Here is a 461,373-nt window from a genome sequence, read left to right as displayed (position 1 = left end):
TTCACGCTCGGAGGAGAAGAACGTCAGGGCGTCGCCGATGCGTACGTCCTTGCCGGTGCGCACGTGGCGCATCTTCATGCCTTTTTCGTAGCGGCCGGAGCAGATACGCATGAAGGCGATACGGTCGCGGTGCTTGGGGTCCATGTTCGCCTGGATCTTGAACACGAAGCCGGTGAATTTCTCTTCCACCGGTTCCACGGTGCGCTCGTTGGCGACGCGGGCCAGCGGGCGCGGCGCCCAGTCCACGACGGCGTCCAGTACGTGGTCGACGCCGAAGTTGCCCAGGGCGGTACCGAAGAACACCGGGGTCAACTGACCGTCGAGGAACTCTTGCTGGTTGAACTCATGGCAGGCGCCCTGCACCAGTTCCAGCTGGTCGACGAAACGGTCGTACTCGTCACCCAAGTGGGCGCGGGCTTCGTCGGAGTCGAGCTTTTCAATGATCTTGGTTTCGGTGCGTTCATGACCGTGGCCAGCGGTGTAGACAATGATGTAGTCGTCGGCCAGGTGGTACACGCCCTTGAAGTCGCGGTAGCAACCAATCGGCCAAGTGATCGGCGCGGCCTTGATCTTCAGGACGGCTTCGATTTCATCCAGCAGCTCGATGGGGTCGCGGATATCGCGGTCGAGTTTGTTGATGAAACTGACAATCGGCGTGTCACGCAGACGGCACACGTCCATCAGCGCAATGGTACGTGGCTCGACGCCTTTACCGCCGTCGAGGACCATCAGCGCCGAGTCCACCGCGGTGAGGGTGCGGTAAGTATCTTCGGAGAAGTCTTCGTGCCCTGGGGTGTCGAGCAGGTTGATCATGTGCTCGCGATAGGGGAACTGCATGACCGACGTGGTAATGGAAATACCCCGTTGTTTTTCCATTTCCATCCAGTCGGAGGTGGCATGGCGGTCGGATTTGCGCGATTTCACCGTGCCGGCTACCGCGATCGCCTTGCCCATCAGCAACAGCTTTTCGGTGATGGTGGTTTTACCGGCATCGGGGTGGGAAATAATGGCGAAAGTGCGGCGTTTCGCGACTTCGGCGGCCTGGTGGGTCATGGGAAATCGCCTGGCAGGTGAGTCAAAAAAGGGCGGCGAGTATAGCGCAAACGCGAGGGTACGGACCACCGTTGAGCCCATTGGGGGTGGCTAAATGCGCCCAAGTGTGGAACCTTTTAAAAGGTCGAGACGTCCACTCCCCTGCTACCGCACTCGGAACAGGGGCTGAAATATCAGCAAGTTAGCCTGACGAGGCTGCGCTCATGGCTCGATCGCATACTGCATTGCCAGTATCGGCGAGTTGCTTTTCGCGAACTCATTCAGAGGCAGCCAGGAATGGCATTGCCGCCGGAAAATGTGTTCGCCGACAAAAGAAAAAAAGGAGTCCGCCTGTGGCTATTCGCTATGGCAAAGGGCTGATAGGAGGCGCGGTTGTCGTCGCGCTCCTGGCTCTGCTGGTCCACTGGATCGGCATCAACACGATCGAACTGTACCGCGACGATTTGTTGTTTTACCTGCAAGCTCATCTGATTCTGGTTTTAGTCTCCATGCTGGCGGCCCTGATTGTGGGCATCCCCGCCGGTATCCTGCTCAGCCGACCCAACATGGTCGGGCGTGCAGAACGTTTCATGCAGATCTTCAACATCGGCAACACCGTCCCTCCCCTGGCCGTACTGGCCATCGCCCTCGGCGTCCTCGGCATCGGCAGCGGCCCGGCCATCTTCGCGCTGTTCCTCGCCTCGCTCCTGCCCATCGTGCGTAACACCTACGAAGGCCTGAAAAACGTTCAGGGCTCCCTCAAGGAAGCCGCCACCGGCATCGGTATGACCCCGCGCCAGGTGCTGTTTCGCGTGGAGCTGCCCAACGCCGTGCCGATCATCATCGGCGGTGTGCGCGTGGCCCTGGCGATCAACGTCGGTACCGCACCGCTGGCGTTCCTGATTGGCGCCAACAGCCTGGGCAGCCTGATTTTCCCCGGCATCGCCCTGAACAACCAGCCGCAACTGTTGCTCGGCGCCGCGTGTACCGCGCTGCTGGCATTGCTGCTTGATGGCCTGGTGACCATGGCCAGCCGCCTCTGGCTGGAACGCGGGTTGCGCCCGTCTTAAGGCCCGGTAAAGGAGTTCACATGAAAAAACTGAGCTTGATATTAGGCTGCGTCCTGCTGTTTGCAGGTATTGCGCAAGCCGCTGAAAAACCCGTGATCCGCATTGGCGCCCGGGTGTTCACCGAGCAGACCCTGCTCGCCGAAATCACCTCCCAGTACCTGCGCACCAAGGGCTACGACGCTCGTGTGACCGGCGGCCTGGGCAGCAACCTGGCGCGTAGCGCCCAGGAAAGCGGGCAACTGGACCTGATCTGGGAATACACCGGCGTGTCGCTGGTGGCCTACAACCATATCGACGAGAAACTCGACAGCGAACAGTCCTACGCTCGGGTCAAAGAACTCGATGCGAAAAAAGGCTTGGTCTGGCTGTCGCCGTCGCGTTTCAGCAACACCTATGCGCTGGCGCTGCCGGAGAAAGTTGCTGAGGAACATCCCGAGATCAACAGCATCAGCGACCTGACCAAAGCCATGGCCGAAGACATCAAGGAACAGCGCCTGGTCGCCCTGGACACCGAGTTCGCCAACCGCTCCGACGGCCTGGCGGGCATGGTCAAGCTGTACGACATGAACCTGACGCGCAAAAACACCCGGCAAATGGACGCGGGCTTGGTCTACACCGCCCTGCGTAATGGCCAGGTGTTTGCCGGGCTGGTCTATACCACCGACGGCCGCCTGAACGCGTTCAAGTTGAAGCTGCTGGAAGACGACAAGCACTACTTCCCGGACTACACCGCAGCCCCGGTGATCCGTCAGGAATACCTCGACCAGCACCCGCAACTGGCCGCCGAGCTCAAGCCTTTGGCCAACCTGTTCGACGATGAAACCATGCGTCAGCTCAATGCACGGGTCGACGTCGACCATGAAAGCCCGTCCGCCGTTGCCGCCGATTTCCTGCGCCAACATCCAATCAACTAAAAAGGAGAAGACATGGAATTTTTGAACGCCTTTTCCCATCTTGATTGGGCCCAGGTCCTGCACCTGACCTGGCAGCACATCACCCTGGTCGGCATCGCCGTGATCCTCGCGATTTTTATCGGCGTGCCCCTGGGCATTCTGATGACGCGCTTCCCGACCCTGGCCGGCCCGTTGCAAGCCAGCGCCACAGTGTTGCTGACCGTGCCATCCATCGCGCTGTTCGGCCTGCTGCTGCCGTTCTACTCCAAGTTCGGCCAGGGCCTCGGGCCAATGCCGGCGATCACCGCCGTGTTCCTTTACTCCCTGCTGCCAATCATGCGTAACACCTACCTGGCCCTCACCGGCGTTGAGCCAGGCATTCGCGAAGCCGCACGCGGCATCGGCATGACCTTCGGCCAACGCCTGCGCATGGTCGAATTGCCGATTGCGGTGCCGGTGATTCTCGCTGGCGTACGTACCGCCGTGGTCATGAACATCGGTGTGATGACCATCGCCGCCACCATCGGTGCCGGTGGCCTGGGTGTACTTATTCTGGCTTCCATCAGCCGCAGCGATATGTCGATGCTGATCGTCGGCGCCGTGCTGGTCAGTCTCCTGGCCATCTTCGCCGACCTGCTTCTGCAATGGCTGCAACGCTCGCTGACTCCAAAAGGATTGCTCAAATGATCGAACTTCAAAATCTGTCCAAGACTTTTCAAAGCAACGGCAAGACGGTCACCGCCGTCAACGATGTGAGCCTGACCGTCAACGAAGGCGAAATTTGCGTATTCCTGGGGCCCTCGGGCTGCGGCAAGAGCACCACGCTGAAGATGATCAATCGCCTGATCAAGCCCAGCTCGGGCAAGATTTTGATCAACGGCGAAGACACCACCGACCTTGATGAGGTGACCCTGCGTCGCAACATCGGCTACGTGATCCAGCAGATCGGCCTGTTCCCCAACATGACCATCGAAGAGAACATCGTGGTGGTGCCCAAGCTGCTCGGCTGGGACAAGCAGAAATGCCACGACCGCGCCCGCGAGTTGATGAGCATGATCAAGCTGGAACCCAAGCAGTACCTGCATCGCTACCCGCGTGAGCTGTCGGGCGGGCAGCAACAGCGTATCGGTGTGATCCGCGCGCTGGCCGCGGACGCACCGCTGTTGCTGATGGATGAGCCGTTCGGCGCGGTCGACCCGATCAACCGCGAGATGATCCAGAACGAATTCTTCGAGATGCAGCGCGCGCTGAACAAGACCGTGATCATGGTCAGCCACGACATCGACGAGGCCATCAAGCTGGGTGACAAGATCGCCATCTTCCGCGCCGGCAAGCTGCTGCAGATCGACCACCCGGACACGCTGCTGGCGCACCCGGCCGACGAGTTCGTCAGCAATTTCGTGGGCCAGGACAGCACCCTCAAGCGCCTGCTGCTGGTAAAAGCCGAAGACGCGGCGGACAACGCCCCGTCGGTGAGCCCGGAAACACCCGTGGCCGATGCGCTGGAATTGATGGACGAGCACGACCGCCGCTATGTGGTGGTCACCTGTTCGGAGAACAAGGCGCTGGGCTACGTACGTCGTCGCGACCTGCACCGCCAGGCCGGTACCTGCGGCCAGTATCTGCGCGAGTTCAACGCCACGGCAGCGTATGACGAGCATTTGCGCATCCTGCTGTCGCGCATGTACGAGTTCAACCGTTCGTGGCTGCCGGTGATGGATGCGGAGCGGGTGTTCCTCGGGGAGGTGACCCAGGAGTCGATTGCCGAGTACCTGAGCTCTGGCAAATCGCGTGGGGGCAAGACCAGTATCGTGTCTCCAGCCGAGACCGCGCTGGTCTGATCCGCCGCTATCGCAGGCAAGCCAGCTCCCACATTTAAACTGCATTCTTATGTTGGAATGCATTCCCCTGTGGGAGCTGGCTTGCCTGCGATGAATACACCGCAAATCCATCTGATTGGCCCCATCCGGGGAACATCAATCCGTCACACCGGTCGGTTACATAAGTAGCTGCACGCGGCCGCGCGACGAACGCGTGCAAAAACGCGACATTTTTAGTTGATCCCACGCCCGCCAAGCCCTAAAGTTCGCGCCGAACGTCCATGCTGGAAACGATCCATCCGGCTCAAGTACTGACGACGAGACAGCAAGGCCAAGGGCAGCTTACCCCGTGGCCTTTTTGCTTTCGGCGACATGCCTTGGGAAGTAGGCGAACCAAAGTGGGGATACGGAGGACGTTCATTTGCACCCATTGATCAAATTAGTTTGCCCTTAGGAGTTCCCAGCATGTCGATCAACGTCGAAGATTATTTCGCGCGCGCCACTTTTGACAAAATGAAGGCGTTCGCCGACAAGCAAGAAACCCCGTTCGTGGTGATCGACACCGCGATGATCAGCCAGGCCTACGATGACCTGCGCGCCGGTTTCGAATTCGCCAAGGTGTATTACGCGGTCAAGGCCAACCCGGCCGTCGAGATCATCGACCTGTTGAAAGACAAGGGTTCGAGCTTCGACATCGCATCGATCTACGAGCTGGACAAGGTCATGGACCGCGGCGTCAGCGCCGACCGTATCAGTTACGGCAACACCATCAAGAAATCCAAGGACATCCGCTACTTCTATGAGAAGGGCGTGCGCCTGTTCTCTACCGACTCCGAAGCCGACCTGCGCAACATCGCCAAGGCCGCGCCGGGTTCGAAAGTGTATGTGCGTATCCTCACCGAAGGCTCGACCACTGCTGACTGGCCGTTGTCGCGCAAATTCGGCTGCCAGACCGACATGGCCATGGACCTGCTGATCCTCGCCCGCGACCTGGGCCTGGTGCCTTACGGCATCTCGTTCCACGTCGGCTCGCAACAGCGCGACATCAGCGTGTGGGACGCGGCCATCGCCAAGGTCAAGGTGATCTTCGAACGCCTGAAGGAAGAAGATGGCATCGAGCTGAAGCTGATCAACATGGGCGGCGGCTTCCCGGCCAACTACATCACCCGCACCAACAGCCTGGAAACCTACGCCGAAGAAATCATCCGCTTCCTCAAGGAAGACTTCGGTGACGACCTGCCGGAAATTATCCTGGAACCAGGCCGTTCGTTGATCGCCAACGCCGGTATCCTGGTCAGCGAAGTGGTGCTGGTGGCGCGCAAGTCCCGTACCGCCGTCGAGCGCTGGGTGTACACGGATGTGGGCAAGTTCTCCGGCCTGATCGAAACCATGGACGAAGCCATCAAGTTCCCGATCTGGACCGAGAAGAAAGGCGAGATGGAAGAAGTGGTCATCGCCGGCCCGACCTGCGACAGCGCCGACATCATGTACGAAAACTACAAGTACGGCCTGCCATTGAACCTGGCCATTGGTGATCGTCTGTACTGGTTGTCGACCGGTGCCTACACCACCAGCTACAGCGCGGTTGAGTTCAATGGGTTCCCGCCGCTGAAATCGTTTTACGTGTAAGAACAGCGGTAAGTTTTAAGCGACAAGCTGCAAGAAGAAGCCCATGACTTGTCATGGGTTTTTTTATGGCTCAGGAAAAGGCCGCGGCTCGTTGTTGGTAGGTCTCGGCCATGGCGCGAATCCGCGGGTCATCCGCCTGCGCCAGCGCCTTGTGCGCCGTTCGCAGAAACTTGAGATTCCCGCCTGCCAGCGCCTTGTGCAACCATTCCAGCGCCGCGTCGATCTGGCCGCTGTCGGCCAGCACCGCCGCATGGCTGAACTGCCCACGAAAATCCCCTGCCTCGGCTGAGCGGCGGTACCACTCAACGGCCACCTCAACATCCGTGGGGCAATGCTGCCCGTCTTCCAGATAACGCCCGAGCAGGTTCATCGACTTGGCATGGCCCTGTTCGGCAGCCTGGCGATACAGCGCCAGTGCTTGCGCCTGGTCTTCAACAACGCCACGGCCGGTAGCCAAGAGGTTGGCGTAGTTGTACTGCCCCCAATCCAGCCCGGCGTGTGCCGCCAGGCAATATTCCCGTGCTGCGGCGGCTTCATCGACAGCGCAGCCCCAGCCATGCTCGCGGCAGCGCCCGATCATATTGCGCGCCATCAGGTGCCCGCCCTGCGCGGCAATCTGGAACCAGCGCAGTGCCAGGGCCTCATCGCAGGCAATGCCGCGCCCTTCCAGCAAGATTTGCCCGAGCAGGGCCTGGGCCTCGACCACACCTGCCTTGGCGGCGATCAGAATGGCCTGGGCGGCGCGCACCGGGGAGTCATCGAGCATGCTCTGCAATTGTTCGACATTGAGCACTTCTTCGCGGCGCAATAAAAAACCCATGCTCAGACCTCGACCCAGCGGCGCAACAGGTTGTGGTAGGTGCCGGTGAGCTGGATCAGCGCAGGGTGGTCGGGCACGTCGCGGGTCAGTTGCTGGATCGCGCCGTCCATCTCGAACAGCAAGGTGCGCTGGCTGTCTTCGCGCACCAGGCTTTGGGTCCAGAAGAACGAGGCATAGCGCGCGCCACGGGTCACCGCGTTGACTTTGTGCAGGCTGGAGCCGGGGTACAGCACCATGTCGCCAGCGGGTAGCTTGACCCGCTGCAGGCCGAAGGTGTCCTGGATCTCCAGTTCGCCGCCGTCGTACTCGTCGGGATCGCTGAAGAACAGCGTGGACGACAGGTCGGTGCGCACGCGCTCGTGGCTGCCTTTGGGCTGGCGCACCGCATTGTCGATATGAAAGTCAAAACTGCCGCCAGCGGTATAGCAGTTGAGCAGTGGCGGGAAGACTTTATGCGGCAGCGCGGCCGACATGAACAGCGGGTTGCTCCACAACCGCTCCAGCATGGCTGCGCCAATTTCCTTGGCCAACGGGTGACCTTCAGGCAATTGCAGGTTGTGCTTGGCCTTGGCCGACTGGTGACCGGCGGTGATTTTGCCGTCAGCCCATTCGGTCTCTTCCAGGGCCTGGCGAATGCGCAGCACCTCCTCGCGAGAGAACAGGCCGGGAATGTGCAGCAACATGGGGCAATACCTGGGATCAGAGAGGCGTCAATGGTATTGATTCTTATCCTCTCTGTAAAACACGGGGACGAACGAGAGCGCAAAATCCGTAACAAAAAAGTGTAAAGAATGTAAATTTGATGCGAATAGCAATATCTCGCAATTGATACAAAGTCTTGTTGGCCCTATATTCCGCGGCCTCACATCCTTGGGGAAGGGACACGTCATGTCGCGCACTACTCTAAAAATACCGGCCCGTTCGCCACGCATGCTGGCCTCCGCCATTGGCGTTGCCCTGAGTGCCGGCTCCGCCGCCCACCTGGCGCAGGCGGCTGAAAATACCGAGCCAAAAGGCGAGCGCAATCCTATCTCCCTCGGCGCCACCAACATCACCGGCCAGGAGCAGGACAACACCTCCTACCAGGTGGAGAAAGCTTCGTCGCAGAAGTACACCGCGCCGCTGGTGGACACGCCGCGTTCGGTCACTGTGGTGCCGCAACAAGTACTCAAGGACACCGCCGCCACCTCGCTGCAGGACGCGTTGCGCACCGTACCGGGTATCACCTTCGGCGCCGGTGAAGGTGGCAACCCTCAGGGCGACCGCCCGTTCATCCGTGGTTTCGACGCCCAGGGCGATACCTACCTCGATGGCGTACGCGATACCGGTGGCCAGAGCCGCGAGATCTTCGACATCGAGTCCATCGAAGTCAGCAAAGGCCCGAACTCCTCGTTCGGTGGCCGAGGCTCGGCCGGTGGCAGCCTCAACCTGGTGAGCAAGACCCCACAAGCGCGGGACTTCACCAACGGCGGCTTTACCTACGGCTCCGACCAGACCCGCCGCTACGTGCTCGACGTGAACCGCCAGTTCCTGGACGACAGCGCGGCATTCCGCCTGAACCTGATGAGCCATGAACAAAACGTGGCCGGCCGCGACGCGGTGAATTACGACCGTTGGGGCGTGGCGCCGTCGCTGACTTTCGGCTTGGGCACGCCGACCCGTGTCAACCTCAGCTACTACCATATGGAAAGTGATGACCTGCCGGATTCGGGGATTCCGTATGGCTATGGCAGCACAGCCAAGAATGCCGTGCACGTTCATGACAAACCTACCGATGGCGGCGATAGCAGCAACTTTTACGGCTTAAAAAGCCGCGACTTCCGCAAAACACGCGCCGACATCAGCACGGTCTCCATCGAGCACGACCTGAACGACAACATGACGCTGAAAAACACCCTGCGTCATGGCAGCACCGGCCAGGATTACGTATTGACGCAGCCTGATGACAGCCAGCACAACGTCAACCAGTTCGGCACCGTATGGCGTCGGGCTAACAGTCGCGTGTCCACCACTACGACGACCACTAACCAGACCGATCTGTTTGGTAATTTCCAATTGGCGGGGATGAAGCATTCCTACTCCACTGGTTTGGAGTTCACGGGCGAAGAAACCCGCGTAAGTGGCTACACGGTCACTCCAAACAGTAACCCAATACCCAATGGCTGCACGCCTAGCGTAGTCGGCAGCAGCGGCGGCAATTGTACGTCTCTCGGCAACCCGAATCCGGATGATGCCTGGAACGGCAACGTTGCGCGCAACTACAACGGCACCAACACCAAAGCCACCAGTCGCGCTGCCTATGTATTCGACACCATCGAACTTGATCCTAAATGGCTGCTCAATGTCGGCCTGCGCTACGACACTTTCGACACTCAAGCCAATACCAATGCCGCTACAGGACGTACCAAGCTCAAGGACGACAGCCAATTTTTCAACTGGCAGGCCGGGCTTGTGTGGAAACCCACGGAAAACGGCAGCATCTATACCTCCTACGCTACCTCAGCTTCGCCAGTTGGCGGCTTAGTAGGTGAAGGTCAGGAACCCAATGGTTTCGTCACCGGCATCAACACCAGCGACCTGGAACCCGAAGAAACAGTCAACTACGAACTCGGCACCAAGTGGGATCTGTTTCATGATCGCCTGTCCCTAACTGCTGCCGTTTTCCGCACTGAGAAGAAAAACACACGAATTCTGGTGAGTTCCAACACCTTCGAAAACGGCGGTGAATCCCGAGTCGATGGCTTGGAGCTGTCTGCCAGCGGAAAAATCACTGATCAATGGCAAGTATTCGCTGGTTACAGCTATCTGAAAAGCGAGCTGGTAGATCCTGGCAGAATCGGCAACCGTCAAAACGTGGTGAGTGCCGGTTCCAACAAAGGCAACCAGATGCCCAACACGCCGAAGAACTCCTTCAGCCTGTGGACCACCTACGACATCACCCCCAAGCTGACCGTCGGCGGCGGCGCGTTCTACGTCGATGAGGTTTACGGCGATGCAGGCAACACCGTGTACGTGCCGTCCTACACCCGCTACGACGCCATGGCCAGCTACAAGCTGACCAAAAACGTCGACTTGCAATTGAACGTACAAAACCTCACCGACAAGACGTATTACGATAAGGCCTACTCGGCGCACTTCGCCAACCAGGCGGCTGGTCGTACCGCTCTGTTGACTACCAGCTTCCACTTCTAAACGCAGCCAATGCTCGACCCAAGGCCCCACGCATCGGATGCGTGGGGCTTTTGTGTGTAAAACAGAATTTTTCTCGATAACCCACGGCATAATGCGCGCCGTGACATCGATATCCAGATAAGCGAGGCGGCCCGACGTGTTGAAGAAAACCCTGTTCCAGTTGCATTGGTTCTTCGGCATCACGGCCGGGCTGGTGCTGGCCTTGATGGGGGTCACCGGGGCCGCGTACTCGTTCCAGGACGAGATCCTGCGGGCGCTCAACCCCACCGTGTTGAGCGTGCAGAAACGCGAGGCCGGTGTACTGCCGCCCGCCGAGCTGGTACGCAAATTGGAAGCGGCTGAAGGCAAGACCGTGGCCATGCTGTGGGTAGAAAGCGACAGCGGCAACGCCGGCCGCGTGTCCTTCACCCCGCCACCGGGCGAGCGTCGTGGCCAGATGCGCTACTTTGACCCGTACACCGGCGACTACATGGGCGACGCGGTCGGCCAGGACCTGTTCGGGTTTATCCTGCAACTGCACCGCTTCCTCGCCATCGGCGACACCGGGCGCAACATCACCGGCGCCTGCACCCTGATCCTGCTGTTCTTCTGCCTCTCCGGCCTGTACCTGCGCTGGCCGCGCCAGGTGAAAAGCTGGCGTGTCTGGCTGACCCTGGACTGGCGCAAAAAGGGTCGCAGCTTCAATTGGGACCTGCACTCGGTATTCGGCACCTGGTGCCTGCTGTTTTATCTGTTGGCAGCGCTGACCGGGCTGTATTGGTCGTACGACTGGTACAACCGTGGCGTGACCAAACTGCTGTCCGACGCGCCGCAGAACGAGCGCATGCGCAAGCGCGGCCCAGCCCCCGCCGGCCCGGCTCCGGTGGCCAACTATGACGCGATCTGGAGCAGCATCTACAGCAACGCCGGCCCCGACTTGAGCGCCTACAACATTCGGATGCCCGCGGTCGCCGGGCAACCGGCCACCGTGTATTACCTGCTCACTTCATCGCCTCATGACCGTGCGCTGAACCAGATCAACCTGGACCCGGCCACTGGCGAGGTCAAATCTCACGAGCGCTACGCCAGCAAAAGCCTCAAGGCGCAGTTGCTGACAAGCGTGTATGCGCTGCACACCGGCAGCTATTTCGGCCTGGTCGGGCGCATCGTCCTCACCGTCAGCTCACTGCTTATGCCGCTGTTTTTCATCACGGGCTGGCTGCTGTACCTGGACCGACGCCGCAAAAAGCGCCAGGTCCGCGATGCCCGCAAAGGCCTGACAGATAACCACAGCAATGCCCCGGCCTGGCTGATCGGCTTCGCCAGCCAGAGCGGCTTTGCCGAACAACTGGCCTGGCAAACGGCCGGGCAACTGCAGGCTGCGGGCCTGGCGGTGAAGGTGCAGCCCCTGGGCAGTGTCAGCCGCGACGACCTCAGCCAATCACAGAACGCGCTGTTTGTGGTCAGTACCTTTGGCGACGGCGAAGCCCCCGACAGCGCCCGCGGGTTCGAGCGTAGCGTGCTCGGCCAGGCGCTGCCCCTCAAAGGCTTGAACTACTCGGTGCTGGCCCTGGGTGACCGGCAGTACGAACATTTTTGCGGCTTTGCCCGACGCCTGCATTTCTGGCTGACCAACCAGGGCGGCACCCCGCTGTTTGCCCCGGTGGAAGTCGACAGCGGCGATACACTGGCGCTGCAGACCTGGCAACAGCAACTGGGCCAGCTCACCGGGCATGCGCCGGCAGCGGCCTGGCCGACGGCCCAGTACGAAAACTGGACCCTGAGCCAACGCACCCTGCTCAACCCCGACAGTGTCGGCTCGCCCGTCTACCTGCTGGGCCTCACATCCACGTCTGCGCACAGCTGGCTGGCCGGCGACCTGGTGGAAGTCCTGCCGCGCAACTGCCCCTGGGCCATCGAACACTTCCTGGCCGGCCTGGGCTTGGTCGGTAGCGACGGTGTGGTGATCGACGGCGTCGCCCACACCCTTGATCAGGCCCTGGCCACGCGCCAACTGCCGGAAAACCGCACGCACCTGGTCGGCCTGCACGCCCAGGCATTGGTGGATGCGCTGGTCCCCCTGGGCATGCGCGAATACTCCATCGCCTCGATTGCCAGCGACGGCGTGCTGGAGCTGATTGTGCGCCAGGAGCGCCACCCCGACGGCAGCCTGGGGCTTGGCTCCGGCTGGCTGACTGAACACGCCGCCCTCGGCTCGGCCATCAGCCTGCGTCTGCGGCGCAACAGCGGCTTCCATTTGCCCGACGCGCCTGTGCCGCTGATTCTGCTGGGCAACGGCACCGGGCTTGCGGGCCTGCGCAGCTTGCTCAAAGCACGCATTGCCGACGGCCAGCAGCGAAACTGGTTGCTGTTCGGCGAGCGCAATATCGCCCACGACTACCTGTGCCAGCACGAACTGCAAGGCTGGCTCGCCAGTGGAGACCTGGCCCTGCTGGACCTGGCATTTTCCCGCGATCAAGAGGAGAAGATCTACGTACAGGATCGCCTGCGCGAGTCAGCGGATGTGCTGCGCAAATGGCTCGCGGACGGCGCAGCGATTTATGTGTGTGGCAGCTTGCAGGGGATGGCGACGGGGGTGGATCAGGCACTGAAAGACATCTTGGGCAATGAGGCGCTGGAGCGCCTGATCGAACAGGGCCGCTATCGTCGGGATGTCTACTGACCCCCAGGAACAAAGAAAATCGAAGGTGGGAGCTGGCTTGCCTGCGATAGCTATCTATCAGTGACAGATGTTTCACTAACAGATAGCTATCGCAGGCAAGCCTGCTCCCACAGTTTTAACTGTATTCCAATCAGATGGGTTGCAGCTTTTGCTCGAACACCGAGACTCCATCGAGATCGCGCAGCATCACCGTCAACTCCGCCGTCTGCCCATCAATCTGCACTTCACCAAAAAACTGAAAGCCCGCAAACGGCGAGGTGTTCTGTGCCGGTGGCGCCTTTTGGAATACCACCTGCGGGCCAAAGGTTTTATCCAGTGGGTTGGGCCCGAAACTCCCGGCATTCAACGGCCCCGCCACAAACTCCCAGAACGGCTCGAAATCCTGGAACGCCGCGCGGTCAGGGTGATAGTGATGCGCCGCACAGTAATGCACATCGGCCGTCAGCCACAGGTGGTTGCGCACCTTGTGCTCATGCAGGAACCCCAGCAGTTCAGCGATCTCCAGCTCACGCCCTCGCGCCGGGCCAGGATCGCCATTGGCGATCGCTTCCCAACGCGCCACGCCGGGGCTGACCTCACCGTCGGGCACGCCCAGGCCGATAGGCATGTCGGCGGCGACCACCTTCCACTGCGCTTGTGACGCCTTGAGCCCGCTCTTGAGCCAGTCCAACTGTTCACGACCAAGGAAGGGTTTTTCAGCGCCCAGGTTGTCGTCATTGGGCCCGCGATAGCTGCGCATATCCAACACAAACACATCCAGCAGCGGCCCATAACTGAGCTTGCGATAAATACGCCCGCCACTGTCGGCGCTCTGTCGGCGCATGGGTGAGTATTCCAGCCAGGCCTGGCGGGCACGGCCCACCAGGGTGTTGATGTCGCGGGTCTGGTAACGCTCATCCAACTGCTTGCTCGATGACCAGTTGTTGATCACCTCGTGGTCGTCCCACTGCCAGATCTGCGGCACCTCGGCATTGAAGCGGCGTACGTTTTCATCCAGCAGGTTGTAACGGTAATTGCCGCGATATTCATCGAGGGTTTCCGCGACTTTGCTTTTGGCTTCAGTGGTGATGTTGCGCCAGATGCGCCCGCCTTCAGTGGTGAGCTGCGCGGGAACCGGGCCGTCGGCGTAGATGGTGTCGCCGCTGTGGATAAAAAAGTCCGGCAGGCGCAGGCGCATGGCTTCATAGATGCGCATGCCACCGATGTCCGGGTTGATGCCGAAGCCTTGGCCGACGGTGTCGCCGCTCCACACAAAACGGATATCACGCCGCTGTTGCGGCACGCTACGCAAGTGGCCGAACCAGGGTTCACTGGCAATGCCGGTCTGGGCGTCTTCGAAATGCACGCGGTAGAAAATCGCCTGGTCGACCGGCAGCCCGGTGAGCTCGACACGGGCGGTAAAGTCGGTGCGGCTGTCGGCCAGGGGCGAGACGAATCGACGCGGGTTGCTGAACACGCTGCGGGTATCCCACTCCACCACCATCTTCGCCGGGCGGTCACTGCGGCTCCAGATCATTGCGCGATCGCCCTGCAGGTCGCCCGATTGCACGCCGTCAGTGAGTTGCGGTCGGTCCTTCACCGAAGCGATCACCGCAGGCGCCAGGCCGGGCAACAGCAGGCCAGCGCCTACGGCTTGCATCACACGGCGGCGGCCCAGATCGAAGTGGCTCATGCAGGTGCCCTCTTGAGTATCAAAAGGGCCACTAAAGCATGACGGGATGAAGCGCAGATGACACTGATCAGGAGAACGGTCGAGCTCCCACATTTTCTGCCAGTGTCAGGCAGTCACGGCCAGCTCGGCCGCTTCCGGTCGCTTGAGCACGGCATATACCAAGCCGGTCAACACACTGCCCGCCACAATCGCCAACAAATACAACAACGCATGGTTCATCGCATTCGGAATCACCAACACAAACAACCCGCCATGGGGCGCGGCGAGTTTGCAGCCGAAATACATCGACAGCGCACCGGTCAACGCGCCACCGGCGATGCTGGCCGGAATGACGCGCAGCGGGTCTTTGGCGGCGAAGGGAATCGCGCCTTCGGAGATAAAGCACAGCCCCAGGATCATCGCCGCCTTGCCGGCCTCGCGCTCGGTCTGGGCGAACTTGCGCCGGGCCAGCAACGTGGCGATGCCCATGCCAATTGGCGGCACCATGCCGGCGGCCATGGTCGCGGCCATCGGCGCGCCGCTCGACGCGGCCAGCAGGCCAACCGAGAACGCATAGGCCGCCTTGTTGATCGGCCCGCCCAAATCCACGCACATCATGCCGCCGAGCAGAATGCCCAGCAGCACCGCGTTGGTGGTGCCCATGGTGCTGAGGAAATCCGTCAGGCCCGTGAGCAAGCGGGCGACCGGTGGGCCCACCAGGTAGATCATCACCAAGCCGGTAAACAGGCTCGCCAGTAACGGGATAATCAGGATCGGCTTGAGCGCTTCCAGGCTCTGGGGCAGTTGCACTGCCCGGCTGATCAGCTTGACGCAATACCCGGCGACGAAGCCGGCCAGGATGCCGCCGATAAACCCAGCCCCCAGCGTCCCCGCCAGCAGCCCGCCGATCATGCCGGGCGCAAGGCCAGGACGGTCGGCAATCGAGTAGGCGATGTAGCCCGCCAGCAATGGCACCATCAACAGGAACGCCTGGTCACCCACGGACTTGAGCGCCGCCGCCAAGGTGCCGGGCTGTTCGAAGGCATGGATGCCGAACACAAACGACAAAGCGATCAGCAAGCCCCCCGCCACCACCATCGGCAACATATACGACACGCCGGTGAGCAGGTGTTTGTAGACGCCGGTTTTCTCCGCCTTGGCCGGTGCACCGCCGGCAGCACTTTCCACCACGCCTTCGGCCAGGGCTTTGTTGAGGATGACTTCGGATTGCTTGAGGGCAATGCCGGTGCCACAGCGGTAAATCTTCTTGCCGGCGAAACGCTCGGTGGCCACTTCGATATCGGCCGCCAGCAACACCACATCGGCATCGGCAATCGCTTGCGGGCTCAACGGCGTGCGGGCGCCCACCGAACCTTGGGTCTCGACCTGCAGGTCATAACCCAGGCGCTGAGCAGTCTGCTGCAAGGCTTCGGCGGCCATGAACGTGTGGGCCACACCGGTGGGGCACGCGGTAATCGCGACGATACGCGGCGCAGCCTTGGCCGCCACCGGGGAGGCGTCGGCGACATACACCTGGGCTTCTTCGGCGCCCCGGCGCAGCACGCCTTCGACATCCGCCAACGCCTGGGCCGGTGTGCTCTGGAACACACGCTTGCCGACAAACCGCTGCATATCCACCGGGGTACTGCTGACCAGCAGCACCCACTCGGCATCATCAATCGTCGCCTGGGACAACTGGCGCTCCGGGCGCTGTACATCGACGACTTCAACACTGGTGTGCAAGCCCATGCGCTGGGCGGCGGCGTCCAACAAGCGGGCGCACAGCACACTGGTGACCATGCCGTTCGGGCAGGCGGTAACAATGGCTAACTTCATCACAAACCCTCTTATTGTTCTGTCAGCGTGCGCACATCAACGCCGCTTTCGAGATGCGCCAACTGGGCGTCATCGCTGATGCCAAAACCGATCTGTGTCACCGCCATCGCGGCAATCGCCGTGGCCCGGCGCAGGGTGTGCTCCGGCGTGTCGCCACTGAGCAAACCGTGGAGCATCCCGGCCAGCAGCGAGTCCCCGGCCCCCACGGTACTGGCCACTGCCACCTTGGGCGGCGTGGCGTGCAGCGCCGCACCCGGGCGGTACCAGGTCACGCCTGCGGCCCCGTCGGAGACCACCACATGTTCGACGCCTTGCTGATGCAGGCGGCTGATGGCATCGGTGGCGTTACCCAAGGCTTCGGCCAACTCTTCGGTATTGGGTTTGACCAGCCACGGGCCAACCTCCAACCCCAGGCGCAGCGCCTCGCCGCTGGTGTCCAGGGCGACTTTCAAACCGAGGTCCTTCAACGCCTCCAGCAAACCTTTAAACCACTGCGGGCTGACGCCGCGCGGCAAGCTACCGGCCACCACGACCGCATCGAACTCCGGGCCAATCATCGCGACCATCTTGAGCAGCGCTTTTAGCGCCTCTTCAGTCACCAGCGGCCCCGGTGCATTGATGTCGGTGACACGCCCATCCTGTTCGGCAATCTTGATGTTGCTACGGGTCTCGCCGGGAACCCGGATGAAGGCATCGCCAAACCCACGGCGCTTGATCAGCGCGTTGAAAGACTGGGGGTTGGCGCTGCCGAGGAACCCGCCCACGCTGACGTAATGGCCCAGGTCGGCCAGCACTTGCGCCACATTCACGCCCTTGCCGGCCGCGTGGGTGAGCATCGCTTCACTGCGATTGACCTCACCGGGTTGCAGGTGCGCCAGGCGTACCGTGAGGTCCAACGCCGGGTTCAGCGTCAGGGTCAGAATATTCGCCATCTACACGGCCTCCACTAGGGCACGCACTTCGGCGGGCGAACCCACCGCCAGTGCTTGTTGCGCCAGGCCCTGGGCCTCGCTCAGACTGAATTCACGCACCCGCGCCTTCACTTCAGGAATGCTGCGGGCCGACACGCTCAACTCATCCACACCCAGGCCGACCAGCACCGGCACCGCCAGCGGGTCCGCCGCCAACTCGCCGCACACACCTACCCATTTGCCGTGGGCATGGGCGGCGCGCACGGTGATGTCGATCAGTTGCAGGACTGCCGGGTGCAAGCCATCGGCCTGGGCCGACAGGGTCGGGTGGCCGCGGTCGATGGCCAGGGTGTATTGGGTCAGGTCGTTGGTGCCGACGCTGAAAAAGTCGACTTCCTTGGCGAGGACCGGCGCCAGCAGCGCGGCTGAGGGCACTTCGATCATGATCCCCAGTTGCAGGTCTGCCACTGGGATCTCCAGGCGCAGGCGCTCGGTCATGTCCCGGGCGGCGCGCCACTCATCCACGCTGCCGACCATGGGGAACATGATGCGCAGCGGGCGGTTGTCCGCTGCACGCAGCAATGCGCGCAGTTGCGCTTCCATGATCTGCGGGCGTTGCAACGTCAGGCGAATGCCGCGCACACCCAGGAAGGGGTTTTCCTCTTCGGCGATCGGCCAATAGGGCAAAGGTTTATCGCCGCCCACATCCAGGGTGCGCACCACCAACGGGCGACCATCGAGGCCGTCGAGTACGCGCCGGTATTCGGCCTCCTGGGTGGCCTCGTCTGGCGCCTGGGGGTGGGCCATGAAAATCAGTTCGGTGCGCAGCAGGCCAATGCCTTCGGCGCCCTGCTCCACTGCGCTGGCCACCCCGGCGCTTTCGCCAATGTTGGCGAACACTTCCACGGCGTGGCCGTCACGGGTCAGCGCCGCTTCATGGCGCTGGGCCGATGCGGCTTGCAAGCGCTGTTCGCGGCTGTCGCGCTCCACGGTGGCCCGTTGCAGGGCGGCGGCGTCGGGGTCCACATGCAGGCGACCACGCTGGCCATCGAGCAACAGTGGCGTGCCGGCGTTGAGCAATAACACCGCAGCGCCAGCGCCGACCAAGGCCGGAATGCCCAGGGCGCGGGCGACAATGGCGCTGTGAGCGGTGGCGCCGCCCCGGGCGGTGAGAATGCCGGCAACGCGGGCCGGGTCCAGGCGCGCCACGTCCGAAGGGCCGACCTCTTCCATCACCAGAATGTAGGGCTCGCTCGGTTCCTGCACGCTCTGGACGCCGCACAACTGGGCCAGCACGCGGCGGCCGATGTCACGCAAGTCGGCAGCACGCTCGGCCAGCAAGGCATCCTGCAAGGCTTCCTGTTGCTTGGCGGCGGCTTCGATCACACTCATCCAGGCGGCTTCGGCGCTTTCGCCCTGCTTGAGGCGGGTGTCGACTTCGTCGGTCAGTTCCGGGTCGTCGAGCATTTCCTGGTGAGTGATGAAAATCTCGCGGATGGCCTTGGCCTGGCTACGCTCGATCAAGCCCTGGATATCCGTGCGCACCTCGCTCAAGGCCGTGTGCAGACGCTGGCGTTCGGCGGCGGCGGATTCACCCCGTAGCGGGTAATCGAACACCTGCGGCACCTGGATATGGGCCGGGCCGATAGCGATACCCGGCGCGGCGGCAATGGCCTGGAGTTGGCTACCGCTCAGTGGCGCGCTGAGCACCGGTTCGATATCGACCTGTGCGGGCTTTACGCTCACCGTGGGCAAGGGCTCGACCTCTTCGCCAAGGCCCTCTTGCACGGCGGCCAAGAGGGCGGGCAGTGCATCGTCGGCCACCGTCGGCTCGGCCACAAACTCCAGCACCTGGCCACGACGTGCGCCGAGGCTGAGCAACTTGCTCAGACTTTTGACCGACACGGCGCCCACCGCGCCATCGACGATGCGTACGCGGATATCGCCGTCAAAACTTTTCGCCAATTGCGCCAGGATCTTGGCCGGGCGCGCGTGCAGGCCGTGGGCGTTGGCCAGGGTAATACGGGCGCTGGGCCAGTCCGGCGGCAGTTCACCGCCCAGCACTTCCAGCACCGCGCGGCTGCTGGTGGCGCGTCCCAACTCCTGGCCGCGCCCTTCAATCAGCAAGGCACACAGGCGTTCAAGCAGGGCCTGGTGCGCTTCACCGAGGCTCGCCAGGCAGAACAGGCCGTGCAAGGGCTGGCCGAGGTAACGCATAGGTTTGTCCGGCGTCACAAAGGCCAGGCCCGGACGCTTGACCGTCTGCTCGCTGTGCAACCACCACAGGCCATCGCCCAGGGGCAGCGCGTCGACTTGCTGCAATACGGCGGCAAAGCCATTGCTCACGCAGTCGGCCTGGCGCAGCAGGCGCGCACCGCGCCACACCAACTCTTCAAAATCATCGGCCGACACGCCCAGGCTGATCATCTGCGCATCCAGCGCCAGTTCCTGGGGCGCGCCTTGCAACAGTTTCAACAGCGCTTCGGCACTGCCGGCACGGCGCAACGCCTGGCCCAGGTCAGTTTCACCGAGGGCACGGGTGAGCAGTTGCAACAGGCGCAGGTGTTCATCGGACTTAGCCGCGATGCCAATCGCCAGGTAGACGATCTGGCCATCGCCCCAGTCCACTCCTTCGGGGAACTGCAGCAGGCGCACACCGGTGGAAAACACTTGGTCGCGGGTTTCTGGCGTGCCATGGGGGATAGCAATGCCTTGGCCGAGAAAGGTCGAACCTTGGGCTTCACGGGCTTGCAAGCCACTGAGATAACCTTCGGCAACCAGGCCATCGGCCACTAATTTGTCAGCGAGCAGGTGCAAGGCAGCAGATTTATCCACAGCCACCTGGCCCATGGATATCTGCTCTACAGTGAGCTCAAGCATGCCGTTCTCCTAGTTAGTGCGACGGGCGCACTAGGTATTGTTGTAGGTAAATATGTTCAAAATTAACTGACTGAGCGGTCAATTGGCAGTGGTCACTCAGTAGCGAACATCGTAAAAATACGCTTGCTGAAACGTTTAATCTAGAATTTATGGCAGATTACGCGTTAATTACGCAAGCTTGAAGGGCCACTCGGCGCTTGCTGTGGGACATTGGTCGAATGCTGGAATCGGTTACGATTGGACAAAATGTCGGGGCGAGCGCCAAAAAACAAGGAAATCCCGGTTTGAAACTCAGTGATATCGCACGTCTGGCCGGTGTGTCCGTTACCACCGCCAGCTATGTCATCAATGGCAAGGCCGAACAGCAGCGCATCAGCAACGCCACCGTTGAGCGTGTGCGTGCCGTGGTCCAAGCCCATGGCTTTACCCCCAACCCTCAAGCCGCGGGGCTGCGCAGCCGGCATACGCGGACCTTGGGGTTCATCCTGCCAGACCTGGAAAACCCCAGCTACGCACGCATCGCCAAACTGCTGGAACAAGGTGCACGGGCGCGGGGCTATCAGTTACTGATCGCCAGCTCCGATGACGAAGCGGACAGCGAGCGCCAACTGCTGCAACTGTTCCGGGCGCGGCGTTGCGATGCGTTGTTCGTCGCCAGTTGCCTGCCGGCCAGCGATGACAGCTATCGCGAGCTGCAGGCCAAGGGGCTGCCGGTGATTGCCATCGACCGGGAGATGGAGCCGAACCAGTTCTGCTCCGTGGTCAGCGACGACCACCAGGCCTGCCAGCAACTCACCAGCAGCCTGCTGCAACCGTTGCCCAAGCAGATCGCGCTGATCGGCGCACGGCCCGAGCTGAGCATCAGCCAGGCGCGTACCGCCGGCTTCCGCGATGCGCTGCAAGGCTTTACGGGCGAAGTGATCATCGAACAGGGCGAAGCCTTCAGTCGTGACTGCGGCCGAGAGCTGATGGAGCAACTGCTGCAACGCCTGGGGCATCTGCCGGACGCGCTGGTAACCACCTCCTACGTACTGCTGCAAGGCGTGTTTGATGCGCTGCATGACTTCCCTCTCAAGTCACGCCCCCTGCGCCTGGGCACCTTCGGCGATACCCAGTTGCTGGATTTCCTCCCGCTGCCGGTCAACGCCATGGCCCAGCAACATCAGTTGATTGCCGAGACCGCCCTGCGCCTGGCCCTGGCCGCCATTGAAGAAGAACAGTACCAACCCGGCGTGCATGCGATTGGCCGGACCTTCAAGCAGCGTATCCACGAGGCCTGAGCGTGGAGCTGATCGACACCCACACGCACCTGGACTTCGAGGACTTCGACCAGGATCGCTCGCACGTCCTCGCCCACAGCCGTGAACTCGGCGTGCGGCGCCTGGTGGTGCTGGGGGTGTACCAGAAAAATTGGCAGCGGCTGTGGGACTTGGTGCAACAGGACGAAGGCTTGTTCGCCGCCTTCGGCTTGCACCCGGTGTATCTCGATGAGCATCGCCCCGCCGACCTGCTGGAGCTGGGCGACTGGTTGACGCGCCTGCATGGCCACCGGCAACTGTGCGCCGTGGGCGAAATTGGCCTGGATTACTTTCTTGAACAGTTGGACCACGAGCGCCAGCAACCGCTATTTGAAGCCCAACTGAAACTCGCGGTGGATTTCCAGCTGCCGGCCTTGCTCCACGTTCGCCGCAGCCACGCCGCGGTAATTGCCACCCTAAAGCGTATCCGCCTGCCCAGAGGCGGCATCATCCATGCGTTCGCCGGCAGCGTTGAAGAGGCACGCGAGTACATCAAGCTCGGGTTCAAACTGGGCCTGGGTGGCGCTGCCACCTGGCCCCAGGCCCTGCGCATGCACCGGGTACTGGCCCAATTGCCCCTCGACGCCGTGGTGCTGGAAACCGACTCGCCGGATATGGCCCCGGCCATGTACCCCAACCAGCGCAATAGCCCGCAGCACCTGCCAGACATCTGCACGGCCCTGGCCGAGCGCATGGGTATCAGCCCTCTATTGCTGGCTGAGGCGAGCACACGCAATGCGTGCGAGCTGTTCAACTGGTAGCGCACTGATGGCCTGCAAGTTCAAGGTCATTGTCTGGCGATGACGGGCGTAGCGCACCACCAGCAGATGGATCAACACCGCGACCAGTGAAATGTTGAACTGCGCGATGACACTGAGCAGCCCCAGCCACTCGGCGACCAAGGCCACCAGCAAGGTCGCGCACGTCAGCATGATCATGCTCGGCCGCACCAGCGCCCATTGGTCCAGGGCCCTGAACTGGCGCAACTGCTTGACGCAGCCCAACTGCAACCCGCAGTGGCAATACATACAGTCAAAAGGCACATCGATGGCGATGGCGTTCAGTTGCCAAGGCTTGAGTTCAAACGTCATGTTGCACTGGGCGCAATGCCCCCTGATACCGATTGCGGCGGCCATCGTTTTGTCCCCTCGTGCCCGTGACGGATGAAATAAATTTTCACCTATTCACGCCCCGATAAAACACGCATCGGTAAATCAAGACATGGGCCACAGGGCCCGTGGCTCCGCCCTTCAGAACCTCCCTACACCCGAAACGCACCAATCAATTGCTTCAACTCAACCACCTGGGTTGCCAGTTGTCGACTGGCCGCTTCCGTGTGCTGGGCGCCTTGCGCTGCATGCTCGCCAGCACGGTTGATTTCGACAATGTTCTGGTCGATGTCGTGGGCGACCGCCGTTTGCTGCTCCACGGCGGCGGCGATTTGCTGGTTCTGATCGACGATCATCCCAACTGCCCCCAGGATATTTTCCAGGGCTTGCTGGACTTTTTCCGACTGCCCCACCGTGCCATTCGCCATTTCATGGCTGCTGCCCATGGCCTTCACCGCCGCGCCCACGCCGCTGTGCAAGCGGCTGATCATCTGCTCGATTTCCTCGGTGGAGTGCTGGGTGCGCCGAGCCAGGGTGCGCACCTCGTCGGCCACCACCGCAAAACCACGCCCTTGGTCACCGGCGCGCGCGGCTTCGATGGCCGCGTTGAGCGCCAGCAGGTTGGTCTGCTCGGCAATGCTCTTGATCACTTCCAGGACGCTGCTGATGGACTGGCTGTCGGCAGCCAGTTGGTTGATCACCCGCACCGATTCGTCGATCTCCGCCGCCAGGCGGGCGATGCCGCCTTGCTGGGATTGCACCAGCGCACGCCCGGTGACCGTTTCATCATTGACGCTCTGGGCACTACTGACCGCCGCCGCCGCGCTGCGCGCCACCTCTTGGGCAGTGGCGGACATCTGGTTCATGGCGGTCGCCACTTGTTCGATCTGGCTGCGCTGGCCGGACACCGCCTGGTTACTCTGTGCCGACACCGCCTGCACCTGGCCAGCCTGCAACTCCACCTGGCTGACCGTATGCCCAACACGTTCGATCAGGTCATGAATCTTGGCCACGGTGCCATTGAACACCTGGCCCAAGTCGCCCAGCTCGTCGCGGCTTTGAGCAACGAAGGTGACCGTCATGTCACCTGCCGCCACTTTGTCCATCATCGCCCCCAGGCGACGCAAGGTGGTGCGGGTGGAGACAAAGAAACCGGCATAGAGATAGAAAATCAGCGCAAACACCGCCGCCAGGGCCGTGACCAGCAACACCATATGCAGGCGGTTTTGCGCCAGGCGTTGCTGCAACTGCTGCCCGAGGAACGCCAGGGTGGCGTCATCCAACTGATAGGTCTTGGCCATCAACTGGCTGACGCCGTCATAAAAACCCTGCCAAGACGTATCGAGGGTCTCGGCCATCACCACCTGCTCTTCAAAAAACTCACTGCCTTGCTTGAGGCTGGCCCGGCTGGCTTGCGCCGAAACGTCGAGGGCTGCATGCGCGGCCTGGCTGGCGCCCAACGCGTCCTGCAGCTTCAAGCCATATTCCCCGTGGAGTTTTTCCAGCTGCTGCAGCAGTTCGTCAAAACGGGTGCTGGAGGATGAATTGATAAAGCCCTGCCCCAGGGAGTACGCGCCCATCGCACGGCCTTCGCCCAAGGCCTGGGTGACTTGAGGGGTGACTGTGGTGACCAGGTCGCTGAGCTGGCGCAGGTCACTTTGCGGATCACGGCTCAAGCCGGCTTGGCTGGCAATAATCTGGCTGAACATCTGGGCCTGGTTGAGTAACTTGCCGATCAACGCCGTTTTGTTGAGCAACGAGGTTTCCTGCTGCTGGGCCTTGAACGCGGCGATCAACTCGTCGCGCTTACTGTCGAAGACGGCAACTTGCTCGGGCTGGGTCGCAATGGCGCGCAGGTCCTGCAAGCGCTCCACCACACTGGCTTCCAAGGCGCTGATCCTGGTCTCCAGGTCTGCTGCTTTGCCGGACTGGCCAAGGGTGGCATTGATCTGGACCTGGTTGTTGAGGGTTTCAAGGTCGCGGCGCAACGCCAGGCTGCTGCCGAGCAGGTCGAGACTCTGCAGTTCGACCCGGGTGCCCTGGTATTCACGCCAGGAGTCGCGCACCAGGTAATAGTTGGTCGCCAGCATCGGCAGCAGGAACAGCACGCTGATCAGGCTGAACTTCATGCCGAAGCTCAGGCGGTTCATCAGCGCGACGGCGGGATAGAGCAAGCTCTTCACAGGTGACCTCCCCTTCTTTTATTTTTATTGAGGCGCAGGGCGGCGGCAGATAGCCACTATTTGGCGCTCTATCTGTATAGCTCAATTCGAAAGGGAGTTTTGTAACGTAAGGTTAACGGCGGGAGCGATGGATACCCCCGCCGCTATCACTCAGGGCAACACCGTCCAGATGGCAAACCCGGCATACCACAGCACCGCCGCACGCAGCAGCAGTTCCCACAGGCGATCCAGGCTGTTGATGCCATCGGCCCCCACCACTGGCGCAGGAATTTCCGCGGCGGCCAGGCCGACTTTTTCCACCAACTGTGCCGCGCTGATGTCCCAGCTCAACAGTTCGTGGAGCATCACACGGCTGACCCCGACGAAATTACCCACCAAGGCAAAGCTGGCCGCCAGCAGGCGTACCGGCAACCAGTCAAACGCGTGGCGCAATTGCGTGGCGCGCTCGGCCACCAACGGGTTCTGGCTGTTTTCGCTGGCCAGCGCCAACAGGCGGTAGGCCAGGGCGGCCACCGGGCCCAGCAGGAAATACCAGAAAATCACCGCGAAAAAGCTTTGATACGCCTGCCACAGCAGGTAGCCCTGGACGCGCTCCAGCAATTGCTCGCCACTGTCGGCGCCAAGTTTGAGGTCACGTTCGGCCACATGCTCGGCCGCTTGCAGGTCACCGCGCCGCCAGGCGTCGCGAAACGGCCCCAGCCCCGCCAATAGATCGCCACGGCCCAGGCTGTAGATCACCACCAGCAAGTGCACCGGCAATGCCAACAGGCCATAGGCCACCGGCTCCAGGACCAGCAACAACAACGCCAGCAATGCCACCGGCAGCAGCACCAATACCAGCAGGATCAACCAGGGGCGCTTGCCCATGCGCGGGCTCGATTCCAGCTTGGCCAGCTCACGCAGCCATCCACCGTCGCGCTGCAACCGCAGGCGCAAGGCCGAGAACTTCTCGATCCACACGGCCAGCACCAACACCAGGAAACTCATCGTTCGTGTCCTCCATCCTGCAGGGCGCTGCGAAAGCGCGCCCAATCAAAAGCGGGGCCCGGGTCGGTCTTGCGCCCCGGAGCGATGTCGCTGTGACCACAAATACGTTGGCGGGTGATATCTGGGTATGCGGCCAGCAGTTGGCGTGTCAGGTCGATCAGCGCCGCATACTGGGCATTGGTAAACGGTAGGTCATCCGTGCCTTCCAGCTCGATTCCCAGAGAAAAGTCGTTGCAGACCTCGCGCCCTTCAAAGACGGAAATACCGGCATGCCAGGCACGGTCGCGGCACGAAACAAATTGCGTCACAGTGCCGTCACGTTCAATCAGAAAATGCGCAGACACTCGTAGGCTCGCGATCCCTTCAAAATAGGGATGCTCTGAGATATCCAGGCGGTTCTGGAAAAATTCCTGCACCTTGCCGGTGTTGAACTGCGCCGGGGGCAAACTGATGTTATGCACCACCAACAGCGAGATTTCGCCTTCAGGGCGCTCGTTGAAGTTGGGCGAAGGGCAATGACGAATGCCCTGGCACCAACCGCTGGCGGGGTCCAACTGCATACAGGCTCCTTGAATGAGAAGAGGTGTGACCAGTATGCCGCGTTCCACCCTACGGTTGCGATCACTTGCCGCGATTGAGTTACCGCAGGTTGCCCACCACCGCTGCCAGCGCACGCTCGAACAGCGGGCCATCATCCAAGGCGTGCAGGACGCCCTGCTTGAACGCCAGCGCTAACTGGCCCGCGCTTTTCTCCAGCACCTTGAGGCCGGCGCGGCTGACAAAAACATAGGTATCGGCGGGCGGCATGATGGCGATCAATTTGCAGCGCAGGGTACCGGCTTCATTTTGCTGCAGCGCTACCCAGGCACCGGCTCGCAACTGCTGGGCCTTGAGCAGGCCGGGGTCATCATGGGGCAGTATTTCGTCGGCACCTGGCGGGCCAGCCCCCAGGATAAAAGGCTCACGGACTTCAACCCGCACCTCGCCGTCGAGCGGCTGAACATGCATGGCCTGCAACCGCAGGAAGAACTCACGGGTACTGAAAGGATCGAAGGCCGCACCGGCCAACCCGCCACGCAAGGCCTTGAGCAGCCCGGGTAATTGCTCGAGCAAACGCCGGCCCGCTTCGGTGTCTTCACGCAGGCCGACGCTCCAGATCAATTCGTCCAGGGTGCGCAGTGCCGCCTGCCACTGCAGCGATTGTTCACCGTGCTTGAGAACGGCCACTAACAGCACCTGGCTCCAGGCCTGCTGCACAAATTGCAGCACCGATTGCGGCAAGGTTTTGCCCATGAGCCGCCGATTGAGCACGTGCGCCACAGACTGGCGCGCCACCTCGACCTGCAGGCGCTCTTGCTCGGCGTCACGGGTATGTCGCTCAAGTCGCTCGCTGCGCTTGCGCTCTTGGGCTATGAATGCGCTGAACGTGGTGAGCAACTGGGAGAAAATCGCCGGGTCTTCGACGAACTCATTCAGCACACGCTGTACGAGTTGCTCGATACACAGATAGAGGTTGTCCCGTGGGGGGTCATGGGGCGGGCTCCAGCCGATGACGGCACTCGCGATGTCATTGAGCAAGCGCCGCGCCGGATGCTCCGCGCAACTGAACAGGCTCTTGTCCAGCACCGCCACTTTCAGCAGCGGGATCTGCAAGCGAGCGATCAGCGCTTTGAAAACGTCCGGCACACTGCTGTCATCGAACATGAACTCGAACAGCATGGCGACCAGATTGATCACATCTTCGTCTGCCTCTTCTAATACCCTCGACTTGCCGCTTTTGACGCTGCCCCGGGTCAGCAACTGTTCCAGCTGGTTGCGCAGGTCGAAATCGTCCTCGCCACCGGGCTCCGGGACATATTGCTGCAAATGCGACAACAGCCGTAGCAGATCGCGGGTGGCAATCGGCTGCGGCTCGGCACTGGCTTCAAGGGTCGGGGCCACGCTGCCACGCACGGCTACCAGTAACTTTTGCAAGGCACTGAACGCTTGCTGGCCGCTTTTATCCAGCGGCGGGTCGGCCACCGCTTGGCGGGTGTAATGCTGGTGCTCCCGGGCCTCGCGCCCGCCAGCTCGACGGGACGGGACCGTCTTGAGTTGCGGCAATACGCCGGTGGCGATCAGCAATTGGTTGGCCTCGCCATACAACAGGTCGGCATCACTGAGCACGTATTTCTCAAACAGCTTGAGCATGACCAGCTTCACGCGAATCTCCACCCCCAGGCTGCGCCCTGCTTGCAGGAAAAACTCACAAAGCCGCGCAGGGCCCAAGGGGTTTTCAGGGTCCTCCAGGCGCCTGCCGAGCAGTTCACTCAAGCGTGCGTTCAACTGCCCCAGGGCCAAGCCATCACGATGCCGCACCCGACCGAGCATCGCCTCCAGAGCCACGGCTTTTTCCACATCATCCGCGCTGGTGCCGGGTGCCGCCTCATAAGACACCACCGGCACCAGGTGTGCACCGCTGCACCGGGCCTGGCCCAGGTTGGCGAACGCCACAAACAGCTGCTCCATGAACACGCGCTCGAAGTTCTTGCGCTTGAGGCGCAGGTCGCGCATGGCCTCGAAAAAAATATGATGGTCAACGGTGCTACGGGCCTTTTCGGCCATTTCGAACAGGGTGTCGTCGGCGTTATCGAACAGTTCCTGCAAGCCTTGCTGCAGCTGTTGCGCAACCTTGTCACGCACCTGCAGCAACACCACCGGCAGGCGCGCGAGCGGCGATGGCGTGGCCTGTGCCCTGTTGATAGGCACCACCTTCCCGTCATTGTGCATCCTGGCCTCCTGAAACGGCGGTTTTGAGCGGTGGAGAGACGGAGCGCAGGCCCGGCAGGCACTGCAAACACCCGATCACCACCAGGACGTCAAAGCTATGACGCCAATTGCAAGGCGCGAGATTATCTTGCAAACGAGGGCAGTTGCGCCAGCACACTCTGACTTTGTGCGGTAAATGAGTGGCGAGCCTGGGTTAGAACGCACGCTGGCCCTATAATCGAGGCACTTTGTTTGTGGAGCCTGTTATGCCGAACCTCCGTCTTGCCGACCTCACCGCCGAAATCGAAGCCAACGTGCGCCGCGCACTGCTGGAAGACATCGGCAGTGGCGACATCACCGCGCAGTTGATCCCGGCCGAACGGCTGGCCAAGGCCACGATCATTACCCGTGAGGCGGCTGTTATCGCCGGCACGGCGTGGGTGGATGCGGTGTTTCGTCAACTGGACCCACGGGTTGCTGTGCATTGGCAGGTGGCTGATGGTGAACGAGTGAGCCCCAACCAGGCGTTGTTCCACCTTGAGGGCCCGGCCCGCTCGCTGCTCAGTGGTGAACGTAGCGCGTTGAATTTTCTGCAATTGCTGTCAGGGGTTGCCACCCGTGCGCAATTTTTGGCGGACTTTGTCGCCAGCACCCAGGTCAAGCTGCTGGACACCCGCAAGACATTGCCCGGCCTGCGTTTAGCGCAGAAATATGCGGTGACCTGCGGCGGTTGCCACAACCACCGTATCGGGCTGTATGACGCGTTCCTGATCAAGGAAAACCACATCGCCGCCTGCGGTGGTATTGCCCAAGCGATCACCGCCGCCCACAAGATTGCCCCGGGCAAGCCGGTGGAAATCGAAGTGGAAAGCCTGGAGGAATTACGCGAGGCCCTGGCGGCGGGTGCCGACATCATCATGCTGGATGAACTGAGCCTGGAAGACATGCGCGAAGCCGTGCGCCTGAACGCAGGCAAGGCCAAGCTGGAAGCCAGCGGCGGGATCAATGAAACCACCTTGCTGCCTATCGCTGAAACTGGCGTGGACTACATCTCCATCGGCGCGATGACCAAGGATGTGAAGGCGGTGGATCTGTCGATGCGCCTGAGCATCTAGGAAACCATGCAGGCCGGGCGATTGTGGCGAGGGAGCTTGCTCCCGCTGGAGTGCGCAGCGCTCCCAAACCGTTCATCGACGTACACCTGATGTATTTCGATCACCCAATTTGGGGCTGCTTCGCAGCCCAGCGGGAGCAAGCTCCCTCGCCACAACAAGCCCGCCGTGCTTAGACCACCAGATTATTCATCTCGCAGTACTCGTCCCAATCGACACCCAGCACCTCGGCCGCCTCTTTGTGCAAGGCCAACCGCGCGGCTTCGAACTCTTCGGGCGTCGAGGTGTACTTGAGGGTCAGCTCCCAAGGCTGGTAGCCCTGACTCTCGGCCTCATCTTCGAATGCCCACTGAATCTGGTCGCGCTGATCGTCGGCACTCAGGTCCTTGATCTCTTCTTTAAGCTGCGGCGTCGCTTCAAGGTAGTGCTTGAGCGCTTGTTCGTGCCGTGCTTCCTGGGTCATCTCAGTCGTGGTCATGTTGTTCTCTTAGATCGAGGAATGGGAATGCATCTGGGTCTTCAAGGTTGCGCAGATACAAAAGAGCGGGGGCAAATGCCCGGCTCACCTGGCCTTCAGAACCATTCTGGGATCATCTGAAAACATTGCCGTTGAAACAGTGGTGCCTGTGGTGCCCGAGACAGGAATCGCATTTCACGGGTTTTAACCAGCATTTGCTGACCATCTGTGGCAACCACCTCAGCCGATGTACTAATCAGTGTACTTTTACGGCTGCGCTGGACCCTTTCGCGTCCAAGTCGCCAAACGATAATAGGCACTATGTCCAAAGAGTTCCACCCGGCGTTACGCCGACCGTTCGACATCCCTGTCGAGCCGGATTTACAAATTACCCAAACACCTTGAAGTCAATGTTAACCATGTCCTGGTTGGCACCGCCCGGCAACGAGACCTTGATGTCGAAGTAGTTCAGCGTCTTCGACACCTGGCCAATGGTCAGCACCTCGCTCGACAACATCATGTGCACTTGGTAATTGGTGTTGGTCCGCGCCCCGGTGAACGTAACTCGATACAGGCCGGCCGCACTCCGCACAATGCTACCGATGTTGTAAGCGGCGCTGGCCACGGCCGTGGTTCCGTTAAACGAAGCGCTCGCAGTAACACTGTGGTTCGAATTCACGTAGGACGTGTAGACGGTGTTGGTCGCTCCGGACAGCTGCGGCCCGATAATGCTGACGCGCTTGTTGTTGAAGTCGTACGACGCGCCATTGGCCGGATCTGTGTAGCAGTTGATCAGCGTCGTATCCTGGGCGCCCTCGATGTAGATGTCGCGCTTCCCCGCCGCCATGGCGTCGCCGTTTCGCTTCACCAGCTCAACGACGTTATTGACAGACTCCAACCCGCTGTTGACGCCGAAGTGCACCAGGTGGTCATTGTACGAGCCGCCATGATCCCAAAACGAAAGCGTACTGATCTTCCAGCCTTTTGCGTTGGTGACAAATACCCCGCCGCCGCTGCAAATTTCAAAGTTGATGCCATCAATCGTGTTGCCTTCAAGATATGAGCCCGTATCAACGTTGGAGAACCTGGCAAACTGCCGGACGTTGCCGTTATTCCAGCGCATGCGGCGGAAGTTGTTTTCATTGAAGGTGGTGCCGTTCGTTACAAAGTCGATGCCGAACGCGGTGTGGGCGTTCGTGATGTACAGGTCGCCACCTTCCCACGTCGTGTCGAACACACCCTGGGGCTGGCCCAGGCCGATACCCGACCAGATACCGGTGTATGTGGATTTGGTCGGGTTAAGAACGGTGACGTTCACGTCGATGAAGCGGTTAAGTGCGCACCCCAGCTTGATGTTTACCCCGTGGCCAGCGTTGGCCATGCAGTAAATACCCAAGTTCCTGATCGTGCTGTTGCGCAGGTATTGGGTTGTGGACCACCAAAACGCATCCTTGTTGTTGCCGATCTGCCGGATCTGATCAATTAGCGCACTGCCGCCCTCAATGAGGATGCCTTTAAAGTAGCTGGCAAAGTCCACCACCAGCGTGTCGGTGATGACGTACTTGCCGTAAACACAAACACGACTGATGCCCTTGGCGCCCGCATAAGTGATGCACTTTTGGATTGCGAGGTAAGAGTCGGTCGTATCATCGGGAACGGCGCCAGCCCAGCGCACATCAATGTAACCAGCAAACGCCAACTTCCATCGGGCACCGTCCAAGCCAACGATGGTAGCGAACCCATCATCGGCGGTGGTGATGTCCAGAGGATCGACAGAATAGTGAACCGGCGTGTAATCACCGCGAGCGTAATAGCCCAGGACAATAACGCGCTGGTTTCTGCTGGCGCTGAGTAGGCGCAGGGCTGCGATGTTGTCCACTGTCCTGCTATTACCGAACCTCAGATAATCAAACAGTGTTCCGCTATCGTAAAAAATCCCGGTGGTGGTGTTAATGATGCCGGTTACTTGGTCAATGAGATCAGCAAAGAAACGGGCGGTCCAGCCTCTGGTGGCTGCATCCTGAATGTCTTCTGGATCTTTAACGCTGGTAATTCGGCGATTTTCAGCGAAGAAATAATCTCGCCCAAACGGCCTGGTCAAAGCGCGCTTAAAGATTGAGAAACCCTGCTGAATCAGCATCGTCAGCCGATCAAAAACATCCTCATGGGTCTCGGCCAGGAACTTGCCATGGTTGCGCAGGCTGGTTTGCTGGAAAGGGTCCATTTCACGCGACACGACCAATTGGCCAGGGCCAGCCAATGCCGTGTTCGTAACGATGCTCCCCCCGTCATCATCACCGGCACCATTCACCGTGTAATGCGTTCCAAGGATCAGCAGCGCACTGACACCGTCCGGATTAATGTACGTAACAGCCAAGTCCTCATTGGCCAGGAACTTGAAATAGAACGGGTAATTGGTCGTAACCCCGTTGGTAACAAACTCCGCAACGCTTGAAATTGTGCTGACAGTCACGGCTGTGACTCCTTTTCTATGGACGAAAAAAATCCCGCTCAGTGGCGGGATTCGATGGGGGTGGTAAGAGTTATTTGCCGGCGGCGGCTCCGAGGTCTGGTGGCCTGGACGGGGACATCTCCCCAGGCTCCCACCAGAAGCTTTGCCCGAAATCTTTCTGGGCGCGCCGCTCCATCCTGCTCAGGTAGCCAGGCGAGAAGTACTCCTGCATCTGGTGGAAAATCATGTGATCGGTGGCTGCCTTGGTGTACCAAAGGTTAGCGCCAGGAATATGCCCTTTGCCCAGCTGTAGCAGGCGCGCCCCAATGCTTGAGGGGTCCTTATCATCAAGCACGGCGTTGGCGGTCATCCCGCGCAGGTTGAGCAGCGTTTCCACGTCACCAGCGAACGGCCCGCCGAAAGCCGCCAGCGCGGACGTGCCGCCCTGCGTGGTGTTGGAGAACAGAAAGTCACCGTATAGCGACAACGCGCCACCTTTGAGCATGGCTGCCATGCCAAAACGAAGCCCCGGTATCCCGCCCAATTCGTCGTCCGCCATGTTCTTGGGGTCTCGTCCGCTCGCAATCTCGTTAAGTTGCAGCGCCATGGCGCCCAGGACGGTGGTGGTGGCGAACAGTGCGGCGGTGTATCCGGCCTTCCCCCACCCTGTTTCCTGTGCCAGTGCGCGCTTGAAGTGCTTGGAAATCATTGATACGGAGAAGGACTTGAACTGCCAGAAATTGCGCATCAGCTCCCCACTCCACTCCCCGCGCTTGTTGTTGCCGTGCATAAAGGCGCGCTCGCGGGCTCCCGGCGCGGGTATTGCCATGCTCGTCTCATCGAGGACGACGCCTAGCAGCTTGGTGGCTGCCTGCTCCCTAAGTCTGCTGGCAGACACGCCAAGCTTGCCAACCAGCGGCGCCAGGTCGGCGTCAGCAATGCGGTAGATGCTGCCGGCGGTAAGCACTTGGTCGCCGGCGCCGCGCCAATCTTCCGGTTGGGCCAGTCGCCATACCGACCAATCCTGATCGGTGATGCCACGCGACTGCATGATCCTTCGGTCACCGACCTCAAGGGCGGCCAGCGAATCAAAGCGACGGGTAAGATCGCCAGTCACATCCATCATCACGGCGCCGAATGCGCGGCGGTTGCCGCCGTCAATCGCGTTCATGCCGGACAACTGCAGGACTTTGGTCGCCGCCGTCTGCGAATACTTCGCGGCCCGGCCGGCGACCTCGCCCTCAACGCCAAGACCTTCGGTGCCCCATCGGCTCAGACTGCCAATCAGCTGATCGACACCCAAGCCTGCGCGCATGGCTATACGGCGATGACTGGCATCGGCCGGGTTCAGCATCCGCGCTTCGTTGGCGAACACCTTCATCACCGGCATGCCGTTGATCTTGGAAGTAATGGCAATGGTGCCTTGGTCGCTCAGGCCGGTGATCACGGCGGAGCCCAGCTTTCCGGCAACGTTGGTCGCTCGGTAGGTGTCGAAGGTGTTGGCCAGGCGCGCCGATGCTGGCGGTTCGCGAGTGCCGGCCACCTCGGTATACAAGTTCTCCAGGCGGCGAATCTGCTTGCCCAGGGATTTCATTTTTTCGGGTTTGGCTGAAACCGCCTGTTTATAGGCAGTTTCAGTATGGAAGCGCATGGCGTTGTTCGGGTTGGGCCCCAGCGTTTCGACCAAGGCAATATCTCGAGCTGCACGGTCGATGTGTCCGAACATGAGATCCATCAACCCACGATCACCATACTTTTCTTGGGCGGCCATGTAAGCATCAGAGTCGCGGTAGTGGATCTGGCGTGATTCGCTGCCACGGTTTGCGCGCGCTCCGCCACCGGTTATCGTCCCTGGTGTGATCTTGTTGACGCCGCCGGTAGATACTGTCTCCCAGGCATGACCGAAGAACTCGTTCAATTCAACGTCGGTCATGCGGCTGCCGTCTTCGTTGAGATACTTGGAACGATTGGCCCAGGCCACGTGATCGTTAATCCAGGCGTCCTTATTGCGGGCTACCTTCAACTGGCTATGGCTGCGCGGGATCGCCCAGTCATCGAGCCGGCCAACATCACCACCAGCACGGTTAAACCGCTGACGAAGTCGTTCAACCACATCATGGAACTGCTTGGCGGCCACCTTCGCCTCTGGAACTCCGCTGTTCTCCCCGTGTAATTCCTGCACAAGTGAACGGGCCTTTTCCGCGTCGGCGAATAGACCCAGCATCTTGCCCCTGGTGAAGTCGATAGCATCAAGCATGCTTCCCATGGCTTCGGCGCGAATTCCGTTCGTTGCCGATTCAATCGAGAATATGCCGGGGCCATCTGAAGAAAACGCCAGCATGCGATCAAGCGCCAGCAACGGGTCATCGGGGAATTGCTTCATGTAGTTGGCTACGCGGTCATGCGCCAGGATGGTCAGCCCCACGCGCTGCTTGCTCTTTGCCGCCTCGGCGCGCAGTTCCTTGGCCGCACTTTGCGCCGCCTGGGTCAGACGATCAGCCGCAGTTAACGACTGCCACGCGGGATCGGTCTGGGCAAGCTGGCGCATGTTCCGTGATATGCGGGCCTGGATATCTTTTATTTCTGGCTGGTTGAGCGTGCGGCCGATGGCCTGTTGAACCGCCTGGATACATTGCTGTTTCATCAGTTACCAAACCTCAGCGCGCACAAGGCGGCAGCAAGAAACCCTTTCGAGTCGTTTTCGGCGCGGGCGATGTTGCCATCTGCCTCAGCCAGCATTTCACGGGCGGACACGGTGACCGCTGAACCGTCTTCATTGAATGCTCCGGTCGGTACCTGTACGTCACGCTCGCCAGAAACAATGGAGTCAATGAGCGCCGGCAAGGCGGTATCGATATCGGCAAGGGGATCAGCGGCAGCCGATGAAGGCTCCCGAATCTGCTCTGGACTTGGTGCTGGCGCTTCTTGTGTTGGCTGGCCTTGTTGCTCGGTATCTACGCGCGCGCCCTCTGGTTGAACGGAAAGATCCGGTGGCGCAGTTGAATCAGGATCCCTTGGAGCTTCGCTATCGGATCGGGCAGTCGCAGAAGGTGCACCTGCATCAATGTTGCGGGATGGGTTTACCTTGATGTCGTCAACGATGTGCCCACCTTCCCGTAACAGTCGCTCCATTTCTTTGCCGGCAGCGCGCATCAGTGTCGCGCCATGGTCGGGGGAAACACTGCTGGCCAGGGCTGTACGCTTAAATGCGCTGCCGATCTGCTCGGCGCGCTCGTTGACCTTGCTCGCGAAACGGTCCGGCACCTGGCCACGATCCATAGCAGCAAGGTCAGCACCGGCCCGGGCGGCTGCGCGGTTGCCATCAAGCGCTTGGTTTATCTCGCCGATGCGGCCTTGTGCGGCTTGTCGCTGTACTGCAATGCCGTCCCGTGCTGCGCGTTCTGCCTGCTTGCGGCTCATGCCCTGGCGCTGGAAAGACTTAGCCGATTCGCGATAAGTGCCATCTAGACCATCAACAGTTTTTTGCAGGGTGCCCAGTTCGGTGCGCAGATCCCGCACATTCGGCAGGCCGGTCGCAGCGACGGGCTCAAGTTCGGCGCGGGCGGCTGCGAACACCTCTTGCTCGGCCTGCTGGCGTATCACCTCTCGACGCGGTCCGATCTGGTCGGTTTTGATAAACATCGCATCATCCGCAATGCCGCCAAGGTTGACGGGCTCACCGCGACCAAGCTGGGCGATGGCTTGGTCCAGCGCAGCCTGGTGCGCGATGCTTGATCGTGCATCGACCGGCGCACCGGGGGCGGTGCCGTGCTGATGGTGGAGCCCGTTGTTCGCGGTCAAGGCTGCGTCAGCCTCTCCCGCCGAGACGCCGCGGGTCATCGCCCGGCCAGCGCCCCAAAATAGACCACCCAGTAAACCGTCAACGGCCAGTCCGGTCGCATCCAACGCTTTGTATTGCTGGGCCTGCTGCGTATACCCATTCTTCTCCAGCACTGCCCCAACACCGCCACGGGCAGCAATACCCAGGCCCACGTTGGCGCCGGCAGTTGCGGCAAGATCGACCGTTGGAGCGCTGAACAGGCGGGCGGCGGGCAGGAAGGCACCGACGCCGATCACGCCGCCCTCTATCGCACCAGCAATCGCGGCCGTTTTGGTATCAACACCCTGGCCTTTCAGCTCGGTAAATCGCTGTTCGCCCATCGATGAGCCAGCAGTCAGTGCGCCAACGGGCATACCGCCCGAGGCAAGGCCAAAGGCAAATCGGGAACCGGCATCGCCAAGGCCAAACAGAACCTGGGCCGCCGTGCCGCTGGTAGCCGCATCGGGCCGCATCCGCTCTGTCAGCTCGTTTCGCATATCGCCAATGTGTTCTCGGCGGGCAAGGTTGTCCTCGTCGCTTTCAATGTTGAGCGAAATCATCTGCGTAGGGTCGTTGCCGTACTGGGCCGCCTGCAACGTCAACTGAGCAAGGCCCTGGCCGATACCGCTGAACAGCGCAGTTCCTGATCCATCCCAAAATCCGGGTTCCGGAAGAGTGGTAGCAGGGTTGGCCAGCGAATCCTGCTCAAGCGTGCGCTGGTCGCTGAATGCCAGATCGCCGATAAGGCTCATTGTGCGTCCTCATTGACGTTGACCATTAACGGCTTACCGTCTGTGCCGTACTTGAACTGCTGACCCTGCATGACGTAGTAGATGCCGTCCTTGTACTGACGCAGTGTCAGGGCATCAGCGGTGGCAATATCCGCCTCGCTCATACCCTGCGCTTTCATAGTACCTACCAACCGCTCGGCGGCCATGTCGCGGAAGGTGTGACCGGGCATTCCCCACGGCGCCAGGGTTTCACCGCCATTGAAGTCGACAACCTCCCCCACTGATGCCTTGATCGCCTGACGCAGCAGGCTGCGGTCAACTTCTCCGGAGACGTTCCCTTTTTCAGCAGCTGCACCGGTGTAGTAGGACTTCACAGCCTGGGCCGCAAGCTGATAAGACTGTGGCTGACCGGCGAAAACGTTGCCCAGTTGCTTGTTAAGTTCCAGCTGAAAATCCGCCTGTTTTGGCAGTGGAAAAGATGCGCCTTTTCCGTCCGCCCCTTTTTCCGTCTTTGATTTGTTTAGGATGGACTCACCCAGGGCCATGGTCTTGGCCACATCCCCGCTTGTGACAACGTCGTCGGGCCTGAACCAATTGGTGTTTGTGATCATGGAGCGCTGCTTGCCAGCCAGTAGGCCGGTAAGTGCGCGTATCGGTGAGTCAGGGGCGATCTGCTGCATTGCGCCGGAGTAGGCTTTGTCATCGCCCATGGCGCTGTGCAGCGTTGCAAACAGTTGGCTCTGCTGTTCCGGCGTCATCTCCGCGAGCTGGGCGCTGATCTGCTTGGCCTCTTGCGGCAGGAGAGGCTTCATTGCCACGGTCGATCCGAACTTCTGCTGCATTCCCTGAATGGCCGATACTCGATCAGTTAGCACTGCCCCAAGATCAGGCGAATTCAGGTCTATCGGGGTGATATCACCGCCCAGGCGCTGTTGGAAATAATCGACTGGTGACTCGCTCATCATCTTCGCCGAGGCATCGACAGCGCGGGACAGCCGGTTCAGGTTCGCGGCATCCGCAATGGTGCCACCGTCATTTTGGAGTTTGGCGGTTTTGGAGTTGATCGCAGCTATTTGCTGGTCAATGGGGAGTCGGAGGATTTTTTGCGTGTCCACCTCCTGCTTGATCAATTCATTGAACTCGGTCTGGGCAGGCGTGCCACGGACCTGGCTCCCCCACTGCTTCCACATTTCGTCGGTGGCCGGAATACCGCTGGATATCTGGGCGTTGATCTTCCCCAGCGTCCGTTCGGCCTTGGCCTCATTACGCAACTGGGCCATCTCGGCTTTTTGCTGCAACCGGTCAACCTTGCCCTCAATCATGCCGCCAACCCGCACCAGGTCATCGGCAGTCATGGACCCCTCGAACTGCTTTAGGCTCTTTTGCGCCTCATAAGGGTTGTCGGTTGCCTGGCGCTGCAGCACGTCGGAGACAAGCGAGCTGTTGTATTTCAGCTTCTCGGCCTGGGCCGCTTCAGGCGAAAGGCCCAGCCGTTCGGCGCGACTGGACAAAACCGCGTCCACCTTCTGCCGGTACTGCGCAACCTTGGTCGGATCCTGATATTCCAGCGCTGCGCCCTGCATGGATGTTTCGAGCTGAGCCTTTTCGACCTGCCCGTAATAGTTCTGGCGCTCGCCGTACTCGTAGCGGTTCAGGTCATTGGACAGGGAGTTGCGCCGGCTGTTCACGATCTGCGCATACCTGGCCTTCTGCTGATCGTTGGTCAGGGTTTTGGCAATCTCTGCCTGGGCCTTTTCGAACTGGTCCAGGGTCTGGTTGGTAACATCCAGCGCATTCTGGCCTTTGCGTGTGTAGGCGCCGTTCTCGCCGTACATGGTCTGCTGCTGCCACTTGGTGAGCTGATTATCAGCATCCATCAGCAGTGCGGTGTCGGCCTTCTCACGCTCTTTGTCCATGAGCATCTGCGCGCCGCGACCAACCGACTGCAATCCCTGGGCAATCGAGGTGGTATCAGGGGCCACGCCCTGCAACTGAATGGGCCGGGTTGGCTGCTGCTGGACCTGCGCCGTGTCGTATGTCGGTACCCGTGGCATTAGCGAGCCCCCGCGAATGAACCGAATGCACCACCGATGCCGCCGAGGATTGAGCCCATGGCGGCGGTCTTACCGTTTTGCACGGTCTGGTTGGCGTTGAGCAAGTCTTGCTTGGCCTGCACGCGGTAGCCGTATGCTTCGCGGGCGGCGTTGTTCTGGATCGTCAGGGCGTCCAGCTCGCCGAGCATGGCGGTGTCGTCCTGCATCTGTGCAGAACTGCCGCTGTTCACGTCGATCCCGTTGGCGGCCTGCACGCTTCGCTGGGTGCCGACTGCCTGGCCGGTGCGCACGCGCTGCCAATCCGCCGAGGTGTTGCCGGCGTTGATCGTTTCGTCAGCAGTTTGTCGCTTGAACGCGGCGTTCTGCTCCATCATTCCAGACTGGAACTGTGCGTTTTGCTTCTGGCCCTGGGCCTGCATCATGCTGCCGGCCAATCCAATGGCGACGGGTATCAATGCCATCCAGCACATGGTTATTCCTCTCGGTTCAGGGTGAAGGGATAGAACGGCAGGCGCTTAGGCCCATACGGGACGGCCTCGCCGAAGTCGAAGCCCAGCCATTTCAGCCAGCGAATGGCCGATGTGTTGCGGGCGTCGACGTAGTTGATGAGGTGGCGGTGGCGGGTCAGCATCCCTTGCACCTCGGGCTTGCAGACCTTGAGAAAGGCGCGGGCGTGGCGCTCGACGTGGCTGGTGCTGATCAGCCAGGGCACGCCGACCGATCCAAGAAGGCTGTGCACAGCATCCCCAAACACGGCGACGATGTGACCGTTGACCACGATCTTGCGGGCGTTGAGGCTGTCGTTGATGCCGGACAGCAACTCACGCTCCAGGGATACGCCGAGACCTTCGACAATCTCGTCGATATCGGCCTGGCGCACGTCGCGCATGATCGCCGGGATATCGTCGGGATCAATGGGCAAAACGTCAGCGACCGCCAATGGTCACCTCCGGGATCACCGCCAGCACGGATAGCGGTAAAGGATCGGCCTGCCGGATAAACACCCGGCCCTTGCCCTGCCAGTTGTTGGAGATAGAGATTTCCGCTTGGCCGGTTAGCAGCTCGATAGGCGACTCATAGTCATCCCGGTCAGTCTTATGTGGGTACAGGTGGTTTTTGTCATTACCAGCGAAGATGCCCCGTGACTCCTCGACAATTACGGTCAAGCTGGTGACGGCAATCTTCTTGTCCAGCGCTGTCTCGTTGGCGTTTTTCAGCTCAAGGTCGAGGGTTTCCATGTCAGATATGTATTGCAGCCCTACATGGGCAATGCCCGCGGCTTCCTGCAACGCAACGGAACCGCCCGTAACCACGCGCTGGGGGTGCACGCTGCCGTCTGCCAGGATTGAAACGGTCTTACCCTCTAGGTGGCCAAGGCCGGACAGCGTTTTGACCTGGCGAGCCCAGGCAGATACGGCCACACCGCGCAACGATACCGGGCAGATGATCAGCAGCTTGACCGTGACTACGCTGGCGCTGGTGTAGCCGACCACTTCAACCCGCACAATTTCTGTTGCCGGGTCGCCGTTCTCGTCGATCACCTGACGCTTCAACGAGTAGTCGACGCCGACACTACCGGCCGTGAATGGGGTGTGCCCCGCCGCCGTCATGGTGACGACCTCGGGAAACTGCCAGGTTGTGCCACCGGACAAGGTGAAGGTCTTGGCGGCGTCGGTGTTGCGCCCGTCGTAGGTCAGGCCGCAATCAACAAAGAAAGCATCCTCAATGCTGGTTATCTGGCGGCTTTCCATGCGCTCGATGTAGCGCTTCTGCACGCCGTTGATGTTGCGGCGCACCACCATGTACAGCACGTCTTCCTGGCCTTCCGGGATGCATGCGATGGACTCGACGAAGCCGTCAGTGTCGTGCCAGTGCCAGCCCACCAGCTGCTGTTCGGGAACGTAGGTCAACCCCAGCAGCATGCCGTCATCCCGCACATACCAGACAATCGAGTCGGGCACCTTCTGGTAAGCGACGTTCGTCAGCTCCTTGCCCTTGAACAGGTGTGCACTGAATAGCGTCAGGTCATCAGCGGCAAAGCCATCAGCATTCAGGGAGTAACCGAACGATGACACACGGTTACCACGCGCCTGGACGTACACGGCACTGTTACCCACCACTACGGGCGGAACGATGGCGGTACCGTCATAGCCCTCTGGAACGGCCTGCACGGTCTTTGCCGACAAACCTGTGTCACCGCCCGAAATAGTGAACTCTGCGCCCGTGGTGAGCGCCAGCAGCTTGCGCAGCCCCAGCAGATGGCGAACCCGGTTCACCTTGTTACTGCTCAAAGTGAAGGTGATCGCATCATCGTCCTTGTTCGGGACGGAATATCCGAAGTTCTTGAACAGGCCGGTCTTGCTCGTCCACACGGTCTGTGGCTGCAAATTGCTACCGGCGAATATCAGGCGTTGCTGGTAATACACCACGGCGCCCGGGTAGTTGCCGACGCCAACAAAAGGGTCATTTCCATTCGGTGGTGTGTCGGTTTTGACGGCCGTGATGTTCTGGTCCGTGAAGGTGGTGCCGGTGGCGCGCCCAATGAACCCGTATATTCCGGCGCCGGCGTTGTCCTTGTAGATGATGTAGTACGTAGCACCGGTGACGGCGGGCCAGGTGATGGTTGCCGAGGCAACATCTGTGTGGGTCGTGACGGAGTTGGACGTTGCGGGCAGGGACTCATCCAGGGTGTTGCCGTCATCCAGCACAGCCGTGACCTGGTAGCGCCAGGTTTGCGCCGTGCCAGTGCCGCCACCGCTTACCGCCGTGGCAGATGCCGGAGCGGCAATGCGCGGGGCCAGGTTGATTTCGGCGGTGGTCCAGTTGTCGTGGGCCAGGCGGTTCAGTTCACGCGGCTTGTACCCTGGCTGCGCGAACGTCATCACGTCGGCGGACTGGGTGTAATTCAGCGACGCCAAGTCATTCTGCGTGTATGGCATGGCCAGTTCGAAGGGCGTGCCGATGTTGGGGCCGGCGCTGTACAGCACCTGGCCACCGTCCTTGATAACCCGCATGTTCAAGTCGCCAAACGCCAGGACGTAGGTCTGCACGTCGTTGAACTGGAACGGAACCAGCCGGCAAAGCTTGGTCGAATCCTTGACCTCGGCCACCAGGCGCGTCCCAGCGCGGTTACGCACGCCACCGTAGGGCATGACCATGAAGTTGCGGCACAGCTTGAGGCCCGTGTAATAGCGGGCAATGTCGGTACGGGCGCTGGCAGACGGCGACAGTTCGCCCGCCGCGAAGGTCGGTTGGAGTATTCCGCTCATGCTCGCACCGTAATAAATTCGGATTCAGGCTCTGGATCGTCCTGGGATTCCTCCAAAGCGGAACCCTCAGCGATGGTCAGCGCCATTTGGTATTGCTGGGCAGCGAACTGCTGCAGGTCAGGCTTGGAACTGAGCGGCAAAGCCAGGTCCATCGCCAGGCGCCAGGCCAGCGCGTCGGCAAATTGAGGGTCGAAGAACGTGGAGTCCTCGACCTTGAAGGTGAAGCGGCACGCAGCCTCTGGCTGATCGGTGTGAATCACCCGGCCGCCTGCGTCGTAACCAATTCTGTAGGGGATCTGCATATCGCTGGTGAGCGAGCGGCGAAACCCTGGCTGTACGATGTCACGCACTTGCAGGCAGTCGGCCGGGTACCGATAACGGTAGGCCCAGCCAGGAGCAGGGTTGCCCAGGCTTGCCAGTGCAACTACAGATTCCGCGAATGGCCAGGGAAACGCCTGCAACACCAGCTCACGCAGCGGGGCATAGAACACACGGCATAGTTCGGCCGCCTTGCTCTTTTCCGTGAACGAAACGATGGGCTGCGTGTGTGCAACACGCGACAGCGCGATGTTGCAAATCTCTACGTCGCTGGACATTCGGGAACCTCAGAAAAAGAAAAGGGCCCTGAAGGGCCCAGAGGGTTTGTTGCTGGTGATCAGGCGTCTGGCAGTCCGTTGCCGTTGGTGTTGTCCTGATCTTCGTCATCAGCGCCCTGCTGGATGGTTGGCTGTGCGACTGAGCCACCAGCATTCAGGCGGGCGGCTTCCGCTTCCGCTTCCGCCTTGCTGCCGATGAACTCGCCAACCCGCTGGTCCTTGTCATCCTTGATCACGAACTTGCCAGCAGCGCCACGGGCAGCAACGTAGCCCAGACCCAAATCATCAGCGCCCTGCTGGATGGTTGGAGCCTTTGCTGCACCCGCAATCTTCAGGTTTCCGCCGGGGCTGTCGATTTCCAGCACCAGTGTTTCGCCCGGCTCATAGAGACGACCGTTGATAAACGACCGCTCAAGCACTTCATAGCGCTTAGGCATTGGTCTGCACTCCAGCAACGATGCCGGCGGTTACCTTGCCCAGTGTTGGGGCGGTGCCAGTCACGGTGTAATTGAGGCGCAGGAAGCGTTCGGTTTTCTGCGGCAGGGTAATAACCGGGGTCTGGTAACCCAGTTTCAGGTCGGCCAGCGGGACCACCACCGAATACAGTGAGCGGGCCGAGGAAAAGGCCGAGTTGTCATCAGTCTGTAGCTCGATGGTGAGGCTGGTCAGGGTGTTGAACGCTTCAACAACCTGAATGACCAAGGGAATATCACCGGCGCGGCCTACGTCCTTGTTGTCGCCACGGTCGATAACGTCGGTCGAAGCTGCGGAGGCGGTGATTGCCTGGGCGCTCGACATGAGCAGCTTTGCGTCGAAAAGCATGATGGTTTCTCCAATATGGGGGAGGAAACCACGCAGTCGTTAGACTACGCGGGCTTCAGTGTTCAGCAGCGCGTCGACGCGCTTGATTGGGATACCCAGGAATTCGGGGATCTTCTTACCGGCGTATTCACCGATGGTCAGGTTCACGTTCTTGGAGTTCATGGCCTGCAGGTGCAGGAAGGTTTGCAGGGTGCGGTTGGCATAAATGACCGTGCGGCCTTCGCCCTGCATTGGGTTTTCCAGCAGGTAATAGGCCTTGATCATCAGCTCGATGAGCTTGGAGCCAGTGGCGCCGTCTGCGGTCAATGTGCTGACGTCGATGTTCGCTACGCGGGCATTGGCGCGCCAGTCACGCACCGACATACCAATGTCCCACTTGAAGTGGTCGCGATAGGCCTGGTACTCGCCGCCAACCGCATCCTTTACGGTGTCCTCACCCAAGTTGCGGTGCTGGAAGCCGGCCACGCTGCCTTTCGGATACAGCAGGTGAGTGGTCATCTCGCCCCAGGTAACGAACCAGAGCGATGCGTTGGTGGAGCCAGTGCCGCCAGCATCAATGATGTTTGCGCCAGACTCGGCCGACTTGTCGTTGTAGCGCGGCGAGAGACCCAGGAACGCTTCAGGCTCGGAGCTGGTGTTGCCGTAGAACATGTAGCGCGCGGCCTTGTTGTTGAAGCCTTGCAGCTTGGCAACGTTCTCGGACACGCGGAAACCATCAGCATTGCCGGACAGATCGGCCAGGGCCTTATCGACCAAGCCATAGTCTTCCATCATGCCGGTGGTATCGAGAACCGGAACAGTGGTGGACTTGCTTGGCTGAATGCCCTTGTTGAAGAGGCGCCATGTTGGCTCAGGGATACCCGAACGCATGGTGGTCTTGTGCTTGGAGCCGTCGTTGCACTCCTGGTACTCGGCATCCATGAGGATATCGTTCTGCTTGGCCATCAGCTCGACGATCTTCATGATCTTTTTCTGGCTGTCTTCCCGGCTGAACTTATCCAGCAAGGTCGGCATGGTGGAGGTCAAAATGCCCATCTGTGTATCTCCTACGGTTGGTCAGGGCCTTACTTGAAGGCGTCGATGATGCTCATTTCTTTTGGTGCATTGGTCTGGCTGCCGGGCATGACGAACTTGTCTTCCGAGATAGCCGCGCTGATGCGGTGGCAGAACTTGAACAGCGCCGGGTGGTTGCCCAGCCCGGAGGTATTCAGCAACTCGGTCAATGCCGGGTCACCGAAGGACTGAATGACCTTGATCGCGCTGGCTACGCTCTTGTCATAGTTCTCACCGCCAATTTCAGGGTCGCTCTTGATTTCTGCGGCCCAGTCCTTGGCCTGCTTGGTGACAGCGGCTTGGTATGCCTCGGCCTGCTTGTTCGCCAGTTGCGATTGGAAGTCGATGAGTTGCTGGGCCTTGGCCTGCGGGATGTTCAGTTCCTTGGCCAGGTTCTTGAACTCGCCCAGGATTTCCACATCCATCTCCATGCCTTCTGGCAGGGTGAAGTCCTCATAGGCTTCCGGGGCGCCGTTTGGCTTGTCCTTGCCATCAGCATCCTTGCTTTCGTCCTTGGGCTTGTCCGCGTCTTCGGGCTTGGCGTCATCCGGCTTCGGTGCTTGAGCATCTGTAGGAGCGGGCGGGGTCAGTACCGAGCTGTCAGCCGCTGGGGCCGGGGCTTCCGCTGTGGGAGCGGGAGCCGATACATCACCACCACCGCCACCGCCCGCATCAACCTCGCTCATGTACACGCGGCCAAGCAGCTTCATCATCAAAGGGCTCATTCATCTGTCTCCTGGGGTTGTTCAGCAATCGGCTTTGGCGCGTTCTCGGCAGCCATGACCGCGTACAGCGATGGGGTCAGGTCGTTGACCTGGCTCAAAAGAAGAAGGCCAACATTGCGTTGGCCTTCGTTGAAGTTCGTGATTGCGTCGGTGGGGCCTATTGAGCCCTGGAAAATCCTGCAATGACCCAGGGTTCGCCACATGAAGCGGCGCCCGCGGCTGTCATCCATCAGCCACTTGAAGTCGGCGATGTCCTGCAGTTCCTGCTCGGTGGGCTCCTGTCGTTCGGTCATCACATCGCCCCTACAAGCGCGGTTAGGGCGTTATCCCCTCCCGTGTCGGTCTGGCTAAGCGCCTGGGCGCCCTGGATGACGCTGCCCAGCTCCTGTTGCATCTGTTGGCTTTGTTGCGCCTGGGCGCGCTGCTCGCGGATCTGAGCAACCATGTCATCAGCCCGTACCAGCGTTGGGGGCACGCCGATCAGTTCAAAGTATTGGCGCATGGCTTCATCGGAATCGAGCAGGTCCAGCGCTTCGGTGCTTTGGGTGACGGTTGCCACGGTGCCGGCGAACCCGATAGCTCGTTCAATGCTGGATACGCCGATGGCCTTCTGTGCCTGGGCCAGGATGCTGGTGAACTCAATGCGCAGATCCATGTTCGCCAGTTCTTTCGGCGGCGGCGGCAACAGTGGTGCACCCGGCAACATGCCGGTCCAGCGTGGGATCGACTGTTCCAGCATCTGGTTGAAATACATATCGACCAGAGGGTCTAACAGGTCATCTGTCTGGCGCTCCAGCACTGGGCCGAGCATCAGCAGCTTCTCTTCCTTGCGGGTGGCAATCTCGTAAGCGGTGCGCACGCTGTCCATTTGACTGATCATCAGGAACAGATCGACAAAGAACGCGGTGTCAATGATCGAGCTGTCAGCGGCAATCTCGCCACGCAATTGGCCGAGCCAGGCAGGCTGAACCTCATACAGCGGTGCGAACTTAGCGCCCACCTGCATATCGTTCAGGTAGGTGATGCTGCCCGGTAGGATCGAGGCGCGTTGATTCTTGAGGCTGGCCGGCGCACCCATTGGCGGGCGCACGCCCTTCTCCAGCAGTTCGGCCTTGCGGCGCTCCATCAACTGAATGGCCTTGGTGGTGCCGATGCACATCGATCCAGGACCGGTTCCATACACATCCTCGCCCAGCACGTCCCAGCGCGGTGCCATTACCGGGAACACCTTGAAACCGGACTCACGCAGCATCGAATCCTTGTCGCCGCTCTTTTCCCAGTACACCGACCGGAACGGCATGTTGGTGTTGTCCTTGCGCCCCTTCTCGCGGGTGTCATTGGGTTCGATACCGTGGCAGATATCAACCCAGGCGTCCGGCTTACTGGTCAGCAGGTTGCGCGCCGTGGTGCTCATCTTGTCTTTGCCGAACTGCTGTTCCATCTGGCGGGCAGTCATGCGGAAGTCGCGGTAGAGCGTGTCCACCTGGTTGCGGCTGTTGTTGGCGAGCATGTAACTGCCGATAGCCAGTGGGTAAGAGCGCAACAAATCGCTGTCGTCCGGCATCACCACCATAGGCGCGGTGCCGAAAATGCCTTCTTCGCTGTACCGGTTGGGCAGAACGCTGTACAGGTTCGACCTGGCCATGACTTCGCGCATCGACTTCTCGGCCGCGTACAGCCAATCCTTGACCGGGCCGTACTCCATCAGGCCAGGATCTGGCGTACCGAACTTCACCCAGGGCGATGCAGGGTTGGTCATGCCAGTGTGCATACCGGCGCCAAGCGTGCGAGACGCAAACGTCGCTTGCGGGTTAATAATCTTCTGATCTCGGCGCTTGCCGTCGTTGGTGTCCGTGTTGTACCAGCGGCCAGAGCGCGGGCTGATGAAGTCGCCCAGCTCTTTCCAGTCAGGCAGCCAGTTGCTGTCGCGCTCGCTCTTGAGAGCGGTGTAGCGCTTCTCGCAGCGTTCGCGCAGGGAGTCAGCCAACTTACACCCCCAACAGCGTTTTCTGGCCGGTGTTGGCACCGCCAAGCACGCCAGACGAACCGGTCAATATGGTGCCGTTCTGGCCGGATTGGGCCAGGCGGCGCTTGCGTTCAGCTTCTACAGCGGCCTGCACTGAGTCGCTGGAGGTGGTGGGCGCAGCACCTGGGGATGTTGAGCCCGCTGCTTCGGCCGCTGCCTTTGCCGCTGCCTTCTCCCGCTCGGCCTTGTTGAACATGCCGGTGTTCTCGCCAAACATGTTCGGCAAGCCCATCCCTTCAAGCAGGACGTCACCGCCCCGCAATGGGTCGAGCTTGACCACCTTGTTCACAAGTTTTTTGATTCCGCTTCCACACATGGTCAGTTACTCGCGTAAGGGTCGTATTCGGATTCAAGGCCGTTGTTGCTGGTCCCTGAACCGCCGTATTCGTTGTATTGGCTCTTCATCACTGGCATGGCGTAGGTCAGCGCCAGGGCGTCGCCGTCGTCCGTAGAGATACCCAGGCGCTTCTTGATGTCGTCCTTCTTCTCCAGGGCGATCTGGTCGCTGGAGTTGTGCGTGTACATCGGCGAGGTCAGCTCGGCCTCTAGCTCTTCGTTGCTATCAATGGCCAGGCCCGCACGTAATGCCTCGCGCATCTGCCACCACATATAGGTGCGCATGTTTGCGTAGTGCCGGTCTGGCGCCCTGCTGGCGAAGTTGACATCGATGATGACGATGCCCGGCAACAGGCGGCGCAGTTGGTCAGCGACTGGACCACCAACGCCGGTAGCGTCAACGAAAACCGCGTCCGGGCGATGCTCCATCACCACCGTGCACACCTTGGCGATGAACACCGTGGTGTTGCGGGTTTCGCTGCCCGGGATCTTGATTGGCTTGATGGACTTAGCGTCCAGGCCACGCCGGAACCTGATCACGTTGTTGTCAGCGCCGCCCCGGGCGATGTCGATACCGCAGACCAGGGCGTCATCCATGCCATAGACCGCCTCGCGCTTCATCGCGTCGGCAACCCAGTCAGTCGGGATCAGTTGCAATTCAGAAGCCCTCGGGAACATGCCGCGTACACGGATGCGGAAAAAGTCGCTGTCTTCGCCGTAGTCCTGCTGCCACTTGGCGATTTGCGTTTTGTTGGTGCCTTCAACCGTGCGGCTATCAACCTGGCGGTGCCCCCAGCGGTGTTTGTACCGTGTGAAGCAAGCCCGGAACCGGCCGGTGGTCTTAGTCGGGTTGCCGAAGGCCGCCCAAATGATTTCGGTGTTCTCGTCGGTAAGTGCACCTTCGGCCACCTCCCACACCAGGTCGGCGATGGCTGATGCCTCGTCGAACACCAGCAGAAGGCGCTTGCCCTCGTTGTGCAGGCCGGCGAATGCCTCGGTGTTGCTCTCCGACCAGGGCACCGCGTCCACACGCCAGTTCTTTTCATGCTCCGGGTCAGTGCTGATCAGCGCTGTGGCCGTGATGCGGAACCAATGAGACGTGATGGAAAGCCGGTTCCACTTCGCCACCTCGGGCCAGGTCTTGGTCCTGAGCTGGGTTTCAGTGTTGGCAGTGACAACGCCACGCGCATCTACGCAGGTATCCACGGTCCACTTGATCAGCCAGGACACCAGGGCAGACTTGCCGATGCCGTGGCCGCTGGCCGTGGCTTCGTGGATTACCTCGCCCAGATCCTTGGCGCCGGCGCGTAGCTTCTTGCCGATTGAGTCGAGGACTTCAATCTGCCAATCACGCGGGCCGGTCTTGTTCGCTAGCTCGGTGCCAGGCTCGCCCCATGGGAAGGCGTACCAAACGTATCCAAGCGGGTCTTGAGCAAATGACAGGATGTCCTCGACTAACTGCTGCTCAAGGTCAACCGTTGCTGGCTCGCTCACGTGCTTTAGCCATCCGCTCAGAAAGGGTGTGGGTTACGTTTACTTCCACCTGTTCACGGAAGGCGCTGACCGCTACGTGCTTGCCGAGCAGTTCCAGGTTCTTGACCTTGTCCGGCCACTTGATCTTTTTCATCAGGCCGACCATCGATCGATCTTCGCCTGAACCTTCGAACATCTCGGCGATATCGAAGCCGACCAGATACTGGCGCCAACCCTTCGGCCATTCCGACAAAGGCTTGAAGCTCATGTCATCGCGCAGGATGTCCAGCACGTCGAGTTGATCAATCTCGACCAGGCGATTCAGTACGTAGTCAGCATTGATCTGCACACGCTTGCTGCGAGAATCCATCGCTTCCTTGATGGCCTGGGCAATTTGAGGTTTTTTCAGGTTCTCATCGCCTATCTGACCGGCCGTCCTTTTGCTGTACCCGGCCCTGATAGCGGCCTGGGTTGCGTTGAGGTCAATCAAGTACTCATCAACGAATAGGCGCTGTTTTTGTGTCAGTGCCATGGGAATCCTTACTCGCCAGCCAGTTCAGGCTTTTCAGTAGAGGGATCACCCTCCACGACCGGAGCAGTCACAACAGGGACAACCTTGAGCCATTCGAATGAACCGAAGATGGCTACAACTGCGCCGCCATCGCCAATAAGGCGAAGATCTTCACCCTGCACGAACGTTGCAGCCATTACTTCATGCACTTCGCCTGCGGACTTGACGCGGTACTTAATCATTGGGTGCCTCCCTTCTGGCAAATGTTGGCGATGTAGTCCTGCAAGCCAGTCAAGGCGATGATGGCTTCGTCACCATCGGCTGGGATGGCGACAATTCGTTCAGCAGTCGCTGGGTCAAGTTCGGCTCGCGCTTCTGCATCATCCAGGCTGGTGGCGGCGGTGGCGGTTCGCACTGCGGGACAGGTGGCCTTGACGGACAACCGGCGAGCGCCAGTAGCGACAGCAGCACGAAGCTGGTTGTTAGTGGTCTGCGCATCGGTCAGGGCCTTTGTGTGTTCGGTGTCGAGCTGGGCCAGCAGGCGCTGGGTGTTGCGCCGTGACTCAGCCGCCCGCTCAAGGGTGTCAATGCGATCCTTCGCAACGGCCATGTCCTTGGCCTGTCCTTGGATGTGGCTCCATCCGCCATAGATCAGCACCAGACATGCAGCGAGTGCGACAATGAGGTAGCGGATCATGGCGGGATTCCTCAGACGAACTTAGAGGTTCGGGTGTTGATGATGCCCAGGTACAGCACCATCGCATCAGCCTGCATCTTGAGCAGTTGCTGCTCGTCCTCAGGCAGGCCGGCGTACAGATCGGTGTGCAGGAACGCTTCCAGCTTCTGGATGCGGTCGGCCAGTTGCTCACGTTCGGCGATCACGCGTTGCTGGTGCGGTGGCATGTGCCCGACGTGACCGATAGCGACGTTGGATTCTTCGAACTGAGCTTTGGGGCACCAGCTGGTGTAACCGTCGCTGTATTTCACTGTGTAGCCTTCGCGGCCATCAGCGTGAGCCTGGGCCCAATCCATAACGATCTTGGTGCCGACGTAGTGCTCGGTCATTTCGATTGCTCCTGCGCAGCTTGGTGCAATTGCTGCTTGAGCGCGTAGCCCATCAGCGGCCAAACCTTGGCGACAGCGTTGTCACGGGCGATCTTGCGGCCCACTTCGGTGTCGAAGTTCTCCGGACTGGCGCAAGCGCTCTCACCGGTGACAGTGAAGCCGTTACGCAGCACTAGGACGCAGAAGGTGAGCAGGCCCAGGGATTCGATACTGCGCGGAACCTCCCAATCAGGGCTGATCACCTCGACGCGCACGTCGTCGTTGTTCTTGTAAGCGCCCAGTACGCCATCCACGGCAGTGAAGTAGTGCTCACTGGCAATGTTGGCCTGCAGGTCGGCAGGGGTGACACGCGGTGCGGTCAAGCCTTTGGCCTGGATTTCCTGTTCGATTGCTTGGTCGTTCACGGTGGTTGCCTCGGGGGTTGAGGGATTCATTGCGCAGCCATGCACTTCTCGTGACGCTCTAACTGGCGAGTCCAGACGCCGGCGCACCGCTTGTTACCTGGTGTGGAGCAGTCGAAGCCCGCGGCGAAGCGGTACTTGAGCAGATCATTGCAAGCCTGGGCGTAGTTGCCGGCCAGCAGGTCACGGCGCGGCGAACCCTTGAGCCAGGTGCCAATGCCGTACTGGCCCACGAAGTCCATGTAGATATCGAACTCGGCCTGGTGCAGCTTCACGCCTGGGAGGGATGCGGTGAATTGCTTCTCTGCGTGGCTGTTCAGGTTGCGGGCCAGGACTTCGGCGCGGGCCGGGGTGATGGTGTCGCCCATGCGGACTGGCGAACCGTCTTCATAGCGGGTTGAGCCGTGGCCGATGGTGGGAACGTCGCCCTTGGTGGGGATCACGGCGACAGGGGTAAACCCTTCGCTTGCCTGCCAGGTGGCAAAGCCGGCGGCGCTGATACTGAGCAAGCCCACAGCAATGCGCTGACGCAGTAGCGGGCTCACAACTTGCACTGCTCGCGCATCACACGGATGCGCTCTTGGCTTTCGATGGTCTCCCGGCGATCACGGCGGATCTGGAAGTAAGCGCTTATCACCAGGCCCAGCACCGCTACCAGCACGCCAGATAGGCCAATCCAGTTCACCTGGGAAAGCCAGCCCGCAACCCCTGTCACCGTTCCTACGACCAAACCTTTGTTGGCAACAGGAATAATCACAGCCTCTACGATGCTCTCGGGCGATGGGTTGGCCATGTTTCTACTCCTGTCCAGGGCTGCCATACGGGCCTCCAGATACGAAAAAGCCCAGCGCGATGGCTGGGCTATGAGGACGGCAAATACCTGCGCGTCAGATGGTTTGGCTAAAAACTTCAGGGGGGTCTTGCTGATATTCCAGCTTGAAACCCTGCTCAGGCCCGGTCAGGTGACTGGCGTAGATCGGCACGCCGGCGAACTCTTTGGGCCGTGTCAGGCCGTGATCAACAATCAGGTGGGCGATTTCGGTATCGGCATGCAGTGCAGCCCAGCTATCGCCATACAGCACGGCCTTGACGACTTTGCGGTCATGTCTCGCCGACATTTCCAGGGCGGCGAACAACAGAGTGGCGATTGATTCGCTCATCGCGACTACCTCAAACATTGAAAATGATGAATTGCGAACACAAAAAAGCCCGACTCAATGGCCAGGCTTGGTTCGAAGCGGTAAAACCGCAATCTGGCGCTAATGTGCCACTATCGTGTTAACACGTCAAGAATAAACGTCAATCGGCAACCTCTCCGAACACCACCGCGGTCAACTTCAGCTCTTCCAAGCGATAACTGGCGTGCTCCGCATCGAGCGCGTAAATGTAGGTGGAAAACTTCCCGTCGGGCGTTTGAAATTCGATTGAGAAAAGCTTCCACCACACGCCCGAAACTTTAACCCTGTTGGCAAGATTCATGCCGCCATCCTCATATCCAAACACGCCTGGACGTAGTTATTCCCCGCGATGATCATTTCGCGCACTTTCAAACGAGTCAGGTCGAGCATATTTCCTACGCCTTGCATCGTCATCCCAGTGCAGTAGTAAAGCCTCATGCAATCTGCGGTGGACGGGTAGCGCTTCCACAGCGTTGCAACCGCCCCATCAATCATCAGCGCCTCATCATCGCTTATCGCGGCCGGCAGATTCTTGGTGATTTGCTCTACGTTGTCGCGCATCAAGGCGTAGAGCGGGGAAATACCATAGCCAGGGACGCCGGCACCCTGCCACACCCACCGGCCCCACTGGGTTAGAAGCTCTTCGGCGTCATAGTTCATGCTGCGTCCCCTTTGAGCTGTTTCAATCGGGCTTTGTAATCGGCCCGTATGGCCTTCAAATCGTCGATGGTGTAGCGCTGTGGTTCGTGTGGGCCTTCCAGCCAGTCAACTTTGTCCTGGCCGATACGCAGCACCAGGCTGATGCGGTAATTCACGATGTCGCCCGACTTGTGCTGATTGCACGGGACGCACTGCTTGTGGCAATTGAGTGGTTCGAACCGGAGCGCGGGATTGCTGCCCACCGTGCGGTAATGTCCGGCGTCGTACTTGCCGTCATGGTGGCGACCACAACTGATGCATGGCTGGCTGGCGTCCCTGGCGCGCACCCAGGCGTTAAACGCGGCCTGGGCCTCACGCATGTACTGCCCTTTCGGTTTAATGCGCTCCTTGGATGCTCGCAGCTCCTTGCGGCCTAACTCGGCAAGAGCCTTTCGAGCGGTTGCCTGCCCCTTTTCAGTCTTGCTGTGAGCAATGGCGCACTCAATCTCCCCACACACGGCTTGCGTGTCGCGGGTGCGCACGAACATCACCCGACAGCACGGGCAGCGCTTGCGGCGGGGGCCGCCGGACGTTAGCGGGGTTTTGCGTTGGAGTGGCGTGCGCTTCATGCGTAGCTCCCGATCTGGTCGGCAGCGCTCAATGCCGCCGCTTCTGATTCAAAGTGGGCGGACAGGACCAGGCGCCAGCAGGCGTTGAACACGTCGCGGTAAAGTGGTTCGAAGGCCGTATCGTCCATGGATGCCCAACTGATCGACTTGGCTTCCTTGCGCACGCCATCGGGAGTGCGCACCAGGTGGAAGTGACCGGCCTCAATCGTCACCCACTCACGGAAAGCCTCGCGGGACTTGTCCACGGCCGGGAATCGCTCGGCGCGCTCGGCTTCCAACTGGGCGATGTACGCAGCAACGGCGTCCGATAGCTGGCCCGGCTTTCCGCTGGCGGCCTCAAAGAACTTGGCCAGCCCAAGAATGCCGCGCATTTCCTGGCGTGGCACCAGGCCACCCACCGGTTCCCAGTATTCCCACGCCAGATCCAGCATCGAGAAGAACTTGCCGTGGAACTTGGCATTGCGCATACGGGTAAATTTGCCGTGGACTACCTGGCCAAGCTTCCACTTTTGGGTTACTTCACGGTCGGCCTCGGTGGCCGGCACCAGGCCCTGGGCGGTACGGATCAATGCAAGCTCAGCCATGTGTCGCTCCCTGTGATTGCAGTTGTTCAACCTGGCGCATCAGCTCGGCTCGGCGTTCAGCAAACTGCTGCTCGGCCTCGTCGCGGATTTTCTGTTTGCGGTCTGCATTGGCCTTGCGCATTGCCAGCATCGATTTCTTTACGCCCTGGAGCCTTTCGCTAACGTCCGGCGATGGCCGTGTAACGGTGCCAGTGATCAGCCCAGCCAGGGCGCGACCGTCTTCGGTGACGGGGGGAATGCGCAGGTCTGCCAGGTACTTCTGGCCGTGTTCGTGGGGGATGCGCTGCATCTGCACCGCCTTCTCGATGGCGATTGCGCGGCGGTTGGCGTCGTAGCCAATGGAAACGTGCCAGTTGACTGGCTTGGCGGCCTCACGGGCGTGGAGAACGAACCGCTCGTAGGCGTTGATGAACGTCATCCGGGCGCCGATCTTGTCGCCAGACTCCAAAACAGGCCGGGCGGCGGTCAGGGCCAACTGGATTTCATCGGTCATCACCACGGTTTCGAATTCGTCGTTGGCCATGACAGCGATAGACCACGCTTCGTCCTTGCCTGGGCGTCCGTCTTCGGCCTGAATACGCTGCATCACGGCGCCCAGCGTGAACTTGCCGGTCAGTTCACGGCGGCAGGATTGCAGGGCCTTGCGGATGTCCTGGGGCGGGAAAGCGGCCAAGTCTTCGGCCATCAGCCGGGCTGCGGTTGCGCTGATGGTCTGGCCCAAAGTTTCGGCGGTGGCACAGATGCCGGCGGCAAGCTCGGCGAGTGCTTCAGAGGAAAGCATTGCGTTTCTCCCCATCGAGAATCAGCCGGGCAGCTTCCTGCGCGGCGTTCATGTTGGCTTGGGTGTCTTCGATTTGACGGGCGGTACGGGAATTCATCTGGCGGCCGGTGGCCCACTGGGTGTGGTACGCCTCGGCCTTGGCGATCAGGTTGTTCAGGCTGTGGCAGTCGTTGACGATGCGGGAGTCGTTGATCGTCAGGTAGTACGCGGCCACGCTGTGGGCAACGTCGACGCCCAGGCGGTCAACCAGCTTGCCGAGCATTCCGCCGGCGGCTGCGTTCCACACCGGCCAGCACTGGTAACGCTTGCGGTAAGCCATGGCGTAGTTCGCCCAGGCCTTGAAGGTTTTGCAGGTCTGGTCTTTCGGGCCTGGCATGTCGGCGGGAATCTCGAGCCGTGGCCGCTGGCTGGCGAGCACCACGACTTGACCGGTCGCGGCCTGGGCGAGAGCCTGGGGCGCAATTGGTTCAATGACTGGTTCAATGACTGGTTCAAAAGAGTTACTGATTCTGGGTGCAACTCCTGCACTACCCCCTAGTGCAGCTGCTGCACTAGGGGGTGAATCTCCTGCACCACCCTGGTGAATCTCCTGCACTACCCCTGGTGCATCTGCTGCACCACCATCAAGCGTTAAAAAATAAACGTTCGACGAGTTTCCCTTTGGGCCACCCTTTCGTGTTTCTTTACGGAGAAGCCCGGAGTCGCACAGAGCTGCTATGTGATTCATGACAGAGCGCTTGCTGATTTCACACTGATCAGCAATGTGCTGGTAGGAGGGCCAGCATTCCCCAATATCGCTGGCATTATCAGCGAGCTTGAGCAGCACGAGCTTGCGCAGCGGATTGCCAACTCGGAGCTTCATCGCGGCGACCATAAGTCCCATGCTCATGCAGCACCTCCGGCGATAACGCGGAAATCTATTGTCTGAACGCCCTTCCAGCTATTGCAGGACATGCAAAGCGTTTGAAGATTTGCCATGGATGCCACACCGCCCTTGCTCTCGGGTATTACGTGATCAGCCCTCAGGCGTGCAGGGGCCGAACATCCGCAACGCAGGCAAACGCCTCCATCACGGGCAAATACTCTGGCTCGCAAACTGGCTGGAATTGGTTTCTTCTTCGTGCGACGCCGAGGGCGGACCACTGGTGGCTGATAAGGCGTGCTGCATCCGGCTCGATTCGGGTTCCACTCGCGTCCCTTCTCGGTGAGCCGGAAGCCCAAAGCGCACAAATCGATCAGGCCCGCATCACGCAAAGCAATCAAAAGGCGATAGGCCGTATCTGGCTTGTCGGTCAGTAGCGGCAATTCCTCGACGATCTTGGCTTTGCTCAGGGCGAAGAAATCCCCGCCGTCAGTCTTGACCTTGTTGGCCCAGCTCGGGCACTCGTAGACAAACGCGAACAGCAGCGCCTGTTGAGCGTTCAACCCCCACTCCAGCGCCTTAGCCTGATTGATCGTCACGGTGTACTGCATGGTCAGTCCCACCCGAGCGGGCCAGGCCGCTTGCGTTCTGCCTTGAGCCCTATTCGCGCCAAGGTCTCGACGGAAGACAGGTATTCGCTGGTGACCACCACGGCAGTCTGTGGAACGACGCGCAGGCCTAGGAACGAAAGGGCCTTGGCCCACTTCTCGTACTCACCGTCATTCCAGCGGGAAACAGTCGTCTCACTGGAACCGACCGCAAGTGCGAGCTGTTTCTGACCGCATGACGCAACTCGCTGCAAGATCAGCGTTTCCGTCTCCCGGGCCATTTCATCGGGCTCTTGGCTTAATGGGCTCGTGGACATAGTCAGGCCGCCGACTGATCTGGCTCAGGAAACGCCTGAGCCAAGTCACATGAGGCGCCCAGATCGTTCAATGCAGAAACGATCAAACGAGCATCAGAAAGGGATGGGGTTCGTTCGCCGCTCTCGTAGTTAGCGATGCGTGACTGCCCCCATTTCAGCTTGCGGTACAGGTCCGACTGGCGAATTCCAGCGGCTTCCCTGATTTCACGGATACGATTCATGGGCATAGGCTCCTGTGGATCTATGCTCAGGATAAACACATAACGTGATTAATACAAACACGATAAGTGAGAACACGCCATTACGCAGCGTGATTAAAATCACTGCCATGAACACACTCGGCTCAAGAATCAAGCATTACAGGAACATCAAAGGCCTTTCGCAGAGAGAGCTGGCGCTCGCCTGCGGCTGGAAATCTCAATCCCGCGTTGGAAACTATGAGAAGGACGCCCGCGAACCGAATCTTGACGACATCAAGAAGATTGCCGAGGTGCTAAAGGTGAATCGCAGCGATTTGCTGGCAGACGATGAGGTTCCACAAAAGAACGGTTCACCTAGCGAAAAGGAATACGCATTGATTCCCCAGTTCAAAGCCCGCGGCTCCTGTGGCGATGGCTATCTGAATGACCATGTCGAAGTCAGCGAGGGGCTGGTATTCAAGCGCGATTGGCTGGCCAGGATGAAGGCGAAGCCGGAGAACCTCAGGATCATTTATGCCGAAGGTGACAGCATGGAGCCGTATATCTTCGACGGCGATGTAGTGTTGCTTGATAGCTCAAGGACTGAGCCCCATGATCGACAATCCTATGTTGTGCTGCGCCCAGATGGAGGCGTAAGCATCAAGCGCCTTATTCAAAAGGTTGCCGGTGGCTGGCTCATCAGAAGCGACAATGCCGACAAATCGAAATACCCAGACGAACAGGTATCGCCTGATGCACTTCATGAATTACCAATTATCGGGCGCGTGATTTGGCGCGGCGGCGAGATGTGATGCGTCTGAATAACGACTCGGAAGCCTACAAGGCGCATGAGAAACACGCTTGGACACTCGCCTTATTGGTATTCGCTGCATTTGGCCTGGCGGTGTACTGGCTCGATGGATGGCTGAGTACAAAGCGAGGTGGGTGGGCAGATTTTGCTTATTTTATCTTGTACATAGCTTCGTTTTTCGCGGTCTTTGGCCTGTCTACCGTGAAGGACTGGTTTCTTGATCGCCTAACTCGTTCCAGAGGTAATCAGCATTGATTGAGTCAGTGATTGTTATCGGGTTATTTTGCCTAATTGTGCTTGGCACATCTCAGAAAATTGGTCACTCCGGAGCTGTTGGGATTTTCTTTGGAGTGATTGCAGTTCCTGCATTTGTCTCTATTATTTGGCGATCTGCATATGTATTTGGCTGGTGGACTCCAGCCATTTTCATTGGCATCTCGTTCATTATTGGCGGATTTGTAAAGTCAGCCCAGGAGTCTGGAAGGGGCCTGGCGATGTTAGTGCTCACTCAGCCCATAACAGGTTTTGTGGGGACGGCCTGCGCCGTCGGTGGGTGGTTCGTAAAGTGATATAGAGATTTGCCCGGCCTGATGCTGGGCGGCAACCAAAAATCAAACCGCCCTGTGCGGTTTTTTTTCGCCTTCAGAAAAATAAATCACGTTTTGTGTTTGACAGGATAAACACGATACGTGATTATTAATCACAGGTAACACGCCATGAACACTCAACACGGCGAAAGCCACCGCTCTTTAGCCCCACCCCTGCCGGATAACCACCGGCCCAGATTCAAGGTAGCGAGCCGAACACCTCAAGTTCGGTACAGGGGATGCCTCACCCCGTGGCCAGCAGCGTAGATGGCCCTAGATCAAAGAGTGCTGACGGATGGGATGCCATTGCATGGACTACATCGCGGTCAGCTGTCGGGATTTGAATCCCCCGAGAAAGAGAATACCGGCCCGCCTAGCGTGGGCCGGATGCTCTCCAGAAGGTTCCGACGAGAACCTTGTGGAAAGCATGGCTATACGATTACCGACGCTTTCCCAGCCCTGGAGCTCCACCGCTCACGAAGTGAACTTTTGTGAAAGGGGTTGAGCGGTCATCGCTGGAAGGCACGTAGGTTTCATCAAGATCTTTGGCGCATGCCGCGCACAAGCTTGGCGGATTGTCCCACGTGGAAAGCACGAAGAACGTCGTATTGCAACGCCAACAGATCTTCTTAAGCCACTCCTTGACCTTCTTTTTGGGCGAAGGAGCAGGCTTGGGAATTTTTGGCGCTTTCAGAGAGTGGTTTTTCTTATTTGATTCCTTCGCCTGCTTAATTGCGGCCTTGGCTGCTTTCCGGTTCAGTTTCTTTTTACTGGTATCGCGACCAATTTTGCGCAACTCAAAAATCTTGTTGAGCAGCGCAAACTCGCGCCTCAGCTCAGCCGTAAGGGAGTCCTCTTCTGAGCTTGGCTTTGGATTCGTAGGATCTTCCAATTCCATGGCATGAACCTCTTATTGATCTCCGGGAGATTATCAGCAGCCACTGGTTAGCGCCATGCAGCCTCTGGTAGCTGCCGTACTCCCTCATGTGAGTACGCGAAACCACGCTTCCAAACCGGAACAGCATCGAACACGAAATGTGCGACGCCGGTGAGAGACGACTCGGAAGTGTTGCGTGGTGGAGACAACAGATTTCCTCGATGGCCTTGGCGACAGGGTCATCCGGAAAATCAACGGAGTAGACGAAATGATCATCATCAAAGACGAGTTCACCGGTGGTGTACGGGTAAGCATGGAGATGGATAAGGACGCGGGCGAGCTGTTCGTTTTTTATTGCCCTGCTGGTCAGGGGTGCAAAGTCAGCAAGTGGCCGCTGGATAGCTATCACATGCCAATTGCGATGGCGCATTACGCGGAATGCTGTGAGCTGGAGACTGCATGACGGACCTTTTCGCTGATGCCCATCCAGAGCGGTGGGCATTGGGAAAATCACCGAGGGCAAGACCATGCCAAACCTAAACAGCCCCAACGGCTGCTACCAGCGCCACGGCTATACGGTTGAGCGAACGCCACGTAAGGGCGGCGCAGGCCACCACAGAGCGATCTACGACCAGAGCGGTCAGCTGGTTTTGAATCGTGCCGGATACGACGCAGAAATCCAGTTCTGCATTGAGCGCGGGCTGATGCTTAAAGAAGATCAGGCCCCGCTGCAGTCCGCGTAGCTGCCATTGGCAGCGCTTGAAACGGAATGCATGGACCTGAGCCACGACAGCCTGTCGTTAACTGCCCGAGGCCCTGGTACTCCCCAGCACCAGGCTGCATCGGGGTGTGATCGGAGCGTGCCCAAGTGGGCTGCAGCGCTAGGATCGCAAAGACCCGTGAATGTCCTGAGCCGGTATGAGCGAGACGGCCAACACTATAAACGCGGCGGGAACCAAGCAGGGGTAGCGCCCTGGTGTTCCGATCACACCCCGATGCGGACGAAACTGCGGCCTATAACCGCCCACCTGCATCACCGGCGAATAGCTCAACCCGCATTGCGCAGGGTCAGCGCCGACCTGGTATTGGCGAGCTACCTTGATCTGGCACAAGCGCCGTGACAGCCGGGAAAGACCGGCACCTACCCTTCCGCACCTCTATTACGTCAGCACTCCTCCCCCGCGCCCATCGGCAACCAGCGGGAGGAATGAGTGTTGAGCGAATACAGGTGAACCACAGAGGAAACGATATGGCGCTTCAGGTTGATGAGGTCGCTGTAACAGGCGGCTTCCGCATCATTGATACGGACCGCATCCAAGCCTACCAGGGCATTGCGATTGTGGTTCAGCGAGACGCGCACCCGGTGATTGCTGATTGCGAGATAACCCACGCAGAAGCGCTTGCCACCGCAAAGGCAATGGCCGCTGCACGTGATCTGCTGGAAAGCCTGACCAACTTGGTCGGCCTGGCCAAGCTCGGTGCAGCTCACCTCAGTAAGTACCACGCCGCCCTGGCTCATGCAGAAGCAGTAATTGCCAAAGCAACCGCCTAACCGGGTGAACCAACGAATGGAGAGAGTCATGGAACGAGAAGAAACAGGCGGCGCTGCGTTCCCGCAGTCCGGCTTTGGGCAATGGGCGCCAGAGTGTGGCATGACACTGCGAGATTACTTCGCAGCAGGCTTCGCAGCGGCTCAGGCGACCACTACCAGCGCTGACACAGGATTCATCATCCCTGAATACATCTACCCCAACGGTGAAGAGTCGGTGGCGCAGAAGATTGCTCGCACCTCTTACGCGCTGGCCGACGCCATGCTCGCCGCCCGTACCGCCTAACCCCAAACACTGGAGGTCGCCATGAGCGATTTCGGATATTCCGAGGGCGACGTGTGCGCCCGTGATGGCTGCCAAGGTGTGATCGAGCTGGAGCCAGTCAAGGATTGTAGCTGCCACATATCTGCACCGTGCTGGCGCCATGAGAGCGCCGACATGCACTGTCATGACTGTGCGTGGCGCGCCGCTGATGACCCGCTGTGCGTTCGTGATATCTCGTCCATCAGCATGGGCGGCCCGGTGCCATACATCCAAACAAAGCCTCGCGTGCTAGACCCCACCAAGATCGACTGGGTGGACAAGCTTTACACCAGCAGCTCGATGATTAAGGAGGGGGTTTTCCCTATTGGCACCGAGGTCAAGGAAGTCGAGGAAAAGGTGCGCGGAACGTTCGGCGGCAGGTTTGAGCACTTCAACAAAGACACCGGCCACTTCAAATACATCGCGTATACCGACTAACGCCACCCTGGAGGCGACCATGACTTACGAAGTAATAGTTGAAGGGTACGTCCTCCAGGTGGAGGTGACGTGGCTTGAGGAAGCTCTACCAACCGAGTACCGGAATGGCAGCCGGGAACTGACGTTCAACGTGCTGTCCGGGACCATGTACGACGCCGACGGCATTCCCATGGACGTGTGCCAACTGGAGCTTGCGGTGATTGCCGAGAGCAAGGAATACGTGCCAATGATCGAGAAGGCGCTGTGGCACGAGATTGACGCCCGTGCGCGCCGTAACCAGAGGTGGGCAGCATGAAAAGCTATCACAGTCGCGCTATTGAAATGATCCAGCACCAGATCACCCAAGTGTGCAAGTCGGTGTGCCCGGACGAAGATTTTTGCGAAGGCATGATCCAGGCGAACGTCGCCCAGGGCCATATCAGCACTGAGGAATCGGTTGAGCTGATGCAGCTCCTGGTCAATGCCGTATCGACCAGACGCCGCGAACTCCAACAGCACTGCGCTGCCCAGCGGCTTGCGGCCTACGAACTCCACTACGAGCGCGCATCATGACCATCATCGCCGGATCATTCAAAGGTATCGCCGAGGCCCTGAGAAATCAGGGTTTCTTGTTTCTGGTAGACGTGAAATGGATCGAGCAGCCTTGCAAGTGTGCGGGCCGCTGGACTTGCAAGGTGAGTTTATGAGCGATTACAGCGCATTAAAAACACAAGCAGAGGTTGCGCGCGATAACTGCGCGATCTGGTACGCGACAGATTCATTTTCGTTGCGCCATATGGATCTTGGCGACAGCGGGTTCGTTGCTGAGGCAGATCCTCGCACGGTACTTGCCCTGATCGCCGAGAACGAGGCGCTACGCGACGAAGTCGCCCGACTCAAAGAAGACAACCTTGCGCTTCTGGAAAACCCAGGTGACGCGCTATGACTAGTTACCAAAGAGCCGAGCGCTACTGCTCCTGGCGCGGGTCTGCCATAGCACTCGCATTCTTTACTTTCGTGATGTTGCTCGGCGCGCTCGCTGATCGAATTACTTCCTAAACACTTACGGCGCCCCTCTCCGGTGGCGCGGAGAGATAGTCATGTCCGATAAAAACAGTGCATGGAGCAAGAAAGACTTGTGGTCCCGCCGAAACAACAAATTCACCGTCGAGATCTCACGCCACACAGTTACGCCATCGACGATGGCCCCGTATGAGGGCGTCAACCGCTGGGCGGTGTATGCCTACATCTATCCAGAGCATCGCCTGTTCGAGAAATTCGACGGGGACAGCATGTTTCAAGACGCTGCGGCGTGCCTTCCATTACACAAAGGCCCTAGCTTTCTGCGAATTCACCGCAACGATAAGGGTGAAATCACCTGCTACCAAGTTGGCGCCGACTACAACCACGCATACGACGAACACTTCTCAGAATACGCAACCGAGCAGGACGCGTACCGGGTGTTTGCTGACGCCGACGAGCTTTACGCTCACCTGGAGGATTGATCATGTCCGATAAAAACATGCAGATCTGGAATAGCGTCGATAAGACCGACACTCGATTCACCAAAAAAGCCAAAGTCAACGGCCAGGACATCACCAGCCTGAGCGGCACTGCGATGGTAATGAAGGCTACCGAACTGTTCGGCCCGGTCGGCATCGGCTGGGGCTGGAAGATAATCGAGGAGCGCTTCGATGAAGGCCACGAAATCTACATTGGCGAAGGCGATAAGCGCTCCTGCATCGGTCGCGAGATCGGCCACACGCTGAAGATTGCTCTGTGGTTCACTCAGGACGGCCAGCGAGGCGAGATCGAGCAATACGGCTGCACACGGTACCAGTACAAGACCAGCTACGGCATGACCACCGATGGAGAGGCTCCGAAAAAGTCACTCACTGACGCAATCAAGAAGGCCTTGTCGATGCTCGGCTTCAGCGCTGACGTATTCCTTGGGCTGCACGATGACGCCGATTACATCAAGCAACTCAAGGAAGAAGAAGCGCTTTCGAGTGCGGACGACAAAGACGCTGAAATCAAGCGTCAGAAGGAAGAGCGTCTTGCCTGGCTAGAGTCGGCTATCGAGACAATTGGCAAGGCCGTCAAACAGCATGAGCTAAACCTGCTCAATGTGCAGTACATCCGCGAAGCGAATCGCCGAAACGAAACCGCGTTTATCAAGCGCATCACCAAGGCCTACGAAGATCGTAAGGCACAGCTTAATTCTCCCAAGGAGGCCGCAGCATGACTCAACTCTACGCACTGACCGGCAAGCTTGCCGAACTACAGGCCATGGCCGACACCGATGATGATGGCCTGAAAGAGGCTCTTCAGCATGCCATGGACGAAGTACAAGGCGACTTCAATGACAAGGCCGACAACATCGTCATGTTGCGCCGCAATATCGAAAGCGACGTGACAGCCATCGAAAACGAAATCGAGCGCTTGGCCGAGCTCAAGCGAATCAAGTCCAACAGCGTGTCGCAGATCAGCGACTACCTGCGCCGCAACATGGAAGCAGCCAACATCAAGTCGATCAAGCGCCCGCTCTTCACCATCACCCTGGCGATGGGAAGTGAACGGGTGGTCGTTGATAACGAAGACGCAGTTCCGGACGAATTGACCTCTGTGAAATCAAGCATCACGCCAGACAAAAAGGCCATCGCCGCCAAGTTCAAGGAAATCCGCGATCACAACGAGGCGGTGCGCAAGCGAATGGATGCCGGTGAGGACGCCGAACACGAACTGCTCGAAGAGCCCAAATGGGCGCACCTTGAGCGCGGTGATAGCTCGATACGGATCAAGTGAGGGCATCATGATCAGCAACCACCTCAGCCTGTTCGAGCAGCACCGCCAGGACGCATACTCGATATCGGAGCGCACGGCGGAGTTCTTGGCCGCTGGCGGGACAGTCGCGCAGTTGCCAAGCCCGCCACGCAAACCGCTGCCACCGCCCCGCTCCAACAAGATCGATCCCGAAACCATCCTCAAGCGCCGCAAGCCGCCCATTTCCCGGGCCGAGCGTCAGGCGCTGCGCAAACTTGCGGAGGCATTATGAGCAAACGCAAGGCGCACAACCTCAAAGCGCGCATTGACCGATCCTGCCGGTCGCTGCTGGCCGCCAACCACGTCGCAGTGGTGAACATCGACCCCAGCGGCCGCCAGGGCATGATCAATTACAAGTCGCTCAAGAACATCGCACCTGGGAAGATTGGCCAGGCTGTGTGCGGTATCCCCCACCGCTGGACGATCTACCTCAGCGCCCTCTGCATCGACGCCCGCGGCGACCGGTACAGCAAGTCGGTTGAGGTGGCACCCGACGGCGTCTATCTCTCCGACCACCTCGAGGACGTAATCGAGCATTGCTACAAGAAGCTGCGCGACGAGGCCAATCAAAGCCAGATGGTGGCTTCGGGCTGGATCGCCATCCCTGAAGCGATATCGCTGGACGAGGCGCACGCCGCGCGGATCTTCGAAGCGGTCGGCGCCTGGCACCAGGTGAAGGTCGATTCATGCGCCGCATAGCCCGCACCCAGCAACGCAAACGTCAAACCTGGCTCGCACTGCCGGCCAGCGGAATAGAAGAGGTAGGCCATGGCAGCCGAACAGAAGGAACGCACGGCCAAGCTTGCCGAAAAGCGGCAGGAACTGGGCGAGCAGGAATTGCGGCACACGGTGCCATACGGCGCCCGGAAGATGCTCGACGAGTTGATGCTTTGGCATGAGGTCGAAGAGGTCAGCGAGGCAGTGCAACTGCTTGTGCTGAATGGTCGGGCCGAGGATCTGCCGCCGGCACCGCCGAAAGTCAAAGGGCCGTCCGACATCATCCGCCACTACTTCCGCCAGGGCATGCGTGACCGGCTGGCAGCGCTCACCGCCGAACTGGGCGAGAGCAAGGACCGCACGACCATCTACCGTTTGATCGCTCACGCACACTCGCTGGGCCGTGAAGCATCTTCCCGAATGCTCGAAATTAAGCGCCACGGTTTAACCATATCTGAAAACGTGGCGCGCAAATTACGGCAAGCAGGCTTTGCCGAATCGCTACAGATGAGCGCCGAAGACGACGGCGACGAATAACCCACCCTACTCGCTGCATCCGGTAACCGGAGGGCGGCGCCTGATTAAGGAACACCCATGAAAGCCAAGAACATTTCCATTGAGGCTGACGGCCTCAAGCTCAAAGGCCCGGCAGATCGTATGATTCAGCTGATTGCTGCAAGCATGCTTTCACAAGCACTGCCACCGGCGGCGAACGTTCAACCGGCAGTGCACACCGCCGCCCCTGAAATCGGCCAACCATGGCCAGGCCAAGGCGGCCTGAATGGCGGCTTCGTTCATGCCCGCGACGACGTACCAGCGCACTACCTGATCATCGCTGAAAAGGACGTTGGCAGCCTTGAGTGGGGCGCCCGTGGGGTCGAGGTGAAGGGCCTCAGCAAGACTGATGGCCTCACCAACACCCAGGTGCTGATCGGCAACGATGAAGAGCGTCAGTATCCAGCCGCCAACGCATGCGCCGAATACCAGGCCGATGGTCATCACGACTTCTACCTGCCGGCCGCCGCCGAGCTGTACCACTGCTGGGTGAACTGCCCCGAGGTGTTCGCCCAGGACTGCTACTACTGGTCGAGTTCGCAGCGCTCAGCCTACAGCGCATTCTTCATGTACTTCGTTGATGGCTATCAGTTCAGCAGCGCCAAGAGCTTCGAGCTCCGTGTCCGCCCCGTCCGCAGATTCTTTATTTAATCCTTCATCCATTCGTTCTTGATCCGGCACACCAGGGCGCACAGCGCCTTTTTTGTTGCCTTCGAAAAGAGGAAGCACCATGTCCGCAGTTGAGAAAGCAGCACCAGCAGTAACCACACCGGCAATCGGCCAGGCCTACGGCGGCGGCTTCGTCACCGGCATTACCCGCGACCCAACCACCGGCAAGCGCTCCCTGCACATCAGCTCCGGCGCAGCGCATGAGCTGGTCGGCAAGTGGGGCGAGTACGGTGAAAAGATCGAGGGCGCCGACAGCTTCACCGACAGCCTGGCCAACACCCAGGACATGGCGGCGGCGAGCAGCGAGCTGGCAGCGAAGGTGCTTGCCCTGAGCATTGGCGGTTACAACGACTGGGCGATCCCGGCGCGCGATGTGCAGGAGCTGCAGTACCGCCACTTCAAGCCGAACACCGAAGAGAACTGGGCGAACTCGCGCAATGGCGACAACCCAAACAGCGAGCCTGTAGGCCTGCTGTACAGCGAAGAAGACCCGGTGCAGACAATCCACGCCGCATTCCAGGAAGACGGTCCTGAAGCGTTCCGAGACACCTGGTACTGGTCATCCTCGCAGCGCTCAGCCTACACCGCATTCTTCATGGTCTTCGGTGATGGCAGTCAGTTCAACAGCGCCAAGTGCTACGAGCTCCGTGTCCGCCCCGTCCGCAGCGAGCTTATTGATTAATTCGCTTATTTAATCCGGCCGCTTGCGGCCGGTTGCTCTTGGAGAGCGAGCCACATGGCAATGCATACGGAACTTGCGATCTACAAGGCTTCGATGGGGCTGCTGCATATGGCCACAACGATGACCCGGAACATCCCCCGCGACCTGAAGCAGTCACTCGGCAAGCGAGTGATCGACGAATGCATCGAAGTCCTGATGCTAATTGCTCGTGCCAATGCCACCCAGGACAAGCGGCCACACTTGACCCTGCTGGTCGAGAAGGTCCAGGTGGTCGAGTTCCTGATGCGACTCTTCAAAGACAACCGCTTCATCAGCATCCCGCAACACGCCCAGGCAATTGAGGTAACGGCCTCAATAGGCAAGCAAGCAAACGCCTGGAAACGCTCTACCCCAACCGCGCCCGCTACCTGAAGGTTACGGCTTTCTGGTCTGTGCGAATTGAATCTGGTCGTGCCGCTGACCTGAATGGTCACCGCCATGCGCACAAGGGATACCGACGGTCTAAAGCGTCCGTGCAGGTCTCGCGCAGTTTCCTTGCTGATCGGCTATGCCTTCGGCTCGGTGACGTAGATAGCACGATAGGTCGCAGCGCTCCGCCAACAACGCTTATATTCACTATTTCCACCGAGGGTCTGTACCGATGGCAAAGTTTGAACCGGGCGAAACATTCGGGCGACTCACCGTTACCCGCTGGGATAGCGCTTCATCCGTTCAGTGCATCTGCTCATGCGGTACAGCATTCGTAGGGGTTGCGGGAAATATGCGCTCCGGCGCAACGCAAAGCTGCGGCTGTATCCGGAAAGAGAAAAACAATCACGTCACCCACGGGCATACCGGAAGCCTGGCGCACAAGCGATGGCGATCAATGCGTGCCAGGTGCCTGAATAAGAACGCCAGCAACTACCCGCAGTATGGTGGATCCGGAATCGGCATATGCGAAGAGTGGGATGACTTTGAGCGCTTCCTTGCGGACATGGGTGAATGCCCAGGGGAAGGATTCACGCTGGACCGCGAGGATGGAAACAAAGGTTATTCGCCCGGCAACTGCCGCTGGGCAACAAGAGTTCAGCAGGCCCGCAATCAGTCCACCAATAAGTTGATCACCTTCCGCGGCGAAGCGCTTGGTTTGAGTGAGTGGGCCGAGAAGCTTGGAATCAAGTCTCAGACCATACAAAACCGGCTCCGCAAGGGCTGGACGATTGATGAGGCGCTTGGCACGACTGGTGATGCCAGAGCTTTCCGAAAGAGTCGCGCCGAATAATCCCGCCAACAGCTACTTCGGCCTGCTCAGTCAGGCCAGCCACAGCCACACGGACCGGGCAGCGCTCGCCCGCGTCGTGCTGAAGCGCGGCAACACCGTCAACGCGGCGCTGACCAAAACCTACCAACGCAGGAGTTCAAATGAATGAGCTGGCTCTTTTCGCAGGCTCTGGTGGCGGAATACTCGGCGGCCACCTGCTCGGGTGGCGCACCGTCTGCGCCGTTGAGCGTGATGCCTACTCCGCACAAGTTCTGGCGCAACGACAAAACGATGGAGCACTCGCAACTTTCCCGATTTGGTCTGACGTGTGCAGTTTTGACGGAAGGCCATGGCGTGGCCTTGTTGACGTGGTTTCTGGCGGATTCCCGTGTCAGGACATATCAGCTGCCGGGAATGGCGACGGCATCGATGGTGCCCGCTCAGGCCTCTGGCGTGAAATGGCGCGAGTCGTCGGCGAGGTACGACCTCGATTCGTCTACGTGGAAAACTCACCTCTGCTTGTGGGAAGAGGACTTGCACTGGTCCTCGGTGACCTTGCCGAAATGGGGTATGACGCGCAGTGGTGCATTGTTTCAGCATCCGACTGCGGAGCGCCCCATCAGCGTGACCGCATCTGGATTGTGGCAAACGATAGTCGCGGACGATGCAGTGAGCCGGCCGGGCGGAAAGTGGAACAGTCGGGGCGAGCCGAAGTTGTCAGCCGAGGTAATGCTCTGGCCGACGCCGACGGTGCACGGCAACCACAACCAGCCGGGCAGCAGCAAGAATGCCGGCTGGGGCCTGAGCAGTGCAGTGAAACAATGGCCAACGCCAACGGCAACACTGGCCACGAAGGGCGACAGGGTGACGCCGCGCAAGAGCCGGGAAGGCGGAACACTGATCGAAGCGGTATCCGCCCGGTCCTGGCCGACGCCGTGCGCGAGCGCGAGCGCGAGCGCGAGCGCGAGCAAAGGATCGTCACCGGCGAGTCTGATACGCAAGTCCGGAAAGAGCCGCGTAAACGACCGGATCGACCATGCAGTGATGGCTTCAGACGGTGGCCAGCTGAACCCGGAATGGGTCGAGTGGCTGATGGGGTGGCCCATCGGGTGGACAGAATTAAAGCCCTTGGCAATGGACAAGTTCCGCGAGTGGCAGCAACAGCATTCCCCCTGCTCTCGATCGACAACGACTGACGCCGCATAACTCCCCCACTCCACCGCCCGGGCATGGCCCGGCAAGGACTCCCCATGCCTACAGAAAACAAACTCACCCTAAAGCAACAGCGAGCCGAGCAGGTCAACCACGTGATCCGGATCATCGGCACCCACGGCCGTCGCTTCTTCTTCAACCAGGTCGCTGATCGATACGCCAGCATGGAAGTGGATCAGCGCGGCAAGGTCTGGTTCATCGACGACTACAGCGCCCGTCGAATCTTTACGCACAAAACAACTTGGGGCGGTCGGTGGCGTGGATTCAGCCATGGCGGCACGCTTCGGTCGCTCGTCGAAGGGTTCCGGGATTACATCCGCACCGGGGAGCCAATGCACCCTGGTTACCTCGGCCCTGAGCGGTTCGGCGACAGCAACATCTGGGGTTACGACGCGGAAGGCATGAAGGCGGTACGCGAACAGGCCGGCGCCCTACCAGTGTTTCGCCAGCCAATCGCGGAGGCAGCATGAAGCGCATCTACCTCAGCGGCCCCATGAGCGGCCTGCCCGGCCTCAACTTCCCCACCTTCCACAGCATGACCGCCAGCCTCCGCGCCAGCGGCCACACAGTCACCAACCCCGCCGAGATCAACCCAGAAGGCGGCACCTGGACCGACTGTATGCGCCGCGACATTGCCGCCCTGATGGACTGTGACACCGTGGCCACCCTGCCCGGCTGGGAGAATTCAAAGGGCGCAAAGCTGGAAGTGCTGATCGCCGAGAAGCTCGGCATGACCGTTGTGGATGCCCATGATCTGGTAACGAGGGAGGCTGTATGAGCCACAACCAAACGATTGACGGCGTGCCGGGCGAGCAAATGGCATGCATGCCGGTGGATCGCAGCTACGACGTACGGGCGAAAATGATCATTGCCTTCAACGAGGCCAGGAAGGCTGGCGGCGATTTGGATGACGCGCTCGACGCTGCATATAAATCAGCCTTGCGCTTCTCGCCCAACCCTCTGGCGGCCGAACAGCCCGATCGCTCACCAGAGGCCTATGCCATCGAGCATGCCGAGTACATGGCCAAGTCAGCCGATGATGTGCTGGCGAAGTTCCAGGCATACGGCCTGGCCCTTCTGGCCGTTGATGAGGGCGGCGACGATGGCGAAGGTGAGCTGTTCGAAGCGATCGACTCCGCTCGCGGTGACCTGCAGGAAGCTCTCGTAGATCTGCGCAGCATGGTTTACGAATTTCGCAAACGTGCCGCCAAATCCCGATAGGAGTACATCCGTACTCTTTTGACAAAAGCCGCATTCGCGGCCATGGAGATACCATGCCCGAAGAAATATGGAAGGTGGTGCCCGGCCATGAGCGCTATGAAGTGAGTGACGCCGGAAATGTTAGGTCGGCAGGTCGTTATGATCATTTGGGAAAGTGGCGAGAGCCAAGGCTGATGACCAAAAGGCGCGACAAGGACGGCTATCTATCTGTGATCCTGGCGGGTAAAGACATGCGAGTCCACCGGGCAGTTGCCCTGACATTCCTTGGTCCCTCCTTGCTTCCCCATGTCAATCACCGAAACGGAATAAAATCCGACAATAGCCTGGCCAACCTTGAGTGGTGCTCCATCAGCGACAACGTCAGGCACGCCATTGATACCGGCCTGATCGTGTACGGAAAAGACTTGAACGCCAGAAGATCAAAAGGCTGGATTCAGGCAGAGAAGTCGGGCTTCGGTCTGATGCTGCGAGGCAGGCAAGACCTGATCGCCGCTGGAATGAACCCTTCGACTGTCACCTCTTGCCTCAAGGGCAGGCGCAACACGCACCGCGGCTTCACGATCACCCGCGTCTCCCCGCAAAACCTGTAACCCCTCCCCCTTCAAAGTCAGCCGCTATAGCGGCAAGGAACCGGCATGCCTGAAAAAAACGAATCAAGCCTGCGCCAGCGCATCACCACATACATGAGCGGCGTTGGCGGCTCCCGGGATAACTGGTTCTGCACCTGGTGGTTCCGGTTCCACATCGAGCCGTTCACCACCAAGCAGGTCCGCCGCGAACTGGAGTTGATGAAGCGCGATGGCCTGGTCGAGTCGGATCACAGCCAGAGCAACAACACCAAGTGGCGTCTGACCAAATACAAACCTGACGGGGTGACGCCATGAAGACGCATTTTTTTGCAGGGCCTGGGGCGGACGACATCGAGCGGGCGCCTTGCGGAACCTGGCTAGGCGAGGGATCGGGGCTTTCTGGAATGTGGGAACGAGTGGATTGTCACCGCTGCCAGGCTCTCAAAGAAAAAATCATTGATACAGCCGCGACCGAAGAGCGCGCCATTGTCGAGCAGATGGGCGACATGGCGGCATTCATGCGGGCGGAAGACGGAAAGCAAGAGGTGACGCCATGATCGCCACCCCGCAAAAAGTTCCAGACGCCGGAACCGGCATGTTGCCTATTCGACTGCAGAAGCACGGCGCGCCGGGCGAGGTGTATCCATGCCCGACTCATTCCGGCGATAGCTGCTCCTACTGCGGTGGCACCGGCATGCGCGCCATCTGCAACAAGACGGATTGCCATGAGCATGGGTGTCAGGGTGGTGGTTGCTCGCGAACTGCCGAGGACTATCGAATCCAACAACTGCGCAAGTCCAGAGCGGAGACAAAGCGATGATCGCCACCCTCTGGTTCGCCTACGTCTTCATCTACAAGGGGCCAAGGCCATGACCGAAGGAGTCAGGCCAACTCAAGATCAAGCAGAAAACAGCATTACCGAGTTTCTGGATGAGAAATTTGCTGAATGCCCGCCGTTTCACATGTGCGAGGACGGAGATGATGGTTGGGCATTCTGGATCGTCGAGCAAGACGGCGAAAATGATGGAGACACTACGTCTTACGTCCATCACGACCTGAAGATCGAGTGGTACGGGACAAGCTACACCCCTGCAGACGATCAGCAATCCGCCTAACCCCAATCCCCCTACATGCCTGCCGGTGAGCGGCGGGCGAGGTATTCCCATGCACGCACCAATGCAACAATCCAGCAACACCGAACCCGTGGTAATCGAGTACATCAAGCTGCCGGAGGTAATCCGGTTGGTCGGGTACAAGACCACTAAAATTTACGAAATGTCCAAGACTGGCGAGTTCCCCAAACAGGTCAAGCTGGGTGGACGCTCCGTGGCCTGGATCAAGTCTGAGGTTCTGCAATGGAACCAAAAGCAGGCAGCAGCTCGCGATCAGTCTGCAGACTCCAGCGAATCCAAGTAATCCGCCCAGTGCTGCATCATTCCCCGTCTCTGCTCCACAAACTCAGCATGGTTGTACGAGTCGCCAATGTGCGACAGCTGAGCATCGATCCACCTTTCGTCATATCCCATCTCGTTCAAGGCGGTTGATATCGTGGCGCGCATCCCGTGCCCCGTGAGCCTGCTCTTGTATCCCATGCGTGAAATCGCTGAATTGACTGTGCCATTGCTTATCGACTTGCGCGGGTCATTGCGACCCGCAATAAGCACCCGATAGCTACCGGTCAGCTTGTGCACGCGCTTCGCTTCCTCCACAGCCTGCCGCGAAAGCGGGACCAGGTAAGGTGGAATCTCCCCGCTCTGCGTTCTAACCCTCTTTTGCAATTGCTTCACAATCCCCGGCGGTATAGTCCACAAAGCGTTGTCGAAATCGAATTGATCAATGGTCGCGCTACGCAGCTCGATGGTGCGCACCCCCGTCAATAGCAACAGGCGTATGGCGCTACGCACGTAACTGGCGCAGCTGTCATCACGCAACGTCCTTAGAAAAACTTTCAGTTCATGCTGCTTGAGGTAGGGGTTGTGCTGAACGGGCGGCTCCGGCACGGCGACGATGTCCAGGTCGGAGGCTGGATTGATATCTATCAAGTCCTCGGCCATCCCATACCTGAATATTTCGTTTAACCAGGATCGACACTTGCGTGCCGAGTTCAGCGCGCCACGCCTCTCCACACGACGCATCGCCCTAAGTACGTCGGCGCGATTGATCTGGTCGAGTGGGTATTTCCCCAGCTCCGGTATCAAGTCCTTTTCCAGATAGAACCTGGACTGCACGGCAGCACCCCTTATGGACTTGGACCAGCGGGGGAGCTTGAAGGCGTGCCAACGGTTTGCCACTGCCTCAAAGGTGTTTTCTTGCCTGTCGGCTGCTTTTGCCTTCGACTGCCGCCGCTCGATGCGAGGGTCAATGCCTTTGGCAACCAGTGCGCGGGCTTGGTCCCGAAGCTCTCGGGCTTCCTTGAGGGTGATTTCTGGATAGGTGCCGAGGGAGTAGCGCGGCTGTTTGCCGTGCCAAGAGAAGCGGAAGTGCCAGGACTTGGTACCGTTGGTGGCCACGAATAGGGATAGGCCGCTGGCATCCGTGAGGGAGAAATCTTTGTCGGCCGGCTTGGCCTGCCGCACGGCGGTATCAGTGAGGGGCATTTAGTACATCACCAGTCCATTAGAATTAAGGTGTGCTGGATAATGTACTAAAAGCTTGCGGAAGGCGACGAAAGAGCGCGAAAGACTGCGAAAGACGAATTACCGTGATTAGGGCGGCGGGGATGGGTGTTGCGTAAGGTGGCGAAAGCTAGCGAAAGTAGGTGTGGTGCCCGAGACAGGAATCGAACCTGCGACCTTCGCGTTACGAGTGCGCTGCTCTACCGGCTGAGCTACACGGGCGGTGGGCTAAAGCTAGCACTGCATTGGGCATGCAGCAACCAACTCGCTCACCGCCCGGCGACTGTCACGCGCCGTTGGCGCCGCAGCCCTTGGCAGCATACTGAGCCTCTACCGTGGTGGCACAGCTCCAGCCGGTGGTGGCGCTGCGGGTCAAGGTGATGGTCTTGCCCAGCACGGGCGCGGGTGCATCAAGGATTTCACAACGCAAGGTACCTGCGCCCGAGGCCACATCGCCTGTCACTTCGATGGTGCAGTTGGCGGTAGGGCTTGTGCCCCCGATGAGGGCCAGGGTTGGCACGGTGCCCTGGTTGATGGCGTCCTCGTAGCCGGCCTTTAGCGCGCTGATTTCAGCCAACCCCGCCGTAAACTTGGCCTTGGCCTGGTGCTTGGTGTACATGGGCAGACCGATGGTGGCCAAAATGCCGATGATTGCCACGACGATCAATAATTCGATCAAGGTAAAACCTTTTTGACGCATCTCTTTCACTCTCCAGAATAGAACCATGACAAGGCGCATCCTGCGCCCCGTAGTGTGCAACGGCGCCAGTGTACTCATCCCCACACAGTCCATCGCCTGCAAGACGCACAATCTGACATTTTATCGCCTAGCGCCAGCCTGCCCGAATTCGCCACCTGACTAAGCTATAAATTCTTCACGACCTGGGTGCGCCAACCTCACATGAACGACACGTCGACAATTTATGCCTGGGAAGGCATCAACCGCAAAGGGCGCCGGGTTTCCGGGCAAATCGCCGGCCATAACCTTGCGCTGATCAATCTACAACTGCGCCAGCAAGGGATCTGCCCTGAGCGTGTGCGCAAGAAATCTTATGGTTTACACATCTTCAAGACGCGAATAACGCCTGCAGATATCGCCCTGTTCACTCGCCAGTTGGCCACCTTGCTCAAAGCCGGCATCCCGCTGCTGCAAGCCTTCGACATCATCAGCGAAGGCGTCGAAAACCTACAGCTGCGCGAACTGGTGAAGGCGTTGAAACAGCACATTGCCAGCGGCCACCCCTTGGCCACTGCCCTGCGTCAATATCCCCGCCATTTCGATGAGCTGTACTGCAATCTGGTGGCGGCTGGCGAAATGGCCGGCGCCCTGGAAACCTTGCTCGAGCGCGTGGCGATTCATCTGGAAAAAAGCCAACGGCTCAAAACCAGGATCAAGAAAGCCATGACCTACCCTGTCGCGGTACTGGTAATTGCCACAGGGGTGACCACAGTGCTGTTGATTCACGTTGTGCCGCAGTTCCAGAACCTGTTCGCCGGGGTCGACGGCCAATTGCCGGGGTTTACCCTGGCGGTCATTGCACTGTCGGAACTGTTGCAACAAGCGTGGTGGATGCTGGCGCTGGGCGTGGGCGCCATAATGGTCGCTGGGCATCACGCCTATCGAACTTACCCGGGCTTTCGCCATTGGTTGGCGGCGGGTTTGTTGAAAGTGCCCGTGGCAGGCAAACTGCTGCACAAATCCGCGGTTGCTCGCTACGCTCGCACACTTTCCACCACCTTTGCGGCGGGCGTCCCTCTGGTACAGGCATTGGGTTCGGTGGCCGGCGCCGTCGGCAATGGCCCCTTCAAACAGGCAATCGAACGTATGCGCCACGATGTATCCACAGGCATGCAGTTGAATCATTCGATGCATAACAGCGGCCTGTTCCCAGGCATGGCGATCCAGATGACCGCAATCGGGGAGGAGTCCGGCACCCTGGACCGCATGCTGGAAAAAGTCGCGAACCACTACGAGTCAGACGTGGATACCTTGGTCGACAACCTCACCAGCCTGATGGAGCCGCTGATCATGGTCGTATTGGGGGGGATTGTCGGCGCGCTGGTAGTCGCCATGTACCTGCCGGTGTTTCAATTGGGGACGGCGTTTTGAGCCTGCTGCTGAGCGAACATCCCTGGGCGTTTGTTGGCCTGGCGCTGGTGTTGGGCCTGATCGTCGGCAGCTTCCTCAATGTGCTGGCGTGGCGCCTGCCCAAAATGCTCGAGCGGGAATGGCGTGCCCAGGCCCGTGAGATTCTCGACTTGCCAGCCGAGCCCGGTGGGCCGACCTATAACCTGATGCACCCGAACTCCTGCTGCCCGCACTGCAATCAACCGATTCGGCCTTGGGAAAATATCCCGGTGCTCAGCTACCTGCTGCTCCGGGGGCGTTGTGCCCACTGCCGCGACCCCATCGGCCTGCGTTACCCCCTCACCGAACTCGCGTGCGCGCTGATCTCAACCGCTGTCGCCTGGCACTTCGGCTTCGGCTGGCAAGCCGGCGCGGTGATGCTGTTGAGTTGGGGCTTGCTGGGCATGAGCCTGATTGATCTGGACCACCAACTGCTGCCGGATGTGCTGGTGCTGCCGCTGCTATGGCTGGGGCTGATCCTCAACAGTGCTGACCTGCTGACGCCACTGCCCGATGCAGTGTGGGGCGCGGTCATCGGCTACATGAGCTTGTGGTGCCTGTTCTGGCTGTTCAAGCTGGCCACCGGCAAAGACGGTATGGGCCATGGCGACTTCAAGTTATTGGCCTTGCTGGGAGCCTGGGGCGGCTGGCAGATTCTGCCGATGACCCTGCTGATGGCCTCGCTGCTGGGCGTGTTTGCCGGGCTGATCCTGCTGCGTTTGCGTAAGGCCCAAGTGTCAGCGCCAATGCCGTTTGGCCCCTGCCTGGCAATTGCCGGCTGGATTGCATTGCTCTGGGGTGGTCAAATAACCGACTTCTATTTGCAGTCTGTCGGTTTCAGATGACCACTTCTGTTGCAACACCCTGGATTCTTGGGCTCACGGGCGGCATTGGCAGCGGCAAAAGCGCTGCGGCCGAGCACTTTATCAACCTGGGCATCGACCTGGTGGATGCCGATCATGCCGCGCGCTGGGTGGTCGAGCCTGGCCGCCCTGCCCTGGCACGCATCGCCGAACACTTCGGCGCCAGCGTGCTGCAACCCGACGGCCGACTGGACCGTGCCGCGCTGCGAAAACTGATCTTTGAGATCCCACAAGAGCGCCTGTGGCTGGAAGCCTTGCTGCACCCGCTGATCGCCGAGGAAATTCGCAGCCACCTGGCACGCGCCCAATCGCCCTACGCGATCCTGGTGTCGCCGCTGCTGATCGAGTCCGGGCAGTACAGCATGACCCAGCGCATCCTGGTGATCGACGTGCCGCAATCGCTGCAGATTCAGCGTACCCTGCAGCGCGACGGCATCAGCGAACAACAGGTGCAGGCGATTCTCAAGGCCCAGTCCAGCCGCGAAGACCGCCTGAACCATGCCGATGACGTGCTGGTCAACGATAAGGACCTCGCCTGGCTGCACGGCGAGGTCGAGCGACTGCACCACTTTTACCTTACTTTGCGTGGAGGCCGATCATGAGCCAACCCTTGACCGTCGACTGCCCAACCTGCGGTGCACCCGTGGAATGGAAAGCGACCAACCTCAACCGACCGTTCTGCTCGGACCGTTGCAAGCTTATCGACCTGGGCGCCTGGGCCGCTGAAGAACACAAGATTCCCGTGGCCCCTGACGCCGAAGATGAACTGTTTTCCGAAGACCTGCCGCCGCGCCACTAAGGCCGCATAAAGGCATATTCCTGCTGGTCGTCGAGGTTTTCTGCAAGGTATTGCAACTCGTCGGCCAGGTCTTCAAAACTGCGTACCCCCTTGCTTTGCTGCACCACCGCACTGAGCATGGCGCGCAAGGTCAAGCCGGGGTCAAAACCGATTTCCTGCGCTGCATCCTGGCTTCTGCGCAACTCCTGCCGTGCCCACTCGTACACACTCATGATCCGTGCTCCTGAAAATTTTGCAGAGCATGGACCCGCGCCGCTGCCTGGCATTTGACCTGGATCAACGCCGCGAATCGTCGTCCTTCCACGGCGCCGAGAGGTAGCGGGTACGGTTGAACGTCTCCAGCCATTCCGGGCAAAACACCACCAGCGCGCTGATGACCATGCCGTTGATGAAGGCTTCGGGAAAGATGATCAGCCATAGGTAACCGACAAAATCTTCCAACCACTCAGGCATCGCAAAAAGACCGTCCAACCACAACAGGCCCAGGCCGGCCAACAGGCACAGCAATGCCGACAGTGCGGCAGCAAAAAAGCCCGAACAGAAGATATACACAAAGGGGTTTCTCGGCTGCGCCCGTTCTACCAGCAGCGCGCACCCTTCGGTGACCAGCACTGGCAGCACGATCAGCAGCAGGCCATTGATGCCAAGCGCGGCCAGGTCCTGGCGCCCCAGCAACATCAAGCCAAGCTGGGCGGCAAAGCCTCCGACGATTGCCAGCGGCCAATCCAGCAGCAAGGTCACGGCGGTCATGCCGATAAAGTGGTAGGACACGCCGGTATCGAAATCCCGTCGCACCAGCCACAGCATGAACAGCGCGAACACCGTACCGAACAGTAAATGCTGGCGCCGACGGTCGGCAAACAGCTCCACCCATGGCGAGCGCAGGATTGCCCACATCATCACTGGCGCATATACCAGCCAGCCGAAGCCGAGAGTCTGGGGTGCCAGAACCGCTGCACTGATCACGGATGCTCTGCCTTCACCAAAAACCTCATCACACACCTCGTCCCTGGGCCTGTTTCACGCAAGCATTCTACACCCGGGTTTTAAGGCAAGACTTCCTGTGGTCATCATTTGAACGCTAAGCTGCGACTATGGATGACTCAGATTATTTGCGCCTGCTCACCGTAGCAGCCGAACAAGCCAATGCGTTTCTGTCCAATGCCCGCAAGTGGGAGCGTGAGCGTTGGGTCTGCCAGCGCCTGTTACAAGGCTTGAATGTGCCCTACCGTGTCGAAGAATTCCACGCAGCGGGCCAGGAGCCGCCCGACGTGTTGTTTCGCGACGCCAGCTTCGAGGTCTTTTTTGTGTTGGATGAGGGCCGCCGCCTGAACGACGAGTGGCGCGATGAGTTGCTGCGCAGGCGCAGTGCTTTCTCCTTGAGCCAACTGGTACGGCGCGAAGCGAAGCCACGGCGAATCCCCGCCCATGAATTCCTCCTGCGCCTGGCCCCCACACTGCGTAAAAAAGCCCACAACTATAAAGAGCGCGGCATGGACCTGGGGGAGTTGGACCTCATTGCGTTTACCAGCCTCAAGCGCGAAGTATTGGACCTCAACAGCCATTTTCCGCCGCCGACCGAATACCTGCGCCAGGGCTGGCGCTCGCTGTCACTGGTGGGTCCAACCTTCGCCAGGGTGCTGTTTGCACATCCCGATGCGCCGGACTTCTTGCGCAACAATCTGGGCCGCAGCATAGTGTTTGATGTCGGCATCAGCCTTTGATGCCCCTGGCTGTAACGTGGCGCCCCTTTGCAACGTCTACCTGACGAGGCCTTTATGACCAGCCGCCTGAAACCCGATGACCAAGAGCGTGTCGAAGAGTACCTGCGACTTTCCCAGCACAGAGTCGAGCGCAAGCCTTTCCGGCCGTGGCTGCTCCTCTGCGTGGTGCTGGTCGTGGTAATCGGGCTCGGTGCGCTGAGCCGCCTATTGAGTTACCTGACGCTATGAGTCGCCTGGCGCTCGCGAGGGTAACTGCTCCGATTTCTTTTAGCCTTGCGAGATATCCCCATGACCCATCGTATTATTATCGTCGGCGGCGGTGCCGGCGGCCTGGAGTTGGCTACCCGCCTGGGTAAGACTCTGGGCAAGCGTGGCAAGGCCAGCATCACGCTGGTCGACACCAACCTGACCCACATCTGGAAGCCGTTACTGCACGAAGTCGCGGCCGGCTCACTAAACTCATCTGAAGACGAACTCAACTATGTTGCCCAGGCGAAATGGAACCACTTCGAGTTCCAGCTAGGGCGCATGAGCGGGCTTGACCGTGAGCAGAAGAAAATCCAGCTGGCCGCCACCCTCGACGAAGAAGGCCGCGAACTGGTGCCTGCCCGCGTGCTGGGCTATGACAGCCTGGTGATTGCCGTAGGCAGCACTACCAACGACTTCGGCACTGAGGGCGCAGCGCAACATTGCCTGTTCCTCGATACCCGCAAGCAGGCCGAGCGCTTCCATCAGCAACTGCTCAACCACTACCTGCGCGCCCATGCCGGGCAGACCGACGCCGTTGAACAGATCAGCGTCGCCATCGTGGGCGCCGGTGCCACCGGGGTCGAGCTCGCCGCCGAGCTGCATAACGCCGCCCATGAACTGGCCGCCTATGGCCTGGATCGTATCAAGCCGGAAAACATGCACATCACTCTGATCGAAGCCGGCCCGCGGGTATTGCCTGCACTGCCGGAGCGGATCGGTGGGCCAGTGCACAAGACCCTGGAAAAACTAGGGGTGACGGTACTGACCAACTCGGCGGTCAGTGAAGTAACTGCCGATGCCTTGATCACCAGCGCCGGCCAGGTGATTCCGGCCAGCCTCAAGGTCTGGGCGGCCGGTATCCGCGCACCCGGTTTCCTCAAGGACATCGACGGTCTGGAAACCAACCGCATCAACCAACTGCAAGTCCTGCAAACTCTGCAAACCACCCGCGACGAAAATATCTTCGCCTTTGGTGATTGCGCCGCGTGCCCGCAACCGGGCACCGACCGCAATGTGCCGCCACGGGCCCAAGCGGCTCACCAACAGGCGTCGTTGCTGGCCAAATCGCTCAAGCTGCGGATTGAAGGCAAGGAGCTGCCGACCTACACGTACACCGACTACGGCTCGCTGATCTCGCTGTCGCGCTTTTCCGCGGTGGGTAACCTGATGGGCAACTTGACGGGCAGTGTGATGCTGGAAGGCTGGCTGGCGCGGATGTTCTACGTGTCGCTGTACCGCATGCACCAGATGGCGCTGTATGGGTTCTTCCGCACGGCGATGCTGATGCTGGGCAGCAAGATCGGCCGCGGCACCGAGCCACGCCTTAAATTGCACTAACAACCCGGTCTCGAAGGAGGCCTGGCAAATGTGGGAGCGGGCTTGCTCGCGAATGCGCTGTGTCAGTCAGTACATCTGTGACTGAACCACGGCATTCGCGAGCAAGTCGAATCGTCGCACCGCCGCTCCCACTTTATTTTGCGGTGAATTCAGAATTTGCGAGCACAAAAAAAATCCCCGTATCTTTCGATACGAGGATTTTTAATATGGTCGGGGTAGGGGGATTCGAACTCCCGACATCCTGCTCCCAAAGCAGGCGCGCTACCGGACTGCGCTATACCCCGGTAATAAAAAGGCGACCTTTCAGTCGCCTTCTTCGATCAGCGCTTTTGGCCTCTGATCTTAAGATTCGATTCCAGCGTTAACTGGTCTCAAAAATGGTGGGTCGTGTGGGATTCGAACCTACGACCAATTGGTTAAAAGCCAACTGCTCTACCAACTGAGCTAACGACCCAAATATGGTCGGGGTAGGGGGATTCGAACTCCCGACATCCTGCTCCCAAAGCAGGCGCGCTACCGGACTGCGCTATACCCCGGTTTGAAATTGGCTCCGTGACCAGGACTCGAACCTGGGACCCAATGATTAACAGTCATTTGCTCTACCGACTGAGCTATCACGGAACTACATATTTCAAAGTTACTGCTGTGTTGCTTCCTCTTCGACCCTGTCCGTATCGCTACGTTAGCGTCTCTGAGGCGCGCTATTCTACAATCTTAAAAACCCCTGTCAACCCTTTAAATTGCTTTTAAGACAATGATTTGCGCTTCTTTCTGATTTCTTCTTGGGGAGAAGAAACCCGTGGGCTGACGTTGCTGCGGGGCGCACTTTACAAGCCTTTGCCTTACAGTTCAACGCCCTATCGAAAAAAAAGGCCCCGCAATGCGGGGCCTTCTATGGTTGCGCCAAGCGCAGGGCTTAATGGAAGACGATTTCGTCGTCTTTCACCGTCGCCGTGACGCGGGTGCCAGGCATAAAGCTGCCCGACAGAATCAGCTGCGCCAGTGGGTTCTCGATCCAGCGCTGGATCGCACGTTTGAGTGGCCGTGCGCCATACACTGGGTCGTAACCGACCGCGATCAGCTTGTCCAACGCTTCGCCGCTCAGCTCAAGGTCCAGCTCGCGCTCAGCCAAGCGGCTACGCAGGCGGCCCAACTGAATCTCGGTGATGCCCGCGATCTGATCCCGCGCCAGAGGCTCGAAGATCACCACTTCATCGACCCGGTTGATGAATTCCGGACGGAAGTGCGTGGTCAACGCGTCCATCACCGCCGCACGCTGAGCTTCACGATCACCCACCAATTCCTGGATCTGTGCCGACCCCAGGTTGGAAGTCATCACGATCACCGTATTGCGGAAGTCCACCGTACGCCCGTGGCTGTCCGTCAAGCGACCATCCTCCAGCACCTGCAGCAAGATGTTGAACACATCCGGGTGCGCCTTCTCGACCTCATCCAGCAGGATCACCGAGTAAGGCTTGCGCCGCACGGCTTCGGTCAGATAACCGCCCTCTTCATAGCCTACATAGCCTGGCGGTGCACCGATAAGGCGAGCCACCGAGTGTTTCTCCATGAATTCGGACATATCGATCCGCACCATGGCCTCTTCAGTATCAAAGAGGAACTCGGCCAGGGCCTTGCACAACTCGGTCTTACCCACACCGGTCGGGCCGAGGAACATGAACGAGCCGCTTGGACGGTTCGGGTCGGACAAACCTGCCCGGGAACGCCGTACCGCGTTGGACACCGCCACCACTGCCTCTTCCTGGCCGATGACGCGCTGATGCAACAGGCTTTCCATCTTAAGCAACTTGTCGCGCTCGCCTTCGAGCATCTTAGACACGGGAATACCGGTCCACTTGGAGACTACTTCGGCAATTTCTTCCTCGGTCACCTTGCTGCGCAGCAACTGGTTCTCAGGCTTGCCGTGCTGATCGACCATCTGCAGGCTGCGCTCCAGGTCCGGGATCACCCCGTACTGCAACTCGGCCATGCGGTTCAGGTCGCCTTTACGGCGCGCCGCTTCCAGTTCCTGACGGGACTGCTCGATCTTTTGCTGGATCTGCGCCGAACCCTGTACTTCGGCTTTTTCCGAGGTCCAGATTTCTTCGAGGTCCGAATACTCACGTTCCAGGCGGACAATTTCTTCCTGGAGTTTTTCCAGGCGCTTCTTGGCCGCTTCGTCTTCTTCTTTCTTCAACGCCTGGGATTCGACTTTCAGTTGAATCAGGCGCCGATCCAGGCGATCCAGCACTTCCGGCTTGGAATCGATCTCCATACGGATGCGGCTGGCCGCTTCGTCGATCAGGTCGATAGCCTTGTCCGGCAACTGGCGATCGGTGATATAGCGGTGGCTCAATTTGGCCGCCGCAATAATCGCACCGTCGGTGATCGCCACCTTATGGTGGACCTCATAGCGCTCTTTCAGGCCACGCAGGATCGCGATGGTGTCTTCTTCGCTCGGTTCTTCCACCAGTACTTTCTGGAAGCGACGCTCAAGGGCTGCGTCCTTTTCGATGTACTGACGGTATTCGTTGAGCGTAGTAGCACCGACGCAGTGCAACTCACCCCGCGCCAAGGCGGGCTTGAGCATGTTGCCGGCGTCCATGGAGCCTTCGCCCTTACCGGCGCCGACCATGGTGTGCAATTCGTCGATAAACAGAATGATCTGCCCTTCCTGCTTCGACAATTCGTTAAGCAGGGATTTGAGGCGCTCTTCGAACTCACCCCGGAACTTGGCACCGGCAATCAGCGAGCCCATATCCAGAGACAGCAGGCGCTTGCCTTTGAGGCCGTCTGGCACTTCACCATTAATGATGCGCTGGGCCAGGCCCTCGGCAATCGCGGTTTTACCCACGCCAGGTTCACCGATCAACACCGGGTTGTTCTTGGTGCGACGTTGCAACACCTGGATGGTGCGACGAATCTCGTCGTCACGGCCGATCACCGGGTCCAGCTTGCCTTCTTCGGCACGCTTGGTCAGGTCTACGGTGTATTTGTCCAGGGCCTGGCGCGACTCCTCATGGTTAGGGTCGTTCACCGCCTCGCCGCCACGCAGGTTGTTGATGGCGTTTTCCAGGGCTTTCTTGCTCACGCCCTGGCCCAGCAACAATTTGCCGAGCTTGCTGTTGTCGTCCATGGCAGCGAGCAGCACCAGTTCGCTGGAGATGAACTGGTCACCTTTCTGCTGGGCCAGGCGGTCGGCCTGGTTGAGCAGGCGCGCCAGATCCTGGGACATATTCACGTCACCGGTGGGATTCTGGATTTTCGGCAGTTGGTCGAGCTCTTTGCTCAACTCCTTGCGCAGACTGTTAACGTCAAAGCCCACCTGCATCAGCAAGGGTTTGATAGAACCACCTTGCTGTTCCAGGAGTGCCTGCATCAAGTGCGCAGGCTCAATGGCCGGGTGGTCGAGGCCCACCGCCAAGGATTGAGAGTCGGACAAGGCCAACTGTAATTTGCTGGTTAAACGATCAATACGCATTAGTCACCTTCCTTTTGAGCAGGCCGGAGCTATGAACAAACACATCCTGAATGAAGAAACCTGCCAGATACCCTTATAGATGGGGTGGATTCTGGGCGTTTCAAGCGGCGGACGGTTGATACAGATCAGGACAGTCTAGCGTTCAAGCCAGATAAGGGAGGCGAATCGGCCCGTACGCGGGCTGCGGCGATAAGAAAAGAAACGCGGGTCGGTCACAGTGCACAAACCGCCACCATACACAGCGGAAACACCGCGCACTCCCAGACGCAGACGCGCCAGTTGGTAGATGTCGGCCATGAACTTGCCAGCGTTGTGGCTGGGAACAAAGGCTTCAGCGGTGGCCGGCAGTTGCTGCATGAACACTTCACGCACTTCCGGGCCGACCTCGAAGGCTTGCGGGCCAATGGCAGGGCCGAGCCAGACCAGAACGTCTTCAGGGGCGGTATCCAGGCTTTCGAACGCGGCCTCCAGTACCCCAGCCGCCAAGCCACGCCAACCGGCATGGGCTGCGGCAACCCGGGTGCCCGCCCGATTACAGAACAGCGCAGGCAGGCAATCGGCGGTCATGGATGTGCAGGCGATGCCAGCGGTGCTGGTCCAACTGCCGTCTGCCTCGACAGTACGGCCCGGATCGGCCTCAACCACCTGAGTGCCATGGACTTGACGCAACCAGGCAGGCTGGATATCGAAGGCGTCACTCAGGCGACGACGATTTTCAAGGACGGCCTCAAGGCTGTCCTCGACATGATCGCCCAGGTTGAGGCTGTCGAACGGCGCCAGGCTGACGCCGCCCGCACGGGTGGTGACGCAGGCTTTTACCCGAGCCGGCGCGGGCCAGTCAGGTATCAGCCAGTCATTCATCCGACAAACGCCTCGCGATCCTGCTTGAGCAGCGAAAGCAGCCAGACCAGATCGTCTGGCAGTGGCGATTCCCAGCTCATGCGCTTACCGCTCGTCGGATGATCCAGTTCCAGGAAGCGTGCATGCAGTGCCTGGCGCGGGAACGTCTTGAGCGACTCAACCATGGTCTGGCTGGCCGCCGGCGGAATACGGAAGCGGCCACCGTAGGCTGGGTCGCCGACCAACGGGAAGTTGATGTGCGCCATGTGCACGCGAATCTGGTGGGTACGCCCGGTTTCCAGCTTGACCCGCACATGAGTGTGGGAGCGGAAACGCTCCAGCACACGGTAGTGGCTGACGGCCTGCTTGCCACCTTCCATCACCGCCATACGCTGGCGCTGCTGGCCGTGACGGCCAATGGGTGCGTTGATCTTGCCACCGGCCACAACGACGCCGATCACAATGCACTCATAGATGCGGCTGACGCTACGGCTCTGCAATTGCGTAACCAGTTGCGTCTGCGCCTGAATGGTCTTGGCTACCACCATAAGGCCGGTGGTGTCCTTGTCCAGACGGTGCACGATGCCGCAGCGCGGCACATTGATGATGTCCGGCACGTGGTGCAACAGGGCATTGAGCAAGGTGCCATCAGCGTGCCCGGCGGCCGGGTGAACCACCAGGCCCGCGGGTTTGTTGATGACCAGGATGTCGTCGTCTTCATAGACGATATCCAGCTCGATGTCCTGGGCAACCCATTCTCCCTGGGCTTCCTGCTCGGCAGTCAGCTCAAGAATCGCACCGCCATGGACTATGTCTCGCGGGCGGATAACCGCTCCATCCACAGTCAGGCGGCCGTCTTTGATCCAGGCGGAAAGGCGCGAGCGCGAGTGCTCAGCGAATAATTGTGCGGCGACTTGATCGAGGCGTTGGCCGCCCAATTCGGACGGCACCTCTGCGCGAAGTTCAATTTTATCGGACATGCTCAGACTAGGCGTGGCGTAGCCTTTGGTTTCGGCTGCGCGCTTGTGGTTAAATACGGCGTCTTTTGCCCCGAGGCTTTCAACGGGGCGCTCATCATAACAGGACGGCCCCGCCCAAGACAGCGGCCGTCATAGGGACGCAAGCCGCCATGCAAGTGAAACACCTGCTGCTGATCGCCATCCTCGCCATGACTGCTGCTTGCTCGTCAACAAAGGACGTCGTCGACGAAAACCTGAGCGAAGTCGAGCTGTACCAGCAAGCTCAGACAGACTTGGACAATAATAGCTTCACCAGCGCCACAGCGAAGCTGAAGGCATTGGAGTCGCGTTACCCGTTCGGCCGCTATGCCGACCAGGCCCAGCTTGAGCTGATCTACGCCAACTACAAGAACGCCGAGCCGGAAGCTGCCAAGTCCGCTGCCGAGCGTTTCATCCGCCTGCACCCGCAGCATCCGAACGTGGACTACGCCTACTACATGAAGGGCCTGACCTCGTTCGACCAGGATGTTGGCCTGCTGGCGCGCTTCCTGCCGCTGGACATGACCAAGCGCGACCCGGGTGCTGCCCGCGACTCCTATAACGAGTTCGCCCAGCTGACCAGCCGCTACCCCAACAGCCGCTATGCGCCGGACGCCAAGCAGCGCATGATCTACCTGCGCAACCTGCTGGCTTCGTACGAGATCCACGTGGCCCACTACTACCTGACCCGTCAGGCTTATGTGGCCGCAGCCAACCGTGGCCGCTACGTGGTGGAAAACTTCCAGGAAACCCCGTCCGTGGGTGACGGCCTGGCCGTGATGACCGAGGCTTACCAGCGTCTGCACCTGGACACCCTGGCGACTACCAGCCTGGAAACCCTGAAGCTCAACTACCCTGACCACCCTAGCCTGAAAGACGGCCAGTTCGTGCCTCAGGTTGACGAAGCGGACAACCGTTCGTGGCTGAGCAAGTACACCCTGGGCCTGATCGAGTCCCGTCCACCGCTGCCGCCAGGTGAAACCCGCGCCAACCAGGACGTGATCAAGCAGTACCAGGACGCCAAGGACGCCATTCCTTCGGAGCTCAAGCCGCACGACGAGAACGGCGATGTGATCGAAGAAGAAGAGCCGCAAGCCCTGGGCAACAACCAGGACCGTTCGTGGTTCAGCTACATGACCTTCGGTGTGTTCGACTGATTGTTCGACGCAACGCAAAAGGGAGCTCTGAAGGAGCTCCCTTTTTTATGAGCGAGTATTTATTGCGCTGTGCGCCCATGACTACCTTGGCTAAACTGGCGCATTCCTTGTCGAGAAACTACCCATCATGCTTCGTCTACTGTTCTGGATTGCCGTCATTGCTGCCGCGGTATGGTTCTGGCGCAAATTCAAAAACCCTGCCTCCCGTCAGCAACGGCCTGCCGAGCCGGATGCAGCCCTGATGGTGCGCTGCGCTCACTGTGGCGTGCACCTGCCGCAGGACCGCGCACTGAGTTCACGTCAGGAATGGTACTGCACCCAAGCGCACCTGGAACAAGGGCCAAAGTCTATCCAGCGTTGAGGCGACCTGCGGGGGCGTAAGGCACTGGATCGATGATCGGAGCCCGCGCCAGCAGCAAGTCGGTGAACAACTGGCAAGATGCTGGTGCGAGTACCAGACCATTGCGGTAATGCCCACAATTGAGCCACAGCCCCCTGAAGCCAGGGACCTCACCGATAAACGGTATACCTTCGGGTGAGCCAGGCCGCAAACCGGCCCAATGCCCGACCACCTCGGCGTCCGCCAAGGCGGGAATCAGTTCCTGCGCAGATGCCTTGAGGCTTTCAAGCGCGGTGTCGGTCGGCGTCTTGTCGAATCCTTCATGCTCCAACGTGCTGCCGATCAGGATGTGCCCATCCCGCCGCGGGATCGCATAACGCCCCTTGGCCAGGACCATGCTGGATAAAAAATCGGACGCGCATTTGTACAGGATCATCTGGCCTTTAACCGGCTCCACGGGTAGCCCCAAGCCCAGCGTACCCAGCAATTGCCCGCTCCAGGCGCCGGCCGCGAGCACCACCTGATCCCCCAAAACGTGGCCGGTAGCGGTATTCACACCCACCACCCTGCCGCCGCCGAGTACAAAGCCCGACACGTCGCATTGCTCGCTAATCGTCACGTTCGGCAACGCCAGCAGCGCCGCCTTCAATGATTTGACCAGGCGCGGGTTGCGAACATTGGCCACGTTGGCCATGTAGATCGCCTGGGAGTAGCCGCCCCCCAGCACCGGTACCGCGTCATGGGCTGCCGATACATCCACCTTGCTCAACGGTCGCCCTTCACGGACAGCCCAGGCCAGTGCTTGCGCTTCGTCATCCAGGTCGAGCCAATACAAACCCGTGGTATGTACCTCTGGATCGACGCCGGTAGCAGCAAATAGCCGTTGCGCCAGTTGCGGGTAAAAATCCTGGGACCAATGGGCCAAGGCAGTGACCGCCTGGCTATAGCGCCACGGGTACAACGGCGAGACAATCCCACCGCCCGCCCAGGAAGCCTCTTGCCCAAGCCCTCCGCGCTCCAGCAGCGTGACCGCCTGGCCCTCACTGGCGAGGTTGTACGCCGTCAACAGACCGATTACTCCGCCGCCGACAATCACCACTTGCTGTTGCTTAGCCATCATTTGATCCAGCCGATAAACAGGGAAAGGCGCGCCCGGCGCCCACGCTTCAAGTACGCTCATCCTTGCCCCCAGCAGACCTTGGGCGACATTTCAGGCCCTGCTCCCGGGTTGCCGCGCATACCGGTGCTGGTCAAGCTGAATGCTGCGCACGCGTCGTTCGCCATGACCGAGTCCGCAGCGGGTGTGGCGAGCAGGTCAAAATCCTGAGGGTTGAGGACGGCACTGATTCTATAATGATCATTGCCCGCGCTGACGTCGCCTGCATCAATAAAAGTGCCATTCCTCGTATAAGAACGCTCCAGGTGCTGGGCCTGTTCGCTCAACAACGCGACGATCTGCGCCCGATACACCTTCTTCACCTGGCTGAGGTACCCGGGATACGCAATCCCGGCCAGCAACGCGATGATCGCCACGACGATCAGTAACTCAATCAGGGTAAAACCCTGGCTCTCCTTGCCCATCCGATTGCTCCTTATTGAAGTTGCCGCCATAAGACCCGTCGAAACCTGACGCGGCCGCCCTCCTCTACACGGGCATAGACCGTCTCCAGCACCGTGCGAGATTGCCCCGCGAGACCGACCGAAGTGACCCGAAAAAGCGTGGCCAGGGAATGGGGTGGCAAATGAGCCAGCCCTTCACCCTCCCCAAGGGATTGAATGCCATAAAACCCATTTTTCAAGGCAAGCCAGGTGACCGCCGAGACAGGGTTAGTCCCGGCCGCCGTCAAGGAAGACGCTTCAGCAGGCGGCGCACAGCGGATGATCGAGTGGCAGACAGGCATCGCCTGGCCAACCTTTTGCACGGCCGACTCCCCCAACCTCAGGCCGCTTTCGGCAGATTGAAACGATTGATTGCGATGCCACAGGCTGCTCGCGACTTTTTGCTGGGAGACCGCAGCCTGTATCGAGGACAGCCCCACCTGCGACAGCACCAACAGGAACACCAGACTGATCAGCAGCACCGTCCCGGCCTGCCGCATGTGGATACCGCCCTGCATGGTCATTGCCCCTACCCCAGCCGATTTCGCAGTGCCGCAACGACACTATAGGTCTGGTCCTTCACCCGCCCAGCGGGGTCTTGAAGGGTCATGAGAATGCGCACGCTGCGTATCAGCGACTCATCGGCCGGATGGCTGTCATAGCGCACCACAACTGTCGATACCGAGGTGGCCGCCATGCCGAAGCTGACGTCGAATGCCCGCACGTTATCCATCAATACCGCCTTGGCCGGTGCTGCCGGGGTACTGATCTTCAACTGACCCGATTCGTAGGTGTAGGTAAGTTGGCGTATGCCAAAGCGAAGTTGGCCGGGTTCGGCTCCGGGTGGTGTGCCTGCATAAGCCCTGGCCGCCTCCTTGCAGTCGGACAACACTGTCCAGTCAGTCTTGCTGACGCCATCGCCGACATTCGCGGTCACCAGCGTCAGTGACTTCGCACTCCCCGCCGCCTCCCAGCTTATCGGCCGATCAAAGGCTGCCGGAGCATTGTCGATAGCGGCCACGGCCAAACACCCCAGCATGCCTGCCTGGCGAATATCCTGGGTGATCTTGCTCAGCACAAACCGCGCATCATCCTGCAGCAGCATGGCGGCCTGCTGGCTGGCATGGGTCAACCGCGAACTGATCAGTATCTGGCTCGCACCAAGTATCAAAACCAACCCGATGGCAAGCGCCAGCAACACTTCCACCAGACTGAAACCTCGCGCAAGACGCTTCATTACCTCTCTCCCTGTTCAGTGCCGATGCGGCTGGTCAGCGTGAAGGTTTCCCGCGCACCTGGACGGTTTGCTGCCCGGGCATCTGCCCAACTGATGCTGATGGTGACCTCTTGCCCGTTCACCACCACTGAGCCTTTGGCATCCTCACCGGCAAAACCCGTGATATTGGCCTCGAAATCGTGCAGGTCGAGATCACGCACGCTGGCGGTGGCAGTGTTGGGCGGCGCCAGCTGGGCCCTGCCCCATGTGTAATCGGCGCCAGCATTGGTGCGAATGCGGTCGAGCATGTCATAGGCAATAAAACTGGCTTGGCTGGTCATCCTGGCGCTGTTGGTGTACTTGAGCGCGTTGAGTTGCAGCACCGCAGCGCCCATCAGGCCGATCGCCAAAATCAACAGCGCTACCAGCACCTCGACCAGTGTCATGCCGGATTGGCGCGAGTGCGCAACGCGCAGGAATCGGTTCTGGCAGGCTGGCATTTCCGTCGTCATCCATGTCGAAGGCCGGTGAAAAAAAGCAGGCAAAACCTGCTGTGCGACCCAAGACTAGCGTCGGTTTTCGAGCGGCGCTGCTCCCGGAACAAAGGGAAATACTTTGGACATAAAGGCCATCATCCAGCGCCAAGGACCAAGCGCTATACCTAGAAAACCCACTCGCGCCCATGGAGGGAACGCACATGAAACAACAAGGATTCACCCTGATTGAGATGTTGCTGGGGCTGATCGTCACCAGTTTTCTCGCGCAACTGGCCGTACCCGGTTTCAAGGGTTTGCTTGAATCGCAGCAACGACAAAGCGCGGCCCAAGCACTCGCCTCCGGGCTGCGCTACGCACGCACCGAGGCCATCGCGCGCAACCGGGCGGTGGTCATTCATGCAAAGGACGAGGACTGGAGCCTGGGATGGCGCGTGATACTGGATGTGAGTGGGCGCGGCCACCTTGATGACGACAATCCGGTATTGCTGGAGCGCGAGAGCAATGGGCGCGTGCCGGTCGCCGGTAATGGCCCGGTTACGAGCCAGGTGCGCTTCAGCGGCCTGGGGGAGCCAGTGTTCGCCGGCGGGGGATTTCGTGCCGGCACCGTGCATGTGTGTGACAAGGACCATGCACAGAGCGTGTATCAGATCGTGCTGGCCCCCAGCGGGCGCGTCAGCCTGCGCAGTGACAAGACCGAACAGGCATTATGCCGAGGCTATTCCAGCCCCCTGGTCGTCAGAGCAGCGAGCGGACCCGCAGTTCCTTGGGCATCGAGAACGTGATGTTTTCTTCACGACCCGCCAGCTCATCGGCGCCGGTAGCACCCCAGGCTTGCAACTGTTGGATCACACCGCGCACCAGCACTTCCGGAGCGGAGGCACCCGCCGTGATGCCGATACGCTCAACACCATCGAACCAGCTGCGCTGCATGTCTTCGGCACCGTCGATCAGGTACGCCGGCGTGGCCATGCGTTCGGCCAGCTCACGCAAGCGGTTGGAGTTGGAACTGTTAGGGCTGCCGACCACCAGCACTACATCACACTCATTCGCCAGTTGCTTGACCGCATCCTGGCGGTTTTGCGTGGCGTAGCAGATGTCATCCTTGCGTGGGCCGCCAATGGCAGGGAATCGCGTGCGCAGGGCATCGATGACGCGGCTGGTATCGTCCATGGACAAGGTGGTCTGGGTAACGAAAGCCAGGCGGTCGGGATTGTGCACCTGCAAGTTGGCGACGTCTTTTTCGTCTTCAACCAGGTAGATGGCGCCGCCGTTGCTGGCATCGTACTGGCCCATGGTGCCTTCGACTTCCGGGTGACCGGCATGGCCGATCAGGATACATTCGCGACCGTCGCGGCTATAGCGCGCCACTTCGATGTGCACCTTGGTCACCAGCGGGCAGGTGGCATCGAATACTTTTAGGCCACGGCCGGCCGCTTCGGTACGTACGGCCTGGGACACGCCATGGGCACTGAAGATGACGATAACGTCGTCGGGTACCTGGTCGAGTTCTTCGACAAAGATCGCACCGCGTGCGCGCAGGTCTTCGACCACGAACTTGTTATGCACGACTTCGTGGCGCACATAAATCGGCGGCCCGAAGACTTCCAGGGCGCGGTTGACGATTTCGATCGCCCGGTCCACGCCAGCGCAGAAGCCACGGGGGTTGGCGAGTTTGATTTGCATGCTGTGCCTCGTGCCTTGCAGGCCAAGAAATTGGATCAACTCAGCTCTATAGAATAAGCGTCTGTGTGAGCGGGCTTGCCCGCGATGCAAACGTCTCGATGTATCAGGTACACCGAGGTGATGCTATCGCAGGCAAGCCAGCTCCCACACAAGCCAGCCCCACAGGAACCGGTTTCGTCAGTTAGAGCGCTTTAACGTCGATGATTTCAACATCAAACGTCAAGGTTTTACCGGCCAACGGATGGTTGAAGTCGATGGTCACTTGCGCATCATCGAAGGCTTTAACCACACCGGGCAATTCGGTATTCGCCGCATCATTGAAGATCACCAGCAAGCCTTCCGACAGGTCCATACCCTCGAACTGCGAACGCGGGATGATCTGCACGTTTTGCGGGTTGGGTTGGCCGAAGGCGTTTTCCGGCAGGATCTGCAGGTTGCGCTTGTCGCCCGCCTTGAACCCGAACAATGCCGCTTCAAAACCAGGCAGCAGGTTACCGTCGCCAACCTTGAAGGTCGCCGGGGCTTTGTCGAAGGTGCTGTCTACCGTATCGCCATTCTCCAGGCGCAATGCGAAATGCAAAGTGACTTCCGTGTTCTGGCCGATGCGTTGCTCAGCCAATACCTGATCAGTCATTGACGGTTTCTCCGGTTTTCTTGCTCTTGAACATATCCAGCGCCAGCATGATTGCACCAACGGTGATGGCGCTGTCGGCAAAGTTGAACGCCGGGAAGTAGTGGCGGTTTTGCCAGTGCACCAGGATGAAGTCGATCACATGGCCCAGGGCGATGCGGTCATACAGGTTACCCAGCGCGCCGCCCAACACCAGGGCCAGCGCGATAGCCAGCCAGGTGTCGTCGCGACCCAGGCGCTTTAGCCACACCACCAGCACGGCACTGACCACCACGGCGATCACCGCGAACAGCCAGCGCTGCCAGCCACCGCCGTCAGCGAGGAAGCTGAAGGCGGCGCCAGTGTTGTAGGCCAGGGTCCAGCTGAAGTAATCCGGGATCACCACAATCTGCTGGAACATTTCCAGGGAGCCCTCGAAGTGAGCCTTGCTGACCTGGTCAATGACCAGCACCAGCAGGCTCAGTACGAGCCAGCCCAGACGTCCGAAACGACTGGCTGCATTAGGCATAGTGGCGAACCTCGCCTTCACCGCTGATGTTATCGACACAACGACCGCAGATTTCCGGGTGCTCAGGGTTCACACCGACATCTTCACGGCAGTGCCAGCAACGGGCGCATTTAGGGAAGGCCGATTTCACCACCTTGAGCTTCAGGCCCGGCACCTCGGTGACCACGGCATCTGCCGGAGCCTGGGCGAAAGGTGCCAGGCTCGCGGTGGAGGTGATCAGTACGAAGCGCAGTTCGTTGCTCAGCTTGGCCAGGTCGGCAGTCAGGCCATCCTCGGCAAACAGGGTGACTTCGGCTTGCAGGTTGCCACCCACGGCCTTGGCCGCACGCTGGACTTCCAGTTCCTTGTTCACCGCAACCTTGACGGCCATGACGCCTGCCCAGTACTCGCGGCCCAGTTCGAAGTCGGCCGGCAGTTCGGTCAAGCCTTCGTACCAGGTGTTGAGCATGACGGACTCGTTACGCTCGCCCGGCAGGTATTCCCACAGCTCGTCGGCGGTGAACGCCAGGATCGGTGCGATCCAGCGCACCAGCGCTTCGCTGATGTGGTACAGCGCGGTCTGCGCCGAACGGCGAGCCTTGCTGTTGGCGCCGGTGGTGTACTGGCGGTCCTTGATGATGTCGAGGTAGAAACCGCCCAGCTCCTGCACGCAGAAGTTGTGGACCTTGGAGTAGACATTCCAGAAGCGGTATTCGCCGTAGTGCTCTTGCAGCTCACGCTGCAGCAACAGGGTACGGTCCACAGCCCAACGGTCCAGCGCGAGCATGTCTTCGGCCGGCAGCAGGTCGGTGGCCGGGTTGAAACCGGTCAGATTCGACAGCATGAAGCGCGCGGTATTGCGGATACGACGGTAGGCGTCGGCGCTGCGTTGCAGGATCTGCTCCGAAACAGCCATCTCACCCGAATAGTCAGTCGAGGCCACCCACAGACGCATGATGTCGGCGCCCAGGGTGTCATTGACCTTTTGCGGCGCAATCACGTTGCCCAGGGATTTGGACATCTTGCGGCCGTTCTCGTCGACGGTGAAACCGTGGGTCAGCAGTTCGCGGTACGGTGCGTGGTCGTCGATGGCGCAACCGGTCAGCAGCGACGAGTGGAACCAGCCACGGTGTTGGTCCGAACCTTCCAGGTACAGGTCGGCACGCGGGCCGGTCTCGTGGCCCATCGGGTGCGAGCCACGCAGCACGTGCCAGTGGGTGGTGCCCGAATCGAACCACACGTCGAGGGTGTCGCTGATCTTGTCGTACAGCGGCGCTTCATCGCCCAGCAGCTCGGCGGCGTCCAGCTTGAACCAGGCTTCGATACCTTCCTGCTCGACACGCTGGGCCACAAGCTCCATCAGTTCGACGGTGCGAGGGTGCAGCTCGCCGCTTTCCTTGTTCAGGAAGAACGGAATCGGCACGCCCCAGTTACGTTGGCGGGAGATGCACCAGTCCGGACGATTGGCGATCATCGAATGCAGGCGCGCCTGGCCCCAGGCCGGAACGAACGTGGTGTCTTCGATGGCCTTGATCGCGCGGTTACGCAGGGTATCGCCGCTGGTCGGCTCTTTGTCCATACCGATAAACCACTGCGCAGTGGCGCGGTAGATCAGCGGGGTCTTGTGGCGCCAGCAGTGCATGTAGCTGTGCTTGATGGTTTCGGTGTGCAACAGCGCACCGACTTCCGAGAGCTTGTCGATGATCGGCTGGTTGGCCTTGAAGATGAACTGGCCGCCGAAGAACTCCAGGGACGGCGCGTACACGCCATTGCTTTGCACTGGATTCAGAATGTCGTCGTTGACCATGCCATAGGCTTTGCAGGTCACGAAGTCGTCTACGCCATAGGCGGGCGCAGAGTGAACGATGCCAGTGCCGGCGCCCAGCTCCACGTAGTCAGCCAGGTACACCGGCGACAGACGGTCATAGAACGGGTGACGGAAGTTGATCAGCTCCAGCGCGGAACCCGTGGTGGTGGCGATCACCGAACCTTGCAGCTCGTAACGCGCCAGGCACGACTCGACCATTTCCTCGGCCAGCACCAGCAGGCGATCCCCAACGTCCACCAGGGCGTAGGTGAATTCCGGGTGCACGTTCAGCGCCTGGTTGGCCGGGATGGTCCATGGGGTGGTAGTCCAGATCACGATGGCGGCCGGCTTGGCCAGGCTTGCCAGGCCGAAAGCCTCGGCCAGCTTGGCGTCGTCGGCGATCGGGAAGGCCACGTCGATGGTCGAGGACTTCTTGTCTTCGTACTCCACTTCCGCTTCGGCCAGGGCCGAACCGCAGTCGAAGCACCAGTTCACGGGCTTGAGGCCCTTGAACACGAAACCGCCTTTGACGATTTCGGCCAAGGCGCGGATTTCACCGGCCTCGTTCTTGAAGTTCATGGTCTTGTAGGGGTTGTCCCACTCGCCCAGCACACCCAGGCGGATGAATTCGGACTTCTGCCCTTCGATCTGCTCGGCGGCGTAGGCACGGCACAGTTCGCGGGTCTTGTCCGCGCCCAGGTTCTTGCCGTAAGTCACTTCGACTTTGTGCTCGATCGGCAGGCCGTGGCAGTCCCAGCCCGGGACATACGGCGCGTCGAAGCCCGACAGGGTCTTGGAGCGCAGGATCATGTCCTTGAGAATCTTGTTCAGCGCGTGACCGATGTGAATCGTGCCGTTGGCATAAGGAGGGCCGTCGTGCAGGACGAATTTCGGACGATCCTTGCCAATTTCGCGCAACTTTCCGTACAGGCCAATACTGTCCCAGCGCTGCAGGATCTGCGGTTCGCGCTGTGGCAGGCCGGCCTTCATTGGGAAGGCGGTGTCCGGAAGGTTTAGCGTGGCTTTATAGTCGGTCATTTAAGGCTCTTCGGTTAGCGATGGGCGCTAGGTGCGGCTAGTGCACGGGCGGCGGCGACATCCGCATTGATCGCCGTTTTCAACGCCTCCAGGGAGGCGAAACGCTGCTCTTCACGCAGCTTCTGGTGGAAAACCACCGTCAAACGCCGGTCGTATAAATCACCGGCAAAATCCAAAAGGTGAACTTCCAGGTGGGCCTTGCCATCACCTGCAACCGTGGGTCTGACGCCTATATTGGCGACTCCCGGCCACGATTGGCCATCGATGTCGACGCTTACCAGGTAAACCCCGGTCAGCGGCACACGACGGCGCTTGAGTTGCACGTTGGCGGTTGGCGTGCCCAATTGGCGCGCCAGCTTCTGGCCGTGCAATACCCGTCCGGCAATGCGGAACGGGCGACCGAGCAAACGCTCGGCCAGGTCGAAGTCGGCGGCGGCCAGGGCGTTACGCACCTGGGTGCTGCTCACGCGCAGGCCGTCCAGTTCGACGGTTTGCGCGGCTTCGACAGTGAAACCCTGATTGACACCGGCATGTTGCAGGAAATCGAAATCCCCGACCCGGTCACAACCGAAATGGAAGTCGTCGCCGACCTCCAGGTGTTGCACCCCCAGCCCATCGACCAGGATGCGGTCGACGAACTCGGCGGCGCTGAGGCTGCGCAAACGCTGGTTGAAAGCCAGACAGAGGACACGGTCCACGCCCTCCTCCGCCAACAGCTGCAACTTGTCCCGCAAGCGCGCCAAGCGTGCCGGTGCCGTTTCCGGGGTAAAGAACTCCCGCGGTTGTGGCTCAAAAATCACCACGCAGCTGGGCACGCCCAACTCGACCGCACGCTCGCGCAGCCGAGCCAGGATAGCCTGGTGGCCACGGTGAACACCGTCAAAGTTGCCAATAGTGGCGACGCAGCCCCGATGCTCGGGGCGCAGGTTGTGGAGACCTCGAACCAGCTGCATAACGCGCTTCTTGCTCATAAAGTGGTCGATTATAACCACACCCAGCCCCGGACGACAGGCAACAGCGCAGGCCAAATGGGTCGAATCGATAAAACAACTGTTTTATCGCGGCAAACTCGCTATCCCAGCGACTTGCGATTGAAATCGCGCAGGCGGAAGCCCTGCAACAGCAACATCCCGAAGTACACCACCACGCCCGCCACTACCAACGCGCCCAGGCGCATGAAGCGCTCCAGCATATTGCCTTGGCCCCAGGCCGGCATGATGTGCATCAGGCCAAACAGCACAACCGACATCGCCGCTACCGCTACCAGCAGCTTGAGCGCAAACACACCCCAGCCTGGCTGCGGCTGGTACATCTGTTTTTTGCGCAATTGGTAAAACAGCAGGCCTGCGTTTATGCATGCCCCCGCGCTGATCGCCAAGGCCAGGCCGGCATGGGCCAGCGGGCCGATAAACACCAGGTTGAGCAGTTGCGTGACAACCAGGGTGAAAATCGCGATTTTCACCGGCGTGCGGATGTTTTGCTGGGCATAGAAGCCGGGCGCCAGCACCTTGATCACGATAATGCCGAGCAGGCCGACAGAGTAGGCGACCAACGCATGCTGGGTCATCAACGCGTCATGGGCGTCGAACTGCCCGTATTGAAACAGCGAGACCGTCAGCGGCTCGGCGAGGATGCCCAGGGCCAGGGCGCACGGCAACACCAGCAGAAAGCACAGGCGCAGACCCCAATCGAGTATGCGTGAGTATTCCTGGCGATCCTTGCTGGCGTAGGTGCGCGCCAGGGTCGGCAGCAGGATGGTGCCCAACGCCACGCCCAGCACACCGGATGGCAATTCCATCAGGCGGTCGGCGTAGTACATCCACGACACCGAGCCGGATACCAGCAACGAGGCGAACGCGGTGTTGATGATCAGGGAAATCTGACTGACCGACACCCCGAGGATCGCCGGCAGCATGTTGCGCATCACGCGCCAGACGCCGGAATCCTTGAGGTTCAAGCGCGGCAGTACAAGCATGCCGATTTTCTTCAGGTGTGGCAGCTGGTACAACAACTGTGCCAGGCCGCCGGCCAGCACCGCCCAGCCCAGCGCCATGACGGGTGGATCGAAATACGGCGTAAGGAACAGCGCAAAAATAATCATGCTGACGTTCAGCAAGGTCGGCACAAAGGCCGGTACCGAGAAACGATTCCAGGTATTGAGGATCGCCCCGGCGAGCGAAGACAGGGAAATCAGCAATATATAAGGAAAGGTCACCCGCAGCAGATCAGTGGTCAGCGCGAACTTTTCCGGCGTATTGGCAAAACCGGGCGCCGTGGCCCAGATCACCCACGGCGCGGCGAGCATCCCGACGATGGTTACCAGCATCAGCACCAGCGTCAGCAAACCCGAGACGTAGGCGATGAACGTACGAGTCGCCTCCTCGCCATGCTGGGTCTTGTATTCGGCCAGAATCGGCACGAACGCCTGGGAAAACGCGCCTTCGGCAAAGATCCGCCGCAACAGGTTGGGCAGCTTAAAGGCAATAAAGAACGCATCCGTGGCCATGCTGGCGCCAAAGATGCGGGCCAGCAGGGTGTCACGCACGAACCCCAATACCCGGGAAATCATCGTGATAGAGCTGACGGCAGCCAACGATTTGAGCAGATTCATTGAAAGAGTTTGCGCCTATAGATAAAGAGCAGGCGAACTACGCGCCCACTTATGCGATACTGCGCGCCTGCAACAGCACAGAGCCAAAGCTCGCGAGTTTACAGGTCAAGCGCCGGAAATAAATCACCCGCCTCTTCAGATCGACCACTCAGCAGTTCGCATCAGCCGCCCTTGACAACCCGTCAAGTCATCGGCATGATTCGCGGCCTATTTTGTTTGCTATTTCCTAAAAAGTCTTTCGAGGAGCTCGACGGTGGCCAACACACCTTCCGCCAAAAAACGTGCAAAACAGGCTGAGAAGCGTCGCAGCCACAACGCCAGCCTGCGTTCCATGGTTCGCACCTACATCAAGAATGTAGTCAAAGCCATCGACACCAAAGACGCTGAAAAAGCTCAAGCAGCTTACGTTCTGGCTGTGCCTGTTATCGACCGTATGGCCGATAAAGGCATCATCCACAAGAACAAGGCCGCTCGCCATAAGAGCCGCCTGAATGGCCACATCAAGGCTCTGAGCGTTCCTGCTGCAGCCTAAGTGGTAACAACTGCAACGCAGCTCAGGCTGTGTAACAGTTAAGAAATGCCCCGTACCGAAAGGTCCGGGGCATTTTTGTTTGTGCTTAATTCAGGACGGTACAGATCAAAATGTGGGAGCGGGCTTGCCCGCGATATAGACAACTCGGTACAGCAGGCATACCCAGTTGATGCCATCGCAGCGGTGCGACGATTCGACAAGCCAGCTCCCACATTTTGACTGCGGAGTATCAGGTGAATATTTCCAACCCCAAAAAAAACGCCCCGAACCAGTCGGGGCGTTCTTGCTACCACTTGATCAAAACATCAATCAATGGTGATGACCGCCTTCACCGTGGACGTGGCCGTGAGCCACTTCTTCCTGGGAAGCGTCGCGGATGGCAACGATCTTCACTTGGAAGTTCAGGCGCTGGCCAGCCAGAGGGTGGTTGCCGTCGACAGTCACATCATCGCCGTCCAGATCACGGATGGTGACGATCTGCATTTGGCCGTCCGGCGCGGAAGCGTGGAACTGCATGCCCACTTCCAGCTCATCAACACCTTCGAACATGCTGCGGCTCAAGGTGCTGACCAGTTCGGCGGAGTATTCGCCGTAGGCATCTTCAGGTTCTACGGCGACAGTCAGTTCGTCACCGACGCTCTTGCCTTCCAGAGCCTTTTCCAGGCCCGGGATGATGTTGCCTGCGCCTTGCAGGTAAACCAGCGGCGCGCCGCCGGCGGAGCTGTCGATGACCTCACCAGCGTCGTTGGTCAGGGTATAGTCGATGGAGACAGCCTTGTTAGCGGCGATCGTCATGGGGCGAGACCTTTTGCATAAGAATGAAGAACGGACAAGTCTAAACAAGGATTTGCCCGAAAGCGAACAGAACCCGGACAGACGGGGCCGACCAACGGTCTCTATCATCACCGGATTCCACCAGGACGACGACCTGCATTGGGTGGCCGAGCTGTCCTGCGGCCACACCCAGCACCTGCGCCACCAGCCGCCATGGCAGTCGCGAGCCTGGGTCATCGACCCTGCTCAACGCCTTGAAAAAATAGGCCAACCCTTTGCGTGCGGCTGGTGTGCGCAAGGGCACGAATAACGATAACCTTGGCGCCTGATTCGCGGTAGGCACTCACCCATAGAGCGCCACCCAAGCCATGCACCTCCAGAGAATTCGCATGCAGACTTTTTTTATCGCGCCCACCGATTTTGGTGTGGGTCTGACCTCCATCAGCCTTGGGCTGGTGCGCACACTGGAACGGGCCGGCCTGAAAGTCGGCTTTTTCAAACCCATTGCCCAGCCACACCCTGGCGATACCGGGCCGGAACGCTCTACCGAGCTGGTGGCGCGCACCCACGGCCTGAAACCGCCGCAGCCCCTGGGCCTGGCTCACGTAGAGCGCATGCTCGGCGACGGCCAGCTCGATGAGTTGCTCGAAGAGATCATCACCCTTTACCAACAGGCAGCCGTAGGCAAAGACGTGCTGATCGTCGAAGGGATGGTGCCGACCCGCAGCGCCAGCTACGCGGCACGGGTCAACCTGCACCTGGCCAAGAGCCTGGACGCGGAAGTGATCCTGGTCTCGGCGCCGGAAAATGAAGTGCTCACCGAGCTTTCCGGCCGTGTGGAATTGCAGGCCCAACTGTTTGGCGGCCCCAAAGACCCTAAAGTGCTGGGCGTGATCCTCAACAAGGTGCGCACCGACGAAAGCATGGAGGCGTTCTCGGCGCGCCTCAAAGAGCATTCGCCGCTGTTGCGCAGCGGTGATTTCCGGCTGCTCGGCTGCATCCCCTACCAACCCGAGCTGAATGCCCCGCGCACCCGCGACGTGGCCGACCTGATGGGCGCGCAGATCCTCAACGCCGGCGACTACGAAAGCCGGCGCATGACCAAGATCATCATTTGCGCGCGCACCATGCGTAACACTGTCGAGCTGCTCAAACCCGGCGTGTTGGTGGTGACCCCGGGAGATCGCGATGACATCATCCTCGCCGTCAGCCTGGCCGCCATCAATGGCGTGCCGCTGGCCGGGCTGCTGCTGACCAGCGACACCCTGCCCGACCCGCGCATCATGGATCTGTGCCGAGGCGCCTTCCAGGCCGGGTTGCCGGTGTTGTCGGTGAGCACCGGCTCCTATGACACTGCCAACCAGCTCAATAGCCTCAACAAGGAAATCCCTATCGATGACCGCGAGCGTGCGGAAATCATCACCGATTTCGTCGCCAGCCACCTCGATGCGCGCTGGCTGCACCAGCGCTGCGGCACGCCAAGGGAGATGCGCCTGTCGCCGGCAGTGTTCCGTTACCAGTTGATCCAACGCGCCCAGGCCGCCAACAAACGCATCGTGTTACCCGAAGGCAGCGAGCCACTGACCGTACAGGCCGCCGCAATCTGCCAGGCCCGGGGCATTGCCCGGTGCGTGCTGTTGGCCAAGCCTGCGGATGTGGAGGCAGTCGCCCGCGCCCAGGGTATCGACCTGCCCGAAGGCCTGGAGATTCTCGACCCCGACCTGATTCGCCAACGCTACGTGGAGCCAATGGTCGCCTTGCGCAAGAGCAAAAGCCTCAACGCGCCCATGGCCGAGCAACAACTGGAAGACACCGTGGTGATCGCCACCATGATGCTCGCCCTCGACGAAGTGGATGGCCTGGTCTCCGGCGTGATTCACTCCACCGCCAACACCATTCGCCCCGCGCTGCAGCTGATCAAGACCGCGCCGGGCTGCACCCTGGTGTCGTCGGTGTTTTTCATGCTGTTCCCCGAGCAGGTGCTGGTGTACGGCGACTGCGTGATGAACCCGCACCCAAGCGCTGCGGAACTGGCGGAAATCGCCCTGCAAAGCGCCGACTCGGCAGCCGCGTTCGGCATCACGCCACGGGTGGCGATGATCAGCTATTCCAGCGGCGACTCGGCCAGCGGCGAGGAGGTGGAAAAAGTCCGCGAAGCCACCCTGCTCGCCCACGAACAACAAAGTTCGTTGCTGATCGACGGCCCGTTGCAATACGACGCCGCCGCCAACGAAAACGTCGCCCGACAACTGGCGCCCAACAGCCAGGTGGCGGGCAAGGCCACCGTCTTTGTGTTCCCGGACCTGAACACCGGCAACACCACCCACAAAGCCGTACAACGCAGCGCCGATTGCGTGAGCCTGGGGCCGATGCTTCAGGGCCTGCGCAAACCGGTCAATGACCTGCCACGTGGCGCCCAGGTGGACGACATCGTGTACACCATCGCCCTGACGGCGATCCAAGCCGCCAACCGACCCATGGATATCTAAATGCTGGATTTTCTACCTGCCGCCGTGCGCGGGGTGATCGCTTCGCTGTTGCTGGCGCTGAACACGATCCTGCTGTGTTCGTTCCTGTTTATCGTGGCGCTGTTCAAGGCGCTGCCGTTCGCCAAGCGCCTGAGCGAATGGCTGATGAACCACACCCACGAAGCCTGGGTTACCAACAACAAGGGCTGGATGAACCTGGTGCGGCGTACGCGCTGGCACCTGACTGGCCTTGAGGGCCTGGACTACCAGCACTCGTACCTGGTGACCAGCAACCATCAGAGCTGGGTCGACATCATGGTGTTGCAGTACGTGCTCAATCGGCGCATTCGCCCGCTGAAGTTCTTCCTCAAGCAAGAGCTGATCTGGGTACCGGTGATTGGCCTGGCGTGGTGGGCGCTGGGCTTTCCCTTCATGAAGCGCTACAGCAAGGCTTATTTGGAGAAGCACCCGGAGAAGAAAGGCAAAGACCTGGAAACCACACGCAAGACCTGTGCGAAGTTTCGCGACAACCCCGTGGGAATTTTCAACTTTGCCGAAGGCACACGCTTTACGCCAGGCAAGCATGCGCAGCAGCAGTCACCGTTTCGCTACCTGCTTAAACCCAAGGCGGGCGGCATTGCGTTTGTGCTGGATGCCATGGGCGAGCAGCTCAAATCACTGATCAATGTGACCATCCACTACCCCGACGGGCGCCCAGGTTATTGGGACTTGCTGTGCGGCAACGTGAAGGACGTGGTGGTGCACTTTGAAGAGGTGCAGATCCCGGCCGAGTTCATCGGCAAGAATTATGAGCAGGATGGGGAATATCGGTTAGCGTTCCAGGGCTGGATCAACCAGTTGTGGCAAGACAAGGATGCATTGCTGGAGCAGCTTCACAAAGACTTTCCGGCCAGCCGCTGATCACATGTGGAAGCAAGCCAGCTCCCACATTAACCGAGTCCACATTTGAGAATATGTAAAAAGCCCGCCACCGATCACTCGGTGGCGGGCTTTTTTGTGCGGCTATAAAGCTTAGATCGCGCCGCGCTGACGCAACAGTTCCAGCACTTGCTTGACGCTGTCTTCCAGCGACAACGCTTGGGTGTCGATCACAAGGTCGGCATTCAGCGGCACGTCATACGGGAAGGATTCGCCAGGGATGTTATCCCCACCGGCCGCGTACAAACCTTGCGGGTCACGCTCGGCGCACACCAACGGCGATGCCTGCACGTAGACGGTCAGCAGTCGGTCCGCACCAATCAGCGCCTTGGCCTGTTCACGGCCTTCGGCATCCGGCGCAACGAAAGCCGCCAGGGTCAGCAGGCCGGCTTCGTTGAACTGACGCGCCACATGAGCGGCACGACGCCAGTTCTCGGTACGCCCGGCACGGTCCTGCGGCAACCCTTTGTTCAGGTCGTGACGCAGGTTCTGGCCGTCCAGTACGAACACCGCCCGGCCCATGTCGAACAGCTTGCGCTCGACCGCATAGGCCAGAGTGCTCTTGCCAGCGCCCGACAAGCCGCTGAACAACACCGTGGCCGGCTGCTGGCCGAAACGCAGGGCGCGCTCTTCGGTGGCCACATGCGCCAGGCTGCCGTGCTGCGCCGCGCCGCCATGACCCACCGGTGGCGCGATGATCATGCCCGCGGCCACCGTGCCGTTGGTCAAGCGGTCGATCACGATGAACGCGCCAGTGGTGCGGTTGCTGTCGTAACCGTCCAGGGCGATGGCGGCGTCCAGGCTGACCTTGACCCGGCCAATCTCGTTGAGCTGCAGCGAACTCGCCGGGCCTTCGGCCAGGGTGTTTACGTCCACGCGGTGCACGATGCTGGTGATGGAACCCGGCACGTAGCTGGTGGCGCGCTTGATGTCGTATTTCTTGCCCGGCAGCATCGGTTCTTCGGCCATCCACACCAGCATGGCGTCGAAGGCGTCGGTCACTTGCGGCACGTTGTCGGCATGCACCAACAGGTCGCCACGGGAGATGTCGATCTCGTCTTCCATGGTCAAGGTCACGGCCTGGCCTGGGCCTGCGTGTTCCAGCTCACCTTCAAAGGTGACGATGGATTTGACGCGGCTGCTCTTGCCCGACGGCAATACCACCACTTCGTCGCCCTTGTGCACGATGCCACTCGCCAGGGTGCCGGCAAACCCACGGAAGTTCAGGTTCGGGCGATTGACGTACTGCACCGGGAAACGCAGGTCGGTGTAGTTGCGATCATTGGCGATCTCGACAGTCTCCAAGATCTCCATCAGCGACTGGCCGGTATACCAGGGCGAACGCTCGCTCTTGTTCACCACGTTGTCGCCCTTGAGCGCCGACATCGGCACGAAGGCCAGGGTGCTCGGCTTGAACGCGATACCTTCGGCGAACTTCAGGTAATCGGCCTTGATCGACTCGAATACGTTTTGGTCAAAGCCGTTGATGTCCATCTTGTTGATGGCCACCACGATGTGTTTGATACCCAGCAACGAAGCGATAAAGCTGTGGCGACGGGTCTGGGTCTGCACGCCGTAGCGGGCGTCGATCAGGATGATCGCCAGGTCACAGGTGGACGCACCAGTGGCCATGTTGCGGGTGTACTGCTCATGGCCGGGGGTGTCGGCGATGATGAATTTGCGCTTGGCGGTGGAGAAATAGCGATAGGCAACATCAATAGTGATGCCCTGCTCACGCTCGGCCTGCAGGCCATCGACCAGCAACGCCAGGTCGATATCGTCACCGGTGGTGCCGGACTTTTTCGAGTCGCGGGTAATGGCTTCCAGGTGATCCTCGTAGATCATCTTGGAGTCGTGCAGCAGGCGCCCGATCAGGGTGCTCTTGCCGTCGTCGACGTTGCCACAGGTCAGGAAGCGCAACATTTCTTTGCGCTCGTGCTGGCCCAGGTAGGCGAGGATGTCCTCGCTGATCAAATCAGATACATGCGACATGACAGCCCCTTAGAAATAGCCTTGACGTTTTTTATCTTCCATCGAGCCTGCACCATCGTGGTCGATGACACGGCCCTGGCGTTCGGAAGTTCGCGTCAGGAGCATTTCCTGAATGATGTCCGTCAGCGTCTCGGCTTCGGACTCCACCGCGCCCGTCAACGGGTAGCAGCCAAGGGTGCGGAAACGTACTTTCTTTTTGACGATGCGGGCTTTGTCTTCGTCGGACAGGTGCTCAAGGATGCGGTCGTCGTCGATCATGATCAACGTGCCGTTCTTCTCGATCACGTCGCGCTCGGCGGCGAAATACAGCGGCACGATCGGGATGCCTTCCAGGTAGATGTACTGCCAGATGTCCAGCTCCGTCCAGTTGGACAGCGGGAACACGCGGATCGACTCGCCCTTGTTGACGTTGCCGTTGTAGACGTTCCACAGCTCCGGGCGTTGGTTCTTCGGGTCCCAACGGTGCTTGCTGTCGCGGAACGAGTACACGCGCTCTTTGGCACGGGATTTCTCTTCATCGCGACGGGCGCCGCCGAATGCTGCGTCGAAACCATGCTTGTCCAGCGCCTGCTTGAGGCCCTCGGTCTTCATGATATCGGTGTGCTTGGCACTGCCGTGGGTGAACGGGTTGATGTTCTGCGCCACGCCATCGGGGTTGATGTGGGTGATCAGGTCCAGGCCCAGCTCCTCGACCATCTTGTCGCGGAACTTGTACATCTCCTGGAATTTCCAGCGAGTGTCGACGTGCATCACCGGAAATGGCAGTTTGCCCGGGAAGAAGGCCTTGCGTGCCAGGTGCAGCATCACGGCGGAGTCTTTACCGATCGAGTAGAGCATCACCGGGTTATCGAACTCGGCGGCGACCTCGCGGATGATGTGGATGCTTTCCGCCTCCAGCTGTTTCAGATGCGTCAGTTTGTCGACCATGGTTACTCACGGAAAAACGATCTTATGGACGGCCAGCGGGCCGTGTTCGAGCGAGGCATGCTAGCACAGCAACTTCTTCTATTTAGGGCGCCAGCTAGACCGAAACGATATATGAATATGCCGCCGAGTTTGGCGCTCAACTCGGTCAATGGGGGAGCTGGCTTGCCTGCGATACAGGCGCCCCGCTCATTCAGGCTGACCGAGGTGATGCCATCGCAGGCAAGCCAGCTCCCACAGTGTTCAATGCTGTGCTTTAGATCGGATTGGGGCAGTCGATGAACAGATGCTCCAGGGCAAAGCGCCGCGCCAGGTAGTCGCCCAAGGCCTGCACGCCGTAGCGTTCGGTGGCGTGATGGCCGGCGGCGATGAAGCTGATGTCGTTTTCCCGGGCGCTGTGGAAGGTCTGTTCAGACGCTTCACCGCTCAGGTACAAATCGACACCCGCGGCAATCGCCTGGTCGATGTAACCCTGGCCGCCACCGGTACACCAGCCGACGCGGCGAATCATCTCGCTGCCTTCGATCAGCAGCGGTTCGCGACCCATCACGTCCTGCACGCGACGGGCGAAGTCACGAGGTGACAAGGGCTCGGCCAGGGAGCCGACCAGGCCGACGACTTTGGGGTTGCCGGGGTCCAGCGGGCCTTCGACGGTGATGTCCAGGTGGCGAGCCAGTTGCACGTTGTTGCCGACATCAGCGTGCAGGTCCAGGGGCAAGTGGTAGGCCAGCAGGCTGATGTCATGCTTGAGCAGGGTTTTGAGACGGCGCTGCTTCATGCCGGTGATGCACGGGTTTTCGCCCTTCCAGAAGTAACCGTGGTGCACCAGCACCAGGTCGGCCTTGGCTTCGACGGCGGCGTCCAGCAGGGCTTGGCTGGCGGTCACGCCGCTGACGATGCGCATCACTTGGGGCCGGCCCTCGACCTGCAGGCCATTGGGGCAGTAATCGGCAATTTTGGCGCTGCCGAGGTAGCGGTCGGCTTCCTCGACGAGGGTAGTAAGGGGCACGGCCATAAAAGACTCCTAAATATCCCGTTCGCAGGCGTCACAGCCTCGTATAATGCGCGACATTATGGGCGCTCTCCCGCCCCCTGCAACCTGTCAGGACTTACTTGATGCTCAAGGCACTGCGTTTTTTTGGATGGCCATTGTTGGCTGGCGTGCTGATCGCGATGCTGATTATCCAGCGTTATCCCCAGTGGGTGGGCCTGCCCACACTGGATGTGAACCTGCAACAGGCGCCGCAGACCAACACAGTGGTGCAAGGGCCGGTGACCTATGCCGATGCCGTGGTCATCGCCGCTCCGGCGGTGGTCAACCTGTACACCACCAAGGTCATCAACAAGCCCGCGCATCCGTTGTTTGAAGACCCGCAATTTCGCCGCTATTTCGGTGACAACGGCCCCAAGCAGCGCCGCATGGAATCCAGCCTCGGCTCCGGCGTGATCATGAGCCCCGAGGGCTACATCCTCACCAACAACCATGTGACCACGGGCGCCGACCAGATCGTGGTGGCCCTGCGTGACGGCCGCGAAACCCTGGCCCGCGTGGTGGGCAGCGACCCGGAAACTGATCTTGCGGTACTCAAAATTGATCTGAAGAACCTGCCGGCCATCACCCTCGGCCGCTCCGACGGTTTGCGCGTGGGCGATGTGGCGCTGGCCATCGGCAACCCTTTCGGGGTGGGGCAAACGGTGACCATGGGCATCATCAGCGCCACCGGGCGTAACCAGTTGGGCCTTAACAGCTACGAAGATTTCATCCAGACCGACGCGGCGATCAACCCCGGCAACTCGGGCGGTGCGCTGGTGGACGCCAATGGCAACCTGACTGGCATCAACACCGCGATTTTTTCCAAGTCCGGCGGCTCACAGGGCATTGGGTTTGCGATCCCGGTGAAGCTGGCGATGGAAGTGATGAAGTCGATCATCGAGCACGGCCAGGTGATTCGCGGCTGGCTGGGCATTGAAGTACAGCCCTTGACCAAGGAACTGGCCGAGTCATTTGGCCTGACCGGGCGTCCAGGCATCGTGGTAGCGGGGATCTTCCGCGACGGCCCGGCGCAGAAAGCCGGCCTGCAACTGGGCGATGTGATCCTCAGCATCGACGGCGCCCCGGCGGGTGATGGCCGCAAGTCGATGAACCAGGTGGCGCGGATCAAGCCGACCGACAAGGTGGCGATCCTGGTGATGCGCAACGGCAAGGAGATCAAACTGTCGGCGGAAATCGGCCTGCGCCCACCACCGGCGACCGCGCCAGTGAAAGAAGAGCAATAACTGTCGCGATCCTAGCGCCCGCTCGCGGGCGCTGGTAAGGCTACATTTCTTAGCGATTCATTCTCATTAGGCATGTTATATTGTTTCAATATCGCTATTGGAACGCTCTATCATGCCGTCTCGAAAGTTTGTGCCCTTGGCCGGCCTGGCCCTGGGTTTGCTGCTCGACCCTGCCTACGCCGAAGAAAACACCCTGGAACTGGACACCATCAGCGTCACTTCCGACGCCTATGAATCCGCCACCGGCCCGGTCGACGGCTACCGCGCCACCCGCTCTGCCAGTGCGACCAAGACCGACACGGCCTTGCGCGACATCCCGCAATCGATCAGCGTGATTCCGGCCACGGTACTCAAAGACCTGGGCAGTACCAGCGTGGAGCGCGCCCTGGAATTCGCCGGCGGCGTATCCAAGCAAAACAACTTCGGCGGCCTGACTCTCTACGAATACAGTGTGCGCGGCTTCACCACGTCCGAGTTCTACCAGGATGGTTTCAGCGCCAACCGTGGTTACCCCAGTACCCCGGACGCGGCGAATATCGAGCGCATTGAAGTGCTCAAGGGCCCCGCCGCCAGCCTGTATGGGCGTGGCGATCCCGGCGGCACGGTAAATATCGTCACCAAGAAACCCCAGCCCGAGGCCTTCACCACGCTGCAAACCAGCGCCGGCAGTTGGGACCGCTACCGCACGGCGCTGGATGTGAATACGCCGCTGGACAGCGAGGGGCGCGTGCTGACGCGAGTGAACCTGGCCGTTGAAGACAACCACAGCTTTCGCGATCACGTCGACGCCAAGCGTGTGTTTGTTGCGCCCTCCTTCAGCTGGCAACTGGACCCGGACACCACCCTGCTGGTGGAAAGTGAGTTCGTGCGCCACAGTTCCACCTTCGACCGAGGCATCGTCGCCAATACCGGCATGTCCCATTCCACCTTCCTCGGCGAGCCCAACGACGGCAATATCCGCAACCACAACAACCGCATTCAGGCGGCCTTGGAACACCACCTCAACGACGCCTGGAAACTGCGCCTGGCCAGCCATTACAAGCAAGGCAGCCTGTGGGGCGATGCTTCGGAAAGCCGAGCGTTGAACGCAGACGGCCACAGCGTCAATCGCCGCTACCGTGAACGCTCCACCGGTTGGCATGACAGCATCACCCAGCTGGAACTGCGCGGGGTGTTCGATATAGGCAGTTGGCAACATGAACTGTTGATCGGCACCGAATACGAGGATTACCGTAAGAAAGAGCGTGTGACGGCGATCGCTGGCGACTATCCCATCGACATCTACAAGCCGGTGTACGGCCAGCTCAAACCCAACGGCAAACGCTCCGGCACCGACTTCTTCGAACAGACCAAAAGCCACGCACTGAACCTGCAAGACCAGATCATCTTCACCGACCGCCTGCGCGGCATGATCGGTGCGCGCTTCGAACACTTCAAACAAAGCACCGACGACTTCACCCGCAACCACGCCAAGGGCCGCCAAACCCACGACGCCTTCACTCAACGCGCCGGCCTGCTCTACCAGCTCACGCCAGAAGTCGGCGTGTTTGCCAACGCCTCCACGTCGTTCAAGCCCAATAGCGGCCTGGATGCCGGTGGCAAGTCCTTCAAGCCCGAAGAAGGCGTGGGTTATGAGGTGGGAATCAAGAGCGAGCTGTTTGACGACCGCCTCAGCGCTACCCTGGCGGCCTTTCATATCGAAAAGGAAAACGTGCTGACCCTGGACCCGGCGACCAACCTCAACCGCGCCATGGGCAAGGCCCGCAGCCAGGGGTTCGACCTGCAAGTAACCGGGCAAGTGACCGACGCAGTCCGCGTGATCGGCGCCTTGGCCTACATCGACGCCGAAGTGACCAAGGGCGACAAAACCATTCCTACGGGCAGCCGCATTCTGGGCGTGGCCAAGCGCAGTGGCAGTGTGTTGGGCGTGTACGAATTCCAGGACGGCGCGTTGCGTGGCTCAGACCTGGGCGCAGCGTTCACCTACGTAGGTGAACGCTCAGGCGAAGCCGGCACGGGTTTCGAACTGCCCGCCTACCACACCGTGGATTTGCTGGCCCATTACAAGGCTACGCAGAACGTGACGGTGGGGCTGAACCTCAACAACCTGTTCAATGAAAAGTACTACGAGCGGTCCTACAGCAACTATTGGGTCAACCCGGGTGAGCCGCGAAACTTCACGGTTAGCCTGACCCTCAACCTCTGACAAACATAGGACTAAATGTGGGAGGGGGCTTGCCCCCTCCCACATTTTGATCTTAATCCGGCCCGGGTTACAGCGTCGTCGGCGCTCGTTCGCACAGGGTATTAAGGGCCGCCGCCCACTGCGGCTCGTCATTCAGGCAAGGCACCAACACCAACTCCTCGCCCCCCGCTTCACGAAATTGCTCGCGACCGCGATCGCCAATTTCCTCCAACGTTTCAATACAGTCGGCGACGAACGCCGGGCACATCACCAGCAACTTCTTCACGCCTTGCTGGGCCAATGCCTCAAGGCGTGCCTCGGTGTAGGGTTCGATCCACTTGGCCCGGCCCAGGCGGGACTGGAACGCCACCGACCATTTGCCCTCCGGCAAACCCAGCCGCTCGGCCACATCCCGCGCCACGCTGAAGCACTGCGCGCGGTAACAGGTGGCAAGCACTTCAGGGGATGCGTTCTTGCAGCAGTCCGCATCCTTGAAGCAGTGCTGGCCCGTGGGGTCGAGCTTGGTCAGATGACGCTCAGGCAAGCCATGGAAACTTAGCAGCAAGTGATCGTAATCCTGCTCCACATAAGCGCGCACACTCGCCGCCAGCGCATCGAGGTACTCAGGCTGATCGTAGAACGGTTGCAGGATCGAAAACTGCACATTCAGTTGCTTGTCGCGCACCACTCGCTTGGCTTCCTCTATCACCGTGGTGACGGTGCTGTCGGCAAACTGCGGGTACAACGGCGCCAGTGTGATTTTTTGAATACCCTGGGCGGCCAGGCGTGTCAGGACCGTTTCCAGGGACGGCTCGCCGTAACGCATCGCCAATTCCACCGGGCCCTGGGTCCACTGCGCGGTCATCTGCTGCTGCAGGCGGCGGCTCAGCACCACCAACGGCGAACCCTCATCCCACCAGATCGACGCATAGGCATGGGCCGATTGCTCGGGGCGCTTGATCAGGATCAGCGATACCAGCAAGCGCCGCACCGGCCACGGCAAGTCGATCACATAAGGGTCCATCAGGAACTGATTGAGGTAGCTGCGCACATCGGCCACCGAAGTGGACTTTGGCGAACCCAGGTTGACCAGTAACAACGCGTGATCGGTCATGCAACATCCTATCTTTAGAGGCGGCTGGACAAGTCGTCCAGAGCCGCACGCAACTCAGTGAACTGGAAAGTGAAACCTGCGGCCTGCAGCCGTTCAGGCAAAGCCTTTTGCCCGCCCAGCAACAAGCCGGACAACTCACCCAGGCCAACCTTCAACGCAAATGCCGGCATCGGCATGAACGCCGGGCGGTGCAGCACCTGGCCCAGGGTCTTGGCAAATTCGCGGTTGCGCACCGGGTGTGGCGCGCAGGCATTATAAGGACCGTTGGCGTCTTGCTTGTGCAGAAGAAAATCAATCAGGGCGATTTGATCCTTTATATGCACCCAGGGCATCCACTGCCGTCCATTGCCAATCGGCCCACCCAGCGCCAGTTTGAAAGGCAGCAGCAGGCGCGACAAAAAGCCGCCCTCGGCAGACAGCACCAACCCCGTACGCACCAGCACCACGCGAATGCCCAAGGCTTCGGCACGCTGGGCGGTTTCCTCCCAGGCGATACACAACTGGCTGGGGAAATCGTCCAGCACCGGGCCGCTGGCTTCGGTCAGTTCGCGCTCGCCGCCGTCGCCGTACCAACCCACCGCAGAACCGGAGATCAGCACCGCCGGTTTTTGCTCCAGGCTTTCCATCCAGGCCAGCAAGGTTTCGGTGAGGTGAATGCGACTGTTCCACAGCAATGCCTTGCGCTTGTGGGTCCAAGGCCGGTCGGCGATAGGCGCGCCTGCCAGGTTGACCACCGCGTCCACCGTGCCAATCACCTCTTGTAGGCAAGCCACTCCGAGCACCTGCGCACCGCACACCCGGGCGACCGTTTCCGGTTGCCGGCTCCACACCGTCAGGTGATGGCCTTGCGCGAGCCAGTGCTTGCAGAGTTGACGCCCGATCAAGCCGGTACCGCCGGTCAGCAAAATATGCATGGGACTCTCCTCATGTAACGTTCGCCGCCGCTCACTGGTCTATTTTATAAGCAGGGATCAATTTGATAATTGAGCGTGACGGGGGTTCAAGCCTTAGCTTAACCATAGGTCACGCCACACAATCAGGCACGCCAAAACTTATACCAAAAAACAATATTGTACAGCTATTGGTGTCGGCGTAGTCTGTACCCAACGGTAAAACGAGGCCTCCCATGACTGTTCCCATCGCGATCATTGGTACCGGCATCGCCGGTCTCTCCGCCGCCCGAGCGTTACAAGACGCTGGGCATGCAGTGCAACTCTTCGATAAAAGCCGCGGCAGCGGTGGCCGCATGTCCAGCAAGCGCAGCGACGCCGGCGCGCTGGATATGGGCGCGCAATACTTCACCGCTCGCGACCGACGCTTCGTCAACGAAGTGCAGCGTTGGCAAAGCAACGGCTGGGCCGAGCAGTGGAAGCCCCAGCTGTATAACTTCAAGTCCGGGCAACTGACGCCTTCCCCTGATGAGCAGATCCGCTGGGTGGGCACGCCGCGCATGAGCGCCATCACCCGCGCCCTGCTCGACGACTTGCCGGTGGAGTTTGGTTGCCGCATCACCGAGGTGTTCCAGGGCACACAGCACTGGAACCTGCTCGACGCGGACGGCGGCAATCACGGCCCTTTCAGTCACGTGATCATTGCCACGCCGGCGCCCCAAGCCACCGCCCTGCTGGCCGCCGCGCCCAAGCTGGCGAGCGCCGCCGCCGGGGTGAAAATGGACCCGACCTGGGCCATCGCCCTGGCGTTCGACAAGCCCCTGGATACGCCGATGGAGGGCTGCTTCGTGCAAGACAGCCCCCTCGACTGGCTGGCGCGCAACCGCAGCAAGCCCGGGCGCGATACCACCCTCGACACCTGGGTGCTGCACGCCACCAGCGCCTGGAGCAAGGCCCACCTGGACCTGCCCAAGGAAGCGGTGATCGAACACCTGCACGGCGCCTTTGCCGAATTGCTGCACAGCGCCATGCCTGCGCCGTCATTCAGCCTGGCGCATCGCTGGCTCTACGCACGTCCATCCAGCAGCCATGAGTTCGGGGTGCTGGCCGACGCCGACCTGGGCTTGTTCGTCTGCGGCGACTGGTGCCTCTCCGGCCGTGTGGAAGGTGCCTGGTTGAGTGGCCAGGAAGCGGCGCGACGCTTGATCGAGCACCTGCAATGAACCGCATCAACCCCGCCAAACTGCTGCTGTCAAAATGGACGGCAGCTCATCCCCGCCACAAGGAAAAACACTTCCTGGTCACCGAATTGTTCCGTGACGACGAGGGCACGGTGCTGGACATCGAACTGCAGGCCATCCTCACCCGGCGCGCTGAACGCCTGCCGTGGCAAACCCTGAAAAACGCTGAGGACTGGAAAATCGGCTGGAAATAACGCGGCGGCACAAACCTGTACAAATTATTTGACTTGTACAACATCGAGCCTATGATGAGATTTAGTTGTACAAGATTTGTAGCTTGTATAGGATTCTTGCAGAGGTTTGCTTATGTCCAGCCGTGTGAAACCGAAGATCGCCATCAGCGCCTGCCTTCTGGGTGAGAACGTGCGCTTCAATGGCGGTCATAAACAGTCCCTGCTATGCAGCCAGACCCTCAGTGACTATTTCGATTTCGTCCCGTTGTGCCCTGAAGTTGCCATTGGCCTGGGCATTCCTCGGCAAGCGATCCGCCTGGTCGGGGACCCCAACCAACCGCAGGCCGTGGGCAGCGTAAACCCTGCGCTCAATGTCACTCAGCCACTGGACGATTACGGCCAGCAAATGGCCCGGGAACATACCGACCTGTGCGGCTACATCTTCATGCAAAAGTCACCGTCCTGCGGCCTGGAGCGGGTCAAGGTGTACCGCGACAACGGCACGCCCGGCGACGGTGGTGGGCGCGGCATTTACGCCCAGGCGTTTTGTGCCCGCCACCCCAACCTGCCGGTGGAAGAAGACGGTCGCCTGAACGACCCGGTGCTGCGGGAAAACTTCCTCACCCGCGTATTCGTGTACGCCAGTTGGCAGCAACTGTTGGCCGACGGCCTTACCCGTCACCGCTTGCTGACGTTTCACTCGCGCTATAAGTACCTGCTGATGGCCCACAGCCCGGCGCATTACAAAAGCCTGGGCCACTTGCTCGGCAGCATGGGCAAGGGCATTGACCTGCAAGCTTTGGCCGACGGCTATTTCAGTGAACTGATGGCGGGCCTGAAAAAATGCGCGACTCGCGGTACCCATACCAATGTGCTGCAACACATCAGTGGCTATCTCAAGCAAGCCATCAGTGCCGATGACAAACAGGAAATGCAGACCGTCATCGGCCAATACCGCCACGGCATCGTGCCACTGGTGGTGCCGCTGACCCTGCTCAAGCACCACTTTCGCCAACACCCGGACCGCTACATCGCGCAGCAGGCTTACCTGCAACCGCACCCGGAAAACCTCAGCCTGCGTAATGCGATCTAACCCATGAAACCTGCCCTGCTCGACGAACCCGGCGAAGACCTCGCCCTGGCCCTGGAAAACGGCTGGCTGCCGATCCGCGAGGTGGCGCGCCAGACCGGCGTGAATGCGGTGACGCTGCGCGCGTGGGAGCGCCGCTACGGCCTCATCGTGCCCCAGCGCACGCCCAAAGGGCATCGGTTGTTCAGCGCCGAACATGTGCAACGCATCCAGGCCATCCTCACCTGGCTCAATCGCGGCGTGCCGGTCAGCCAGGTCAAAGGGCTGATCGACTCCGCACAAGGCAGCCCGGAGCCGATGGAAAACGAGTGGCAGAGCCTGCGCCAGCATTTGGTGAGTGCCATCAGTGAACTGGCCGAGCGTCGGGTCGATGACGCGTTCAACCAGGCCATGGCGCTCTACCCGCCACGCACGTTGTGCGAGCAATTGATGCTACCGCTGCTCAACGAGCTGGAACAACGCTGGCAGGGCCAGTTCGGCGCGCAGATGGAGCGGGTGTTCTTCCTGTCCTGGTTGCGCAGCAAGTTCGGCGCACGGATCTATCACAACAATCGTCAACTCCACGGCGCGCCGCTGTTGCTGGTCAATCATTCCGACCTGCCCCTGGAACCCCACCTGTGGCTCAGCGCCTGGCTGGCCAGCAGTGCCGATTGCCCGGTGGAAGTATTCGATTGGCCACTGCCGGTCGGCGAACTGGCCCTGGCGGTGGAACACCTGCAACCCCGTGCGGTGCTGCTGTATTCGAGCAAGGCGTTGCAAGTGCCGGCACTCAGCAAACTGCTGGGAGGCATCCATTGCCCAACCGTGATTGCCGGACCAACGGTGTGCATCCACCACGCCGAGTTGGGCGTATTAACCCAGGACATCCCTGAGTTGTCCGTGGCCGAGGACCTGTTGGCGGCCCATCAATTATTGATCCAGCGTGGAATTGTCTAAATGCATCTGATCTGGCTGCGCACCGACTTGCGCCTGCACGACAACACTGCCCTGGCGGCCGCGTGCCAGCGCGGCCCCGTCGCGGCTGTTTACCTGATCACGCCCGAGCAATGGCAGGCGCATGATGATGCGCCGTGCAAAGTCGATTTCTGGCTGCGCAACTTGCAGCACCTGAGCCAGGTACTGGGCAACCTCAACATCCCGCTGTTAATACGCCACGCCGCGACCTGGGACCAGGCGCCGACGGTACTGAGCCAACTATGCCGCGAGCTGTCGGTGGAGTCGGTACACGTCAACGAGGAATATGGCGCTCACGAGAGCCGCCGCGACCGCGCCGTGGCCCAGGCCCTGGAAGCTGACGGCGTGACCTTCCACAGCTACCTGGACCAACTGTTTTTCCAGCCGGGTAGTGTGCTGACCAAGACCGGCACCTACTTCCAGGTGTTCAGCCAGTTCCGCAAGGTCTGCTACAGCCGCCTGCACAGCGCCCTGCCCTGCGTGGTGCCGACGCCAAAGGCCCAGGCCGAGCTTGGGGTGCAGAGTGACCCTGTGCCGACCGCAGTCGAAGGGTTCCAGGCACCCAGCGAAACCTTGCGCGCCCTCTGGCCCGCTGGCGAAGACGAGGCGCGCCGTCGCCTCGATGCCTTCGCCGATCAGCAGATCAGCTATTACAAGGATGAACGCGACTTCCCGGCCAAGCCCGGCACCAGTCAGCTTTCTGCCTACCTGGCCGCCGGTGTGGTTTCGCCGCGCCAGTGCTTGCACGCCGCGCTGCAAACCAACCAGGGCGAGTTCGAAAGCGGCGACATCGGCGCCATCACCTGGATCAACGAGCTGCTGTGGCGCGAGTTCTACAAGCACATCCTGGTCGGCTACCCACGGGTTTCCCGCCACCGCGCGTTTCGCCCGGAAACCGAAGCGCTGGCTTGGCGCAAGGCGCCCGAAGACCTGGCCGCCTGGCAACAGGCGCGCACCGGCTTGCCGATCATCGACGCGGCCATGCGCCAATTGCTGGAAACCGGCTGGATGCACAATCGCCTGCGCATGGTGGTGGCGATGTTCCTGACCAAAAACCTGCTGATCGACTGGCGCGAAGGCGAGCGCTTCTTTATGCGCCACCTGATCGACGGTGATCTGGCGGCCAACAACGGCGGCTGGCAATGGAGTTCGTCCACCGGCACCGACTCGGCGCCGTATTTCCGGATATTCAGCCCACTGAGCCAATCGGAAAAATTCGACGGTGACGGCGTGTTCATCAAACGCTGGCTCCCGGAACTGGCCGCGCTGAATAAAAAACAAGTGCACAACCCCGAAGCGGCTGGGGGCCTGTTCGGCGTGGCGGATTACCCGCGTGCCATCGTCGATTTGAAACAGTCTCGCGAGCGCGCCTTGGCCGCATTTCGCCGGCTGCCTTCGCGTCAGGAGATGGCCGAACATGAGTGACTTCCTGCACCAGTTTGCCCACACCTTCGCCACGCTGGACAAGCACAACCTGCACCTGCTCGGCCGCCTGTACAGCGAGGACATCACCTTTGCCGACCCCCTGCATGAAGTACAGGGCCTGCCAGCGTTGCGGCGTTACTTTGCCGACTTGTACAGCAACGTCAGCGAGCTGCATTTTGACTTCCACGGTTTCGATACCGTGGCCGAAGGCGAGGGCTACCTGCGCTGGACTATGCGTTTTCGTCACCCACGCCTGGCCGGCGGCCAGGTGATCGAGGTGCCAGGCTGTTCTCATTTGATGTGGCACGACAAGGTTTACCGCCATCGCGACTATTTCGATGCCGGCGCCCTGCTCTATGAACATGTCCCCCTACTGGGTCGCGTTATTCGTTGGCTGAAAAGGAGAATGGGATGAGCCTTACACCGCCCCGTCGTTATTGGCTGACCGGCGCCAGCAGTGGTATCGGTGCGGCGCTGGCCGTGGAGTTGCTCGCCAGCGGCGCCCACGTGGCCCTGAGTTCCCGCACCCAAGGCCCGCTGGATGCCCTCGCCCTTCGATATCCAGGCCAGGTTCTGGTGGTGGCCGGCGACCTGACCAACAGCCAGACCGTGCGCGAGATCGGCGAGCGTATCAGCGAGGTCTGGGGTTCGCTGGACACGGTGATCCTCAACGCCGGCACCTGTGAATACGTCGACGCCCGGCAATTTGACGCCTCGATCATCGAGCACGTTGTGCGTACCAACCTGCTGGCCAGCAGTTATTGCATCGAGGCCGCGCTGCCACTGTTGCGCGCAGGGCGCACCCCGCACCTGGTGGGCGTGGCCAGTGCCGTGACCTACCTGCCCATGCCTCGCGCCGAAGCCTACGGGGCGTCCAAAGCCGGCCTGCGTTACTTGTTCGAATCCCTGCGTATCGGCCTGTCGCCGGAAAACATCGATGTCACTGTGATCAGCCCAGGCTTTGTCGACACGCCGCTGACCGAGCGCAATGATTTCCCGATGCCCCTGAGCTGGCCAGCCGACAAAGCCGCGAAGCACATCTTCGCCAAGCTGGAAAAACGCCCGCTGGAAATCGCCTTTCCGGCCCTGTTCATTGCCACCTTGTGGCCGCTTTCGAAGCTCCCCAACCGCGCGCAACTGATCATCGGCAAACGCATGCTGCGCAGCCCGCCACCGAAGAAGGACGACCTGTGAAGATCGCCATTATCGGCAGCGGTATCGCCGGGCTGACCAGCGCCTACCTGCTCAGCCGTCGCCACGACATTACGCTGTTCGAGGCCAATGACTGCATTGGCGGGCATACACACACGGCCAACGTGACGGTCGACGGCAAAAGCTATGCGGTGGACACGGGCTTCATTGTGTTCAACGACTGGACCTACCCCAACTTCATCCGTCTGCTGGAGCAGATCGGGGTCAGGTTCAAACCCACCGAGATGAGTTTTTCGGTGTACGACCAAAGCACAGGCTTTGAGTACAACGGCAACAACCTCAACAGCCTGTTTGCCCAGCGCCGCAATATTCTGTCGCCGGGGTTCTGGGGCATGTTGCGCGATATCCTGCGCTTCAATCGCCAGGCGCCCCTGGACTTGCAAGAGCAGCGCATCAGCGCCGACATGACCCTGGGCGATTACCTCATCGCCGGCGGTTATGGCCCCAGATTTATCCGGCATTACATCGTGCCGATGGGTGCGGCCATCTGGTCGATGTCCCTGGCCGATATGCTCAAGTTTCCGCTGCAGTTTTTTGTGCGCTTCTTCAAGAACCACGGCTTGCTCTCGGTGAGCAACCGCCCGCAATGGTGCGTGATCGAGGGCGGCTCCAGCTGTTATATCGAGCCGCTGACCCGCAGCTTTCGCGAACAGATACGGCTCAACAGCCCTGTGCATAAGGTGCAACGCAGCGACGAGGGTGTGGTTATCCACAGCCCGTCCGGCAGCGAAACCTTCGACCGCGTGGTGTTCGCCTGCCACAGCGATCAGGCCCTGGCCTTGCTCGATGACCCCAGCCAGGCCGAACAGCAGATCCTCGGTGCCCTGCCCTACGCCGACAACGACGTGGTGCTGCACACCGATACACGCCTGCTGCCCGACCGCAAACTGGCCTGGGCCAGCTGGAACTATCGGCTGACGGGCAACGTGCAACAACAGGCCGCCGTCACCTATGACATGAACATCCTGCAAGGCATCGACAGCGCCACTACCTTTTGCGTCAGCCTCAACCAGACGCCGATGATCAACCCGCTGAAGATACTGGCGCGCTACACCTACGCCCATCCGCAATACAGCCTGGGCGCAGTCGCCGCACAGGCACGCTGGGAAGAATTGAACGGCGTGCGCAATACCTTTTACTGCGGGGCCTACTGGGCCAACGGCTTTCACGAAGATGGCGTGGTCAGCGCTCTGCGCGTGGCCCAGGCGTTTGGGGAAACCCTGTGAACAGCGCCTTGTACAGCGGCTGGATCGCCCATCGCCGGTTTACGCCCAAGGCCCACGCCTTTCGTTACCGCATCGGCCTGTTGTACCTGGACCTCAGTGAAGAGGATGAAGTACTGGGGCTCTCGCCGCTGGCCGGCACGGGTCGCCTGGCGCCTTTCGGTTTCCGCCAGCAGGATTACCTGCGTGAATTCACGCGCCACGGCATGAGCCTGAGCGATGCCGTGCGCCAGGAAGTCGGCAAGGCCCTGGGGCAAACACCCCAGGGCGCTATCTGCCTGCTGACCCAGGCCCGCAGTTGGGGCCTGGCTTTTAACCCGGTGAGTTTCTTCTACTGCTTCGAGGCTGATGGGCAACTGGCCGCGATCCTGTGTGAAGTGACCAACACCCCATGGCGCGAGCGCTATCACTACGTGCTGCCCGCCCAGGCACTGGGCGCCGATGAGCACCAGCATTTCGCCGTGGCCAAGGCCTTCCATGTGTCGCCGTTTTTGCCTCGCGAGCTGGAATACCGCATGAGTTTCAGCCCGCCCGCCGCCAGGCTCGGCGTGCACATGGCCGATTGGCAGGGCACGCAAAAAGTCTTCGACGCCACCTTGAGCCTGGAAAAACAGGCACTGAGCCGCGCCAGCCTGCATCGCTATTTGTGGCGCTTTCCCTGGATGACCGCCAAGACCGGCCTTGCGATCTACTGGCAAGCCTTGCGCCTGCTGCTCAAACGCACTCCGATTTTTTCCCACCAGGCCGCCGATGGCGCCTCTCGCACCGCAGTCGGGTATACCAAGGATCGCCACCATGAAATCCCCTAGCTTATCGGTCAAGGCTAACCGCCTGAACGTCAACGGCATGACCGCTGCGCTATTGCGCAAAGGCGTGTTGCGCCAGCTCAGCCAATTGCGCCATGGCCAGTTGGTCATCATCGAGGATGGCGAGCGGCAAGTCTTCGGCGCACGGGAAGCACACCTGCTGGGCGAGATCCAGATTCTCGACGCGGCGGTATGGGGGCTGGTGGCGGCCAATGGCTCGATCGGCGCCGGCGAAGCGTTTATCCATGGTTATTGGACCAGCCCCGACCTCACCGCCGTGGTGCGGGTGATGGTCAGCAACCTGGAGGTGCTCGACGCCATGGAGGGCGGCTTGGCCCGCCTGACCCGGCCGTTCACTCAGGGCCTGCACTGGCTCAACCGCAACACACGCAAAGGCTCGCAAAAAAACATCGCCGCCCATTACGACCTGGGCAACGACCTGTTCGAAGAATTTCTCGACCCCACCATGATGTACTCGGCGGCGCAGTTCCTGACCCCCGATGACACCCTGGAACAGGCACAACTGAACAAATTAGCGCGCATCTGCCAGAAACTGGCGCTCAAGCCCAGCGACCATCTGCTGGAAATCGGTACAGGCTGGGGCAGCATGGCGCTGTATGCGGCGCAGCATTACGGCTGCCGGGTCACCACCACGACCCTGTCCAAGGAACAGTTCGCCTACACCGCGCAGCGTATTCAGGCGGCGGGCCTGCAAGATCGTGTGACCGTGCTGCTGAGCGATTACCGCGACCTCACCGGTGAGTACGACAAGCTGGTGTCGATCGAAATGATTGAAGCGGTGGGCCATCGTTTCCTGCCCACCTATTTCAAACAATGCGCCCAGTTGCTCAAGCCCGACGGCCTGATGCTGCTGCAAGCCATCACTATTCGAGAACAACGCTTTGAACAGGCCAAGCGCAGCGTCGACTTTATCCAGCGCTACATCTTCCCCGGCGGCGCGCTGCCCTGTGTGCAAAACATGCTGCAGATCGTCAGCCGCGACACCGACATGAACCTGCTGCACATGGAAGACTTCGGCCTGCACTACGCCCGCACCCTACGCCTGTGGCATGAAAACTTTCGCCGCGCCCATGGCCGTCTTGCGGAACTCGGTTATGACGAATACTTCCTGCGCCTGTGGGAGTTTTACCTGTGCTACTGCGAAGGCGGCTTTATGGAGCGCACCATCGGCACCGCGCAGTTGCTGCTGGCCAAACCGGCGGCCATCAATCCGCCGCTGCTCGGGCGTTTCAGTGCTTAAATCCCTGGCCAATGCCGTGCTGTTTCAGTGCGGCTGGTTTGCCTGCGTGCTCGGCGGCGATAGCCGTTGGCTGCTGATCGGCATCGCGGCGCTGGGCGCGCACCTGCTGTGGATAAGTTCCTGGGCCAGGGAGGGGCAAGTGATTCTGGCCGTGACGGTGCTGGGAACACTGGTCGATACGGCGCTGCGAGGGCTTGGCGTGTTTGAGTTCAATACGCCGGGGCCACTGATTCCGCTGTGGCTGATACTGTTGTGGGCGTTGCTGGCCACCACCTTGCGCCATTGCCTGGCCTGGAGCGCACGGCCCTGGTGGCTGGCCAGCCTGCTTGGCGCGGTGGGCGGGCCGTTGTCTTATTACGCCGGCAGTCAATTGGCAGGTGTGAGTTTTGCGTACGGCACCACCCCAACACTGATCGGCCTGGCGCTGTTATGGGCCATGCTCTTTCCGCTGTTACACGGGGTTGCGCAGAGGCTGGAACACTGACGCCCGTCAGAGCATTCATACGCATCTGACGCACTTGCCTTACACTGCGCGCCTATGACCAACATCCCTCACATTCAAATCACCGAACCCGTCACGTGCTCGACGTGCGCGGCTTGTTGCTGCCAGCTGGAAGTCATGCTGATCACCGACACCGGCGTGCCACAACGCTTTATCGATACCGACGATTGGGGGGGTGAGGTGATGCTGCGCCTGGACGACGGCTGGTGCGCAGCGCTGGACCGCGACACGATGATGTGCACGATCTATGAGCTTCGGCCGTTGATTTGCCGGGAGTTCGAGATGGGGGCGCCGGAATGCCTTGAAGAACGTGAAGGCATTACCACTGCTTACCGCTGATTCTGAGATGGGCAGAATTTCAACGGTGAGTACGGGCTTGTGTGGAAGCGGGCTTGCTCGCGAAGGCGGTGGGTCAGTCTAGGCATGTGCTAGCTGATACACCGCTTTCGCGAGCAAGCCCGCTCCCACAGGGGGCTCAAGCGTTCTTGAGTTTAGAGCGGCATGGTGTAGTGCAGCGAGTAGCTCTCTACCCCATCGTTATTGCTGCTGATGCCGGCATTGGAATAGTGCGTGGCACGAATGCCCACTTCATGCCCGCCGTTGAACCGCAGGCCGAAACCCAGGCGGTCTTCGAACTGGAAGGACTGGCCGATGTTGTTGTCTTCCAGCCGAGTGCGAGAGAACAACGCCACGCCGATACCGGCTTCGATGTAGGGCTTGACCGACTCGCCGGCAAACTCATACACAAACACCGGCGAGAACGACAGGCTGCTGGCGCCCGCACGGTCATCCCCTTCCCAATAGGTATAGGCGCCGCTCCAGTAGCCGGTCAGTCGGCCGACATTGCTCTGCATCCAGCTTTTGTCCCAATCAGAGGTCAGGCCCAGGCGGTAGGTCAGCGTCGAATCGCTGGTGCTACCCAAGCCGAACTCCAGGCCGGCGGCCTGGGCTGAAACAGAGTGTCCCAACATAGCGGCCGCAATCGCAGCCAAACAGAACAAGCGCTTCATGTGAAACGTCCTTTGCAAACGGAATAATTTGGGTTGTGTACAGGCTAACGGGCTATAGAAGCCGAAGCATAGCCAGAAGTTCAGCTTTTTTCAGGCTGATTTCACGAAATTTTCACGAGTCAAAGCTTCGCACAACTCCAGGATGTTTCCAAAGTGTCGGTAGGATATTTCCTAGGTGACACAGATCGCCGCTGGTCCAGAACTGTGCAGGTTCAGGTTCGCCAACGGCCAGCAGGTCGCGCTCACCCAGCAAGCGCTTGAGCTGGCGCGCCACGGCGGCGCCGGTATCAATGAGGATGATGCTGGGGGGCAGCATCTGCGCCAGGAGTGGCTTGAGGAAGGGATAATGAGTGCAACCCAGGATGATGGTGTCGCAACCGGCGCTAAGCAGCGGCTCAATATAGCCTTGCAGCAGGGTGTGCAGGGCGGGGCTGTTAAGGTCGCCGGCTTCAATCAGCTCCACCAGGCCCGGGCACGGCTGGGTAATCACCCGCACATCGGTGGCAAAACGGTCGAGCAAGGCGGCGAACTTGGCGCTTTGCAGTGTGCCCGTAGTGGCGAGCACACCCACCACACCACTGCGAGTGGCCGCGGCAGCAGGTTTGACCGCAGGCTCCATGCCTACCAGCGGCCAGTCGGGGTAGTCCTGGCGCAAATCGGCCACCGCGGCGACCGTCGCCGTGTTGCAGGCAATCACAAAGGCCTTGGCGCCCCGCTCGCGGAAAAACTCAGCGACCGAGCGAGAACGTTCAAGAATGAACGCCGGCGTTTTCTCGCCATAGGGAATGTGCCCGCAGTCCGCCACGTACAGCAGTGACTCGTGGGGCAACAACTGCTGGATTTCTTCCAGCACCGTCAGGCCGCCGATGCCGGAATCGAACACACCAATAGGCGCGCCCTTACCCATGCTGTGTCCCGCAGACGCTGCAGCCTGGGTCACGCTTGACGCGCAACTCGCGAAAACGCGTGGTCAGCGCATCGATCAACAACAGGCGCCCTACCAACGACTCACCAAAACCGGCCAGCAGCTTCAAGGCTTCCAGCGCTTGCAGGCTGCCAACCACACCGACCAACGGCCCGACAACGCCGGCTTCGCTGCAGGTCAGTTCAGTGTCGCTGCCGTGCCCATACAAACAGTGGTAGCAGGGACTGTCAGCGCGACGGGGGTCGAATACCGACAATTGCCCCTCAAGGCGAATGGCCGCGCCACTGACCAACGGTTTGCCGGCGGCGACGCAGGCTACGTTGACCGCCTCGCGGGTAGAGAAGTTGTCGCTGCAATCGAGCACCAGGTCCACTGCGTTGACCGCAGCGGCCAGCGAGTCGGCATCCAGCGCAGCACGATGGGCGACCAGGGCGACTTCAGGGTTGATCGCTCTCAGGCGCCCCATGGCCGAATCGACCTTGGTCTGCCCCACGCTGTCGGTGTCATGGATGATCTGGCGTTGCAGGTTGGTCAAATCGACCGTATCGAAATCCGCCAAGTGCAATTCGCCCACCCCAGCAGCGGCCAGGTAAAGCGCCACCGGAGCGCCCAGGCCACCCAGGCCGACGATCAACGCGCGGCTCTGTTTCAGGCGTAATTGGCCATCAATGTCGACATGCTGCAACAGAATCTGCCGGCTATAGCGCAACAGCTCCTGATCGGTCAGCACGGGCGGCGCCCCAAGGTGATGCGTTCGTGACCGCCGAGGTCGATGCGACTGTGTACGCCGTCAAAGCCTTGGTTGAGTAACAAATCGCGCACGACCTGGGCCTGGTCGTAACCGTGTTCAAGCAACAGCCAGCCTCCGTCGTTCAGGTGGCCGGGAGACTCTTGGATGATCAGGCGCAAGTCGTCCAGGCCATCATGCCCCGCCACCAGCGCACTGGCCGGTTCGAAGCGCACATCGCCGGCCACCAGGTGCGGGTCATTGTCGGCGATATAGGGCGGGTTGCTGATGATCAGGTCGAAGCGCTGGCCTTGCAGGGCGCTGAACCAATGGCTGTTGAGCACCGTAGCGTTAGTGAGGTGCAGGCGTTGACGATTGCGCTCGGCCAGGGCCACGGCCTCCAGCACACGGTCGACCGCCGTGACCTGCCAGGCTGGACGTTCGCTGGCCAAGGCCAAGGCGATGGCGCCGCTACCAGTGCCCAGGTCCAGGACCTGGGCGGGCGTGGCGGGCAGCAATTCCAGGGCAGCTTCCACCAGCAATTCAGTTTCCGGACGTGGGATCAAAGTGTGCGGTGCTACTTCCAGGTCGAGTTTCCAGAAGCCTTGCTGGCCGAGGATATAGGCCACCGGCTCGCCGCTGCGGCGGCGCTGCAGGTAGCCGGAAAAGGTCAGGGCGTCTTCGCTGCTGACGATCTTTTCCGGCCAGGTATGCAGATAGCTGCGCGATTTGCCCAGGGCAGCGGCCAGCAGCAACTCCACGTCCAGGCGCGCCGTCGGCGAGTCGGGCAGGTCAGCGGCGCGCAGCAGGCTGGCGATGATGGTCATTTAGTCACCTATCGCCGCCAGTTGGTCGGCCTGGTATTCGGCGAGCAAAGGCTCGATCACCGCATCCACGCCCCCGGCGAGAATTTCGTCGAGGGAGTACAGGGTGAGGTTGACCCGATGGTCCGTGACGCGGCCCTGGGCAAAGTTGTAGGTACGGATACGCTCGGAGCGGTCGCCGGAGCCCACCAGCAGCTTGCGTTCGCTGGCAATTGCGTTGGCCGCGGCGCTGGTCTGCTGGTCGTTCAACTTGGCCGACAACCAGGACATGGCCCGCGCACGGTTCTTGTGCTGGGAACGTTCTTCCTGGCACTCCACCACAATGCCCGACGGCAAGTGTGTGATACGGATCGCCGAGTCGGTCTTGTTAACGTGCTGGCCACCCGCGCCGGATGAGCGGTAAGTGTCGACACGCAAGTCCGCCGGGTTGATCTCGATGGCTTCCTGTTCGTCCGGCTCAGGCAACACCGCGACGGTGCACGCCGAGGTGTGGATACGGCCTTGGGATTCGGTCGCAGGCACCCGTTGCACGCGGTGCGCACCGGATTCGAACTTCAGCTTGCCGTAGACGTTGTCGCCTTCAACCCGGGCGATGACTTCTTTATAGCCACCGTGCTCGCCCTCGTTCTCGGAGAGGATCTCCACGCGCCAGCCGCGACGCTCGGCATAGCGCGAATACATGCGGAACAGGTCACCGGAAAAAATCGCCGCCTCGTCGCCACCGGTACCAGCGCGGATTTCGAGGAAAACGTTGCGTCCGTCGTTAGGGTCCTTGGGCAGCAGCATGCGTTGCAGGTCACCCTCAAGCTCAGCGAGTTTTTCCTTGGCTTCGCGGACTTCTTCCACGGCCATTTCGCGCATGTCCGGGTCGCTGTCCTTGAGCAGGGCCTGGGCGCCTTCGAGGTCGGCCTGGACTTTCAGCAGGTGTTTATAAGTGGCCACAATGGGCTCAACTTCGGCGTATTCCTTGGAATAAGCACGGAATTTGGTTTGATCGGAAATGACCTCGCCATCGCCGAGCAAGGCGGTCAGTTCTTCGAAACGGTCCTGGAGCACGTCCAGTTTATTGAGCAGTGACGCTTTCATTACGGTTTTTTATCCGAAGAGCTGTCTGACGCGCCCTCACCGAGGGCAAAGAGTTCCTGGGCCATGGCCAGCGCATCGAGGCGGCCTTCGGCGGTAAGCTTTTTCAACTGGACGCTAGGAGCGTGGAGCAGTTTGTTGGTCAGGCCACGGGCCAATTGCATCAGCACTTCTTCGGCGCCGCTGCCGTTGGCCAGCATGCGCTGGGCCTTGAGCAACTCTTCATCACGCAGGCGTTCACCCTGCTGACGATACGCCTTGAGCACATCCACTGCCGCCAGTTCACGCAGGCGCACCATGAAATCTTCGGCGCCGGTGCTGACCATTTCCTCGGCCGCCTGCGCGGCACCCTGACGGCTCTTGAGGTTTTCAGCGACCACTTCATGCAGATCATCGACGCTATAAAGGTAAACGTCGTCCAACTCGCCGACTTCGGGCTCGATATCCCGTGGAACGGCGATATCTACCATGAAGATCGGCTTGTGCTTGCGCAGCTTCAACGCGCTCTCGACCGCGCCCTTGCCCAGAATCGGCAATTGGCTGGCGGTGGAACTGATGACGATATCACTGCGCACCAGTTCAGCGGGAATGTCCGACAGCAGCACCGCATGGGCACCGAACTGCTCGGCCAGAATGCTGGCGCGCTCCAGGGTGCGGTTGGCGACCACGATGCGCTTCACGCCAAGATCGTGCAGGTGACGGGCCACCAGGGTGATGGTTTCACCAGCGCCGATCAGCAGGGCCTGGCTGCGCTGCAAGTCGCTGAAAATCTGCTTGGCCAGGCTCACAGCGGCAAAGGCCACGGACACCGGGTTTTCGCCGATGGCCGTATCGGTACGTACTTGCTTGGCGGAATTAAAGGTGGCTTGGAACAGGCGGCCCAGCAATGGGCCGACGGTGCCGGCCTCACGCGCCACGGCGTAGGCAGACTTCATCTGGCCGAGAATCTGCGGTTCACCCAACACCAGCGAGTCGAGACCGGCCGCCACGCGCATCATGTGACGAACTGCCGCATCCTCTTCATGCACATAAGCGCTGGCACGCAGGTCATCGAGGCTCAAATGGTGATAATCGGCCAGCCAGCGCAGCACCACATCCGCCGAGAGATGTTCCTGCTCTATATAGAGCTCGCTGCGATTGCAGGTCGAAAGGATCGCAGCTTCGCGGCTGTCGGTGAGCCGGCAGAGCTGCTGCAAGGCCTCAACCAACTGCTCTGGCGTAAACGCCACGCGCTCGCGCACGTCTACGGAGGCAGTCTTGTGGTTAATACCGAGTGCGAGGAAGGCCATTCAATATCGCTGATGATGTCGGGAAGCCGACAATTGTCCTACTTCGAAAGATTCAGAACAACCACCGTCGTCTATTGTCCTAATGCGTTATGCCTATAAAGGCCTCCATTGAGACTCGGTTATGTTTGGCCGAAGGCTTGTGTCATGATGATCCGACCGCAGGTTAGTCGTCCTCTTCCTATATGAATAGATCTTCCGCGTTGCTCCTCGCTTTTGTCTTCCTCAGCGGCTGCCAGGCCATGGCACCCGTGTCGCCGGACGCTACGTCGCCGGTGGAAGACAGCACTCCCGCCCCTGAAAAACCCAAGGTTTATTCCTCGTTCAGTGAAGAAACGATCTACAGCCTGCTGACCGCTGAACTGGCCGGCCAGCGCAATCGCTTTGATATTGCGCTGGATAATTACGTGACCCAGGCCATCAACACCCAGGACCCCGGGATTTCCGAGCGAGCGTTTCGCATCGCCGAATACCTGGGCGCCGACCAGGCTGCGCTGGACACCTCGCTGATCTGGGCCAAAAATGCCTCGGATGATCTGGAAGCCCAGCGCGCCGCAGCCGTGCAACTGGCGCGTGCCGGGCGCTATGACGACTCCATGGTTTATATGGAGAAGGTCCTGCAGGGCAAAGGCGACACACATTTTGACTTTCTTGCGCTGTCGGCCGCCGACACCGACCAGGACACGCGCAACGGCCTGATGAAGAGTTTCGATCGCCTGCTGCAAAAGCACCCGAAGAACAGCCAGTTGATTTTCGGCAAGGCCCTGCTGCTGCAACAGGACGATGAAGCCGACGCCGCGCTCAAGCTGCTGGAGCAGAACCCGCCGGAAGAAGGTGAAATCGCGCCCATCCTGTTGCGTGCACGCCTGCTGCAAAGCCTTAACCGCGGCAAGGAAGCGATTCCGCTGCTGGAAAAAAGCATCAAGAAATACCCCGGCGACAAGCGCCTGCTCCTGACCTATGCACGTATGCTGGTTGAGCAGGACCGTATGGAAGACGCCAAAGTGCAGTTCGCCAACCTGGTCCAGCAATACCCGGACGACGACGAACTGCGTTATTCCCTGGCATTGGTGTGCCTGGAAGCCAAAGCCTGGGACGAGGCCAAGGGCTACCTGCAAGAGCTGATCGAACGTGACAGCCACGTGGACTCGGCGCACCTGAACCTGGGCCGCATCGCTGAAGAGCGCAACGACCCGCAGGCGGCCCTGCTTGAATACGCCCAGGTCGGCCCTGGCAATGATTATCTGCCAGCGCAATTGCGCCAGGCCGATATCCTGATGAGCAACGGCCGCACCGACGAAGCGGAAAAACGCCTGGCCGCGGCCCGCGATGCCGAACCGGACTACGCCATCCAGCTGTACCTGATCCAGGCCGAGACCTTATCGGCCAACAAACAGGGCGAACGCGCCTGGAAACTATTGCAACAGGCGTTGCAGCAATACCCCGACGATTTGAACCTGCTGTACACCCGCGCCATGCAGGCGGAAAAACGCAATGACCTGGCGCAGCTGGAAAAAGACCTGCGCCTGATCATCAAGCGCGACCCGGACAACGCCATGGCACTTAACGCCCTGGGCTACACCTTGTCCGACCGCACCACGCGCTACGCCGAAGCCAAGGCGCTGATCGAACAAGCCCATGCGCTCAACCCGGAAGACCCTGCCGTGCTCGACAGTCTGGGCTGGGTGAATTACCGCCTGGGCAACCTCGACGAGGCCGAGCGCTTGCTGCGCCAGGCCCTGGAGCGTTTCCCGGACCAGGAAGTTGCCGCACACCTGGGCGAAGTGCTCTGGGCCAATGGCAAGCAGCGCGAAGCCCGACAAATCTGGGAAAAATTCCTCAAGGAACAACCCGACAGCCCCATCCTGCGCAGCACCATCAAGCGCCTGACCGGATCCGAGACCCTTTAAGCTTATGTTCTTGCGCCACGTTATCGTTTTCAGTTTCATCGCCCTGCTCGCCGGTTGCGCGGGTATCGGCAGCCGTGAATCCGTTGAAGGCCAGGGCAACCCGGCACAATGGAAACAACACAAGGACCAGCTCAGCAGCATTGATGGCTGGCAGATCGAGGGCAAGGTCGGGGTGCGTGCGCCGAAAGACTCTGGCAGCGGCACGCTGTTCTGGCTGCAGCGCCAGGACTATTACGACATTCGCCTCTCGGGCCCCCTGGGCCGTGGCGCGGCCCGCCTGACTGGCCGGCCAGGGCAAGTGAGCCTGGAAGTGGCCAATCAGGGCCGCTACGAGGCAACCTCCCCGGAAGAACTGCTGGAGCAGCAGATTGGCTGGAAGTTGCCCGTCTCGCATCTGGTCTGGTGGGTGCGCGGTCTGCCGGCACCTGACAGCAAGAGCCGTCTGAGCCTCAATGGCGACAGCCGCCTCGCCACCCTCGAGCAGGATGGCTGGCAGGTCGAATATTTGAGCTACGTGGAGCAAAGCGGCTATTGGCTACCCGAACGTATCAAGCTGCATGGCACCGACCTTGATGTCACGCTGGTGATCAAGGACTGGCAACCGCGCAAGCTGGGGCAATAACGTGTCCGTACAAAAATTGACCCTGCCCTCCCCGGCCAAGCTCAACCTGATGCTGCACATCCTTGGCCGCCGTGAAGATGGCTACCACGAGTTGCAGACGCTGTTTCAGTTTCTCGACTACGGCGATGAGCTCACCTTTGCCGTGCGTGACGATGGCGTGGTTCAGTTGCACACCGAATTCGACGGTGTGCCCCACGACAGCAATCTGATTGTGCGGGCGGCCAAAAAACTTCAGGAACAATCCGGCTGCCCACTTGGCATTGATATCTGGATCGACAAAGTCCTGCCCATGGGCGGTGGTATCGGTGGCGGCAGCTCAAATGCCGCGACCACTTTGTTGGGCCTCAATCACTTATGGCAACTGGGCTGGGACCACGATCGCCTTGCTGCGCTGGGCCTCACGCTGGGCGCCGACGTCCCGGTTTTCGTGCGGGGGCACGCCGCATTTGCTGAAGGCGTCGGGGAAAAACTCACCCCTGTAGAGCCCGAAGAACCTTGGTATGTCGTGCTGGTGCCGCAAGTATCTGTAAGTACAGCAGAAATTTTTTCAGATCCGTTGTTGACACGTAACTCTTCTCCCATTAAAGTGCGCCCCGTTCCCAAGGTAAACAGTCGAAATGACTGCTTACCGGTTGTAGCAAGGCGTTATCCAGAGGTACGTAACGCTTTGAATTTGTTAGGTAAATTTACCGAAGCAAAATTAACCGGAACTGGAAGTTGTGTGTTTGGGGGCTTCCCAAGCAAAGCTGAAGCTGATAAAGTCTCGGCCCTTCTTACAGAGACCCTTACAGGGTTTGTAGCAAAAGGAAGCAACGTTTCGATGTTGCATCGCAAGCTGCAAAGTCTGCTCTAAAAGGAACCGAGTGTTAGGCACTCGTTGCAACAGATACAGGGGCGTCGCCAAGCGGTAAGGCAGCAGGTTTTGATCCTGCCATGCGTTGGTTCGAATCCAGCCGCCCCTGCCATTTTCTAATACTCATCCAGGTTACCCTCAGCCTCTAGGTACTGCGCGTGTCCAAGATGATGGTCTTTACGGGGAATGCCAACCCCGATCTGGCTCGACGTGTCGTACGTCAGCTGCATATCCCTCTCGGTGACATCTCTGTCGGTAAATTCTCCGACGGCGAAATTACAGCCGAGATCAATGAAAATGTCCGCGGTAAAGACGTCTTCATTATTCAGCCGACCTGCGCTCCGACCAACGATAACCTGATGGAACTCGTCGTGATGGCTGATGCCTTCCGCCGCTCCTCAGCGACTCGAATCACAGCTGTAATCCCTTACTTTGGTTATGCCCGTCAGGATCGCCGTCCGCGCTCCGCACGTGTAGCTATCAGCGCGAAAGTCGTTGCTGACATGCTGACCGTGGTAGGTATCGACCGTGTGCTCACGGTTGACCTGCACGCTGACCAAATCCAGGGGTTCTTCGATATTCCGGTAGATAACATCTACGGCTCCCCCGTCCTGGTGGATGACATCGAAGACCAGCGCTTTGAAAACCTGATGATCGTGTCCCCGGACATTGGTGGCGTCGTGCGTGCACGGGCTGTTGCCAAATCCCTGGGCGTGGACCTCGGGATCATCGACAAACGCCGTGAGAAAGCCAATCACTCTGAAGTGATGCATATCATCGGTGATGTCGAAGGGCGCACCTGTATTCTGGTTGATGACATGGTCGACACCGCCGGCACCCTGTGCCACGCGGCGAAAGCCTTGAAAGAGCACGGTGCAGCAAAAGTCTTCGCCTACTGCACACACCCTGTGCTGTCGGGCCGAGCGATCGAGAACATCGAGAACTCCGTGCTGGACGAACTGGTGGTGACTAACACCATCCCGTTGTCCGCCGCAGCTCAAGCCTGTGCACGTATCCGCCAACTGGATATTGCACCGGTCGTTGCCGAAGCGGTTCGCCGCATCAGCAATGAAGAATCGATCAGCGCGATGTTCCGTTAAGGGTCAAACCAACGGATCACCTCACTGACGAAAAGCGCCCCGCCCCAGCATTCCGCTGGGGCGGGGCTTTTTTGCCCATATCGAGTTCGGCGCTGGTCGCAAACGCCCCTCGATGATGGCTATTTTGGAGATACAACATGAACGAATTTACTCTGAACGCCCAAGCGCGTACTGACCTGGGGAAAGGTGCGAGCCGCCGCCTGCGTCACGCCGCCAACATCCCAGCCGTTGTCTACGGTGGTAACAAGCCTGCTGAATCCGTGACCATCCTGGCCAAGGAAATCGCCAAGCTGTTCGAAAACGAAGCTGCCTACAGCCACGTTATCGAGCTGAACGTCGACGGCGCCAAGCAGAACGTCATCGTTAAAGCAATGCAGCGTCACCCTTCCAAGCAGTTCATCATGCACGCTGACTTCGTTCGCGTTGTAGCTGGCCAGAAACTGACCGCCATCGTGCCTGTGCACTTTGTGGGTGAAGAAGCTCCGGTCAAGAAAGGCGGCGAGATCTCTCACGTCCTGAACGAAATCGAAGTGACCTGCCTGCCGAAAGACCTGCCTGAGTTCATCGAAGTCGACCTGTCGGCTCTGGAAATCGGCGCCATCGTTCACCTGTCCGACCTCAAGGCCCCTAAAGGCGTTGAGTTTGTTGCACTGGCTCACGGTGATGACAAAGCTGTTGCCAACGTTCACGCTCCACGCGTTGCTCCAGAAGAAGCTGAAGAAGGCGCTGCAGAGTAATTCACTCTGTATTGCCGGAGCTTGAGGAAACATCGCGGACCGAAACGTAGCGAGAAAGCGGGCGATAACGCGGCGTTTACTCTTGAGTAAATGATGTAGTGTCGTCCACTTTCGCCGCACCTGGGTACGGCAATGTTATCCACAACTCCAAAGGAAGGGCCCCTGTCGTGACTGCCATTAAACTGATCGTTGGCCTGGGAAATCCAGGCGCCGAATACGAACAGACCCGGCATAACGCGGGGGCCCTTTTTGTTGAGCGTATCGCCCACGCCCAAGGCATCAATCTGGTGGCCGATCGCAAATATTTTGGCCTGACCGGGCGCTTCTCGCATCAGGGTCAGGATGTTCGTCTGTTGATTCCCACCACCTACATGAACCGCAGCGGCCAGGCTGTCGCGGCGCTTGCGGGCTTCTTCCGGATCAAACCCGAAGAAATCCTGGTGGCCCATGACGAACTGGACCTGCCACCCGGCGTAGCCAAGCTCAAGCTCGGCGGCGGGCATGGTGGGCACAATGGCCTGCGTGACATCATCGCGCAGTTGGGCAATCAGAATAATTTTTACCGTCTGCGGCTCGGCATTGGCCACCCAGGCGTTGCCAGTATGGTTTCAAATTTCGTCCTGGGTCGTGCGCCACGCGCCGAACAGGAAAAACTCGATGCCAGCATCGACTTTGCCCTCGGCGTGCTGCCGGATATCTTCGCCGGTGAATGGAACCGTGCGATGAAAAACCTGCACAGCCAGAAGGCTTGACTCTTATCCGAGGGGAAACACCATGGGATTCAATTGCGGCATCGTCGGCCTGCCCAACGTCGGCAAGTCCACCCTGTTCAACGCCCTGACCAAGTCCGGTATTGCGGCGGAGAACTTCCCCTTCTGCACCATCGAACCCAACAGCGGCATCGTACCGATGCCGGACCCGCGTCTTGACGCACTGGCGGCCATCGTCAATCCCAAGCGCATCCTGCCGACCACCATGGAGTTCGTCGACATCGCGGGCCTCGTCGCCGGCGCCTCGAAAGGTGAAGGCCTGGGCAACAAGTTCCTGGCCAACATCCGCGAAACCGATGCTATCGCCCACGTGGTCCGCTGCTTTGAAGACGAGAACGTGATTCACGTCTCCAACAGCGTAGACCCCAAGCGCGACATCGAGATCATCGACCTGGAACTGATCTTCGCCGACCTCGACAGCTGCGAAAAGCAACTGCAGAAAGTCGCGCGTAACGCCAAGGGCGGCGACAAGGATGCAGTGGTCCAGAAGGGCCTGCTGGAGCAGTTGATCGCGCACTTTACCGAAGGCAAACCGGCGCGCAGCCTGATGAAGAATATGGGAGCCGATGAGAAGGCCGTGATCAAGGGCTTCCACCTGCTGACCACCAAGCCTGTGATGTACATCGCCAACGTTGCCGAAGACGGCTTCGAGAACAACCCGCTCCTCGACGTGGTCAAGGCCATTGCCGACGAAGAAGGCGCCATCGTTGTTCCGGTGTGCAACAAGATCGAAGCGGAAATCGCCGAGCTCGATGACGGCGAAGAAAAGGACATGTTCCTCGAAGCCCTGGGCCTGGAAGAGCCTGGCCTGAACCGCGTGATCCGCGCCGGCTACGAAATGCTCAACCTGCAGACCTACTTCACCGCCGGTGTCGAAGAAGTCCGCGCCTGGACCGTCAAGGTCGGTGCTACCGCGCCACAGGCGGCTGGCGTGATCCACACCGACTTTGAGAAAGGCTTTATCCGCGCTGAGGTGATCGCTTACAACGACTTCATCCAGTTCAAGGGTGAAGCCGGTGCCAAGGAAGCCGGTAAGTGGCGCCTGGAAGGTAAGGATTACATTGTCAAAGATGGCGATGTGATGCACTTCCGTTTCAACGTGTAAGCGTTAGCTGAACCTCTGCCCGATACAAAAAAACCGACGCATTGCGTCGGTTTTTTATTGCCTCCTGTTTCTACCTGCCACCCAACTAAAAGCCCCACACATAGAAAACTTAATCACTCATAACCCTTGATCGATTTAAACGATGAATCCCTCCAGCCTTAAGTCTTCTCCTACACTAAACATTCAACAACCATCAAGAATGCACTTGAACAATACAGCGCCCTGACATAGTTAATATTTGACACGCTCTCGCGCAGTATTTTCATACTAATAAGCACGATGACATTTTTGATTATTTGCGCTCTACTGACCGCACGCCAACAGCGTTCTATCAACAGTGAAGTGATAGCGATAGTGGAGCACCCTGACTATGTCAGCCTCTTACAAGACAACAAATGAGACATACTTCCCTTCTGTTGAAACCTTGGATATCGAACGTACGCTCAAGAGTACTGCAGCGCTCGATATCGATATTTTGTTATTGGGGGAGACGGGTACTGGCAAGGATACCCTGGCCCAACGGATCCATCGTTTGTCGGGGCGACGAGGTCATTTTGTCGCAGTGAACTGCGCCGCCATCCCGGAAAGCCTCGCAGAGAGCCAACTGTTCGGCGTCAACAGCGGCGCCTATACAGGAGCAGTGCAATCACGTGCGGGTTTTATCGAAACCGCACACCTGGGCACCTTGTATCTGGATGAAATCGACAGCATGCCGCTTTCCATGCAGGCCAAACTGCTACGTGTGCTGGAGTCACGCGGCGTCGAACGCCTGGGCTCAACCCGGTTTATCCCGGTGGACATGCGAGTCATCGCCTCTGCGCAACAATCCCTGCATGAGATGGTCGAGCAGGGAAAGTTCAGGCGCGACCTGTATTTCCGCCTGAACGTCGTAAATATCAATCTGCCTGCGCTGCGCAATCGCCGTGACCGAATCGTCCCGTTGTTCCTGAATATGATTCAAGAGGAAGCCGAGCACTATAAGTGTCTCGCCCCAAACCCTTGCAGCGAGCTCGTCCAACAGTTGCTGTGCCATCCATGGCTGGGGAATGTGCGTGAACTGCGCTCGACTGCCAAACGTTTCGTGCTGGGTCTGGCGCCATTATCAAGCTCGCCCTCGAACGCTACAAACCAACCCACCAACCTGAAAGAACGCCTGCAACAAATCGAGAAAGCTCTGATTGAAGAGTCGCTGCGGCGTCATACCTACTGTGTGGACGAGGTGGCTGTAGAGTTGGGCATGGCAAAGAGAACGCTTTACTACCGAATGAAACAACTAGATATACAGTAGCCCGCTGCTCAGCCGACACCGAAGACACCTTCAGACACACCCTTTAAGTAAAAGCGGGAACCATATTCGAGCCTGAACCACACAAGGATGAGCCTGATATATTTAGTGCCTATCGGCAGCAACACTATTGCAACTACGCATCAAGGCTCAAATGTCATTTCTTAGATAGCGGAGCATCACTATGAGTATTTCTGGCATCAACCCGCAAAGCTACCACCCCCCGGTCACCGGTGGCGAAAACGCAGACCTTAAGGCAGAAAGGAAGCAACTGCTTCGCGAATCCATGAAAGAAAGCAATGAGGCGTTCAGGATCAGTGAGCAGAAAAAGAACAACGACGCGCTGCGTTAAATAGCTTCACCGCCCTTGGTCATCAAAGGGCGGGTTTCCCCTTAGAGGTCCATATGCAAATAGAAGAAGTCGACGTATTACGCGAATATCAAAACGGCCTTACAGCCCACAGGTCTCCTACCCAACCTACGCACCACAGCGAAGATGCGAGCTTTTTCAGCGCGTTATTGGCCCCCTCGATGCAACGGGTTACCGCCACGCCATCCTCGAACGCACTGACCGACGCTTTGCAGTATTTGGACAAGGCTAAAAGTGGTATGAGTCGAGGTCTCAAGGACTTCAACAATGAGTTCAAAGAAAAAAATCGGCTCAACTACACCCCCAATCTTTCAGACTCCATTCTACTGACCCAAACCCTGGTGAAGTGCGTCGGCAAGGGCGCGCAATGCCTAGAAAAAATCAGCAACCTGCAGTAGGAAAAAATGACTCGTTTTCTATCCGTCGGATTAGTTTTCTCGCTGGCGCTGATGCTGGGCGGCTGCGGCGAAAGTGTCGAACTGCATCGCCAACTCTCCGAGCAGGATGCCAATGAGGTCATCGCGGAACTGGCTGACAAACACATACGCGCACAAAAAGTGCCTGCCAAGGACGGCGTCGTGGTGCGTGTCAATGCAGCCGATATCAGCCGCGCCGTTCGCACACTGGAAGCGGTCGGATTGCCCAAGGTCGCCCGTGCCACGATGGGAGACACCTTCCGCAAGGAGGGCGTCATCTCCACGCCACTGGAAGAGCGTGCCCGGTATATCTATGCCCTGTCCCAGGAGTTGGAGGCGACCCTGTCAAACATCGATGGGGTCATCGTCGCTCGTGTGCACGTGGTGCTGCCCGAACGCGTGGCTCCCGGTGAGCCCGTCCAACCCGCCTCCGCCTCCGTGTTCATCAAACATGACCCACGACTGGAGCCCGACAGCATCCGCGCGCGCGTACGCAGGATGGTATCCAGTAGTATTCCTGGCATGACCACTGCACTGGACAACGCTCAGAAGCTCACGGTGGTTTTTGTACCGGCAACGGCTTACCAGGAACAACAACGCCTGAGCTACTTCGGTCCGTTCCTGATCCCCGAGGAAGACATCGGTTTTTGGCGTACCGCTATGAGCTCTCTGGTTATCGGCGCGATGCTGACACTCGTCTTGGCGCTGTTCTGGCGCATACGAAGCCAACGATCAAGGCAGGAACCTGTCGCCCCAACGCCTCTAGCGAATGAGTGATCATCTGGCCTGGGCCCAATGGTGGGCCAGTCCGTGGCAGTTTTCGCACCCGGACGCGATCAGCGCTCACGCCTACCACGCATTACCCGCCTTGTGCCGCAGCCAACCCGCGCTGGCGTGCGCAGCGTTGGGCATCGAGCCATGTCTGCCTCCCCCTCCCTGTGCAACGGTGCTTGGTTTGGCCCTGGCTTCCCGGGAGCAGTTCGATCTAGCGATAGCACTGCTGGAGCTTACGTGCCATCCCAACCTCGACAGCCCCTTGTGCGATGAACACCGCAAGTGGTGTGAGCGCCTTGCCAAGGCGCTGCACCCTGACGCCCTGTTGCAGCCGGAGGATGATCCAATGCAATTGCTGAGGGCCTGGGTCGAGCCTGCTGTCTGGCAACGTCTTCGTCTGCGCTTGCCCCCTGACCGGGTGCAGGCACTTGAAACCACACACCTGCCACTTGACGATGCGCATGGCCGGCTCAATACGCTGTGGCAGGCGATTGTCTGGCGTATCGACACAACGGGCAGTGAAACAACTCGTCGTTAACGGCAACACACCAGAGCATTGTCTATGTTGACCCAACGCAAAATCGAATTGCACGACGGCGCTTCCGGGCAGCCAAAAGTACTGATTACCCGGGAGATGCTCGCCGATTGCTTTCAGTCCGCGCAGTTGCTAGATAGCGCACGGGCACAAGCTGAAGAGCTGCTGCGCCAGGCGGTTGAGCATCGTGAAGAAATGCTTGAGCAGGCCCGCCTCGACTTCTGGTCACGCGCCCACGCGCAACTCAGTGCGTGGGAGCGCCAACGCAAGGCGATGTGTGACAACCTCGAACACTACGCAACATCCATCGCCAACCGAGCCTTCCACTGCCTGTTGGAGGAAGTGCCTCCCCCAAAGCGCCTTTCGGCATTGGTCAAACAGTTGGTAACGACGCAAATTCCACCTATGAAGGCCACCTTGGTTTGCAACCCGCTCGAACATGAGCAGATAGCCCAAGCCTTGGTCCAGCTGGGCTCTACACCTTGGAAGCTTCGCCCCGATGACCAGGTCAAACCTCAATCGCTGCTACTGGAAACAGATGAAGGCGATTTTCGGATCGACTGGGCCTCGATGCGAGAAATATTGTTTACAAACGTGTAGGGACATAGCGGTAGAGGCAGGCGATATCTTTAAAAAAATTTCTTCCGATGGAACTGGTGGCAAACAACCCGCCACACAGTTCAGACACATCTGGAGTAAAAATCATGGACTTTCACGGAAACCTGAAAAACCATCTATTGAGGCAAGTTCAGGCTGATATCAAGCGGGTGAATACGGCCTATAAAGATCCGGAAGCGCTCGATGCAGATATCGATTACTTCAGCAACCTCATGAAACAACAGAAGCTCTCTGTCATCGCGTTCAACGAACACACGCGCTCCAGACATACACTGCTCAAAACAGCGCTGGATGGCGTGCAATAAGTTGCAAGCACTCCTTGCCGGTTGGCTGAACGGCCACGAAGAGCAGCTCACCTTGTTTGAGAGCGACGACGAAATCATCTTTCAACGCGTTTCGAACAGATTGCTGGTAAAGGTCCAGTTGACCCAGGCGGGTGACCACAAAGCCCAGTTGCGCACCTGGATGCGCTTGGGAGGCCCTAGCCTGAGCTATTTTCAAGGTGCAGTTGCATTGGCGCCGACCACCGGTGCGCTTTGGCTTATTCAATGCGTGGAGAGGGGGCACGGCGAAGCGCTGGCGAAGTGCCTCGAGTCCCTCCTCAACCAACGCGACACCTGGCGCGCCGTCGTCGCGCGCCAGGCGCGGCCTGTACGCACATTCATATCCACGTCGCTGCGCTCGACACCGTACTAACCAGAGACTTTCCCATGCCTGATAAAAACGACAAGCACAAACGCTTGCGCCCTCACGTACCTGCTTTTACTCCCCGCGCCGCCTGGTGTTGGCTCATTATGCTGCCCGGGTGGCTGCTACCACTGGATAGCGCGCTGGCCGCAATACCTCCTGAGTGGAAGAACACGGCCTACGCTTATGAAGCCCAGCACAAGCCAGTGCGCGAAGTGCTGGAGGATTTTGCCCAGACATTTGGTACTCAGCTCCAGGTCGAGGGCCTGCTCGAAGGTAACGTCAACGGCAAGATACGCGCAAATACGCCGCAATCATTGCTCGACCGGTTGGGGGTCGAACACCGTTTCCAATGGTATATGTATAACAACACCCTCTATATCAGCACCCTGGACCAGCAAGAATCCGCGCGCCTGGAAGTCTCCTCCGAGACCATCGCGGACCTCAAACAAGCGCTGACCGATATAGGCTTGCTCGACAGTCGTTTCGGCTGGGGCGAGTTGCCGGAAGACGGTGTTGTGCTGGTCTCCGGCCCGAAGGTTTATATCGAACAGATCAAGCGCTTCAGCAGCCAGCGCCGTTCTATGGATGAAAAACAGAGCGTGCTGAGCTATCCACTGAAATTCGCCAGCGCGGCGGATCGCCAAATGGAATACCGCAACGAAAAAATCATCATCCCCGGTGTAGCCACCATGCTAAGAGGGCTCCTGGAACCGCGCTCACCCTCAACGTCTTCGGCGCAGTCTCAACGCTCCATCACCCAGCCGCCGTTCATCACTCCGGTGGTGCCACGCTTGAGCAACCCGTTGCTGGGGCAAATGCTCGGCTCCACGGCGACAACCGGGTTGAACGACTCGACCGATACGGGCATGTCAATCACCCGGCGGGGTCCCCTCAGCCCTGCCCGTATCCGCGTCGAAGCCGACTTGCGCAATAACGCCATCCTGATTTATGACGTGCCGGAACGGCAGGCAATGTATCGCGAACTGATCACCCAGCTCGACGTGGCACGCAAACTGGTGGAAATCGATGCCATCATCCTCGACATCGAGCGCACGCAACTGCGCGAATTCGGGGTGAGATGGGGCTTTCAGAACAGTCGCTTCAGTGGCGCAGCCAACATGATTTCCGGCAACGCTCAACTGACAATTGAAAACCGCGGTCGTTTCGACGCGGAGATACGCGCGCTGGAAGCCAAGGGCCTGGCAACCATGGTGTCCAATCCGTCAGTCCTGACACTGGAAAACCAGCCAGCGGTCATTGATTTCAACCGGACCCAATACCTGACTCGCGGTCGGCAGAACGCTACGATTTTACCGATCACCGTGGGTACCAGCTTCCAGGTCGTGCCCCGCGTCATCACGAGCCGTGGTGGCCATCAGATTCAGCTGTTGGTAGATATCGAGGACGGTAACTTCGAAGAGGCCAACCCTACTCCCGGCAGCTTCGATGTACGCCGAGGCAAAGTCAGCACCCAAGCCATCATGGCCGAAAAACGTTCGCTCGTGGTCGGTGGTTTTCACGTCACCGAAAGCACCGACAAGCACAGCAAAGTACCCCTGCTGGGGGATATTCCGCTGTTGGGCAAGGCGTTGTTTTCCTCGACTGAACGACAGAACAATCGGCGCGAACGTCTATTCATCCTCACGCCACGCGTTATCGGCGACCAGACCGACCCGTCACGCTACCTGCCCCAGGCAGACCAGGTCGAATTGCAAGCCGCTCTCACCCCCCTGGCCAGGCGCTATGACCCTCACCAGCCAGTGATCAAGCGCAGCGACATTATCAGTACCCTGGCGCACCTGGTCACCGGGCAAGTGCCCAAAGCCTTCAAGGTAGCGCCGATGCCCCTGGGGCTGAACACCTTGTGCAGTACCCGCAACTTGCTGGCGCTGAACACCGAGCGCAGCCAGTGGTACGCCGGCCCGCAGTACAACGTAGCCGTGGTGGTGCTGCGCAACCAGTTCAATCGCAATGTGCGCATCGACGAAAAGGAATGCAGTACTTCGCAAACCCTGGCCGTGAGTGTCTGGCCCCGCGCCTGGCTCAAGCCGGGCGAGGAAGCAGAAGTGTTTATCGCCATGCGCCCGGTGGTCAAGGATGAACACATCAGCGTGCCCCGTCCCTCCCTGATCACTCCAACTCAAAAGGCCAAGCCATGAAACATCGCTCGCTGTACGTCACCTTGATCGGCGCGGCGCTGCTCGTCGCCGGTTGTACGCCCACCTGCAAGGGCGACTCCTGCTCACGTCCGCAATCGTCCAAAGACAAGCTGGTGATTTGGTGGCCCTCACAAACGCGCGTAGAACCCGGCCCTGCCGGAGAACGTCCGGACTATCAGACGGTGTCGCTGGAACGATGAGCGCCCAGGGAACCCCGGCCGATGAACGCCAGGTCTTCCTCGACAGCCTGGTGGGCGGCTCTGCCGCCCACCTGACGCTTGGCCCGGGGGTAACAGCCAGCAACATGCAAGCCGGAACCCGTCAGGGTCTGGCCCTGCACGTGGCTCGCGAGGCGCTGCAAGCTTCACAATTGCAGAACGCGCTGGAGCGGCGCTTCGAGCAGGCCGTGGCATTCGATGGCTGCTTTATCTACATTGACGCACAGGACGCGCTGGTGATCTGGCATGCACTGCCCCCACAGCCCAACCTGCTCGACAGGCTCCTCAGCCGAATGTTGTCGTTGGCCAACCTTGAAACCCTGGATGCGCGTACCCGGCGCTGATCAACGCAGATCAAGCTCTGGCAATTCCAGGGTTTCACGCTTGGCCTCATCATCAAGCTCGCGCAGGGTGCGGTAGATCAATGCCACGGCCTGCAGGGTTTCACGAGGAATTGTCGCCCCCAGCTTGTTCGTATACAGCGTACGGGCCAGCCACACGCACTGGATCACCGGTACATCAGCCGCTTTGGCGCGAGCGATCAACGCACGGGCGTCATCATCAGTCCCTTTGCTCACCAGCAGGGGCAGCGGCGTTTTGCCGGGGCGGTAATACAAGGCCACGGCAAAGTGCGTCGGGTTGACCACCAGCATATCGGACTCCTCCAGCTTGGGCAGCTTGACCTTCGGCTCCTCCTGGGCCAATTGCTGCGCCAGGGCGCGGCGCTGCCCCTTCACGTGGGGATCGCCCTCCATGTCCTTGTACTCTTTCATGACCTCGACCTGGGTCATGCGCATGCGCTTGGCAAAGAAGTATTTCTGCATCGCCAGGTCGATAAGCGCCAACACCAGCAATAACCCGAGACAGGCATGCAGCAGATAGCGGAACAGGGCGATCAATCCCAGGAGGTAGCTTTGCAGATCGCTGGTGGCCATAGTGATCAAAGCCCCCAGGGAAGGCCAGATCACCACGTACAGGATCAGGCCCAGCAGTGTGGCCTTGACGATGCTCATCAACAGGTTCATTACCGACTGGGCAGAAAACATTTGCTTGAGTTGGCTGAGCGGGTTGAGACGATTGAAGTCGAGCTTCAAGGCGTCCGGCGCGAACAGAATCCCGAACTGCATCCAACTGCTGACCAGCTTCGTGATAATCGCCACCGCGGCCATCAACAGGGCGAAGGAGAAAAACAACATCAAACCTTCGACCATCACTTCTTCCAGCGCCTGCGGGAAAGGCAAGGACAGACGCGTGATCGGCAGCAGCATCAACTGCTGGAAACGTTGCAGGCTGCTCTCGGCGGTGAACAAGGCGATTTCGCTGATGGCTGTCAGCACCAGTAGCTTACCCACATCCTGGCTTTGGGCGACTTGGCCTTTCTTACGCTGATCACGCAGCTTCTTGGCTGATGCGGGGTGCTTCTTTTCCCCCGAATCACTCATGACAGCGAGACCTTGAAGAACACGCCCAGGGAGTGCTTGAGGTCTTTAAGCAAGCCCATGCGCCCGACGATCAGGTCCTGCAGCAACGCAAAATACAACAACAGCACACCGATACCTGCCAGGCTCTTGAGGGGCGGCGCCAGCGTACTCACTTGCAATTGCTGACTGTAGACCCCCAGCAGCGCGATGCCGAACTCCAGCAACAGCAGCACTGCAATAAAGGGGGCAGCGTAGAGCATCATGTGCGTGAAGGTATCGCCAAGCAGGCCGACAAATACATCGAACCCATCGGCAGCGGGCAGTGGAAACCACACCGTCGGTGGCCAGAGCAGATAGCTGTCCCAGATCACCTGCGTCAACGCCCCGAGGCCCATACTGGCCATCAGCAAAAAAATCGCCAATTGCTTGAACAGATGCCCGGCCGGCGTCGCGTCTGGCCCAAGCGAGGGGTTGAGCTGACCACCGGCCAAAGCGCCCCGCTGGTTATCCAGCAACGCCCCGACCGACTCGAACAGCCAGAACGGCATCGACAGCAACACGCCCAGCAATAACCCCAGGGCCAACTCTTTGAGGACCAGCCCTGCGAGCATCAGCGCCGAGTGTTCCTGGCCCTCCAGCAAGACATGAATGGCAGGTGCAGGCAGCAGTGCCATGACCACCACAATGGTGTGCCGCAGCATGCCGCGTATATGTTGAAAACAGAATGCCGCCACGAGGAAAGCGCAGGGGTAGATACGCGCCATGGCGACCAGCAGGGAGGGCAAATATTCAAGATATAACAGCACAGGCAGACCTCAGTGCAGGGCCGATCGAGCGATCATGTCAAAGGTCAAGTTCATCAACTGGATCAACTCCACACCGATCCAGCGACCGGTCATGATCAGGGTGATCCCCACTGCCACCAGCTTGATACCGAAGGGCAACGTCTGGTCCTGGACCTGCATCAGTGCCTGCACCAGGGAGGTCATGACCCCCACCACCACCGCCACGATCAGCGGCGGCGCCGTCAGCATGACTACCAGCAACATGCCCTGCTTGAACAGTACGATGGGTTCCATAGGTCACTCAGAGATAGGAAAAGAACAGGCTGTCGAGCAACCGCGACCACCCGGAGACCATCACGAACAAGAGCAATTTGAGCGGCAGGGAAATGGTCATGGGCGAGACCATTTGCATACCCAAAGCCAAGAGGAGATTGGAAACAATCAGGTCAATCACGATGAAAGGGATATAGATCAGAAAGCCGATTTCGAACCCCGCCTGCAACTGTGACAGCACAAAGGCCGGCGCCAGCAGGATCAGGTCCTCACGTTGGACCTCCTGCGCCATCTGCGCCGGCCACATGCGCATGGCATTTTCCAACAGGTGGGTAAGAATATCCGGGTCACTGTTGCGCAGCATGAAGGTGCGCAATGGTTTGATCGCCTCCATTCCCGTCTGTTGGAGTGCGCCTACGCTGGTCAGGTCCAGGGGCGACACCTTGACGATCTCCGCCATCTCATAGCCTACAGGCGCCATGATGAACAGGGTTGCCGCCAGGGCAATACCATTGATGGCCATGCCCGGAGGCACCTGCTGCACACCGATGGCATTGCGGGTAATCATCAGCACAATCACGATCTTCAGGAACGCCGTGCAGACGACCAGCAGCATGGGCATCAACGACAATGCCCCAAGAAATATTGCCAGGACGACCGGATCTATTCCCTGGAAACTGTTCATCGAGAAAAGATCACGCGAGACATCTGCAGCCCCAGCCGCCCGTCCACTTCAACCAACTGGCCCAGGCCGAGGGGGCGGTCGCCGTAGTAGAGACCGGCAGTGCCGGGAGCATAGCCGGCGACCCCCAACACCGCGCCGGGCGCAAGGTTGCGCAATTCGCCGAGGGTCAGGTTCAGCGTACCGCACCGTACATTGAGCGCCATACTCAGCTCGTCGAATGGTTCATGCCCGAACACATCCATCACCGCTGTTTCATCCTCATGCTCTGAGTAGGGCTGTGTTGCAAAATCCTCATCCACAAACATATCCTCGATAGAAGTAAGGGTCAGGCGCATCGGCCCGGATCCAGCGTCGATCCAGCCCACCAGGCGCTGTTTGCCAACCTGTACGTGGCCGGCTCCCGACGCACTGAAAAAGGCTCGCTCAAGCACCAACACGTCACCAGCCCGCAAGCCGCGCAGCTGGTGCATGGACAACCTCAGGTGCCCAAGCGTTACGTCAACCGCCAGCCGAAACTGCGCCGGCATCGGCTCAGCCCTGGATCGCCACGGCCCCGCCTTGCATAGCGCCAGAAAGCTCTCGACAGACAGCCACAGATAGCCCGCCACGCGAGAGGCCCCAAGCGTCACGCAGAGTCGACAACCAAAGTTCATGGGGCGAGCGCCTGGCAGCAAACGCAGGTACCCAAACAACGCCTGCACCTGAGGGCTCAGATGATGCTGGAACAACTCCCAGAACCAGGCGTCCGGATCATTCCCGGCCGGCTCGAGCGTCACGGGGCATTCACCCATCAAGCTGAACTGTGGTCCTGGCTCACTGAAGGCCAAGACGCCACAGGCGGTCTCGAAGCAGAGCGGCTGGATACCCACAGGAGCAGTACCCGGCTCCATTCTCAACTCGCCACTCGACCCAGCGACCTCGAACGGCATACACAACCCTTGCCCCAACCGCTGCCGGGCAACCGCAATATCGGTTTTGAATCTGGGAAGTATCAAAGGTGGCAGCATCATGCCTACGTCGATTTTGCCAGATACAAACTGACAGGCTGGCGCAGGCTCTGCGCCAACCGTTGCTCACATTGTTGGCGTACACCACTGAGCCAGTGCACCGTATTGTCTTGCTCTGCGTGCAGCTCGACATTCCAGCCCCCCTGCTCCCGGCGGATACTGGCGTTGATCCGCCCCAGGCGGCCCAGGTGAAAAACAGCCATCAACGGCCATTGCGAACCAACGAGCATTCGCGGCGCCAACTGCTCGGTCAGTGCCCCGATCATGGCGACATCGCCCGAGGCTTTGATTCCGTTCAGAGACGCTCCGTATCCCCCGCTGTCCTGGCCCCCATCGTCAAACAACCGGGCGAACAATCGCCCTTGCTCCCAAGGCACCAGGGCACCGAATTCAGGTGCACGATCATCGCGAGACTCGCGCGGACGCTGACGTTCAGGCGGATTAACTGAAACCTGTTTCATATCGGCTCCTGCCTCAGTAACTCAGATAACTCTTGTATTTTTTCTACCTGGCGCAAGCACAAGGTGACGTGTTTCTGCGCCTGGCCGACCCGCGCAGCCCGCTCTTGCTGCTGCTCTTGGAGTTGCAATAATTGGCCTTCTTCACGCCGGGTACCCGCCGATAATTGCCGCTCCTTGGCACTCCAGTTTTTCAGCGCCTTGAACGTCACCACCTGCCCCTGGTGCTGACTCAACAGCTGCGCGCATTGCCGGGCCTCTTCCAGGCGGGTTTGCTCGAGGATTTCCTGCGCCTCCCGGATATGCGCGACCAGCGCTTGCTGCGCCCGTTTTGCCTCACGCAGCGCACGCTCGGCGCGGTCTGCACGGTGTCGGCGCAAACGTTGCAGGGTATCGATTTCACCCGGTAACACTTCAGAAGGGGACATGGGCGGTCAGCTCAGCCAATTGATCCATGGTGGCGGCAAGCGGCGAAGGTTCGCGCAAGTCCTGGCGCAGAAAGCCATCTACCGCCTGCCGACTGTCAACTGCCAGGTCGGTGAGTGCATCGTTGCCGGGCTGATATTCCCCCAACTTGAGCATCAGCTCGATCTGCTGGTAAGCCGACAGCAAGCGTCGTAGCGCCGTGCCGGCACGGATATGCACGGGCTCGGCAACATTGCTTAGAATCCGCGAAAGGCTGGCCAGGACATCGACCGCCGGGTAATGGCCGCGCTCGGCCAGCTTGCGCGACAGGACGATATGACCGTCGAGCAGAGAGCGCACCTCATCCGCTACCGGATCGTTCATGGAGTCCTGTTCGATCAACACTGTATAGATGGCCGTGATCACGCCTTCACGGGTCAAGCCGGCACGCTCCACCAGACGTGGCAGCAAACTGTAGACCGACGGCGGCAGACCACCGCGCCCCAAGGGTTCACCGGCAGCCAGGCCGATTTCACGTTGGGCCCTGGCAAAACGGGTCAGAGAGTCAATCAGCAACAGCACCCGCTGGCCCTTGCGCCGGAAACCTTCGGCCAGCGCAGTTGCCGTGAACGCGGCACGCGCGCGCTCCATGCTTGAGCGGTCGGAGGTTGCACACACCAACACGGCCTTGGCACGCAACTGCTCATCCAGTTCATGATCGAGAAACTCGCGCAGTTCCCGGCCCCGCTCCCCGATGAGACCGAATACGATCACATCGCACTCCACGTTACGGGCGATTTCGGCCAACAAGGTGGTCTTGCCACAACCGGCTCCGGCAAACAGCCCGACACGCTGGCCCTCCCCCAGGGTCATCAGGCCATCAATCGAGCGCACCCCCGTAGCCAGTGCGCGGTTGATCCGCGGCCGTTCGGTAGGAAGAGGCGCCTCGCATAACACTGTGGTCGCCCCAGGGGTGTCCGCTTCCACGAACGCGCTCACACCATCGCCCGCAATCGGGCGGCCAAAACCATCCAGCACCTGCCCCAACAACTCATCACCGACCCGGACCTGATGCGGAACCCCCAACCGCTCGACGCTGGCGCCTACACGCACGCCTTCAAGGTTGCCCAGGGCACTGAGCACCGCATCGCGCTGATCGAACCCGATGATCTCGGCGAGCATGTAGTCGCCCGGCCCTTTTTCGACTTTGCATAGGTCACCAATACGGGCCTGCGGCAACCGGCACTGCAGCAGCATGCCGTTCACGCGCTGGATACGACCGAGCATCGTCACCGGTGCGAAACTGCTCAATGCCTGTGACTGGTTCAGTTGCCAGGCCTCCAGACGCTCCTGCAGCGACCCCTTCACCAGCCCACCTCATAACGTTGCTCGCCGTCAAAAACCACTTTGCTGTTATCGATCAAAACCAGGCGCAGGCCATCCACTTCATCACCCACGAATAAGCGGCTTCCTTCCTCCAGCACCACGTGGCCATTCGGGCCACCCACTATCTGCGAGATCTTGAACGGTAACTTGCCTTCGCGTACCCGTACGCGACTGATCACCGGCACCACAGTGTCGAATTGCTCGGCAAAACGGTCGAGCATGCGCGCAATCAGTTCCACTTCATCCTGGGAAACAACACCATTGAGGGCAATCTGACCATTGACGATCTGCAAGCTGACGCGCTGGAGCAATTCACGCTCGTTGAGCATCTTCATGAGTTGCTGACGCACCTCAGCGGGTGAGTCCAACCCGGGTTTCTGAATGACCGCCGGCATCAGCGATGCCTGGGCCTCACGCTCACCGCTGAAGATAATGCCGACCGCAGCGATGATCACGGCGCATAGCAGAACCAGGCTGACCAAGCGTTTTTGCTGCAACAAGGGAATGGAAGACAGCGTCAGCGGCAATGGCGCCTGGGGCAAGGGCTCCGTTGCCGGCCGGGGCGGCTTGAGCACCGATGCCTGCCGCCAAGGATGATCGGCAGGGCAGACACACAAACTGACGGGGCCAATCATAAACGGCGTGTTGAGTGCCAGATCGCCGATCTGCGCCAACATTTGCCCATCGCCGTTTTTCAGCAGCCCCGCTTCAGCCTGCACCGACCAGCGCCCTTCGAGCAATAGCAGGCGCGCGTGGTGCTCGGCGATACCGGGATCATCCAGCAAGAGATCAGCGTCCGCGTTGGCGCCAAGGCTCCACTGCTCACCAAACAGGGGCAGCGCAGCCCCTTGATGCAAACCATCCAAGACTCGGAGTTCGAACATCAGTACGTCCCCCCGTACTCTGCAAGTAGCGCTGTGTTCATGCCAATGTCCCGTGCATCAACTCATCCTGGCCAAGGTCAAAACGCCCCAGCACCTTGACCTTGGAAGTGCTCCCCAGCTCGGCGAAAGACAACACCGGCACATGGTTGAACTCTTCAAGCAACAAGGTTCGCAAGGGGCTGCGCAAATCCTGCGCCACCAACAACACACTTTTTATTTTTGCCCGTGCGCTGAAGGCCTGGTTGAGCAGGTTGACCAGCGCAGCGCTATTATCGCCGTCGAGTGCAAAGAACACCCCGGTCTGGGTCTGGCGCAGTGCCTCGCGCAGGATATTTTCGGTATGCGGTGACAACAGCCAGGCATGCAGCCCATCGGCCTCGCTGTACTGGTGGTAGATCTGCGACTTGAGGGCAATGCGCGCATAGTCAGCCAGTGCTTCCGGCTCGCGTTCGTGCTGGCCGTATTCGATCAGCGATTCGACAATCAACCTCACGGCGCGCAGCGGAACCCCTTCGCTGGCCAGGCGTTGCAGCACCGCCGAAAAGCGCGAAATTGGCATGATGCGTTGCAGTTCCTGCACCAGTTCGGGTTGATTGTTCTCAAGCCAACTGAGGATCGACTTGCTCTCCTGAATCCCCAGGAATTGCGGCCCGCTGAGCATCATCGCCTTCTTCATGCGGTCGACGATCAGGCTCGTCGCCGTGAAGCGCTCCAACTGCGCGTCATTGAGCAGTGGGTCGTCGGGTGGCAGCCAGAGCCAATCCTGTTCATTGCGCTCGGCCAATCCCGGTACGCCATGCTCAGGCTCAACCGTCAGGGCGCTGCGCTCCACGGCAACGTGCTGGACCACCGACGCCTTGACCATGGGTACCTCATGGACGCAGAAGCGCATTTCATCATCGTCCAGCGAGTCATCGATCTCGACTTCAAACGGCGGCAATGTCAGGCCAATATTGGCAACCAGGGAATTTCGTACCTGACGGATTCCGTGAATAAGATCGGTCACCTCAGGCGTGCCGCGCAAAGCCGAGGGAAACTGCAGCAGATAAGGCCGGGACGGATCAAACCCGCGCAGATCCTCTTTGCCATTTTCTTCAGGCCGCACGGCTTCGACGGCTTCGGCTTCTGGCTGCGCTTCACGTCGGCGCCGACGGTCGAGGTAATAACCCAAGGCGCCGGTCATCATCGCCAGCAGAATAAACACCAGGGTCGGCATACCAGGCACGATCGCAAACACCAGCATGGCCACCGAGGCGATCATCCAGCTCTTGGGCTCACTGGTCATCTGGCGTGCGATCTCGGCGCCCATGTTCGTGATGCCCTTGCGCCCTTCCGGTGCCACGCGGGTAATGATCATGCCGGCGGTGAGAGAGATCAACAGCGCCGGAATCTGCGCAATCAGACCATCGCCAATCGTCAGCACCGAATACAGCGCCATTGAATCGGCGGCGCTCAAGCCGTGCTGGAACATACCTGTGGAGAAGCCGCCCAACAGGTTGACCACAACGATGATCAACCCCGCGATGGCATCCCCCTTGACGAATTTCATGGCACCATCCATGGCCCCGAACAACTGACTCTCGCGGGACAACTGCTCACGCTTGTCCCGCGCTTGCACGCCGTCAATCAAGCCGGCACGCAAGTCACTGTCGATGGACATCTGCTTGCCCGGCATTGCGTCCAGGCTGAAGCGCGCCGCCACTTCGGCAACCCGTTCAGAGCCTTTGGTGATCACCAGAAAGTTGACCAGGGTCAGGATCAGAAAGATCACCATCCCAACAGCCAGGTTGCCGCCCACTACGAAATTGCCGAAGGCCTCAACGATATCGCCGGCGTCCTGTTCGAGCAGGATCAAGCGCGTCGTTGCGATCGACAACGCCAGGCGAAACATGGTGGTCAGCAACAAAATCGACGGGAAGGAAGAGAACGCCAAAGGCCCGGGCAAGTAAAGCGCCAGCATGATCAACAGGCAGGCAATACAGATATTCAGCGCAATCAGAATGTCCACCAGCCAGGTAGGCAGCGGCACGATGAAAATGAACACAATGGCCATGATCACCACCGCGCCCAAGACCTCGGCACGCTGCGCCACCTTGAGCAGTACACCGTTGAGGGTGGACAGCACGCTCACGCCAGGATAGTCGAATTAGGAAAACCAGGGCGTATGCCTTCGAGGCGGGCAAGCTCGTCCATCACCAGCAGAAAATTGTGCAGCGCCTCTTGGCGTGATTTGCTATCCGGCCACAAGGCCTCGGGCAACTTTTGAAACAGCTTATAAAGCGCATTGAGAGACACGAGTTTTGATGTGCTGGCCCCCATTTCTTCAGCCAGGCGCATGACTTCATTTGTCACGATGCCGGTGTCTGCATAACCCAGCATGCGTCGCAGCAGGCTTACCGCATGCATTTCGATTGCAAGGTTCTGAATCAGCTCACGACAGCTGCATAACACCCCGCTCAATGCGCCACATTTGCCCAGTCCTGTCAGCAAGGTGCGCAACATTGCCGTAGGGACGGAGGACACATGGGCGGCAATGTCGGCCGTCAGGGCGCTGGACATCATTTTCAACCCATGTGCAAAACGGTCGTCACTGTAGATGCCGAGCAGCGCGTGCATCATGGTCGCCAGGGATTGCCGTGTCACCACACTGGCGTAATAGAGCGCGCGCAGCGCCTGGAGCTCTTCTGGATCGCCACTCTTCTTATGCAAGGCCATGGCAATATTCAGGCCCGCCTGGATCTCCCCTTTGAAGCGGATCTCCAGCTTGGCAATTGCATCCCTCGCCAGGTCGGCTTCGGAGTTGCGCACGTCGGCCTCGGCCTGCCCGCACACCGCCTTGAGTACCACGAAGGTGCGTGCCGGATCACCGCCAGTGAGCCCCAGCAATGTATCGATGCTGGGTTGCGTGAGTAATTTCTGCCTGATTCGACGTACTACCGCGGCAAAGCTTTCCTGGGCCGGATGCCCCAACTGCTCATAGAGCTGCGCGAGCACCTGGACAGGAGGCACACGCACGTCAATTACACGCTTATCCAACGTACGACTGCTGGATTCCACCTCCTGACTGAAGTGCAGAGAAAGATCATCGACACCTTGGCCTGGCTCAGGTTTGGCGGCCGGGCTAGCGGTGGGGAGTTCCACCCGCGGGGTCATTGGCACTTCGTTGGTAGATTCGACTTTCATGGGCAGGCCAGTACAGGAAGAGAGTGTCCATATGTGGTCAGGCCCGCCCAGATGGTTCCACTGAAACTCACTCATCCAACAAGATGAAAAAACCCGCACAGGTCCCTGGTGCCTGGTGCCTTTTGCAAATTACTGCACAAAACCACCGCAACCATAACGTATTTATTTATATAAATCAGATAGTTACATGATAATTCTCCTTTGGCACAGGCAGTGCAAAAGAGGTAGCCGCCGAAACTATTTCGACTGCGTCTACCTTAAGGAAAAATCATGAATATCCCTATTGAAGCCCTCGTTCACCTTGGTGGCAGTTCGCCTCAATTCATGCTCCATCTGACAGACGATCAACAGAAAAAACTTCGCCGTTTCATTCACAAACGGGTCCTGAACCCGGAAGACGCGGATGATCTTTTGCAATTGACTTACCTGGAGGCCTGGCGCAATCGCGAACGTTTCAGTGGTACCGCGACACTCAGTACCTGGATGTGCGGCATCGCGCAGAACCTGATCCGCAATCACTTCCGACGCCTGTATGCCAAGCCTGCGCATTGCGAATTCGACGAGTCGCTGTGGCATGGCCATGAAGAAAACCACAGCCTGGACTGGGAGTTCGAAGTCAACCGGCGCTTGGAAAATACCCTGAGTGCGATTGACCACTTGCCGACCGAGATGCGCAGAACACTTTACGCCTCGCTGGAAACCGACGGCAGTTACCAGGACACCGCCGACGTACTGGACATTCCTATCGGCACCGTGCGCTCGCGCTTGTCACGGGCCCGCGAACAGCTCAAGCGCGTCACCCACCCCCCACTGCATCGGTAAGTTGAGTTAGCCAGTCCAGTGTTGGGCGACAGGGATATCTGCCCAACACTGTCGGACATGGCCTGCGAGTAAACCTTCGAAGACGCCAAGCGCTTCCACGCCCCTCATCCACAGCGCATTCGTCACCGCCCGTCGCCAAAACCAGTGCTTTGGCTTAAACAGTTGAAAGCGTAGAAAAAAATTCTACAAAAACGCTTGACGCATTGCCGTTCCAAGCGAATAATGCGCGCCACTTGGCTACATAGCTCAGTTGGTTAGAGCATAGCATTCATAATGCTGGGGTCCGGGGTTCAAGTCCCTGTGTAGCCACCAAGTACTAAAAACGGCTTACCGAAAGGTAGGCCGTTTTTTTATGCGCGCAAAAAACTCCCTAACTGTATTTTGACGCCCCCCTACCCCACTGTTAGTGTCCAGCCTCCCCTAAACACGGAGTGCCCCGATGCAACTGGACATCTACCAAGTCGACGCTTTCAGCCACCATCCCTTCGGCGGCAACCCGGCAGCAGTGTGCCCGCTCACCGAGTGGCTGCCCGACGCGCAACTGCAGCAGATTGCGGCCGAGAATAATCTTTCGGAAACCGCATTCTTTGTACCCCGTGGCGAGTTCTATGAGTTGCGCTGGCTCACGCCGGAAGTTGAGGTGGACCTGTGCGGCCATGCCACGTTGGCCGCCGCGTGGGTATTGATCCACAAGTTGGCGGACGCCCCGCAGGTTCTGCGCTTTGCCACCCGTAGCGGCGAGTTGCGGGTAACGCGCAACGGCGATGAGCTGGCGATGGATTTTCCGGCAAAGAAACCTGAACGCTGTGAGCCGCCCCACAGCATGTTGAGTGCCCTGGGGCTTGAATCCGCCGAGGTGTTTGGCACCGACGACTATATAGTTCTGGTGGAGGATGAAGCGCAGGTAGCGGCCCTGGCACCGGACTTTGCGCGACTCAAGGGCCTGCCTAAACGCGGCATTGCGGTTACCGCCAAGAGCACGCGGTTTGATTTTGTCTCGCGCTGGTTCGGCCCGAATGTGGGCGTCAATGAAGACCCGGTTACCGGCTCGGCGCACACCTCGCTGGCACCGTTCTGGGCCGAGCGCCTGGGCAAGTCGCAATTGAGCGCCGAACAAGGCGGCCAGCGTAAGGGCCAGTTGCGCTGTGAACTCCAGGGTGACCGGGTGATTATTTCCGGCAAGGCCGTGCTGTACATGCAAGGCACGATTTACCTGTAAAAAAAACGCAGTAGCCCAAGGACCACAGCCCCCTCTCAACATGAACGGAGTTCAGCGCGTGTTTTTGATTTCCCGCCGCAGCCTGACAGTCATCGCCGCAACCCTGGCCCTCGCAGCCTGCCACACGCCCGTCAACGAACAGCCTGCGGCGCCAGAGCTGGGCTCGGGCTATCGCACCGACCTGAGCACCCGCCACGCCGAGCGCCATATGGCCGCCGCCGCCAACCCACTGGCCGCTGAAGCCGGGCGTGAAATGCTGCGTCAAGGCGGTTCAGCCATTGATGCGGCGATTGCCATGCAAGCGGTATTGACTCTGGTGGAACCGCAGTCGTCCGGCATCGGCGGCGGTGCGTTCATCATGCTATGGGATGGACAACAGGTGCAGGCTTATGACGGCCGCGAAACAGCACCGGCCGGGGCGACAGAGCGTCTGTTCCTGAAGGCCGACGGTACGCCGATGGCGTTCACGGATGCGCAGATTGGCGGGCGCTCGGTGGGCACGCCGGGCGTACTGCGCGCCTTGGAGATGGCGCACAAAAAGAGCGGCCACCTGCAATGGGCCAAGCTGTTCGAGCCGGCGATTCGCCTGTCGGAGCAAGGCTTTGCCATTTCCCCACGCTTGCACAGCTTGATCGCCGCTGACCGCTTTATCGCGCAATCACCCGACATGGCGGCGTACTTCCTGAATGCCGACGGCTCGCCAAAAGCCACCGGTACACGATTGAAAAACCCGGCACTGGCCGCGGTGTTCAAGCGCATCGCCAAGGAAGGGCCGGATGCGCTGTACCAAGGCCCGATTGCCGATGAAATCGCACGCAAGGTACAGGGCCATCGCAATGCCGGCAGCCTGTCCCAGGCCGACCTCAAGGGCTACGCCGCCAAGCAGCGCGCACCGCTGTGCACCGACTACAAACAATGGAAGGTCTGCGGCATGCCACCGCCGTCCTCGGGCGGGATTGCCGTGGCGCAGATCCTGGGGACATTGCAGGCGCTGGAAACCCGCGACCCGCGCCTGGCCATCGCCCCCATGACACCGGTCAAGAGTGTTTCGCCGGCCGGGCTTGAGCCGACACCCGAGGCCGTGCACCTGCTCGCCGAAGCCGGGCGCCTGGCCTTTGCCGACCGCGCGCTGTACGTGGCCGATGCAGACTTCACCCCCGTCCCGGTTACCGGTCTTGTCGCGCCAGGTTACCTGGCACAACGCGCCACGCTGATCGGCGAGCGCAGCATGGGCATCGCCAAGCCCGGCCAACCCGCCGGTATTCAGGTGGCGTACGCACCAGACCGCTCGCCGCTGCGCATCTCCACCTCACAGGTGGTGGCGGTGGACGACCAGGGCGGCGCCGTGTCGATGACCACCACGGTTGAAGCAGCATTCGGCTCTCACGTGATGGTCCAGGGCTTTTTGCTCAACAACCAGATGACCGACTTCTCGTTCATCCCCGCAGAAAACGGCCAGCCTGTGGCCAACCGCGTACAACCGGGTAAACGCCCACGCTCGGCCATGGCGCCGACCCTGGTGTTCGACCGCAAGACAGGCGAACTGCTGGCTACCGTCGGCTCCCCCGGCGGCTCGCAGATCATCGAGTACGTGAGTAAATCCCTGGTGGCCATGCTCGACTGGAAGCTCGACCCGCAGGCGGCCATCAGCCTGCCCAACTTTGGCAGTCGCAATGGTGCTACCGAGTTGGAAACTGGGCTGTTCAGCCCGGCGCTGAAACAGGCGCTCAAGGACAAGGGCCACGCCCTGAGCGAGATCGAGATGACCAGCGGCGTGCAGGCCATCGTGCGCACACGGGATGCCCAGGGCAAGGTGACGCTCAGTGGTGGCGCTGATCCTCGGCGTGAAGGTGAGGCGTTGGGTGATTAAGGTGTTGATCTATCCGTACAGGCTTATAAAAAAAGACCTGCAACCTTACGCCTTAAATCCTACGCGGAGCGCCAAAACTCAAAGTGCCATGTCATCTTTTGCGATAAAAACCTTCTTGAGCAGCCCCATCTCACCTGCGATTTTCTGGCCCGCTCTTTCTTGCCAGAGGCTACGTCAAAGACGTAGAATTTCGCGTGTTCACTCTCATAGAATCCCCTCTCTTCAGCAGGCAATGGCCTGACTATTGGACTGAAGATGAAAAAGGTATCTTCATGGCGTTTCTCGCCAGCCATCCTGATGCTGGAAATGTCATTCCGCGCTCGGGAGGTTGCCGAAAGATACGCTGGAGCATGGAGGGCCGGGGTAAAAGTGGATCAGTGCGGGTCATCTACACCACACAACTGGAGTGCGGAGCAGTCGTCGCGCTACTGATTTATGGCAAGAGCGCCACGGAGAATATTCCGGCACATATCCTGTACAAAATCGCAAAGGAAATGAACCATGCCACTCACTGATAAAGAACTGAAGGAACGTGACGCCAAACGCAATATAGGCGAAGAACTACTGACAGCCATTCAGGATGTCAAAGCGGGACGTTACGGTGCAGTGCAGCACGTTGAGGTCACTCAAGCTGCCGAAGCAAGAAGCAAGACAGGGCTCTCACAACCAAAATTTGCCGAGCTTCTGGGCGTGTCAGTAAGAACCCTTCAAGAATGGGAGCAAGGGCGTCGCTCACCTTCCGGAGCAGCACGCTCGCTACTGCATATTGCAGCCATAAGGCCGGACGTTTTTCGCGAAGTGCTCAGTAACGCCTGATGGCGTTACTGGTTCGGACCAATCACTGGCGGCTGATCTTCAACCCTTTGCGCCCCGCATGCCGCTCCAGCGCCAGCTCGATCAACCGGCTGACAAGTTCGCTGTAGCTCATGCCTGCCGCCTGCCACAGCTTGGGGTACATGCTGATGCGGGTAAAACCGGGCAGTGAGTTGATCTCGTTGATCAGCACTTCGCCGTCCTGCGTCAGGAACACATCCACCCGCGCCAACCCGGCGCAGCCCAACACTTCAAACGCCGCAATGGCCAGGCTGCGAATCCGTTCGCTGGCTTCGTGACTGATCGCCGCCGGCACCACCACCTGAGCAGCCTGGCCATCGATGTATTTGCTGTCGTAGGAATAGAAACCACTGCTCACCACGATCTCGCCACAACCGCTGGCGATGGGCTCGTCATTGCCCAGCACGGCGCATTCGATCTCACGGCCCTGGACGGCGGACTCCACCAGCACCTTCTCATCAAACCCCAACGCCAGTTCAACGGCAGCGCGGTACTCGGCTTCGCTGCCGACTTTGCTTACCCCCACCGACGAACCCTGGTTGGCAGGCTTGACGAACATCGGCACACCGAGCTTGCCAGCGGCCGTTTCAAACGAGGTGCGCGCCACATTAGCTCGCGTAAGGGTGATGAACGGCGTGACCGCAATACCCGCGTCGCGCAGCAAGCGCTTGCTGATGTCTTTGTCCATGCACACCGCCGAGCCGAGCACGTCGGAACCGACGAAGGGCAAGTCCGCCATGCGCAGCAAGCCTTGCAGGCAACCGTCTTCACCGAGAGTGCCGTGAACAATCGGGAAGATCACGTCGATGTGTTCCAGCATGCCCTGCCCGGAGGTTTCCACCACTTGCTGGTTGGCCTTGCCGGGCACCACGGCCAATTCACGGTTGGACTGATTGAGGGCGATGAGTGCCGGGTTTTCCTGGTTGAGCAGGAAGTTCGAGGTGTCATTAAGGTGCCAGTGACCGGCCTTGTCGATACCGATCAAAACCGGCTCGAAGCGTGAGCGATCAAGGGCATCGACAATGTTGCGCGCCGATTGCAGCGAGACTTCATGCTCAGCCGAACGGCCCCCAAAAATAATCCCTACCCGCACCTTGCTCATGACCCGACCTCACTATTGAAAGTAAGGCTTCTTACCATGGGTGGTTAGCGATTCGCTACCCGATGTGCATTGCCCCACACCTGCACAATCGTACAAGACCCCAGCAGACAACCGGTGCAGACTCAGTTAACGTGTTTCCACTTCCTTTTGTGACAAGTCACCATGGGCAACCCCATCCACTCCCTCGACTGGCTGCACCGCGCGCCCCACGCCAGTGGCCTTGACCGTATCGAGGCGTACTTTGCCGGCTTCGCCTTCGACCCTCATCGCCATGACACGTACGCCATCGGGCGCACGTTGTTCGGCGTACAGAGTTTTCATTATCGCGGCGGCACAACCCACAGCCTGCCCGGCACCACCATGGTGATCCACCCCGATGAAACCCATGACGGCCGTGCCGGCAGCGAAGAAGGTTTCAAGTACCGGATGATTTATGTGGAGCCGGCGTTGATCCAGCAGATCCTCGGTGGGCAACCGTTGCCGTTTATCCCCGGCGGCTTGTCCACCGACCCACGGCTGCACCGCGCCAGCGAAGTGTTGCTACAAAGCCTGGATTGCCCGATAGACCCGATGCAAGAGCAAGATGCCCTGTTCGACCTGGCCCACGCGCTGAGCGCTGCGTCCGGGGCCATCATCCGCCGTAAATCCTTCGACTACATCGCGGCCGAACGCGCCCGTGAATTCATCCACAGCGCCCTGGGCCGCAGCATCACCCTGGATGAAATTGCCGACCACGCCGGCCGCGACCGGTGGGCGTTATCGCGGGATTTTCGTTTGTTATTCGGCACCAGCCCCTACCGCTACCTGACCATGCGCCGACTGGACCTGGTGCGCCACTTGTTGGCCCAGGGCCAATCGTTGGTGGATGCGGCGATGACCGCAGGCTTCACCGACCAAAGCCACATGACCCGCCAATTTCGCAGCACCTACGGCATGCCGCCATCGCGCTGGGTGAAAATGCTCGGACGCTGAGTGCCGGGTTGGAATACGTTCAAACTGTGGGAGCTGGCTTGCCTGCGATGCAAACACCTCGGTACATCAGATACACCGAGGTGATGCCATCGCAGCATAGGTATCTACATAACTCTGTTAGCTCAACGGTAACCACGATGCGAAGCGAGCCGCTCTTGATCTGCTTTTGATCTTAGGCGCCCCGTTAAACCACGCTGGCCGGAATTCGACAGGGATTTGGGGGGTAAACCGGCAGGGATGCCGGTTTAGCCGCCCCGCGCCATGGATGGCGCGTGGCGGCGGCCCCCCAAATCACTGGCGGATTACGGGCACACCGAGCCTAAGCGAGGTGCCGAGTGGTGGGGCAAGAGCGCTTTGCTTACTTTTGTCTGGGCCGGCATTCCGGCTTTTCGAAAGTGAGCCGCCGTCAGGGCGGAACCCTAAGTGGCCGTTACCGCAGCAATGGATATGTACACGGTCCAACTGTGTTGACTGTCAGGCCGTCTTCGCAGGCAAGCCAGCTCCCACATTGGATCGCGGGGCATCAGTTATATCTGTGTCGGCTGCCAGGCCGTCACGGGAGCAAGCTCCCTCGCCACAGATTTAGCGTCGTGCCGAAGTTGTGTAGATACCTATGGCCATCGCAGGCAAGCCAGCTCCCACAATTGGGCACTGTTGTATTCAAAAGCGGGTTTGGCGTCCGAACGTTCTCTTTAGCTCGACAGCTGATTGGCAAACTGCCCGACCGCACTCACCACCTTCTGCGCACCGTCCTGAATCTCGACGATCACGGTACCCGCCTCGGCCGCCAGGGCCAGGCCCTGCTCGGCTTGCGCACGACCGTCGGCCATCAAGGCCACCGCGTCGCGGGCCATGTCCTGGTTCTGGCGCACCACACCAACAATTTCCTCGGTGGCTTTGCTGGTACGTGACGCCAATTGCCTTACTTCATCGGCCACCACCGCAAAGCCACGCCCCTGTTCACCGGCACGCGCCGCTTCGATGGCGGCGTTGAGCGCCAGCAGGTTGGTTTGCTCGGCAATGCCGCTGATGGTCTTGACGATGCTGCCGATCACTTGGGACTGGGCATTCAACGCCTCGATGCCTTCACCGGCCTGTTGCATGTGCTGGGCCAGGTCGCGCATCACGTCCACGGCCTGGGTGACCACGGTGGTGCCGCGCTGGGCGCTGTCGTCGGTTTGCAAAGAGGTGCTGTAGGCAATATTGGCGGCCTCGGCCACTGCCTGCTCGCGGTTGACCTGGTCGGTAATGACCGTGGCGAACTTGACCACTTTGTACAGCCGCTCATTGGCGTCCAGCACCGGGTTGTAGGTGGCCTCCAACCACACCAGGCGGCCGTGGCTGTCCACACGTTTGAAGCGCGCGGCGACGAACTCACCGGCGTTCAGGCGCTTCCAGAACTGTTGGTATTCGGCACTGTTGTATTCCTGTGGCTCACAGAACATACGGTGATGCTTGCCTTCGATCTGCGCCAGGCTGTATCCCATGGCGCCGAGGAAGCGGTCATTGGCGGTGAGTACATGCCCCTCCAGGTCGAACTCGATCAACGCGGTGGAACGCATCAGTGCAGTGATCAGGTTTTCATGTTCACGCGAGCTCTCGATGGTGCGGGTAAGGTCGCTGGAAAAAATCGAAAACTGCTTGATGCGCCCCTCCGAACTGCGCACCGGCTGCACGATTGAGCGCAACCAGGCTTCCTTGCCATTGCCGCGCATCAGGCGTACGGCGCCGGCAAAGTGTTCGCCGCGGGCCAGCGCGTGCTTGAAACGCAGTTGGAACTCGTCCTGGCGCACATGTGTCGGCACCAGGTCTTCGATAGCACGCCCGACAATCTCGCCCAGCGAATAAGCCAGTTCCTGCAGGAAGTTGGCATTGGCCCACTCCACACGGCCTTCAGGGTCCAGTGTCAGGCAGAGCATCTCGTTTTCCAGGCTCTCTTTCACCTGGAGCAAGCTCGACAATTCTTCGCGCAGAGCGGTCAGCTCCTGCTTCAGGCGGGTATTGAACATGGGGCACCGTTAGGCAAGTGAGGTGGGTGTACTTACTTGCATCGGCGCTGTCGGGGTTTTCTGAAGAGCGCTTGAGCCCTGGGCCGAACTATATTTTCAACCGCCATTGTTACGGCATACGCCCATGACCTGATATTCCAGGGTATTGAGCTTGCCGCTGGAGTCTTCATAGGTCATGCGCGACGGCACGGCGTTGCACGAGCGGATCGGCGGCGTCACGTTGACGACCTTGGCAATGTCCAGGTCCATGCCATAGCGGTACGCCTGGACCTCAGGCACCGGCTTGCCTTTTTTGATGGCGTACGCTGCCATGGCCTTCTCATTGCGCTCCATCATCAGGGCAAAAGTGCGATCCCCGCCCCCTTCGGCCAGTGCGCCAAATGACAACACAGCCGTTAATACAGCCAAACCTGCTTTATAAAAGTTCATCGCGGTTTCCTCGACTGAAAAGTTCAGTGTCGAGATTAACCAACCCACCCTGACGGCAGGTTCACTAGAATATTACTTATTTGTTAGATGGCCGTTAGTTTCCAGAATTGTAATCTTCGCGCCATGCGGCTGTTACCCACCGTTTGCAACTATCAGCCAGGGCCATATCAATAAAAACGCCCGCCTCTATAAGAAGCTGATAACTGCCATCACCGAGGAGCGCATCATGAGCATTCGTCATTACACCCTTCCCTTTTCATTGATGGCCGCGTTGCCCCTGGCCGCGGTGGCGGTGGAAGACACACCCGAGGGTTTTATCGAGGGCAGCCGTATCAACGTGCTGGCACGCAATTTCTACTTCAACCGCGATGACCGCAAAGGCCAGTCCAGCCCCACTGGCAATGGTTACTCCGAAGCCTGGGCCCAGGGCTTTATAGGCAAATTCGAATCCGGTTTTACCCAGGGCACCGTGGGTTTTGGCCTGGACGCATTCGCCATGTACGGCCTTACACTTGACTCGGGCAGCGGCCGCAGCGGCGGCAAAGGCTCGTTCGGCGTGCTGCCGGTGAACAGCGACAACCAGCCGGAAAACAGCTACAGCAAAATCGGCGGCGCGGCGAAACTGCGCGTGCTGGACACTGTGGTCAAGGCCGGCGACGTGTTCCCACTCACCCCGGTGGTGGCCTACGGCGACTCTCGCCTGTTGCCCGAGAGCTTTCGCGGCGTCACCCTGCAAAACACCAGCCTGGAAGGCTTGAGCCTGCAAGGCGGGCGCCTGAGCGGCATGAGCCAGCCCAGTGAAAGCGGCATGAACAAAGGCTTTGCCACCTTCTATGCAGGCAAGGTCGACTCGCCCTGGATCGCCTACTTCGGCGGTGACTACCAGCTCAACAGCCATCTGGGCTTTAGCCTGTACAGCAGCCGCTTGAAGGACGCCTGGGACCAGTACTACTTCGGCAGCAATGCCAATTACGCATTGACCGACGACGTGTCATTGTTCGGCGACTTCAACTACTACAAGGCCGTGGACGAAGGCGAGAAACGGCTCGGCGAGTTCGACAACAACATCTGGAGCGCCAGGCTCGGGGTCAAGGTCGGTGCCCACAGCGTGGCCGTGTCGCACCAGCGTAACAACGGCGACGATGACTTCGACTACCTGCGCCAATCAGACTCGATCTTCCTCAATAACTCGATCCAGTACAGCGACTTCAACGCCCCCAAGGAGCGCTCATGGATGCTGCGCTACGACCTGGACATGCAGGCGTTCGGCATTCCCGGCCTGTCGTTCATGACCCGCTACGGCAAAGGCACCGGCGCCGACTATAGCAACGCCAATGCCGTGTATATGCGCCGCGATGCAGCAGGTAACCCGTTGACCGATCAACGCCGTTGGGAACGGGATATCGAGGCCAAGTACGTGGTGCAAAGTGGGCGTTTGAAGGATTTGTCCCTGCGCTTGCGCCAGGCCACCGTGCGCTCCAGTACGTTTGAATCAGACCTGGAGGAAGTTCGTCTGATTGCCGAATACCCATTGGTCGTGCTGTAGCCCTTACATTCGCTCGCGATTAACTAACATCTGTTCACAAATAGCCAGTTATCAAAATTGTAATATTGGCCTCAGCTTCTCGTTAAGTGGAACTTTCTATACTCGCTTCAACTTATTCACCCGAGCACATTCATCTCTGAAGCTTTTGTGTAGCTCCTTTGGAAAGAGATGAATTTTTAACGCCCCGCTTGGGGCGTTTTTTTTGCCTGCAGCGCGGTGCGACCGACGGTCGCAGTTGACCCTAGAGTTACTTCAGCCTTCAGACTTTTCCCACTTCCGAAACCGCCGCCATAGGGACATGGGCGCCTTCTCTCCCCTAATTCAAGAGGTAACCCCATGCGTATTCTTGTGGTTGAAGACGAGCAGAAAACCGCCGACTACCTGCAACAGGGCCTGAACGAAAGTGGCTACGTGGTCGACTGCGCCGCCAATGGCGTCGACGGCCTGCACCTGGCCGGGCAACACGCCTATGAACTGGTGATTCTGGACGTGAACCTGCCGGGCAAGGATGGCTGGCAAGTACTGGAACAATTGCGCCGCAACGGCACCCAGCGCGTGATGATGCTCACCGCCCGTGGCCGGCTGGCTGACAAGATCAAGGGCCTGGACATGGGCGCCGACGATTATCTGGTCAAGCCGTTCGAGTTTCCCGAACTGCTGGCCCGCGTGCGCACCCTGATGCGTCGCAGCGAGCACATTCCACAGCCGGAAGTGTTCCGCGTCTCGGACCTGGAACTGGACCCGCGCCGCCACCGCGCTTATCGCGGCGCCCGGCGCATCGACCTGACCACCAAGGAGTTCGCGCTGTTGCAAGTGCTGATGCGCCAGGCCGGCGAAGTGCTGACCCGTACGCAGATTATTTCCCTGGTGTGGGACATGAATTTCGACTGCGACACCAACGTGGTCGAAGTCTCCATCAGCCGCCTGCGCGCCAAGGTGGATGACCAGAGCGAGGTCAAGCTGATCCACACGATTCGCGGCGTGGGCTACGTGCTGGAAGCGCGCCCATGAAGACCGGCAGCCTGTCGATGCGCCTGGGCTTGACGGTCAGCCTGATGGGCGCGGGCCTGGTGTTGCTGCTGGCGACCCTGGCCTACCTGGCCCTCACCCATGAGCTGGAAAAACTCGCGCGAAAAAACCTGGAAAGCAAGATGGAACAGATCCAGCACAGCCTGGCCCTGGGCCTGGACGCCCATGCCATCCGCGCCCGCCCGCACTCGCTGATGGACCTGGTGATCGGCCACGACAATTTCCACCTGACCATCGTCGGCACCGCACCCGATAACAGCGTGCTGCTGAACGTCGGCAGCAAGCCCCAGGAACCACTGCTCACCGACTTCAAGCCACGGGAAACCCTGGGCTACCTCAATTGGGTCGACAGCTACGGCAACCAGGTACTCAGTGCCTCCAGCTTGATGCGCCTGGCCAACGGTGAACGTGTGCGGGTGCTGCTATCCCTGGACCGCATGGACGACCAGGCATTGCTCAGTGCCTACCTGCGCGCCACGCTCGTTGCGCTGCCGCTACTGCTGATACTGATTGGCATGGGCGCATGGTGGCTGGTGCAACGGGGCCTGGCACCGTTGAAGCAGTTCAGCCAGGTGGCGGCGAAAGTCACCACCCAAGACCTCACCCATCGCTTGTCCGTGGACAACCTGCCCCACGAACTGGGTGAACTCGCCCACGGCATCAACGTGATGCTCGACCGCCTGGATGCCGGTGTGCAGCAACTCTCGCAATTCTCCGATGACCTGGCCCACGAACTGCGCGCGCCCTTGACCAACCTGATGGGCAAGGCCCAGTTGACCCTGTCGCGCCAGCGCCCGCCGCAGGAATACAAGGCGGTGCTGGAATCCAACACCGAAGAGCTCGAACGCCTGGCGCGGATTGTCAGCGACATGCTGTTTCTGGCGCAGGTCAGCCACCCGGCGGCGCGGGCCTCATTCACCGAGGTGTCCCTGGCGCAGGAAGCCCAGCGGGTGATGGAGTTGTTTGCCCTGAGTGCCGAAGATAAAGGCGTCACCCTGAGCCTGCGCGGCGATGCCTGGGTGACCGGCGACCGCCTGATGATCCAGCGGGCGATTTCCAACTTGCTCTCCAATGCCATTCGCCACACACCCGAGGCCTCTACCGTGTTGCTGTTGGTGGAGACCTACGAGCAGAGCGTATCGCTGTCGGTGGGCAACCCGGGGCGAGGCATTGAAGCGCACCACCTGCCGCACCTGTTCGAACGTTTCTACCGCGCCGACAGCAGCCGTACCCGTGCCGAGGGCGGCACCGGGCTGGGACTGGCCATCGTGAAATCGATCATGCATTTGCATCAGGGGCATGCTCATGTCACCAGCCAGCCTGGGCGTTTTACGCGGTTCAGCCTGGCCTTTCCCCTGACGCTGGAAGCACCGCTGTCCCCCTGTGGGAGCGGGCTTGCTCGCGAAGGCGGTGTATCAGTCAGCAAAGGTATCGACTGACCCGGCGCATTCGCGAGCAAGCCCGCTCCCACAGGGGGTTGCGGCGTTTTCACGGTTGTCAGGCGGGCTCTTCTTCGCGGCGATGAGCCCACTGATACAACGCCGGCAGCACCAGCAATGTCAGCAAGGTCGAAGAAATAATCCCGCCAATCACCACCGTCGCCAATGGACGCTGCACTTCGGCGCCGGTGCCGGTGGCGAGTGCCATGGGGATAAACCCGAGGGACGCCACCAGCGCGGTCATCAGCACCGGGCGCAAGCGGGTCAACGCGCCTTCGTGGATCGCCACCGATAACGAGCGGCCTTCCTCGCGCAGGTTTCGGATGAAGGCGATCATCACCAGGCCATTAAGCACCGCCACGCCCGACAAGGCGATAAAGCCCACCCCCGCCGAAATCGACAGCGGAATATCACGCAGCCACAAGGCCATGATCCCGCCGGTGAGCGCGAAGGGGATGCCGGTAAACACCAGCAGCCCATCCTTGAGGTTGTTGAACATCATGAACAGCAACCCGAACACCAACAGCAACGCTACCGGCACCACGATGCGCAAGCGTTCGGAAGCCTCCTTCAACTGTTCGAACTGGCCGCCCCAGGTGGTCCAGTAACCGGCAGGGACTTTCACCTGGGTGGTGATGGCGGCTTCGGCCTCCTCGACAAACGAGCCGATATCGCGCCCGCGCACGTTGGCGCTGACGATCACCAGGCGCTTGCCGTTCTCGCGGCTGATCTGGTTGGGGCCCAGCACCAGGTCGAGGCTGGCAACCTGGGACAAGGCGATAAAGCCCAACTGCCCCGAGGTACTACTCGCCAGCGCCGGCACCGGGATCAACAGCCGTGACAAGCCGTCGATATCGGTGCGCAACGTGTCGGACAAGCGCACCACCATGTCAAAACGCCGATCACCCTCGTACAGCGTACCGGCCTGGCGCCCACCGACAGCGACGGCGATGGTGTCCTGCACATCACCCACATTCAGGCCGAAGCGAGCGGCCTTGTCGCGGTCAATATTGATGGTCAGCACCGGCAGGCCGGAGGTCTGTTCCACCTTCACTTCCGAGGCGCCGTTGAGCTTCTGCAAGGTCTCGGCGATTTCCCCGGCAGTCTGGTTGAGCACCGCCATATCATCGCCGAACACCTTCACCGCCACATCGCTGCGCACTCCGGAAATCAGCTCGTTGAAGCGCAACTGGATCGGCTGCGACAGCTCATACACGCTGCCCGGCACAATCGCGCTGGCCCGTTGGATGTCAGCGATAATTGCCTCGCGGGACTTCTTCGGGTCTGGCCATTGGTCCTTGGGTTTGAGCATCACGTAGCTGTCGGAGATATTCGGCGGCATCGGGTCGGACGCAATTTCCGCCGTACCGGTGCGCGCAAACACCCGCTCGATTTCCGGCACTTGGGCCAGTAAGGTTTTTTCCAGTTGCTGCTGCATCTGCACCGATTGGGTCAGGCTGGTGCCAGGCACACGCAGCGCCTGTTGGGCAAAGTCGCCTTCGCTGAGGCTGGGGATAAATTCACTGCCCATGCGGCTGGCGACCAGGCCCGAGACGACGATGGTCAATGCGGCGAGGCCGAACACCAGGGGCCGACGCACCATCACCCAGTTGAGCACCGGGTCATACACCCGGCGCGCACTGCGCATGACGAAGTTTTCTTCTTCCTTGACCTTGCCGGTGACAAACAACGCAATCGCCGCCGGTACGAAGGTCACCGACAAAATCATCGCGCCGAGCAAGGCAATCACCACCGTGAAGGCCATGGGGTGGAACATCTTTCCGGCCACGCCCGTGAGAGCGAAGATCGGCAGGTACACCACCATGATGATCAACTGCCCGAAGATCAACGCGCGTCGCGCCTCCTTGGCCGCGGCGAACACTTCGTGCAGGCGTTCACTGCGGGTCAGCAACCGGCCGTGGCGCTGCTGCGCGTGGGCCAGGCGGCGGATGGCGTTCTCGACGATCACCACCGCACCGTCAACGATAATGCCGAAGTCCAGCGCGCCCAGGCTCATCAGGTTGGCGCTGACTTTGTTGGTGAACATGCCGGTGAAGGTAAACAGCATCGCCAGCGGAATCACCATCGCCGTGATCAGCGCCGCACGGATGTTGCCCAGAAACAGGAACAACACCGCCACCACCAGCAACGCACCTTCGAAGAGGTTTTTCTTCACCGTGGCGATGGCTTTTTCCACCAGGTTGGTGCGGTCGTAAACAGTGACCGCCACCACGCCTTCGGGCAGCGAGCGGTTGATCTCCTCAAGCTTTTTCGCCACCGCCTGGGACACGCTGCGGCTGTTCTCGCCGATCAACATGAACACCGTGCCCAGCACCACCTCACGGCCGTTTTCGGTGGCAGCGCCGGTACGCAGCTCACGACCAATGTCGACCCGGGCCACATTGCGCACGCGGATCGGCGTGCCCTCCGAGGAGGTGATGACAATGTTGGCGATGTCGTCGATAGACGCCACCTGGCCCGGCGCGCGGATCAACAACTGTTCGCCGCTGCGCTCGATGTAACCGGCGCCGACGTTGGCGTTGTTGCGCTCCAGCGCCGTGACCAGATCGTTGAGGGTCAGGTTGTAAGCGGCCAGGCGCTTGGGGTCTGGCGCAATCTGATATTCCTTGGCGAAGCCGCCGATGGTATTGATCTCGGCCACGCCTGGCACGTTGCGCAACTGCGGTTTGATGATCCAGTCCTGGATCACCCGCAGGTCGGTGGGGGTGTAAGGCGTACCGTCCTCCTTGCGCACACCGTCCTCGGCTTCGACGGTCCACAGGAAAATTTCCCCAAGGCCAGTGGAAATCGGCCCCATCGCGGTTTCGATGCCGTCAGGCAATTGCTCACGGGCCACTTGCAGGCGTTCGTTGACCAATTGGCGGGCAAAGAACAGGTCGGTACCGTCCTTGAAGATCACCGTGACCTGGGACAGACCGGAACGCGACAGCGATCGCGTCTGCTGCAGGCCCGGCAGGCCGGCCATGGCGGTTTCGATGGGAAAGGTGACGCGCTGCTCGGTTTCCAGCGGCGAAAAACCGGCCGCCGCCGAGTTGATCTGCACCTGTACGTTGGTGATGTCAGGCACCGCGTCGATGGGTAGTTTCTGATAGCTGGCGATGCCGACACCGGCCATCAACAGCACCGCCAGCAACACGATGATGCGCTGCTCGATGGCGAATTGGATAAGGCGCTCAAACATGGGGAATCACTCGCAGGATCAATGGGCGTGTTCGGCCGAGCCTTTGCCCAGTTCGGACTTGAGGATGAAGCTGCCAGCCGTCGCCACCTGCGCGCCGGCCTCCAGGCCTTTACGCACTTCGACGTAGCCGTTTTCACTGACGCCCAGTTCAAGATGGCGGGTGATAAAGCCGTCCGCGGTGCGCACAAACACCGAGGGTTTGTCCTCGACGGTCTGGATAGCGGTTTGCGGCACGGCCACCTTGGCCTGGTAGGTATCGGTGGCCACTTGCACGGCCACGAACAAGCCCGGGCGCCAGGCGTCATCGGGGTTGGGGACCGTCACGCGCACGGTGGCGGTGCGCGTCTGCTCACCGAGCAAGTTGCCCACATAAGCCACGGTGCCCAGCACTTCGGTGCCCATTTCCGTCGAGCTGACTTTCACCGGTTTGCCCACGCGAACCTTGTTCAAGTCCTTGGGAAATACGCCGAAGGTGACCCACACCTGGGACAGATCCGAGAGGGTAAAGGCATTACTGGTTTCACTGACCACCTCGCCCACCCCCAGGTGTTTTTCCACCACCACACCGGCGAAGGGCGCACGCAGTTCATAGCGATTGCCGCCGGCCAATACGGCGCTGCCGCTGAGCGCAGTCATTTTTTGCCGCGCATTGTTCAGGGCGATTTCGGCTTCTTGCAGGGTCTGCCGCGCCAGCAGGTAATCCTGTTCGGCAGAAATTTTGTCCTGCCACAACTGACGCTCGCGCTGGAAGGTGGTGCGCGCCAGTTCGACTCGGCGCTCGCTGGCGGCCAATTCGCTGCGCTGGTCGGAAATCTGCTGGCTGGCGATCACCGCCAACAGCTCGCCCTTCTTCACCGACTGGCCCAGGTTGACCTTCACCGCCTCCACCACGCCCGCCGCACGGGGCACGATGTGGGAAGTACGGTCTTCATCAAAACGCACCTCGCCCGGCAGCGTCAGCACGGTGCTGATGGCACGCGGTTGCGCCTGGGCCAACTGGATGCCGGCGGCTTGAATCTGCTGCTCGGTGAGTTCGAGCTTGCCTTCTTCTTCCTCGGCGTGGGCGAAGCCGGAAAGCATCAGGCCCAGGGCGACGGCGAGCGCCATGCCATGTTTTTTGTTCATCAGGAGACTCCAGGAAAAATCAAAAGCGGGCGAGGTCGCCGTAAATGCGTTCGATGCGTACCCAGGCCTCGGTGGCCTGGGCGGTGGCCGCAAGGTATTGGGTGCGGGCCGCGATCAAGGTGCGCTGGGCGTCGAGCACGTCGAGGAAGTTGAACTTGCCCATCTCGAAGCCACGGGTGGCGCTGTCTACCGCACTTTGTGCGGCGGGCAGGATCTGCTGGTTGAACGCGCGCACTTCGGTATTTGCCGTTTGCCACAGGTCCAGGGCCTGGCGGGTTTCGGTGCGCAGGCGCAGCTCGGCGGCGTTGCGTAGGTCGCGGGCCTGGTCGGCGCGTCGGGTGGCCGCGAGGATGTTGCCCTGGTTTCGGTTGAACAGCGGGATCGGCATCGACACGCCCACCAGGTTCACCCGCTCGCGCACACTGGCGTCGTATTGGCTGCCGATAGACACGTCCAGGTCCGGAATGCGCTGGGCTTTTTCCAGGCCCACGCTGGCTTCGTTCTGCACAATGTTGAGTTCGGCCAGGCGCAATTCGGCCGTTTGCTCAAGGCGTGCCAGCAATGGCGCGGCGGCGGGTAACGCCGGTACCGAGGGGCTTGGCGTGGCGACGGCCTGGAAGTCGGTGGCGGCGCTGCCGGTGCTGGTGGCGAGGCGACGGTAGGCGTCAGTGAGGCCGATCTGGGCGCGGTTCAATTCCAGGCGGATTTGCGACACCTGCACCTGGGCGCGGGTGGCTTCCACGGGTGACGACTTGCCAGCGGTGACGCGCCCGTTGGCGACCACCAGGCCGCGCTCGGCAAGCGTCATGGAGCGTTGCGCCAGGTCAAGGCGTTCCTGGGCGCGCAGGGCGCCGTAGTAGCTGTCGATGACCTCGGCGCGCAACAGGTTGCGACGCTGCTCCAGGGTCAGCGCGGCGGCATCCTGGGCGCGGGTGGCCACTTCGATACGCGCACCGCGTTTGCCGCCCAGTTCCAGGGTCTGGCTGAGCTTGATGCTGGTGGTGCGGCTGTTGCGGCGGGTGTCTTCGGCGTCCCAGGAGGCCACCGGGTTGGGGATCAGGCCGGCCTGTTGGCGGCCGCCTTGGGCGATGTCGATTTCCCATTGTGCGGCCGCCAGGTCCGGGTTGTTGGCGAAGGCGGTTTGCAAGGCTGCATCGAGGGTGAGGGGTTGTGCCTGGGCGGCGTTTGCGGATATCCACACTACCAATGCCGCCGCCCCCAACAGTGTTCTAACAAAAATTGCCATAACGAGAGTTCCACGCCCATGAAGTCGCTGAGGTTTCCCAGCGGGGGCAATGTAGCTTTCGGTACTTATCAGGGCCGTGGGCGAAAGATTACAAATCCGTTAGCCAGGCTCAGGCATGCACTTCGTCGTGATCGTCATGTTGAAAACCCTCGCCCTCGACCTGGATCGTGGCATGGGAAATATCGAATTGTTCGTGCAGTAATTCCGTCACTCGGCTGAGGATCTGTTGCTCGCTGCCTTGGGACGCATCCGCGACCAGGTGCGTACTCAGCACGTTCTTGCCACTGGTGAGGGCCCAGATATGCAGGTCGTGTACGTCCTTGACCCCAGGCACGCCGCGAATGCCCTGCTCTACCTGCTCGATATCCACACCTTCTGGCACACCTTGCAGCAGGATGTTCATGCTCGCCTTGAGCAACGTCCAGGTGCGCGGCAATACCCAAAAGCCGATGGCGGCCGCGACCACGGAGTCAACCCAACCCCAGCCGGTGAACATGATCACCAGCGCGGCAATGATCACGCCGACGGAGCCCAGCATGTCGCTCCAGACTTCCAGGTAGGCACCCTTGACGTTGAGGCTCTCGCCACTGGCAGCGCTGAGCAGACGCATGGAGATCAGGTTGACCACCAGCCCCAGCAGCGCAATCACCAGCATGCCGGTGGACTGGATTTCGGCGGGCGCCTGCAGCCTCTGGTAAGCCTCGTACAAGATGTAGAACGCCACGGCGAACAACAGCAATGCGTTGAAGGCGGCCGCCAGGATCTCGAAGCGCGCATAACCGAAGGTACGCTTGCGGTCTGCCGGGCGCTTGGCGACCTGGATCGCCACCAGGGAAATCGCCAGGGCCAGGGCGTCGGTCATCATGTGCGCCGCGTCCGACAACAGCGCCAGGCTGCCGGTGATAAAAGCGCCGATGACTTCGGCCAGCATGAAGCTGCCGGTCAGCCCCAGTGCGATCCATAACTTGCGTTCGTGGCCGGCGCGTACCTGGGCGTGGCTGTGTCCTGCGCTCATGAAATGTCCTCGTGGGTTGGGATGGGGCGGATCATAGAGCTATAGGCCAGATCCACGGGCATGGTTTGCAAAATTGTCATCTGAGCGCCAGAGGGTCGTTAGCTTCGGGCGCACCAAAATCGTTCATGCACGCGTTGGGGGAGCGCTATCAGGTATGCTTTTCGGGCCGAAACAAAAAGAAACATATTAGCCAACCTGCTCGATAAGGAGTTCCGTCTTGGAGTTATCGACTGCCGCGTGGATGGTTCACGACACCCGCCTCATGCTCTGCGTCCTGTTGGCGATCGCCAGCATCATTGTGCTGATCAGCGCGACCAAACTGCCGCCCTTCCTGTCGATTCTGATCGGCACCTTTATCGCCGGGGTCGGCGCCGGCCTACCACCGGAAGAAGTGGCAAAGGCGTTCAGTAAAGGCGCCGGGGCGATTCTCGGGGAAGCCGGGATCATCATTGCCCTGGGTGCGATGCTCGGCGCGCTGATGGCCGAATCCGGCGCGGCCGACCGTATTGCCACCACGTTGCTCGGGCTGGGCAAAGGCAAGTCATTGCCCTGGGTGATGGCGTTGGTCGCCATGGTGATCGGCCTGCCGCTGTTCTTCGAAGTGGGCCTGGTGATGATGGTGCCGATCATCTTTGTGATGGCCAAGCGTTCGAACCAGCCGTTGCTGAAGATCGCCATCCCTGCACTGGCGGGCATGACCACCCTGCATGCCTTGATGCCACCTCACCCTGGGCCGCTGATTGCCGTAGGCGCATTGCACGCCGACCTGGGCCTGACCATGTTGCTGGGCTTTTGCCTGGCGGTGCCGGCAGTGATCCTGGCCGGGCCGCTGTATGGCAACTGGCTGTCCAAGCGCCTGCACGTGGATGAGCCGGCCGATATCGGCGCCTTGTTCAGCGCACCGCCCAAGGCCCCGCGCCAGCCGAGCTTCGGTGTGTCGCTGCTGATCATTCTGTTGCCGGTAATCCTGATGCTCGGCAGCACCTTGGCTAAAGTCGCGTTGGCGCCGGAAAGCACCCTCGCCCTGGCCTTGAAGTTCCTCGGTGAACCCCTGGTCGCCCTCGGCCTGGCCGTAATCGCCGCGGTCGTCTGCCTGGGTTGGGCGGCGGGCATGCCACGCGCCGACGTCGGCAACACCCTGCGCAAAGCCCTGGCGCCCATCGCCGTACTACTGCTGACCATCGGCGCCGGCGGCGGCCTCAAGCAAACCCTGCTGGACGCCGGCGTCAGCCAGACCATCAGCAAAGTCGCCGAAGGCGCGCACATGCCCTACCTGCTGCTGGCCTGGCTGATCGCCGTGGCCCTGCGCCAGGCCACCGGCTCGGCCACCGTCGCCACCACCACAACCGCCGGCATCCTCGCGCCGATGATGGCCGGGTTGGCGGCAACGCAAAGCTCATTGGTCGCCCTTGCGATTGGCGCCGGCTCGGTGTTCTTCTGCCACGTCAACGACGCCGGGTTCTGGATGGTGCGTGAGTACTTTGGCTTGCAGTTGAAGCAGACGATCTGGGTGTGGTCGGTGTTGCAGACGATTGTTTCGGTGGTTGGGTTGGTGGGGACCTTGCTGCTCTGGCACTTCCTGACCTGATCCTCAGGCGGCCAGGCTGTGGCGCTTGCCAAACAGCGCCACACTCGCCACCCCCACCGCCCCCATCACCACGCAATACCCCACGCAGATCCACGGACTGGTCGGCATCAGCGCGATCAACAACAACGGCGTAGTACTTGCCCACAGCGCATAGGCGATGTTGTAGGTGAAGGAAATGCCCGACACCCGCACCTGCGCCGGAAACAGCCCGACCATCACCGACGGCACCGCGCCCACCACGCCGCAACTCAGGCCCGCCACGGCATACGCCGCGCCGAGCCACACACCGCCGGCGATCAGGCTGGCGTACAGCAGCGCAATGCCCACCGGCAGCAACAGGCTGTAGACCAATACGGCGCGCCACGCGCCGATGCGGTCCACCAGCAGGCCGGCGAGCACGCAGCCGATATTCAGGAAGACGATGCCCAGGGCGCTCAGGGCAAAGGTGTGGCTGGGGCTCATGCCGAAGGTTTTCTGCATCATGGTCGGGGTGATGACCACCAGCACTACCACGGCAGACGTCAGCACGCAGGTGAGGATCATCGCCGGCAGCAGCACGGCGCGATGGTCGCGCAGCACGGTGCGCAAGGGCATTTCGGCGGCGGCCTGGCGACGCGCCTGCATCTCCAGGAACACTGGGGTCTCGCTGAGCCAGCGGCGCAGCCATACGCCGATCACACCGAATACGCCGCCGAGCAGGAAGGGGAAGCGCCAGGCGTAGTCGAGGATTTCGGCGGGGGTAAAGATTTGCGCGAGCAAGGTGGCGGTCAGTGCCCCCAGCAGGTAACCGAAGGTCAGGCCGGCCTGCAAAAAACCCAAGGCATAGCCACGATGGTGACGCGGCGCGTGCTCGGCGACGAAAGTCCAGGCGCTGGGCACTTCGCCGCCCACCGCTGCGCCTTGCAGCACGCGCAGCGCCAGCAGGATCAGCGGGGCGAAATAGCCAATTTGCGCGTAGGTCGGCATGACGCCGATCAGCAGGCAGGGCAAGGCCATCATGAGGATGCTCAAGCTGAAGACGCGCTTGCGCCCCAGGTGGTCGGCAAAGTGCGCCATCAGGATGCCGCCCAGTGGACGGGCGAGGTAGCCGGTGACGAAAATGCCGAAGCTTTGCAACAGGCGCAGCCACTCGGGCATTTCCGGCGGGAAGAACAGTTGGCTGAGGGTCAGCGCAAAAAACACGAAGATAATGAAGTCGTAGATTTCCAGGGCGCCGCCGAGGGCAGCCAGGCCCAGGGTTTTGTAGTCGGAGCGGGAAAAACGCTGCGCCCGTGGGGAAAAGGTGGCAGTCATGTGCAGGCTCGGCAGGCAAACAAAATGGCGTGCAGGTTATGAGCTGAGCCCATCGATGGCAATCGTGACGGATATATTTGTTTTACTCATTGATCGTTGAAGATAACAACATTCCCAAATCAATGGCCGTAGAGGAACATGCCGTAAAACTGCCAAACCCCATAATAACTACAAGAGGAAAGACTTATGGCCGATGCTATCGAAGACAGCCGCTATGCCCGATTTGCCCTGCGTTGCTCCAACTTCGCCGAGCGCTGGTTTCCTGACTCCTGGGTGTTTGCCGCCCTCGCCGTGATCATCGTCGCCGTGGCGACCCTGGGCATGGGCGCCGCACCGGCCGAAGCGGCCAAGGCATTTGGCGATGGGTTCTGGAGCCTGATTCCGTTCACCATGCAGATGGCCTTTGTGGTGATCGGCGGTTACGTGGTCGCCAGTTCACCGCCGGCAGTGAAGTTGATCGACCGTCTGGCGCGCATTCCCAAGAATGGCCGTTCGGCTGTGGCCTGGGTGGCGTTGATTTCCATGGTGGCGTCGTTGCTTAACTGGGGCCTGTCCCTGGTGTTCGGCGGTTTGCTGGTGCGGGCATTGGCCCGGCGCACGGATTTGCGCATGGACTACCGTGCCGCTGGCGCTGCAGCGTACCTGGGCCTGGGGGCCGTATGGGCGCTGGGGCTGTCGTCGTCGGCCGCGCAGTTGCAGGCCAACCCGGCCAGCTTGCCGCCGTCGATTCTGTCGATCACCGGCATGATCCCGTTCACCGAGACTATTTTTTTGTGGCAATCCGGCGTGCTGTTGCTGGCGCTGATCGTAGTGTCGCTGATCATCGCCTACGCCACCGCGCCTGGCCCCAACAGCGCCCGGGATGCCAAGGCCTGCGGCATTGACCCGGCCTTCAACCTGCCCAAGCCGCAGGCGCCGACGCGCCCCGGTGAATGGCTGGAACACAGCCCGTTGCTGACGATTCTGCTGGCGTTGCTGGCGGCCGGCTGGCTGTTCCATGAGTTCTCGACCAAGCCGGCGATCAGCGCCATCTCGGGGCTCAATACCTATAACTTCCTGTTCATCATGGTGGGCGCGCTGCTGCACTGGCGCCCGCGCAGCTTCCTCGATGCCGTGGCCCGAGCGGTGCCGACCACCACCGGCGTGCTGATCCAGTTCCCGCTGTACGGCTCGATTGCCGCACTGATGACGGTGGTAAAGGGCGGCGACGGCCAGACCCTGGCGCACCATATCTCGACGTTCTTCACCTCCATCGCCTCCCACGACACCTACGCCCTGCTGATGGGTGTGTACTCGGCAGTGCTGGGCTTCTTCATCCCCTCGGGTGGCGGCAAGTGGATCATCGAAGCGCCGTATGTGATGCAAGTGGCCAATGACCTGCAATACCACCTGGGCTGGGCGGTGCAGATCTACAACGCCGCCGAGGCGCTGCCGAACTTGATCAACCCGTTTTATATGTTGCCGTTGCTGGGTGTGCTGGGGCTGAAGGCGCGGGATCTGATCGGGTTTTCGTTTGTGCAGTTGCTGGTGCACACGCCGCTGGTGTTGTTCTTGTTGTGGGCGTTGGGGACGACGTTGAAGTATCTGCCGCCTGTGATGCCCTGAATAACGAGTGACCGCAACTGTTGGTAGAACAGTTGCGGTCAAGGATTTACAGGAAGGCGTGCCAATAGATCAGGTAATGCACTCTGTATCGTGTCCCAAACGACATCCAAGTTGATATCGAAGTAACCATGAGCGATTCGGTTGCGCATCGCTCGCATATTGCGCCAAGGAATATGTAAATGGCGTGCCGCGAAGTCCGGATGCTGATCCATGATTTTCGTCGACGCTTCACCAATGATGATCAGGCTCATGACCACAGCTTGTTGTGTTCGCCGGTCTTCCAAAAACTCTTCTTTGCTCAAGCCCTCTACAAAAGTGATCGCGTCAGTGGCAGCTTGCCTTATGTGCTCCAGATAATCCCCTAGCCGACTTTCCGTCATACTGGCCGGGCCTCCGCTAGCACTTTATCGCGAAACTTCAAAGGCAAGTCGCCAGGCGTAAGCAGGTCGACATTAACGCCGAGCAAGTCCTCAAGCTCGACCTGCAACCCACCAAGATCAAAGAGGGTTGTGCCCGGCGGCGCGTCTACCAGCAAATCAAGATCACTGCCTTCTTGGTCAGTCCCCATCAGTACCGACCCAAATACTCTGGGATTGGAAATACGGAAACGTCCGACCACTTCTCGTACAGCCGTTCGTTGCAGATCAAGTGCAGTTGAAGGTCTCACGACTCACCTCAGTGATGTGCATTAGAAGGGCAGTCTAGCAGCGCTTGAGCCGTGTAGACACGCCCCGCCCATCACACGCCTGTCTTTGTTCCGTCACATTCCATTGCTACCGTCCTGCGAAATATCTTGCAACATCTCGCCAAGGATTCCTCGCAATGAGTGACGAGCACAACGACCACCCTGCCCACGACTGCGCCCCCAAAACGCCGGTAGACACCAGCCGCCGGCGCTTCCTCGGCGGTGCGGCGGTGTTGGGGGTGGGTGCGACTTTGAGTGCCTGCGGCAATACCAGCGAAACACCGAGCACACCCGTGACGCGGCCGCTCACGCCCCAGGAACTGGACAAGGCGCTGCGCGAGCAGGTGAAAACCGTGGTGGTGATTTACGCCGAGAACCGCAGTTTCAACAACCTGTTCGCAGATTTCCCCGGGGTAGAGAAACCGCTGTCGGCGTTAACCGCCAAGGACTTCCAGCAGCGCGACCGCGATGGCAGCGTATTGCCTGCCCTGCCCCCGAGCTGGGGCGGTGTGTTGCAGGTCGGCCCACAAACGGTGGACGGGGTGACTTACCCCAGCGAAGTGCAATTCCAGCAAAACCTGCCCAACGCGCCGTTCGCCCTCAAAGGCCCGCAGGGCGAAGACCTGCCATTGAGCCTGGTGACCCGCGACCTATGGCACGTGTTCTACCAGAACCAGATGCAGATCAACGGCGGCAAGAATGATGGTTTTGTCGCCTGGGGCGATTCCGGAGGGCTGGTGATGGGCCATTACGCCCAAAGCCGTTATGCCCTGCGCCTGTGGGACGTGGCCAAGGAGTTTGTGCTGTGCGATAACTTCTTCCAGGGCGCGTTTGGTGGCTCGTTCCTTAACCACCAGTACCTGATCAGCGCCACCGCGCCGTTTTATCCCAATGCCGCGCAGTCGGTGGCCAAGGCGCAGATCGCCACGCTGCAAAGCGATGACCCCAGCGGCACGCGCCTAAAGCCCTTGGACACGTCACCGGCCAGCGCCATGACCGGCCCGCCGCAATTCGGCCCCAGCGCACTGACACCCGATGGTTACGGCGTAAACACCCTGGCCCCACCCTACTGGCCCACCTGGATCCGCGACCCGCAAAACCCGGATTATTCCAAGCCCGACCTGCCCAATGTGCTGGTGCCGCAAACCCACGAGCATATTGGCGACAAGCTGTCGAAGAAGAACATCGACTGGGCCTGGTACGCCGGTGCGTGGCAAGCCACCCTGGAGCAGTTCAAGGACTCCGGCGGCATCCCCAAGATTCCGAATTTCCAGTACCACCACCAGCCGTTCAATTACTTCAAGCAGCAAGGGCCGCAAAACCCGGCAGAACGTGCCAGGCGCCTGCGTGACGGCGGTTTGGGCGATGAGTCGAGTACCAACCGGTTCTTCGCCGACGCCCAGGCCGGCAAGCTGCCCGCGGTAAGTTTCTACAAACCTCAGGGCAACCTGAACATGCACGCCGGCTATGCCGATGTAGCCTCGGGCGACCGCCATATCGCCCGCGCCTTGAAGGTGCTGCAAGAAAGCCCGCAGTGGAAAAACATGGTGGTGGTGGTGACCGTGGATGAAAACGGCGGCTGGTGGGACCACGTGGCGCCGCCCCAGGGTGACCGCTGGGGCCCGGGCTCGCGGGTTCCGGCGCTGGTGGTGTCGCCGTTTGCCCGCAAAGGCACGGTGGACCATACGGTGTACGACACGGCATCGATCCTGCGTTTGATCACCCGGGTGTTCCAGTTGGAAACCCTGGACGGCCTCAAGCAGCGCGATGACGCGATGATCGCGCGCGGCCAGAAACCCATGGGCGATCTGAGCAATGCCTTGCAGTTCAGCCTGTAGGGCTTATCCAATAACGACATGCCGGGCGATTTAACACGCGATTTTCCCGGTCAGCCGCTACTGTGTGCAGGTGGGCTTCCATCCCGCGCAGACGGGCTTCGCTGACAAGGAATCGACTATGTTTAAACCGACCAGGCTGTCCTTCACCCTCGCCGCACTACTGGCGAGTGCGGTCGTACAGGCCGACATCGAGGTGCCACTGGGCAGCACGCAGCGCGTCACCCAGTTGTTCGCGTACCCCAACAACTGCAATGTAATCTGCTTTCGGCCATGGTCACTGGAGCAGACCGCCGAACACTATCTGAACCAGAGCCTGCAACGTGACGGTTACAGCCGGGCCAAGGTCAGTGTGAAGACCCACGACGGTCAGGTCACGGCGACCTTCAGCGGCGTGCCCGACAGTTACGGCCAGCCACTGACCACGCTGCTCAATACCGCCGACCTGGCTTACCAAGGCGCCAGCCAGCTCAACAGCGATGGCAAATGGGCCTACAACTGGTATCTGTTCCTGCCGTTGGGCATGGCCCTGGAAAACCGCAAAAGCATCGAGCTGTTGCACTTCCCTCCGGATTACTCGCTGACCCAGGCCCAGGATTACCTGGAATCGGCCACCACCGACCGCTGGGCCACCTTGTTGAGCGAAAATGGCGTACCGGCCACGGAAACGCCGGCGTACCAGACCATCATCGATATCGCGCCCATCGCTGCGCCGTCCAATGCCGGCAAAGATCTGGAAACCGTCTACGGGTATTTCACCGACTACCAGACCCGCATGGTCAAGGAACTGAGCCTGCGCCCTGGCGGCGCATTGCCGATGGTGGCCTTCGGCGCGCCAGTGCGTAGCTGGATCAAGCAACAATACGGGCAAACCGTGGGCGTGCTGAGCCTGGCGCAGATCAGCCCGGAGCCTGGCAAAACCGTCGCGGTATTGGGCGCCAACCACCCAAGTTACATTTGGTATGCGGCCAGCCCCGACAGCTATGACGGTGATGAACAAAAGGCTGATGACGCCGGTTTGAAAGTGATGGGCCAGGACTTGAGCGCCGCCTGCTGGCAAGCAGGCATGGGCCAGAAACCCGCCAGCGATGCGAACGTATTGCTCAAGGCCTGCCTGAACACTTGGCAAGTCACGCGCAAGGAGCAGACGTGTGAATTGTTCTACACCTCGGTGCGCCACCTGACGCCCGAGCAGGCCAACGCCAAGTGCGCCACAGCGCCTATCAAGGCGCAGTTGAAACAGTTGAAAAATGCCGCGCCCGCGCCCACCGTCATAGCCCCCGCGCTTTAAGGCGAAGAAACCGTTTCTACTGTCAACTTTGACAGTAGAAACCGGATCCCACTTCGGCGAATCTAGGGCCGCGCCCATTTGCTGCAAGACTGTCACACCCGCAGGTCCATGCAGCCCCGCTCAGGAGAGTGATGAAAACTCGAGCCATGGATAAGGCTGAAACGGCTGTGAATGACTGCCTCTATCCCTTCAAGACGCTGCTCGTGGAACAGGGTTACCCCTCGACCGAGCACTTTGAGGTCAAGCAAGAGGCTGAAGGGGTTGCGGCCAGGGTCACGGCGCGCGTGGCCTTTGAGAGTCGCACGCGCATTGCTAAGGTTTCCGGTTATGCCGTGAGCGAACGGCGCCCGTACACGCTGCAACTGTCACCCCGCATCCACTTGTACGATTGTTGGCTCTGCGGCCTGTTACAGCACTCCTGCAACCCGAACGTGTTTCTAGACACGACGTACCTGGAGCTATGGACGGTGCAACCCATCGGCGCCGGCAGCTTGCTGACGCTGGATTACGCCACCACCGAAGACACACTGGCCCGGCAGTTCGCTTGCCATTGCGGCGAGCTGAACTGCCGGGGCTGGATCACCGGCAGCAAGGAGCCGCTGAACGCCGAAGGCCAGGCCTTCATGGCCTGGTGGCGTGAGCACAAACGACCTTAGGCTTCGCCCAAAGGACGCAGGCGGTATTGCGGTGGCAGTTGCTCGAAGCCACTGATGGTGGTGTTCAAACTCTTCCAGCGACCGTCCTTGATGCCATAGATGCAGCCATGGATCGACAGGCTCTGCCCACGATGCCAGGCATTTTGCACAATGCTGGTGTGGCCGACGTTGGCCACCTGCTGGATCACGTTGAGCTCGCACATGCGGTCCACACGCTCTTCTTCGGTCGGCAACTGGGCCAGCACATCGCGGTTTTCGTAGTAAAGGTCGCGAATGGTGCGTAGCCAGCCGTCGATCAGGCCGAACTGGCGGTCCTGCATCGACGCACGCACGCCGCCACAGCCGTAGTGGCCAGTGACGAGGATGTGTTTGACCTTGAGCACGTCCACCGCGTACTGGATCACCGACAGGCAGTTGAGGTCAGTGTGCAGCACCACGTTGGCCACGTTGCGATGCACAAACAGATCACCGGGTAACATGCCGACGATCTCGTTGGCCGGTACACGGGCATCGGAGCAGCCGATCCACAGGTATTCCGGGGTCTGCTGGCGGGCGAGCTTGGCGAAGAATTCGGGATCTTCCTGTTTGATCGCGTCCGCCCAGCGTTCGTTGTTATCAAGCAGGTCTTGTAGTTCGTTCATCAGGGAAGCCTCAGGAATGATGCGCAGGTTTGTGACTGACAAGCCCTCGTCCGGGTCACGCCAGGCGCTAATTAGCTTGAATTTTTTGGCTGCCATGCCTGTCAACACACTATAAGCCCCACAGTATGAGGATTGGCCATGACTGAATCACGACGTCCCTACGGCGCAACGCAGCCGGAACCGATCGATGACAACGAAGACCGCATGGGTGAGATGCGCGAGCTGGATTTTGACGAGCAGGACCAGACTGCGGAAATCGGCGACGAGCTGCCCCGCCGTGAGCGCGACCATCTGATGCCCGACGAACGGGTGCGCGAAGCCGGGCTGACCGGCGCTTCGACGGATGATCATGAATCCACCGACGACGATATGAGCCCGGAAACGCTGATCCGTGAGGACGGCGCACGGGATGCGCAGGAGGAAGGCGAAGATAGCGCCGCCGACTATGACTTGAGCGTCGTGGGAGAAAATGACATTGGTGGCGGGAATGGGTTGGATGAGGCGGAACTGGCTGATCTGGACCCGCTGAACGGCAAGCGCTGACCCTGTGGGAGCTGGCCTGCCTGCGATGGTATCACCGCGGTGTTACTTAAAGACCGAGGTGCCTGCATCGCGGGCAAGCCCGGCTCCCACAGAGGTTCTGCACATAGGGGGCTCTGTATTTAATCGACCAGGGTGCACGCCATCACGACTGCATCTTCGCGGCCACCCACAGCGGGGTAGTAATCCCGGCGACGGCCGATCTCGTTGAAGCCATAACGCTCATACAGGCGAAACGCGCCGGTATTGCTGTCCCGCACTTCAAGGAAGCATTCTCGCGCATTGGCGGCATAGGCACGCGACATCAAATGCTCCAGCAGCGCCAGGCCCAAACCACGGCCCTGGTTTTCCGGCTTCACGGTAATGTTCAGCAAGTGCGCTTCATCGAGAATGATCTGCACCACCCCGTGCCCCACTTGCTGCTCGCCTTCGAACATCAGCCAGATCTGGTACTTGCCCAGCCCGTCGAGAAAAATCCCGCGGGTCCAGGGGTGGCTGAACGCCGCGTATTCGATTTTCAGCACGGCGTCGAGGTCAGCCTCGGTCATCGGGCGAAAGGATAAAGCCTCACTCATCAGTTGTTTTCCAGCGCGCCATCAGCCGGCGCATGGCTTGCCAGACATCAGCCTTACGCTGTGGCTCTTCCATTAATAATTCCAGGCCCGGCAGGGCCCACACCGAACCCAGGCCTTCAACCTGCAGCTCGCGGTACCAGGCCTCGGCGTTGGCTTCACCGGCAAACCGCACAGCGGGCAGGCCGATCAGCCACAAGCACACGCAAGGCTCGTCTTCCAGGCGCGCCGAGACAAACCCCTGGACGAAATCTCGTGCGGCCTCGGGGCCCTGGTCCATGGTGCCGCGCACCAGCAGCGGCCAGCGCACCGGCTCACCGACGATTTGCGGGCTGTCGGGCAGGCCGGCGGCGCGCAGCATGTCCTTGAGCAACAGGTAGGCCGGGTCACGGGACTGGAAACGTTCGCCGGTCGGCAGTTCCACCAGCAACAGGCAACGCCCGGCCCGCAGCAATTGCAGGGCAAAGCGTGGCGGCGGCACCACTGGCGCCTTGGCCACCGGCGCAGCCTCCTCCACCACCTTGGCAGCCTTGGTCACCGGCACAGGGCGCGGCACTTCGATCTTGGCCCGTTCGACCACCGGGCGCGTCTCAGGGGTGGGCTTGACCACCGCCACGGGCGCGGCCGCTTCTTCCCCCGACGACTCGAACGCCTCATAAGGCTCAAGCGCCTGCAACAACTCGGGCCGCGACGGCGCGGCAAACGGCAGTTCGGTGCGGGGCAGCCAGTTGACCACCTGCATGGCGGTCAAGTAAGCGCGACGTCGGGACTCGATAAGCACAGCTCGGCCACTTGTGGATAAGTAAAGAGCGGGGATTCTACCGCTGTTCGGCAACAATCGCCCACTGCGCACTGACCGGCTGTGGATAAATCCCGCGCCTGATGCAGTACAATCGCGACTTTTAATCGCCAACCAGCCGGCCATTCCCATGATCGAACCCAAGCGCGTCCTGCGCGCCCTCGCCGAACACTGGGCCTTACTTGAGCCTCTGTGCGAACACTTCGACCAAGGCACCCTGAGCCTGGCCGAGCTGCGCGCACAGTTGGCCGCCCAACAACTGGACAGCACGCCCCAGGACATCACCAGCCTACTGGACGTGTGGATTCGCCTGGATATCCTGGTGCCTGTCGCCAAGAGCCCGAACCGTTTCGAGCTCAACGCGCAGATCCACGACTTCCTCGCCTATCTTCGCAAGGAGCACCGGCTTGGCCTGTGCCTGGAAATCGAAGCCTACCTGCGCCACCTGGAGCGTCTGGCAGGTTATATCCAGGACGCCTTCGACATCCGTGACGGCCACGACCTGGCCCGGCAACTGCGCCTTCTGGATATGCGCGTGCGCGATGTGCTCAAAAAACTCGCCAACGACGAACAGGCCCTCGCCGCCGTCGCTGACCGCGCCAAGACCAGCGACCGCCAGATCCCGTTGCGCCAGCGCTACGCCGAGGTATTGGCGACCTGGGACGAGTACGTCGAGCCGATGATCCAGCTGGTGAACGCCGACGGCGCCTTCGAGCAAGGCGTACGCAAGGTGGAAAACGTGCTGCTGCGCATGCTCACCGAGCAACAGCGTCTTGGCCACCTGGTAGATGACGACATGCTGCTGCGCACCCATGCGCGCATCCTCGAGATGCAAACCAGCGCCCAGCTCACCTTGCGCCATGCGCGGGAGTTGCTGCTGCCGCTGCGTGAAGAAGCACGTCGGCATAACGCCGTGACTCGCGGTGCGGCGCTGGCCCTGTCGGCGATTCGCCGCAAAGGCCTGGACGCGGTGCCGCAAGCGGCGATGCCGATGTTCACCCGGCCGCAAAGTACCTTTTTGGGCAGTGCGAGCCAGGTCGAGGCCTATGTGTATGCCCTGGCCAATTTCGAGCCCAAGCCGGCGCGTTTCCCCAAGGCGCACAAGTCCCACAAAGGCGAAGCCCCGCGCGCACCGCGTACGGTCAAGGAAATGCTCGAACGCTGCGAAGACGCGCTGCCGATGCCCGACCTGATGACCTGGCTGCTGGAGCAGGAACCGGACGGCGCCACCGATGAATTGCTGTACTGGTTCTCGCGCCTGTCCCGGGAAAAACGCTTCAAGCGCGAGCGCCTGGAACGTCGCGATTACCACACCCACGAGCACCAGGTCAGCCTGCGCTCCTTCGCCCTGCTCCCGGCCGGCGTCGATGCCACCGAGAATTCTGCGAGCACGCCTTATGCATCTTGATCTATCCGAACTGTCCCAGCTGGCGCCGATTTTTCGCGAGCTGTTCAAGGGTTACCACGTCAGCCGTCGCGACCCGGAGCTGTACGCGCAATTGTCGAACTTCCAGGACCAGTACCGCACGCTGTTCAAGGCCCTGGGCTTTGAGCTGGTGTGCGATACCCGCGGCTTCTATTACTTCGTGCCGGACACTGCCGTGGCTGCCGCGCAGGTGAACAAAACCGCCCAGCGCCTGGCCCTGTTCACCTTCATCATCGTCGAACACCTGGCCGACCAGGGTCGCGACCCGATTGCGGTACTCGACGGCGGCAGCCTGGGCCGCGATGAATTGCCTTCGTTGCTGGAGAAATACCGTGACCTGTTTATCCAGGCCGAGGTGCAGACCCAGGAAGAACTCGAAGAAAAGATCATGCGCCGCATGACCCAACTGGGTTTTGCCAGCGAGGACAACGGTATCTACCGCTTCCTGCCGCCGATGCACCGCTTCCTGGATGTGTGCCTGTCGGTGCAGCAGGACCGCGACCTTGCCGCCAGCGTACACAGCGTACTGCCGCTGCCGGCACCGGTGATTATCGACGAGGACAGCGACGAGAAACTGCTGAAGACCGATGACCCGCTGGATCTGAGCGCCTTCACCGAAGAAAGCGAAGAAGATGCCCTGGCCCGTGCCATTGCCGAAGAACAGGAGACCGACGCATGAGTAAGGAACGCTACGGCATCCGCCGCTTCGCCCTATTGAACACCGCCGGTTACAGCCTGGGCTTGTTCCCGCTGGAAGAACCGCTGTCGGTGTACGGCGCCAACAACCTGGGTAAATCCGCCTCGATCAACGCCTTGCAATTCCCGATCCTGGCACGCATGTCGGACATGAGCTTCGGCAAGTACACCCTGGAACAATCGCGGCGTTTCTACTTTGCCACCGACACCAGCTACATCCTGGTAGAAGTCTCTCTGCCCCACGGCCCGCACGTTATCGGCGTGGTCGGCCGCGGCCCGGGCGGCGGCTTTGGTCACCAGTTTTTTGCCTACGCCGGCAAGCTGGACCTTGCCCACTACCAGAAAAACGACACCTGCCTGCGCCAGAAAGAGCTGTTCACCAACCTTGAGCGCGAGGGCCTGAAAGCCTACGAGCTCAAGCCCGATGAGCTGCGGCGCTTGCTGGTGGGCGGGCATACGTCGGTCCCGCTGGACCTGACGCTGATTCCGCTGCGCTCCACGAGCGAGCAGAGCCTGAAGACGTTCCGCGCGCTGTTTATCAACCTGCTGCACATGCGCGAAATCACCGCGGCCAAGCTCAAGCAACTGTTCCTTGATGCCTTCGAACACAGCCTGCGTTCGGGCAGTGTCGACTACATCGCGGCCTGTGAAGAAGCCTTCCGTGATGTGCGACGCATGGAGCAGGACTACAACTCGCTGGTGGCTGCCGGCCCCTTGGTTGAAGCCCTGGCCAATGGCGTGAAACAGCGCGACGCCCTGCGCGGCAAACTGCATCGCCTGTCGCCGCTGCTGGATTCGTTGCTGGGCACCTGGTCGGACTACGCCAGTGCGCGCAAGGAAGAGCTGACCATCCAGGCCGAACACTACCGCAACGAGCAGGACGCGCTGCAAAACGACCAGCGCGGCGGCACCCAGGAGCTGATGCGCCTGGAGCGGGAAATCAGTGGCATCCAGCGTTGGTTGGGCGAGTTGTCGGTGCTCAAGCACCGCTTTGCCCTGGTGGATGACGTCAAGATGCTGGAGCAGCAATTGCTCGCCGCCAAGGATGCCCATGATGAACTGGCGGGCGCCTTGGCGCAGTCGCGGCAGTTCAGCGCCGAGGACTTGGAAGAACGCCTGCGCGACCTGGAAAAGCGCTTGAAGTCGGTCAAGCAGCAGCTCGATCACGCGGATAACAACAGCTACGCCAAGCTGCGCGAAGAATTTTCGCAGCAGGATGTCGAGCGCCTGATGCGCCTGTTCAACAGCTCGCTGTTCAGCCTGCCGCTGGGCGAACATGGCATCACGCTGGACGAGGACGGCCAGTGGGTCAAATCCCTGGAGCAGATTCTCGATGGCTTCAAGGGCGAGCGCTTTGAGGTGCCGGGGCTATCCATCGACATCTCGCACATCGAGCCGCCGGCACTGCAAGCCCTGGCGGATCGCGCCGCGTTGCGTGACCAGAAAGAGCGCCTGGAAAAAGAGCTCAAGCAACTGAAAACCCAGCAGGCCGTGGCGTCCGACCGCGCCGCAAGCAAGACCCAGACCGAAGCGCTGTACCAGCAGGTACTGGATGCCCAGAAGGCCCTGGAAGACTTCCGCCGCACCCAGACCCTGAGCGCCGAAGAAGGCGAGAAGCTGGAAAACCTGGCGCAGATGGAAGCCGCCCAGGACGAGTTGAAGCGTTCCAGCGATGCCTTTACCGAGCGTGTCCAGCAACTGTCGGCCAAGCTGCAACTGGTCGGCCGTCAGATCGGCGATATGGAAGCCAAGCAACGCACGCTGGATGACGCGTTGCGCCGTCGTCAGCTGTTGCCGGCGGACCTGCCGTTCGGTACGCCGTTCATGGACCCGGTCGACGACTCCATGGACAACCTGCTGCCGCTGCTCAATGACTATCAGGACAGCTGGCAGGGTTTGCTGCGCGCCGATGGCCAGATCGAAGCGCTGTACGCCCAGGTGCGTCTCAAGGGCGTGGCCAAGTTCGACAGTGAGGATGATGTCGAGCGTCGTCTGCAACTGCTGATCAACGCCTATGCGCACCGTACCGACGAGGCGCTGACCCTCGGCAAGGCGCGCCGTGCAGCGGTCACCGACATCGCCCGTACCCTGCGCAACATCCGTAGTGACTACGACAGCCTGGAACACCAGTTGGCGTTGTTCAACCGCGAGATCAACAAGCGCCAGGTCTCCAACCTGCAAAGCTTCCGCATCGTACTGGCGCCGAACAAGGAAGCGCTCAAGCATATCGACCAGATCATCCACAGTGCCGGTCAGTATGAAGAAGGCGAGACCCTCTCGGTGTTCGACCTCAGCCAGAGCGCCGAACAGGACAACAAGAACGAAGAAGCCAAGGAATACCTGGCTCGTCTGGTAGCCGCCAACCATAACCAGTTGGGCCTCAAGGACTTGTTCGAATTGGCGTTCGAAATCACCAAGGTCAACGGCCAGCCGGTGATCCATACCGACATCGACGGCGCTGCGTCCAACGGCACCACCATGACCATCAAGGCGCTGACCAACATGTACTTGTTGCTGCACCTGATGGACCGCGACCAGGCCGGTCGCGTGCGGTTGCCGTACTACCTCGATGAAGCGGCAGACATCGATGAGAAAAACCAGGCTGCGCTGTTGGAAACCAGCCTGCAATTGGGCTTTGTACCGATTCTGGCCAGTGTGAAGCCGCAGGTGTCCGCCCAGGTGGCGATCGACCTGGAAGGCGGCAGCGGGCCGAACGGGATCTACATTGATGAGGCGGACTGGAAGTACATCCGTCGCCATGATGTGGTGAAGGCGACGATGAATGTGCAGGCGGACGAGCCGGAGCTGGATGAAGTCTGACGGGCTGTACTGAAAGGCAAAAAGGCCGCGATCTTTTGGGATCGCGGCCTTTTTTCGGCTTGGGATTTGCGCTGTGTTTGTGGGCCTCATCGCGGGCAAGCCCGGCTCCCACAGTTGGAATGCATACTTGCTGAAAATGCATATCCCTGTGGGAGCCGGGCTTGCCCGCGATAGCCGCGCCTCGGTTTATTTACCGAGTGGAATCTTGGGCGCCCAGGTCAGCCATTCATCCTCAAACTTGTCGAACAACGGGAACGTCTGCTGCGGCCGTGCCGGGTTACCCATGCGCTCGCCATCCGGCGTGGCAAAGGCGATCCCGCCGGCCACCAGCGTCTCCAGAGACTCGGTACGCACGGTCGCGCCCTTGAACAAGCCGAAGTCGAGGCCAAAGCCGCTGGTGTTCCAGAAGCGGCTGCCACTGCGTACCAGAGGTGCGTACTTGGGCTCGATCAGGATGTGCACCAACACACGGTCGGCGGTCTGGCCCAGCTCATAGTCGGTGACTTTGCCGACCGTCACTTCACGGTAGGTCACCGGTACCCCTTCCTTCAACGAACCACGGCGGGCGGCGCTGAGTGTGAGGCTCAGGCCAGCTTCCTGATGCACGGTTTCAGGCGGCTGGGCCAGGGCGACAAAGCTCTTCTGCGGGCCAGCGTTTTTCGCGGCCGGTTGGACTTCGATGTATTGGCCGGTGACCAGGGTCTCCAGGTTAGCCGTCTTCATCAGCCCCAGTTCCGGCTTGACCACCCAGAACTGGCTACCCGTACGCGCAATGCGGTCCGCGACCTGAGTGATACGCGCCTTGAGCAGCACCGACTGCATGTCGGCACTGAGGTCGACACTCTCGATCTTGCCCACATCCAGCCCCTTGAAGCGCACCGGTGTGCCGGCGCTCAGGCCGTCGGCTCGGTCGACTTTGATGGTCACCAGAGTGCCGTGCTGGTTGGCGGCATCACGGTCGGCATACAGGCGAAAGCGCGGGATGCGATGTTTCAATGGCACGTTCGGTTCCGGCGTTTCGAAGGCGATACCGCCCGCCATCAGGCTGGCCAGGGATTCGCTTTTGACCTGGATACCGCCGGTGAGCCCGCCCGTGAGGGTGACGCCGCTGGCATTCCAGAAGCGCGTCGAGCCGTTGACCAGGCTTTCGTATTCCTTCTCGATATGAACGCCGATCACCAGTTGTTTTTTCTTACGTGAAAACTGGTAGCTCTGCACCGAACCGACTTTGACCTGTTTGTACAGAATCGGGCTGCCGACATCCAACGAGCCCAGGCTGTCGGTGAGCAACACCATGTGCAGGCCCGGGGAACGCAGGTCCAAAGGTGGCGCCTTGGCGCGGGCTACGTATTCGCGTTGTGGCGGGGTGCCTTTGTCGCCTGGGCGAATCGCGATGTAGTTGCCCTTGACCAAGGCCTCCAGGCCGGTGATGCCCGCCAGGGAGATGGACGGTTTGACCACCCAGAATTGCGTGTCCTCGACCAGGTAGTCTTCGGCCAATGGATCGAGGGTCAGCTCGGCGCTGGCACTGGACAGGTCCGGGTCGATCTTCAGGGTTTTCAGGCTACCGACCTGGATGCCTTTGTACATGACCGGCGTACGCCCGGCCTGCAGGCCTTCAAAGTCGGTGAGCTTGACCTTGACCTTGATCCCCGCTGCGGCGGCATCGAAATCTTCGTATAGGCGGAAAGGCAGGCTCGGGTCGGTGGGCGGGCTGTCTTTGCGGTTTTCAGGAGTGGCGAAGGCGATACCTCCGGCGACAATGCTGGAGAGGGATTCGCTGCGCACTTTCAAGCCGGAAAGGTTGGCGTCGATACTGATGCCGCTGGCATTCCAGAAACGCGTGTGTTTGCGCACCAGGTTGGCGTAGGTTGGCTCGATATAGACCTTGACCTCGACGGTACTCTGGTCTTCAGACAGCAGGTAGCTTTTAACCTGGCCGACCTGAATCTGCTTGTAGAACACCGGACTGCCACGGTTCAACGAGCCCAGGCGATCGGCCTTGAGGGTCAGGTGCAAGCCGGGCTTGGCGTCGGATAACGGCGGCTCTTCGGAGAGCGCCTTGAACTTGCGCGTGGGCTCGCCATCACCGGGGCTGGCGGCGATGTAGTTACCTGAAACCAGGGTTTCCAGGCCGGTGATACCGGCAAGGCTGACGCTGGGCTTGACCAACCAGAAGCGGGTGTTGGTCTTGAGGTACTGCTCCACGTCCTTGTTCATCTCGATGGTGGCGATCACCCCGCGATTGCTGCCTTCGTCATCCAGGGCCAGGGTTTTGACCTTGCCCACGGTCATGCCTTTGTAGACCACTTCGGTCTTGTTGACCTGAATACCTTCGCCGCTTTCAAAGCGAACTTGAATCTCGATACCTTGCTGGGAATAGGCACGCCACCCCAGCCAGCCACCGATGATCAGGGCAATCAGGGGCAGCACCCAAATGGCCGACCAGTTAGAGGCTGGGCGGGTTTTAGCTTTAGGCAAATCACTCATGGTCGTCGTCCGACTCCGTGTTATCCCAAATCAGTCGGGGATCGAAAGTTACTGCGGCAAACATCGTCAAGATCACCACACTGGCGAACGCCGCAGCGCCGAGGTTGGCCTCGATACTGGCTAGCCGCCCAAAGTTAACGAGCGCCACCAGGATGGCGATCACGAAGATATCCAGCATGGACCAACGCCCAATGAACTCGATAAAGCGATACATCACAATGCGTTGTTGCGCGGACAGCGGTTGGTGACGCTGCACCGAGAACAGCAGCAGGCCAATGCCGACCAACTTGAAGGTCGGTACCAGGATACTAGCGATGAACACCACGGCAGCGATAGGAAACATCCCGTGCTGCACCAGCTGGATGACACCCGACATGATGGTGCTGGGGTCGCCTTGGCCGAGGGAGTTGACCGTCATGATGGGTAACAGGTTAGCGGGGATATACAGGATCGCCGCGGTGATCAACAGCGCCCAGGTACGTGTGAGGCTATTGGGGCGACGAGCATGGATCAACGCACCGCAACGGGTGCAGAGTTGCTCCTCGCTATCCGCTTCCTGCTTGTTCAACTCATGGCATTCGGTACAAATCAGAATACCTGCATCAATCGCCCGCATGGTCATCCTCTCCTGACAGCGCTTGCCAGATCTGATGGGGCGACATCACCACCTCAAGCAGAACTTGAACCATTAATAGACTGACGAAGCAGACCAGACCCAGGCCAATTGTGATGGAGGCCATGTCGGCGAGCTTTACGATCGCCACTAGCACACCCATCAAGTAGACCTCCAACATCCCCCAGTCCTTCATGTGGTGGTAGATGCGATATAGCAGCAGCCCGTAATTGCGCCCTATGTTCCAGCGAATACTGAGCAGCACTGCCAATTGGCACAGGAGCTTGAGCAAGGGGATGCCCATGCTGCACAGGAACACCACCGCGGCAACGCCTTGCATACCCGTATCGAACAGGCCAACGACGCCGCTCCACACGGTGTCCTCCGAAGACTGCCCGAGTAGATTGAGCTGCATGATGGGCAAAAAGTTCGCGGGGACGTACAACAGCAGTGCAGCCAGTACCAAGGCGAGACTGCGCTCGACCACATTGTGACGGTGAGCGTATAGCTCGTAGCCGCAGCGTGGGCATTGGGCTTTTTCGCCGAGGGCGAGCGTTGGTTTGCGCATCAGCAAGTCGCACTCATGGCATGCCACCAGATCGTCCAGCGGTAAATCCGATACCTCGCGGGCATCAACCGGATCGGGCATAGATAGGGCTCTGACTCTAAAAATGGTTAGGTGGCTATTCTAGTGGTGTCGCTCAGAAATAACTGTGCAAATTTGTCGGGGCAGTCAGGTCGGAGGTTGGGGCGCACAGGTGTACGGGGACAAGGTGGACACTTTTCGAGCGCCCAAAACAAAACCCCAACTGCTTTCGCAATTGGGGTTTTGGAATTTAATCTTGACGATGACCTACTCTCACATGGGGAAACCCCACACTACCATCGGCGATGCATCGTTTCACTGCTGAGTTCGGGATGGGATCAGGTGGTTCCAATGCTCTATGGTCGTCAAGAAATTCGGGTACTGAGTCGTGGCCAGTTGGCCTCGCTTCAGCAAATTGGGTATGTGATAGATCGTGGTGTTTTGTGAGCGTCGAACTTTCGGTTCATTGCGTCTTCACACACCGCAATCTGGCCTTTCGACTCAAATTGCTTGGGTGTTATATGGTCAAGCCTCACGGGCAATTAGTATTGGTTAGCTCAACGCCTCACAGCGCTTACACACCCAACCTATCAACGTCGTAGTCTTCGACGGCCCTTCAGGGAACTCAAGGTTCCAGTGAGATCTCATCTTGAGGCTAGTTTCCCGCTTAGATGCTTTCAGCGGTTATCTATTCCGAACATAGCTACCCGGCAATGCCACTGGCGTGACAACCGGAACACCAGAGGTTCGTCCACTCCGGTCCTCTCGTACTAGGAGCAGCCCCTCTCAAATCTCAAACGTCCACGGCAGATAGGGACCGAACTGTCTCACGACGTTCTAAACCCAGCTCGCGTACCACTTTAAATGGCGAACAGCCATACCCTTGGGACCGGCTTCAGCCCCAGGATGTGATGAGCCGACATCGAGGTGCCAAACACCGCCGTCGATATGAACTCTTGGGCGGTATCAGCCTGTTATCCCCGGAGTACCTTTTATCCGTTGAGCGATGGCCCTTCCATACAGAACCACCGGATCACTAAGACCTACTTTCGTACCTGCTCGACGTGTCTGTCTCGCAGTCAAGCGCGCTTTTGCCTTTATACTCTACGACCGATTTCCGACCGGTCTGAGCGCACCTTCGTACTCCTCCGTTACTCTTTAGGAGGAGACCGCCCCAGTCAAACTACCCACCATACACTGTCCTCGATCCGGATAACGGACCTGAGTTAGAACCTCAAAGTTGCCAGGGTGGTATTTCAAGGATGGCTCCACGCAGACTGGCGTCCACGCTTCAAAGCCTCCCACCTATCCTACACAAGCAAATTCAAAGTCCAGTGCAAAGCTATAGTAAAGGTTCACGGGGTCTTTCCGTCTAGCCGCGGATACACTGCATCTTCACAGCGATTTCAATTTCACTGAGTCTCGGGTGGAGACAGCGCCGCCATCGTTACGCCATTCGTGCAGGTCGGAACTTACCCGACAAGGAATTTCGCTACCTTAGGACCGTTATAGTTACGGCCGCCGTTTACCGGGGCTTCGATCAAGAGCTTCGCGTTAGCTAACCCCATCAATTAACCTTCCGGCACCGGGCAGGCGTCACACCCTATACGTCCACTTTCGTGTTTGCAGAGTGCTGTGTTTTTAATAAACAGTCGCAGCGGCCTGGTATCTTCGACCGGCATGAGCTTACGGAGCAAGTCCTTCACCCTCACCGGCGCACCTTCTCCCGAAGTTACGGTGCCATTTTGCCTAGTTCCTTCACCCGAGTTCTCTCAAGCGCCTTGGTATTCTCTACCCAACCACCTGTGTCGGTTTGGGGTACGGTTCCTGGTTACCTGAAGCTTAGAAGCTTTTCTTGGAAGCATGGCATCAACCACTTCGTTATCTAAAAGATAACTCGTCATCAGCTCTCGGCCTTGAAATCCCGGATTTACCTAAGATTTCAGCCTACCACCTTAAACTTGGACAACCAACGCCAAGCTGGCCTAGCCTTCTCCGTCCCTCCATCGCAATAACCAGAAGTACAGGAATATTAACCTGTTTTCCATCGACTACGCTTTTCAGCCTCGCCTTAGGGACCGACTAACCCTGCGTCGATTAACGTTGCGCAGGAAACCTTGGTCTTTCGGCGTGGGTGTTTTTCACACCCATTATCGTTACTCATGTCAGCATTCGCACTTCTGATACCTCCAGCAAGCTTCTCAACTCACCTTCACAGGCTTACAGAACGCTCCTCTACCGCATCACTTACGTGATACCCGTAGCTTCGGTGTATGGTTTGAGCCCCGTTACATCTTCCGCGCAGGCCGACTCGACTAGTGAGCTATTACGCTTTCTTTAAAGGGTGGCTGCTTCTAAGCCAACCTCCTAGCTGTCTAAGCCTTCCCACATCGTTTCCCACTTAACCATAACTTTGGGACCTTAGCTGACGGTCTGGGTTGTTTCCCTTTTCACGACGGACGTTAGCACCCGCCGTGTGTCTCCCATGCTCGGCACTTGTAGGTATTCGGAGTTTGCATCGGTTTGGTAAGTCGGGATGACCCCCTAGCCGAAACAGTGCTCTACCCCCTACAGTGATACATGAGGCGCTACCTAAATAGCTTTCGAGGAGAACCAGCTATCTCCGAGCTTGATTAGCCTTTCACTCCGATCCACAGGTCATCCGCTAACTTTTCAACGGTAGTCGGTTCGGTCCTCCAGTTAGTGTTACCCAACCTTCAACCTGCCCATGGATAGATCGCCCGGTTTCGGGTCTATTCCCAGCGACTAGACGCCCTATTAAGACTCGCTTTCGCTACGCCTCCCCTATTCGGTTAAGCTCGCCACTGAAAATAAGTCGCTGACCCATTATACAAAAGGTACGCAGTCACCCAACAAAGTGGGCTCCCACTGCTTGTACGCATACGGTTTCAGGATCTATTTCACTCCCCTCTCCGGGGTTCTTTTCGCCTTTCCCTCACGGTACTAGTTCACTATCGGTCAGTCAGTAGTATTTAGCCTTGGAGGATGGTCCCCCCATATTCAGACAAAGTTTCTCGTGCTCCGTCCTACTCGATTTCATGACTAAGAGATTTTCGCGTACAGGGCTATCACCCACTATGGCCGCACTTTCCAGAGCGTTCCGCTAATCTAAAAGCCACTTAAGGGCTAGTCCCCGTTCGCTCGCCACTACTAAGGGAATCTCGGTTGATTTCTTTTCCTCAGGGTACTTAGATGTTTCAGTTCCCCTGGTTCGCTTCTTGCACCTATGTATTCAGTACAAGATAACCATCTTATGATGGCTGGGTTCCCCCATTCAGACATCTCCGGATCAAAGTCTGTTTGCCGACTCCCCGAAGCTTTTCGCAGGCTACCACGTCTTTCATCGCCTCTGACTGCCAAGGCATCCACCGTATGCGCTTCTTCACTTGACCATATAACCCCAAGCAATCTGGTTATACTGTGAAGACGACATTCGCCGAAAATTCGAATTTCTCAATTAAGAGAACTCACAAATTTTACCTTAGCCTGATCCGTTACCAGTGAAAGTAACGTTCAGTCTATCTTTCTATCACATACCCAAATTTTTAAAGAACGAACTAGTCAAAGACTAGAAATCAACATTCACCATCACAACAATGGAATGCTCATTTCTAAGCTTTATACAAACAGAAGCAGTAGTGGTGGAGCCAAACGGGATCGAACCGTTGACCTCCTGCGTGCAAGGCAGGCGCTCTCCCAGCTGAGCTATGGCCCCGTATTTCTACAGGCGTTTCCCACACAAAATTGGTGGGTCTGGGCAGATTCGAACTGCCGACCTCACCCTTATCAGGGGTGCGCTCTAACCAACTGAGCTACAGACCCAATTTCGAGCTGCTAAGGCCGACCTCACCCTGCTTTTTACCACAAAGCATGGGGTGCGCTCTAACCAACTAAGCTACAACCCTTTAGGCTGCTTCTTTCGTCTTCTTCAATGAATCAAGCAATTCGTGTGGGAACTTATGGAGCAGCTGATGTCGTCGATTAAGGAGGTGATCCAGCCGCAGGTTCCCCTACGGCTACCTTGTTACGACTTCACCCCAGTCATGAATCACACCGTGGTAACCGTCCTCCCGAAGGTTAGACTAGCTACTTCTGGTGCAACCCACTCCCATGGTGTGACGGGCGGTGTGTACAAGGCCCGGGAACGTATTCACCGCGACATTCTGATTCGCGATTACTAGCGATTCCGACTTCACGCAGTCGAGTTGCAGACTGCGATCCGGACTACGATCGGTTTTATGGGATTAGCTCCACCTCGCGGCTTGGCAACCCTCTGTACCGACCATTGTAGCACGTGTGTAGCCCAGGCCGTAAGGGCCATGATGACTTGACGTCATCCCCACCTTCCTCCGGTTTGTCACCGGCAGTCTCCTTAGAGTGCCCACCATTACGTGCTGGTAACTAAGGACAAGGGTTGCGCTCGTTACGGGACTTAACCCAACATCTCACGACACGAGCTGACGACAGCCATGCAGCACCTGTCTCAATGTTCCCGAAGGCACCAATCCATCTCTGGAAAGTTCATTGGATGTCAAGGCCTGGTAAGGTTCTTCGCGTTGCTTCGAATTAAACCACATGCTCCACCGCTTGTGCGGGCCCCCGTCAATTCATTTGAGTTTTAACCTTGCGGCCGTACTCCCCAGGCGGTCAACTTAATGCGTTAGCTGCGCCACTAAAAGCTCAAGGCTTCCAACGGCTAGTTGACATCGTTTACGGCGTGGACTACCAGGGTATCTAATCCTGTTTGCTCCCCACGCTTTCGCACCTCAGTGTCAGTATTAGTCCAGGTGGTCGCCTTCGCCACTGGTGTTCCTTCCTATATCTACGCATTTCACCGCTACACAGGAAATTCCACCACCCTCTACCATACTCTAGTCAGTCAGTTTTGAATGCAGTTCCCAGGTTGAGCCCGGGGATTTCACATCCAACTTAACAAACCACCTACGCGCGCTTTACGCCCAGTAATTCCGATTAACGCTTGCACCCTCTGTATTACCGCGGCTGCTGGCACAGAGTTAGCCGGTGCTTATTCTGTCGGTAACGTCAAAATTGCAGAGTATTAATCTACAACCCTTCCTCCCAACTTAAAGTGCTTTACAATCCGAAGACCTTCTTCACACACGCGGCATGGCTGGATCAGGCTTTCGCCCATTGTCCAATATTCCCCACTGCTGCCTCCCGTAGGAGTCTGGACCGTGTCTCAGTTCCAGTGTGACTGATCATCCTCTCAGACCAGTTACGGATCGTCGCCTTGGTGAGCCATTACCCCACCAACTAGCTAATCCGACCTAGGCTCATCTGATAGCGCAAGGCCCGAAGGTCCCCTGCTTTCTCCCGTAGGACGTATGCGGTATTAGCGTCCGTTTCCGAACGTTATCCCCCACTACCAGGCAGATTCCTAGGCATTACTCACCCGTCCGCCGCTCTCAAGAGAAGCAAGCTTCTCTCTACCGCTCGACTTGCATGTGTTAGGCCTGCCGCCAGCGTTCAATCTGAGCCATGATCAAACTCTTCAGTTCAAACATCTTTGGGTTTTTAAGAAACCCTAAACTTGGCTCAGCAATCGTTGGTTACATCTTTGATTTCTCGCGGAGTAACTTGTGATGCTGATAATCTTGTTGACTATCAGTCTGACTCCACAAGCACCCACACGAATTGCTTGATTCAGTTGTTAAAGAGCGGTTGGTTAAGATCTTTCGTCTCAACCGAGGCGCGCATTCTACAGCAGCCTCATTTGCTGTCAAGTGGTTATTTTCAGAAGTTTTCGAAGATTTCTTCAACAACTTCAACCACTTGCGCTTGCGATCTCTCGTAAGCGGGAGGCGAATTCTACAGCGTTACACGCTGCTGTCAACACCTCTTTTTCAACTTCCTTTGGCTTCGATGAACTGAAGCAACTTGCTGCCGAAAACCACATAACTCATTGTTTAACAAGGAGTTTTCCGTTTCGACTGCGCCGGAAGTGGGGCGAATTATAGGCTTCCAGAATCTGCCGTCAACCTTCTTTTTCACATTTCTGTCATATAAGTCAAAAAGCCCCAATCACGCAAACGCCGGCCCCAAGGGGCCGGCCTTTTACCTACCGAGCCTTACAGGCTAGGGAAGGCGAATTGCGACGCTTCATGGCTGGCCCGTTGCGGCCAACGCTGGGTGATCGCCTTGCGGCGGGTATAGAAACGCACCCCATCCGGCCCATAGGCATGCAAGTCGCCAAACAGCGAGCGCTTCCAGCCACCAAAGCTGTGATACGCAACCGGCACTGGCAGCGGCACGTTAACCCCCACCATGCCGACTTCAATCTCATCACAGAACAGACGCGCCGCTTCACCGTCACGGGTGAAGATGCAAGTACCGTTGCCGTATTCATGATCGTTGATCAGTTGCATCGCCGCTTCCAGGCTATCCACCCGCACTACGCACAGCACCGGCCCAAAGATCTCTTCTTTATAGATACGCATCTCAGGGATGACGCGGTCAAACAAGCTGCCACCGAGGAAAAAACCTTGCTCATGCCCGGCAACACTCAAGCCACGGCCATCAACGACCAGCTCAGCCCCCGCCGACACACCGTCTTCTATATAGCCACTGACTTTATCTCGCGCCTGCCCCGTCACCAACGGGCCCATATCCAGCCCGCAAGAAGTGCCCGCACCAATCTTCAACGCCTTGACCTGCGGCACCAGCTTGGCGATCAATGCATCCGCTACCTGATCGCCAACGCACACAGCCACTGAGATCGCCATGCAACGCTCACCGCAGGAACCATAAGCCGCGCCCATCAGGGCACTCACGGCGTTATCCAGGTCTGCATCCGGCATCAGCACCGCGTGGTTCTTCGCCCCACCCAGCGCCTGCACGCGCTTGCCGCGCTTGGTCGCTTCGGAATAGATGTACTCGGCAATCGGCGTCGAGCCTACAAAGCTCAAGGCTTTGACTTCCGGCGCTTCGATCAGTGCGTCCACCGCGCCCTTGTCGCCATGCACCACGCTGAGCACGCCTTTGGGCAGTCCGGCTTCCTGCAACAGCTGCGCGATCAACAGCGTCGAACTCGGGTCGCGCTCTGAAGGTTTAAGGATGAAACAGTTACCGCAGACAATCGCAAGCGGGTACATCCACAACGGCACCATCGCCGGGAAGTTGAACGGGGTGATACCCGCCACCACGCCCAACGGCTGGAAGTCCGACCACGCATCAATGTTCGGCCCTACGTTGCGGCTGTATTCACCCTTGAGAATCTCCGGCGCCGAGCACGCGTACTCCACGTTCTCGATCCCACGCTTGAGTTCACCCGCGGCGTCTTCCAGGGTCTTGCCATGTTCTTCGCTGATCAACTGCGAGATCCGTGCTTCGTTCTGCTCCAGCAGTTGCTTGAAACGGAACATCACTTGGGCACGCTTGGCCGGCGGCGTATTGCGCCAAGCCGGAAACGCCGCCTTGGCTGAGTCAATCGCCTGTTGAATGGTTTCACGACTGGCCAAAGGCACCTGGTGAATCACCTGCCCGGTAGACGGGTTATAAACGTCGGCACTACGACCGCTGTCGTTGACCAGCTCACCGTTGATCAAATGCTGGATAAGGCTCATGCAGGGCTCCTGAAAAATTGTTCTATATAGAAGGAGAAATCAGTCGATCTTGTTCAGCACTTCGCCGACCGCGTCAAACAGACGGTCCAGGTCCTGCGGCTTGCTGTTGAAGGTTGGCCCGAACTGCAGGGTGTCGCCGCCAAAACGCACATAGAAACCGGCCTTCCACAACGCCATGCCGGCCTCGAATGGACGCACGATGGCATCTCCATCACGTGGGGAAATCTGAATCGCACCGGCCAGGCCGTAGTTGCGAATGTCGATCACATTCTTGCTGCCCTTCAAACCGTGCAGCGCATTCTCAAAGTGCGGCGCGACTTCGGCTACGCTCTGCACCAGGTTTTCTTTCTGCAACAGGTCCAATGCCGCCAAGCCCGCCGCGCAAGCCACCGGGTGCGCCGAGTAGGTGTAACCGTGGGGGAATTCCACTGCGTATTCCGGCGTCGCCTGGTTCATGAAGGTCTGGTAGATCTCGCTGCTGGCAATCACCGCGCCCATCGGGATCGCGCCGTTGGTAACTTGCTTGGCAATGCACATCAGGTCCGGGGTCACGCCGAAGCTGTCGGCACCGAACATCGAGCCGGTGCGGCCAAAGCCCGTGATCACTTCGTCGAACACCAACAGGATATTGTGCTGGTCGCAAATTTCGCGCAGACGCTTGAGATACCCCTGCGGTGGCACCAATACCCCAGCGGAACCGGCCATAGGCTCGACAAATACGGCTGCGATGTTCGACGCGTCATGCAGCTCGATCAGCTTGAGCAACTCATCGGCCAAGGCAATACCGCCCTGCTCCGGCATGCCCCGGGAGAAGGCGTTGCTGGCCAGCAAGGTGTGAGGCAGATGGTCAACATCCATCATCGCCTGGCCAAACAGCTTACGGTTACCGTTCACACCGCCCAGGCTGGTACCGGCAATGTTCACGCCGTGGTAACCACGGGCGCGACCAATCATCTTGGTCTTCGTGGCCTGGCCTTTCAGGCGCCAGTAGGCCCGCACCATCTTCACCGCTGTATCGGCACATTCAGAGCCCGAATCGGTGAAGAACACATGATTCAGGTTGCCTGGGGTCAGGTCGGTGATCTTTTCCGCCAACTGGAAGGACAACGGATGACCGTACTGGAAACCTGGAGAGTAGTCCAAGGTGCCCAATTGCTTGGCGACCGCTTCCTGGATTTCCTTGCGCGTATGCCCGGCGCCACAGGTCCAAAGGCCCGACAACGAATCATAGACCTTGCGCCCCTTGTCATCGGTCAACCAGCTACCTTCGGCGGCCACGATCAGGCGGGGATCGCGCTGGAAGTTGCGGTTGGCGGTGTAAGGCATCCAGTGCGCATCCAGCTTCAATTGGCTGGCCAGGGACGATGGGGCGTTTTCGGGCATGTTCATCAGCAAAACCTCGCAGGGCAAAAGGCAGCGTCGGGATTGAAAAAGCGTTGTTGCAGCTAAATTGCCACGGGGATAAAGTCGGTGAAATCCAACTCTTCTAACCTTCAGTCAGAACTTCACTAAACTATGAGCAGCCGTCGTCCCGACCCTTTGGCCCAAGTCAGTGACTTCGATATTCGCCTGCTGCGCATCTTTCGCAGCGTGGTGGAGTGCGGCGGCTTCTCGGCAGCGGAAACCGTCCTCGGCATCGGGCGCTCGGCCATCAGCCAGCAGATGAGCGACCTTGAGCAACGACTCGGGCTACGACTCTGCCAACGCGGTCGCGCCGGTTTTTCCCTGACGGAAGAAGGCCGCGAGGTCTATCAATCTGCCCTGCAACTGCTGAGTGCCCTGGAAAGTTTTCGCACCGAGGTCAACGGCCTGCACCAACATTTGCGCGGCGAGTTGATCATTGGCCTCACCGATAACCTTGTCACTCTGCCCCATATGCGCATCACCCACGCATTGGCGCAGTTGAAAGAACGCGGCCCGGACGTGCAGATCCAGATCCGCATGATCGCCCCCAATGAAGTGGAGCAAGGCGTACTCGACGGTCGTCTGCACGTCGGTGTGGTGCCCCAGGCCAGCGCACTGTCGGGCCTGGAATACCAGCCGTTGTACAGCGAACGTTCCTTGCTCTATTGCGCGGTCGGCCACCCGCTGTTTTACGCCGACAACAAGCAACTCGACGACGAGCGCGTCGACAGCCAGGACGCCATCGCCCCCACCTTCCGCTTACCTGCGGAAATCCAGGCCCATTACCAGGCGCTCAACTGCACCGCCAGTGCGTCAGACCGTGAAGGCATGGCGTTCCTGATTCTAACCGGGCGTTATATCGGCTACCTGCCCGACCACTACGCCAGCCTGTGGGTACAACAAGGCCGACTGCGTGCGTTGAAACCGGCTACACGTTTTTACGATTTGAGCCTGGCATCGGTCACGCGCAAGGGCCGTCGCCCTCATTTGGTGCTGGAAAGCTTCCTTGAAAGCCTGGCCGCCACCCGCTGATTCGGGCCTCGCACAAAAAGCTGAGCACATGGACAGCTTTTTGCAAGGACTCAAGGACCTTGAACCATCCGCCTTGAGTTGACCCGCCATGCCCCCAGAATCCTCCAGCCCCAGCGACCTCATCTACGGCCTCAACGACCGGCCGAAACCACTGCCGGCTCTCCTCGCGGCGCTGCAACATGTATTGGCGGCGTTCGTCGGCATCATCACGCCGCCTCTGATTATTGGCTCCACCCTCGGCCTCACCGCCCACTTGCCCTACCTGATCAGCATGGCGTTGATGGTTTCCGGCGTAGGCACCTTCATCCAGGCACGCAGGCCGTTTGGCATCGGTGCCGGCATGATCTGCCTGCAAGGCACCAGCTTTGCGTTTCTCGGCGCGGTGTTGTCTGCAGGCTTTCTGGTGAAACAACGCGGCGGCAGCCCGGAAGACATTCTGGCGATGATTTTCGGCGTGTGCTTCTTTGGCGCGGCGGTACAGATTGTATTGAGCCGCTTTATCGGCCAGTTGCGCCGCGTGATCACACCGCTGGTGACCGGCATTGTGATTACGCTGATCGGCATCAGCCTGATCAAAGTGGGTATCACCGACCTCGGCGGCGGTTTCAATGCACCGGACTTCGGCGCCCCCGCCAACCTGGCGCTGGGCCTGTTCGTGGTTTTGACGATCATCCTGCTCAACCGCTCGAACACGCCCTGGGTACGCCTGTCGGCCATCATCATCGGCCTGGCCCTGGGCAGCCTCGCGGCGTGGTTCAGCGGTAAACTGATTCCCCAGGCTTTGCCTGACCTGCCATTGGTCAGCCTGCCTACACCATTCCGCTTTGGTTTCAACTTCGACTGGAGCGCCTTCCTGCCGATTGCGCTGATTTATCTGATCAGCAGCATCGAAACCGTCGGCGACCTCACCGCCAATTGCATGATCGCCCGCCAGCCTATCAGCGGCGCTTCTTATATAAGCCGGCTCAAGGGCGGCGTCCTCGGCGATGGGGTGAGCTGCATGATCGCCGCCACTTTCAGCGCTTTCCCCAACACCACGTTTGCGCAGAACAATGGTGTGATCCAGCTCACCGGCGTGGCCAGCCGCTACGTCGGTTTATACATCGGCGTGTTGCTGTTCTGTCTGGGCCTGTTTCCGCTGATTGGCGCCGTGCTGCAGCAAATCCCCAAGCCGGTGCTGGGCGGCGCGACCCTGGTGATGTTCGGCAGTGTGGCCGCGGCCGGCGTGCGCATTCTGGCCCAGGCACCGCTGGATCGACGCAGCATGCTGATTATCGCCACCTCGTTCGGTGTTGGCCTGGGTATCGCCGCGCAACCCAACCTGCTGCACCTGATGCCGACACTGGTGCAGAACCTGTTCGACTCCGCCATCACCAGCGGCGGTATCACCGCCATCCTCCTGTGCCTGTTACTGCCGGAGGCCAAGGCAAGTACCACCGCCGCAAACCACACCCCGGAACGCGACAGCCTGGAACCGCTTTGACGGTTTTATTGCATCAGGACTTGTCTGAGGCTTGAGGGTGGGTTATCTGTGCACACGTCGTCTCTATCGATCAGCACGGAAACCTCCATGAGCCTCGAAGTTCCTGCCCACAGCAACCACGGCGGCAAACCCGCCAGCCGCATTCGGCAAAAGAATGAACAAGCGATTCTCCAGGCTGCTGAAGATGAATTCGCGCGCCATGGTTACAAAGGCACCAGCATGAACACCATCGCTGCCAGCGCCGGGCTGCCCAAGGCCAACTTGCACTACTACTTCACCAACAAGCTGGGCCTGTACATCGCAGTGCTGAGCAACATCCTCGAACTCTGGGACAGCACCTTCAACGCGCTGACGGCCGAGGATGACCCGGCCGTGGCGCTCGCTCGCTACATCCGCACCAAAATGGAATTCTCGCGCCGCCAACCCCAAGCCTCGCGGATCTTCGCCATGGAGATCATCAGCGGTGGCGAATGCCTCACTGAATATTTCGGCCAGGACTATCGGGCCTGGTTCAGTGGCCGTGCAGCGGTGTTCCAGGCATGGATCGACGCCGGCAAAATGGACCCCGTCGACCCCGTGCATCTGATCTTCCTGCTGTGGGGCAGCACCCAGCACTACGCTGACTTCGCCACCCAGATCTGCCGCGTCACCGGTCGCACCAAGCTGACCAAGCAGGACATGGAAGATGCCGGCACCAATCTGATCCATATCATTCTCAAAGGCTGCGGCATCAAGCCAGCCCTATAAACGAAGCGATTTATGTCTTTTACGCTCACCGGTTTTTGCGAGTTTCGTGAAGAAATACGCAAAAGCCGCTTTATCACCTTGGCAGCGCCGATTACCAGCCCGCAGGACGCCCAAGCGTTTTTCGAGCGACACAGCGACCTGAACGCCACGCACAACTGCTGGGCCTGGAAGCTGGGCGATCAATACCGCAGCAGCGATGACGGCGAACCCGGTGGCACCGCCGGGCGCCCGATCCTCGCGGCCATCGAGGCCCAGGGCTTTGATCAGGTGGCCGTCTTGGTGATCCGCTGGTACGGCGGCATTCAACTGGGCACGGGTGGCTTGGCCCGCGCCTATGGCGGCGGGGCCAATAAATGCCTGCAAAATGCCGAGCGCATCGAGCTGATCAGCCGCGTACCTCTGAGCTGCGCCTGTGGCTTCTCCGAGCTGAACCTGGTGAAGCTGCGCGTCGCTGAACTCGGCGGGATTGTGGTGGAAGAAACCTTCACCGCCAACGGCGTAGAGCTGCAACTCGCCCTGGGGGAGGCGCACATCGACACCCTGCAAACCCAGCTCGCCGACCTGAGCCGTGGGCGCATCCTGCTCGAACGCTGAAACTGCTACTGTTATGCGCTGAACTCCATGAACCGCGATTTCAAAGGAAGCCTTTCATGTCTACGCCAAAAACCGCACTGATCATCGGCGCCTCGCGCGGGCTGGGCCTTGGCCTGGTCAAGCAACTGCTCCAGGACGGCTGGGACGTGACCGCCACCGTGCGCGATCCGAACAAGGCCGATGCCCTGAAAGCCGTGGGGCCGGTGCAAATCGAGAAGTTGGATATGGACGACCAGCAAGCCGTGATCGCCCTGGCCCAACGCCTGAAAGACCGCACCTTCGACCTGCTGTTCGTCAACGCCGGCGTCAAGGGCCCGGCCAACCAGGAGCCCGGCCACGCGACCCTGGCGGAAGTCGGCCAGTTGTTCTTCACCAACGCCGTGGCGCCAATCAACCTGGCCCAGCGCTTTGTCGGGCAGATCCGCAAAGACACCGGCGTGCTGGCCTTCATGAGTTCGGTACTGGGCAGCGTGACCATTCCCGACGGCTCGGACCTGGCGCTGTACAAGGCCAGCAAGGCCGCCCTCAATTCGATGACCAATAGCTTTATCACGCAACTGGGCGAGCCCAAGCCGACGGTGCTGTCGCTGCATCCAGGTTGGGTGAAGACCGACATGGGCGGCGAAAATGCCCACATCGACGTCGAGACCAGCGTGCGCGGCCTGGTGGACCAGGTAAATGCCTACACCGGCAAAGGCGGCCATCACTTCGTCGACTACAAGGGCGACACCATCACCTGGTAACCCCCCCAACTGTAGGAGCGAGCTTGCTCGCGAAGAACGCCCAAGCACTGCGTTAAACCAGACTGCCCGCGTCATCATTGACGATTTTCGCGAGCAAGCTCGCTCCCACAGAGGTAAACTGCCCACCTCGCCCTCCCCGGCGACCCTGGATCAGCAGACAGGGCAACACTGAGCTGGCAAACCTGAACCCATCATTCAGAGGAGCCGGCCAATGCCTGCGACCCGTATCTGGTTAAAAAAACCCCTCGCAATTTTCACTGCCAATGGCCTCGATGCCCGTGGCGGCCTGGTGCTGCAAGACGGTGTGATCACCGAAGTGCTGGCCCAAGGGCAAGCGCCTGCACAACCCTGCGCGCAGGTGTTCGATGCCCGCGAGCATGTGGTGCTGCCTGGGCTGATCAATACTCACCACCACTTCTATCAAACCCTGACCCGCGCCTGGGGCCCAGTGGTCAACCAGCCGCTGTTTCCCTGGCTGAAAACCCTGTACCCGGTATGGGCGCGGCTCACCCCGGAAAAACTCGCCCTGGCCAGCAAAGTCGCCCTGGCCGAATTGCTGCTCTCGGGCTGCACCACGGCGGCCGATCACCACTACCTGTTCCCCGATGGTTTGGAAAACGCCATTGATGTGCAGGTAGGCAGCGTGCGTGAACTGGGGATGCGCGCCATGCTCACCCGCGGTTCCATGAGCCTGGGCGAAGCCGATGGCGGCCTGCCGCCGCAGCAAACGGTGCAGCAAGGCCAGGTGATTCTCGAAGACAGCCAGCGCCTGATCCGCGAATATCACCAGCGCGGTGACGGTGCGCAGATCCAGATCGCCCTGGCGCCGTGCTCGCCGTTTTCCGTCACCCCCGAAATCATGCAAGCCAGCGCCGAGCTGGCCAACCAGCTGGACGTGCGCCTGCACACCCATTTGGCGGAGACCCTCGATGAGGAAGATTTCTGCCTGCAACGCTTCGGGCTGCGTACCGTGGATTACCTCGACAGCGTCGGCTGGCTCGGCCCGCGCACCTGGCTGGCCCACGGCATTCACTTCAACCCGGACGAAATCGAGCGCCTGGGCGCAGCCGGCACCGGCATCTGCCATTGCCCAAGCTCGAATATGCGCCTGGCCTCCGGCATCTGCCCCACCCTGGACCTGCTTGCCGCCGGCGCCCCGATCGGCTTGGGCGTGGACGGCTCGGCCTCCAACGACGCTTCGAACATGATCCTTGAAGCCCGCCAGGCCCTGTACATCCAGCGCCTGCGCTACGGCGCGGAAAAGATCACCCCCGAAGGTGTGCTCGGCTGGGCCACCAAGGGCTCGGCGCAGCTGCTGGGGCGCACGGATATTGGCGAGTTGGCAGTAGGCAAACAGGCGGACCTGGCGCTGTTCAAGCTCGATGAGCTGCGCTTCTCCGGCAGCCATGACCCCATTTCCGCACTGCTGCTGTGCGGCGCGGACCGGGCAGACCGAGTGATGATCGCGGGTCAATGGCGGGTGATCGATGGTCAAGTCGAAGGCCTTGATCTCAAGGGCTTGATCGCCGATCACAGCCAGGCGGCGCGGCAGTTGATCGCGGGTATCTAAGCCAGGCACCAATCAAAATGTGGGAGCAAGCTCCCACATTGGATATGTGCCACCTTTTAACTCGGTTACAAACCCAACAGCGACAGCATGATAAAGGTCGCAAACAACACAAAATGCGTCATCCCTTCTATCGCATTGGTTTCACCATCGTTGAGGTTGATCGCGCTGACGATCAGCGTGATAAACACCATCACCGTCTGCACCGGCGTCATCGCCATCTGGAACGGCTGCCCAGTGTAGAGCGCCATGGCTTCCATCACCGGCACCGTCAGGATCACCGTGGACAACGAAGCCCCCAGCGCGATGTTGACCACCGATTGCATGCGGTTGGCCAACGCGGCGCGCAATGCCGTGAGGATTTCCGGAGCGGCCGAGATAGCCGCCACCACAATCGCGGTAATCACTGGTGGTGCGCCTGTGCCTTCCAGGCCCAGGTCGAGGGTCTTGGACATCACCTCGGCCAGCGCGCCAATCACGATCACCCCAAACACCAGGGTCGCAATGGAAAACGTCAGGCTGACAGACGGCGCGTGCTCGTCTTCCGGCTGTTTCTTGCGGCGTTTCTCCGGGTAGCTGTAGCTGAAGAAATAACTGTGCGGCCCCACCTGCATGCGCAGGAACAAGGTGTAAAGCACCACCATCGCGCCAATGGTGAAGGCCGAGTAAATTTTCCAGTCCGCTTCGGGGATAAATTCCGGTACCACCATCGACACCCCCATGGCGGTAAGAATCATCACACTGTAGGTGCGCGCCGAGTCATCGTTGTAGGACTGTTCGCCATGCTTGATGCCGCCCATCAGCGCGGCCAGGCCGAGGATACCGTTGATATCGAGCATCACCGCTGAGTAAATGGTGTCGCGCACCAGGGTGGGCGATGGCTCGTTACTCATCATGATCGCCAGGATCACCACTTCCACCAATACCGCGGCGAGGGTCAGGATCATGGTGCCGTAGGGGTCGCCGACTTTTTCCGCCAACTGCTCGGCGTGATGGGCCACGCGCATCGACGCCATCACGATAAACGCGATCAGCGCAAAGCCGGCCAGCAGCGCAACCAGTTGGCCGCTGTGGAGCATCCAGTGTTCCAGCGGGTAGGCGGCGATGGCGGCAATCAGCGCCAGCAGCATGAATTTTTCTTGCTTGAGGGATGTGAGCATTCGGGGCCTTTTCGTACAGCGAATCAGTCATTGATGGGGTACAGACTGCGCCGAGCCGCTAACGTTTCGTTACACCTTAGTTCAGGCCGCCCTTGCGTGAGTGACAGAAATACTCTCCTGCTGGTCAGGTTTTGCCGATTATTTCAGCCATGGCCTGTAGAATGCCGCCATTGCACCTGATGAGATTTTAAAAAATGTACGATTGGCTCAACGCCCTGCCCAAGGCTGAATTGCACCTGCACCTGGAAGGCTCGCTGGAGCCTGAGTTGCTGTTCGCCCTGGCCGAGCGCAACAAGATTGCGCTGCCATGGAACGACGTCGAAACCCTGCGCAAGGCCTACGCCTTCAACAACCTGCAAGAGTTTCTCGACCTGTATTACAAGGGCGCCGATGTGCTGCGCACGTCCCAGGACTTCTACGACCTGACCTGGGCTTACCTGCTGCGCTGCAAGGCCCAGAACGTGATCCACACCGAACCCTTCTTCGACCCGCAAACCCACACCGACCGTGGCGTGCCGTTCGAAGTGGTGCTCAACGGCATCGCCGCTGCGCTTAAAGACGGCGAGCAGCAACTGGGCATCACCAGCGGTTTGATCCTCAGCTTCCTGCGCCACCTGAGCGAAGACGAAGCGCAGAAAACCCTCGACCAGGCCTTGCCGTTCCGTGACGCGTTCGTGGCCGTGGGCCTGGACAGCTCGGAAATGGGCCACCCGCCAAGCAAGTTCCAGCGCGTGTTCGACCGTGCCCGTCACGAAGGCTTCCTGACCGTGGCCCACGCCGGTGAAGAAGGCCCGCCCGAGTACATCTGGGAAGCCATCGACCTGCTGAAAATCCAGCGCATCGACCACGGCGTGCGAGCCATTGAAGATGAACGCCTGATGCAGCGCATCATCGACGAACAGATCCCGCTGACGGTATGCCCGCTGTCCAACACCAAGCTCTGCGTGTTCGACGACATGGCCCAGCACAACATCCTCGACATGCTCGAGCGTGGCGTGAAGGTCACCGTCAACTCGGATGACCCGGCGTACTTCGGCGGCTACGTCACCGAAAACTTCCATGCGCTATACACCAGCCTGGGCATGACCCAGGACCAGGCCAAACGCCTGGCGCAGAACAGCCTGGATGCGCGGCTCGTGAAACCGTAACTGAATAGACTTGGACTCAACCTGTGGGAGCTGGCTTGCCTGCGATAGCGGTGTATCAGCCAGCCTCTTATTGCTTGACCTACCGCTATCGCGGGCAAGCCCGGCTCCCACATGGCCCCATCAGCTTCAAGCCTGGGTGAGTTCTTCCAGGGTCTTGCCCTTGGTCTCCATCCCGAACAGCCACACCACCATCGCCGCCACCGCAAAGCACAGCGCGCCCAAGGCAAATACCCCGCCCTGCCCGGTTATCGGGAACACCAACCCGGTCACCAACGGCCCCAGCAACGAACCAACCCGCCCAATCGCCGACGCAAACCCCGAGCCGGTTGCACGTGCCGAGGTGGGATACAACTCCGGCGTGTAGGTGTACAGCACCGCCCACATGCCAAACAGGAAAAACTGCATCAACAACCCCGAGGTGATCAGCAGGCCCACGTTGCCGCCAAACACTGCGCTCTGCCCATACAGAAACGCCATCACCCCGCCGCCCAGCAGGGTCACCACGCACACAGGCTTGCGTCCCCAGCGCTCCACCAACCACGCGGCCATCAAAAAACCTGGGATTCCGCCCAGGGAAATGATCACCGTGTAATACACCGACTGGGTCACGGCAAAACCCGATTGCTGCAACAACGCACTCAACCACGACGTCAGCCCGTAGAACCCAAGCAGGGCGAAGAACCACACACTCCAGATCATCATCGTGCGTTGGCGGTACTGCGCCGACCACAACTGCTGGAACGCGGAGAAAAACGTCCCCGGCGTACTCTCTACCCGTGGCAAAGCAACTGGCTCCGGCAAGTCGGCGCGGCCCAGGGAATCGCGCACCTTCTGCTCGATGCCAAGCAAGACCTTGTCCGCCGCCTCATGGCGCCCAGCCTGTTCCAGCCAACGCGGCGACTCCGGGATAAAGAAGCGGATGGCCAGCACGAACACCGCCGGTACCGCCAGCACCAGGAAGATGTCGCGCCAGCCAATCACCGGCAACAAGAAGTAAGACAGTACGCCCGCAGCCACAAAGCCCAACGGCCAGAAACCATCCATCAAGGCGATATAGCGCCCACGTCTTTTGGCGGGGATCAGCTCCGACAGCATCGACTGGGCAATGGGAAACTCCATGCCCATGCCAATGCCCAGCAGGATCCGAAACAACGTCAGCGTCTCCACCGTCTGGGCCGTGGAACACAAGTAGCTCGCCAACCCCCAGAGGACGATGCTCCACTGAAACACCGGTTTGCGACCGAATCGATCAGCAAGCATCCCGGACAGCGAAGCGCCCACCACCATGCCGAAAAAACTCGAACTGGCCAGCAACCCGGCCTGGGCCGTGCTCAGGCCAAACTCGGTTTTGATCGAGCCCAACAGGAAGGTCATCATCGCCAGGTCCATGGAGTCAAAGAAAAACGCCAGGGCGATGATGATGAAAATAATTCGGTGGTAACCGCTGATGGGCAACCGTTCCAGGCGTTCCGCCGCGCTATAACCCTGCCTACCCATGCCACACCCCTCGTATGAAAAATCCCCCTTGCGAGTGTGCGGCATCGTTTGCGCCGGCTATTGCTGGATGCGACCTGACGACAGCTGAGAACGACGCCTACAGCTTGGCAATGCGAGCTATGTGCTCAAGCCCCAGGTCATTGACCGACAAGGCCCGTGACTCGTTGATCACGCTGATCCAGTTCGCCTGCAGAAACAGTTGCATCAAGCCCGCCCCCAACGCACCGCCCAGATGGGGTTGTTGCTGGCTCCAGTCGAAACAGTCGCAGGCCAGCGGCGATGCCAATGCCTGGGTAAAAATGCCCAGTTGCGCCAACGCCTGCACGCCATTGGGCGTCACCTCTGTACGCGGCTCATGGCGTTCGATCCACCCGGCCTCAAGCATCCGTTGATACAACTGCGCCGCCAGCTCGCCGCCGAGGTGGCCATGGCACCAGCGGGCACGGCGCAGCAATGGCGGTGCGCGCAGCGCCGCTGGCAAAACATCGGGTGTGCTGCGGGCCGCGCTGGCCATAGTGGTGCTGGCCAGCGCATCAATGGCGGCACTGACATCGGCCGCCGCTACACGAAACAGGCGCTGGCCCCGCCGCGCCTCGATCCGCAACAGGCCGCTGCCGGACAGCCGCGCCAAATGTGCATTGGCTGACGCCGGCGACAGCCCGGCCAGCGTCGCCAGCTCTTCGGAAGTCTTCGCCGAACCGTCCATCAAGGCCCAGAGCATGGCCGTGCGTTTAGGCTCGGCGAGCAAGCTGGCGATCTGACTGATGCAAGGTGCTGCTCCCATGTATTCACTCCCTGTTAAACCATTTTTCTGCTGCGGTTGACGCCCAAGTATAGGTGCGCAGGCAATAGGTTCCCCGGTGTCTGACGGTGCAAATCAGGACAAGATATGAGCGAAACTTCCGAGCGTGGCGCAGGCTATTGACGAGAAGCCATTCGTCCCGGTCGCTGGGCCGTCAATGTCGCACAACGGGACACGAGCATGTCCCGCAGCAGATTGATGGGTTTACTCAATTGCGCACGGTGGGCGCACAGCAGGTTGAGCGGGGTGCACTCACCCTGCAGTTCCGGCAGGATCAGACGCAAGCGCCCGGCCAGCACATCGGTGCTCACATCCAGCCAGGATTTGTAGGCGATGCCCATGCCCGCCACCGCCCAGCGGCGCACCACATCGGCGTCATCGCTGAAGCGATCGCCGCTGACCGTCAGGCCCACATGGCGCTTGCCATCGTAAAAACCCCAGTGGTCGTGGACGCGGCTGCCAAGCATGTACAGCAGGCAATTGTGCTGGGCCAATTGCTCCAGATGCCGCGGCTCGCCATGCCGGGCGAGGTAACTGGGGGCGGCGCAGAGTACGCGAATATTGTCCGGAGCAATGGGCAGCGCAATCAGGCTGGAGTCTTCGGGTTCGCCGTAGCGCAAGGCAATGTCCACGGGCTGGCGGAACAGGTCGGCGATGCGATCACCAAGCAACAGGCGCACGTTCAGTTGTGGATGCTCCTGCTGGAACGCATCCAGCCACGGCAACAGCTGGTTGCGACCGAAATCCGAGGGCGCCGACAATTGCAGCACACCACTGACGTGGTCCTGGCCACTGGCCAATAGGCGCCGCCCGTCATCCAGCGCGCTCAGTGACGCCCGCGCGTACGCAAGGAAGCCCTCGCCTTCGGCTGTCAGGCGCAGGCTGCGGGTGGAGCGCGCCAGCAAGCGCGTACCCAGTTGCAGTTCGATACGCTTGAGCGCGGCACTGGCCACCGCCGGTGACAGGTCCATGACCCGCGCCGCAGCCGACAGGCTGCCCAAGTCGGCGGCCCGCACAAACAACTGCAAATCATCAAAACGCAGCATGCATTTCCGCTCATTATCAATATTTGGTTGAAACAGCCTGCTGTTTTAGCCGCTTTTATCGGCGTAGGAAATAGCCAATCATCTGCCCATCCCGTTAGCCCGTGCCCGGAGTCGACTATGCCCACCGCTTTTAATGTCATCGCCACGCTGATCGCCAAACCCGGCCAGCACGCCACCCTGGAAACCCTGCTGCGCGGCCTGCTGGAACCGACCCGCCTGGAAGCCGGTTGCGAGCAGTACGACCTGCACCAGGACCTGCAACACCCCGAGACCTTCTACATGCTCGAGCGCTGGAGCGACGACGCGGCGCTGGCCGACCACGACCAGAGCGCGCATATCCAGAGCTTTCGCGCCAAGGCCGCCGATGTGATCGAACACTTCGAACTCAAGCGCCTGAAATTTCTCGCCTGATCCCGCCTTTTTTGTAGGAACGAGCGTGCTCGCGAAAACCCCAACGACGAGGCGCGAAACCAGAAACACCGCGTCATCGTTAACGATCTTCGCGAGCAAGCTCGCTCCTACCTTGACCGTATTCACTTGGAGTCATCATGAAAGCCATCGCCTACTACGCCTCACTGCCGATCACCGATCCAGAATCCCTGCAAGACATCGAACTACCAGCCCCCGTGGCCGGCCCCCGTGACCTGTTGGTGGAAGTCAAAGCCATCTCGGTCAACCCAGTGGACACCAAAGTGCGCCAGAACGTCGCCCCGGAAAATGGCGCCGCCAACGTGCTGGGTTGGGACGTGGCGGGCGTGGTCAAGGCGGTCGGCAGTGACGTGACGTTGTTCAAGGCCGGCGACAAGGTGTACTACGCTGGTTCCCTGGTACGCCCAGGCGGCAACAGCGAATTGCACACTGTTGATGAGCGCATCGTCGGCCATATGCCCCAAAGCCTGGGGTTTGCCGAAGCGGCCGCATTGCCGTTGACCGCTATCACCGCGTGGGAGCTGTTGTTCGAACGTTTGCAGGTGACTGAAGGCAAAGACGATCAAGGCCAGAGCCTGCTGATCGTCGGCGCTGCCGGTGGCGTGGGGTCGATCCTGACTCAACTGGCCAACCAGCTCACCGCGTTGAAGGTCATCGGCACCGCCTCGCGCCCCGAGACTCACGCATGGGCCAAGGCCCTGGGAGCACACGTGGTGATCGACCACAGCCAGCCGCTGAGCGAGGCGTTGAAAAATGCCGGTCACGGGCAAGTGACCCACGTCGCCAGCCTGACCCAGACCGAGCATCACCTGGACCAACTGGTCGAAGCGCTGCAACCCCAAGGCAAGCTGGCGTTGATCGACGACCCCAAGGCCCTCGACGTGAGCAAGCTCAAGCGCAAGAGCCTGTCGCTGCACTGGGAGTTCATGTACACCCGTTCGATGTTCGAGACGCCAGACATGATCGAACAGCACAACTTGCTCAACCGCGTGGCAGAACTGATCGACGCCGGCACCCTGAAAACCACGGTGGGCGAGCACTTCGGCGTGATCAATGCAGCAAACCTGCGCCGCGCCCACGCCCTGCTGGAAAGCGGCAAGGCCAAGGGCAAGATCGTGCTCGAAGGGTTCTGAAAAAACGGCTGTCAGTGTCGTCTGTTATCCACGTAGGTAACGGACGACACCATTAGTCCGAGAGTTGATCCTTGTCATATTTATGCGCCCGTTCAGGTTTATATTGGCCGCCTTTGCCACGATTCTTTTACGTGAGGAAGTCAGCAATGAAAATCCTGATAAAAGCGTTAGCAAAATCCCCCGGCAGCCAATGGCAAGTTCGTCTCGACGGCGAGGCCATCACCTTTCGCAGTGAAGCCGAGGCCCGCGCCTTTGCCGACACGCTGCAAGCCCGGATCCAGGCGCCCCATCGCTTCCCTCTCAACCAGCAACGTTCCGCTGGCTGAGCCCAACTTCAGACCTGCGCCTGTACGGCCCTTGCCCGTTGCAGGCGCTGGGTCGCCATGGCAATGGTCACCGCCAGCACACCGCAGAGGCAGATGACCATGGCCATCGGCATTGCCGTGCCGTCGTGCAACACACCGACCAACGACGCCGCACCTGCCGCCACACCGAACTGAATGCAACCGAGCAACGCCGACGCGCTGCCAGCCCGAGCCCCCTGCCCGCTCATGGCGCAGGCCGAGGTATTCGGCAAAATGCAGCCCAGACTGGCGATACAAATAAACAGCGGCACCAATAACGGCCATAGCGCTTCAGTGCGCAACGCGGCAATTCCCAACAGCGTCAACGCCGCCGCCACGTACACCCACACGGTACGCGACAGCAAAAACGCCGGGCCGCGCTTGGCGAGCAATCTTGCGTTCAGTTGCGCCACCAGGATAAAGCCCGCGGCGTTGGAGCCGAACAACCAGCCGTAATGTTCGGCCGGTACGCCATAGAGCTTGATAAATACGAAGGGGGAGCCGGCGATGTAGGCAAACATCCCGGCAATCGAGATGCCGCCGGTCAAGGCATAGCCCAGGTACACCCGGTCTGACAGTAGCGAGCCGTAGCGGCGCAACGAGCCCGACAACGGCTGGCGCGGCTGATCGGCCGGGAAGGTTTCCGGCAACCCGACCGCCACGGCGATGGCCGCCATCACGCTGAACAACGACAACGCCAGGAAAATCGACTGCCAGCCCCACACGCCGACCATCAGGCCACCGGCCAACGGCGCCAGGATCGGGGCCAGGCCGGTCACCAGCATCAGTTGCGAATACACCTTGGCCGAACCCACGGCATCGCATTTGTCACTGACCACCGCCCGGGAAATCACCATGCCCGCACACCCGCCAAGGGCCTGCACGAAGCGTGCACCGATCAGCCATTCCAGGGACGGCGCATACGCACAAGCGAAAGACGCGAGGGTAAACAGGGTGACGCCGCTGAGCAGCGGCACGCGCCGGCCAAAGCGGTCGGCCAGCGGCCCGTAGATCAATTGGCCAATAGCCAGGCCCGCGAAATACACCGCCAGGGTCAGCTGGATATGTTTTTCGTCAGTGGCGAAGGCCGAGGCCATTGCCGGAAATCCCGGCAGGTAAAAGTCGATCGCCAACGGCGCGAAGGCGCTCAAGGCGCCCAGAATCAGGATTATGCGAAGGTTCATCAGACACCCAAGTGAGTCGGCAGCTCGACAGTCTAGCCGCGCTTGGGTGCCATGAACATTACGTTAGGTGGCTAACGATCAGAAAAATCACGCCAGCTTGACGCTGTAGCCTTCCTCGGCAATCAGGTCGATCACTTGGTCAGAGGACAGACTGCTTGCCACCCGCACTTCTTTAGCCTTCAAGTCGACCTCCACACTTGCTGCCGAATCCTTGCTCTGTACCGCCTGGGTCACCGCTTTAACGCAATGGCCGCAGGTCATTCCTTCAACGCTGAATATTTGCATGACATGACTCCTTTGATGAGGTTGAGCCCAGTGTCGAGCTTGCCATGATGGCAAGGTCAAGTTCTCAGTATTTCTGCCGGGCTGGTATTCGGCGGCGGCGTCGTCCAAGCTTCAACTCCCTAGCTGTGAACCATGGAGCATTCGCCATGCGCTGGTCGTTTTTTGCCCTTGCCGGCCTGATGAGCTTGCCTGCCGCTGCGCCCCAGGCCCTGGCAGCTGAAGATTATGCGGTGCTGATTATTTCCCGCGAACGCCTGGAAGTGCCGACCCACTGCGAGATCGGCCTGTATATCCAGGACCAACTGGCTGGGCGTCTGTTCCAAGAACAGGCCACCTCCTTCAACTTTCCCCCCGGCGATGTGTCGCTGCGCCTGAAAGTGTTGCCGGGTCAAGCCCCCGGCTGTCAGCCAGGCATGCTCGCGCCCCCCGCGCAGAACATCACCTTGAAAGCCGGCGATGTACGCAAATTACGCATTGCCCAAGGCCCGGACGGCATGTACCTCAAAACCGCGGCATTGGAATACTGAAGGGGCTTGACCTTCCCCACAGGTTAAGGTTGATCCTAGTGGCAACTTCTTCTGGAGGACTGCCCCATGAATGGATCCACCACCTTTGACCTGCCCATCGGCGGCATGACCTGTGCCAGCTGTGCCGGGCGGGTCGAACGCGCGCTGGGCAAAGTGCCGGGCGTGCAACGTGTCAGCGTCAACCTGGCCAATGAGCGCGCGCACATCGAAGTACAGGGCCAGATGGACCCCAGCGTGTTGATCGCCGCCGTCGACAAAGCCGGCTACACCGCCACCCTGCCCCAAAGCGAAACCGCCACCGACGCCGATCAAGCCCGGCGCCTGCGCCGCGAGCGCTGGTCGCTGGTGGCGGGCATTCTGCTGGCGCTGCCCTTGGTGCTGCCGATGCTGGTAGAGCCCTTCGGCCTGCACTGGATGCTCCCCGCCTGGATACAGTTTGCCCTGGCCACGCCGGTGCAATTCATCCTGGGTGCGCGCTTCTATGTCGCCGCGTGGAAAGCCGTGCGCGCCGGCGCCGGCAATATGGACCTGCTGGTGGCGATCGGCACCAGTGCCGGTTACGGATTGAGTATCTATGAATGGCTCACCGCCGCCCCAGGCGTGACGCCGCACCTGTACTTCGAAGCCTCTGCGGTGGTAATCGCTCTGGTGCTGCTGGGCAAATACCTGGAAAGTCGCGCCAAGCGCCAGACCGCCAGCGCCATCCGCGCCCTTGAAGCCTTGCGGCCGGAGCGGGCGATTCGCGTGCAGGACGGCCGCGAAGAAGACGTCGCCATCAGTGCGTTGACGCACGGCGACCTGGTGCTGGTCAAACCCGGCGAACGCTTCCCGGTGGACGGTGAGGTGGTGGAAGGCCAGAGCCATGCCGATGAAGCCCTGATCAGCGGCGAAAGCCTGCCGGTGCCCAAACAACCCGGCGACGCGGTCACCGGTGGCGCCATCAACGGTGAAGGCCGCCTGCTGGTGCGCACCCTGGCCCTGGGCGCGGAAAGTGTGCTTGCGCGCATCATCCGCCTGGTCGAAGACGCCCAGGCCGCCAAGGCACCGATTCAGAAACTGGTGGATAAAGTCAGCCAGGTGTTCGTGCCGGCCGTGCTGGTATTGGCGCTGATTACCGTAGTGGGCTGGTGGCTGTATGGCGCCTCCCTGGAAACCGCCATCATCAATGCGGTGGCCGTATTGGTGATCGCCTGCCCTTGTGCCCTGGGCCTGGCCACACCGACCGCGATCATGGCCGGCACTGGCGTCGCCGCACGCCACGGCATCCTGATCAAGGACGCCGAAGCGCTGGAGCGCGCCCATGCCGTGAGCGCCGTAGTGTTCGACAAGACCGGCACCCTCACCTCCGGCGCGCCCAACATTGCGCATTTGGCGGCCGTGGATGGCAACGAAGCCCTGTTGTTGCAACAGGCCGGCGCCCTGCAGCGCGGCAGTGAGCACCCGCTGGCCAAGGCCGTGCTGGATGCTTGTCGCGAAAGAGGCTTGGACGTGGCCGATGTGAGCGCCAGCCAATCCCTGACCGGGCGCGGCATTGCCGGTACGCTCGACGGTCGGCCATTGGCGCTGGGTAATCGCCGCTTGCTGGAAGAGACCGGCCTGGACGCAGGCGATTTAGGCCCGCGTGCCAAGGAATGGGAAGCCGAAGGCCGCACCTTGTCCTGGCTGATCGAACAAGGCGCGCAACCCCGCGTGCTAGGGCTGTTTGCCTTTGGCGACACGCTCAAGCCCGGCGCGTTGCAGGCCGTGCAACAACTCAAGGCGCAGCACATCAGCAGCCACCTGATCACTGGCGATAACCACGGCAGTGCGCGGGTGGTGGCCGAGGCCTTGGGCATCGACGACGTGCATGCCGAGGTACTGCCCGCCTATAAAGCCGCTGCCGTGGCCGAGCTGAAAAAAACCGGCGTGGTGGCCATGGTCGGCGACGGTATCAACGATGCGCCGGCCCTGGCCGCTGCCGATATCGGCATCGCCATGGGCGGCGGTACCGACGTGGCCATGCACGCCGCCGGTATCACCTTGATGCGTGGCGACCCGCGCCTGGTGCCGGCCGCCCTGGAGATCAGCCGCAAGACCTACGCGAAAATTCGACAGAATCTGTTCTGGGCCTTTGTGTATAACTTGATCGGCATTCCCCTGGCCGCCTTCGGCCTGCTCAACCCGGTACTGGCTGGCGCCGCCATGGCCTTGTCCAGCGTCAGCGTGGTGAGTAACGCCCTGTTGTTGAAAACCTGGAAACCCAAGGACTTGGAGGATCAACGCCCATGAACATCGGCCAAGCCGCCCGCACCAGCGGGCTAAGCGCGAAGATGATTCGCTACTACGAATCCATTGGCCTGCTGAAAACCGCCCACCGCACCGACAGCGGCTACCGGGTGTACGGCCACGACGACCTGCACACCCTGACGTTCATCAAGCGCTCGCGGGACCTGGGGTTTTCACTGGAAGAAGTCGGCAAGTTGCTGACCCTGTGGGAAGACCGCCAGCGGGCCAGCGCCGACGTAAAAGCCCTGGCGCGCCAGCACATCGACGAGTTGAACCACAAGATTCGCGAGCTGGGGCAACTGCGCGATACCTTGCAGGACCTGATGGAGCACTGCCAGGGCGATCATCGGCCCGATTGCCCGATCCTCAAGGAGTTGGCAGCGGGCAACTGCTGCGCCTGACTGGACAAACACAAAACCCAATGTGGGAGCTGGCTCTTGTGGCGAGGGAGCTTGCTCCCGCTGGGGTGCGAAGCGCCCCCCAAAAAAGCCAGCACCCGCTGCGCGGGTGAACGGGAGCAAGCTCCCTCGCCACAGTGAGTTACTGCATCCAAGGCGGCGGCGGTGGCTCGTCCGGCACTTTGCTTGGTGGCGCATCATCCGCCGCGCGAATCGCCTGGCGACGCTCTTCATCCAACCGCGCCGCTTCGATCTCACGGATCACACCGCCCACATCCGCCAGTTCTTCCGGTTCGTCGAACTCACCGGTCAATACACTGGCCGGGTGCAAGGTGCCAGCTTCGTACAGCGCCCACATTTCCTTGGCGTACTTGGTTTTCTTCAACTCCGGGGCAAAACGCCCGAAGTAGGAAGCCATGTTGCCAACGTCGCGCTCCAGCATGCTGAACGCGTGGTTGTTGCCCGCCGCATCCACCGCCTGGGGCAGGTCGATGATCACCGGGCCCGTAGGCGTGAGCAGTACGTTGAACTCGGACAGGTCACCGTGCACCAGGCCGGTGCACAGCATCAGCACGATCTGGGAGATCAGGAAGGCGTGGTATTCACGCGCCTGGTCCGGCTCCAGCACTACGTCATTCAGACGCGGCGCCGCATCGCCGTATTCGTCGGCCACCAGTTCCATCAACAGCACGCCTTCGAGAAAGTCGAACGGCTGGGGCACACGAACGCCCGCACCGGCCAGGCGAAACAGCGCTGCCACTTCCGCGTTCTGCCAGGCATCTTCGGTTTCCTTCTTGCCGAACTTGGAGCCCTTGGCCATGGCTCGCGCCTGGCGGCTGTTACGGACCTTACGGCCTTCCTGGTATTCGGATGCCTGACGAAAACTTCGTTTATTCGCCTCCTTGTAAACCTTGGCGCAACGCAATTCATTGCCGCAGCGCACCACATAAACAGCTGCTTCTTTACCACTCATCAGAGGGCGCAGCACTTCGTCGACCAGACCGTCTTCGATCAGGGGTTCAATGCGTTTAGGAGTCTTCATCAGCTTTTATTGTGGGTCCTGTATTACCAAACACGCGTGTGGCACTCGTTATACGGCAATCGGCTCGCCGGGGGGAGAGGCTACTGACCTCTGACCCCTTCAGAATGCATTCAATGGGCCAATTTTGTCGGCAATCAGCGTTCGATAATCGCCGTCACGCCTTGGCCACCGGCTGCACAGATGGAAATCAGCCCACGGCCCTTGCCCGCTGCATCCAATAATTTAGCCAGGCTGGCGACGATACGCCCACCGGTGGCGGCAAACGGATGGCCCGCCGCCAGGGAACTGCCCTTGACGTTGAGGCGGCTGCGGTCGATCGACCCCAGCGGCGCGTCCAGGCCCAGGCGGGTCTTGCAATAGTCGGCGTCTTCCCAGGCCTTGAGCGTGCACAGCACTTGGGCGGCGAAGGCTTCGTGGATCTCGTAGTAATCAAAGTCCTGCAACGTCAGGCCGTTGCGCGCCAGCAAACGCGGTACCGCATACACCGGCGCCATCAGCAGGCCCTCGGCGCCGTGGACGAAATCCACTGCCGCCGCTTCGCCATCGCGCAAGTAAGCCAGGATCGGCAAGCCGCGCTCCTTGGCCCATGCCTCACTGCCCAGCAACACCAGGGAGGCACCATCGGTCAGCGGTGTGGAGTTGCCCGCGGTGAGCGTGCCCTTTTCGCTGCGCTCGAAGGCCGGCTTGAGGCTGGCGAGTTTTTCCAGGGTCAGGTCGGGCCGCAGGTTGTTGTCGCGGGTGAGGCCGAGAAAGGGCGTGAGCAAATCGTTGTGCCAGCCTTCGGCGTAGGCCGCCGCCATCTTCTGATGGCTCTCCAGCGCAAGCTGGTCCTGCTCGGCGCGGGGGACCTGCCAGGTCTGGGCCATCAGTTCGCAATGCTGGCCCATGGACAAGCCGGTACGCGGTTCGCCGTTGCGCGGCAGTTCCGGCTTGAGGTGATGAGGACGAAGTTGTAACAGGAGTTTTAGCTTATCTCCCAGGGATTTGCTGCGGTTGGCTTGCAGCAGGATCTTGCGCAGCCCTTCATTCACGCCAATCGGTGCATCCGAGGTGGTGTCCACCCCGCCGGCAATGCCGCATTCGATCTGGCCCAGGGCGATTTTATTGGCCACCAGCAGCGCCGCCTCAAGCCCCGTGCCGCAGGCTTGCTGAATGTCGTACGCAGGGGTTTGCGGTGACAGGCGCGAACCGAGCACGCATTCACGCGTCAGGTTGAAATCACGGGAATGCTTGAGCACCGCGCCGGCGGCCACTTCGCCCATGCGCAGGCCGTGCAGGTTGTAGCGCTCTATCAGGCCCTCCAGCGCGGCAGTCAGCATCGCCTGGTTGCTCGCCGTAGCGTAGGGGCCATTGGATCGGGCGAAAGGAATGCGATTACCGCCAATGATCGCTACACGGCGCAATTGAGTCATGGAAAGCTCCCTTGTGGTGGTGGGTGGAATCATCAAGCCTAGCCTAGGCTCAATCGAACGACTGCCACCCCAGGGTGGTCAACCTTTGAACCCCAGCCTTCGGAGAGCGTTCCATGTCTGACCGTTATATCGACTTCGCCAACTCAAGCCTCGGCCATCGCCTGGTCGCCGCCATTGGCCTGCCGTCACCGGTACGCCTGGAACGCTGGCAAGCCGGGCGCCTGCGCCCGGTCGAAGGTGCGCTGCTGCTGGGCGGCGGCGCATTGGCTACCCAGGTGCTGGCATTTGCCAACCGACTCACCGACGCCGTCTACAGCTACGGCGCCGAAGCCTCGACAGCGCCCGCGTGGATTCCAGGACACGGCCCCAAGCTCAAGGCGGTGGTGTTCGATGCCAGCGGTTTGCAGCACACCGACCAGCTCAAGCAGCTGCGCGAATTCTTCCAACCACTGCTTAAAAACCTCGACCACAGTGCCCACTTGGTGATCCTTGGCCGGGCGCCGGAAAGCCTCAGCGATCCGTTCGCCGCCAGCGCCCAGCGCGCCCTGGAAGGGTTCAGCCGTTCCCTGGCCAAGGAGCTGCGCAGCGGTGGCGTGCTGCAATTGCTGTACGTGGGCGACGGTGCCGAAGACCAGTTGGAAGGCGCGCTGCGGTTTTTCCTCTCGCCCAAAAGCGCTTATATCTCGGGCCAGGTGATTCGCCTGTCAGCTTGCGACACCCCGGTGCAAGACTGGACGCGCCCTTTGGCCGGGCGCAAGGCGTTGGTTACCGGCGCCGCTCGAGGCATCGGTGCCTCCATCGCCGAAACCCTGGCCCGCGACGGCGCCGACGTGATTCTGCTCGATGTGCCCCAGGCCAAGGCCGACCTCGAAGCCCTGGCCGCACGCCTGAATGCACGCACGGTGGCCCTGGATATCTGCGCCGAAGATGCCACACGCCAACTGATCGAGCACCTGCCAGACGGGCTCGACATCCTGGTGCACAACGCCGGCATCACCCGCGACAAAACCCTGGCCAACATGACCCCGGAATACTGGGACGCAGTGCTGGCGGTCAACCTCAAGGCTCCGCAAGTGCTGACCAAGGCCCTGCTCGACAGCGGCACCCTGCAGGACAATGCACGGGTGGTGTTGCTGGCTTCTATCAGTGGCATCGCCGGCAATCGTGGGCAAACCAACTATGCCGCAAGCAAGGCTGGGTTGATCGGCCTGGCTCAAGCCTGGGCGCCGCTGTTGAAGGAGCGTGGGATCAGCATCAACGCCGTCGCGCCAGGGTTTATCGAAACCCAGATGACCGCGCATATTCCCTTCGCCCTGCGCGAGGCCGGGCGCCGCATGAGTTCCCTGGGCCAAGGTGGCTTGCCCCAGGACGTGGCCGAAGCCGTCGCCTGGCTGAGCCAGCCGGGTTCCGGCGCGGTCAGCGGCCAAGCGCTGCGGGTGTGTGGGCAAAGTCTTCTGGGAGCGTAAGCATGCAATGGCAAACGTTGGACAGCACCCCGCCCCTACTGCCGCTGTATTGGCGTGCGGCGCTCAAGCGCAAGATCACCGGCAGCTCACTGCCCGAATGTGGGTTGCGCTGCCGGATGAGTATCAACCCCAGCGCCGTTGCCGCGTACCGCAAGGTGTGCGGCTTTGCTGACAGCCCGATGCTGCCGGCGACTTATCCGCATATCCTCGCGTTCGGCCTGCAACTGCAACTGCTGACGGACAAGCGCTTTCCGTTTCCGTTGCTGGGGTTGATCCACCTGCGCAATCGCATCCGTATTCATCGGCCGTTGGGTGGCGTGGGTGACGTGAGTGTCGGTGTCTACGCACGCAATCTCAGCCCCCATCCCAAGGGGGCCACCTTTGACATCGTCACCGTTGTAGAGGATGCACTTGGACTTTTGTGGGAAGCCGAAAGCCGAATGTTGTGTCGAGGCGTGAAGCTGGAGGGCGAAGCCCTGGAGAGCGGATTGCAAACCCCAGACACGCTCACCGAACTGACGCGCTGGAAAGCGCCCACTGACATAGGCCGCCGCTACGCCCGAGTGTCCGGCGACTACAACCCCATCCACCTCAGTGGGCCTACCGCCAAACTGTTCGGTTTTCCCCAGGCCATCGCCCACGGGTTATGGAACAAGGCGCGCACCCTCGCGGCGCTGGCAGAACACTTGCCGGCCGCCAATATTGAAATCGACGTCGAGTTCATGAAGCCGGTGCGCCTGCCCAGTGAAGTGATATTGATGAGCAGCGCGGCCGGTTCCAGCGGGGCGTTGGAACTCAAAGGCGCTGGGGATATACAACATATGCTGGGGCAGTGGCAGCCGACTGCCTGAAAACCCTGATTAATTGTATATATACACCCTAAGTTATAGCGGACCTTACGAGGTCCGTCTTTATTTACAACACTTTGATTTTACTATTATAAACATCCTGAAACATCCTTCCATTACACCTTTGGTATTAGTCATTAAGCCGACGATGGCGGGATGTATATAAATCGTTAATACCAAGTTGAGCGTTGCGTGAAAGAGTGCCCTCGCCTGAGATAGTCACACGGACAAACCTATCGTTATCCGAAGAAGTAACGAAGGTTTGAAACAACCAAGGTTGTACTAGGTGCAAGGAACTCAATCATGAAAACTCAAGTCGTGTTTTGGAAAGCAAGTACCGCGCTGGCCCTGATTCTGGCAATGAGCCTGGGCGGCTGCAGCAGCGGTGGTGGCGGGCATAAATCCAGCGTGGCGGCGTCATCGCCGGATGCTGGTGCAGGTGCCGGGAGCGGTGATGGCGGCACGGGCGGCGGTACCGGTGGGACTGGTGGCGGCGCAGGTGGTACTGACGGCGGCACGGGTGGGACTGGCGGTGGCACCGGTGGCACTGACGGCGGCACGGGTGGGACTGGCGGTGGCACCGGTGGCACTGACGGCGGCACGGGTGGGACTGGCGGTGGCACCGGTGGCACTGACGGCGGCACGGGTGGGACTGGCGGTGGCACCGGTGGGACTGGCGGCGGCACGGGTGGGACTGGTGGTGGCACCGGCGGCACTGGCGGCGGAACAGGTTCGACAACCACCCCGCTGATCACCGGCCAGATCGCCGGCACCCTCGGCACCACCGTAGGCAATGTAGGCGCAGCAGTAGGTGATCTCGGAGGCGCCTTGACCCCTGTTCCAATCGTCGGCACCACAGCAGGCGGCCTGGTCACCTCGGTCGGCACTGCGGTCACCACCATCGGCACCGGCGTCACAACAGGCCTGGGATCCCTGGGAACCAATAGCAATTCGCTGGGCATTACGGTCGCAGGTGTCGGCGGCGGCGTAGCTGACTTGGGCGACGGCCTGTCGACCACCGGCCAATCACTGTCAACCACTCTCGGCGGTATCCCCGTCGTGGGCGGCCTGACAGGCGGTGTAGGCACTGCAGTGGGTGGCGTGGTGGACAAAGTCGGCACCACCGTTACCATGCTCGGCGATACCCTCAGCACGGCCAGCACCACCGGCCCGCTGGGTTCGTTGACCAACACCCTGGGCAGCAAAGTCGTGGTGCCTGTGGTGTCGCTGGTGGAAAACACCACCGGCAACCTGGGTAACGCAACCGGCTTGGGCACTCCACTCAATGGCGTACTGGATAAGGTCGGCTCGACCGTCACCAGCTTGGGGACTCAAGTCGCCAGCACGGGCGGCACGGGCAACCCGGTCACCGGCGTTGTCGGCACCGTGCTCACCGGCGTCGGTGGCACACTGGATAAATCAGGTGGTTATGTCGCCCCAACCGGTGGCACCTCGGCTACCGGCATTCCAGAACTGGTGGGTGGCCTGGTGGCTAACGTGGGTACCGGCCTGAACGTGGGCAACACCAACGGCACCGTCAGTGCAGCAGGTGTGACCGGTGGTGCAGTAGGCGGCACCGTTGCCTCGCTGGGCACTGTGCTGGGTGGCACAGGAGTAGCAAACACCGCAGCTACCGCACCGGTCGCCACCGTAGCGGCCAATGTCGGCGCAGCGCTCACCCCTGTGACCAGCGGCGTCACCAACCTGACCCAAACCATCGGCACCACTACCGGTGTGGGTGCTCCGGTCAATGGCCTGGTGACTCAAGTCGGCGGCGCAGTCAGCAGCTTGGGCACTAACCTGACCGCAGCCAATGCCAACCCGATCACCAACGCGGTAGGAACCACCGTCACAGCGGTCGGCGGCACCGTCGCCTCGGTGGGTGGCCTGGTAACCGGCGGCACCACTGGCGGCACCAGCGGTGGTTTGCTCGGTGGCCTGAATATCGGCACCACTGCCACAGCAACCGGCACTGCCACCACCACGGGCGGCACTACGGCCACAGGCGGTCTGGGCGGTTTGTTGAATGGCCTGACCGGCAAATAGAAATGCACCTGGCCGATTAGACGGCCTCCCCTACAGCGCCTACGCTTGGTTGAGACGAGAGACCTTTAATAAGTCTCTCGTCTTTTTTATGGGCAGCGACACCTGTGATCAGTCGCCGCCCTCCCGAACCGAGTCCCAGAACCCGGCGGGCCCGAAGCGCTGCTGCAGTTGACCATGGAGTGTCCTATGCGCGTGTTGACCCCGTTGTTATTGCTCACCCTCAGTGCTTACGCCCAGGCCGAGACCCTTCCCAGCTTTCTTAACAGCAACGACACTGTTCGCACCCTGCCGGTGCCCAACCTGCCCGCTGACGCCTACCGACCACCCACGTCGAAAACCCAAGTACCCGAGGCGCCGCCGACTGCGGGCCAGCCGCTGTTGATGGACACCAAGGTCACTATTCGAAAGTTGCAGATCGAAGGCGGAACGGTCTACCCGCTCGCCGAGACGGCACAGGTGTATGCGCCGTTGATTGGACGTGAAACCAACCTTGCGCAACTGATTGAAGCGACCCGTGGCATCACCCGCCGTTATCAGGAGGATGGCTACCTGCTGTCCTACGCCTTCCTGCCGCAACAGAACTTCGAAAATGGCCTGGTCCGCGTGGTACTGGTGGAAGGCTACATCAAGGACTATCAACAAACCGGCGACATTGGTTCGGTGTCGGCCTACGTCGATAAACTCGCGCAAAAGCTCCTGGCCGAACGCCCACTGACTCGCAAGACCTTCGAGCGCTATACCACGCTGATGAGCCGCATCCCCGGCCTCAGCGTACAAGCGCAAGTACCGCCGCCAGGCACCACCGATGGCGCCACGCACATGCAGATCCAGGCCAGCCGCAAACCTTTCACCACCAGCATGAGCCTGGTGCAGAAAAGCCGTGGCGGCACGCAAGCGTTGCTGAGCGCCACCAGCAACTCCCAGACGTCCATGGGCGAGCAGCTCAGCGTCAGCGGCCTGTTCCCACCCGGCGAGGACAAAGAGCATTACTACCGCGTGGACTACAACCAATTCATCAATGCCGAAGGCACCCAACTGGCGCTCGCCGCCGAGCGCTATCGCGCCGACCCCAGCAGCAGCGTGCAACTGGACGGCGGTTTCGAACTCAAGCCGCACCAGTCCATCGACCGCTACTCCATTGGCCTGAGCCACCCATTCATTGCCTCCCCGACCGAGTCATTCACCCTGGGCACACGCCTGTACGCGGTCGACCAGACCACGCGCTATAAACTGGTGGGTTACCCGCTGCGTTTCGACATCGAATCCAACCTGCGCGCCCTGGCCTTCGAAGGTGATTGGCGCAAAGCCGACGCGCGACGCCTACGCATCATCAGCGGTGGCCTGTACCAGGGCATCGATGGCCTGGGCGCCAAGGCCCGCAGTGACCTGGACGTGGCTAAACCCGACCTCGACTTCTTCCGCCTGCGCCTCTCCGGCGTGCAAAGCGACAAGTTCTTCGACAACTGGCAAGGCGTACTTTCCGGCGCGCTGTACTGGAGCAACAACACCCTGCCCGACAGCGAACGCGCCACCTTCGGTGGGCAAAATTTCGGCCGCGGCTACCCGGACGACCAAGGCTCGGGCGACAAGGGCTGGGGGGTGGCGTACGAGGTCAACTACAGCTTCAACCGCGCCGGCAACTGGGTGAAAATCCTGCAACCCTACGTAGTGGTCGATCGCGCCAAATCCTGGTTCAACGACCTGCCGGTCAAGGCCAACGACATGTCGTCGGCGGCGGTAGGTTTACGCTTTGGCGACAACAAGTACTACAACATCGCGCTGGAAGCGGCCAAGCCAATGTCGGATATCGCCCTGGACAGCTTCAATCGCAGGCCTCGGTATACGCTGAGCTTCAGTTATCAACTGTGACGAGGGCACCTGTAATCAATGTGGGAGCTGGCTTGCCTGCGATGGCGCTCTTCGGGTCGACCATTTAATTGGGTTGGAATGAGTACATATCTCGGTTGTCTGCCATACCGCCTTCGCGAGCAAGCCCGCTCCCACAGTTGGGTTTCGGAGTGTCAGGCAGTTAGTCGTTGACTGTTCGGCCATCATCGCAGGCAAGCCAGCTCCCACATTTAATAAGCGGTGCAGGCCCGTTACCGACCAGGTGTAGAGAGGGGAAACAGACTGTTGAGGGTATCGAGCAAGCGCACCAGGTAGATCGGCTTGCGAAACAAGTCCAGCACCTGCAAGCGCAGCATATCGCTGACATCGTCCATTTCTGCATGGCCAGACATCACGATCACAGGCAAATGCGAGCGTGAGGTATGTTCGCGCAGGCGCTTGATCAAGGAGATACCACTTTCCTCGGGCATGCGCAGATCGGTGATGACCAGGGCGATATCAGGGTGAAGTGTCAATTCTTGCAAGGCGAAGGTGACGGAGGTCGCGGTGAAACAGACGAACCCCTCGTTTTCGAGGGATTCGGCCAACTCCACCAGCGCATCCTCCTCGTCGTCCACCAATAGGATTTGTTGGCGGGATGACGAAGGGTGGGTCATGGGCGGTACCTGATAAAAAGAATCACCGGAACGAAAGAATACCGCAATGACAGCTAAGTCGCTGCTGGCAGCGCATCAGACACTTGCTCGAAGATACCTTTTATCTTATCGCCAAGCCCAGTACCAATACCGACGATCACCAACGCAACTATCGCGACGATAATCACATATTCAATAGCCGACGCCCCGTCTCTGCGACGCAGGAATAACTGAGCGTGAACATAAAATTTCAAGAACAGGTCAAGGATCATGTTGAGATCTCCTTCATGCGCCACAAAGCGCCGATACAGCTGGCCCGCACAATGATTGCCGTGTGCCACTAGAGCATTGTCAACAAATTTAACACTCACAACTGTAAGAATGAATTAATCATAAAGTATTAGCGGCCTCATGCGCCCTGCAAGTCCGTTGTTTAAAGGCCCGACTCTAAAAACATCGATAATTTTTTCATTCGGTAATGGCATTTCGTCCTAGCTGAGCTACCTTCAAATAGCCAAATCGTTAGTTGTTCATCACAGCCCAGTTGCGAATTTAACTCGTTTGGATTAACGGGAATAAAAGTAGTGCAACAGGATAGGGAGCGCCGTCATGAACAGTCGCATCAGCATGGTCCTGGCTGGCTTGCTGCTTATCGGAGCCCTGGTGGCAGGGTATTGGGGCCTGGTACTGAGCCGGCCGTCGGCACCCGCCGTAGTGCCCTCGCCAGAACCTGTCATTTCCGTTGAAAAAACCGTTGCGGTCGTGGAAGACCAGACCCGCCAGCCCGTCGTGGTACTGGTGCACGCGGTTGCGCCTTTTGTGCCCCTCACCGCTGCCGATGTAGCCGTGGAAAAACTGCGTACCGTGCCGGCAGGCAGCCTGACCAGCGTTGACCAGGCCATCGGTCGTACGCCCTTGCGGGCCCTGGGTGCCGGCACCTGGCTCAATGATGAAAGCTTCACCGCCGGCGGCCCCCTGGCCCGCATGATTCGTGCAGATGAACGCGCGCTCGCCGTCGCCGTCGACGAGGTCATCGGTGCCGGTGGCCAGTTGAGCCCCGGCGATTACGTGGATGTCTTGTTGTTCTTGCGCCAGGACAATGCCAATGCCGAGCAGTCGGCACAGGTGGTCATCCCGGCGATTCGCCTGCTCAGCGTCGGCGACCAACTGGGTTTGGCCAACGACGGCACCCCGGCAGTACCGCCACCCGCCACCGCCGAAGAACGCGCCCAGGCGGCTCAACGTCGCACCGCCGCGCGCAGTGTGGTGCTGGCGGTGCCCGAACAATTGCTGAGTCGGCTGATGCTCGCTTCCCAAGCCGGCACGCTGCGCCTGGCCGTGCGCAGTGCCGACGAACAATTGCTCAGCCGCTACTGGGCCGGTGAAAGCGACACCCCGGACAAGGTGCAAAGCGCCAACCGCGACCTCTACCAATTCACCCAATTGGCCCTCAGCGGCCCGCCAAAAAAAATCACCCCCACGGTGGCCGACACCGGCCAGCGTCGGGGCGTCGAAGTGATTCGCGGCGCAGCGGCAGCACAACCTACCCCCTGATTGAACAAGGATGCCTTGAATGAGCCAACGCTACGCTCAATTGGCCTTGGCCTTGATGCTGCCGTGCCTGCCCCTGGGCATGGCGATGGGCGCATCGGGCAACTGCAACGCCCTGGGCCAATTGCCCGCCGTGATCGAGGTAGGCGAAGGCTTGCAGACCGAGCTGCAGTCGCCGGTAGCGATTACGCGCCTGGCTATCGGCGACCCGAAAATTGCCGATGTGCGGGTCAACGGCGACCGCCATTTCCTGCTCACTGGCGTCGGCAGCGGCGCTACCAGCCTGATGGTGTGGACCGGCTGCTCAACCACGCCGCGCCAGAGCATGGTGTTCGTCAAGGGCAAGGCTACTTCGGCGCTGACCAGCCAATCGCTGTCGCCCTCCGAAGACCCGACGCTGCCCAGCCAGGTGCAGACCGATATTCGCTTTGTCGAGGTCAGCCGCACCAAGCTCAAGGAAGCCAGCACCAAGATCCTGGGCATGGGTAAAAACTTTTTCCTCGGCAGCCCCGATTTACTGTCCCCGTCAGAGGGCATTTTCAAATTGCCGGTGAGTGCCGACAACTTCAACATCGGGTTTGGCGGTGGCCGGGTCAAGGCACTGATCAACGCCCTGGAAAGCAGCGGCTTCGCCTATACCCTGGCGCGCCCGAGCCTGGTGGCCATGAGCGGCCAGAGCGCGACCTTCCTGGCCGGCGGCGAAGTGCCGATTCCGGTGCCCAGTGCCGGCAGCGATACCATCACCATCGAGTACAAGGAATTCGGCATTCGCCTGACGCTGACGCCCACGGTCATCGACCACAACCGCATCGCCCTGAAAGTCGCCCCGGAAGTCAGCGAGCTGGATTACAACAATGCGATTCGCATCGAAGGCATTCAAGTGCCGGCCCTGACCGTCCGGCGCACCGACACCAGCGTGTCACTGGCCGACGGCGAAAGCTTCGTGATCAGCGGCCTGATCAGCAGCACCAACCGTTCGACCATCGCCAAGCTCCCAGGCCTGGGCGACATCCCGATCCTTGGCGCATTTTTCCGCGACTCCAATATCAGCAGCGAAGAAAAAGAACTGCTGATGATTGTCACGCCGCATCTGGTCCAGCCACTGGCTGCCAATGCGCAGTTGCCGTCGCTGCCCGGCGAAAAACTGCGCACCTATGACCCGAACTGGTTCCGCCTGTTCTTCCTGGAAAACGGCAACTTCGACCGTCGCAGTGGACTTTCCCAATGAGCGATAGCCTGAGCCAGACCTTCCTGGCAATCACCCGCAACAGCACCGACCTGGAATGGCTCCAGGGTGCCCTGGCCCCTCTTGGCCAAGTGATCAACGTGGGCGGCGGCAGCCTCGATGAATTGCTGGCACTGGTGGACGTGACCTTCGCCAACCTGGTGTTCGTGGGCCTGGACCGCGAGCATCTGGTGGCCCAGAGCGCCTTGATCGAAGGCGCCCTGGAAGCCAAGCCGATGTTGGCGGTGGTGGCCTTGGGCGACGGCATGGACAACCAGTTGGTACTCAACGCCATGCGTGCCGGCGCTCGGGATTTTGTCGCCTATGGTTCACGCTCCAGCGAAGTGGCCGGGCTGGTGCGGCGCCTGAGCAAGCGCTTGCCGCCCACCGCGCCGAACGCCCATCTTGGCGGCCTCACCGTTCTCTACGGTGCCCAGGGCAATACCGATGGCGCCCTGCTGGCAAGCCACTTGGCGATGGTGGTGCAAAAGAGCGGCCAACAGACGCTGATGCTCGACCTCGGCCTGCCCAGGGGCGACAGCCTGGCGCTGCTGGGCCTGGACAGTACCTTCAATTTCGGCGACGCCTTGCGCCACCTGCGACGCCTGGACGCCACCCTGATCAACAGCGCGTTCACCAGCACCGACGACGGCCTGCGGATCCTCGCCTACGCCGCCAGCGATGAACCCTTGGAAATGACCAGCGCCGCGGAGCTGTACATGTTGCTCAGCGCCTTGCGCCAGCACTTCCAGCACATCGTGGTCAACCTCACCGGGCAAGCGGACAGCGAAGCCCTGCGCACCTTTGTCAGCCACTGCGACAAGCTGTTGTGGTGCACCGACCAATGCGTACTCGACTGTCGGCGTAACCTGGCGATGCTGAACCTGTGGCGCGAAAAAGGCATGAAGCTCGACCATGCCAAGCTGCTGGTCGATCGCTACGTCAAAGGCTGCGCCCCCGGCACCGAAGCCCTGGAAAAAAGCTTCGGCCTGGAGTGCATCGCCGTGCTGCCCCTGAGCCCCGAAGTGCGCCTGAACGCCAAGAACCAGGGGCAAAGCCTGTTCACCCTGGCCCCACGCGAAGCCTTGACCCAAGCCCTGCGCCACCTGGGCGAGCGCCTGGCCAAACGCACCGAAGGCCTGGATAAACCTTCGACCCGCTGGTTCGAACGCCTGCTGGGAGCGAGTCGATGAACGGCGAAAAACTCTTCGGCGCACCGGCCCGTGGAAGTGCCGCGCACAACGATCACGACGGCCTGAAACTGGTGCTGCATCGCTACATCATCGATGCCATCGAAGAATCGGGCCAGAACCTGCTGGAAGGCTCGCGCCAATCCCTGGCGCAATTTGTCATCGACAAAGTGGCCGAATACATCACACGCATGCACCTGGCGATCTCGCGCTATGAGATGGAGCGCCTGGCCGAGGAAATCGTCGATGAGCTGACCGGCTTCGGCCCGCTGGAAGTGCTGCTGCGCGATGTGTCGATCACCGAGATCCTGGTCAACGGCCCACACCGGGTGTTTATCGAGCGTGACGGAGTACTCCACCAGAGCGACCTGCGTTTTATCGACGCGCACCATGTAGAACGCGTGATGCAGCGCATTCTCGCGCCCCTCGGAAGACGCCTGGATGAGTCGTCACCGATGGTCGATGCGCGCTTGCCGGATGGCAGCCGGGTCAATGCGATCATCCCGCCGATTGCCCTGGACGGCCCGTGCCTGTCGATCCGTAAATTTCGCAAGGACATGCTCAAGAGCAGTGACCTGGTAGCAATGCAAACCATCGACCACAATATTTTCGAGTTCTTCCAGGAGGCGGTGGGCAAGCGCTGCAATATTCTCATCAGTGGCGGCACCGGCACCGGCAAGACCACGCTGCTCAATATCCTCAGCCAATTGATCAACCCCCACGAACGCCTGGTCACCATCGAAGACGTCGCCGAGCTGCAACTGGGCCACCCCCACGTGGTGCGCCTGGAAACCCGCCCGCCCAATGCCGAGGGGCATGGCGAGGTCAAGGCCAGCGACCTGATTCGCAACGCCCTGCGGATGCGCCCGGACCGCATCATCCTTGGCGAGATCCGTGGCGTCGAAGTGCTCGACGTGATGACGGCCATGAACACCGGCCATGACGGTTCCATGAGTACCGTGCATGCCAACAATGCCCAGGACGCGTTGCTGCGCCTGGAAACCCTGGTGGGCCTGACCGGTCGGGTGGTGGCGGAGAAAACCCTGCGGCAGATGATCTGTGCCGCACTGGATGTGGTGGTGCAACTGACGCGCCTGCCCGATGGGCGCCGTTGCGTCAGTGAGGTGGTGGAAGTGGTGGGGGTGCGCGACGACGTGTATGTCACCAACACCCTGTTCCGCCTCGACCGCCGTAGCGGTTTCGGCTTTCTGCGCGAAGCGCTCAACCCGGCCGGCGACAAGCTGCGGCGCGAATCGGCATTGCCGTTGTAGAGAGGGCTCATGACCGGACTTGTCTTGCTGCTCATTTGCATCCTGCTGATCAGCCTGTCCGTCTGGCTGTTCCAGCGAGGGTTACGCCAGGCCGGCACCGACCGGGTGCTGGAGCGGCTCAGCGACGGCCAGCCGGTGCCCCAGGAGCCGAACGGCAGCTGGGTCGCGCTGGAGCGCATGTTCCAGCGCGCCGGCCTGGGCAAACCCACCGACCGCCTGGGTTTGTGGCTGAGCGGCTGGGCGCTGGGCATGTTGCTGGGCTATCTGCTGGCCGGCGGGCTGGGCCTGTTGGCCATGCTGATCCTGCCGCCGCTGCTGCTGCGGGTGTATATCGCCTGGCGCTACCAACGGCGAGTGCAGCGCATGGTCGAACAATTACCGCAGCTGCTGGACCACAGCGTGCGCAGCCTCAAGTCTGGGCGCACCCTGGCGGACGCTGTGCTGGGCGCGATCGACAGCACCGAAGCGCCGCTCAAGCAGGCCATGAGCCGCATCCAGCGCAACGTGCAAATGGGCGTGAGCCTGCCGGAGTCGGTCAGCGACTTTGCCGAGTTCTACGAGCGCGATGAATTCCGCCTGTTTGCTCTTGGCCTGAAGGTCAACCACCGCTACGGCGGCAACGCCAGCGAGCTGCTGGAAAACCTGATCAAGATGATCCGCGAGCGCGAACAGGGTGCGCGCCAACTCAAGGCCATGACTGGCGAAACGCGCATGACCGCCTATGTGCTGGCGGGTTTGCCTATCGTCATGGTCGGCTACTTCCTGATGGTCAACCCGGGCTACCTGATGAGCATGTGGAATGACGGAACCGGGCGCCACCTGCTGCTGGCCGCGGTGGCGCTCGACATTTCGGGCACCTTCGTCATGTGGCGCATGTTGCGGAGTATTTGAGATGGCCATCCTGATTTGCATCCTGTTATCGCTCGCCGCCGCCGCCTTGATCGTCGGCAACCTGCTGGAGCAAAGGCGCCGTCAACGCCTGGTCAGCCAACGCCTGCAAGGCCAACTGACCCGCGAGGACAAACTCGGCAGCCTGATGCGCCAGTTGGGCGCCAGCACCGTGGCCCAGCGCTCGGTCAGCCTGGACAACGAAACCCAGACCCTGCTCAACCGCGTCGGCTGGCGTAAAGCCAACCAGCGCTCCATGTTTGCCGCTTTCCAGATCGGCGTGCCCATCGTGCTGCTGGGCTTGACCCTGCTCGGCCAACAGCTGCTGTTTCCCCATGCCGGCTCACCCTGGATTGCCCCGGCGATTGCCCTGGGTATCGGTTACTTGCTGCCCAAACGCATCCTCGCCCTCAGTGCGAAATACCGCCAGGAGCGTATCGCTCGGGAAATTTCCACCTTCATTCCATTACTGCGCATCCTGTTCGAATCCGGCATGGCAGTTGAGCAATCGCTGCGGGTGTTGAGCACCGAAGCCCAGCGCTTGCTGCCAGACCTGACCCATGAACTGCGCCTGATCCTGGCAAGGGTCGACTCAGGCCTGGAACTGTCCGAAGAGCTGGGCAAGACCGCACGCCTGTTGGCCGTGGATGAGTTCACCGACACCTGCATCATCCTTCAGCAGTTGATCCACCAGGGCGGCGGCGCGATGAAATCCTTGCTGGCCCTCAAGCAGTTGCTTGACGACCGCCGCCTGACCCGCCTGCAGGAATACATCTCGAAGATGTCCGCGAAGATGTCCGTGGTGATGATGGTGTTCCTGTTTCCCGCCTTGCTGATCGTGCTGGGGGGGCCGGCCATGATCGCCATCTCCCGAGCCTTGAATAACTTTTGAGGAGCCTGCCATGAAACCACTGATCGTCGCCTTGAGCCTGCTGATGCTGGGCGGTTGTGCCAGCAATGGCCAGGCTCCGTGGGCCGGGCTGCTGGCGCCGGGCAGTTGCCCCAAGCCCAGCTCGGACCAGGAGCTGTCGCTGAACCTGGCCGATGACATGGCCAACGAGGGCAAGCTGCACGCCAGCCTCGCCAACCTGCAGAACCTGCCCAGCGCCCTGCCCCAGGTTCGTCAACGCCAGGCCCGTGCCTATCGCTTGCTAGGCCGTCCTGACGCCGAGCCGTTGTACCGCAGCCTGCTGGGCACCTGCCTGGCCGCCGACGGTGAGCACGGCCTGGGGCAACTCGCGTCGGCCAAGGGCGACAACGGCCAGGCCATGGCTCACCTGCAACGCGCAGCACGGTTGGCGCCCACCGACGAAAAAATCCGCAACGACCTGGGCGTGGTGTACCTCGATCAACGGCGCCTTGAAGACGCGCGCTTTGAGTTCATGACCGCCATCGAACTCAAGCAGAGCGATCAATTGGCGGCGGTCAACTTGGTGACCTTGCTGATCTATCAGGACAACTGGGAGCAAGCCGCGAAAGTGGTCGGCCAACTCGGGTTGAGCCCCGATCAGGTGACCCGAGCCCAGGCACGGGCGCAACACCTCAAGGACACTGGCACGGCACCGCAGCGTCCAGTCAAAGATCAGGTAGCGGCGGTCAGCGACACGCTGCCGGCCTCTGTGAAATAGGGAGTCGATGATGAAATTCCATTACCTCGCCGGCCTTGCATGCCTGGCCCTGCCCCTCCTTGCTTCGGCCATCGAAGCGGGGCCGTCCTCACCCCGGCAGGCAGAAACGGAAAACTGGATGGCGCTGCAACTGAGCGGGCGCGCAGCCTCGGCCAACCCGCAGAAGACCACACCGGCAGAGCGCGAGCAGGCGCTCAAGCGCTGGCTGGACAGCAACAAGCACCCGATTCCGGAGTTTTTTGATCAGAAAATAGGCGGCACTGCGCAAAGTGGAAGCAAGTAAAGCTACCGTGGCGAGCAAGCCTGCTTGCGCTGGGGTGCGAAGCGCCCCCAAGAAAAGCCGACTCCAGCTGCGCTGTCGAGCGGGAGCAAGCTCCCTCGCCACAGAAAGATGACTCCTGCAAGGTTTGCCTGGGCCTTTAGTGCGCAGTCACCCGCTGGCGCATCGCCGAGTTGCTCGGTGACAACGCCAGCGCCAACTGCGTGCGGTTGTGCATATGGGTCAGGCGCAGCACCTGGGACACGTACAGTTTGACCGTGTTCTCGGTAATCCCCAATTCACAGGCAATCTGGTAGTTGGTCTGGCCCTTGCCCACCAGGCGAGCCACATCCAGTTGGCGCGGTGACAGCTGGTTGAAAATCGCCGGGATCTCCAACGGCCCGGCTTCATCGGCCGATGGGTCCCCGTCATGGTCCTGAGGCACCGGGTTGCGACGCACTTTGTCCAAGTCCATATACAAGTCGTTGATCGATTCGGACAGGTACTGCAACTTCTGGTTGAGCGTGCCCAGTTGCAAATCTTTTTGCCGTTCCTCCAACGCCGCTTCCTGGCGCTTGAGGCCTTCGAGCAATTCATCGAGGTTGATAGGCTTCTGGTAGTAATCGGCGATGCCCGCACGCAGGGCCTTGATCACATCCTGTTTGTCGGCGCGACCGGTGAGCATGATCGCTTCGAACGCGCGATGTTTACCGGCGATCCGTTGCAGCGCCTGGACCAGTTCGATGCCGTCCATGTCCGGCATATGCAGGTCACACAGCACTAAACCAATCTGAAGGTCTTCGCCAAAACGCTGGACAGCTTGCTGGCTGGACTCGCACGGGACACAACGGTACCCGCTGCTTTCAAGAAATTCACAGAGCTCCTCCACGATTAATGGCTGATCGTCGACCACGAGCACTTTTACTGCAGACGTAAGCTTGTTCACGCGCTACTCCATGCCTGGCAAGCCAAATGATGACCTATCCTTTCTGACGAAAATTCCTACATAACCACTCATTAAACGTAGACGTACTTTCCGACTATGTACATAGCATTAATCAACTCGTGCGACTGATGGATCCAAAACCAGCTGCCGGCAAAACCTGTCAAAACGAAGGGCGCAAAGGGCCGTTTTGTTGACGCGTGCCCTGCCCGCTCAACGCGATTTGAGCTAAGCCATTGATGCATAAGTGTCCAGGCCACCATGGCGATGCCGGCACCGATCAACGACCCCAGCAGGTACTCGATATTGGAGGCCAGCCCCAAGGCGGCTAGCAACTTCACATCCCCCGCGCCAAAGCGGCCCAACGCGTAGCCGGGCAGGGTCAGCACCAGCGCCAAAGCCAAGGCCAGGCCACCCTCGCTGCGGGGCGCACCCAGCCAGGTCGAGCCCGCCCATAGCAGGTAAATCAGCGCCAACAGCCCGACGCCCAGGGTCAGCGTATTGGCAATTTGGCGCTGGCGAATATCCTGCACTCCACATACGCCCAACCACAGCACGATCACTAGCGTCTGGATCACGTAAAAAACATCCCTTTTGGCTGAATGACTCTATGCTGATATCAAGTACTCGACTCAGGGTAGACGCAGTCATGAAATCGAGCCTCCCGAGAAAGCAAAAAGGCGCTGCGGCGATCGAGTTTGCCTTGGTCTTCGTGATTTTCTTTGCGGTGTTCTACGGCATGCTCAGCTACAGCTTGCCGCTGCTGTTGATGCAGTCATTTCACCAAGCGGCGGCCGAAGGGGTACGCCGCAGTGTGTCCGTGGACCCAATCACTGCAGGTGCAGGCTATTCGGCCCTGGTTGTACAACGCGCCAAGGATGCGACCCAGGCCCAGTTGAACTGGATCCCCAGTTCCTTGAATTTCTTGCCCGGCTATATCACCGCTACCTACACCAATAATTTGCTGACGGTGAAGATCACCTACCCCACGGCCAATATCAAAGCGGTCTTGCCGGCCCTGGTATTGCCCGGGGTGGGCACCGTACCGAACTTGCCCACCAACCTAACTGCTACCTCGAGCCTTCAGTTTTGACGACGGGGGATAAATTGTTCGCACGCCTGCGCGGGCGCACCAGCGCCCTGGCTCTGGATGTACCCACGACGCCCGCGCCCGGCCTGCAACTGCAACTGGACAACCTGGGTCGGGTGCTGAACATCTCAGGCACCTTGAGGCCTATGCTTGCCCAGCATCTTGCTGGCATGCCGAACCCACCGTTGCAGACCTTGCTGTGCACCGACAGCGCGCTGAGTGTCGAGGGCACGCCGCAAGAGTGGCAACGACACGGCCTGGACCTCGACTTCCAGGGCGCTGCCGGCCAGGTCCTGCATACCCGCGGCTGGATCGAGCCGGAGGGCGACGGTTGGACCCTGCACCTGCTGGACATCACGGACCTGCTGGCCGACCGAGTACGGGTGCAGCAACGCGAACAGAACCACCAACTCGCCGCCCTGATGAGCGAACAGCTGCGCGTGTGCAGCCTCACTCGCCTGCCCCAGGTGTTCAGCGAACACCTGCGCAGCGTGGCCCAGCGCTGGCGCATCCCCTGCGTCGCCATGGCACTGCTCGACGAAGATGACCAGGGCTGGCGCATCTACAGCCACTACGCCGCGCACGACGCCCCAGCCTTATGGCAAACCGGGCAACACCTGGGCACCAGCCTGGACAGCATCAACGGCAACACGCCACTGAGCCTGGACATTGCCCAGGGCCGCAGCGACAACCCGCGCCTGCACAGTGTATTTGGCAATGCCGACGGCTTCCTAGTGCCGTACCGCGACAGCCATGGCGCCGCCGCGTGGCTGCTGTGTGGCTTCTATAACGGCCAGGCACACCACACCGGCGAGCGTGACTGGCTGAACCTGTGCGCGGCACTCGCCGCGCCGCTGCTGGGCCGTCTGCGCGAACAGCGTCACCACCAGCAACTGGAGCGGGTAGAAGCCCTGCAAGGCCTGCTCGGCACTGGCTGGTGGGAACTGTTGCCCGCCACCCAGGAAATCCAACTGGCGCCACAATTGCTGCGCAACCTGAGCCTGGACGAAGGCCCCACCCGCCAACCCCTCGGCACCTGGCTCGAACTCATCCACCCCGCCGACCGTCAGGCCCTCGACAGCCGCCTGCAAGACCTGCAAGCCCTGGGCAAGCCACTGCTGACCAGCGTGCGCCTGCAACGCACCGAGTCCGAGCAGTCGCCCCTGTGGTACCGCATACAAGGCCAAGTGCTGGGCGCCGGCAATGAACGGCGCTGGGTCGGCTTCATGCTCGACATCAGCGACATCCAGAACCAGCAACTGCAAGCCGCCGCCGCCCATGCGCGCCTGGACAACCTGATCGCCAGCTCACCGGCCGTCATCTATGTGCAGCGCTACGTCAACGGCGCGCTGCACCCAGCGTTTTTCAGCGCCAGCCTGTTGCCGCTGCTGGGCTGGACCTTGGCCGATTGCAACCACGACACCCTGGCGGCGCTGATCCACCCCGACGACCGTGAGCGCTACTTCGAACGCACCCGCCAACTGCTGCGCGAAGGCAACGTGCGCAGCCGCTACCGCCTGCGCGACAAGCAAGGCAACTACCACTGGCTGCTCGACGAAGCCAAGCTTTTGCGCGACGACCTCGGCTTGCCGGTGGAAGCCGTGGGCCTTTGGCTGGACGTCACCGAGGCGACCCTGGCCGCCGAGCAGGTGCGCCAAAGTGAAGAGCGCTACCGCATCCTGGTGGAAGACTCGCCAGCGATGATCTGTCGCTACCGTCCCGACCTGATCCTCACCTTCGGCAACACGCCGCTGGCCAATTACCTGGAATGCCGGCCCGACCAACTGCCAGGCATCGACCTGGGCCAGTGGCTGTCGGATGAACAGCGCGCCGCCTTTATGCAACGCATCCAGCAACTGACCCCGGAATTCCCGGTGAGCACGGCGGAAATCAGCCTGCAACTGCCGGGGCGCGAACATGCCTGGTGGGTGTGGTCGGACCGTGGCGTCTTCGATGAACAAGGCGCCCTGATCGAAGTGCAGGCCGTGGGCCGCGACAACACCGAAGTACGCCGCTCCCAGCAGCAACTGACCCAAAGCGCGAAAATGGCCACCCTCGGCGAAATGGCCACCGGCCTGGCCCACGAGATCAACCAGCCGCTGAACGTGATGCACATGGCCATCACCAATGTGCTCAAGCGCCTGGGCAATGGCGATGTGCAGATCGACTACCTCACGGAAAAACTCCTGCGCATCGACGCCCAGGTGCAACGCGCAGCGCGGGTGGTCGACCATATGCGCGTCTTCGGCCGCCGCTCGGAAATCGAGCAACAACCATTCGACCCGGCGCAGGCGCTGGAGGGCACCCTGTCCCTGCTCAGCGAAGGCCTGCGCGGCAAAGGTGTAGACGTGCGCATCAGCCCTGCGGACTTCTCGGTGCAGGTCAAAGGCTATGTCGACCAGCTGGAACAGGTGCTGATCAACCTGATGGTCAATGCCCGCGACGCATTACTCAGCCAGCGAGAAAAAGACCCTGCCCTGCGCCCCTGGATTGCCCTGCACAGCGAGCACGACAGCCGCCATGTGCGTATCTGGGTCGAAGACAACGCCGGCGGGATAGACCCGCGCCTGTTGGAGCGGATTTTCGAACCGTTCTTTACCACCAAGCCGATAGGCGTCGGCACCGGATTGGGGCTCTCGGTGAGCTATGGGATTGTGGAAAACATGGGTGGGCGCCTGAGCGTCACCAACGGCGAGGCCGGCGCGAAATTCTGCGTCGAGTTACCCATCGCGCAGAACTCAATCAGCTAACCACGACGCGAAGAGAGCCGCTCTTGCTCTTGCTCTGCTTTTGCTCTTAGGCGCCCCGTCAAACCACGCTGGCGGATTACGGGCACACCGAGCCCAGGCGAGGTGCCGAGTGGTGGGGCAAGAGCGTTTTGCTTACTTTGGCCTGGGCCGGCATCCCGGCTTTTGCAAAGTGAGCCGCCGTCAGGGCGGAACCCTAAGTGGCCGTTACCGCAGGAATGGATATGTACTCGGTATAACTGTGTCGACTGGCAGGCCGCTATCGCAGGCAAGCCAGCTCCCACATTTGGAACGCGGGGTGTCAGCCAGATAGGCGTCGGCTGTCAGGCCGCCATACCAGGCAACCCCCCACATTTGGAACGCGGTGCATCAGATAGACCAACAGGCTAAATCACCAGATAAGCCCGGCCCATATGGCAAGAGAGATTGGCACCAACTTCGGCATTGCCCAAGTTGATGCCCAAGGCGCTGAGCAAGGTGTTGACGATAGGGTCGAGAATCGGCGACAGCACGTTCTGGATCAGCCCCACCACCGCCGTGGTGATGGTCGCCAACAGCCCGGCGACCCCAGCCAGCGCACCATTGGAGACACTGCCGCTGGGCGGTACATAAGTTACCTGCAAGCCATTAAGGGTCGCCGTCAGGCTGCCGACGATATTGGCAGTGCCCGGCGCGAACTTGTAGGTGGGCGGCGCATTCATCTCGGCCACCGGCGCAAACACCATCGTGCTGGTTTGCGCAGCAATGGTGGAGTTGGCTTTCAACAGCAAACCGCCCCCCACATTGGGTGTACGGTTGGGGCTGCACAGCAGCGTCAGGACCACACAGTAGCGCTGGCCAAAATCGATCAGCCTGACCGGCTGCACATCGACTGCTGCGGAGGAAGAAAAAGCCGCCACCGGATCCACCGTACCGACCGCCAGGGTCGCCAGGGACGTAGTGGTTTCCACCGTCAAGGATTTGGAGGCCGGCGAGTCGCAATTGAAATCCGTGACATGGGTTTGCGCACTACCGGCTTCGATGTAAATGGCCAGCGATGTGGTGACATCCACGTCAGCCACATTGCAGGCCACCAGGCACAACACACCGCCAACCACCGCCGGCAGGTTGAGGTTCAACAAGCCCTTGACCACCTGGGACACCGGCGTGCCCAGGCCCGTCAATATGGACGCCACGCCAGAGACCGCCTGGATGATCGGCGCCTGCACAGTCACCAACGTACGCACTTGCGCAGTGCGTACAAAAATCTGATCGGTCGGCGGGGTATTCAACAAGCCCTTCTTCGCCAACGCCGGATTGCCAATGGCCGACAGCTGCGGCGGTTCGATGACCTTGGTCTGGATCGACACATTGCCCACCAGCGGAATCGCGACCTGCGCCGCCGCGCTCACCGCATTCTTGCTGCTGGACAACTGCGCCACCGCTTCCAACAGTTGAAACAATTGCACATTGCTGTTCAGCGCCGCCGTCGGCGTGCCGGTGGCGATGTCGATCAGGTCACCCACGGTCAACAGCTTGCTGTTGGGTGCAATGGCTTGGATCGAAATCACGTCATTGACCACCGCCGTGACCGCCGCACCGTTTTTCTGCAAAACCTTCACAGCAGCGTCGATCAGTTGAGTAGCCGAGACTGCGGTACTGAGCAAGGCATCGTAGTCACCGGCCTTCACGTTCAGGTTGATCGCCAGTTGGTCCAAATAGCTGAGCAGGTTGACGTTGGTCTGCAGCAAGCCGTTCCAACCCGCCGCCGTGAGCGAAAGGTTACCGCCGAGCAGGTTGCCGATGACCAGGTTGAGCAGTGGGGATTTGCCTGAGTCGACGCTGGCCAGGCTGCTGCGGATCGAGAGCTGTGCCACGGGCGGCGGTGTCGCTGCGACGGCGGTGGCGCTCAAGTTGATTTGCGGGGTGATCGGCGCGCCGCTGAACAGGTTCCACAGGCCATTGGCGATGCTGGTCAGGACGGTGCGCGAGGCCACCACGCGGATCGCGTCGCTCTTGGTGGCATCCGCGGTAAACACACGGGTGTTCAGAGCATTGGTCGCCAGGGTGCCGCACGTCACCGCCAGGGTGCTGCCATTACCGACCACAAAACCGTTGCGCGCCGCATTTTGCGTGGCATAGGCGTTTGCGGTGGCGTTGGTACCGCATTGGCCACCGAGACCGGCTGCCTCCAACGCCGAGGTATCGGCGACGGATTGCAGCTTGCGCTTCTCCAAATACAAGCGCCCGCTGTCGACCGCCAGCAACGTAAACACCAAGGCCAAGGCCAAAGTGCCTGCCGCCATCAAGCCTATTGCACCACGCTGCCTGAAACCGAATCGGGGAGACATCGAAGCACTCCTGCGCTAACTCTCCGTTGCACTGGAGTGTAGACAAGGCTTCGGCAGGTTGCTGGCAACTCGCCACATTGGCAACTGGCGGAGATGCCCTGAATGTCGGCTCCCTAATACAACTCAGCTAAGCGAACGCTATGCTCAAAACACTGAAGATCAAATGTGGGAGCTGGCTTGCCTGCGAAAGCCGGTAGGGCAGTCACTGAAGCAGTGACTGACACACCGCTTTCGCGAGCAAGTCCGCTCCCACAGGGGGTACGGGGGATCAGCGCGGCGGGTAGTTGGAAAGGATCTTGGTCACGGTGCTGCGGATGGCTTTGTTGCGTTCCTCGGGGTTCGGCGTGCTGGCCATCATCTGTTCGTCGCTGCCGCGCCACACCAGCTTGCCGTCCTTGCCGTCGAGCAGGTCGATCTGGATGGTCGCGACCTTGTAGGTGATATTGCGGGTTTCGTTGTACATCGGCGCGCCCCAATAACCATTCCACGGGCCGCCCCAGGCACCGCCATAGTTGGTGGTGACTTGCTGCTGGCGGTCTTCGACGATCAGGTAGGCCTGTACATTCAGGTCAGCCTTGGTGCCCGCCGCCGCAGGACGCAAACCGCGCTGATCCAGCTGTTCGCCCACGGCCTGGCGGATGCGTTGCTCGGTGAGGTCGCTCTTGATCCTCGGGTCATCGGGACGGTACTGCAACGCTGGGTCTTTCCAGGCCCAATTGCGGTAGGCGCCGAAGTCTCGGCTGGCGTCGAAATCGTGGTTGACCTGGTTGCTCTGGCAACCGCCCAGCAACATGACAACAGCAAGCGCAGCGATGCGACGAAGCATGGTGTTCTCCAAAAACAACGTGGGCCTGTAATGAGAATAGCTGCTAACTGGGCGGATAGGCAGCCATTGCCTTCTGCATCGCCTTGCGCAAGCTATCGGCGCGTTCGCTCAGGCTGCCCTGGCTGGTGGTTTCGGCACTGGTGCTCCACACCGGCTGGCGGGTGCGCGCATCGAACAGGCTGATACGCGCCACGGCCACTGTCACTTCATAGGTGCGCACCACGGGCACGCTGTTGTACATGCCGTAACCGTTGCCATAGCGGTTATAGCCGCCGTAGCCGTAACCATAATCGTCCTGGACCTGGCGCAGGCGTTTTTCCAGGCGTACATCGGCGCTCACCAGCAGGTCGGGTGCACGCTTGTCATGCAAGGGGCGCAAGCCGCGCTGATCGAGGGCGCCGCTGACAGCCTCGGCAATCTGCGCCGAATCGGCCCAGGCCGTGCCCGCCGGCAACTGACCGTTGAGCCAACCCCAGCTGCGGTAGGCGCCATAGTCGCGCACCGGCGCGGGGTAGGCGCTGGCATCAAAGGTAGTGGCCGCCTGGGCGGGCGCCGGCGGCATCGGTGCCGAACTGGCCACGTAAGGATTGGGGCTCGAGCACGCCCCAAGCGCTAAAGACAACAGGATTAAACCGAGACGACGCATGTCGACCTCCCACGCTGGGCCGCTTAAACCGGGCGGCAGATCCAGTGCAAATATCGCCCAAGCCCGGCAAAGCTTGGGTGACGACGGTGAGCGAGCTCCATCTCCAACAAGTCCTGCAGGTTAGCGCGCGCCTGGAATTCCACCGGCATATAGTCGTGGAACACCCGCACGCCACTTTGGCTTTCGACCTGCCACAGCCCTTCGAGTTGCGCCGCCAACTCCCGTGGGTCCAGGGGTTGTTGCGGCGTCAGGCTCTGCTTTTCGCCGGCCATGTCGTTCTTGCGCATTTTGCGGAAGTGGCCTTTGAGCAGGTTGCGGTAGATCAACGCATCACGGTTGTAGAACGCCAGGGACAACCAGCCACCCGGCAGCGTCAGCTGGTGCAGCACCGGCAGGATGGCGTGGGGCTCGGCCAACCACTCCAGCACGGCATGACACAGCACCAGATCGTAAGGCTCGGTGAGCTGGCCAAGCAAGTCCTGCCACGGTGCATGAATAAAGGTCGCGCTTTGGCCCGCGTCGGCGAAGCGCTGGCGCGCACCTTCAAGCATCGGCGCCGCGGGTTCGGCCAGGGTTACCTCGTGGCCGCGCTCGGCCAGCCACAGCGACATGTGCCCAAGGCCTGCGCCGATATCCAGCACGCGCAACGGGCGTTGCGGCAAGGCTTCCATCAGGTCGGCCTGGAGCACCGCCAGGCGAATCGCGCCCTTGGCACCGCCGTAGATCTTCTCGGCAAAGCGCGTGGCCAACTGGTCGAAATGACGATCACTCATGGGCAAACCGCCGTTCGCTATCGGCCAGTTTGGCGCGCACCACTTCGTTCATATCCAGGCCCAGTTCACTGCACAGCAACAGCAGGTACAGGACAATATCGCCGACCTCCTGGCCCGCATGGGCAAGTTTATCGGCGGGCAGTTGGCGGGATTGATCTTCGGTGAGCCATTGGAAGATTTCCACCAGCTCGGCCATTTCCACACTGGCAGCCATGGCCAGGTTTTTCGGGCTGTGGAACTGCTTCCAGTCGTTGGTATCGCGGATGCGGTGCAGGCGTTCGGTGAGGTGTTCGAGGTTCATGCGGGGGCTCCTGAATGGGTATAGCTTACCCGATCACTCCCACGCTCCGCGTGGGAACGATCAGTCGACAACGCTGAACTCGAGCCTGGCGGTTTGGCCGGCTTCATCCAATACGCTGAGCTGATAGCGGCCCAGCCGTTCAAAACTGGCATTGATGCTGTCCTGGTTCGCGCTGTCGCCCAACGGCGCCCCATTGAGGAACCACCAACGCCGGCCACTGCCGCCCAGGGCGGAAATTTTCAGGCGCAAGGCTTGCTGACTGGCAGCGGGCAGACGCAATTGATCGCCCTCGCGCACGCCCACGATGGACAACGGCGACGCCGCAGCCAGCGCCGGCGGAGGGCAATCCGGGTCAGGCGCAGGAATGCGTGCTTCACGGCGTTCAATCCTTGGCAACCAGGGCTCCAGCGGCGCCGGCCACAGCGCGATGTTTTTGGGGGTTGCGCCAGGGCAATGGGCATCGACCCTCAAACCCTTGGGGTTAACCCAGATGCTTTCCATCAAGCCCACGCTCAAGGGTTGATCCAATGCCTGCAAGGTCGGCGGCGTGGTGTTGTCCAGGGTCCAGGCAAAACGCTGGCGGCGGCAATTGGGGTCGCTGCGGCTCATGGGCTGGCCCAGCGGCCAACAAATCGCTGCCACGCCGATATTGGCAGGCACCGGTTTGACTGGCGCACTGATGCCGCGCTGGCTATCGCGGTTGGTCAGCACGTCATGCACCTGCAACATCAACGGCGCTGCCGACGCCAGGCCGAATTGCCCCGGTACCGGCGTGCCATCGGGCCGGCCGATCCATACGCCAATCAGGTAACGCGGGCCCACGCCAATCGCCCAGGCATCGCGAAAGCCATAACTGGTGCCGGTTTTCCACGCCAGCACCGGCCGTTGGACCAGCTCGGCACGCGGGTCACGGTCGGGCCGCGCCTGGCCGCTGAGGATGCGCCGCACAATCCAAGCGGCGCCGGGCGACAGCAACGGCCGCTCCCTGAGCGTATCGTCCGGCTGTAACCGCAGGCTGGCGCTCTTGCCATCACGGGCCAGGGCGCTGTAGCCACTCACCAGTTCTTCCAGACGACTGCCCGCACCGCCGAGGATCAGCGCCAGGTTCGGCTCGGCCAATGCCGGCAACGCCAAGGGCATGCCACCGATGCGCATCTGTGCGGCAAAGCGCTTGGGCCCGTAGGCTTCCAGCAGTTGCACCGCAGGCAGGTTCAACGAACTGGACAACGCGGTGCTGGCCGGTACCGCCCCGGTAAAGCCCATGGAAAAGTTGCCAGGGCGGTAATCGCCATAGCGCCGAGGCACGTCCTGCAACAGCGATTCGGAGTGAATCAGGCCGTCATCCAACGCCATCCCGTAGAGAAAAGGCTTCAAGGTGGAACCGGGCGAACGCAGCGCGCTGATCATGTCCACATGACCAAAGCGCTTGGTGTCGTTGATATCCACCGACCCCAGGTAGGCGCGCACCGCCATGCTTTCTTCTTCCACCACCAGGATGGCCGCCGAGGTGTGCTCCGGCAGGCGTGCGCGCCAGCCCAACAGCAGGTCTTCGAGACGGCGTTGCAAGGTGGCATCCAGAGTGGTGCGAATCAGTGGCGGGCTGTCGGGGCGATTCAGGCGACGTGCGAGCAAGGGCGCCAGGCTCGGTTCCAGGCGTGGGGCGAGCAACAGGGGTTCTTCCAAGGCTTCATCCACCGCCGATTGCGGCCATACCTGAAACTCGGCCAGGCGGCGCAGCACTTTGTCCCGGGCCTGCTGGGCGCGCTGCGGATGACGGTCCGGGCGCAAACGGCTCGGCGCCTGGGGCAATACCGCGAGCAACGCGGCTTCGGCGTGAGTCAGTTGTGATGGCGACTTGCCCAGGTACGCCCAACTCGCTGCCGCCACGCCCTGCAGCGTACCGCCGAAGGGCGCGCGATTCAGGTACAGGTTGAGGATTTCGTCCTTGGACAGGTGCCACTCCAACTGCGCGGTACGCCACAGCTGGCGTAACTTGCCGTGCAGGGTGCGTGAGTGTGGGTCGAGCAGGCGCGCAACCTGCATCGACAAGGTGCTGCCGCCGGACACCACTCGCGCGCCGCTCAGGTTTTGCCAGGTCGCACGCACCAGCGCCAACGGGTTTACGCCGGGGTGTTGGTAGAACCAACGGTCTTCATAGGTGAGCAGCGCGTCGAGGTAATAGGGTGAGACTTCGCGGGTTTGTACCGGGTAGCGCCATACGCCATTGGCATCGGCAAATCGCCACAGCGGCGTGCCATCTTCGGCCAGCACCACCCTGGCCAGGTCGTCCTGGGGCAGGGGCAAGGGCCAGATGCGATCGGCCAGCCATAGCAGGGCAACCACCAACACCACACAGCCCAAGACCCAGCGCAGCAACTGTGGGAGCTGGCTTGCCTGCGATAGCGCAGGATCAGTCAACTTATCCACAACTGCCCACCGCTATCGCAGGCAAGCCAGCTCCCACATTGGGCCGCGTACATCCGCAGGTGATTAAACTAAAACTCAAACGGGCAAACCTCTATGCTTGCAGGGAACTCGCCTGCGTTATCGACAACCAAAGGCACAGTTACGCCCACCTTCTCATCAGGACACGCACATGCAGGTAGAAAGCTTTTTCGAATGGTTGGGCCAGGCGCTCGGTTCCGTCATCCGTTTTATCGTCGACGGGCTCAGCGGTTTGTTCGGGGCCTTGACCCACGCCGGCGGCAACTTTATCGACGGCCTGTCACGCACCTTGGGCATGGACACCTCGATCATCAGCATCATCACTCTGATCGTCGGGTTGCTCTTCCTGTACTCGGCGGTACGCGCCTTTATGCGGGCCTCGATTATCGTGGGGATCATCTGGCTGATGCTGGGGCTGTGGTTGCTTAGCTGGGTCGTACACTGACATCACAACCACTCGACTCCCCCTGTAGGAGCGAGCAAGCTCGCTCCTACAGTGTCTTTCAGCGGCCCTTGATCACCATATCCACCGGCGTCTCGCCCACCGCCTGCCAGTTCGGCCGATACATCGACTCTACCTGCGGCGGCGGCACGCGGTAGGTTCCCGGTGTCACCGCACGCGCCAGGTACAACAAGTGCGTGGTGCCATAGCCATCCAGATTCATCGCCGCCACATAGCGGTCGTCCCTGAACTCCTGATGCTTGAGCGATGCGTTCTGCATCGACTCGCGCCACTCCTTCACCTGGCTGCTGGCGTTCTCCAGGCTCGCTGCGCTTTGTGCCAGGTTCTGGTTTTCCAGTTCCAGACCGGCGGGCAGCAAGTCCACCACCAAGGCATCCGGCACGCGTTGCTTGGCACTGACGGCCAGGTGCACCAGCACCAGGTCGCCGCTGTTGAGGCTGCGCAAATTCAACGGCTGGCCATTCATGCCCAGGTATTCGCGGCGAATACTCAGGTTCTCGCCACCCGGGGCAGGCGGCACTTGTGGGTAACCCGAGATTGTCAGTTGCTGGTAGACCGGCACATCGCTTTGATTGGTCAGGCTCAAATTGCCGGAAAGCAGCTTGCCTTCCAGGTTGAGCGTCGACTGCTGGTTATTGAGCTCATGCTCCCCGTCGCCGCCATCCAACAGCACCTTCCACGCCGATTCGGGCTGGGCGAAACCCAGCCGCCCGGCCAGGAACAGCGAGTTGCGCTCCTGGGTCGACAGATAGGGGCTGGCCGCCAACTGGTCCGACAAGGTAAACAGGCGCTCTTCACGCTTGCCCTTGGCCAAGTCATTTTCCTCCAGCAACGCCAGAATCATCGCCTGATCGCGCAACGGGCTGCCGTAGTCGGCCAGCCACTCCTTGGCACTGCGCTGCGCCGCCAAACCGGCAAGCAAGGCTTGATCGGCACGCGGCTGGTCGCCCATTTTCTGCAGGGCGATGGCCAACTGCACCAACGGCAAGCCGGAGCGCGCATCACTGCGCCGTTCGAACAGGCTGCGCAAGGCACCCAACGGCGCCTGCTGACTGCGCGCCAGCACCATGCCAGCATACGCCTGCACGGCAAACCGGGTGTGTTCGGCGTTGTCGCTGTAATCCACCTCGATCAGATTACGCTCCTGCACATACCGCAACAGGCGCTCGCTGGCCTTCTTCAAGGCTTCAGGCGGTACTGCAAAACCCTGGTCGCGGGCGCGCAGCAGGAAGTCGGTGACATACGCAGTCAGCCAATACTCTTCCTCGCCGTCAGCGCCCCATAGGCCAAAGCTGCCGTTGTAGCGCTGCATGCCCAGCAGGCGCTCGATGCCCAACTCGATCTTGCGCTTGCGCTCGGCATCCGGCTCGCCCTTGATGCTCAGGCGCTTGAGCAGCGCGTCGTCGGCGTACAGCGACGGGTACAAGCCACTGGCGGTTTGTTCCAGGCAACCATAGGGGTACGCCTTGAGCGCACTGATCTGCGCGCCCAGGTTCAACGGCGGCCGGCTCGACAGGCTCAACAACGCCTCGCGCCCCGAGGCATCGAACTGATCCAGCGCACCCGCCGGCAAGCTCCACGGCTGATCCTTGATCACGGCGCGGTAATGCTTGAGCAAGGCCGGGTACGCCGGGCGCACGCCTAAGGTCCATTCGCGGCTGAACGGCGGCAGGTTTTCCCCCGGCAGGTCCAGGCCATTGACCGTAACCTTGACCTTGCCCTGACCGAAACCGCCCCAGGCTTGTACCGGAATACGCAGGGTGGTGCGCTGGCCTTGCTTGAGTTCAACCGATTGCGCGTCGCTGTTGACCAGTTCCAACGGCCCTTGCGTCGTTAATTGCACATCGAGTTTCTGCGCCTTGCCCGACAGGTTTGAGAGGTCCAGGGCCAAGGTGGTCTGGTCGCCTCCTGCCAGGAAGCGCGGCGCCGACAGCTCGGCAATCAGCGGGGCGGCGATCACCGTCTTGCCTTCGGCCATACCGTAGCGATCATCGCTCCAGGCCTGGGCCATCAGGCGAAGTTCGCCATTGAAGTCGGGGATATTGACGCTGACTTCGCCCTCGCCTTTGTCGTTCAGCGTCACCGGGGCGCTTTGCAGGGCGACGATGGTCACGCTGGTGTCCGGGCGTTTGCCGCCTTTGGCCAACGCCGCGTCGCCACCAAATGCCAGGCTGGCCAGGCGCCCTTGGCCGGCTTCAATCAACTGGCCGTAGATGTCGAATTGGTCGACGCCATAGGCTTTGCGGCCGAACAGACTGGCGTACGGATTGGGCGTTGGGAACTCGGTGATATTGAGGATGCCCACGTCCACCGCCGCCAGCAGTACGTGCACCTGTTGGGGCACGCTGCCATCGGCGTTCCTGGCGGCGATCTTCACCGTCAGAGGTTGTTTGGGGCGCATTTTTTCTGGCGCAGTGAGGGTCAGGCCGAGTTTACGCTGGGTGCGATCCAGCGGCAGGTGCAGCAAGCCCACGGCGCGTTTAGGCGTGATATTGGCTTTGCGCTCGCCGGGACGAATCACCAGGGCGCTCACATACAGATCGTGGCGCGACCATTTCGGGTCGAGCTTCACCGCAAAGCTTTTGCCTTCGGCCGGCACGTCGATTTCCTGCCACCACAGCGGCCCTTCGGCAGACTCCACCAACAGGTAGCCTTTACCGGCGGCCGGTGGCGTGACGGTGACGTTGGCGGTGTCGCCATCGCCATAGGCGGGCTTGTCCAACGCCAGCTTGACCTGGTCGGGGCGCACGGCGCCGCCTTCGGTGTTGTCCTGGGCCTGGTAGCCGGCCCAGAAACGCAGGCTGCTGACCAGCCCGGTGTGCAGGTCTTCAACCTCCACACGGTAAGGGCCCCACTCCACCTGGAAGCTGACCTTGGCGGTGTCGCCCGCCTTGATGTTCAGGCTCTGCTCATCGAGGTTGAGGAATTTCTCGTTGAAGTGGTAGCTCCAGCCGTCATTCTCCGAGTAGTTCCAGTAGTAGTCGCGGCGCTCACGCACCAGGCGCACCTTGAGGTCTTGCGCGGCCAGTTTCTGACCGTCCTGGTTGGCCACCAGCACTTCGAATTCCACCGGGCCATCGCCGTTGGTTTCCTTGCCGTCAAACAGGCCACGCAGGCCCGGCAATTGCTCGGCCGGCCAGATCGGCTGCACCAGGCGCCGGGTGATCGGCCGACCGCCGGACTCCTGCAGGCTGGCTTGCACAATCAGTTGCAACGGCGACTTGGCCTCGGCCCACTTGCTTTCCAGGGTCAGCGCTTGCTCGCCATTGGCGTCGAGTACGCTTTCGTCCAGTTCGAAATCCTGGCTCAGCTCTTCTTCAGTGACGGAACCGAACTGGTAGCCCGGCAGGGATTTGACCGCCTCACGCAGTGGCCGCACGTACACCTGGCCACTGACGCGGTTACCGGAGGCGGGCGCGCCGTAGAGGTAACGACCGTTGACCTGGATGACCGGGTTATCCGCCGGGCTCAACGCCGTGTCACTGCCCTTGAGTTCCAGCGCCAGGCGTTCGGGCAGGAAGTCTTCGACGAGAAATTCATAGAGTTGCGGCTTGCCGTCACCGAGGTCGAACACCAACTGCCAGCGCCCGGTCGGCGCCTCGCCAGCCAGCTGCAACGGGTATTGATACAGGCCCGACGCGTCGGCCTCCCACACGAACTTGCGACTCACCTGTTCATCCGGGCGCCGCACTTCGACACTCACCGGCTGAGGCTTCACCGCCTTGCCATCCTTGTCACGCAACAGCGCGTTGAGCAGCACGGTTTCGCCGGGGCGATACAAATCACGCGGGCCGAACACAAAGAACTGCAACGGGTGGGACGGTTGCCCGCCGATATCGAACTCCGCCAAATCCAGCGCGGCGCTGTCCAGGCGCAGCAGGCTGGTTTGCTCGCCCTGCTTGGCCAGTAACACCTGGGCTTTTTTCGGCAGCGGCAACTCGGCGTGGCCACCGTCTTCGGTCTTGCCCTGGCCGAGCACGCGGCCTTCGGCATCGAGGATTTCCAGTTCGACGCCGTTCAGTGCCTTGCCGCCTTCCAGGGCCTGGGTAAACACATCCAGGCGATTGGCGTAGCGGTGCACCGACAGGCCGATATCACTCAAGGTGAACAGGGTGGCCGGTTGCGAATAGCTGTAGGTGCCCGAAGCGCGCATCACCGCCAGGTACACGCCCGGCTGCTGCAACTGCTTGAGGCCGGCAATCGGTAGCAACAGGGTTTCGCGGGTATTGCGCGCCGGGTTCAGGTCGAAACGCCCGCCGTACACCAGTTCGGCCATTGGCAGCAGTTCACGGGACTCATAGCTTTGCAGGCTGGTATTACGCCCCCACTGCGCCAGGAACGACGGCAGGGATTCGGGTTTGATCCGAAAGAATTCCACGTCGATCTTGTCGACATTCAACGCGATCACCGGCAGCCCCTCGGCCAGGCGCGTCGGCAACAGGGTGCCACGGCTGGCGAAGCCGACGGTGGCTTGCAGGTCGCGGGTTTCCAGGCGGGCGCTGTATTCGGCGGCGAGGGTGTTGCCGTTGACCGCCTTCACCCCGGCGTCCACGGTCAGCACCAGTTTGCGCTGCGGTTCAAGGTGGCGCAGGCGCAATTCCATCAGGTTATCGGACAGTTCCCAGGCGCCATCGACCTTGCCGGACTTGCTGTCTACCAGGTGCAGCTTGTCGGCGAATTTCTGATCGGGGTCCAGCGCAATGGAAAAACTCACCGACAGCGTGCTGGCCCCATCCAACTGCACCTCGGACACATCCACCACGCTCAGCTCACGTCCGGCATAGCGTTGCTTCAACGCTGCCACGTCCACCGCCGCTTTCACCGGCTTCGGCGCTGCCGCCACGGTGGGCGCAGGCGGTGCAGCGGGTTTATCGGAAGAATCGCAAGCGCTCAGCAGGGCCAGCGCGCAGGCCAGGAACAGTCCTTTGTTAAGCATGGGGCACTCATAGTCAGAGGGAACCGAGGGGTGAACTATATATCAGCGCCGACCAAGCTGCTGCGGCGCCGGTCACATTGACCGACGGAGGGGCGGTTGGTTCTAGGTGGGCATGAAGCCAAGCCAAATCCCACAGCCACTGGAGATCAAACAGTGGGAGCTGGCTTGCCTGCGATAGCGGTCTTTCAGCCGATACCTTCACTGGCTGACCCACTGCTATCGCAGGCAAGCCAGCTCCCACATTGGTTCTGCTGTGTGGCGGGTTGACGGTTACAATGCCGCTCCACCAAGGAGCCTTCATGACCGCCCTGCTGACCGACTGGCGCCACCGCCCCACCCATCGCCGCGTCTGGGCCCTGGCCGCGCCGATGATCCTGTCGAATATCTCGGTGCCCTTGGTGGCTCTGGTGGACAGCATGGTCATCGGTCACCTGCCCCACGCCCACCAACTGGGTGCCGTGGCTGTCGGCGCCAGCCTGTATACCTTCCTCGCCTGGGCCATGGGTTTCCTGCGCATGGGCTCCACCGGGTTCGCCGCCCAGGCCGCCGGGCGCAACGATGGTGCAGCGCTGCGGCAAATCCTGTTGCAAGGCTTGCTGTTGGCGCTGGGGCTGGCGATGTTACTGGGTACCGTGGGCATTCCCCTGAGCCATCTGGCCCTGGAATGGATGCAGCCCTCGCCCGAACTGAACCAACTGACCCGCGAGTTTTTCCACACGCGCCTGTTCGGCCTGCCCGCCGCTCTCGCCAGTTATGCACTGGTCGGCTGGTTCCTCGGCACCCAGAATGCACGAGCGCCATTGGCGATTTTGCTGACCACCAACCTGGTCAACATCGCGCTTAACCTATGGTTCGTCCTCGGGCTGGACTGGGGCGTGGTCGGCTCCGCCCGAGCCTCGGTGATCGCAGAGTGGACCGGCACCCTGCTCGGCCTGGCGCTTACGCAAAAAGCCCTGCGTGCCTATCCTGGGCATATCGCTTGGGCCGCCTTGAAACTGTGGCAAAGCTGGCGCCCGTTGCTGGCGGTCAACCGCGACATTTTTATCCGCAGCCTGGCGTTGCAGTCGGTGTTTTTCATGATCACGGTGCAAGGCGCAAGGCTGGGAGATGCCACAGTTGCAGCCAATGCCTTGCTGCTCAATGGGCTGTTACTGACGGCACATGCCCTGGATGGCCTGGCTCACGCGGTCGAGGCTCTGTGCGGCCACGCCATCGGCGCACGTGACCGGCAAGCGTTACGGCGGTCATTGGTGGTTGCCTGTGGTTGGTCGCTGATCGCCAGCGTGGGTTTCGCCCTGCTGTTCACCCTCGGCGGCCATCTGTTCATCGCCATGCAAACCGATATCCCCAGCGTGCGCGAAACCGCCGATATCTACCTGCCCTACCTCGCGGTATTGCCGTTGATTGCGGTGTGGAGCTATTTGCTCGATGGGCTGTTTATCGGTGCAACGCGGGCGCGGGAAATGCGCGATGGGATGTTGCTGACGGTGCTGCTGGTACTGCCGATTGCCTGGGCCTTGCAGGGGCTGGGCAACCACGGCCTGTGGATAACTTTTTTGCTGTTCATGGCGGTACGCAGCTTGATCCTGGGGGCGATTGCCTGGTGGTTGAGCACGCAGAATCGCTGGCTGAGCGATACCCGCTGACACGAGCCCCTACCTGTTACTTCTGACAGGTTACAAGCCGATTTTTCAAGCGTTGAATAGCGGTGGGCAACCTCCCCTGCTTACGCCAAGGAAAATCGCTATGAATATCAAACGACAAACAGGCATCGTCACCCTTTGGGTAATCGCCACGCTGACTACCGCAGGCTGCACGGCGCCATCGAACTCAACAGCGCAGCCGGCCGGGACACTGCGGGTGGAGAACCAAATGGCCGGTGAGTACACACTCGTGGTGATACATGGGACTGAACAGCACAGAATCACCAAAGGCGAATCAAAGGACCTGACAATCGATGGAAAAGAGGTGCTCCTGTCGCGCCTCAACAGTCAGGGCACAATAACGCAGATAGCCCTCAACGCTCACTCAGAGAGCAAATGCCCAGTGACGCAATGCTTGCTCGTAAGGTGACTTGATCAACGTCGTGCCAATGCAGTCGGCCTCACAGGAACTAAATGAACACTCGCTCAGTTCCAGTGAGGCCGCGCGACTCAAGAAGACAAGTAAGAAGAACGAGTCAACCCAAGACGCAACGCATCCAGGAACTGGGTACGCTCGGACGCCGAGATCTTCGCACTCGCGCACTTGTCGCGGTAGTGCGTCATCAACTCTTCCGGCGACAAGTGCACATAGCGCAGCATGTCTTCGATGGTGTCGTGAGTCTCGATCCCGGCGCTGTACACCGAACCGTCTTCACGCTGGTAGATGTTCACCGAGTCGGTGTCACCGAACAGGTTGTGCATGTCGCCCAGGATTTCCTGATAGGCGCCGACCAGGAAGATACCCAGCAGGTAGTCCTCGCCTTCGTTCAAGCCGTGAACCGGCAGGCTGGTTTCGATACTCTGCTCGTCGACGTATTGCTTGATCTTGCCGTCGGAGTCGCAGGTCAGGTCTTGCAGCACGGCGCGGCGCAGCGGCTCTTCGTCGAGGCGGTGCAGCGGCAGGATCGGCAAGACCTGGCCGATGGCCCACGTATCCGGCAAGCTCTGGAATACCGAGAAGTTGCAGATGTACTTGTCGGCCAGCTTGTCGTTGAGTTCGTCCAACACCTGGCGGTGCGAGCGCTGGCGGGCTTTCAACGAGTTGTGCAGGCGGCGGCACACCGCGAAGTAGCACTGTTCGGCCAGGGCTTTTTCGGCCAGGGTCAGCTTGCCGTCGGCGTACTGGGTGGCCACGTCGCTCATGTAGTGGGTGGCGCGCCAGTAGGTTTCGGTGACCATCTCGATGTCGGTCGGGCCCAGCAGGTCCACCAGCCATTGCACGGTTTCCGGCAAGCTTTCCTTGTTTTCGATGGTTGGGATTTCGTCGTTGTGCTTCTCGACGTCAGTGACCTGTACCACCAGCATGGCGTGGTGAGCGGTCAGGGAGCGGCCGCTTTCGGAGAAGATATTCGGATGCGGCAGGCTCTGCGCGTCGCAGAACTCCTTGAGCATGCCCACTACCACGCCGGCGTAGTCGTCCATGTCGTAGTTGATCGAGCTGGCGTTGCGCGAGTGGGTACCGTCGTAGTCCACGCCCAGGCCGCCGCCGACGTCGATGTGATCCACCGGCAGGCCGAGGTTGCGCAGTTCGCCGTAGTAACGAATGGCTTCCTTGAACCCGTGCTGGTAGTCGGCCAGGTTGGCGATCTGCGAGCCCATGTGAAAGTGCAGCAGGCGGATGCCCTGGTCCAGGCCGGCTGCGCGGAAGCGCTCGACCACTGACAGCAACTGGGCTGCCGACAGACCGAATTTGGATTTCTCGCCACCGGTGTCCGCCCACTTGCTCGATGCCAGAGACGACAGGCGCACACGCAGGCCCACCTGCGGCTTGACCTTGAGGCTGGCGGCCTCTTCGATCACCAGCTCGACCTCGGATTCTTTCTCGATGACGATGAAAACGTTGTGACCGAGTTTCTGGCCCATCAACGCCAGGCGGATGAACTCGCGGTCCTTGTAACCGTTGCAGACGATGGTGCCGCCCTTCGGCGCCAGGGCCAGCACGGCCAGCAGCTCAGGCTTGGAGCCGGCTTCCAGGCCGATGGAAACGTTCTGGGTGGCAATGATGTTCTCGATCACCGCTTCCTGCTGGTTCACCTTGATCGGGTACAGCGCGGTGTACTTGCTCTGGTATTCCAGGCGCTCGATGTTGGCATCGAAGGCACCGGTCAATTGGCGCACGCGGTCTTGCAGGATATCGGGGAAGCGCACCAGCAGCGGCAACGACAGGCCGCTTTTGCGCAACTCATCGACTTGCTCGTACAGGTCGACGGGCGTGCTGTTCGGGCCGTTCGGACGGACTTCTACGCGACCGGCTTCATTGATCGCGAAATACCCGGCCCCCCAATGGCGAATCCCGTAAACACTGCGGCTGTCCGCAACTGTCCATTGGCTGCCATCGTCTTTGCGTGTGCGTCGTACGGACATCGAAGTCCCCTATAAATGAAGGCGAAGGCGCCACCTCTCGCGGAGGCTGGCGCAGTCTAAAGAATGAAAATGACGATTTGCCTGCAAGGGAAGTAGACCCCACTGGCAGGACAGAGTTTAGCCACAGGTTGGGAAGAGGCTTTCAGCCGCCGGACTTCTTGGCCTTGTACCCGAGCTTGATCAGCTCGGCCAACAGCAACTCGACGTGATCGCCCTGAATCTCGATAACCCCGTCTTTCAACGCGCCACCGGTGCCACAGCGCTTTTTCAGCGAGGTGGCCAATTCCTTCAGGGCTTCTTCAGCCAGGGGCACGCCGGTGATAGTGGTCACCGTCTTGCCGCCACGGCCTTTGCTCTCGCGACGCACGCGGGCAATACCGTCGCCTTCGGGGATCAGGGTCTGTTTGCAGGTGCACGAATCCACGGGCTGACGACAGTCCGGGCAGTGTCGACCTGCATCGGTGGAAAATACCAGGCCACCAAGGGCGGCGAAGGATGCGGCTTTTTTGGCCACCGGCAATCCTCTTGGGAGGATGAAGACTGATCGGCGCCGCACAAGGCGGTGACCGACCGCGAAGCCCCACTCAGGCAGGGGCAGCGCTACCGAACCGCTAATGTGGTTCGGGTGAAAAGGCGCGCAGTGTAACGGCAAAAAGCCGACTTGCTAAGAGCCAAATGGCGCCATTTTTTGCAACTTTAGCGACGCGAGGCCAGATAGCGCCGCAAGCCTTCCTGGGCGTCCGGGCAGTAGGGCTTTTGTTCGGCCTCTTGCTGGATGATTTCGATGCTTAAAAACCGCGCTTCCATGACCTCCTCGGGCTGCAGGCGCAGGGGGCCATCCCAGACGGCAGAGTAGGATTTGCACCAAAGCCGACTGTCGCCATCCTCAAAATAGAAATGGTCATGTTCGGTCAAGGGCACACCGCTGACGCCCAATTCCTCTTCCAACTCGCGGGCTGCCGAAACGGCATAACTCTCACCTTTGGCCACCATCCCACCCGCCGCCGTATCCCAATACCCTGGATACAACGCCTTGCTCAGTGTGCGCCGGTGCACACACAGCTCGCCTTTGGAATTGAACAGGAAGATAAACGTGCAACGGCCGATCAAGCCGCGCTGGCGCAGGTCGGACCTGACCAGGTGACCGAGCAGGTGGTCCTGCTCGTCGACCCAGCAGATCAGTTCAGCGTCGGAGGCCGCTCGGTGTGCGGCCTCCTTTTGAGTAGCGTCCATCATCAACCCTGGTTGAGGAGCTGACGCAAGTCGATCACTGCAGCGTTTGCCCGGGAAATATAGTTGGCCATCACCAGCGAATGGTTCGCCAGTACGCCGAAGCCGCTGCCGTTAAGAATCATAGGACTCCATACCGGTTCCTGCGAGGCCTCCAGCTCACGAATGATCTGGCGCACGCTGACCGTGGCGTTTTTCTTGGCCAGTACGTCGGCAAAATCGACTTCGATGGCACGCAGCAGATGGGACAGCGCCCACGCCTGGCCGCGCGCTTCGTAGAACACGTTGTCGATCTGCATCCATGGGGTTTCCACCACTTCTTCATCGACCTGCGGTACTTCACCCGGCGCCAGCGTCTCGGTTTTCAGCGCAGTGTTCAACTTGACCCGGCCCACGCTGGCGGACAGGCGCTGGGACAGCGAGCCCAAACGTGTGGCCACATCGCCCAGCCAGTTGTTGAGGTTGTCGGCACGCGCATAAAACAGCGCGCCGCGCTGGTTCGGGTCAGACAGGCGCGCTTCGTAGCGGCTCAGGGAATTGATGCCTTCCTGGTATTCCGACTCACTGGATGGCAGCACCCAACTCTTGTTGTCGAAGTTGAAGCGCGGCTCGGCCTTGGCCAAGTCAGCGTCTTCAGCCGACTGCGACTGGGAGCGGGCGAAGTCTTTACGCAGGGCACGGGTGAGGTCACGCACCTGCACCAGCACGCCGTATTCCCAGCTCGGCATGTTGTCCATCCACAAGCCTGGCGGGAAACGGTCGTTGGAGATGTAGCCGCCTGGCTTGTTCAGCAAGGTGCCGACCACGGTCTTGAGGGTTTCGACGGTGGTGTAACCCACCACCATCTGCTTGCCTTCCTTCTCGGCGGCAAGCTGGGCATTTTGCTGCACCGGAAACAGCGCCGGCTCTTGGCTCCAGTACCAACCCAGGCCACCGGTGACCAGCAGGTACAAGCCGATGATGCTGAGCAACGCCCGGCTCATCAGCAGGTTGCGAAAATAGCTGCGGTTGGCCGACTTGGGCTCAGGGGCGGGGCCTTTGGCACTGCCTTCGCGGTTTTTCCAGTCCAGCATGGCGATATCCTTTCAATCACTTGAGTTCATGCACGTCAATTGTCCGGGTGCGTTCAGACATTCCGACCACAACCCTACCCCATCGTGCCCATCGGTGCGGGGCTTTTACACGAAACTGGCGCACCAGCGCGCTTGGACTATAAAGGATGCACGCGATTTACGCTGCGCGACCCACTGGTCAATAACTGAATGGCAGGCACGCAGACTTAATTGACGTATGACACTCATCTATCAGAAAAGAGGTGCTAGCATAGAGCCATCAGTCGACCTCAGCATGCACCCTCACAGTAGTCAGGATATGACCGAGTCAGAAGACCCCAGCCGCGAGCGTCTCAAGCAGCACTTTGCCCAGCGGGTAATTCATCAGGCACGTCAAATTCTTGAGATCTGGCAGCGCCTGCAACGCAGCGAGTGGTCGAACGCCGACTTTTCCGAACTCAGCGAAGCCAACCTGCGCCTGCAACGCTTCGCCGAACGCTTCGAACAGCCCGAACACACACAACTGGCGCGGCATATCAGTGAATCCTTGCAGGCCGTGGACGAGAACCGTGGCCGTCTGAGCAGCCAACTGATCACCGAGCTCAACCGCTTGATGCAACGCCTGTCCCGCACCGGCCTGCGCCAGGGCGATCAGCTTGAGCAAACCTTCCTGCCGCCAATGCGCAAGCCGATCTATGTGATGCTGGCCGACCATGACCGCGCCGAACGCCTGGCCAAGCAGTTGGAGTTCTTCGGCATGGGCGCCCACGCCCTGGACAGCATAGCCGCCTTTCGCGCGTCCATGGCCGAGCGTTTGCCGTCGGCGATCGTGATGGACGTGGACTTCTGCGGCACGGGCCTGGGCCTGAAGCTCGCGGCAGAGGCCCAGGAGGGCCTGGAGCAAAAGCTGCCGCTGTTGTTTTTCAGCCTGCACGAAACCGACACCCCGACACGCCTGGCCGCCGTACGCGCCGGCGGCGAAGAGTTCCTGACCGGCACCCTGGAGGCCTCAAGCCTGCTGGAAAAGATCGAAGTGCTAACCTGCGCAGCCCAGTACGAACCGTACAAAGTGCTGATCATCGACGACTCGCGGGCCCAGGCGCTGCACACCGAACGCCTGCTCAACAGTGCCGGCATTGTCACCCGCACCTTGACCGAACCGATCCAGGCCATGGCCGAGCTGGCGGATTTCCAGCCCGACCTGATCATCCTCGACATGTATATGCCTGCCTGTACCGGCACCGAACTGGCCAAGGTGATTCGCCACAACGACCGCTACGTCAGTGTGCCGATCATTTACCTGTCGGCTGAGGACGACCTGGATAAACAGCTGGATGCGATGAGCGAGGGCGGTGACGATTTCCTCACCAAACCGATCAAGCCGCGTCACCTGATCACCACTGTGCGCAACCGCGCGTCACGTGCGCGCAACTTGAAGGCACGGATGGTGCGCGACAGCCTGACCGGGCTATACAACCACACGCATATCCTGCAACTGCTCGAAGATTGCAGCTTCCGCGCCCGCCGCGAGAACAAGCCCTTGAGCTTTGCCATGCTCGATATCGACCACTTCAAGCGCGTCAATGACAGCCACGGCCACCCCATGGGCGACCGGGTGATCAAGAGCCTGGCACTGTTTCTCAAGCAGCGTTTGCGCAAGACCGATTACATCGGCCGCTACGGCGGTGAAGAGTTCGCCATCGTGATGCCCGACACCGACCTGGAATCGGCCTGCAAGGTGCTTGACGATATTCGCCGACGCTTTGCAGAAATCCACTACCCCGCCCAACCGCAGGATTTGTGGTGCACCTTCAGCGCCGGCCTGGTGGAGCTGTGCGACGGTTCCGACAGCTTGATGATGGCCGCCCAGGCTGACGAAGCGCTGTACCGCGCCAAGGACGCCGGACGTAATCGCGTGCAAGCCGCTCGTACATCAAAGCAAAGTGCCATCTTTTCACCAGAATCCACCGATTCGGTCATAACGCTGTAATACAAACGCAATAAATTCAGGCGCTTATCTCTTGCCGTCGGTTGAAACCCCGCATGCGCCTGAAGCTGCTGACCAATCTCAATACCCTTCTGCTGGTGGCTGTGTGCCTGGCCCTCGGGGCGACACTGTGGTGGTCGCAACGGGCGCTGGAGCGCCCGTACTTGTTGATGGAGCGCTACCTCGGGTTGTCCCAGGTCTTTCAAAACCAGGCTGCCCGTAACATCGAGGACTACTTGGCCAGCGGCGATGCCCTGCGCCTGAGCAGTGCCACCCAGAGCCTGGAAAGCCTGCAGCTTCAATTGGGCGAACTGCCGCCCGACTTGGCGCAAACCCTGCGCCCCAGCCTCATGGACCTGGAGACTTTCAGCAAGACCGACCTGTTGGCCGCCGGTAAATTGGCTGGCGACCCGCAAGCCCTGTTGCTGCAAGCCGAGCGTGAACTGGGCGCGAACCTGGAGCAATTGAGCCAGTACGCCAGCGGTGTCAATTCCGCTGAGGCTGCACGCTATCTGTCGCCGCTGCTCGCCGCCTCACAGCACCTGGGCAAACTGTCCCTGGCCCGCGACAAGCTGGTCAGCAGCGGGCGCGCCGAGTTGGCCGCGGATGTCGAGCGAGAAGTGACCAACCTGCGAACCCAGGCCGACCTGCTTGCGCAGCTGCCCTTATTGGGAATAAAGGCCAGCGCTGAATCCAACACCGATGATTTTTCCGCGTTGATGGGCCTGGAAAATACCGAAAAAACCGAAGCCCAGGACACCGGCGTCGACCTCAAGCGCGAACTCAACAGCCTGTTGACCCGCTACCCCGCCGAACTCCAACGCACCCGTGAACAGATTCAGCAACGCAGTGACCTTGCCGCCAGCACCCACCTGAAAATCACCAACGTACAACAGGCCATCACCGGCCTCGAACCCGTGGTGCGCGCGCAACACGCGAAGATTCAGGGTGAAGTGCGTGTGATGCAAGGGGTGATGATTGGCCTGATCCTGCTGATCGCATTGCTGATCGATACCCTGCAACGCCGCCTGGCGCGCGTGCTGACCAACCTGGCACCAGCCTTGTCGACCTGGGCCGAAGGCGACTTCAGCCAACCGATTGCCCTGGGCAAGACCAATCGTGAACTGCACGATATCGAGGCCTCCCTTAACCGCCTGCGCGCCTACCTGGTGGATCTGGTCGGCACCATCCGTGGCAATGCCGAAGAAGTGGCAGGCAGCAGCCGCGCCCTGGCCGAACTGAGCAGCGGCCTGCACGACGGCGCCGAGCGCCAGGCAGGCGACACCGCGCAAATCCGTGATTCCCTGGGCGAGCTGGAAGCCACCATTCAGCAAGTCGCCGGGGATGCCAGCCAGGCCGCTGGGGCCAGCCGCAGTGCGGGCCAGGCGGTGGAGCAAGGCCAGCGTGTGATCGGCCTGAGCCTCACCGGGCTGCATGCGCTGGTAGGCGAAGTGCAGCAAAACGCGCAGATGATCGAGAAACTTGCCGAAGAGTCCGCCACCATCGGCGGCGTGCTCACGGTGATTCGCTCGATTGCCGACCAGACCAACCTGCTGGCGCTCAACGCCGCTATCGAAGCCGCCCGCGCCGGTGAAGCCGGACGTGGTTTCGCCGTGGTAGCCGACGAAGTGCGCTCCCTGGCCCAGCGTACCGCCGGCGCCACCGCCGAAATCCAGGGCCTGATCGCCGGCCTGCAAAGCGCCGCGCACCAGTCGGTAGAAGGCATGCGCGCCCAGGTCGAACACGCCGAAGCCACCGCCCAGCAGGCCCAGGCGGCGGATGGCGCGCTGGATGAAATCGTCGGGGCGATCCAGACCATCTCGGATACCGCCGTACGCATTGCCGATGTGACCGCACAGCAGAGTGGCGCCGTGAGCGAGATACGCGACAACAGTGAGCGGATTCATCAATTGGGTGAGGATAATTTGCTGCGTATTGGCCAGGGCCGTAGCCAGGGCAAGCACCTGCTGGTACTGGGCGGGCAACTGACTACCGCCGTGCAAGCCTTCCGCGTCTAACCCGATCTGATGCTCCATGAAGACCAAAATGAGGAAGCTGGCTTGCCTGCGATCCAATCAACTCGGTGATTCAGGCGAACCGAGTCGATACCTTCGCAGGCAAGCCAGCTCCCACAATTGACCGTGTCCGGCCACACACTCCACGACGCGAAGCGAGCCGCTCTTGATCTGCTTTTGATCTTGATCTCAGGCGCCCCGTTAAACCACGCTGGCCGGAATTCGACAGGGATTTGGGGGGTAAACCGGCAGGGATGCCGGTTTAGCCGCCCCGCGCCATGGATGGCGCGTGGCGGCGGCCCCCCAAATCACTGGCGGATTACGGGCACATCGAGCCTAAGCGAGATGCCGAGTGGTGGGGCAAGAGCGCTTTGCTTACTTTCGCGCTTTTCGAAAGTGAGCCGCCGTCAGGGCGGAACCCTAAGTGGCCGTTACCTAAATAACGGAATATGTACACCGCCTGACATGCTGGTCGACTGTCAGGCCGCCTTCGCAGGCAAGCCAGCTCCCACATTTGGATCGCGGGGTGTCAGGTAGACAGGCGCCGGTTGTCAGGCCTTCACGGGAGCAAGCTCCCTCGCCACAGGGTCAGTGTCGTACCGAAGTGGTATAGATACCTACGCTGCGATAGCGCAGGATCAGCCAACTCGTTCGCCACTGACACACCGTCATCGCAGGCAAGCCAGCTCCCACACTGACCGAACGCAGGCTCTTGGTCACAAATTTTGCGCAATCCTCGCTAATCGTGCCGGCTACTGCATAGAACTGGACAGTCACAAAGGCTTTGCGGCATAGTCGCCGGGTTCTGACGCACCCACACCAATAACAAGGAACAGCCAATGGCGACCTTACTGGTTCTCCACGGACCCAACCTGAACCTGCTTGGCACCCGCGAACCGGGCGTCTACGGGGCAGTGACCCTGGACCAGATCAACCTCGACCTGGAAAAGCGGGCCCGTGTTGCCGGCCACCATTTGCTCTACCTGCAAAGCAATGCCGAGTATGAATTGATTGATCGCATCCATGCCGCGCGCGGCGAAGGCGTGGACTTTATTCTGATCAATCCCGCCGCTTTTACGCACACAAGCGTTGCATTACGTGACGCGCTGCTGGCGGTGAGCATCCCATTCATCGAAGTGCATTTATCGAACGTGCACAAACGCGAAGCTTTCCGCCATCACTCTTACTTCTCCGACGTAGCGGTAGGAGTGATCTGCGGCCTTGGCGCCAGCGGTTACCGACTGGCCCTGGAGGCCGCCCTGGAACACATTGAAGAACAGGCTAAACGCCCCTGACCGACCCTTGGGAGTTGATGATTCATGGATATCCGTAAAGTTAAGAAACTGATCGAACTGCTGGAAGAATCCGGTATCGACGAGCTGGAAATCAAGGAAGGCGAAGAGTCCGTACGGATCAGCCGTCACAGCAAGACCCCGGCCCAACAGTTCTACGCGCCACAGATGCAAGCACCGGCTCCAGTCGCTGCAGCTCCGGCTGCCGCACCTGCCGCCGCCGCTGCACCTGCCGCCCCAGCCGCTCCTGCGCTGAACGGCTTCGTGGTCAAGTCGCCAATGGTCGGTACTTTCTACCGCACCCCGGCACCGACCTCGCCAGCCTTCGTTGAAGTGGGCAAGACCGTGAAAGTGGGCGACACCATCTGCATCGTTGAAGCGATGAAAATGATGAACCACATCACCGCGGAAAAAGCCGGCGTCATTGAATCCATCCTGGTAGAAAACGGTCAGCCGGTTGAGTACGACCAGCCGCTGTTCACCATCGTTTGAACCGCGGAGCGCCTTCGATGTTGAAACCTGCGAAGAAACTGCAAAAAGTCCTGATCGCCAACCGCGGCGAGATCGCGCTGCGTATCCTGCGCGCCTGTAAGGAAGAGGGCATCAAGACCGTCGCTGTTTACTCGACGGCCGATACCGAATTGATGCACGTGAAACTGGCGGACGAAAGCATCTGCATCGGCCCGCCACTGGCCACGAACTCGTACCTGAAAGTCTCGAATATCATCGCCGCGGCAGAAGTGACCGGCGCCGATGGCATCCACCCGGGCTACGGCTTCCTCGCGGAAAACGCCGACTTCGCCGAACAAGTGGAAAAATCCGGGTTTGCCTTCATCGGCCCGAAAGCCGAAACCATTCGCCTGATGGGCGACAAGGTCTCGGCCAAGGACGCCATGATCGCGGCCGGCGTGCCAACCGTTCCAGGCTCCGATGGCCCACTGCCTGAAGACGAGGAAACCGCTCTGCGCATTGGTCGCGAAGTCGGCTACCCGGTGATCATCAAGGCCGCCGGTGGCGGTGGTGGTCGCGGCATGCGCGTGGTGCACAAGGAAGAAGACCTGATCGAAGCCGCCAAGCAGACCCGCTCCGAAGCGGGCGCCTGGTTCGGCAACCCGATGGTCTACCTGGAGAAGTACCTGACCAACCCACGTCACGTGGAAGTCCAGGTACTGTCCGACGGCCAGGGCCACGCCATCCACCTGGGTGATCGCGATTGCTCGCTGCAACGTCGCCACCAGAAGGTACTGGAAGAAGCCCCGGCACCGGGCCTGGACGAGAAAGCCCGCCAGGAAGTACTGGCGCGTTGCGTCAAGGCGTGCATCGACATCAACTACCGTGGCGCCGGTACCTTCGAGTTCCTCTACGAAAACGGCCGCTTCTACTTCATCGAGATGAACACTCGTGTGCAAGTAGAGCACCCGGTATCGGAGATGGTCACCGGTATCGACATCGTCAAGGAGATGCTGAGCATCGCCGCCGGTAACGTGCTGTCCTTCACCCAGGACGACGTGAAGATGCATGGCCACTCCCTGGAGTGCCGCATCAACGCCGAAGACCCGAAAACCTTTATCCCAAGCCCTGGCCTGGTCAAGCATTTCCACGCGCCCGGCGGCAACGGCGTACGTGTGGATTCGCACCTGTACAGCGGCTACAAGGTTCCGTCCAACTACGACTCGCTGATCGGCAAGCTGATCACCTGGGGCGCCACTCGCGACGAGGCCATGGCCCGTATGCGCAACGCCCTGGACGAAATCGTGGTCGACGGCATCAAGACCAACATCCCGCTGCATCGGGATCTGGTTCGTGATGAAGGCTTCTGCGAAGGTGGTGTGAACATTCACTACCTGGAACACAAGCTGGCCAACCAGTAAGTGCTCCACCCAACAAAACCGCCTTCGGGCGGTTTTGTTGTTTATGGGCCCCGATAACACCACAAAGCCCTGTGAGAGCAGGCTTGTGTGGGAGCTGGCTTGCCTGCGATGGCATCACCTCGGTCCGGCAGAAAAACCGAGGTGCCTGCATCGCGGGCAAGCCCGGCTCCCACACGAGCTCCACATTTGAACAGTGTGCTGCCTGTGGTGTCGTCTTCTGCCCTCCGCTCGCGTAAACTTGCGCGCTTTCGCGGCCTGCCCGCCGCACATTCATTTTTTTCAAAGGTGCCCGCCATGCCTTGGCTGCAAGTCCGTCTCGCCATCAGCCCAGAACAAGCCGAAACCTACGAAGACGCGTTCCTCGAAGTGGGCGCCGTGTCGGTGACCTTCATGGATGCCGAAGACCAGCCGATTTTCGAGCCGGAACTCAACACCACGCCGCTGTGGTCCCACACCCACTTGCTGGCCCTGTTCGAGGACGGCACCGACGCCGCCGCCGTGCTGGCCCATATGGAACTGCTCACCGGCGGCCCGCTGCCCGAGCATCACAGCGAAGTCATCGAAGACCAGGACTGGGAACGCAGCTGGATGGACAACTTCCAGCCCATGCGTTTCGGCCAGCGCCTGTGGATCGTGCCAAGCTGGCACGCCGCGCCCGAGCCAGACGCCGTCAACCTGCTGCTGGACCCGGGCCTTGCGTTCGGTACCGGCACGCACCCGACCACCGCCCTGTGCCTGGAATGGCTGGACGGCCAGGACCTGACCGACAGCAACGTACTGGACTTCGGTTGCGGCTCGGGGATCCTGGCCATCGCCGCCCTGCTGTTGGGCGCCAAGGAGGCCGTGGGCACCGATATCGACGTGCAGGCCCTGGAAGCCTCCCGCGATAACGCCGGGCGCAACAACATTGCCGAAGGCAAATTCCCACTCTACCTGCCTGAGGACCTGCCCCAGGTTCAGGCCGATGTGCTGGTGGCCAATATCCTCGCCGGACCACTGGTGTCGCTGGCGCCGCAACTGTCGAGCCTGGTCAAGCCGGGCGGGCGCCTGGCGCTGTCGGGCATCCTCGCCGAGCAAGGTGAAGACGTGGCTGCGGCCTACGCCAAAGACTTCGAGCTGGACCCGATCGCCAACCGTGATGGTTGGGTACGCATCAGCGGTCGTCGGCGCTAGAATGAGCGCTTGCCTGAATCGGATGGCCGCATGACCGACAGTTTCGTCACCCAGTGCCCACATTGCCAATCGCGCTTTCGCGTCAACCACGCTCAGTTGAGCGTGGCCCGCGGCGTGGTGCGTTGCGGCTCGTGCCTGCAAGTGTTCAACGCCGCCCGCCAGTTGCTGGAGCAACGCGCCCAGGCGTCTGCGCCGGAACCTGAAGCGCCGACAACCCCCGAACCGATTGGCGAAGCACCTCCCGAGCCACCACGGGCCATCAGCCAGAAACAGTGGACGGCCGAAGAGCTGGACCTGGATAACCTGGACAAGGAACTGGCCAAGCTGGAACGTCGCGAGATCCAACATACCCAGGCCTTGGGTGCGGAACGTCGCCAGCCAGGTGCCGACCGCCGGCAAAAGGAAGAGTCCTTCAGCGCCAGCCGCGATACGGTCAAGGCCGAGGAAGAAAAGTGGGCGGCCAGCCTGTTCAGTGAGCCCCCCGAAGAGCGCGCCCAGGCACCAGAAGAAGAGCCCGAGCCCGTTAAGGCACCTGCGTCCAAACAGCGCACCGAACCGTCCATGTCGGCCCACGTCGACGAACTCGATGACGAACCAGCTCTGCACGCTCCTACCGTGGATGACGACCTCGACCCGCCGCTGAAACCCACCCGCGACGAGCACGATGAGTCTGAACCCGAAGACCGCACGTTCGCGCGCCGCAAGCGCACGCGAACGGAGGCTGGTGTACACGACGAGTTGCTCCAGGACCTGGAAGACGACCCCCTGCACCTGTATGCGCAGAAGCGTCCGTCAGGCTGGGGTCGCCGTCTGGTCTGGATATTGTTGGTGGTACTCGCCGCCGCAGGCCTGGCCGGCCAGTACATCGCCTACCAATTCGACGACGTGGCCCGCCAGGACGCCTACCGTCCCTGGTTCCAGGCGCTATGCCCGAAACTGGGGTGCACCGTGCCATCGCGGGTCGACATTACCCATATAAAGAGCAGCAATCTGGTGGTGCGCAGCCACCCCGAATTCGCCGGGGCGCTGGTGGTGGATGCCATCATCTATAACCGCGCGACCTTCTCCCAGCCCTTCCCGCTGCTGGAACTGCGCTTTGCGGACTTGAACGGCAGCCTGATTGCCAGTCGTCGCTTCAAGCCCGCCGAATACCTCAGCGGCGAGTTGGCTGGCGTCAGCGAAATGCCCTCGCAGACGCCGATCCACATCTCCCTGGACATTCTTGATCCGGGCAATAGAGCCGTAAACTACAGCCTGAGCTTCCACTCGCCCGAGTAAAACGGCGCGCCCACCGAGGTTTGACGGCGGATTATTGACTTGACCGCCGTCGACCAAACCGATGGCGATAAAAAAGTAACTGTTCAGATTTTATCCAATTCAGCCTTTAACCAGTCATCGAGAGCGGGTATCATGCCAACCCTTTTTCGAACTCTAATGATCCGGCCCCACAACAGGGAAGTCCTATGTCGGCGGTACGCATCGGCCCATACACATTGCAAAACGGCTTGATCCTCGCCCCAATGGCGGGTGTCACCGACCAGCCCTTTCGTCAGCTGTGCAAGCGTTTGGGCGCGGGTCTAGTAGTCTCTGAAATGGTTACCAGCGACATGAGTCTGTGGAACACCCGCAAGTCGCGGATGCGCATGATCCACGAAGGTGATCCCGAGCCACGCTCGGTACAGATCGCCGGGGGCGATGCGCAGATGCTGGCGGATGCCGCACGGGCCAATGTGGAGCTGGGTGCACAGATCATCGATATCAACATGGGCTGCCCGGCCAAGAAGGTCTGCAACAAGGCCGCCGGTTCCGCACTGTTGAAAGATGAGCAGTTGGTCGCCGAGATCCTGCAGGCCGTTGTTGGCGCAGTGGATGTACCGGTGACCCTGAAGATTCGTACCGGTTGGGACCGGGACAACAAGAATGGCCTGACGGTGGCGAAGATCGCTGAACAGGCAGGCATTACAGCGCTGGCGGTGCATGGCCGTACCCGCGCCGACCTTTACACCGGTGAAGCCGAGTACGACACCATTGCCGCGATCAAGCAGGCCGTGTCGATGCCCGTCTTTGCCAATGGCGACATCGACAGTGCCGAGAAAGCCCGGCGCGTGCTGCACGCGACCGGTGCCGATGGCTTGTTGATTGGCCGGGCCGCCCAGGGGCGGCCGTGGATTTTTCGTGAAATCGAGCATTTCCTGCGTACCGGTGAAGTCTTGCCGGCACCAGAGTTGGTCGAGGTGGAACGTATTCTGCTAGAGCACCTGGCCGCCCTGCACGCCTTTTATGGGGACGTGATGGGAGTACGCATTGCTCGCAAGCATGTCGGCTGGTATCTCGCCACCTTGCCGGGCGCCAAGGAATTCCGCGCTCAGTTCAATCGTTTGGATGAAACGCAGGCACAGGTCGCCACCGTTCGTGAGTTCTTCGCCGGACGCGACAAGAGCCTGGGAACAGGGGATGGAGAAGGGGTGGCCGCATGACGATGATGACCGAGACTTTAGTGAGTGGAACAACACCCGTGAGCGACAATGTCAATTTGAAACAGCACCTCAACACGCCGAGCGAAGAAGGCCAGACCCTTCGCGGGAGTGTCGAGAAGGCGCTGCACAATTATTTCGCCCACCTTGAGGGCGCTTCCGTCACGGATGTGTACAACCTGGTGCTCTCCGAAGTCGAGGCGCCCTTGCTCGAAAGCGTGATGAACTACGTCAAGGGCAACCAGACCAAAGCCAGTGAGCTGCTGGGCCTCAACCGTGGCACCTTGCGCAAAAAGCTCAAGCAGTACGATTTGCTGTAAGCATTCAATCAAACCAGAAAGGCGCCCGCGTAAAACCGGTCGCCTTTTTTGCTGACTTCCTTTGCTTTTGATGGAAATTGAGATGACCGACCAGACCACCCGCCTGCCGATCCGCCGTGCCTTGATCAGTGTTTCAGACAAGACCGGGATCCTTGAATTTGCCCGGGAGCTGGAAGCCCTGGGTGTGGAAATCCTCTCCACGGGCGGGACCTTCAAACTACTGCAGGACAACGGCGTGGCCGCAGTGGAAGTCGCGGACTACACCGGTTTCGCAGAGATGATGGACGGTCGCGTCAAGACCCTGCACCCGAAAATCCACGGCGGCATCCTTGGCCGTCGCGGCATCGACGACGCCATCATGACCGAGCACGGCATCAAGCCCATCGACCTGGTGGCCGTTAACCTCTACCCGTTCGAAGCCACCATCAACAAGCCAGGTTGTGACCTGCCGACCGCCATCGAAAACATCGATATCGGCGGCCCGACCATGGTGCGCTCGGCGGCCAAGAACCATAAGGACGTGGCCATCGTGGTCAATGCCAGCGACTACGCCAACGTCCTGGAAAACCTCAAGGCCGGTGGCCTGACCTACGCCCAGCGCTTCGACCTGATGCTCAAGGCGTTCGAACACACCGCCGCCTATGACGGCATGATCGCCAACTACATGGGCACCGTGAACCAAGCGGCTGACACCCTGAGCACAGAAGGTCGCAGCCAGTTCCCGCGCACCTTCAACAGCCAGTTCATCAAGGCCCAGGAAATGCGCTACGGCGAGAACCCGCACCAGAGTGCGGCGTTCTACATGGAAGCCAAGCCGGCCGAAGTGGGCATCGCCACCGCCACTCAGTTGCAAGGTAAAGAACTCTCCTACAACAACGTGGCCGATACAGACGCTGCGCTGGAATGTGTGAAGAGCTTCGTCAAGCCGGCCTGCGTGATCGTCAAGCACGCCAACCCGTGCGGCGTGGCCGTCAGCCCGGACGCTGAAGGCGGTATCCGCCAGGCGTACGAACTGGCCTACGCCACCGACACCGAATCCGCATTCGGCGGCATCATTGCCTTCAACCGCGAACTGGATGCCGAGACCGCCAAGGCCATCGTCGAGCGTCAGTTCGTCGAAGTGATCATCGCCCCAAGCGTCAGCGAAGAAGCCCGCGCCATCGTCGCCGCCAAAGCCAACGTGCGCCTGCTGGCCTGTGGCGAGTGGTCGGCAGACCGCGCCGCGGCCTGGGACTACAAGCGCGTCAATGGCGGCCTGCTGGTACAGAGCCGCGACATCGGCATGATCGGCAGCGATGACCTGAAAGTCGTGACCAAGCGCGCGCCGACCGAGCAAGAGATCAACGACCTGATCTTCGCCTGGAAAGTGGCCAAATACGTCAAGTCCAACGCCATCGTCTACGCCAAGAACCGCCAGACCATCGGTGTCGGCGCTGGCCAGATGAGCCGCGTGAACTCGGCACGTATCGCCGCGATCAAGGCTGAGCATGCCGGTTTGCAGGTGGTGGGTTCGGTGATGGCTTCCGATGCGTTCTTCCCGTTCCGTGACGGCCTGGACAACGCCGCGAAAGCAGGCGTGACCGCCGTGATCCAACCAGGCGGTTCGATGCGTGATGCAGAAGTCATCGCCGCCGCTGATGAAGCGGGCATTGCGATGGTCTTCACCGGCATGCGCCACTTCCGCCACTGATTGATTTGATCTCAAGCGGGCACTGGCTTGATGTGGGAGCTGGCTTGCCTGCGATGGCATCACCTCGGTGCAACTGACACACCGAGGTACCCGCATCGCAGGCAAGCAAGCTCGCACAGGAAAACAGCCAACAGTGCTCCCCCGAATTTGCGTCATCCGAGGTTTTTGAAATGAATGTTTTGATCATTGGCAGCGGTGGCCGTGAACACGCCCTGGCCTGGAAAGTAGCCCAGGACCCACGCGTGCAGAAAGTCTTCGTTGCTCCCGGCAACGCCGGCACCGCCATCGAAGCCAAGTGTGAAAACGTCGCCATCGACGTGCTGGCCCTGGAGCAGTTGGCAGATTTTGCCGAGAAGAATGTTTCCCTGACCATCGTCGGCCCGGAAGTGCCACTGGTAGCAGGCGTCGTCGATCTGTTCCGCAGCCGTGGCCTGGATTGCTTTGGCCCTACCGCTGGCGCCGCCCAGCTGGAAGGCTCGAAAGCCTTTACCAAGGACTTCCTGGCTCGACACAAGATCCCGACGGCCGACTACCAGAACTTCACCGAGATCGAGCCTGCACTGGCTTACTTGCGTGAGAAAGGTGCACCGATCGTGATCAAGGCCGATGGCCTGGCTGCCGGCAAAGGCGTGATCGTCGCCATGACCCTGCAGGAAGCCGAAGACGCGGTGCGCGACATGCTCGCCGGCAATGCCTTCGGTGACGCCGGTTCGCGTGTGGTCATCGAGGAGTTCCTCGACGGCGAGGAGGCCAGTTTTATCGTGATGGTCGACGGCAAGAACGTATTGCCGATGGCCACCAGCCAGGACCACAAGCGCGTCGGCAACGGCGACAGCGGCCCGAACACTGGCGGCATGGGTGCCTACTCCCCGGCGCCCGTTGTAACCGCCGACGTCCACCAGCGCGTAATGGACCTGGTGATCTGGCCAACCGTGCGCGGCATGGCGGATGAAGGCAACGTGTACACCGGTTTCCTCTACGCTGGCCTGATGATCGACAAAGCCGGTAACCCCAAAGTCATCGAGTTCAACTGCCGCTTCGGCGATCCGGAAACCCAACCGGTGATGCTGCGCCTGCAATCGAGCCTGGTGCTGCTGGTGGAAGCCGCCCTCGCCCAGGCCCTGGACAAGGTCGAAGCGCAGTGGGACCCACGTCCTAGCGTCGGGATTGTGCTGGCGGCCGGTGGCTATCCTGCCGACTACGCCAAGGGCGATGTGATCGAAGGCCTCGACGCGGCCGCTGCGCTGGAAGGCAAAGTGTTCCATGCCGGCACCGCGCTCAAGGACGGTAAAGTTGTAACCGCCGGTGGCCGCGTATTGTGCGCCACCGCGATGGGTGCAAGTGTCGATGCCGCGCAACAACAGGCGTACAAACTGGCGGCGAAAATCGACTGGAAAGGCTGCTTCTACCGCACCGACATTGGCTACCGTGCCATTGCCCGCGAACGCGGTGAGAACAACTGAGCAGCTACACTTGCAGTAGCTATCCGTTCGGTTAGGTAAGGGCCTTTGGCCCTTGCCGTACCCTGTCGCCCCGCGCATAGTTAACCCGTGCATCCACCTACCGAAGGGATTTCGCCGTGCGCTGGCTCAGGATCGCCATAGGTTTCACAATCAGTCTGCTGACCCTGCTCTGCTTGCTACCGGCCCAGGCCGCCGCGCAAGGCAGTGGCTGGGCAGTATTGCTCGATGAACAGGCCGACCTGCAACTGAGCGACATCCGTTCCGCCCGCTATACCAATCAATTCAGCCCCATCGAACTGGACCGGATCACAGCCGCTCAGCCGGACGGTGCGCTGTGGGTGCGCTTCAGGCTACAGCCCGGCAAGCACGAAAAAGTGCTGCGGGTGTTCGCCCCAGACCTGTCCAGTCTGAGCCTGTACGTGCTGGACGGCGACACCCTGGTGGAGCAACAAACCACCGGCACACGCCAGCCCCAGGCTGAGCGTCCGTTGCCCAGCAGTGACTTCATGCTGCCGATGCCTCAAAGCCAACGGCCACTGGAGGTGTACCTGCGCCTGGTCTCGGAACACGAGCTGCGCCCTTACATCACTCTGGAACCAGCGGTGCTGGCCGCCGCCAACCAGAACCAGACGCTGATCTACGGCCTGCTGTTCGGCGTGCTGTCGATGCTGATCCTGCACAACCTCACGCGCTTCGCCTACCACCGCTCGCGCAGCAGCCTGTGGCTGGCCGCGTGCGAGTTCCTGTTAATGCTCAGCCTGGCGCTGTTGCTCAACCTGGTGGGGCCATGGCTGCCGAACTGGCACGCAATCCAGACCCCCGGTGCCTACCTGGCCCTGCTGCTGACCGCACCCTGTGGGCTGATGTTTGCCTACCGCTTCTTCATGCCCCTGGGCCCGCACCCGCTGAACAAAGTGTTGATGGCCGACATCCTGCTGATCATCCTGTGCGGCCTGCTGTTGTTGTTCGTCAACACCCTGCCGCTGAACATCATCACCTATGCCCTGGTCGCGCTGGCGGGCCTGAGCATGCTGTTTGTCTCGGCCTATCACTGGCAAAAAGGCTACCGCCCGGCGCGCTTGTTCGTGGCGGCCATGGTGGTGTTCAACATCGGCACGCTGATCATTCTGCCCGCACTGCTCGGCCTTACCCTGGTGGCGCCACAGGGGCTGATCGTCACCCTCTTGAGCTTTATCTGCCTCAGCGGCCTGCTGATGAGCCTGGCCCTCGGCGAGCGCCAGCGCGCCATTGTCGAAACTCGTTTCAGCCTGAGCCGCGATCTGGCGGCCAGCAATGCCGAAGTCGCCGCCAAAGCCGAGTTCCTGGCGAAGATCAGCCACGAAATCCGCACGCCCATGAACGGTGTGCTGGGCATGACCGAGTTGCTGCTGGGCACACCGTTGTCGGTGAAGCAACGCGACTATGTGCAGACCATCCACAGCGCCGGTAATGAGTTGCTCACCCTGATCAACGAGATTCTCGACATTTCCAAGCTCGAATCCGGGCAGATCGAACTCGATGATGTGCAATTCGATCTCAATGCATTGATCGACGACTGCCTGAGCATCTTCCGCGCCAAGGCCGAGCAACAGAATGTCGAGCTGATCAGCTTTATCCAGCCCCAGGTGCCACGGGTGATCAGCGGTGACCCGACACGACTGCGCCAGGCTTTACTGAGCCTTCTGGAAAACGCCCTGCACAAAACCGATGAAGGCGAAGTGCTGATCGTTGTCGCGCTGGATGAGCGCAGCAGCAAGCCACGCCTGCGCATTGCCGTGCAAGACAGCGGCGTACCCATGGAAGCTGCCGAACGCGACGCCCTGCTGCACAGCGAACTGCACAGCAAGAACTTCCTTTCGGCGACGCGCTTGAGCGGCCACCTGGGCCTGGTCATCGCACGCCAACTGATCTTGTTGATGAACGGCGAGTTCGGCGTCAAGAGTGGGAGCCACCAGGGCAGTACCCTGTGGCTGACCCTGCCGCTGGACCCGGAACGCCTGGAACACCCGACCAGCGACCTCGACGGCCCGCTCAAGGACGCCCGCGTGCTGGTGGTGGACGACAACGACACCTGCCGCAAAGTGTTGGTGCAGCAATGCACGGCCTGGGGCCTGAACGTCAGCGCCGTGCCTTCGGGCAAGGAGGCCCTGGCGCTGCTGCGCACCAAGGCGCACCTGCGTGATTATTTCGATGTGGTACTGCTGGACCAGAACATGCCCGGCATGACCGGCATGCAACTGGCGGCGAAGATCAAGGAAGACCCGAGCCTGAACCACGACATCCTGCTGATCATGCTCACCGGCATCAGTAACGCACCGAGCAAGATCATTGCGCGCAACTGCGGGATCAAGCGCATCCTCGCCAAACCAGTGGCTGGCTACACCCTCAAGACCACCCTGGCCGATGAACTGGCCCAGCGCAGCAAAGGCGCCCCCGTGGCACGCCAGGCCCCCAGCGCACCGGCAGCCATCACCGTGCCCAGCGATTTCCGTATCCTGGTAGCCGAAGACAACAGCATTTCCACCAAAGTGATTCGCGGCATGCTCGGCAAGCTCAATCTCGACCCGGACACCGCCAGCAACGGCGAAGAAGCGCTGCAAGCGATGAAAACCCAGCGCTATGACCTGGTATTGATGGACTGCGAAATGCCGATTCTCGATGGCTTCTCCGCCACACAGCAACTGCGGGCATGGGAAGTCAGCCACCAACGCGTGCGCACGCCAGTGGTGGCGCTCACCGCGCATATCCTGTCGGAACACAAAGAACGCGCCCGCCAGGCAGGCATGGACGGGCATATGGCCAAGCCGGTGGAACTGTCGCAGTTGCGCGAGCTGGTGGACTACTGGGTCGCGCAGCGCCAACAGCGCCCTGAGCACAGCACCCTTTCCTGACTTGAAATACCATTCCCTGTGGGAGCTGGCTTGCCAGCTCCCACATTTGATCTGTGTCGGATAGACTCCTCCACACTTTCCCCGCCCGCGAGCCGCCCCCATGCTCCATGTGTTATTCAGCGTTTACCTGAAGATGCTGGTGCTCTACAGCCCGTTCTTTGTGCTGTCCTGCTTTATCAGCCTGACCCGTGGCTATTCCAGCAAGGAGCGTCGGCGCCTGGCGTGGAAAGTTGCACTGGCCACCCTGGTATCGAGCGTGCTGCTCTACCTGTTTGGCCGGGTGATTTTCAGTGTGTTCGGCATTACCGTCGACGCGTTCCGTATCGGCGCCGGCAGCGTGTTGTTTATCTCCGCCCTGGGCATGGCCCAGGGCAAGTCGGCGGTGCAGACCGACAACGTGCAGCAGGACGTGACCATCGTGCCGCTGACCATCCCCCTCACCGTCGGCCCCGGCACCATCGGCGCCTTGCTGGTGATGGGCGTCAGCCAACCACACTGGGACGACAAGCTTACCGCCATCCTCAGTATTGCCCTGGCCAGCCTGACGGTGGGCGTGGTGCTGTACCTGTCCAACCGTATCGAACGCATTCTCGGCGACCAGGGCTTGCAGATTGTCAGCCGGTTGATGGGCCTGTTCGTCTGCGCCCTGGCCGCGCAAATCATTTTTACCGGGGTACGGGGCTATCTGGTGCCCTAGATCCGGTATTTGGCGATAGCCATTTCCACTTTGTCACCGGCGCTTTCGCGCATCAGTTGGATGGTTTTCTCGTTGACCATAGAGGTATTGAGCACCAGGCAAGTCTGCCCGCTGAAGGCCTCGAACGAGGAGCTGTCCCACTCCAGGAAGGGCAGGCCCACCTGTTTATCCACACCATGGGTGCTGTAGGTCACCAGCACCATGATCAACTCGCCGTCTGTTTCAGCGCAGGAGGCCAGGCCGAAATCGCCGCCCTCATGCACCGCGCAATTGCGCTTGAACAGCTCGAAAGACGCTGGCTGACGCTTCAATGCATCCAGCGCATCGGCGGCCAGCTTGGGCAAGGCGCTAAGCAGTGGCCCGAACAGCGCCGTCGACGTCAGCATCGAGGCGATGATATTCAACGCCGCCAGTTGCACCGTCAGGCCCTTGCCCGCACGCGAGACCCGCTCAAAGCGACTGCGCAGCGGCAGCCACCCCAGGCTGACCATCACCTTGATAAATTCCTCGTACCACGCCTCGCTGCCCCGCTGGACGTTCAGCACATCGCTCACATAACTGCTGGCCAGCAGATAGCTTTTGCGTACGTATTCGCGGTTCAACGCCGACAAGCCTTCGGCAAATGAAATCACCCCGTTGTTGACCACGGCCGCATTGCAATCATCGTCGCGATCCAGCGCACAAGCGGCCTGCCTGGCAGGTGCGCCCGGCAATTTGTAGGCGGCAATCAACTTGCGCCTTTTTTTACTGTTGATCCTTCTGTGACGTCGCTCCATTTTCTGTTCTCCACAAGCACCCCACATGGGGCTTGCTTCCACCCTAGTCCAGGGAGCTGCGGGGTTTCCATGCGATAAACATCCCTTGGACTGCCCCGCCCAAAACCAGCGTCCAGCAATGACAAGGCGCGGCGGGCAGGCGTGCGGTTTTCATCGCATAAAAAAGAAAAAGCTCCGAACAACGCCAGGGGAATCCCTGGGTTATCCGGAGCTTTCCGGCGGCCAACGGGGCTGTTTTCAGGAGTTGGGTTTGTCGCCATACCAACGTGGTGTGTACACCCACTCGCCGCCACCCGCGCGCGGGAACACACAGGTGGTGGATGAACCGATCAGCACCATGGTGCGCATGTCCACCTGCTCGGGCGTCAGTTGCCCCAAGGTAGTGACGCGCAGCGTCTGGCCTGGACGACCGATGTCACGGCCCAGCACCACCGGCGTCTGCGGCGTGCGATGCAGCGCGACGATCTCCAGGGCGCGTCCCAGTTGCCAAGGCCGCGACCTGGAGATCGGGTTGTAGAACGCCAAGGCCAGGTCGGCCTGGGAAGCCAGGTCCAGGCGTTTTTCGATGATCGCCCAGGGCTTGAGATTATCCGACAGCGACATCACACAGAAGTCATGCCCCAGCGGCGCGCCCGCCTGGGCAGCGGTGGCCAGCGAAGCGGAAACCCCCGGCAGGATTTCCAGGTCGACCTGATGCCACGCCGGCTCGCTGGACTCGTGCAGCGCCTCGATCACCGCTGCGGCCATGGCGAATACACCCGGGTCACCAGAGGACACCACCACCACCGAGCGGCCTTGCGCGGCTAGCTCGAAGGCGTGGCGGGCGCGCTGCATTTCTTCGCGGTTGTCAGTGCAGTGTTGCACTTGGTCGTCCCGGAAAGGCCCGGCCATGCGCACGTAGGTTTCATACCCCAGCACATCGGTGCAACGCGCCAGTTCCGCCTTCACCGCCGGCACCATCAGTTCTGCGGCGCCGGGGCCCAGGCCGATCACCGCCAGACGCCCGCGCGGGCGCCCAACCTGTGACAGGTCCAAGGGCTGCTCGGCCACGGTAATACTGATGTCCGCAACGGGACTCAGCACAGCAAAGCGCAGCGGTACACCCAAGGCCGACGCGGCTTCATGCAAGGACGCGTCAGCCATCTGCAGGTCGCTGGCCAGCAGGCAGGCCAGGGATTGCACCGCGACCCCCGCCTCATGCAGCGCTTGGCGCACACGCTCGGCCAACTGCACACCCGGCCGACAGGTGACGTAGACATTCTGCGGGTAAATCAACAACTCGTTGGCTGCCGGTGAGCGCTCGGCACTGCCCACATGAATCGCCAGGCGCGCCTGTTGATCCTGAGGCAGGTTAGCGTCCTCCAGCCATGGCGCCGCGCCTTCAATGCGCACGCTTTCGCCGGCCAGAAGGTCGCAGACAAAGCGTTTGCCCAGCTCGATGTCGGCCAGTTGATAGCCCGCCGGCGGGTTGAGCAGGCAGGTGCCAAAACGCAACTCGCCGCTGGTGGTGATGGCGGCGGACACGCCGAGCGCTGCGGCAATGTCGCGCGCCATGAGGTTCACGCCCCCCAGGCCGCCGAGCAACGGCACCACAGCGCTGCCGTCTTCAGCCACGGCCAGCACGGCGGGTTCTTCGCCCTTTTCCAGCAGCAACGGTGCAAGGGTGCGAATCACAATGCCCGCGGCACACAGGGCAATCAGTGGCGTGCCCTGCTGATAGAGCTGACGCAAGGTCGCGCCGAATTCGCTGTAGGTACGGTCTGCCCCCTCAACCCGTGTGGCCAGGCCGTGGATCAACGCGCCGGGGTAAACCTGCTGGAGCCTGCGCGCAGTCGCCAGGCTGCCTTGGCCCAGAATCACAATCGCCGGGGTCATCAACCTTGCCACCGTTCACCGGGCACGATGATCAGCGAGAAGTACGGCGACGACATCGGCTCCACCTGATCCAGCGGCACGATCTTCTGGTTGGCCATGGTCGCGCGTTCCACGTACAACGCCCGCTCGGCCAGACCCAGTTCTTCCAACACCTGGCGCACTTTCGGAAAGTTGCGCCCCAGCTTCATGATCACTGCGGCATCGGCATCCGCCAGGCGGCGCTTGAGATCCTCATGGGGCAATACGCCCGAGAGCACCGACAAGCTCTGGTTGCGATACACCAACGGCGCGCCGAGTACCGAGGCACCACCGAGCATCGAGCACACACCCGGAATCACCTGGGCCTCGTAGCGCTCGGCCAGGCGGTCATGCAGGTACATGTAGGAGCCGTAGAAAAACGGGTCACCTTCGCAGATCACCGCCACGTCGCGGCCCGCGTCCAGGTGCGCGGCCACGTCGAGGCTGGCATTGTCGTAGAAGTCGCTGATCACCTGCTCGTAGGACAGCGGCGCCGGCAGCACTTCGGTGGTCACCGGGTACACCAGCGGCATCAGGGTCTGTTGCGGCACCAGGTGGTCCTCGATGATGCCGAAGGCGTTGCCCTTCTTGCCTTTGGCCACGAAGTACGCCACCACCGGCGATTCACGCAGCAGGCGCAGGGCTTTGAGGGTAATCAGTTCCGGGTCACCGGGGCCGACGCCCAGGCCGATCAAACGTCCGCGCACCTGCATTATTCGACCTCCGTGGCCAGGGCATTGACGGCGGCGGCAGCCATGGCGCTGCCGCCCAGGCGACCTTGCATGATCACGAACGGCACCCCACGACTATCAGCGGCGAGCATGGCCTTGGATTCGGCGGCGCCGACAAAGCCCACCGGGAAACCCAGGATCAACGCCGGTTTCGGCGCGCCGGCGTCGAGCATTTCCAACAGATAGAACAACGCGGTCGGCGCGTTGCCGATCACCACCACACTGCCTTCCAAATGCGGACGCCACAGTTCCAGAGCGGCGGCGGAACGGGTATTGCCCAACTCCCGCGCCAGCTCCGGCACGCTGTCGTCGCGCAGGGTGCAGATCACTGGGTTATTGGCTGGCAGGCGTGCGCGGGTCACGCCTTCGGACACCATCCGCGCATCGCACAGAATCGGCGCACCAGCGGCCAGCGCATCGCGCCCGGCCTTGCCCGCACCTTCGGAAAACTGCAGACCGTCGATGGCCTCGACCATGCCGCACGCATGGATCACCCGCACCGCGAGTTTTTCCAAATCAGCCGGGATGCGGTCCAACTTGGCTTCCGCGCGAATAATGGCGAAGGAGTTGCGATAGATCTCCTGACCGTCGCGGATGTAATCAATCATCGGTGTTGCTCCGTGGACGAGCGCGCAACAGGGCGCCCGCCGCTTCAATGGAAAGAGTACGCGCGTGCAGCCGGCCAAAACCAGGCTGGGCTGCATCGCGAAAATAGAGGTCGTAGTGGCCGGGGCTCACCGCCAGCAAGGTGACTGGCGCGGTGTGCGCGGCAGCGCAGGAGCGCAGGCAGCCGGACAGATGCACCTCAACGCCCGGTTGCAGAGCGGCCAGTTGCACGGCGTCGGCCTTGGTGTCGGCCAGGCCTTTTGCGCAGCCGCTGGAACCGGTGCAGGCAATCATGCGCGCCAGCGGGTGGCCGAGCGAGCAGATAAAGCCCAGTTGCGCCAGGCGCTCGGTCACGGCGTGAGGCTTTTCGACGTTGGGCACCAGCACACCCTGCCAGGGGGTGAAGCGCAAGGTGCCGTCCCCATAGTCACTGGCCAGTTGTGCGGCGCCCTTGAGCATCGTCGGGTCCAGGCGGCCCAAGGGCGCGAGGGCGGCGACGTAGAACTGATTCTTTTGCACTTGTGGATAAGTGCCCACCTGGAGCGACGCGTCGCTGGCCGGGCGTGTGAAGCCGTCGGCTGGCAGCAACGGCAAGCGCAAATGGTTCAGCACGTTATCCACCTGCAAATGGCGCATGCGCGTTTGTTCTGGGGTGGCGAGGTCCAGAAAGGCTTCCAGCACTGCCACGACCAACCCATGCCCCTGGTTCAAAGGCACGGCGGCCAGGGGCGCATCCAGACCGGGACAGCCGGCCAGGCCAAACGCGAGCAGGGTTTCGCCATGGCGTACGAAGGCCGACAACCACAGGTCGTGGTGATGCTCGAGCATCGCCAGGTCCTCGCCGCCATCGAGTTGCACCGCGAACTTGGCTGACAGCTCATGGAAACGCGGATGGTTCTCCAGGGTGGCGAGGATCTGCGCGGCCAGCGGGCGGGTGTCGAACAGCATCTGCGGGTCAATGCCGGCGCTGGGGCTGAGCATCAGGTTGCGCACGTCGTCACCGCCCGCGTTGCTGGGGCCCAGGCCCGCCGCCAGCAGCCGGGCGATCAACGCCTCCTGCTCGGCGCCGATGCCGCGGATCTGCAGGTTGGCGCGGTTGGTCGCCTCGATCACCCCGCCCGCATACGCCTGGGCCGCGTCCGCCACGGCGTGGGCCTGGGCGGCAGTGATCGCGCCGCCCGCCAATTTGACTCGGCAAATGCCACCGTCCAACGCCTGGACAATACGCAGCAACCCCGGACAAGCCGAGGGGCGCAAGGTATTCACAGCGGGCGTTGGGTTCACGGGGCTACCGGTTGACGGGTAAAGGCGCGGTATTATGCCTGCTTTGTCCGGCGGCATGAAAAGCCTGCCCGTCGGATGTCGTTCAAGGAATTGATATGTCGCCCTGGCTGACGGTTGTAGGCATCGGTGAAGACGGCTTCAAAGGCCTGGGCAGAAATGCCCGGCATGCCCTGTTGCGCGCCACGCGGATTATAGGCGGCCAACGCCAGTTGGACCTGTTGCCGGTGTGTATTCGTGGCGAACGCCAGGTGTGGCCGAGCCCGTTTTCCCTGGAGCCAGTGTTGTCGCGGCGCGGGGAGCCTGTGTGCGTTCTGGCCAGTGGCGATCCGATGTTCTATGGCGTCGGCGCCAGCCTGGCGCGGCAAGTGCCAGCTGAAGAGTTGTTGATTTTGCCCGCGCCATCGTCGGTATCCCTGGCGGCGGCGCGCCTGGGCTGGCCGTTGCAGGAGGTGATGACGTTATCCGTGGTGGCTCGTCCGGTGGCGGCACTTAATGCGCATCTGGCCAGTGGCGTGCGCTTGTTGGTGTTGAGCAATGACGCTAGCAGCCCCGCTTTGATTGCCGCGTTGTTGGTCGAACGTGGTTTTGGCTCCAGCCGCATCAGTGTGTTTGAACATTTGGGCGGCCCGGCTGAACGGCGTATCGACGGGCACGCGCAAGCGTGGGAGCACACGGCGGTTGCCGATTTGAACCTGGTCGCCATCGACTGCCTGGCGGATGCGAACGCACCGCGTCTGTCGCGACTTGCCGGCTTGCCGGACTCGGCTTTCAAACACGATGGCCAACTGACCAAACGCGATGTGCGCGCCATGACCCTCGCCCGCCTCGCGCCCATGCCGGGCGAACGGTTATGGGACGTGGGCGCGGGCAGTGGCTCCATCGGTATTGAATGGATGCGCACCCATCCCAGCTGTCGCGCCTTCGCGATCGAAGCCGACGCAGGCCGACAAAGCCTGATCGAACACAACCGCGACGCCCTCGGCGTGCCCGGCCTGCAACTGATTCGCGGCAAGGCTCCGGAGGCATTAAGCGGCCTGGAAACACCAGACGCCATCTTCATCGGCGGCGGCGTCACCCGCGACGGCGTGCTCGATACCTGCTGGCAACACCTGCGCCCCGGTGGCCGCCTGGTTGCCAATGCCGTGACCCTGCAAAGCGAAATGACCTTGATGAACTGGCGCGCCGAGCATGGCGGCGAACTGACCCGCATCCACGTGGCCCAGGCGCAGCCCCTGGGCGAGTTCGATACCTGGCGCCAGGCGCTGCCGATCACGTTGCTGGAAGTGATCAAACCGTTATGAAAAGGATTCTTTTACTGGGCGGCGTCACGGAAGCGCTGGCCATCGCCCGTACCTTGGGGCCGCAGCATATCTACAGCCTGGCCGGCGTGGGCCGCGTACCAACCGACCTGAACTGCAAGGTTCGTGTCGGGGGTTACGGAGGCGCTGAAGGGTTAGCGCAGTTTATTCGTGACGAACGTATCAGCCTGATCATTGACGCCACCCATCCGTATGCAGCGCAGATCAGCCAAAACGCGGCCCAAGCGGCGCAATTGAGCGATGTGCCTTGCTGGGCATTGCGACGCCCGGCCTGGCAGCCGCAGCCGGGGGATGATTGGCGCGAGGTCGCTGATTGGGCCGAGTTGGTCAAAGCGCTCAAACCCTTCAAGCGCCCGCTGTTCACCTTGGGTCGCGAACCCTTGCAACACCTCGACGAAATCCCCGCCGAGCAGTTCTGGACCTTGCGCGCGCTGGATGTGTATTCCGGCAACGAGCGCTGTGAGGTGATCGGCGCACGCGGGCCGTTCCTCATCGAGGACGAGCGGGCGTTATTCCAAGAACGGCGGATTGATGTGCTGATCAGCAAGAACAGCGGCAGCACCGCCACCGAGCCGAAGCTGGAAGTGGCGCGTGAGCGTGGGGTGCCGGTGTTGGTGTTGAAGCGGCCGGTGTTGGCTGCCGTAGATCGAGAGTTCACAGCAGTGCCGGCGTTGCTACAAGCAATCACTCTTTTCTAAACACCAGCTATCCAATGTGGGAGCGGGCTTGCTCGCGAAGGCAGTGGGTCGGCCAAAACATCCAGCGACTGACACACCGCTTTCGCGAGCAAGCCCGCACCCACAGTGTTCAGCGTCGCCTGGTGCGCCGCGTCCCTTCTGCAAAATTGGCAAGCGGCCGTTCTCGTCTATCCTCAAACCCAACACTGCGACACCAAACCACACCCGCCCTTTTTACTTATCCCCCCCGATCAGGCTAAATACCCGCCTGATCGTTTAACCCTACGGATTATCCGCCATGGCCCGTCAACGCTTTGCAATTGCCTGGATCGCCTGCCTTGCAGTGCTGTTCAATGCGTTTGCCATGCCGTTGGCCAGTGCAATGCAGCAGACGGATGACCCGATCAAGCGTCTGATGTGGGGCGGGTTCTGTTCGTCCAATGGCGCGAGCCTCAAGGCGATTGCCCTGGGCAAGCTGGAAATTCCCGCACCTCCGGACGATCACTCTGCCATGCAGCATTGCTGGTATTGCTCGGGCTCTGCGCCGTTGGTGGCGTTGCCGGGGCATGTGCCGCAGTTGTATGTGACGCGCTTCGAGGCGGTGCAGAACTTGCCGCCGCGCTTATTGCAAAATCCTACGCCACGCCAGCAATGGCCTAGCCTTAATCCGCGCGCCTCTCCAACGGTCTGAGCTTCTTCGCAAGTGAACTGCGTTTAGAACCGTTCTGGAGAACTGCCATGCTTAAATCTTCCCTGCTTCTGGCCGCGTTGCTGCTGCCGGTGTTCAGTGCTGCCAATGCCGAAGACTACAAGGCCGGCGATTTGCTGGTGAGCGACCCCTGGTCTCAGGAGTTGCCACCGAATGCGCCCACCGTCGCCGCCTACTTTGTAATTCATAACACCGGGGCGGCCCCGGATCGCCTGCTCAGCGTTGAAACCAGCGTTGCCGAAAAAGCCGAGCTGCATGAGCACGTAATGCAAGGCGATTTGATGAAGATGCAACAAGTGCCCAGCGTCGCCGTACCGGCCAAGGGTGAACTGACCTTCGCGCCGATGGCCTATCACGTCATGCTGCTTGGCCTCAAAGACCGCAGCCTGTTGGCCGATGGCAAGCAATTTCCTCTGACCCTGACCTTCGAAAAAGCCGGCAAGGTCGAGGTGCAAGTGTCGGTACAGAGAATGCCACCGATGGCCGGCCACGAGCACATGCACGCCCAGTAAGCCAACCTCGATGGGCGCCCCTCGCGCCAGGTTGTCTCCCCACCGCCGCCTGATGCGCGGCAGTTGGATCAGCCTGTTCGCCATGCTGATGATTTTTATCGGTCCGCTGATTTCCCAAGCGATGCCGATGGATCATCACGCCAGCATGTCCATGACCATGGACATGCCCAACTGCCATGGTGAACCTGCGCAGCACAGCAAAGCCCCCGACGAGCATCATGTTCTCTGGGAAAAATGCGGCTATTGCAGCTTGCTGTTCAGTTGCCCGGCCCTGCCCGGCAGCGTCTGCTACGCAACCCTCGGCACCCCGCCGCCCGCCAACGCCCTCCCCCCCGCCACGCGCCTGGGCCATGCCCGGCAGAGCATCTTCCCCGGCGCCCGCAGCCGCGCGCCGCCCATCGTTTCGTAAGCCCTTCACCGCGTTACTTCACCCCGGCCGACTTTAGACAGACAGCCGCAGGCTGCTGGCCGTGTTGTTTACGATTGATTGATGGAATTTGTCATGTCCAGGTTTTCTGCTGACACCCGTTTGGGAAGTACTGCCCTGCTCACCGCCTTATGCGGCGCACTATTGGCTGCCCACGCTCACGCCGACGAGCATGAGCTGAGCCCCACCGTCATCACCGCGATCGCCCCCAGCTCACCGCTGACCGTGGTCACCAACCCCAAAGACCCTCGCCAACCGGTGCCCGCCAGCGATGGTGGCGACTACCTCAAGACCATCCCCGGCTTCGCCCTGGTGCGCAACGGCGGCACCAACGGCGACCCGGTGCTGCGCGGCATGTTCGGCTCGCGTCTGAATATCCTCACCAACGGCGGCATGATGCTCGGCGCCTGCCCAGGCCGCATGGATGCGCCAACTTCGTATATTTCGCCGGAAACCTACGACAAGCTCACCGTGATCAAAGGCCCGCAAACCGTGCTCTGGGGCCCGGGCGCGTCAGCGGGCACCATCCTGTTCGAGCGTGAGCCGGAGCAATTCGGCGAGCTGGGCACGCGGGTCAACGCCAGCGTATTGGCCGGCTCCAACGGGCGTTTCGACAAGGTCATCGATGCCGCTGCCGGCGGCCCATTGGGCTATGTGCGCGTGATCGGCAACCAGGCCCATGCCGACGACTACAAGGACGGCAACAACGACACCGTCGCCTCGCGCTATGACAAGTGGAACGGTGACGTGGCTGTGGGCTTCACGCCCGATGCCGACACCCTGCTGGAACTCACCGCTGGCCGTGGTGATGGCGAGGCGCGCTACGCCGGTCGCGGCATGGACGGCTCGCAGTTCCTGCGCGAAAGCCTGGGGCTGCGTTTCGAGAAATCCAATATCGGCGAGGTGCTGGATAAGGTCGAGGCCCAGGTCTACTACAACTACGCCGACCATGTGATGGACAACTACAGCCTGCGTGTCCCTTCGGGCACCGGCATGATGGCGGGCCCCATGGCGTCCAACGTCGACCGCCGCACCCTTGGCGCACGCATCAAGGCCACCTGGCGCTGGGCGGATGTGCAATTGATCAGCGGCCTGGATGCGCAGACCAATGAACACCGTGCGCGCAGCAGCATGGGCATCGACACGTATAAGGATCTGCCGCGCAACAAGGACGCCAATTTCCACAACTACGGTGTGTTCGGCGAACTGACCTGGTACGCCGCCGACAACGATCGCCTGATCACCGGCGCACGCCTGGACCGCGCCTCGGCCAAGGACTTCCGTCAACGCACCGGCTCGGGAATGATGTCGCGCCCGAACCCGACCGCCGGCGACACCCGCGCCGATACATTGCCCTCGGGCTTTGTGCGTTATGAGCACGACCTGGCGGACAGCCCCACCACGCTGTATGCCGGCCTGGGCCACGCGGAACGTTTCCCGGATTACTGGGAGCTGTTTTCCCCCAACACCGGCGCGGCCGGTTCGGTGAATGCCTTCGACGGCGTGAAGCCCGAGAAAACCACCCAGCTCGACTTCGGTGCCCAGTACAAGAGCGCCGACCTGGAAGCCTGGGTGTCGGGCTATGTCGGCCAGGTGCGCGACTTCATCCTGTTTGACTACAGGCCCGGCATGATGGGCACCACCTCCCAGGCGCGCAATGTGGACGCACGTATCATGGGCGGCGAATTGGGCGCGGCGTACAAGCTGACCCAGCATTGGAAAGCCGACGCTAGCCTCGCCTATGCCTGGGGCAAGAACAGCAGCGACGGCAAGGCCCTGCCACAAATGCCACCGTTGGACACGCACCTGGGCCTGACTTACAGCGAGGACGACTGGAGCGCCGGCGCCTTGTGGCGGGTGGTTGCAGCGCAACACCGTATCGACCCGAACAAAGGCAACGTGGTCGGCAAAGACTACGACAAGAGTGGCGGCTTCGGCGTGTTCTCGCTGAACGCGGCATACCGCATCAACAAGCACTTCAAGGTCAGTACCGGGGTCGACAACCTGTTCGGCAAGGCTTATGCCGAGCATCTGAATCTGGCCGGTAACGCAGGCTTCGGTTACCCAGCCAACGACCCGCAGGCCATCAAGGAACCCGGGCGTACGCTCTGGACCAAGGTGGACATGAGCTTCTAAAAGCATCGCAGGCAAGCCTGCGCCCACAGGTGGATTACAGTCCCCTGTGGGAGCTGGCTTGCCTGCGATGACGGTGTAACAGACCAAGAAAAATCAAAAGCCTTATGCGGAGCACCCGATGACCATACAAAAAATTTCCTTCTACAACCTGGCCTGGCGCTGGCACTTTTACGCCGGCCTCTTCGTCGCCCCCTTCATGGTGCTGCTGGCCCTCACCGGCATCATCTACCTGTTCAAACCCCAGCTCGACCCGCTGATGTACGGCCACCTGCTCACCGTGCCCGCCGCCGAACACGCGCTGAGCGCCGACGAGCAACTGCAGCGCGCCCAGGCCGCCTACCCCCACGCCGCGATCAGCAAATACCTGCCCCCTGCCGATGCCACTCGCAGCGCGCAGTTCGTGATGCGCAACGACGCCCACGAAGTGACGGTGTTCATCGACCCCTATCGCGGTACCGTCCTCGGTGAGCAGGACGCAAACAACAACCTGCAAGCCATCGTCCGCGCCCTGCACGGCGAACTGATGATCGGCACCGTCGGCGATCGCCTGATCGAATTGGCCGCCGGCTGGGGCGTGATGCTGGTGGTATCCGGCCTGTACCTGTGGTGGCCGCGCGGCAAGTCACCTGCAGGCATTCTGTGGCCTCGCTTCAATACCCGTGGTCGGGTGTTCTGGCGTGACCTGCACGCTGTCGCCGGCTTCTGGGGCGCGGCGTTCCTGCTGGTGATGCTGCTCAGCGGCATGACCTGGACCGGGTTCTGGGGCAAGCAATACGCCGACCTGTGGAACACCTTCCCAGCCGCGATGTGGAACAGCGTGCCGCAGTCCGACCAGCAGGCCCGTGTGCTCAACACCGCCACCCAGCAGACCGTGCCCTGGGCCCTGGAAAACACGCCGATGCCAATGTCCGGCGACCACGCCGAGCATATGAATCACGGCGCAATGCACGCAGGCCCGGCCGCACCCACGGTGCGTCTGCAACAGGTGGTCGACCTGGCCAACGCACGCAAGGTCGAGCCCGGCTACAGCATTACCTTCCCCACCACCGCCACTGGTGTATTCACCGTCGCGGTGTTCGCCGACGACCCGCGCAACGACGCCACCCTGCACGTGGACCAGTACACCGGCAAGGTCCTGGCCGATGTGCGCTGGGATCATTACAACCTGGTCGCACGCGCAACCGAAACCGGCGTGATGCTGCACGAGGGCAAGATGTTCGGCTGGGTCAACCAACTGATCGTGCTGGTGATCTGCCTGATGATTCTGCTCAGCGCGGTCAGCGGCGTGGTGATCTGGTGGAAGCGCCGGCCACAAGGCGGGCTAGGTGTGCCGCCGCTGCGCCACGACCTGCCCAAGTGGAAAACCGCGATGGCGATCATGCTCGGGCTGGCGATCATTTTTCCGTTGGTAGGGGCTTCGTTGGTCCTGGTGTGGGCGCTGGATCGCTTGTTGCTGTCACGCATCAGCGCAACCGCCTGAAGCATTGTCGCGCAACGCCCTCTTTTGAAGCCTGCCGTGCACTCAATGGCCTCCGTGGCGCCAACCTGGTGCGCCACGGAGCGGCTTTACCTCCCGAACCCGCCGGTAAACCGTGTCTGGCGTAGCAGGCACAGCCTTTGCAAAGCCCTGTGTATCTGCCCCACAACAATTATCGGTACACGGAGATCGCACCATGAAGCGTCGCAGCTTGATCAAGGCTTTCACTTTGTCGGCATCCATTGCCGCCATGGGTTTGACCTGGACCGTCCAGGCCGCCGAGACCATCAAGGTCGGCATCCTGCATTCGCTGTCCGGGACCATGGCGATCTCCGAAACCTCGCTCAAAGACATGGCGCTGATGACCATCGACGAGATCAACGCCAAGGGCGGGGTGAACGGCAAGATGCTCGAACCGGTGGTGGTGGACCCGGCGTCCAACTGGCCGCTGTTCGCCGAGAAAGGTCGGCAACTGTTGACCCAGGACAAGGTGGCCGTGGTGTTCGGCTGCTGGACCTCGGTGTCGCGTAAATCCGTACTGCCGGTGTTCGAAGAACTCAACGGCTTGCTGTTCTACCCGGTGCAGTACGAAGGCGAAGAGATGTCGCCCAACGTGTTCTATACCGGTGCGGCCCCGAACCAGCAGGCGATCCCGGCGGTGGAATACCTGATGAGCGAAGAAGGCGGCAGCGCCAAGCGTTTCTTCCTGCTCGGCACCGACTACGTGTACCCGCGCACCACCAACAAGATCCTGCGCTCGTTCCTGCATTCCAAAGGCGTGGCGGATAAAGACATCGAGGAGGTCTACACCCCGTTCGGCCACGCCGATTACCAGACCATCGTCGCCAACATCAAGAAGTTCTCCGCCGGTGGCAAGACCGCGGTGGTCTCCACCGTCAATGGCGACTCCAACGTACCGTTCTACAAAGAACTGGCCAACCAAGGCTTGAAAGCCACCGATGTCCCGGTCGTGGCGTTCTCGGTGGGTGAAGAAGAACTGCGCGGCATCGACACGAAGCCGCTGGTGGGCAACCTCGCGGCCTGGAACTACTTCCAGTCGGTGGAAAACCCGGTGAACCAGAAGTTCGTGGCCGACTGGAAAGCCTACGCCAAGAAACACAACCTGCCGGGCGCCGACAAAGCCGTGACCAACGACCCGATGGAAGCCACCTATGTGGGCATTCATATGTGGGCGCAGGCGGCGGAAAAAGCCAAGTCCACTGACGTCGACAAAGTGCGTGAAGCCCTGGGCGGCCAGACCTTCGCCGCGCCGTCGGGCTTCACCCTGACGATGGACAAGACCAACCACCACCTGCACAAGCCGGTGATGATCGGTGAGATCCAGGCCGACGGGCAGTTCTCGGTGGTGTGGCAGACCGAAGCGCCGATTCGTGCACAGCCATGGAGCCCTTACATTCCGGGCAATGACAAAAAACCGGACTACGCAGTGAAGAGCAACTAAAGCCCCCACAGCTCGAATGTGGGACATGGTCACTGTGGGAGCTGGCTTGCCTGCGATGCAAACAACTCGGTGTGCCTGACACACCGCAGCGATGCCATCGCAGGCAAGCCAGCTCTTACACACAGCCTGCTCCCACACTGTCCCCGCATGACCAGGACATTTTTATATGCCCACTGCCCTCCACCGCCTCATCCTCGCCCTGCTGCTGTTGCTGCCCTTTGGCGCACATGCCAGCGACGCCGAAGACTTCCTTGCCGCCAACCCGGTGCAGCAAGCCAAACTCCTGCAGGACTGGGCCGCCCACCCCGACCCAACGCGTATCGAGTTGGTGGATGCCCTTGAGCAAGGCCAACTCACGCTCAACGGCGAAACCAAGACCGTGCGCCTGAACAACCGCCTGCGCGGGTTGATCAATAACGTGCAAGCCAGCCAGCAACTGCTCGCCGCCGACCCCAAGGTGCGCCTGGAGGCAGCGCGCACCCTGCAAAAAAGCGCGGTGCCTGCACAACTTAAATTCCTCGACCAGCAGGTCGCCGCCGAGACGGATGAGCAGGTGCACAGCGCCCTGAGCCTCGCCCTGGCCAACCTGCAACTGGTCGACCCCGACCCGGTGGTGCGCCTGGCGGCCGTGCGCTTGCTCGGCAGCACCGGCGACCCGCTGGCCCGCACGCGCCTAGAGGCGCTGCTGGCGCCAGGCGTGGAAGCCGACGCCGCCGTACACACCGCCGCTGAAACCAGCCTGGCCCAGGTCAAACGCAAACTGATGATGGGTGAGATCCTCGGCCAGGCGTTCAGCGGCATGTCCCTGGGCTCGATCCTGCTGCTGGCGGCCCTGGGCCTGGCGATCACGTTCGGCCTGCTCGGCGTGATCAACATGGCCCACGGCGAGATGCTGATGCTCGGCGCCTACTCCACTTATGTGGTGCAGTTGATGATGCAGCGCTATGTGCCCCAGGCCATCGAGTTCTACCCGTTGATCGCGTTGCCGGTGGCGTTTTTTGTCACCGCGGCCATCGGCATGGCGCTGGAACGCACAGTCATCCGTCACTTGTATGGCCGCCCCCTGGAAACTCTGCTCGCCACCTGGGGCATCAGCCTGATGCTGATCCAGCTGGTGCGTCTGGTGTTCGGCGCGCAGAACGTCGAAGTGTCGAACCCTGCCTGGCTGTCCGGCGGCATCCAGGTACTGCCCAACCTGGTGCTGCCGTACAACCGCATCGTGATCATTGCCTTTGCGCTGTTCGTGGTGGTGCTCACTTGGCTGCTGCTGAACAAGACGCGCCTGGGTCTGAACGTGCGCGCCGTCACCCAGAACCGCAACATGGCCGCCTGCTGCGGCGTGCCCACCGGGCGCGTGGACATGCTCGCCTTTGGCCTCGGCTCCGGTATCGCAGGTTTGGGCGGCGTGGCGCTGAGCCAGATCGGCAACGTCGGCCCGGACCTGGGCCAGAGCTACATCATCGACTCGTTCCTGGTGGTGGTGCTCGGCGGCGTCGGCCAGTTGGCCGGCAGTGTCATGGCCGCCTTTGGCTTAGGAATCGCCAACAAAATCCTCGAACCCCAGATCGGCGCCGTGCTCGGCAAGATCCTGATCCTCGCGCTGATCATTCTGTTTATCCAGAAACGCCCGCAAGGACTCTTTGCACTGAAAGGACGGGTGATCGACTGATGAACCAGCCATTGATGCTTACGGCCACGCAAAAGGCCGGCCCCAAAGTCACGATTGCGGTCGGTGCAGTCATCCTGCTCCTGCTGCTGGCCTTGCCCCTGTGTTCACTATTGTCTGCCGACAACCCGCTGCATGTATCGGCCTACACCTTGACCCTGGTGGGCAAGATTCTCTGTTACGCCATCGTCGCCCTGGCGCTGGACCTGGTGTGGGGTTACGCCGGGATGTTGTCCCTGGGCCACGGTTTGTTCTTCGCCCTGGGCGGCTACGCCATGGGCATGTACTTGATGCGCCAGGCGGCAGGCAGCGAGTTGCCGGCGTTCATGACCTTTTTGTCCTGGACCGAATTGCCCTGGTACTGGGCCGGCACCGACCACTTCCTCTGGGCGTTGTGCCTGGTCGTACTGGCCCCCGGTGTGCTGGCCTTGGTGTTCGGTTTCTTCGCCTTCCGCTCGCGGATCAAGGGCGTGTATTTCTCGATCATGACCCAGGCCCTGACGTTCGCGGGGATGCTGTTGTTCTTTCGCAACGAGACCGGGTTCGGCGGCAACAACGGCTTTACCAACTTCCGCAGCATCTTAGGTTTTGGCATCACTGAACCGGGCACCCGGGCGGTGTTGTTTTTCGCCACGGTGCTGTTGCTGGTGGCCAGCCTCTACATCGGCTGGCGCCTGGCGAAAAGCAAGTTCGGGCGTGTGCTCACCGCCCTGCGCGATGCCGAGAACCGCCTGATGTTCTGCGGTTACGACCCACGCGGTTTCAAGCTGTTCGTGTGGGTGTTGAGCGCAGTGTTGTGCGGCCTTGCCGGTGCGCTGTATGTGCCGCAGGTGGGCATCATCAACCCCAGCGAAATGTCACCGACCAACTCCATCGAAGCCGCTGTGTGGGTAGCGCTGGGCGGGCGTGGCACGTTGATCGGGCCGTTGCTCGGCGCCGGTGTGGTCAATGGCATGAAGAGCTGGTTCACCGTGGCCTTCCCCGAGTATTGGCTGTTCTTCCTGGGGGCGCTGTTCATCATCGTCACCCTGTACCTGCCCAAGGGCGTTATCGGCCTGCTGAAGAAATGAGGAACGTCATGCTTGAACCTATTTTCGACGCAGGCAGCGGCCGCGATGCGATTGGCATCGGCCAGGTCGCGGGCAAAGGGCTCAACACCCGCCACGGCACCATTCTGACCCTGGAAGATATCAGCGTCAGCTTCGACGGTTTCAAGGCCCTCAACGACCTGAACCTGTACATCGGTGTTGGCGAATTGCGCTGCATCATCGGCCCCAACGGCGCGGGCAAGACCACGCTGATGGACGTGATCACCGGCAAGACCCGGCCCAGCCACGGCAAGGCCTGGTTTGGCGAAACCCTGGACCTGACCCGCATGAGCGAAGTGCAGATCGCCCAGGCCGGCATCGGGCGCAAGTTCCAGAAGCCCACGGTGTTCGAAGCCCTCAGCGTGTTCGAAAACCTCGAGCTGGCGCAGAAGACCGACAAGTCGGTGTGGGCCAGCCTGCGTGCGCGCCTGAACGGGGAACAGAAGGACCGCATCGAGGAAGTGCTCGACACCATCCGCCTCACCGCCTCGGTGCATCGCCCCGCCGGCTTGCTGTCCCACGGCCAGAAGCAGTTTCTGGAAATCGGCATGTTGCTGATGCAAGACCCGCAACTGTTGCTGCTGGATGAACCGGTAGCAGGCATGACCGATGCCGAAACCGAATTCACCGCCGAGCTGTTCAAGCGCCTGGCCGGCAAGCACTCGTTGATGGTGGTGGAACACGACATGGGGTTTGTCGGTTCCATCGCTGATCACGTCACCGTATTGCATCAGGGCAGCGTACTGGCCGAAGGGTCGCTGGAACAGGTGCAGGAAAACGAGCGGGTGATCGAGGTTTACCTCGGCCGCTGACGCTGACACGAACGGCTTATGTGGGAGCTGGCTTGCCTGCGATAGCGGTGTACCTGATACACCGGGTCGCCTGCATCGCAGGCAAGCCAGCTCCCACAGTTGATCCGGTTCCCGCAGGGGGATTGAGGAGGTTTTGAGAATGTTGCAAGTCGACAAGCTGCACCAGTACTACGGCGGTAGCCACATCCTGCGCGGGCTGTCTTTTGACGTGAAGATCGGCGAAGTCACCTGCCTGCTCGGGCGTAACGGCGTGGGCAAGACCACCCTGCTCAAGTGCCTGATGGGCCTGCTGCCGGCCAAGGAAGGCGCAGTGAACTGGGAAGGCAAGGCCATCATCGGCTTCAAGCCGCACCAGCGCGTACATGCCGGCATCGCCTACGTGCCCCAGGGCCGCGAGATTTTTGCGCGGCTGACCGTAGAAGAAAACCTGCTGATGGGACTGTCGCGTTTCCCCGGTTCCGAAGCCAAAGAGGTGCCGGCCTTCATCTACGAACTGTTCCCGGTGTTGCTGCAAATGAAGCATCGACGTGGCGGCGACTTGTCCGGCGGCCAGCAGCAACAGTTGGCGATTGGCCGTGCCCTGGCGAGCCGCCCGCGCCTGTTGATTCTCGATGAGCCCACCGAAGGCATCCAGCCGTCGGTGATCAAGGAAATCGGCGCGGTGATCAAGAAGCTCGCGGAGCGCGGCGATATGGCGATCCTGTTGGTGGAGCAGTTCTATGACTTTGCCGCTGAACTGGCTGACCAGTACCTGGTGATGTCCCGTGGCGAAATCGTGCAACAGGGCCGTGGTGAAAATATGGAACGCGAAGGTGTGCGCGGGCTGGTAACCATCTAATCTGTAGCCTCCTAACGATAAGCACACGCCATGAACCTGCCCGTTACCCCTGCCCTGTTCACGCCCAGCTGGCACGCCGAGCTGGAACTCGGCTACGCGCGTGTCAATGACACCACGCGCCCGGTGCTGCGCCGCCACCTTGGCCCGCTGCGGGTGCAAAAACACCTGTACGCCGAAGGCCCCGAGGTATGCCAGCACATCATCGTGCACCCGCCCGGCGGGATTGCTGGTGGCGATCGCCTGGACATCAGCGCCCATGTGGGCACGGGTGCCTGGGCACAACTGACCAGCCCCGGCGCCGCCAAGTGGTACCGCGCCAGCGGCCCGGCGTTTCAACACGTCAAGTTGACCGTCGAGGCCGGCGCGACGCTGGAATGGCTGCCCCAGGAAACCATCGTATTCAGCGCCGCCCAGGCCGAACTGACCACACGAGTGGAGCTGTCGGGCGATGCGCGGTTGTTCTACTGGGATGTGGTCGCTCTGGGCCGCCCGGCCAGTGGCGAACGGTTCGACCTTGGCCACTTTCAATCGCACCTGGACATTCGCCGCGACGGCCAGTTGCTCTGGCATGAGCGCCAGCGCATTGTGGGCGCCGATGGATTGCTGGATTCGCCTATCGGGCTGGATGGGCAACCGGTGTTTGCCACGTTGCTGGTGACCGGCGAGATCGACCCTGAACTGCTTGAGCAATGCCGCTCACTGCCCCATGCGGTGCGCGGGGATTTGACCCAATTGCCTGGCTTACTGGTGGCGCGTTGTTTGGCCAGTGAAGCGCTGCTGGCGCGGGGGTGGTTGATTGATCTATGGCGGCTTTTGCGACCGGCCGTACTCGGCAGGGAAGCGATATCACCAAGAATCTGGAGCACATGAAGATCAAACTGTGGAGTCTGCCCCTGTGGGAGCTGGCTTGCCTGCGATGGCATCACCTCGGTACATCAGAAACACCGAGTCGCCTGTATCGCAGGCAAGCCAGCTCCCACATAAATCAGCCTCACATGGGATCTTCTATGTATTTAAGAATGAATTTTATGAAGGACCTTGAACCATGGACCTGACCCCACGGGAAAAAGACAAACTGCTGATCTTCACCGCAGGCCTGGTCGCCGAACGGCGCCTGGCACGCGGAGTGAAGCTCAACTACCCGGAGACCATCGCCTATATCTCCGCCGCCCTGATGGAGGGCGCCCGCGATGGCCGCACCGTGGCCGACCTGATGCACTACGGCACCACCCTGCTCAGCCGCGAACAGGTGATGGAAGGTATCCCGGAAATGATCCCGGATATCCAGGTGGAAGCCACGTTCCCCGACGGTACCAAGCTGGTCACCGTCCACCAGCCCATTGCCTGAGGCGCAGCCATGATTCGTGATGCAACCGAACACGACCTGCCGGCGATCCGCGCCATCTACAACGACGCGGTGTTGAACACCACGGCGATCTGGAACGAGCAACCGGTGGACCTGGCCAACCGCCAGGCCTGGTTCAGTGCGCGCCAGGCGCAGCAGTACCCGATCCTGGTCGCGGTGGACAACGACGAAGTCACCGGCTACGCCTCATTCGGCGACTGGCGCCCCTTCGAAGGCTTCCGCTATAGCGTGGAACACTCGGTATACGTGCGCAATGACCAGCGCGGCAAAGGTCTCGGCCCGCGCCTGATGCAGGCCCTGATCGAGCGCGCCCGCAGCTGCGGCAAGCACGTTATGGTCGCCGCCATCGAAAGCGGCAACCTGGCCTCGATCAGCCTGCATGAGCGCCTGGGCTTCGTGACTACCGGGCAAATGCCGCAAGTGGGCATCAAGTTCGGCCGCTGGCTGGACCTGACCTTTATGCAACTGACGTTGAATCCGGGCGCCGAACCGCCCCAGGAGTGAGATCGATGAGCGCTGCACAACTGCGTCGAGTCAATGCTGAAAGCTTTGCCCATTACCGCCGGGGCTTGATCGAGCTGTTGCTGGACGCGGTGCAGCACGGCGCTTCGGTGGGCTTCATGGCCGACTTCGATGAGGCCCAGGCCCGGGACTACCTGACCGGCGTGCAAGCCGGCGTCGAGGACACCAGCCTGCTGCTGTGGGTAGTGGTGCGCGACGAGCAGGTGATCGCCAGCGTGCAATTGGCGTTGTGCCAGAAAGCCAACGGCCTGAACCGCGCCGAGGTGCAAAAGTTGCTGGTGCACAGCAGCGCCCGTCGCCATGGCCTGGGCCAGCAATTGATGAATACCCTGGAACTCGCCGCGCGCCAGCACAAGCGTGGCCTGCTGTACCTGGACACCGAGGCCGGCTCCGGCGCCGAAGCCTTTTACCAGTCGCTGCGCTACACCAAGCTCGGTGAACTGCCCGACTATTGCCAAAGCCCGGACGGGCGTTACAGCCCGACCGCCATCTACTTCAAGACCCTGGGGCAACCTGCATGATTCCTGGTGAATATCAGATCCAGCCTGGCGAGATCGAACTGAATGTCGGCCGCCGCACCCTCATCCTCGGCGTAGCCAACAGCGGCGACCGGCCGATCCAGGTGGGCTCGCATTACCACTTTTTCGAGACCAATGACGCACTGGAGTTTGACCGGGCGGCCAGCCGTGGCATGCGCCTGAATATTCCGGCGGGCACGGCGGTGCGGTTTGAGCCGGGGCAGCGTCGGGAGGTGGAGTTGGTGGATTTGGGTGGTGGGCGGCGGGTATTTGGATTTGCAGGGCGGGTCATGGGCGACCTTTAGGGCCTCATCGCAGGCAAGCCAGCTCCCACAATTGGAATGCAATCCCTGTGGGAGCTGGCTTGCCTGCGATAGCGATTTCACATTCAACACCTATTCTTCAGGGCACACACATGAAAATCACCCGCCAAGCCTACGCCGACATGTACGGCCCCACCGTCGGTGACAAGGTGCGCCTGGCCGACACCGAACTGTTCGTCGAAGTCGAGCAGGACTTCACCGTCTACGGCGAAGAGGTCAAATTCGGCGGCGGCAAGGTGATCCGTGACGGCCAGGGCCAGAGCCAATTGCTCGCCCATGAAGTAGTCGACACGCTGATCACCAACGCATTGATCATCGACCACTGGGGCATCGTCAAGGCCGACGTCGGCTTGAAGAATGGCCGCATCCACGCGATTGGCAAAGCCGGCAACCCGGACATCCAGCCCGGCGTGACCATGGCCATCGGCGCGAGCACCGAAGTGATCGCCGGGGAAGGCATGATCCTCACCGCCGGCGGCATCGACTCCCACGTGCATTTCATTTGCCCACAGCAGATCGAAGAGGCCCTGACCAGCGGCGTCACCACCATGATCGGCGGCGGCACGGGGCCGGCCACCGGCACCAACGCCACCACCTGCACTTCCGGCCCGTGGCACCTTGCGCGGATGCTGCAGGCCAGCGATTCGTTCCCGATGAACATTGGCTTTACCGGCAAGGGCAACGCCAGTTTGCCCGAGCCGCTGATCGAGCAGGTCAAGGCCGGTGCTATCGGCTTGAAGCTACATGAAGACTGGGGCACCACACCCGCGAGCATCGACAACTGCCTGAGCGTCGCCGATGCCTACGACGTGCAGGTGGCGATCCACAGTGACACCCTCAATGAGTCGGGATTTGTCGAAACCACCCTCGCCGCGCTCAAGGGCCGCACCATCCACACGTACCACACCGAAGGTGCCGGTGGCGGCCATGCACCGGACATCATCAAGGCCTGCGGCTTCCCCAATGTGCTGCCCAGCTCCACCAACCCGACGCGGCCGTTCACGCGTAATACCATCGACGAACACCTGGACATGTTGATGGTGTGTCACCACCTGGACCCAAGCATTGCCGAAGACGTGGCCTTCGCCGAAAGCCGCATCCGCCGCGAAACCATCGCCGCCGAAGACATCCTGCACGACCTCGGTGCGTTCTCGATGATCAGCTCCGACAGCCAGGCCATGGGCCGTGTCGGCGAAGTGATCACACGCACCTGGCAGACCGCCGACAAGATGAAAAAACAGCGTGGCCCCCTGCCGGGCGACGGCGTGGGCAACGATAACTTCCGCGCCAAGCGCTACATTGCCAAGTACACCATCAACCCGGCGATCACCCACGGTATCAGCCATATCGTCGGTTCCATCGAAGTCGGAAAATGGGCCGACCTGGTGCTGTGGCGCCCGGCGTTTTTCGGCATCAAGCCCACGCTGATCCTCAAGGGCGGCGCCATTGCTTCGAGCCTGATGGGCGACGCCAACGCCTCGATCCCGACGCCGCAGCCGGTGCATTACCGCCCCATGTTCGCCAGCTTCGGCAGCTCCCTGCACGCCACCAGCCTGACGTTTATCAGCCAGGCCGCGCAGGCGGCCGGACTGCCCGAGGCCCTGGGCCTGAAGAAGCAGATCGCGGTGGTCAAGGGTTGCCGCGACGTGCAGAAAACCGACCTGATCCACAACGATTACCTGCCGGATATCGAGGTGGACCCACAGACTTACCAGGTCAAGGCCGACGGTCAATTGCTGTGGTGCGAACCGGCCGAGGTGTTGCCGATGGCCCAGCGGTACTTCCTGTTCTAGAGGACGGCGCTGATCGCTTGATCGGTCAGCGTCTGGTTCAAGGTGATCAGTTCGGCATTGATGCGGCCAAAGGTGTCATCGTAGTCTTGCTGGGACATCAGTTGCCCCGGTTCACTTTCCGAAGCCGGTCGGCCCAGGCGCTGGGCCGACCGGCTGATGGTTTGGCGCAGGGCCTGCCTCGCGCTCTCAGGGCGGTTGGCTGCGGCGGCCCATTGTTCCTGCGCAGCCTGATAGTCGATCAGTGCATCGAACTTTGCGGCAATCGACGCGTAGTCAGCTGGATGAGCCCGCTGCAGAAAGTCGGTCCACATCGGTTGCTCCAGCAGGTTGCCACGCAGCAGCTCGCCTTGGTCCAATAGCTGTACGCGGTTGAATGCCGCCTCGACCATGGGCGCCGTCACATATTCCTCGTGGAACATCATGCTCCGCGATTGCCAGGGCAGGTCCAGGCGGTTTGCCAATGGCGTTGTGTACGCCAGGTAGATTTCGACTTCGTCGATATCGTCGATCAAATTGCCGCGGGCATCGTAATGATCGATGCGTGCGCCTTGCGCGTTGTACTCCGGAAACTTGACGCCGTCGGCCTGCAGTTGGGACACGCGCTCATGGGCGATACGGCCCAACTCATCGAGCCGCCACTTGCCTCTGGCCAGGTTGAAGACAGTTTTGCGCACGGAGGCCACGTCCTCGCTGAAGTACGCCGACCAATGCAGCACGGCAACGCCCATCGCATTGAACATCTGGGCGCCGGCGTCCACGCAGGCCGCAGGGTCCCGGGCCATCAGGAACAACTGCTCGCGCAATTCGGCGTCTTCGCCCATCGCCTCAAGTATGCGCCAGACCTTGGCGGTCAGTTCCGGCAACCATACGCCGCCCCCGACTGTCGAGTCCCCGGAGTTTCTGACGGCACGAAGAACATTGAAAAAGCCCTCAGAGCCAAACGAACCTTCAAGCATGTCCCATAACACTTGCCTGGAGGGCCATTCCTGCGCCGAATAACCGGTTTTCCACTGCTCGCTGTCGCGCGCGCCCCTTTTCGGCAATTGGCGATCCGGATCGCGGCCGGCGGCCTCGATGTACCGTTTGAATTGAGCAAGCAGCTCAGGCGTCAGCTCTTCACGGGTGAGGAACGTTTTCGCCACAATCAGTGCCTTATCCGAGCCCGGCGCGAACTCGGGAATCCGCGCTATCGGGTTCTCCCGCATATCCAGAATGAAATTCTCCGGCCTGGGCACACGGAACACACTGGCAGGCCACTCCTCCAGGCTTGTGTGATTGAGCAGCAAGGTCTGTAAGCGCGTCATGCGTCCGACATCGGGTGGCAAGCCGAGTGGGTTCATCTCCAAAAACAACTCTTTGAGATGCACCCGATCTTTCAAGCGCAAGACGTCTTCAGGCTTAAGGACAATACTGTTACCGCCCAGATGCAACCGCTGCAAATGCGGCATCTGTTCGATGGCTGACGGCAGGCGTGTCAGTTGAGCGGCCTCGATCCCTAATCGACGCAGACCGCGAAAGTTAGCGAGCAGTGGCTGCACATCCGCATCCGTCAGCTGCGAGCCTTCGGTTCCCACAATGCCCAAGTAGCTGACATGGTCGAAGTCTGCAGTCAGTGCGGGCAAGGTTCGGAGCTGCTGCGCCAGGTCCTCTTCCAACCATTCGATTTTCTGCCCCAAAAGGCGCCCATTTCGATCGTAGTGACGTGGGCCAACCTTTCTCCAGGCGTCATCCAGCGCCGTATAAATCTTGCGCCTGGCCCTCAGCACCTGACGTTGCTGGTCACCGAACGCTTCCATGCCTTGGGGCGGTGTCCTCAGCCAGTTGTGCAAGGTGGACTGCAGGGTCTTGTACTCTTGCTCCAACGCACGCAGCCAGCTCAGATCCAGCGCGCCGCGCTCGTTGATCAGGGCGAGCATTTCGTCCCGGGTGATTTCCGGGTACAGGCTGCGGACCCGCTCGCGCGTGATTTTTTCCCACTCAGTACCACCCCGTCCGCTCAATGGATAGCCGCGACGCTCGCCCGGCAACACGCTCGGCGGTCGAAAAAACGGCAGCTTTTCCGGCGACATGCCCAAGGCTTTGCGCAACGGTGCTCGGCCTAATGCATGTTGCTGGATCAACCCCTTCAATTGCTCACCCTGGCCGACATGGGGCAGGCCAATCGCGTTGCGATGGGCGTCGGTCAACGCGTGCTGCAAGGCGCCATAGAAACCATTGAGGCCATGCAGATCCTGACCGCGCTCATCAAAGGCTTGATAACGTCCATCCTCCATGCGTGCCAGGACCTTGCGATTGCTCGCCTCCTGAGGGCCAAAACTGGCACGCAATGGGCCTTCAAATCGGCCCTCGCGCACTTCCAGGCGCAGATTGTTCGACCAGCCGGGCAGCGCCGACAGTGTGTGGAGGGCCAGGGTTTCGGTGTCTGGGCCGGCCAACGCATCGAGATACAAGCCTTCATACGCGAGGGTCAGGCGCATTTGCTGCTGCGCCCGGCGCGCCTTTTCAGCGAGGCGCAGGGGAATGCGCTTGGCGCGGCTCATCGTGTCGCGCTCGGTCGGCGTCGCGTCCGCCAGCACTTCGCGCGCCAAAATCGTCGGCACACCGCTGAAGTCACGCTGGATCAGCATAATCGCGGTGTCGGAGGGTGGCTGCTGCTCGAGGTAAATACTCTTCATCAACCGCTCGCGCACCTCGATGGCCCTTTGTTCGACTTTCAATCTCAGGGCCTCGGTTCGCGCCTCGGGTGTGCGGGCGGTGTAACTGCCCACCAGAGCATCGCGCTGAGGTTCGCTGAACGCTTCGATAATGCGTATGGGCAACTGGCCGCTCATCAATTCAGCGCGGTGGACCTGCACCGTGTCCGCCGCCGCGGCCTGCTGATTACCGTATTTGATCGACGGCCCGCTCAACTCGGTGCCGGAAAATGCCTCGATCGCCTTGCTCGCCGGCCATCCCGGCAACTCCACCGCCAGGGATGCGGCATAGCTGCACAGTGCGCTGCTGAGCGAGCCCTGGCGAATGCCCTCGGCGACGCTTACCGCATCGCGATACGCCCTGAACTGGCGCAGGGTGTCGAGCAGGATCGCCGGTACCGGCTCGCCTTCTACATGCACGCGGCGCAGCACGTCCTCACTCACCGCCGCCACGCTGCGCACCTGCTCCAACTCGGCATCACTGAAGCCCTCCGTCACCGGGCCCAATCGCCGCATCAACGTGGCGCCTTCCCAGGTGTGCGGGCGTTCCACTTCATGGTTCCAGAGGCCAGCGCCGTTGCTCTTCAATATCGGTTGATAGGCCTCGGCGCGTGTGGGATGGAGGATGCGGTATTGCTCGGTCAGCGGGTCTTGTTGCACAGCATAGCGTTTACCCTCCAATGGCAGCACGGTTTGGCCGTTATGCCGGTGCAGGCCTTGCTCATCCGCCGCCACCGCTGGTAAAGAAGAGGAGTGCTCGTAGACCGACAGGTCGGGATTCCACAGCCGGGTCTTGCCACTGGGCAAGGTGACAGCCTTGAGCTGCTCGATAAACGGCGAGACGGTGAAATGAACCACCGCCGCCTGTGCGGCCAGCGTCGCCAGGTTTTCCACCACATCGGTAATGTGCGCCCAGCCCGCTTCACGGTCGCCTTCGCTCAGCTCGATGACACCTTCAATGACTTCGTAGAGCATTTGCCCGGCCATCGCCACGGCCATCACCACACCCAGCGGCGGCACCGCCATGGCCACCAGGTTGAGACCGAACAGGCCAATGCTCATGTAATGCGCGGCGCGCAGTGAACGCGAGGCCTCATCGACATCGGCGGTGCTCACCGCACGATGCCGGGCGTTCTCGAACAGCCGAGTACGCAGGCTGCCCAGGCGATAGGTCCACAGGTCTGCAACTTGCCATAGGTCCGTCAGGGTGTGGGCGCGAATGTTGAATTCAGGGGCAGTGGCGTGCACGCGCACGTAGGGATGTGGTTCGCCCAGTGTCGAAGGCGTGGCAAAGGACGGAGAAGTGAGCAAGCGCCCCCATTCCGATCGCAAGGCCTGTGCGCCAAACCGCTGGGGAGGTGCGTCCAGCACCAGCTCGGTCAGCCGTTTGTAGTAGTAGGCGCGGTCTTTGTCGGCAACGAACCGGGCAAAAAAATGCTGGTTCGGCGTAGCCTTCCAGCCTTGGGAGCGGTCAGCTTCCTGGGTGGTTTTCGCGCTCAGGCGCTCGCTCAACGCGGTGCTGAAGTCACTGAAGGTTTCATAGCGCTTGATGGGATGGTCGGGATCGTCGGGTATATAAACGATGACCCAGCAGGTGTAGCCAGGCTTGGCGCAAGCGTCGATGACCAGGCAATCATGCAGGTGCAGGTTCATCAGGCTCAGGCTGCGATACCCGATGGGCTTGCCGTCGCTGAGAATGTGTTTTTCCCCGGCCGCCACACGCATCAGCAAGGCGTGATCGCTGTCACCAATGTCGCCCTTGAGCAACGCCAGGTACGCTGCCGCCTTGAAGGCGGCTTTCTGGTGCCGGACATAACGCTCGCGCAGTTCGGCCTGGGACTGGGCGTCGTCAGGTTTCAACTGCGCCTTGAGGTGAGCCTGGTACTGCTTGCCCAGGTCCAGGTCTCGGCACAGCTGGGTGAACGCATGAATCTTCAGGGTGGTGGTGTGGCGCTCGAAATGATCGCGCACGTCCGGTTGGGTGATGAAACCTGAGGCACTGTCGAAATAGCCCTCTCGAGTCTCGCGTTGCTCAAAGTTGCCAAGGGCAGCGTGCAGCAGGGAGAACGTTTTGACCCTGAAGCCACTGGTCTTTACGCCAAAGGCATCTTCGACCGGTACATACAGGCGCAACCAGGTTTGATTGACGTCCAGCTCGTGGCCGATAGCCTTTAGCTTGGCTTCCAACAAGGGTTGGGCAAACGCTTGCTCCGAGCGTATGTGACTGAAGGTTTTCTCCAGTTCGTTGAGCGAATCGCAACGGGCGTCCAGCAACACTTTGAGCTGATCTTTGTGCGCCTGGGAAGCAGCGTCATACCAGCGGGGAATGGCTGGCGGCGTGTCTTTGAGGGCCTTGCGACGGGAAGGCGAACTGTTGACCAGGCAAGTGGGGATAGCCTGTTTGATCAGCTCGTAATGTTGGCCCTGCTCACCGGGAAGCGGAGTGGCGGGGTCGGTGACCTGAAAGTCCGGCATGGGATGACAACCTTTTTCTTGGAAGAGGTTGTCATCCTAGGCACGCCGTTTTTGCGGCTGGCGCTAACTAAATCAATGACCCGTTCAAAACTGCTCGCGCGGGTTGAACGCAGCCTTTTGCGCCAGGGCCTCCCACAATGCCTTGACCTCATCATCCGCCGCCTTGGGCATGACGGCCTTGAGCTGGATGAACAGATAGCCGCGTTGCCCGGCCTTGTTCAGCAAACCATGGCCCTTGGCACGCATGCGCTGGCCGTTCTGGCTACCGGCAGGCACCTTGAGGTTGATCTTGCCGGTGAGGGTCGGCACGGCCACTTCCGTGCCCAGTGCCAACTCCCAGGGTGCCAGCGGCAGGTTGATGATCAGGTTTTCGCCGTCCACCTCGAACCTCGGGTGGGGCGCAAACTTGATGATCAGGTACAAATCACCATTGGCCCCGCCGCCAATGCCCGGCGCGCCCTGGGCCTTGAGGCGAATGCGCTCGCCATCGGCCACACCGGCCGGGATCTTCACGTTCAGGCTTTTGGTGGTGTTGCTCACATGCCGACCGGAGGCATCGTATTGCGGCACCTGGAAGCTGATCTGCTTGGACTCGGTGGACAGGGTTTCCTCCAGGGAGACCGTGAGCTGCATCTCCACATCCTGGCCCTTGCGCCCGGTAGGACGGCGCTGGCCGCCACCGAAAGCATCACCGCGCGAACCGAAGATCGAACTGAAAAAGTCCGAAAAGTCGCCCGCGTCCTGGCCACCACCAAAGCCGCCACGGCTCTGCCAGCCCGGTGGCCCCTGGAACGGCTGGCCATGCTGGCCGTACTTGCGCAGTTCGTCGTATTCGGCGCGCTTGTCGGCGCTTTTCAGCGCTTCATAGGCCTCGGACGCATCCTTGAACTTGGCTTCGGCGTCCTTTTCCTTGCTGACGTCCGGGTGATATTTGCGCGCCAGCTTGCGATAAGCCGACTTGATCTCTTTGTCATCAGCCGTGGGCTCGACACCGAGAATCTTGTAGTAGTCTTTGAAATCCATGGGGGCATCACCATCCGTTATCGATATCGCGCAGCCCGCCACACGGCACGCCATGGCTGGCAGCCTGGGAATTGATGTCAGGGCGCGTCATAAGTTAATCGGCGGCACACAGGGTCAGTGCAATCACTGTGTACCGCCTGGATATGCCCACAAGATTGGGGCAAAACCCGCCCTTTCAAGATGGGATATGGCTATTTACGACGACAGACCCGTTACTTACTCGGGTAGGATCAAGCGAACAGGTTTTTTATTGCCCCCTCAGTGTACTGATAATCCATGCGCAGCTCGGCGCCCGCGGCAATGTCTTCAGTGGCAAATACCGCCGTCAGTATCAAATTCTCGCGTTTGGTTCGCGCACCTTCCCCTACCCCCATCCAACTGTCTGCCTCGACGTTGAAGCCCACCGCTTCAACGTTGTAGCCACTCGGGGCCTGGCGCAAAGGTTTGCCCTGGGCGTCATACTCGAAGGTCGAAAAACTCATCGTCGGAGCCCTGCGGCTTCATCCCACCCGCCAAACCCCTGCGCTTCCAGACCCCATGGATATCGGGCTTGGCTACCACCCCGCTGCTGACCAGCGCCAACGGGTTCTGCGGTGCCTGCACCCGCAAAATGTAATGCTCGCCATCCCCCGCATCCGGCATGCTCGCGACAAAATACTGTTTGCCGTTGAATTCGATGGTTTGAGCCTCGGAGAGTTGCAGCTCCTGACCTACAGCCTCCACCAACACTTCAAGGTTTGCGGTCGGCATCAACGCCTGCGCCACTTCATCGCGGGACAGGGTTTGAATCAGCTGTGCTTCTTCGATTGCAAACTGCCCCTGCAGTGCTTCGGCCTCACTGTCGAACACCGCCCTGGAGATTGCACCGGACTCGAAATCGCGCAACAACGCATTCATTTGTTCGTGATGGGGTTGGTTCTGCGCCTCGAATCGCGAGCGGTATTTGTTCGCGATGTAGTCTTGCCAGAATTCCCTGGCGAGCATGGCTTGAAACTCATGCACCGAATTATCCAGACCGATCACCTTATCGTACGCAGCATCCAGCATCGCCTGGCTGACGTTGCCGAAATGGATGAACCTGGTCTGCTGCGCCTGGCCCGGCAAGTCAAGCCGCTCTTTAAGGCCGTAACGATAGGCCAGCCTGATTTCCACTTCTTCCAGAGCCCTTAGAGCGTCGGCCTTCTGCGTCGCCGTCAGGTCTTCGCGGCTATTGATCGCAGTCCGGCGCTGGTCGATATCCGTAAGGGCGATTTTTTCCACTTCCTCCAGGCGGAACAAGCCCCTGGACAGCTTCACCAGCGCGGCGCCCTGAGTCGAATCCAACGCCTGGGCCTTGGCATTGCTGGTCATCAGCAGGATTTCCAGGTTACCGAAGGTCAGGGCGGCACGGTCGCAACACGTCGCCTGGCCCGCCCACTCGAACATTTCCTTGCGCAGTTGCTCCGACTCGGCGCTGTGGCTGGCAATCGCGTCGATCACCTCCCACACCCGCCGCTGCACATCTTCATATTCAGCGGACGCCACTTTCAGATCTCTGAGCATGTCGAAAAAACCGTCCGCGCCTGGCAGTGCACGCAGGGTGGACCATTGGCTTCGGCGTTGGGCAAGCAGCTGCGTTGACAACCCTCTGGCCCAGCGCTGAAACGGCGCTGAGTCGCCAGTAACGGCCTGCGGCACAGCCACCTCCAGAGTGCTGCGCACCAACCTGTTGGCCGCTCGCTCCGGGTCGGTAAGCCGACGGTTGTAATCGGCGATTCGCGCCTGAGTTTCGGCGGACAAGGGGTTCAGGCCCAGGTCAGTGACGCTGGTTACCCGCAGGGATTGCGCCAACGCCTCGTCCGAGGGGGCAATCAGCGCATCGGGCAGCGTTGAAATCCGACTGCCCCTCAGGTACACCGCATCCAGGCTGGGTTGCGCCCCCAGCCCAGTGGGAAAGGTTTCAATATGGGTGTTGCCCATCCCCAGCGAACGCAAATCCGTCATCTGGCTGAAATCCGGCGCGATATCAAGGGGGTTTGAATTGAGGATCAAGGCTCTGAGGGTGCTGCGTGACGCCAGCATCGCAGCCGACTCCGGGTTCAGGCGAATCTGGTTATTTTGCAACGACAGCCGGGTCAGGCCATGCATCTGCCCCAGCGCCGGCGGCAACTCGCGCAACTGGTTGCGTGACATGTCCAGCCAGCGTACGCCCTGATGGCGAGCGAGGAACCCCTCAGGCGAAGTCCTGAGGTTCATGTTGCTCAGCTTGAGTGAGCCTACGTGGCTGAAGTCCGCATCCAGGTCGGGCAGGCTTGGCAGCGTCAGGCCGCTGAGGTCCAGCTCCAGGCCAAAGGGCTCGCCGTCGTTGGTGAGCTGTTGCGGGGTTTCACGGCGCCAGCAGCGCATGATGCGGTTGTGCGCCAGGTTGCGATCACGCAGTGACGCAGCATCGGTGGCGCGCTCCCCCACGCGCACATAGCGCTGGCGCTCGCCGCCGCCTGAAAATGCCCACGCGTTCAACTGCCTGAGCAGCACAGAAAACTCCTGCCAGCGCCGGTCCAGCTCGGTATCGGCGCCTTCGCCCCAGCTCCAGACAAGCTCCCGGGCCTTTTGCAGGGAATACTCGGGGTACATCTGCTGCACCATTTCCAGGCGTGGGTTTCTGCTGTCAAAGGCTCCATCGAGAGCGCCTGACACAAGGTCGGGGCGTGACTGGTTCACGTCCTGCCAATACTTATCGAATGTTTCCCAGTAATCGTGCGGGAAGCGATTGCCATCAAGCAAGGTGACGTTATTGATCCGCACGATCGTTTCCAGTTGATCTGCCGGCGGAACAAGATTGTCCTGCGGTACCTGTTGCAGTCGATTGTGACGTAAGTCGACGCGCTCCAGCCCAGTCTGCGTCCTCAACCCCGAAGGCCAACGCTCGATTCGGGTGAACGATAGATTCAGCTCTCTTAAATGCGGCATACCGCCGAAATCAGGCAATGTACCCAGCGGATTTTCCGAAAGATCCAGCACTTGCAAGGCATCCAGAGCGCTCAAGCTTGCCGCGCTACGCTCGCTCAGTTTCAGTTCATTGGAGGGCAGTTTCAACGACGTGAGCTGCTTCATATCGCCGATCACCGCCGGCAGTTCGGTCAACCCGGCGTCAGTCATGCTCAGGCTCTTGATATGCGTGAAATTTTCGAGAAACAACGAGCTGGAATGCCCTTTCCATGTGAGCCCCGATAACGCCACGTCCTGGACATGACTGAAGTCGGCCTTTAGCGGCGGCAAATCCACCCAACGAATTTCGTCTTTTGAACGACGGATATTCAACTGGCTTCCGGTCTCGCGACGCCAGCAGCGTTTGATTGCATCACTCACACGCCATTCGGCGCTGTAGTACGCCAGGGCATGTGGCCCTCTGGAGCGAGCCCACGCTTTCAAGGATTTTTTCAGGTGGTGGTATTCCAGCTCACGACTGGCCAACCCGCCTGGGACATCTTCGCCCAGCGACTGAATAAACGCCGTGACTTGCTCCTCAGTGAATGATGGATACAACCGGCGTACCCGCTCTGCCGGAGAGCGAAGCACGTTAGCCGCCACCCTTGCCATATGCCGAAAGCCCGGAGCGCCGCCCATCAAGCGGACCATCGGATCGTACTCGGGCTTGCGCAGCGGGAAGTCCTCCAGCACCGTGCGCAACGCCTGGCGCGAAAGAGGGTTGCGTTGTATCGCCTGCTTCAATTCGAGCGCGCTGCCCAACCCGAGACGCTGACGCTCATCGGGCGCGAGTTGCTCCCAAATGGCGCTGTAGAAATCGCCGGGCATGGCTGCCTGGAACTCACCGCTGTCCAGCAGTATCAGGCTGCGCTTGTGCGGGAAGTCGGGGGAGCCGATGGCATCCATCAGCGTGCCCTCGGCCGAGTACTGACGCAACTCCACCCGCGAGCCACGGTGCCAGCCCGGCAGGGTTTCCAGGGTGCGCAAGGCCAGGCGCTGACTGTCGAGGTGGGTCTGAGTGTCCAGGTGCAGCCCTTCGTAGGCGCGCGCCACGCGGGTTTCCTGCGCGCACCATTGAGCCTGGGTGGCCAACCGGTCAGGCAGGCGCCCGCTGCTGCGAAAAGCGGTCAGCTCATCCACTGCGGCGCCTTGCAGCAAGCGCTCGGCGGCCAGCGTCGGCAAGGCCGGGTAGGTATCCAGCACGCGTTGCACATCGGCGTCTGGCGTTGGGTTCAACGCACGGTAACGCTCCTCCAGCAGCGGTCCTTTGAGGCTATCAACGGCATCGCCAAGGTACTGGCGCAGCTTGGCGGCGCGAACGTCCAGTGACTCTTCGGGGCTGCCGGGGAATTCCTTGAGCTGCGGGTCGACGCCTTGCAAGGTGTACAGCAACTCCCTGAGTAAACGGCCCTGGGCCATGGCGGTCTCGGTCAACACCATCACGCGCTTGGGCAATAAGGGCGACGCATCGGCGCTTTCCCACACGACCTCGCCTGTTGGGCCGATGACTTTCAGCGCTACGCCATCAGGCAGCAGGCCACGGCGTTGAAGCAGGTCAAATTGCAGTGCCGGCTCGGCCTTCTGGTAGACCAGCGGGTCGCTGCTTTTGATTTGCTCGACAAAGGTGGTCAGTTGCTGATGCAGCTCGAAGCGCTTGATGGTGTCGTCAAGCAACAGCGGCAAGGGTTCATGATCGACCGCAACCTGGCGCAGAGTGTCAGTTTCGACGCCGCTGATACGCAACGGATCCGCCTGCTCGACCAGCCCGAGGCGCTTGATCAAGGTGGGCTCGTCCCAGGTCAGCGGTTCTTCCAGCTCATGGGTCCACACCCCGTTATGGTTGTGTTCCAATTCCGGCGCGTAGGCGTCGGGGCGAGTCGGGTGCTGAATACGGTACTGGCCGCTCGGGTCTTGCTTGACCTGGTAATGCGTATCCTCGAACGACACCCATTGCTGACCCGCATGATCGTACAGGCCCAACGCATTGGGCTTGACCTCTGGCGCCGGCTTGACGGCAGATGCATAGGGCCTGAGGTCGGGGTTCCACAGCACCTGCTTGCCCGTGGGCAGCGTCACCGGTTTGAGGTGATCCACTGCGCTTTGCCATTTGACGGCGGGCAGCACCTTGGACCCCGTGGCAATGAACGCTACGTTCAGGGCTACCGATGCAAAATGCGCCCACATCTGCCGGGGCTCGCCTTGATCGTAGGCCTCGATGCCTTCAAACACTTCGTAGCACATCTGCGATGCGCCCACGGCCAACATGATCGGGCCGAGCCCCGGCACCACAAACGCGGCGAGATTGAATACGCTGACGGCCGCCTCGAAAAAGCCTTCCAGGCGTTCGAGCCGGGCCTTGCGGTCCTCGTCTTCGGTGGGCACGGCCACTGCGCGTGCATCGCTCAGGATCTTGCTGATATGCGCTTGGCGACTGCGCTGCCACAGCTCACCGGCAAGGGCGAACTCTTGCATAGGCAAGCGCGCCAACGGCGTGCGCAGCGGGTAGTCCGCACCGCCATTGCCGTTATTGGCAGGCTGGTACAGACGGTTGAACCGGGTGAAGAACCCGCCTTGTTCGCGCACCGGCACAAAGCGGCTGAAAAAGCGCCGGTACGATGCGCTGTGCAGACGGGTACGCAAGTCGGCCATGAATTCGCCACTGGACGCATACTCCTTGAGGGGCTGTTGCGGGTCACCGGGGATGTACACCACCAAAGGCTCGGGGCGGTTGGTGTTTTGCCGATCAGGCCCGATCAGCAGCGGCCCCACCAATACGCAGTCGAACACGTTGAGCGCGGTGTATGTCACAGGCTTCCCGGCCAGTTTCGGCGTGGCGGAGCCCGTGACCACATTTTGGAGCATTTGGCAGGCGTCGGCACTGAGCGGCCCGGTACTTTGCAACCGGGCAATATCGATGCACAGTGCCAACTGCTCGCGTTGATGCTCTTCCAACAGCTGTTCAAGCGCCTGGCGTTCATCCGCGTCCTGGGGCTCTACAATGGCCTTGATATGCGCCTGATAAAGCGCGCCAAGGTCCAATGTGCGGCAAAGCCTGGCGAAAGCATGGGGCGTGATCGCCACCGCCTGTGCATGGACGGCCGCGAAGGTCGCAATGATGTGGGGGTTTTCTAGGTTGAAGGTGGTGATCAGTTGGCAATCGGTGCACGACGACGGCTGCTCTTCATCGGCCTCGAAATTGGCCAAGGCCGCTTCCAACAGGGAAATGCCGCGATACCTGTAGCTCAGTGACGGGTCGTTTTGCTGCTCGAAAACAAAGGCACCGTAGAAGTCATCGCGAGCACCTTTTGAGCCGTATTTGCGCACGAAAAACACATTGCGCACATCCAGTTCCAGGTTGAACTCTTTCTTGATCGCCTCTTTGAGCGGCTGTTCGGCGAAGGCCAGGACGTCTTCGATCTGGCCCAGGTGCTCTTCAATCGCATTGAGCGTTTCGCGAAAGCGCGTGTGCCGGGCAGCCAGAGTGGTTTTGTCTTGGTGAGTGGCGGCCAGGTACCAGGCAGGAATATCCATCTCGTGCGTGCCTAGCTCTTGCTGGCGTTGCGGCGAGCCTTCCATGAACCAGTTCGGCACGCGTTGTTTGAGAAAGTCGTAATGCACGCCGCGCAGGTCGGCGTTGAAGGTTGCATCAGGCATAGCGATTCGTCCGTGAGGGTAGTAAAACCCGAGCCTAACCAAGCCCCTGCCGGTTCAAGACGTAGCTATATAGCGCGAATTTACGGATCGCCGGTCTACGCATCCGCTCGCGAGTGACATACACTGCGCGGCCGTTTTTTGCCCGGAACCTGTAAGACATGAAAAACGAATCTCCAGCCCGTGCCTGCGGCATCGACTTCGGCACGTCCAACTCCACCGTCGGCTGGATCCGCCCCGGCGAGGAGACGCTGATCGCGCTGGAGGACGACAAGATCACCCTGCCGTCAGTGGTGTTCTTCAACTTCGAGGAGCGCCGCCCGGTATATGGTCGCCTGGCGCTGCACGAATACCTGGAGAACTACGAAGGCCGCCTGATGCGCTCGCTCAAGAGCCTGCTGGGTTCCAAGCTGATCAAGCACGACACCAGCGTGCTCGGCACTGCCATGCCCTTCACCGATCTGCTGGCACTGTTTATCGGCCAACTCAAGAGCCGTGCCGAAGCCAACGCCGGTCGTGAATTCGAAGAAGTGGTACTGGGCCGCCCGGTATTCTTCGTCGATGACGACCCGATGGCCGACCAGGAAGCGGAAAACACCCTGGTGGATGTGGCGCGCAAGATCGGCTTCAAGGACATCTCGTTCCAGTACGAACCGATTGCAGCGGCGTTCGACTACGAGTCGACCATCGAGAAAGAAGAGCTGGTGCTGATCGTCGATATCGGCGGTGGTACCTCCGACTTCTCCCTGGTGCGCCTGTCGCCGGCTCGTCGTCACAACGACAATCGCCAGAGCGACATCCTCGCCACCGGCGGCGTGCACATCGGCGGTACCGACTTCGACAAACAGCTCAGCCTGCAAGGCATGATGCCGCTGTTCGGCTACGGCAGCCGCATGAAGAGCGGCGCCTACATGCCCACCAGCCACCACATGAACCTGGCCACCTGGCACACCATCAACTCGGTGTACTCGCAAAAATCCCAGCTGGCGCTGGGCAGCATGCGCTACGACATCGAAGACACTGGCGGCATCGACCGCCTCTTCAAGCTGATCGAACAGCGTGCCGGGCACTGGCTGGCCATGGAAGTGGAAGAAACCAAGATCCAGCTCACCCATCAAGACAGCCGCCACGTGCCGCTGGACCGCATCGAAGCGGGCCTGAGCGTAGACCTGAGCCGCGCACTGTTCGAGTCGTCCATCGACAGCTTGCTGGAACGTGTACGCGGCAGCGTCACGCAGTTGCTCAACGACGCCTCGGTGAGCGTGGCGCAGGTGGACACGGTGTTCTTTACCGGCGGCTCCAGCGGCATCCCGGCGCTGCGCCACAGCATCTCGGGAATGCTGCCGAATGCGCGGCATGTGGAAGGCAATATCTTCGGCAGTATTGGCAGTGGTTTGGCGATTGAGGCGAGCAAGCGCTACGGTTGCTGAGTTGTAGCTGACACCGTGGCGCGCCCACTTGACGGTAACCACGATGCGAAGCGAGCCGCTTTTGATCTTGATCTGCTTTTGATCTTAGGCGCCCCGTTAAACCACGCTGGCCGGAATTCGACAGGGATTTGGGGGCCCCCAAAATCACTGGCGAATTACGGGCACACCGAGCCCAAGCGAGGTGCCGAGTGGTGGGGCAAGAGCGTTTTGCTTACTTTTGCGCTTCTCAAAAGTGAGACGCCGTCAGGGCGTAACCCTAAGCGGCCGTTACCTAAATAACGGATATGTACGCGGTCAAATCCAACATCCCGGTCGGCAGTCAGGCCGCCTTCGCGAGCAAGCCCGCTCCCACAGTTTGATCGCGGGGCGTCAGATAGATAGGGGGCGGCTGTGAGGCCGTCATCGCAGGCAAGCCAGCTCCCACAGGTGATCGCATTTCAATGTGGGAGCGGGCTTGCCCGCGATGGCGTCAGCCCAGGCGACACAAGGCTTAAACCATCCCACCCAGCTTCAGCTCGCTTTTCAGATAGGCATAGTAAATCGGCCCCGCCACCACCCCCGGCAGGCCGAACGCTGCCTCAAACACCAGCATCGCCAACAACAACTCCCATGACTTGGCACTGATCTGCCCGCCGACGATTCGCGCGTTGAGGAAGTACTCGACCTTGTGGATCACGATCAAATACCCCAGTGCCGCCACCGCCACCCAGATCGACAGCGACAGCGCCACGATGGTGATCAGCGTGTTGGAGATCAGGTTGCCAATCACTGGCAGCAGACCGAGCAGGAAGGTCAGCACGATCAGGGTCTTGGTCAACGGCAGGTGAATGCCACATAACGGCAGCACCACTGCCAGGAACACCGCGGTGAAGGCGGTGTTGAGCGCGGCGATCTTGATCTGGGCGAACACGATATTGCGAAACGCCTGGACCAGCAGGTGCAGGCGGTCGAACAGCGCGGCGGCCAAGGGTTTGCGCTTGGTCAGGTCGGGCACGCGCTGCAAGGCGATGATCGCACCCAGCACCATGCCGATCAGCAAGGTGACGAACATGTGGGCGGCGTCTTTGCCGACCAGTTGCAGTTCGCTCAGGTGCTTGCTCAGCCAATCGCCAATGGCCACGCGAAACTCCGCGGCGCTGGCGGGCAAATAGGCGTCGATGAACGGCGGCAACTGGCCGCGCGCGCGATCAACCACACCCATGAACTTGTCCAGCGAAGCCCCGGGGTTTTCGGCTTCGTGGAGCAGGAAGCTGATGGCGCCGGCGAAGATCAATGCCAACACGCTGACGATCAGAGTTCCCAGCAAAGCCACCGCCAGCCAACGCGCGCGCCGGCCTTCGATCAGGCGTTGCAGTTGAGGGGTGAGCATGTTGACCAGTTCATAGACCAACAGGCCGGCCAGCAGGCTGGGCAGCAATTTCAGCGGCAGTACCAGCAGCAACCCGCCGAAAATGATGATGTAGCTGGACAGCAACAACACATGACGCTGAGAAAACGTTGGCATACAGCCTCAAAACAAACGGCGTTGAAGGATGGGCAGTCTGCCAGCCTTGGAAGAATCAAGCGAGAGCGGGTGTTGTGAATACGATCAAGTGTGGGAGCTGGCTTGCCTGCGATGCGTGCACCTCGGTGTATCCGTCATACCGAGGCGACGCAATCGCAGGCAAGCCAGCTCCCACAGGGGTTCTGCAGCATTCGTGAACTCGCGATCAGCCCTTGAGGCAGGTGCTCATGAATGTCTTACGCGCATCACCGGTCAACGCCTTGGTTTTCGCCGACGCATTGCAGTCTTTCATCTTCTGCTGCTGCGGGGTCAGGGTCTTGGCGTCATTGGCGGCAGGTGCCGACAGGCAGGTCTTCATGAAGGCCTTACGGTCATCGCCCTTGAGCGTCTTGGTGGTGGCCTCGGCATTGCAGGTGGTCATTTTGTTCTGCTGGGCAGTGGCGGCAAAACCCTGGGCACACATCAGCAGGCCCATCATCAACAACGGAATACGCAGCATCTTCATGGAGTTTTCTCCCTGTTACCGTGCCGACGGGCACGACCTACAGCGCAGTGTAGTCAAAACCTGTTACAACTTCACCGGCCACGAATATTCGCCCGCCGGTATTGCTCCGGCGTGCAGCCGGCGTGGCGTTGGAACATGGCGATAAACGCCGAGGCGGTGCTGTAGCCCAGATCAAACGCCACGTGTTGCACACTGCGGTCGCTGTCCAGCGCCTCGATGGCCGCCAGGTAGCGCAGGCGCTGGCGCCATTCGCCAAAGCTCATGCCCAGCTCGCGCACAAACTGGCGCGCCAGGGTGCGCTCGCTCACATGCACCTGCTCGGCCCATTGCGCCAGTGGCCGGTTGTCTCCCGGCTCTGCCTGCATGCCCTCCAAGACCCCAAGCAATCCCGGGTGGCGGGCGTAGGGCAGGAAGCAGTCGTGGACCGGCGCCTGCCTGAGCTGGTCCACCAGCACCTGGGCCAGGCGGATGTCGGCGTCGGTGCGCGGTGCATTGACATCGCGCAGGGCGAAATCCTTGAGGATCGCCTTGAGAATGTCGCTGATCGCCAGGGTGCAAGGCTGCTGCGGCAACTGCTCGCACAGCTGCGGCGCCAGCCCTACGGAGTGGTAGACAATCGCCTCGGCATTGTAGGAGCTGTGCTCGGTTTGCGGCGGCACCCACACCGCGTATTGCGGTGGCGACATGAAGCGATTGCCCGCCACTTCCATGCGCATCACACCGCTGGCCGAGTAATCCAGCGAGCCCCAGGTGTGCTGGTGCGGGGTGCATTCGGTGTCCGGGGCAAAATCGGAATACCGAAAGTACACCGGGCTTGGCAGGCGGGCGAAATCGGGCAGGCGTACGGTGTGTCGGGACATATTGTCTGGATTCAACGCTCAGTTGTCTGGATCGCAGTATAAGCTTCGATCCAGACAGAGGATAATCCTGCCTCGTCAACACACTGGGTTTCTTTTCAATGCAATACGCGTATCCGCTGCTGGCTATCTTTATCTGGGCCGGCAACACCGTGGTCAACAAATTGGCCGTGGGCTCTATCTTCCCGGCTGAAATCGGCTTTTACCGCTGGCTGTTCGCTGCGTTGCTGTTCACGCCGTTCATGCTCAAGCCGGTGATCGCCCACTGGCCGCAGATCCGCCCCAACCTGGGCAAGATCTTTATCCTCGGCGTACTCGGCATGGCGGTGTATCAAAGCCTGGCCTACTACGCAGCAACGCTGACCAGTGCCACCAACATGGGCATCATCCTCTCGCTGATGCCACTGATGGCGTTGACCGCCGCGATTATCAGCCTCGGCCAACGCCTGACCTTTGGCGCGCTGACCGGCGCGGTGCTGTCGTTCGCAGGCGTGGTAGTGGTCGTGTCGGCCGGCAGCCTGGGCGCGCTGCTGCAACATGGGGTCAACCTGGGCGACGGCATGATGCTGGTGGCGACCCTGGCTTATGCGGTCTACAGCACCCTGCTGAAAAAATGGCAACTGCGCCTGCCGCCGTTGGTTCTGCTGTATTTGCAGGTGCTGGTCGCGGTGGTGGTGCTGCTGCCGCTGTATCTGTTCTCGGCCAAGGCCGGTTTGGGCTGGGCGAATATTCCGCTGGTGCTATATGCCTGCCTGCTGGCTTCGATGCTGGCACCGCTGGCGTGGATGCACTCGGTCAAGACCCTGGGGCCAAGCCGTACCACACTGTTTTTCAACCTGCTGCCGTTGATTACCGCGCTGATTGCAGCCGTGGTGCTGAAGGAAGAGTTGGCGCTGTATCACCTGGTGGGGGGCTTGCTGACCCTGGGTGGAGTAATTCTGTCAGAGCGTTGGACCACACCGGTCAGACGCCCTCAGGACACATCCTGTTAAATCCGATAAAACTTTTCGCCTGGCCCGGGACTCACAACCAATAGCGATCACGCCGGCAGAGCGTGGCGTACAACCGGATTAGCCCCAGGAGATTGAAATGACTGAAGCACGATTGACTGACGTTGCAACCCTGCGCAGCCGCGCCCGCCAGAACGTCGAAAACGGCGCCGTGACCGAAGGCTATGACGCCGACCGCGAAGAAATCATCCGCCTGCTCAACGAGTCGCTGGCCACCGAACTGGTGTGCGTGTTGCGCTACAAGCGTCACTACTTCATGGCCAACGGCCTCAAGGCCAGCGTGGCTGCCGATGAGTTCCTGGAACATGCGACCCAGGAAGCCGAGCACGCTGACAAACTGGCCGAGCGTATCGTGCAACTGGGCGGCGAGCCGGAGTTCAACCCCGACCTGCTGTCGAAAAACTCCCATGCGCAATACGTGGCGGGCAACACCTTGAAGGAAATGGTCTACGAAGACCTGGTGGCCGAGCGGATCGCGGTAGACAGCTACCGCGAGATCATCCAGTACATCGGTGACAAAGACCCGACTACCCGTCGCATCTTCGAAGACATCCTGGCTCAGGAAGAAGAACACGCCGACGATATGGCGGATATTCTGCAGGATCTGTAATAACTAACACCGCAACATCCCCCCTGTGGGAGCGGGCTTGCCCGCGATAGCGTTGAATCAGTTGATAAATCATTGACTGATACTTCGCTATCGCGGGCAAGCCCGCTCCCACAGTTACTTCACGGTCTTGGGCGCCTTGCCTTCCTTCATCTGTTGCAGCAACGGTGCGCACTCATTGGGCTCGCCACCGCTTGGGGCAACCAAGGCGAGCAAGCCAGCGGCAGGCCCGGCGATCACGCCGAGGGCGACCATGCCCGCACCGCGTAGCGCCAACGGAATGGCTTTCACGCCAGCATTGGGCTTGATGAAAGGCCCATTGACGTAGAGCGGTGAACGCAGGGAGAACAGGCGAAAGCCCTTGGATTCCGGCGTGATGGTCAGGTCCAACTGCTCGGTGGCCATATTCGCGGTGCCGTCGATGTAGATGATCGCGTTCTCGGTATCGAACACAAATAGCCGCGTGGTCGCCAGGCCCGTCTTGATGCCGAAATCCGCCGCTGCGCAGTTGATCTTCACTTCTTCGTCGCCGAACAGGCGGCCCACCACGTAGTTGCCCACGTTGAGCCCGGCGATTTCCATCAGGCTTCGGCTGATGGCGCCATCGTTGATGAGCATCTTCAGGTCACCGTTGGACGTGCCCAACAGTGCCGCCACCGAGTTGCCGCGCCCGGAAATATCGGCATCGCCGTTGAGTTCACCGAAGCTGGTTTTCATCGGTTCGAAAGTCGGGAACAGCTGCTTGAGCTTGAAGTTGCGCGCCGTCAGCTTGGCGCGGCCCTCCATCGGCGTAGTGCGGCCGTTCAAGCGAATCTGCGCATCGAGCTTCCCACCGGCCACGCCAAAGCGCAGGGGTTCAAGGCTCAGTTGGCCGTCGTTGAGCACCAGGTGGGTGTAGAGGTCGGTAAAGGGCAAGTCGGCACTGTGCACGATGCGCTTGCCGGTGAACTCCACATCGGCATCCATCTCGCGCCAGCGTTCGGTGCGGAACTCTTCAACCGGCAGCACTTTGGTCGCCGGTTGCTTGCTTTCACCGCCACGGGCTTTTTGCTCGGCATTGGAATCTGCGCCAATCAGCGGCGCCAGGTCATCCATCAGCAGTTGGTTGGACACCAGCGCGCCGCTGAGCTTGGGCCGTGGCTGGCTGGCAACATAGGCCAGGTCGCCGTGGATGTCGCTGTTGCCGATCTTGCCGTTGAAGTTCTCGTAGCGAAAGGAGGCGCCACTGGCCTCATGCAGTTTGGCGATCAGGTGGCCGTCGGTGGAATAGGCCGGCGAATCCGGCAGGGTCACGCCGGTCAGCGGATACAGGTTGCCCAGGCTGCTGCCCGAAAGCTTCAGGCGCAGGTCCAGGGCACCGAGGTTCAGCGGGTCGGTCAGGGTGCCGGCCAGGGCGATGCTGGTGTCCGCGATCTTGACCTGGGCTTGCAGCGGGAACGGCTTGGCCGCGTCCTGCAAGGCCAGCAAGCCACCGATCTTGCCCGTGCCCGCGAGCTTCTGGCCATGGTACTGGCCTTTGACCTTGAGGCCGAACGCGTAGTCCTGGGGCGCCGAGCCTTTTTCCAGGGCCTTTTTGGCATCGGCATCGCCGACGATTTCACCGAAGGGAATCGGCTTGCCCAGCGGATCGATGATCACATCCAACTGGGTCTTGAGGCTTTGATCGTCAAGGGTCACATGGCCTTTGTCGAAGCCGATGGCGCCAATATCCACCACCCAATTGGACGGTTCGGCGTTGGGGTCCTTGGGGTCGAACTTGAACGTCCAGTTGGCGCGGCCATCAGCCAGGCGCTGCAACTGGGCACTGGGTTCGGTGAGGTCGATGCGCGGGATCACCACACGCTGCACCAGCAAGGCCAGGGGCGAAATGCGCAGCTCAACCTTCTTGAGCGTGACCATCTGCGGTTGTTTCGACCAATCGGGGTTACCCAGGGTCAGGTCTTCGGCAATCACATGGGGCCACGGCACCCAGGCACGCCAGCCACCTTCATCGGGCTCACGCTGCCACACCACGGCGAGGTTGCCGTTGATGGCGAACGGACGATGCAGTTCTTCGGAGACCTTGGCATTGAGGGGCGGCTTGATGCGGTTCCAGTCGAAGAACACCAACACCAGTACCACGATGGCAATCAACAGAACGAAGCTGGCGCAGCTCCAAGCGAGAATTTTACGAGTGCGCGTCATTGCACAGGACTCCTGAATACGACTGGCTGGGCAACAGCCTTTTAAACAGCTTATAGGACTACGACTGGCAAAGTGCCTGGGGGTTTAACGCAACCGCGGATTTAACCGAAAAAAGCGATTTTCCTGATCAACCAGACAATTTTCCCCATCGACGACGCACCATTGTTACCCGGGTTCGTGTCGAAAATACCCACATCGGTGCAAAGCCGCGGGCTTGAGAGGCTCGATCTAGAGCCTCCGGCGAGAACAATCAATTCTGTTGATTATTACCATTGTGTTTATGAACTTTTATATCGACTTATCAAGGGTAACATTAGCCCTGTACCCACTTTATCGCCCTCCCTAGGAGCAACCATCATGAAACGCCAATTACTCGCTACCGTTCTGTTATCTGTCCTGGCTTCCAGCGCTTTTGCCCTGCCAGCTGCCGAACAGGCCACCCCGCAGAACAAAGCTCAAGCCGTGCAAACCAGCCAAACCGTGGCTCGCAGCGGTTCGCAAGAAGACGAAAACCGTGATTACGCCAAAGGCGCCGTAGCTGAAAATGGCTACAACCGCTTGCAAGAGAAAGGTCTGGTCGAAGGCGGTGCTGAACAAGCCAACAAACGCGCCTACACCGAAGGCGTTGCTGAAGGCGGTGCCGACCGTCTGCAAGAACTGCATCAAGCACAGAGCTAAGCCTGTGGTGGCCCAGAAAAAAGCCCGATCTGCCGATCGGGCTTTTGCTTTTATATAGAACGCGTCACGCCCCGCCCCTGCCAAGTTCGACGCCGGCAAAGCGCTTTTGCTAGAGTGCGTCGCTGTACTTGCCGACAAAGCTCATCCGCTCATGCTGCCCCGCGCCGAACAAAAGCAACAAACCCGCCTCGCCCTGATGGACGCAGCCCGCCATCTGATGGAGTGTGGCCGTGGGTTTGGCAGCCTGAGTTTGCGCGAAGTGGCCAAGACCGCGGGTATCGTGCCCACCGGCTTCTATCGCCATTTCGCCGACATGGACCAACTTGGGCTGGTATTGGTCAGCGAGGTCGGCCAGACCTTTCGCGCCACGATCCGCCTGGTGCGCCACAACGAATTCGTGATGGGCGGCATCATTGATGCCTCGGTGCGCATCTTTCTCGATGTGGTTTCGGCTAACCGCTCTCAGTTCCTGTTCCTGGCTCGCGAACAGTACGGCGGCTGCCTGGCCGTGCGCCAAGCCATCGCCGCCCTGCGCGAAGACATCACTCGCGACCTGGCCGCCGACCTGACACTGATGCCCAAACTTCAGCACTTGGATGCCGAAGGTTTGCATGTGATGGCCGACCTGATCGTCAAGAGTGTGTTCGCCACCCTGCCCGATATCATCGACCCACCGGCCCACGCCTTGCCGGCCCACCTTACGCCCCAGGCGAAAATCACCCAGCAACTGCGCTTTATCTTTATCGGCCTTAAACATTGGCAAGGGCTGGGCAGCACCGAGTAAGTCAATCAACCCGCCGTGTGGAACCGTTTGGCGGTGGTGTAGTGCTTGTTCCAGTAGCTATTGCTCAATGAATCGATACGGATGGTTTTGCCGGTACGCGGCGAATGGATGAATTTGCCCTGGCCGATATAAAGGCCGACATGGCTGACCTGGCCCCGCCCGTTGCCTTTGAAAAACACTGCATCCCCTGGCTTTAAAGCACTGCGTTTGATGGTTGTCGCCGATGAACGGTGCATGGCGGCAGTGGTGCGGGGTAGCTGGATATTGGCTTGGGTCTTGAACAAGTACACCAGGAAGCTACTGCAATCGAAGCCCTGCTCTGCCGATGTACCGCCCCACTTATAGGGCGTACCCAGCAACTCATGGGCGCGGTCAATGACATCGTCGATAGAGGGCGGCTTGATGCTTTGCAGCGAAGAGCTGAAGGTGGCGCGGGGTTGGAAATTGGCCTTTGCCGATGAAATAAAGCAGGTCAGGCCGACAAGGCATACACAAAAAATTGATCGAAGCATGATGAACGTCGCGGTGGAATTAAACAGGCCGCATAGCCTAAAGAACCCGCAGGTAATCTCATGAGCTCCAAATCCTGATGACTCGTAGGAAAAATCCCAAAAAACATCTACAAAGAAAAAGATGAAAGAAACTTCATCAAACTGAGCGGCGCTATCAACGCAGAATGCCCTTCCCCGGTGCTATAAACCTCGGCACGCACCAAATTGATACACACACGGAAATCATCCGACGCCCTATTGAGCAGCATGCCTGCCTGACTACAGGGAATTCCTACTCGATTCCGTGATTGGCAAGCCCCTTGCTCTAGGTCTTTCATCGCTCACAGTTGGAAGCTCTCTGATGCTGGTGATACACCGCCGAATCGCCCCCCAAGCCCTCTGGGCCGCCGAGTTGCTGCTCAACTTCGAAGCCCGCAGCAAAAGCCGTCTGCGCTGTTTCAGTGCCGACGGTGAAGACGTCGGCCTGTTTTTGGAGCGGGGCCAGCCGCCCTTGCACGATGGTGAATTCCTGCAGGCAGAAGACGGACGCGTCGTACGGGTATGCGCCCGCCCTGAACAACTGCTGCACGTCACCTGCCGCAACGCCTTCGAGCTCACCCGTGCCGCCTATCACCTGGGCAACCGCCATGTGGCCCTGCAAGTCGGTGACGGCTGGCTGCGCCTGCTCGATGACTACGTGCTCAAGGCCATGCTCGAGCAACTGGGTGCCGATGCGCAGACCCTCGAGGCGCCGTTTCAACCCGAGCACGGCGCCTATGGCGGCGGCCATCATCATTCACGGCATGGTGATGAAGACTTCAACTACGCGCCCAAGCTGCATCAGTTCGGCGTGCGTCTATGAACCCAGCCTGGGCGCTGCTGCGCCTGGCCAGTCCGCAACTGCCGATTGGCGGCTACAGCTATTCCCAGGGCCTGGAAATGGCGGTGGACAACGGCCGCGTGCAGGATGCCGCGAGCGCCCGGCGCTGGATCAGTGACCAGTTGCTGCTCAACCTGGCGCGTTTCGAAGCCCCGCTGCTGCTCGCCCACTGCCGCGCAGCCGCCGAACAGGACTGGGCCCAATTGGCGCGGTGGTGCGACGAGCATCGCGCCAGCCGTGAGACCCGGGAGCTGTATCAGGAGAGTCGCCAGATGGGCTATTCCCTGCAACAACTGCTCAACGGCTTGCCGGAACTGGACGACAGCGCCCGTGATTTTCTTGCACAACGCGACGAACCGCACCTGGCCCTTGGCTGGGCCTTGGCCGCGCGCGCCTGGCACATCAACCCCGGCGATGCGCTTGCCGCCTGGCTATGGAGCTGGCTGGAAAACCAACTGGCGGTACTGATGAAAACCCTGCCATTGGGCCAGCAAGCGGCCCAGCGGTTGACCAGCGAACTGCTGCCGCTGCTGCAACAAGCACAGCAGGATGCCGAACGCATTAACCCTAACCATTTGGGCAGCGCCGCTTTTGGCCTGTCCCTGGCGTGCATGGCCCACGAGCGCCAGTACAGCCGCCTGTTCCGTTCCTGATTCTGGAGAAGCACATGAACACACAACCCCTGCGCGTCGGTATCGGCGGCCCGGTAGGCTCGGGCAAGACCGCCCTGACCCTGGCCCTGTGCCTGGCGCTGCGTGATCGCTACAACCTGGCGGTGGTGACCAACGACATCTACACCCGTGAAGACGCCGACTTCCTGGTGCGTAACCAGGCCCTGGCGCCGGAGCGCATCATCGGCGTGGAAACCGGTGGCTGCCCACACACGGCGATTCGTGAAGATGCCTCGATCAACCTGGAGGCCGTGGACCAACTCAACCGCCGTTTTCCAGGCCTGGACCTGATTCTGGTGGAGTCCGGCGGCGACAACCTGTCGGCCACCTTCAGCCCGGAACTGTCGGACCTGACCATCTATGTGATTGATGTCTCTGCGGGCGACAAACTGCCGCGCAAGGGCGGGCCCGGTATTTGCAAATCCGACCTGCTGGTGATCAACAAGATCGACTTGGCCCCGCTGGTGGGTGCCTCGCTGGAGCTAATGAACAGCGACACTCAACGCATGCGCAACGGCAAACCCTTTGTGTTCAGCAACCAGAAAACCGGGGTCGGCCTGGACGACATCGTCGCCTTCATCGAACGCCAGGGCTTGCTGAGCGCCGCCTGATCAACCCATAAGGAACCTGTCCATGAGACTCAACAAACTTTTCGCCGCCGCCGCGCTGCTGCTGGCCCCTGCTCTGGCCTTCGCGCATCCGGGCCATGGCGACAATGGCCTGGTGGCCGGTATCAGCCACCCCCTGGGCGGCCTCGATCACTTGTTGGCCATGCTTGCGGTGGGCCTCTGGGCTGCCCAGCAAAAAGGCGCCGCGCGTTGGGCGCTGCCATGCACCTTTGTCGGCACCATGCTGATCGGCGGCGTGCTGGGTTTTGAAGGGCTGCAACTACCGGCACTGGAAAGCGGGATTGCTGCATCGGTGCTGGCCTTGGGCCTGGCGGTAGCGTTGGCGGTGCGGCCGCCACTGTTCGTGGCCGCGGGCGCCACCGCGTTGTTTGCGCTGTTTCACGGCGTGGCCCATGGCCTGGAACTGCCGGATATGACCAGCCCCTGGGCGTATGCGGCTGGGTTTGTGGGGGCAACAGCCGTGTTGCACGCTGCGGGTTATGCAGTGGTGCGCTTTTTGCCGGCAGCTGCGGCACCCTTGGTGCGCGTGGCCGGGGCCGCTTCGGCGGCGACTGGGGTGTGGTTGCTGGCAGGCTGATCGTCAGCGCCTGTAAAGGCCTCATCGCAGGCAAGCCAGCTCCCACATGTGAGACGGTTCACACTTCAAAAATGTGGGAGCGGGCTTGCCCGCGATAGCGCCAGTACAAACACCACCGATCCCAAGCCTGCTACCATGCGCGACAAACACCCCTGCCGTGACGACGCCAGCCAATGCCCATCGCTTCCCCCTCTTCCCTGACGCCTGTGCTCACGCACTTCCATGACCTGATCGTGCCCCTCTGGCAAGGCCCGGGCTGGAATGCCGGCCTGGCACTGCCCTTTGAGGCACTGGACGCCGATCACCAGCCACTGCCCCCACAGCGCTATCGCGCCATGGCCTGCGCCCGGCAGTTGTACCTGTTCGCCAGCCTGATCGGCGAACCCGGCGCGGCTTTCGCCGAAGAACGTGCGGCGGCGCTGTTTCGCTCCCTGCAACGGCACTTTCATGATGCCGAACACGGTGGCTGGTTCTACAGCATCGACCCCGCCGGCCAGCCGCTGGACGAGCGCAAAGACCTCTACACCCACGCCTTCATTATTTTTGCCTGCGCCCATTACTGGGCCAAGGTGCGTGAGCCGTTGGTCGAGTCGGTGCTCAACGCTGCCCTGGAAGTCGTCGCCCAACGCTTTGCCACCGGTGACGGCTTGTACGAGGCCGTACTGGAGCGCAACTGGGCCTCGCTCGACTCCGGCCCGTTGCAAAACCCGTTGATGCACCTGGCCGAAGGCTTCCTGGCTACCCTCGCGGTGCGTGAGGACGCCCAGGTACAAGCGGCCCTGCTGGCACTGGCGACGGCCATGCAGCAACGCTTCATCGACCGCGAGCACGGTGTAATGATGGAGAAGCCTTTGGGCGCTGTGGATAACTGGTTTGAGCCGGGGCACCAGTTCGAATGGTTCTTTTTGCTGGAATCTTCAGCTGTGCTGCGCGGCACTGCACTGCATGAGTCGCTGACACGGGCATTTGCCTATGCCGAGCAAAAGGGTGTGGATAAGTTAAGCGGTGCAGTCAGCGGCATGCTCGCGCTGGATGGCACGGTGCGCGACGGTACCCAACGGATCTGGGCTCAGGCGGAGTACCTGCGGGCACTGACATTGCGGCCAGGTAGCGAAGCGGTGCTGCAGCGTCAGTTGCGGGCGCTGCAACAGCGCTTTTTGCATGCCAAGGGTTGGTATGAATGCCTGGATGCCGAGGGTAAGGTGAGCCGGCGGGATATGCCGTCGACTACGCCTTATCATTTGGCGACTTGCTATCAGGGTTTGGTCCGGCATCTGGGCTGACCTGTAGGGCCCCATCGCAGGCAAGCCAGCTCCCACAGTTGATTGTGTTCGCACATTTAAATGTGGGAGCTGGCTTGCCTGCGATAGCCTCACCTCGCTCTAACAGACTTTAGGCAATCCACTTGCGGTCGCCCGTAAAACTGATCGTCAACCACCGCGCCGCATCCGCCGCCCCCAGCCCTGTGGATATCTCTTCACGCAGCCCATCGAGGGTGGCGACGTTATCCACCGGGTAATCCGCTGGCAGCACCACATGAATCTCGATAAACCGCGCCCGCCCGTGCTTCTGCACATAGGACACGTAGTCGTCGAAACCATGCTTGGCCTGCGCCGCGTCCATCACTTCGCGAACCTTGTCGTCCAAGTGATCCGGCGCGATCCCCAACACTTCGCGCAGCGCCGGGCGCAGGATCTTGAATGCTGGCGCCAGCATGCTCAGGGCCAGCAGGATCAGGATCAACGGGTCCACGTAGACCGCCCACTCGCCATAGCCCTGGGACTTGAGCAACAGCGCCGCCAGGAAGCTGATCAGCAAGCCCACCGACAGCATCGCGTCCACCAGCCAGCTGATGTTGTCGAACTGGATCAATGACGATTTAAGTGTGCGATTGCGGTAGCGCACATAGAAGAAGTAGGCGAACTCCACGACGGTAAACACCGCCGCATAAATGATCACCAGCCCCAACTCGATTTCGCGCCCGCCATTGATAATGCCGAACACGCCATTGAGGAACGCGTAGATGGCGATCAGCAGCAGGAAACTGCCTTCTATCAGCAGCACCATCGGCTCAAGGTGCCAATAGCCGAATTGGAAACGCTCATTGCTTTTCTTGGCGATCAGCTTGGCCGTGATCAGCATCAGCACCTTGATGGCGGTGGCGATCAGCGAGAAAAAGCCGTCGAACAGAATGGATTGGGCGCCGGATATCACACCCGTGACAATCCCTGCGATCGCGACTGCGAACATCAGGATAGTCGATTGTTTGAGCAGTGCCTGCTCACCTCGGTTACTCACATTGCCTCCTGTCAAAACCTTTGAACCGCTGGGTGCGGTGGGGTTTTCAGGCGGGCAGTGTACCTTATGCCGCATTTTGGCCGATTTGACGCCATCGCAGGCAAGCCAGCTCCCACACTCGTGGGAGCTGGCTTGCCTGCGATGGCAGCGACGCGGTCTTAGCCCTTGGCCCCACGCTCAATCGCAAACCCAGCCCAGGTCTGGCTCACCGGCATCAGCTCCAGGCGGTTGATGTTCACGTGCGCCGGAGTGTTCATCACCCAGAAAATCGTATCGGCAATGTCCTGCGGCTGGATCGGCTCGGCACCTGCGTAGGTGGCGTCATAACGCGCCTGATCACCGCCGAAGCGCACCAGGGAGAACTCGCTTTCACACAAGCCCGGCTCGATATTGGTCACGCGCACGCCGGTGCCTTGCAAGTCGCAGCGCAGGTTCAGCGAAAACTGCTTCACGAACGCCTTGGAACCGCCGTATACATGGCTGCCCGGGTACGGGTAGTTACCGGCGATGGAACCCAGGTTGATGATCCCGGCACCGCGACCATGGGCAATCAGGCGCGGCAACAGCAGGTTAGTGGTGGTCAGCAAGCCCTTGATGTTGGTATCGACCATGGTTTCCCAATCGTCGAGGTCGCACTTGGGCGCAGGGTCGGTGCCCACGGCCAGGCCGGCGTTGTTGATCAGGCCGCGCAGCGTGGCGAACGACGCCGGCAGGTTGGCGATGGCCTCCTCCATGCCTTTGCGGTCGCGCACATCCACCACCAGGCCATGCACTTCGGTCTGCTTGGAAAGCTCTTCGACCAAGGCGTTCAAGCGCTCGGCACGGCGACCAGTGAGCACCAGTTTCCAACCGGCCTCGGCAAAGCGACGGGCACAGGCTTCGCCGAAACCTGAAGTAGCGCCAGTGATAAACAGCGTGTCGGACATGGGGTTCTCCTTGCGGGCATCGGGAAAAAAACAGCCAGCAGAATGCCCTTACGCCGCGTTTGCGGCAACCGCTGTGCACACGCACGCATGCTTATCTGATCATTTTTTAATCAATCTTCGCAAAGCCTTATAAACCGTAGCTTGTAGCCATATGCGCGCAGGTTATCCACAACTGCGCCCACAGTCTTTGGGGGCAAGTGCAAACGGCTCAAAGCCGCTGTGTACAAGGGTTGCAGGCGGTTTTATAAAGTTTTTTGCTTGACCTGGGCGAGCGCCTATGTAGCCGCTGACAAATGCAGAAAAACACAACGATGGCTCCAGGCCAGTCATTCCGGCCCCTGCGCAAGTCTTTCCAGAGTTTAGTCACAGACTTATCCACAGGCTGGAAGGACTTATTTCGTTCATATACCTGTGTCTTTAAACAGGTTGACAAACCCTTGAGACGGTCGCGAAAAACACCCTGATCGAAAAACAACCAACACGCTACAAGCCACGTGGTTAAAGGCTTTCAGCCAGCTACTCCCACGTTACCCACAGCCGGTTCCACAGTGGATGGGGACAAGTCAAAACTGTGACAAAACAGGGATTTGCGGCGGCTATATGTCGCGCTTTTGAGGTGGGCTGGATTTGTTTTCCACAATTTGGTGGAGGGCTTGTTGACACCGCAAAAACAAATGTGGGAACCGGCTTTGGGTGGGCGCTGGCTTGCCTGCGATGCGGCCACCTCGGTATGTCAGCTAAACCGAGGTGATGCTATCGCGGGCAAGCCCGGCTCCCACATAAGGCCCGGTTCCCACAGGGTTGATGCGCCTGGATCTTATGTCAGTGACCGCCCAGGTAGGCGTTGCGCACTTCCTCGTTCACCAGCAACTCCTTGCCGGTGCCTGTCAGGCGAATCTCACCATTGACCATCACATACGCCCGGTCCGACAGGCGCAGCGCATGGTTGGCGTTCTGTTCCACCAGGAAAATGGTCATCCCGGTGGACGCCAGCTCGCGCAGGGTGGAAAAGATCTGCTTCACCACAATCGGCGCCAACCCCAGGCTTGGCTCATCGAGCAGCAACAGCTTGGGCCGGCTCATCAGCGCACGGGCGATGGCGAGCATTTGTTGCTCACCACCGGACATGGTCATCGCCCGCTGGTTGCGCCGTTCCTTGAGCCTGGGGAACAGCTCGAACATGCGTTGCATGTCCTCACTGGCGAACTTGTCGCCAATGGGGATGGTGCCCATCAGCAGGTTTTCCTCGACGGTCATGTCGGGGAACACCCGCCGCCCTTCCGGCGACTGCGCAATGCCGTTGGAAGCGATGTAGTGGGACGACTTGTGAGTAATGTCGACGCCGTTGTACAGAATCTGCCCCGACTCGGCCCGAGGCTGACCGAAGATCGACATCAGCAACGTGGACTTACCCGCGCCATTGGAGCCGATCAGGCTGACGGTTTCGCCTTCGTTGATGTGCAGCGAGACTTTTTTCAGGGCCTGGATCGGGCCGTAGAACACGTCCAGGTCCTTCATTTCGAGGATAGGTGCACTCATACCAGCTCCTCTTCATCCGCGCCCAGGTAGGCGGCGATCACTTTCGGGTCGTTGCGGATTGCGTCCGGGCCGCCTTCGGCGATCACGTTGCCGTGGTCCAGCACCACAATGTGGTCGGAAATACTCATCACCATGCCCATGTCGTGTTCGATCAGCACCACCGTAAGGTCGTGTTCGTCGCGCAGCAGGCGAATCATCGCGCTGAGGGCTTCGGTTTCCTGCGGGTTGAGGCCCGCTGCCGGTTCGTCCAGGCAGATGATCTGCGGCCGCGTGCACATGGCGCGGGCGATCTCCAGGCGGCGCTGCTGGCCGTAGGAGAGCTCGCCGGCCAGACGGTTGGCGCAGTCCACCAGGTCGACCACTTCCAGCCAGTAGAACGCGCAGTCCAGCGCATCACTTTCAGCCTTGCGGTAGCCCTTGGTATTGAGGATGCCGGCAAGCATGTTGCGGTTGACCCACATGTGCTGGGCCACCAGCAGGTTTTCCAGCACCGACATTTCCTTGAACAGGCGAATGTTCTGGAAGGTGCGCGCCAGGCCGGCACGGTTCACCAGGTGGGTGCCGCCGAACATCTTGTAGTAAACGCGGCTGAGGAAGCTTTTGGGCGACACGAAGTCGGTGGCCTCAAAGCGCTCGCCGAGCAGTTGGATCACGTTGGTTTGCTTGCCGCGCACGTTGAGCTCGATCTTGCCGCCACTGGCTTTGTAGAAGCCGGTGAGGCAGTTGAACACCGTGGTCTTGCCGGCGCCGTTGGGGCCGATCAGGGCGAAGATCGAGTTGCGTTTGACCTGCAGGCTCACATCACTGAGGGCCTTGATGCCTCCGAAGTGCATCATCAGGTGTTCCACGGAGAGGACGACTTCCTTGCTCATGGCGCTACCCCCTTGCGTGGCGTCACACCGGTACGGCTGATGCGAATCAAGCCACGCGGCCTCCAGATCATCATCACCACCATCAACACGCCAAACAGCAGCACACGGTATTCAGAGAAGCTGCGCAGCAATTCAGGCGCCACGGTCAGCACAAACGCTGCGATCACCACGCCAACCGTCGAGCCCATGCCGCCCAACACCACAATGGCGAGGATCAACGCCGACTCGAAGAAGGTAAACGACGACGGGTTGACGAAGCCCTGGTAGCTGGCAAAGAACACCCCGGCCAAACCGGCGGTGGACGCGCCGATGGTGAAGGCTGATAGTTTGACCAGCACATGGTTCAGGCCCATGGAGCGGCAGGCGATTTCATCTTCGCGCAGGGCTTCCCAGGCGCGGCCGACCGGCATGCGCGTCAGGCGATGCTTGATGTACAGCACGGCCAGCACCACCAGAAACAGCACGATGTAGATGAACATGAACTTGATGTTGGGGTTGTAATCGATGCCGAAAAACTCGTGAAACGGGATGCCGCCATCCTTCGCACGCTTGCCGAACTCCAGGCCCAGAAAGGTCGGTGACGGCACCGGCATACCGTTGGGGCCGCCGGTGAACGACAGCCAGTTGTTGAGCACCAGGCGAATGATTTCACCAAAACCCAGGGTCACGATGGCCAGGTAGTCACCGTGCATTCGCAGCACCGGGAAGCCGAGTATGCACCCCGCCAGCGCCGCCGCGATGGCCGCCAGTGGCAGCACGGTCCAGAAGCCCAGGCCCAGGTATTGATAACCCAGCGCCAGGCCGTAGGCACCGATGGCGTAGAAGGCCACGTAACCCAGGTCGAGCAGGCCCGCCAGGCCCACCACGATGTTCAACCCCAGGCCGAGCAACACGTAGATCAGCCCCAGGATCACCACGGTGAGCAGGTACTTGTTGGCAAAGATCGGGAACACGATGGCGATCACGATCAGCGCCGGGATGATCCAGCGCAGCCGCGACTTGTAGTCCGGTGGCAGCACGTGCACACCTGAGCCGCTGCTCTCGAACCCCTGCAGGATCTTCACGCCCTTGGGGGTTTGCAGGAACAGGCTGAGGGCAAAGCGCCCGGCCATCACGATGGCGACCAGCACGGCCACCCGCGCAGGTTCCAGGTTGAAGCTGTAGCCGTCGAGCACCACGCCGACAATCGGGCCGAACACGATCAGCGAAATCAGCCCCGCGAGTACCGTATCGACCACACTTTTCTTGATATCAATGGATTTGGCAGCAGACATGTTTACACCTTCGCCACGAGTGGGCGACCAAGCAGGCCCTGGGGACGGAAAATCAGAATCACCACCAGCAGGGAGAAACTGAACACGTCTTTGTAGTCAGAGTTGATCAACCCCGCGAACAGCGACTCGGAGATACCGAGGATGATCCCGCCCAACATCGCCCCAGGCAGGGAACCGATGCCGCCGAGTACCGCTGCGGTAAACGCCTTGATGCCGATGATGAAGCCGGCATAGAAGTCGAAGGTGCCGTAATTGAGGGTGATGAGCACGCCGGCCAGGGCAGCCATGGCGGCACCGATGACAAACACGTAGGAGATCACGCGGTCGGTGTTGATGCCCAGGATCGAGGCCATCTTGCGGTCTTGCTGGGTAGCGCGGCACATGCGGCCGAGCTTGGTGTATTTGATGATGTAGGTGAGCAAGGCCATGCCGGCAAAAGCGGCGACCAGGATGAACACTTTGGTATAGGTCAGTTGCACAAACCCGGTGCCGATATCCACACGCCAGGCGCCGGCCAGCAAGGTGGGAATGCCTTGTTGCTTGGCGCCCTGGGCGATCTGCGCGTAGTTCTGCAGGATCAGGGAGATACCGATGGCGCTGATCAGCGGTGCCAGGCGGGTGGAGTTACGCAGGGGTTTGTAGGCGACACGCTCAATCACCCAACCGTACACGCCGGTGACGACCACGGTGAAGATCAAGGTACCGAGAATGAGCAGCGGGAAGGATTCGATGCCGAAGTAAGCCAGCAGTGCCAGACTGATCGCCGCGAGGTAAGCGGAAATCATATAAACCTCGCCGTGGGCGAAGTTGATCATGCCAATGATGCCATAGACCATTGTGTAGCCGATGGCGATCAGGCCATAGACCGACCCGAGGGTCAGGCCGTTGACCAGTTGCTGCAGGAAAATACCATCCATAACGCAATCTCACGCGGTGAGCACCTGCACACCGGTGGGTGTGCGGCGCTTCTGGAGGAAAAGACAGGTTTGTTGCAATGGAGCAGGCAACCACGCCCTCTGTGGGAGCTGGCTTGCCTGCGATAGCGGTTTCACATTCAACACAGGTGCTGGTATTGAGGCCGCCATCGCGGGCAAGCCCGGCTCCCACAGGGATCGAGGTGTTCAAGCCGTCGCGTTATTACTTCTGCTTTTCCAGCTGATGGTATTTGCCGTCTTTGTCCCACTGGTAAACCACGTAGTCAGAGACTTTCAGGTCTCCCTTGGCATCCCAGGCTTTTTCGCCCATGACGGTTTTAACCGGGTTGGCCTTGAGCCACTTGGCAGCGTCTTCGCCCTTGTTGGACTTGGCACCGTTGAAGCCGGCGGCCAGGGCCTGGATCGAGGCGTAGGCGTACAGGGTGTAGCCTTCAGGCTCGGTGCCGTTCTTGCGGAACTCTTCCACGACCGTCTTGCTGTCTGGCAGCAGGCGCGGGTCGGCGCCGAAGGTCATGTACACGCCATCGACGTACTGCGCGCCGCCGGCGGTGGCTACCAGTTCGTCGGTGACCACGCCGTCATCGGACATGAACTTGACGTCTTTGAGGCCCGCTTCGCGGATCTGGCGCACCAGTGGGCCGGCTTCCGGATGCAAGCCGCCGAAGTACACAACGTCGGCGCCCAGGGAGCGGATCTTGGTGACCAGGGCGCTGAAGTCTTTCTCGCCCCGGGTCAGGCCCTCTTCCAGCACCGGCTTGACGCCGCGCTTGGTCAACTGCGCAGCGGTGGCGTCGGCCAGGCCTTTGCCGTAGGTGTCCTTGTCGTTGATCACCGCGACTTTCTTGCCCTTGAGCACGTCGACGATGTAGTCGCCGGCGACGATGCCTTGCTGGTCGTCACGCCCGCACATACGGAACATGGCGGCCAGGCCGCGTTCGGTGACCTGTGGGTTGGTGGAGCCTGGGGTGATGGCGATGATGCCTGCTTCGTCGTAAACCTCAGACGCCGGGATGGTGTTGGATGAGCAGAAGTGCCCGACCACGCCGATCACTTTGTCCTGGTCGGCCAGGCGGTTGGCCACGGCCACGGCTTGTTTGGGTTCGCAGGCGTCATCGCCCGCCACCAGCTTGATCTGCTCGCCGTTGATGCCGCCGGCCTTGTTGATAACGTCGGCTGCCGCCTGGGCACCCTTCATGTACTGCTCACCGAAAGCGGCGTTGGCACCCGTCATCGGGCCTGCCACACCAATTTTCACATCAGCTTGAACAAACGTAGAAACACCCAGCGCCGCAGCAACGGCGAGGGCCAGAAAACCTTTCTTGTAAAACGTCTGGGACATGAGTGGTGCTCCGATATTTTTGATTTTTGGCACGACAACTTGCATTCAAACCTTTCACCGAAAGCTCAGAGCAAGCCGCGTGCCATTACTTTTTTATTCTTCAAAAAGACACGGTGTCATTGTTATTACAGGCGTTTCGACGCCTTTTGCCAGGACGTGCAACCGTCTAGCGTCTATAGGTGCAACCAACACTTCAAAAAAGTACAACCCTGGCAGGTCGCACCTGCAACCACAGGCATAAACGACAGTTCCTACAGCTGTAACAATGTGCGTAACGGAACTGCACATTTACAGTGCGTGATTGCTACGACTTGCACCAATACAGATGGGTAGCCTGCTAAGAAAACGCAGGCTTCTGAGGGGTATTTCGCTGATCAGATCACGATCCTCAAGCATTGCCCGGCGTGATAGAGCGAGAAGCCGGCTTCATACAGGCAACTGCGCAGGCCCACAGCGGCCAGAGGTTGCATAGGGGCAAAAGGGATCGGCAAGGCTTGGGGGTCCTGGTGACACAGGTAGTCGGCAAACGCCTTGCCCACCACGCTGCCGGTGGTCACGCCGCGCCCGTTATAACCGGTAACCGCCACCAGGCCGGGGGCCGGTTCGAACAGGCGCATCAAGTGGTCGGGGGTAAACGCGATGCAGCCGGTCCAGGTGAATTCCCATTGCACCGGTTTGAGGTACGGGAAGTAGTGTTGCTGCACCCGATCGGCCCACGCCTTGAGGAACCACGCCGGTTTCTGGTTGCCGTTACCCAGGCTGCCCAGCAACAGGCGCCCATCGGCATCGCGGCGAATACTGCTCAGGACCTGGCGCGTGTCCCACGAACCCTGGCCGCCGGGGAGGATCTGCTTGGCCGCGTCATCGGTCAGCGGCGCCGAGGCCACCTGATAGTAATAGCCGGGGAAGAAGTTACGCCGCAGTTCAGTCCATTCGCCTTCGGTGTAAGCGTTGGAGGCGATCACCACCTGGGCGGCCTGCACCGCACCCTCGGCGGTCTGCACCGACCAATCGGCGCCCTGGCGCTCAAGCTGGGTGACCGGCGAATGATCGAACAATTGCCCGCCCAGCCCCACGGCGGCATTCGCCAACCCAGTGGTGTAGGCCATGGGGTTCAAGGTGCCGGCGCGCCGATCGAGCAACGCGGCGGCGATTTTCCGGGTACCGGTGGCCTGCTCGCAGGCCTGGCCGGTGAGTAACTCAACCGGCGCGCCACGGCGCTTCCACTGCTCCTCACGGCTGCGCAAATCCGCCTCGCCACGGGCGTTGTGCGCCATGTGCAAGGTGCCTTCACGGCGCAATTGGCAGTCGATGTTGTACTTGTCGATCAGGCTGAACACCAGGGACGGCGCCGCACCCAACATGCGGTTGAGCTGGCTGCCCACCGCCGTGCCGAAACCGGCCTCGATCTCGTCCGGTGGAATCCACAGGCCGGCGTTGACCAGCCCGACGTTGCGCCCCGAACCACCGTGGCCGGTGCGATGGGCCTCGAGTACGGCGACGCTTTTACCCTGTTCCAGCAAATGAATGGCCGCCGACAAACCGGTAATGCCGGCACCGATCACGCACACATCCACCTTGACCGCACCCTTGAGCGCGGCTCGGTCCGGGCGGCCTGGAGTGAGGTGTTCCCATAAACATGTTTCGCGCAGTGCCATTGCCAGACTCCGATGAGACCTAACAAACAAATACTCTTTTGAATGGGAAACCCAATCACCTGTGGGAGCTGGCTTGCCTGCGATAGCGGTGTATCAGTCACCGAAACTATCGACTGAACCACCGCTATCGCAGGCAAGCCAGCTCCCACATTGACCGTGCCAGATCAGTCGAAGGTAATGCCTTGTGCCAACGGCAGCTCCAGCGAGTAGTTCACGGTATTGGTCTGCCTGCGCATATACCCGCGCCACGCATCCGAGCCCGATTCACGCCCGCCGCCGGTTTCTTTTTCACCCCCGAACGCGCCACCGATCTCCGCGCCGCTCGGGCCGATGTTGACGTTGGCAATGCCACAGTCGCTGCCAACCGCCGACATGAACTGCTCGGCTTCACGCACGTCAGTGGTGAAGATGCAGGATGACAAGCCTTGTGGCACGGCGTTGTTCAGGCGCAGGGCTTCGGCGAAGTCGGTGTAGCCGACCACGTAAAGAATCGGCGCGAAGGTTTCGCTGCACACTACGTCGCTTTGCTCGGGCATTTCCACGATGGCCGGCGATACGTAGTAGGCGTTGGGGAATTTGTCTTGCAGTTGGCGCTTGCCGCCGAACACCTTGCCGCCTTCGCTCAAGGCTTGCTCAAGGGCGTCCTGCATGTTGTCGAAACTGTGCTTGTCGATCAGCGGGCCGATCAGGTTGCCTTCCAGTGGGTGGCCGATGCGCACTTTGGAATAGGCGGCCTTGAGGCGGGTGACGATTTCTTCCTTGACCGACTCATGGGCGATCAGCCGGCGCAGGGTGGTGCAGCGTTGGCCGGCGGTGCCCACCGCGCTGAAGAGGATGGCGCGCACGGCCATGTCCAGGTCGGCGCTTGGGCCGAGGATCATCGCGTTGTTGCCGCCCAACTCAAGGATGCTGCGGGCGAAACGCGCGGCGACTTTGGGTGCCACTTCACGACCCATACGCGTGCTGCCGGTGGCGCTGATCAGCGCGACGCGCGGGTCGTCCACCAGCGCAGCGCCGGCGTCGCGGCCGCCGATGATCACTTGGCTGAGGTACTCGGGGGCACCGTCGAACGTCTTCAACACGCGCTCGAACAGTGCCTGGCAGGCCAGTGCAGTGAGCGGGGTCTTTTCCGACGGTTTCCAGATCACCGCGTTGCCGCACACCAAGGCCAGCGCGGTGTTCCACGCCCACACGGCCACGGGGAAGTTGAAGGCGCTGATCACGCCGACCACGCCCAGCGGGTGCCAGGTTTCACGCATATGGTGACCGGGGCGCTCGGAGGCGATGGTCAAGCCGTACAACTGGCGCGACAGGCCGACGGCGAAGTCGCAGATGTCGATCATTTCCTGCACTTCACCCAAACCTTCCTGGGTGATCTTGCCGGCCTCCCAGGAAACGAGTTCGCCCAGGTCGGCCTTGTACTCGCGCAATACGTCGCCGAACTGGCGCACCAGCTCGCCACGTCGCGGCGCCGGCACCTTGCGCCAGGCATCGAATGCATGCTCGGCGCGACTGACCTGTTGCTCCACCTCGGCGGCACCTTCCCAATGGACACTGCCGATACGGCTGCCATCAATCGGTGAATGCACAGGTTGTTTCCCAGCCTGGTACAGCGCCGGGTTTACCCCGAGACGATCAAGCAATGCGGCAACCATGGGTCACTCCTTCAAATCTGCGTAGAAAAATCGCGCCGCTGCTTGCACGGCGATCCTGAGCCTATTTGTAGCTGGCCCAAGACTTGCCAACAAACGACGATTAGGCGAGATATCATTCCCTTTATTCATGCAAAGAATAAAAAGAGGCATGCCGTGCTGAACAAAAGACATTTGCCCTCAATCACCGCCCTGCAGTGTTTCGAAGCGGCCACCCGCCACCTGAGCTTCACCCGCGCCGCCGAGGAACTGAACCTCACCCAAAGCGCGGTGAGCAAACAAGTAGCGCAGCTGGAAGAGCTGTTACAACACTTGCTGTTTCGCCGCGTGCGCCGCCGTTTGCAGATGACCCCGGCGGGCGACCTGTACCTGGTGGAAGTGCGCAAGATCCTCACCCAAGTGGAAATGTCCACCCACTACCTGCGCTCCTACGGCGGCGAAACCGAAGTGCTGCGCGTGTCCACGCCCTACACTTTTGGCGCACGCTGGCTGGTGCCGCGCCTCAAGGGTTGGCGTTTGCGCCACCCGCAGATCCACCTGGACCTGTGCAACGAACAGGACCCGGACGAGTTACTGCAGGGCAAGGCCGACATGGCGTTCTATTTCGGCCAGGGCGCACGCCCCGGCACCGAGAGCCTGAAATTGTTCAGTGAAGAGCTGGTACCGGTGTGTTCGCCCGACAGCCTGCCCGCCCAGCCTTTCACCGACCCCACGCAACTGAGCGACCTGGTGCTACTGCAAAACGCTTCGAGGCCCCAGGGCTGGCATGACTGGTTCGCCAGCCAGGGTTTCCATACCGAGCACAGCTACCATGGGCCGCGGTTCGACACGTTTTATATGTGTATTCGTGCGGCGCAGGTGGGATGCGGCGTGGCGCTGTTGCCGCGTTTTCTGGTGGAGGAGGAATTGGCCGAGGGCAAGTTGGTGATCCCCTGGCAACATGCGATGCCGAGCCAAGATGCTTACTACCTGGCGTATCCTGAGCATTCGGCGGAGGTACCCAAGGTGCGCGAGTTTGTGAAGTGGATGATGGAGCAGGTGCTTTAGCGCCTGGAGAATCGCCATCGCAGGCAAGCCAGCTCCCACCGTTTGGAATGCACTTCAAATGTGGGAGCTGGCTTGCCTGCGATGGCGCCAGTGGCCTTACTGAAAAAATCACTGGCAAAACCCCACAAGTCTATGCGCCACTAACCCCCTTCCTCAATTGTGCGTAAAGGCCGGCCTCCATCGCCGACCCGTCTGGAGATTCCCGTTATGAGCGAGAGTGTGTTTGCCGATCGCATCGTGCAGAACCTGCTCGACACCGACTTCTACAAGCTGACCATGATGCAGGCGGTGCTGCACAACTACCCGAACGTGGAAGTTGAATGGGAGTTTCGTTGCCGTAACAGTGAAGACCTGCGCCCTTACCTGGCGGAGATTCGTTACCAGATCGAGCGCCTCGCCGAGCTGAGCCTGAGCCCCGATCAACTGGGGTTCCTGGAACGCATCAGCTTTATGAAGCCGGATTTTCTGCGCTTCCTCGGGCTGTTTCGCTTCAACCTGCGGTATGTGCAAACCGGCATCGAAAACGGCGAGTTGTTTATCCGCCTGCGCGGACCGTGGCTGCATGTGATCCTGTTTGAAGTGCCAATGCTGGCCATCGTCAGCGAGGTGCGTAACCGCTACCGGTACCAGACCGTGATCCTTGAACAGGCCCGCGAGCAGCTGTATCGCAAGTTCGACTGGTTGACCGCCAACGCCAGCAGCGATGAGCTGTCGGAGCTGCAAGTGGCAGACTTCGGCACGCGCCGGCGTTTTTCCTACCGGGTGCAAGAGGAAGTGGTCAGCGTGCTCAAGCACGATTTCCCTGGGCGCTTTGTCGGCACCAGCAACGTGCACCTGGCGCGCGAATTCGATATGAAGCCGCTGGGCACCATGGCCCATGAGTGGATCATGGCCCACCAGCAACTCGGCCCGCGTCTGATCGACAGCCAGATCGCCGCCCTTGATTGCTGGGTGCGCGAGTACCGTGGCCTGCTGGGTATCGCCCTCACCGATTGCATCACTACCGACGCGTTCCTCGGCGACTTCGACTTGTACTTCGCCAAGCTGTTCGACGGCCTGCGCCATGACTCCGGTGATCCGATCCAGTGGGCAGAAAAAGCCATCGCTCACTACCACAAGCTGGGCATCGAACCGATGAGCAAGACCCTGGTGTTCTCCGACAGTCTGACATTGCCCAAAGCCTTGGAAATATTCCGGGCGTTGCGCGGTCGCATTAATGTGAGCTTTGGCATCGGCACCAACCTGACCTGTGATATTCCAGGGGTGGAACCGATGAGCATCGTGCTTAAAATGACCGCCTGCAATGGTCAGCCCGTCGCGAAGATCTCCGATGAAGCGGGCAAGACCCATTGCACCGACCCGAATTTTGTCGCCTATTTGCGTCACGTTTTCAAAGTACCTGCCCTATCCAGCAAGGAGTGAATCATGCAAGCCGTACAGCGTGAGATTGCACAACAGCTCAAGGTGCAAGCCCCGTTCAAGGACCAGGCCGCACTCGAAGCCGAGGTTGCCCGGCGCGTGGCCTTTATCCAGGACTGCCTGCGCAATTCCGGGCTCAAGACCCTGGTGCTCGGCATCAGTGGTGGTGTCGACTCTCTGACCGCAGGCCTGTTGGCCCAACGTGCGATGCAGGAACTGCGCGCCAGCACCGGCGATGAAGCTTATCGTTTTATCGCCGTGCGCCTGCCCTACGAAACCCAGTTCGACGAACACGACGCCCAGGCTTCGGTGGACTTTATCGAACCGGACGAGCGCCACACCGTGAACATCGGCCCGGCAGTGAAGGCCCTGGCTAATGAAGTGGCGGCGTTTGAAGGCAAGGCGGCGGTGTCCCGCGATTTCGTGCTGGGCAACACCAAGGCGCGTATGCGCATGGTGGCGCAGTACACCATTGCCGGCGCGGCCGGTGGCCTGGTGATCGGCACCGACCATGCGGCGGAAGCGGTGATGGGCTTTTTCACCAAGTTCGGTGACGGGGCTTGCGACCTGGCGCCCTTGAGCGGGCTGGTGAAGCATCAGGTGCGTGCCATTGCCCGCCACTTTGGCGCGCCGGAATCGCTGGTGGAGAAGGTGCCGACCGCCGACCTCGAAGACTTGTCGCCGGGCAAGCCGGACGAGGCGTCACATGGGGTGACCTATGCCGAGATCGATGCGTTCCTGCAGGGGGAGCCGGTGCGTGAGGAGGCGTTCAGGATTATCTGCGAGACCTATCGCAAGACTGAGCACAAGCGGGTGATGCCGTTTGCGCCTTGAAGTGAAACCGATGGTTTTGCATTGATTGTCAGATCGCCATCGCAGGCAAGCCAGCTCCCACACTTGACCGGATTCCAACATGGGAATGCGATCGAATGTGGGAGCAGGCTTGCTCGCGAAGAACGGTAACGCGGTGTTACTTCAGAACCACAGCACCTTTCATCATCGAGATGTGGCCTGGGAACGAGCAGAAGAAGCTGTATTTCTCATCGGCCTTCAGCTTGGAGACGTCGAAGGTCACCGAGTCTTTCTCGCCTGCACCGATGATCTTGGTGTGGGCGATGATGCGCTCATCACCGGCTTTCAGGTAATCCTTGTCGATCCCCGCAGCCATGCCGTCGGTTGCCACCGGTTGCATATTGGCTTCGGTAGTCAGCACCCAGTTATGGCCCATCACGTTCTTGGGCAGGTTACCCGAGTGAGTCAGCTCAACAGTGAACTGCTTGCAGCTCTTGTCGATGGTGATTTCTTTGGTGTTGAAAGACATTTGATCGGTGGAGTCGACAGTGACCTTGCACTCTGCAGCAAGCAACTGGCCGCTCGCCAGAGTCAGCAGGGAAACAGCAACGAGTTTGGCAAACATGTGAATCTCCAAGGCAGGGTTTTAAAAACGCGGATTGCGGTAAGGGTGCCTCAATCAGGCTTGAGTTCTTATGATCTGAATCAACAGATTGTATACAACTTTAGGCTATCAGCTTCATCAACACAATCAACCAGCCAAACTGCCGCACCCTGATTATGATCGGCCCATCACTCACGGGAGTTCATGCCATGCACCTTAATCACCTGTTCAACGGCCTCCTGGCTGCCTACGCCTGCGGTAAGTGAAAGCAAAGGCCCCCCCGAAGCTGCTACCATGACGACCCGAGGCAGCTACGCGCCGCCCACCCTCACCTTCGACCCTAGAGGATCGCCCATGGCCAAACCTAATTACTCCTTCGCCAAACGTCAGAGAGACTTGGCCAAGGAACAGAAGAAAGAGGAAAAGCTGCAACGCAAGAAAGCCGCTGCAGAGGAAGAAGCCAGCGCGCTGAACCCGGATGCCGAAGGCGAAGAAGGTGAAGTAGCGACTGACGAAACTGAAACTGCGCCTCAGGCCTGAACAACCGTAACTGCGCTACCCGGCTTAATGTGGGAGCCGGGCTTGCCCGCGATGCAGGCGAATCGGCGTATCAGCCAGACCGAGTTGCAGCCATCGCAGGCAAGCCAGCTCCCACACAAGCTCGCGTCTACTCCAGCGGCATCACCGTCACCCGCACCTCCGGGTCGTGGCTGCCTCCCCCCAGAATCACCCCACGCAACGGCGACACATCAGAGAAATCCCGGCCCCAGGCCAGGGTGATGTGCTCCAGCGCCGGCTGCACATTGTTGGTCGGGTCAAAATCCACCCAGCCTGATACCGGGCAAAACACCGAGACCCACGCATGGGACGCATCCGCGCCAATCAGCCGTGGCTGGCCGGGCGGTGGCTGGGTCAGCAGGTAGCCGCTGATATAGCGCGCCGCCAGGCCCCGCGAGCGCAGGCAGGCAAGCATCAGGTGAGCAAAGTCCTGGCACACGCCGCGACGGCGCTCCAGCACTTCAACCAGCGGTGTGGCGACCTGGGTGGCTTCGGCATCGAAGGTAAATTCGCTGAAGATCTTCTCCATCAATGCCTGCGTGCCCAGCAGTAAAGGCTCGCCGGGCGGGAAGCAGCTTTCGGAGAACTCGACGAAGGTTTTCTTCAGATGGACATAGGGCGACTCGAAGCGATAACGACAGGCTTCGATCAGTTCGGCGCTCAAGGCCTGGCTGCTGTAAGTCAGGCTGTCGCGGGTGTGGTCCCAGGGCGGCGACCGCTGGAAGTCCAGAGCGGGCCGCGCCAGCACTTCTACCGTGAGCCCGGCGTTCACCAGCAATTCATCATGGGGCCGTTCGAACGCCAGGCGAGTGATCGGGTTGCCGAATACGTCCAGTTCGTCGCGGCGCGAGGTGGGTTCCGGGCTGATATCCAGCTGCTGCCAGGTGCACTTCTGCCAGGCGCACGGCCTTGGCCAGAGGTGCGCCAGTTGCTGGGCCAGGGACACCGGGCTGTCGTAGTGGTAATGGGTATCGTGGAAAATCTGATAGCGCGCGCTCATTACACCGACACCGTTTGCTGGCTGACATCATCCACGTGGGCAAAATGACGCAACGCCAGGCGATCCGACACTTGTCCGCTTTCATCGGCCACCGCTTGCAGCAAGTCGGCCAGGCCGTCCAGCGCGGCACGCACGCTGGTTTCGCCAAACAGGCCGTTCTCCAGGCAGCCCAGGTCAAAACGCGCCAGGCACTCGACCAAAGGCGCCAGCCCGGTTTCACGGGGCACGCCAAAATCATCATTGAGACGGCGCAGGGTGCGGCTCACCAACTTGAGCTGGAACAGCACCGCATGGGGGTTCTGCTCGTCGAGCAGCAGCAGGTCGAGCACCGGGATCAACTGCGGCACCGCCAGGTAGCGCGAGCGGTAGGTGATACTGCTGTTGCCCAGCTCCAGCAACCATTCCAGCCCGGCCTGATCGAACACCGCCACGCCGCGCAGGAATGCCGCAAGGCTGCTGCTCAGAAATTGCAGACGCTCGATGCGCCGGCCCATCATCAAGAAGCGCCAGCCTTCATCGCGGGTCATGTCGTCCAGGGCAAACCCCGACAGTGCCGCCAGGGACATCACCAGGCGGTTGAGAAAGTCGAGCAGCTCGCCAAAGTCTGCAGTGTCGCTTTCCAGTTCCATGGCTTCGCGTTGCAGCTCCACCAGGGCCTGCCAGTTTTCCCTGGACAACTTGCCGCGCACCTGGGACGCCGCCCACTGCAGGCGCTGCAGGTTGGCGCGCAGACTTGAAGGCCAGTCATCACCCAGCAAAGCGGCGAGCAGGCGCTCAGGCAGCTCGCCCTCCTCAGGCAACAGGCGCAGGCTTTCGCCCAGTTCGACGGCGGCCTGCAACGCCAGCGGATCGTCGCCATCGACATACCGCGCCAGCACAATGCGCAGCCAGCGCGCACTGTCGTCGCAGCGCTCGCAGTAACGACCAAACCAGAACAGGTTTTCCACCACGCGCGAGGGCAGATAGGGATCGCGGCGCACCAGGTCATAGGCGCCAATGGTGCGTTGGGCGCGCCACTGCTCGCCACCCGGCACACGTTCGCCGAGTACCCAGGTGTCCTTGCTCGCCCCGCCGCGCTGCATCGACACCACCTCGGCATCGGCGTCGGCCGCCACGCGAGTCAGGCCGCCGGGCAGTACCCGATAACCGTCTTCACTGGCCACGGCGTACACACGCATACCAATGGCACGGTGTTGCAGGTGGTCATCCACGGTGTGCCATACCGGCGCCTGAGACAGTTGCGCCAGCTCTTGGGCGACATAGGCATAGGGCCGCGCACGCATGCGTTCGGCCAGGGCCTGGCGCTGTTCATCGTCAAGGTCGCGACCAAACACCGGGGCGAAACTTTGTGAGGGAAATGCCGGCTTGATCAGCAGCTCCGGGAGTTTTTCCAAGGCTTCGGCAAGCACCGGCGCTTCGCCGCACCACCAGGTGGCAATCGACGGCAGGATCAAGGCTTCACCGAACAAAAATTCGTTGATCTTGGGCAAAAAGCCCAGCAACCCCGGGGACTCCAGCACGCCGCTGCCCAAGGCATTGGCCACCAGCACATTACCTTGGCGTACGGCGTCGAGCAGGCCCGGCACGCCGAGCGCGGAGTCGGTGCGCAGCTCCAGCGGGTCGCAGAAATCATCATCAAGGCGACGCATGATCGCGTGCACCCGGCGCAGGCCGCTAAGGGTTTTCAGGAACACGGTGCTGTCGCGCACAGTGAGGTCGCCGCCCTCTACCAAGGGGTAGCCGAGCTGGCGTGCCAGGTACAGGTGTTCGAAATAGCTTTCGTTGAAACGCCCCGGCGTGAGCAAAACGATCAGTGGCGGCTGGTCATCGCCAGGAGCCTGGCGCGCCAGGGTTTCCTGCAGCGTGCGAAAGAAACCGGTGAGGTGCTGCACCTGCATATCCCGGTACAGGTCCGGGAAGGCGCGGGACACGATGGTGCGGTTTTCCAGGGCGTAGCCGGCGCCCGATGGGGCTTGGGTACGGTCGGCGGTGACCCACCAGCGGCCATCCGGCGTGCGTGCCAGGTCGACCGCGTACAGATGCAGGAACGCACCGTCGGGCGGCTGGATACCCTGGCACGGCCACAGAAAATTGTTATGCCCGAACACCAGTTCGGCCGGCAGCAAGCCTTCCTTGATCAGGCGCTGCGGGCCATACAGGTCGGCCAGTACTGCATTGAGCAAGCGCGCACGCTGGGCGATGCCGGCCGACAGTTGCTGCCACTCCTCGGCCGCCAGCACATGAGGCAGCAGGTCCAGTTCCCAGGGGCGGTCGGCGCCCTTGGGGTCGGCGTAGACGTTATAGGTGACGCCGTTTTCCTGGATCTGACGCGTCAACAACGCCTGGCGCTGGGCCAGTTGTGCGGGGGTGCTGCGTTGCAGGTGATCGAACAAGCGTCGCCAATGGGCACGCACCGCGCCGCTGGCGTCCAGCAGTTCGTGATAGGTGCCCGCGGTGAGCGGGTAACGGTCGAGCAAGTCGGACATGGAACGCTCGGCAGAGGCAAGGGAAGTCAGGTTAACTCAAATTCACTGCGATCCAATGTGGGAGCTGGCTTGTTGTGGCGAGGGAGCTTGCTCCCGCTCGACTGCGCAGCAGTCGCCTGCTATTGGGGGCGCTTCGCACCCCAGCGGGAGCAAGCTCCCTCGCCACAAAAGCCCTCACACACTTGGATCATGTTCATTCCTTATTTTTTGTGAAACGCCGCAAATCCAGGGTCATTGGCAACTCATCGTTTACCGTTACACTCGGCACCGGCAGCTTGCCCGGGCTATGCCCCAAGCGGAAAAACCGCGCCATGCGCCGGCTCTCCGCCTCATTGGCATTCACCGGCAGGCTGTCGTAATTGCGCCCGCCCGGGTGCGCCACATGGTATTGGCAGCCACCCAACGAACGCTGCATCCAGGTGTCGAGCAGGTCAAATACCAGCGGCGCATGCACGGGGATGGTCGGTTGCAGGCAGTTGGCCGGTTGCCAGGCGCGGTAACGCACGCCCGCCACGAACTCGCCGACGCGGCCGGTTGGTTGCAGCGGCACCGGCACGCCATTGCAGGTCAGCAGGTAGCGTTGCGGTGGCAACCCGCTCAACTTCACTTGCAGGCGCTCCAGGGACGAATCCACATACCGCACCGTGCCACCCACTGCGCCCTCCTCGCCCAGCACGTGCCAGGGTTCCAAGGCCTGGCGCAGTTCCAGTTCGATACCGCTGACGGCGTAGTCGCCCACCTTGGGGAAACGAAACTCCAGATGCGCCGCGAACCATTCGGCACGCAGCGGGTAGCCGGCCGCGTTCAGCTCGACGATCACGTCGGCAAAGTCCTGCTCGATAAAGTGCGGCAACAGGAAACGGTCATGCAGTTCAGTGCCCCAGCGCGCCAGCTTCGGCGGCGCATAGGGCTCGCGCCAGAACCGCGCGACCAGCGCCCGCAGCAACAACTGCTGGGTCAGGCTCATGCGCGCATGGGGGGGCATTTCAAAGGCGCGCAGTTCCAGCAGCCCCAGGCGGCCAGTGGCGCCGTCGGGTGAGTAAAGTTTGTCGATACAGAATTCGGCGCGATGGGTATTACCCGTCACGTCGATCAGCAGGTTGCGCAACAGGCGATCCACCAACCATGGCGGGCAGTCCTCGCCCGGTGCCGGCATCTGCGCGAAGGCGATTTCCAGTTCATACAGCGCATCGTTGCGCGCCTCATCTACCCTGGGCGCCTGGGAGGTGGGGCCGATAAACAGGCCGGAGAACAAATAGGACAACGACGGGTGGTTATGCCAGTAGCTGATCAGGCTGCGCAGCAGGTCCGGTCGGCGCAGGAAGGGCGAATCCTTGGGCGTCGCACCGCCCAGTACGAAGTGGTTACCGCCACCGGTGCCGGTATGGCGCCCGTCGATCATGAACTTCTCGGTGGTCAGGCGGGTTTGCCGAGCCTCTTCGTAGAGGAATTCGGTGCGTTCTACCAACTCGTCCCAGGTGGCGGACGGCTGTACGTTGACCTCGATGACACCGGGATCTGGCGTGACCCGGAAATTGCTCAGGCGCGTATCCGCTGGCGGCTCGTAGCCCTCCAGCAGTACCGGGCAATGCAGCTCTTCGGCGGTGGCCTCAATGGCAGTCACCAGCTCCAGGTAATCCTCGATGCGCTCCAGCGGCGGCATAAACAGGTACAGGCGGCCTTCTCGTGCTTCGGCGCACAGCGCGGTACGGGTCAGCCAGTCGGCGGACTCGTCGACCTTGGGCACACGCTCGTCGTCCGGGGCCGGCTCGCCATGGCTGCGCAATTGCGCCGCAGTGGGAAGCTCGGGCTGGTCCTGGTTCGGGTCGGTGGGGTGTATGAACGGATACTCAGCCGCCGTCACCCAGGGCTGGGAAGCCAAGGGCAGCCGGTAACCCAGCGGCGAATCACCCGGCACCAACCGGCAATGGTTGTCGCGCAGGTACCAACGCCCACTCTGCCAGCGGTCATTGGCCGCAGTCCGTGCCAGCGGCAGCACCTGGCCGATGACTTTATCCAGGCCCTGGCTGAACACTTTGCGCAGGCGCTCACGCTCCAGGTCGTCGCTCAAGCGTGGGTCCTGGGCAGTGACGTTCTGGGGCAGGGTACCTTCGCGCCACAGGTAGTAGAAATTGTCCTCGAACGCCGGGAACACAAAGCGCGCCGGCAGTTTCAGGCGCTCGGCGACGCTGGCCAGGAAACGCCCGGCCATCACCCCATCGGCGCCGTAGTCTTCTTGCTCATCGGCGATCAGTGCGCTGTTGTGCCAGATCGGCACGCCGTCGCGGCGCCAGTAGCAATTGAGCGACCAGCGCGGCAGTTGCTCGCCGGGGTACCACTTGCCTTGGCCGAAATGCACCAGACCCTTGGGCGCATAGTGCTGGCGCAGGCGCTGGAACAGCTCGGCCGACAGGCGACGCTTGTCCGAGCCCAGGGCTGCGGTGTTCCATTCGGCGCCGTCTGGGTCGTCAATAGAGACGAAGGTCGGCTCGCCGCCCATGGTCAGGCGTACGTCGTCCTTGAGCAGGTCGCCGTCGATCTGCCGGCCCAGGGCCTGGATCGCCAACCATTGTTCTTCGGTGTAGGGCTTGGTCACCCGTGGCGCTTCCCAGATGCGCTCCACCGACATCTCATGGGTGAACTCGCATTCGCACGGCTCAACCAACCCACTGATGGGCGCAGCGGACGATGGGTCGGGGCTACAGGCCAAGGGAATATGCCCTTCACCGGCGAACAACCCGGATGTGGCATCCAGGCCAATCCAGCCCGCGCCGGGCAGATACACTTCGCACCAGGCGTGCAGGTCGGTGAAGTCCACCTCGGTACCGGACGGGCCGTCGAGGGCTTTGACGTCGGCGGTCAGTTGAATCAGATAACCAGAGACAAATCGCGCCGCCAACCCGAGGTTGCGCAGCAATTGCACCAACAACCAGGCCGAGTCGCGGCAGGAGCCGGACGCGTTTTCCAGGGTAAATTCCGGGGTTTGCACACCCGGCTCCATGCGAATCAGGTAACCGATATCGGCGGCCAGGCGCTGGTTGAGGCCGACCAGGAAATCCACAGCAGGCAGCGGCGTGCGGTCGATACCGGCCAGATAGGCGGCAAGCCTTGGCGTCAGCGGCAAGGTTTCCAGGTACGGCGCCAGCTCGCGCTGCTCATCAGCGGCGTAGCTGAACGGGATATTTTCGGCGTAGGGTTCGAGGAAAAAATCGAACGGGTTGAACACCGCCATCTCGGCGACCAGGTCGACTTCAATGCGCAACTCGTCAGTCTTTTCCGGGAACACCAGGCGCGCCAGATAATTGCCCTGGGGGTCTTGCTGCCAGTTGATGAAATGCTGCTCGGGCAACACCTTCAGCGCGTAGGACAGTATTCGCGTACGGCTATGGGCTGCCGGGCGTAGCCGAACGATCTGTGGGCCGAGTTCGACAGCACGGTCGTAGCGGTAATGCGTAACGTGGTGCAACGCGACATGAATCGACACGGCGGCCTCCTGCGAGCCAGGGCATAAGCACAACGCGCGCAAGACTTATGCCACAGCAGCAGTCATTGCACTAAAACGTCAGGCCCGGTGCAGTACAGCACCAAAACGGCGCCAACGTTGTGGCTATGGTGCAGGCGCTGCACACATTTGTAGCGCCGGGCTGAGGGCAGGTGGTGAATCTACCCAATCAATGGTGTTTGTGTTGGGCAATCATGGCCTGGCGCAGGCAGCGGACTTCGACCAGTTTCTGGCGCATTTCACGGTGGCGTTTGCTGTTGAACAGCAATAACCCAATTAATGGAAACACCAGGCTCAAGGCATATACCACCCCGTTCGGTTGATCATTGAGTGTTGGCAATACACCCAGAAAGCATACCCCCAGCAGCAACACTAGCGGCCACATCCATTGGGGACGCCCGCGTGCGATCATGAAATTGCAGTGCACAATGACTAGCGTGAGTGCGATACCCGCCAGGAAGGAGTATTTGGCATTATCTGCCATGGACAGGCTTGGCATATAGCTATCGAAGAACACCGGAACCGCAAACACGAGGGTGAAAATGCAGACGAATATCGCCCCCATAAAGACGGGGAAATACGTCGACAGAAAACTGCGAATGCTAGGCAGCTCGTTCATTGTTCGGCCTCCTCATACAGACCTATGGCAATTGTGCGTACGTTCCCTGACACCGCACTACCGGTAAAACCGATGGCTGCGCCCAACGCGTCCTTGATCTGCGTGACCGTTGCATGCTTGACCTCGGTGGGCGTGAACCGCTTAGGCAACTCGCCCGACAACTGCTTTAACTTGATCATCTTGGACGTCAAGCGTGGGTCGTTGATGCTCAGCAGCTCTTTGGTCAACTTGGCGCGCTCCTGTCGATTCAGGCCCCTGAGCACCTCTCTCACACTTTTCCCGGTAGAGGCCTTATTCAGCCGCACCAGCTTGACCGTTGCCAATGCCGATGAACCCACCCCAACCAACGACGCCGCATCCAGGGCAATCATGGTGTATTGGTACCACTCCTCACTGTCGAGCTGATCATTGCGCGCGGGGTTGCGGATCTCATTGATGGTGCGATAGCCGCTGGCAAAGCACTGCACAGAACTGGCTGCCGCGGCCGTATAGCCGAGCGCCACGACCACCGAACTGGCCCCCGCCGAAAACGGAACTGCGACGGAACCACTGAGCACCACGATCCAACCGATGACCGCGCCGGCACACGATAGCGTGGTATTGACCGCTTCGCCCACCAATCGGGACTCACGCGGATTGTCTTGCACCTGCTGAGCGAATTGCGTTGGCGCGATGTACTTCTGCGCCTCACGCAGGATCAAACGCTTGGGTGCGATGCTGCAGATGGGCTGAAATTCGCGCAGGGTGACAACGTTGAAATCGGCATCGATATACACAACACCTGCACCGACAATGGCGGGGTCGGCATCGATGGCGGCGAACAGCCGTGGCAGGTTGATCAGGCTCTCGATACGCTGGCGCGCCATAAATTGAGAGCGGTTGGAATCCATGCCGATGTTGAACAAGGAGCTGCCCATAAGTGTTCTTCCTTGAAATTGAGAGTGCCGCGACCGGCCTCATCGCAGGCAAGCCAGCTCCCACACTTGAAATGCATTCCCCTGTGGGTGCTGGCTTGCCTGCGATAGCAATCTAATGGGCGCTACCCTAACAAACAGGCCACCCACCGCCAATAAATCTACAGAATCAACGGGCTTTGCGTTGCGCAATGGCCGCTTGGCGCAAATGGCGGATTTCGAGCAGCCGCTGGCGCATTTCACGATGGCGCTTGCTGTTGAGCAGCAACAAACCCAGCAGCGGAAACAGCACCGCCGAGCCGTACACCAGGGTATTGAGGCCGTATTGAATCATCGGCAACACGAACAGCAGGCAACACACCAGATAGCCCGCCACCAGCCGGGTCGCCCAGGGGTACCCGCGTGCAATCATCACATTGCCAAACACCAGCACCGCTACCAGCATCAGGATTGCCGCCCCGGAGTAGTTGGCCTTGAGCGCCGGCTCAACCCCGCGCAAATAGGTTACGCCCGCCGTGGACACAGCCACCGAACCAGAGAAAATCGCCATGAAGATGGTGCCCATGAACACCGGAAAATAACGCGCAAGGAAACTGCGCCTATCGGGAAACCCCTTCATTCCGTCAATTCCTCATACAGGCCAATGGCAAGCGTCGACGCCGAGCCGACGTGGCCGGTTCGATAGCTGCCCCAGATACCCAACATGCCGCCCAAGGCGTCCTTGAGCTGTGTGAGCGTGGCATGACGAATTTCCGTGGAGCTGTAGCGCTTGGGCAACGTGCCGGCGCGCTGCTGCAACTTGAGCAACTTGGGGGTCAGGCTCGGGTCTTTGAGACTGAGCAATTCCTGGGTCAACTTCTTGCGCTCCTGGCGATTCAAGCCCTTGAGCAATTCATACCAGCTCTTGCCCAACGCAGCGGCTTTTTTGGCCTTGAGCAGCCTTAATGTGGTGAAGGCTCCCGTTCCGATCCCTACCAATGACGCGGCATCGAGAATCGGTGACACCGCGCCATACCACTGGGCGTCGTCCATGCGGTCGTTGGCATCTGGGTCAAGGATCTCGTTATAGGTCCGGGCCACGCCAAACCCGCACTGAGCGCTGCTGGCCAGCGCCGCCGTGACACCGATACCCACCACAAAAGCACTGGCACCGGCGGTGAACGGTACGGCGACGCTGCCACTGAACACCACGATCCAGCCGATCACCGCCGCCCCACAGGAAAGCCCCATGTCAAAGGCCTCCTTCTGGAGGCGCCCTTCACGGGGGTCGGTCTTCACCTGCTCGACAAACTGCGCCGGCGAGATGTACTTCTGCGCCTCGCGCAAAATGACGCGCTTGGGTTTGATGCTGCAGATGGGCTTGAATTCGCGCAGGGTGATCACGTTGAAGTCGGCGTCGATGTACACCACGCCAGCGCCGACGATGCTGGGGTCGGCGTCAATGACGGCGAACAGCCGCGGCAGGTTGATCTGGCTCTCAATGCGCTGGCGCGCCATGAATTGGGAGCGGTTGGAGTCCATGCCGATGTTGAGCAAGGGGTTGCCCATAAGTGTTCTTCCTTGAAATCGAGAGTGCCCAGACCGGCCTCATCGCAGGCAAGCCAGCTTCCGCACTTGAATACATTCCCCTGTGGGAGCTGGCTTGCCTGCGATAGCAATCTAATGGGCGCCACCTTACCAAACAGACTCACCAGCGACCAGAAAGCAAAACGCCAGCACGAGGCTGGCGTTTTGCATTTCAGGCGTCGATCAACGCGGCACCACCGGCTTGCGCGTAGGCTTGCTGCCCTTGCCCTTGGCCGCATCGCTGCGCTCTTTGGCCGCCTGCTTATTGCGCGCCTGGGCCGCAGCCTTGGCTTGCTCGCGCTTGTCCCAGGGGTTGCTGCCGTCGCTGCCACGGGGTGGCAGGCCGGTGTGCTGGGTGAGGATCCTGGTGGTGGTTTCCTTGGCGACCTTATGGCTGCCGGCCGGCGTCGAGTTCTTGCGCCGGGCGCTCTGGTAGCTGTCGGTGGACGGCTGGTGCAGCGGGATCAACTGGTCCTTGCCCGACCCGATCAGGTCGGCACGGCCCATGCGGGTCAATGCTTCACGCAGCATTGGCCAGCCCTTCGGGTCGTGGTACCGCAGGAACGCCTTGTGCAGGCGGCGCTGCTCCTCGCTCTTGACGATGGTCACCGCGTCACTCTTGTAGGTGACCTTGCGCAGCGGGTTCTTGCCCGAGTGGTACATCGCGGTGGCGGTGGCCATCGGCGACGGGTAGAACGCCTGCACCTGGTCGGCACGGAAGCCGTTGCCCTTGAGCCACAGGGCCAGGTTCATCATGTCTTCATCGGTGGTGCCCGGGTGGGCCGCGATGAAGTACGGGATCAGGTACTGCTCCTTGCCTGCTTCCTTGGTGTACTTCTCGAACATGCGCTTGAACTTGTCATAGCTGCCAATGCCCGGCTTCATCATCTGGTTGAGCGGACCTTCCTCGGTGTGTTCCGGGGCGATCTTGAGGTAACCACCGACGTGGTGGGTGACCAGCTCTTTGACGTATTCCGGCGACTCGACGGCCAGGTCGTAGCGCAGGCCGGAAGCGATCAGGATCTTCTTCACACCCGGCAACGCACGGGCGCTGCGGTACAGCTGGATCAACGACGAGTGATCGGTGTTCAGGTTCGGGCAGATGCCAGGGAACACGCACGACGGTTTGCGGCACGCGGATTCGATTTCCGGGCTTTTGCAGGCGATGCGGTACATGTTCGCCGTCGGGCCGCCGAGGTCGGAGATCACGCCGGTGAAACCCGGCACTTTGTCGCGGATCTCTTCGATCTCGCGAATGATCGACTCTTCGGAACGGTTCTGGATGATGCGGCCTTCGTGCTCGGTGATCGAGCAGAAGGTGCAGCCGCCGAAGCAGCCACGCATGATATTCACCGAGAAACGGATCATGTCGTAGGCCGGGATCTTCTCCTTGCCATACGCCGGGTGCGGTACGCGGGCGTACGGCATGCCGAACACGTAGTCCATTTCTTCGGTAGTCATGGGAATGGGCGGCGGGTTGAACCACACGTCCACTTCACCGTGCTTCTGCACCAGGGCGCGGGCGTTGCCTGGGTTGGTTTCCAGGTGCAACACGCGGTTGGCGTGGGCATAGAGCACCGCGTCGCCGCGGACTTTTTCCACCGATGGCAGGCGAATCACGGTCTTGTCACGGGTCATGCGCGGGCTGGCCAGGATCTGCACAACCTTGGCTTCTTCCGGATCATCCACCGGCCCCTTTTCCTGCTCGATGGCGCAGGCCTGGGTGTCCTGGGTGTTGACGTACGGGTTGATGATCTTGTCGATCTTGCCCGGACGGTCGATGCGCGTGGAATCCACTTCGTACCAACCGGCCGGCGTATCACGGCGGATGAACGCGGTACCGCGCACATCGGTGATGTCTTCGATCTTGTGGCCCCACGACAAGCGCTGGGCAACTTCGACGATGGCCCGCTCGGCGTTGCCGTACAGCAGGATGTCGGCAGTGGCGTCGATCAGGATCGAGTTGCGCACGCGGTCCTGCCAGTAGTCGTAGTGGGCGATACGACGCAGGGAAGCTTCGATGCCGCCAAGCACGATCGGCACGTTCTTGTAGGCTTCCTTGCAACGCTGGCTGTACACCAGGCTTGCACGGTCGGGACGTTTGCCGGCCATGCCGCCAGGGGTATAGGCGTCGTCGGAGCGGATTTTCTTGTCGGCGGTGTAGCGGTTGATCATCGAGTCCATGTTGCCGGCCGCGACGCCGAAGAACAGGTTCGGCTCGCCGAGCTTCATGAAGTCGTCTTTGGACTGCCAGTTCGGTTGCGCGATGATTCCGACGCGAAAGCCCTGGGACTCCAGCAGCCGGCCGATGATCGCCATGCCGAACGATGGGTGGTCAACATAGGCATCACCGGTGACGATGATGATGTCGCACGAATCCCAGCCAAGCTGATCCATCTCCTCCCTGCTCATCGGCAGGAATGGCGCAGGACCGAAACATTCGGCCCAGTACTTGGGATAGTCAAATAACGGCTTGGCTGTTTGCATGACGGTGACCGGTGTGAAGATGAAAAATCGCGGGCGCGGAATATAGCACAAATTTTGACCAATTCCGACGGTAGTAGTCGGAATTGTGGTGGCCCCATCGCAGGCAAGCCAGCTCCCACATTTGGAATGCATTCCCCTGTGGGAGCTGGCTTGCCTGCGATGAGGCCCTTACAGGCGCTTGAAACTACTCGTCGTCGTCGAAGTTGTAGCTACCCGGCGCCAGGTTCTCGAAACGCGTGTACTTGCCGATGAACGCCAACCGGATAAACCCGATCGGACCGTTCCGCTGTTTGCCGATGATGATTTCGGCAATGCCCTTGTGTTCCGTCTCGGGGTGGTACACCTCGTCGCGGTACACGAACATGATCACGTCGGCGTCCTGCTCGATCGCTCCGGATTCCCGCAAGTCGGAGTTCACCGGACGCTTGTTGGGACGTTGTTCCAGGGAACGGTTGAGCTGGGACAACGCCACCACCGGGCAGTTGAATTCCTTGGCCAGCGCCTTCAAGGAACGAGAGATTTCAGAAATCTCGTTGGTACGGTTGTCGCCACTGGAACCGGGGATCTGCATCAACTGCAGGTAGTCGATCATGATCAGGGCGATGTCGCCATGCTCACGCACCAGGCGCCGGGTACGCGCGCGCATTTCGGACGGGCTGATACCGGCAGTGTCATCAATGAATAGCTTGCGGTCGTTGAGCAGGTTGACCGCTGAGGTCAGGCGCGGCCAGTCGTCGTCTTCAAGCTGGCCGGAACGCACCTTGGTCTGGTCGATACGCCCCAGCGACGAGAGCATACGCATGATCAACGATTCGCCTGGCATCTCGAGGGAGTACACCAGCACCGCCTTGTCGCTGCGTAACACGGCGTTTTCCACCAGGTTCATCGCGAAGGTGGTCTTACCCATGGACGGACGACCGGCGACGATGATCAAGTCGGACGGCTGCAGGCCGCTGGTCTTTTCGTCGAGGTCGGTGTAACCGGTGGAAATACCGGTAATCGCGGCATCGGTGTTGAACAGGGTGTCGATGCGGTCGATGGCTTTGGTCAGCAGGTCGTTGACGCTGACCGGGCCGCCGGTTTTCGGCCGGGCCTCGGCGATCTGGAAGATCTGGCGCTCGGCTTCGTCAAGGATCTCGGCAGCGGTGCGGCCTTCGGGGTTGAAGGCGCTGTCGGCGATTTCGGTGCTGATGCCGATCAACTGGCGCAACGTGGCGCGCTCGCGGACGATCTGGGCATAGGCCTTGATGTTGGCGACGGACGGCGTGTTTTTTGCCAGCTCACCGAGGTAGCCCAGGCCACCCACTTGGGAGGTCTGGCCTTCCTTGTCCAACTGCTCGGCCAGGGTTACCACGTCGATCGGTGAGTTCTGGTCGGCCAGCTTGGCGATGGCGCGGAAGATCAGGCGGTGGTCATGACGATAAAAGTCACCGTCCGAGACTTGATCCAGCACGCGTTCCCAGGCGTTGTTGTCCAGCATCAAGCCACCGAGCACAGCCTGTTCGGCCTCGATGGAATGCGGCGGCACCTTCAGGGCAGCGGTTTGCAGATCGTATTGCTCAGGAGCAGAGATTTCGTTCATGGCCACTTGGAATTTGGGGTGTGTAGAAAAACAAAAGGCACGACCTGTAAACAGGATCGTGCCCGATGTTAACCGGCTGGCACGCGAGGTGCCAGTCAGTTAGGTGCGACTTAAGCTGCTACCACGACAACGCGTACGGTGGCTTCAACTTCGGCGTGCAGGTGCACGGCTACGTCGAATTCGCCTACGTTGCGGATGGTGCCGTTCGGCAGACGAACTTCGCTCTTCTGCACTTCAACGCCGGAGGCGGTCAGTGCATCAGCGATGTCGTGGGTGCCGATCGAACCGAACAGCTTGCCTTCGTCACCAGCGGTGGCAGTGATAGTCACTTCCAGCTCAGCCAGTTGGGCAGCGCGAGTTTCGGCCGACGCTTTTTTGTCTGCTGCGGCTTTTTCCAGCTCAGCACGACGCTCTTCAAATGCAGCCAGGTTGGCAGCGGTTGCAGCGGTGGCTTTGCCGTATGGCAGCAGGTAGTTACGACCGTAGCCGGCCTTAACGTTCACTTTGTCGCCCAGGTTGCCCAGGTTGGCGACTTTTTCCAGAAGGATCAGTTGCATGTGAAAATCCTCTAACTTTTAACCTTCACCGTTCGCGTTATCGGCGTCTTTCGACGCCAGACGACCGCGAAAATCAATCAGGCTGTCAACAATGGCCAAGACCACGAGTAACGGATAGATCAGCTGCATGAACAGCAACAGCGTGACGTACAACCCCACCAGCCAAAACCTGGCCAGTCGCTTTTGCGCGGCAAGCCCATGAATCAGGGCCAGCCCGGCAAACACCAGCGGTACGCTGCAAATCGGCGCCAGCAAGGCCATCTGTGGGCCGAAGTTCGGCCCGACAACCATGCACGCCAGCAGCAACATCGCCGGCCCCGCTGGGATTCTGATACTGCGAAACTCGCGACCAAAACCACCCGGGTTGTACAACAACGCCTGCCAATAACGCCCAAGAATCAGGCTCAGCACGCTGACGACCTGCAACAAAGCCGCAATCAGGCCGGTCAGGACCGGGGCAATCAGTGACGCAAACCGCGCTCGCTCATCTACCGACAAATGCTGGTAGAGATCCCCGAGGGCCAACGGCAGGATCTTGACGATCTCCTGCGCCAGCGCCTCGATCTGCGGGCGGAAAGCCGCGCCAAGCATCACTGAGTACACCAACCCCAATGCCACGCTGACCAGCAGCGTGCGGACCCAGGACTCACTTGCGCGCAAAACCAACGCAAGGCTCGATGACCCCAGCAGTACCAGAAGTACCCGTGGATCACCCATTTGCAGCCACCAGATCAAGGCCGGCAACAAACCCAGGGCAAGAACGCCAAGGGCGTCCTTCAAACCGCGCCGCAGTAGCACAAGGCAACCTGCGGCAGCACCCAACCAATAAAGCAACGGCAATGCCGCACATCCAGCCACTACCAGAGTGGCCTGCACGCGACCGCGCATGATGAACTCAGCTAAGGCGCGCATGCATTCAATCCCTTACTACTTGTCGACTGCCCGGTCTCAGCGGCCGTGGCTGTCGGTGTAGGCCAGCAGGGCCAGGAAGCGGGCGCGCTTGATAGCGGTGGCCAGCTGACGCTGATAACGTGCTTTGGTACCGGTGATACGGCTTGGAACGATTTTGCCGGTCTCGGATACGTAGGCTTTCAGAGTGTTGAGATCTTTGTAATCGATCTCTTTCACGTCTTCAGCGGTGAAGCGGCAGAATTTACGACGACGGAAGAAACGTGCCATTTGATAGGCTCCTTAAAAGGTCCGTGGATTACTCGTCAGCGTTATCGCTGTTGTCGCTGTCATCACTATCAGCGCTATCAGCGCCTTCGTGCTCAGGACGGTCGCGACGCTCACGGCGCTCACTGCGGTTTTCTTCAGCCTTGAGCATCTCGGATTGGCCAGTAACGGCTTCTTCGCGACGGATGACCAGGTTACGGATCACAGCATCGTTGTAGCGGAAGTTGTCTTCCAGCTCGGCCAGGGCCTTGCCAGTGCACTCAACGTTCAGCATCACGTAGTGAGCCTTGTGAACATTGTTGATTGCGTAGGCCAGTTGACGACGGCCCCAATCTTCCAGACGGTGGATTTTGCCGCCGTCTTCTTCGATCAGCTTGGTGTAACGCTCAACCATGCCGCCGACTTGCTCGCTTTGATCCGGGTGGACCAAAAAGATGATTTCGTAATGACGCATGAATGCTCCTTACGGGTTGTAGCCTGCCGCTCAAAAACGGTCAGACAAGGAGTGAATGACACTTATGGATCTTGCCGCAGGGGAGGCACATCGGTGCCTGCCAGGAAGGCAAGGGGCGCAATTGTAGAGAAGGGGGAGAAGCGGCGCAAGGTGATTGGTGATTATTTGAACAATCCTGAATAAACACCACAAAACCAATGTGGGAGCTGGCTTGCCTGCGATGACCCTGGCACCGGCAACATCTCTGCCGACTGACACTCCGTCATCGCGAGCAAGCCCGCTCCCACATTTTTATCACTTCTTGGGCTTGGCCTTGGCTTTCGCACCACGCTGACGCTGGGCTTCAAACAGGCAAACACCCGTCGCCACCGACACATTGAGGCTGCTGACACTACCGGCCATCGGCAGGTGTACCAGGTAATCGCAATGCTCACGGGTCAGACGGCGCATGCCTTTGCCTTCGGCGCCCATGATCAGGATGGTAGGGCCGGTAAGGTCCTGGTCATAAATGCTGACCTCAGCCTCCCCCGCCGTGCCCACTACCCACAGGCCGCGTTGCTGGAGCTTCTCCAGGGTACGCGCCAGGTTGGTCACGGCCACCAGCGGAATCACTTCCGCCGCGCCGCAGGCGACCTTACGCACCACCGGCGTCAGGGTCGCGGACTTGTCCTTGGGCACGATCACTGCCAGCGCACCGGCAGCATCCGCCGAACGCAGGCAGGCGCCGAGGTTGTGCGGGTCGGTCACGCCGTCCAGCACCAAGAGCAACGGTGCACCTTCGGTACGGTCTAGCAGCTCGTCGAGCATCGCCTCGCCCCACACCTGGCTCGGGCTGACGTCAGCCACCACGCCTTGGTGAACGCCTTCGACCCACACGTCCATTTCACGACGCTCGGCCTGGCCGATGGCAACCTTATTCTGCGTGGCCAACTCGACCAGCGCCTGTACGCGCGGCTCGCTGCGACCTTCGGCCAACCACACCTGCTTGACGCGCTTGGGATGGTGACGCAGCAGTGCTTCTACGGCGTGCACGCCGTAGATTTTTTCCAGACTCATGACTTGGCCTTAGGTTTGCGCGACCCGCCGCTTTTTGCGGGAGCCGAACCCGCTTTTGGCGGGCCTTTACGGTGTTTACTTGGCTTGCTCGACGGCTTTTCCGCCCCGTGGGACTTTCCCCCAGACGCCGCTTTACCACCGCTTTTGGCTTCGTTGAGCAACTGCTGCTTCAACTCGCGGCTCTTGCGCAGCTCGGCGTTTTTCGCCGCCGCGTCGCTTGGGCGGTAGGCTTCAGGGGCCTTGTCCTTGGCGGAAGAACGACGACCAGCCTTGGCAGGTGCAGGCTCGGCCGTGGTTTTTGCGGTGGCCGCTTTGCCTTTGGACGCAGGCGCTGTGGTTTCACCACGCTTTTTACGACCCGCAGGCTCAGCCGGCTTGTCAGGCATGCCGAAGTCGATCTTGCGCTCGTCGAGATCGACACGCATGACCTGCACTTCAACGGTATCGCCCAAGCGGAAGCTGCGACCGGTGCGCTCGCCCGCCAGGCGGTGATGCACAGGATCGAAGTGGTAGTAATCACCCGGCAAGGCGGTGACGTGCACCAGGCCCTCGACGTAGATGTCGGTCAGCTCGACGAACAGGCCAAAGCCGGTCACGGCGGTGATCACACCCGGGAACGACTCGCCCACGCGATCCTTCATGAACTCGCACTTGAGCCAGTTCACCACGTCGCGGGTGGCTTCGTCGGCGCGGCGTTCGCTCATGGAGCACTGCTCGCCCAGTTGTTCCAGGGCCGCTTCGTCGTACGGGTAGATCCGTGCTTTCGGAATGGTCATGGCACCGGCGCGCTTGACGTGCGGGGTGTTCTGCTTGGAATGGATCACGCTGCGGATCGCACGGTGCGTGAGCAAGTCCGGGTAGCGGCGAATTGGCGAAGTGAAGTGGGTGTACGCCTCGTAATTCAGGCCGAAGTGGCCCTGGTTATCGGCGCTGTACACCGCCTGGCTCAGCGAGCGCAGCATCACGGTCTGGATCACGTGGTAATCCGGACGGTCCTTGATGCTGGCCAGCAGGGCCTGGTAATCCTTCGGCGTCGGACCGTCCTTGCCTTTGTGCAGGGACAGGCCGAGTTCGCCGAGGAAGGCGCGAAGTTTTTCCAGGCGCTCCGGCGGCGGGCCGTCGTGCACACGGTACAACGCAGGAATTTCGTGCTTCTTGAGGAACTCGGCAGTGGCCACGTTGGCCGCCAGCATGCACTCCTCGATCAGCTTGTGCGCGTCGTTACGGGTGGTCGGGGTGATCGCCGCAATCTTGCGCTCGGAGCCGAAGACAATGCGGGTTTCCTGGGTTTCGAAATCGATCGCGCCACGGGTATGACGGGCACCCAGCAACACCTTGTACAGCGAGTACAACTGCTTGAGGTGCGGGACCACGCCAGCGTATTCGGTACGCAGAGCCTTGGCTTCGCTGGTCTTCGGCGTTTCCAGGATGGTGCTGACCTTGTTGTAGGTCAGGCGTGCCTGGGAGTGGATCACCGCTTCGTAGAACTGGTAGTCGGTCATTTCGCCGGTTTTGGAGATGGTCATCTCGCACACCATGGCCAAACGGTCGACTTTCGGGTTCAGGGAGCACAGGCCGTTGGACAGCTGCTCGGGCAGCATCGGGATCACGCGCTCTGGGAAGTACACGGAGTTGCCGCGCACCTGGGCTTCGTTATCCAGGGCCGAACCGATCTTCACGTAGCTGGACACGTCGGCAATCGCGACGTACAACTTCCAGCCGCCGGAGAACAGGCGCAGCTTGCCAGGCCTGGCTTCGCAGTAGACCGCATCGTCGAAGTCGCGGGCATCTTCGCCGTCAATGGTGACAAACGGCAGATGACGCAGGTCGATGCGTTTTTCTTTGTCTTTCTCTTCGACTTCCGGCTTGAGCTTGGCGGCTTCTTTGAGCACGGCCTCAGGCCAGACATGAGGGATATCGTAGGTGCGCAAGGCAACGTCGATTTCCATGCCCGGCGCCATGTAGTTGCCGACCACTTCAACGATATCGCCCTGGGGCTGGAATCGCGCCGTTGGCCAGTGGGTGATTTTTACCTCGACGAACTGGCCGACCTTGGCGGCGCCATTACGGCCCGGGGTGATCAGCACTTCCTGCTGGACCTTCGGGTTATCCGGCACAACGAAGCCGATGCCGCCTTCTTCGAAGTAACGGCCGACGATGGATTCGTGGGCACGGGACACCACTTCGACGATCACGCCTTCACGACGACCACGGCGGTCGAGGCCAGAAACCCGCGCCAGCGCACGGTCGCCATCGAACACCAGACGCATTTGCGCCGGGCTCATGAACAGGTCGTCGCTGCCATCGTCCGGGATCAGGAAGCCGAAGCCGTCACGGTGGCCGGCAATGCGACCCAGGATCAGGTCCAGCTTGTCGACCGGCGCGTAAGTGCCACGACGGGTGTAGATCAATTGAGCATCGCGCTCCATCGCACGCAGACGGCGGCGCAGGGCTTCAAGCTGGTCTTCGGTGGTCAGACCGAATTCTTCAACCAGTTGCTCACGGCTAGCAGGCGAACCACGATCGGCGAGGTGCGCCAGGATCAGTTCGCGGCTAGGAATAGGGTTTTCATATTTTTCCGCTTCACGAGCGGCCTCGGGATCGAGGGACTGCCAATCGGCCATTAGAGAGTTTTCACCTTGTCTATATGCGGGTTAGTTTGGCATACGCGTATTGAAACGGGAAATTTCAGGTATCAACAAGCGTTTAAAAGCCCTTTGCGACCCCCGGCGCGCACCTTGCACGACCACTGGCGAAATTTTCCAGGCTTTTTTCATGGCAGGGGTTTACAGCTCAAATATCGCTCCGTATAGTGCGCGCCATCGACGACGGCAACGTTGTTGATGCTGCCCAGGTGGTGAAATTGGTAGACACGCCAGCTTCAGGTGCTGGTGATCGCAAGGTCGTGGAAGTTCGAGTCTTCTCCTGGGCACCAAATTCAGATCAAACCCGCGAAAGCGGGTTTTTTCGTTTCAGGCCTCTGATTTTTAACGGAAAAATTGATTTATATTTTTCGAATCAGGGGTTTACAGATCAAAAGCCCCGCCGTATAGTTCGCCCCATCAACAGCGGCAACGTTGTTAGATAATGCCCAGGTGGTGAAATTGGTAGACACGCCAGCTTCAGGTGCTGGTGATCGCAAGGTCGTGGAAGTTCGAGTCTTCTCCTGGGCACCAAATTCAGATCAAACCCGCGAAAGCGGGTTTTTTCGTTTCCGGGGTTTGAAAACTTCCCCAGTGATTTTCCCCTCATCCGCACTTGAGAAGATTTATCGTTTATCCTTGCAATGATTTGTTGCATATAAGCGAGGAACACTTCGGATGATGATCCGTGACAACCGACTCAAGACATCCCTTCTGCGCGGCCTGACCCTCACCCTACTCAGCCTGACCCTGCTCTCGCCCGCCGCCCATTCTGCCGACAAGGTCTCCCTGACCTTATACAACGGCCAACACAAAGAAGTCGGCGATGAACTCGCCAAGGCCTTCGAAGCCAAGACCGGCATCCACGTCAACGTGCGCAAAGGTAGCAGCAACCAGCTGGCCAGCCAGGTCGTCGAAGAAGGTGAGCGCTCCCCTGCCGACGTCATCTACACCGAAGAATCACCGCCCCTGAACAAACTCGGCGAGCAAGGCCTGTTGGCAAAAATCGATGCCAGCACCCTCGATGTACTGCCCAAGGATTACGTGGGCAAAAACGGCGACTGGATGGGCGTGACCGCACGCACCCGCGTCGTAGCCTTCAACCCCAAACTGATTGCCGAAAAAGACCTGCCCAAGTCGGTACTGGATTTTGCCGGCCCCGAGTGGCAAGGCAAAGTCGGCTTCGTCCCCACCAGCGGCGCGTTCCAGGAGCAAGCCGTGGCGATCATCAAGCTGCACGGTCGCGAAGCCGCAGAAGAATGGCTGACCGGCCTGCGCGCCTTCGGCAAGGTGTACAGCAACAATATGGTCGCCCTCAAGGCCGTGGAAAAAGGCGAAGTGGCCACCGTGCTGGTGAATAACTACTACTGGTTTGCCCTGAAAAAGGAAAAAACCAATCTGGATTCCCAACTGCACTACTTCACCGATGGTGATGCTGGCGGCCTGATCACCGTATCCTCCGCTGCCGCACTCAAATCCAGCAAGCATCCCAAAGAAGCTCAGCAATTGCTGGCATTCATGACCAGCGAAGAAGGCCAGCGCGTGATCACCAACACGTCGGCCGAGTACCCGCTGCGCAAGGGCATGGAATCGAACCGCGGCCTCAAGCCATTCAGCGAGCTGCAGCCGCCGAAAGTCACCCCCGCAGACCTGGGCAACGCCGAAGAAGCCCTGGAGCTGGAACGTGACGTTGGCCTGAACTGATGAACCCATCGCTTTCCGTCGCGGGGTTCACCCCCCGTCGCAAACGCCCGTCGATCTGGCTGCTGCTACCCGTGCTGTTGCTGGTTGGCCTGAGCCTGTTGCCGCTCGCCTATGTTGGGTTCAAAGCCTGGCAGGCGGGCTGGACGGAGGCGGTGCATCTACTGTGGCGGCCTTATGTGTTCGGACTGCTGCGCAACACCCTGGCGCTGATGGTCGGCGTGACCCTGACCTGCGGCGTGATCGGCCTGTCCCTGGCCTGGCTGCTGGAGCGCAGCAACCTGCCAGGGCGGCGCATCTGGGGTGTGGTCCTGTGCCTGCCGTTTGCGGTGCCGGCGTTCGTCAGCAGTTTTACCTGGGTGTCGCTGAGCGCCCAGTTCGAGGGGCTTGGCGGCGCGATCCTGGTGATGAGCCTGTCCAAATACCCACTGGTGTTTCTGCCGGTGGCCGCAACGCTACGCAATCTTGACCCCTCCCTGGAAGAATCGGCCCGCACGCTGGGGCTCAACCGCTGGGGCGTGTTCTTTCGCATCACCCTGCCGCTGCTGTGGCCATCGCTGCTGGCCGGCTCACTATTGATCGCATTGCACATGCTGGTGGAATTCGGCGCGCTGTCGATCATTGGCCTGCAGACCTTCACCACCGCGATCTACCAGCAGTTCGAACTGGAATTCAGCAATGCCAATGCGGCAATGCTCTCGGCAGTGCTGCTGGTGATGTGCCTGACCCTGCTATGGCTGGAACTGCGCATACGCGGCAAAGGCCGGCACGTGCGCATCGGCCAGGGCGCGGCGCGGCACGCCGAGCAGGTTCGACTGGGCAAGTGGACGCCATTGGGCCAGGTGTATTGCCTGGCGCTAGCGATTATTGGCAGCGGCATTCCGCTGGGGATGCTCGGGTATTGGTTGGCAGTCGGTTCGTCGGCAGCGTTTCCGATGGCCGAGATCGGTGAGGCGCTGCTGTCTTCCCTGGCGCTCTCGCTGGGCGGCGCCGCACTGTGCCTGGTACTGGCAGTACCGGTTGGTTTGCTAGTGGTGCGCTACAAAGGGCAACTGGCGATATGGGCCGAACGCTTGCCGTACCTACTGCATGCCCTGCCCGGCCTGGTGATTGCGTTGACCCTGGTGTATTTCGCCCTGCATTACGTGCCGGCGCTGTACCAGACCTCGGCATTGCTGCTGATTGCTTATGCGCTGCTGTTTTTGCCATTGGCGCAGGCGCCGATTCGTACAGCGCTGAACAAGGCGGCGCCACAGCTGGAAGAGGCGGCGCGCACGTTAGGCGCATCGTCCTTCAGTGCGTTTTGCCGGGTGACGCTGCCAATTATCTTTCCGGCGCTGGGGGCGGCGTTTGCCTTGGTGTTCCTGGATGCGATGAAGGAATTGACGGCGACATTGCTGTTGAGCCCGACCGGGCTGAATACCTTGGCGACGGCCGTCTGGGCGCATACCTCGAATGTGGAATTTGCGGCGGCGGCGCCGTATGCAGCGTTGTTGATTCTGGTGTCGGGGTTGCCGGTGTATCTGCTTACGACGCGGATGTATTTGAGCCGCTGAAACAGCTATCGCAGGCAAGCCAGCTCCCACAGTTGACCGCGCTCCAACTTTGGAATGCAGTTGAATGTGGGAGCTGGCTTGCCTGCGATGAGGCCCGTCCAGACAACCTCAAGCCCTGAACTGCCCCAAGCTCGCCTTCAACTGCGCCGCCAACCCATCCAGCACCTTCCCACTGGCCGTCGTCTCCACCACCGCTTGCGCCGCACGCTCGGCCTGGGCATGGATCACCTCCACGCGCCCACGCACCGCATGCGCGCCCTGGGCTTGATGCTCGGCCGCGCGCGTCGCCAGGCCAATCGCCGCATGCACCTGCTCCACAGAAGCCTGCACCGTCTGCTGCAAGCGCACGCTGTCGCGCAGCACCAGCAAGCCCTCACTGGCCTGGCGCCCCGCCTTGCCGATGGTTTCCACCGCCTCACGCGCGCCCTGCTGCAATGCCACGATATGCGCCTGGATATCGCCAGTGGAGCTTTGAGTCTTGCTCGCCAGCGCACGCACTTCATCGGCCACCACCGCAAAGCCGCGCCCAGTCTCGCCAGCCCGTGCCGCCTCGATGGCCGCGTTGAGAGCGAGCAGGTTGGTTTGCTCGGCGATGCCATGAATCACGGTCAACACCACTTCAATCTGTTCGCTTTGCTGCGCCAGCCGTTCGATCACCTGGGAACCGGCCTGCACCTGCCCCGCCAACGCCTCGATCAAGCTACCGACTTCAGCCGAGGTTCGTGAGTTTTCATCCGTGGCCTGGCGAATATCCACCACCTGCTGCAAGGCCGCCTGCATAGCGTGGCTTTCGGCCTGGGCCTCGTCGGCCATTTGCGATAAAGCGCGCAAACTCTCGGCCACTTCATCACGCTGCAAGCCCGCCGCCGCATCGGCGCCAGCATTGCGCAACGTCATGGCGCCGATTTCCACGCCAGTACGCTGGGCCACGTCGCCTGCCTCCCGTACGATGGGCTGCAACTTATCCACAAAGCGATTGACCGCCGAGGCCATATCGCCGATTTCATCCTTGCTGTTGATCTGCACGCGCTTGGTGAGGTCGCCCTCGCCGGCCGCCAGATCATCCATCGCGGCAATCAGCAACTTCAGGCGATTGACCACGCGTCGCCCCAGCACAATGGCGATCAGCAGCAATACCCCAAGCCCCACCAGTGCCAGGCCCATCCCGATACGCCAACGCAGGGTGCCCGCCGCGTCTTGCACGGCGCTGGCGGTATTGGCCGTCATTTGCGTGGCAGTGGCTTGCGCCGATTGCAGCCGGGCGCCCATGGCGTTGGCGCTGTCAGCTGCGGCTCCCTTGAGGCTATCACCCACCAGTTGATCACCGCTGGCGATCAGCGCGGCAAAGCGCTTATCCAACGCTTGCAGGTTTGCCTCAACCGTCGCGGTCGACACACCCATGCGCACCTTGCCGATTTCCACGCCGTTGGGGCTGATGGAGGCTTCGACGTAATACACGGAGGGGTCTGTCTTGGCCGCGTCCAGCACCTTGTCCAGCGCACGCTCCCCTGCACCCTTCGCCAGCAGGGCCTGGTTGATAGGGTTTTCGCGATTCAGGTAACGGGTCAAGTGCTCGCCCGCAGCGTCGTCATACACCACAAACAGCACATTGGGGTTGCGCTGGGCCCGGCGGGCAAACTCTGAAAGGGTCGGCACGTCACTGTCCCACATGGCACGGGGCGCGACCGAGGCCAGCAGTTGCGCCATGTCATTGGCGGAGTCCTGCAGGTCTTTTTCCAGCGTCGCACGCAACTGCTTTTGCTCTTCCTGCAAGCGCGTGGAAAGCCCGGCTGTCAGTCGCTGGCGCGTGCTGGCGGACAGGCTGTCCAGGCTGGACGTGACTTCCTTGCCAGCCTGGGCTAGTTCGCCAGACAACTTCTGGCTATCAATGCCCAGGCGATTGCCCAAATCGGCTTCCAGCGCCGTCACCGTGCTCCGCGTCAGCGCGACGGCCACCAGCACTTGCACCAAAAGGGCGATACCAAGGGTAACGAACACCGGCCGCAACAGACGGCTTTGTAACAACGAGAGAACGGCAGACACTGGAAATCCCTCCACCACGGGTGCCATTAATTTGATAGCACCTCGGAAGAAGGAAACACAGCAAGGGTCGTGCCGCTTGCCAGGCAGAAACGACAAAGGGCTCCCGAAGGAGCCCTTTGCTTTTTACATCAACAGCTTATTAAGCGAACGGGTGACGCAGAACGATGGTCTCGTTGCGGTCCGGGCCGGTCGAAATAATGTCGATCGGTGCACCGATCAGCTCTTCCACGCGCTTGATGTAGGCGCGGGCATTGGCTGGCAGTTCTTCCAGGGTCTTGGCGCCCACGGTCGATTCAGTCCAGCCTGGCACTTCTTCGTACACAGGCTGCAGGCCCACGTAGCTGTCAGCGTCAGTCGGGGCAACATCGTTGCCTTGGGCGTCTTTGTAGCCGACGCAGATGTTGATGGCTTCCAGACCGTCGAGTACGTCCAGCTTGGTCAGGCAGATGCCCGAGATGCTGTTCACATCGATAGCGCGACGCAGGATAACGGCATCGAACCAGCCGCAACGACGAGCACGGCCAGTGGTGGCGCCGAATTCGTGGCCTTGCTTGGCCAGGTGCGCGCCGACGTCGTCGAACAGCTCAGTCGGGAACGGGCCCGAACCTACGCGAGTGGTGTAGGCCTTGGTGATACCCAGGATGTAGTCCAGGAACATCGGGCCAACGCCAGAACCGGTCGCAACGCCGCCAGCGGTGGTGTTGGAGCTGGTCACGTACGGGTAGGTACCGTGGTCGATGTCCAGCAACGAGCCCTGGGCACCTTCGAACATGATGTCCTTGCCAGCGCGACGCAGATCGTGCAGCTCGGCCGTCACGTCCAGCATCAGCGGCTTGAGCAGCTCAGCGTATTCCTTGCACTCGGCCAGGGTCTTTTCAAACTCGATGGCTGGCTCTTTGTAGTAACCGACCAGCATGAAGTTGTGGTAATCCACCAGTTCACGCAGTTTGTCTTCAAAGCGCGGCATGTTGAGCAGGTCGCCCACACGCAGGCCACGACGTGCAACCTTGTCTTCGTAGGCCGGGCCGATGCCGCGACCGGTGGTGCCGATCTTCAGCTCGCCACGCGCCTTTTCACGGGCCTGGTCCAGCGCAACGTGGAAGGACAGGATCAGCGGGCAGGATGGGCTGATACGCAGGCGCTCGCGCACCGGTACGCCTTTTTCTTCCAGCTTGGTGATCTCGCGCAGCAGGGCGTCAGGCGCGACCACCACGCCGTTGCCGATCAGGCACTGCACGCCTTCGCGCAGGACACCCGACGGGATCAGGTGCAAGACAGTTTTTTCGCCATCGATGACCAGGGTGTGGCCAGCGTTGTGACCACCTTGGTAGCGCACTACGGCGGCAGCATGTTCGGTCAGCAGATCAACGATCTTGCCTTTGCCCTCATCACCCCATTGGGTGCCCAGGACTACGACATTCTTACCCATAACACTTGTCCTCATTCGCGCAAACTTGGTGCCGGCGATGGCCGGCAGGAAAACTCAAGAAGCCAGTGGCGATACTTGCCAAAGCCCGTTCTGCTGAATCAATTGCCGGTCGCAGTCCGCTTCACGGGCGGCGGCCAATGGCTGCCCAGGCAAGGCCTGGACTACACGCTGACCCTCACGGCGTAACTGGCAAACCTGCTGCCAGAGCGCTGCGTCCGTACTGTCGGGCATCCAGATGCCACCAGACGGCAGCTCGACCTCAGCACGCCCCAGGGTCACCAGGGTTTTCAAATCGGTGGAAAAACCAGTGGCCGGACGCGCACGACCGAAGTCGGCGCCGATATCGTCATAGCGACCACCTTGGGCGATGGCCTGGCCAACACCCGGGACGAATACCGCGAACACCACACCGGTGTGGTAGTGGTAGCCGCGCAATTCACCCAGATCAAAATACAGCGGCAGCTCCGGGAACCGTGCCGACAGGCGCTCGGCAATTGCCAGCACATCGTCCAGTGCTGCCAATACCGGTGCCGGCGCATTGGCCAGGCGCTCACGCGCAGCCACCAGCACTTCACGGCCGCCGCACAGATTTACCAGCGCCCGCAGCATGCCAGCCAGCTCAGCAGGCACACCCTCGGTGAGAGCGATCACTTCATCGATCGCCTTGCGCTGCAGGGCATCGAACAACTGTTGCTCCACTTCACCGGACAACCCGGCAGCACGCGCCAGGCCACGGTAGATACCGACGTGGCCCAGGTCCATGTGCACGTCCGGCACATCCGCCAGTTGCAGCATGGCCAGCATCAGACTGATCACTTCCACATCGCTGCTCGGGCTGGCATCGCCGTACAACTCGGCGCCCAACTGGATCGGGCTACGGGAAGACGACAAGGCGCGCGGCTGGGCATGCAGTACGCTGCCGGCGTAGCACAGGCGGCTCGGGCCTTCACGAGGCAGGGTGTGCGCATCGATGCGCGCCACTTGTGGCGTGATGTCGGCACGGAACCCCATTTGCCGGCCCGATTGCGGGTCGATGACCTTGAAGGTGCGCAGATCCAGGTCCTGGCCCGCGCCGGTCAGCAGGGATTCCAGGTACTCAATATGGGGAGTCACGACAAACTCGTAACCCCAGCTCTGGAACAGATCCAACACCTGGCGACGCGCTACTTCAATGCGCGCAGCTTCTGGTGGCAGTACTTCTTCGATGCCATCTGGCAGCAGCCAGCGGTCTACCGTTGCCATTACGCCATTCCCCTTTGATCCGGGCGGCCAGCCCTCGGCCGAGCCTTGAGTGAAGCAGAAAATACCCGCCCCTTGCATAAACCACGCGCAAGAGCGACGTGACGAACGGCCTGCAAACGGCCTCGTCGGGCACTTTCCTCGAAAAACCTGTCACGCCTGCCGAATCAAACATGCAGACGCAAAAAAGCCGGGAATTTCCCGGCTGCCGCATCATACACCCGTTTTCTGAAAGGATCACCCCGCCAGGCATTTTAGCCGCCCGACGGAGTGCGCCTTACAGAATCACAGGCTGGTTACTTGGACTTTTCCAGGTAGCGGAAGAAGTCGCTGCTTGGGTCCAACACCAGTACGTCGGTTTTGTTCGCGAAGCTTTCACGGTAGGCGCGCAGGCTACGGTAGAACGCGTAGAACTCCTGGTCCTGGCCGTAGGCCTTGGCGTAGATCGCCGCGGCTTGAGCATCGCCGTCACCACGAGCCTCTTCAGACTCACGATAGGCTTCTGCCAGCAGTACACGACGCTGACGGTCGGCATCGGCACGGATACCTTCAGCCAACTCGTTACCCTTGGCGCGGTGCTCACGCGCTTCACGCTCACGCTCGGTGCTCATACGCTCGAACACGCTGCGGTTCACTTCCTTGGGCAAGTCAATGGCCTTGACGCGAACGTCGACCACTTCAATACCCAGCTCTTTTTCCGCCATGGTGTTCAGCGAGCGAGTGATGTCAGCCATCAGCGCATCACGTTCACCGGATACCACCTCGTGCAGGGTGCGCTTACCAAACTGGTCACGCAGGCCCGATTCCAGACGACGGGACAAACGCTCGTCGGCAATCTGCTTGAGGCCGGAAGTCGCGGTGTAGAAGCGCTCGGCATCCTTGACGCGCCACTTGGCGTAGGCGTCAACCATCACGGCTTTCTTTTCCAGGGTCAGGAAGCGCTGTGTCGGTGCATCCAGGGTCATCAGGCGGGCGTCGAACTTGCGCACCTGATTGACATAGGGGATTTTCACATGCAGGCCCGGCTGGACATCCGCCTGGACCACGCGACCGAATTGCAGCAGCACCGCACGCTCGGTCTGAGCGACGATGTAGAAGCAGTTCCAGGCAGCGATGACCACGACGACGCCCACAATCAGGGCGGTCAGCGATTTATTGCTCATCAACGGCTCTCCCTGGTACGTGTTTGCTGTTGCAGCAAGTCAGCGGCCGCACGGGCGCTCGCTTCGTTGGCAGCGGCATTCGAACCGGTGGACGGTGCACTGGCGCCGCTACGACCACCTTCGATCATCTTGTCCAGCGGCAGGTACAGCAGGTTGTTCTGCCCACCTTTGCTGCCGGTCACGAGAACCTTGCTGGTGTTGCTGAAGACTTCCTGCATGGTGTCCAGGTACAGACGCTCGCGGGTCACTTCAGGAGCCTTGCGGTACTCGGCGACCAGCTTGGTGAAACGATCTGCCTCACCCTTGGCGCGGGAGACCACTTCATCGCGGTAACCGTTGGCATCTTCAAGGATGCGCTGGGCCTGACCACGGGCTTCCGGCACAACGCCGTTGGCATAGGTTTCAGCCTGGTTGCGCGAACGCTGCTCGTCTTCACGTGCACGGATCACGTCGTCAAAGGCTTCCTGCACTTCACGCGGTGCCGCTGCGCTCTGTACGTTCACCTGGGTAACGGTGATACCGGTGCGGTAAGTGTCGAGGAAGCGTTGCAGACGCTCCTTGATTTCGCTGGCCATCAACTCACGACCTTCGGTAAGCACCTGGTCCATGGCGGTGGAACCCACCACGTGGCGCAGGGCACTTTCGGTTGCGTGTTGCAGGCTGATTTCCGGCTGATCAACGTTCAGCACGAAGTCTTGCAGGTTGCTGATCTTGTACTGCACGGTCAGCGGCACTTCGACGATGTTCTCGTCTTCGGTCAGCATCTGGCCCTGCTTGGTGTACGCACGCTCACGCGTCACGTTCTCCATGTACTTCTTGTCGATCGGCGGGAAATAGATGTTCAGGCCTGGCCCGACAGTCTCGTAGTACTTGCCGAAGCGCAGCACCACGGCTTGCTCCTGCTCGTCCACCACGTAGACCGCGCTGTACAGCCATACGGCCGCGAGCACGACAAGACCAAGGCCCAGCAGGCCATAGCCACCGCCCTTGCTTGTGCGACCGCCGTCGTCACCACCACGTTTTTTTCCACCACCGAACAACCCATTCAGGCTTTCCTGCAGCTTTCGGAAGGCCTCGTCGAGATCCGGTGGCCCCTTGCGGTCGCCATTATTGCGGCGCTTACCACCCCAAGGATCCTGATTATTCGAGTTGCCACCCGGCTCATTCCAAGCCATAGCGCTCTCCATCTGATAAAGCAAAGACGCACCCACGGCGCGCCGACCAATGCTACAGAATGCCTGCTACTGCGGCACAACCGCTTTCTCAGGCTTTTATTGCAAAGTGTGTTGTTCGATGAACTCTGCCGGTACAACACCCTCTCGGCTGACCAGCCGATTGAGTTCCGAGCGTGGCAATCGAACAGCCAGCAAGCTGACACCTTCTTCGTCGTGCTCTTCTTTCTGTACCGCGCCCAACTCGAAAAATTGTGCACGCAGTCGAGCAAAACGCTGCGGCAAGCGCAAGGTGCCGACGAACAAATCGCTGCCGAGCAATTCGGCAATGGCTTGTTCCAGCAACTCCAAGCCACTGCCATCTCGCGCCGACAACCAGACCCGCTGGGGCTTGCCGTTCTCGTCGCGCTGGATCTGTGGCTCAACGCCTTCAAGCAAATCGAGTTTGTTATAGACCTCGAGGATCGGCAAGTCCTGGGCACCAATCTCGCCCAGCACCACCATGACCTGTTCAATCTGCAACATACGATCCGGTTCGGCCGCATCGATCACGTGCAACAGCAGGTCGGAATTGCTCGACTCTTCGAGCGTAGACCGAAATGCCTCGACGAGCTTGTGGGGCAGGTGACGAATGAAACCCACAGTATCGGCCAGCACAATCGGCCCCAGGTCGTCGATGTCCAGACGCCGCAGGGTCGGGTCGAGGGTGGCGAACAGTTGGTCGGCCGCGTACACATCCGACTTGGTCACGTTATTGAACAACGTGGACTTGCCGGCGTTGGTGTACCCCACCAGGGACACGGTCGGGATATCCGCACGGGAACGGCCACGTCGCGACTGTTCACGCTGGCTGCGCACTTTTTCGAGGCGGCCCTTGATCTGGCGCAGGCGAACCCGCAGCAGACGCCGGTCGGTTTCCAGCTGGGTTTCACCCGGGCCACGCATGCCGATACCGCCACCCTGACGCTCAAGGTGAGTCCAGCCGCGAACCAGGCGCGTGCTCATGTGGTCAAGCTGGGCCAGTTCAACCTGGAGCTTACCTTCATGGGTGCGGGCGCGTTGGGCGAAAATATCGAGAATCAGACCGGTACGGTCGATCACGCGACACTCGAAAACACGTTCGAGGTTACGTTCCTGACTGGGCGTGAGGGTGTGATTGAAGATCACCAGATCGGCTTCTTCGGCATGAACCAGGTCGCGCAGTTCCTCGACCTTGCCACTGCCAATCAGGTATTTGGCGGTTGGCCGATGACGCGGTACGTTAAAAAACGCAACGGTCTCGGCGCCGGCCGAATTTGCCAACTCCTGAAACTCCTGCGGATCTTCGCGCGCCTCAGGGTCCTGTCCATCCAAGTGAACGAGGATTACTCGCTCACCACCACCGTGGCGCTCAAAGAACAAAGGAGACTCCTATCAGGCGTTACCTGGCTCAGCGTCACCCTGTTCATCACCTGCTGCGCTAGGCAGACGGATTGGACGAACTGGAACGACTGTCGAGATAGCGTGCTTGTAAACCATCTGGCTGACGGTGTTTTTCAGCAGGATAACGAATTGGTCGAACGACTCGATCGTACCTTGCAGCTTGATGCCGTTGACCAGATAGATGGAAACCCCAACTTTCTCTTTACGTAAAGTATTCAAGTAAGGGTCTTGTAGCGAATGCCCTTTTGACATGTGCCGCACTCCTTTAAGGATCAATAATAAAAAATCGGAAAATAGATAGCTTATGGCCGTCACACCCCCAAGGATAGACGGCAATTGCAAGGACTCAGCTCAATATGGAGACCGTTCCCAAGTATTTCAAGGCGCGTGACAGATTGTCGCTGTCCAGGCTGTCCAACCAGTGCAAATCGCTCCAGCTGCGCAGCCAGGTGAACTGGCGCTTCGCCAATTGGCGCGTGGCAATGATGCCGCGCTCCTGCATTTCGGCGGACGTCAGCTTGCCATCCAGATGATCCCAGACTTGGCGGTAGCCTACAGCACGTATCGAAGGCAGCCCTGCATGCAGGTCGCCTCTTGAACGCAATGCTACGACCTCGTCCACAAACCCCTGTTCCAACATTATTGTGAATCTTTGTGCAATTCGTTCATGCAACACCTGGCGGTTTGCCGGAGCGATGGCCAGATTCGCCACAGTATAGGGCAATTGTGACTGTCCAGATGCGCCTGCATCAGTACTTTGCGCAGTTTGTTTCAGGCGATGTTCAGTCATGGTCTGGCCACTGACGCGCCAGACTTCCAGGGCGCGAGTGAGCCGCTGGGGGTCATTGGGATGAATACGTGCCGCAGACACCGGGTCCACTGCCGCCAACTGATCGTGAAGGGCCTGCCAGCCAAGGCGCGCAGCCTCTTCTTCAAGTTCGGCGCGCACCTGGGCATCGGCAGGCGGCATATCGGCCAAGCCTTCCTGCAGCGCCTTGTAATAGAGCATGGTGCCGCCTACCAGCAGCGGGATATTGCCGCGTGCGGTGATCTCGGCCATGGCCGCCAGGGCGTCGGTGCGAAAGTCCGCCGCTGAATAGCTCTGCGCCGGGTCGATGATGTCGATCAACTTGTGCGGATATTGGGCCAACAGCGCCTTCGACGGCTTGGCCGTACCGATATCCATGTCCCGGTAAACCAGGGCAGAGTCGACGCTGATCAATTCGCAGGGCAGCACCTTGGTCAGCTCGATGGCCAGGTCGGTCTTGCCGGCGGCCGTGGGGCCCATCAGGAAAATGGCGGGGGGCAAGGCACTCATCAGCGGCCGCGCAAGAACAGTTTGTCCAGATCATCCAGGCCCATCTGGGTCCAGGTCGGTCGGCCATGGTTGCATTGGCCGCTGCGCTCGGTGTTTTCCATGTCGCGCAGCAGGCCGTTCATTTCCGGCAGGGCCAGGCGGCGGTTGGCGCGGATGGCGCCGTGGCAGGCCATGGTGCCGAGCAATTCGTTGATATGCGCCTGGATACGGTCGCTGGTGCCGTACTCCATCAGGTCTGCCAACACGTCGGCCACCAGGCGGTTGGCCTCGGCCTGCTTGAGCAGCGCGGGAATCTGGCGGATCGCCAGGGTTTCCGGGCCCAGGCGTTGCAGCTCGAAACCCAGCTTCTGGAACACACCGTGATGTTCTTCTGCGCAGTCGGCTTCACGCTGGCTCACCGCCAGGGATTCGGGCACCAGCAGCGGCTGGCCGCTGAGGCCTTCGCTGGCCATGGCGATCTTCAGGCGCTCGTACATGATCCGCTCATGGGCAGCGTGCATGTCCACCAGCACCAGGCCATGGGCGTTTTCGGCGAGGATATAAATGCCTTTGAGCTGCGCCAGGGCATAACCCAGCGGCGGAATATCACCGCCGCCTTCGGGCAACGCCACAGCAGCACCCGACTCGGCACCCGGCAGCGGCGCGAAAAACTCACGGTACGCCGCCTGGGCCTCGGCCACCGGCGCCGTCGATTGCGGGCGCGGTGTGTATTGATACTGATAACCCGCACCGGCACCCGAATTCGGCGCCGTGTAGGCTGGCTGCGCCTGCGGCGATTGCAGCAGGTTGGCCGCCAGGCTCATCTCGCCCTGGGGGCCGAACTCGCCGGCTTCCGGGCCGCTCGGCCGCACCACCGCCGTGACAATCGGCGCTGACAACTGATCATCCGGACGCACGTCACCCAAGGCGCGGTGCAGCGTGCCGTAGAGGAAGTCATGCACCATGCGCCCGTCACGGAAGCGCACCTCGTGTTTGGTCGGGTGCACGTTGACGTCGACCACCGAAGGGTCAACCTCAAAGAACAGCACAAAGGTCGGGTGTCGCCCGTTGAACAGCACATCGCGATAAGCCTGGCGCACCGCGTGGGCCACCAGCTTGTCGCGTACCGCCCGGCCGTTCACAAAGAAATACTGCAAGTCGGCCTGGCTGCGGGAGAACGTCGGCAACCCGACCCAGCCCCACAACCTCAAGCCATTGCGCTCGATCTCAATCGGCAGCGCCTGTTCCAGGAACCCGCTGCCACACACCGCTGCCACCCGCCGAGCACGCGCGGCGTCGTCGTTGGCTTCGTGCAGGCTGAGGATGGTCTTGCCATTGTGGCGCAGGTGAAACGCCACATCGAAACGCGCCAAGGCCAGGCGCTTGATGACTTCTTGCAGGTGATCGAATTCGGTTTTCTCGGCCTTGAGGAATTTGCGCCGCGCCGGGGTATTGAAGAACAGGTCGCGCACTTCCACCGAGGTGCCCACCGGATGCGCCGCCGGCTGGACCCGAGGCGCCATGTCGCGGCCTTCGGTTTCCACCTGCCAGGCTTGCTCGGCGCTGCGGGTGCGGGAGGTCAGGGTCAGGCGGGCCACGGAGCTGATGGAGGCCAGGGCCTCGCCTCGAAAGCCCAGGCTCATGACCCGCTCCAGGTCTTCCAGGTCGCGGATCTTGCTGGTGGCGTGACGGGCCAGGGCCAGGGGCAAGTCATCCGAAGAGATGCCGCTGCCATCGTCACGTACCCGCAGCAGCTTGACGCCGCCTTGCTCCACATCGACATCAATGCGTTTGGCACCGGAGTCGATGCTGTTTTCCAGCAACTCCTTGATTACCGACGCCGGGCGTTCAACCACCTCACCCGCAGCGATCTGGTTGGCAAGGCGCGGGCTGAGCAATTCAATGCGCGAGCCGCTGTTCAAGGTGGATTCGCTCATCACTGCGCCGCCAATGAGGTGCCGGGGATGGTCAACACCTGGCCGATCTTCAACTCGTCGGTTTTCAGGTTATTGGCGCTGCGCAAGGCTGCAGGCGTGACCTGGAAACGGACCGCCAGCATGGCAACGGTATCACCGGGTTGCACACGATGGTCACGCGGGCCCTGGGCGATTTTGCCGGAGTCACGCAGCCAGGCGATATAGGTGCCCGGCGGCGGGTTTTGCTGGAAGAACTGGCGCACACCGGCGCTGATCGAGCGCGCCAGCGCTTGCTGGTGGCTGGCGCTGGCCAGTTTCGACGCTTCGTTGGCGTTGGAGATAAACCCGGTTTCCACCAGGATCGACGGGATGTCCGGCGACTTCAACACCATGAACCCGGCTTGTTCCACACGCTGTTTATGCAGCGACGTCACGCGACCGATATTGCTCAGCACTTTCTGCCCGACGTTAAGACTGGAAGTCAGCGAGGCCGTCATCGACAGGTCGAGCAGCACCCCGGCAAGCATCTTGTCCTTGTCATCAAGGGAAACGTTGCCGGCCCCGCCGATCAAGTCTGAACGGTTTTCACTGTCGGCCAGCCAGCGCGCAGTCTCGGAGGTAGCGCCGCGATCCGACAGGGCAAATACCGAGGCGCCAAAGGCAGCGGTTGAAGGCGCGGCGTCGGCGTGAATGGACACGAACAGATCCGCGCCCTTCTTACGGGCAATTTCGGTACGGCCACGCAACGGAATGAAGTAGTCACCGGTACGGGTCAGCTCGGCGCGATAGCCTTTCATGCCGTTGACCTGGCGCTGCAGTTCACGCGCGATGGCGAGCACCACGTCTTTCTCATGCTGGCCGCGTGAGCCGGAAGCCCCAGGGTCTTCGCCACCGTGGCCGGCGTCGATCACCACGATAATGTCACGCTTGCCTGCCGGTGCAGGCGGCGGTGGTGGCAGCTTGACCTGGGGTTGCGAAGGGTTGACCGGCACCGCAGGCACCGTTGCCACGCTCGGCGTTGGCGCAGGCGGCGGTGCGGCGTCGGCGGGGTTGTCGAACAGGTCGACCACCAGGCGGTTGCCGTACTGGGCGTTGGGGGCCAGGGAGAAGCTTTTGGGGGTCACGGCCTTTTTCAGGTCGATAACCACACGCAGGTCGGTCGGCGTACGCTGGGCCGAGCGCATGGCGGTAATGGGCGTGTTGGCGGTGGAGACTTTCAGCGGCGCGGCCAGGCTGGCACCGTTGATGTCGATCACCAGGCGATCAGGCGCCGTCAAGGTAAAGACGCTGTGCTGGACCGGGCCAGACAGGTCGAACACCAGTCGCGTGTTATCCGGCGCTCGCCACAGGCGAACACTTTTCACCTGTGAAGCAGCCAGAGCATTGACAGTCATTGCCGCAAGCAACACCCCCACGACAGCAACCAACGCGCGAAAGCGCATACCTAACCCCACCAATTATTTGAATTCCAATGCCAGAGCAGCACACCACGACTCAGCGCGTGGGCTCTGGGGCAACAACTTCAGCTGACGTCCGTGCTCATGCGGCGTAATGGTAATGGTCAGGTCCGGCTTTGGCAAAAAGCCTGTGCCTTTATTTGGCCACTCGATCAGGCACAGCGCATCATCGTCGAAGTAATCACGGATGCCCATGAACTCCAACTCTTCCGGATCGACCAGGCGATAGAGGTCGAAGTGGAAAGCACGCACGTCGCCGATCTCGTAGGGCTCGACCAACGTGAAGGTCGGGCTTTTTACCGCGCCCGTGTGGCCCAGGCCGCGAATAATCCCTCGGGACAGTGTGGTTTTGCCTGCGCCCAGATCGCCCTCGAGAAAGATCAACCCGGCCCCTTGCGTGACCTGTGAAATACGCTGACCCAACGCGACCATGGCCTCTTCATCTGCCAGGAAAAGAATTACTTCAGGCACGGCGACTGCTCCTCCAGCAATTGACGAATGGCGGGGATCAGGTCGCTGGCAGCCAAGCCGCGACCAAAACTGCCCTGGCGGTCTCCGGCGGTCGCGTGCAACCACACGGCCAGGCAGCTCGCTTCGTACGCGGGCATCCCCTGAGCCAATAGCGCGCCGACCAGACCGGCCAAGACATCACCGAGCCCCGCCGTCGCCATCGCCGGGTGGCCTTGATCACAACGGGCAAGCCGTCCATCCGGACTTGCAATCAAACTGCCAGCACCCTTGAGGATAGCCACTGCATTGAATTTCTGGCTCAACGCGCGCGCCACCTTAAGGCGATCTGCCTGAACCTCGGCTGTCGATAGCCCCAACAAACGCGCAGCTTCGCCCGGATGCGGGGTAATCACACAGTTGGCCGGCAGCTCGACGCTGCCAGTGGCCAGTTGATTGAGCGCGTCGGCATCCCACACCTGCGGCACGCTGGCATTGGCCGCGACCGACAACAGGCTCTTGCCCCAGGCGTCATCTCCCAGGCCTGGGCCAATGACGATCACCGAGATTTTTTCCAGCAGGCCCATCAACTGGTTGGCCGAGCTCACGCCGACGGCCATGACCTCCGGCAGCCGAGCCAGAGCGGCCGGCACGTGTTCCGGCCGCGTCGCCAGCGAGACCATGCCGGCGCCACTGCGCAGGGCACTTTCGGTGCTCAGCAACGCTGCGCCGCCAAAGCCACGGTCACCACCGATGACCAGCAGGTGGCCGAACTGGCCCTTATGGGCGTCCGGGGAACGCGCAGCCAGTTGCGGCAAATGGCCGGGCAACAACGGCTGAACGTCGGTAATTGGGTGTTTTGTCTGAGGCATGCGTCTTCAAGCTCCGATGTCTGGCAGAATTATACGCATCTAACCTGTGGTTTCCCGTGTCTCATGCCTGCTATTACCTCCGATCTGCCCGCCCTCGCCCAATCGATCAAAGACTGGGGTCGCGAGCTGGGCTTTCAACAAGTGGGCATCAGCGGCCTCGACCTGGCTGAGCATGAACAGCACCTGCAACGCTGGCTCGACGCGGGTTACCACGGCGAGATGGAGTACATGGGCGCCCACGGCAGCAAACGCTCCCACCCGGAGGAGCTGGTGCCCGGTACTTTGCGCGTGGTGTCACTGCGCATGGACTACCTGCCCGGCGACACCCAGATGGCGCAATTGCTGGCCCAACCAGAAAAAGCCTACATCTCGCGCTACGCCCTGGGCCGCGATTACCACAAGCTGATCCGCAAGCGCGTGCAGCAACTGGCCGACCGCATCCAGGCGCAGATCGGGCCGTTCGGCTTTCGCGCCTTCGTCGACAGCGCGCCCGTCCTGGAAAAAGCCATTGCCGAGCAAGCGGGCCTGGGCTGGATCGGTAAAAACACCCTGGTTCTCAACCGCAAGGCCGGCAGTTATTTCTTCCTGAGCGAACTGTTTGTCGATTTACCGTTGCCGGTAGACCCACCCCACGCCACCGAACACTGCGGCCGCTGCACGGCGTGTCTGGACATCTGCCCCACCAACGCCTTCGTCGGCCCTTACGTGCTGGACGCGCGACGCTGCATTTCGTACCTGACCATCGAACTCAAGAGCGCTATCCCCGAAGACCTGCGCCCACTGATTGGTAACCGGGTATTTGGCTGCGATGACTGTCAGATCGTTTGCCCGTGGAATCGTTTCGCTCGACCTACCGCCGAAAGCGATTTCAAGCCACGGCACAATCTGGATAACGCAGAACTGGCCGAATTGTTTATGTGGGACGAGGATAAATTCCTCAGCAGCACCGAGGGCTCGCCCCTGCGCCGCGCCGGTTACGAGCGCTGGTTACGCAACCTGGCGGTGGGCCTGGGTAATGCGCCGTCGAGCATTCCGGTACTGGAAGCCTTGAAGGCGCGGCGGGACTACCCGTCGGAGTTGGTACGCGAACACGTGGAATGGGCGCTGGAGCAACACGCCGTGCGCTAGTGCACGTCGTCGTTGTAGACGAACTTGGGCATTTCCCAGTGAAACCGGATCGCCAGCAGGCGCAACAGGAAACCACTGAAGAGCGTCAGCAGAATCGCCTGCTCGCTGGGCAGCTCCAGGTACAGGCACAGCAGGTAGAACCACGCTGCCAGGAAAGACACGCTGGCATACAGCTCGCGGCGGAAGATCAGCGGGATGTCGTTACAGAAGATATCCCGCAGAATGCCACCGAACACCCCAGTGATGACCCCGCTGACCGACGCCACCAACATGCCGTGGCCCATTTCCAGGGCGGTCATGCAGCCGATCAGGGTGAAGGCCACCAACCCCACCGCATCCAGCGCCAGGAACAGCGAGCGCAGGTGGCGCATCAAGGGCGCGATAAAAATCGTCACCAATGCTGCAACGGAGGTCAGCACCAGGTACTCCGGGTGTTTGACCCAGGTCAGCGGGTAGTGGCCGAGCAACACATCGCGCACCGAGCCGCCGCCCAGGGCTGTCACGCAAGCGATCAGCACCACGCCAAACCAGTCCATGCCACGCCGACCCGCGGACAGGGCGCCAGTCATGGCTTCGGCGGTGATGGCGACGAGGTAGAGCATCAGCAACATGATGGCGATCCTGACAGAGAGGCCGGCAGTCTAATCATTTGCCGAGGGCACCAAAAGGGGGCGCTTGGCGATAAACCGCGTCGCCTGTATCGCAGGCAAGCCAGCTCCCACACTTTGAATTTGCGAATGCAGTCAAATGTGGGAGCTGGCTTGCCTGCGATGGCGCATTCACTGGCGCCGCAGAATCAAGCCTTGATGAAATGCTTGCGGTAATGCTGCAACTCGGCAATCGACTCACGAATATCATCCAGCGCCAGGTGCGTGCTGCCTTTATGGAAGCTGTCTTTGACTTCCGGCGCCCAACGCGCAGCCAGTTCCTTCAAGGTCGACACGTCCAGGTTGCGGTAGTGGAAGTAACTTTCCAGCCCCTTCATGTGCGTATAAAGGAAGCGGCGATCCTGGCAGATGCTATTGCCGCAGATTGGCGACTTGCCCTTGGGCACCCATTTTTCCAGGAAGGCGATAGTTTCGGCCTCGGCTTGGGCCATGCTGATGCGGCTGTCGCGCACGCGCTGGGTCAGCCCGGAGTTACCGTGGGTGCGGGTGTTCCACTCGTCCATGGTGGCGAGTACGGCGTCGCTGTGGTGGATGGCGATCACCGGGCCTTCGGCCAAGGTGTTGAGGTTGCTGTCGGTGACAATGGTCGCCATCTCGATGATGACGTCGGTGTCGGGGTTCAGACCGGTCATTTCCAGATCGATCCAAATCAGGTTCTGTGGGTTTTGCATGGCTTGATTCTCTTGGCACCTTGGCGTAGCCGGGCAGTTTAGCAGGCGGGGGCGTGCTAGACTCGCGACCGTTTTACCCAACTTTTGCATTATCGACACGGAACACCAATGGCCAAACGCCAGCTCAACCGTCGCCAAAACTGGCGCATCGAAAAGATTCAAGGTGAACGCGCCGCCCGCGCCGCCAAACGTGAATCCTCCGCCGTGGAAGCGCTCGAGGGCGGCGACCTGGGCCCCGAACAAACGGGCCTGGTGATCGCGCACTTTGGTGTGCAGGTCGAAGTCGAGGCGCTCGAAGGCGAACTCGCAGGCCAGGTGTTCCGTTGCCACTTGCGCGCCAACCTACCCGCGCTGGTCACCGGCGACAAGGTGGTGTGGCGTGCCGGCAACCAGGGCATCGGCGTCATCGTCGCCCAGTTGCCGCGCAGCACCGAACTGCGCCGCCCCGACAGCCGTGGGCAGCTCAAGCCGGTGGCGGCCAACGTCGACATGATCGTGATCGTGTTCGCGCCGCTGCCCGAGCCCCATGCCAACCTGATCGACCGTTACCTGGTCGCGGCCGAGCATGCCGGCATCCGCCCGTTGCTGCTGCTGAACAAATTCGACCTGATCGACGAGCAGAACGCCCCGGCGCTCAACGCATTGCTGGCGGTGTACCGCACCCTGGGCTACCCGGTACTGGAAGTGTCGGCTCACCACGGCAACGGCATGGAACAGCTGCAACAACAGTTGGACGGGCGGATCAGCGTGTTCGTCGGCCAGTCTGGCGTGGGCAAGTCGTCGCTGGTCAACAGCCTGTTGCCGGAAGTCGAAACCCGTGTGGGCCCGCTGTCGGAGCTGTCCGGCCAGGGCACCCACACCACCACCACCGCACGGTTGTTCCACTTCCCGGGCGGCGGCGAGTTGATTGACTCCCCCGGTATTCGTGAGTTCGGCTTGGGCCACGTCAGCCGTAGCGATGTGGAAGCCGGCTTCATTGAGTTCAACGACCTGATCGGCACCTGCCGCTTCCGCGACTGCAAACACGACCGCGAACCGGGTTGTGCGTTGCTCAAGGCACTGGAAGATGGGCGCGTGCAGCAGCAGCGGATGAACAGCTATCGGTCGATTATTGCGAGCTTGCCTGAGAGCAATTATTGACGGTCAATTTCTTGATACACATAAACCAGCGGGCTGAAAGCCCTAGCCCATTGATTTAACAGGAGCAGGCATCAAGAATTCGAGTCAACTGGGTGGCTGATACGCACAAGCCAGCTTGTATTCGGATTTCCTGATGCTCATAATTGCTCCGTCACCAGCGAAAGCTGGCAGGAGTCTGGATCCTTTTCGGAGTTGATCCAGCGGCGCAGAAGGGGCGAAGCAAGCTCCGCTGCGTGTCGAATGAAGCCGCCTTCGGGCGGCTTTGCTTTTTGTGGGGAATTAACATTTGGCTCTCTACTATCACCCCAAACAAGGCGACGTTTTGCTGTGTGACTTCACCCGAGGCTTTGTCGCCCCGGAAATGCTGAAGATCCGCAAAGTCGTAGTGATATCTCCTACCGCGACCCACAGTCGCAAGCTCTGCACCGTGGTGCCAATCTCCTCTACTGCACCAGCGACCCAATACGACTGGCACCATTTGCTACGCACCAATCCACTTCAGTCCGATGGCTATAAAGAGCTATGGGTGAAATGCGACATGATTTATACCGTCAGCTTTGAGCGCCTCGACAAGTTGCATAGAAAGACTCGCGCCAAAGGTCGAGCGTACTTCGTCCCGCGCCTGTGCGCCGACGACATGCGAGGCGTAGTCAGTGGTGTCAAAGCGTACCTCCCACTTTGAACACACATGAAAACGCCCCGAATGATCGGGGCGTTTAGGTTTCGAGCGCTTAGATCAACTATGACCCCGGTGCAGGCGCCGTAGGATCCTTGACGCCCCCATCATCAAACAGGTTCAGCTTCTGGCGCAGCTCATGGGCCGGCAGCGGTTCCTGCTCTGGTGGCAGCGCGTTCGGGTCGGCCGGCACTTCGCCTGGCGCACCGTCGCCTTGGGTCGGTGCCGGTGGCGGTGGTTGATTGCCTTCAATCGCACGCTGGGCTTTTTTGGTCAGCACCACGATGTCGATACGGCGGTTGACCGGGTTGAACGGGTCTTTGGGATCAAACAGTTGCGAGGAGGCAAAGCCCACCACCCGCGCCACTTGCGGGTCCGGGTAGCTGCCGGCCACCAGCGCACGCCGGGCAGCATTGGCGCGGTTGGCCGAGAGTTCCCAGTTGCCGAAATCACCCTGGCCCGCGTAGGGCTTGGCGTCGGTATGCCCGCTGATGCTGATTTTGTTCGGCACCGCCTTGATGGTGTCAGCCATGGCCAGCAGGATGTCTTCAAAGTACGGCTTCAACCGCGCACTGCCAGAGTCGAACATCGGCCGGTTGGCCGCATCGGTAATCTGGATGCGCAGCCCCTCGGGGGTGATCTCGAAGGAAATCTGGTCCTTGAACTTCAGCAACTGTGGGTTTTCTTCAACCTTGTTCTGCAATTCCTGCAGCAACAGTTCCAATCGCTCCTGTTCGACCTGCTCGGCCATGGACTCGACAGTGTCGCGCTCGATCGGGATTTTTTCCTGAGGCGATTCAGTTTGCACTTCCGGGTTGATGGTGCGCTCGGGCGCCAGTTCCGGCGAGCCGCCCAGGTCAATGACAAACGGCGTACCGCTTTCCGAAAAGCCAATCGGGTCTTTGAAGTAGCCGGCGATGGCGATCTTCTGTTCTGGCGTAGCGGTGGACATCAGCCACAGCACCAGAAAGAACGCCATCATCGCCGTGGCAAAGTCGGCGAAAGCGATTTTCCAGGCACCGCCATGGTGCCCCGCAGCGAAGCGCTTGACGCGCTTGATGATGATCGGCTGGTTGTTTTCCATGGCTTAGCGACCGCGAACCGCTTGTTCCAGCTCGGAGAAACTTGGGCGGTGTTTCGGGTACAACACCTTGCGCCCGAACTCCACGGCCAACGACGGCGGCATGCCCGACGCCGATGCCACCAGGCACGCCTTGATCGCTTCGTAGAGATTGATCTCTTCCTTGGCATCGTGGGCCAGGGAGGTGGCGAGCGGGCCGAAGAAACCATAGGCGGCGAGAATACCGAAGAAGGTGCCCACCAGCGCCGCACCTACGTGCATGCCGATGGCCGCCTGATCGCCCTCGCCCAGGGACGCCATGGTCACCACGATCCCCAGTACCGCCGCGACAATACCAAAACCGGGCATACCGTCGGCAATGCCGGTCACGGCGTGGGAAGGATGCTCCAGCTCTTCCTTGAGGCTGAACAACTCCATGTCGAACAGGCCTTCCAGCTCGTGAGGCGCCATGTTGCCGGAGGACATGATGCGCAGGTAATCACAGATATACGCGGTCATGCGCTCGTCTTTAAGCACGGCCGGGTACTTGGCAAAAATCGGGCTGGCCGCAGCGTCTTCGATATCGCCTTCGATCGCCATCATGCCTTCACGGCGGCTTTTGTTGAGGATCTCGTAGATCAGCCCCAGCACTTCCAGATAAAACGTGTGGGAGAAGCGCGAGCTGAACATGCCCAGGGACTTCTTGACCACGTGCATGGTCATATAGCCTGGGTTGGCCTGCAAAAATGCGCCGAACGCGGCACCGCCGATAATCAGCACTTCGAAAGGCTGGATCAGTGCGGCGATTTTACCGTGGGAGAGGACGTACCCTCCGAGCACACTTGCGATGACGACAATGATGCCGATAATTTTAGCCATAGGAGAGGGGTACTTGCGCCGTCGGGTTCATGGACATATGGGGTGCAGCAGAAAACTCTTGTTCTACTTATCGGCAAAACTGCGCCAGACTATAGCCCGTTAAGGCGAAAAGCCAATTCGGCCCGTTCCGGGCGTGTTGAACGCAAGTGATGATCGCGCCCCAATCATGGCAATTGAAACGACAGTCCCAACAAACCGCCCTACTACCCTCGCCGCTTGGATCAAGTGCCTGGACGACGTGCTGCTGCCCGTGCCCCAGGCCAGCCATGAACGTGTGTGTAAAGCCATTCGCGATAGCCGCAGTTCATTGCGAGATATTGCTGAGCTGATGCAAAACAGTCCGGCCCTTGTGCTGAGCGTGATGCGCGAAGCCAACAGCCAAGCCCACGGCAGCCTGGCCGAACCAGCGGAAAATCTGGAAGTCGCGCTTAACCGCCTTGGCCTCAAACGTGCCGAAGAGTTGTTGGCGCGCCTGCCTTCGGTACCCGCCCGGGAAATCCCCGTGGCCTTGCGTCAACTGCTGCTGATCAGCCAGCACGCATCCCAGCAAGCCAACGGTTTGTTCGGCAGTCGCCTCGCGCGGCTGTGGCAGGACATCCACTGGGGCAGCCTGCTGTTTCTGTCGCCACTGTGGCCGATGGCCGTTGCCTACCCCAAGCTCCTGGAAGAATGGGAGTTACGGGTGATCCATAAAGGCCAATCGGCGCGCCAGGTCGAGCAACAGCTGTTCGGCGTGCGCTTGCTCGACCTGTGCCTGGGCTTGACCGAAGCCTGGCACCTGCCGATCTGGGTTTCGCAGGGCTACAAGTTGCTGTTGGCCGAGCAACGCCTGCTGGTCAAGGCGCTGCACATTGCCCGTCAAGACGACGCCCTGCGCCACCAGCAATTGCTCGATGCCGAGCCCAACCTGCGACGCTGGCTGAACCAGCCGGCCAACACCGTGTTGCTAGCCAACGGCCTGGCGATGTCGGCCCAGGAATCCTGGACCTGCCCGCACACCGAGCGCTGGCAATACCTGACGGCGCTGTACCTGCAAACGCCGTTGAGCGATGTGCAACAGCAAGCCCACCAGCAAGCGGTGACCAGTGCTCGTACCACCTTGATGCCCGACCTCTGGCACCCGGCGCTGTCGCTGATCTGGCCGTGGCACGTACAGAAAGTCCATCGCGGCTTGCTGCCTGCACCACCGCCCACTGCCGAAGCCTTGGCCGTGTGGCGCACGCGTTGCACCGAGTTGCTGGTGGAGCCGAGCCGCTTTGCCAACGCCATGCACCTGACCACTTGCGCCAAGGAAGCCCTGGTGGCCAGTGGCATGCAGCGGGTACTGATATTCATGGCAGATCGCGCCTTGAGCACCTTGCGTGTACACCAGGCCGACGGCCTGCCCAAGGACGCGGCTCACCTGAGCCTGGATGTGGTCAACAGCACGTTACTGCAACGCCTGCTGGAAAAGTCCGCCCAGGTACGCCTGAACCCCGACAACCATGCGCAGTTTTCCGCATTGCTGCCATCGATCCTGCGTCGTCTGTTTATTGGCGAGCATCTGCTGCTGCGCTCACTGAGCTGCAACGGCCGTGTGGTCATGCTGATCGTGGCGGACCAGGGCGGCGGGCCGTTCTCGGAAACCACCGTGCAGGCGTTCGGCAAAACCGCCCAATGCATCGAGAAAGCCCTGCACAGCTTTACCAACCGCAGCGCCTGATGCTTGCGCTACAATCACCGGCCTTTATCGCCAACATTTGTGCCCAGGAGACCTCACATGCCTGACTTCTCTGGCTTGCCGCTGGTGATCGAATCCGCCGACCTGTTGGGTCGCCTCGATTCCAAGCACCTGATACTGGTGGACCTCACCAGTATCGCCCGCTACGCCGAAGGGCATATCCCCGGCGCGCATTTCGTTGACCCCAAGCGCACCCAACTGGGCCAGCCACCGGCACCTGGCTTGCTACCGAGCAAGGCCGACCTGGAAAAACTGTTCGGCGAACTGGGCCACACCCCGGACGCCACCTATGTGGTCTATGACGACGAAGGTGGCGGTTGGGCCGGGCGTTTTATCTGGATGCTCGACGTGATCGGCCACCAGAAATATCACTACCTCGACGGCGGCCTGCTGGCTTGGCTGGAGGAAGGGCACTCGCTTTCCACCGCTGTGCCCCCAGCAGCCGGCGGCCCGGTCAGCCTTACGCTGCACGACGGCCCCACAGCCACCCGCGAATACCTGCAAAGCCGCCTCGGCGCGGCCGACCTGGGGATCTGGGACGCTCGTGGCCCGCTGGAGTATTCCGGCGAGAAAGTGCTCGCAGCCAAGGGCGGCCACATTCCCGGCGCGGTGAACTTCGAATGGACCGCCGGCATGGACAAGGCGCGCAGCCTGCGTATCCGCCGTGACATGCCGCAAATCCTCGAAGACCTCGGGCTGACCAAAGACAAAGAAATCATCACCCACTGCCAGACTCACCACCGCTCTGGCTTCACCTACCTGGTGGCCAAGGCGCTCGGTTATCCGCGAGTCAAAGGTTATGCCGGTTCCTGGGGCGAATGGGGCAACCACCCCGACACCCCCGTTGAGATTTAAGGTTTAAGGACAGTTATGAAAAAGCAGTTGTTTATCCTCAGCCAGTACTTGCTGCCGCACCACTTGCTGTCGCGCCTGGCCGGCTGTATCGCCGAGTGCCGCGTGCGCTGGTTCAAGAACGCCTTCACTGCCTGGTTCGCCAAGCGCTACCAGGTGGACATGTCCCAGGCCCTGGTGGAAGACCTGACCGCCTACGAGCACTTCAACGCCTTCTTCACCCGCGCGCTGAAAGACGGCGCCCGCCCGTTGGATCCAACCCCAGGCGCAGTGCTGAGCCCTGCCGATGGCGCGGTCAGCCAGCTTGGCCCGATCGAACATGGCCGTATCTTTCAGGCCAAGGGCCACAGCTTCAGCGTGCTGGAACTGCTCGGTGGCGATGCGGCAATGGCTGCGCCGTTCATGGGCGGCGACTTCGCGACTATTTACCTGTCGCCCAAGGACTACCACCGGGTACATATGCCACTGGCCGGTACCCTGCGCGAAATGGTGTATGTGCCAGGGCGGATTTTCTCGGTCAACCAGACCACCGCCGAAAACGTGCCGGAACTGTTCGCCCGTAACGAGCGCGTTGTTTGCTTGTTCGACACCGAACGCGGCCCGATGGCCGTGGTGTTGGTAGGTGCGATGATCGTTGCGTCGATTGAAACCGTGTGGGCCGGTTTGGTGACGCCGCCGAAACGCGAGCTGAAAACCTTCCGCTACGACGAAGCGGCCCGCGCGCCGATTCATCTGGAGAAAGGTGCGGAACTGGGTCGCTTCAAACTGGGATCGACCGCCATCGTATTGTTCGGGCCGGACCAGGTGAAGTGGGCTGAAGAACTGGCAGCGGGTACGCCGGTGCAGATGGGCCAGGGTATCGCCGCTGCTAAAGCCTGATATTACTGGTGAGAACCTATGTGGGAGCCGGGCTTGCTTGCGATAGCGGCCGTTCAGTCAATGATGTGTTGACTGACACTCCGCCATCGCGGGCAAGCCCGGCTCCCGCATTTTTGCCTGTATTTCTACAGTGAGATCGGCTTATAGCTGACCGTCGCGGTCACGCAAGCCCAGCAGATACAGCACGCCATCCAACCCCAAGGTCGAAATCGCCTGCTTGGCCGACTGCTTGACCAACGGTTTGGCGCGAAAGGCCACGCCCAACCCGGCAATCGCCAGCATCGGCAAGTCATTGGCGCCGTCGCCGACCGCAATGGTCTGCTCCAGGCGCAAGCCTTCCTTATGGGCCAATTCCTTGAGCAGGTCGGCCTTGCGCTGGGCGTCGACAATCGGCTCCACCGCGACGCCAGTCACTTTGCCATCCACCACTTCCAGCTCGTTGGCGAATACATAGTCAATGCCCAGCTTGGCCTGCAACTGCTTGGCAAAGTAAGTGAAGCCGCCGGACAGGATGGCGGTCTTGTAGCCCAGGCGCTTGAGTTCGGCGAACAGGGTTTCGGCGCCTTCAGTCAGGCGCAGCGACGCGCCGATCGAGTCCAGCACGCCAACGTCCAAGCCTTTGAGCAGCGCCAGACGCTCCTTGAAGCTGGCACGAAAATCCAGCTCGCCGGCCATCGCGCGCTCGGTAATCTCCGAGACTTGCTCGCCCACACCGGCCGCCTTGGCCAACTCGTCGATGACTTCGGCTTCGATCAAGGTGGAGTCCATGTCGAACACCGCCAAGCGGCGATTGCGACGGAACAGGGAGTCTTCCTGGAAGGCGATATCGACATTCAGTTCCTGGGCCACGCTCAGGAAATCGGCGCGCAGCGCTTGCGCGTCAGCCGGTTCACCGCGCACAGAGAACTCGATGCAGCCCTTGCCTTTGTCAGCCGGAGTGTCCAAGGGCATGCGACCCGACAGACGGTCGATATGGTCGATATTCAATCCGTATTGCGCGGTGATCGAACTGACGCGCTGCAACTGCTCAGCCGTTACCTTGCGGGTCAACAGGGTGACGATATGGCGCTTTTTACCCTGGCCTTCGACCCAGTGCTGGTAGTCAGCTTCGGACACCGGGGTGAAACGTACCTGTTGATCGAGCTTATACGCCGTAAACAGGATGTCCTTGAGTACCGAGGAGGCCTGTTCGGTGCTGGGGATCTCCACCAGGATGCCGAACGACAAGGTGTCGTGGATCACCGCCTGGCCGATGTCGAGAATGTTCACACCACCCTGGGCCAGGACGCCGGTAATGGCTGCGGTGAGACCCGGCCGGTCTTCACCCGTGATGTTGATCAGGACAATTTCGCGCAAAGCGCACCCCCAGGCTGGAAAAAAACCGCATTCTACCCACTTTCAGTGACCATCGGGCACAGCCAGCGCTTTGCCGGCCATGGGCCTGTCGCTATACTGCGCGTCAACTTCACGGACCAAGAGCCGAGCGCAAGTGAACCGGCCCACGCCAGTAAAAACCGATAACTTCTTCCTGCTGATCTTCCGGGCACTGCGCCATCGCCGTGTACCGATTGCATTGCGCATCGCCAGCCATAACGTGATCCTGGTCGCTCTGGCCCTGGTGATCTACGCCTGCGTGATGGGTTTGCAGTTCAAGCAGGCCATGCACGAGCAAGCTGACGCCCTGGGCGCGAGCCTGACAACCCAGACTGCCACTTCGGCGACTGAGTTGCTGGTGTCCAACGACATCCTCAGCCTCAACGTGTTGCTCAACAACCTGACCAAGAACCCGCTCGTGGCCCACGCCGCTATCTATAGCGTGGACAACCGGATCATGGCCGAGGCCGGGCAACGCCCGAAAAACGGCCTGCTCGGTGAGGCCGAAGGCCTGTATCAGAGCAATATTACGTTCCAGGACGTGAAGGCCGGCCAACTGCGTATCAGCCTTGATATGCAACAGTTCCAGCAGCCGATGACCATCAGCCTGCAAAGCATGGGTATTCTGAGCGCGATCCTGCTCGCTTTGGCCCTGGCCTTGAGCCTGCGCCTGGGCCGGCATATCTCCACGCCGTTGATGCAACTGCGCATCTGGCTGCGGGATATCGACGAACACACCCCGGCCACTGATCGCCAGGACGAAATCGGCGACCTCGCGCGCCAGCTCCACGCCAGCTTTGCCCCGGAGCCAAAAGCGCCTGAAGTCGAGCCCGAGCCTGAGTACGACGACGCCGAGGACTACGCCGACGAGCCTGAGTTTGAAGTGCGCGACCTGCGCGACCCGGGCTTCGACGAAAGCGCCCCGGTGGCCGGCCTCAAGCCTGCGCCGCGCCATGTGATCAAGGCCGAGGAAGACGAGCTGGGCGACGAAGACCCGTTCGCCGACCTGCGCGACACCTCGGCAGCCGCCCCAGTCGCTGCGCCCAAACCGGTTGCGGTCAAGAACGCCGAGCCACAGCACAGTGCCGTACTCGCCGTGCAACTGGGCGCCCAGGATCAACTGCGCCGCCTGCCCCGTGCCCGCCTGACCGAACTGCTCGAACGCTACCGCGACTGCCTCGACCAGGCCGCTTCGCTCTACCAGAGCGAACTGCACACCCTGAACGATGGCAGCACGCTGATGCTGTTCCACAGCGAAGACAGCGGCGAGGACTACCTGACCAATGCCATCTGCTGCGGCGAGCTGTTGCGCGCCCTGGGCCATGCCCTGCAGATCGAAGTGGCGGACAGCGGCATTACCCTGCAACTGCAGTTGGGTCTAACCGTGGGTGACGACCTGTTTGGCATCAGCCAGATCGACCTGCTACTCACCGAAATCGCCCAGGATGCCCTGGCCTTGTCCCAGCACAGCCGTAACCTGCTGTTGGTGGAGCGCAAGATCAGTGAAGACACGCTGATCCGCCAACGCGCACGTATCCGCCCGATTGCCAGCCCTGAAGGGGCCAGTTGTGTGGAGCGGTTGATGGAGCCGTATCCGTCGATGCTGGAGCGGCAATTGGCGCGGATGCATGAGACCCGCAACAAGGGTCGACTCCAAGACTAATGCACTGATGATCACAAGCCCGCAGAGAACAAACACCTGCGGGCTTTCTAGTACTATTTGATTTTCTTGCTATCCACGACATTTATGGTTCGGCGTGGAATCCAGCCTGACCTGACCTGGTCCAAAAGCTGATACCCACTCATTTTAAAGTTGGACCCGACGGGTAGCGGCCTTTCTATCTGGACAGACCATTGTCCAAAACCATCGACAACCGCGTACCCAAGTGGAACTCCGGGCCTGTTCTCCTGATTCAACTCAACCACGGCCCCCACAACGCCAGTGCCTTTTACAAGAGGCTGGCGGCCAACGGTCTGATTTTCGGCAGGGGTTTCGATAACCGGAGCATCGGGAACCTGCACTACCTGGAAGGTCCTATTCGCCAACCAGCGGGCGATTTTACCGTCAAGCTGCTGATAGCCCGTCATGACAAAGGAGTTTGTGACCGGCAGAGGCTGATCAACCTGCACCGACCAGCGTCCATAGCCATCGACAGTGGTGGTCGCCAAGGCGTTATACGGGTCACCCGATTTGAGCAACACGACGGTCGCGCCCGCAATACCACTACCTGACACAACTGGCCGTCGTCCTGTTTTCACACCTTGTGCAGGGGTTTCGATAATCGCCAGATCGGGAGCATCGACAACTTGGATAGTTCTATTGGCCAACCAACCGGATCTTTTCCCCTCAATCGACTGATATCCAGTCATGGTAAAGGCGGGTGGGCTTATCGGCAGCGGATTATCAACCTGCGTGGCCCATCGCCCATAACCATCGACGGTAGTAGTGGCTAAAATATTTTCAGGTTTGTACGACTGCATCAACACAACAGTAGCACCTGCTACACCCGTACCGGTCACAAAAGGCCGGCGGCCCGTTCTGACGCTTTGGGCCGGCGTTTGGATAATCGCCGGATCAGGTACATCAACAACCTTGAGTGTCCTGTTCGCCAGCCAACCCGAACGTTTTCCATCAAGGGTTTGATAGCCGGTCATGGTAAAGGCGGGTGGACTTATCGGTAGAGGGCGCTCTATGCGCACTGACCAGCGGCCATAGCCATCGACCCTAGTAGTGGCCAGCGGATTGTAAGGATCGTAGGATTTAAGCAACACCACAGTAGCACCAGGGACACCGGTACCTGACACTTGCGGCAGGCGGCCAACTTCGACATTTTGGGCGGGGGTCTCGATTATTGCCGCAGGCACGCTCAGTTCAGCCACCTTGAAGCTGCGATTGCCAGATAACACCGAGGTTCTTCCCCCAAAAGTTTGTCGAGCGGTATAGGAATAACTGCCAACATCATGCACTGACAGCGAGTACACCGACCAGTTGCCGTTGCCATCGGCAATGGCAGTGCCCTCGACTTCCGCGGGCTTGGAAGCATTTACTATTTCAATACGTGCGCCAGGCCAGGCAGTGCCGGCAAATACTGGCTGTTTACCGGTACTGGCCCCCTCGAGGGGGACCGCAATGACGGGAGCGGGGACCGTGGTTGTACAGTAAGGAAAACCCGCCCCATCAAGCGCGACCGCGACTATCGCCTCGTCCGGCCCGGCGCTGCACACAAGCACTTTAACCTTGCGGGAAGAGTCCTCAAATGTCTGCCCCGCAAGTAGCGTAGGATCGTTGGTTCTTGGCGTCTCTGGCGTGGCATCAATCTGCACATTCTGCACGCCTTGCTCCCTCGCATAACGCATCCACACGCCATTGACCCGGTTGTCATTCTCCGGAAAGTTATCAAAGACCGTAGGTTTCCTGTATTCCAGCGACAACAACGGGTAGTAGGCCCCACCGGGCGAATGGGTTTCAGGGATCTTGATCAGGTACAGCTGCGGGCCTTCGCGTCCCAACACCTTCAAACTGTAAAGGCCGGTGCGCGTGATAGTCGTCGCCTGGCCATCATCCAGCCAGCCGGCATAGCGGCGGCTGACCGCAGGATAAAGCGTGCCACCACCTGACACTGAGTCACCAGTGTCTCCATACTCAACGTAAGTGCAATCAACAGGCGCACTCACAGACGCGCCATTGCGGGGGCAGCCTATGAGGCTTCCCCCATGACGAAAGCCTAAATTATGACCAAGCTCGTGCTTGTAAACATGCGGGGAGCCTGCCTTGCCAAACACTCCAACATGCCTACCGGGGGTATAGGCCAAGGCGCCACCGCCACAATTAACGATGTTAATTTCATAGTCGAAATCATCGGGATTAAGGCCATTCTTTTCGGCAGTCTTGCGACCCTCCGCGATAGACGTGGACATAGAGCATCCCTCAGGCTTCGGTCCAGACGTCGCCTCCACTACCCGCCCCTCCAACTTCAGCTTTCCACCGGACGCAGCCAGAATATAAGAGCGTAATGAATTAGGATCAGTAGACAGCGTATGCAACTCCACCTGATCCCTGTCCAACACACGCTCTCCCTGCCAATGGGTTACCGTGACCAACATCCTCTTGGTGCCCGTCACAGGGCGGATTATCTGACTCAAGCTTGACAGTTCACCTTCGGCTGGCGGAAGTTCATCATTTTCAAGGCCGCCAAATTCACGATTAACTTCATGGCTACAGCCCATGAGAGCAACACTTAATGCACTACAAAAAAACCAAGCGAGGAAGATCGATATTTTTTTCATGAGCTCAGTACCTTAAGAGATAGGACTGAAATCACACTAGAGACCTTATGCGCAGCTGGATACTGTCAGAATTAACAGGTACGCAGAATTAGGCGCTGGCGTTTTACAGCAGGCATGAAAAAGCCCGCGGGCTTGGCGGGCTTTTTCAAAAAAAAATCTCAGATCAGAACCTGAACACTTCCAGATCCGTGCGAATCGGCGTGGCCATCGGCATCTTCGGTTTTTCCGGGGCCGCAGGCTTGGCCTGGGCGGGGGCCTGTTTACGCGGCTGCGCTTCGGCAATCGGCGGCTGGTTGGCCAGTGGTTTGAGGGCCACCGACAACTGCTGTGCCAAGTGCTGCAACAGCACACCCTGGGCCTGGACCTGGGACGCAGTGGTGCCGGCGTGTTCTTCCTGCAGGTGCACAATGCGGTTGTCCCGCACCTGCCCGCGACGGTCGATCAGGCGCCACTGTGCATCCAGGATCGCCGGTTGCGACTTGCCGGAATCCAGCCGCGTAATGGTCAGCAACACCTGTACATCCGGGGTGAACCCGGAGGGTCCCGGCGCCAGGACCACTCGCTGGCTGTCTAACTGGCCGGCGACCTGACGCAACATCAACTGGTTGATATCCGACGACAGGCTACCGGCCCAACGACCATCTGTGGAACCTTGCAGGCTGCCGTCGTTCTGACGTTGAAGCAGGGTTTCGCGTTGCAGGTAATCGGCAACGACTACCGGCCCCAGCAATACTGCCATGCCAGCGGTTTGGGCTGGCTGAGCCGGACTTCCGCTGTCCAGCTGGTACAGCGACACCGGTTGATGTGTGCTGCAACCCGCCAACCCCAAAAGGCCAGCGAGCATCAAAAATAGAGGAAGGCGTGGAGCAGTCATCATCCCATCCAAGTGGCTGCCACAAGGCGAACCACAATGTAATACTAAAAATAACCTGAACACGCTCGGCCACGCCGGCGCTGGAAAGGCCATATCATCCGTGAATATGCGCCATGACTCCAGCGCGAAAGCATCGATCTACGCGTTAAATCGTAGATCGAGGCCTCTAGTACCGCTTAAACCGGCGTTTCGACCAGCAAGGCATCCACTCGCTGGAAGCCTCGTGGCAGTTTGTTACCTCGCCGGCCACGCTCACCCTTGTAGTGTTCAAGGTCGTCAGGGCGCAATGACAACGTGCGCTTGCCGGCCTGGAGCACCAGGGTAGAGCCTTCCGGGACCACGGCGATGTCAGTCACATACTCCTCACGACTGGCCACCCGGTCACCGGGAATCCCGATGATCTTGTTGCCTTTACCCTTGCCCAACTGCGGCAAGTCGCTGATCTTGAACACCAGCAAACGCCCTTCGGTGGTCACCGACGCCAGCCAGTTGCTTTCACGATCCTCCACCGGCCTCGGCAGAATCACCTTGGCGTTGTTCGGTAGGCTCAACAGCGCCTTGCCCGCCTTGTTCTTGGCCTGCAGGTCTTCACCCTTGACCACGAAACCGTAACCGGCGTCGGAGGCGATGACATACAGCGAATCATCGTCCGGCAACAGCACACACTCGAAATTCGCCCCCGGCGGCGGCGTGAGGCGCCCGGTCAAAGGCTCGCCCTGCCCCCGCGCAGACGGCAGGGTGTGGGCCGGCACCGAATAACTGCGCCCGGTCGAGTCGATAAACACCGCGAATTGATTGGAGCGCCCGGCGGCAGCGGTCTTGAAGCCATCACCGGCTTTGTACGAAAGGCCGGTGGCGTCAATATCATGCCCTTTGGCGGAGCGAACCCAACCCTTTTCCGACAGAACGACGGTAATTTTCTCGTTGGGCAACAGCTCGGTTTCGGTCAGGGCCTTGGCTTCAGCGCGCTCGACGATAGGCGAGCGACGGTCATCGCCATAGGTTTCGGCGTCTTTGATCAGTTCACTGCGCACCAGCTTCTTGAGCTTGGCTTCGCTGCCCAGCAGGGCTTGCAGCTTGGCTTGTTCCTTGAGCAGTGCATCCTGCTCGTCGCGCAGCTTCATTTCTTCCAGGCGTGCCAACTGGCGCAAGCGGGTGTCGAGGATGTAGTCCGCCTGGATCTCGCTCAGCTCGAAACGCGCGATCAGCTCGGCCTTTGGATGCTCGGCGGTACGGATGATATGGATCACTTCATCCAGGTTGAGGTAGGCGATCAGCAAGCCGTCCAACAGGTGCAAGCGGCGCTCGACCTTGTCGAGGCGAAATTGCAGGCGGCGGCGCACGGTTTGTACGCGGAACTCCAGCCATTCCACCAGCAGATTGCGCAGGTTCTTCAACTGCGGTTTGCCGTCCAGGCCGATGATATTGACGTTGACCCGATAGCTGGACTCCAGGTCGGTGCTGGCAAACAAATGCTGCATCAACACTTCATGATCCACCCGGCTATTGGTCGGGATGATCACGATGCGGCACGGGTTCTCATGGTCGGACTCGTCACGCAGGTCGGCCACCTGCGGCAATTTCGACGGTTTGGCCTGCATCAACGCGGCGATCTGCTCCAGCACCTTGGCACCCGATACCTGGTGCGGAAGCGCGGTCACAATAATGTCGCCGTCCTCAATGTGGTACACGGCACGCATACGCACCGAGCCCTTGCCCGTTTCGTACATCTTCAGCAGGTCGGCGCGCGGCGTGATGATCTCTGCTTCGGTCGGGTAATCCGGGCCCTGGATATGCTCGCAGAGCTGCTCGACCGTAGCCTTGGGCTCATCCAGCAAGCGCACGCAGGCGGTGGCGACTTCGCGCAGGTTGTGCGGCGGCACGTCGGTGGCCATGCCGACCGCGATACCGGTGGTGCCATTGAGCAGGATATTCGGCAAACGCGCCGGCAACACCAGGGGTTCGTCGAGGGTGCCGTCAAAGTTCGGCCCCCAGTCGGCAGTGCCCTGGCCCAGCTCGCTGAGCAGCACTTCGGAATAACGCGACAGCCGCGCCTCGGTGTAACGCATGGCGGCGAAGGATTTGGGGTCATCCGGTGCACCCCAGTTACCCTGGCCGTCCACCAGGGTATAGCGGTAGCTGAACGGCTGGGCCATCAGCACCATCGCTTCATAGCACGCCGAATCGCCGTGGGGGTGGAATTTACCCAGCACGTCACCGACGGTACGCGCCGACTTCTTGTGCTTGGAATCGGCGTCCAGTCCCAACTCACTCATGGCGTAGATGATGCGCCGTTGCACGGGCTTCAGGCCATCGCCGATATGCGGCAAGGCACGGTCCATGATCACGTACATGGAGTAGTTGAGGTAGGCATTTTCGGTGAATTCAGCCAGCGACCGGCGTTCTACGCCATCTAAGCTGTCTGCGAGGATGTCACTCATGCGGGCCTCATCATGGGGTAAGGCGCAGCGGAACTGCCACTGCGCTGATTCAATTCAAAAAAATCTCGATTCATGGCTGGGCACTCCAGCCGCCATCCGGAGCGGCAAAACGATAGACGATCGGGCGTTTTTCACCATCGGCACGCGGGCCGAAGTTGTTGTCGATCCCGACCCAGGCACCGTCGGCATCCACCAACAGGGCTTCAGCCAGGCCATACGACTGCGGGTAACGTCGCTGTGGCGTCAGGGTTTCGTCGGCAAACGACCAGCACAGCTCAACCTTGGCCGTGAGCGGGTCGCGCCGGCAGATCTGGAACGCATTGCGCTCCAGGGTAAACAGCTTGCCGTTGAACAGCGACAAGTCGGCAAAGTCCTTGGACACGGCCTTGGCGTTGGGGAACTGCGCCGGTTGCACTTCCTGGCCGGCCTCGCTCAACAATACACAACGACCATCGCAATCCCATACGCTCTGCCCACGCTTGATCGAGACCAGGCCACGGCGTTCACGCTCGGCAGCCAGCCAGATCTGATTGCCTTCAGGGTTTACCGCCAAGCCTTCGAACAAGGCATTAAAGTGCAGCAACATGCCACTGGCCCTGGCTTCACGCACCATGCCCGGCGCGATTTTCAACCACTCCGGCGCGCCCGTCGCGGGCACCTGCAACACTGCGGCATGGGCTTCGCTGACAATATAACGATTGCCTGCGGCATCACAGCTGATGCCTTCAAAGTCCAGGTCACCACCACGTATGAACGAAGCGGCCTTGGTGCGCGAACGCAAGCCCCAAGGCAGGCCGGACTCGGGCACGGGCGGCACGTCGATCTTCAGCGCTTGCGCGCTCCACGTCGGCGCACGGGTATCCAGGCGGTAGATCTGGCCGTCATCGCGGTCCGAAACCGTCCACAGCTCGTTGCCACACAACGCCAGGCCCGACAGGTTCCCACCGTGCATGCCGTCAACCGGGTGTTCCGAGACCAGCTTGAGCTCTGCCACGCTGGCTGCGGCCACCTGGGTGACCGCCAGCCCGCTCAACATCAGGATCGCCAGGGCGAAGCCTGTGCGCATCAGCCCAGAACCTCGGCCAGGTTGCCTTTGGATTCAAGCCAGGTCTTGCGGTCGCCAGCGCGTTTCTTAGCCAGCAGCATGTCCATCATTTCCGAGGTGGCGGCGAAGTCTTCCAGGGTCAACTGCACCAGGCGCCGGGTGTTCGGGTCCATGGTGGTTTCGCGCAGTTGCGGCGGGTTCATCTCACCCAGGCCCTTGAATCGCGTGACCTGAGGCTTGCCGCGTTTCTTCTCGGCCACCAGGCGATCGAGGATGCCATCGCGCTCGGCTTCGTCCAGAGCGTAGAAAATCTCCTTGCCCAGGTCGATGCGGTACAGCGGCGGCATGGCGACGTAGACGTGACCGGCATCCACCAATGGGCGGAAGTGCTGCACAAACAACGCGCACAGCAAGGTAGCGATGTGCAGGCCGTCGGAGTCGGCGTCGGCGAGGATACAGATCTTGCCATAGCGCAGCTGGCTCATGTCCGCCGCACCCGGGTCGACCCCGATGGCTACGGCGATGTTGTGCACTTCCTGGCTGGCCAGCACTTCGCTGCCGTCGACTTCCCAGGTGTTGAGGATCTTGCCGCGCAGCGGCAGGATCGCCTGGAACTCCTTGTCCCGCGCTTGCTTGGCGGAACCGCCGGCGGAGTCACCTTCGACCAGGAACAGCTCGGAACGCATCGGGTCTTGCCCGGCGCAATCGGCCAGTTTGCCCGGCAGTGCCGGGCCCTGGGTGATGCGCTTGCGCTCGACCTTTTTGCTGGCCTTCAAGCGCCGGCCGGCGTTGTTGATCGCCAGCTCCGCCAGGGCCAGGCCCAGCTCGGGATGCTCATTGAGCCACAGGCTGAACGCGTCCTTGACCACACCAGAGACAAACGCCGCCGCCTCGCGGGACGACAGGCGCTCTTTGGTCTGGCCGGAAAATTGCGGCTCCTGCATCTTCATCGACAGCACGAACGCGATGCGCTCCCACACGTCTTCCGGCGCCAGCTTGACGCCACGCGGCAACAGGCTGCGGTATTCGCAGAATTCACGCATGGCATCCAGCAAGCCTTGGCGCAAACCGTTGACGTGGGTGCCGCCCTGGGCCGTGGGGATCAGGTTGACGTAGCTTTCCTGCACGCTGTCGCCACCTTCGGGCAACCACAGCAGCGCCCAGTCCACCGCTTCTTTATTACCCGACAGGCTGCCGCAGAACGGCTCGTTGGGCAGGCGTTCGAAGTCGCTGACCGAGTCTTCCAGGTAGGAACGCAGGCCGTCTTCGTAGTGCCACTCGACCTTCTCGCCGGTGCCTTTGTCTTCAAAGCTGACCAGCAGGCCCGGGCACAACACAGCCTTGGCCTTGAGCACGTGCTTGAGGCGGCTGATGGAGAATTTGGGCGAATCGAAATACTTGGGGTCCGGCGCAAAGTACACGCTGGTGCCGGTGTTGCGCTTGCCAACGGTGCCGATCACTTCCAGGTCGGTGGCTTTGTAGCCATCGGCGAAAGTCATCTGGTACTCGTTGCCATCGCGCTTGACCTTGACCCGCACCAGGGTCGACAGCGCGTTGACCACGGAAATACCCACGCCGTGCAAACCGCCGGAGAACTGGTAGTTCTTGTTGGAGAACTTGCCGCCGGCATGCAGCTTGGTAAGGATCAGCTCGACGCCCGGCACACCCTCTTCGGGGTGAATGTCCACCGGCATGCCACGACCATCGTCGGACACTTCCAGGGAATGGTCGGCGTGAAGGATGACTTGCACCGACTTGGCGTGCCCGGCCAAGGCTTCGTCGACGCTGTTGTCGATGACTTCCTGGGCAAGGTGGTTCGGCCGACTGGTGTCGGTATACATGCCGGGGCGTTTGCGCACCGGGTCGAGGCCCGAGAGGACTTCGATGGCGTCGGCGTTATAAGAGCTAGCGCTGGGAGTGGCCATGGGGTCTCGTCGTGAGTCGTTCGATTAAAAAGTGACCTGCGATTTTTTACAGTGACGAAAAATCGAAGGATTGAAACTGATCTGCGCCAATGCCGGCAAAACACAACAGTGCCGGCAATTGCTGGGCGAACCCCTGGTAGCCATGGTCGCCACCGGCCTGGATGCGCAAGGCGCAGGCCCGGTAATACTGTTGGGCCAGGCGATAATCCAGGGTTTCGTCCCCGGTCTGCAACCACACCTGATAACGCGCGGCATCCTGGGGCGCCGGTACTTCCAGCTCGGCCAGGGCCGTGACGTGGTCCTGTGTCAATTCCCAGGTCTCATCGGTGTAGAGGTTCTTCTGGGTGCCCAGGTAACCGTCAAACATCCGATGGGGACTGACCGCCGGGTTGACCAGCAACGCCTTGAGACCATGGCGTTCTGCAAGATGGGTTGCATAGTAGCCGCCGAGTGAGCTGCCGACCAGCAGTGGCCGGCCCAGTTGCGCAATCGCTTGCTCCAATTGAAGAATCGCCTGACGAGGGTGGTGATGCAGCGCCGGTACGCGCAACTGGTCGGACAGGCCAAGGGCGCCCATCACGGCGGTCAACTGGCTGGCCTTGTTGGAAGCCGGCGCACTGTTGAAACCGTGGATATACAGGATCGAAGCGGACATGCCGGGCTCTCCATGCTGGGGCCAAAGAGGCGCAGTTTACAGGGAATGCAGGCAGAAGCGGACCCAATGTGGGAGCTGGCTTGCCTGCGATGGCGGCGATTCAGTCAACGAGTCAGCGCCAGGTACACCGCCATCGCAGGCAAGCCAGCTCCCACCCTTTGATCAGTGTTTGCAGGTCTTAATAGCCGTTGCTGCCGTAATCGACGGTGAATGCGAAGCCCACCAAACGCTCTACCCCCGTCTCCAACCGTCCGTCGCCATGCAAACGCAACCAGCGATAACCCGGCGCCTGCTCGCTGACCTGGAAATCCTCACTTCCCGGCGCGAACTGGATACAGGTGGACGGCGAAGCCAGCAGTCGCACACCGTTGCGGTCGCCGTCGATCTCCTGATGCACGTGGCCCCAAAGCAATGCCTTGGTCTGCGGGAAGCGCTCAAGCACGGCAAACAGCGCCTCGGGGTTGCGCAGGCCGATCGGCTCCATCCACGCACAGCCGATGGGCACCGGATGATGATGGAAACACACTAGATGATGGCGGTCCGGCGCTTCGCTCAAGGCCTGCGCCAGCCTTTGCAGTTGCTCGTCTTGCAAGTAACCCGGCACCGACCCGGGTACCGCCGAATCCAGCAGGGTGATACGCCAGTTGCCGATATCCACCACCGGTTCGAGCAAATCACTGTGCATGGCAGCCTGGGCCATGACCTGCGGTTCGTCGTGGTTGCCGGGAATCCAGCGCGCCGGGGCGCCAAGGGGAGCGGTCAAATCGCGAAACTGCTGATAGGACGCCAGCGTGCCGTCCTGAGACAAGTCGCCGGTCGCCAGTATCAGGTCGATGGTCGGCTGTTGCGCGCGCGCCAGCTCGACCACCCGCTGCAGGCTTTCACGGGTATTCATGCCCAGCAGCGTGGCGTCAGCGTCGGCAAACAGATGGCTGTCGGACAACTGCACCAGCAACACGGCATCAGGATTCACGGCGGATACGCTCGGCAAGGCGCTCTCCCTGGCAACTACAGGAATGGACATTTGGCGCGATTATGCTGGGGCAGGACACAAAGAGGAAACCCAAGGAAGCAGGCACAGTTCACATTTACCGCACCACTTCAAACTCATGGCCCAAGGCCAGGCAGTGGCTGAGCCATTCGCCGAGGAACACATTGAGCTGTGCTTTCTCATCGGGCTGGTGCATGAACACATTCGGGTAAGGATAGATGCTGCGAAAGCGTCGTGCGTGCTCGGCGCTGATCACTTCGGCCATACGGGCGTCGTGGTACACCTGTACTTCCAGTTGCGGCACCGGCAACCACGGCAGGCTGTGTTCCTGGCGTACCCGCAGGGTGGTGGTGTATGGGCAGGTGAGAATGACTTCCAGGGTCAGCACGCCAAGCATCTGGTCGCCATGGGTGACGGCGATTCGCCGCGCCTGGGGGGTGTGACGCATGTCCGGGAGCAGGCGCATCAGCCGCGCATAGTTGGCCTCGCAGGCCGCTTGCAGCCCGATCAGGTCAACTCGATAACGTTCCCGTACCTTTACTGCCATAACCCCCTCACTTCCGCGCGATTAAGCGCAAGCCATTGCAGGGCGATAATGCTGGCTGCGTTGGAAATCTTGCCATCGCGCACCGCCTGCAAGGCATCTTCGAATGCCCAGACGGTGACGCGGATGTCTTCTGCTTCTTCTTCCAATCCATGGACACCACCCGCGCCCGAGCTGTCGCATCGGCCCAGGTACAGGTGGACAAATTCAGTACTGCCGCCCGGCGACGGGAAATACTTGGTGATCGGCCACAGCGCGGAGAATGTCAGCCCAGCTTCCTCCTCGGCCTCGCGGTGTGCAACCTCCTCGGGTTGCTCATCCTTGTCAATCAGGCCGGCGACCATCTCCACCAGCCAGGGGTTATCGGCGCGGCCCATGGCGCCGACGCGGAACTGTTCGATCAACACCACCTCATCGCGCAGCGGGTCGTAGGGCAGCACGCACACGGCGTCATGACGCACGAACACCTCGCGGTTGATCACCCGGCTCATGCCGCCGTCGAATTTTTCGTGGCGCAGTTGCACGCGATCGAGCTTGTAGAAGCCTTTATAGGCATTGTCACGCTGAACAATCTCGATCTTGTTCGGCGTCGACTTCGCGATGTCCGTCATGGTGTCCCTCGTTAAGCTCGTGCGATGGGCGCCATCCTAACGCGCCGACGTTCGTTGATGCAGCCCCTTTGCGGTTGCCGGGAGAGGCGGCGAGCGTCAAACTCGCTGCAATCAGTTTAGTGGCGAACTGGCGGCCACGTTGGCAGTCCAAGCGCTACTCTTTTCGCTTTCCATCGATTTACGAAGGACACACATGTCGCTTTTAAAAATCGCCTCCGTGGCCTGTATTGCCTTGACCCTGGGTGCTTGCCAGAGCCTGTTCCAACCGGCCTATCTCAAGCCGCTGGACGTTACCACCGACAAATCGGAGCAGATCAAGCCCGGCTGTGACAGCCCAGCCTGCCCGCTGGTGAACATCGACACCGTGCATTTCCCCACCGAGCCACAACTCGACAGCCTGGTGGAACAGCGTTTGCTGCAAATGACCCGCACCACCCCTGGCGCCAGCGTACCGGCGAGCCTGAACGCCTACCGGAACACCTTCCTGCGTGAGTCGCCGGACCGCCATGGCATGTACTTGCAAGCCAAGGTACGTGACCAGCATGACGGACTGGTGATCGTTGAAGTGTCCAGCTACCTGGACACCGGTGTCGCCCACGGCGAGCCAGGCCGTGGGTTTATCAACTATTCACGGATTCTGCATAAGGAACTGACCCTGGCCGACATGCTGCTGCCCGGCCAGGAGCAGGCCTTCTGGAACACCGCGAAAGTTGCCCACAACAGTTGGTTGATCAGCACCAAGATGGACCGCGATCCGGAGTTCGTGAAGAGCTGGCCGTTCCAGAAAACCCCGAACGTGGCCCTGACCAGCGGCGGTGTGGTGCTTAAGTACAACGTCAGCACCATCGCCCCTTACGCACAGGGGCTGATCGAAATCACCCTGCCCTATACGCGCCTCACCGGTGTGATCAAGCCTGAGCTGGTGCCCGCACGCCGTTGATCGGTTGGTGGTTCAAGGGTGTTATTGCAGAGGGAGATTGGGTGTTTGTCGGATCGCTATCGCGGGCAAGCCCGACTCCCACAGGGGACCGTTTGTGAACACAAAATCTGTGTACCACTCGGCCAACTGTGGGAGCCGGGCTCGCCCGCGATGACGGCGGTGCAGACACCGCCGCCTAGGGATCAGACCTTCTTGTAGAGCTGACTGCCTTCGCGCTTGAACCGCTCCGCCTGCTCGGCCAACCCCTTGGCCACGTCCACATCCACCGCATCAATGCGCTGGTTGGCCGCGTACTCACGCACCTCATGGGTGACCTTCATCGAGCAGAATTTAGGCCCACACATGGAGCAGAAATGCGCGACCTTGGCCGATTCCTTGGGCAACGTCTCGTCGTGGAATGCCCGTGCGGTGTCCGGGTCCAGGCCGAGGTTGAACTGGTCTTCCCAGCGGAATTCGAAGCGCGCCTTGCTCAGGGCGTTATCGCGAATCTGCGCGCCAGGGTGGCCTTTGGCAAGGTCGGCCGCGTGGGCCGCAATCTTGTAGGTGATGATCCCGGTCTTCACGTCATCCTTGTTCGGCAGCCCCAAGTGCTCCTTGGGCGTGACGTAGCAGAGCATGGCGCAACCGAACCAACCGATCATCGCCGCGCCAATGCCTGAGGTGATGTGGTCGTAGCCCGGCGCAATATCAGTGGTCAGCGGGCCGAGGGTGTAGAACGGCGCCTCGTCGCAACACTCCAGCTGCTTGTCCATGTTCTCCTTGATCAGTTGCATCGGCACATGGCCAGGGCCTTCGATCATGGTTTGCACGTCGTGCTTCCAGGCGATCTTGGTCAGCTCGCCCAGAGTCTCCAGTTCACCGAATTGCGCAGCGTCGTTGGCATCGGCCACAGACCCCGGGCGCAGGCCATCCCCCAGGGAGAAGCTGACGTCATAGGCCTTCATGATTTCGCAGATCTCTTCGAAATGCGTGTAGGCAAAGTTTTCCTTGTGATGGGCCAGGCACCACTTGGCCATGATCGCGCCGCCACGGCTGACAATGCCGGTCACGCGGTTGGCAGTCAGCGGTACGTAACGCAGCAACACGCCGGCGTGGATGGTGAAATAGTCCACACCCTGCTCGGCTTGCTCGATCAGGGTGTCGCGGAACAACTCCCAGGTCAGGTCCTCGGCAACGCCGTCGACTTTTTCCAGGGCCTGATAGATAGGCACGGTGCCGATCGGCACGGGCGAATTACGGATGATCCACTCGCGGGTTTCATGGATATGCTTGCCAGTGGACAGGTCCATGATGTTGTCCGAGCCCCAGCGAATGCCCCAGGTCATCTTCGCCACTTCTTCTTCAATGGACGAACCCAAGGCGCTGTTGCCGATGTTGCCGTTGATCTTCACCAGGAAGTTACGGCCGATAATCATCGGTTCCAGCTCAGTGTGGTTGATGTTGGCCGGGATGATTGCGCGGCCGCGGGCGATTTCTTCGCGCACGAACTCGGGCGTGATGATTTTCGGAATACTGGCGCCGAAGCTGTGCCCGGCATGTTGTTGCTTGAGCAGGCCGCTGGCGCGGGCTTCCTCAAGCTTCATGTTTTCGCGGATGGCCACGTATTCCATTTCTGGCGTGATGATGCCTTTGCGCGCGTAGTGCATCTGGCTGACGTTGGCGCCGGCCTTGGCCCGACGCGGGTTTTGCAGGTGGGCAAAGCGCAGGTAGGCCAGGTCGGGGTTATCCAGACGTTCCTGGCCGTAGCGTGAACTCAAGCAGGCCAGCCGCTCGGTGTCACCACGCTCTTCGATCCACGGCGAGCGCACATCGGCCAAGCCTTTGCGCACGTCGATGATGACATTGGGGTCGGTATAGGGGCCGGAGGTATCGTAGACCACTACAGGGGCGTTGATTTCGCCACCAAACTCAGTGGGGGTCACGTCCAGGCTGATTTCACGCATCGGCACGCGAATATCCGGGCGCGAGCCCTGCACGTAGATTTTTTGCGAGCGGGTAAACGGCTGCACAGAGCCGGAGTCGACCTTGGCCGATTCACTCAGGTGCACGGTATTTTTTAGTTTTGTACTCATCACAGGCTCTCCAACTTATCCAGGCGGTGGATTTTTGTCGGAGCGAACCTGTGACGGACGGACGCACTGGAATCAGTGCTGTGCTTGGCGCACGAGGGCTGTTCGATTGTCGAACAAGATCCCGGACGAAGCACAAGAGGACTCGCCGGGTGACGAGAAATCTTGTTCCCTACGCAGGCGCTAACCTGATCAGGTTCAACGGGATCCGGTATTTACCGATCTCAGCCTTCCAACAAGGCACCCCGACAAGAACGCGGCCAGTCTAGACCATGGCGTGGGCAAATTGCCAATAGCGGTGCATTCAGCGTGATGAATGGCGTGATCGTGGGATTGTTGTGTGACGGTACGGCCACTACACTCGGGCACGGCCTCAAGGCTTGACGCCAGGCATGGCCAGCCTTAGCCTTGAGCGCTAAATTATAGTCGTAATATTAAAATTAGGGATCGCCTCATGCTGCGCAAACTCTCACTGGCTGTTGCCGTGTCTTGTGCGACCAACGGACTGGTCTGGGCAGCTGAAGCGCCCTTGTCCGCCAACACCGACCTGGTCAGCGTCTATCAGGAAGCGGCGAACAACAACGCCGACCTGGCCGCTGCCCGTGCGCAGTACGGCGCGCAAAAAGAAGTAGTGCCCCAGGCCCGCGCAGGTTTGCTGCCGAACCTGTCAGCCGGTGCCGACAGCAATAACGTGCGCACCCAAATCGACCAACCGGCCGCCACGGCCAACCGTGACGCCCACTCCTGGCGCGCCACCCTGAGCCAGCCGCTGTTCCGTGCCGACCGCTGGTTCCAGCTGCAAGCCGCCCAAGCGGTCAACGAGCAAGCCTCGCTGCAACTATCGGCCTCCGAGCAGAACCTGATTTTGCAAAGTGCCGAAAGCTACTTCGCTGTGCTGCGCGCCCAGGACAACCTGGCGTCGACCAAAGCCGAAGAAAATGCCTTCAAGCGCCAGCTCGACCAGTCCAACGAACGCTTCGATGTGGGCCTGTCGGACAAGACCGATGTGCTGCAATCACAAGCCAGCTACGACACTGCACGGGCCAACCGCATCCTGGCCCAGCGCCAGGTGGACGACGCTTTCGAAGCGCTGATCACCCTGACCAACCGCCAATACAACTCGATCCAAGGCATCGTCCATACGCTGCCGGTGTTGCCGCCGGCGCCGAACGATGCCAAGGCCTGGGTCGAAACCGCCGGGCGCCAGAACCTCAACCTGCTCGCCAGCAATTACGCGGTAACCGCTGCTGAAGAAACCCTTCGGCAGCGCAAAGCCGGCCACTTGCCGACGCTCGATGCGGTTGCGCAATACGAAAAAGGCGACAACGACGCCCTGGGCTTCAGCAACCCGAATCAGTTGCCTATCCCGTACGGTGGCGATGTGTCGCAACGCACCGTCGGCCTGCGCTTGAACATCCCGATCTACAGCGGCGGCCTCACCAGTTCGCAAGTGCGCGAATCCTATTCGCGCCTCGACCAGACCGAACAACAGCGCGAAGGCCTGCGCCGCCAGGTAGTGGAAAACACCCGCAACCTGCACCGTGCAGTCAACACCGATGTGGAGCAGGTACAGGCACGCCGTCAGTCGATCATCTCCAACCAGAGCGCGGTGGAAGCCACGGAAATCGGCTATCAGGTGGGCACGCGCAACATCGTCGACGTGCTGGACTCACAGCGCCAGCTGTACGCGTCAGTGCGCAACTACAACAACAGCCGCTACGACTACATCCTCGATAACCTGCGCTTGAAGCAGGCGGCAGGCACGCTCAACCCGGGGGATTTGCAGGATCTGGCGCGCTATCTCAAGGCCGACTACAACCCGGACAAAGACTTCCTGCCGCCGGACCTGGCCAAAGCCGCTGCCGAACAGCTCAAGGCCCGCCCCGGCTATTAAGCGCACCGCCGAACCCATGTGGGAGCTGGCTTGCCTGCGATGCAGACACCTCGGTATATCTGGTACACCGAGGTGATGCTATCGCAGGCAAGCCAGCTCCCACATTGGGTTGGTGTGGTCAGTGTTTGATCAGTCTGTCCAAGCCATCCAGTAAACGCTTTAAAGCGCCCTGATTGGCCTGCATCACCTTGAGCCCCGCCTGCGCCATCTTGCGTGCGTCCTGGGGCAACTCAAACAACTGTCGCACCGCCTCGGCCAGCCCATCGGCATCGTCCACCTCCCGCAAAGCCCCGGCGTCGCGCATCATCGCGGTGATGTCGAGGAAGTTGAAGACATGCGGGCCCATGATCACCGGTTTACCCAGCGCCGCCGGTTCCAGCGGGTTGTGCCCGCCGGTCGGCACCAGGCTGCCGCCGACAAATGCGCTGTCGGCCAGGGCGTAAAGAAACAGCAATTCGCCCATGGTGTCGCCAAGCAGCACCGAGGTTTGCTCGGTGACCGGCTCACCGCTGGAGCGACGCACGGTGGCAAACCCTTGCTGCACGCAGCGCTCAAACGTCGGGCCAAAGCGCTCCTGATGACGGGGCACCAGAATCAGCAGTGCATTGGGATAGTTCGCCAGCAACAGGCGATGAGCTGCCAGCACCACGTCGTCTTCACCTTCGTGGGTACTGGCGGCGATCCAGACCGGACGCTCGCTGGCGCCCCATTGTTCACGCAGGGCGGCGGCGCGGGCCGTCAACTGAGGGTCGATGCTCAGGTCGAACTTGATCGAGCCGGTCACCTCCACAGTTTCAGGACGTGCACCCAGGCTGCGGAAACGTTCAGCCTCGGTCTCGGTCTGTACCGCGAACAAGCTCATTTCTGCCAGCATCGGCGCCGTCAGCTTGGCAAATCGCGCATACCCCTTGGCCGAACGCGCCGACAGCCGCGCATTGGCCAGCGCCACCGGGATACCGCGCTGGGCGCAGGCATGGATATGGTTGGGCCACAGCTCGGTTTCCATGATCACCGCCAGCGTAGGCTGCACGCGGTCGAGAAAACGCTTGGCGGCGCAGGGCAAGTCGTACGGCAAGTAGCAGTGCTGGATGCGCGGTTCGTTGGCAAATAGCGCCTGGATACGCTCGGAACCTGTGGGTGTCATGCAGGTGACAGTCATCGGCAGCTGTGGATAACGCTCCAATAAGCCGCGAATCATCGGGGCGGCGGCAATGCTTTCGCCGACCGACACCGCGTGCACCCAGATCCCGCCGGGCCGCATCACCGGCAAGCCATAGGAAAACCGCTCGCCCACCCGCTTGGCATAGGCCGGCGCTTTGCGTGCACGCAACCACAAGCGTAAAGCCACCAACGGCAGCGCCAGGTAAAACAGACAGCTGTAGAGAGTTCTATTCATGGCGGCGGAGTTTATCGGCTTTTTCAGTCGATCGCCTGCAAGCACTCAGCAAAACGTTTGGCCAAGAAGCGCGCAGCGGGCCCAAGGTGCTCGTCGCGGCGCCACACCAGTTCCACTACCAGGGCGGGCGGGGTCCATTCGCTGGCCAATTCGACCATCTGTTGCTGATAGGTCGGGTATTGCACGATATGCCGAGGCAGCCAGGCCCAGCCCAGGCCACTCATCAGCCATTCGGCCAATACGTAGAAGCTGTCGGCGCGCCACACCAGGGGGCTGGCCGCCTCGCTGCCGGGGTAGACGCTGGTCTGGGTCGACATCAGCAACTGGCGAAACTGGGCCAGGTGTTGGCACGTCACGTACTGCTCCTTGGCCAACGGGTGATTGACTCCGCACACCGTGACCATTTCCACACTGCCCACCACCCTTCGCTCCAGGGCTTCGGGAATCTGGTCGTGATAGAACAACAACCCCAGGTCCGCCTTGCGCTCCACCAGCTTGCGCGCCACATCGCCCTGAGCCGCGCTGGACAACTGCACCTCCAACAGCGGGTAGTGCACCGCCAGCGCCTCCAGGCTGTCGAGCACAGGCTGGAACAACATCGCCTCATCCTGGGCCAGGCGCAGGCAGGCTTCCTCGCCGCGGGTCAACGATAAGGCCCGGCCCGTGAGGCGCTCACACTGGCGCAGCACCTCACGCGCTTCCTCCAACAACACACTGCCGGCCTCGGTCAGGCGCGGTTGCCGGCCGCTGCTACGTTCGAACAGGACAACGCCCAAGTCCGCCTCCAGCAGGGCAATGCCATTGCTGACCGCCGATTGCGCCTTGCGCTGCCCACGGGCCACGGCAGAAAACGAACGCTGCTCGGCGACGCTGACAAACAGCCGCATCTGCTCCAGATCCCATCGCACGCTCATGGCTCAACCCATCTCAATTCCAGATAGGTAATGACTTTACCCCATCTGGCGAACCTCTAGAATGCCGACCTTATCAAATGCGCATCACCTCGAGGATTGCCCCATGAATGCCGCCTACTACTACTTGGCCATCGCCATCTGCTCGGAAGTGATCGCCACCGTTTCCATGAAAGCCATCAAAGGCTGGAGCACCCCTATTCCGTTGCTGCTGGTGATCGTCGGTTACGGCGTGGCGTTCTGGATGCTGACCCTAGTGGTACGCACCGTGCCGGTCGGCGTGGCATACGCGGTGTGGGCCGGGATGGGCATCGTGATGGTCAGCATCGCGGCGTTGTTCATCTATGGGCAGAAGCTGGATGTGCCGGCGATGCTGGGGATGGGCCTGATTGTGCTGGGCGTGGTGGTGATTCAGCTGTTCTCGAAAACCGCCGGGCACTGACCGCCACTCAACAGCCTGTATACTGCGCCTCTTGTCTTGAACACTGAGGTCGCCGATGCCATCCGTTATTTCCACCGACGTTCTGATTGTCGGCGCCGGGGTTGCCGGCCTCTGGCTCAATGCGCGCCTGCGCGGCCAGGGGTTCTCCACGGTACTGGTGGAAAGCGCCACCCTGGGCGGCGGGCAAAGCCTGAAGTCCCAGGGGATCATTCACGGCGGTGCGAAATACGCCCTGCATGGCGCCCTCACCGGCGCCTCCGAAGCCATTGCCGATATGCCGCGCCGCTGGCGTGAAGCCCTGGCCGGCAGCGGCGAGCTGGACCTGTCCGGTGTGCGCGTGCTTTCCCAGGCGCATTACTTGTGGTCGCCCGGCACGATTGCCGGCAACCTCACCAGCTTTTTCGCCAGCAAGGCCGTGCGTGGCCGCGTCGATCAGGTCAAGGGCAACGAACTGCCCCTGGCGCTGCAGGACCGTCGCTTCAAAGGCAAGGTCTATCGCCTGGCCGAGCTGGTGGTGGACGTGCCCAGCCTGATCAACCGCCTGGCGCAACTGGCCGGTGACGGTCTGCTCGCTGGACAGCACATCGAACCGTTGCTGGAGGGTGGCACCCTGGTGGGCTTGAAGGTCGATGGCCGTGAGATCCGCGCCCAGCGCATAGTCCTGAGCGCTGGCGGCGGCACGGCAGACTTGCTCGCCGCCCTGGGCCATAGCCAGCCGGCCATGCAAAAACGCCCGCTGCACATGATCATCGCCAAAGGCCCCGGCCTCAAGCCGCTGTACGCCCATTGCCTGGGCGGCGGCACCAAGCCGCGTCTCACCGTGACCACCCACCCGGCCGCGGATGGCAACTGGGTTTGGTACATGGGCGGTGATATCGCCGAGGCTGACGGTGTGGGACGTACGCCTGAAGAACAGATCGCCACCGCGCAGAAAGAGCTGGCGCAACTGCTGCCCTGGATCGACATGAGCCAGACCCAGTGGGCCACCCTGCGGGTGGACCGCGCCGAGCCGCTGCAAACGGGGCTGAGCCGTCCCGATAACGCGTTCCTTGCCGAAGACGGCCGCCTGCTGGTGGGCTGGCCCACCAAACTGGCCCTGGCGCCGGACTTCGCCGACCGCGTACTCCACGCCCTGGAGCGCGACGGCATACGCCCCAGCGCCAGCGCCCCTCTGCCCGAACTGCCAACCCCGGCAATCGGCCAACCCGCCTGGGAGCAACTGTTGCCATGAGCCTGCCAACCCTGCACGACCTGCATCGCCCCCTGGGCAGCACCGGCCTGCTGGTGTCGCCCCTGGGCCTGGGCACCGTCAAGTTGGGCCGCGACCAAGGGGTGAAATACCCCAACGGCTTTCAGATCCCTGGCGACGACGACGCCCGCATGTTGTTGCGCCAGGCCCGCGAGCTGGGCATCAACCTGATCGACACCGCGCCGGCCTACGGCATGAGCGAAGAGCGCCTGGGGCCGCTGCTGCGTGACCAGCGCAAGGACTGGGTCATCGTCAGCAAGGTTGGCGAAGAGTTTGCCAATGGCGTGTCCCATCACGATTTCAGCGCGGCCCATACGCGGATGTCGATTGAACGCAGCCTGAAACGACTTGAAACGGATTTTATCGACCTGGTGCTGGTGCATTCCGACGGCAACGACTTGCATATCCTCAATGACTGCGAGGTTTACCAGACCCTGGCGCAGCTGAAGAAAGACGGCAAGATCCGCGGTTTCGGCTTCTCCGGCAAAACCGTCGAAGGCGGGGTGAAAGCGCTGGAGCAGGGCGACTGCGCGATGGTCACCTACAACCTCAACGAACAGGCTGAGAAGGCCGTGATCGACTATGCGGCCGCCCACGGCAAGGGCATCCTGGTGAAAAAGGCGCTGGCCAGCGGCCACGTATGCCTGGAACCGGGAATGGATCCAATTCAGGCCAGTTTCACCTTGTTGTTCGCGCAAACGGGCGTCGCCAGTGCTATTGTCGGGACCATTAATCCGCTGCACCTGGCCCATAACGTAGCAACTGCTGCCCGGGTCATTCGTCAACTCTGATGCCGCCCACGCGGCCGACCCCGTCGCAAGAAGGAGCCGACATGCCGCGTACGCTCATAAGAAAGAACCCCAGCAACTTCAAGACACTGCCGCTGCACGTCGAAGCCACCCCCGAAGGCCTGAGTTACCAGAGCGTCGGCATGCCGCTCAACTTCGCCCAGACCTTGCAACGGCGCAAGCCGGTCGAGGTGCCAGATCCCGAGCGCTTCGCCCTGGAACTGGCGAACCTCGGCGTCTCGGTACGCCTGACCCTGCACTGGCAAAACAAGGACTACTGGGTGCTGGTGCGCCAACGCCGCCAGGACCGTGGCGATGTTGTGCTCAAGCTGATCTCCGGCTACGTCCCAGCTCATGAACTGAACCTGCCGCTGCACACCGCCATCCAGGAAATTGCCGAGGAGTGCCTGCTCGAAACCCCTGAAGGCTGGCTCGGCGGGCGCTTTAACGATACCTGGCTGCCGGCGCCCTACTCCGCCGCCCTGCATTACCGCGAAGCCCTGCCGTTTCGCCTGAGCCCTTTGTCTGGGGCCGCACGCCCGGTGCGCTGCGCCACCATGCAACTGATCGAGCGCCCACGGGCCTACGTGCACCTGCCGACCGCCTCGCTGCAATTGATTTATGACCTGCGCCTGGAAGTGCCGAAGGAAGCCAAGTCCCTCAGCTTGTTTCATGTGGATGAGCGTTTGGAGGGTGACCAACTGGTGGCGCGCCTGGACCGTCAGCGCCCGGACCTGTACTTGATGCCGCTCAAAGATGGCGAGCCACTGGCAGAGTTGTATACCGTCAAAAAGGATCAGCTGTACCCGGCCAGCACGCGCGGCCTCTATCTGGCGGAAAGTTTTGCCCAGCAAGAAGGCTGGCTGGTGCGCGATGAGCGGATTCGCTGGAAGGATTGGCTCAGGCAGCAGGGCCTGGCAGAACCGGAAAAAGACTCGAAGCTCAAGCGCTTGACCGGCAAGGCACGGCAGATGCTGAGCAAGATCGTGCCGAAGAAAAGCTAGGGGCGAGCAGGCTCGCCCCACGGGGTATCACTCGTTGTTGCGGATCTTCTCGACAATCGCGGTGGTGGAGCTGTTTTCAACCAGCCCCAGCACTTTGACCGTGCCGCCGTAGGCGCTGACGATGTCCGCACCGACTACCTGATCGACAGTGTAGTCACCACCCTTGACCAGCACGTCGGGCTTGACCTGGGCCAACAAGTTTTCCGGGGTGCCTTCGGAGAAGCTGATCACCCAGTCCACCGCGCCCAGGCCCGCGAGTACCGCCATGCGCCGGTCAACACTGTTGATCGGGCGGCCAGGACCTTTCAAGCGGCTGACCGAAGCGTCATCGTTGACCGCAACGATCAAGCGATCGCCTTGGGCGCTTGCCTGTTCCAGGTACGTCACATGCCCGGCGTGCAGGATGTCAAAGCAGCCGTTGGTGAACACAATGCTTTCGTTGTGAGCTCGAGCATCGTCAATTGCCAGCAGCAACTGCTCCAGGCCCAGCACACCGCGCTCCGAGCCTTCGGAACGCTGGATCGCACGGCGCAACTCAGGTGCGCTGATGGCTGCAGTACCCAGCTTGCCCACCACAATGCCCGCGGCCAGGTTAGCCAGGGCCACGGCGTGGGGCAGTTCCTCGCCAGCCGCGATAGACGCAGCCAGAGTAGAGATTACCGTGTCACCGGCGCCCGTAACGTCAAACACTTCACGGGCACGCGCCGGCAGGTGCATGGCCGGGTGGCCCGGACGCAACAGGGTCATGCCGTGCTCGCCACGGGTCACCAGCAAGGCGCCCAGGTCGAGATCGGCCATCAGCGCCGCGCCCTTGCTCACCAGTTCGTGTTCATCAGCGCAACCGCCGACGATGGTTTCGAACTCACTGAGGTTGGGCGTGAGCAGGCTGGCGCCTCGGTAAACCGAGAAGTCCTTGCCCTTGGGATCGGCCAGCACCGGGATGTTGCGGGCCTTGGCGGCCTGGATCAATACCTGGTGATTCTGCAAGGCGCCTTTGCCGTAGTCGGACAACACCAGCACCTTGATACCTTCGAGCAGCGCCTCGACCTGGTCGCCGAGGGCCAGAGCGTCGGTGGCGAAGGGTTCTTCGAAATCGATACGCAGCAACTGCTGGTGACGGCTCATGACCCGCAGCTTGACGATCGTCGGCTGATGGGCGATGCGCTGGAACAGCGCACGCACGCCGGCACCCTGCAGGCTGTTGGCCAGGCTTTCGGCCGCTTCGTCGTCACCGGTCACACCCACCAGGGAGGCCGGGGCGCCGAGGGCGGCAATATTGAGTGCGACGTTGGCAGCGCCACCTGGGCGGTCTTCGATTTGCTCGACCTTGACGACCGGCACCGGAGCCTCAGGGGAAATCCGTGAGGTACCACCATGCCAGTAACGGTCGAGCATGACATCGCCGACCACCAAGACAGCGGCTTGATTGAATCGCGGCATGGACAACTTCATGGAGCAACCCACATACAAAATGAACAGGGGCGCGATATTAGCACAGGGTTTGCGATGGCTTGCGACCACCGCAGGGCAAATGTGGGAGGGGATTTGCTCTCTGTAGGAGCGAGCTTGCTCGCGAAAAACTCACAGACGCCGCGTTTATTCAGGAAGCGCGGTTTATCGTTGAGGTTTTTCGCGAGCGAGCTCGCTCCTACATTTCCTTTACACCGTGATGCCGGTTGGATCAGGTGATATCAGCCTGCACCGGTGCATCCAGGCCCATGGCATGCAGGCGGGCGTAGTAACCGTTCTGCGCCAACAACTCGCCATGGGTACCACGCTCGACAATCCGCCCGTCGTCCATCACCAGGATCAGATCAGCCTTCTCGATGGTGGACAAGCGGTGCGCGATCACCAAGGTCGTGCGGCCTTGCATGACCTTATCGAGTGCCGCCTGGATATGCCGCTCGGACTCGGTATCGAGGGCCGAGGTGGCCTCGTCGAGGATCAGCAACGGGGCATTCTTGAGCAACGCACGGGCAATCGCCAAACGCTGACGCTGGCCGCCGGACAACAACACACCGTTCTCGCCAACCTGCGTATCAAAGCCCTTGGGCAACTGATCGATGAAGTCCTTGGCGTTGGCATCCGCCGCCGCCGCTTCCACATCGGCACGAGGTGCACCGGCCAGGTCGCCGTAGGCGATGTTGTTGGTCACAGTGTCGCTGAACAGGGTCACATGCTGGGTGACCTGGGCAATGTGTTTGCGCAGGTTGAGCAACTTGTAGTCTTCAATCTCGATGCCATCGAGCAGGATTTCACCACTTTCATGATGGTAAAAACGCGGGATCAGGCTGGCCAGGGTCGACTTGCCACTGCCCGAACGCCCCACCAGCGCAATCATCTGCCCAGGCTCGGCGGTAAAGCTGATGTCCTTGAGCACATGGCGATCGGTGCCAGGGTAGGTGAAGTTCAGGTGACGCACTTCCAGGCGACCGCTGACCTTGTCGCGTTCGAGAGTGCCGTGGTCGACCTCAACGTCTTCGTCCAGCTGTTCGAAGATACTTTCGGCGCCTGCCACACCTTTCTGGATAGTCGAGCTGACCTCCGAGAGCTGGCGGATCGGCTTGGGCAGCAAGCCCGCCAGGGTGATGTAGGCCACCATGTCACCCGCCGAGGCGTCGCCACGCAGGTACAGCACCAGGAACATCAACACGGCCATGGCGGAGTAGATCACCAATTGCAGCGCCGGGGTGTAGATCGCCCCAGTGCGGGTCATGCGCAGTTGCTTGTTCGTATTGCTCTGGCTGGCTTTGAAGAAGCGCTTCTGTTCGTAGACTTCGCCGCCGAAGCTGCGCACCACGCGGTAGCCCTGGATGGTCTCCGAGGCCACGTGGGTCACGTCGCCCATGGCCACCTGGATCTTCTTGCTCTGCTTGCGGAATTTCTTGCTGGCGGTACTGACCATCACGGCAATCAACGGCAGGATCGCGATCATTACCAACGTGAGGCGCCAGTTCATGTACAGCAAGGAAGCGAACAGGAAGATCACCGTCATGCCTTCACGGATCACCACCTTGATAGCATCGGTCGCAGCCCCCGTGACCATGGTCACGTTGAAGGTGATGCGGGAAATCAGATGCCCGGAGTTGTGATTATCGAAGTAGCGGTTGGGCAGCGTCAGCAGGTTGTTGAACAGTTGCACCCGCAAGTCGTGGACCAGACCCAGGGAGACCTTGGCCAACAGGTAGTTGCCCAGGAATGAGCCCAGGCCCTGCCAGGCCGCGATCAAGATGATCAGCAGCGGTACCGCCTGCAGCAATTGCAGGTCGCGCAGGAAGGGCACGGTCGGGAACAGCACGGCTTCCGGATTGGAGAGACCGTCGACAAAGTACTTGAGGATGTAACCCAGCATCGGTTGGGTCGACGCGAAAATCAGAAATCCAAGGATACTCAACGCGAACAAGCCCATATAGGGCTTAACGTAACTGAGCAGGCGGAAGTATATTTTCAAGCTCGAAGGGCTTGCGCTCGGACTGGAGTCGGTCATATCACGCGGCGTTTTGAAAAAGGAGGCTGACTTTAGCACAGCTTCTCTGTTGTACTTGCACCCGGCGTAAGCCGCGGCCCGGTTGGATCCTACCGGCGACATTACTTAGCCACTAGCTTAAGATGGTCGGCTTTCTCTTTCTGGAATGGCTTTACTGTATGCACTCCAAGCGCCTTATCTATGGCTCAAATCGCGTTTTCGACTTCCTGGTCCTATGGATTTTGCCTGTTGGCTTGTTGCTGCTCCTGAGTGCACTGTTCTTTGTCGGCAATCGCAATGTACTGCACCGCATTGTCTACATCCTGTTCAGCGTACCGACCTTGTTTCTGTTGTGCATGCGCCCTCGGGAGTTCAAGGACCTGCTACGAGAGCCTCTGGCCATCGCATTTGTGGCGTTCTCGGCTTGGGCCTTGACCAGCTTGCTCTGGAGCCCCGAGCCCAGTTCAGATACCGACCTGTTCAAGCGGCCGTTGAATACCTTCATGCTGTTTGGTGGCTGCGGATTGCTGCTGCATTACCGCAACGAATTGTTCAAGCCGATCTTCTTCAGCGCTGCGGTGATTGCGCTGGTGGTGAGCATGGGTAACCTGGTGGCGTTCGCCAAGGGCTATTCGCCCGGTTTGCGCATGATCGGCGGCCTTGGCGCTCTTGATAACCCGCTGTTGAGTTCGCACCTTTTTGGGTTTTTCACCGTGTACTGGCTGTACGTCTGCATGACGACCCAGCGTCTCAAGGTGCTGTGGTTCAGCGTACCGGCCCTGGCAATCATGACCATGGCCGTGCTGGCGACCGGCTCACGCACCCCGCTGGTGGCGCTGACGCTGGCCATACTTTGGATGAGCTTTGTGAGCCGTAACCGCCGCGCGGCGCTACTAATCACCGGCATGGTACTGGGCGCCGCCGGGCTCCTGTTGTTCTTCCCCGAAATGATCACTGGGCGCGGCAGCTCGTTCCGCCTTGAGCTGTGGAGCATGACATTGCAGCTCGTTGCCGAGCACCCTTGGATCGGGCATAGCTATGATTCCGAGCTTTTCCTAACGGTGTCCGATGGATACCAACTGCGCGAGCCCCACAGCTTCGCTCTCGGCGTGCTCTATTACGTCGGCATCATCGGTTTCATCCCGTGGGCCTTTATGCTCGGCTGGGGCCTGTATAAAGGCCTGCAGCAACGCGCACAGCCGCTGTTCATCCTGGCATCGTCCCTGCTGACCTATGGCATCGGAGCAGGCCTGACCGAAGGCGGCGGGATCCTGTCACGGCCCAAGGAACACTGGTTCCTGCTGTGGATTCCCCTGGCAATTATCACTGGCCTGAGCCTCGCCCAACGCCACCGCAGCCTGCTGCGCATGAAGGTGCAGAACCTCAAGCCCGCCGCGTTTGAACAGCTGTGCAACAACGCCCAGGTAATTGAAGCCGATGGCCTGGGGCCCAAAGTCCTGCGCCTGGAGGACGGCAGTTTCCTCAAGCTGTTCCGCCCACGCCGCTGGTACACCTCCGGAAGCTTCAACCCGTACTCCGAGCGCTTTGCCAGCAACAGCGAGCAACTGCGCACCCTGGGCATTCCTACGCCGCACATCCTCGGGCTCTACCGCCTGAGCGATGCCAGCAGCGCAGTGCGCTACACGCCGTTGCCCGGCCTGACGTTGCGCCAAGCGCTGCAAAGCCTGGACAGCAGCCTGCGTGAATCACTGGTTGAGCGCTTTGGACGGTTCATGGCGCAACTGCACGAGCGCGGCGTGTACTTCCGCTCGCTGCACTTGGGTAACGTGTTGTTGATGGACGACGGTGAGTTCGCCCTGATCGACGTGGCTGACCTGCGCATTTACCCGTCTTCACTGCGCTACGCCTTGCGCCAACGTAACCTGCGCCACATGCAACGTTATCCTCAGGATCGCAACTGGCTGTTCGAAACGCACTTCGAACAACTGCTCAAGGGTTACGCCTCGGAGGCGAGCCCAGCCGCCACTGCGAAAATCCGCGAGCAGGTCCAGAGCCTGTAAACACCTGTAGGAGCGAGCTTGCTCGCTCCTACAGGGTGCGGTGGCGATTCAGTTTTTGAGCGGCGCCAGATACAACCGCACCAGCCCGCGCAAGGTCTTGCGCCCCCAGAACTTCAAAGGGATCTGCTTGAGAACCTCCCGCGCCAACGGGCGGTCGCGGTCGGCGGTCTTGAGAAACATCGAGTTCAGGAAGTTGTAGCGAACCGCGTCATAGGCCGGATGCTCGCTGAACTTGGCGTAGGTCTTGAGGATGTTCTGGATCATGTAGCGGTGGTTCTTGTAGGTGTTGCTGGCGTGCTGGCGATACTTGGCCATCACCACGTCAAGGGCGTCAATGGTGTAGCCCGCCGCCGTAATCTTCAGTTGGATCAGCAAGTCTTCCAGGGGAATCTGCGGGTCGAAACCACCGACCTCCTCCAGCACTTCGCGGCGAATCAGCATGGTCGGCGCCGGTGGAAACGGCTTGCGGTCCAGGAACAGGTCATCGAAGTCCAGACGCCGAAACGGCACGTCGCGACGCTGTTTCTTCTCCGGGTGCAGGTTGCCATCACCGTCGATCAGCTCGATATTGCCAGCACACATGCCCACCTTCGGCTTGCCGTCCATATACGCCACCTGGGTGGCAATACGCTCCGGCAACATGATGTCATCCGAGCCGAACGGTGCGATCAGGCTACCCTTGGCGCGAGCAATCGCACCGTTCAAGGTCGCGCTGAGCCCTTGATTCTGCTGCACCTGGAAATCAAAGCCGTGCTCGGCCTGCAAGCGCTGGATGCGTTCGACGCTGTCATCCTTGGAGCCGTCGTCGACTATCAACAGCTCGATATTGGGGTAGGTCTGCCCCAGCACGCTAAGAATGCTTTGCTCGATGTACTGGCCATGGTTGTAGGAAGCGATGATCACCGAGACCAGGGGTTGTTGCTGATTCATGCTCTACCTACTTCACGCAAACCGATTTCAATCAGGGTCAGGTACTTGTGCTTGAACTCGTCGAGGGTGTGGTTGGCCTCCAGATAGCGGAACACCTCCTCACCCTTGGCGCGCAATTGTTCATCGCTCATAGCCAGGTAAGTGTCCAGGGCCGCAGCCAATTGTTCGACATTACCCGGATCATGGGACAAGCCGCCCGCGCCCTGCACCAGTGGCAGCATCGCCGGGCCGTTGGAGGCGATCACCGGAAGGTGGCCGCTCATGCCTTCCAGCAAGGCCAGGCCCAGGCCTTCGAACAGCGACGGCATGGTCCAGATATCGAAGCCGCGCACGTACTTCATGCCGTCTTCGCGAAAGCCCAGCAAATGCGCACGGCCGGTCAGGCCGAGGCGCTCGATGTCGGCACGCAGGTCGGCTTCGGCACGGCCAGAACCAATAATCCCCACCTGCGCCTCAGGGTATTTGTCCTTGAGCGTGGCGAAGGCTTGCAGCAGATGGGTATGGCCTTTGATCGGCACGAGGCGGCCCAGGGCGCCGATCATCCGTGCATCCATTGGCAGGCCCAGGGCCTTGCGCGCGTCCTCACGGGACAGCTGCAAAGCCTCGGCCTGGGGAATGTCGATAGCGTTGGTGACGTACGTGGTGTTCTCACGGGTGAATCCGCAGTTGAGGTCTACCAGGTAGTCCTTGACCGCTTCGGACACCCCGACAAAGCGCCACGCCGGGCTGACCCAGCGCTGGGTTTGACGCCGACGGTAACCACGGGCGTACTCGCCAAAGCCGTGGGAGATGCCGATGCACAGCGGGATCTTCAACCAGCGGTTGAGCGACAGCATCATGTTCACCGACTTGAAGCGGTTACAGATGACCACGTCGAACTTCTGCTCGCGGCAGTACTTGTAGATCTGCCACATGGCGCCAAAGCGAATGCCCTTGAGGGACTTCTCCGGCAGCTCGAAATAATGGGAGTGCTCGGCCACGCTCAGGGGCTGGCCGGGCAGCGGGCGCCCACTGAGAAATCCGGAGGTCACCTCGAAGCGCTCAGCCGGCAGGGATTTGACGATTTGCTCACCCAAGTCCGCGAAGTCATGGGTCTTGACGTTGTAGTCCGGCTGTAACTGCAAAACCTTGAAACGAGGCTTCATAACTCTCCATGCAGCGATCTGGCTACGGGCACGCAGCCCGGTAAAAAGGGCGACAGGCGCATAACGGCCTGCCTTCAATCGGCTCTCAGTCCTGCTTCAGGACCCACAACAGCTCGTGACGGCGCACGGCCTTGCGGAAGAATTCGTTCTCGCCATAGGGCGATGGACTACGGCCCGCCAGCAGTTGCTGCAACCACCTACGCACTCGACGCTTGAACGGCGCTGGCGGCTGCAGGTCGTGCATCATGCCCAGGGCCATGGCCTTGTCCTGCTGCTGGCTCAAGGCGAGAGCGAAACTGCACGGCACCAGTTCCACAGCACCATCGAAACGTGGCGGCAGCGCCACGCCAGCGCCGGAATCGCCCATTGGCCAGCGGTCGTTATCATGCAGGTGATTGGCGTAGCCGAGCAATGTGTCGGGCTGCCACTCCAGGCCCTGCAAGGCTTCCAGCACTGCCGCGTGGGCGCAGATATGGTCGGCGTGAGGGTCAAGCAACGGCGTGGGCAAGACGATGACCTGGGGCCGCGCCTTGAGCAGCAGCGCCCGCAGGTCGGCGATCAGGTTATGCCAGGTCGGGGCACCATCAGCATCGCCAGGCAGAATAAAACCATTGAACTGGCGAAACAGCCGCGTATCGGCCAAATCGGCTTCGCGGGAGGCTTGAGGCTGATCCGGCGCAGCCTGCATGGCTTGCAACTGCATGCAGAAGTACCCCAACTGCACGCACTGCGCCTCGGGCACGCCCGCCCAGCGGGGCACGGCGACGCTGTCCCAGGCCCGCAAACGGCCCTTGAGGCGCGCAGCTTCAGCCTTGGGCAGGCCCATGTGCTGATAATGCTCGGCTTCGATTTCACCGGCCGTCAGCGTGACGATCCAGCTTTCAGTCGCCTGGCTGTAAAGGCTGAACGCAGCCAGTTCGGCATCGTCGGCATGGGGCGCGATCACCATCACACGTTGCTGGCGATAGTCCGGCTGGCGAAAGCGCCACAGCGTCGGCTGCCCCTTGATCCGGCAAAAACGCCCGCGCAATTTGAGCTTGCCCGCGGCCAAGGCTTCGGCGGCGCCGGTCAGGTTCAGATAACGCCGCCCAGCGACGCCGCGCTCGAAGGCTTGCCGGTCCGGGCTTTGCAGGCCCAACAGGTCTACCGCAGGATCGAAGAAACGCCCCAGCCAGGTACTTTTCAACTCAATGCCGACGATCAGGGTTTCATCCGCCGCCAACGGCGCATCCAGCAACAGCCGGCCCGCCTCCAGGCGCAAGCCGGGCTGTTCGCTGCCGGCCGGGAACGCGTACTCATAGCTGTCTTTGGGCGAGTAAAACAGGTGATCGGCAAACCAGGCTTCATGGGCGGCCCACAGCAGCACCGCAAGGATCAGCGGCAACCACCAGGCCACCAGTACGCCGGTGGCGACCAACACCAGCACGCCGATCAATAGCGCAATACGCTTGTTACGCCGATGGCGCTTGAGCAGTTGCTGTTTACGGCTCATACACTGAAGACCGGCACCGGGTTGCACCAGCGCTCCTTGTATTCACGGTCGGAACGCCCGAAGGAGAAGCGCAGCGACTTGTTCGCCGCCCGCGCCTGCTCCCAGGCACTTTGGGTATTGAGAAAACTCAGCACACTGCCGGGGCTGAATGCACGTGTTTCAGGGTCGACGCCGCCATTGACATACTCGGCGCTGAACCACTCGTTGGACTGCACCTGATACACCAATTGCACTGCAATCGGCGCGTCGTTCAGAAACAGCACCGAGCCGAACAGGAATTCCTTGAGCAACTCCAGCACCTCGGCCAGACGCGCCGCGCCCGCCGCCGGGAAGCCCCAACGACGCTGGAACAGGTCGCAATAGATCGCCGCCAGTTCTACGCTGGAAAACTCACTGACCGCCCTTACCACGCCGCCCGCCTCTTCCAACAGGCGCAGTTCACGCCGCTGGTTGTAGCGAAACTTCTTCGACAGGTCCTCGGGAGTACGCGCCATGGCCAATTGCTCGGCCTGGGGCTTGAGGGTGCTCACGCGCCCTTGATTGAGCGTCGACAGGTAGCGCGCACGATGCCGCAACGGCACCTGCGCATCGGCAGCAATCGGCAGGATGATCTCGGCGTTGCCCAGGTCAAACAGGCCTTTCTTGCCGCTGCGCTTGAGCACATCCTTGGACAGCGCCAGGTCGCGCCCCCAGGTGGCGATCGCCCCCTTGAGTTCACCACCGTGCTCCCAGCCCAGGTAGCGCACAGGTATCTGCGCCAGCCCGGCCAACCGCTCAATCACCTGGGGATGGGTCGCCACACTGCCGCCGTAACGCTGCCAGGCCTGGGCGTAAACCTCGGCTTCGACAGGCGCCCAGCCACGTTCACGCCAGCCCTGGAAGCGGTTCAGCATTTAAACCACGGCGTCATAAGGGTCCACGCCATCCTTGACCACCAGGATGTCTTCCATGATCAGGTACTGCAGGTCCGAGCCGAAGAACATGTTCAGCGCGTCGGTCGGCGAGCAGATCATCGCTTCGCCACGACGGTTGAGCGAGGTGTTCAGGGACACGCCGTTACCGGTCAGCACTTCCAGCTCTTTCATCATGTCGTAGTAGCGCGGGTTGTATTCGCGCTTGAGCACCTGGGCGCGGGAAGTACCGTCTTCGTGCACCACTTCCGGTACGCGGGTCTTCCACTCTTCGGCGACCTCAAAGGTGAAGGTCATGAACGGCGCCGGATGATCGACCTTGATCATCTGCGGGGCAACGGTGTCGAGCATCGACGGGCAGAAAGGCCTCCAACGCTCGCGGAACTTGATCTGGTGGTTGATGCGATCCGCCACGCCGGTCGCACTTGGGCAACCGATGATCGAACGACCGCCCAAGGCACGCGGGCCAAACTCCATGCGGCCCTGGAACCAGGCGACCGGATTGCCGTCGACCATGATCTTGGCAATGCGCTTAGGCATGTTCTCGATCTTGCGCCAGTTCGGCTTGCTCTCGTGCTTGGCGCACGCGGCGATCACGTCTTCGTTGCTGTAGGACGGGCCGAGGTAGACGTGTTCCATCTTCTCGACCGGTACGCCACGGGCATGGGACACATAGGCCGCCGCACCGACGGCGGTGCCGGCATCGCCGGAAGCCGGCTGTACGAACAGCTCTTTGACGTCGTCACGGGCAATGATTTTCTGGTTCAGCTTGACGTTCAGCGCACAGCCGCCGGCGAAGGCCAGCTTGCCGGTGTCCTTGAGGATGTCGCCCAGGTAGTGGTCGATCATCTGCAAGGCCAGTTTTTCGAACAGCGCCTGCATGCTGGCCGCGTAGTGGATGTACGGCTCGTCGGCGATGTCGCCTTCGCGTTTCGGCCCCAGCCACTCGATCAGTTTTGGCGAGAAGTAGAACCCTTTGCCCTTCTCTTTGTAGCGGCGCAGGCCGATGACGTTGGCGTAGTCGGTGTTGATCACCAACTCGCCGTTTTCAAAGGAGGCCAGGCGCGAGAAGTCGTATTTGCTGGCATCGCCGTACGGCGCCATGCCCATGACCTTGAACTCACCGTCGAGCATCTCGAAACCGAGGAACTCGGTGATTGCGCCGTACAGGCCGCCGAGGGAGTCCGGATCGTAGAATTCCTTGATCTTGTGGATCTTGCCGTTTTCGCCGTAGCCAAAGAAGGTAGTGGCGTACTCGCCCTTGCCGTCAATGCCCAGGATCGCAGTTTTTTCCTGGAAGCCCGAGCAGTGGTAGGCGCTGGATGCGTGAGCCAGGTGGTGTTCTACCGGTTCAATCTTGATTTTCTTCGGATCGAAGCCCAGTTGCTCCAGGCACCAGACGATCTTGTTGCGATAGCGCTTGTAGCGACGGTTGCCCATCAGGATCGCGTCGAGAGCGCGGTCCGGGGCGTACCAGTAACGCTTGGCGTAGTGCCAGCGCGCCTCGCCGAACAGGCTGATCGGGGCGAACGGGATCGCCACCACGTCAACGTCCGAAGGCTTGATGCCAGCCTGCTCCAGGCAGAACTTCGCCGACTCGTAGGGCATGCGGTTCTTTGCATGTTTGTCGCGTACGAAGCGCTCTTCTTCGGCGGCCGCAATCAGCTTGCCGTCGATATACAGGGCTGCGGAAGGATCATGGCTAAGGGCGCCGGACAGGCCAAGAATCGTCAATGCCACTGGGGTCTAGCCTCTTTTAGTCTGCATGCAGGCGCATCGCGCCTGAAAAAAGTGTGTTTCCCGCCGGGGCGGGAAACAGCTAAAGGGCGGGATTATAGCTTAAAAGCAGGGGGAAGCTGTTAGCGGCAAGCTCAGCGGATTATTGGAGTTCAATGCTACCGTCCGCGCTTTGCCGGTAGACCGTGTAGGGCAGCAGGAGCGTGTCCGTGATGCCCGAGAGCGGGATATCAATGAGCGTCCATGGCACATTGTTCACTACCACATCGCCGCGGGAGTTCGGCGGGCCATTCAAGATACACAGGTTATAAGTCACCCCGCTGTAAATACGGGGAACGGACTGACAATAGGTTTTATTGGCCTTGAGTGATCGAACTGTGGCGGCATCCTCGCGAAACGCGGTAGTAACAGTTCCGCAGCCAGCCATGGTTAATGCGATGCTCCCCAGCACCAGTAACTTCATGCTCGTTGTGCGCATGTTTTCGGCTCTTCTTTTTTGGAGGAACCGAAATCTAGCAGCTCCCGCTTCGCTAACCCAACGAATCAGGAGCCTACAGGCGCCGTCGCAACGCGTGGGAAACTTCCTGTTCCGCCCAGTGTTGTGAATTCGGAAAAAATCCAGGGGAGCCGTTAAACTGGCGGCATTTGCGCCTACGCCATTCAGTTGCGCTGCGCCACAGACCCGGCCCCCTCATGACATCATCCACTCCCTGCCGCCTTGCCCTGCTCTTGCTGGGCCTGTGCAGTAATGCCCAGGCCGACGATACGCCGCTGATACTTGACCCCAGCGTGGTCACCGGCTCGCGCAGCGCCAGCCCGACGTTCGATTTGCCCTATTCCGTGGACGGCATCAACCGCGAGCAGATCAGTGACGGCCAGCTCGGCATCAATGCCTCCGAAGCCCTGTCCCGCGTGCCCGGCCTGGTGGTGCAGAACCGCCAGAACTATGCGCAGGACCTGCAAATTTCTTCCCGAGGCTTCGGCGCCCGTTCAGCATTCGGCGTGCGCGGCATCAAGCTGATCGCCGACGGTATCCCCGCCAGTACCCCGGATGGCCAGGGCCAGGCCGCGACGTTCAACCTCGACACGGCCGAACGCATCGAAGTGCTGCGCGGCCCGGCGGCGACGCTGTATGGCAGCAACGCCGGGGGCGTGATCCAGATGTTCTCTCGCGACGGTGAAGGCCCGCCGCGTATCGGCGCCGAAACCCTGGTGGGCAGCGACGGCCTGAACAAGAACCACCTCAGCGCCGAGGGCACGGCGAATGGCGCCGGGTTTGTGCTCGACGCCTCGCGCATGGACACCAACGGCTACCGCGATCACAGCAGCGCGCGCCGCGACCAGACCTTCGCCAAGCTCAATGTCGAGCCCGATGACGACAGCAAGCTGGCATTGATCTACAGCAGCCTGGAGCAGAACGGTACGCAAGATCCACTGGGGCAGACCTGGGCAGCGTACAAGGCCGACCCGCGCTCGGTAAGCGCCAATGCGCTGAACTACAACACGCGTAAAAGTATCGATCATCAGCAATTGGGGATGAATTACGAGCGGTATTTCGGTGGCGCGACCTTGCAGGTCAATGCCTACACCGGGCGGCGCAGTGTGATTCAGTACCTGTCGATCCCCAAAGGCACGCCCGCCAACGAACGCGGCGGTGGCGTGGTGCAATTTGATCGAAAGTTCTACGGCGGCAGCGTGCGCTGGCTGCAGCCCATCGAAAGCGCGCCTGGCGAGCTGATGATCATTACCGGCCTGGACTTCGACCAAAGCGAAGACAGCCGCCATGGCTATCAGAACTACAGCGGCAATGCCCTCGGCGTGAAAGGCCAACTACGCCGCGACGAAATCGACACGGCTCGCAGCCTCGACCCGTATATCCAAGCCAACTGGGCCCTCGACCGCTGGACCCTGCAAGCCGGCGTGCGCCACAGCACGATGCAGATGGACGTTGACGATCAGTTCCTGAGCAATGGCGACGCCAGCGGCAACAAGACCTACCAGAAAAACACCCCTTCGATGAGCGTGATGTACGCGTTCACCCCCGACTTGCACGCCTACATCAGCGCAGGCAAAGGCTTTGAAACCCCGACTCAGGCCGAGCTGGCCTATGCACCGGGCAACGCCGAGGGCTTCAACTTCGGCTTGAAGCCGTCTGAAAGCACGCAATATGAAATGGGCGTGAAAGCGCAACTGAACAACACGCGGATCAACGCCGCCATTTTCCAGATCACCACCGAGGACGAACTGGTGGTGCAGCAATCCATCGGTGGCCGTACCAGCTACCAGAACGCCGGTCGCACATTGCGCCGCGGCTTCGAACTGGGTGTTGAAAGCCAGCTGAGCGACCACTGGAGCACCAGCCTGGCCTACACACGCCTGCACGCAACCTACGACAGCGACTTTGCCAGCGGCACCAACACCATCGACAAAGGCAACTACCTCCCCGGCGTGCCACAAACCACCCTGTTCGCCGAACTGAACTGGAAACCACGGGACTGGGTCAGCACCGCCATCGAAGGCATGTACCGCAGCAAGGTCTACGTAGAAGACACCAACCAACAACACGCCGCGCCGGCCTACAGCGTCTTCAACTGGCGCGCACGGTTTGAGCAGAAGGTAGAGCACTGGACCTTTCACCAGACCCTGCGCCTGGATAATCTGCTGGATCGTCAGTACGTAGGGTCGGTGATTGTGGGGGATGGCAATAACCGCTATTACGAAGCGGCGCCGGGGCGCTCGTGGTATGCGGGGGCTGGGGCGCAGTACCAGTTCTGAATGCAGCGCCTGGACGGGCGCCATCGCGGGCAAGCCCGCTCCCACATTTTGACCGCGTTCACAGATCAAGTGTGGGAGCGGGCTTGCACGCGATAGGTTTAACTGCCGACACCCGCCTCTTTGGGCAAGCGCTGGTCAATCACCCGATACAACGCACTGCCTTGCGGCCAGTTACGCATAAACCTTGCACGGTCTTTGGCATAGGCCGGCGCAAAGCTGGCAGCGGAAGAGTGCTGACACATCGCATCCAGATCAATCATCGCCCAGTGCCCGTCGTTCCAGAACAGGTTATGGCCTTTGAAATCCCCATGGCTGATGCGCTCGCGGATCAAGTCGGCAAACAACTGGTCCAGCGCCTGCAACTCGCTCTCGGGCGCCTCGCCGCTCTCCACATACGGCGCAAAGCGCTCGATGATGTCCGGCCCAGGCAGATATTCGGTGACCAGGTAGGCGCGGCTGCGCAACCACAGGAATCGTTTCTCCAGCACCGCCAGCGGCTTGGGTGTGGCGAAGCCCAGGAAGGCCAGGCGGTTGCCTTCGCGCCAGGAGTGCCAGGCGCGGCTCGGGCGCCAGAAGCGCTTGAGCCAATGGGCAAAACCCTTGATGTTGTAGCGCTTGATCACCAGCGGCCGGCCGGCCACGTCGACCTTGGCCACGCTCGCCGCGCCACCGGTCTTGTACAGGTGACCCTGGTCGAGCAACGCATCGGCCTGCTCAAGCACCGGCACCATGGCGGCTTCTTCTTCGCGGCGGATCGCACGCAAGCCAAAAGCGCCGCGCACCACACTGAACAGCGTGCATTCGCGGCCGGTCTTGTCCAGGTAGTCTCTCAAGCGCCAGGCGCTGACTTTACGCACCTGTTTTTCCAGGGCTTGCATTGGCAAGGCGTGTTCGCCGTTGGCCAGCAAGTAATACACCAGCAACTCCTCGGTAAAGGGCTCGAGGTTTTTCGGCAGTTGGGCGAAGAACACACCGAGGTTCTCCAGCACTCGATTGCGCGATAGCGCCTTGCCCGCCGCTTCGACACGAATGCCGGCGCCATCGATCAGATACAGCTTGCCATCCTTGCGTAGCAAGTTGTCCAGGTGCAGGTCTTCTTGCCACAGGCCCTTGGCATGCATCTGGGCGATCGCGCCCAGCGCTTCGGCGAGCACAGCGGTTTGTTCATCCGCCAACGGCGGCAGGTTTTCGACGGCGAGCCAAGCGTCGGACAGGCTTTGGGCCCCCTCGATAAATTCAAACAGCAGCCAACCGCCCTCGCCGTCCTGCAAGCCATCGGCCAGCAGCAACGGCGTGGTCAGGCCTTGCTCAGCCAACAGACGCACACCCGCGAGCTCACGCTGAAAATGCCGCGCCGCCTTGCTGCCCACCAACAACTTGGCCAACACCGGGCGCCCCCGCCACACAGCGGCACCCACGTAGCGCTGCCCCGGCAACACCCGCAGCAGGCTCAGCAATTGCAATTGCCCAGGGCCGGCGGCATCCGCCAGGTCGAGGGTCAGTGGCAGGCTGGGGGTACGCCCAGCCGTTTTCAGCTCGGATAAACGCATCAGCGGTTCTCCTTGTGGCTGCGGCGCGCGGTCAGGCGCTGGTGCCAAGTCGACACCAGGGCACTGTCCTCGGGCTGCTCAAGGTACGCCGCCAGCAGTTGGCGCACCTGCGCATCCGACCATTGCGGCGCGCGGCGCAGCAAAGGTTCCAGGTCCTTGACCCGGTCACGCCAGCCGAACAACAGCGGGCGGGTTTTCTCCAGGTCGATCAACTGTGCGACATACCCCTCACCGGCAGGCTGCAGGAAAATATGCTTGGGGTAAAAACAGCCATGCACTTGCCCGACGCTGTGCAGATGACGCGCCAGCTTGCCGCACGCCAACAGGATCGCACTGTGCTGGGCTGCGCTCAATTGCGCCCACTGCTCCAGCAACGAATCCAGGTCATTCCAGCCATCCAGCGCACGGGTGAGCAGCATCGCCCGGCGCTCACCCTTGACCTTGCGCTCACCGAAGAACGCCGCTTGCAGGGCCGGGATGCCGAGCTTTCGATACAGGCTGATGTTGCGAAACTCGCGGGCAAAACTCGGCTCGCCAAACGGGCGGTGCAAGGTGCGCGTGAGGTAGTTGCTCTGGCGCTTGAGATAGTAACCCTGCCCCTCAAGCTCCAGGCGATACACGCTGCTCCAACCGTCGCCGCTGGTGTTCGGCTCATCCACCGCATCCAGTTGCTTGGCCCACAGGGCGTCGAAGGTCGCCAGGCCGTTGCGCTCAAGCAGAGCGCGGTCTTCAGCCGCCAGGAAGTCACTCATTCGCGTCCCTCGAAAAACTTCACCACATGGCGAATTCGCTGTTTGTCCGACGCGGTCAGGTGCGCGCGCTGGCGATATTGCAGGTAGAACCGCAGGCGCTGGGTGGCCGACAAGTGATACTTGGCGACTTTGTCCAGGCAGGCCAGGTCCTTGGTGATGCGGTACTTGAGCCAGAAGCCGCGCCAGAAATCACCGTTGGGGCAGTCGATCAGGTACAGGGTGCGCTGATCGTCCACCAGCAGGTTGCGCCACTTCAAGTCGTTATGGGTGAAGCGGTGATCGTGCATGGTGCGCGTGTATTCGGCGAGCTGGCGGCTGATGCCATCGACCCACCGGGGGTCTTTGAGGCGCTCATCGTGACGCTCGGCCAGCACCGACAGATCTTCGGTCTTGGGCAGCTCACGGGTGATCATGGCGCCACGGTTATAGGCCAGGCCCTTGCGGTCCAGGCCCCAGGCCACCACGTCGGCGGTGGGGATGCCCCACTTGGCGAAACGCTTGAGGTTCTGCCATTCGGACTTCACCCGCGGCCTGCCCAGGTAACGACGCAGGCCCTTGCCGGCACCTACGTAGCGCTTGACGTAATAATTGACCCCGCCACGCTCCACCCGAATCACTTCCGACAACGGGTCGCGGGTCAGCCGCTCGCCTTGCAAGGCGAACACCGCGTCCAGGCTTCCAAAGTCATCCGCCAGGGCGGCGTAGGCAGGTTCCAGATTCCAACCCGCCATCAGATCGCATCCCCGTATCGTTGTTTACGCGCATACAGCTTTGCTGCCATGCGTTCCAGCGCAGACAACAGCGCGGTTTGCTCCGCCAGTATCTGGCGCAGCGGCTGCTGGAAGTAGGCCTTGAGAAAACGCAGCTTGTCGCGCTGGGTCAAGCCGATCTCCAACGCGGAGTAATACAGGCCGGCCAAGTCTTTGTTGCGCCAGCGCACGGGGATCGTCGCACGCACCTGGGCACGGTGCAGGTCGATCACCGACAGCTTGAGGTTGTCGACGCTGATAGGCCGGTCGGTGTGCAGCAGGAAATGGCAGAGGTAGCAGTCACGGTGGTTGACGCCGCCCCGGTGCATCGCGCCCACGGTACGCGCCAGCTCAAGGGTCAAGGCATGCTTGATCGCCGGCACGGGCGGTTGCTTGACCCAGTCCAGGGTCAGGTCTTCCAGGCTGATGATGGGGGTCAGTTCCTGGGTGATGATGAACGAGTGCTGGTCGGCCGGGTTGCTGCCTTTTTCACCGAACGCCACGGCGGTCATGGTCGGTACGCCAAGCGCCTGCAAGCGCTGGATCGCCACCCACTCCTGGCCCGCGCCCAACACCGGTAATTTGGCAGTAACCAGGTTTTTGAGGATTTCGCCCCAGCCGATCCCACGGTGGATCTTCACAAAATAAGGCTGGCCCTCGACCACCGTACGCAACGTACGGCGAGCGGCCAGCTCGCGGAACACCTGGCCTTCCAGCTTCTCGACCTCGGCGAACGCATCGCGTCCGGCCCAGAGGGTCTTGAAGGGTTCGGCTAGAATCAACTTCATCGGTTTGGCTCCGCCAGAATCAGGTCCGCAGCGTACTGCGGCATGCTAAAGAGGTCGGCCGTCTCGGCGAAGGCCAGACCATTGCGACTCCAGGTCGCACGCGCTTGTGGGTCGTCGAGCATATCGACCAGATACTGGTTGAGCTGGGTTTGCTCGAACGGCTCGTCCAACACCCGGCCGCTCTGGGCCTTGTCGATGTAGAACGCATAGCCGCACACCTGGCTCACCAGTACCGGGAGGCCGGCGACCACCGCTTCGACCAGCACCATGCCGGCCGCCTCGTTGTACGCGGGGTGAATCAACAGGTCCGCCCCCAGCAGGAAACGCGGAATATCATTGCGGCCCTTGAAGAACTGCACCTGGTCGCCCAGGCCCAGCGCCGCGCTCTGCAATTGGAATACTTTGGGGTCGTCCTGGCCGATTACAAATAGCCGGGTGCGTTTCTTCAGCCGCGAAGGCAGGGCGGCCAGCGCCTTGAGGCTGCGGTCGACCCCCTTGGTCTTGAACCCCGAACCGATCTGCACCAACAGCAGATCATCCTCGGCCAAGCCGAATTCAGCGCGGAAATCGGCGCGGATCTCGGCGGCGTTCGGCGGCGCGCGGCGGTCGCGGGCAATACCCGGTGGCAACAGGTGAAAACGCTCGGCCTGGGTGCCGTAATACTGGGTAAACAGCTGTTGCTGATGCTCGGACAACACCATGATCTGCGTCTTGGCGTTTTTATCGAACACGGCGCGCTCGTATTCGGCAAAGTGCTTGTAGCGCCCGAACCAGCGATACATCGGGTTGCGCAGGGTCTGGGCCTTGTCCTCGAACACACCGTCGGCGGCAAAATACAGGTCCAACCCCGGCATCTTGTTGAAGCCCACCACGCGGTCCACCGGGCGCTTGGCCAGGTCGGCCTGGATCCAGGCGTAGAGCTTTTCGTTGCGACGGTGGTTGACCAAGGCCTTGACCGGCGCCACCAGCACCTCAAAGCCTGGCGGGATATCGCCTTCCCAGATCAGGGTGTACACCCGAATGCTGTGGCCGCGCTGCTGGCATTCCAGGGCGATGCGCATGAAGTCGCGCTGCAGGCCACCGAAAGGAAAGTACTTGTACAGAACAAAAGCCAGTTGCATCAGTGCTGCTCCTCGGCCAGTAACAACGTGCTCAGCCGGCTTGCGACACGCTCAGGGTTCAGACGCGTGAAGCACAGGGGCGACTCGCGGGCGATGTCGAACCGCCGCAGGTCGTCGGCAGTGGGTTGATAAGTGCACTGTTTTTGCAGGCAAGGCGCGCACGGCCAGTCGCTGGCCAAGTGAATCTGGCCTTTGCCGTAGGCACCGGTGAGGCCTGGGTTGGTTGGGCCGAACAGGGAAATGGTCGGCACGTCCAATGCCGCCGCCAAGTGGCCAAGGCCGGTGTCGACGGCCACGCAGGCACGGGCGCTCGCCAAGACACGGGCAACGCCCGCCAGGTTGAGCTTGGGCAACACTTCGGCGTTGGGCAGGCCGAGGGCCAGGCGTTCGGCCCGCGCCTTTTCGGCGGCGTTGCCCCACGGCAGCTTTACGTCCACGCCCAGGCGGCCCATGCGTTCGGCCAGCTCGCGCCAATAGGCTTCGGGCCAGTGCTTGGTGTCCCAGGTAGTACCGTGCAGCAGCAATACGAACGGTTTTTTCGGCGGCAGGCCGAGCAGCTTTTCAACGCTCAGGCCGTAGTCGCCCAGGCGTTGGGGCAGGTCGTAGCCCAGCGCCACGGCGAACAGCTGGCGCAAACGCTCCACCGCATGCTGCCCACGGGCCACGGCCAGGCGCCGCGAATAAAAGCGCGCAGCCAGAGGTTCACGCGCAGAATCTTTGTCGAAGCCAGCGATGGGCGCCCGCACATAGCGGGTCAGCCAGGCGCTTTTGAGCAAGCCCTGGGCGTCGATCACCAGGTCATATTTGGTCGACTGCACCGCCTGCTTGAAGCGCCGCCATTCGCCGCTCTTGACGGTTTGCCAGAGGTTCTTGCGCCAGCGGCGAATCGCTACCGGGATGACCTTGTCGACCGCCGGGTGCCAGGTGGGGATTTCGGCAAAGCCTTCTTCCACCACCCAGTCGAACCGAATACCGGGAACTGCTCGCGCTGCGTCGGTGAGGGCCGGCAAGGCATGGATCACGTCGCCCAGGGATGAGGTCTTGATTACCAGAACCCGCAACTCAATGAACCTCGACCACGTCGCCCTGCAAACGCTGCAAGGCATCGGTTACCGGCTGGGGCAGCAACTGGCGCAGGCAGTTGTAGTGGCCGAAGCGGCAGGTGCGGTCAAAACACGGGCTGCAATCCAGACCCAGGCGCACCACTTCGACCTTGTCGGCCAACGGCGGAGTGAAGCCTGGGGATGTGGAGCCGTACACGGCCACCAGCGGACGGTTCAGCGCCGCCGCCACATGCATCAGGCCGGAGTCGTTTGACACCACCGAGTCGGCGCACGACAACAGGTCAATGGCCTCAGCCAGGGACGTGTCGCCACTGAGGTTCACCGCTTCTTCACGCAGGCCGGGGATAAGGCGCTGGCGAATGTCTTCACCCACCGAATGATCGTTCTTGGAACCGAACAACCACACCTGCCAGCCTTCGCGGATCTTAGTTTCAGCGACTTTGGCGTAATGCTCCGACGGCCAGCGCTTGGACTCGCCAAACTCGGCGCCCGGGCACAAGGCCAATACGGGCCGATCCAGAGTGAGGCCGAACTTGGCCAGCGCCGCGTCACGGGTCACCGGGTCGATCTGCAAGCTGGGGCGCGGGTACGGCTTGGGCAGTTCAGCGCCCGGCTCGTAGGCCAAAGCCATAAAGCGTTCGATCATCAATGGGTAACGGGCTTTATCCAGGGTGCGTACGTCATTGAGCAGCACATAGCGAAACTCGCCGCGCCAGCCGGTGCGCTTGGGGATACCGGCAAAGTACGGCACCAGCGCCGACTTCAGCGAGTTAGGCAGCAGGATCGCCTGGTCGTACTGGCCCGCCATGGACTTGCCGATGCGTCGGCGGGTCGCCAACTCCAGGGCACCGTGGCCGAGCGGGAAGCTCAAGGCCTTGCGCACCTCGGGCATGCGCTCAAGGATCGGCCGGCTCCACTCAGGGGCGAGCACGTCGATCTGGCAGTCTGGATAGCGCAGGCGCAGGCACTGAAACAGTGTCTGTGCCATCACCATGTCACCGACCCAACTGGGCCCAACGATCAGAATATTCATGTAGTTTCCACAAACGATGCGGGGAGGCCTATGCCTCCCCGCCTCGATAATGACTGTAGATCGCGGTGCGCCAGGGAGCATCTTTATGTGGGAGCTGGCTTGCCTGCGATCGCATCACCTCGGTATCCCTGATAAACCGAGGCGCCTGCATCGCGGGCAAGCCCGGCTCCCACATTAATCCGCATCCCATATAAAAATTGGCGTCGCCAATCAGTCGAATTTCAATTTAAGCCCAGCACCTGCCAGATTCGCATCACCTGTCGCCGCTCGTCGGCGAACTGGTCCCCGGCTACCGTACCGGCCTCGTTCTGCAAAGCCTGGCGGTGCGCGGCTGAGCGGTAGGCCTTGTACACTTCACGCAGCAAATGGGCATCGGCGGCGGGCATCAGCCCGACCTGCTCCAGGCCCTCCAGAATGCGGATATTGTCGGTGTAGCGCAGCAACGATGGATGTTGCGCAGACCACGCCAAAGCCGCGTATTGCACCATAAATTCAATATCGACGATACCTCCGGCGTCCTGCTTGAGGTCGAACAGCGCCGTGGCCTCGAAGGCATTGGCGCCCCTGCCGGCCGTCGTGGCCTTGGTGCCCAGGTTGTCACGCATCTTGGCACGCATCTCGCTGACCTCCTGGCGCAGCTTCTCCAAGTCCCGCTCACGCCCCAACACGTTAGCCCGTACCTGCTCGAACGCCTGGCCCACGTCCTGGCTGCCCACCAGCACCCGTGCGCGGATCAGGGCCTGATGTTCCCAGGTCCAGGCTTCATTTTGTTGATAGCGATCAAACGCCCCCAGGGAACTCACCAACAAGCCGGATGCGCCGGAAGGTCGCAGGCGCATGTCCACTTCATACAACTGGCCGGAGTTGGTCTGGGTGGTCAGCAGGTGAATGATGCGCTGGCCCAGGCGTGTAAAGAATTGCGCGCCATCGATCGGCTTGGCACCGTCCGTCTCGGCCTGGGGGTCGCCGTCATGGATAAACACCAGGTCCAGGTCCGAACCATGCCCCAGTTCGATGCCGCCGACTTTCCCATAACCGACAATGATGAACCCAGGATCGCACAGGGTGCCGTCCAGGCGCTGTGGCGAGCCGTGACGGGCGACCGTCTGGCGCCAGGCCAGGGCCAGCACTTGTTCAAGAATCGCTTCGGCCAGCCAGGTGAGGTAGTCGCTGACCTTCATCAACGGCAGGCTGCCGGCGATTTCGGAAGCGGCCACCCGCAGGCGGTGCGCCAGCTTGAAATGGCGCAAGGCTTCCATTTGTTGCTCAAGGTCATCTTCGGGAATGCGCGTGAGGCGCTCGCGCAACTCAGCGGCCAGCTCCGGCGCCAGCGGCGGCTTGAACAAGCGGCCTTCGTTGAGTAATTCATCCAGCAACAGCGGGAAACGGGTGATCTGCTCGGCGATCCACGGGCTGGCTGCGCACAAGGTCAACAGGCGGCGCAAGGCGTCGGGGTTCTCGGTCAGCAACACCAGGTAGGCCGAACGCCGGGCCACGGCTTCTACCAGCGGCAATACGCGCTCCAGCACGAGGTCCGGGTTGGCATGTTCAACGGCCTGGGCCAGCAGGCGCGGGATAAACGCATCCAGGCGCTCGCGCCCAAGGCGCTGCATGGCGCGCAACTGCGGGCTGGCGCGCAGGCTGGCCAACGCCTTGAGGGCCTTGGGGGCATCGGTGAAACCGCCTTCACTCAGTTGGCGACACGCGGCGTCGTCATCCTGGGATTCCTCCCACAACGGCAGCCATTCACCACCGACCACCAATTCGCTTTCTTCGCCCTCTTCTTCATCAGGGTCGGCAATCACCTGGCGAAAGTGCCAGTCCACACGGCCACGCCAGTACATCAGGCGCTCGTGAAACGCGGCCCAGTCACTGAAGCCCAGCATAAAGGCAATGCGCGCCTGGTCTTCGGGGCTGTCCGGCAGCATTTGCGTCTGGCGGTCGGCAATCGCCTGGATCGCATGTTCGGTGTAGCGCAGGAACTCGTAACCGCTGCGCAGCTCGCTGATCACCGCTGCGGGCAAATAACCCTGGCCTTCCAGCGTGTCCAGCACGTTCAACAGCGGGCGTTGCTGCAGGCTGAGGTCGCGGCCGCCATGGATCAGCTGGAATGCCTGCGCGATAAATTCCACCTCACGAATGCCGCCCGCGCCCAGCTTGATATTGTCGGCCATGCCCTTGCGCCGCACTTCCTGCTGGATCAGTTGCTTCATGGTGCGCAGCGCTTCGATGGCCGAGAAGTCCAGATAACGGCGATAGACAAACGGGCGCAGCATGTCGAGCAGTTGCGCGCCAGCCGCCTGGTCGCCGGCCACCACCCGCGCCTTGATCATGGCGTAGCGCTCCCAGTCCCGGCCCTGGTCCTGGTAGTACTGCTCCAGCGCGTTGAAGCTGAGCACCAGGGCGCCGGCCGAACCGTAGGGGCGCAGGCGCATGTCGACGCGGAAGACAAAACCGTCGACGGTCATCGGGTCCAGGGCCTTGATCAGTTTTTGACCCAGGCGAATAAAGAACTCCTGATTATCCAGGGCGCGCTTCACGCCCACCGTCTCGCCGCCCTCGGGGTAGGCGAAGATCAGGTCGATATCCGACGACAGGTTCAGTTCCACCGCACCGAGCTTGCCCATGCCGAGGATGACCATGTGCTGTGCCTCGCCGCTGCGCGCTCCGGTCGGCGTGCCGAACTGGGCGCAGTGGCGCTGGTACAGCCATTGATAGGCCTGGTCGATGCAGGCGTCGGCCATGTCGGACAGATCGCGACAGGTTTGCACCAGGTCGGCCTGGCGTGTGAGGTCGCGCCAGATGATGCGCACCTGCTGGCGCGTGCGTTGGCGGCGCAGCACGCGGCCCAGTTCATCTTCTGTTTCGGCCTGTTGCACCGCACCGGCTATCTGGCTGCATAGCTCGCCGGGCGCAAAGCCGCGGTCCAGCTCGCCCCAGGCCACCAGCTCCAGCAACATCAAAGGGTCACGAACACTCTGTTCAATGACGAAATCACTGGCGGCGCACACGCGGGCGAAGTCGGCCCACCGTTGCGGCGTCCACGCAGAAAGGCCATGATCGTCATCCAGCGCGGCCACCGCGTCACGAAATGACTGCTCGGCCCGGTTGGCGTAAGGCAACAGAATGGCCGGCAGTTCGGCCAGCGTTGGAAGGCTCATGGTCTATCCTTGATCGGCGTGTAAATGGCGTGTAGTTGTGAAGGCAAGAGCCATGCTCGGTGAAGGACTGTCGAACAAAGGTTAGAAATAGCTGAAATTAAATTAATCTTGGCAGGCAACATCAAAGTTTCACCTTTTCTTGTTCGCAATAGACCAACAATAACGATTATGCTCACCAGCAAGACCGAGCCATACGCTCAGTCTTGTGTAGTTTTACTACTCGTATATACATTCGAAAGGCTGAAATGGCCGACGATTTGTAGTAAAACTACAGGACGCCGAAGCAACCTTCGGCCATCCAAGAATTTATGTCGTCTGCCCACAAGGCCAGTCGCAAACTTCAGGCAACCGATTCTGGTAGCCTTTCCGCCCTGGAGCAAGCCATGCAAGACCTCGATCCCGTCGAAACCCAGGAATGGCTGGACGCCCTGGAATCGGTTCTCGACAAAGAAGGCGAAGACCGTGCTCACTACCTGATGACCCGTATGGGCGAACTCGCGACCCGCAGCGGCTCGCAACTGCCTTACGCCATCACTACGCCATACCGCAACACCATCCCCGTTACCCACGAAGCACGCATGCCTGGCGACCTGTTCATGGAACGCCGCATTCGCTCGCTGGTACGTTGGAACGCCATGGCGATGGTAATGCGCACGAACTTGAAAGATTCGGACCTGGGCGGTCACATCTCCAGCTTCGCTTCCAGCGCAACCCTGTATGACATCGGCTTCAACTACTTCTTCCAGGCCCCGACCGACGAACACGGCGGCGACCTGATCTACTTCCAGGGCCACACCTCGCCAGGCGTGTACGCCCGTGCGTTCATGGAAGGTCGCATCAGCGAAGAACAAATGAACAACTTCCGCCAGGAAGTCGACGGTCAGGGCCTGTCGTCCTACCCGCACCCTTGGCTGATGCCTGATTTCTGGCAGTTCCCGACCGTTTCCATGGGTCTGGGCCCGATCCAGGCGATCTACCAGGCACGTTTCATGAAGTACCTGGAAGCCCGCGGCTTCATTCCGGAAGGCAAGCAGAAAGTCTGGTGCTTCCTGGGCGACGGCGAGTGCGACGAGCCGGAATCCCTGGGCGCCATCTCCCTGGCCGGCCGCGAGAAGCTCGACAACCTGATCTTCGTCATCAACTGCAACCTGCAGCGCCTCGACGGCCCGGTTCGCGGCAACGGCAAGATCATCCAGGAACTCGAAGGCGTGTTCCGCGGTGCTCAGTGGAATGTGACCAAAGTCATCTGGGGCCGTTTCTGGGACCCATTGCTGGCCAAGGACGTCGACGGTATCCTGCAACGTCGCATGGACGAAGTCATCGACGGCGAGTACCAGAACTACAAAGCCAAAGACGGCGCGTTCGTTCGCGAGCACTTCTTCAACACGCCTGAACTCAAGGCGATGGTTGCCGACCTGTCCGACGACGAAATTTGGAAGCTCAACCGTGGCGGCCACGACCCGTACAAGGTCTACGCGGCGTACCACGAAGCGGTCAACCACAAAGAACAACCCACCGTCATCCTGGCCAAGACCATCAAGGGTTATGGCACCGGTGCCGGCGAAGCGAAGAACACCGCGCACAACACCAAGAAAGTCGATGTCGACAGCCTGAAGTTGTTCCGCGACCGCTTCGACATCCCAGTCAAGGACGAAGAACTGGAGAACCTGCCGTTCTTCAAGCCGGAGCCAAACAGCGCCGAAGCCCGCTACCTGAGCGAGCGTCGCAGCGCACTGGGCGGTTTCGTGCCACAGCGCCGTGCCAACAGCTTCAGCGTACCGACGCCAGACCTGAGCACCCTCAAGGCTATCCTTGACGGCTCGGGCGACCGTGAAATCTCCACCACCATGGCCTTCGTGCGCATCCTGGCGCAGCTGGTCAAGGACAAGGACATCGGCCCGCGCATCGTCCCGATCATCCCGGACGAAGCCCGTACCTTCGGTATGGAAGGCATGTTCCGTCAGTTGGGCATCTACTCCTCCGTCGGCCAGCTCTACGAGCCAGTCGATAAAGACCAGGTGATGTTCTACAAGGAAGACAAGAAGGGCCAGATCCTCGAAGAAGGCATCAACGAAGCGGGCGCCATGAGCTCCTTCATCGCTGCCGGTACTTCGTACTCCAGCCACAACCAGCCAATGCTGCCGTTCTACATCTTCTACTCGATGTTCGGCTTCCAGCGTATCGGCGACCTGGCCTGGGCCGCTGGCGACAGCCGCACCCGTGGCTTCCTGATCGGCGGCACCGCCGGCCGCACCACGCTGAACGGCGAAGGCCTGCAACACGAAGACGGTCACAGCCACATCCTGGCTGCCACCATCCCGAACTGCCGCACCTTTGATCCAACCTACGGCTATGAGCTGGCGGTGATCATCCAGGACGGCATGAAGAAGATGACCGAAGAGCAGCAGGACGTTTTCTACTACATCACCGTGATGAACGAGTCCTACCAGCAGCCAGCCATGCCGGCCGGTGTGGAAGAAGGCATCATCAAGGGCATGTACCTGCTCGAAGAAGACACCAAGGAAGCGGCGCACCACGTACAGCTGATGGGCTCCGGCACCATCCTGCGTGAAGTACGTGAAGCGGCGAAGATCCTGCGTGACGAGTTCAACGTCGGCGCCGACGTGTGGAGCGTTACCAGCTTCAACGAACTGCGCCGCGACGGCCTGGCCGTGGAGCGCAGCAACCGCCTGCACCCTGGCCAGAAACCAGCCAAGAGCTACGTCGAAGAGTGCCTGGCCGGCCGTAAGGGTCCAGTCATTGCCTCTACCGACTACATGAAACTGTTTGCAGAACAAATTCGCCAGTGGGTCCCGTCCAAGGAATTCAAAGTCCTGGGCACCGATGGTTTCGGCCGCAGTGACAGCCGCAAGAAGCTGCGTCACTTCTTCGAAGTCGACCGTCACTTCGTGGTGTTGGCAGCCCTGGAAGCCTTGGCTGACCGTGGTGAGATCGAACCCAAGGTGGTGGCTGACGCCATCGTCAAGTTCGGGATCAACCCGGAAAAACGCAACCCACTGGACTGCTGAGGAGATTTTTTGTGAGCGAACTCATTCGCGTACCTGACATCGGCAGCGGTGAAGGTGAAGTAATCGAGCTGTTTGTGAAGGTCGGCGACACCGTCGAAGCCGACCAGAGCATCCTGACCCTGGAGTCGGACAAGGCGAGCATGGAAATCCCTGCTCCCAAGGCCGGCGTGGTCAAGAGCCTGAAAGTGAAGCTGGGCGACCGCCTGAAGGAAGGCGACGAACTGCTGGAGCTGGAAATCGAAGGCGCTGCTGATGCAGCCCCTGCGGCCGCGGCTCCGGCCGCCGCTGCACCTGCTGCTGAAAAGCCTGCCGCTGCCGAGGCTGCTCCAGCCCCGGCCGCTGCACCTGCCGCCGCGACCGTCCAGGACATTCACGTCCCGGACATCGGCTCGTCGGGCAAGGCCAAGATCATCGAGCTGCTGGTCAAGGTCGGCGACACCGTCGAAGCCGACCAGTCGCTGATCACCCTGGAGTCCGACAAGGCCTCCATGGAGATCCCATCGCCGGCTGCAGGCGTAGTGGAAAGCATCGCGGTCAAGCTGGAAGACGAAGTCGGCACCGGTGACTTCATCCTCAAGCTCAAAGTACAAGGTGCTGCGCCAGCCGCCGCACCAGCACCGGCTGCTGCTCCGGCTGCCAAGGCTGAAGCGGCACCTGCCGCTGCTGCCCCTGCACCTGCCGCAAAAGCCGAAGCTGCGCCAGCCCCTGCGGCGGCTGCACCTGCGCCAAGCGGTACCAAGGTTCACGCCGGCCCAGCCGTGCGTCAGCTGGCCCGTGAATTTGGCGTCGAGCTGAGCGCTGTTGCAGCCAGCGGCCCTCACGGCCGTGTGCTGAAGGAAGACGTGCAGGTTTACGTCAAAGCCATGATGCAAAAAGCCAAGGAAGCTCCGGCTGCCGGCGGCGCTACCGGTGGCTCGGGCATTCCGCCGATCCGTACCGTAGATTTCAGCCGCTTCGGCGAAATCGAAGAAGTGCCGATGACCCGCCTGATGCAAATCGGCGCGGCAGGCCTGCACGCCAGTTGGCTGAACATCCCGCACGTGACTCAATTCGACCAGGCCGATATCACCGACCTGGAAGCGTTCCGCGTTGCGCAGAAAGCCGTGGCCGAGAAGGCCGGCGTGAAGCTGACCGTGCTGCCACTGCTGCTCAAGGCCTGTGCACACCTGCTCAAGGAACTGCCGGACTTCAACAGCTCGCTGGCGCCAAGCGGCAAGGCGATCATTCGCAAGAAGTACGTGCACATCGGCTTTGCGGTCGACACCCCGGATGGCCTGCTGGTACCGGTCATCAAGAACGTCGATCAGAAGAGCCTCCTGCAACTCGCTGGCGAAGCGGCTGCGCTGGCTGCCAAGGCCCGCGACAAGAAGCTCACCCCGGACGACATGCAGGGCGCCTGCTTCACCATCTCCAGCCTCGGCCACATTGGCGGCACTGGCTTCACGCCAATCGTCAACGCGCCGGAAGTGGCGATCCTGGGTGTGTCCAAGGCCACCATCCAGCCTGTGTGGGACGGTAAAGCGTTCCAACCCAAGCTGATGCTGCCACTGTCGCTGTCCTACGATCACCGTGTGATCAACGGCGCTGCGGCTGCGCGCTTCACCCAGCGCCTGAGCCAGTTGCTGAACGACATCCGCACCATCCTGCTGTAAGTCGCAGGGCCTTCCTGTTACCTGGAAGGCCCTTGCCACACCGATTTCCGAGCGCCACGCTCGTACCTCAACCCCGCCACTTGGCGGGGCTTTTTTTGCCTGTATTTTGTAGGAGCGAGCTTGCTGTGGCGAGGGAGCTTGCTCCCGCTGGAGTGCGAAGCGCTCCCAAGATTTTGGGGCCGCTGCGCAGCCCAGCGCAAGCAAGCTTGCTCGCCACACGCAAGCACCCTACCTGCGTCAACGCACCACCGATCACCCCAATTACAGAAATCCCTCGCGCGGCCGATAACAGGCTTATAGCACTTAGCCTTCATCCTCTCTTGTCACTGCGTCCTGCATGATGCAACCTTGCCGCAGTCGACAGTCAAGAGGGCGTGAGCCCAGCGCAGTGCGCATTTTCCCAAGCGAGTTTCCCCATGAAAAGCCAACCCGATGTCGCCCGTATGGCGGCCGAGGTAGTGACGCAATTACCGGTGCCTTCGCGCCTCGGTATGCTGCGTTTCGAGCGGCTTAATGAGGCAAGCTGGGCCCTGCTCTACCTCGATCCCAATTGCGAACGCCAGTTCGGCCTGCCGGCGGTAGAACTCTGCGCCTTGATCGGCACGCCCTACGCCAGCCTGATGGAACCCCAGGCGCGTTACCAGTTGCACGATGCGATTCAGCAACAACTGGCCCACAGCCCCCATTATCTGGTGCGCTACAACCTGCACACCCATGATGGCCCGCTGAGCGTGCTGGAGATGGGCGAGGCCTACAAACAACATAACCGCCACTTGGTGCGCGGCTACCTGATGGTGGTTGAGGGACTGTTCAGCGAGACCAGCGCGCCCGCCCCAACCGTCGACCTGGAAAACCAGAACAGCCGCCTGCAGATCGCCCTGGAGCTCAACCAGCGGGCGCAGCAGGAACAGTTGCAGCACCTGGAACGGGTGCGCGCCCAGCAAGAACTGATCCTGCTGCTGGCGCGCCAACGCTACACCACGCCAAACTCCCTGCAAGAAGCCGCTGAACTGATCACGCGCAGCGCCTGCGACATCTACCAGATCGACTGCGCCAGCATCTGGAACCTCGAAGGCCATCATCTGGTACCGATCTCCGCCTATCACCGCGCCGATCAACAACACCATCTGCCTGAAGCCATTGATGCCAGCGGCTTCCCGGATTATCTGGAGGCCCTGCACTCCAGCCGCGCCATCGACGCCACCCACGCCCTGCGCGACCCACGCACCCGGGAAATGGCCGAAAGCCTGCGCGCCAAGGACATCCACGCGATGCTCGACGCCAGCATCCGTGTCGACGGCCAGGTCGTCGGCGTGCTGTGCCTGGAGCAAGGTGGCAGCCCGCGCGCCTGGCAGTCCGATGAGATCGCATTCGCCGGCGAGCTGGCAGACCAGTTCGCCCAGGTCATCAACAACCACAACCGCCGCACTGCCACCAGCGCCCTGCACTTGTTCCAGCGCGCCGTGGAGCAAAGCGCCAACGCGTTTTTGCTGGTCAATTGCGACGGCGTGGTGGAGTACGTCAACCCCAGCTTCACCGCGATTACCCAATACAGCGCCGAAGAAGTCCACGGCCATCGCCTGGCCCAACTGCCAGCTCTGGAGAACCTCAGCGAATTGCTGTTCGACGCGCCTTCGGCCTTGGCCAAAAGCAACAGCTGGCAAGGCGAGTTCAAGAGCCGCCGCAAAAACCTGGAACCCTACTGGGGCCAGCTGTCGATTTCCAAGGTGTATGGCGACAACCGCGAGCTGACCCACTACATCGGCATCTACGAAGACATCACCCAGACCAAGCTGGCGCAGCAGCGCATCGAACGCCTGGCCTACACCGACAACCTGACCAACCTGGGCAATCGCCCGGCGTTCATTCGCAACCTCGACGAGCGCTTTGCCCGCGACAGCGACAGCCCGATCAGCCTGCTGTTGGTGGACATCGACAACTTCAAGCGCATCAACGACAGCCTCGGCCACCAGACTGGCGACAAGTTGCTGATCAGCCTGGCGCGCCGCCTGCGCAACAGCTTGAGCAGCGGCGGCAGCCTGGCGCGTTTTGCCAGTAACGAATTCGCGGTGCTGTTGGACGATGCCGACCTTGAGACCGGCCAACTGGTGGCCAGCCAGTTGCTGACTACCCTCGACAAGCCGATGTTCGTCGACAACCAGTTGATCAGCGTCACCGGTTCCGTGGGCCTGGCCTGCGCGCCGCTACATGGCCGCGACCCGCAGACCCTGATGCGCAACGCCGGCCTGGCCCTGCACAAGGCCAAAGCCAACGGTAAGCACCAGGTGCAAGTGTTTACCGAAGCGCTGAATGCCGAGGCCAGCTACAAGCTGTTCGTGGAAAACAACCTGCGTCGTGCCCTGACCCAGAACGAGCTGGACGTGTTCTACCAGCCCAAGCTATGCCTGCGCAGCGGTCGCCTGCTGGGCATGGAAGCACTGTTGCGCTGGAACCACCCGGAAAAAGGCATGATCCGCCCCGACCAGTTCATCAGCGTGGCTGAAGAAACCGGGCTGATTATCCCCATCGGCAAATGGATCGCGCGCCAGGCCTGCCGCATGAGCCGGCAATTGACGGCCGCAGGCCTGGGCAACTTGCAGGTGGCCATCAACCTGTCGCCCAAGCAGTTCTCCGACCCGGACCTGGTGGCCTCGATTGCCACCATCCTCAAGGAGGAACAGCTGCCGGCCAACCTGCTGGAGCTGGAGCTGACCGAAGGCTTGCTGCTGGAAGCCACTGAAGATACGCGCCTGCAACTGGACCAGCTCAAGAGCTTCGGCCTGACCCTGGCGATGGACGACTTCGGTACCGGTTACTCGTCGCTGAGCTACTTGAAAAAATTCCCCATCGACATCATTAAGATTGATCGCAGCTTTATCCATGAAATCCCGGACAACCAGGACGACATGGAAATCACCTCGGCGGTGATCGCCATGGCCCACAACCTCAAACTCAAGGTCGTGGCCGAAGGCATCGAGACCGCTGAGCAGTTGGCGTTCCTGCGCCGGCACCGTTGCGACGTGGGCCAGGGCTACCTGTTCGACCGCCCCATCCCGGGTGCCGAGCTGATGCAGAGGCTTAAACGCTACCCGCGCGGGCCAATCGCCTGACAGCGCTGTAACACTCGGGCACACTGGCTGTCTGACAATTTACTGTTACTCAACCTGACGAGAGGACTGATCATGGTCTTGCGCTCGGAAATTCTGGTGAACAAAAACGTGCTGCCTACTCAAGAACAAGCGTTGCCTGGTCGTGAAACCCCGATGAAGTTGCCCGAAACGCACTTCGTCAACGGCAACCCACTGCTGGGCCCGTTCCTGGATGACGTCGGCTTTGCGATCTTCGGCCTGGGCTGCTTCTGGGGCGCAGAACGCAAGTTCTGGCAGCACGACGGCGTGGTCAGCACCGTGGTTGGCTACGCCGGCGGCTTTACGCCTAACCCGACTTATGAAGAAGTCTGCTCGGGCCTGACCGGCCATAGCGAAGTGGTGCTGGTGGTGTATGACCAGGCCAAGGTGAAATACGAAGACCTGCTGAAGATGTTCTGGGAACTGCACAACCCGACCCAGGGCATGCGCCAGGGCAACGACATCGGCAGCCAGTACCGTTCGGTGATCTACGCCACTACGCCTGAGCAACTGGCGGCGGCCAAGGCCAGTGCCGAGGCGTATCAGCAAGAGCTGAGCAAGGCCGGCCTGGGTGAGATCACCACGGAAATCGAAGAGGCCCCGACGGTGTACTTCGCCGAGGCGTATCACCAGCAGTACCTGGCGAAGAATCCCCAGGGTTACTGTGGGATCGGCGGCACGGGCGTGACCTGCCCGATCTAAGGTCAACATAAACCCAATGTGGGAGGGGGCTTGCCCCCGATAGCGGAGTGTCAGTTACGGATGTAGTGGCTGATACTCAGCAATCGGGGGCAAGCCCCCTCCCACATTGGGTTGTGTTTGGCTGGAAAGGCAGTTATTCGGCGATGAGCCAATCCATCTGCCAGCCACCTTGGGTCTGGCCCAGTTGCTTGGACAGCCACGGCAGCAACTCACGCAATTCCTCTTCCAAGCCCCACGGCGGGTTGGCAATCGCCAGGCCCGAGCCGGTGAGGGTGTTGGGCGTGTCCAGCGGATGCACCAGCAACTCCACACGCAGCAGCTTCGGCGCACCGGTGCCGGCCAGGTCCTGGTAGAAACGGCGCAACATGCGCTGGTCTTTCACCGGGTACCAGATCGCCGCCACCGTCTGGCGCATACGGCTAACAGCCTCCTTGAGGGACGCGGCGCAACGCTGCATTTCGTCGAGTTTTTCAAACGGCGGGTCGATCAGCATCAGCGCGCGCTTTTCCGGCACCGGCAGCAAGGCCCGTGGCACGTGCCAGCCTTCGCCCAGGTGCACTTTGACGCGGCGATCACCCTTCATGTTGTCCTTGAGCAGCACGCCATCTTCCGGGTGCTTCTCATTGAGCAGCACACGGTCCTGGGGCCGCGTGAGGCGGCGCGCCAGTTCCGGCGAGCCGGGGTAGTAGCGCAACTGGCCATCCGGGTTCATCTCGTGCAGCACGCGCATGTAGTCGGCGGTGAGCGGCGGCAGGTCGCTTGCGCCCCACAGGCGGGCGATGCCTTCCAGGTACTCACCGGTGCGGTTGGCCTGGTCGCCCTGCAAATCGTACAAGCCAATGCCTGCGTGAGTGTCGAGGTAGGCGAACGGCTGTTCCTTGCGCGACATCAGGGCGATGAGGCGGGTCAAGGTCAGGTGTTTGAAGACATCGGCATGGTTGCCGGCGTGAAAGGCGTGACGATAATTCATGGTTGCTCCTGCGCAGGGGGCGAAGTTTACCTTCTACCGGCGCAAAGGTGCAGGGCCGCATGGCGGGCGGCACGGACGTCACGCTATCGCCAGGGGCTCAACTGAGCTGCGAGGCAAGGTAATCAGCCAATGCCCCATGGCTGATTTGCGGCCTGCGTGCGAAATAGATGATCTTGTGCTGCAAGATCGCTGGCGTAAACGCGGTATAGAGGTCAGGGCGCTGCTCCTGGAGCCATTGCAGCAGATTGTCGACCAGCACCTTTGGTGAATGTTGCGCCATATGCTTGAGCAACGATGCCGGTACCTGCCACCAGGGGCTGGCCGGGGCCGCAGTAACGGGTTTGGCCGCCACCGACAGCGGCTGGCCGTTGATCAAGTAGCGCTGGAACACTGGCAATACGCGCCCGGCCTCGTCGCCTAATAGCTGCAACATCGGCAAAAGGTGCGCGCCGTCCCAGAAACGCAAAAACACCGGTTGGCTTTCCGGCAGGTACACCTGGGTCAAACCCTTCAAATGCGCGATCACCACCTCCAGCGGGCTGGATGAGACCGCCAGCCAGCCCCAATCCGACGCTTGGGTGGTGGCTATCCAATCGAGAAAAGCACTGCTCGGCTCAACGATGCCAACGTAGGGCATGACCTCATCCCAGTCAGCGTAGGCCGTGCCCGCCCAGATCGGATGCGGCATCTTTGCAGCGGCCGTGGCTTGCCAGGCGGCGAGCGGCTTGGCGTCGCTGGCATTGCCCAGCACGGCGTACAGCTGTTCATCAGGCTGCAACGGGTAGTGCGCCAGCCAGGCATTGGGCGTCAAGAGCGCGGGCATCAGGACGCACTCCGCGTATGGGCGTCGATGTCGCACTGGCCGTTCTTGCAGCGCTCGCATTCTTCGCAGAACGGCGCGCTGCGTTTCAGGCTGACCACTTGTGCACGGCTTAACGGCGCGGGAATCGCTGTCAATACAGCCTCTTTCAACCCGGGCATTAACGGCGCCGGCGTCGGGGCAGGCGCGCTGCCGAGCTGGATCGGCACGCTGCTGAATATCCCGCCCGCTGACAACGTGATCGACTGCCCGCCCGCCTGGATCGTCACGCTGGCACCCGCATCAATGATGATGCTTTGCCCGGCCCCCAGCGCAATGATTTGCCCGGCACGCATGTGCTGCGAACCGCCAACCACTAGATGGTCATCCTGCTCGAGCTGCGTCAAACGGTTGCCGTGGGTGATGCGCTGCTCTTCGCCCCGCAGCTCATGGCGCGACTCGCCGCCCACCTGCACGCGACGCTGGTTATCGACCTGTACCTGCTGGTCGTGCAACACATGTTGGGTCCAGTCCCGCTGGGCGCGCAGGTAGATTTCCTCGGCCCCCTTGCGGTCCTCGATACGCAGTTCGTTGTAGCCACCACCGCCAGGGCTGCTCTGGCTACGCCAGAGACTACGGGTCTTGTCCGCGGGCAGGTCGAGGGGCACTGGCGTGGCGGCGTTGGGCAGGCACCCCACCACCAGCGGCATGTCCATGTCGCCATTGACGAACCCCACCAGCACCTCCATACCGACACGGGGGATCAGCACCACGCCATAACGGTCATGGGCCCAGCCGCTGGCTACCCGCAGCCAGCAACTGGAATGGTCGTTGTGCTCACCGACACGATCCCAGGCCAGTTGCACCTTGACCCGGCCGTACTCGTCACAGTGGACCTCACTGTCAACCGGGCCGGTAACCACCGCGCTTTGATACCCCGATACCGTCGGGCGCGGCTGCTCCGGCAAAGGCGGACGAAACACCGCATCCCATGGCGCGGCGACAAATGTGTTGCGATACCCCTGGCGCAGCTCCCCACCCTCCTCCTCGGTAACCGCCTCCTCCAGCACCTGCGGTTGTTTGCCTTCATGGCGCACCTGCGTCACTAACCACAAGTCATTCCAGTCCTCGCGGGGGTGCTCGCGCAACTGTAAAAACCGACCACTGGCCAACGCCAGCTCATCGCCCTGGCCATGGGCACTGCGATAGTCGCTGCGGTGCCGCTCCAAGCCACGCTGGGCGAGGCATCTGCCTTGGGCTCGGTCGGAAAAGTTGCCGGGGTAGCGCTGTGCTTCAAGCTTGGGCAATGACTCATCGACGGCTGCGCTTTCCAGCTCGACATGGGGTTTGCGAAAGTCGTAATCGCGAAGATTCAACGCCGTGGTGCAGGTCGCCAATTGCAAGGTGAAGCGCTTGATCGCAGGGCTAGCGGCGACCATTCCCGAACCAGGCCGGTACGGCGTGGGCTGATCTGCCTGGGCAAATACGGTCTGGTCATCGCCAAACACCAGCAGGTGCCCTTCGGAGGAATGCTGGAAGTGATAGTGAATACCCAGCTCGGCACACAGGCGCTGGATGAACGCCAGGTCGCTCTCGCCGAACTGCACGCAATATTCACGCTCAGGGTAATCACCGCTCAACCGGAACTCGAAGCGGTCACTGTGAATCCCCTGCCCGGCCAGCACTTGGGCAACAATCTGCGGCACCGTCTTATGCTGGAAAATACGCTGGTGACTGCTGTGCGCCAGGTACGCCAGATGCGGCGCAAGGCTGAGCTGGTAGCGCGTCAGGCGCCGGCCCGAGTCGCCCTGGGCAACCCGATACACCAGGCCGTGAACGCCATGCCCCTGATCGTCGAAGCCCAAGTACACTTGGCGATGCAGCAAGCCCTCCAGGTCGATATCCGGCAGCTCGCTGACCAGCTCAAGTTCAAAACGATAGGGCTGGCTGATGGCCTCGGTGCCGTCGAACGCGAACACCTCGAAATCACTCGGCGCCCCATCCAGGGCCAGGGTAAATGCAGGTTGGTTGGCAGGAGCGAACATCCGGTGTTTCTCTGCGAAGGGTGGGCGGCCGATTCTGCACCAGCCGTTCGCCTGGCCGAGCGCTGCCTCGGCAAATAAGTAAGGTCCTACGTGAGCACCGCTGGAACCCACAGGCATCGACGGCAATTGCACCAATCAGCCCCCACAAAAAAAGGCCCAGCGTCCTTCGGACGTGGGCCTTTTTTGTTCTCAGCAGGCTTTAAACGCCCAGCGAATTACTTGTTCAAGTTGTAATCTTTTTCCGCAGCATCAAAACGCTCGACCATACCCACCGTCGGTGCGCCCATCTTGCTCACGAAGTAGATCGCCAGGCTGGCGAAGATGAAGCCTGGGATGATTTCGTACAGGCCCAGCAATTCGAAGTGCTTCCACACGATCACGGTGATCGCGCCGACCAGGATGCCGGCCAGTGCGCCGTTGCGGGTCATGTGTTTCCAGATGACCGAGATCAGTACCACAGGGCCGAAGGCTGCACCGAAACCGGCCCAGGCGTAGCTGACCAGGCCCAGTACGCGGTTTTCCGGGTTGGCGGCCATGGCGATGGCGATCAAGGCCACGACCAGTACCATCAGCCGCCCGACCCATACCAATTCAAGCTGGGAAGCGCCTTTGCGCAGGAACGCCTTGTAGAAGTCTTCGGTCAGGGCGCTGGAGCACACCAGCAGTTGGCAGCTCAGGGTGCTCATCACAGCCGCCAGAATGGCCGACAGCAACACACCAGCAACCCATGGGTTGAACAGGATTTTGGCCAGTTCGATAAACACACGCTCTGGGTTTTCAGTCACCGGGCCTGCCACTTCCGGGTGCGCCGAGAAGTAAGCGATACCGAAGAAGCCCACCGCCACGGTGCCGCCCAGGCACAGGATCATCCAGGTCATGGAGATGCGACGCGCCTTGGCGATCGACTTAACCGAGTCCGCCGCCATGAAACGCGCGAGGATGTGCGGCTGGCCGAAGTAGCCCAGGCCCCAGCCCATCAACGAGATAACGCCGATGAAGGTGGTGTTTTTCAGCATGTCGAAGCTGGTCGGGTCCTTGGCTTCAATGGCCAGGAAGGTGGTGTCTACGCCGCCGGTGGCCAGCAGCACGATGATCGGCGTGAGGATCAGCGCGAAGATCATCAACGTGGCTTGCACGGTGTCGGTCCAGCTGACTGCCAGGAAACCACCGATGAAGGTGTAGGCAATAGTCGCCGCAGCACCGGCCCACAGCGCGGTCTCGTAGGACATGCCGAAGGTGCTTTCGAACAGGCGGGCGCCGGCGACGATGCCGGAGGCGCAGTAGATGGTGAAGAACACCAGGATCACCACGGCGGAGATGATCCGCAGCAGGCCGCTTTTATCTTCGAAGCGGCTGGAGAAGTAATCCGGCAGGGTCAGGGCGTCGCCGTTGTGTTCGGTCTGCACGCGCAGGCGGCCGGCCACGAACAACCAGTTGAGGTAAGCACCGACGATCAGGCCGATGGCAATCCAGCTTTCCGACAGACCAGACATGTAGATCGCGCCCGGCAAGCCCATCAACAGCCAGCCGCTCATGTCGGAAGCACCGGCGGACAAGGCTGTCACCACGCTACCGAGGCTGCGGCCGCCCAGGATGTAATCGGAAAGGTTGTTGGTGGAGCGATAGGCCATCAGGCCGATCAGCACCATTGCTGCGATGTAGATCACGAACGTGATCAGGGTTGGATTACTAACGCTCATAGGAGTGACGCCCTGGCTTTGTTTTTATGTAGCGACGGTCATGGGGACGGCCACCCGTGGATAACCGGATAGACGAACCTGCATGCCGCGCATTTATGACTGGCGTTTCCCCAGGAAAGCCGCCAGCCGATGAACCCACCCTGAGGGTTGGTTGCACCTTGGTGCGCGAATGCTATTCAACAAAGCAAATAAGGTGCAACCAGTTTCTGCCGATTAAGTTGCACCCAAGTATGTTTTAGGACAAACGCGCTTTTTTTGCTCCTTTTCGGAGCAAGAACAGCCGATCTCAGAAGCAAATGCACCAGCGTGGAGCTAATTCGGTCGTGTGTTTATTTTTTTCCGATCAAGCGTCGAACATTTAACCAACAAAAGGGTTGCACCCGGTTGCACCTCAGGATGGGCAAAGCTAATCTTGCCGCCAGCAGATGCCACTCGGTAGTGGCACCCATGAGGATAAAAAAATGGCAACGACCACCCTTGGGGTCAAACTCGACGACCCGACCCGCGAACGCCTGAAGGCCGCCGCGACCTCCATTGATCGCACGCCGCACTGGCTGATCAAGCAGGCGATTTTCAATTACCTGGAGAAACTTGAGGGTGGTGCAACCCTGTCCGAGCTCAATGGCTTGAGCACCAAGGAGGCCGATGATGCCGGCGAGGTCCAGGCCGACCACGCCCACCAGTGCTTCCTTGAGTTCGCCGAGAGCATCCTGCCGCAATCGGTATTGCGTGCCGCAATCACCGCCGCTTACCGCCGCCCCGAGCCGGAAGTGGTACCGATGCTGATCGAACAGGCGCGCCTGCCGGCCCCGATGGCCGAAGCCACCAACAAGCTGGCCGCGAGCATTGCCGAAAAACTGCGCAATCAGAAGAGTGCCGGCGGCCGTGCCGGTATTGTTCAGGGCCTGCTGCAAGAGTTCTCCCTGTCGTCCCAGGAAGGCGTGGCGCTGATGTGCCTGGCCGAAGCGCTGCTGCGTATCCCGGACAAAGGCACCCGCGATGCGTTGATCCGCGACAAGATCAGCACCGGCAACTGGCAGCCGCACCTGGGCAACAGCCCATCGCTGTTCGTCAACGCCGCTACCTGGGGCCTGCTGCTGACTGGCAAGCTGGTGTCGACCCACAACGAAGCAGGCCTGACCTCGTCCCTGAGCCGCATCATCGGCAAGAGCGGCGAGCCGATGATCCGCAAGGGCGTCGACATGGCCATGCGCCTGATGGGCGAGCAGTTCGTCACCGGCGAAACCATCGCCGAAGCCTTGGCCAATGCGAGCAAATTCGAAGCCAAGGGCTTCCGCTATTCCTACGACATGCTCGGTGAAGCCGCACTCACCGAACATGACGCCCAGAAGTACCTGGCCTCGTACGAACAAGCCATTCATTCCATCGGCAAAGCTTCCCATGGCCGTGGGATCTATGAAGGCCCGGGCATCTCCATCAAGCTCTCCGCCCTGCACCCGCGCTACAGCCGTGCGCAGTACGAGCGTGTAATGGACGAGCTGTACCCGCGCCTGCTGTCGCTGACCTTGCTGGCCAAGCAGTACGACATCGGCCTGAACATCGACGCCGAAGAAGCCGACCGCCTGGAGCTGTCCCTGGACCTGCTCGAGCGCCTGTGCTTCGAGCCGCAATTGACCGGCTGGAACGGCATCGGCTTTGTGATCCAGGCGTACCAGAAGCGTTGCCCGTATGTGATCGACTACGTCATCGACCTGGCCCGCCGCAGCCGCCATCGCCTGATGATCCGCCTGGTAAAAGGCGCGTACTGGGACAGCGAAATCAAGCGCGCCCAGGTCGAAGGCCTGGAAGGCTACCCGGTCTACACCCGCAAGGTGTACACCGACGTTTCCTACATTGCCTGCGCACGCAAACTGCTGTCGGTGCCGGAAGTCATCTACCCGCAGTTCGCCACGCACAACGCCCACACCTTGTCGGCTATCTACCATATTGCCGGTCAGAACTATTACCCCGGCCAGTACGAGTTCCAGTGCCTGCACGGCATGGGTGAACCGCTGTACGAACAGGTTGTAGGCAAGGTTTCCGAAGGTAAGTTGAACCGTCCGTGCCGTGTATACGCGCCGGTTGGTACCCACGAAACACTGCTGGCCTATCTGGTACGCCGCCTGCTGGAAAACGGCGCCAACACCTCGTTCGTCAACCGTATCGCTGACCAGTCCATCTCGATCCAGGAATTGGTAGCCGACCCGGTGGCCAGTATCGAGCAAATGGCAACCCAGGAAGGCGGTTTCGGCCTGCCGCACCCGCGCATCCCTTTGCCGCGTGACCTGTACGGCAGCGACCGCGCCAACTCGGCGGGTATCGACCTGGCCAACGAACATCGTCTGGCCTCGCTGTCCTGCGCCCTGCTGGCCACCGCTCACAACAACTGGAAGGCCGCACCGATGCTCGGTTGCGCCGCCAGCAATGAAGCGGCACAACCAGTGCTGAACCCATCCGACCTGCGTGACGTGGTCGGCCAGGTACAGGAGGCCACCGTCGAAGACGTCGACAACGCCATCCAGTGCGCCATCAGCGCCGCGCCGATCTGGCAGGCCACCCCGCCCGCCGAACGCGCTGCCATCCTGGAACGCGCCGCCGACCTGATGGAAGGCGAGATCCAGCCGCTGATGGGCCTGCTGGCCCGTGAAGCCGGCAAGACCTTCGCCAACGCCATCGCGGAAGTGCGTGAAGCCGTGGACTTCCTGCGCTACTACGCAGTGCAGGCGCGCAACGACTTTACCAATGATGCCCACCGCCCATTGGGCCCGGTGGTGTGCATCAGCCCGTGGAACTTCCCGCTGGCGATCTTCAGCGGTCAAGTCGCTGCGGCATTGGCTGCCGGTAACCCGGTGCTGGCCAAGCCTGCCGAGCAGACGCCGCTGGTGGCTGCCCAGGCCGTACGCATCCTGCTTGAAGCCGGTATTCCGGAAGGTGTGCTGCAATTACTGCCAGGTCAGGGCGAAAGCGTCGGTGCCCGTCTGGTGGGTGATGATCGCGTCAAAGGCGTGATGTTCACCGGTTCCACCGAAGTGGCGCGCCTGCTGCAACGCAATGTCGCCGGTCGCCTGGATGCCCAGGGTCGCCCGATTCCGCTGATCGCCGAAACCGGTGGCCAGAACGCGATGATCGTCGATTCCTCGGCGCTGACCGAACAAGTGGTGATCGACGTCGTATCGTCGGCCTTCGACAGCGCCGGTCAACGTTGTTCGGCCCTGCGCGTACTGTGCCTGCAGGAAGATTCGGCAGACCGTGTGGTCGAAATGCTCAAGGGCGCCATGGCTGAATGCCGCCTGGGTAACCCGGAACGCCTTTCGGTCGACATCGGCCCGGTAATCGACGCCGAAGCCAAGGCCGGTATCGAGAAACACATCCAGGCCATGCGCGACAAAGGCCGCAACGTTTACCAGGTGGCGATTGCCGACGGTGAAGAGATCAAGCGCGGCACCTTCGTGATGCCGACCCTGATCGAGCTGGAAAGCTTCGACGAGCTGCAACGCGAGATCTTCGGCCCGGTACTGCACGTAGTGCGCTACAAGCGCAAAGAGATCGACCAGCTCATCGGCCAGATCAACGCTTCCGGCTACGGCCTGACCCTGGGCGTGCACACCCGCATCGACGAGACCATCGCCAAGGTGATCGACAACGTCAATGCCGGTAACGTCTACGTCAACCGCAACATTGT

General features: G+C 60.6%; 414 protein-coding genes, 11 tRNA genes, 3 rRNA genes, 6 pseudogenes and 1 riboswitch (2 of these 435 running past the window's edge). Of the genes and pseudogenes, 205 read left to right on the top strand and 229 right to left on the bottom strand.

Annotated features, from left to right (window positions below; translation table 11 throughout):
• On the bottom strand, window positions 1–1,053 hold the 5' portion of the coding sequence (locus CLM72_RS04510) for a peptide chain release factor 3 (protein ID WP_034126275.1). The gene continues 531 nt to the left of window position 1, outside the view; 1,053 of the gene's 1,584 nt are visible here — the first part of the coding sequence; it begins with the start codon at window positions 1,051–1,053; its stop codon lies beyond the left edge, outside the window.
• Window positions 1,054–1,385: 332 nt separating this feature from the next.
• Between CLM72_RS04510 and CLM72_RS04505 the strand changes: the two genes are divergently transcribed.
• From CLM72_RS04505 to CLM72_RS04485, 5 genes are all read left to right on the top strand, one after another.
• Window positions 1,386–2,102, top strand: a complete 717-nt coding sequence (locus tag CLM72_RS04505; protein WP_004372306.1) for an ABC transporter permease — start codon at window positions 1,386–1,388, stop codon at window positions 2,100–2,102.
• Between the two features lie 20 nt (window positions 2,103–2,122).
• Entirely contained in the window at window positions 2,123–3,016 is an 894-nt protein-coding gene (locus tag CLM72_RS04500; protein ID WP_105225757.1) for a glycine betaine ABC transporter substrate-binding protein, read from the top strand.
• Window positions 3,017–3,028: 12 nt separating this feature from the next.
• A complete protein-coding gene (locus CLM72_RS04495; protein ID WP_003188473.1) occupies window positions 3,029–3,682 on the top strand; it encodes an ABC transporter permease in 654 nt (217 codons plus the stop codon).
• Window positions 3,679–4,836, top strand: coding sequence for a betaine/proline/choline family ABC transporter ATP-binding protein (locus tag CLM72_RS04490; RefSeq protein WP_034126272.1), 1,158 nt, complete (start codon window positions 3,679–3,681; stop codon window positions 4,834–4,836). The genes CLM72_RS04495 and CLM72_RS04490 overlap by 4 nt, the downstream gene beginning before the upstream one ends.
• 444 nt (window positions 4,837–5,280) lie before the next feature.
• Window positions 5,281–6,444 (top strand): type III PLP-dependent enzyme, encoded by a 1,164-nt coding sequence (locus CLM72_RS04485; protein WP_003188470.1) that lies wholly within the window; start codon window positions 5,281–5,283, stop codon window positions 6,442–6,444.
• A 70-nt stretch (window positions 6,445–6,514) separates the two neighbouring features.
• On the opposite strand, the gene CLM72_RS04480 is transcribed toward CLM72_RS04485, so the two are convergent.
• Complete coding sequence (locus CLM72_RS04480; protein ID WP_105225756.1) at window positions 6,515–7,264, bottom strand: tetratricopeptide repeat protein; 750 nt, start codon at window positions 7,262–7,264, stop codon at window positions 6,515–6,517.
• Between the two features lie 2 nt (window positions 7,265–7,266).
• Entirely contained in the window at window positions 7,267–7,947 is a 681-nt protein-coding gene (locus CLM72_RS04475) for a Fe2+-dependent dioxygenase (protein ID WP_034126270.1), read from the bottom strand.
• Window positions 7,948–8,152: 205 nt separating this feature from the next.
• Here CLM72_RS04475 and CLM72_RS04470 point away from each other — a divergent pair, with 205 nt between their 5' ends.
• Together CLM72_RS04470 and CLM72_RS04465 are read left to right on the top strand one after the other, a co-directional pair.
• Window positions 8,153–10,456 carry a TonB-dependent siderophore receptor gene (locus tag CLM72_RS04470; RefSeq protein WP_105225755.1) on the top strand — a complete coding sequence of 768 codons (2,304 nt, stop codon included), beginning with the start codon at window positions 8,153–8,155 and terminating at the stop codon, window positions 10,454–10,456.
• 136 nt (window positions 10,457–10,592) lie between these two features.
• On the top strand, window positions 10,593–13,118 hold the full coding sequence (locus tag CLM72_RS04465) for a sulfite reductase flavoprotein subunit alpha (RefSeq protein WP_105225754.1): 2,526 nt from the start codon (window positions 10,593–10,595) through the stop codon (window positions 13,116–13,118).
• A gap of 130 nt (window positions 13,119–13,248) precedes the next feature.
• Here CLM72_RS04465 and CLM72_RS04460 read toward each other — a convergent pair whose 3' ends face one another.
• The 4 genes from CLM72_RS04460 to ptsP all read right to left on the bottom strand — a co-directional run bounded on the left by CLM72_RS04460 (window position 13,249) and on the right by ptsP (window position 20,396).
• A complete protein-coding gene (locus tag CLM72_RS04460) occupies window positions 13,249–14,790 on the bottom strand; it encodes an alkaline phosphatase (RefSeq protein ID WP_105225753.1) in 1,542 nt (513 codons plus the stop codon).
• Between the two features lie 105 nt (window positions 14,791–14,895).
• Window positions 14,896–16,605, bottom strand: a complete 1,710-nt coding sequence (locus tag CLM72_RS04455; RefSeq protein WP_105225752.1) for a fructose-specific PTS transporter subunit EIIC — start codon at window positions 16,603–16,605, stop codon at window positions 14,896–14,898.
• An 11-nt stretch (window positions 16,606–16,616) separates the two neighbouring features.
• On the bottom strand, window positions 16,617–17,537 hold the full coding sequence (gene pfkB, locus CLM72_RS04450) for a 1-phosphofructokinase (RefSeq protein ID WP_105225751.1): 921 nt from the start codon (window positions 17,535–17,537) through the stop codon (window positions 16,617–16,619).
• The gene (gene ptsP / locus CLM72_RS04445) at window positions 17,538–20,396 is read right to left on the bottom strand and encodes a phosphoenolpyruvate--protein phosphotransferase (RefSeq protein WP_105225750.1); all 2,859 of its coding nucleotides are present in this window, start codon (window positions 20,394–20,396) and stop codon (window positions 17,538–17,540) included.
• 284 nt (window positions 20,397–20,680) lie between these two features.
• Between ptsP and cra the strand changes: the two genes are divergently transcribed.
• Window positions 20,681–21,676, top strand: coding sequence for a catabolite repressor/activator (cra, locus tag CLM72_RS04440; RefSeq protein ID WP_098949587.1), 996 nt, complete (start codon window positions 20,681–20,683; stop codon window positions 21,674–21,676).
• 2 nt (window positions 21,677–21,678) lie between these two features.
• Window positions 21,679–22,455, top strand: a complete 777-nt coding sequence (locus tag CLM72_RS04435; RefSeq protein WP_105225749.1) for a TatD family hydrolase — start codon at window positions 21,679–21,681, stop codon at window positions 22,453–22,455.
• Here the strand turns inward: CLM72_RS04435 and CLM72_RS04430 are convergent.
• The 5 genes and pseudogenes from CLM72_RS04430 to CLM72_RS04410 all read right to left on the bottom strand — a co-directional run bounded on the left by CLM72_RS04430 (window position 22,402) and on the right by CLM72_RS04410 (window position 28,742).
• Complete coding sequence (locus tag CLM72_RS04430) at window positions 22,402–22,830, bottom strand: hypothetical protein (protein ID WP_054896896.1); 429 nt, start codon at window positions 22,828–22,830, stop codon at window positions 22,402–22,404. The genes CLM72_RS04435 and CLM72_RS04430 overlap by 54 nt on opposite strands.
• A 125-nt stretch (window positions 22,831–22,955) precedes the next feature.
• Window positions 22,956–23,528 (bottom strand): annotated as a pseudogene (locus tag CLM72_RS29510) (methyl-accepting chemotaxis protein); the annotation flags it as partial.
• A 1,608-nt stretch (window positions 23,529–25,136) separates the two neighbouring features.
• Entirely contained in the window at window positions 25,137–25,973 is an 837-nt protein-coding gene (ampE, locus tag CLM72_RS04420) for a regulatory signaling modulator protein AmpE (protein ID WP_105225747.1), read from the bottom strand.
• Entirely contained in the window at window positions 25,970–26,533 is a 564-nt protein-coding gene (ampD, locus tag CLM72_RS04415) for a 1,6-anhydro-N-acetylmuramyl-L-alanine amidase AmpD (protein ID WP_054896894.1), read from the bottom strand. Before ampD ends, ampE begins: the two co-directional genes overlap by 4 nt.
• A 79-nt stretch (window positions 26,534–26,612) precedes the next feature.
• A complete protein-coding gene (locus tag CLM72_RS04410; RefSeq protein WP_105225746.1) occupies window positions 26,613–28,742 on the bottom strand; it encodes a DUF1631 domain-containing protein in 2,130 nt (709 codons plus the stop codon).
• Between the two features lie 245 nt (window positions 28,743–28,987).
• Between CLM72_RS04410 and nadC the strand changes: the two genes are divergently transcribed.
• Window positions 28,988–29,836: a carboxylating nicotinate-nucleotide diphosphorylase gene (gene nadC / locus CLM72_RS04405; protein WP_034126256.1), complete on the top strand. Its 849-nt coding sequence runs from the start codon at window positions 28,988–28,990 to the stop codon at window positions 29,834–29,836.
• 169 nt (window positions 29,837–30,005) lie between these two features.
• On the opposite strand, the gene CLM72_RS04400 is transcribed toward nadC, so the two are convergent.
• The 35 genes and pseudogenes from CLM72_RS04400 to CLM72_RS04235 all read right to left on the bottom strand — a co-directional run bounded on the left by CLM72_RS04400 (window position 30,006) and on the right by CLM72_RS04235 (window position 57,443).
• Complete coding sequence (locus tag CLM72_RS04400; protein ID WP_034126255.1) at window positions 30,006–30,311, bottom strand: DUF6388 family protein; 306 nt, start codon at window positions 30,309–30,311, stop codon at window positions 30,006–30,008.
• Window positions 30,312–30,678: 367 nt separating this feature from the next.
• Complete coding sequence (locus CLM72_RS04395; protein WP_105225745.1) at window positions 30,679–32,763, bottom strand: hypothetical protein; 2,085 nt, start codon at window positions 32,761–32,763, stop codon at window positions 30,679–30,681.
• A 70-nt stretch (window positions 32,764–32,833) separates the two neighbouring features.
• A complete protein-coding gene (locus tag CLM72_RS04390; RefSeq protein WP_105225744.1) occupies window positions 32,834–35,386 on the bottom strand; it encodes a hypothetical protein in 2,553 nt (850 codons plus the stop codon).
• Entirely contained in the window at window positions 35,386–37,314 is a 1,929-nt protein-coding gene (locus tag CLM72_RS04385; RefSeq protein WP_105225743.1) for a hypothetical protein, read from the bottom strand. The genes CLM72_RS04390 and CLM72_RS04385 overlap by 1 nt, the downstream gene beginning before the upstream one ends.
• Window positions 37,311–39,347, bottom strand: a complete 2,037-nt coding sequence (locus tag CLM72_RS29025; RefSeq protein WP_177430926.1) for a hypothetical protein — start codon at window positions 39,345–39,347, stop codon at window positions 37,311–37,313. The genes CLM72_RS04385 and CLM72_RS29025 overlap by 4 nt, the downstream gene beginning before the upstream one ends.
• Window positions 39,347–39,808: a hypothetical protein gene (locus CLM72_RS04375; protein ID WP_158688678.1), complete on the bottom strand. Its 462-nt coding sequence runs from the start codon at window positions 39,806–39,808 to the stop codon at window positions 39,347–39,349. The genes CLM72_RS29025 and CLM72_RS04375 overlap by 1 nt, the downstream gene beginning before the upstream one ends.
• An 11-nt stretch (window positions 39,809–39,819) precedes the next feature.
• Window positions 39,820–40,287: a phage protein Gp13 family protein gene (locus CLM72_RS04370; RefSeq protein WP_105225741.1), complete on the bottom strand. Its 468-nt coding sequence runs from the start codon at window positions 40,285–40,287 to the stop codon at window positions 39,820–39,822.
• Window positions 40,274–42,616 carry a hypothetical protein gene (locus CLM72_RS04365; RefSeq protein WP_105225740.1) on the bottom strand — a complete coding sequence of 781 codons (2,343 nt, stop codon included), beginning with the start codon at window positions 42,614–42,616 and terminating at the stop codon, window positions 40,274–40,276. Before CLM72_RS04365 ends, CLM72_RS04370 begins: the two co-directional genes overlap by 14 nt.
• Entirely contained in the window at window positions 42,613–43,212 is a 600-nt protein-coding gene (locus tag CLM72_RS04360) for a hypothetical protein (RefSeq protein ID WP_105225739.1), read from the bottom strand. The genes CLM72_RS04365 and CLM72_RS04360 overlap by 4 nt, the downstream gene beginning before the upstream one ends.
• 59 nt (window positions 43,213–43,271) lie before the next feature.
• Complete coding sequence (locus CLM72_RS04355) at window positions 43,272–43,649, bottom strand: hypothetical protein (RefSeq protein WP_105225738.1); 378 nt, start codon at window positions 43,647–43,649, stop codon at window positions 43,272–43,274.
• A complete protein-coding gene (locus CLM72_RS04350; RefSeq protein WP_044271487.1) occupies window positions 43,642–44,034 on the bottom strand; it encodes a Bbp16 family capsid cement protein in 393 nt (130 codons plus the stop codon). The genes CLM72_RS04355 and CLM72_RS04350 overlap by 8 nt, the downstream gene beginning before the upstream one ends.
• Before the next feature lie 39 nt (window positions 44,035–44,073).
• Window positions 44,074–45,069, bottom strand: coding sequence for a major capsid protein (locus CLM72_RS04345; protein ID WP_044271485.1), 996 nt, complete (start codon window positions 45,067–45,069; stop codon window positions 44,074–44,076).
• Between the two features lie 29 nt (window positions 45,070–45,098).
• Window positions 45,099–45,812 carry a peptidase gene (locus tag CLM72_RS04340; protein WP_105225737.1) on the bottom strand — a complete coding sequence of 238 codons (714 nt, stop codon included), beginning with the start codon at window positions 45,810–45,812 and terminating at the stop codon, window positions 45,099–45,101.
• Complete coding sequence (locus tag CLM72_RS04335) at window positions 45,809–46,105, bottom strand: hypothetical protein (RefSeq protein WP_060772904.1); 297 nt, start codon at window positions 46,103–46,105, stop codon at window positions 45,809–45,811. The genes CLM72_RS04340 and CLM72_RS04335 overlap by 4 nt, the downstream gene beginning before the upstream one ends.
• Window positions 46,105–47,799 carry a portal protein gene (locus tag CLM72_RS04330; RefSeq protein WP_158688677.1) on the bottom strand — a complete coding sequence of 565 codons (1,695 nt, stop codon included), beginning with the start codon at window positions 47,797–47,799 and terminating at the stop codon, window positions 46,105–46,107. Before CLM72_RS04330 ends, CLM72_RS04335 begins: the two co-directional genes overlap by 1 nt.
• Before the next feature lies 1 nt (window position 47,800).
• A complete protein-coding gene (locus CLM72_RS04325; RefSeq protein ID WP_146120431.1) occupies window positions 47,801–48,127 on the bottom strand; it encodes a hypothetical protein in 327 nt (108 codons plus the stop codon).
• Window positions 48,128–48,156: 29 nt separating this feature from the next.
• Entirely contained in the window at window positions 48,157–49,668 is a 1,512-nt protein-coding gene (locus CLM72_RS04320; RefSeq protein ID WP_105225734.1) for a terminase, read from the bottom strand.
• Window positions 49,646–50,179, bottom strand: coding sequence for a terminase small subunit (locus tag CLM72_RS04315; RefSeq protein WP_060772908.1), 534 nt, complete (start codon window positions 50,177–50,179; stop codon window positions 49,646–49,648). The genes CLM72_RS04320 and CLM72_RS04315 overlap by 23 nt, the downstream gene beginning before the upstream one ends.
• A gap of 8 nt (window positions 50,180–50,187) precedes the next feature.
• Entirely contained in the window at window positions 50,188–50,400 is a 213-nt protein-coding gene (locus tag CLM72_RS04310) for a hypothetical protein (protein WP_105225733.1), read from the bottom strand.
• On the bottom strand, window positions 50,397–50,855 hold the full coding sequence (locus tag CLM72_RS04305) for a lysis system i-spanin subunit Rz (RefSeq protein ID WP_105225732.1): 459 nt from the start codon (window positions 50,853–50,855) through the stop codon (window positions 50,397–50,399). The genes CLM72_RS04310 and CLM72_RS04305 overlap by 4 nt, the downstream gene beginning before the upstream one ends.
• 11 nt (window positions 50,856–50,866) lie before the next feature.
• A complete protein-coding gene (locus CLM72_RS04300; protein WP_105225731.1) occupies window positions 50,867–51,223 on the bottom strand; it encodes a hypothetical protein in 357 nt (118 codons plus the stop codon).
• Window positions 51,220–51,627 carry a Gp49 family protein gene (locus CLM72_RS04295; RefSeq protein WP_105229076.1) on the bottom strand — a complete coding sequence of 136 codons (408 nt, stop codon included), beginning with the start codon at window positions 51,625–51,627 and terminating at the stop codon, window positions 51,220–51,222. Before CLM72_RS04295 ends, CLM72_RS04300 begins: the two co-directional genes overlap by 4 nt.
• Before the next feature lie 26 nt (window positions 51,628–51,653).
• Window positions 51,654–52,169, bottom strand: a complete 516-nt coding sequence (locus CLM72_RS04290) for a glycoside hydrolase family protein (RefSeq protein WP_105225730.1) — start codon at window positions 52,167–52,169, stop codon at window positions 51,654–51,656.
• On the bottom strand, window positions 52,166–52,417 hold the full coding sequence (locus tag CLM72_RS04285; protein WP_057700687.1) for a holin: 252 nt from the start codon (window positions 52,415–52,417) through the stop codon (window positions 52,166–52,168). The genes CLM72_RS04290 and CLM72_RS04285 overlap by 4 nt, the downstream gene beginning before the upstream one ends.
• A 94-nt stretch (window positions 52,418–52,511) precedes the next feature.
• Complete coding sequence (locus CLM72_RS04280) at window positions 52,512–52,784, bottom strand: hypothetical protein (protein ID WP_105225729.1); 273 nt, start codon at window positions 52,782–52,784, stop codon at window positions 52,512–52,514.
• A 139-nt stretch (window positions 52,785–52,923) separates the two neighbouring features.
• Window positions 52,924–53,103 carry a hypothetical protein gene (locus CLM72_RS04275; protein WP_105225728.1) on the bottom strand — a complete coding sequence of 60 codons (180 nt, stop codon included), beginning with the start codon at window positions 53,101–53,103 and terminating at the stop codon, window positions 52,924–52,926.
• Window positions 53,100–53,462, bottom strand: a complete 363-nt coding sequence (locus tag CLM72_RS04270; RefSeq protein WP_105225727.1) for an antiterminator Q family protein — start codon at window positions 53,460–53,462, stop codon at window positions 53,100–53,102. Before CLM72_RS04270 ends, CLM72_RS04275 begins: the two co-directional genes overlap by 4 nt.
• A complete protein-coding gene (locus CLM72_RS04265) occupies window positions 53,459–54,070 on the bottom strand; it encodes a recombination protein NinG (protein WP_105225726.1) in 612 nt (203 codons plus the stop codon). Before CLM72_RS04265 ends, CLM72_RS04270 begins: the two co-directional genes overlap by 4 nt.
• Complete coding sequence (locus CLM72_RS04260; protein WP_073844301.1) at window positions 54,067–54,654, bottom strand: DUF1367 family protein; 588 nt, start codon at window positions 54,652–54,654, stop codon at window positions 54,067–54,069. Before CLM72_RS04260 ends, CLM72_RS04265 begins: the two co-directional genes overlap by 4 nt.
• Entirely contained in the window at window positions 54,647–55,435 is a 789-nt protein-coding gene (locus CLM72_RS04255; RefSeq protein WP_105225725.1) for a hypothetical protein, read from the bottom strand. The genes CLM72_RS04260 and CLM72_RS04255 overlap by 8 nt, the downstream gene beginning before the upstream one ends.
• Window positions 55,422–56,324, bottom strand: coding sequence for a helix-turn-helix domain-containing protein (locus tag CLM72_RS04250; RefSeq protein ID WP_105225724.1), 903 nt, complete (start codon window positions 56,322–56,324; stop codon window positions 55,422–55,424). The genes CLM72_RS04255 and CLM72_RS04250 overlap by 14 nt, the downstream gene beginning before the upstream one ends.
• The gene (locus CLM72_RS29160; protein WP_371920469.1) at window positions 56,321–56,530 is read right to left on the bottom strand and encodes an HNH endonuclease; all 210 of its coding nucleotides are present in this window, start codon (window positions 56,528–56,530) and stop codon (window positions 56,321–56,323) included. The genes CLM72_RS04250 and CLM72_RS29160 overlap by 4 nt, the downstream gene beginning before the upstream one ends.
• Window positions 56,531–56,539: 9 nt before the next feature.
• Window positions 56,540–56,908: pseudogene (locus CLM72_RS29155) on the bottom strand (phage replication protein); the annotation flags it as partial.
• Window positions 56,909–56,910: 2 nt separating this feature from the next.
• Window positions 56,911–57,186 carry a CII family transcriptional regulator gene (locus CLM72_RS04240; RefSeq protein WP_254989438.1) on the bottom strand — a complete coding sequence of 92 codons (276 nt, stop codon included), beginning with the start codon at window positions 57,184–57,186 and terminating at the stop codon, window positions 56,911–56,913.
• Window positions 57,187–57,224: 38 nt separating this feature from the next.
• Window positions 57,225–57,443, bottom strand: a complete 219-nt coding sequence (locus CLM72_RS04235; protein ID WP_105225722.1) for a helix-turn-helix transcriptional regulator — start codon at window positions 57,441–57,443, stop codon at window positions 57,225–57,227.
• Between the two features lie 44 nt (window positions 57,444–57,487).
• On the opposite strand from CLM72_RS04235, the gene CLM72_RS04230 reads away from it, so the two are divergent.
• On the top strand, window positions 57,488–58,213 hold the full coding sequence (locus CLM72_RS04230) for a LexA family transcriptional regulator (protein ID WP_256595277.1): 726 nt from the start codon (window positions 57,488–57,490) through the stop codon (window positions 58,211–58,213).
• A gap of 1,025 nt (window positions 58,214–59,238) precedes the next feature.
• Here the strand turns inward: CLM72_RS04230 and CLM72_RS04220 are convergent.
• Window positions 59,239–59,697: a hypothetical protein gene (locus CLM72_RS04220; protein ID WP_105225720.1), complete on the bottom strand. Its 459-nt coding sequence runs from the start codon at window positions 59,695–59,697 to the stop codon at window positions 59,239–59,241.
• 247 nt (window positions 59,698–59,944) lie between these two features.
• Here CLM72_RS04220 and CLM72_RS04215 point away from each other — a divergent pair, with 247 nt between their 5' ends.
• The 29 genes and pseudogenes from CLM72_RS04215 to CLM72_RS04080 all read left to right on the top strand — a co-directional run bounded on the left by CLM72_RS04215 (window position 59,945) and on the right by CLM72_RS04080 (window position 73,050).
• Window positions 59,945–60,139 carry a hypothetical protein gene (locus CLM72_RS04215; RefSeq protein ID WP_105229074.1) on the top strand — a complete coding sequence of 65 codons (195 nt, stop codon included), beginning with the start codon at window positions 59,945–59,947 and terminating at the stop codon, window positions 60,137–60,139.
• Window positions 60,140–60,203: 64 nt separating this feature from the next.
• Entirely contained in the window at window positions 60,204–60,419 is a 216-nt protein-coding gene (locus tag CLM72_RS04210) for a hypothetical protein (RefSeq protein WP_218275508.1), read from the top strand.
• 506 nt (window positions 60,420–60,925) lie between these two features.
• Complete coding sequence (locus tag CLM72_RS04205) at window positions 60,926–61,228, top strand: hypothetical protein (protein ID WP_105225719.1); 303 nt, start codon at window positions 60,926–60,928, stop codon at window positions 61,226–61,228.
• A 28-nt stretch (window positions 61,229–61,256) separates the two neighbouring features.
• The gene (locus CLM72_RS04200) at window positions 61,257–61,511 is read left to right on the top strand and encodes a hypothetical protein (RefSeq protein WP_105225718.1); all 255 of its coding nucleotides are present in this window, start codon (window positions 61,257–61,259) and stop codon (window positions 61,509–61,511) included.
• A 21-nt stretch (window positions 61,512–61,532) separates the two neighbouring features.
• Window positions 61,533–61,967, top strand: coding sequence for a hypothetical protein (locus CLM72_RS04195; RefSeq protein ID WP_105225717.1), 435 nt, complete (start codon window positions 61,533–61,535; stop codon window positions 61,965–61,967).
• Between the two features lie 19 nt (window positions 61,968–61,986).
• Entirely contained in the window at window positions 61,987–62,262 is a 276-nt protein-coding gene (locus CLM72_RS04190) for a hypothetical protein (protein ID WP_105225716.1), read from the top strand.
• Window positions 62,259–62,519, top strand: coding sequence for a hypothetical protein (locus tag CLM72_RS04185; RefSeq protein WP_105225715.1), 261 nt, complete (start codon window positions 62,259–62,261; stop codon window positions 62,517–62,519). The genes CLM72_RS04190 and CLM72_RS04185 overlap by 4 nt, the downstream gene beginning before the upstream one ends.
• Window positions 62,520–62,649: 130 nt before the next feature.
• A complete protein-coding gene (locus CLM72_RS04180; protein ID WP_105225714.1) occupies window positions 62,650–62,892 on the top strand; it encodes a hypothetical protein in 243 nt (80 codons plus the stop codon).
• A 154-nt stretch (window positions 62,893–63,046) separates the two neighbouring features.
• Complete coding sequence (locus tag CLM72_RS04175; RefSeq protein WP_105225713.1) at window positions 63,047–63,451, top strand: hypothetical protein; 405 nt, start codon at window positions 63,047–63,049, stop codon at window positions 63,449–63,451.
• Window positions 63,452–63,453: 2 nt separating this feature from the next.
• Window positions 63,454–64,191, top strand: coding sequence for a hypothetical protein (locus CLM72_RS04170; protein ID WP_105225712.1), 738 nt, complete (start codon window positions 63,454–63,456; stop codon window positions 64,189–64,191).
• The gene (locus tag CLM72_RS04165) at window positions 64,188–64,751 is read left to right on the top strand and encodes a siphovirus Gp157 family protein (RefSeq protein WP_105225711.1); all 564 of its coding nucleotides are present in this window, start codon (window positions 64,188–64,190) and stop codon (window positions 64,749–64,751) included. Before CLM72_RS04170 ends, CLM72_RS04165 begins: the two co-directional genes overlap by 4 nt.
• 7 nt (window positions 64,752–64,758) lie before the next feature.
• Window positions 64,759–65,001 (top strand): hypothetical protein, encoded by a 243-nt coding sequence (locus CLM72_RS04160; RefSeq protein WP_105225710.1) that lies wholly within the window; start codon window positions 64,759–64,761, stop codon window positions 64,999–65,001.
• Window positions 64,998–65,468, top strand: coding sequence for a hypothetical protein (locus tag CLM72_RS04155; RefSeq protein WP_105225709.1), 471 nt, complete (start codon window positions 64,998–65,000; stop codon window positions 65,466–65,468). Before CLM72_RS04160 ends, CLM72_RS04155 begins: the two co-directional genes overlap by 4 nt.
• Before the next feature lie 69 nt (window positions 65,469–65,537).
• A complete protein-coding gene (locus tag CLM72_RS04150) occupies window positions 65,538–66,023 on the top strand; it encodes a hypothetical protein (protein ID WP_105225708.1) in 486 nt (161 codons plus the stop codon).
• A 57-nt stretch (window positions 66,024–66,080) separates the two neighbouring features.
• A complete protein-coding gene (locus CLM72_RS04145) occupies window positions 66,081–66,692 on the top strand; it encodes a DUF1566 domain-containing protein (RefSeq protein ID WP_105225707.1) in 612 nt (203 codons plus the stop codon).
• 79 nt (window positions 66,693–66,771) lie between these two features.
• Window positions 66,772–67,392, top strand: a complete 621-nt coding sequence (locus CLM72_RS04140) for a DUF1566 domain-containing protein (protein ID WP_105225706.1) — start codon at window positions 66,772–66,774, stop codon at window positions 67,390–67,392.
• Window positions 67,393–67,446: 54 nt separating this feature from the next.
• Entirely contained in the window at window positions 67,447–67,803 is a 357-nt protein-coding gene (locus CLM72_RS04135) for a four helix bundle protein (RefSeq protein ID WP_092235990.1), read from the top strand.
• Window positions 67,804–68,032: 229 nt separating this feature from the next.
• Window positions 68,033–68,653: a hypothetical protein gene (locus tag CLM72_RS28675; RefSeq protein WP_146120432.1), complete on the top strand. Its 621-nt coding sequence runs from the start codon at window positions 68,033–68,035 to the stop codon at window positions 68,651–68,653.
• Window positions 68,654–68,657: 4 nt separating this feature from the next.
• Window positions 68,658–68,801 (top strand): annotated as a pseudogene (locus CLM72_RS04125) (reverse transcriptase); the annotation flags it as partial.
• Window positions 68,794–69,828, top strand: coding sequence for a DNA cytosine methyltransferase (locus CLM72_RS04120; RefSeq protein WP_105225704.1), 1,035 nt, complete (start codon window positions 68,794–68,796; stop codon window positions 69,826–69,828). The pseudogene CLM72_RS04125 and the gene CLM72_RS04120, both read left to right, overlap by 8 nt.
• Window positions 69,829–69,882: 54 nt before the next feature.
• Complete coding sequence (locus tag CLM72_RS04115; protein WP_060764333.1) at window positions 69,883–70,314, top strand: hypothetical protein; 432 nt, start codon at window positions 69,883–69,885, stop codon at window positions 70,312–70,314.
• Window positions 70,311–70,622, top strand: a complete 312-nt coding sequence (locus tag CLM72_RS04110) for a DUF4406 domain-containing protein (RefSeq protein ID WP_073842580.1) — start codon at window positions 70,311–70,313, stop codon at window positions 70,620–70,622. The genes CLM72_RS04115 and CLM72_RS04110 overlap by 4 nt, the downstream gene beginning before the upstream one ends.
• Window positions 70,619–71,065, top strand: a complete 447-nt coding sequence (locus tag CLM72_RS04105; RefSeq protein ID WP_105225703.1) for a hypothetical protein — start codon at window positions 70,619–70,621, stop codon at window positions 71,063–71,065. The genes CLM72_RS04110 and CLM72_RS04105 overlap by 4 nt, the downstream gene beginning before the upstream one ends.
• A 53-nt stretch (window positions 71,066–71,118) precedes the next feature.
• Window positions 71,119–71,655, top strand: coding sequence for an NUMOD4 domain-containing protein (locus tag CLM72_RS04100; RefSeq protein ID WP_105225702.1), 537 nt, complete (start codon window positions 71,119–71,121; stop codon window positions 71,653–71,655).
• Between the two features lie 45 nt (window positions 71,656–71,700).
• Window positions 71,701–71,949: a hypothetical protein gene (locus tag CLM72_RS04095; RefSeq protein WP_105225701.1), complete on the top strand. Its 249-nt coding sequence runs from the start codon at window positions 71,701–71,703 to the stop codon at window positions 71,947–71,949.
• Complete coding sequence (locus tag CLM72_RS04090) at window positions 71,946–72,191, top strand: hypothetical protein (protein WP_105225700.1); 246 nt, start codon at window positions 71,946–71,948, stop codon at window positions 72,189–72,191. Before CLM72_RS04095 ends, CLM72_RS04090 begins: the two co-directional genes overlap by 4 nt.
• Complete coding sequence (locus tag CLM72_RS28670) at window positions 72,188–72,454, top strand: hypothetical protein (RefSeq protein WP_146120433.1); 267 nt, start codon at window positions 72,188–72,190, stop codon at window positions 72,452–72,454. The genes CLM72_RS04090 and CLM72_RS28670 overlap by 4 nt, the downstream gene beginning before the upstream one ends.
• Before the next feature lie 49 nt (window positions 72,455–72,503).
• A complete protein-coding gene (locus CLM72_RS28665) occupies window positions 72,504–72,749 on the top strand; it encodes a hypothetical protein (RefSeq protein WP_146120434.1) in 246 nt (81 codons plus the stop codon).
• Window positions 72,750–72,798: 49 nt separating this feature from the next.
• The gene (locus tag CLM72_RS04080) at window positions 72,799–73,050 is read left to right on the top strand and encodes an AlpA family transcriptional regulator (protein WP_256595276.1); all 252 of its coding nucleotides are present in this window, start codon (window positions 72,799–72,801) and stop codon (window positions 73,048–73,050) included.
• Here CLM72_RS04080 and CLM72_RS04075 read toward each other — a convergent pair.
• From CLM72_RS04075 to CLM72_RS04065, 3 genes are all read right to left on the bottom strand, one after another.
• Window positions 73,020–74,231: an integrase arm-type DNA-binding domain-containing protein gene (locus tag CLM72_RS04075; RefSeq protein ID WP_105225697.1), complete on the bottom strand. Its 1,212-nt coding sequence runs from the start codon at window positions 74,229–74,231 to the stop codon at window positions 73,020–73,022. The genes CLM72_RS04080 and CLM72_RS04075 overlap by 31 nt on opposite strands.
• A 164-nt stretch (window positions 74,232–74,395) precedes the next feature.
• A tRNA-Thr gene (locus CLM72_RS04070) sits at window positions 74,396–74,471 on the bottom strand.
• A 64-nt stretch (window positions 74,472–74,535) separates the two neighbouring features.
• Entirely contained in the window at window positions 74,536–74,949 is a 414-nt protein-coding gene (locus CLM72_RS04065) for a pilin (RefSeq protein WP_034126254.1), read from the bottom strand.
• 201 nt (window positions 74,950–75,150) lie between these two features.
• Here CLM72_RS04065 and CLM72_RS04060 point away from each other — a divergent pair, with 201 nt between their 5' ends.
• The 4 genes from CLM72_RS04060 to yacG are packed head-to-tail and all read left to right on the top strand — an operon-like array spanning window position 75,151 to window position 78,039.
• Window positions 75,151–76,359: a type II secretion system F family protein gene (locus CLM72_RS04060; protein ID WP_105225696.1), complete on the top strand. Its 1,209-nt coding sequence runs from the start codon at window positions 75,151–75,153 to the stop codon at window positions 76,357–76,359.
• On the top strand, window positions 76,356–77,222 hold the full coding sequence (locus CLM72_RS04055) for an A24 family peptidase (protein ID WP_105225695.1): 867 nt from the start codon (window positions 76,356–76,358) through the stop codon (window positions 77,220–77,222). The genes CLM72_RS04060 and CLM72_RS04055 overlap by 4 nt, the downstream gene beginning before the upstream one ends.
• Entirely contained in the window at window positions 77,219–77,842 is a 624-nt protein-coding gene (gene coaE, locus CLM72_RS04050; protein ID WP_105225694.1) for a dephospho-CoA kinase, read from the top strand. Before CLM72_RS04055 ends, coaE begins: the two co-directional genes overlap by 4 nt.
• Complete coding sequence (yacG, locus tag CLM72_RS04045) at window positions 77,839–78,039, top strand: DNA gyrase inhibitor YacG (protein ID WP_003188437.1); 201 nt, start codon at window positions 77,839–77,841, stop codon at window positions 78,037–78,039. The genes coaE and yacG overlap by 4 nt, the downstream gene beginning before the upstream one ends.
• Here yacG and CLM72_RS04040 read toward each other — a convergent pair.
• A complete protein-coding gene (locus tag CLM72_RS04040; RefSeq protein ID WP_003171680.1) occupies window positions 78,036–78,251 on the bottom strand; it encodes a hypothetical protein in 216 nt (71 codons plus the stop codon). The genes yacG and CLM72_RS04040 overlap by 4 nt on opposite strands.
• Window positions 78,252–78,315: 64 nt before the next feature.
• The gene (locus tag CLM72_RS04035) at window positions 78,316–79,005 is read right to left on the bottom strand and encodes an energy-coupling factor ABC transporter permease (protein ID WP_105225693.1); all 690 of its coding nucleotides are present in this window, start codon (window positions 79,003–79,005) and stop codon (window positions 78,316–78,318) included.
• A gap of 128 nt (window positions 79,006–79,133) precedes the next feature.
• Here CLM72_RS04035 and CLM72_RS04030 point away from each other — a divergent pair, with 128 nt between their 5' ends.
• The 3 genes from CLM72_RS04030 to CLM72_RS04020 are packed head-to-tail and all read left to right on the top strand — an operon-like array spanning window position 79,134 to window position 81,350.
• On the top strand, window positions 79,134–79,763 hold the full coding sequence (locus CLM72_RS04030; RefSeq protein ID WP_003188431.1) for a DUF1780 domain-containing protein: 630 nt from the start codon (window positions 79,134–79,136) through the stop codon (window positions 79,761–79,763).
• A 54-nt stretch (window positions 79,764–79,817) separates the two neighbouring features.
• Window positions 79,818–79,991: a DUF3094 family protein gene (locus CLM72_RS04025; RefSeq protein ID WP_034126248.1), complete on the top strand. Its 174-nt coding sequence runs from the start codon at window positions 79,818–79,820 to the stop codon at window positions 79,989–79,991.
• Between the two features lie 60 nt (window positions 79,992–80,051).
• Entirely contained in the window at window positions 80,052–81,350 is a 1,299-nt protein-coding gene (locus CLM72_RS04020) for an NAD(P)/FAD-dependent oxidoreductase (protein ID WP_105225692.1), read from the top strand.
• Between the two features lie 207 nt (window positions 81,351–81,557).
• Here the strand turns inward: CLM72_RS04020 and CLM72_RS04015 are convergent.
• The 7 genes from CLM72_RS04015 to rluD form a co-directional block, all read right to left on the bottom strand.
• Window positions 81,558–81,634: transfer RNA gene (locus tag CLM72_RS04015), tRNA-Pro, on the bottom strand.
• A gap of 94 nt (window positions 81,635–81,728) precedes the next feature.
• Window positions 81,729–81,804 (bottom strand) — tRNA-Lys (locus CLM72_RS04010).
• A 5-nt stretch (window positions 81,805–81,809) separates the two neighbouring features.
• Window positions 81,810–81,886 (bottom strand) — tRNA-Pro (locus CLM72_RS04005).
• 9 nt (window positions 81,887–81,895) lie between these two features.
• Window positions 81,896–81,971: transfer RNA gene (locus CLM72_RS04000), tRNA-Asn, on the bottom strand.
• A gap of 295 nt (window positions 81,972–82,266) precedes the next feature.
• Window positions 82,267–84,831: an ATP-dependent chaperone ClpB gene (clpB, locus tag CLM72_RS03995; RefSeq protein ID WP_003188426.1), complete on the bottom strand. Its 2,565-nt coding sequence runs from the start codon at window positions 84,829–84,831 to the stop codon at window positions 82,267–82,269.
• A 135-nt stretch (window positions 84,832–84,966) separates the two neighbouring features.
• Complete coding sequence (gene pgeF, locus CLM72_RS03990; RefSeq protein ID WP_105225691.1) at window positions 84,967–85,692, bottom strand: peptidoglycan editing factor PgeF; 726 nt, start codon at window positions 85,690–85,692, stop codon at window positions 84,967–84,969.
• Window positions 85,689–86,651, bottom strand: coding sequence for a 23S rRNA pseudouridine(1911/1915/1917) synthase RluD (gene rluD, locus CLM72_RS03985; protein ID WP_003188422.1), 963 nt, complete (start codon window positions 86,649–86,651; stop codon window positions 85,689–85,691). Before rluD ends, pgeF begins: the two co-directional genes overlap by 4 nt.
• A gap of 149 nt (window positions 86,652–86,800) precedes the next feature.
• Here rluD and CLM72_RS03980 point away from each other — a divergent pair, with 149 nt between their 5' ends.
• Window positions 86,801–87,826: an outer membrane protein assembly factor BamD gene (locus tag CLM72_RS03980; RefSeq protein ID WP_094774497.1), complete on the top strand. Its 1,026-nt coding sequence runs from the start codon at window positions 86,801–86,803 to the stop codon at window positions 87,824–87,826.
• A 127-nt stretch (window positions 87,827–87,953) separates the two neighbouring features.
• On the top strand, window positions 87,954–88,187 hold the full coding sequence (locus CLM72_RS03975; protein WP_034128051.1) for a PP0621 family protein: 234 nt from the start codon (window positions 87,954–87,956) through the stop codon (window positions 88,185–88,187).
• Here CLM72_RS03975 and thiO read toward each other — a convergent pair.
• The 5 genes from thiO to pilV are packed head-to-tail and all read right to left on the bottom strand — an operon-like array spanning window position 88,174 to window position 91,481.
• On the bottom strand, window positions 88,174–89,283 hold the full coding sequence (thiO, locus tag CLM72_RS03970; protein WP_105225690.1) for a glycine oxidase ThiO: 1,110 nt from the start codon (window positions 89,281–89,283) through the stop codon (window positions 88,174–88,176). The genes CLM72_RS03975 and thiO overlap by 14 nt on opposite strands.
• A gap of 59 nt (window positions 89,284–89,342) precedes the next feature.
• Window positions 89,343–89,747 carry a type IV pilin protein gene (locus tag CLM72_RS03965; RefSeq protein WP_020302966.1) on the bottom strand — a complete coding sequence of 135 codons (405 nt, stop codon included), beginning with the start codon at window positions 89,745–89,747 and terminating at the stop codon, window positions 89,343–89,345.
• Window positions 89,748–89,758: 11 nt separating this feature from the next.
• Entirely contained in the window at window positions 89,759–90,289 is a 531-nt protein-coding gene (locus tag CLM72_RS03960; RefSeq protein WP_105225689.1) for a PilX N-terminal domain-containing pilus assembly protein, read from the bottom strand.
• 5 nt (window positions 90,290–90,294) lie between these two features.
• Complete coding sequence (locus tag CLM72_RS03955; RefSeq protein WP_105225688.1) at window positions 90,295–91,002, bottom strand: PilW family protein; 708 nt, start codon at window positions 91,000–91,002, stop codon at window positions 90,295–90,297.
• Window positions 91,002–91,481 carry a type IV pilus modification protein PilV gene (pilV, locus tag CLM72_RS03950; protein WP_105225687.1) on the bottom strand — a complete coding sequence of 160 codons (480 nt, stop codon included), beginning with the start codon at window positions 91,479–91,481 and terminating at the stop codon, window positions 91,002–91,004. Before pilV ends, CLM72_RS03955 begins: the two co-directional genes overlap by 1 nt.
• 197 nt (window positions 91,482–91,678) lie before the next feature.
• Between pilV and CLM72_RS03945 the strand changes: the two genes are divergently transcribed.
• Window positions 91,679–92,260, top strand: a complete 582-nt coding sequence (locus CLM72_RS03945) for a GspH/FimT family pseudopilin (protein ID WP_105225686.1) — start codon at window positions 91,679–91,681, stop codon at window positions 92,258–92,260.
• Here CLM72_RS03945 and ispH read toward each other — a convergent pair.
• From ispH to murJ, 6 genes are all read right to left on the bottom strand, one after another.
• Window positions 92,214–93,161, bottom strand: a complete 948-nt coding sequence (gene ispH / locus CLM72_RS03940) for a 4-hydroxy-3-methylbut-2-enyl diphosphate reductase (protein WP_032893637.1) — start codon at window positions 93,159–93,161, stop codon at window positions 92,214–92,216. The two genes, CLM72_RS03945 and ispH, sit on opposite strands and share 47 nt — an antisense overlap.
• A 181-nt stretch (window positions 93,162–93,342) precedes the next feature.
• Window positions 93,343–93,780, bottom strand: coding sequence for a peptidylprolyl isomerase (locus tag CLM72_RS03935; protein ID WP_169855857.1), 438 nt, complete (start codon window positions 93,778–93,780; stop codon window positions 93,343–93,345).
• A gap of 7 nt (window positions 93,781–93,787) precedes the next feature.
• Window positions 93,788–94,300: a signal peptidase II gene (gene lspA, locus CLM72_RS03930; protein ID WP_003188406.1), complete on the bottom strand. Its 513-nt coding sequence runs from the start codon at window positions 94,298–94,300 to the stop codon at window positions 93,788–93,790.
• A complete protein-coding gene (gene ileS / locus CLM72_RS03925) occupies window positions 94,293–97,124 on the bottom strand; it encodes an isoleucine--tRNA ligase (protein ID WP_105225685.1) in 2,832 nt (943 codons plus the stop codon). The genes lspA and ileS overlap by 8 nt, the downstream gene beginning before the upstream one ends.
• A gap of 14 nt (window positions 97,125–97,138) precedes the next feature.
• Window positions 97,139–98,077 carry a bifunctional riboflavin kinase/FAD synthetase gene (gene ribF / locus CLM72_RS03920; RefSeq protein WP_003188404.1) on the bottom strand — a complete coding sequence of 313 codons (939 nt, stop codon included), beginning with the start codon at window positions 98,075–98,077 and terminating at the stop codon, window positions 97,139–97,141.
• Between the two features lie 119 nt (window positions 98,078–98,196).
• On the bottom strand, window positions 98,197–99,735 hold the full coding sequence (gene murJ, locus CLM72_RS03915) for a murein biosynthesis integral membrane protein MurJ (RefSeq protein ID WP_054919406.1): 1,539 nt from the start codon (window positions 99,733–99,735) through the stop codon (window positions 98,197–98,199).
• Between the two features lie 253 nt (window positions 99,736–99,988).
• Here murJ and rpsT point away from each other — a divergent pair, with 253 nt between their 5' ends.
• Window positions 99,989–100,267, top strand: a complete 279-nt coding sequence (rpsT, locus tag CLM72_RS03910) for a 30S ribosomal protein S20 (protein ID WP_003188401.1) — start codon at window positions 99,989–99,991, stop codon at window positions 100,265–100,267.
• A gap of 309 nt (window positions 100,268–100,576) precedes the next feature.
• On the opposite strand, the gene CLM72_RS03905 is transcribed toward rpsT, so the two are convergent.
• Entirely contained in the window at window positions 100,577–101,062 is a 486-nt protein-coding gene (locus CLM72_RS03905; RefSeq protein ID WP_027606858.1) for a peptidylprolyl isomerase, read from the bottom strand.
• Here CLM72_RS03905 and CLM72_RS03900 point away from each other — a divergent pair.
• The 3 genes from CLM72_RS03900 (at window position 101,061) to CLM72_RS03890 (ending at window position 104,430) form a co-directional block, all read left to right on the top strand.
• Window positions 101,061–101,351, top strand: coding sequence for a DUF3565 domain-containing protein (locus CLM72_RS03900; RefSeq protein ID WP_105225684.1), 291 nt, complete (start codon window positions 101,061–101,063; stop codon window positions 101,349–101,351). The two genes, CLM72_RS03905 and CLM72_RS03900, sit on opposite strands and share 2 nt — an antisense overlap.
• A gap of 79 nt (window positions 101,352–101,430) precedes the next feature.
• A complete protein-coding gene (gene pta, locus CLM72_RS03895) occupies window positions 101,431–103,530 on the top strand; it encodes a phosphate acetyltransferase (RefSeq protein WP_003188396.1) in 2,100 nt (699 codons plus the stop codon).
• Window positions 103,531–104,430: an acyltransferase gene (locus CLM72_RS03890; protein WP_105225683.1), complete on the top strand. Its 900-nt coding sequence runs from the start codon at window positions 103,531–103,533 to the stop codon at window positions 104,428–104,430.
• A 111-nt stretch (window positions 104,431–104,541) separates the two neighbouring features.
• Here the strand turns inward: CLM72_RS03890 and cysN are convergent, their stop codons facing one another.
• The 3 genes from cysN to CLM72_RS03870 all read right to left on the bottom strand — a co-directional run bounded on the left by cysN (window position 104,542) and on the right by CLM72_RS03870 (window position 108,379).
• On the bottom strand, window positions 104,542–106,440 hold the full coding sequence (gene cysN, locus CLM72_RS03885) for a sulfate adenylyltransferase subunit CysN (protein ID WP_105225682.1): 1,899 nt from the start codon (window positions 106,438–106,440) through the stop codon (window positions 104,542–104,544).
• Window positions 106,441–106,449: 9 nt separating this feature from the next.
• A complete protein-coding gene (cysD, locus tag CLM72_RS03880) occupies window positions 106,450–107,367 on the bottom strand; it encodes a sulfate adenylyltransferase subunit CysD (protein ID WP_003171640.1) in 918 nt (305 codons plus the stop codon).
• Between the two features lie 253 nt (window positions 107,368–107,620).
• Window positions 107,621–108,379, bottom strand: coding sequence for a Nif3-like dinuclear metal center hexameric protein (locus CLM72_RS03870; RefSeq protein ID WP_003188389.1), 759 nt, complete (start codon window positions 108,377–108,379; stop codon window positions 107,621–107,623).
• Between the two features lie 101 nt (window positions 108,380–108,480).
• On the opposite strand from CLM72_RS03870, the gene algW reads away from it, so the two are divergent.
• Window positions 108,481–109,641, top strand: coding sequence for a Do family serine endopeptidase AlgW (gene algW / locus CLM72_RS03865; protein ID WP_003188388.1), 1,161 nt, complete (start codon window positions 108,481–108,483; stop codon window positions 109,639–109,641).
• Window positions 109,642–109,753: 112 nt separating this feature from the next.
• Window positions 109,754–111,847 (top strand): TonB-dependent siderophore receptor, encoded by a 2,094-nt coding sequence (locus CLM72_RS03860; RefSeq protein ID WP_105225681.1) that lies wholly within the window; start codon window positions 109,754–109,756, stop codon window positions 111,845–111,847.
• A gap of 67 nt (window positions 111,848–111,914) precedes the next feature.
• Here the strand turns inward: CLM72_RS03860 and hemH are convergent, their stop codons facing one another.
• The gene (gene hemH / locus CLM72_RS03855) at window positions 111,915–112,940 is read right to left on the bottom strand and encodes a ferrochelatase (RefSeq protein ID WP_105225680.1); all 1,026 of its coding nucleotides are present in this window, start codon (window positions 112,938–112,940) and stop codon (window positions 111,915–111,917) included.
• 14 nt (window positions 112,941–112,954) lie between these two features.
• Window positions 112,955–113,854: a TIGR01777 family oxidoreductase gene (locus CLM72_RS03850; protein WP_105225679.1), complete on the bottom strand. Its 900-nt coding sequence runs from the start codon at window positions 113,852–113,854 to the stop codon at window positions 112,955–112,957.
• 212 nt (window positions 113,855–114,066) lie between these two features.
• Between CLM72_RS03850 and CLM72_RS03845 the strand changes: the two genes are divergently transcribed.
• From CLM72_RS03845 to CLM72_RS03790, 12 genes are all read left to right on the top strand, one after another.
• Window positions 114,067–115,053 (top strand): NAD(P)/FAD-dependent oxidoreductase, encoded by a 987-nt coding sequence (locus CLM72_RS03845; RefSeq protein ID WP_014716849.1) that lies wholly within the window; start codon window positions 114,067–114,069, stop codon window positions 115,051–115,053.
• Complete coding sequence (locus tag CLM72_RS03840; protein ID WP_014716848.1) at window positions 115,050–115,265, top strand: TIGR02450 family Trp-rich protein; 216 nt, start codon at window positions 115,050–115,052, stop codon at window positions 115,263–115,265. The genes CLM72_RS03845 and CLM72_RS03840 overlap by 4 nt, the downstream gene beginning before the upstream one ends.
• A 112-nt stretch (window positions 115,266–115,377) precedes the next feature.
• The gene (locus CLM72_RS03835) at window positions 115,378–116,337 is read left to right on the top strand and encodes a DUF523 and DUF1722 domain-containing protein (RefSeq protein WP_105225678.1); all 960 of its coding nucleotides are present in this window, start codon (window positions 115,378–115,380) and stop codon (window positions 116,335–116,337) included.
• Between the two features lie 3 nt (window positions 116,338–116,340).
• Window positions 116,341–117,270 carry a MerR family transcriptional regulator gene (locus CLM72_RS03830; protein ID WP_105225677.1) on the top strand — a complete coding sequence of 310 codons (930 nt, stop codon included), beginning with the start codon at window positions 116,341–116,343 and terminating at the stop codon, window positions 117,268–117,270.
• The gene (phrB, locus tag CLM72_RS03825; protein ID WP_105225676.1) at window positions 117,271–118,713 is read left to right on the top strand and encodes a deoxyribodipyrimidine photo-lyase; all 1,443 of its coding nucleotides are present in this window, start codon (window positions 117,271–117,273) and stop codon (window positions 118,711–118,713) included. It begins immediately after the preceding gene.
• Window positions 118,706–119,128, top strand: coding sequence for a nuclear transport factor 2 family protein (locus CLM72_RS03820; RefSeq protein ID WP_105225675.1), 423 nt, complete (start codon window positions 118,706–118,708; stop codon window positions 119,126–119,128). The genes phrB and CLM72_RS03820 overlap by 8 nt, the downstream gene beginning before the upstream one ends.
• The gene (locus tag CLM72_RS03815) at window positions 119,125–119,907 is read left to right on the top strand and encodes an SDR family oxidoreductase (protein WP_105225674.1); all 783 of its coding nucleotides are present in this window, start codon (window positions 119,125–119,127) and stop codon (window positions 119,905–119,907) included. The genes CLM72_RS03820 and CLM72_RS03815 overlap by 4 nt, the downstream gene beginning before the upstream one ends.
• Window positions 119,904–121,151, top strand: a complete 1,248-nt coding sequence (locus CLM72_RS03810) for an NAD(P)/FAD-dependent oxidoreductase (protein ID WP_105225673.1) — start codon at window positions 119,904–119,906, stop codon at window positions 121,149–121,151. Before CLM72_RS03815 ends, CLM72_RS03810 begins: the two co-directional genes overlap by 4 nt.
• The gene (locus CLM72_RS03805) at window positions 121,148–121,957 is read left to right on the top strand and encodes a DUF1365 domain-containing protein (protein ID WP_069868935.1); all 810 of its coding nucleotides are present in this window, start codon (window positions 121,148–121,150) and stop codon (window positions 121,955–121,957) included. Before CLM72_RS03810 ends, CLM72_RS03805 begins: the two co-directional genes overlap by 4 nt.
• Window positions 121,944–123,215 carry a cyclopropane-fatty-acyl-phospholipid synthase family protein gene (locus CLM72_RS03800; protein ID WP_105225672.1) on the top strand — a complete coding sequence of 424 codons (1,272 nt, stop codon included), beginning with the start codon at window positions 121,944–121,946 and terminating at the stop codon, window positions 123,213–123,215. Before CLM72_RS03805 ends, CLM72_RS03800 begins: the two co-directional genes overlap by 14 nt.
• The gene (locus tag CLM72_RS03795; protein WP_105225671.1) at window positions 123,208–123,699 is read left to right on the top strand and encodes a DUF2878 domain-containing protein; all 492 of its coding nucleotides are present in this window, start codon (window positions 123,208–123,210) and stop codon (window positions 123,697–123,699) included. The genes CLM72_RS03800 and CLM72_RS03795 overlap by 8 nt, the downstream gene beginning before the upstream one ends.
• Before the next feature lie 54 nt (window positions 123,700–123,753).
• Window positions 123,754–124,056: a YkgJ family cysteine cluster protein gene (locus CLM72_RS03790; protein ID WP_003188364.1), complete on the top strand. Its 303-nt coding sequence runs from the start codon at window positions 123,754–123,756 to the stop codon at window positions 124,054–124,056.
• Window positions 124,057–124,208: 152 nt separating this feature from the next.
• Here CLM72_RS03790 and CLM72_RS03780 read toward each other — a convergent pair whose 3' ends face one another.
• From CLM72_RS03780 to hemA, 6 genes are all read right to left on the bottom strand, one after another.
• Window positions 124,209–124,727: an acyloxyacyl hydrolase gene (locus CLM72_RS03780; protein ID WP_014716838.1), complete on the bottom strand. Its 519-nt coding sequence runs from the start codon at window positions 124,725–124,727 to the stop codon at window positions 124,209–124,211.
• A gap of 112 nt (window positions 124,728–124,839) precedes the next feature.
• Window positions 124,840–125,634 (bottom strand): glutamate racemase, encoded by a 795-nt coding sequence (gene murI / locus CLM72_RS03775; protein WP_105225670.1) that lies wholly within the window; start codon window positions 125,632–125,634, stop codon window positions 124,840–124,842.
• Window positions 125,627–126,382: a molybdopterin-synthase adenylyltransferase MoeB gene (locus CLM72_RS03770; protein WP_105225669.1), complete on the bottom strand. Its 756-nt coding sequence runs from the start codon at window positions 126,380–126,382 to the stop codon at window positions 125,627–125,629. The genes murI and CLM72_RS03770 overlap by 8 nt, the downstream gene beginning before the upstream one ends.
• Window positions 126,376–127,206, bottom strand: a complete 831-nt coding sequence (prmC, locus tag CLM72_RS03765) for a peptide chain release factor N(5)-glutamine methyltransferase (RefSeq protein WP_060772716.1) — start codon at window positions 127,204–127,206, stop codon at window positions 126,376–126,378. The genes CLM72_RS03770 and prmC overlap by 7 nt, the downstream gene beginning before the upstream one ends.
• Entirely contained in the window at window positions 127,207–128,289 is a 1,083-nt protein-coding gene (prfA, locus tag CLM72_RS03760) for a peptide chain release factor 1 (RefSeq protein WP_054896862.1), read from the bottom strand.
• Window positions 128,289–129,575 carry a glutamyl-tRNA reductase gene (gene hemA / locus CLM72_RS03755; RefSeq protein WP_034128081.1) on the bottom strand — a complete coding sequence of 429 codons (1,287 nt, stop codon included), beginning with the start codon at window positions 129,573–129,575 and terminating at the stop codon, window positions 128,289–128,291. Before hemA ends, prfA begins: the two co-directional genes overlap by 1 nt.
• Window positions 129,576–129,757: 182 nt before the next feature.
• Between hemA and CLM72_RS03750 the strand changes: the two genes are divergently transcribed.
• The 19 genes from CLM72_RS03750 (at window position 129,758) to CLM72_RS03660 (ending at window position 144,078) form a co-directional block, all read left to right on the top strand.
• Window positions 129,758–131,482 (top strand): tetratricopeptide repeat protein, encoded by a 1,725-nt coding sequence (locus CLM72_RS03750; RefSeq protein ID WP_105225668.1) that lies wholly within the window; start codon window positions 129,758–129,760, stop codon window positions 131,480–131,482.
• Between the two features lie 4 nt (window positions 131,483–131,486).
• Entirely contained in the window at window positions 131,487–132,104 is a 618-nt protein-coding gene (lolB, locus tag CLM72_RS03745; RefSeq protein WP_032893661.1) for a lipoprotein insertase outer membrane protein LolB, read from the top strand.
• A 1-nt stretch (window position 132,105) separates the two neighbouring features.
• Window positions 132,106–132,957 (top strand): 4-(cytidine 5'-diphospho)-2-C-methyl-D-erythritol kinase, encoded by an 852-nt coding sequence (ispE, locus tag CLM72_RS03740; RefSeq protein ID WP_105225667.1) that lies wholly within the window; start codon window positions 132,106–132,108, stop codon window positions 132,955–132,957.
• Window positions 132,958–132,994: 37 nt separating this feature from the next.
• A tRNA-Gln gene (locus tag CLM72_RS03735) sits at window positions 132,995–133,069 on the top strand.
• Window positions 133,070–133,115: 46 nt separating this feature from the next.
• Window positions 133,116–134,057 carry a ribose-phosphate pyrophosphokinase gene (locus CLM72_RS03730; RefSeq protein ID WP_003171603.1) on the top strand — a complete coding sequence of 314 codons (942 nt, stop codon included), beginning with the start codon at window positions 133,116–133,118 and terminating at the stop codon, window positions 134,055–134,057.
• Window positions 134,058–134,194: 137 nt separating this feature from the next.
• Window positions 134,195–134,794, top strand: a complete 600-nt coding sequence (locus CLM72_RS03725) for a 50S ribosomal protein L25/general stress protein Ctc (RefSeq protein ID WP_003188351.1) — start codon at window positions 134,195–134,197, stop codon at window positions 134,792–134,794.
• Window positions 134,795–134,961: 167 nt separating this feature from the next.
• Window positions 134,962–135,546 carry an aminoacyl-tRNA hydrolase gene (gene pth, locus CLM72_RS03720; RefSeq protein ID WP_003188350.1) on the top strand — a complete coding sequence of 195 codons (585 nt, stop codon included), beginning with the start codon at window positions 134,962–134,964 and terminating at the stop codon, window positions 135,544–135,546.
• A gap of 22 nt (window positions 135,547–135,568) precedes the next feature.
• Complete coding sequence (gene ychF / locus CLM72_RS03715; protein ID WP_014716830.1) at window positions 135,569–136,669, top strand: redox-regulated ATPase YchF; 1,101 nt, start codon at window positions 135,569–135,571, stop codon at window positions 136,667–136,669.
• 370 nt (window positions 136,670–137,039) lie between these two features.
• Complete coding sequence (locus tag CLM72_RS03710; RefSeq protein WP_089041406.1) at window positions 137,040–137,957, top strand: sigma 54-interacting transcriptional regulator; 918 nt, start codon at window positions 137,040–137,042, stop codon at window positions 137,955–137,957.
• A 181-nt stretch (window positions 137,958–138,138) separates the two neighbouring features.
• On the top strand, window positions 138,139–138,306 hold the full coding sequence (locus CLM72_RS03705; RefSeq protein WP_034128085.1) for a hypothetical protein: 168 nt from the start codon (window positions 138,139–138,141) through the stop codon (window positions 138,304–138,306).
• A gap of 53 nt (window positions 138,307–138,359) precedes the next feature.
• Window positions 138,360–138,722: a hypothetical protein gene (locus CLM72_RS29020; RefSeq protein ID WP_054897134.1), complete on the top strand. Its 363-nt coding sequence runs from the start codon at window positions 138,360–138,362 to the stop codon at window positions 138,720–138,722.
• A gap of 6 nt (window positions 138,723–138,728) precedes the next feature.
• Window positions 138,729–139,517, top strand: a complete 789-nt coding sequence (sctJ, locus tag CLM72_RS03695; protein WP_105225666.1) for a type III secretion system inner membrane ring lipoprotein SctJ — start codon at window positions 138,729–138,731, stop codon at window positions 139,515–139,517.
• Entirely contained in the window at window positions 139,510–140,052 is a 543-nt protein-coding gene (locus CLM72_RS03690; RefSeq protein WP_105225665.1) for a type III secretion protein, read from the top strand. The genes sctJ and CLM72_RS03690 overlap by 8 nt, the downstream gene beginning before the upstream one ends.
• Window positions 140,053–140,076: 24 nt before the next feature.
• Complete coding sequence (gene sctL / locus CLM72_RS03685) at window positions 140,077–140,649, top strand: type III secretion system stator protein SctL (RefSeq protein ID WP_034128089.1); 573 nt, start codon at window positions 140,077–140,079, stop codon at window positions 140,647–140,649.
• Between the two features lie 104 nt (window positions 140,650–140,753).
• Window positions 140,754–140,972: a hypothetical protein gene (locus CLM72_RS03680; RefSeq protein WP_034128090.1), complete on the top strand. Its 219-nt coding sequence runs from the start codon at window positions 140,754–140,756 to the stop codon at window positions 140,970–140,972.
• A gap of 1 nt (window position 140,973) precedes the next feature.
• Complete coding sequence (locus CLM72_RS03675; RefSeq protein WP_105225664.1) at window positions 140,974–141,363, top strand: type III secretion system chaperone; 390 nt, start codon at window positions 140,974–140,976, stop codon at window positions 141,361–141,363.
• A 14-nt stretch (window positions 141,364–141,377) separates the two neighbouring features.
• Window positions 141,378–143,516, top strand: a complete 2,139-nt coding sequence (sctC, locus tag CLM72_RS03670) for a type III secretion system outer membrane ring subunit SctC (RefSeq protein WP_105225663.1) — start codon at window positions 141,378–141,380, stop codon at window positions 143,514–143,516.
• On the top strand, window positions 143,513–143,716 hold the full coding sequence (gene hrpT / locus CLM72_RS03665; RefSeq protein WP_054897139.1) for an HrpT family type III secretion system protein: 204 nt from the start codon (window positions 143,513–143,515) through the stop codon (window positions 143,714–143,716). The genes sctC and hrpT overlap by 4 nt, the downstream gene beginning before the upstream one ends.
• Window positions 143,713–144,078 (top strand): hypothetical protein, encoded by a 366-nt coding sequence (locus CLM72_RS03660; RefSeq protein WP_034128094.1) that lies wholly within the window; start codon window positions 143,713–143,715, stop codon window positions 144,076–144,078. The genes hrpT and CLM72_RS03660 overlap by 4 nt, the downstream gene beginning before the upstream one ends.
• Here the strand turns inward: CLM72_RS03660 and sctU are convergent, their stop codons facing one another.
• From sctU to CLM72_RS03605, 11 genes are read right to left on the bottom strand one after another with little or no spacing between them, the layout of a single operon-like run.
• Complete coding sequence (gene sctU, locus CLM72_RS03655) at window positions 144,079–145,176, bottom strand: type III secretion system export apparatus subunit SctU (protein ID WP_105225662.1); 1,098 nt, start codon at window positions 145,174–145,176, stop codon at window positions 144,079–144,081.
• Window positions 145,173–145,961: a type III secretion system export apparatus subunit SctT gene (gene sctT, locus CLM72_RS03650; protein WP_105225661.1), complete on the bottom strand. Its 789-nt coding sequence runs from the start codon at window positions 145,959–145,961 to the stop codon at window positions 145,173–145,175. The genes sctU and sctT overlap by 4 nt, the downstream gene beginning before the upstream one ends.
• Window positions 145,962–145,970: 9 nt before the next feature.
• A complete protein-coding gene (sctS, locus tag CLM72_RS03645; protein WP_105225660.1) occupies window positions 145,971–146,234 on the bottom strand; it encodes a type III secretion system export apparatus subunit SctS in 264 nt (87 codons plus the stop codon).
• A 7-nt stretch (window positions 146,235–146,241) separates the two neighbouring features.
• Complete coding sequence (sctR, locus tag CLM72_RS03640; protein ID WP_034128098.1) at window positions 146,242–146,898, bottom strand: type III secretion system export apparatus subunit SctR; 657 nt, start codon at window positions 146,896–146,898, stop codon at window positions 146,242–146,244.
• A complete protein-coding gene (locus CLM72_RS03635) occupies window positions 146,895–147,908 on the bottom strand; it encodes a FliM/FliN family flagellar motor switch protein (protein WP_105225659.1) in 1,014 nt (337 codons plus the stop codon). The genes sctR and CLM72_RS03635 overlap by 4 nt, the downstream gene beginning before the upstream one ends.
• Window positions 147,909–147,910: 2 nt before the next feature.
• Entirely contained in the window at window positions 147,911–148,366 is a 456-nt protein-coding gene (locus tag CLM72_RS03630) for a type III secretion system HrpP C-terminal domain-containing protein (protein ID WP_105225658.1), read from the bottom strand.
• Complete coding sequence (locus tag CLM72_RS03625) at window positions 148,363–148,791, bottom strand: YscO family type III secretion system apparatus protein (RefSeq protein WP_105225657.1); 429 nt, start codon at window positions 148,789–148,791, stop codon at window positions 148,363–148,365. The genes CLM72_RS03630 and CLM72_RS03625 overlap by 4 nt, the downstream gene beginning before the upstream one ends.
• Complete coding sequence (locus tag CLM72_RS03620) at window positions 148,778–150,136, bottom strand: FliI/YscN family ATPase (protein WP_034128102.1); 1,359 nt, start codon at window positions 150,134–150,136, stop codon at window positions 148,778–148,780. The genes CLM72_RS03625 and CLM72_RS03620 overlap by 14 nt, the downstream gene beginning before the upstream one ends.
• Window positions 150,133–151,038: an FHA domain-containing protein gene (locus tag CLM72_RS03615; protein WP_105225656.1), complete on the bottom strand. Its 906-nt coding sequence runs from the start codon at window positions 151,036–151,038 to the stop codon at window positions 150,133–150,135. Before CLM72_RS03615 ends, CLM72_RS03620 begins: the two co-directional genes overlap by 4 nt.
• 37 nt (window positions 151,039–151,075) lie before the next feature.
• Window positions 151,076–153,169, bottom strand: a complete 2,094-nt coding sequence (gene sctV / locus CLM72_RS03610; protein WP_054921797.1) for a type III secretion system export apparatus subunit SctV — start codon at window positions 153,167–153,169, stop codon at window positions 151,076–151,078.
• Window positions 153,166–154,221, bottom strand: coding sequence for a TyeA family type III secretion system gatekeeper subunit (locus tag CLM72_RS03605; RefSeq protein WP_105225655.1), 1,056 nt, complete (start codon window positions 154,219–154,221; stop codon window positions 153,166–153,168). Before CLM72_RS03605 ends, sctV begins: the two co-directional genes overlap by 4 nt.
• 270 nt (window positions 154,222–154,491) lie before the next feature.
• Between CLM72_RS03605 and CLM72_RS03600 the strand changes: the two genes are divergently transcribed.
• The 6 genes from CLM72_RS03600 (at window position 154,492) to CLM72_RS03575 (ending at window position 158,948) form a co-directional block, all read left to right on the top strand.
• A complete protein-coding gene (locus CLM72_RS03600; protein WP_054897146.1) occupies window positions 154,492–155,043 on the top strand; it encodes an RNA polymerase sigma factor in 552 nt (183 codons plus the stop codon).
• A gap of 235 nt (window positions 155,044–155,278) precedes the next feature.
• Window positions 155,279–155,355: transfer RNA gene (locus CLM72_RS03595), tRNA-Met, on the top strand.
• A 127-nt stretch (window positions 155,356–155,482) separates the two neighbouring features.
• The gene (locus CLM72_RS03590) at window positions 155,483–156,262 is read left to right on the top strand and encodes a PhzF family phenazine biosynthesis protein (protein WP_105225654.1); all 780 of its coding nucleotides are present in this window, start codon (window positions 155,483–155,485) and stop codon (window positions 156,260–156,262) included.
• Between the two features lie 40 nt (window positions 156,263–156,302).
• A complete protein-coding gene (ggt, locus tag CLM72_RS03585) occupies window positions 156,303–158,132 on the top strand; it encodes a gamma-glutamyltransferase (protein WP_105225653.1) in 1,830 nt (609 codons plus the stop codon).
• 272 nt (window positions 158,133–158,404) lie between these two features.
• The gene (locus tag CLM72_RS03580; protein WP_197986766.1) at window positions 158,405–158,647 is read left to right on the top strand and encodes a hypothetical protein; all 243 of its coding nucleotides are present in this window, start codon (window positions 158,405–158,407) and stop codon (window positions 158,645–158,647) included.
• A complete protein-coding gene (locus CLM72_RS03575) occupies window positions 158,634–158,948 on the top strand; it encodes a DNA-binding transcriptional regulator (protein WP_089041410.1) in 315 nt (104 codons plus the stop codon). Before CLM72_RS03580 ends, CLM72_RS03575 begins: the two co-directional genes overlap by 14 nt.
• Window positions 158,949–158,970: 22 nt before the next feature.
• On the opposite strand, the gene ddlA is transcribed toward CLM72_RS03575, so the two are convergent.
• Window positions 158,971–160,068 (bottom strand): D-alanine--D-alanine ligase, encoded by a 1,098-nt coding sequence (ddlA, locus tag CLM72_RS03570; protein WP_105225652.1) that lies wholly within the window; start codon window positions 160,066–160,068, stop codon window positions 158,971–158,973.
• Window positions 160,069–160,230: 162 nt separating this feature from the next.
• Here ddlA and CLM72_RS03565 point away from each other — a divergent pair, with 162 nt between their 5' ends.
• The gene (locus CLM72_RS03565; protein ID WP_105225651.1) at window positions 160,231–161,040 is read left to right on the top strand and encodes an AraC family transcriptional regulator; all 810 of its coding nucleotides are present in this window, start codon (window positions 160,231–160,233) and stop codon (window positions 161,038–161,040) included.
• A 692-nt stretch (window positions 161,041–161,732) separates the two neighbouring features.
• Here the strand turns inward: CLM72_RS03565 and CLM72_RS29505 are convergent.
• The 3 genes and pseudogenes from CLM72_RS29505 to CLM72_RS03555 form a co-directional block, all read right to left on the bottom strand.
• Window positions 161,733–162,164: pseudogene (locus CLM72_RS29505) on the bottom strand (methyl-accepting chemotaxis protein); the annotation flags it as partial.
• 108 nt (window positions 162,165–162,272) lie between these two features.
• Window positions 162,273–162,959: pseudogene (locus CLM72_RS29500) on the bottom strand (PAS domain-containing protein); the annotation flags it as partial.
• 186 nt (window positions 162,960–163,145) lie between these two features.
• Window positions 163,146–163,478: a DUF2790 domain-containing protein gene (locus CLM72_RS03555; protein ID WP_014716799.1), complete on the bottom strand. Its 333-nt coding sequence runs from the start codon at window positions 163,476–163,478 to the stop codon at window positions 163,146–163,148.
• Between the two features lie 226 nt (window positions 163,479–163,704).
• Between CLM72_RS03555 and CLM72_RS03550 the strand changes: the two genes are divergently transcribed.
• The 3 genes from CLM72_RS03550 to CLM72_RS03540 all read left to right on the top strand — a co-directional run bounded on the left by CLM72_RS03550 (window position 163,705) and on the right by CLM72_RS03540 (window position 167,492).
• Window positions 163,705–165,024, top strand: coding sequence for an OprD family porin (locus tag CLM72_RS03550; protein WP_105225649.1), 1,320 nt, complete (start codon window positions 163,705–163,707; stop codon window positions 165,022–165,024).
• 336 nt (window positions 165,025–165,360) lie between these two features.
• Window positions 165,361–166,035 carry a heavy metal response regulator transcription factor gene (locus CLM72_RS03545; protein ID WP_105225648.1) on the top strand — a complete coding sequence of 225 codons (675 nt, stop codon included), beginning with the start codon at window positions 165,361–165,363 and terminating at the stop codon, window positions 166,033–166,035.
• On the top strand, window positions 166,032–167,492 hold the full coding sequence (locus tag CLM72_RS03540; protein ID WP_105225647.1) for a heavy metal sensor histidine kinase: 1,461 nt from the start codon (window positions 166,032–166,034) through the stop codon (window positions 167,490–167,492). The genes CLM72_RS03545 and CLM72_RS03540 overlap by 4 nt, the downstream gene beginning before the upstream one ends.
• Before the next feature lie 58 nt (window positions 167,493–167,550).
• On the opposite strand, the gene CLM72_RS03535 is transcribed toward CLM72_RS03540, so the two are convergent.
• The 4 genes from CLM72_RS03535 to CLM72_RS03520 all read right to left on the bottom strand — a co-directional run bounded on the left by CLM72_RS03535 (window position 167,551) and on the right by CLM72_RS03520 (window position 174,080).
• Window positions 167,551–170,694, bottom strand: a complete 3,144-nt coding sequence (locus CLM72_RS03535; protein WP_105225646.1) for a CusA/CzcA family heavy metal efflux RND transporter — start codon at window positions 170,692–170,694, stop codon at window positions 167,551–167,553.
• 18 nt (window positions 170,695–170,712) lie between these two features.
• Window positions 170,713–171,819, bottom strand: coding sequence for an efflux RND transporter periplasmic adaptor subunit (locus tag CLM72_RS03530; protein WP_096144137.1), 1,107 nt, complete (start codon window positions 171,817–171,819; stop codon window positions 170,713–170,715).
• A 19-nt stretch (window positions 171,820–171,838) separates the two neighbouring features.
• Window positions 171,839–173,065 carry a TolC family protein gene (locus tag CLM72_RS03525; RefSeq protein WP_105225645.1) on the bottom strand — a complete coding sequence of 409 codons (1,227 nt, stop codon included), beginning with the start codon at window positions 173,063–173,065 and terminating at the stop codon, window positions 171,839–171,841.
• Window positions 173,066–173,174: 109 nt separating this feature from the next.
• Entirely contained in the window at window positions 173,175–174,080 is a 906-nt protein-coding gene (locus tag CLM72_RS03520; RefSeq protein WP_105225644.1) for a cation diffusion facilitator family transporter, read from the bottom strand.
• Between the two features lie 217 nt (window positions 174,081–174,297).
• On the opposite strand from CLM72_RS03520, the gene CLM72_RS03515 reads away from it, so the two are divergent.
• Window positions 174,298–175,668, top strand: a complete 1,371-nt coding sequence (locus tag CLM72_RS03515) for a gluconate:H+ symporter (RefSeq protein ID WP_105225643.1) — start codon at window positions 174,298–174,300, stop codon at window positions 175,666–175,668.
• 3 nt (window positions 175,669–175,671) lie between these two features.
• On the opposite strand, the gene CLM72_RS03510 is transcribed toward CLM72_RS03515, so the two are convergent.
• Complete coding sequence (locus tag CLM72_RS03510) at window positions 175,672–176,961, bottom strand: MFS transporter (protein WP_105225642.1); 1,290 nt, start codon at window positions 176,959–176,961, stop codon at window positions 175,672–175,674.
• 186 nt (window positions 176,962–177,147) lie between these two features.
• Between CLM72_RS03510 and CLM72_RS03505 the strand changes: the two genes are divergently transcribed.
• Window positions 177,148–178,566 (top strand): short-chain fatty acid transporter, encoded by a 1,419-nt coding sequence (locus CLM72_RS03505; protein ID WP_003188294.1) that lies wholly within the window; start codon window positions 177,148–177,150, stop codon window positions 178,564–178,566.
• A gap of 38 nt (window positions 178,567–178,604) precedes the next feature.
• Here CLM72_RS03505 and CLM72_RS03500 read toward each other — a convergent pair whose 3' ends face one another.
• Both CLM72_RS03500 and CLM72_RS03495 read right to left on the bottom strand, forming a co-directional pair.
• Entirely contained in the window at window positions 178,605–178,946 is a 342-nt protein-coding gene (locus CLM72_RS03500; RefSeq protein WP_105225641.1) for a DUF86 domain-containing protein, read from the bottom strand.
• Window positions 178,943–179,233, bottom strand: a complete 291-nt coding sequence (locus CLM72_RS03495; protein ID WP_032893707.1) for a nucleotidyltransferase family protein — start codon at window positions 179,231–179,233, stop codon at window positions 178,943–178,945. Before CLM72_RS03495 ends, CLM72_RS03500 begins: the two co-directional genes overlap by 4 nt.
• A 155-nt stretch (window positions 179,234–179,388) precedes the next feature.
• Here CLM72_RS03495 and acpA point away from each other — a divergent pair, with 155 nt between their 5' ends.
• The 3 genes from acpA to CLM72_RS03480 all read left to right on the top strand — a co-directional run bounded on the left by acpA (window position 179,389) and on the right by CLM72_RS03480 (window position 183,033).
• Window positions 179,389–181,089 carry an acid phosphatase gene (gene acpA, locus CLM72_RS03490; protein ID WP_105225640.1) on the top strand — a complete coding sequence of 567 codons (1,701 nt, stop codon included), beginning with the start codon at window positions 179,389–179,391 and terminating at the stop codon, window positions 181,087–181,089.
• A 118-nt stretch (window positions 181,090–181,207) separates the two neighbouring features.
• Window positions 181,208–182,377 (top strand): hypothetical protein, encoded by a 1,170-nt coding sequence (locus tag CLM72_RS03485; RefSeq protein WP_105225639.1) that lies wholly within the window; start codon window positions 181,208–181,210, stop codon window positions 182,375–182,377.
• Window positions 182,378–182,508: 131 nt separating this feature from the next.
• The gene (locus CLM72_RS03480) at window positions 182,509–183,033 is read left to right on the top strand and encodes a hypothetical protein (RefSeq protein WP_034128124.1); all 525 of its coding nucleotides are present in this window, start codon (window positions 182,509–182,511) and stop codon (window positions 183,031–183,033) included.
• Here the strand turns inward: CLM72_RS03480 and can are convergent.
• Entirely contained in the window at window positions 183,030–183,674 is a 645-nt protein-coding gene (gene can, locus CLM72_RS03475) for a carbonate dehydratase (RefSeq protein ID WP_003188288.1), read from the bottom strand. The two genes, CLM72_RS03480 and can, sit on opposite strands and share 4 nt — an antisense overlap.
• 138 nt (window positions 183,675–183,812) lie before the next feature.
• Between can and CLM72_RS03470 the strand changes: the two genes are divergently transcribed.
• Entirely contained in the window at window positions 183,813–184,217 is a 405-nt protein-coding gene (locus CLM72_RS03470) for a serine kinase/phosphatase (protein WP_105225638.1), read from the top strand.
• Between the two features lie 119 nt (window positions 184,218–184,336).
• On the opposite strand, the gene rimI is transcribed toward CLM72_RS03470, so the two are convergent.
• Window positions 184,337–184,789, bottom strand: a complete 453-nt coding sequence (gene rimI, locus CLM72_RS03465) for a ribosomal protein S18-alanine N-acetyltransferase (protein ID WP_003188286.1) — start codon at window positions 184,787–184,789, stop codon at window positions 184,337–184,339.
• The gene (locus CLM72_RS03460; RefSeq protein ID WP_105225637.1) at window positions 184,782–185,528 is read right to left on the bottom strand and encodes an energy transducer TonB; all 747 of its coding nucleotides are present in this window, start codon (window positions 185,526–185,528) and stop codon (window positions 184,782–184,784) included. Before CLM72_RS03460 ends, rimI begins: the two co-directional genes overlap by 8 nt.
• Window positions 185,529–185,715: 187 nt before the next feature.
• Between CLM72_RS03460 and mksB the strand changes: the two genes are divergently transcribed.
• Genes mksB through mksF form a run of 3 tightly spaced genes read left to right on the top strand, consistent with a single transcriptional unit; the run spans window position 185,716 to window position 190,527 of the window.
• Complete coding sequence (mksB, locus tag CLM72_RS03455; protein ID WP_003188283.1) at window positions 185,716–186,993, top strand: Mks condensin complex protein MksB; 1,278 nt, start codon at window positions 185,716–185,718, stop codon at window positions 186,991–186,993.
• Window positions 186,983–187,690 carry an Mks condensin complex protein MksE gene (gene mksE, locus CLM72_RS03450; RefSeq protein WP_003188281.1) on the top strand — a complete coding sequence of 236 codons (708 nt, stop codon included), beginning with the start codon at window positions 186,983–186,985 and terminating at the stop codon, window positions 187,688–187,690. Before mksB ends, mksE begins: the two co-directional genes overlap by 11 nt.
• Window positions 187,687–190,527 carry an Mks condensin complex protein MksF gene (gene mksF, locus CLM72_RS03445; protein WP_057977435.1) on the top strand — a complete coding sequence of 947 codons (2,841 nt, stop codon included), beginning with the start codon at window positions 187,687–187,689 and terminating at the stop codon, window positions 190,525–190,527. The genes mksE and mksF overlap by 4 nt, the downstream gene beginning before the upstream one ends.
• Before the next feature lie 186 nt (window positions 190,528–190,713).
• Here mksF and CLM72_RS03440 read toward each other — a convergent pair whose 3' ends face one another.
• From CLM72_RS03440 to CLM72_RS03395, 10 genes are all read right to left on the bottom strand, one after another.
• Window positions 190,714–193,017, bottom strand: coding sequence for a PqiB family protein (locus tag CLM72_RS03440; RefSeq protein WP_105225636.1), 2,304 nt, complete (start codon window positions 193,015–193,017; stop codon window positions 190,714–190,716).
• A complete protein-coding gene (locus CLM72_RS03435; RefSeq protein ID WP_105225635.1) occupies window positions 193,010–193,633 on the bottom strand; it encodes a paraquat-inducible protein A in 624 nt (207 codons plus the stop codon). The genes CLM72_RS03440 and CLM72_RS03435 overlap by 8 nt, the downstream gene beginning before the upstream one ends.
• Window positions 193,620–194,279: a paraquat-inducible protein A gene (locus CLM72_RS03430; protein WP_056787042.1), complete on the bottom strand. Its 660-nt coding sequence runs from the start codon at window positions 194,277–194,279 to the stop codon at window positions 193,620–193,622. The genes CLM72_RS03435 and CLM72_RS03430 overlap by 14 nt, the downstream gene beginning before the upstream one ends.
• Window positions 194,280–194,470: 191 nt before the next feature.
• A 5S ribosomal RNA gene (gene rrf, locus CLM72_RS03425) occupies window positions 194,471–194,586 on the bottom strand.
• A 151-nt stretch (window positions 194,587–194,737) separates the two neighbouring features.
• Window positions 194,738–197,629, bottom strand: a 23S ribosomal RNA gene (locus CLM72_RS03420).
• Between the two features lie 247 nt (window positions 197,630–197,876).
• A tRNA-Ala gene (locus CLM72_RS03415) sits at window positions 197,877–197,952 on the bottom strand.
• 30 nt (window positions 197,953–197,982) lie between these two features.
• Window positions 197,983–198,059, bottom strand: a tRNA-Ile gene (locus tag CLM72_RS03410).
• Between the two features lie 160 nt (window positions 198,060–198,219).
• A 16S ribosomal RNA gene (locus CLM72_RS03405) occupies window positions 198,220–199,756 on the bottom strand.
• Together the 16S, 23S and 5S rRNA genes with 2 tRNA genes alongside form the textbook arrangement of a ribosomal RNA operon.
• 570 nt (window positions 199,757–200,326) lie before the next feature.
• Entirely contained in the window at window positions 200,327–201,820 is a 1,494-nt protein-coding gene (locus tag CLM72_RS03400; protein WP_105225634.1) for a CoA-acylating methylmalonate-semialdehyde dehydrogenase, read from the bottom strand.
• 39 nt (window positions 201,821–201,859) lie between these two features.
• On the bottom strand, window positions 201,860–203,209 hold the full coding sequence (locus CLM72_RS03395) for an aspartate aminotransferase family protein (RefSeq protein WP_096143477.1): 1,350 nt from the start codon (window positions 203,207–203,209) through the stop codon (window positions 201,860–201,862).
• Between the two features lie 126 nt (window positions 203,210–203,335).
• Here CLM72_RS03395 and CLM72_RS03390 point away from each other — a divergent pair, with 126 nt between their 5' ends.
• The 6 genes from CLM72_RS03390 (at window position 203,336) to CLM72_RS03365 (ending at window position 209,393) form a co-directional block, all read left to right on the top strand.
• Window positions 203,336–204,256, top strand: a complete 921-nt coding sequence (locus tag CLM72_RS03390) for a LysR family transcriptional regulator (protein ID WP_034125912.1) — start codon at window positions 203,336–203,338, stop codon at window positions 204,254–204,256.
• Window positions 204,257–204,344: 88 nt separating this feature from the next.
• Window positions 204,345–205,739 carry a uracil-xanthine permease family protein gene (locus tag CLM72_RS03385; RefSeq protein ID WP_105225633.1) on the top strand — a complete coding sequence of 465 codons (1,395 nt, stop codon included), beginning with the start codon at window positions 204,345–204,347 and terminating at the stop codon, window positions 205,737–205,739.
• 87 nt (window positions 205,740–205,826) lie between these two features.
• A complete protein-coding gene (locus CLM72_RS03380) occupies window positions 205,827–206,486 on the top strand; it encodes a TetR/AcrR family transcriptional regulator (RefSeq protein WP_034125910.1) in 660 nt (219 codons plus the stop codon).
• Window positions 206,487–206,498: 12 nt separating this feature from the next.
• The gene (locus CLM72_RS03375) at window positions 206,499–207,080 is read left to right on the top strand and encodes a YigZ family protein (RefSeq protein ID WP_054896423.1); all 582 of its coding nucleotides are present in this window, start codon (window positions 206,499–206,501) and stop codon (window positions 207,078–207,080) included.
• A 56-nt stretch (window positions 207,081–207,136) separates the two neighbouring features.
• Entirely contained in the window at window positions 207,137–207,823 is a 687-nt protein-coding gene (locus CLM72_RS03370; protein ID WP_047712496.1) for an SDR family oxidoreductase, read from the top strand.
• A gap of 211 nt (window positions 207,824–208,034) precedes the next feature.
• On the top strand, window positions 208,035–209,393 hold the full coding sequence (locus tag CLM72_RS03365) for an 8-oxoguanine deaminase (RefSeq protein WP_105225632.1): 1,359 nt from the start codon (window positions 208,035–208,037) through the stop codon (window positions 209,391–209,393).
• A gap of 65 nt (window positions 209,394–209,458) precedes the next feature.
• Here CLM72_RS03365 and CLM72_RS03360 read toward each other — a convergent pair whose 3' ends face one another.
• Entirely contained in the window at window positions 209,459–210,550 is a 1,092-nt protein-coding gene (locus tag CLM72_RS03360) for a calcium:proton antiporter (RefSeq protein WP_003188263.1), read from the bottom strand.
• 194 nt (window positions 210,551–210,744) lie between these two features.
• Here CLM72_RS03360 and CLM72_RS03355 point away from each other — a divergent pair, with 194 nt between their 5' ends.
• Window positions 210,745–211,698, top strand: coding sequence for an adenosine deaminase (locus tag CLM72_RS03355; RefSeq protein WP_003171521.1), 954 nt, complete (start codon window positions 210,745–210,747; stop codon window positions 211,696–211,698).
• Between the two features lie 126 nt (window positions 211,699–211,824).
• Here CLM72_RS03355 and CLM72_RS03345 read toward each other — a convergent pair whose 3' ends face one another.
• From CLM72_RS03345 to CLM72_RS03335, 3 genes are all read right to left on the bottom strand, one after another.
• Window positions 211,825–213,195: an MFS transporter gene (locus tag CLM72_RS03345; protein WP_105225630.1), complete on the bottom strand. Its 1,371-nt coding sequence runs from the start codon at window positions 213,193–213,195 to the stop codon at window positions 211,825–211,827.
• Window positions 213,196–213,292: 97 nt separating this feature from the next.
• The gene (locus CLM72_RS03340; protein WP_034125905.1) at window positions 213,293–213,979 is read right to left on the bottom strand and encodes a helix-turn-helix transcriptional regulator; all 687 of its coding nucleotides are present in this window, start codon (window positions 213,977–213,979) and stop codon (window positions 213,293–213,295) included.
• Between the two features lie 134 nt (window positions 213,980–214,113).
• A complete protein-coding gene (locus tag CLM72_RS03335) occupies window positions 214,114–215,043 on the bottom strand; it encodes a LysR family transcriptional regulator (protein ID WP_105225629.1) in 930 nt (309 codons plus the stop codon).
• Window positions 215,044–215,160: 117 nt separating this feature from the next.
• On the opposite strand from CLM72_RS03335, the gene CLM72_RS03330 reads away from it, so the two are divergent.
• The 3 genes from CLM72_RS03330 to CLM72_RS03320 all read left to right on the top strand — a co-directional run bounded on the left by CLM72_RS03330 (window position 215,161) and on the right by CLM72_RS03320 (window position 216,931).
• The gene (locus CLM72_RS03330; protein WP_034125903.1) at window positions 215,161–215,454 is read left to right on the top strand and encodes a putative quinol monooxygenase; all 294 of its coding nucleotides are present in this window, start codon (window positions 215,161–215,163) and stop codon (window positions 215,452–215,454) included.
• A gap of 137 nt (window positions 215,455–215,591) precedes the next feature.
• Window positions 215,592–216,605, top strand: coding sequence for a zinc-binding alcohol dehydrogenase family protein (locus tag CLM72_RS03325; RefSeq protein ID WP_105225628.1), 1,014 nt, complete (start codon window positions 215,592–215,594; stop codon window positions 216,603–216,605).
• Between the two features lie 146 nt (window positions 216,606–216,751).
• Entirely contained in the window at window positions 216,752–216,931 is a 180-nt protein-coding gene (locus CLM72_RS03320) for a hypothetical protein (RefSeq protein WP_014716767.1), read from the top strand.
• Between the two features lie 8 nt (window positions 216,932–216,939).
• Here the strand turns inward: CLM72_RS03320 and CLM72_RS03315 are convergent, their stop codons facing one another.
• On the bottom strand, window positions 216,940–218,133 hold the full coding sequence (locus CLM72_RS03315) for a multidrug effflux MFS transporter (protein ID WP_105225627.1): 1,194 nt from the start codon (window positions 218,131–218,133) through the stop codon (window positions 216,940–216,942).
• 87 nt (window positions 218,134–218,220) lie between these two features.
• Entirely contained in the window at window positions 218,221–218,418 is a 198-nt protein-coding gene (locus CLM72_RS03310; protein ID WP_054896417.1) for a heavy-metal-associated domain-containing protein, read from the bottom strand.
• A gap of 146 nt (window positions 218,419–218,564) precedes the next feature.
• On the opposite strand from CLM72_RS03310, the gene CLM72_RS03305 reads away from it, so the two are divergent.
• The 3 genes from CLM72_RS03305 to cueR all read left to right on the top strand — a co-directional run bounded on the left by CLM72_RS03305 (window position 218,565) and on the right by cueR (window position 221,611).
• Window positions 218,565–218,945 carry a hypothetical protein gene (locus tag CLM72_RS03305; protein WP_105225626.1) on the top strand — a complete coding sequence of 127 codons (381 nt, stop codon included), beginning with the start codon at window positions 218,565–218,567 and terminating at the stop codon, window positions 218,943–218,945.
• Window positions 218,946–219,011: 66 nt separating this feature from the next.
• Window positions 219,012–221,213: a cation-translocating P-type ATPase gene (locus tag CLM72_RS03300; protein WP_105225625.1), complete on the top strand. Its 2,202-nt coding sequence runs from the start codon at window positions 219,012–219,014 to the stop codon at window positions 221,211–221,213.
• Complete coding sequence (gene cueR / locus CLM72_RS03295; protein WP_003188242.1) at window positions 221,210–221,611, top strand: Cu(I)-responsive transcriptional regulator; 402 nt, start codon at window positions 221,210–221,212, stop codon at window positions 221,609–221,611. Before CLM72_RS03300 ends, cueR begins: the two co-directional genes overlap by 4 nt.
• 139 nt (window positions 221,612–221,750) lie before the next feature.
• On the opposite strand, the gene CLM72_RS03290 is transcribed toward cueR, so the two are convergent.
• On the bottom strand, window positions 221,751–222,650 hold the full coding sequence (locus CLM72_RS03290) for a PA4780 family RIO1-like protein kinase (protein WP_014716761.1): 900 nt from the start codon (window positions 222,648–222,650) through the stop codon (window positions 221,751–221,753).
• 134 nt (window positions 222,651–222,784) lie between these two features.
• On the bottom strand, window positions 222,785–224,062 hold the full coding sequence (locus tag CLM72_RS03285; protein WP_105225624.1) for an acetyl-CoA C-acetyltransferase: 1,278 nt from the start codon (window positions 224,060–224,062) through the stop codon (window positions 222,785–222,787).
• A 113-nt stretch (window positions 224,063–224,175) separates the two neighbouring features.
• On the opposite strand from CLM72_RS03285, the gene CLM72_RS03280 reads away from it, so the two are divergent.
• From CLM72_RS03280 to CLM72_RS03265, 4 genes are all read left to right on the top strand, one after another.
• On the top strand, window positions 224,176–225,528 hold the full coding sequence (locus tag CLM72_RS03280; RefSeq protein ID WP_105225623.1) for a 3-oxoacyl-ACP reductase: 1,353 nt from the start codon (window positions 224,176–224,178) through the stop codon (window positions 225,526–225,528).
• Window positions 225,529–225,530: 2 nt separating this feature from the next.
• Window positions 225,531–226,379 carry a MaoC/PaaZ C-terminal domain-containing protein gene (locus CLM72_RS03275; protein WP_105225622.1) on the top strand — a complete coding sequence of 283 codons (849 nt, stop codon included), beginning with the start codon at window positions 225,531–225,533 and terminating at the stop codon, window positions 226,377–226,379.
• A gap of 300 nt (window positions 226,380–226,679) precedes the next feature.
• Window positions 226,680–228,422 carry a collagen-like triple helix repeat-containing protein gene (locus CLM72_RS03270; protein ID WP_105225621.1) on the top strand — a complete coding sequence of 581 codons (1,743 nt, stop codon included), beginning with the start codon at window positions 226,680–226,682 and terminating at the stop codon, window positions 228,420–228,422.
• Between the two features lie 186 nt (window positions 228,423–228,608).
• Entirely contained in the window at window positions 228,609–230,291 is a 1,683-nt protein-coding gene (locus CLM72_RS03265) for a ShlB/FhaC/HecB family hemolysin secretion/activation protein (RefSeq protein ID WP_034125892.1), read from the top strand.
• Window positions 230,292–230,521: 230 nt separating this feature from the next.
• Here CLM72_RS03265 and CLM72_RS03260 read toward each other — a convergent pair whose 3' ends face one another.
• Entirely contained in the window at window positions 230,522–230,926 is a 405-nt protein-coding gene (locus tag CLM72_RS03260) for a response regulator (RefSeq protein WP_034125891.1), read from the bottom strand.
• Window positions 230,927–230,979: 53 nt separating this feature from the next.
• Complete coding sequence (locus CLM72_RS03255) at window positions 230,980–231,177, bottom strand: Flp family type IVb pilin (RefSeq protein ID WP_034125890.1); 198 nt, start codon at window positions 231,175–231,177, stop codon at window positions 230,980–230,982.
• A 337-nt stretch (window positions 231,178–231,514) separates the two neighbouring features.
• On the opposite strand from CLM72_RS03255, the gene cpaB reads away from it, so the two are divergent.
• The 8 genes from cpaB to CLM72_RS03215 are packed head-to-tail and all read left to right on the top strand — an operon-like array spanning window position 231,515 to window position 238,941.
• Complete coding sequence (gene cpaB, locus CLM72_RS03250) at window positions 231,515–232,459, top strand: Flp pilus assembly protein CpaB (protein ID WP_105225620.1); 945 nt, start codon at window positions 231,515–231,517, stop codon at window positions 232,457–232,459.
• A gap of 19 nt (window positions 232,460–232,478) precedes the next feature.
• Window positions 232,479–233,684: a type II and III secretion system protein family protein gene (locus CLM72_RS03245; RefSeq protein WP_105225619.1), complete on the top strand. Its 1,206-nt coding sequence runs from the start codon at window positions 232,479–232,481 to the stop codon at window positions 233,682–233,684.
• Window positions 233,681–234,874, top strand: a complete 1,194-nt coding sequence (locus CLM72_RS03240; protein ID WP_105225618.1) for a pilus assembly protein — start codon at window positions 233,681–233,683, stop codon at window positions 234,872–234,874. Before CLM72_RS03245 ends, CLM72_RS03240 begins: the two co-directional genes overlap by 4 nt.
• On the top strand, window positions 234,871–236,142 hold the full coding sequence (locus tag CLM72_RS03235; RefSeq protein ID WP_105225617.1) for a CpaF family protein: 1,272 nt from the start codon (window positions 234,871–234,873) through the stop codon (window positions 236,140–236,142). The genes CLM72_RS03240 and CLM72_RS03235 overlap by 4 nt, the downstream gene beginning before the upstream one ends.
• A 9-nt stretch (window positions 236,143–236,151) precedes the next feature.
• A complete protein-coding gene (locus CLM72_RS03230; RefSeq protein ID WP_105225616.1) occupies window positions 236,152–237,033 on the top strand; it encodes a type II secretion system F family protein in 882 nt (293 codons plus the stop codon).
• A gap of 1 nt (window position 237,034) precedes the next feature.
• Window positions 237,035–237,922 carry a type II secretion system F family protein gene (locus CLM72_RS03225; protein WP_105225615.1) on the top strand — a complete coding sequence of 296 codons (888 nt, stop codon included), beginning with the start codon at window positions 237,035–237,037 and terminating at the stop codon, window positions 237,920–237,922.
• 10 nt (window positions 237,923–237,932) lie between these two features.
• Window positions 237,933–238,658, top strand: coding sequence for a tetratricopeptide repeat protein (locus tag CLM72_RS03220; protein WP_105225614.1), 726 nt, complete (start codon window positions 237,933–237,935; stop codon window positions 238,656–238,658).
• Between the two features lie 10 nt (window positions 238,659–238,668).
• Window positions 238,669–238,941: a DUF3613 domain-containing protein gene (locus CLM72_RS03215; protein ID WP_105225613.1), complete on the top strand. Its 273-nt coding sequence runs from the start codon at window positions 238,669–238,671 to the stop codon at window positions 238,939–238,941.
• Between the two features lie 136 nt (window positions 238,942–239,077).
• Here the strand turns inward: CLM72_RS03215 and CLM72_RS03210 are convergent, their stop codons facing one another.
• Entirely contained in the window at window positions 239,078–239,863 is a 786-nt protein-coding gene (locus CLM72_RS03210) for a response regulator transcription factor (protein ID WP_105225612.1), read from the bottom strand.
• Between the two features lie 71 nt (window positions 239,864–239,934).
• A complete protein-coding gene (locus CLM72_RS03205) occupies window positions 239,935–240,438 on the bottom strand; it encodes a prepilin peptidase (RefSeq protein WP_105225611.1) in 504 nt (167 codons plus the stop codon).
• 71 nt (window positions 240,439–240,509) lie between these two features.
• Between CLM72_RS03205 and CLM72_RS03200 the strand changes: the two genes are divergently transcribed.
• Window positions 240,510–240,953, top strand: coding sequence for a TadE/TadG family type IV pilus assembly protein (locus CLM72_RS03200; RefSeq protein ID WP_105225610.1), 444 nt, complete (start codon window positions 240,510–240,512; stop codon window positions 240,951–240,953).
• Window positions 240,950–243,700 carry a PAS domain-containing sensor histidine kinase gene (locus CLM72_RS03195; RefSeq protein ID WP_105225609.1) on the top strand — a complete coding sequence of 917 codons (2,751 nt, stop codon included), beginning with the start codon at window positions 240,950–240,952 and terminating at the stop codon, window positions 243,698–243,700. Before CLM72_RS03200 ends, CLM72_RS03195 begins: the two co-directional genes overlap by 4 nt.
• A gap of 383 nt (window positions 243,701–244,083) precedes the next feature.
• Here the strand turns inward: CLM72_RS03195 and CLM72_RS03190 are convergent, their stop codons facing one another.
• From CLM72_RS03190 to pbpC, 6 genes are all read right to left on the bottom strand, one after another.
• Window positions 244,084–246,027, bottom strand: coding sequence for a pilus assembly protein TadG-related protein (locus tag CLM72_RS03190; RefSeq protein WP_105225608.1), 1,944 nt, complete (start codon window positions 246,025–246,027; stop codon window positions 244,084–244,086).
• A gap of 268 nt (window positions 246,028–246,295) precedes the next feature.
• Window positions 246,296–246,853 (bottom strand): DUF4136 domain-containing protein, encoded by a 558-nt coding sequence (locus tag CLM72_RS03185; protein ID WP_034126431.1) that lies wholly within the window; start codon window positions 246,851–246,853, stop codon window positions 246,296–246,298.
• Between the two features lie 43 nt (window positions 246,854–246,896).
• Window positions 246,897–247,499 (bottom strand): DUF4136 domain-containing protein, encoded by a 603-nt coding sequence (locus tag CLM72_RS03180; RefSeq protein ID WP_078467818.1) that lies wholly within the window; start codon window positions 247,497–247,499, stop codon window positions 246,897–246,899.
• 23 nt (window positions 247,500–247,522) lie between these two features.
• Window positions 247,523–248,272 carry a methyltransferase gene (locus CLM72_RS03175; RefSeq protein ID WP_105225607.1) on the bottom strand — a complete coding sequence of 250 codons (750 nt, stop codon included), beginning with the start codon at window positions 248,270–248,272 and terminating at the stop codon, window positions 247,523–247,525.
• Window positions 248,265–248,573 carry a MazG-like family protein gene (locus tag CLM72_RS03170; RefSeq protein WP_003188211.1) on the bottom strand — a complete coding sequence of 103 codons (309 nt, stop codon included), beginning with the start codon at window positions 248,571–248,573 and terminating at the stop codon, window positions 248,265–248,267. The genes CLM72_RS03175 and CLM72_RS03170 overlap by 8 nt, the downstream gene beginning before the upstream one ends.
• 60 nt (window positions 248,574–248,633) lie before the next feature.
• Entirely contained in the window at window positions 248,634–250,946 is a 2,313-nt protein-coding gene (gene pbpC / locus CLM72_RS03165; protein ID WP_371920467.1) for a peptidoglycan glycosyltransferase PbpC, read from the bottom strand.
• Window positions 250,947–251,169: 223 nt separating this feature from the next.
• Here pbpC and CLM72_RS03160 point away from each other — a divergent pair, with 223 nt between their 5' ends.
• Window positions 251,170–251,463, top strand: a complete 294-nt coding sequence (locus CLM72_RS03160) for a hypothetical protein (RefSeq protein WP_003188208.1) — start codon at window positions 251,170–251,172, stop codon at window positions 251,461–251,463.
• 58 nt (window positions 251,464–251,521) lie between these two features.
• Here CLM72_RS03160 and CLM72_RS03155 read toward each other — a convergent pair whose 3' ends face one another.
• On the bottom strand, window positions 251,522–256,417 hold the full coding sequence (locus CLM72_RS03155; protein WP_105225605.1) for an alpha-2-macroglobulin: 4,896 nt from the start codon (window positions 256,415–256,417) through the stop codon (window positions 251,522–251,524).
• A gap of 299 nt (window positions 256,418–256,716) precedes the next feature.
• On the opposite strand from CLM72_RS03155, the gene CLM72_RS03150 reads away from it, so the two are divergent.
• Together CLM72_RS03150 and CLM72_RS03145 are read left to right on the top strand one after the other, a co-directional pair.
• Window positions 256,717–258,063, top strand: a complete 1,347-nt coding sequence (locus tag CLM72_RS03150) for an MATE family efflux transporter (RefSeq protein ID WP_105225604.1) — start codon at window positions 256,717–256,719, stop codon at window positions 258,061–258,063.
• A 100-nt stretch (window positions 258,064–258,163) separates the two neighbouring features.
• Complete coding sequence (locus tag CLM72_RS03145) at window positions 258,164–258,490, top strand: hypothetical protein (protein WP_034126424.1); 327 nt, start codon at window positions 258,164–258,166, stop codon at window positions 258,488–258,490.
• Window positions 258,491–258,570: 80 nt separating this feature from the next.
• Here CLM72_RS03145 and speA read toward each other — a convergent pair whose 3' ends face one another.
• The 4 genes from speA to CLM72_RS03125 form a co-directional block, all read right to left on the bottom strand.
• Entirely contained in the window at window positions 258,571–260,484 is a 1,914-nt protein-coding gene (speA, locus tag CLM72_RS03140; protein ID WP_096144003.1) for an arginine decarboxylase, read from the bottom strand.
• 142 nt (window positions 260,485–260,626) lie between these two features.
• Entirely contained in the window at window positions 260,627–260,998 is a 372-nt protein-coding gene (locus CLM72_RS03135; RefSeq protein WP_003188201.1) for a translation initiation factor Sui1, read from the bottom strand.
• Between the two features lie 182 nt (window positions 260,999–261,180).
• Window positions 261,181–261,717 carry an NUDIX hydrolase gene (locus CLM72_RS03130; RefSeq protein ID WP_105225603.1) on the bottom strand — a complete coding sequence of 179 codons (537 nt, stop codon included), beginning with the start codon at window positions 261,715–261,717 and terminating at the stop codon, window positions 261,181–261,183.
• A gap of 2 nt (window positions 261,718–261,719) precedes the next feature.
• Window positions 261,720–262,787 carry a DUF2333 family protein gene (locus tag CLM72_RS03125; protein ID WP_105225602.1) on the bottom strand — a complete coding sequence of 356 codons (1,068 nt, stop codon included), beginning with the start codon at window positions 262,785–262,787 and terminating at the stop codon, window positions 261,720–261,722.
• A 298-nt stretch (window positions 262,788–263,085) separates the two neighbouring features.
• On the opposite strand from CLM72_RS03125, the gene CLM72_RS03120 reads away from it, so the two are divergent.
• From CLM72_RS03120 to CLM72_RS03050, 13 genes and pseudogenes are all read left to right on the top strand, one after another.
• Entirely contained in the window at window positions 263,086–264,756 is a 1,671-nt protein-coding gene (locus CLM72_RS03120) for a PleD family two-component system response regulator (RefSeq protein WP_105225601.1), read from the top strand.
• Window positions 264,757–266,255: 1,499 nt separating this feature from the next.
• Window positions 266,256–266,771 (top strand): annotated as a pseudogene (locus CLM72_RS29495) (methyl-accepting chemotaxis protein); the annotation flags it as partial.
• 836 nt (window positions 266,772–267,607) lie between these two features.
• The gene (gene aroQ / locus CLM72_RS03110; RefSeq protein ID WP_073524980.1) at window positions 267,608–268,063 is read left to right on the top strand and encodes a type II 3-dehydroquinate dehydratase; all 456 of its coding nucleotides are present in this window, start codon (window positions 267,608–267,610) and stop codon (window positions 268,061–268,063) included.
• Between the two features lie 24 nt (window positions 268,064–268,087).
• Window positions 268,088–268,552 (top strand): acetyl-CoA carboxylase biotin carboxyl carrier protein, encoded by a 465-nt coding sequence (gene accB, locus CLM72_RS03105; RefSeq protein WP_105225599.1) that lies wholly within the window; start codon window positions 268,088–268,090, stop codon window positions 268,550–268,552.
• Window positions 268,553–268,569: 17 nt separating this feature from the next.
• The gene (gene accC, locus CLM72_RS03100; RefSeq protein ID WP_003188188.1) at window positions 268,570–269,931 is read left to right on the top strand and encodes an acetyl-CoA carboxylase biotin carboxylase subunit; all 1,362 of its coding nucleotides are present in this window, start codon (window positions 268,570–268,572) and stop codon (window positions 269,929–269,931) included.
• Window positions 269,932–270,225: 294 nt separating this feature from the next.
• Complete coding sequence (gene prmA / locus CLM72_RS03090; protein WP_034134793.1) at window positions 270,226–271,104, top strand: 50S ribosomal protein L11 methyltransferase; 879 nt, start codon at window positions 270,226–270,228, stop codon at window positions 271,102–271,104.
• A 30-nt stretch (window positions 271,105–271,134) separates the two neighbouring features.
• On the top strand, window positions 271,135–272,382 hold the full coding sequence (locus CLM72_RS03085; RefSeq protein WP_105225597.1) for a DUF3426 domain-containing protein: 1,248 nt from the start codon (window positions 271,135–271,137) through the stop codon (window positions 272,380–272,382).
• Window positions 272,383–272,567: 185 nt separating this feature from the next.
• Complete coding sequence (dusB, locus tag CLM72_RS03075; RefSeq protein WP_034126416.1) at window positions 272,568–273,581, top strand: tRNA dihydrouridine synthase DusB; 1,014 nt, start codon at window positions 272,568–272,570, stop codon at window positions 273,579–273,581.
• The gene (gene fis, locus CLM72_RS03070; protein ID WP_002555375.1) at window positions 273,578–273,898 is read left to right on the top strand and encodes a DNA-binding transcriptional regulator Fis; all 321 of its coding nucleotides are present in this window, start codon (window positions 273,578–273,580) and stop codon (window positions 273,896–273,898) included. The genes dusB and fis overlap by 4 nt, the downstream gene beginning before the upstream one ends.
• An 82-nt stretch (window positions 273,899–273,980) precedes the next feature.
• The gene (gene purH / locus CLM72_RS03065; protein WP_105225595.1) at window positions 273,981–275,588 is read left to right on the top strand and encodes a bifunctional phosphoribosylaminoimidazolecarboxamide formyltransferase/IMP cyclohydrolase; all 1,608 of its coding nucleotides are present in this window, start codon (window positions 273,981–273,983) and stop codon (window positions 275,586–275,588) included.
• Window positions 275,589–275,758: 170 nt separating this feature from the next.
• A complete protein-coding gene (gene purD / locus CLM72_RS03060; RefSeq protein WP_014716727.1) occupies window positions 275,759–277,051 on the top strand; it encodes a phosphoribosylamine--glycine ligase in 1,293 nt (430 codons plus the stop codon).
• A gap of 116 nt (window positions 277,052–277,167) precedes the next feature.
• Window positions 277,168–279,942: a hybrid sensor histidine kinase/response regulator gene (locus CLM72_RS03055; RefSeq protein ID WP_105225594.1), complete on the top strand. Its 2,775-nt coding sequence runs from the start codon at window positions 277,168–277,170 to the stop codon at window positions 279,940–279,942.
• 100 nt (window positions 279,943–280,042) lie between these two features.
• Window positions 280,043–280,639, top strand: a complete 597-nt coding sequence (locus CLM72_RS03050; RefSeq protein WP_003171467.1) for a MarC family protein — start codon at window positions 280,043–280,045, stop codon at window positions 280,637–280,639.
• On the opposite strand, the gene CLM72_RS03045 is transcribed toward CLM72_RS03050, so the two are convergent.
• The 5 genes from CLM72_RS03045 to cobG all read right to left on the bottom strand — a co-directional run bounded on the left by CLM72_RS03045 (window position 280,636) and on the right by cobG (window position 285,986).
• Window positions 280,636–281,415 carry a hypothetical protein gene (locus CLM72_RS03045; RefSeq protein WP_105225593.1) on the bottom strand — a complete coding sequence of 260 codons (780 nt, stop codon included), beginning with the start codon at window positions 281,413–281,415 and terminating at the stop codon, window positions 280,636–280,638. The two genes, CLM72_RS03050 and CLM72_RS03045, sit on opposite strands and share 4 nt — an antisense overlap.
• Before the next feature lie 237 nt (window positions 281,416–281,652).
• Window positions 281,653–283,290 carry a precorrin-3B C(17)-methyltransferase gene (gene cobJ / locus CLM72_RS03040; protein WP_105225592.1) on the bottom strand — a complete coding sequence of 546 codons (1,638 nt, stop codon included), beginning with the start codon at window positions 283,288–283,290 and terminating at the stop codon, window positions 281,653–281,655.
• Window positions 283,290–284,021 carry a precorrin-2 C(20)-methyltransferase gene (locus tag CLM72_RS03035; RefSeq protein WP_003188163.1) on the bottom strand — a complete coding sequence of 244 codons (732 nt, stop codon included), beginning with the start codon at window positions 284,019–284,021 and terminating at the stop codon, window positions 283,290–283,292. The genes cobJ and CLM72_RS03035 overlap by 1 nt, the downstream gene beginning before the upstream one ends.
• Window positions 284,021–284,647 (bottom strand): precorrin-8X methylmutase, encoded by a 627-nt coding sequence (locus tag CLM72_RS03030; protein ID WP_034126410.1) that lies wholly within the window; start codon window positions 284,645–284,647, stop codon window positions 284,021–284,023. Before CLM72_RS03030 ends, CLM72_RS03035 begins: the two co-directional genes overlap by 1 nt.
• Entirely contained in the window at window positions 284,640–285,986 is a 1,347-nt protein-coding gene (gene cobG, locus CLM72_RS03025) for a precorrin-3B synthase (RefSeq protein ID WP_105225591.1), read from the bottom strand. Before cobG ends, CLM72_RS03030 begins: the two co-directional genes overlap by 8 nt.
• Before the next feature lie 38 nt (window positions 285,987–286,024).
• On the opposite strand from cobG, the gene cbiE reads away from it, so the two are divergent.
• From cbiE to ureC, 18 genes are all read left to right on the top strand, one after another.
• Window positions 286,025–287,230: a precorrin-6y C5,15-methyltransferase (decarboxylating) subunit CbiE gene (gene cbiE, locus CLM72_RS03020; protein WP_105225590.1), complete on the top strand. Its 1,206-nt coding sequence runs from the start codon at window positions 286,025–286,027 to the stop codon at window positions 287,228–287,230.
• On the top strand, window positions 287,227–287,946 hold the full coding sequence (locus CLM72_RS03015; protein WP_105225589.1) for a cobalt-precorrin-6A reductase: 720 nt from the start codon (window positions 287,227–287,229) through the stop codon (window positions 287,944–287,946). Before cbiE ends, CLM72_RS03015 begins: the two co-directional genes overlap by 4 nt.
• A 277-nt stretch (window positions 287,947–288,223) precedes the next feature.
• Window positions 288,224–288,616 carry a DUF2946 domain-containing protein gene (locus CLM72_RS03005; RefSeq protein ID WP_105225587.1) on the top strand — a complete coding sequence of 131 codons (393 nt, stop codon included), beginning with the start codon at window positions 288,224–288,226 and terminating at the stop codon, window positions 288,614–288,616.
• Window positions 288,617–288,663: 47 nt separating this feature from the next.
• Window positions 288,664–289,146, top strand: a complete 483-nt coding sequence (locus CLM72_RS03000) for a copper chaperone PCu(A)C (RefSeq protein ID WP_105225586.1) — start codon at window positions 288,664–288,666, stop codon at window positions 289,144–289,146.
• Window positions 289,147–289,156: 10 nt separating this feature from the next.
• The gene (locus CLM72_RS02995) at window positions 289,157–289,555 is read left to right on the top strand and encodes a DUF2946 domain-containing protein (RefSeq protein WP_105225585.1); all 399 of its coding nucleotides are present in this window, start codon (window positions 289,157–289,159) and stop codon (window positions 289,553–289,555) included.
• Window positions 289,556–289,648: 93 nt separating this feature from the next.
• Complete coding sequence (locus tag CLM72_RS02990) at window positions 289,649–291,709, top strand: TonB-dependent copper receptor (RefSeq protein ID WP_105225584.1); 2,061 nt, start codon at window positions 289,649–289,651, stop codon at window positions 291,707–291,709.
• A 118-nt stretch (window positions 291,710–291,827) separates the two neighbouring features.
• Complete coding sequence (locus tag CLM72_RS02985; protein WP_105225583.1) at window positions 291,828–293,189, top strand: PepSY domain-containing protein; 1,362 nt, start codon at window positions 291,828–291,830, stop codon at window positions 293,187–293,189.
• Between the two features lie 193 nt (window positions 293,190–293,382).
• A complete protein-coding gene (gene urtA / locus CLM72_RS02980; RefSeq protein WP_096143994.1) occupies window positions 293,383–294,648 on the top strand; it encodes an urea ABC transporter substrate-binding protein in 1,266 nt (421 codons plus the stop codon).
• A gap of 166 nt (window positions 294,649–294,814) precedes the next feature.
• Complete coding sequence (gene urtB / locus CLM72_RS02975; RefSeq protein WP_105225582.1) at window positions 294,815–296,317, top strand: urea ABC transporter permease subunit UrtB; 1,503 nt, start codon at window positions 294,815–294,817, stop codon at window positions 296,315–296,317.
• Window positions 296,317–297,384, top strand: coding sequence for an urea ABC transporter permease subunit UrtC (gene urtC / locus CLM72_RS02970; protein WP_034126400.1), 1,068 nt, complete (start codon window positions 296,317–296,319; stop codon window positions 297,382–297,384). Before urtB ends, urtC begins: the two co-directional genes overlap by 1 nt.
• On the top strand, window positions 297,381–298,214 hold the full coding sequence (gene urtD, locus CLM72_RS02965; RefSeq protein WP_014716710.1) for an urea ABC transporter ATP-binding protein UrtD: 834 nt from the start codon (window positions 297,381–297,383) through the stop codon (window positions 298,212–298,214). The genes urtC and urtD overlap by 4 nt, the downstream gene beginning before the upstream one ends.
• A 139-nt stretch (window positions 298,215–298,353) precedes the next feature.
• Complete coding sequence (urtE, locus tag CLM72_RS02960) at window positions 298,354–299,052, top strand: urea ABC transporter ATP-binding subunit UrtE (protein ID WP_105225581.1); 699 nt, start codon at window positions 298,354–298,356, stop codon at window positions 299,050–299,052.
• 30 nt (window positions 299,053–299,082) lie between these two features.
• Window positions 299,083–299,922, top strand: a complete 840-nt coding sequence (locus tag CLM72_RS02955) for an urease accessory protein UreD (protein ID WP_057977772.1) — start codon at window positions 299,083–299,085, stop codon at window positions 299,920–299,922.
• A 175-nt stretch (window positions 299,923–300,097) separates the two neighbouring features.
• Window positions 300,098–300,400, top strand: coding sequence for an urease subunit gamma (ureA, locus tag CLM72_RS02950; protein WP_003171437.1), 303 nt, complete (start codon window positions 300,098–300,100; stop codon window positions 300,398–300,400).
• A 9-nt stretch (window positions 300,401–300,409) separates the two neighbouring features.
• Complete coding sequence (locus tag CLM72_RS02945; protein ID WP_105225580.1) at window positions 300,410–300,922, top strand: GNAT family N-acetyltransferase; 513 nt, start codon at window positions 300,410–300,412, stop codon at window positions 300,920–300,922.
• Between the two features lie 5 nt (window positions 300,923–300,927).
• Window positions 300,928–301,461 (top strand): GNAT family N-acetyltransferase, encoded by a 534-nt coding sequence (locus CLM72_RS02940; protein ID WP_034126396.1) that lies wholly within the window; start codon window positions 300,928–300,930, stop codon window positions 301,459–301,461.
• Window positions 301,458–301,763 (top strand): urease subunit beta, encoded by a 306-nt coding sequence (locus tag CLM72_RS02935; protein WP_060764600.1) that lies wholly within the window; start codon window positions 301,458–301,460, stop codon window positions 301,761–301,763. Before CLM72_RS02940 ends, CLM72_RS02935 begins: the two co-directional genes overlap by 4 nt.
• A gap of 110 nt (window positions 301,764–301,873) precedes the next feature.
• Window positions 301,874–303,574, top strand: coding sequence for an urease subunit alpha (gene ureC / locus CLM72_RS02930; protein WP_057702629.1), 1,701 nt, complete (start codon window positions 301,874–301,876; stop codon window positions 303,572–303,574).
• On the opposite strand, the gene CLM72_RS02925 is transcribed toward ureC, so the two are convergent.
• The 4 genes from CLM72_RS02925 to CLM72_RS02915 all read right to left on the bottom strand — a co-directional run bounded on the left by CLM72_RS02925 (window position 303,571) and on the right by CLM72_RS02915 (window position 316,386).
• Window positions 303,571–308,742 (bottom strand): dermonecrotic toxin domain-containing protein, encoded by a 5,172-nt coding sequence (locus tag CLM72_RS02925; RefSeq protein ID WP_105225579.1) that lies wholly within the window; start codon window positions 308,740–308,742, stop codon window positions 303,571–303,573. The two genes, ureC and CLM72_RS02925, sit on opposite strands and share 4 nt — an antisense overlap.
• 84 nt (window positions 308,743–308,826) lie before the next feature.
• Window positions 308,827–309,765, bottom strand: a complete 939-nt coding sequence (locus tag CLM72_RS02920; RefSeq protein ID WP_034126393.1) for a DnaJ C-terminal domain-containing protein — start codon at window positions 309,763–309,765, stop codon at window positions 308,827–308,829.
• Between the two features lie 230 nt (window positions 309,766–309,995).
• The gene (locus tag CLM72_RS29150) at window positions 309,996–310,247 is read right to left on the bottom strand and encodes a hypothetical protein (RefSeq protein WP_256595270.1); all 252 of its coding nucleotides are present in this window, start codon (window positions 310,245–310,247) and stop codon (window positions 309,996–309,998) included.
• On the bottom strand, window positions 310,222–316,386 hold the full coding sequence (locus CLM72_RS02915; RefSeq protein WP_256595269.1) for a dermonecrotic toxin domain-containing protein: 6,165 nt from the start codon (window positions 316,384–316,386) through the stop codon (window positions 310,222–310,224). The genes CLM72_RS29150 and CLM72_RS02915 overlap by 26 nt, the downstream gene beginning before the upstream one ends.
• Before the next feature lie 158 nt (window positions 316,387–316,544).
• Here CLM72_RS02915 and CLM72_RS02910 point away from each other — a divergent pair, with 158 nt between their 5' ends.
• Window positions 316,545–317,813, top strand: coding sequence for an Hsp70 family protein (locus tag CLM72_RS02910; RefSeq protein ID WP_105225578.1), 1,269 nt, complete (start codon window positions 316,545–316,547; stop codon window positions 317,811–317,813).
• A gap of 490 nt (window positions 317,814–318,303) precedes the next feature.
• On the opposite strand, the gene CLM72_RS02900 is transcribed toward CLM72_RS02910, so the two are convergent.
• From CLM72_RS02900 to CLM72_RS02890, 3 genes are all read right to left on the bottom strand, one after another.
• Entirely contained in the window at window positions 318,304–319,317 is a 1,014-nt protein-coding gene (locus CLM72_RS02900; RefSeq protein WP_032893793.1) for an AI-2E family transporter, read from the bottom strand.
• Window positions 319,318–319,522: 205 nt separating this feature from the next.
• Window positions 319,523–319,822 (bottom strand): PsiF family protein, encoded by a 300-nt coding sequence (locus tag CLM72_RS02895; protein WP_014716700.1) that lies wholly within the window; start codon window positions 319,820–319,822, stop codon window positions 319,523–319,525.
• 71 nt (window positions 319,823–319,893) lie between these two features.
• The gene (locus tag CLM72_RS02890; protein WP_105225576.1) at window positions 319,894–320,682 is read right to left on the bottom strand and encodes a helix-turn-helix transcriptional regulator; all 789 of its coding nucleotides are present in this window, start codon (window positions 320,680–320,682) and stop codon (window positions 319,894–319,896) included.
• A 98-nt stretch (window positions 320,683–320,780) separates the two neighbouring features.
• On the opposite strand from CLM72_RS02890, the gene CLM72_RS02885 reads away from it, so the two are divergent.
• Window positions 320,781–321,671, top strand: a complete 891-nt coding sequence (locus CLM72_RS02885) for a DMT family transporter (RefSeq protein ID WP_034125675.1) — start codon at window positions 320,781–320,783, stop codon at window positions 321,669–321,671.
• A gap of 97 nt (window positions 321,672–321,768) precedes the next feature.
• Window positions 321,769–322,299 (top strand): bacterioferritin, encoded by a 531-nt coding sequence (locus CLM72_RS02880; RefSeq protein WP_034125674.1) that lies wholly within the window; start codon window positions 321,769–321,771, stop codon window positions 322,297–322,299.
• A gap of 114 nt (window positions 322,300–322,413) precedes the next feature.
• Here the strand turns inward: CLM72_RS02880 and CLM72_RS02875 are convergent, their stop codons facing one another.
• Window positions 322,414–324,480 (bottom strand): AsmA family protein, encoded by a 2,067-nt coding sequence (locus tag CLM72_RS02875; protein ID WP_034125673.1) that lies wholly within the window; start codon window positions 324,478–324,480, stop codon window positions 322,414–322,416.
• A gap of 357 nt (window positions 324,481–324,837) precedes the next feature.
• Between CLM72_RS02875 and CLM72_RS02870 the strand changes: the two genes are divergently transcribed.
• Both CLM72_RS02870 and CLM72_RS02865 read left to right on the top strand, forming a co-directional pair.
• Window positions 324,838–325,158 (top strand): hypothetical protein, encoded by a 321-nt coding sequence (locus tag CLM72_RS02870; protein ID WP_003188116.1) that lies wholly within the window; start codon window positions 324,838–324,840, stop codon window positions 325,156–325,158.
• A 151-nt stretch (window positions 325,159–325,309) separates the two neighbouring features.
• The gene (locus CLM72_RS02865) at window positions 325,310–325,942 is read left to right on the top strand and encodes a TetR family transcriptional regulator (protein WP_003188114.1); all 633 of its coding nucleotides are present in this window, start codon (window positions 325,310–325,312) and stop codon (window positions 325,940–325,942) included.
• A 5-nt stretch (window positions 325,943–325,947) separates the two neighbouring features.
• On the opposite strand, the gene CLM72_RS02860 is transcribed toward CLM72_RS02865, so the two are convergent.
• Window positions 325,948–326,454 (bottom strand): C40 family peptidase, encoded by a 507-nt coding sequence (locus CLM72_RS02860; protein ID WP_105225575.1) that lies wholly within the window; start codon window positions 326,452–326,454, stop codon window positions 325,948–325,950.
• Window positions 326,455–326,794: 340 nt separating this feature from the next.
• On the opposite strand from CLM72_RS02860, the gene ureE reads away from it, so the two are divergent.
• The 5 genes from ureE (at window position 326,795) to CLM72_RS02835 (ending at window position 330,473) form a co-directional block, all read left to right on the top strand.
• Window positions 326,795–327,295, top strand: coding sequence for an urease accessory protein UreE (gene ureE, locus CLM72_RS02855; protein ID WP_054896372.1), 501 nt, complete (start codon window positions 326,795–326,797; stop codon window positions 327,293–327,295).
• Window positions 327,292–327,966, top strand: a complete 675-nt coding sequence (locus CLM72_RS02850; RefSeq protein ID WP_105225574.1) for an urease accessory protein UreF — start codon at window positions 327,292–327,294, stop codon at window positions 327,964–327,966. Before ureE ends, CLM72_RS02850 begins: the two co-directional genes overlap by 4 nt.
• A 14-nt stretch (window positions 327,967–327,980) precedes the next feature.
• Window positions 327,981–328,595, top strand: a complete 615-nt coding sequence (gene ureG, locus CLM72_RS02845) for an urease accessory protein UreG (protein ID WP_105225573.1) — start codon at window positions 327,981–327,983, stop codon at window positions 328,593–328,595.
• Window positions 328,596–328,617: 22 nt separating this feature from the next.
• A complete protein-coding gene (locus CLM72_RS02840; RefSeq protein WP_105225572.1) occupies window positions 328,618–329,190 on the top strand; it encodes a HupE/UreJ family protein in 573 nt (190 codons plus the stop codon).
• Window positions 329,191–329,363: 173 nt separating this feature from the next.
• On the top strand, window positions 329,364–330,473 hold the full coding sequence (locus CLM72_RS02835) for an AGE family epimerase/isomerase (RefSeq protein ID WP_105225571.1): 1,110 nt from the start codon (window positions 329,364–329,366) through the stop codon (window positions 330,471–330,473).
• 109 nt (window positions 330,474–330,582) lie between these two features.
• On the opposite strand, the gene CLM72_RS02830 is transcribed toward CLM72_RS02835, so the two are convergent.
• The 9 genes from CLM72_RS02830 to CLM72_RS02785 all read right to left on the bottom strand — a co-directional run bounded on the left by CLM72_RS02830 (window position 330,583) and on the right by CLM72_RS02785 (window position 341,686).
• Complete coding sequence (locus CLM72_RS02830; RefSeq protein WP_003188105.1) at window positions 330,583–331,488, bottom strand: cation diffusion facilitator family transporter; 906 nt, start codon at window positions 331,486–331,488, stop codon at window positions 330,583–330,585.
• 158 nt (window positions 331,489–331,646) lie between these two features.
• Window positions 331,647–332,414, bottom strand: a complete 768-nt coding sequence (locus CLM72_RS02825; protein ID WP_034125868.1) for an SDR family oxidoreductase — start codon at window positions 332,412–332,414, stop codon at window positions 331,647–331,649.
• Window positions 332,415–333,236: 822 nt separating this feature from the next.
• Complete coding sequence (locus CLM72_RS02815; protein WP_005784287.1) at window positions 333,237–333,953, bottom strand: ABC transporter ATP-binding protein; 717 nt, start codon at window positions 333,951–333,953, stop codon at window positions 333,237–333,239.
• Window positions 333,950–334,825 carry an ABC transporter ATP-binding protein gene (locus CLM72_RS02810; RefSeq protein WP_003188102.1) on the bottom strand — a complete coding sequence of 292 codons (876 nt, stop codon included), beginning with the start codon at window positions 334,823–334,825 and terminating at the stop codon, window positions 333,950–333,952. Before CLM72_RS02810 ends, CLM72_RS02815 begins: the two co-directional genes overlap by 4 nt.
• Window positions 334,822–336,099 (bottom strand): high-affinity branched-chain amino acid ABC transporter permease LivM, encoded by a 1,278-nt coding sequence (gene livM / locus CLM72_RS02805; RefSeq protein WP_003188100.1) that lies wholly within the window; start codon window positions 336,097–336,099, stop codon window positions 334,822–334,824. Before livM ends, CLM72_RS02810 begins: the two co-directional genes overlap by 4 nt.
• 2 nt (window positions 336,100–336,101) lie before the next feature.
• Window positions 336,102–337,016: a branched-chain amino acid ABC transporter permease gene (locus CLM72_RS02800; protein WP_034125666.1), complete on the bottom strand. Its 915-nt coding sequence runs from the start codon at window positions 337,014–337,016 to the stop codon at window positions 336,102–336,104.
• 220 nt (window positions 337,017–337,236) lie between these two features.
• Entirely contained in the window at window positions 337,237–338,373 is a 1,137-nt protein-coding gene (locus CLM72_RS02795; protein WP_105225570.1) for a branched-chain amino acid ABC transporter substrate-binding protein, read from the bottom strand.
• A 374-nt stretch (window positions 338,374–338,747) separates the two neighbouring features.
• Window positions 338,748–340,031: an FAD-binding oxidoreductase gene (locus CLM72_RS02790; protein ID WP_105225569.1), complete on the bottom strand. Its 1,284-nt coding sequence runs from the start codon at window positions 340,029–340,031 to the stop codon at window positions 338,748–338,750.
• 164 nt (window positions 340,032–340,195) lie between these two features.
• Entirely contained in the window at window positions 340,196–341,686 is a 1,491-nt protein-coding gene (locus CLM72_RS02785; RefSeq protein WP_105225568.1) for an aldehyde dehydrogenase family protein, read from the bottom strand.
• Between the two features lie 153 nt (window positions 341,687–341,839).
• Between CLM72_RS02785 and CLM72_RS02780 the strand changes: the two genes are divergently transcribed.
• The 3 genes from CLM72_RS02780 to nadE all read left to right on the top strand — a co-directional run bounded on the left by CLM72_RS02780 (window position 341,840) and on the right by nadE (window position 344,983).
• The gene (locus CLM72_RS02780; protein ID WP_014716686.1) at window positions 341,840–342,730 is read left to right on the top strand and encodes a LysR family transcriptional regulator; all 891 of its coding nucleotides are present in this window, start codon (window positions 341,840–341,842) and stop codon (window positions 342,728–342,730) included.
• 207 nt (window positions 342,731–342,937) lie between these two features.
• A complete protein-coding gene (gene pncB / locus CLM72_RS02775; protein WP_003188094.1) occupies window positions 342,938–344,152 on the top strand; it encodes a nicotinate phosphoribosyltransferase in 1,215 nt (404 codons plus the stop codon).
• Between the two features lie 3 nt (window positions 344,153–344,155).
• Entirely contained in the window at window positions 344,156–344,983 is an 828-nt protein-coding gene (gene nadE, locus CLM72_RS02770) for an ammonia-dependent NAD(+) synthetase (RefSeq protein ID WP_105225567.1), read from the top strand.
• A gap of 136 nt (window positions 344,984–345,119) precedes the next feature.
• Here the strand turns inward: nadE and azu are convergent, their stop codons facing one another.
• Window positions 345,120–345,566 (bottom strand): azurin, encoded by a 447-nt coding sequence (gene azu / locus CLM72_RS02765; RefSeq protein WP_003188091.1) that lies wholly within the window; start codon window positions 345,564–345,566, stop codon window positions 345,120–345,122.
• 333 nt (window positions 345,567–345,899) lie between these two features.
• Here azu and CLM72_RS02760 point away from each other — a divergent pair, with 333 nt between their 5' ends.
• Window positions 345,900–346,085, top strand: a complete 186-nt coding sequence (locus tag CLM72_RS02760; protein WP_105225566.1) for a hypothetical protein — start codon at window positions 345,900–345,902, stop codon at window positions 346,083–346,085.
• Between the two features lie 127 nt (window positions 346,086–346,212).
• Here CLM72_RS02760 and CLM72_RS02755 read toward each other — a convergent pair whose 3' ends face one another.
• From CLM72_RS02755 to rnr, 15 genes are all read right to left on the bottom strand, one after another.
• Window positions 346,213–347,103 (bottom strand): transglutaminase family protein, encoded by an 891-nt coding sequence (locus CLM72_RS02755; protein WP_020301622.1) that lies wholly within the window; start codon window positions 347,101–347,103, stop codon window positions 346,213–346,215.
• Entirely contained in the window at window positions 347,103–349,589 is a 2,487-nt protein-coding gene (locus CLM72_RS02750; RefSeq protein WP_105225565.1) for a circularly permuted type 2 ATP-grasp protein, read from the bottom strand. The genes CLM72_RS02755 and CLM72_RS02750 overlap by 1 nt, the downstream gene beginning before the upstream one ends.
• Before the next feature lie 193 nt (window positions 349,590–349,782).
• Window positions 349,783–353,073, bottom strand: coding sequence for a DUF2126 domain-containing protein (locus tag CLM72_RS02745; RefSeq protein WP_105225564.1), 3,291 nt, complete (start codon window positions 353,071–353,073; stop codon window positions 349,783–349,785).
• Between the two features lie 187 nt (window positions 353,074–353,260).
• Window positions 353,261–353,710, bottom strand: a complete 450-nt coding sequence (locus tag CLM72_RS02740) for a hypothetical protein (RefSeq protein WP_105225563.1) — start codon at window positions 353,708–353,710, stop codon at window positions 353,261–353,263.
• Window positions 353,707–354,627: an NAD synthetase gene (locus tag CLM72_RS02735; protein WP_105225562.1), complete on the bottom strand. Its 921-nt coding sequence runs from the start codon at window positions 354,625–354,627 to the stop codon at window positions 353,707–353,709. The genes CLM72_RS02740 and CLM72_RS02735 overlap by 4 nt, the downstream gene beginning before the upstream one ends.
• Before the next feature lie 166 nt (window positions 354,628–354,793).
• Complete coding sequence (locus tag CLM72_RS02730; RefSeq protein WP_105225561.1) at window positions 354,794–355,243, bottom strand: hypothetical protein; 450 nt, start codon at window positions 355,241–355,243, stop codon at window positions 354,794–354,796.
• Entirely contained in the window at window positions 355,240–356,172 is a 933-nt protein-coding gene (locus CLM72_RS02725) for a hypothetical protein (RefSeq protein WP_014716676.1), read from the bottom strand. The genes CLM72_RS02730 and CLM72_RS02725 overlap by 4 nt, the downstream gene beginning before the upstream one ends.
• A 201-nt stretch (window positions 356,173–356,373) precedes the next feature.
• Window positions 356,374–358,677 (bottom strand): YgiQ family radical SAM protein, encoded by a 2,304-nt coding sequence (locus CLM72_RS02720; RefSeq protein WP_105225560.1) that lies wholly within the window; start codon window positions 358,675–358,677, stop codon window positions 356,374–356,376.
• Between the two features lie 184 nt (window positions 358,678–358,861).
• A complete protein-coding gene (gene dnaB / locus CLM72_RS02710; protein WP_003188079.1) occupies window positions 358,862–360,259 on the bottom strand; it encodes a replicative DNA helicase in 1,398 nt (465 codons plus the stop codon).
• Window positions 360,260–360,369: 110 nt separating this feature from the next.
• Window positions 360,370–360,816, bottom strand: a complete 447-nt coding sequence (gene rplI, locus CLM72_RS02705; RefSeq protein ID WP_003171376.1) for a 50S ribosomal protein L9 — start codon at window positions 360,814–360,816, stop codon at window positions 360,370–360,372.
• 18 nt (window positions 360,817–360,834) lie between these two features.
• Window positions 360,835–361,728: a hypothetical protein gene (locus CLM72_RS02700; RefSeq protein WP_034125655.1), complete on the bottom strand. Its 894-nt coding sequence runs from the start codon at window positions 361,726–361,728 to the stop codon at window positions 360,835–360,837.
• A gap of 36 nt (window positions 361,729–361,764) precedes the next feature.
• The gene (rpsR, locus tag CLM72_RS02695; protein ID WP_002551829.1) at window positions 361,765–361,995 is read right to left on the bottom strand and encodes a 30S ribosomal protein S18; all 231 of its coding nucleotides are present in this window, start codon (window positions 361,993–361,995) and stop codon (window positions 361,765–361,767) included.
• Between the two features lie 28 nt (window positions 361,996–362,023).
• Complete coding sequence (gene rpsF, locus CLM72_RS02690) at window positions 362,024–362,446, bottom strand: 30S ribosomal protein S6 (protein WP_003236224.1); 423 nt, start codon at window positions 362,444–362,446, stop codon at window positions 362,024–362,026.
• A gap of 294 nt (window positions 362,447–362,740) precedes the next feature.
• Window positions 362,741–363,502: a 23S rRNA (guanosine(2251)-2'-O)-methyltransferase RlmB gene (gene rlmB, locus CLM72_RS02685; protein ID WP_003188074.1), complete on the bottom strand. Its 762-nt coding sequence runs from the start codon at window positions 363,500–363,502 to the stop codon at window positions 362,741–362,743.
• The gene (gene rnr / locus CLM72_RS02680; protein WP_105225558.1) at window positions 363,499–366,126 is read right to left on the bottom strand and encodes a ribonuclease R; all 2,628 of its coding nucleotides are present in this window, start codon (window positions 366,124–366,126) and stop codon (window positions 363,499–363,501) included. The genes rlmB and rnr overlap by 4 nt, the downstream gene beginning before the upstream one ends.
• A 224-nt stretch (window positions 366,127–366,350) precedes the next feature.
• Between rnr and CLM72_RS02675 the strand changes: the two genes are divergently transcribed.
• The 4 genes from CLM72_RS02675 to CLM72_RS02660 all read left to right on the top strand — a co-directional run bounded on the left by CLM72_RS02675 (window position 366,351) and on the right by CLM72_RS02660 (window position 369,401).
• Window positions 366,351–366,437: transfer RNA gene (locus tag CLM72_RS02675), tRNA-Leu, on the top strand.
• 154 nt (window positions 366,438–366,591) lie between these two features.
• Window positions 366,592–366,678: transfer RNA gene (locus CLM72_RS02670), tRNA-Leu, on the top strand.
• A gap of 144 nt (window positions 366,679–366,822) precedes the next feature.
• Window positions 366,823–367,848 (top strand): extracellular solute-binding protein, encoded by a 1,026-nt coding sequence (locus tag CLM72_RS02665; protein ID WP_105225557.1) that lies wholly within the window; start codon window positions 366,823–366,825, stop codon window positions 367,846–367,848.
• Window positions 367,848–369,401 carry an iron ABC transporter permease gene (locus CLM72_RS02660; RefSeq protein WP_105225556.1) on the top strand — a complete coding sequence of 518 codons (1,554 nt, stop codon included), beginning with the start codon at window positions 367,848–367,850 and terminating at the stop codon, window positions 369,399–369,401. The genes CLM72_RS02665 and CLM72_RS02660 overlap by 1 nt, the downstream gene beginning before the upstream one ends.
• Window positions 369,402–369,509: 108 nt before the next feature.
• On the opposite strand, the gene CLM72_RS02655 is transcribed toward CLM72_RS02660, so the two are convergent.
• From CLM72_RS02655 to CLM72_RS02600, 12 genes are all read right to left on the bottom strand, one after another.
• Window positions 369,510–371,444 (bottom strand): methyl-accepting chemotaxis protein, encoded by a 1,935-nt coding sequence (locus tag CLM72_RS02655; protein WP_105225555.1) that lies wholly within the window; start codon window positions 371,442–371,444, stop codon window positions 369,510–369,512.
• A gap of 139 nt (window positions 371,445–371,583) precedes the next feature.
• Window positions 371,584–372,873 carry an adenylosuccinate synthase gene (locus CLM72_RS02650; protein ID WP_014716669.1) on the bottom strand — a complete coding sequence of 430 codons (1,290 nt, stop codon included), beginning with the start codon at window positions 372,871–372,873 and terminating at the stop codon, window positions 371,584–371,586.
• Window positions 372,874–372,927: 54 nt separating this feature from the next.
• Window positions 372,928–374,115 (bottom strand): ATP phosphoribosyltransferase regulatory subunit, encoded by a 1,188-nt coding sequence (locus CLM72_RS02645; protein ID WP_105225554.1) that lies wholly within the window; start codon window positions 374,113–374,115, stop codon window positions 372,928–372,930.
• A gap of 293 nt (window positions 374,116–374,408) precedes the next feature.
• Complete coding sequence (gene hflC, locus CLM72_RS02640) at window positions 374,409–375,275, bottom strand: protease modulator HflC (RefSeq protein ID WP_105225553.1); 867 nt, start codon at window positions 375,273–375,275, stop codon at window positions 374,409–374,411.
• The gene (gene hflK, locus CLM72_RS02635) at window positions 375,275–376,450 is read right to left on the bottom strand and encodes an FtsH protease activity modulator HflK (RefSeq protein WP_003188062.1); all 1,176 of its coding nucleotides are present in this window, start codon (window positions 376,448–376,450) and stop codon (window positions 375,275–375,277) included. Before hflK ends, hflC begins: the two co-directional genes overlap by 1 nt.
• A 96-nt stretch (window positions 376,451–376,546) precedes the next feature.
• Window positions 376,547–377,848: a ribosome rescue GTPase HflX gene (hflX, locus tag CLM72_RS02630; protein WP_003188061.1), complete on the bottom strand. Its 1,302-nt coding sequence runs from the start codon at window positions 377,846–377,848 to the stop codon at window positions 376,547–376,549.
• A 12-nt stretch (window positions 377,849–377,860) separates the two neighbouring features.
• A complete protein-coding gene (gene hfq / locus CLM72_RS02625; RefSeq protein WP_003188059.1) occupies window positions 377,861–378,121 on the bottom strand; it encodes an RNA chaperone Hfq in 261 nt (86 codons plus the stop codon).
• 94 nt (window positions 378,122–378,215) lie between these two features.
• The gene (gene miaA / locus CLM72_RS02620; protein WP_054896266.1) at window positions 378,216–379,187 is read right to left on the bottom strand and encodes a tRNA (adenosine(37)-N6)-dimethylallyltransferase MiaA; all 972 of its coding nucleotides are present in this window, start codon (window positions 379,185–379,187) and stop codon (window positions 378,216–378,218) included.
• On the bottom strand, window positions 379,187–381,103 hold the full coding sequence (gene mutL / locus CLM72_RS02615; protein WP_105225552.1) for a DNA mismatch repair endonuclease MutL: 1,917 nt from the start codon (window positions 381,101–381,103) through the stop codon (window positions 379,187–379,189). Before mutL ends, miaA begins: the two co-directional genes overlap by 1 nt.
• Window positions 381,103–382,524: an N-acetylmuramoyl-L-alanine amidase gene (locus CLM72_RS02610; RefSeq protein ID WP_003188054.1), complete on the bottom strand. Its 1,422-nt coding sequence runs from the start codon at window positions 382,522–382,524 to the stop codon at window positions 381,103–381,105. The genes mutL and CLM72_RS02610 overlap by 1 nt, the downstream gene beginning before the upstream one ends.
• Before the next feature lie 15 nt (window positions 382,525–382,539).
• Window positions 382,540–383,010 carry a tRNA (adenosine(37)-N6)-threonylcarbamoyltransferase complex ATPase subunit type 1 TsaE gene (tsaE, locus tag CLM72_RS02605; protein ID WP_014716665.1) on the bottom strand — a complete coding sequence of 157 codons (471 nt, stop codon included), beginning with the start codon at window positions 383,008–383,010 and terminating at the stop codon, window positions 382,540–382,542.
• Window positions 382,998–383,858, bottom strand: a complete 861-nt coding sequence (locus tag CLM72_RS02600) for an NAD(P)H-hydrate dehydratase (protein WP_105225551.1) — start codon at window positions 383,856–383,858, stop codon at window positions 382,998–383,000. Before CLM72_RS02600 ends, tsaE begins: the two co-directional genes overlap by 13 nt.
• Before the next feature lie 63 nt (window positions 383,859–383,921).
• On the opposite strand from CLM72_RS02600, the gene queG reads away from it, so the two are divergent.
• Entirely contained in the window at window positions 383,922–384,986 is a 1,065-nt protein-coding gene (gene queG, locus CLM72_RS02595; protein ID WP_105225550.1) for a tRNA epoxyqueuosine(34) reductase QueG, read from the top strand.
• Here queG and CLM72_RS02590 read toward each other — a convergent pair.
• Together CLM72_RS02590 and orn are read right to left on the bottom strand one after the other, a co-directional pair.
• Window positions 384,983–385,600: a trimeric intracellular cation channel family protein gene (locus CLM72_RS02590; RefSeq protein ID WP_169913170.1), complete on the bottom strand. Its 618-nt coding sequence runs from the start codon at window positions 385,598–385,600 to the stop codon at window positions 384,983–384,985. The two genes, queG and CLM72_RS02590, sit on opposite strands and share 4 nt — an antisense overlap.
• Window positions 385,601–385,782: 182 nt before the next feature.
• A complete protein-coding gene (gene orn, locus CLM72_RS02585; protein ID WP_105225549.1) occupies window positions 385,783–386,325 on the bottom strand; it encodes an oligoribonuclease in 543 nt (180 codons plus the stop codon).
• 108 nt (window positions 386,326–386,433) lie between these two features.
• On the opposite strand from orn, the gene rsgA reads away from it, so the two are divergent.
• Together rsgA and CLM72_RS02575 are read left to right on the top strand one after the other, a co-directional pair.
• Entirely contained in the window at window positions 386,434–387,465 is a 1,032-nt protein-coding gene (rsgA, locus tag CLM72_RS02580; RefSeq protein WP_072434863.1) for a small ribosomal subunit biogenesis GTPase RsgA, read from the top strand.
• A gap of 286 nt (window positions 387,466–387,751) precedes the next feature.
• Window positions 387,752–388,147 (top strand): type II toxin-antitoxin system PemK/MazF family toxin, encoded by a 396-nt coding sequence (locus CLM72_RS02575; RefSeq protein WP_105225548.1) that lies wholly within the window; start codon window positions 387,752–387,754, stop codon window positions 388,145–388,147.
• A gap of 58 nt (window positions 388,148–388,205) precedes the next feature.
• On the opposite strand, the gene motB is transcribed toward CLM72_RS02575, so the two are convergent.
• Both motB and motA read right to left on the bottom strand, forming a co-directional pair.
• Window positions 388,206–389,225: a flagellar motor protein MotB gene (gene motB, locus CLM72_RS02570; RefSeq protein WP_105225547.1), complete on the bottom strand. Its 1,020-nt coding sequence runs from the start codon at window positions 389,223–389,225 to the stop codon at window positions 388,206–388,208.
• Window positions 389,226–389,228: 3 nt separating this feature from the next.
• Window positions 389,229–390,080 (bottom strand): flagellar motor stator protein MotA, encoded by an 852-nt coding sequence (gene motA / locus CLM72_RS02565; protein WP_003188041.1) that lies wholly within the window; start codon window positions 390,078–390,080, stop codon window positions 389,229–389,231.
• A 166-nt stretch (window positions 390,081–390,246) separates the two neighbouring features.
• Here motA and CLM72_RS02560 point away from each other — a divergent pair, with 166 nt between their 5' ends.
• Genes CLM72_RS02560 through asd form a run of 3 tightly spaced genes read left to right on the top strand, consistent with a single transcriptional unit; the run spans window position 390,247 to window position 393,531 of the window.
• Window positions 390,247–391,782: an HDOD domain-containing protein gene (locus CLM72_RS02560; protein ID WP_105225546.1), complete on the top strand. Its 1,536-nt coding sequence runs from the start codon at window positions 390,247–390,249 to the stop codon at window positions 391,780–391,782.
• 57 nt (window positions 391,783–391,839) lie between these two features.
• Window positions 391,840–392,655, top strand: a complete 816-nt coding sequence (locus tag CLM72_RS02555) for a rhodanese-like domain-containing protein (protein WP_105225545.1) — start codon at window positions 391,840–391,842, stop codon at window positions 392,653–392,655.
• A gap of 15 nt (window positions 392,656–392,670) precedes the next feature.
• A complete protein-coding gene (gene asd / locus CLM72_RS02550; protein WP_054896259.1) occupies window positions 392,671–393,531 on the top strand; it encodes an archaetidylserine decarboxylase in 861 nt (286 codons plus the stop codon).
• A 141-nt stretch (window positions 393,532–393,672) separates the two neighbouring features.
• On the opposite strand, the gene serB is transcribed toward asd, so the two are convergent.
• Window positions 393,673–394,887, bottom strand: a complete 1,215-nt coding sequence (gene serB, locus CLM72_RS02545; protein ID WP_003188034.1) for a phosphoserine phosphatase SerB — start codon at window positions 394,885–394,887, stop codon at window positions 393,673–393,675.
• 133 nt (window positions 394,888–395,020) lie between these two features.
• Between serB and CLM72_RS02540 the strand changes: the two genes are divergently transcribed.
• A complete protein-coding gene (locus CLM72_RS02540; RefSeq protein WP_105225544.1) occupies window positions 395,021–396,568 on the top strand; it encodes a HAMP domain-containing protein in 1,548 nt (515 codons plus the stop codon).
• A gap of 53 nt (window positions 396,569–396,621) precedes the next feature.
• Here the strand turns inward: CLM72_RS02540 and CLM72_RS02535 are convergent, their stop codons facing one another.
• The 9 genes from CLM72_RS02535 to CLM72_RS02495 form a co-directional block, all read right to left on the bottom strand.
• Complete coding sequence (locus CLM72_RS02535) at window positions 396,622–399,192, bottom strand: hypothetical protein (RefSeq protein ID WP_105225543.1); 2,571 nt, start codon at window positions 399,190–399,192, stop codon at window positions 396,622–396,624.
• A 163-nt stretch (window positions 399,193–399,355) separates the two neighbouring features.
• Window positions 399,356–400,069: a membrane integrity-associated transporter subunit PqiC gene (locus CLM72_RS02530; RefSeq protein WP_032873461.1), complete on the bottom strand. Its 714-nt coding sequence runs from the start codon at window positions 400,067–400,069 to the stop codon at window positions 399,356–399,358.
• 173 nt (window positions 400,070–400,242) lie between these two features.
• The gene (gene parC, locus CLM72_RS02525) at window positions 400,243–402,507 is read right to left on the bottom strand and encodes a DNA topoisomerase IV subunit A (RefSeq protein WP_020301636.1); all 2,265 of its coding nucleotides are present in this window, start codon (window positions 402,505–402,507) and stop codon (window positions 400,243–400,245) included.
• Window positions 402,508–402,577: 70 nt separating this feature from the next.
• Window positions 402,578–403,573: an esterase-like activity of phytase family protein gene (locus tag CLM72_RS02520; RefSeq protein WP_105225542.1), complete on the bottom strand. Its 996-nt coding sequence runs from the start codon at window positions 403,571–403,573 to the stop codon at window positions 402,578–402,580.
• Window positions 403,573–405,477 carry a DNA topoisomerase IV subunit B gene (gene parE, locus CLM72_RS02515; protein WP_003188026.1) on the bottom strand — a complete coding sequence of 635 codons (1,905 nt, stop codon included), beginning with the start codon at window positions 405,475–405,477 and terminating at the stop codon, window positions 403,573–403,575. The genes CLM72_RS02520 and parE overlap by 1 nt, the downstream gene beginning before the upstream one ends.
• A 46-nt stretch (window positions 405,478–405,523) precedes the next feature.
• Window positions 405,524–406,132 (bottom strand): YqiA/YcfP family alpha/beta fold hydrolase, encoded by a 609-nt coding sequence (locus CLM72_RS02510; protein WP_105225541.1) that lies wholly within the window; start codon window positions 406,130–406,132, stop codon window positions 405,524–405,526.
• Window positions 406,133–406,310: 178 nt separating this feature from the next.
• A complete protein-coding gene (gene cpdA, locus CLM72_RS02505) occupies window positions 406,311–407,123 on the bottom strand; it encodes a 3',5'-cyclic-AMP phosphodiesterase (RefSeq protein ID WP_105225540.1) in 813 nt (270 codons plus the stop codon).
• A 97-nt stretch (window positions 407,124–407,220) separates the two neighbouring features.
• The gene (locus CLM72_RS02500; protein WP_105225539.1) at window positions 407,221–407,670 is read right to left on the bottom strand and encodes a DUF1249 domain-containing protein; all 450 of its coding nucleotides are present in this window, start codon (window positions 407,668–407,670) and stop codon (window positions 407,221–407,223) included.
• Window positions 407,661–408,278: an NUDIX domain-containing protein gene (locus CLM72_RS02495; protein WP_034125636.1), complete on the bottom strand. Its 618-nt coding sequence runs from the start codon at window positions 408,276–408,278 to the stop codon at window positions 407,661–407,663. Before CLM72_RS02495 ends, CLM72_RS02500 begins: the two co-directional genes overlap by 10 nt.
• Before the next feature lie 193 nt (window positions 408,279–408,471).
• On the opposite strand from CLM72_RS02495, the gene CLM72_RS02490 reads away from it, so the two are divergent.
• Window positions 408,472–409,218 (top strand): RsiV family protein, encoded by a 747-nt coding sequence (locus CLM72_RS02490; protein ID WP_054896254.1) that lies wholly within the window; start codon window positions 408,472–408,474, stop codon window positions 409,216–409,218.
• 182 nt (window positions 409,219–409,400) lie between these two features.
• On the opposite strand, the gene thiC is transcribed toward CLM72_RS02490, so the two are convergent.
• The gene (gene thiC / locus CLM72_RS02485; RefSeq protein ID WP_105225538.1) at window positions 409,401–411,290 is read right to left on the bottom strand and encodes a phosphomethylpyrimidine synthase ThiC; all 1,890 of its coding nucleotides are present in this window, start codon (window positions 411,288–411,290) and stop codon (window positions 409,401–409,403) included.
• Window positions 411,291–411,439: 149 nt separating this feature from the next.
• Window positions 411,440–411,545, bottom strand: a riboswitch (TPP riboswitch).
• Window positions 411,546–411,741: 196 nt separating this feature from the next.
• On the opposite strand from thiC, the gene CLM72_RS02480 reads away from it, so the two are divergent.
• Window positions 411,742–413,181, top strand: coding sequence for a TolC family outer membrane protein (locus CLM72_RS02480; RefSeq protein WP_032893875.1), 1,440 nt, complete (start codon window positions 411,742–411,744; stop codon window positions 413,179–413,181).
• A gap of 118 nt (window positions 413,182–413,299) precedes the next feature.
• Here the strand turns inward: CLM72_RS02480 and waaA are convergent, their stop codons facing one another.
• On the bottom strand, window positions 413,300–414,577 hold the full coding sequence (gene waaA, locus CLM72_RS02475) for a lipid IV(A) 3-deoxy-D-manno-octulosonic acid transferase (RefSeq protein WP_105225537.1): 1,278 nt from the start codon (window positions 414,575–414,577) through the stop codon (window positions 413,300–413,302).
• Between the two features lie 23 nt (window positions 414,578–414,600).
• Window positions 414,601–415,491 (bottom strand): LysR family transcriptional regulator, encoded by an 891-nt coding sequence (locus CLM72_RS02470; protein ID WP_105225536.1) that lies wholly within the window; start codon window positions 415,489–415,491, stop codon window positions 414,601–414,603.
• A 103-nt stretch (window positions 415,492–415,594) separates the two neighbouring features.
• On the opposite strand from CLM72_RS02470, the gene CLM72_RS02465 reads away from it, so the two are divergent.
• From CLM72_RS02465 to CLM72_RS02450, 4 genes are read left to right on the top strand one after another with little or no spacing between them, the layout of a single operon-like run.
• Window positions 415,595–415,930 (top strand): multidrug efflux SMR transporter, encoded by a 336-nt coding sequence (locus CLM72_RS02465; protein WP_003188013.1) that lies wholly within the window; start codon window positions 415,595–415,597, stop codon window positions 415,928–415,930.
• Between the two features lie 55 nt (window positions 415,931–415,985).
• On the top strand, window positions 415,986–417,161 hold the full coding sequence (locus CLM72_RS02460; RefSeq protein ID WP_105225535.1) for an FAD-binding oxidoreductase: 1,176 nt from the start codon (window positions 415,986–415,988) through the stop codon (window positions 417,159–417,161).
• Window positions 417,158–417,970, top strand: a complete 813-nt coding sequence (locus CLM72_RS02455) for an aldo/keto reductase (RefSeq protein WP_034125629.1) — start codon at window positions 417,158–417,160, stop codon at window positions 417,968–417,970. The genes CLM72_RS02460 and CLM72_RS02455 overlap by 4 nt, the downstream gene beginning before the upstream one ends.
• 41 nt (window positions 417,971–418,011) lie before the next feature.
• A complete protein-coding gene (locus CLM72_RS02450) occupies window positions 418,012–418,971 on the top strand; it encodes a metal ABC transporter ATPase (protein ID WP_105225534.1) in 960 nt (319 codons plus the stop codon).
• Between the two features lie 27 nt (window positions 418,972–418,998).
• On the opposite strand, the gene hldE is transcribed toward CLM72_RS02450, so the two are convergent.
• Together hldE and msbA are read right to left on the bottom strand one after the other, a co-directional pair.
• Entirely contained in the window at window positions 418,999–420,423 is a 1,425-nt protein-coding gene (hldE, locus tag CLM72_RS02445; RefSeq protein ID WP_105229072.1) for a bifunctional D-glycero-beta-D-manno-heptose-7-phosphate kinase/D-glycero-beta-D-manno-heptose 1-phosphate adenylyltransferase HldE, read from the bottom strand.
• Window positions 420,424–420,652: 229 nt separating this feature from the next.
• A complete protein-coding gene (gene msbA / locus CLM72_RS02440; RefSeq protein WP_014716640.1) occupies window positions 420,653–422,458 on the bottom strand; it encodes a lipid A export permease/ATP-binding protein MsbA in 1,806 nt (601 codons plus the stop codon).
• A gap of 158 nt (window positions 422,459–422,616) precedes the next feature.
• Between msbA and CLM72_RS02435 the strand changes: the two genes are divergently transcribed.
• Entirely contained in the window at window positions 422,617–424,458 is a 1,842-nt protein-coding gene (locus CLM72_RS02435) for a bifunctional O-antigen ligase/aminoglycoside phosphotransferase family protein (protein ID WP_105225533.1), read from the top strand.
• 48 nt (window positions 424,459–424,506) lie between these two features.
• Here the strand turns inward: CLM72_RS02435 and CLM72_RS02430 are convergent, their stop codons facing one another.
• The 6 genes from CLM72_RS02430 to CLM72_RS02405 all read right to left on the bottom strand — a co-directional run bounded on the left by CLM72_RS02430 (window position 424,507) and on the right by CLM72_RS02405 (window position 431,151).
• Window positions 424,507–425,388 carry a glycosyltransferase gene (locus CLM72_RS02430; RefSeq protein ID WP_105225532.1) on the bottom strand — a complete coding sequence of 294 codons (882 nt, stop codon included), beginning with the start codon at window positions 425,386–425,388 and terminating at the stop codon, window positions 424,507–424,509.
• Complete coding sequence (locus CLM72_RS02425; RefSeq protein ID WP_105225531.1) at window positions 425,385–426,533, bottom strand: glycosyltransferase family 4 protein; 1,149 nt, start codon at window positions 426,531–426,533, stop codon at window positions 425,385–425,387. The genes CLM72_RS02430 and CLM72_RS02425 overlap by 4 nt, the downstream gene beginning before the upstream one ends.
• An 85-nt stretch (window positions 426,534–426,618) precedes the next feature.
• A complete protein-coding gene (locus CLM72_RS02420; protein WP_105225530.1) occupies window positions 426,619–428,025 on the bottom strand; it encodes a PIG-L family deacetylase in 1,407 nt (468 codons plus the stop codon).
• Window positions 428,022–428,918: a GNAT family N-acetyltransferase gene (locus CLM72_RS02415; RefSeq protein WP_105225529.1), complete on the bottom strand. Its 897-nt coding sequence runs from the start codon at window positions 428,916–428,918 to the stop codon at window positions 428,022–428,024. Before CLM72_RS02415 ends, CLM72_RS02420 begins: the two co-directional genes overlap by 4 nt.
• Window positions 428,919–430,676 (bottom strand): carbamoyltransferase, encoded by a 1,758-nt coding sequence (locus CLM72_RS02410; protein ID WP_014716634.1) that lies wholly within the window; start codon window positions 430,674–430,676, stop codon window positions 428,919–428,921.
• A 139-nt stretch (window positions 430,677–430,815) separates the two neighbouring features.
• Window positions 430,816–431,151, bottom strand: a complete 336-nt coding sequence (locus tag CLM72_RS02405) for a YceK/YidQ family lipoprotein (RefSeq protein WP_105225528.1) — start codon at window positions 431,149–431,151, stop codon at window positions 430,816–430,818.
• Window positions 431,152–431,366: 215 nt separating this feature from the next.
• Here CLM72_RS02405 and CLM72_RS02400 point away from each other — a divergent pair, with 215 nt between their 5' ends.
• Window positions 431,367–433,448: a TonB-dependent receptor gene (locus CLM72_RS02400; protein WP_105225527.1), complete on the top strand. Its 2,082-nt coding sequence runs from the start codon at window positions 431,367–431,369 to the stop codon at window positions 433,446–433,448.
• 98 nt (window positions 433,449–433,546) lie between these two features.
• Here CLM72_RS02400 and CLM72_RS02395 read toward each other — a convergent pair whose 3' ends face one another.
• The 8 genes from CLM72_RS02395 to glnE form a co-directional block, all read right to left on the bottom strand.
• A complete protein-coding gene (locus CLM72_RS02395; protein ID WP_105225526.1) occupies window positions 433,547–434,998 on the bottom strand; it encodes a lipopolysaccharide kinase InaA family protein in 1,452 nt (483 codons plus the stop codon).
• Window positions 434,998–435,750, bottom strand: coding sequence for a lipopolysaccharide kinase InaA family protein (locus CLM72_RS02390; protein ID WP_105225525.1), 753 nt, complete (start codon window positions 435,748–435,750; stop codon window positions 434,998–435,000). Before CLM72_RS02390 ends, CLM72_RS02395 begins: the two co-directional genes overlap by 1 nt.
• Window positions 435,747–436,481, bottom strand: a complete 735-nt coding sequence (locus tag CLM72_RS02385) for a lipopolysaccharide kinase InaA family protein (RefSeq protein ID WP_003187993.1) — start codon at window positions 436,479–436,481, stop codon at window positions 435,747–435,749. Before CLM72_RS02385 ends, CLM72_RS02390 begins: the two co-directional genes overlap by 4 nt.
• Entirely contained in the window at window positions 436,481–437,287 is an 807-nt protein-coding gene (rfaP, locus tag CLM72_RS02380; protein WP_014716628.1) for a lipopolysaccharide core heptose(I) kinase RfaP, read from the bottom strand. The genes CLM72_RS02385 and rfaP overlap by 1 nt, the downstream gene beginning before the upstream one ends.
• A complete protein-coding gene (locus tag CLM72_RS02375) occupies window positions 437,284–438,408 on the bottom strand; it encodes a glycosyltransferase family 4 protein (RefSeq protein ID WP_105225524.1) in 1,125 nt (374 codons plus the stop codon). Before CLM72_RS02375 ends, rfaP begins: the two co-directional genes overlap by 4 nt.
• Window positions 438,408–439,469, bottom strand: coding sequence for a lipopolysaccharide heptosyltransferase I (gene waaC / locus CLM72_RS02370; protein ID WP_105225523.1), 1,062 nt, complete (start codon window positions 439,467–439,469; stop codon window positions 438,408–438,410). Before waaC ends, CLM72_RS02375 begins: the two co-directional genes overlap by 1 nt.
• 1 nt (window position 439,470) lies before the next feature.
• Complete coding sequence (gene waaF, locus CLM72_RS02365; RefSeq protein ID WP_060764898.1) at window positions 439,471–440,505, bottom strand: lipopolysaccharide heptosyltransferase II; 1,035 nt, start codon at window positions 440,503–440,505, stop codon at window positions 439,471–439,473.
• A gap of 221 nt (window positions 440,506–440,726) precedes the next feature.
• Window positions 440,727–443,666 (bottom strand): bifunctional [glutamate--ammonia ligase]-adenylyl-L-tyrosine phosphorylase/[glutamate--ammonia-ligase] adenylyltransferase, encoded by a 2,940-nt coding sequence (glnE, locus tag CLM72_RS02360; RefSeq protein WP_105225522.1) that lies wholly within the window; start codon window positions 443,664–443,666, stop codon window positions 440,727–440,729.
• A gap of 383 nt (window positions 443,667–444,049) precedes the next feature.
• Between glnE and aceE the strand changes: the two genes are divergently transcribed.
• From aceE to msrA, 4 genes are all read left to right on the top strand, one after another.
• Window positions 444,050–446,695, top strand: coding sequence for a pyruvate dehydrogenase (acetyl-transferring), homodimeric type (gene aceE, locus CLM72_RS02355; protein ID WP_003187985.1), 2,646 nt, complete (start codon window positions 444,050–444,052; stop codon window positions 446,693–446,695).
• A gap of 11 nt (window positions 446,696–446,706) precedes the next feature.
• Window positions 446,707–448,347: a dihydrolipoyllysine-residue acetyltransferase gene (gene aceF, locus CLM72_RS02350; RefSeq protein ID WP_105225521.1), complete on the top strand. Its 1,641-nt coding sequence runs from the start codon at window positions 446,707–446,709 to the stop codon at window positions 448,345–448,347.
• 416 nt (window positions 448,348–448,763) lie between these two features.
• Window positions 448,764–451,457, top strand: coding sequence for a bifunctional diguanylate cyclase/phosphodiesterase (locus CLM72_RS02345; RefSeq protein ID WP_054918895.1), 2,694 nt, complete (start codon window positions 448,764–448,766; stop codon window positions 451,455–451,457).
• A gap of 72 nt (window positions 451,458–451,529) precedes the next feature.
• Window positions 451,530–452,177 (top strand): peptide-methionine (S)-S-oxide reductase MsrA, encoded by a 648-nt coding sequence (gene msrA / locus CLM72_RS02340; protein ID WP_073524798.1) that lies wholly within the window; start codon window positions 451,530–451,532, stop codon window positions 452,175–452,177.
• A 133-nt stretch (window positions 452,178–452,310) separates the two neighbouring features.
• Here the strand turns inward: msrA and CLM72_RS02335 are convergent, their stop codons facing one another.
• From CLM72_RS02335 to putP, 4 genes are all read right to left on the bottom strand, one after another.
• Window positions 452,311–453,147, bottom strand: a complete 837-nt coding sequence (locus tag CLM72_RS02335) for a 23S rRNA (adenine(2030)-N(6))-methyltransferase RlmJ (protein ID WP_032893901.1) — start codon at window positions 453,145–453,147, stop codon at window positions 452,311–452,313.
• A gap of 97 nt (window positions 453,148–453,244) precedes the next feature.
• Window positions 453,245–453,970 (bottom strand): DUF4123 domain-containing protein, encoded by a 726-nt coding sequence (locus CLM72_RS02330; protein WP_105225520.1) that lies wholly within the window; start codon window positions 453,968–453,970, stop codon window positions 453,245–453,247.
• Complete coding sequence (locus CLM72_RS02325; RefSeq protein WP_105225519.1) at window positions 453,970–455,991, bottom strand: type VI secretion system tip protein VgrG; 2,022 nt, start codon at window positions 455,989–455,991, stop codon at window positions 453,970–453,972. Before CLM72_RS02325 ends, CLM72_RS02330 begins: the two co-directional genes overlap by 1 nt.
• Before the next feature lie 215 nt (window positions 455,992–456,206).
• Complete coding sequence (putP, locus tag CLM72_RS02320) at window positions 456,207–457,691, bottom strand: sodium/proline symporter PutP (protein WP_105225518.1); 1,485 nt, start codon at window positions 457,689–457,691, stop codon at window positions 456,207–456,209.
• Between the two features lie 461 nt (window positions 457,692–458,152).
• On the opposite strand from putP, the gene putA reads away from it, so the two are divergent.
• A protein-coding gene (gene putA / locus CLM72_RS02315; RefSeq protein ID WP_105225517.1) for a trifunctional transcriptional regulator/proline dehydrogenase/L-glutamate gamma-semialdehyde dehydrogenase crosses the window boundary here: on the top strand, window positions 458,153–461,373 show its 5' portion. The gene runs 733 nt beyond the window's last position; the window shows 3,221 of its 3,954 coding nt (coding positions 1–3,221); it begins with the start codon at window positions 458,153–458,155; its stop codon lies beyond the right edge, outside the window.

Source organism: Pseudomonas sp. MYb193, from assembly GCF_002966775.1.
In the GTDB taxonomy this organism is placed as follows: Bacteria; Pseudomonadota; Gammaproteobacteria; order Pseudomonadales; family Pseudomonadaceae; genus Aquipseudomonas; species Aquipseudomonas paracarnis.
The sequence above is the reverse complement of the archived record's forward strand: the minus strand, read 5'-3'. Positions and strand labels throughout refer to the sequence as shown.

Bases quoted from the DNA above. Each gene is read 5' to 3' on its own strand.
- CLM72_RS04500 (WP_105225757.1), top strand. From the start codon at position 2,123: ATGAAAAAACTGAGCTTGATATTAGGCTGCGTCCTGCTGTTTGCAGGT.
- CLM72_RS04495 (WP_003188473.1), top strand. From the start codon at position 3,029: ATGGAATTTTTGAACGCCTTTTCCCATCTTGATTGGGCCCAGGTCCTG.
- CLM72_RS04490 (WP_034126272.1), top strand. From the start codon at position 3,679: ATGATCGAACTTCAAAATCTGTCCAAGACTTTTCAAAGCAACGGCAAG.
- CLM72_RS04485 (WP_003188470.1), top strand. From the start codon at position 5,281: ATGTCGATCAACGTCGAAGATTATTTCGCGCGCGCCACTTTTGACAAA.
- CLM72_RS04480 (WP_105225756.1), bottom strand. From the start codon at position 7,264: ATGGGTTTTTTATTGCGCCGCGAAGAAGTGCTCAATGTCGAACAATTG.
- CLM72_RS04475 (WP_034126270.1), bottom strand. From the start codon at position 7,947: ATGTTGCTGCACATTCCCGGCCTGTTCTCTCGCGAGGAGGTGCTGCGC.
- CLM72_RS04470 (WP_105225755.1), top strand. From the start codon at position 8,153: ATGTCGCGCACTACTCTAAAAATACCGGCCCGTTCGCCACGCATGCTG.
- CLM72_RS04460 (WP_105225753.1), bottom strand. From the start codon at position 14,790: ATGAGCCACTTCGATCTGGGCCGCCGCCGTGTGATGCAAGCCGTAGGC.
- CLM72_RS04455 (WP_105225752.1), bottom strand. From the start codon at position 16,605: ATGAAGTTAGCCATTGTTACCGCCTGCCCGAACGGCATGGTCACCAGT.
- pfkB (WP_105225751.1), bottom strand. From the start codon at position 17,537: ATGGCGAATATTCTGACCCTGACGCTGAACCCGGCGTTGGACCTCACG.
- ptsP (WP_105225750.1), bottom strand. From the start codon at position 20,396: ATGCTTGAGCTCACTGTAGAGCAGATATCCATGGGCCAGGTGGCTGTG.
- CLM72_RS04430 (WP_054896896.1), bottom strand. From the start codon at position 22,830: ATGGCCGCCGCAATCGGTATCAGGGGGCATTGCGCCCAGTGCAACATG.
- ampE (WP_105225747.1), bottom strand. From the start codon at position 25,973: ATGAGTTTCCTGGTGTTGGTGCTGGCCGTGTGGATCGAGAAGTTCTCG.
- ampD (WP_054896894.1), bottom strand. From the start codon at position 26,533: ATGCAGTTGGACCCCGCCAGCGGTTGGTGCCAGGGCATTCGTCATTGC.
- CLM72_RS04410 (WP_105225746.1), bottom strand. From the start codon at position 28,742: ATGCACAATGACGGGAAGGTGGTGCCTATCAACAGGGCACAGGCCACG.
- nadC (WP_034126256.1), top strand. From the start codon at position 28,988: ATGCCGAACCTCCGTCTTGCCGACCTCACCGCCGAAATCGAAGCCAAC.
- CLM72_RS04400 (WP_034126255.1), bottom strand. From the start codon at position 30,311: ATGACCACGACTGAGATGACCCAGGAAGCACGGCACGAACAAGCGCTC.
- CLM72_RS04390 (WP_105225744.1), bottom strand. From the start codon at position 35,386: ATGAAACAGCAATGTATCCAGGCGGTTCAACAGGCCATCGGCCGCACG.
- CLM72_RS04385 (WP_105225743.1), bottom strand. From the start codon at position 37,314: ATGAGCCTTATCGGCGATCTGGCATTCAGCGACCAGCGCACGCTTGAG.
- CLM72_RS29025 (WP_177430926.1), bottom strand. From the start codon at position 39,347: ATGCCACGGGTACCGACATACGACACGGCGCAGGTCCAGCAGCAGCCA.
- CLM72_RS04375 (WP_158688678.1), bottom strand. From the start codon at position 39,808: ATGGCATTGATACCCGTCGCCATTGGATTGGCCGGCAGCATGATGCAG.
- CLM72_RS04365 (WP_105225740.1), bottom strand. From the start codon at position 42,616: ATGAGCGGAATACTCCAACCGACCTTCGCGGCGGGCGAACTGTCGCCG.
- CLM72_RS04360 (WP_105225739.1), bottom strand. From the start codon at position 43,212: ATGTCCAGCGACGTAGAGATTTGCAACATCGCGCTGTCGCGTGTTGCA.
- CLM72_RS04355 (WP_105225738.1), bottom strand. From the start codon at position 43,649: ATGCCTAAGCGCTATGAAGTGCTTGAGCGGTCGTTTATCAACGGTCGT.
- CLM72_RS04350 (WP_044271487.1), bottom strand. From the start codon at position 44,034: ATGCTTTTCGACGCAAAGCTGCTCATGTCGAGCGCCCAGGCAATCACC.
- CLM72_RS04345 (WP_044271485.1), bottom strand. From the start codon at position 45,069: ATGGGCATTTTGACCTCCACCATGCCGACCTTGCTGGATAAGTTCAGC.
- CLM72_RS04340 (WP_105225737.1), bottom strand. From the start codon at position 45,812: ATGAGCCCTTTGATGATGAAGCTGCTTGGCCGCGTGTACATGAGCGAG.
- CLM72_RS04335 (WP_060772904.1), bottom strand. From the start codon at position 46,105: ATGACCGAACGACAGGAGCCCACCGAGCAGGAACTGCAGGACATCGCC.
- CLM72_RS04315 (WP_060772908.1), bottom strand. From the start codon at position 50,179: ATGGCACTGACACAAAAACAGCGCCTATTCGTTGATGAGTACTTGATT.
- CLM72_RS04310 (WP_105225733.1), bottom strand. From the start codon at position 50,400: ATGATTAAGTACCGCGTCAAGTCCGCAGGCGAAGTGCATGAAGTAATG.
- CLM72_RS04305 (WP_105225732.1), bottom strand. From the start codon at position 50,855: ATGATCCGCTACCTCATTGTCGCACTCGCTGCATGTCTGGTGCTGATC.
- CLM72_RS04300 (WP_105225731.1), bottom strand. From the start codon at position 51,223: ATGACCGAGCACTACGTCGGCACCAAGATCGTTATGGATTGGGCCCAG.
- CLM72_RS04285 (WP_057700687.1), bottom strand. From the start codon at position 52,417: ATGGCCAACCCATCGCCCGAGAGCATCGTAGAGGCTGTGATTATTCCT.
- CLM72_RS04280 (WP_105225729.1), bottom strand. From the start codon at position 52,784: ATGAGCGAATCAATCGCCACTCTGTTGTTCGCCGCCCTGGAAATGTCG.
- CLM72_RS04275 (WP_105225728.1), bottom strand. From the start codon at position 53,103: ATGAATCTTGCCAACAGGGTTAAAGTTTCGGGCGTGTGGTGGAAGCTT.
- CLM72_RS04270 (WP_105225727.1), bottom strand. From the start codon at position 53,462: ATGAACTATGACGCCGAAGAGCTTCTAACCCAGTGGGGCCGGTGGGTG.
- CLM72_RS04265 (WP_105225726.1), bottom strand. From the start codon at position 54,070: ATGAAGCGCACGCCACTCCAACGCAAAACCCCGCTAACGTCCGGCGGC.
- CLM72_RS04260 (WP_073844301.1), bottom strand. From the start codon at position 54,654: ATGGCTGAGCTTGCATTGATCCGTACCGCCCAGGGCCTGGTGCCGGCC.
- CLM72_RS04255 (WP_105225725.1), bottom strand. From the start codon at position 55,435: ATGCTTTCCTCTGAAGCACTCGCCGAGCTTGCCGCCGGCATCTGTGCC.
- CLM72_RS04250 (WP_105225724.1), bottom strand. From the start codon at position 56,324: ATGAGCATGGGACTTATGGTCGCCGCGATGAAGCTCCGAGTTGGCAAT.
- CLM72_RS04240 (WP_254989438.1), bottom strand. From the start codon at position 57,186: ATGGCCCGGGAGACGGAAACGCTGATCTTGCAGCGAGTTGCGTCATGC.
- CLM72_RS04235 (WP_105225722.1), bottom strand. From the start codon at position 57,443: ATGAATCGTATCCGTGAAATCAGGGAAGCCGCTGGAATTCGCCAGTCG.
- CLM72_RS04220 (WP_105225720.1), bottom strand. From the start codon at position 59,697: ATGGAATTGGAAGATCCTACGAATCCAAAGCCAAGCTCAGAAGAGGAC.
- CLM72_RS04215 (WP_105229074.1), top strand. From the start codon at position 59,945: ATGATCATCATCAAAGACGAGTTCACCGGTGGTGTACGGGTAAGCATG.
- CLM72_RS04210 (WP_218275508.1), top strand. From the start codon at position 60,204: ATGCCAAACCTAAACAGCCCCAACGGCTGCTACCAGCGCCACGGCTAT.
- CLM72_RS04205 (WP_105225719.1), top strand. From the start codon at position 60,926: ATGGCGCTTCAGGTTGATGAGGTCGCTGTAACAGGCGGCTTCCGCATC.
- CLM72_RS04200 (WP_105225718.1), top strand. From the start codon at position 61,257: ATGGAACGAGAAGAAACAGGCGGCGCTGCGTTCCCGCAGTCCGGCTTT.
- CLM72_RS04195 (WP_105225717.1), top strand. From the start codon at position 61,533: ATGAGCGATTTCGGATATTCCGAGGGCGACGTGTGCGCCCGTGATGGC.
- CLM72_RS04190 (WP_105225716.1), top strand. From the start codon at position 61,987: ATGACTTACGAAGTAATAGTTGAAGGGTACGTCCTCCAGGTGGAGGTG.
- CLM72_RS04185 (WP_105225715.1), top strand. From the start codon at position 62,259: ATGAAAAGCTATCACAGTCGCGCTATTGAAATGATCCAGCACCAGATC.
- CLM72_RS04180 (WP_105225714.1), top strand. From the start codon at position 62,650: ATGAGCGATTACAGCGCATTAAAAACACAAGCAGAGGTTGCGCGCGAT.
- CLM72_RS04175 (WP_105225713.1), top strand. From the start codon at position 63,047: ATGTCCGATAAAAACAGTGCATGGAGCAAGAAAGACTTGTGGTCCCGC.
- CLM72_RS04170 (WP_105225712.1), top strand. From the start codon at position 63,454: ATGTCCGATAAAAACATGCAGATCTGGAATAGCGTCGATAAGACCGAC.
- CLM72_RS04165 (WP_105225711.1), top strand. From the start codon at position 64,188: ATGACTCAACTCTACGCACTGACCGGCAAGCTTGCCGAACTACAGGCC.
- CLM72_RS04160 (WP_105225710.1), top strand. From the start codon at position 64,759: ATGATCAGCAACCACCTCAGCCTGTTCGAGCAGCACCGCCAGGACGCA.
- CLM72_RS04155 (WP_105225709.1), top strand. From the start codon at position 64,998: ATGAGCAAACGCAAGGCGCACAACCTCAAAGCGCGCATTGACCGATCC.
- CLM72_RS04150 (WP_105225708.1), top strand. From the start codon at position 65,538: ATGGCAGCCGAACAGAAGGAACGCACGGCCAAGCTTGCCGAAAAGCGG.
- CLM72_RS04145 (WP_105225707.1), top strand. From the start codon at position 66,081: ATGAAAGCCAAGAACATTTCCATTGAGGCTGACGGCCTCAAGCTCAAA.
- CLM72_RS04140 (WP_105225706.1), top strand. From the start codon at position 66,772: ATGTCCGCAGTTGAGAAAGCAGCACCAGCAGTAACCACACCGGCAATC.
- CLM72_RS04135 (WP_092235990.1), top strand. From the start codon at position 67,447: ATGGCAATGCATACGGAACTTGCGATCTACAAGGCTTCGATGGGGCTG.
- CLM72_RS28675 (WP_146120432.1), top strand. From the start codon at position 68,033: ATGGCAAAGTTTGAACCGGGCGAAACATTCGGGCGACTCACCGTTACC.
- CLM72_RS04120 (WP_105225704.1), top strand. From the start codon at position 68,794: ATGAATGAGCTGGCTCTTTTCGCAGGCTCTGGTGGCGGAATACTCGGC.
- CLM72_RS04115 (WP_060764333.1), top strand. From the start codon at position 69,883: ATGCCTACAGAAAACAAACTCACCCTAAAGCAACAGCGAGCCGAGCAG.
- CLM72_RS04110 (WP_073842580.1), top strand. From the start codon at position 70,311: ATGAAGCGCATCTACCTCAGCGGCCCCATGAGCGGCCTGCCCGGCCTC.
- CLM72_RS04105 (WP_105225703.1), top strand. From the start codon at position 70,619: ATGAGCCACAACCAAACGATTGACGGCGTGCCGGGCGAGCAAATGGCA.
- CLM72_RS04100 (WP_105225702.1), top strand. From the start codon at position 71,119: ATGCCCGAAGAAATATGGAAGGTGGTGCCCGGCCATGAGCGCTATGAA.
- CLM72_RS04095 (WP_105225701.1), top strand. From the start codon at position 71,701: ATGCCTGAAAAAAACGAATCAAGCCTGCGCCAGCGCATCACCACATAC.
- CLM72_RS04090 (WP_105225700.1), top strand. From the start codon at position 71,946: ATGAAGACGCATTTTTTTGCAGGGCCTGGGGCGGACGACATCGAGCGG.
- CLM72_RS28670 (WP_146120433.1), top strand. From the start codon at position 72,188: ATGATCGCCACCCCGCAAAAAGTTCCAGACGCCGGAACCGGCATGTTG.
- CLM72_RS28665 (WP_146120434.1), top strand. From the start codon at position 72,504: ATGACCGAAGGAGTCAGGCCAACTCAAGATCAAGCAGAAAACAGCATT.
- CLM72_RS04080 (WP_256595276.1), top strand. From the start codon at position 72,799: ATGCACGCACCAATGCAACAATCCAGCAACACCGAACCCGTGGTAATC.
- CLM72_RS04075 (WP_105225697.1), bottom strand. From the start codon at position 74,231: ATGCCCCTCACTGATACCGCCGTGCGGCAGGCCAAGCCGGCCGACAAA.
- CLM72_RS04065 (WP_034126254.1), bottom strand. From the start codon at position 74,949: ATGCGTCAAAAAGGTTTTACCTTGATCGAATTATTGATCGTCGTGGCA.
- CLM72_RS04060 (WP_105225696.1), top strand. From the start codon at position 75,151: ATGAACGACACGTCGACAATTTATGCCTGGGAAGGCATCAACCGCAAA.
- coaE (WP_105225694.1), top strand. From the start codon at position 77,219: ATGACCACTTCTGTTGCAACACCCTGGATTCTTGGGCTCACGGGCGGC.
- yacG (WP_003188437.1), top strand. From the start codon at position 77,839: ATGAGCCAACCCTTGACCGTCGACTGCCCAACCTGCGGTGCACCCGTG.
- CLM72_RS04040 (WP_003171680.1), bottom strand. From the start codon at position 78,251: ATGAGTGTGTACGAGTGGGCACGGCAGGAGTTGCGCAGAAGCCAGGAT.
- CLM72_RS04030 (WP_003188431.1), top strand. From the start codon at position 79,134: ATGGATGACTCAGATTATTTGCGCCTGCTCACCGTAGCAGCCGAACAA.
- CLM72_RS04025 (WP_034126248.1), top strand. From the start codon at position 79,818: ATGACCAGCCGCCTGAAACCCGATGACCAAGAGCGTGTCGAAGAGTAC.
- CLM72_RS04020 (WP_105225692.1), top strand. From the start codon at position 80,052: ATGACCCATCGTATTATTATCGTCGGCGGCGGTGCCGGCGGCCTGGAG.
- clpB (WP_003188426.1), bottom strand. From the start codon at position 84,831: ATGCGTATTGATCGTTTAACCAGCAAATTACAGTTGGCCTTGTCCGAC.
- pgeF (WP_105225691.1), bottom strand. From the start codon at position 85,692: ATGAATGACTGGCTGATACCTGACTGGCCCGCGCCGGCTCGGGTAAAA.
- rluD (WP_003188422.1), bottom strand. From the start codon at position 86,651: ATGTCCGATAAAATTGAACTTCGCGCAGAGGTGCCGTCCGAATTGGGC.
- CLM72_RS03980 (WP_094774497.1), top strand. From the start codon at position 86,801: ATGCAAGTGAAACACCTGCTGCTGATCGCCATCCTCGCCATGACTGCT.
- CLM72_RS03975 (WP_034128051.1), top strand. From the start codon at position 87,954: ATGCTTCGTCTACTGTTCTGGATTGCCGTCATTGCTGCCGCGGTATGG.
- thiO (WP_105225690.1), bottom strand. From the start codon at position 89,283: ATGGCTAAGCAACAGCAAGTGGTGATTGTCGGCGGCGGAGTAATCGGT.
- CLM72_RS03965 (WP_020302966.1), bottom strand. From the start codon at position 89,747: ATGGGCAAGGAGAGCCAGGGTTTTACCCTGATTGAGTTACTGATCGTC.
- CLM72_RS03960 (WP_105225689.1), bottom strand. From the start codon at position 90,289: ATGACCATGCAGGGCGGTATCCACATGCGGCAGGCCGGGACGGTGCTG.
- CLM72_RS03955 (WP_105225688.1), bottom strand. From the start codon at position 91,002: ATGAAGCGTCTTGCGCGAGGTTTCAGTCTGGTGGAAGTGTTGCTGGCG.
- pilV (WP_105225687.1), bottom strand. From the start codon at position 91,481: ATGCCAGCCTGCCAGAACCGATTCCTGCGCGTTGCGCACTCGCGCCAA.
- CLM72_RS03945 (WP_105225686.1), top strand. From the start codon at position 91,679: ATGAAACAACAAGGATTCACCCTGATTGAGATGTTGCTGGGGCTGATC.
- ispH (WP_032893637.1), bottom strand. From the start codon at position 93,161: ATGCAAATCAAACTCGCCAACCCCCGTGGCTTCTGCGCTGGCGTGGAC.
- lspA (WP_003188406.1), bottom strand. From the start codon at position 94,300: ATGCCTAATGCAGCCAGTCGTTTCGGACGTCTGGGCTGGCTCGTACTG.
- ileS (WP_105225685.1), bottom strand. From the start codon at position 97,124: ATGACCGACTATAAAGCCACGCTAAACCTTCCGGACACCGCCTTCCCA.
- ribF (WP_003188404.1), bottom strand. From the start codon at position 98,077: ATGCAGCTGGTTCGAGGTCTCCACAACCTGCGCCCCGAGCATCGGGGC.
- murJ (WP_054919406.1), bottom strand. From the start codon at position 99,735: ATGAATCTGCTCAAATCGTTGGCTGCCGTCAGCTCTATCACGATGATT.
- CLM72_RS03900 (WP_105225684.1), top strand. From the start codon at position 101,061: ATGGGGCGAGACCTTTTGCATAAGAATGAAGAACGGACAAGTCTAAAC.
- CLM72_RS03905 (WP_027606858.1), bottom strand. From the start codon at position 101,062: ATGACGATCGCCGCTAACAAGGCTGTCTCCATCGACTATACCCTGACC.
- pta (WP_003188396.1), top strand. From the start codon at position 101,431: ATGCAGACTTTTTTTATCGCGCCCACCGATTTTGGTGTGGGTCTGACC.
- CLM72_RS03890 (WP_105225683.1), top strand. From the start codon at position 103,531: ATGCTGGATTTTCTACCTGCCGCCGTGCGCGGGGTGATCGCTTCGCTG.
- cysN (WP_105225682.1), bottom strand. From the start codon at position 106,440: ATGTCGCATGTATCTGATTTGATCAGCGAGGACATCCTCGCCTACCTG.
- cysD (WP_003171640.1), bottom strand. From the start codon at position 107,367: ATGGTCGACAAACTGACGCATCTGAAACAGCTGGAGGCGGAAAGCATC.
- CLM72_RS03870 (WP_003188389.1), bottom strand. From the start codon at position 108,379: ATGGCCGTGCCCCTTACTACCCTCGTCGAGGAAGCCGACCGCTACCTC.
- algW (WP_003188388.1), top strand. From the start codon at position 108,481: ATGCTCAAGGCACTGCGTTTTTTTGGATGGCCATTGTTGGCTGGCGTG.
- CLM72_RS03860 (WP_105225681.1), top strand. From the start codon at position 109,754: ATGCCGTCTCGAAAGTTTGTGCCCTTGGCCGGCCTGGCCCTGGGTTTG.
- hemH (WP_105225680.1), bottom strand. From the start codon at position 112,940: ATGACCGATCACGCGTTGTTACTGGTCAACCTGGGTTCGCCAAAGTCC.
- CLM72_RS03850 (WP_105225679.1), bottom strand. From the start codon at position 113,854: ATGCATATTTTGCTGACCGGCGGTACCGGCTTGATCGGGCGTCAACTC.
- CLM72_RS03845 (WP_014716849.1), top strand. From the start codon at position 114,067: ATGACTGTTCCCATCGCGATCATTGGTACCGGCATCGCCGGTCTCTCC.
- CLM72_RS03840 (WP_014716848.1), top strand. From the start codon at position 115,050: ATGAACCGCATCAACCCCGCCAAACTGCTGCTGTCAAAATGGACGGCA.
- CLM72_RS03835 (WP_105225678.1), top strand. From the start codon at position 115,378: ATGTCCAGCCGTGTGAAACCGAAGATCGCCATCAGCGCCTGCCTTCTG.
- CLM72_RS03830 (WP_105225677.1), top strand. From the start codon at position 116,341: ATGAAACCTGCCCTGCTCGACGAACCCGGCGAAGACCTCGCCCTGGCC.
- phrB (WP_105225676.1), top strand. From the start codon at position 117,271: ATGCATCTGATCTGGCTGCGCACCGACTTGCGCCTGCACGACAACACT.
- CLM72_RS03820 (WP_105225675.1), top strand. From the start codon at position 118,706: ATGAGTGACTTCCTGCACCAGTTTGCCCACACCTTCGCCACGCTGGAC.
- CLM72_RS03815 (WP_105225674.1), top strand. From the start codon at position 119,125: ATGAGCCTTACACCGCCCCGTCGTTATTGGCTGACCGGCGCCAGCAGT.
- CLM72_RS03800 (WP_105225672.1), top strand. From the start codon at position 121,944: ATGAAATCCCCTAGCTTATCGGTCAAGGCTAACCGCCTGAACGTCAAC.
- CLM72_RS03790 (WP_003188364.1), top strand. From the start codon at position 123,754: ATGACCAACATCCCTCACATTCAAATCACCGAACCCGTCACGTGCTCG.
- CLM72_RS03780 (WP_014716838.1), bottom strand. From the start codon at position 124,727: ATGAAGCGCTTGTTCTGTTTGGCTGCGATTGCGGCCGCTATGTTGGGA.
- murI (WP_105225670.1), bottom strand. From the start codon at position 125,634: ATGGGTAAGGGCGCGCCTATTGGTGTGTTCGATTCCGGCATCGGCGGC.
- prmC (WP_060772716.1), bottom strand. From the start codon at position 127,206: ATGACCATCATCGCCAGCCTGCTGCGCGCCGCTGACCTGCCCGACTCG.
- prfA (WP_054896862.1), bottom strand. From the start codon at position 128,289: ATGAAAGCGTCACTGCTCAATAAACTGGACGTGCTCCAGGACCGTTTC.
- hemA (WP_034128081.1), bottom strand. From the start codon at position 129,575: ATGGCCTTCCTCGCACTCGGTATTAACCACAAGACTGCCTCCGTAGAC.
- CLM72_RS03750 (WP_105225668.1), top strand. From the start codon at position 129,758: ATGAATAGATCTTCCGCGTTGCTCCTCGCTTTTGTCTTCCTCAGCGGC.
- lolB (WP_032893661.1), top strand. From the start codon at position 131,487: ATGTTCTTGCGCCACGTTATCGTTTTCAGTTTCATCGCCCTGCTCGCC.
- CLM72_RS03725 (WP_003188351.1), top strand. From the start codon at position 134,195: ATGAACGAATTTACTCTGAACGCCCAAGCGCGTACTGACCTGGGGAAA.
- ychF (WP_014716830.1), top strand. From the start codon at position 135,569: ATGGGATTCAATTGCGGCATCGTCGGCCTGCCCAACGTCGGCAAGTCC.
- CLM72_RS03710 (WP_089041406.1), top strand. From the start codon at position 137,040: ATGTCAGCCTCTTACAAGACAACAAATGAGACATACTTCCCTTCTGTT.
- CLM72_RS03705 (WP_034128085.1), top strand. From the start codon at position 138,139: ATGAGTATTTCTGGCATCAACCCGCAAAGCTACCACCCCCCGGTCACC.
- CLM72_RS29020 (WP_054897134.1), top strand. From the start codon at position 138,360: ATGCAAATAGAAGAAGTCGACGTATTACGCGAATATCAAAACGGCCTT.
- sctJ (WP_105225666.1), top strand. From the start codon at position 138,729: ATGACTCGTTTTCTATCCGTCGGATTAGTTTTCTCGCTGGCGCTGATG.
- CLM72_RS03690 (WP_105225665.1), top strand. From the start codon at position 139,510: ATGAGTGATCATCTGGCCTGGGCCCAATGGTGGGCCAGTCCGTGGCAG.
- sctL (WP_034128089.1), top strand. From the start codon at position 140,077: ATGTTGACCCAACGCAAAATCGAATTGCACGACGGCGCTTCCGGGCAG.
- CLM72_RS03680 (WP_034128090.1), top strand. From the start codon at position 140,754: ATGGACTTTCACGGAAACCTGAAAAACCATCTATTGAGGCAAGTTCAG.
- sctC (WP_105225663.1), top strand. From the start codon at position 141,378: ATGCCTGATAAAAACGACAAGCACAAACGCTTGCGCCCTCACGTACCT.
- hrpT (WP_054897139.1), top strand. From the start codon at position 143,513: ATGAAACATCGCTCGCTGTACGTCACCTTGATCGGCGCGGCGCTGCTC.
- CLM72_RS03660 (WP_034128094.1), top strand. From the start codon at position 143,713: ATGAGCGCCCAGGGAACCCCGGCCGATGAACGCCAGGTCTTCCTCGAC.
- sctU (WP_105225662.1), bottom strand. From the start codon at position 145,176: ATGAGTGATTCGGGGGAAAAGAAGCACCCCGCATCAGCCAAGAAGCTG.
- sctS (WP_105225660.1), bottom strand. From the start codon at position 146,234: ATGGAACCCATCGTACTGTTCAAGCAGGGCATGTTGCTGGTAGTCATG.
- sctR (WP_034128098.1), bottom strand. From the start codon at position 146,898: ATGAACAGTTTCCAGGGAATAGATCCGGTCGTCCTGGCAATATTTCTT.
- CLM72_RS03635 (WP_105225659.1), bottom strand. From the start codon at position 147,908: ATGATGCTGCCACCTTTGATACTTCCCAGATTCAAAACCGATATTGCG.
- CLM72_RS03630 (WP_105225658.1), bottom strand. From the start codon at position 148,366: ATGAAACAGGTTTCAGTTAATCCGCCTGAACGTCAGCGTCCGCGCGAG.
- CLM72_RS03625 (WP_105225657.1), bottom strand. From the start codon at position 148,791: ATGTCCCCTTCTGAAGTGTTACCGGGTGAAATCGATACCCTGCAACGT.
- CLM72_RS03615 (WP_105225656.1), bottom strand. From the start codon at position 151,038: ATGTTCGAACTCCGAGTCTTGGATGGTTTGCATCAAGGGGCTGCGCTG.
- CLM72_RS03605 (WP_105225655.1), bottom strand. From the start codon at position 154,221: ATGAAAGTCGAATCTACCAACGAAGTGCCAATGACCCCGCGGGTGGAA.
- CLM72_RS03600 (WP_054897146.1), top strand. From the start codon at position 154,492: ATGAATATCCCTATTGAAGCCCTCGTTCACCTTGGTGGCAGTTCGCCT.
- CLM72_RS03590 (WP_105225654.1), top strand. From the start codon at position 155,483: ATGCAACTGGACATCTACCAAGTCGACGCTTTCAGCCACCATCCCTTC.
- ggt (WP_105225653.1), top strand. From the start codon at position 156,303: ATGAACGGAGTTCAGCGCGTGTTTTTGATTTCCCGCCGCAGCCTGACA.
- CLM72_RS03580 (WP_197986766.1), top strand. From the start codon at position 158,405: ATGGCGTTTCTCGCCAGCCATCCTGATGCTGGAAATGTCATTCCGCGC.
- CLM72_RS03575 (WP_089041410.1), top strand. From the start codon at position 158,634: ATGCCACTCACTGATAAAGAACTGAAGGAACGTGACGCCAAACGCAAT.
- ddlA (WP_105225652.1), bottom strand. From the start codon at position 160,068: ATGAGCAAGGTGCGGGTAGGGATTATTTTTGGGGGCCGTTCGGCTGAG.
- CLM72_RS03565 (WP_105225651.1), top strand. From the start codon at position 160,231: ATGGGCAACCCCATCCACTCCCTCGACTGGCTGCACCGCGCGCCCCAC.
- CLM72_RS03555 (WP_014716799.1), bottom strand. From the start codon at position 163,478: ATGAACTTTTATAAAGCAGGTTTGGCTGTATTAACGGCTGTGTTGTCA.
- CLM72_RS03550 (WP_105225649.1), top strand. From the start codon at position 163,705: ATGAGCATTCGTCATTACACCCTTCCCTTTTCATTGATGGCCGCGTTG.
- CLM72_RS03545 (WP_105225648.1), top strand. From the start codon at position 165,361: ATGCGTATTCTTGTGGTTGAAGACGAGCAGAAAACCGCCGACTACCTG.
- CLM72_RS03540 (WP_105225647.1), top strand. From the start codon at position 166,032: ATGAAGACCGGCAGCCTGTCGATGCGCCTGGGCTTGACGGTCAGCCTG.
- CLM72_RS03535 (WP_105225646.1), bottom strand. From the start codon at position 170,694: ATGTTTGAGCGCCTTATCCAATTCGCCATCGAGCAGCGCATCATCGTG.
- CLM72_RS03530 (WP_096144137.1), bottom strand. From the start codon at position 171,819: ATGAACAAAAAACATGGCATGGCGCTCGCCGTCGCCCTGGGCCTGATG.
- CLM72_RS03525 (WP_105225645.1), bottom strand. From the start codon at position 173,065: ATGGCAATTTTTGTTAGAACACTGTTGGGGGCGGCGGCATTGGTAGTG.
- CLM72_RS03520 (WP_105225644.1), bottom strand. From the start codon at position 174,080: ATGAGCGCAGGACACAGCCACGCCCAGGTACGCGCCGGCCACGAACGC.
- CLM72_RS03510 (WP_105225642.1), bottom strand. From the start codon at position 176,961: ATGACTGCCACCTTTTCCCCACGGGCGCAGCGTTTTTCCCGCTCCGAC.
- CLM72_RS03505 (WP_003188294.1), top strand. From the start codon at position 177,148: ATGGCCGATGCTATCGAAGACAGCCGCTATGCCCGATTTGCCCTGCGT.
- CLM72_RS03500 (WP_105225641.1), bottom strand. From the start codon at position 178,946: ATGACGGAAAGTCGGCTAGGGGATTATCTGGAGCACATAAGGCAAGCT.
- acpA (WP_105225640.1), top strand. From the start codon at position 179,389: ATGAGTGACGAGCACAACGACCACCCTGCCCACGACTGCGCCCCCAAA.
- CLM72_RS03485 (WP_105225639.1), top strand. From the start codon at position 181,208: ATGTTTAAACCGACCAGGCTGTCCTTCACCCTCGCCGCACTACTGGCG.
- CLM72_RS03480 (WP_034128124.1), top strand. From the start codon at position 182,509: ATGAAAACTCGAGCCATGGATAAGGCTGAAACGGCTGTGAATGACTGC.
- can (WP_003188288.1), bottom strand. From the start codon at position 183,674: ATGAACGAACTACAAGACCTGCTTGATAACAACGAACGCTGGGCGGAC.
- CLM72_RS03470 (WP_105225638.1), top strand. From the start codon at position 183,813: ATGACTGAATCACGACGTCCCTACGGCGCAACGCAGCCGGAACCGATC.
- rimI (WP_003188286.1), bottom strand. From the start codon at position 184,789: ATGAGTGAGGCTTTATCCTTTCGCCCGATGACCGAGGCTGACCTCGAC.
- CLM72_RS03460 (WP_105225637.1), bottom strand. From the start codon at position 185,528: ATGCAGGTGGTCAACTGGCTGCCCCGCACCGAACTGCCGTTTGCCGCG.
- mksB (WP_003188283.1), top strand. From the start codon at position 185,716: ATGATCGAACCCAAGCGCGTCCTGCGCGCCCTCGCCGAACACTGGGCC.
- mksE (WP_003188281.1), top strand. From the start codon at position 186,983: ATGCATCTTGATCTATCCGAACTGTCCCAGCTGGCGCCGATTTTTCGC.
- mksF (WP_057977435.1), top strand. From the start codon at position 187,687: ATGAGTAAGGAACGCTACGGCATCCGCCGCTTCGCCCTATTGAACACC.
- CLM72_RS03440 (WP_105225636.1), bottom strand. From the start codon at position 193,017: ATGAGTGATTTGCCTAAAGCTAAAACCCGCCCAGCCTCTAACTGGTCG.
- CLM72_RS03435 (WP_105225635.1), bottom strand. From the start codon at position 193,633: ATGCGGGCGATTGATGCAGGTATTCTGATTTGTACCGAATGCCATGAG.
- CLM72_RS03430 (WP_056787042.1), bottom strand. From the start codon at position 194,279: ATGCCCGATCCGGTTGATGCCCGCGAGGTATCGGATTTACCGCTGGAC.
- CLM72_RS03400 (WP_105225634.1), bottom strand. From the start codon at position 201,820: ATGAGCCTTATCCAGCATTTGATCAACGGTGAGCTGGTCAACGACAGC.
- CLM72_RS03395 (WP_096143477.1), bottom strand. From the start codon at position 203,209: ATGAACATGCCCGAAAACGCCCCATCGTCCCTGGCCAGCCAATTGAAG.
- CLM72_RS03390 (WP_034125912.1), top strand. From the start codon at position 203,336: ATGAGCAGCCGTCGTCCCGACCCTTTGGCCCAAGTCAGTGACTTCGAT.
- CLM72_RS03385 (WP_105225633.1), top strand. From the start codon at position 204,345: ATGCCCCCAGAATCCTCCAGCCCCAGCGACCTCATCTACGGCCTCAAC.
- CLM72_RS03380 (WP_034125910.1), top strand. From the start codon at position 205,827: ATGAGCCTCGAAGTTCCTGCCCACAGCAACCACGGCGGCAAACCCGCC.
- CLM72_RS03375 (WP_054896423.1), top strand. From the start codon at position 206,499: ATGTCTTTTACGCTCACCGGTTTTTGCGAGTTTCGTGAAGAAATACGC.
- CLM72_RS03370 (WP_047712496.1), top strand. From the start codon at position 207,137: ATGTCTACGCCAAAAACCGCACTGATCATCGGCGCCTCGCGCGGGCTG.
- CLM72_RS03365 (WP_105225632.1), top strand. From the start codon at position 208,035: ATGCCTGCGACCCGTATCTGGTTAAAAAAACCCCTCGCAATTTTCACT.
- CLM72_RS03360 (WP_003188263.1), bottom strand. From the start codon at position 210,550: ATGCTCACATCCCTCAAGCAAGAAAAATTCATGCTGCTGGCGCTGATT.
- CLM72_RS03355 (WP_003171521.1), top strand. From the start codon at position 210,745: ATGTACGATTGGCTCAACGCCCTGCCCAAGGCTGAATTGCACCTGCAC.
- CLM72_RS03345 (WP_105225630.1), bottom strand. From the start codon at position 213,195: ATGGGTAGGCAGGGTTATAGCGCGGCGGAACGCCTGGAACGGTTGCCC.
- CLM72_RS03340 (WP_034125905.1), bottom strand. From the start codon at position 213,979: ATGGGAGCAGCACCTTGCATCAGTCAGATCGCCAGCTTGCTCGCCGAG.
- CLM72_RS03335 (WP_105225629.1), bottom strand. From the start codon at position 215,043: ATGCTGCGTTTTGATGATTTGCAGTTGTTTGTGCGGGCCGCCGACTTG.
- CLM72_RS03330 (WP_034125903.1), top strand. From the start codon at position 215,161: ATGCCCACCGCTTTTAATGTCATCGCCACGCTGATCGCCAAACCCGGC.
- CLM72_RS03325 (WP_105225628.1), top strand. From the start codon at position 215,592: ATGAAAGCCATCGCCTACTACGCCTCACTGCCGATCACCGATCCAGAA.
- CLM72_RS03320 (WP_014716767.1), top strand. From the start codon at position 216,752: ATGAAAATCCTGATAAAAGCGTTAGCAAAATCCCCCGGCAGCCAATGG.
- CLM72_RS03315 (WP_105225627.1), bottom strand. From the start codon at position 218,133: ATGAACCTTCGCATAATCCTGATTCTGGGCGCCTTGAGCGCCTTCGCG.
- CLM72_RS03310 (WP_054896417.1), bottom strand. From the start codon at position 218,418: ATGCAAATATTCAGCGTTGAAGGAATGACCTGCGGCCATTGCGTTAAA.
- CLM72_RS03305 (WP_105225626.1), top strand. From the start codon at position 218,565: ATGCGCTGGTCGTTTTTTGCCCTTGCCGGCCTGATGAGCTTGCCTGCC.
- CLM72_RS03300 (WP_105225625.1), top strand. From the start codon at position 219,012: ATGAATGGATCCACCACCTTTGACCTGCCCATCGGCGGCATGACCTGT.
- cueR (WP_003188242.1), top strand. From the start codon at position 221,210: ATGAACATCGGCCAAGCCGCCCGCACCAGCGGGCTAAGCGCGAAGATG.
- CLM72_RS03290 (WP_014716761.1), bottom strand. From the start codon at position 222,650: ATGAAGACTCCTAAACGCATTGAACCCCTGATCGAAGACGGTCTGGTC.
- CLM72_RS03285 (WP_105225624.1), bottom strand. From the start codon at position 224,062: ATGACTCAATTGCGCCGTGTAGCGATCATTGGCGGTAATCGCATTCCT.
- CLM72_RS03280 (WP_105225623.1), top strand. From the start codon at position 224,176: ATGTCTGACCGTTATATCGACTTCGCCAACTCAAGCCTCGGCCATCGC.
- CLM72_RS03275 (WP_105225622.1), top strand. From the start codon at position 225,531: ATGCAATGGCAAACGTTGGACAGCACCCCGCCCCTACTGCCGCTGTAT.
- CLM72_RS03270 (WP_105225621.1), top strand. From the start codon at position 226,680: ATGAAAACTCAAGTCGTGTTTTGGAAAGCAAGTACCGCGCTGGCCCTG.
- CLM72_RS03265 (WP_034125892.1), top strand. From the start codon at position 228,609: ATGCGCGTGTTGACCCCGTTGTTATTGCTCACCCTCAGTGCTTACGCC.
- CLM72_RS03260 (WP_034125891.1), bottom strand. From the start codon at position 230,926: ATGACCCACCCTTCGTCATCCCGCCAACAAATCCTATTGGTGGACGAC.
- CLM72_RS03255 (WP_034125890.1), bottom strand. From the start codon at position 231,177: ATGATCCTTGACCTGTTCTTGAAATTTTATGTTCACGCTCAGTTATTC.
- cpaB (WP_105225620.1), top strand. From the start codon at position 231,515: ATGAACAGTCGCATCAGCATGGTCCTGGCTGGCTTGCTGCTTATCGGA.
- CLM72_RS03245 (WP_105225619.1), top strand. From the start codon at position 232,479: ATGAGCCAACGCTACGCTCAATTGGCCTTGGCCTTGATGCTGCCGTGC.
- CLM72_RS03240 (WP_105225618.1), top strand. From the start codon at position 233,681: ATGAGCGATAGCCTGAGCCAGACCTTCCTGGCAATCACCCGCAACAGC.
- CLM72_RS03235 (WP_105225617.1), top strand. From the start codon at position 234,871: ATGAACGGCGAAAAACTCTTCGGCGCACCGGCCCGTGGAAGTGCCGCG.
- CLM72_RS03230 (WP_105225616.1), top strand. From the start codon at position 236,152: ATGACCGGACTTGTCTTGCTGCTCATTTGCATCCTGCTGATCAGCCTG.
- CLM72_RS03225 (WP_105225615.1), top strand. From the start codon at position 237,035: ATGGCCATCCTGATTTGCATCCTGTTATCGCTCGCCGCCGCCGCCTTG.
- CLM72_RS03220 (WP_105225614.1), top strand. From the start codon at position 237,933: ATGAAACCACTGATCGTCGCCTTGAGCCTGCTGATGCTGGGCGGTTGT.
- CLM72_RS03215 (WP_105225613.1), top strand. From the start codon at position 238,669: ATGAAATTCCATTACCTCGCCGGCCTTGCATGCCTGGCCCTGCCCCTC.
- CLM72_RS03200 (WP_105225610.1), top strand. From the start codon at position 240,510: ATGAAATCGAGCCTCCCGAGAAAGCAAAAAGGCGCTGCGGCGATCGAG.
- CLM72_RS03190 (WP_105225608.1), bottom strand. From the start codon at position 246,027: ATGTCTCCCCGATTCGGTTTCAGGCAGCGTGGTGCAATAGGCTTGATG.
- CLM72_RS03185 (WP_034126431.1), bottom strand. From the start codon at position 246,853: ATGCTTCGTCGCATCGCTGCGCTTGCTGTTGTCATGTTGCTGGGCGGT.
- CLM72_RS03180 (WP_078467818.1), bottom strand. From the start codon at position 247,499: ATGCGTCGTCTCGGTTTAATCCTGTTGTCTTTAGCGCTTGGGGCGTGC.
- CLM72_RS03175 (WP_105225607.1), bottom strand. From the start codon at position 248,272: ATGAGTGATCGTCATTTCGACCAGTTGGCCACGCGCTTTGCCGAGAAG.
- CLM72_RS03170 (WP_003188211.1), bottom strand. From the start codon at position 248,573: ATGAACCTCGAACACCTCACCGAACGCCTGCACCGCATCCGCGATACC.
- CLM72_RS03160 (WP_003188208.1), top strand. From the start codon at position 251,170: ATGCAGGTAGAAAGCTTTTTCGAATGGTTGGGCCAGGCGCTCGGTTCC.
- CLM72_RS03155 (WP_105225605.1), bottom strand. From the start codon at position 256,417: ATGCTTAACAAAGGACTGTTCCTGGCCTGCGCGCTGGCCCTGCTGAGC.
- CLM72_RS03150 (WP_105225604.1), top strand. From the start codon at position 256,717: ATGACCGCCCTGCTGACCGACTGGCGCCACCGCCCCACCCATCGCCGC.
- CLM72_RS03145 (WP_034126424.1), top strand. From the start codon at position 258,164: ATGAATATCAAACGACAAACAGGCATCGTCACCCTTTGGGTAATCGCC.
- speA (WP_096144003.1), bottom strand. From the start codon at position 260,484: ATGTCCGTACGACGCACACGCAAAGACGATGGCAGCCAATGGACAGTT.
- CLM72_RS03130 (WP_105225603.1), bottom strand. From the start codon at position 261,717: ATGGACGCTACTCAAAAGGAGGCCGCACACCGAGCGGCCTCCGACGCT.
- CLM72_RS03125 (WP_105225602.1), bottom strand. From the start codon at position 262,787: ATGCTGGACTGGAAAAACCGCGAAGGCAGTGCCAAAGGCCCCGCCCCT.
- CLM72_RS03120 (WP_105225601.1), top strand. From the start codon at position 263,086: ATGACCGAGTCAGAAGACCCCAGCCGCGAGCGTCTCAAGCAGCACTTT.
- aroQ (WP_073524980.1), top strand. From the start codon at position 267,608: ATGGCGACCTTACTGGTTCTCCACGGACCCAACCTGAACCTGCTTGGC.
- accB (WP_105225599.1), top strand. From the start codon at position 268,088: ATGGATATCCGTAAAGTTAAGAAACTGATCGAACTGCTGGAAGAATCC.
- accC (WP_003188188.1), top strand. From the start codon at position 268,570: ATGTTGAAACCTGCGAAGAAACTGCAAAAAGTCCTGATCGCCAACCGC.
- prmA (WP_034134793.1), top strand. From the start codon at position 270,226: ATGCCTTGGCTGCAAGTCCGTCTCGCCATCAGCCCAGAACAAGCCGAA.
- CLM72_RS03085 (WP_105225597.1), top strand. From the start codon at position 271,135: ATGACCGACAGTTTCGTCACCCAGTGCCCACATTGCCAATCGCGCTTT.
- dusB (WP_034126416.1), top strand. From the start codon at position 272,568: ATGTCGGCGGTACGCATCGGCCCATACACATTGCAAAACGGCTTGATC.
- fis (WP_002555375.1), top strand. From the start codon at position 273,578: ATGACGATGATGACCGAGACTTTAGTGAGTGGAACAACACCCGTGAGC.
- purH (WP_105225595.1), top strand. From the start codon at position 273,981: ATGACCGACCAGACCACCCGCCTGCCGATCCGCCGTGCCTTGATCAGT.
- purD (WP_014716727.1), top strand. From the start codon at position 275,759: ATGAATGTTTTGATCATTGGCAGCGGTGGCCGTGAACACGCCCTGGCC.
- CLM72_RS03050 (WP_003171467.1), top strand. From the start codon at position 280,043: ATGCTCCATGTGTTATTCAGCGTTTACCTGAAGATGCTGGTGCTCTAC.
- CLM72_RS03045 (WP_105225593.1), bottom strand. From the start codon at position 281,415: ATGGAGCGACGTCACAGAAGGATCAACAGTAAAAAAAGGCGCAAGTTG.
- cobJ (WP_105225592.1), bottom strand. From the start codon at position 283,290: ATGACCCCGGCGATTGTGATTCTGGGCCAAGGCAGCCTGGCGACTGCG.
- CLM72_RS03035 (WP_003188163.1), bottom strand. From the start codon at position 284,021: ATGCAGGTGCGCGGACGTTTGATCGGCCTGGGCGTCGGCCCCGGTGAC.
- CLM72_RS03030 (WP_034126410.1), bottom strand. From the start codon at position 284,647: ATGATTGATTACATCCGCGACGGTCAGGAGATCTATCGCAACTCCTTC.
- cobG (WP_105225591.1), bottom strand. From the start codon at position 285,986: ATGCCGCCGGACAAAGCAGGCATAATACCGCGCCTTTACCCGTCAACC.
- cbiE (WP_105225590.1), top strand. From the start codon at position 286,025: ATGTCGCCCTGGCTGACGGTTGTAGGCATCGGTGAAGACGGCTTCAAA.
- CLM72_RS03015 (WP_105225589.1), top strand. From the start codon at position 287,227: ATGAAAAGGATTCTTTTACTGGGCGGCGTCACGGAAGCGCTGGCCATC.
- CLM72_RS03005 (WP_105225587.1), top strand. From the start codon at position 288,224: ATGGCCCGTCAACGCTTTGCAATTGCCTGGATCGCCTGCCTTGCAGTG.
- CLM72_RS03000 (WP_105225586.1), top strand. From the start codon at position 288,664: ATGCTTAAATCTTCCCTGCTTCTGGCCGCGTTGCTGCTGCCGGTGTTC.
- CLM72_RS02995 (WP_105225585.1), top strand. From the start codon at position 289,157: ATGGGCGCCCCTCGCGCCAGGTTGTCTCCCCACCGCCGCCTGATGCGC.
- CLM72_RS02990 (WP_105225584.1), top strand. From the start codon at position 289,649: ATGTCCAGGTTTTCTGCTGACACCCGTTTGGGAAGTACTGCCCTGCTC.
- CLM72_RS02985 (WP_105225583.1), top strand. From the start codon at position 291,828: ATGACCATACAAAAAATTTCCTTCTACAACCTGGCCTGGCGCTGGCAC.
- urtA (WP_096143994.1), top strand. From the start codon at position 293,383: ATGAAGCGTCGCAGCTTGATCAAGGCTTTCACTTTGTCGGCATCCATT.
- urtB (WP_105225582.1), top strand. From the start codon at position 294,815: ATGCCCACTGCCCTCCACCGCCTCATCCTCGCCCTGCTGCTGTTGCTG.
- urtC (WP_034126400.1), top strand. From the start codon at position 296,317: ATGAACCAGCCATTGATGCTTACGGCCACGCAAAAGGCCGGCCCCAAA.
- urtD (WP_014716710.1), top strand. From the start codon at position 297,381: ATGAGGAACGTCATGCTTGAACCTATTTTCGACGCAGGCAGCGGCCGC.
- urtE (WP_105225581.1), top strand. From the start codon at position 298,354: ATGTTGCAAGTCGACAAGCTGCACCAGTACTACGGCGGTAGCCACATC.
- CLM72_RS02955 (WP_057977772.1), top strand. From the start codon at position 299,083: ATGAACCTGCCCGTTACCCCTGCCCTGTTCACGCCCAGCTGGCACGCC.
- ureA (WP_003171437.1), top strand. From the start codon at position 300,098: ATGGACCTGACCCCACGGGAAAAAGACAAACTGCTGATCTTCACCGCA.
- CLM72_RS02945 (WP_105225580.1), top strand. From the start codon at position 300,410: ATGATTCGTGATGCAACCGAACACGACCTGCCGGCGATCCGCGCCATC.
- CLM72_RS02940 (WP_034126396.1), top strand. From the start codon at position 300,928: ATGAGCGCTGCACAACTGCGTCGAGTCAATGCTGAAAGCTTTGCCCAT.
- CLM72_RS02935 (WP_060764600.1), top strand. From the start codon at position 301,458: ATGATTCCTGGTGAATATCAGATCCAGCCTGGCGAGATCGAACTGAAT.
- ureC (WP_057702629.1), top strand. From the start codon at position 301,874: ATGAAAATCACCCGCCAAGCCTACGCCGACATGTACGGCCCCACCGTC.
- CLM72_RS02925 (WP_105225579.1), bottom strand. From the start codon at position 308,742: ATGCCGGACTTTCAGGTCACCGACCCCGCCACTCCGCTTCCCGGTGAG.
- CLM72_RS02920 (WP_034126393.1), bottom strand. From the start codon at position 309,765: ATGGATTTCAAAGACTACTACAAGATTCTCGGTGTCGAGCCCACGGCT.
- CLM72_RS29150 (WP_256595270.1), bottom strand. From the start codon at position 310,247: ATGAGTTTTTCGACCTTCGAGTATGACGCCCAGGGCAAACCTTTGCGC.
- CLM72_RS02915 (WP_256595269.1), bottom strand. From the start codon at position 316,386: ATGCCTGATGCAACCTTCAACGCCGACCTGCGCGGCGTGCATTACGAC.
- CLM72_RS02910 (WP_105225578.1), top strand. From the start codon at position 316,545: ATGAAAAACGAATCTCCAGCCCGTGCCTGCGGCATCGACTTCGGCACG.
- CLM72_RS02900 (WP_032893793.1), bottom strand. From the start codon at position 319,317: ATGCCAACGTTTTCTCAGCGTCATGTGTTGTTGCTGTCCAGCTACATC.
- CLM72_RS02895 (WP_014716700.1), bottom strand. From the start codon at position 319,822: ATGAAGATGCTGCGTATTCCGTTGTTGATGATGGGCCTGCTGATGTGT.
- CLM72_RS02890 (WP_105225576.1), bottom strand. From the start codon at position 320,682: ATGTCCCGACACACCGTACGCCTGCCCGATTTCGCCCGCCTGCCAAGC.
- CLM72_RS02885 (WP_034125675.1), top strand. From the start codon at position 320,781: ATGCAATACGCGTATCCGCTGCTGGCTATCTTTATCTGGGCCGGCAAC.
- CLM72_RS02880 (WP_034125674.1), top strand. From the start codon at position 321,769: ATGACTGAAGCACGATTGACTGACGTTGCAACCCTGCGCAGCCGCGCC.
- CLM72_RS02875 (WP_034125673.1), bottom strand. From the start codon at position 324,480: ATGACGCGCACTCGTAAAATTCTCGCTTGGAGCTGCGCCAGCTTCGTT.
- CLM72_RS02870 (WP_003188116.1), top strand. From the start codon at position 324,838: ATGAAACGCCAATTACTCGCTACCGTTCTGTTATCTGTCCTGGCTTCC.
- CLM72_RS02865 (WP_003188114.1), top strand. From the start codon at position 325,310: ATGCTGCCCCGCGCCGAACAAAAGCAACAAACCCGCCTCGCCCTGATG.
- CLM72_RS02860 (WP_105225575.1), bottom strand. From the start codon at position 326,454: ATGCTTCGATCAATTTTTTGTGTATGCCTTGTCGGCCTGACCTGCTTT.
- ureE (WP_054896372.1), top strand. From the start codon at position 326,795: ATGCTGGTGATACACCGCCGAATCGCCCCCCAAGCCCTCTGGGCCGCC.
- CLM72_RS02850 (WP_105225574.1), top strand. From the start codon at position 327,292: ATGAACCCAGCCTGGGCGCTGCTGCGCCTGGCCAGTCCGCAACTGCCG.
- ureG (WP_105225573.1), top strand. From the start codon at position 327,981: ATGAACACACAACCCCTGCGCGTCGGTATCGGCGGCCCGGTAGGCTCG.
- CLM72_RS02840 (WP_105225572.1), top strand. From the start codon at position 328,618: ATGAGACTCAACAAACTTTTCGCCGCCGCCGCGCTGCTGCTGGCCCCT.
- CLM72_RS02835 (WP_105225571.1), top strand. From the start codon at position 329,364: ATGCCCATCGCTTCCCCCTCTTCCCTGACGCCTGTGCTCACGCACTTC.
- CLM72_RS02825 (WP_034125868.1), bottom strand. From the start codon at position 332,414: ATGTCCGACACGCTGTTTATCACTGGCGCTACTTCAGGTTTCGGCGAA.
- CLM72_RS02815 (WP_005784287.1), bottom strand. From the start codon at position 333,953: ATGAGTGCACCTATCCTCGAAATGAAGGACCTGGACGTGTTCTACGGC.
- CLM72_RS02810 (WP_003188102.1), bottom strand. From the start codon at position 334,825: ATGAGCAAGGAAGTCGTCCTCTCCGTGGAACACCTGATGATGCACTTC.
- livM (WP_003188100.1), bottom strand. From the start codon at position 336,099: ATGTCTGCTGCCAAATCCATTGATATCAAGAAAAGTGTGGTCGATACG.
- CLM72_RS02800 (WP_034125666.1), bottom strand. From the start codon at position 337,016: ATGGATGGTATTTTCCTGCAGCAACTGGTCAACGGCCTGACCCTCGGG.
- CLM72_RS02795 (WP_105225570.1), bottom strand. From the start codon at position 338,373: ATGTCCCAGACGTTTTACAAGAAAGGTTTTCTGGCCCTCGCCGTTGCT.
- CLM72_RS02790 (WP_105225569.1), bottom strand. From the start codon at position 340,031: ATGGCACTGCGCGAAACATGTTTATGGGAACACCTCACTCCAGGCCGC.
- CLM72_RS02785 (WP_105225568.1), bottom strand. From the start codon at position 341,686: ATGGTTGCCGCATTGCTTGATCGTCTCGGGGTAAACCCGGCGCTGTAC.
- pncB (WP_003188094.1), top strand. From the start codon at position 342,938: ATGAGCGAGAGTGTGTTTGCCGATCGCATCGTGCAGAACCTGCTCGAC.
- nadE (WP_105225567.1), top strand. From the start codon at position 344,156: ATGCAAGCCGTACAGCGTGAGATTGCACAACAGCTCAAGGTGCAAGCC.
- azu (WP_003188091.1), bottom strand. From the start codon at position 345,566: ATGTTTGCCAAACTCGTTGCTGTTTCCCTGCTGACTCTGGCGAGCGGC.
- CLM72_RS02760 (WP_105225566.1), top strand. From the start codon at position 345,900: ATGGCCAAACCTAATTACTCCTTCGCCAAACGTCAGAGAGACTTGGCC.
- CLM72_RS02755 (WP_020301622.1), bottom strand. From the start codon at position 347,103: ATGAGCGCGCGCTATCAGATTTTCCACGATACCCATTACCACTACGAC.
- CLM72_RS02750 (WP_105225565.1), bottom strand. From the start codon at position 349,589: ATGTCCGACTTGCTCGACCGTTACCCGCTCACCGCGGGCACCTATCAC.
- CLM72_RS02740 (WP_105225563.1), bottom strand. From the start codon at position 353,710: ATGAACGAGCTGCCTAGCATTCGCAGTTTTCTGTCGACGTATTTCCCC.
- CLM72_RS02735 (WP_105225562.1), bottom strand. From the start codon at position 354,627: ATGGGCAGCTCCTTGTTCAACATCGGCATGGATTCCAACCGCTCTCAA.
- CLM72_RS02730 (WP_105225561.1), bottom strand. From the start codon at position 355,243: ATGAAGGGGTTTCCCGATAGGCGCAGTTTCCTTGCGCGTTATTTTCCG.
- CLM72_RS02725 (WP_014716676.1), bottom strand. From the start codon at position 356,172: ATGGGCAACCCCTTGCTCAACATCGGCATGGACTCCAACCGCTCCCAA.
- CLM72_RS02720 (WP_105225560.1), bottom strand. From the start codon at position 358,677: ATGCAAACAGCCAAGCCGTTATTTGACTATCCCAAGTACTGGGCCGAA.
- dnaB (WP_003188079.1), bottom strand. From the start codon at position 360,259: ATGAACGAAATCTCTGCTCCTGAGCAATACGATCTGCAAACCGCTGCC.
- rplI (WP_003171376.1), bottom strand. From the start codon at position 360,816: ATGCAACTGATCCTTCTGGAAAAAGTCGCCAACCTGGGCAACCTGGGC.
- CLM72_RS02700 (WP_034125655.1), bottom strand. From the start codon at position 361,728: ATGCGCGCCTTAGCTGAGTTCATCATGCGCGGTCGCGTGCAGGCCACT.
- rpsR (WP_002551829.1), bottom strand. From the start codon at position 361,995: ATGGCACGTTTCTTCCGTCGTCGTAAATTCTGCCGCTTCACCGCTGAA.
- rpsF (WP_003236224.1), bottom strand. From the start codon at position 362,446: ATGCGTCATTACGAAATCATCTTTTTGGTCCACCCGGATCAAAGCGAG.
- rlmB (WP_003188074.1), bottom strand. From the start codon at position 363,502: ATGAGTCTGGAAAAAATCTACGGCGTGCACGCCGTAGAAGCACTGCTG.
- rnr (WP_105225558.1), bottom strand. From the start codon at position 366,126: ATGGCCGATTGGCAGTCCCTCGATCCCGAGGCCGCTCGTGAAGCGGAA.
- CLM72_RS02665 (WP_105225557.1), top strand. From the start codon at position 366,823: ATGATGATCCGTGACAACCGACTCAAGACATCCCTTCTGCGCGGCCTG.
- CLM72_RS02660 (WP_105225556.1), top strand. From the start codon at position 367,848: ATGAACCCATCGCTTTCCGTCGCGGGGTTCACCCCCCGTCGCAAACGC.
- CLM72_RS02650 (WP_014716669.1), bottom strand. From the start codon at position 372,873: ATGGGTAAGAATGTCGTAGTCCTGGGCACCCAATGGGGTGATGAGGGC.
- CLM72_RS02645 (WP_105225554.1), bottom strand. From the start codon at position 374,115: ATGGCAACGGTAGACCGCTGGCTGCTGCCAGATGGCATCGAAGAAGTA.
- hflC (WP_105225553.1), bottom strand. From the start codon at position 375,275: ATGAGCAATAAATCGCTGACCGCCCTGATTGTGGGCGTCGTCGTGGTC.
- hflK (WP_003188062.1), bottom strand. From the start codon at position 376,450: ATGGCTTGGAATGAGCCGGGTGGCAACTCGAATAATCAGGATCCTTGG.
- hfq (WP_003188059.1), bottom strand. From the start codon at position 378,121: ATGTCAAAAGGGCATTCGCTACAAGACCCTTACTTGAATACTTTACGT.
- miaA (WP_054896266.1), bottom strand. From the start codon at position 379,187: ATGAGTGCCTTGCCCCCCGCCATTTTCCTGATGGGCCCCACGGCCGCC.
- mutL (WP_105225552.1), bottom strand. From the start codon at position 381,103: ATGAGCGAATCCACCTTGAACAGCGGCTCGCGCATTGAATTGCTCAGC.
- CLM72_RS02610 (WP_003188054.1), bottom strand. From the start codon at position 382,524: ATGCGCTTTCGCGCGTTGGTTGCTGTCGTGGGGGTGTTGCTTGCGGCA.
- CLM72_RS02600 (WP_105225551.1), bottom strand. From the start codon at position 383,858: ATGCCTCAGACAAAACACCCAATTACCGACGTTCAGCCGTTGTTGCCC.
- queG (WP_105225550.1), top strand. From the start codon at position 383,922: ATGCCTGCTATTACCTCCGATCTGCCCGCCCTCGCCCAATCGATCAAA.
- orn (WP_105225549.1), bottom strand. From the start codon at position 386,325: ATGCAAAACCCACAGAACCTGATTTGGATCGATCTGGAAATGACCGGT.
- rsgA (WP_072434863.1), top strand. From the start codon at position 386,434: ATGGCCAAACGCCAGCTCAACCGTCGCCAAAACTGGCGCATCGAAAAG.
- motB (WP_105225547.1), bottom strand. From the start codon at position 389,225: ATGGAAAACAACCAGCCGATCATCATCAAGCGCGTCAAGCGCTTCGCT.
- motA (WP_003188041.1), bottom strand. From the start codon at position 390,080: ATGGCTAAAATTATCGGCATCATTGTCGTCATCGCAAGTGTGCTCGGA.
- CLM72_RS02560 (WP_105225546.1), top strand. From the start codon at position 390,247: ATGGCAATTGAAACGACAGTCCCAACAAACCGCCCTACTACCCTCGCC.
- CLM72_RS02555 (WP_105225545.1), top strand. From the start codon at position 391,840: ATGCCTGACTTCTCTGGCTTGCCGCTGGTGATCGAATCCGCCGACCTG.
- asd (WP_054896259.1), top strand. From the start codon at position 392,671: ATGAAAAAGCAGTTGTTTATCCTCAGCCAGTACTTGCTGCCGCACCAC.
- CLM72_RS02535 (WP_105225543.1), bottom strand. From the start codon at position 399,192: ATGAAAAAAATATCGATCTTCCTCGCTTGGTTTTTTTGTAGTGCATTA.
- CLM72_RS02530 (WP_032873461.1), bottom strand. From the start codon at position 400,069: ATGATGACTGCTCCACGCCTTCCTCTATTTTTGATGCTCGCTGGCCTT.
- parC (WP_020301636.1), bottom strand. From the start codon at position 402,507: ATGAGTGACATCCTCGCAGACAGCTTAGATGGCGTAGAACGCCGGTCG.
- CLM72_RS02520 (WP_105225542.1), bottom strand. From the start codon at position 403,573: ATGCGCACAGGCTTCGCCCTGGCGATCCTGATGTTGAGCGGGCTGGCG.
- parE (WP_003188026.1), bottom strand. From the start codon at position 405,477: ATGGCCACTCCCAGCGCTAGCTCTTATAACGCCGACGCCATCGAAGTC.
- CLM72_RS02510 (WP_105225541.1), bottom strand. From the start codon at position 406,132: ATGTCCGCTTCGATCCTGTATATCCACGGTTTCAACAGTGCGCCGGCT.
- CLM72_RS02500 (WP_105225539.1), bottom strand. From the start codon at position 407,670: ATGGCAGTAAAGGTACGGGAACGTTATCGAGTTGACCTGATCGGGCTG.
- CLM72_RS02495 (WP_034125636.1), bottom strand. From the start codon at position 408,278: ATGACGGACATCGCGAAGTCGACGCCGAACAAGATCGAGATTGTTCAG.
- CLM72_RS02490 (WP_054896254.1), top strand. From the start codon at position 408,472: ATGTCGCTTTTAAAAATCGCCTCCGTGGCCTGTATTGCCTTGACCCTG.
- thiC (WP_105225538.1), bottom strand. From the start codon at position 411,290: ATGAGTACAAAACTAAAAAATACCGTGCACCTGAGTGAATCGGCCAAG.
- CLM72_RS02480 (WP_032893875.1), top strand. From the start codon at position 411,742: ATGCTGCGCAAACTCTCACTGGCTGTTGCCGTGTCTTGTGCGACCAAC.
- waaA (WP_105225537.1), bottom strand. From the start codon at position 414,577: ATGAATAGAACTCTCTACAGCTGTCTGTTTTACCTGGCGCTGCCGTTG.
- CLM72_RS02470 (WP_105225536.1), bottom strand. From the start codon at position 415,491: ATGAGCGTGCGATGGGATCTGGAGCAGATGCGGCTGTTTGTCAGCGTC.
- CLM72_RS02465 (WP_003188013.1), top strand. From the start codon at position 415,595: ATGAATGCCGCCTACTACTACTTGGCCATCGCCATCTGCTCGGAAGTG.
- CLM72_RS02460 (WP_105225535.1), top strand. From the start codon at position 415,986: ATGCCATCCGTTATTTCCACCGACGTTCTGATTGTCGGCGCCGGGGTT.
- CLM72_RS02455 (WP_034125629.1), top strand. From the start codon at position 417,158: ATGAGCCTGCCAACCCTGCACGACCTGCATCGCCCCCTGGGCAGCACC.
- CLM72_RS02450 (WP_105225534.1), top strand. From the start codon at position 418,012: ATGCCGCGTACGCTCATAAGAAAGAACCCCAGCAACTTCAAGACACTG.
- hldE (WP_105229072.1), bottom strand. From the start codon at position 420,423: ATGAAGTTGTCCATGCCGCGATTCAATCAAGCCGCTGTCTTGGTGGTC.
- msbA (WP_014716640.1), bottom strand. From the start codon at position 422,458: ATGACCGACTCCAGTCCGAGCGCAAGCCCTTCGAGCTTGAAAATATAC.
- CLM72_RS02435 (WP_105225533.1), top strand. From the start codon at position 422,617: ATGCACTCCAAGCGCCTTATCTATGGCTCAAATCGCGTTTTCGACTTC.
- CLM72_RS02430 (WP_105225532.1), bottom strand. From the start codon at position 425,388: ATGAATCAGCAACAACCCCTGGTCTCGGTGATCATCGCTTCCTACAAC.
- CLM72_RS02425 (WP_105225531.1), bottom strand. From the start codon at position 426,533: ATGAAGCCTCGTTTCAAGGTTTTGCAGTTACAGCCGGACTACAACGTC.
- CLM72_RS02420 (WP_105225530.1), bottom strand. From the start codon at position 428,025: ATGAGCCGTAAACAGCAACTGCTCAAGCGCCATCGGCGTAACAAGCGT.
- CLM72_RS02415 (WP_105225529.1), bottom strand. From the start codon at position 428,918: ATGCTGAACCGCTTCCAGGGCTGGCGTGAACGTGGCTGGGCGCCTGTC.
- CLM72_RS02405 (WP_105225528.1), bottom strand. From the start codon at position 431,151: ATGCGCACAACGAGCATGAAGTTACTGGTGCTGGGGAGCATCGCATTA.
- CLM72_RS02400 (WP_105225527.1), top strand. From the start codon at position 431,367: ATGACATCATCCACTCCCTGCCGCCTTGCCCTGCTCTTGCTGGGCCTG.
- CLM72_RS02395 (WP_105225526.1), bottom strand. From the start codon at position 434,998: ATGCGTTTATCCGAGCTGAAAACGGCTGGGCGTACCCCCAGCCTGCCA.
- CLM72_RS02390 (WP_105225525.1), bottom strand. From the start codon at position 435,750: ATGAGTGACTTCCTGGCGGCTGAAGACCGCGCTCTGCTTGAGCGCAAC.
- CLM72_RS02385 (WP_003187993.1), bottom strand. From the start codon at position 436,481: ATGGCGGGTTGGAATCTGGAACCTGCCTACGCCGCCCTGGCGGATGAC.
- rfaP (WP_014716628.1), bottom strand. From the start codon at position 437,287: ATGAAGTTGATTCTAGCCGAACCCTTCAAGACCCTCTGGGCCGGACGC.
- CLM72_RS02375 (WP_105225524.1), bottom strand. From the start codon at position 438,408: ATGCAACTGGCTTTTGTTCTGTACAAGTACTTTCCTTTCGGTGGCCTG.
- waaF (WP_060764898.1), bottom strand. From the start codon at position 440,505: ATGAATATTCTGATCGTTGGGCCCAGTTGGGTCGGTGACATGGTGATG.
- glnE (WP_105225522.1), bottom strand. From the start codon at position 443,666: ATGAGCCTTCCAACGCTGGCCGAACTGCCGGCCATTCTGTTGCCTTAC.
- aceE (WP_003187985.1), top strand. From the start codon at position 444,050: ATGCAAGACCTCGATCCCGTCGAAACCCAGGAATGGCTGGACGCCCTG.
- CLM72_RS02345 (WP_054918895.1), top strand. From the start codon at position 448,764: ATGAAAAGCCAACCCGATGTCGCCCGTATGGCGGCCGAGGTAGTGACG.
- msrA (WP_073524798.1), top strand. From the start codon at position 451,530: ATGGTCTTGCGCTCGGAAATTCTGGTGAACAAAAACGTGCTGCCTACT.
- CLM72_RS02335 (WP_032893901.1), bottom strand. From the start codon at position 453,147: ATGAATTATCGTCACGCCTTTCACGCCGGCAACCATGCCGATGTCTTC.
- CLM72_RS02330 (WP_105225520.1), bottom strand. From the start codon at position 453,970: ATGCCCGCGCTCTTGACGCCCAATGCCTGGCTGGCGCACTACCCGTTG.
- CLM72_RS02325 (WP_105225519.1), bottom strand. From the start codon at position 455,991: ATGTTCGCTCCTGCCAACCAACCTGCATTTACCCTGGCCCTGGATGGG.
- putP (WP_105225518.1), bottom strand. From the start codon at position 457,691: ATGAGCGTTAGTAATCCAACCCTGATCACGTTCGTGATCTACATCGCA.